The sequence below is a fragment of the Reyranella sp. GW821-FHT14A01 genome (assembly GCF_058803965.1).
Genome location: NZ_JBXAPM010000002.1, coordinates 218540 through 593673 on the forward strand (window position 1 = coordinate 218540; position 375134 = coordinate 593673).

The window sequence follows — 375134 nt, forward strand, 5'->3', positions numbered from 1 at the left end:
ATCGATCCCAACATCTCCATCGCGACGGTGTACCGGACGGTGCGGTTGTTCGAAGAGGCGGGTATTCTCGCCAAGCACGATTTCGGCGATGGCCGGGCGCGCTACGAGGAGACGCCGGACGAACACCACGATCATCTGATCGATATCCAGAGCGGCAAGGTTGTGGAATTCCACAACGACGAGATCGAGGAGCTGCAGCGGAAGATCGCCGAGAAGGCGGGCTACAGACTCGTCGGCCATCGCCTGGAGCTTTATGGCGTTCCCCTGGATGGGAAACCCGACCGCCAAAAATAAGTGGACGTGCCTCGCGCCAACCCGATAATGGGCCCATGATCGGGGCGGCCCCCTTGCGGATTAATCATGCGCATTGACCGCGTTGACAGCGAAGCTGAGCTTCTTGGACCGCCGGTCTCCAATCGGGAGATCGTGCAGGTCGTTGCAGGCGATTTCGAAGTTCGCCTCGCCCAGACAGCGGCGGAAATCGAAGCGGCACAGGCTCTACGTTTTCGCGTCTTCTATGAAGAAATGGCGGCGCAGGCCACGCCTGAAATGATGGCGCTTGGCCGCGACTTCGATCCGTTCGACCAGGTCTGCGATCACCTGCTGGTGCTCGACCGTCGCCGTGGCGAGGGACCGGAAGGCATCGTCGGTACCTATCGTCTGATCCGCCGGCCGGCGGCGGCGAAGATGGGCCGCTTCTATTCTTCGGCCGAGTACGACATCCAGAAGATGATCGACTATCCGGCCGAGGTCCTGGAACTCGGCCGGTCCTGCATTGCCAAGGACGCGCGCAACACCGCGACCATGCAGATGCTGTGGCGCGGCATCGCGCTCTACGCCTACCACTACAACATCCAGGTGATGTTCGGTTGCGCCAGCATGCCGGGCATCGATCCGACGCAGCACGCGCAGGCGCTGTCCTATCTGTACCATCACCATCTTGCGCCGCCGGAAATACGCGTACGCGCGCTGCCGCACCGCTACGTGAAGATGGATATGCTCGAGCCCGGCAGCTACGACCCGCGTAAGGCGATGGCGCGCGTCCCGCCGCTGATCAAGGGCTACCTGCGGCTCGGTGGTTTCGTCGGCGACGGCGCCGTGATCGATCACCAATTCAATACGACCGACGTCTTCATCATCGTGAAGACCGAGTTGGTGACGGAGAAATACATCCGTCACTACGAACGCGGAATGCGTGAGTAGCGAGATCGAGGCTCCTCGCGCTGCGACGTGGATCGGTTCTCCCCTGCGTGGCGTATTTCGGCTGCTGAGCTATCTGCTGCTCACGCTGCTGATGCTGCCGTTCCACCTGCTGGCGCTCGCGTTCCGCGTGAAGCCGGTCATACGCTGGCTGCCGGTCATGTATCACCGGACGGTCTGCCTGATCCTCGGCATCAAGGTGAAGGTGAACGGCGAGCGCTCGACCGTCACGCCGACGCTCTTCGTCTGCAATCACGTCTCCTATCTCGACATCGAGGTGCTGGGTGGTCTCATCCCCGGCTGCTTCGTTGCCAAGGCCGAGGTGGCGACGTGGCCGTTCTTCAGCACGCTGGCCAAGGCGCAGCGCACGATCTTCGTCGAGCGGCGCTCGAACAAGACCAGCAGCAGCCGCGACGCGATGATGCAAAGGCTGAACACCGGCGACAATCTCATGCTGTTCCCCGAGGGCACCAGCAGCGACGGCACGCGCGTGCTGCCGTTCCGCAGCGCCCTGTTCGGCGTGGCGCAGCTGCGGCGCGACGACAGGCCCATCGTCGTGCAGCCGGTGGCGATCTCCTACACGCGCCTCGATGGCATCCCGCTTGGCCGCTACTGGCGGCCGCTGTTCGCCTGGTTCGGCGATCTCGACCTGGTGCCGCATCTCTGGCAGATGGTCTGCCTCGGCGAGACGCAGGCGGTCGTGACCTTCTTCCCGCCGATCGATATCGAGCGCCTGGGCGATCGCAAGAAGCTCGCCGAATACTGCCATCGCCAGGTTTCGGCCGGCGTGCAGTCGGCAAATTCCGGCCGGCCGGAGCTGCTGCCTTCGCTGGCCGGGCCGGCGCCGACCGGCCCGAAGCCCTGAGACTCTCGACCCTGCCCTCTCGACCCATATGGTCGGCGGTGATAGAAACCGCCCGTTCCAGCACCGGAGACCGATGAAGGACGTCCGCACCGACGGGCAGCCCAAGCGCGTGTTCATCCGCACCTATGGCTGCCAGATGAATGTCTACGATTCCGACCGCATGGCCGACGTCCTGCGGCCGCTGGGCTATGCCCTGGCCGAAGGGCCGGAGCAGGCCGATCTGGTCGTGCTGAACACCTGCCACATTCGCGAGCATGCATCGGAAAAGGTCTATTCCGAGCTGGGCCGCCTTCGCGCCGTCAAGACCGAGCGCCGGGCCGAGGGCCGCGACCTGACCATCGCTGTCGCCGGCTGCGTCGCCCAGGCCGAGGGCGAGGAGATCATCCGCCGCCAGCCGGCCGTCGACATCGTCGTCGGATCGCAGGCCTATCACCGGCTGCCCGAGCTGCTGGCGCAGGTCGCGCGCAAGTCGGCTGCCGCGGGCACGGGCAAGCGCGCGCCGGGCGCCGGCGTGCTCGACACCGAGTTCCCGCCCGAGAGCAAGTTCGATCACCTGCCGTCGCCGCAGGGCATTCGTGCAGGTTCAGCGTTCCTCTCGATCCAGGAAGGCTGCGACAAGTTCTGCACCTTCTGCGTCGTGCCCTATACGCGCGGTATGGAATATTCGCGGCCGGTGTCGGCCGTGCTCGCCGAGGCGCGGCAGCTCATCGAAGCCGGCGCACTCGAACTCACGTTGCTCGGCCAGAACGTCAACGCCTATCACGGCGAGGGACCTGACGGTTCGACCTGGTCGCTCGCGCGCCTGATCCGCGCGATCGGCGAGATCGATGGCCTGGCACGCCTGCGCTACACGACCTCCCATCCGCGCGATATGGACGACGATCTGATCGCCGCGCATGGCGACGTGCCGCAGCTCATGCCCTATCTGCACTTGCCGGTGCAGTCGGGATCCGATCGCATCCTCGACGCGATGAACCGCCGTCACGACCGCGATCTCTATCTCCGCATCGTCGACCGCTTGCGCAACGCCCGCTTCGACCTCGCGTTGTCGTCCGACTTCATCGTTGGCTTTCCAGGTGAAAGCGATGCCGATTTCGACGACACGATGCGCCTGATCGAACAGGTGGGCTTCGCCTCGGCCTACGCCTTCCGGTACAGCCGCCGGCCGGGCACGCCCGGTGCGGCGCTGACCGACCAGGTGCCGGAGAACGTGAAGGTGGCGCGGCTTGCCGCGCTCCAGGCGCTGGTCGGCCAACAGGCGCGCCAGTTCAATGAGTCGAAGGCCGGCACCACCGTGCCGGTGCTGTTCGCCGAAGCGGGCCGCAAGCCCGGGCAGATCATGGGCAAGACACCGTGGCTGCAATCGGTCTATGCCCAGGGAGATCCGCGCCTGTTCGGCCATATCGTCGACGTTCGCCTGATCGAGGGCTACGCCAACAGCCTTCTGGGCGAGATCGTCGTCGGTTCCTACGAGGTGGCCGCGTGAGCGACCAGGCCGCCGGCACGCGCGCCGCCGATGTCCGGCGGATGACGTTCGACAACAATGCGCTGGTCGCTGTCCTTTATGGCAACCACGATCGTAACCTGGTGCGCATCGAGCAGCTCGCCAATGTGCAGTTGAGCGCGCGCGGCAACCAGCTTGCGATCTCGGGCACGCCCGACGATGCCGCCGTTGCGCAGAAGGCGATCTCTGGTCTTTACGAGCGGCTGAAGCGCGGCCTGTCGATCGAGGGCGCCGACATCGACGCGGCCGTGCGCTTTGCCAAGAGCGGTCCGGAAGGCGGCGACGCCGAGAGCATCCGCACGCGCAAGCGCACCATCCAGGCGCGCACGCCGGGCCAGCGCGGCTATCTCGCCGCACTCCGTGAGCGCGACATGGTGTTCGCGTTGGGGCCCGCGGGCAGCGGCAAGACCTATCTCGCCGTCGCCATGGGGGTCATGCTGCTGCTGGCTGGCAAGGTCGAGCGCATCGTGCTGTCGCGCCCCGCCGTCGAGGCGGGCGAGCGCCTGGGTTTCCTGCCCGGCGACATGAAGGAAAAGATCGATCCCTATCTGCGGCCGCTCTACGACGCGCTGCACGACATGATCCCGGCCGAGCAGATCGCGCATCGCATGGAGTCCGGCGAGATCGAGATCGCGCCGCTTGCCTTCATGCGCGGCCGCACGCTCGCGCATTGCTATGTCATCCTCGACGAGGCGCAGAACACGACGCCGATGCAGATGCGCATGTTCCTGACGCGTCTCGGCGAGGGCTCGCGCATGGTCATCACCGGCGATCCCAGCCAGACCGACCTGCCGAACAACCAGAAGTCGGGCCTGAACGACGCCGTCGAGACGCTGGCGAATGTCGAAGGCGTGCGCTTCGTGCGACTGACCTCCCAGGACGTCGTGCGCCACGATCTCGTGACGCGCATCGTCGATGCCTATGACGCCCGCGACAAGAAAGCCAAAAGCTAAGCCGTCGCTTCGCTGCACGGTCGTGGTGCTGGACGAGGGCTGGGCCAAGGCCTTGCCCGATGCCGAACGACTGGCGAAGTGCGCGGTGCGGGCAGCGTTTGCCGGCGCCCGTCGCAGCGGTCGTCGCTCGCTCAATGTCGCCTTGGACAATGACAGGGGCGTGCGCGTGCTCAATGCGCGCGACCGCAAGAAGGACAAGCCGACCAACGTCCTGTCCTATCCGTCGGGTGAACGCGATTTCCTGGGCGATATGGTGCTGGCGCGCCAGACCGTGTGGCGCGAGGCGCGCGAGCAGCGCAAGTCGCCGGCCGACCATTTCACGCACCTGGTCGTGCACGGCACGCTTCACCTTCTCGGCTACGACCATGAGACCGGTGAAGCGGACGCCGAACGCATGGAGGCGCTGGAGCGCCGCGTGCTGGCCAGGCTTGGGATCGCCGATCCCTATATCGAGCGTTAGCGGGCCGTTGAAGGAGCCGGCGTTCCGGCCAATAAACGAAACAAACGAATCAGACGAATCGGAGTCGGCGGGTCCTCAATTCAGAGCATTTCGAGCGGCTGCTTGGCCTTCGGCGGCGGGAAGGCGCGGTCGAGGTCGGTCAGGATCTTCGGCGAGAGTTCGACCTGGAGTGCTGCGAAATTCTCCTTCACCCGCTCGCGGCTCGATGATTTCGGAATCGTGACGACCCCCGGCTGGGCGAACAGCCAGGCCAGCGCCAGTTGTGCCGGCGTGCAGCCGACCTCGTCGGCGATCTTCTTGAGCGCCGCCTTGCGCAGCAGTGCGCCCTGGTCGAGCGGCGAATAGGCCATCAGCGGGATGGAGTGCTTGCGCATCCACGGCAGCAGGTCGAACTCGGGGCCGCGGCGCGACAGGCAATAGAGAACCTGGTTGGTGCCGTTCAGCCCTTTGTCGAGTTGGGCGGCGTCCTCCATGTCGTCGAGGTCGAAGTTGCTGACGCCGAAATCGCCGATCTTTCCGGATTGTTTCAGTTTGTGGAAAGCCTCGAACGTCTCTTCGATGCGCGAGCCGCCGCGCCAGTGCAGCAGGTAGAGATCGATGCGCTCCAGCCGCAGGCGCTTCAGGCTGCGCTCGCAGGCGGCGATGGTGCCGGCGCGCGAGGCGTTGTGCGGATAGACCTTGCTCACGATGAAGGGCCGCGTGCTGCGACCTGCGAGCGCATCCCCCACGATCTCCTCGGCCGCGCCCTCGCCATACATCTCGGCGGTATCGATCATCGGATAGCCGAGATCGAGCCCGTATTTCAGGGCGTCGAGTTCTTCCGGCCGCCGGCGCGCGCTTTCGCCCATGCGCCAGGTACCGAGGCCGAGAACGGGCATTTCAGCGCCGGACGGGAGCTTGCAGGAACGCATCGGGAACTTCCATTGCAACGCGGGGCCGATAGCCTATCTTATCGGCCATGCCTGATTCCACAGCGCACAGTACGAAGCCGGGCGCCGGCCCGGCCTCGTCGACTGAGCTACTCGCGACCCCGGCAACCCCGCCGGCCGCGCCCGATGTCCCTTCGAGCGGCGGGCTGTTGCGCGCCATCCTGCGGCGCCTGCGCCGCAAGGAGAAGAACGAAGCGGTCCGTGAAGCCATCGAGGAGCTGATCGAGGAGACGCCCGAGAGCGACACCCCGATCAGCGAGGACCAGCGCGTCCTTCTCGCGAACATCCTGAAGCTGCGCGACAAGACCGTCGCGGACGTGATGGTGCCGCGGGTCGACATCGTGGGCATCGCCGCCGACACGCCGCTCGACGAGGTCGTGCGGCTGATCCAGGCCGAGGCGCATTCGCGCTATCCGATCTACCGCGAGTCGCTCGACGACGTGATCGGCATGATCCACATCAAGGACGTGCTGGCCTATTGGGGCACGTCGAAGAAGTTCAATCTGCGCGACATACTGCGGCGCGTCGTGTTCGTGGCGCCGACCCTGCCGGTGCTCGACATGCTGCTCGACATGCGCCGCTCGCGCACGCACATGGCGCTGGTGGTCGACGAGTTCGGCGGCACCGACGGGCTGCTCACCATCGAGGATCTCGTCGAGGAGATCGTGGGCGAGATCGAGGACGAGCACGATGTCGCGCAGACGCCGACGGTCGCGCGCCGCGTCGACGGCACGATCGACGTCAACGGCCGCACGCCGATCGAGCTGCTCGAGGAGGAGATCGGCAAGGTCCTGTCGGAAGACGAGCGACGCGAAATCGACACGGTGGGCGGGCTAATCTTCTCCCTGCTCGGCCGCATTCCCGAACGCGGCGAAGTGGTGCGTCATCCGTCCGGTGTGGAATTCGAGATCCTCGATGTCGATCCAAGGCGTATCCGCCGCCTGCGCGTCCGTCCGCCGACGACGGCGCCGGCCCCTTAGTCATCGTATGACGCAATGACCCTCAAAGGCTGGCGCGCCGCAGGTGCCGCCTTCCTGGCTGGCGCGCTGGCGGCCCTTGCCATGCCGCCTCTCTATTGGCTGCCGCTCGGCGTGCTGGGCATCGTGGTCTTCGTCTGGCTGTGGGATACCGCGCCAAGCCCGAAGAGCGCGCTGGTGCGCGGATGGTTGTGGGGGCTCGGCCATTTCGCTGTCGGCTCTTATTGGATCGTCGAGGCGTTCTTCGTGCCGCCGGCGGACTATGCGGCGCTCGGCGTGCCGATCGTGTTCGGCCTGGCCGCCGTGCTGGGCTTCTTTCCCGGCCTTGCCGCTGCCGCCGCCAAGTGGGTCGCGCTGCGCTGGCCGCGGTTCGGCGGCCGCTACAGCCGGCTGCTGCTGCTGGCCATTGCCTGGACGATGGCGGAGTGGCTGCGCGGCCACGTCTTCACCGGCTATGCGTGGAATCCGCTGGCCCATGTCTGGGCCTTCGCCACGCCGCTGCTGCAGGGCGCGGCGCTGGTCGGCGTCTATGGCCTCGGCCTGCTGACCTTCATGATCCTGGCGGCGCCGGCCGCGGGCTGGCGTGTATCGATCCTGGCGCTCGTCGTCGCGGGCGCCGCGGGCTTTGCCGGGCAGGCGGCGATGGCGCCGGTCGATACGGCAGGCGATGGCCCGCTGGTGCGCATCGTCCAGCCGAACACGCCGCAGGCCGAGAAGTGGCGGCCCGAGAAGCGCGCGGCGCAGATGGCCAGGCTCGTGGAGCTGAGCCGCCGCGACGGCTTCGACAAATTGGCGGCGGTGATCTGGCCGGAAACGGCGCCCCCCTTCATCGTCGAGCCGGGATCGTCGGCGCTCGAGGTCCTGGCGACGGCGGCACCTCCTGGCGGCTATCTCCTCACGGGTGCAGCGCGCGGCACCCTCAATCGCGAAGATGGTGTCTGGAACTCACTGCTGGTCATCGACAGTGCCGGCGCGATCGTCGCCAGTTACGACAAGGTCCACCTCGTTCCCCTCGGCGAGTACATCCCGTTCCACAAGCAGCTCGCGCCGGTTTCGGGCTTCATCGGCCGCGGCTCGTTCGAGGTGGGTGAATCGCGAGTCACGCTCGATCTGCCGCGCTTGCCGTCCTTCTCGCCGATCATCTGCTACGAGGTGATCTTCCCGGCCGCCGTCACCGGTCCGGGTGCCCGGCCACGCTGGCTGCTGAATGTGACCAACGATGCCTGGTTCGGCCTGTCGAGCGGCCCCTACCAGCACCTCGCCAGCGCCCGCCTGCGCACCATCGAGGAAGGCCTGCCCATGCTCCGGGCTGCCAACACCGGCGTGTCGGCCGTGATCGATTCCTACGGCCGCGTGCTGGCCGCGCTGGACATGCAACAGGAAGGTGTCATCGATCATCGAATTCCCGCCGCGCGCGAACCCACGCCGTATGGCCGGTGGGGCGATGGCGCATTGCTTGTCCTTCTTCTGCTCGCGCTCGGGCTCCTGGTTGCGTCATCTCGACCCACATCGAGTGAAAGAACAGAGGATTCAAGGCTTTAGGGCCGGACGGCCAGCTTGCATTCTTTTCGTGGCCGGCATAACTAATATGCAGCTTACGCGTGTAGATATGCATTCCTGCATAGCTAAACCTGACAGCAGTCGCGGCACGCCATTCGGCCATTATTCGGCCGTATCGGCGTTTATCTGATTTTGTGATTTGGGAAGGAGAAGGGCAGTCCATGGCGAGATCGCATCCCGTTGATGTTCACGTCGGAGCGCGCATGCGTCAGCGGCGTACTCTCCTTGGCATGAGCCAGGAGAAGCTTGGGACGGCGGTCGGCCTTACCTTCCAGCAGATCCAGAAGTACGAGCGGGGCTCCAACCGGATCGGCTCCAGCCGCCTGTTCGAATTCGCCAAGGTGCTCGACGTTCCCGTTTCCTATTTCTTCGACGAGATGCCGTCGAACGCCCTGTCGGGCCGGCCGATGTCCGGCCGCGGTAAAAAGGGTGGTTTCGGCGAGGCCGGTACGCCGTTCGAGCAGGAGAAGGATCCGCTGATCAAGCGGGAAACGCTCGAACTCGTGCGAGCCTATTACAAGATCCGCGAGAGCAAGGTGCGCAAGCGTATCTTCGAAATGGTGAAGGCCGTGGGCGCGGCCAGCCACGCCGAAACGGTCGGAACCCGCAAGGGCGCCAAGGCCGCCCGCGACTAGAAGCGCGGGAATTCCCCGTGCGATCCCCTTGATTTTCGCCGGCTTTTGGCGTTTTTAGCGAACCGCGGTCCCGATGGTCGGGGCCGCCGCGGACGGATTTGGACGACTTGCCACCGCGCAAACAAAGGCTAAGCCGGCCGTTGGCGGCAATACCGCCCTGCCCGGAGTCCAGTGCACTTTGGGAGGGATCGTTGGCGCTCAAGGATTATATCTTCACCAGTGAGTCGGTTTCGGAAGGCCATCCGGACAAGGTCGCCGACCAGATTTCAGACGCGATCCTCGACGCGTTCATCGCCAACGACGTCGAGCTCGGCCACGCCGACGACAGCCACGCCAACACCCGCCTCGGCTGCGAGACGCTGGTCACCACCAACAAGATCGTCGTCGCCGGCGAAGGCCGCGCCTCCGAGCCGTACATGAAGAAGTATGGCAAGAACACGATCGTCAATCGCGAAGCTATCGGCGAGATCGCGCGCAACGTCGTGCGTGACATCGGCTACGACCAGGACGGCTTCTCCTTCCACGGCGCCGACGTCGAGGTGCTGCTGCACGGCCAGTCGCCCGACATCGCGATGGGCGTCGATGCCAAGAAGAAGGGCGGCAATCTCGGCGAGCAGGAAGGCGCGGGCGACCAGGGCCTGATGTTCGGCTTCGCCTGCCGCGACAGCGAGGAATACGAGAAAGGCTCGTTCATGCCCGCTCCGATCTTCTTCTCGCATAAGATCCTCGAAGTGCTGAGCAAGGCCCGCCGTTCGGGCGAGCTCGGCGACCTGCAGCCCGACGCCAAGAGCCAGGTCACGGTGCGCTATGTCGACGGCAAGGCCGTCGGCGCCACCAAGGTCGTGGTCTCCACGCAGCATCGCGAGGCGACGGCCAAGGGCAAGAAGTACAATTCCGCGATGGTCCGCGAGATGATCACCGGTCACGTCGAGAAGTCGCTGCCCAAGGGCTGGATGCCCAAGAAGGCCGCCGACTTCTTCGTCAACCCGACCGGTAACTTCGTCGTCGGCGGTCCCGACGGCGATTGCGGCCTCACCGGCCGCAAGATCATCGTCGACACCTACGGCGGCTTCGCGCCGCACGGTGGCGGCGCCTTCTCCGGCAAGGACCCGACCAAGGTCGACCGCTCGGCCGCCTATGCCGCGCGCTACCTCGCCAAGAACGTGGTGGCCGCCGGTCTCGCCGACCGCTGCCTGATCCAGGTCGCCTACGCGATCGGCGTTGCCGATCCGATGTCGCTCTATGTGAACACCGAAGGCACCGGCAAGGTCGACGAGCGCAAGCTCGAGAAGGTCCTGTCGGAACTGTTCCCGCTGCGCCCGACCAACATCCGCCGCTCGCTGCAGCTCAACAAGCCGATCTACCAGCGCACTGCGGCCTACGGCCATTTCGGCCGCAAGCCCGAGAAGGACGGCGGCTTCTCCTGGGAGCGCACCGACCTCGTGGCCGAGCTGAAGCGCGCTTTCGGCGCCCGCTAGGCTTCCGAACTTCACGAATGCGGGGCGCGCAACGCGAGTTGCGCGCCCTTTGTTTTGGGGTTTGCTTTAGGAAATAGCGCCAAATAATTGAATCCAAGGGTATTTCTGGTACCCTTTGGCCATGGCTCCCCTCGAGAACGGAGGCTTCCGGCAGTCCGTCTGGGACGATGCGGGCCGTCCCCGCGTCGATGCCCTGATGAGGGCCCTGCTGTACATCGCCCAGCAGGTCGGCCGGCCCGTCAGCGAAGCCGATATCCGCCGCCTGACCGCGGTGCCGGCGTCCGGCCTCGACGAAGCCGCCTTCCTGACGGCGGCGGTGCGGCTCGGGCTGGACAGTGAAGCCGCCGATCTCGCGTCCCGCTCGCTCGACGAACTACCGCTGCCGTTCGCGCTCCTCGCCACCGGCGGGCGGGTGCACGTGGTCGTCTCGGGCCGCGCCAACAACTGGACCATGCTCGATGTCGTCGAGGGTCGCGTCTGGCAGGCGACGGCGAAGGAAGTCGGCGCATTGGGTTCGCGCGCGCTGGTGCTGCGCCCGCCGTTGGGACCAACACCGTCCGAGCACTGGTACGCGCCGCTGTGGGCGCGCGTGCGGCCGGTCGTCTTCAAGCTCGCCGCCGCGTCGTTCGCCATCAACCTGCTCGGCCTGCTCACGCCGCTCTTCATGATGCTGGTCGTGAACACCATGATCGGGCGTCATCCGCCCGACGGCCTCTCGTCGGTGATGATGGCGCTCTGCGCCGGCATGCTCGTGGCCTACGCCGCCGATTTCGGCCTGCGTGTCGCGCGCGGCTGGCTATCGGCGAAGACCGGCGCACGCCTCGACGCGCTGATGAGCGCCGAGGTGCTGCATCACCTGATGGCCTTGCCCTACCGGCATTTCGAGCGCACGCCGTCGGGCGTCATCGCCGAGCGGCTGCGCCAGCTCGACGTGCTGCGCGGTTTCTTCACCGGCCAGATGCCGGTGCTGGCGATCGACCTGCTGTTCGCCGGGCTCTTCCTGGCCGCCACCTTCACGATCAGCACGGTCCTGGGCGTGATCACGGCGCTCGCCATTCCCGTCCTGGTCGGCGTCTCGCTGGCCAGCCACCGGGCGCAGCGTCGCCTGGTCGACGAGACTTTCCAGGCCCTGGCCGCCAAGAGTTCGACCCTCACGGAGACCGTGGCCAACGCCGCCACCATCAAGGCACTCGGGCTCGAGGCCGAGGTCGAGAGGCGCTGGCAGGGGCGGGTCGAACAGTCGGCGCGCACGAGCCTGCGCGCGAACAATCTCGCCAACATCGCCTCGAGCGCCTCGGGCACGCTGCAGCTCGTGACGTCGCTCGTCATCGTGATGATCGGCGTGGCCGAGATCGCCGATCATCGCCTGACGATCGGCGCCCTCATCGCCGCCAACATGCTGGCGGCGCGCGCGCTGCAGCCGATGCGCCAGCTCGCGGGCGCGTGGCACCAGCTCCAGGCGGTGAGCGCCGCCTTCAAGCGCATCGACGAGCTGATGCGCGAGGCGCCCGAAGCGCCGCCCGGTGAATTCGCGCCGATGCCGGTGCTGTCGGGCGAGATCGTGCTCGAACGCGTGACCTACCGGGCCCACGATCGCGGGCCGCCGGTCCTGCGCGAAGCCGATCTCACCGTGGCGGCGGGAGAGATCGTGGGCATCGTCGGACCGTCGGGCTCGGGCAAGACCACCATCGCCAATCTCGTGCAGGGACTCGTGGGCCCAAGCGACGGTCGCGTGCTGGTCGACGGCACCGACATCGCCCATATCTCGCCGGCCCAGCTCAGGTCGCAGATCGGCGCGGTGCCACAGGATGTCCAGCTGTTCACCGGCACGGTGCGCGAGAACATCGCGATGGGCGTCGTCGACAAGGATCCCGGCCGCGTGGTTGCCGTCGCGAAGTTCGTCGGCGCGCACGATTTCATCCAGCGCCTGCCGCAGGGCTACAATACCGTGCTGGGCGAGCGCGGGCAGGGCCTGTCGACGGGGCAGCGCCAGCTCCTCTGCATCGCCCGCGCGCTGATCCGCAATCCGCGCATCCTGATCCTCGACGAGGCGACCAGCGCATTGGATCCTGCCACCGAGGAGCAGCTGCTGCGCCAGCTCAAGGCCAACACGCGCGGCCGCACGGTCATCATGATCACTCACCGTCTCGCGCCGCTCGCCATCGCCGATCGCGTGGCGCTGGTGATGGACGGCAGGGTCGAGAGAGTCGGGCCGCCGACCGAGGTGATGGCCTATGCCCGCATCCGCATGGCGGAGGCCAGCCGCAGCCAGACGCCGGCCGCATCCGTCGCGCGCCCGATGCCCGGCTGACGTTTCAGACGAAGTCGACGAAGTCCGGATCTTCGAGGCGCGCCAGCCGCTCCGACGCGAGGCGCGCACAGTCGATCAGGAGCGCCTTGCGCCGCGCCGCCGCGACTGGACGGCGCGGCGGATGGCGCAGGATCTCGGCGCCATAGGCATCGGCGACGATCAGGCCGACTTCCTCGGCGATCAGCGACTGCGGGAAATCGACCGGCACGGCGAAGTAGAGGAGGTCGCACCAGGCGAGATAGTCGGGCCATTTCTGGTCGACCCGCCAATCCTCGATCGACGACTTAACCTCGACGATGGTGAGTTCGCCGCTGCCGGCGATCGCCATGATGTCGGCGCGCCGCCCGTCGGGCAGCGGCAGCTCGCGCAGGACGGAGCGGCCCGACTGGCGCATCAGGCGGCAGGCGCCGCGGCAGACCGCGAGGGTGATGTCAGGGCGCGTCTGGCGCGCGGCTTCCGGCAGCTCCATGACTGATCACGTTCAGCGACGGACCGGGATGAGGCGCGGCGGGCCCTCGTCGAGCGGCAGCTCGGAGGTCGGCTTGAAAGCCTGGGCCAGCGCCTCGCCGCGTTTGCGATCGCGGTCGGGCACCTTGTCGCCGACCTTCTCGCGCACGGCGCGGGCCTCGGGATGGCCGCCGCGCTCGGCGAGGTACAGCCATTTGAAGGCCTCGACCGGATCGGTAACGCCGGCGGTCCCGGTCAGCAGCATCACGCCCAGCGCCTGCTGCGCCTCGGGCAATCCCTGCTGGGCGGCGCGCGAATACCAGAGCTGGGCCTGCGCCGGATCGCGCGCTACGCCGGAGCCCGCGAGATAGGCGTTGGCCAGCTTGAACTGGCCCGATGGCACGCCGGCATTCGCCGCGACCTGATACCAGCTGAGTGCCGCTTGCAGGAGCTTCTCGTTGGCCGCCTTGTCGCGCGTCGCGGGCGTGCGGACCGCCAGGTCGCCCAGGGCAAGCGCGGCCTCGGGCACGCCGTTCTGCTGCGCCTGGACCAGCCAGCGCTGGGCGGCGGCCAGGTCCTGCTTGACGCCGGAACCGTCGGCCAGCGCCATGCCGTAGCGCAGCGCCGCGAACATGTGGCCCTTCTCCGCGGCCCGCCGGAAGAGGTCGGCGGCGCGCGTCGGATCGGCCGAAGCCGGCGGCGCGTTCTCCGCCATCGCCCGGCCCAGCGCATAGGTCGCATAGACGTCGCCGTCGGCGGCGGCCTTCTCCAGCCAGGCGCGGGCCTGGATCAGGTCGCGCGGGACGCCCTGACCGCGCAGATAGATCGTGCCGAGATTGAGCTGCGCGCGACGATGTCCCTGTGCGGCGGCCTGCTCGAACAGCTGGACGGCGCGCGCGGGATTGCGCGCGACGCCGGCATCGCCGTTGATGAGCACCAGCGCCAGCCGGTGCTGGCCTTCGGCGGAGCCGGCATCGGCGGCGCGCTGGATCAGCTTGAGGCCTTCGGCCTTGGCGCCGCGGTCGAGCAGGACCGCGCCCAGCCAGGCATCGGCATCGGGATTCGAGGGAAGCGAGCGAAGCGCCCGTTCGGCGGTCGCCACGTCGCCCTGGCGGTAGGCGAGAACGGCGGGGCGCAGCGGCGCGGCGACGTCCGAGGTGTCGGGCTGCTGCTGGGCCTGCGCGGCAGCGCTCGCGGCAAAGAGTGCCGCGACCAGCGCCAGCCGCGCGGCGATCATTTCGTCTTGAAGGTGTAGGCGAGCGCGGCGGCCTTGGCCTTTTCGGCCTCGTCGGCCGGCAGTTCGCGCGCGGCCTGCTCAAGCGCCAGGTTGGCGTTGGGCACGTTCCAGCGCTCGGCGATCATGCACCATTTGTAGGCCTCGAAGAGGCTCTTCGGCACGCCCTTGCCCTCGGCATAGGCACCGGCCAGCGGGATCATCGCCGGCAGATAGCCGCGCTCGGAGGCGTCGAGCAGGAGCGGCGTGGCCTTGTTGATGTCGAACAGTTTCGACTCGGCGTTGCCGTAGACGTAGAGGCCGAGCAGGAACTGGGCGCGCGGGTCGCGCTCCTTGCCGAGAAGCTGCAGCTCCTTCTCCGCCGTGACCGGATCGCCCGCCTGCAGGGCCTTGACCGCTTCCTCCATACCGGCGGCGGCCGGCTGGGCGGCGGCGGCGAGCAGCAGGGCGGCCCCGGCGAGGGGCAGGAGGGCGCGGGCGGAACGAACGAAGGGCACGGACAAGGCTCCCGGAAGGCACGGCCGGTATTGGCGGAACGGCGGATCGTCTAGCATGGAATTGAGGCCGAAACACGAAACCCGGATCGTCTCCGGGACGGGAACAAGACAGGCGGGAGGAACATGCTCGAACAACTTGCCGGCCTCGTGAACGGCGACGCCGCCCTGGTGCGGCGCGGCCGGCATCTCGACGGTGCCTTCCTGGTGGAGGCCCGGCCGCGGTCCTGGCTGGTCCATGTCCTGCGCGGGCGCATCGAGAAGGTCGAGGAAGGTCCCTTCGTCATGCCCTCCTGGCGCTTCGCCCTGCGCGCCGACGAGGCGAGCTGGCAGCGCTTCTGGCAGCCCCGGCCGGCGCCTGGAGACCACGACCTGCTCGCCCTCGTTCGTCGCGGCCTGATGAAGTTCGAGGGCGACCTGCAGCCGCTGATGGCGAACCTGCTCTACATCAAGGGCGTGCTCGAGGCGCCGCGTGCGCTGGTGGCCTCGCAGGGAGCCGACCGATGACCGCCGCTCTCGAGCCGATCATCGGCCGCTACCTGTCGCTCGATTTCGAAGGACGGCGCTATCGCGTCTACTTCGAGGAGGCGGGCGAGGGCATCCCATTGCTCTGCCTGCACACGGCCGGCGCCGACGGGCGGCAATATCGCGGCGTGCTGAATGATCCCGAGATCGCGAAGCGCTTTCGCGTCATCGCCTTCGACATGCCCTGGCACGGCAAGTCCTCGCCGCCCGCCGGCTTCGAGCGCGAGGAGTACCGGCTGACACGCGACTTCTACACCGACTTCGTCGTCGCCTTCGCCGGCGCGCTGGCGCTGCAGCGTCCAGTGGTGATGGGCTGTTCGATCGGCGGTCGGGTCGTGCTCAATCTCGCCGCGACGCATGCCGATCGCTTCCGCGCCTTGATCGGCCTGCAGGCTTCGGCCCATGTCGCGCCGTACTACGACACCGACTGGCTGCATCATGCCGACGTCCACGGCGGCGAGGTCTGCGCCGGCATCGTGTCGGGCCTCGTCGGGCCGGACGCGCCGAGCGCCCATCGCTGGGAAACCCTCTGGCACTACATGCAGGGCGGTCCCGGCGTCTTCAAAGGCGACCTCCATTTCTACAAGGTCGATGGCGATCTCCGCCAACGCATCGCCTCGATCGATGCCCAGCGTTGTCCGCTGTTCCTGTTGACCGGTGAGTACGATTACTCATGCTCGCCGGCGGAGACGCAGGAGGTCGCCGCGCTGGTGCCGGGCGCGACCTGCACGATCATGCCGGGCCTTGGGCATTTCCCGATGAGCGAGGATCCAGAAGGATTTCTGAAGCACTTGCGACCAGTTCTCGCCAAGATTGCAGCCTGACGCGAGCGCGAGTTAATTGCAGCATCTTCGGGAGAATCCGGCGCCTCGCAGGCGGCGCGATGCGCTCAATACCTTGAAAATCATAGCTATTCGGGAGCGTCGAGCCCTTTTTGCCCGTTCCCTGCATTCCCTTTTTCGATTATCTAAAAGGGGATGTATTCAGGAATCGTTGGGTTTTCGGCGAGGGCTTCGAAAGCAGATATGCAATATTGCAACTAACGGGATGTGAGGCCCGTCGTTATAGTCAGTTCATAGACATTGAGACAGCCCGCCGGCGGCCTCCCAAGCCGCTCGATCGAAGCCCCTTCCCACACACCCCAAGGCTTCGATCACCCCACACCCAGGCGGGCTCATAAGGAAGGCCGGTCGTTCCCCAAGCGATCGGCCTTTCGTATTTTTGGCATCAGGACTGCATAAAATGGATCGGGAAGGCCTTTGGCTCTGCTTCGGGAGCCAAGCAATAATTGCTGACCATCTGCAATATCAGATAAGCAAAAATGCTTATCTGGACTATAATAAATCCAATTATTCTGGGATTTCTTGATATCTAGATATGCATTTTTGCAAGTTACGCAAGTTTTGCCGGGTGCTAGAGTCGCGCCATTAGAAAAATCCTTTTGTCGGTTCCAATGAAAATCGTCGGCTTCCCGATTGATGTGTCGCACTCGCAGGACGAACGCATCGTACGGGGCCAGCGAACGAGACAATCCCTTGTCCAGGCGACCCTGGATCTCATCCAGGCAGGTGACGTCGAACCGAGTTCCGGGGCCATTGCGATGATCTCGGGCCATTCCAGCCGGACCCTCTTCCAGCACTTCACTGTTCTGTCCGACCTCTACACCGCCGCCTTCGAACTCGCCGTCAGCCGCTCGTTCAGCCCCGACCGGAAGGTGGACAGCGCCGCGCCGCTCGCCAGCCGCATTGCGCTGCTGGTCTCGGATCGTGCGCAGCTCTTCGAGCAATGGCTGCCGGTGTGGCACTTCGCAGAACGTGTGCGCCGGGTGGCGCCGGATGTCGGCGCCGGCGTGGCCCATTTGCGCGGCATCCTGCGCGAGCGGATCGCCATCTGGTTTGCCGCCGAGCTCGCCACGCTCGATCCGAAGGCACATGATCTCGTGCTGGATTCGCTGGATCGCGCCTTCGGCCTCGACAGCTGGATGAACATGCGCGAGCGGCAGCGCCTGTCGCCCATGCATGCGTCGCGGACTTGGCGCTTCAAGGCGCAGGAGATCGTTCAGCAGGCGCTTACCGGTCCGGGGCCATCGTCGGCAGCGGCCTGACCGGGCCACGGAACGGACAAACAAGAACAGACAAACAAAAAGGGCGACGGAATTCCGTCGCCCTTTTGCTTTGAAAGAAGCGGGAGGGGCCTAGTTGGCCTTCGCCTGGAACTTCTGATGGCAGGCGCCGCAGGTCTTGCCGGTATCGGCGAACGCCGCCGCCAAGGCTTCTGCATTGCCGGAGCCGGCCGCCGTCGCGAGCTTGTCGTAGGCTGCATCGGCCGCCTTGCTGGCCGCTTCGAAGCCGGCCCAGTCGGTCCAGATCGCCGGCAAGGCGCGGGTTTCGCCGCCCTTGTCGGAGCCGGCAGGGAACATCTTCACGAAGGCGGTTTCGAGCGTCTTGAGCTTGGCCGCCTGCTCGACGGCGCCGGCCGTCGGACCCTTGGCGTCGACGATCGCCTTGATGGCGCGCATCGCGGCGGCGGTCTGCTTGCGGTTGTCCTTGCGCTGGGCGATCACGTCGCCCTGGGCCATCGCGATCGTCGCGCCGCCCACCATCGCACCGGCCGCCAACGCGCCGATCAACGCCACCACCAAAGTCTTCCTCATAGGCCCATCCCCTTTGAATTCCACGGTTGGCGGGCAATTTATGCCTCGCCGACGATCTATTTGTTGCAGAGGTTGGCGTGGAAGCGAAATGGCACGTTGACCACGATCCATCACGACTGCGTGTGGTGGGTTTGACGTAGTTCTTGCCTACAGACCCGATGACTCGACTATGCTGGCTTTCGCAGCGGGAGATGGAGAGCGATGGCCGGCAAGAGTGAGAAGATCCTCGTCTGGGACGTTCCGGTCCGGCTGTTCCACTGGCTGCTCGTGATCCTGATGGCGACGTCCTATTTCAGCGGCCGCGCCGGCGGGGACTGGATGCAGCTCCATTTCTGGTCGGGCTACGCCATCCTGACCTTGCTCTTCTTCCGCATCGCCTGGGGCTTCGTCGGCAGCACCACGGCGCGCTTCTCGAATTTCATCAAGGGCCCCGCTGCGGCCATCACCCATGTCGCGCATCTCTTCCGCAAGGAAGGCCCGTGCGACGTCGGACACAATCCGATGGGCGGCGCGATGGTCCTCGTCCTGATCTTCGCCGTCCTCGCCCAGGTCGTGACCGGGCTTTTCACCGCCGATACCGACACCGGCATGGTGAACGGTCCGCTGGCCCTCAAGGTCGCCGACAAGTGGGTCGAGCGCGCCACGGCGTTCCACGGCTGGTGGATCAATGTCCTGCTCATCCTGGTGGCCGCCCATGTCGCGGCGGTCGCGCTCTACCTCGTCTGGAAGCGGCACAACCTGGTCGGCGCGATGATCACCGGTCGCAAGCGGCTCGACCAGGCGGTCGAACCGGGCGCGCCCGCACCGCGGCTCAGCTTCGCGTCGAGCCGCCTTGCGATCTCGCTCCTGCTCGCCAGTGCCGCTTTGGTCTATTTCATCGTCCGCTAGGGCGGCTGACCTGCTCGCCCGGCCTTGCTGGCCTGAAACCACCCCTCTAGGGTGATTGAAACCACAGTGAAATCTGGATTTTGCACCATGAAATTTACCGGTACCGATTCCTACGTTGCCAGCGACGACCTGCGCGTTGCCGTTAACGCGTCCATCTCGCTGCAACGGCCGCTGCTCATCAAGGGCGAGCCGGGCACCGGCAAGACCGTCTTGGCGCACGAGGTGGCCAAGGCGCTGAACGCCCCGATCATCGAGTGGCACATCAAGTCGACGACCAAGGCGCAGCAGGGCCTCTACGAGTACGACGCGGTCTCGCGCCTGCGCGACAGCCAGCTCGGCGACGAGCGCGTGAAGGACATCGGCAACTACATCAAGCGCGGCAAGATGTGGGAGGCGTTCACCGCCGATACGCGGCCGATCCTGCTGATCGACGAGATCGACAAGGCCGACATCGAGTTCCCGAACGACCTGCTGCTCGAGCTCGATCGCATGCAGTTCTACGTCTACGAGACGCAGCAGACGATCAAGGCCGAGCAGCGCCCGATCGTGATGATCACCTCGAACAACGAGAAGGAACTGCCGGACGCCTTCCTGCGCCGTTGCTTCTTCCACTACATCCGCTTCCCCGATCGCGAGACGATGACGCAGATCGTCGACGTCCACTTCCCCGACCTGCAGCGCAACCTGCTGCGCGAGGCGCTGAACGTCTTCTACGACATCCGCGAGGTGCCCGGCCTCAAGAAGAAGCCATCGACCTCCGAGCTGCTCGACTGGCTGAAGCTCTTGATGGTCGAGGACATGTCGCCGGAATCGCTGCGCTCCAAGGACAGCAAGCAGCTCATCCCGCCGCTGCACGGCGCGCTGCTGAAGAACGAGCAGGACGTGCACCTGTTCGAGCGTCTGGCCTTCATGGCGCGACGGGAGCAGCGCCAGTAATTACCGCTGAGAGGAGAACGCGATGTTCATCAACTTCTTCCTCGAGCTGCGCAACGCCAAGCTGCCGGTGTCCATCAAGGAGTATCTCTCCCTGATGGACGCGATGGACAAGGGAGTGGCCGACTACAGCGTCGACGACTTCTATTATCTGTCGCGCGCCGCGCTGGTGAAGGACGAGCGCAATCTCGACAAGTTCGACCGCGTGTTCGGCACGGTGTTCAAGGGCCTCGAGGCGCTGCCGGCCGAGGGCGTCACCGCCGAGATCCCCGAGGAATGGCTGCGCAAGCTGGCCGAGAAGCTTCTCACCGAAGAGGAGAAGAAGCAGATCGAGTCGATGGGCGGCTGGGAGAAGCTCATGGAGACGCTGAAGAAGCGTCTCGAGGAGCAGCAGAAGCGCCACCAGGGCGGCAGCAAGTGGATCGGCACCGCCGGTACCTCGCCGTTCGGCGCCTACGGCTTCAATCCCGAGGGCGTGCGCATCGGCCAGGACAAGGGCCGCGAGGGCCGCGCCGTCAAGGTGTGGGACAAGCGCGAGTACAAGAACCTCGACGACACGGTCGAGATCGGCACGCGCAACATCAAGATCGCGCTGCGGCGCTTGCGCAAGTTTGCGCGCGAGGGCGCCGAGGTCGAGCTCGACATGCCCGACACGATCCGCTCGACCGCGCGCAACGCGGGCTATCTCGACATCAAGATGGTGCCGGAGCGGCGCAACAAGGTGAAGCTGCTGCTGCTGTTCGACATCGGCGGCTCGATGGACGCCCATATCCGTGTCTGCGAGGAGCTGTTCTCGGCGGCCCGCTCGGAGTTCAAGCACCTCGAATTCTTCTACTTCCACAACTGCCTCTACGAGAAGCTGTGGAAGGATAATCGCCGCCGCCACGTCGACACCTTCTCGACGCAGCAGCTGCTCCACACCTATCCGCCCGACTACAAGGTCCTGTTCGTCGGCGACGCCTCGATGAGCCCCTACGAGATCGCCTATCCGGGCGGCTCGGTGGAGCACTGGAACGAGGAGTCGGGACAGACCTGGATCCAGCGCGTGTCCGACACTTACCGCAGCATGGTCTGGCTGAACCCAGTGCCGGAGCGGCACTGGAGCTACACGCCGTCGATCCAGCTGCTGCAGCAGCTCAGCGGCAATCGCATGTTCCCGCTGACGCTGGGCGGCCTCGACAGCGCGATGAAGGAATTGAACAAGTAAGAAACGCTGGGGGCGCGCCACTCCAGTGGCGCGTCATGAATCGCGCCACTGGAGTGGCGCGCCCCCCAGCAACAAGAGGGAGAAGACGAAGATGAAGACCGGTCCGGCCGTCGCCGAAATCCTGAAGCGGGAAGGCGTCGAGTATCTCTTCGCCTATCCCGTCAACCACCTGATCGAGCATTGCGCGGCGATCGACATCCGCCCGATCATCGTGCGCCAGGAGCGCATCGGCCTGCACATGGCCGACGCCATGTCGCGCCTGACCAAGGGCCGCAAGATGGGCGTGTTCTGCATGCAGAGCGGGCCGGGCTCGGAGAACGCCTATGGCGGCGTGGCCCAGGCCTACGGCGAGTCGGTGCCGCTGCTGGTCATTCCGGCCGGCTATCCGCGCCGCATCGCGCACGTGCCGCCGAACTTCAACTCCACGATCACCATGGCGCATGTCGCCAAGCACACCGAGCCGATCACCTCGGGTGCCGAGATCGAGAACATCATGCGCCGGGCCTTCAGCCTGCTGCGCAACGGCCGCGGCTCGCCGGTCATCATCGAGTTTCCGGCGGAAGCCAACGGCGAGGACGCGCCCGATCCGCTGACCTACGAGCCGATCAAGCCGACCCGCTACGGCCCCGATCCGGCAGCCGTGAAGGAAGCCGCCAAGGTGCTGGTCGAGGCCAAGCGGCCGGTGATCTATGCCGGCCACGGCGTGCACTGGGCCGAGGCCTATGACGAGCTGAAGGAACTGGCCGAGCTGTTGGCCATTCCCGTCTGCACCTCGCTCCAGGGCAAGAGCAGCTTCGACGAGACCCATCCGCTGTCGCTGGGCTCCGGCGGCCGCGCTTATCCGAGGCAGGTCCGGCACTTCCTCGACAAGTGCGACGTGCTGTTCGGCATCGGCTGTTCCTTCACCGAGACGAACTTCGGCATCTCGATGCCCAAGGGCAAGACGGTGATCCACACGACGCTCGATCCCAACCATCTCAACAAGGACGTGCGCTGCCAGTACGGCCTGATCGGCGATGCCAAGCTGGCGCTGCGCGCCATGATCGACGAGTGCAGCAAGCTGGTGGGCGGCAAGAAGCGCGACGCCGCGCCGGTCGTGGCCGAGATCAAGCCGATCGCCGACGAGTGGCTCAAGGAGTGGATGCCCAAGCTCACCAACAACGAGGCGCCGCTCAATCCCTACCGCGTGCTCTGGGATCTCCAGCACACGGTCGACAAGGCCAACACCATCATCACCCACGATGCCGGCAGCCCGCGCGACCAGCTCTCGCCGTTCTGGAAGACCACGGCGCCGCACACCTATATCGGCTGGGGCAAGACCACGCAGCTCGGCTACGGTCTCGGCCTGGCCATGGGCGCCAAGCTCGCCTGCCCGGACAAGCTCTGCATCAACGTCTGGGGCGACGCCGCCATCGGCTTCACCGGCATGGACTTCGAGACGGCGGTGCGCGAGCGGATCCCGATCATGTCGATCCTGCTCAACAACTTCTCGATGGCGATCGAGCTGCACATCATGAAGGTGTCGACCGAGAAGTACCGCTCGACCGACATCTCGGGCGACTATGCCGCGATGGCCAAGGCGTTCGGCGGCTACGGCGAGCGCGTCACCAAGCCGGAGGACATCATCCCGGCGATCAAGCGCGGCATCGAGCAGACGAAGAAGGGCGTGCCCGTCCTGCTCGAGTTCATCACCTCCAAGGAAGTGACGATCTCGACGCCGAAGTGATACCCGCTTCGCGGGTATCATCCCGAGCGTTGCGAGGGATCTTTAAGGCCGCAGTAAGAATCCCTCGCTATGCTTGAGCGAGGGATAGGGGCGCCGATGACGAAGATCCTCATGCCGACGGCCGAACACGACGTCGCCACGCACGACGGTCTCTGGATGAGTCCCGTCGATGCCGAGAGGGTCACGGGCTGGACCCTGAAGCCCGAAGGCATGTGCCGTGCCGATCTGTGCGTGCCGTTGCCGGCCTCGGCTCTGGCACCCAACGAAGTCGACCTGGCGGCTTTCTGGAAGAAGCTCGGCGGCCCGGCGGTCGCCAGTGAGGCCCACGACGTGTGGGCGCTGGGCGCGCCGCCGGAGGAACGCAATGCCGCGCTTGAGGGGCTGGACGCGCCGGACTTCACGCTGCCGGACATCGACGGCGTGCCGCGTTCGCTGTCGCAACTGCGTGGGCAGAAAGTCTTCCTCGCCACCTGGGCCAGTTGGTGAGGCTGCCGCTTTGACTTGCCCGTGTGGCAGGCCCTCTACGAAGAACTGAAGGACAAGGGGTTCATGGTCGTGGCCGTGGCGCAGGAAAGCCGTGGCGCCGAGCATGCTCGTCCGTGGATCGAGCAGGCCAAGACCTCCTACTGGCAGCTGATCGACGCCGAGCACCGGCTGGAGGATCTCTACAATCTCGTGAACGTGCCGCAGGCGATCTGGATCGACGAGCAGGGCCGCATCGCCCGGCCGCCGGAGAATGCCGGTTCGACCGATCATTTCCGCCGCATGGATCTCAAGACCCGCACGATGACGCCGGAGGACCAGGCCGAACGCCTGGCCGCGCGGCAGGCCTATCTCGACGCGGTGCGCGCCTGGGTTTCCACGGGTGCGCATGCGCTGCCGGCCGATGCGGCGCGCGCCAGCCTGCCGAAGGTGACGCCCGAGATTGCCGAGGCGCGGGCGCGTTTTCGTCTCGGTGTCTGGCTGCGCGCCAACGGCCGCGCGGCCGAAGGCGACCTGCAAATGGCGGAGGCGAGTCGCCTGCATCCCGAATCGTGGAGCCTGTGGCGCCAGGCGGCCGACCTCGACGAGGTCGGCAAGGCGTCCGGGCCCGATTTCTGGAAGCGCGTCCAGGCGCTGGGCGAGCGTCCCTACTATCCGCCTCCCAAACTATAGAGCTGCCGATGCGCCTCTCGTGGAACGACCTCGGGAAACCACGCGCTGACAAAGCGAATGGCAAGCGCATCGAGATCACGGGCTTTGCCCTCGGGGCAAACGCGTGGGACGGCAACGATCGTTTCCTGATGATGGCCGAGCCCGGCTGCTGCCAGGGTTGCGTGCCGAACAATCCGTTGGCGGTCGTCGAGGTGCTGGCGCGGCAGCCGATCAAGCTCGCCGGCGGCGCATTGCGGTTGAGCGGCACCTGGCATGTAGCGTCCGATGCCGAGGGCTGGCCCTACCAGTTGCATGATGCCGAGGCGGTGAAGGGGGTGACGCGCCGCGCGCTGATGGCCGCAGGTCCGCTGTTCTGCCTTCCGGTGCCGGCGATGGCGCAGGCGGCGGACGGGCTGGCGATCGATCTCCACAGCCATGCCGGCAACCTGACGCAGATGAGTTATGGCCGCGGCTCGTTTGCCGCCGTTGCCGATCCGATGCGCCAGGGCGGCGTTGCCGTGATCTCGCTGGCCGTCGTCGCCGATTCGCCGGTCATCAAGGTCATGGTCGGCCGCATGAGGCCCAGTCGCGATCCGCGCTCGGGCGAGCTCTATGCCTACAGCCAGCGCTCCTTCCCGACCTTGCATACGCTGGCGCGCGAGCAGGGGATGCCGATCATCCGGACCTCGGCCGACCTGCGCGCGGCGCGCTCGGGCCGGCCTTCGATCATCGTCGCGTCGGAAGGCGCCGACTTCCTCGAGGGCCGGATCGATCGCCTCGACGAGGCCTATCAGCGCTGGGCCCTGCGGCACCTGCAGCTCACGCATTACCGGCCGAATGAGCTGGGCGACATCCAGACCGAGCCCAGCGTGAATGACGGGCTGACGGCGTTCGGCGCCGAGGTGATCCGGCGCTGCAACACAATGGGCATCGTGGTCGACGTCGCTCACGGCACGTTCGAGCTGGTGAAGAAGGCCGCCTCGGCCACCACGAAGCCGCTGGTCCTGTCGCACACCTCGCTCATCAACCGGCCATCCGCCTGGACGCGCCGCATCATGCCCGACCATGCGAGGGCGATCGCCGCGACCGGCGGCGTCATCGGCATCTGGCCGATCTCCGAATACTTCCCCAACCTCGTCGCCTACGCGACCGACGGGTTCGCGAAGATGGTCGATGTCGTCGGCATCGATCATGTCGGCCTCGGAACCGACCAGCTCGGTCTCGTCGGGCCGAGCTCGATGCCGAGCTACACCGATTTGCCACAATTGGCGGCCGCTCTGCGCACTAGGTTCAATGCAGAAGAAACGGCAAAACTTTTGGGTGGCAATTTCCGGCGGGTTTTTGAAGCCAGCGTGAGCTGACAGCATCACACCTCCGTGAATGCGGCGCGTCTGCTAGGCGATGGCAGCCCGCTTGGGCTAGGCTATTTCAATATTTCCTGAATAACGGGAGACTGGGATGGCTGTTCTCAACGTCAACGGCAAGGCGGTCGACTACACTGCCGATCCGGATACTCCACTTCTCTGGGTGCTGCGCGAGCAACTGGGCCTGACCGGCACGAAGTATGGCTGCGGCATCGCGCAATGCGGCTCCTGCACGGTGCACATCGACGGTGCGCCGGTGCGGTCGTGCAGCGTGCCGGTGAACACCGTCGGCACCAAGAAGGTCCTCACCATCGAGGCGCTCGCCGAGAACGGCGTGCTGAACAAGATCCAGAAGGCCTGGGTCGCGCTCGACGTGCCCCAGTGCGGCTACTGCCAGAGCGGCATGGTGATGGCGGCGACGGCGCTGCTCGCCGCCAAGCCCAACCCGACCGATGCCGACATCGACGAGGCGATGACCAACATCTGTCGCTGCGGCACCTATCAGCAGGTTCGCGCCGCCATCCACGCCGCGGCCAAGGCCTAAGGGGAGGACGCATCATGACGATCCAGACTTCTCTCGGCCGTCGCGGCTTCCTGGTCAGCGGCGCTGCTGTCGCCGGCGGCTTCTCGCTCGGTTTCCACCTGCCCTTCGACGAGAACGTGGCGCAGGCCCAGACCGTCAAGGAACTGAACGCCTGGGTGGTCATCCATCCCGACGACAAGGTGGTGATCCGCATCGCCCGCTCGGAGATGGGCCAGGGCACGCTCACCGGCCTCTGCCAGCTCGTGGCCGAAGAGCTCGAGTGCGACTGGAACAAGGTCGCCTGGGAATATCCGACGCCCGGCGAGAACCTGAAGCGCAACCGCGTCTGGAGGAACTTCTCGACCGGCGGCAGCCGCGGCATCCGCGAAAGCCAGCAGTATGTTCGCGAGGGCGGTGCCATCGCGCGCGAGATGCTGATCGCGGCGGCGGCGAAGCAATGGAACGTGCCGGCCGCCGAATGCAGCGCGGCCAACAGCACCATCACGCACAAGGCGTCGGGCAAGACCGTGACCTACGGCGCGGTCGCCGCGGCGGCGGCCGATCTCGAGCCGCCCAAGGAAGTGAAGCTCAAGGACCCCAAGGACTGGAAGGTCGCGGGCAAGCCCTTGCCGCGGCTCGACACGGTCGACAAGGTCACCGGCAAGCAGATCTACGGCATGGATCACACGATGCCGGGCATGCTGGTCGCCACCGTGCGCGCCTGTCCGGTGATCACCGGCAAGCTGAAGAGCTTCGACGCCAGCAAGGCCGAGAAGATGCCGGGCGTTAAGAAGATCTTCGCGATCGACGGCGATGCCGTCGTGGTCGTGGCCGACACCTACTGGCAGGCCAAGACGGCTCTCGACGCCGTCACCACCGAGTGGAACATCGGCGATCTCGGCAAGGTCTCGACCGAGACCATCTCCGAGATGCTGAAGGAAGGTCTCACCGCCAAGGAAGCCTTCGTCGGCAACAAGGCGGGCGACGCCCAGAAGGCGATCGATGGCGCGGCCAAGAAGGTCGAAGCGACCTACAGCTTCCCCTATCAGCACCATGTCACCATGGAGCCGATGAACGCCACGGCGCGCTATACTCCGGAGAAGTGCGAAGTCTGGTGCGGCACGCAGAACGGCGAGGCGGCGCTCGCCGCGGCGTCGGAGGCGGCCGGCCTGCCGATCGCGCAGTGCGAGGTCTACAAGCTCATGCTGGGCGGCGGCTTCGGCCGGCGCGGCCGTTCGGACTATGTCCGCCAGGCCGTGCTCGCGGCCAAGGAGATGCCCGGCACGCCGATCAAGCTCATCTGGTCGCGCGAAGAGGACATGACGCACTGCCAGTACCATCCCACGACGATGGCCAAGATGACGGCCGGTCTCGACGCCCAGGGCAATCTGGTCGGCCTGCATGTCCGCATCTCGGGCCAGTCGATCCTGGCGTCGCTGCTGCCGCAGAACCTGGTGAACGGCATGGATCCCGCCACCTTCCAGGGCCTCATGCAGACCGGTGTCGAGGCGACCTACGGCTACGACATCCCGAACCTGATGATCGACCACGCCATGCGCAATCCGCACATCACGGCGGGCTTCTGGCGCGGCGTGAACGTGAACCAGAACGCCGTCTACATGGAATGCTTCATGGACGAGCTGGCGGCGGCGGCGGGCCAGGATCCGCTGGCCTATCGCCTGAAGTACCTGAAGCCCAAGTGGGCGGCGGTGCTCAAGGCCGCCTGCGACAAGGCGGGCTACGGCAAGCCATTGCCCGAGGGCCGCTTCCACGGCATCTCGCAGGTCATGGGCTATGGCAGCTACGTCGCCGGCGTCGCCGAGGTCTCGGTGAGCCCCGACGGCCAGCTCAAGGTCCACAAGATCACCGCGGCCACCAATCCCGGCCACGTGGTCAATCCGGCGCAGATCGAGCGTCAGGTCGCGGGCTCGTTCGTCTACGGCCTGTCGGCGGCGCTGTACGGCGAGATCACCGTCAAGGACGGTGCGGTCGAGCAGACCAACTTCGACAGCTACAACGTGATGCGCATCGACGAGATGCCCGACGTCGAGACGGTTCTCGTGCCGACCCACGATTTCTGGGGCGGCGTCGGCGAGCCCACCATCGCCGTGGCGGCGCCCGCCGTGCTCAACGCGATCGCCAAGGCGACGGGCAAGCGGGTGCGCAACCTGCCGCTGGCGAACAATGACCTGAAGAAGGGCGCCTGATGCATCGCGCGCTGCTGTCGGGCTTGGCCAGCATGATCCTGCTGGCCGGCCCGGCAACGGCGGCGGACGCGCCGCCGGGCGCCAGCTCCTGCACCGGCTGTCACGCCCCGAAGAAGGTCGCGGATTCGGTGATCCCGCACATCGCCGGCCGCAAGGCCGAGGACATCGTGACCTTCATGCGCGAGTATCGCGGCGGCGCCTGGCCGTCGAGCGTGATGGGCCGCATCGCCAAGGGTTTCGACGACCAGCAGACCGAGGCCATCGCGGCCTGGTTTGCCGCACAGCCGGAGTAGGGACATGGCGACGCGCCGCCGCTTCCTGAAATACACCGTCGCGGCGGGCCTCGCGCCTGCCATCGTCTCGGCGCAGGGCAAGGCCAAGGTCGTCGTGATCGGCGGCGGCTTCGGCGGTGCCACGGCGGCGCGCACGCTGAAGGTGCTGCAGCCCTCGCTCGACGTCACTTTGGTCGAGCCCAATCCGGTCTACACGTCCTGCCCGTTCAGCAATTCGGTCCTCGCCAACCTGCGCGAGATCGACCAGCAGCAGTTCCGCTACGACGGCATCAAGGGCGCTGGCGTCACCGTCGCCGAGACCAGCGCGACCGCGGTCGATGCCGACGCCAAGACCGTGACCCTGGCCGACGGCAACAAGCTGTCCTACGACCGGCTGGTCATGACGCCGGGCATCGATTTCAACTGGGGCGCCATCCCCGGCTACGACGAGGCTGCCGCCCAGAAGATGCCGCACGCCTGGAAGGCCGGCGCGCAGACCGTGCTGCTGCGCCAGCAGTTGCAGGCGATGGAGGATGGCGGGCTGGTCGTGATGTCGGCGCCGGCCAATCCCTTCCGCTGCCCGCCCGGCCCCTATGAGCGCGCCAGCCTGATCGCCTACTGGCTCGCGATCTGGAAGCCGAAGTCGAAGATCTTGCTGCTCGATTCCAAGGATGCCTTCTCCAAGCAGCGCCTGTTCCAGAACGGCTGGGCCGAGCTCTATCCCGGCATGATCGAATGGGTGCCGCTCAGCCAGGGCGGCAAGGTGACCTCGGTCGACCCCACGGCGATGACGCTCACGACCGAATTCGCCACCCACAAGGCGGCCGTCGCCAACGTGATCCCGCCGCAGAAGGCCGGCGCCATCGCCGCGCAAGCCGGCGTCGCCGACCGCACCGGCTGGTGCCCGGTCGAGCCGGTCGCCTTCGAATCGACCCTGCGGCCCAACATCCATGTGCTGGGCGATGCGGCCATCATGGGCGGCATGCCCAAGTCGGCCTTCGCCGCCAATGCCCAGGCCAAGGTCTGTGCCGCCGCCCTCGTGAGACTGCTGGCGGGAGACAAGCCGCAGGACCCGATCGTGATCAACACCTGCTACAGCCTGCTCGCGGCCGATTACGGCATCTCGATCGCCGGCGTCTATCGCCCCGACAAGGGCCAGCTCACCGACGTTCCGGGCGCCGGCGGCACCAGCCCGCTGGTGGCCGTGGGCGGCCTGCGCGGCCAGGAAGCACTCTATGCGTCGAGCTGGTTCCGCACCATCACCGCCGAGACCTTCGGCTGATGCGATGCGGGCCTTCTTCGTCCTCGCTTTCGCGCTCGTCGCGTTACCTGTGGCAGCCCAGCAAGTCACCCCGCAGATCGTCGACGATTCGATTCCCCGCTCGCTCACCGGCCAGCCGGGCGATGCCGCGCGGGGGCGGGCGATCGTCGCCAACCGCAGCGTCGGCCTGTGCCTGCTCTGCCATTCCGGTCCGATCGCCGAGGAGCGCTTCCAGGGCGATATCGCGCCCAGCCTCGCCGGTGCCGGCTCGCGCTGGTCGGAGGGGCAGTTGCGCCTGCGTATCGTCGACGGGGCGCGTCTCAATGCCGACACGATCATGCCGGCCTACTATCGGACCCAGGGCCTGCAGCGGGTCGCCCGCAACTTCGAAGGCAAGACGATCCTCTCGGCCGCGCAGGTCGAGGATGTCGTGGCCTATCTTTTGACGTTGAAGGATTGAATGGATCGCCGTCGCTTCCTTGCCGGCACTGCAGCCACCGCTGCCGTTGTCGTCGTGCTGCCGCTCGCACCCGCGGCGGCGACGCCCGATTCCATGGCCGAGGCCATCCGGAAGGTCGTCGGCACCGCCACGCCGACCGAAGGCCGGGTGAAGCTCGACGTGCCGCCGCTGGTCGAGAACGGCAGCACCGTGCCGCTCACGGTGTCGGTCGACAGTCCGATGACCGTCGCCGACCACGTGAAGGCCATCCACGTCTTCAACGAGAAGAACCCGCAGCCCAACGTTTTTTCCGCGCGGCTTAGCCCGCGCAACGGCAAGGCCGTCATCGGCACGCGCATCAAGCTGGGCGACAGCCAGCGGATCATCGCCATCGCCGAGACCAGCGACGGCAAGTTCTGGAGCGCCGGGGCCGACGTGATCGTGACGCTGGCCGCCTGCCTCGAGGAGTCGACCTGATGTCGAACATCCTCGTGAATGCCCCCAAGACCGCCAAGCGCGGCGCCGTCTTCGAGATCAAGGCGCTGATCCTGCATCCCATGGAGACCGGCTTCCGGCCCGGCCCGAACGGCCGCATCATCCCGCGCAACATCATCGAGCGCTTCACCGCGACCTGGAACGGCGACGAGATTTTCGCGATGGACATGTCGCCCGCGATCGCCGCCAACCCGTTCGTCTCCTTCTTCGCCCAGGCGAACGAGAGCGGCACGGTCGTCCTGCGCTGGACCGGCGACGAGGGCTTCGCCGTCGAGGAGCGGGTCGCCATCGCCGTCGAATGAAAGTGCGACGGCTCGCACTCGGCCTGGCGCTGGTCTTCGCCGCGTCCTATGCGGCCGCGCAAGTCGGCGCGGACAAGAGGCGGTCCGGCTACCAGGACATGGGCGAGGCCCTGCAGAAGATGCAGAACGACGACACCGCCAACCCCGGCATGCTGTTCGTCCAGCTCGGCGGCCAGCTCTGGAACAAGCCCGCCGGTGCCACCGACAGATCCTGCGCCGACTGCCATGGCGCCGCTGCCAACAGCATGAAGGGCGTGGCCACGCGCTATCCCGCGATCCCGCAGGGCGGCGACCGTCCGGTCGACCTCGAAGGCCGCATCAATCTCTGCCGCACCGAGCATCAGAAGGCTGACCCGCTGCCGCCCGAGAATCGCGACCTGCTGGCGCTCACGGTCTATGTCGCGCACCAGTCGCGCGACCTGCCGATCGCACCGCCTTACGATCCGCGCCTCGACACCTTCCGCCGGCAGGGCGAGGAGATCTATCGCCGCCGCCAGGGCCAGCTCAACCTCTCCTGCGCGATCTGCCACGACGACAATGCCGGCAAGAAGCTGGCGGGCGTCGTCATCCCGGAGGCGCATCCGACGGGCTATCCGATCTATCGCCTCGAATGGCAGGCGCTGGGCTCGCTGAAGCGGCGGCTGCGCAACTGCCTGGTCGGCATCCGGGCGGAAGCCTGGCCGCTCGACGCGCCCGAATACACGTCCCTCGAACTCTACCTGATGGAGCGGGCGAAGGGGCTCAAGCTGGAGACGCCGGCGGTCCGGCCCTGAGGACCCGCAGGGAGAAAATTCTCTCCCCGGTGCATCCCGGAGCTTTTCCTGCCATTGCAGCCACCCGATTCGACCGACCGTTTCATTGCTGCAGTAGCGAACTCGCCTCTACAGTCCTGGAATGCTCAGTCTTGCCAGTACCCTTGTCGCCCGGGCGGCGCGCCTGTTCCAGGCGGCCTATGAGGAGCCCGCTCTCTGGACGATCTCCGCGCAGGGGCGCGTGGTGGGCTCGCTGATGTGCGAGGCCGGGTCTTGGCGTCTCTCCTGGTTCGACGAGGCGCATCCGCGGCTCGTGAACTATGCCGGGCGCGTGGATGGCGACGTCGAGGCGCTTGCCGTCGTGCTCACCGAGCGCCTGGGCGCCCCGGTGCGTCTCGAGTCGCTTCCGGTCTAAACTCCGCCGATCACGCCGGCCGACCGTTTCCCACGGATAGTTGAATCATGGATGCCATCGACAAGAAGATCGTGGCGCTCCTCCAGGAGGATGCGAGCCTTTCGCTGGCGCAGATCGCCCATCGCGTCGGCCTCTCGCAAAGCCCCTGCTGGAAGCGCATCCAGCGGCTGGAGAAGTCCGGCGTCATCCTGAAGCGGGTGGCGTTGATCTCGCCCGAATTGATCGGCGTGGGCCTCACCGTCTTCGTGTCGATCGAGACGGGCGACCATTCCTCGGCCTGGCTCTCCAGGTTCGCCAGCACCGTCACCGCCATGCCCGAGGTGATGGAGTTCCACCGCATGGCCGGCGATATCGACTACATGCTGCGGGTCGCCGTGCCCGACATGCAGGCCTACGATCTGTTCTACAAGAAGCTGATCGACACCATGCCGCTCAAGAACGTGACCTCGCGCTTCTCGATGGAGAGGGTGAAGTCGACGACGGCCTATCCGATCGCGTCGGACCTCAAGCCGGTCCGCAAGCGCTAGGCATCCTTGCGCAGCGCCTCGAAGAGCTGTCGCGCCGGTCGCGGCAGGCGCTTCGAATCGCGGACGTAGAGGGCAAGCTCACGCAGCGCCCACGGTTCGGCGATGCGGACCGTGGCGAGCGGCAGGACGCGCCGATGCCGGCGGGCCGTCATCTCCGGCACGATTCCCACGCCCACGCCGGCCGCGACCATCGCGCAGACCGCGTCGAGGCTGTTGACCCGGACGCGCAGGCGCAGCGCGCGGCCGAGGCGGGCGGCCTGCATGGCCACATGCTCGTCGAGCGCGGTGCCACGCGGCAGGCCCACGAAATCGAGGTCGAGCAGGTCGGCGAAGCCGGTCTGGCGCTTGCCCGCGAGGCGATGCCCGGCCGGCACGATGAGCACCAGGCGATCGGCCCGGAAGGGATGGCTTTCCAGCCCGGAGACGAGGGCGGCTTGCGAGCCGATGCCGATATCGGCGTCGCCGGCGACGATGGCGGCGCCGATCGCCGGGCTCTCGCGATCCTCGAGATCGATATCGATCGTCGGGTTGGCGGCCAGGAAATCCGCCAGCAGGGCCGGCAGGTGCTCCGACAGGGCCGACGTGTTGGCAAGGATGCGGACGCTGCCTTTGAGCCCGCGCGAATAGGCGCCGAGATCGCCGCGCATCGTCTCCATCTGCTGCAGCACGATGCGGGCATGGTCGAGCAGGCTGCGGCCCGCGTCCGTCGGCTCGACGCCGCGCCGCCCGCGCTTCAGCAGGGGAACGCCCAGCATCTCCTCCATGCCGCGGATACGCGCACTCGCCGAGGCCAGGGCGAGGTGGGCGCGTTCGGCGCCGCGGGTGATGCTTCCCGTTTGCGTCACGTGATGGAACAGCCTGAGGTCGGTAAAGTCGAAGCGCATGGCGGATCTCCGAGCCTTCGTCTAATCCGAAGGTAGACTCCATATTCTCCAGATTGCGAGCCAAATGCCGACAGTTCAAGTCTGCCGCATGGAGCTTTCGACCCTGGCCTTCGTCCTGGTGGTGTTCGCGCTGGCCGGTTTCACCAAGGGCATCATCGGCCTCGGCCTGCCGACCATCTCGATGGGTCTGCTGGCCATCGTCCTCTCGCCAGTGGAAGCGGCGGCGCTGCTGATCCTGCCGTCGCTGGTGACCAACGTGTGGCAGATGGTCGACGGCCCGCACCTCAAGTCCCTGCTGCGCCGGCTGTGGCCGCTCAACCTCGGCGTCTGCCTCGGGACTTGGGCGGGCGCGGCCTTCCTGTCAGGCCTGGGCGGACCCTATGGTGCCCTGGCGCTGGGCGTCGCGCTGGTCGCCTACGCCGCGACCGGCCTTGCGGCTCTCAAGCTCACTGTCCCGAAGCGTTCGGAAGGCTGGCTGGGGCCGGTGACCGGCGCGGTGACGGGAGCCATCACCGCCGCCACGGGGGTCTTCGTCATCCCGGCGGTGCCCTACCTTCAGGCGATCGGCCTCACCAAGGACGAGCTGGTGCAGGCGCTGGGCCTCTCCTTCACCGTGTCGACCCTGGCCCTGGCGGTGACCCTGGTGGGCAGCAGCGGCCTCGTCCTGGGGCTGGCGTGGCCGTCATTGGCCGGCGTCGTGGTGGCGCTGGTGGGCATGCGGCTGGGGCAGGCGGTGCGGGCGCGACTGTCGCCCCAGACCTTCCGGTTGTGGTTCTTCGCCGGTCTTCTGACCCTCGGCGCCTATCTCGCAGCGCGCGGGCTCGCCTGAGGCGCCAATGGACGACCGGGGAGGGCAGGTCTAGCCTCAGGAACCGTTTTATTCCTGGAGCGTTTCCATGGCCGTGCACGCCCTCAAGACTTCAAAAGTTGCCAATCTCCGATCGAACGTCTCGCCCGAAGAGTGGCAGGCTCGTGTCGATCTAGCCGCCTGCTACAGGTTGATGGACCTGTACGGCATGTCGGACCTGATCGCGAACCACATCTCGGTACGGGTACCGGGCGAGGACAACGCCTTCCTGATCAACGCCTACGGTCTGCTCTATGAAGAGATCACCGCGTCGAGCCTCCTGAAGATCGATCACGAGGGCAACATCCTCGCCAAGCCGGAATTCAATGGCGGGCTCGACTACGGCGTCAACCGCGCCGGCTTCGTGATCCACAGCGCCATCCATATGGCCAAGCACGATGTCGGCTGCGTGATCCACACGCACACCTGGCCCGGCATGGCCGTCTCGACCATGGAATGCGGCCTGCTGGCCAATACGCAGACCTCGATGCGCTTCGCCAAGATCAGCTATCACGATTTCGACGGCGTAGTCCTCGATCTCGCCGCGCGCGAGGCGCTGGTGGAGAGCCTGGGCGACAACAACGCCATGATCCTGCGCAATCACGGTCTGCTGACGACCGGCGCGACGATCCCAGAGGCGTTCAACGCCATGCATCGGCTGGAGCTTTCTTGCAAGACGCAGATCGCGGCCATGTCGTGCAACACCAAGCTGATCGAGGTCCCGGCCGACGTGGTTGAGGCGACCTACACGAATTACCAGCCGAAGACCCGGCGGCCGTTCGGCCTGCTGGATTGGCCGGCGCTCCTGCGGAAGCTCGACCGGATCGATCCGGGCTTCCGCGACTGATTGGATACACCGCATAGCTCGATACGCGCCTTCGCCGCCGTTGCCAGTGGATACTGGACGGCGCCGGGATATCGTTTAGTCGCCTGGTCGCTCACCGGCGGCCTGGTCCTGCTCGGTATCGCCAATGTCGGCATCGCGCTGTGGCTGAACATCTGGAACCGGGACTTCTTCAACGCCCTCGACAAGCGTGACGTCGGGGAGCTCATGAGGCTGCTGTGGATCCTGGCCGCCATCGTCGTCTCGGCGGGCGTCGCGGTGGCGATCCAACTCCACATCAAGCGCCGGCTGCAGATCAACTGGCGGTCCTGGCTGTCGCACGTCACGGTGCTGCGCTGGCTGAACACCGGCCGCCAGTACCAGCTCGGCATGCTGGCCGACGAAGTCGACAATCCCGACGGGCGCATCGCCGAGGACATCCGTGTCTCGACAGAGCTCGCCGTCGAGTTCGCCCAGAGCATCCTGCAATGCGCGCTGCAGCTCGTCACCTTTCTCAGCGTGCTGTGGATCCTGTCGGGCACGATGCCGATCAAGCTGTTCGGCATCGAGTTCAACCTGCCAGGCTACATGGTGTGGGCCGCCGTGGCCTATGCCCTGATCGGCTCGCTGCTCACATACTTTCTGGGCCGCGGCCTGATCCATGCCGGCAACATCCGCCAGAGCCGCGAGGCCGATTTCCGCTCCGGCCTGACGCGGGCGCGCGAGCATGCCGAGGGCATCGCCCTGATGCGCGGCGAGGACGACGAGCGCGAACGGCTGCGCGGCTCGCTGTTCGACCTGCGCTCCGCCTGGAACGTCCAGACGCGCGGCCAGGGCAATCTCTCGCTGCTCACCAGCTCGCTGGCCTATCTGGCGCCCATCGTGCCGCTCATCGTCGCCCTGCCGCGCTATCTCAGCGGCGATATCGCGCTGGGCGGCCTGATGCAGACGGCGCAGGCCTTCTCCAGCGTGCAGTGGGCGCTCTCCTGGCTGATCGACAATTTCCCGAAATTCGCCGAGTGGCGCGCTTCGACCGATAGGGTCGTGCACCTCCACATGGCGCTGACCGACCTGGAGGAAAGCACGGAGGCCGCCGACGAGGCGCGCATCGTCGTCCACCCGGCGGGCGAGTCCGACAAGCTGATCATGCGCGAGCTGGGCGTGGCGCGCCCCAGCGGTGAAATGCTGGTGGCCGAAGCCGAGGTTGAGATCCAGCGGCCCGAGCGGGTCCTGATCCGCGGCCAGTCGGGCAGCGGCAAGAGCACGATCATGCGCGCGGTCGCCGGCGTCTGGCCGTGGGGGCGCGGCGCCATCCACCTGCCGACCGGCACCATCACCTTCATGCCGCAGAAGCCCTACTTCCCGCTGGGCACCTTGCGCGACGCGATGCTCTATCCGGCCGAGCCGGAGGAGGGGATCAGCGACGAGGTGCTGAAGGACATGCTGCACAAGGTCGGGCTCGACCATCTCCGCGACCGGCTCGACGAGACCGAACGCTGGGACCACATCCTGTCCGGCGGCGAACAGCAGCGCGTGGCCTTCGCCCGCGTGCTGGTCCACAAGCCGGAGTGGATCTTCATGGATGAGGCCACCTCGGCGCTCGACGAGGCCGGCCAGGAGAATGTCATGAAGCTCCTGATCGAGGAACTGCCGGAGACCTCGGTCGTCAGCATCGGTCACCGGCCGGGCCTCGAAGTCTTCCATACGCGCGAGCTGACCCTGGAACCCGGCGCCGACGGCACCAAGCTGCGGGCCGATGCCGGCAAGCGGTCGCTGGGCGATCTCTATCGCAAGATGGCGGCGGTCAGCCGTTCGGCACCGCGCGATCCGGGCTTCTGGGCGAACGTCCGGGCCAACCTGCTGGGCCGCTGAACGCCGGCATTTTGTGAGGCTTGCGGCGGCGTGATATTCCCCGCGGATCGATGATCCGCTGGTTGGCACATCATGTCGGGCTGGCGAGGCCCTATCGGTTCGAGCGGACCCTCGCCGTCGTCGTGTCGCTGGCGCTGGCGGGGGTGGCCGGCGCGATCGTGTGGCGCTACGGGTTCGCGACCGAACTGGCGCCGGGCTCGCCGCGCAGCTGGTACTTCGCCTATGTCGCGGCCTTGCTCGGGCTGGGCATCGTCTGCGCCCGCTGGCCGCGCATCACGATGGTGATGCTGTCGCTCGCGGCGATCGAGCTGGGCCTCGGCCTCGGCTCTGTCGCCATGACCCGCCACGACCTGGCGAACAGCGATCTCCTGCCGTCCGACAGGCCGCGCGAGGTGATCCGGCGCTGGCATCCCCTCCTGCAGGCGGCCAACGTGCCGACCTCGGGGAATGCCTCCAGGACGTACCATGTCGATTCGCAGGGCCTGCGCGGTCGCGAGCGGTCGCCCGGAGAGCTGCGCGACAAGACGATCGTCGCCGTCTTCGGCGGTTCGACGACCGAGGACCTTGCGGTTCGCGACGGCGAGACCTGGCCCGAACGACTCGAAGCCCTGTTGGGAGGCCAGCGGTTCGCCGTGCTGAACCACGGCGTCACGTCCAACAGCACGGTCCAGATCGTGATCCGGACGGCCTTCTATCAGTCGGCCTACGGCGCGCAGCCCGATTGTGCCGTCTATCTCGTCGGCGGAGGCGATGTCACCAGTGCCCATATCCGCGATCTCGATCCGGGATATGCGGACTACCAGACGCCATTGCTGATCGATGCCCTGAACGTGCGCCGCGTCGAACGCCTGCTTCCCGCCGTGTCGCCTCTGCTGCGTCTTCTCGGCAGGCTGGCTGCCTTCGCCTTCGATACCGCAAGAGCGCCGAAGCCCGACGGGCAGGTGAGTGCCGATCCCGATCCGGCGCTTGAGGCGATCTTCACGCGCAACGTCAGGACGATCTCGGCGATCAACCGCCAGCGCGGCATTGCGACCGTCTGGATCGGCGAGGTCTTCGATCACGCCTCGCTCGAAACGGCGAGCTGGCGCGGCAGCCTGTGGGCGCCCTATGTGAGGATCGGCGACCTGAGAGCGCTGCTCGCGCGGCTGACGGGCATCCTGCAGCGCGAAGCGGCGGCGCTCGGTGATACCTACATCGCCATCGACGAGAAGCAGTTCGAGGCCGCCGATTTCTGGGACGGCGAGCACTTCTCGCCGACAGGCTCGTCCAAGTTCGCGACGCTGATCGCGCCCCGGGTGGCGGAGGCTTGCCGCAATCGAGAGCGTCCCTCGCGGCCGTAAGTCCCGTCATCTCGACCGAAGCCGAGCGCAGCGAGGCGGAGTGGAGAGATCTTCTCTCCACGATTTGCCGGCTTTGGGTCGATAAAAGGTCTCTCCGCTTCGCGCCTTCGGCGCTTCGGTCGAGACGACGGGTCCTTTGCTAAAAAGCTCTAAGCCTTCTGCTTGCCGAGCAGATGATCGGAGATGATGCGCTGCTGGATCTCCGAGGTGCCTTCGAAGATCTTGGTGAGGCGCGCGTCGCGCCAGTAGCGCTCGACGGCATGCAAGGTCGTGTAACCGGCACCGCCGAACACCTGCAGCGCCTCGGAGGTGACCCTCTCGGCCATCTCGGAGGCGTGGAACTTCACCATCGCGGCTTCCTTGTCGCAACGCCGCTTCTGGTCGATCTCGTCGCAGACGAAATACATGAGCTGGCGCGACGCCTCGATCTCGGTCGCCATGCGGGCCAGGCGAAAGCGCGTGTTCTGGAAGTCGCCGATCGCCTGGCCGAACTGGCGGCGCTCCTGCGCATAGGCGGTGGCGTCCTCCAGCGCGCCGCGGGCCAGGCCGATGGCGCGAGCGGCGGTATGGGCGCGGGCGCGTTCGAGGCCGGCCGAGATGTAATAGAAGGCGCGGCCTTCCTCGCCGATCAGCGCCGAGCCGGGCAGGCGGCATTCGTCGAAGGCCAGCTCCCAGGTCTTCCAGCCGAAGTAGCCGATCTTGGGAATCGGCGCGCCCTTCACGCCGGGCGGCAGCGTGCCCCTGGGCTTCTCGATCAGGAAAGAGGAGAGGCCGACATGCTTGCGCTTGGGATCGGGCGCGTCGGAGGTGCGGGCGACCAGCATGATGTAGTCGGCGCCGTCGGCGAAGGTGCACCAGTATTTGTTGCCGGTGACCACCCAGTCCTCGCCGTCCCGGCGGGCGCGGCAGGCGATGCTGCCGAGGTCGGAGCCGACATTGGGCTCGGACATGGCCGCGGCGCCCAGGAATTCACCGCGGGCGGCGCGGGGCAGGAAGACGGCGCGCTGGGCCTCGGTCATGCCGCGCCCGGCGCTGAGGCCATTGCCACGGGCGATGATCGAGGCGACGCTCATCCAGCCGCGCGCCAGCTCCTCGGTGATCAGGCAGTATTCGAAGACGCCGAGGCCCATGCCGCCATATTCTTCGGGGATGACGATGCCGAAATAGCCCATGTCCGCGAGCTTCCGGATCAGTTCCGGCGGGATGTCGCCCTTCTCCGGGTCGAGCTTGTTGGCGACCGGCAGCACTTCCTTCATGACGAAGGCGCGCGCCGTCTCCTGGATCATGCGGCGCTCGTCGGTCATGTAACCCATGTCATTTCCCCGTTTCTTGCATAAGCCATAGTATCGAATTCGAAGGAGACCACAGTGCGCAGATTCCTGCTCGGCGCTACGGCGCTTTTCCTCTATGCGGCATCCGCCGTTCTTCCGGCGGCGGCGCAGGATTGGCCGACCCGGCCCATCACCATCGTCATGGGTTTCCCGCCGGGCTCCGGCACCGACGTGGTGGCGCGCGTGCTGCAGCCGCTGCTCGACAAGGCGCTCGGCCAGCGCATCGTGATCGACTACAAGGCGGGCGCCGGCGGCAACGTGGCGTCCGATTTCGTCGCGAACGCCAAGCCCGACGGCTACACCTTCCTGCTGGGCACGGCCGGCACGCACGGCATCAATGCCTCGCTCTACAGCAAGCTACCCTTCGACGTGGAGAAGGATTTCACGCCGATCTCGACCCTGGTCGACGTGTCGAACGTGCTGGCGATCAATCCCAAGGCGATCGACGCCAAGGACGTGAAGGACTTCATCGCCAAGGTGAAGGCCGCGCCCGGCAAGTACAACTACGCCTCGACCGGCAACGGCGCCGGCACGCATCTCGCCTTCGCCGAGTTCACGGCCAAGGCCGGGCTCGACATGGTGCATGTGCCCTACAAGGGCTCGCCCGATGCCATCCAGTCGGTCCTGAACGGCGACACCTGCTGCATCTTCGCCCAGGTGCAGATCGCCATGCCGCAGGCGGCGGCCGGCAAGATGAAGCTGCTGGGCGTCTCGACCAAGCAACGTGTGCCGGCCATTCCCGACGTGCCGACGATCGACGAGGCGGGCCTGCCGGGCTTCGACAGCTACACCTGGTTCGGCGTGTTCGGGCCGAAGGGCCTCGATCCCGCGATCGCACAGAAGATGAATCTCGCGATCAAGACGGCGCTGGCCGATGCCGATGTCCAGAAGAAGCTGATCGAGCTCGGCAACACGCCGCGCTATGAAACGATCGAGCAGTTCCAGGCGACGGTGAAGCGCGACCGCGCCAAGTGGGCCGATGTCGTGAAGACCGTGGGCGCCAAGGTCGAGTGACCGGGGCCTCAAGGAGGAGGCGTTCGATGAAGAAGATGTTCACCGCGATGGCGATCGGGGCGGCGATGCTCCTCCCGGCCGGCCAGGCGATGGCCGGCAAGGACCTCGACGCCGTCAAGGCACGCGGCCAGCTCATCTGCGGCGTGGCCGTGGGCGGCATCGCCGGCTTCATGATGGTCGACAGCCATGGCAAATGGACCGGCCTTAACGTCGACATCTGCCGGGGCGTCTCCGCCGCTTTGTTCGGCGATTCCGAGAAGGTGAAGTATGTGCCGCTGTCGGGCCAGCAGCGCTTCACGGCGCTGCAGGCGGGCGAGGTCGACCTGCTGTCGAACAACTCGACCTGGACCCTGACGCGCGACACCGCGCTCGGCCTCGATTTCACGGGTGTCACCTATTACGACGGCCAGGGCTTCATGGTGCCGAAGAAGCTCGGCGTGAAGAGCGCCAAGGAGCTGAACGGCGCCTCGATCTGCGTTCTGACCGGCAGCACGTCCGAGCTCAACATCGCCGACTATTTCCGCACCAACAAGATGACGTTCAAACCTGTGCTATACGAGGATCCGGACCAGAGCCGCAGCGCCTTCTTCAGCGGCCGCTGCGACGCCTATTCCGGCGACCAGGCCCGCCTCTATGCGACGCGCGTCGCCAACGCGCCGAATCCCGATGACTACATCGTCCTGCCGGAGATCATCTCGAAGGAGCCGCTGGGACCGGTCGTGCGCCACGGCGACAACCAGTTCGAGGACATCGTGCGTTGGACCCAGTACGCGATGCTCGAGGCCGAGGAATACGGCATCACCTCGAAGAACGTCGACGAGATGCTGAAGAGCGATAACCCCAGCATCAAGCGCATCCTCGGTGTCACGCCGGGCATGGGCAAGGCGCTCGGGGTCGACGAGAAATGGGTCTACAACATCATCAAGCAGGTCGGTAATTACGGCGAGAGCTTTGAGCGCAATGTCGGCATGGGCTCGCCGCTCAAGATTCCGCGCGGCCAGAACGCGCTGTGGACCCAGGGCGGGCTGCAATACGCACCGCCGATCCGCTGACCATCAGCGCGCATCCTCGCGGATCATCGCCGCGCCCTTCTCGCCGATCATGATGGTGGGGGCGTTGGTGTTGCCGGTCGTCAGCGTCGGCATCACCGAGGCGTCGATGACCCTCAGGCCCTGGATGCCGTGCACGCGCAGGCGTGAATCGACGACAGCACGCGGATCCTCGCCCATCTTGCAGGTGCCGACCGGGTGATAGAGCGTGTTGCCGGCGCGGCGGGCATAGGCCAGCAGGTCGGCATCGGTCTTCACGTCGGGGCCGGGCTGGATTTCGCCCTCGCTGTGCTGGGTGAGGGCGGGCGCCGCGAAGATGCTGCGCACATGGCGGAAGCCGCCCAGCAGGGCCAGCTCGTCGGTATGCGCGGTGAGGTAGTTGGGCTTGATGTGCGGCCGCGCGAAGGGATCGGCCGAGGCCGCCATGATGGTGCCGCGGCTGTCGGGCTTTACGACGCAGACGACGCAGCTCATGCCAGGCTGCTCGTCGAGCTGGCCGAACTTCAGCGGATGCGAGCTGCCGGGCGTGAACAGGAGCTGCAGGTCGGGCGAGGCCAGGCCCTCGCGGCTGTCGCAGAAGACCTGCGCCGTCGTTACGCCGAAGGTGAGCGCGCCGCGGCCGGTCAGGGCAAAACGCAAGATCTCCGGCAGGACGCGCGGGAAGCGGGAGACCTCGTTGACCGTTTCGGCGCCCTTCACGCGATGCACGACGCGCACGACATAGTGGTCGACCAGGTTCGATCCGACGCCGGCCAGGTCGTGCACGACCGGGATGCCGAGCGACTGGAGGTGCGCCGCCGGGCCGATGCCGGAGATCTGCAGGATGTGCGGCGAGTTGACGGCGCCGCCCGAGACGATGACTTCGCGATTGGCGCGCACCTCGGTGAGGTTGCCGCCGCGCTTGAAGGTGACGCCGACACAGCGTTTGCCCTCGAACACCAGCTTGCCGCCCTGGGCGTTCGTCTCGACGCGGAGATTTGGACGGCCGCGCGCCTCGCGGAGATAGGTCTGCGCCGTCGAGCCGCGCCAGCGGGCACGCCGAGTCATCTGCGAGTAGCCGACGCCATGGCGCGTCTTGCCGTTGAGATCGGGATTGAACGGGAAGCCTGCCTGCTGCGCGCCTTCGACGAAGCGATGGGTGAGGGGGAGGATGGTGCGATAGTCCTCGACTTTGAGCGGGCCATCCTGGCCGCGCACCTCCTTGTCGCCGCCCTGCACGTACTGCTCGGACTTCATGAAGAAGGGCAGCACGTCGTCGTAGCTCCAGCCACGGCAGCCCATCTGCGCCCAGTTGTCGAAGTCGGCCGGTGCGCCGCGCACATAGAGCATGCCGTTGATCGAGCTCGAACCGCCGAGCGTTCGCCCGCGCGGCCATTCGATGCGGCGGTCGCCCGAGCCCTTCTCCGGCTCGGTCGTATAGTTCCAGTTCACCAGCGGATTGCGGATCAGCGAGCGGATGCCGGCCGGGATATGGATCATCGGATGCCAGTCGCTGGGGCCGGCTTCGAGCAGGATCACCGAGGCGCCGGTCTCGCTGAGACGCGCGGCGACGGTACAGCCGGCCGATCCCGCGCCTACGACGACATAATCCGCCTGCATGTGTCTCTCCCTTTCAGAGCGTGCCGGATCGTTTTTCGCGCGGCACGAAATAGTCGGTCGGTGCGAGTTCCGGGTCTTCCTGCGCGAACATGTTCTGCACGTGCTTCTCGACGTCCTCGCGGAACAGCGCGTGCGAGATCGCCTGGACGAGGCGTGTCGCGCCGACGAACAGGCCGGGAATATCGCCCGCGAGCGCGCCGTGGCTCAGGATGCTGCCCCAGTTGAAGAGATGGATGTCGCCGATGTGCGGCGTGCGGCCCGGTACCTTTTCGACCAGCTCGAAGCCCGGTCCGAGATAGGGATAGCGCGCTGCTTCTTTGTTTTCATTCGCTTCTTGTTCTGTGCGCGTATCATCCCACAGTTTCACGTTAGGCGTGAAATTGATGAGCTCTGGGCGTCGCGCGATATCGACATCGAAGCCGGTGCCGATCAGCACCGCGTCGAAGCGCTCCGTGGCCTTGGACGTCTTCACGGTGACGCCGTCCTTGTCGACGATCATGTCGAGCCACGGCTCGGCGAAGCGGAAGGCGAAGCCCGGCAGCCTCTGTGCCCGCAGTACCGATTCGTGCGGCGGTGGCGAGCCGGCGGCCAGCATGTAGGTGTAGATCTTCCAGCGCCAATCGTCGTCCAGCATGCCCTGGCCGCGCTGGAAGCCGGGGAAGGACACGCCCTTCGACTTGTTGACCTGGGGCAGGTGTGGCCGCCGCGCGTAGCAGATCGCTTCCGCCGCGCCCGCTTCCAGTGCCGTGCAGGCGTTGTCGACGGCCGTTGCGAGCACGCCCAGCACGCCGAGGCGCTTGCCCTTGAGTTTTGCGAAGTCGATCTCTTCCAGCGTGTGATAGACGCGGCCGGCGCGGCTTGGGTCTTCGGGATCGAACGACGGCAGCGAGGGCCAGCGGAAGCCGCCCGATCCGTCGCGGCCATTCGCCAGCACGATCTTGCGCGCCAGCACTGTCTCGCCGGTCGAGAGGCTCGCCTGCAGGAAATCGCCCGCCGCCTCGACCTTGAGCAGCGACACGCCGTTCTCGACCTTCAGGTCGACGACCTTGCGCACCCACAGGAGATAGGAGAGCCAGTCGAGGCGCGGAATCTTGTAGAGCTTCTCCCAGCCCCCGGCGCCGTACTGCGCCTCGTACCAGGCGCGGAAGGTGAGGGAGGGCACGCCGAGATCGGGGCCGGTGAGATGCTTGGGTGAGCGCAGGGTCGGCATGCGCGCCGTGGTGTTCCACGGGCCTTCATGGCCATGGGTGTTGCGCTCGATCACGCGGATGTTGCGGATGCCCTCGCGCAGCAGGCCCCAGCCCGTGGTCTGGCCGCACATGCCGGCGCCGACGATCAGGACGTCGAGCACGCGCCTGCCGTCGGGTCCGGTCTTCTCCGGCACCCAGTTGGCCGGCGGATAGTTCAACCGCGTCAGGTCGTGGCGCGCGACCTTCTCGAGTTCGTCCAGGCCCGCCGAATGCCGCTCGACAACACCGTCCATGCCGTGCTTCTGACCCTCCACGCATTTCATTAGCAGGGCCGCCGCGATGATTGAACTGCCGTGCTTCTACAGCCTGTCCTCGCCCTGGGCCTATTTCATGGGCCCGCAGCTCGAAGACATCGTGCGGCGCCACAAGGTGCGGCTGGTCCTGAAGCCGTTCGACTTCCAGGAGATCGTTCCGCGGACCGGTGGCGTGCCGCTGCGGACCCGGCCGCCGGCCCGCCGCTCGTATCACGAGGAGGAATTGGACCGCTGGCGGCGCTACCTGCAGATGCCGCTGGCGCTCAAGCCTCGATACTATCCCGAGAAGGTCGCGGATCCGGACTGGAACAAGCGGCCGGGCTGGATGGTGATCGCCGCGCAGCTGCGCGGCCTCGACGCCTTCCGGCTGAGCCATGCGCTGCTGCGGGCCCTGTGGGCCGAGGAGCGCGACACGGCTGCAGCCGAGGTGCGGATCGCGATCGCCGAGGAGAACGGGCTAGACGGAAAGGCGCTGCATCAGGCGGAGACGAGCGAAGAGGTGCAGGCGGCCTACCGGACCTTTACGCAGGAGGCCGAGGCGCTGGAAGTCTTCGGGGCGCCGACCTTCATCGTCGACGGCGTGCGCTTCTGGGGCCAGGACCGTCTGGGATTCGTCGACCGGGCGCTGGAAGCGCTTCGGGCGAAACAGGGAAAGTAAAAGGGAGAGACAAATGCGTGGACGTCAGGTCCTTCTGGAGACGCTCATCAATCACGGCGTCGATCGCATCTTCGGCAATCCCGGCACGACCGAGAGCCCGCTGCTCGATTCGCTGCCCGACTATCCGCAGCTCGACTATATCGTGCATCTGCACGAGGGCGTCGCGACCGGTGCGGCCAACTTCTATGCCCAGGCCAGCGGCAAGACCGCCTTCGTGAACCTCCACGTGGCGCCGGGCCTCGGCAATGCGATCGGCGCAATCTACAGCGCGCTGAAGAACAGCTCGCCCATGGTGGTGACGGCGGGCCAGCAGGACACACGCATGCGCCTGCGCGATCCGGTGCTCGGCCACGACCTTGCGTCGATCGCCGCGCCCGTCACCAAGTGGAGCGTGCAGGTCGAGCGCGCCGACGAGCTGGGGCCGATCCTCCAGCGCGCCTTCAAGATCGCCAACGAGGCGCCGGCCGGCCCGGTCTTCGTGGCCCTGCCCATCGACGTGATGGAGCAGGAGACATCCATTCCCGCCGGCAAGCCCGGCCACTCCTACACCGCCACGCGCCCCGATCCGGCGGGTATTGCCGCCATGGCAAAGCTGCTGGCGGCCGCCAAGAGCCCGGCCATCGTCGCCGGTGACGACGTGGCCCGCGCCGGCGCCGACAAGACGCTGGTCAAGTTGGTCGACAAGCTGGGCGCGTCGGTGTGGTTCGAAGGCCTGCGCGGCCAGAACTCTTTCCCGACCGATCATCCCGCTTATTGCGGCACGCTGGCCTTCGATGCGGCGGGCATCGCCAAGCAGCTCGCGGGCAACGACCTCGTGCTGATGGTGGGCGGTCCCTTCTTCGAGGAAGTCTGGTACGCCGCCGGCTCGCCCTTCGCGGCCGGCACCAAGGTGCTGCAGATCGAGGCCGGTGCGTCGCGACTGGCCCACAATTTCACGCTCGATGCCGGCGTCGTGGCCGATGCCGGTGCGGCGCTCGAAGCGCTCGATGCGGCGCTGACCGGAGTCGATGCCGCGGTCGCTTCCAAGCGCAACGACGCGATGAAAGCCCGCAAGGCGGACGACGATGCCGCGCAGAAAGCGAGGGTCGAGAAGGCCTGGTCGCGCACGCCGACCTCGATGGCGCGCGCCATGGCCGAGATCCGCGCTGGCTCGCCGAAGGATGTCGTCGTGGTCGACGAGACGATCACGGCCAACCTCGATCTCTTCAAGACGTTCATCTTCAACGGGCCGGGCGATTACTACAGCGGCCGTGGCGGCGGCATCGGCCAGGGTCTGGCCGGCGCCATCGGCGTCGCGGTCGCTCAGACCAAGCGGCCGATCCTCTGCGTGTCGGGCGATGGCTCGTCGATGTACTCGATCCAGGCGCTGTGGACGGCGGCGCATCACGACCTGCCGATCGTGTTCATTATCCTGGCGAACCGTGAGTATCGCGTGCTCAAGCACAATATCGATGCTTATCGCCAGCGCTTCGACGTGAAGTCGAACAAGCCCTACATGCACATGGACCTGACCGGCCCGACCATGGGCTTCGTCGATCTCGCCAAGGGCATGGGCGTCGCCGGCACCTACGTCGCCAAGGCCGACGACATCAAGGCCGCGGTGGAGGCAGCCTTCAAGTCCGGCACGCCGCACCTCATCGAGATCGAGATCGAAGGGAAGCGCTAGGAAGCTGGGGGCGCGCCACTCCGTGGCGCGTCTTCCTCTTATTTATGATCGCGCCACTTAAGAGCGGAGGTTACTCCGCTCGCAGTGGCGCGCCCCCAGCGCTCTTATTTCTGGAACGCGCGGACCTTGGCCTGATGGCCTCGCGCGGCGGCGGTCAGCATGGGCAGATCGTTGCCGGCCAGCAGGAACTTCATCCCCTTGTCGGTGTAGATATTGAGCAGCTCCTCGGTGTAGGCGCCGCCCATGCCCGGCCACTTGCCGTGCTTCTTGCAAGCAGCAATGACCTTGTCGACGGCGGCCTGGACCTTGGGGTTTCCGACATCGCCCGGGATGCCCATCTCCATCGAGAGATCGCTGGAGCCAACCAGCAGGCAATCGATTCCCGGCACTGCCGCGATCGCATCGGCGTTTTCGACGGCCTTGGGCGTCTCGATCATCACCACGATCAGCGTGTTCTCGTCCGACTTGGTCGTCATCTCACCGAGCGGCATAGGCTCGTAGTCGAACTGGGCCTGGCCGCCGCCCACCGAGCGATGGCCACGCGGCGGATAGCGCAGCTTGTCGGCGATCTCCTTCGCCTCCTCCGGCGTATCGACATGCGGGATCACGATGCCCAGGGCGCCGCCGTCGAGGACGCGGGTCGCCATCGTGAGTTCGCCATACGGTACGCGCACGATCGGGGCGATGCCGGAATCCTGCGCCGCGATGGCGATCTCGCAGGCCGTCTCGATCGACATGGAGCCGTGCTCGAGGTCGATGAACAGCCAGTCGAAGCCCGCCGCCTTCATGACCTTCACGATGTCGACGTTGCGGACCAGCCGGATGCCGATGCCGATCGACAGCTCGTTTTTCTTCAGGCGTGCCTTTGCGGCATTGACTGCAAACGCCATGATCTCCTCCATTGATTCGTTTTCTTGGCTGGAGGAGGCTATTCGCCATGACCTTCAAAGTCGAACGCATCGACCATGTCGTCCTTCGGGTGCGCGACCTCGCCGGCATGGTGAAGTTCTACGAACAAGCGCTGGGCTTCCATGAGGAGCGGCGTATCGACACGCTCGGTCTTGTGCAGATGCGAGCAGGCGCCTCGCTGCTCGACCTGATTGCGAACGACGCGCAGGTGACGACACGAAACATGGATCATTTGTGCTTCCGCATTGGGCAATTCGACCGTGACGCCATCGTCATGCGGCTCGCGCCGCTCGGGGTATCGGTCGGCGAAACCGTCGAGCGTTACGGTGCGGAAGGCACCGGACCCTCGGTCTATTTCCATGATCCGGAAGGCAACCAGATAGAACTGAAGGGGCCGGCGCTTTAAGGCTTGGCCGGTACACATGATGTGCTAGCTTGCCCGGCAACGGGGAAACAACAAACACGCCCGATCTCGCGTGAGTCTGGGAGGACTGACACTATGCGTACACGCTTGGCATTCATTGCCGGCAGCCTCGCTGCTTTCGTTGCCGCCTCTGCGCCCGCCTTCGCCCAAAAGGCGGGCGGCACCTTGCGTATTTCCCATCGCGACAATCCGCCGAGCGCCTCGATCCACGAGGAAGCGACCATCTCGGTCAATCAGCCGTTCATGGCGGTGTTCAACAATCTCGTCCTGTTCGATCCCAACGAGAAGGTGAACAGCCCCGACAAGATCGTGCCCGATCTCGCCGAGAGCTGGACGTGGAGCCCCGACAACAAGCAGCTCACCTTCAAGCTCCGCTCGGGCGTGAAGTGGCACGATGGCAAGCCGTTCTCGGCCAAGGACGTGAAGTGCACGTGGGACGCGCTGACCGGCAAGGGCGACGAGAAGGCCGACCTGATCCGCAAGAACCCGCGCAAGGTCTGGTACTCCAACCTCGAGGAAGTGACGGTCGGTTCGGATACCGAGGTGACCTTCAAGCTCAAGAACCCGCAGCCGTCGTTCCTGTCGATGCTGGCGGCTGGCTATTCGCCGGTCTACGCCTGCCATGTGAATGGCCGCGACATGCGTTCCAAGCCGATCGGCACGGGCCCCTTCAAGGTCGCCGACTTCAAGCGCAACGAATCGATCAAGCTCGTGAAGAATCCCGATTACTGGAAGAAGGGCCGTCCCTACCTCGACGCCATCGACTGGAAGATCGTGCCCAACCGCAGCACCCGCATGCTGGGCTTCGTGGCCGGCGAGTTCGACATGACGTTCGACTCCGACGTCACCTTCCCGATGCTCGCGGACGTCAAGGCGCAGAAGGCCGACGCGATCTGCGAAGCCCGTCCGACCAACGTCAACGCCAATATCCTGATCAACCGCGACGCGCCGCCGTTCGACAATCCCGAACTGCGCCGCGCCCTCGTGCTGGCTCTCGACCAAAAGCCCTTTAACGACATCCTGTTCCAGGGCAACGCCCTGATCGGTGCGGCGATGCTGCCGCCGCCGGCCGGCTTCTGGGGCATGCCCGCCGACCAGCTGTCGTCGCTGCCGGGCTTCGGCACCGACATCGAGAAGAACCGCGCCGAGGCGCGCAAGATCATGGAGAAGCTCGGCTACTCCAAGGACAAGCCGCTCAAGATCAAGGTCTCGACCCGCAACATCGCGATCTATCGCGATCCGGCGGTCATCCTGATCGACCAGCTCAAGGCCATCTACATCGACGGCGAGCTCGATCCGATCGACACGACGGTCTGGTACACCAAGATCCAGCGCAAGGATTACTCGGTGGGCATGAACCTGACCGGCGTCGGCGTCGACGATCCCGACGTCAACTTCTTCGAGAACTTCCACTCGACGTCGGATCGCAATTACACGGCGTACAAGAATCCCGAAGTCGACAAGCTGATCGAACAGCAGTCGGCCGAGACGGATCGCGAGAAGCGTAAGAGGCTGGTGTGGGAGATCGAGAAGAAGCTCGCCGAGGACGGCGCGCGTCCCGTGATCAACCACAACGTTGCCAACACCTGCTGGTCGCCGAAGCTGAAAGGCCTCGTGTTGCAACAGAACAGTATCTACAACGGCTGGCGTTTCGAAGACGTCTGGCTCGATCGCTAACCCCCTCAACCCGCCGCCGCTAAGGGAACCTCAATGGGATCTTACCTGATCCGCCGCTTTCTGCTGATGGCTCTGACGCTGTTCGGTATGTCGGTGCTCATCTTCGTGATGCTGCGGCTCGTGCCGGGCAATGTCGCCGACATCCTCGTGGATTCGGCCGGCATTGCGGATCCCAAGGAGAAGGCGAAGATCGCGCGCGAGCTTGGTCTCGACCGGCCGATCCACGAACAGTACATGCAGTGGATCGGTGGCCTGACGCGCGGCGACCTGGGCTTTGCCTACATCTCGGAGCGGCCGGCGATCGAGGAGATCGCGCCGCGCATCCCGATCAGTGCCAAGCTCGCGGGCCTGGCCCTGTTCTTCTCGGTGATCCTCGGCGTGCCGCTCGGCGTCATCAGCGCGGTGCGGCAGAACACCGGCTTCGACTATTTCCTGCGAATATTAAGTCTCAGCGGGCTATCGCTACCATCCTTCTGGTTGGGACTGCTGATCCTCATGGCGTCGGTCCAGTGGTTCGGCATGATCCCGATCTACACCAACGAGCCACGAAGCATTCTCGATGAATTGCTGCTGCTCAGCATTCCCGCTGCCGCGGTCGGCTTCCGCAGCTCGGCGCTGATCATGCGGCTCACGCGCTCCTCCATGCTGGAGGTGCTGCGCCAGGACTATATCCGCACCGCCCGCTCCAAGGGCGCCTCGCAGACCTCGGTGAACTACGAGCATGCGCTGCGCAACGCGCTGCTGCCCGTGGTGACGATCATCGGCATCGAGGCGGCCTTCCTCGTGGGTGGCCTGATCGTCACGGAGACGGTGTTCAACATCCCGGGCGTGGCGCGCTTCCTCGTCGAGGCCATCCTGTGGCGCGACTACCCGATCGTGCAGAACCTCGTGATGCTGATCGCCTTCGTCGTCGTGATGGTCAATTTCCTGGTCGACATGGCCTATATGGCCCTCGACCCCCGCATCAAGTTCGCGGACTGAGGGCAGCATGGCCGTCATCAACCACGAGGCAGCTCTCGAGCGTGCCGGCGCCAACGTCACGACGTTCGGCGGGCAGGTCCGTTTCATGGCGCGCCGCTATCCGCTCGGAGCGGTCGGCGCCTTCATCGTCCTGGTCTTCATCTGCACGGCGCTGTTCGCGAACTACATCGCGCCGTTCGATCCCACCGCCACCAATGCCAAGGTGTCGCTGGCCAAGCCCGGTTCGACCTATTTCCTGGGCGCCGACTTCATGGGCCGGGACATGTTCAGCCGCATCGTCCACGGGGCGCGCATCTCGCTGGCCGTCGGCGCCGGTGCCACTCTGCTGGGCGGTGTCCTGGGCGTCGCGATCGGGCTGATGTCGGGCTATCTCGGCGGCACCTTCGACCTCGCGACGCAGCGCCTGATGGACATCATGCAGTCGCTGCCGCTCCTGGTCATGGCGCTGGTCATGGCGGCCTCGCTGGGGCCGTCGCTCGAGAACACGATCATCGCGATCGCCATTCCGCTGGTGCCCAGCGTGGCGCGCGTGGTCCGCTCCAGTACCCTGTCGCTGCGCGAACAACCGTTCGTGGAGGCTGCGCGCGCCGTCGGCATGGGCGAAGTGCGTATCGCCGTGCGCCATGTGCTGCCCAACACGCTGGCGCCTCTGATCGTTCTCGGCACGGCGCAGCTCGGCTCGGCCATCCTGACCGAAGCCTCGCTGTCGTTCCTTGGCCTCGGCATCCCGGAGCCCTATCCGTCCTGGGGCCGCATGCTGTCGGAATCGGCGGCGGAATATGTCCGCACCGCACCGTGGCTGGTGATCTTCCCCGGTGTCGCCATCAGCCTCACCGTGTTCGGCACCAACCTGCTGGGTGATGCGCTGCGCGACATCCTCGACCCCCGTCAACGCACGTGAGTATCGCGTAGATGAGCGCTCTTTTGGAGGTCGAAGACCTCGGTACCTGGTTCTATACGCGGCAAGGCATCGTCAAGGCGGTCGACGGCGTCGATTTCACTGTGGATTCCGGCGAGACGCTGGCGATCGTCGGCGAATCGGGCTGCGGCAAGTCGATGACGGCGCTTTCGTTGATGCGCCTGATCCCAGATCCGCCTGGTCGCATCGTCTCGGGCTCGATCAAGCTCGGCGGTCGCGACCTGCTGAAGATCACCGAGGAAGAGATGCGCCGCGTTCGCGGCAACGAAATCTCGATGATCTTCCAGGAGCCGATGACGTCGCTCAATCCGGTGATGACCATCGGCAAGCAGATCTCCGAGGCGCTGATCCTGCACCGCGACATGGACCGCAAGCAGGCGATGAAGCGCGCGGTCGAGATGCTCGAGCTGGTCCGCATTCCGGCGGCGGCCCAGCGCGCGAAGGAGTATCCGCATCAGCTTTCCGGCGGCATGCGCCAGCGCGCGATGATCGCCATGGCGCTGGCCTGCAATCCGAAGGTCCTGATCGCCGACGAGCCGACCACGGCGCTCGACGTCACCATTCAGGCGCAGATCCTCGAGCTGATCGTCGAGCTGCAGCGCGAGTTCAAGGCGGCGGTGCTCCTGATCACCCACGACCTCGGCGTCGTCGCGGAGACGGCGCATAGGGTCATCGTCATGTATGCCGGCCGCAAGGTCGAGGAGGCGACGGTGGGCGAGCTGTTCGCCCGGCCGCTGCATCCTTACACGACGGGCCTGATGGCCTCGATCCCGCGCCTCGACCTGATGCGCGGCCAGGAGGTGCGCACCCAGGGCCGCCTCCAGGAAATCCCCGGCATCGTGCCGGCCCTGTTCGACCTGCCGACCGGCTGCGCCTTCGCACCGCGCTGCAGCAAGGCCGACGATCTCTGCCGCCGCGAGCGGCCCTCCTACGAGGAGAAGCAGCCCGGCCACTGGGCCGCCTGCTGGCACACCAATGGTTAGCGCAAACACCCCCGTGATCGAGGTCAAGGACCTCAAGAAGCACTTCCCGGTGAAGAAGGGCCTGCTGCGCCGTACGGTGGGGCAGGTCTATGCCGTGGACGGGATCACCTTCTCGATCGGCGTCGGCGAGACGCTGGGCCTGGTCGGCGAGAGCGGTTGCGGCAAGACGACGGCCGGCCGCGCCGTGCTGCGCCTCGTCGAGCCGACCTCCGGCTCGATCAAGGTCGAAGGCAAGGAGATCATCGGTCTCTCGAAGAGCGAGCTGCGCCCGTACCGCCGGGAGATGCAGATCATCTTCCAGGATCCGTTCTCGTCGCTGAACCCGCGCATGACGGCGGGCGACATCGTGGGTGAGCCGCTGTTCGTCCACGGCGTCGCCAACGCCAAGGAGCGTCAGGAGCAGGTCTCGGCGCTGTTTGCCCGCGTCGGCCTGCGCCCGGCGCAGATGAAGAACTATCCGCACCAGTTCTCGGGCGGCCAGCGCCAGCGCATCGGCATCGCCCGCGCCTTGGCGCTGGGACCGAAGCTGATCGTCGGCGACGAGCCGGTGTCGGCGCTGGACGTCTCGATCCAGGCGCAGGTCATCAACCTGCTGATGGATCTGCAGCGCGAGCGCCAGCTCTCCTACCTGTTCATCTCGCACAACCTCGCGGTGGTGGAGCATATCAGCCACCAGATCGCGGTGATGTATCTCGGCCGCATCGTCGAGTACGCCGACACGCGCTCGATCTTCACGCGTGCCCAGCACCCGTACACCGAGGCGCTGCTGTCGGCCGTGCCGGTGCCCGACCCCGCCATCAAGCGCAAGAAGCTGGTGCTGCAGGGCGACGTGCCGAGCCCGGTGAACCCGCCGTCGGGCTGCCACTTCCACACGCGCTGCCCCTACGCGGTGGCTCGCTGCAAGGTCGAAGTGCCTGCGCTGCGCGAAATTGCGCCGGGCCATCACGTTTCCTGCCATCTGCGATAGGCGTTTCGCGATAGTCGCCTCTCCCCTGAGAGGGAGTCGCACTCGGTTACAGACGCGCTACACTGTCTCCAAAGGGAGAGAGGACGCGTCATGGCGAATTGGGATTACATCATCGTCGGCGCCGGCTCGGCCGGTTGCGTGCTGGCCAACCGGCTGACCGAGGACGCCAACGTCAAGGTCCTGCTGCTCGAGGCCGGCCCGCGCGACAAGTCGATGTGGATCGACATCCCGGCCGGCTTCACCAAGCTGCTGAACCACGACAAGTTCAACTGGAACTTCCAGATGGAGCCGGAGGAGGGGATGGCCGGGCGCAGCATTCCCTGTCCGCGCGGCCGCACCCTGGGCGGATCGAGTTCGATCAACGGCATGCTCTATGTGCGCGGGCAGCCGCTCGACTACGACACGTGGGGACAGCTCGGCAATCGCGGCTGGTCCTATTCGCAGGTGCTGCCCTACTTCAAGAAGTCGGAGAACTACGAGCCGGGCGGCGACGACAGCCGTGGCCGCGGCGGTCCGCTGAACGTCGCTGAGATGTGCGACACGCACGAGCTCTGCGATGCCTTCATCGACGCCGCCGAGGCGAGCGGCTATCCGAAGAATGCCGACTACAACAACGGCAACCAGGAAGGCTTCGGCTACTTCCAGGTGACGATGAAGAACGGCAAGCGCCAGTCGACGGCGCGCGCCTTCCTCGACCCGGTTCGCCATCGCCCGAACCTAGAGATCGTGACCGATGCGCTGGCCGATCACCTCATCCTCGAAGGCAAGCGCTGCGTCGGCGTCGTCTACACGGTGCATGGCCAGAAGCGCGAGGCGCGCTGCGGGCGCGAGGTCATCGTCTCGTGCGGTGCCGTGCAGTCGCCGGGCGTGCTGGAGCATTCCGGCATCGGCCAGCCCGACCTGCTGCGCAGCCACGGCATCGAGGTGAAGCACGAGCTGAAAGGGGTCGGCGAGAATTACGGCGACCACTTTGCGCCGCGCATGAACTGGCGGGTCAAGCTGCCGATCACGCTGAACGAGCGCACGCGCGGCCTCAACCTCGTGAAGGAGGTCATGCGCTACTACACGAGCGGCCGCGGCGCGCTGGCGCTGACGGCCGGCGTCGTCTACGGCTTCGTGCGCACGCGGCCGGGCCTCGAATCGCCCGACATGCAGTTCCACATGGCCCATGCCAGCTACGACACGGCGCAGAAGCGCGACCTCGAGCGCGAGCCCGGCATGACCGTGGTGATCGGCCAGTGCCGGCCCGATTCGCGCGGCTCGATCCACATCAAGTCGGCGACGCCGGGCAGCGCGCCGGCCATCAGGCCCAACTTCCTGTCGGCCCAGACCGACCGCGACGCGACGGTCGCGGGCATGCAGATCGCGCGCAAGATCGTCTCGCATCCGTCGATGTCGAAGTACATCGCCTTCGAGAACAATCCCGGCGACAAGGTGCAGAGCTACGACGAGTGGCTGAGCTTCGCCCGCGGCAACGGCCAGACGACCTATCACGTCATCGGCACCTGCAAGATGGGCTCGGACCCGATGGCCGTGGTCGACGACCGGCTGCGGGTGCACGGGATTGCCGGCCTGCGCGTGATCGACGCCTCGGTCATGCCGACCGTGCCGTCGGGCAACACCAACGCCCCCACGATCATGGTTGCCGAGAAGGGCGCGGACATGATCAAAGAGGATGCAAAGGCGGGCCTCAAGGCCGCCGCCTGACGGCAATATTGGGGGACGTGATGAAGCCTGTACGGTCCATTCTCGCCATTGCGGCGATCGGCGGCTTGGTGGCGGCTTGCCACGGCGTCGATCCCAAGACCGAATCGAAGCGGGACATGCTGGCCGATTCCGGCTTCAAGGTCGTGTCCCTGAAGACGCCGGGCCAGGCAGCCTCGTTCAAGAAGCTGCCGGCTCATCAGCTCACGCGGAAGACCTACAAGGGCAAGACCGTCTGGCTCTATGCCGATCCGACGATGTGCGGCTGCCTCTACATGGGCACGCAGGACAACTACAACGCCTACATCAAGGAAGCGTCGAAGCAGATGATGACGACGGCGATGCGCGCCAACTTCCAGGACGATCCCTACAGCCCGAGCGCGATGGACGCGACCGTCGACAACGACTGGGATTGGGGCGAGTGGGGCAACCCGGGTTACTACGGCCTGCCTTACTGAGGACGGCTTGAAACCAAAACGCCCGGTGGAGCGATCCGCCGGGCGTTTTCTTTTACTTCGGCTGCGTCGCCGGCACGCCCAGCGAGAGCATAAGGCGGTTGGCCCAGTTGAAGAACGAGGCGGCGCCGATCAGGTCGGCGATGGCGGCATCGTCGAGGCCGACGGCGCGCAGGCGCTCGACATGCTCCTTGCCGAAGGTCATCGGCAGGGCGGTCAGCGCCACCGAGGCGGCCACGATCGCCTCCCAGCGTTCGTCGAGCTTGGCCTCGACACCCTCGTCGAGCAGGCGCTGCACGTCGTCGACGCGCTTGGAATAGGTCGCGGCGAAGCGGGCATGGACGGAGGCGCAGTAGATGCAGCCGTTCAGGCGCGACGTCGCCGCCGCCGCCAGCTCGCGCTCGGCGCGCGGCAGCCCGGCCTCGGGATTGTAGAAGATGTCCTTGTCGGTCCGCGTGCGGGCTTCCAGCACGTCGGGATCGCGCGCCAGCAGCCGGAAGTACGGCGACTTCACGCGCGCCGCGTCGACCAGGCTCTTGATGTGATGCTCGGTCATGTCGGCTTCGGCCATCGGCTCCAGCCAGGGCAGCCAGTCGAGCATGTCGCGGGTGAAGACCACCGGCTCGGTGTGCGGCGGCGGCGTCAGGGTCTTGTCGGTGCTCATAGCGTGCTCGCGAGGACGCCCAGGCCGGCAACGACCCGGATCTGGTAGGACAGGAAGGAGACGAGCTGGGAGATCGTCACGATGTCGTTGGTCGACCAGCCGGCATCGAGCAGCGACTGCAGCGACGGCGCCGATGCATCGCGCGGATGGAACACCAGCATGTGCGTGTGCTCGAAGGCGGCCGTGAGACGCGGTCCCAGTGCGGCGCGACCGGCATCGCTCACCTTCCAGGACGGACCCGGCGCATCCTCGACTGAGAGCGGTCCCTTGGGGAAGTGACCGTAAGGGCCCTTGGTCTTGGCAGCCGCGACTTCAGTCGCGACGGCGCTGCTCAGCGTGGCCGGCAGCTTGGCGGCATAGAAGGCACTCGTCTTCGGCTCGCCGTGGAGGCCGGCGACGAAAGAAGCGATGGCATGGCGCTCGTCGGTGCTGACGCCGCCCAGTTCTTTCGGCTCGAAGAGCGAGGTGTAGCTTGCCTGTGCATGCTTGCGCGCCTCGCTGCGCTGGGCGCGGATTGCGTCCAGCCTGGAGCCCGGCGCGATACCCACCAGGCTGTCGATCACATCGGTCATGCGACTTGTCTCGTCCCCGCTTTGACTTCGGGCGCCCAGCCCAGCGCAGGCGCCACCTTTTCGGCCAACAGTTCGATCGACCGCAGGATATAGGGATGCGGCGGATCGATCGAGTGGACCTGCATCGTGAGATCGGTGGCACGCGCCAGTGTCGAGTCGCCCTGCAGCGACGCGATCACCTCGTCGGGTGTGCCGATATGCACGTCCATGGCCGCGATCAGGTCGCCGACCAGGCTGCCCGAGCTGAAATTGCCGGTGGCCGCCAGCCGGTGGCGCATGCGCGACAGGCCGATCTCCGCGAGGCGCATCGCCTCCTTGCGGTCGTCTGCCACGAAGATGGTGCGTGAGGCCAGGATGCGCGGCTCCACGCCCTTGGGCAGCGCCTCGAGATAGGCGTCGAGCATTGGGTTCTGGATGTCCGCCAGCGACGCCTTCGGCGCTTCCGGCGCGCGCGGCTGGGTGCGCGACAGCATCAGCCCGTCGCCGGCCAGTCCGGCGCGGCGGGCGCCCGACACGGTGAAGGTCGCCTGCCAAATGCGGTCGACGAGGGTCGGACTCGACGGATAGAGCTTGTCGCCGCCTTGCAGCGCGCCGCCGGACCAGGCGGTCTTCAAGGTGGCGAGATTGTTGTCGAACAGGACATGACGCTGGTCGCTTTCGAGGCCGAAGGCGGTGAAGGCCGTCAGGTTGCCTCCCGGCCCGACGCCCACTTCGAGGCGGCCGCCGCTCATCAGGTCGGTGACGACGGCATCCTCGGCGACGCGGATCGGCAGTTCGAGCGGCAGGGTAACGATGCCTGTGCCGAGGCGGATGCGCGATGTGTGGGCGGCGGCATGCGCCAGGAAAACGAAGGGAGCGGGCAGGCCGCCCTCGCCTTCGTGGAAATGATGCTGGGCAATCCACGCCGAATCGAAGCCGAACTTCTCGGCATGCCGGATCTGCTCGGTGGCGAGGCGGTAGCGCTCGGCTGCGTCCACCTGGTCGAGCAGGCGGGTGAAGAAGCCGAGGCGCTTGATCGGAAACGTCGTCATGGGCTCAACCTTGGCGGAAGTTCGGGCGACACGGCAAGGGCGGGCCCATCAAGGACGGGCAGGCCGCGCCCAGGAATGGCGTCGATCAGCTCGCGCGTATAGGCGCTGTCGGGGCGACCGAAAACGGTCTCGATCGGGCCGCCATCGACCTGCTTGCCTTTGTGCATGACCGACACCGTGTCGGAGATCTGCCGCACCACGGCGAGGTCGTGCGACACGAACAGGTAGGTGAGGCCCAGCGTCTTCTGCAGCTCGTCGAGCAGAGACAGTATTTGCGCCTGCACGGTGACGTCGAGCGCCGACACCGCCTCGTCCAGCACCAGCACCCTCGGATCGAGCACGAGGGCGCGGGCGATCGCGACTCTTTGGCGCTGGCCGCCCGACAAAGCGCGCGGATGACGCTCGAGGAAGTTTTCCGAGAGGCCGACGCGGGCCAGCATGTCGCGCACCTTGCGGGCGCGGTCGGCGGCGGGAATCGGCTCGAAGTTGAGCAGCGGTTCCTCGACGATGCGCGCGATGGTCTGGCGCGGATCGAGCGAACCGTAGGGGTTCTGGTAGACGAGCTGGATGTGCTTGCGGAACTGCCGCAGCTTCTCGCCTTTCAACGTGGTGAGATCGACTCCGTCGACCAGGATGCGCCCGGCGGTGGGCTTGATGAAGCCGACGATGCTGCGGATGGCCGTCGTCTTGCCCGATCCCGATTCGCCCACGATGGCGTGCGTGGTGCCGCGCCGGACCTTGAACGACACGTTGTCGACCGCACGGAACGACTTGGCTTCGCCGCCGGTCACCGGAAAATCGTGCGTGAGGCCCGTGACCTCGATGGCGAAGTCCTGAGTGTCGATCCCGGGTCGCACCGGCCGCGGCTTGCCGAGCGACGGGGCGTCGGCCAGCAGGCGGCGCGTATAGGCGCTGCGTGGATTGGCCAGCACCTCCTTCACGGGGCCCTGTTCCTGGATGCGGCCATGCTGCAGCACCACCAGCCGGTCGGCGCGGTCGGCGGCGACGCCGAGATCGTGCGTCACCAGCAGGACTGCCGTGCCGCTCTCGCGGCGCAGCTCGTCGATCAGGTCGAGGATGCGACGTTGCACCGTGACGTCGAGCGCGCTGGTCGGCTCGTCGGCCACGATCAACGCCGGCTTGAGCGCCACGGCAATGGCGATCAGCACGCGTTGCTTCATGCCGCCCGAGAGCTCGTGCGGATACTGCTTGGCGCGCATCTCCGCCGGCGTCAGGCCGACCCGCTCCAGCAACTCGATGACGCGGGTATGGATCGCCTTGCGGTCGCCGCGCTTGTGGATCTGCAGCACCTCGGCGAGCTGCGAGCCGATGGTGCGCACCGGGTTCAGCGAACTGCCGGGATCCTGCGGGATCAGGCTGACGACGGCGCCGCGAATCGAGTCCAATCGCTTCTGCGACCACTTCGTGATGTCGGTGCCGTTGAGGCGGATGATGCCGCTCTCGACCCGGCCGTTGCCGGCCAGCAGGCCTAGCGTCGCCTGCGCCGTCGTGGTCTTGCCCGAGCCTGACTCGCCCACCAGCGCCACCACCTCGCCGGGCGCGACGCTGAAGGAGACGCCGTGCACGACCCGCTGCTCGCGGTCGCCCGTCTTGTAGGCAATCGCCAGATCGTCGACCTGGAGGATAGGTGTCGCGGTCATGGTGCGGTCCTGCCGAGCGCCTTGCTGATGCGGTCGGCCGACAGTACGACCAGCACGACGACGAGGCCGGGCGCGGCGGTGAGCCACCAGGCGCGCGAGAGATAGTTACGGCCTTCGGCGATCAGCAGGCCCCATTCCGGCGTCGGCGGCGGCGCGCCGTAGCCCAGGAAGCCCAAGGTCGAGATCGCGAGGATGGCCGAGCCGAACTGAAGGGCTGCCAGCGCGATCACTGAGGTGAGCGAGTTGGGCAGGACGTGGCGATAGAGGACGGCCCAGAAGGTGCCGCCGCTGCCGAACGCCGCCTCGACATATTCGCTGCGCCGGACTCGCACGACCTCGGAGCGCGCGAGGCGGGCGAAGCGGGCGACCGAGACGGCGCCGACCGCGACCGCGACGTTGATGGTGCCGAAGCCCAGCAGCACGATGATGCTGAGCGAGAGCAGCAGAGAAGGCACTGCCAGCAGGGAGTCCATCAGGCGCATGATCACCGCGTCGATCCAGCCGCCGCGTGCGCCGGCGATCAGGCCGAGCAAGGTGCCCATCAGCAGGCCGACCGTGACGGCGACGAAGGCACCCGACAGCGAATGCTGCGCGCCATAGACGATACGGGCATAGACGTCGCGGCCGAGCCCGTCGGTGCCGAGTATGTGTTCGGCGCTGGGCGGGCGGAGCTGCTCGCCCGGCACGCCCTCGGTACCGCTGTAGCCCGTGAAGAGCGACGGCAGGGCGGCCCAGGCCAGGACGATGAACACGACGGTCCAGGCGAGCGCCAGGGTGACTGGCACGCGCTTCAGCCGGGTCGTCCAACCGGGCCGGATGTCGGTGCTGGCGCCGCTTGCGGTTTCCGCGGTCATGCCGGCGCTCCCGATTTGGAACCGAGCCGGGGATCGAGCACCGGATAGAGCAGGTCGACGATCAGGTTGATGGTGACGAAGGCCAGCGCCGAGATCACGACGATGGCCTGCAGCACGGCCGTGTCGTGGTTGCCCACGGCCTGGTAGGTGAGGCCCCCCAGGCCGCTGAGGCCAAACACCGCCTCGGTGACGACGGCGCCGGCCAGCAGCTCGCCGAACAGCACGCCCGCGATGGTGAGGGTCGGCATGATCGCGTTACGCGCCACGTGCTTCCAGAGGACCCAGTTGCGCGAGGCGCCCTTGGCGCGGGCGACGGCGACGAAGGGCTGTGCCAGCACCTGGTCGATGTTGCGCATCAGGATCTGCGCCAGCGGCGCCGAGATCGGGATGGCCAGCGTCAGGACGGGCAGGACCAGCTTCTCGACCGGGCCGGGGCTGATCACCGAGACGAGGCCGAGCTGGAAGGAGAAGACCTGGATCAACATGATTCCGAGCCAGAAGACCGGCACCGAGATGAACAGCGACGGCAGCGACTGCAGCGCGGCGCGCAGCCATTCCATGCCGACCATGTTCGAGACGGTGGCCAGGATGATCGTCAGGATCATCGCCGCCCCGAAGGCGAGCGAGGCGAGCAGCAGGGTGGGCGGCAGGTTGGTCGCGAGCTGCTGGCTCACTGGCACGCCGGCCTGGATCGACATGCCGAAATTGCCGGTGAGGAAGTTGCCGACGGTCGTGAAGTAGCGCTCCCACAGCGGACGGTCCGCGCCGTAGGAGGCGCGGACCTCGGCGATCTGATCGGCCGTGAGTCCCATGTCGGGACTCATGAACTTGATCATGATCGCGTCACCCGGCAGCACCTGCAGCAGCAGGAAGGCCGCTGTGAAGGTGAGGGCCAGAACCGCCAGCGCCTGCCCGACCCGGCCGAGGAGATAACGCGCCATGATCCGCCCTGCGCCTACTTCGCGATCCAGGTCGTGTAGAAGCTCGGACGACCCACCGCCTCGAAGGTGAAGTCCTTGACCTTCGGCGAAGCGGCGAAGGCCTGCGGTTCCTCGAAGATCGGGATCGTATAGCCCTGGTCGATCACATAGGCCTGCACCTCGCCCACCAGGGCGATGCGCTTCACCGGATCGGTGGCGGCCGCGATCTCCTCGAGCAGGCCGTTCAGCTTCTCGTCGACGAAGTTCTGGACCTTGTTGCTGACGCCGCCCTTCTGGAGCAGCACGTTGCGAGTCGTCGGATAGTACTGGCTGCGGATCACGTCGGGATCGGCGCGGCCGACCATGGCCGGTGCGACCGGCGTCTTGGCCGGGTCGAGACTGTCGGCGACGCGGCTGCCGGCATCGCCCGCCAGCACGTTCAGCTTCACGCCGACCTTGGCCCATTGCTGGGCCACGAGCTGCAGGGTTTCCTTGTTCTGCGGCTGCGGCGGCGATTCGTAGGCCGAGAGCACCAGCTCCTTGCCGTCCTTCTGGCGCAGGCCCTTCGGGCCGATCGTCCAGCCGGCCTCGTCGAGCAGCTTGGCAGCGAGGGCCGGGTCGTAGGCGAGCTTGGCCGACTGGTCGACATAGCCCTGGGCGGTCGAGGCGATGATCGACTTGGCCTGCGGGTAGTTGGCGGAGAAGAGCGTCGCCACGATCTCCTTGGCGTTGGTGGCGTGCAGCAGCGCCTTGCGCACGCGGATGTCGGAGACCAGGGGATTGTCGGGCCGGAACACGACCGTGTTGTTCACGCCGCGGGTCGGGGCGGCATAGATGATGTAGCCCTTGGACTGGACCTGCTTCTCGTCATAGGCCTGGACCTGGCGGATGACGTTGGCCTGGCCCGCCAGCAGCGCGCCGATGCGCACGCTGTCCTCGGGCGTCACGACGTACTTGATGCCGTCGAGGTTGGCGCGGCCCTGGTGGGCGAGCTTGGTGGGACCCCACTTGTAGTCTTTGCGCGCCTCCATCACGAGCTCGCGGCCCAGCACCTCGCTTTTGACGACAAACGGGCCCGAGCCGATGATCTTGGTGGCGTCGCCCAGTGCATCGAACGGCAGGGCCAGCGTCTTCAGCGAGACCAGGCCCGAGCCGATCACCGACGTGCCCTGCAGGAAGCCGACCGACGGCTTGGTGAAGAAGAATTTCACGGTCAGCGGGTCGACGACCTCGCTGCCCTTGTAGTTGGTGATGACCTCGGAGACCGGCTGCTTCAGCTCCTTGTTGCCGAGGCCGTAGGTGTCGAAGTTCCTGGCGACGGCGGCGGCATCGAGCGGCGAGCCGTCGGAGAAGGTGACGCCCGGCCGGATCTTGAACGTGTATTCCGTGGCGTCGGCGTTGACCGTCCAGCTCTCGGCGATCCACGGCTCGATCTCGAGCGTCTTCGGGTTCTGGTAGGTGAGCTTGTCGGTGATCTGGTTGAGCACGCCGCCGTTGGGATAGAAGCCGCCGGCCGGCGGGTAGAGGTTCGTGTGCGGCTGCTGCTCCAGATAGATCAGCGTCCCGCCCTTGGTGACTGCCGTCTGTGCGGTCGCGCTGCCCGTCAGGACCGCAATGGAGGCCAGGGACGCGAACGCGCCGGCCAGGAAACGCTGATATTTGACGTGAAACACGGAAACCCCCTTCGCCATGAGAGGCACAGGAGGAGCCATGCAGTATCTGGGCCGAGTCTCGCCGTGCGGGCCGGATATATGGCCGCGCGGTTCCCTCAATTACACAGAGGAAATTGCTGAATTTATCCGGGCGGCGGAGCAGATTTAGCTGTCTGCCCCGCCTTATGTAGAAAAATCACCCACCCAGCAGGGCGGCCGAGGGCTGCAGTTCCTTGCGCTCGACCTTCTTCACGATCTCGGTGAGCTTGGCGTGGGTCGGCGCTTTCACGCCGATGAAGTTGCCGCGCTCGGCGATGTAGCCGTTCATGAACTCGATCTCGGTACGGCGGCCCTTGAGGATGTCCTGCGCCATCGAGGGACGCTGGATGTCGGCGCGCGGGTTCGGGTTGGTGTTGGAGCCCGGGCGCAGGATCGCCTCGACTTCGTCGAGGGCCGCCTTGTCGTCCTCCGACGCGCGGGCCAGCAGTTCGGGCTCGAACTTGCCGATCTTCTCGATGTGGTAGCCCAGCGCCTGGCCGACGCGCACCGCCTCGCCGCCCAGCTTGATCGAGAAGCGACGGACCGCGTCGTTGCGGTCGCAGTCGATGCCGGTCATGCCCGTCGCAGCCGAGACGCCGTTCTTCATGCCGTTCTGGCAGAGCTTCGACCAGCGCTCGCCCCACAGGTTGGTCGTGGTCTTGGCGCTGTCGATCATGCCGACCATCTCGCGCAGCTCTTCCACGCGCTTGGTGATGCGCCCGTGGACCTCGCCGACGCGGAACACGGTGTGCTTGTCGCCGCCCTTGGAGACGGTGCGGCGGATCTTGCCGGCCTCGAACATGTCGACCGAGATCAGCGACGCGACCATGCCGACGGTCTTGCCCCAGCCGACGATGCCGGCGATGCGCTCCTCGTTCAGGCAGTTCTGCAGCGACACGATGTATCCGTCCGGCGCCAGGTACTGCTTGATCAGCGCCGTCGCCCATTCGGTGTCGTAGGACTTCATCGACACGAAGGCGATGTCGATCGGCTTCTGGCGCGACAGGTCCTGCATCTCGGTGAGATGCATGGTCTTGGCCTTGGTCACGGTGAACTTTTCTTCCGGCGTCACGCCGTCGAGCTCGAGGCCGCGCTTGCGGATAATCTCGATATTCTCCGGCCAGAAGTCGATCAGCGTGACGTCGTGGCCCGCATGCGCGAGGTACCCGCCGACATAACCGCCCAATGCACCCACGCCGACGACTGCGATTCTCTTGCCCATCCTGATCTCCCTTGAGGCTGTGTTTCGTTAAGGCGCGACGCGCGGTTCTTTGCGCGCACGGTCGAGATAGTGTTCGGCGTCCTCGGCCAGCAGCAGCCGGTCGGCCATCAGTTGCGTGACCACCGCCTGGACCTTGGCCACGTAGTCGGCGCCGTCCTTGTAGCGCTCGGCAATCGACACACGCGGATCGCCCGAGGCTTCGCGGGCGGCCTTGTCGATCGGCAGCGGCAGGCAGCTGCCATCGCGGTCGGCGATCTCACCCGCGGGATAGGGCGGCTTGTATTCGTTCCAGCCGGTGTAGGTGGCCAGCGGCACGGCGATGTCGGGGAGGCGGATGCCCGCCGCCTCGTTGCCGTCGGCGTCGACCTTGCTCACCAGGGTACGATAGGTCTTGTCGGAAGCGACAGGCTTCACCCAGTCGCCCGGCGGCGACACGACGTTCGTCGTCCGCACGATCGCGGCGCCGGGCACGGCCGGGAAGCCGGTCTTGTCCGGCGCGACCAGGGTGCCGGCGGCGAGTGTCGGGACGCGGCTGGGCGGCGGCGCCTTGCCCGACACCACCCATTCATCGAGCGCGACCAGCAGGGCGCGGATCGCCGGCATCGGATTGTGCGGGTTGCGCGGATTGAGGTTGGGACCGGGGTCCGTCGTCGCGCCGGCGCGGCCGCCATGCTGGGTGCCCGCGACCATGTAGACGCGCGAGTTCTCCGGCAGGGTCACGTCCTTGGTGCCGAGCGGATCGGTATGCAGGAGGGACGCTCCCTTCTGCCAGTATTCGGTCGAGGTGTTGGTTTCGATCAGCAGCGGATCGGCACCGTCGCCACGGAACAACGTGCCGCTCTTGCCCGTCAGCGGATCGGAGAGCGTCGCCGTCGAGAACGGGAACTCGTTCTCCGGGAAGCCGTGATCCTCGTGCTGCGTGTTGGTGCGCGCCGGCTGGGCGAAGGGCGTGTTGTAGAAGACGCGGCCGACGCCTGCGATGTGGCTATGGATGCCGTCGAATACGCGGCGTCCCTGTTCGTCGCGGTTGAAGCCTTCCGAGATGTGATTGCGCAAATAACGTCCGGCTTGCGAGAAGCCGATGGCCAGCGCATGCGTCATGGGGCGGCCCGTGGCCTTCACCGCCTCGGGCGAATGACGCAGCCAGCTCACCACGTCGCGCGTCGCGGCGAAGCCCAGCCCCTGGACCTTGGGGTTCGTCGCCTCGTAGTGGAATTCGTAGAGGAAGCCTGGCTGGGCCTTGGTGCTATCGCGCAGCTTGATCGAGCGGGCGTCGACGAAGGACCACTGGTTCAGCGGCAGTTCTCGCGGCTCGTCGTCAGCGCGCTCGCGCACGGTAAGACGGGCTCGCGGCTGTTCGAGTGTGGCCGCTTCATGCGAGAGCTTGAAGGTTTCCAGCACGCCGACACGCGTGCCCGATACCCACTCCTCGCGAACCGTCTGCACGATCGGCTGGCCGTTGTTTGTCGCGACCGGTGCCGTCAGGGCGAGGCCCATGTTGGCGCGCGGAGCATCGGGATCCCAGCCCGACCACACGATCGTATAGCCGAGGCGCAGGGGGAAGGCGTTGCCGAGATCGGCGAGCGTCTTGGGGTCGTTCACGCCCTGCGGGCCGTCGGCGATGTTGCCGAACAGCATCTTGCGGCCGCGATTGTTCACTTCGTAGAGGATGCGTCCGTTGCCGCGTGAAGAGTCCTTCGGCCGCAGGATGAAGACGTTGGTTGCGTACTCGACCTTGCCGGCGGCATTGCGCGGCGCCTTGTCGATCAGGGCGATGCCGCTGTTGGCGGGCAGCGTCGGATCGACTTCGCCTTTGGCGACCGCGATGACGCGCTCATAGGCGCCGGCCTCGCCGAACGGAGTACCGTCGGCGAGGGGCTCGACTTTCTCGATCTCGAAGGAGAGGAGCACTAGGCCCTGGCTTCCGCCTGGGTCTCCTCGGCCGGGAAGTTCAGCTCCACGCCGACGCCATCGGGATCGTAGAGGAATATCTGCGAGGCGCCGGTGCGCGGCACCACCTGCTCGCGGAACGTCACGTTCTTCGACTGCAGCCGCTTGCGCACGCCGCTGAGGTCGCTGGCAGCGAAGGCGATATGGTCGAAGCGGCCGGTATCGTCGAACTTCTTCTCCGTACCGCGCACCACGATGCCCTCGCGCGGCTTGCGCTCGCCCAGCAGGTGCACGGTGGCGACGCCGCCGGAATAGAGCCAGTAGCCCGGGAAGCCGAGCGGCGGACGGTCGCCGTTCTCGAGACCCAGGACATCGCAATAGAAGTCCTTGGTGGCTTCGAGGTTGGACGGCTCGATCGTGTAGTGCTGAAGGGGGCCAAGCGGCATATCGGTCTCCGGTGTTGAAGTCAGACGAACGTTAGGTCGGTGTCGGCGCCCATCATCCAGGCGCCGACGGTCTCGAAATGCGAAAGCCGGCCCTGCAGTTGCTGGGTCACGGTATGGATGTCGCGGAAGCGGCGTTCCAGCGGATGGTTCTCGAAGATCGCCGTGGCGCCCGCTGCATTGTAGGCGAAGTCGACGGCGTCCTTGGCCTTGTGGATGGCGTTGGTCGCGGCCATGCGGACGGTGATGCGCTGCTCGACGGTGATCGTGTTGCCGGCCGAGAGGTCCTTCCAGATCCCGGCCATCGACTGCAGCACGAAGGCGCGCGCCGACCGGAGATTGACCTCGGCCTGCGCGAGGTTGGATTGCACTACCGCATTGTCGCGCAGCGGGCTCTTCATCCCGCGCGGCACCTTGTTGCGGGCGACGTCGACGAAGCAATCGAGTGCGCCGCGGGCGATGCCGCAGGCCACGCCCGCAAAGCCCACCTGGTAGCAGGTGCCGGCGCCCATCCGGTAGAGCGGGCCCTGCTCGCGGCACTCAAGCTCGAATTCGCGCGTGATCGAATGGTCGGCGCGCACGAAGAAATCGGTGAGGGCAAACTGGTCGCTGGCGGTGCCGCGCAGGCCGACCGTGTTCCAGATGTCCGTCCACTGAACGTCGCCGGTACGCACCAGCATGGTGCGCTCCTGCTGCACGCCGTTGGCGTCGAGGCGCGGTGAACCGTCGGCCTTGAAGATCGGGCAATGGGCGCCGAGCCAGGTCGCATGGCGGCCGCCCGAGGCGAAGGCCCAGACGCCGGTCACCTTGTATCCACCTTCACACTCGACCGCCTTGACCCGAGGGCCGGGGCCCCAGGCCAGCACGGCGCGCGGATCGTCGCCGAAGATCGCGCGGGCGACCGGGAGGTCGAGATAGGCCGCCGACATGGCGCAGCCGCCGGCCTGGCTCAGGCACCAGGCGGTCGAGGCGTCGCCGCGAGCGATCGTCTCGATCACATGGAAGAAGGTCATGGGATCGGTCTCGATCCCGTTCGACGAGCGCGGCAGCAGCAGGCGGAACAGCCGCGCCTCGTGGAGCTTGTCGAGGAGCGCCGGTGGGAGCCGGCGCGTCTCCTCGATCTCGTTCGAAGCGGCCTCGACAGCCGGCCGGACCGCCTCGGCACGGGAGATCACGGCCGGGTCGCCCGCAAGATCGGCGGCAGACGGGATCAGCGTATCCAAGACCATCCTCTTCGAACGTTTGTTGGCATCAGGCCGTCGCCAGCTCCCTGTCGATCTGCTCGATCGACTTGCCCTTGGTTTCCAGCCCGAAGAAATAATAGACCACCCCGGCCATCAGGAACCAGCAGCCGAGATAGAGAAAGGCGATCGGAATCTGCGGCAGCGGAACGTCGGGCTTCAGGTAGTTGTTCGAGCCGACGATCAGCGCCAGGCCGAGCGGCCCGATGATCTTGCCGATGCCGCCGAAGCCGTAGGCGGAGCCCATGCCGGTGGTCCTGAGATGCGAGGGCCAGACTTCCGCCGCATAGGGCCCGACGATCGCGAAGCCGCCATCGGCGAAGAAGAAGGCCAGCGCCAGGATCAGCCACAGGGCCGACATGCCCATGATCGTGGCATTGTAGTTGTAGCCCGCCAGGATGATGAGCACGCCGGCACCCAGCCCGATCAGCCCGCCGCCGGCCCGCCGTCCGATCGTGTCGGACAGGTAAGCGAAGGAGAGGCGGCCGAGGAAGCCCATGACCGTGAGCAGGATCATCATCTTGGCGGCTTCCTGCGGCGTCACCTTCAGAAGCAGCACGAACAGCGAGGGCGCCCACAGGGTGACGCCGTAGACGCCGGTCTGGGCACCGGCATTGCCGAGCCAGGAGACGAGCAGGCTGCGCGGATACTTGAAGAGGTCGAACCAGCTGACCTTGGGCGGCTCGACCGGAGGCGCCTTCGGCAGCGGCAGTTCCTCGGGCTTCATCTGAAGCGCCCAGGCCAGCGACTTGCGGGCTTCCTCGTAGCGGCCCTGGCGGACCAGCCAGACCGGCGACTCAGGCACCCACAGGCGCACCAGCAGGACCAGGAGCGACGGCAGCACGCCGATGGCGAACAGCAGGCGCCACTGGTCGGCGCCCATGAAGGCGCCCAGCACGGCGCCGAGGCCGACGCCGAGGGGGATCACGCAGGTGACGAGGCCGCCGACCCAGCCGCGCTTGCGGGCGGGCACGAACTCCTGGACCAGCGGAAGGTCGACGCAGTAGAGGCCACCGACGCCGAAGCCCACGAAGAAGCGCATGATGGTGATGTAGATCCAGCCATTCTCCGGCGTGAAATAGAGCAGGCCGGTGGCGATCGAGAAGTTCAGCACGGTGCCGATGAACACCTTGCGGCGGCCGATGCGGTCGGCGAGCCAGCCCCAGATATAGGCACCGAGGATGGCGCCGACGCCCGACGACAGCAACACGATTGCAGACTGTCCGAAGGTGAGTTTCCAGGGCCCGATCAGGAAGGCGAGAACGAAGCCGATGAGAAAGTAATCGAAAAATTCGAGGGCATCGCCGATCACTGCTGCAGCGATGATCTTCTTCTGGTTGCCGGTCAGCTTGGTCTGCCGGTCGAGAACGTCGAACATGGCATTTCCCCTGTGCGCTTTTGTTTTGGGGCGCCTGTCGCGCACTTTTCAGCGCGTCCCTGCCCGTCACGCTACGCCCCGGGTTACCGCAACTGCAAGGCTGCGACCGCCGCCGTGTTTGCCCGTCGAAATGCATCGCTGCATGACTGCCCCCACCTTTGCTAAGGAGTAGAGGACCAGAGGGGGAGATTCGTCATGCACTGGACCGATCGCCGGAAACGTTTCCGCGCGCTGCTCGCGGGCGACCGCTGTATCCATCCGGGCTCGGTGTTCGATCCGATCTCCGCGCGCATCGCCGAGGATCTGGGCTTCGAGATCGGCATGTTCGCCGGCTCCGTCGCCTCCCTGACGGTGCTGGGCGCACCCGACCTGATCGTGCTGACCCTGAGCGAGTTCGCGGGCCAGGCCTATCGCATCAACCGGGCGGGCAACCTGCCGCTCATGGTCGATGCCGATCATGGCTATGGCAATGCACTGAACGCGCGCCGCACCGTCGAGGAGCTGGAGACCGCGGGCGTCTGCGGCCTCAGCCTCGAGGACACCGAGCTGCCGACCCCCTACGGCACCACCGCGCCGCGCCTGATCTCGATCGACGAGGGCGTCGGCAAGATGAAGGCCGCGCTGGGCGGCCGGCAGGATCCGGACCTTTGCATCGCCGGTCGCACCAGCGCCGTGATGATCACCGGCCTCGACGATGCGATTGCGCGCGGCAAGGCCTATGAAGCGGCCGGCGTCGATGCGCTGTTCTTCGTGGGCGTGCGCACCCGCGCCGAGCTCGATGCGATCTCCGAAGCGACGACACTGCCGATCATCCTGGGTGGCGTGTCAGGCGACCTCACCGACCTCGCCTATCTCAGCGCACGCCGCGTCCGCATAGCCCTGCAGGGACACCAGCCTTTCGCCGCGGCGGTCAAGGCGACCTACGAGACGCTGAAGGCACTGCGTGAGGGCACGCAGCCCTCGAAGCTGCAGGGCGTGGCCAGCGCGGAACTGATGAAGAAGGTCACGCGCGACGCCGACTACACGCGCTGGACGAAGGATTTTTTGGGCTGAGCGAAGCTCAGCCCGTCGGGATCAACGTCACGGCGACTCCGTAGGAATGGGAGTCGCCGCCCAGGATGACGCCGCGCAGCGGGCTCACGTCGGAGAAGTCGCGGCCCCAGGCCACGGCGACATGATCCTCGTGCGCGACCAGGTCGTTGGTCGGGTCGAGATGGACCCAGCCGGCGGCCTCGCCGCACCAGACCGCCACCCAGGCGTGGCTCGCATCGGCGCCGCGCAGCGCGATGTCGTCCTTGGAATTGATCGTGCGGATGTAGCCCGAGACATAGGCCGCCGCGAGGCCGTGGGCGCGCAGCGCCGCGATCTCGACATGGGCGAAGTCCTGGCAGACGCCGGCCTTGCCGGCGAAGACATCTGCAAGCGGTGTCGAGATATCGGTGGCGCCGGGATGATACTCGAAATCGGCCTTGATGCGCGAGGTGAGCTCGCGCGCCGCTTCGAGGATCGGCCGTCCCGCCGTGAAGGACTTCGCGCCGTAAGCCCGCAGCGCCTCGACGCTCGGCACCAGCGGCGACTCATGGATGAACTCACTGGCCTCGACCGGCTTGGGAAATCCGTCGCCGAGAAGCGAGGCGCGGATGTCCTCCCACGGGGGCGTCGAAGCGGCCGGTGGCGGCTCGGGGAAGCGCACGTCGACCTCGGCCCTTACCTCGATGTCGAAGCGCGTATGCGGCTTGTCGATCCGATAGATGTCGATGAGGTTGCCGAAATGGTCGACATGCTGCACGGAAAGCGCCGGCAGCGGGCTGGTGACGATGCTGATCGAGCTGACGTCCTGCCCCGGGAAACTGCGGGCACGCAGATGCGCGATGTGGTGCGCTGAATCCACCGTGCTGGCGTAGCTGTAGGTCGTGCGATGCGAGAGCAGGTAGTGCACGCTCAGTCTCCACCCGGGGAGCCGACGGCCTGGGCGGCCGGCACATGCGAGAAATAGGCGCGCGTGATCGCCTCCGAAAGCTTGTCCAGCTGCTGCTCGGTGTCGGAGGCGACGTCGCGCAACATCGCCAACGCCAGTCCTTCGTGGCGCCACGCCTGCTCGTCGCCGCCGAACTGGCGCACGACGGTCTCGAGATCCTGCTCCAGCGACTCCGGCAGCGGGGCAACCCGGTAACCCGACGAGTGGGCAAGGTAGTCAAGATGGGCCTTGATGGCGCGCAACTGGAACACCAGGCCGCGTGGATTGGCGTCGTCGAGCATGACGAGGTCCAGCACCGGCGCGGGCTGGAGCTGGCCGAGATAGCGGGTGCGGTAGGTGATCGTGCTGTCGCACAGTTCGAGCGCGAGCCGCATCGCGGCGTCCCAGTCGATCGGCGAGACCATGAAGGGACCGAGCGCGCCGTTCAGCACGTGCAGCGCGCGTTCGAGGCGGCGGCCGAGGTCGAGGAAACGCCATCCCGTGCCGCGCGTCATGTTCTCCTGTGCGAGGCCCGACAGCGTGGCGACGAAGCGCACGATCTCGTCGAGGGCGGCGAGCAGGCGGTCGAGGTTGCCGCGGGCCGCCAGCAGGCGCTTGCGCACCTCGATCATCTCCGGCCCGGCGGCGGTGGTCATGTCGATCGAGAAGCGGTCGCGCATGGTGGCGGTGAGCCGCTGGATGCCGTCGAGCACGGTGGCCAGGCCGCGATCGTCGGCAGCAACGGCTGCCAGGCCCTGCTGGAACAGCCCGCTCTCGGGCGGCGCCAGGGCCGAGCTGTGGTCCATGAGGTTGGCCTGGTCGAGCAGCCGGCCGAGCAGCCGGAGTTCGATCGCGTCGCGCGGGCCGACCGCGCCCTGCGCCACGCGTGACGCCGTCGTGCGCAGGAGCCGCGCATCGTTGTCGAGGCGCTCGATGTAGCGGCCGAGCCAGAAGAGATTGTCGGCGACGCGGCTCTGCAGGTCCGCGGTGCCGCGCTCGACGCTGAGCTGGTGGAAGCGCCGGGTCGTGGGCAGCTGGACGTCGGCCGCGTCCTCGGCCAGCACCCACACGTCCTTCAGCGTGCCGTGCAGGCGGGACAGCGAGCGCAGCGCGGTGTCGCCGTCGGGCTCGCGCGCGAGGCCGCCCGGCAGCACATGATAGGTGTCGTGATCGGCCACCACGAAGACGCGCAGCACCACGGCGGACGGCACGAGCGCCTTGCCATCCCATTTGGGCGTGAGCGACGGCGTCATCGGATACTGCGCGACGAACTGGCCGGGATTGGCGCGGATGCGCTCGACCAGCGCCTTGCGTTCCGCCGCTTCCAGCATGCCGACGACGATGGGCTCGCGGTCCTGGCCGAGGCAGGGGCGCACGATCATGAGGTCGAGATTGGCCAGGGCGAAGCTCAGCGCCGAGGGCTCGCCCAGCCACCAGACATCGAGCGACGGCAGCTGGAGCGTCTCGCTCAGCAGGTGCTGGCTCAGCTGTTCGAGGAACGGCATGATCGCCGGCGTCTCGACGACGCCGGATCCCAGCGCGTTGGCGAGCGAGATCGCGCCGCTGCGCGTGGCCTCGACCAGGCCCGTGACGCCGAGCGCCGAATCGGCGCGCATTTCGAGAGGGTCGGCAAACGAACTGTCGAGGCGCCGCAGCAGGACATCCACGGGCCGCAGGCCGGCCAATGTCTTGATCGACACCTGGCCGTCGCGCGCCACCAGGTCGCCGCCCTCGACGAGCGGGACACCCAGTACGCGCGAAAGATAGACATGCTCGAAATAGCTCGCCGACAGCAGGCCCGGCGTCAGCACCGCCATGTTGGGCTGCGCCACCGAGGCCGGCGCCATCGAGCGCAGTGATTCGTGCCAGCGGTCGACGAAGGGCCGGAGATGGCGGACCGGGATGGACCGGAACGCCTCGGGCAGGCTGCGCGCCAGCACGCGCCGCATCTCCAGCGCATAGCCGACGCCGGCGGGAAGCTCGGTATGGTCGGCCATCACATGCCAGCGCCCGTTGCTCAGCCGGACGAGATCGACGGCATAATGGCCGAGATAGGCTTGCGGTGCTGCGCCGTCCTTAACCCGGGCCGGGCGCAGGAAATGCCGGTTGGCGTGGACCAGCATCGGCGGCAGCAACTGCTTCTTCAGCAGGTCCTGCGGCCCGTAGACGTCGGCCAGCACGCGGTCGAGCAGGCGGGCACGCTGGATCACGCCGGCTTCGATATGAGACCACTCGTCGGGCGCGATGACCATCGGCAGCGGGTCGAAGGTCCAACGGGCCGCGGCCCGATCGTCCACCAGATTGACGGTGGCACCTGATTCGTCGAGCTGCCGGCGCGCGCGTTCGACCCGTTCACCCAATCCGCCCGGAAGCGAGCGGATGATGCTCAGGATGCCTTGCCAGTGATAGCGGATCGACTTCTGGCCGGTGACCAGTTCGTCGTACGCGCTTGCCGGCGACGAAGAGAGGCCGCGCAACGACTCCATGGGCCCGCAACAGAATGGTAATGTGGGAAGCTTCGAGACGGCCGAACTATAGGCCCTAGGCCCGTCGCAGGTCGAGCGTCAGAGGGTGCTCCGGATTGTCGAGCGGACGCGGTTCCGGCGACGTTCCACCGGTATGGCCGATGGCAAAGAAGCGTACGCGACGACGTGCCTCGGCCTCGTTGGCGTTGACCGGAACGCGGTCGTAGCTGCGGCCGCCTGGATGGGAGACGTGATAGGTGCAGCCGCCGATCGAGCGGCCGCTCCACGAATCGTGGATGTCGAAGGTGAGCGGGGCGTGCACGCCGATGGTCGGGTGCAGCGAATTGGCCGCCGACCACGCGCGATAGCGCACGCCGGCGACATATTCGCCGGCCGTGCCGGTGGCGCGCAGCGGCAGTTTCCAGCCGTTGCAGGCGATGACATGGCGCTGGTCGTTGAGGCCCGCGACCTTGACCTGCAGGCGCTCGACCGTGGAGTCGACATAGCGCACGGTGCCGCCGCCGCCGGGCTCTTCGCCCAGCACGTGCCAGGGCTCCAGCGCATGACGCAGCTCGAGTTCGAGACCGCGCTGCGCGATTTCGCCGAGCCTCGGGAAGCGGAACTCGAAATGCGGCGCGAACCAGTCCGGCGCAAAGTCGTACCCCGCGTCGCCGAGATCGGAGAGCACGTCGTTGAAATCCTGCCAGACGAAGTGCGGCAGCATGAAATCGTCGTGCAGGCGCGTGCCCCAGCGGCTGAGCGGCCGTTCGTAGGGGCGTTCCCAGAACTTGGCGACGAGGCCGCGCAGCAGGGCCTGCTGCGCCACGCTCATGCGCCAGTGCGGCGGCATCTCGAAAGCCCGCAGCTCCAGCAGCCCCCGCCGGCCGGCAGCGGAATCCGGCGTGAACAGCTTGTCGATGCAGAACTCGGTGCGATGCGCATTGCCGGTGGCATCGACCAGCAGGTTGCGGAACACGCGATCGACCAGCCAGGGCGGCGTCTGCCGGCCCGGGGCGATCTGCTTGAAGGCGATCTCCAGCTCATGCAGCGCATCGTTGCGCGCCTCGTCGACGCGGGGATGCTGGCTGGTCGGTCCGATGAACAGGCCCGAGAAGAGATAGGAAAGCGAGGGATGGTTGAGCCAGTAGCCCAGCAGGCTCTTCAGCAGGTCGGGCCGGCGCAGCATCGGCGAGTCGGCGGCCGATGGTCCGCCCAGCACGAAATGGTTGCCGCCGCCGGTGCCGGTGTGGCGGCCGTCGATCATGAACTTCTGCGCGCCCAGCCGCGTCGTGCGCGCTTCCTCGTAGACGATCTCCGTGCGCTCGACGAGATCGGTCCAGTTCGCCGAGGGATGGATGTTGACCTCGATCACGCCGGGATCGGGCGTGACGCTGAAGTTCAGGACCCGCGAATCGTTGGGCGGCGTGTAGCCTTCGATGAAGATCGGCTGGCCCTGCTCCTCGGCCGTGTCCTCGAGCGCCGTCACGAGGTCGAGATAGTCCTCCATGCGCTCGGTCGGCGGCATGAAGACGTGGAGATGGCCGTCGCGCGGTTCGAAGGCCATGGCGGTGCGCACCATGCCGGCGGCCGAGGTGCCGACGGCCGGACCCAGGCCCGTATTCGGGGCCAGGGCGCGCCGCCACGCTTCGCGCCGCGCCTCGGCGTCGCCGGCCGCATCGGCGGCAAAGTTGGGCTCCTGGCGACGCAGCACCGGCGCGCGCCGGAAGGCATCGAGCGGCGGCAGATCGGGATGCGGCGCCATCGGATCGGGCTGGACGATGATGTCGGTGTCGCCGGGTGCCGCCCAGGGCAGCGAATCGAGCGGCAGCCGGTAGCCGATCGCGGAGTCGCCGGGGATCAGGTAGCACTTTTCGGTGCGCAGGAACCACGGACCGCTCTTCCAGCGAGGGGCGTGTCCTTGTCCATTGCTGCGCCCGTTATGGTCGCGAATAACCGGCAGCACGTAGCCGACCGAGCTTTCGAGGCCCTTCTCGAAGACGCGCGCCAGGCGCTCGCGCTCCATCGGATCCTTCACCTTGGCCTCGTCGACCACGACGTTGCTCGGCAGCCGCCGTTCGCGCCACAGATAGTACCAGGTGTCCTCGTAGGCCGGGAAAAGGTAGTCGGGATCGAGCTGCAGGCGCTGCGCGAAGGCCAGCGCAAAGCGGTGCGCGGCCTCGACGGTGGCGCCGACCGGCTTGGACTCCAAGGCGTAGAGCTGCTGGTTGCGCCAGATCGGCTCACCATCCTTGCGCCAGTAGCAGCCGAGCGCCCAGCGCGGCAGTTGCTCGCCGGGATACCATTTGCCCTGGCCGAAATGCAGCAGCGGGCCGGTCGCAAACCGATGGGCGAGCTTGCGGAACAGCACGCCCGCCAGTCGCCGCTTTTCGGGGCCGAGCGCCAGCGTGTTCCATTCCGGCCCGTCCATGTCGTCGACCGACACGAAGGTCGGCTCGCCGCCCATGGTGAGGCGCACGTCCTGCTTGCCGATGTCGCGCTCGATCGCCTCGCCGACCTTGAGCAGGGTGGCCCACTGCTCCTCGGTATAGGGCTTGGTGGTGCGCGGCGTCTCGCGCACGCGCGACACCGTCATCTCGTGCTCGAACTCGACTTCGGCCTTTTCCAGCGCGCCCTCGATCGGCGCCGCGCTCGACGGCTCGGGCGTGCAGGCGAGCGGAATATGGCCTTCGCCGGTCAGCAGGCCGGAGGTCGGGTCGAGCCCGATCCAGCCGGCGCCCGGAAGATAGACTTCGCACCAGGCATGGAGGTCGGTGAAATCGTGGGTCGGCCCCTCCGGCCCTTCGAGCGGCTTCTCGTCGGCGACCAGCTGGATCAGGTAGCCCGAGGCGAAGCGCGCGGCGAAACCCAGGTGGCGCATGATCATCACCAGCAGCCAGCCGGTGTCGCGGCACGATCCCTTGCCGAGGGCGAGCGTCTCCTCGCAGCTCTGCACCCCGGGCTCCATGCGCACGATGTAGCCGATATCCTGCTGCAGGCGGGCGTTGAGGGCGACGATGAAGTCGATGGTCCGCGGCTTCTCCTTGCGGTCGACCTTGGCCAGCCAGGCCGTCAGCTTCGGTCCCAGCGGTTCCAGCTTGCGGAACGGCGCGATCTCCTCGGCCAGCGAGGGGTCGTAGGCGAAGGGCCAGGTTTCGGCCGAGGGCTCCAGGAAGAAGTCGAACGGGTTGATGACCGACATGTCGGCCACCAGGTCGACCGTGACGTCGAACAGGTCGGTCTTTTCGGGAAACACCAGGCGCGCGAGGTGATTTCCCTGCGGATCCTGCTGCCAGTTGATGAAATGCTCGGCCGGCGTGACCTTCAGCGAATAGGAGAGGACGGGCGTCCGGCTGTGCGGCGCCGGCCGCAGGCGCACGATCTGGGGCCCCAGCTCGATGAGTCGGTCGTACCGATAGGTCGTCCGATGATGCAGCGCGACTTGGATGCTCATGACGGCCTGCTGTTTCGCTCCGAGACAGACTAAGCAAGGCACATGCCACTAAGCAAGGAAGTGGCGCTATGCTTCTGCCATGATACTTTTTTGACCGGGCTGTTTCACCATGACCAACTATTTCGATCTGACGGGCAAGGTTGCCCTCGTCACCGGCGGCAGCCGCGGCCTGGGCTACCAGATGGTGAAGGCCTTTGCCGCCCATGGTGCCGACGTCTTCATCACCAGCCGCAAGCTCGAAGCCTGCGACAGGGCCGCCGCCGAAGTACGGGCGATGGGCCGCAAGGCCGCGACCCATGCCTGCAACGTCGCCAACTGGCAGGAACTCGACGGGCTGGTCGACGCGGCCTACGCGGCCTTCGGCAAGGTCGACATCCTGGTGAACAATGCCGGCTCCTCGCCGCTGGCGCCCTCGTCGCTGGAAACCTCCGAGCAGCTCTTCGACCGCATCGTGTCGCTGAACTTCAAGGCGCCGTTCCGCCTGATGTCGCTGGTCGGCAGCCGCATGGCGGCCGGCGAAGGCGGCTCGATCATCAACGTCTCCAGCGCCGGCGCGCTGCGCCCGCGGCCGCAGATCGCCCCCTATGCCGGCGCCAAGGCGGCGCTCAACGCGCTGACCGAGGCCTTCGCCGTCGAGTACGGGCCGAAGGTGCGGGTCAACACCATCTCGCCGGGCCGCTTCCTGACCGACGTCTCCAAGGCCTGGCCGGAGGAGCACAAGGCCAACCCGACGGCGGCGCTGAAGCGCAGCGGCCAGCCGGAGGAGATCGTGACGGCGGCGCTCTATCTTGCGTCGAGCAAATCGAGTTTCACTACCGGATCGCTGGTCCGGGTCGATGGAGGAATCGCATGAAAATGAAAGCTGGCGTTCTCACGGTCTGCGGTGCGCCCCGCCCCTTCGCGAAGTCGAAGCCCATCCATGTCGTCGAGGTCGATCTCGATCCGCCGGGCGAGGGCGAGGTCCTGGTCAAGGTGGGCGGCGGCGGCCTCTGCCATTCCGACCTGTCGCTGATCAACGGCGACCGGCCGCGCCCCGTGCCGATCGTGCTGGGCCATGAAGGTTCGGGCGAGATCGTCGAAGTGGGAGCGGGCGTCCACGACGTGAAGGTCGGCGACCATGTCTGCTTCACCTTCAACGTGAGCTGCGGCCGCTGCCGGCGCTGCCTCGAAGGCCGCCCCTATATCTGCGAGCGCTCGATCAGCCCGCGCGCGGCCGGTCAGCTCCTGTCGGGCCATCATCGCCTGCACATGGACGGCAAGCCGGTGAACCATCACTCGGGCGTCTCCTGCTACGCCGAATATGCCGTGGTCGATCGCGGCTCGATCGTGGTGATCGACCGCAGCCTGCCGCTCGATGTGGCAGCGCTGTTCGGTTGTGCCGTCGTCACCGGCGTGGGCGCTGTCGTGAATACCGGCAAGATCGAGCCGGGCAGTTCGGTCGCGATCGTCGGCCTGGGCGGCGTGGGTCTCAGCGGCCTGATGGGCGCGGTGCTCGCGGGCGCCGGCCGCATCGTGGCGATCGATCTTTCCGACGAGAAGCTCGGCCTCGCCCGCCAACTCGGCGCGACCGATACGGTGAATGCCAAGGACGTCGATCACGTGCAGCAGGTGCGCGATCTCACCAATGGCGGTGTCGATTATTCCTTCGACCTCGCCGGCACCATCAAGGCGATGGAGACCGCCTATCTCGTGACGCGCTGGGGCGGCACGACGGTGACGGCGGGCCTGTCGCCGATCGCCGCCGACTTCGCATTCAAGCAGAGCGGCCTCGTCAGCGAGGAGAAGACGATCAAGGGCTCCTACATGGGAAGCTGCGTGCCGGTGCGCGACATCCCGCGCTTCATCGCGCTCTACCAGCAGGGCAAGCTGCCGGTCGACCGCATGGTCAGCCAGCGCATCGGCTTCGATGAACTGAACGAGGGCTTCGACCGGCTGCAGGACGTCGCCACCGTGCGCCAGGTTTTGGTGCCGCACGGATAGGTCGGACACACAGCCGCCAGGGGCGGTCCGCCTCGATTATCGAATGAGCGAGAGGATCAGGCCTCTCCAATTTGCCAGAGGCGGCGTCGGTTGCCGCGGGATTTTTGCCTTGTCGTCGATCCGCCGGAGCTTGATCGCGTTCTCGGCCCAGGACGCGGCATCGAATTGCCTGGCTTCGTCGGCGCTCATCGGGCCGCCCTGTACCTCCAGGCTTCTCTTCGATGCCGCCGAGAGGCCGTTCCAGTAGTCCTGGTCGACGGCACAGAGGTAACGCTTCGCTTCGACGTGCCAACGCACTGGCTCGGCCACCGAGGGGGGGAACAGGGTCTGGAGCCAATCCGCTCCGATGCTCTCGTGGCGCAGATTGGTGCGAAGAAAGTCGCCTTGTCCCGCATGCTCGCGAACGAGCAGATGGCCGATGTCATGAAACAAGGCAGCAATGGTGAGGGCAGCGTCGCAATCCCGGGCGGCCAGTGCCGCACTTTGCAAAGCATGTTCGAGCTGGGTAACGCCGGGATCGTATCTCGTGGCGCCGTGCTCGGTCAGCCACGCGAACAGATCGTCGACAAATCTGCCTGGATCCCCCTGAGTTCGATGTGGCAGTTGAGAAGGCCGGGGCATCGCTTCACGCATTGCGGCCTCTGAAATGCCCGATGGTGCTGATCCGCACGCGGTCATCGCTCGCGTGAGCCTGCGCAAGGCGGTCGGCTCGTGCGCGATAATAGGACGCGCGCTGATCGCCCTCCGATGCGCGGTTGTAGGTCAGATAAAGGGCACGTCGCGGGAGGTTCGTCATGTTGGGCCCTGAGCGATGCGGCACCAGGGACGAGAACAGAACCATGCCTCCGGCCGGCACCGGGGCGGGAACCCACTCCAGTGCTTTCTCCAGGTCGGGAGGGAGGCAGCCATCACCATTGTCGGGCAGCAGCCCTTCGAAATCTCCCCGCGCGAACTCGAGACACCCGTTCTGCTGGGTCATCCCGTCAACGGCGATGAGGCAAGTCACATGATGCTGGATGTATGCATAAGCCATCGCATCCTGGTGGGGATTGAAGCCGGCACCGCCCGGTAACTTATAGTTCAGCTTCTCTTTGTAGATGATTGCCGGCTCAGTCAGCACTTCTCCAACGACCTGGGGAACTGCGCCTTCGCAGATCAGGCGCCGCAGCTCGGCGTGGTCTTCCAGAAAGCGTTCGGTTCGACAAAGCGTGCGCCCGGCGACTGTCTGCTCGAAATAGTGCAAACGCTGCTCGTCCGCATCTGGAGACTGTGCGAGCTGGTCGACCCAGTCATCGAGCGACTGGCGGGCTTCGCGTGGCAGGGAATTTTCCAGGACCAGCCAGCCAAAGGTATTCCAATGATCGATCTGCTGATTGTTGAGGATGGGTGACATGTCGGGATGATGACCGTTGAACGTCCGATCTCCCAATCAGTCTTTCTTATGGGACTCATAGCAGGCAGTCACACAGGCCTTCATCGGGGTGCAACATGAGGGCCTTAGCCTTCGTTGATGATCGCGCGATTCGCTTCGATGATCCGGCGGTGGCTCGGCAGGGAATTGGTGATCGACGGTCGGCAGATCTACATCGTCGATGATGGTGTTCTCGCCGATCGGGACGCGCCAATGACGCCGCTCGACCACGTCCTCGCAGCGTTCCTGCGGACGAGAAGCGGGCAACCTCTTGAAGTGGCACCCATACGGGCCTGGTCCCTGGCGCAAGAGAAGATCGCGCTGGCAGCCATCGTGATCCGCCAGTCACGGCTTTCGGGCATCGACGTCCTGGATGCCGGCCAGCTCGGTCGATTTCTCGAGGAAACCAAAGAAGCTGCGTCAAAGGATGCGCTGCAGGACCTGGCCCGGAGATTCAGGCAGAAATGGCAGGAGGCCAACTATCTCGCCTATGTCCATCTGAGGGCGTCGGCCTCTGCCACCGTGCTGTGAGTCGGCCGTCATAAGACCTTCTCGGCTCTATGCTCTGGTCAAACTTATGATTGTCGCGGGATCGGCCCGCAACTGCGCGGGCCCTGCAACAGCTCGAGCGAGATTCGATCGTGGCGACCAAACCGAGACCCGGCGCAAAAGCGGCTGTCACCCTGCGCCAGCTGCGCGCCTTCCTGCTCACTGCCGAAAATGCCAGCGCCTCGATGGCCGCGCGGAGTTTGGGGGTCACGCAACCCGCCGTCAGTCAGCAGCTGCAGGAGCTCGAAACGCTGCTGCGCGTGCGGCTGATCGAACGGGTCGGCATCCGCATGCTGCCGACGCGCGCCGGCCGCGCGCTCATCGAGCCCGTGCGGCGCGCCTTTGCCGCCTTCGATCAGATCGAACCGGCCATTGCGCCGTTCCGCGAGCCCGATACGGGGCTGGTTCGCCTGGGAACAGGGGCTACGGCCTGCATTCATTTCCTGCCGGAGCCGCTTGCACGCACGCAGGCACATATGCCGAACCTGCAGATCGTCGTACTGACAGGCAACACGCCCGATATCGTCTCTGCCGTCGAGGAAGGCGCAATCGATGTCGGATTGGTGACGGGAGACGAACTCAGGACGAATCCGTCAATTCACATGGAGCATGTGTTCGACGAGGAGCTGGTCGGCATCCTGCCGAAGAAGCTGGAGCTTCAGCTGCCTCTCATGCCGCAGCCGCAGGATCTGGCGCATTTGCCGCTGATCCTGTTCGATCCGGCGGGCCGTACTCGCGACATCATCAACGGCTGGTTCCGGGCCGGGGGAACGCGCCCCATCCCCGCCATGGAACTGGGCAGCATCGAGGCCATCAAGATGCTGGTCGGTGCGGGGCTGGGCGTGTCGCTGGTTCCCGATATGGCGACACGATCATTGCCAGCGTCGGTCGTCCGCCGGCGCCTGGCGAAGCCTGCACGCCGGCACCTTTCGCTGGTCATGCGGACCGACAAAGTCCTCGACGCCGGGCTGAGGGCCCTGCTGGGCGAGATTCGCGCGTCAGCGCAATTGCTGAAGAAGCCTCCCGCATGATCGTGCCCGGATAAGAAACAGCGGCACCTTCCGATAAGCCCGGCCATTGGCTTTGTTATCGAAGCGTATTCTCCGGCGCTTAGTCTTCGCGCATCGACTTTTTCGCGCGCAAGGAGACAAGGTCTTGAACCAACCGAACAGCACGCCCGGGCTCGACTCGGCGCCCGGTCCCATCGGCGGCCAGCTGGCTTGGAAGAGCGCCGATCTCGCGACCGACAAGTCCTGGATTCACCGCCTGACGGAGCAGGAGGTAGCCGAGCTGGAAGCGGCGGCCGATCACTCCAGGGCCGTGGCGGGTGACATTCTCGATCTGCGGCGCGAACACTTCCCGCTGCCGACCCTCGCCGCGAAAGTCGCGGTCCTGCGCGCCGATATCATGGATCGCTACGGATTCGGCTATCTGCGCGGCCTGCCGGTGCACAAATACGATCGCGACACGGTCATGCGGATGTACTGGGGGCTGGCCTCGCATCTCGGCGACGTTGTCCCGCAGAATCGCAACGGTCACATGATCGGACACGTCATCGACATCGGCACCCGCGTCGACGACTACAACAAGCGCCTGACCCAGACCTCGGCCGGCCTGTCGTTCCATTCCGACTCCTGTGACGTGGTCGGCCTGTGCTGCCTGCATACCGCAATGGAGGGCGGCGAGAGCGCGCTGGTGAGCGCCATTGCCGTGCACGACGAAATGATGCGCCGTGCACCCGATCTCTGCCGCACGCTCTACCAGCCGCTCACCGTCGATCGCCGGGGCGAGGTGCCGGAAGGCAAGTCCCCCTGGATGCGCATTCCGTTGTTCATGTGGCAGCACGGCACCTTCACCGGCTACGCACCGCTGCTCGAGTATCTCAACTCGGCGCGCCGCTTCACCGATGCGCCGCCGATGACCGACCAGCAGTGGCAGGCGGCCGAGCTGTTCTTCTCGATCTGCAACGACCCGGCCTTCTCGGTGAAAATTCCGTTCGAGGCGGGAGACTTCCAGTTCGTGCACAATCATGTCGTCTTCCATTCGCGCACGCCGTTCGAGGACTGGCCCGATTCAGCAAAGAAGCGCCACCTCATGCGCATCTGGATCTCGCTGCCCGACGGCCGCGAGCTGCATCCCGCGATCGCCGAGCGCTGGGTCCATATCGAGCGCGGCACGGTACGCGGCGGGGTCAACATTCCCAACCGCCGGGCGCTGACCATTCCAATGGAACCGATGACGCCAGCCTTTGCGTGATTATGCGTTTGTGTCGGGGGTAGCGTGCCAGCTCTGAGCCTGCGAGGCGTTTCCAAGTCGTTCGGTTCCGGGACCGTGCTGGCGGACATCGATCTCACCGTCGAGGAGGGCGAGATCGTCAGCCTGCTCGGCCCCTCGGGGTGCGGGAAGTCGACGTTGCTGCGGATCATCGCCGGCCTGGAGCGTGCCGACACCGGCGCCGTGCAGATCGGGCCGCGCGACGTCTCCAGCCTGCCGCCGGGCGCCCGCAATGTCGCAATGGTCTTCCAGTCGCTGGCGCTCTATCCGCATCTCACCGGCCGGCAGAACATCGCGTTGCCGCTGCGCGCGCGACGGCTGACCCGGCTGCAACGGATGCTGAGCCCGTTGCGGCTCCTTCCGTCGGTGCGGGCGATCGAGCGGGAGATCGACGCCTCGGTCGACAGCATCGCCGGCCGGCTAGACATCAGCGGCATGATCGATCGCGTGCCGGCGCGGCTGTCCGGCGGCCAGCGGCAACGGGTGGCGATCGGCCGCGCGCTGGTGCGCGACAGCCGGCTGCTGCTGCTCGACGAGCCGCTCTCCAGCCTCGATGCCAAGGTACGGGTGCAGGCGCGCGACGAGATCGTGCAGATTCAGCATGCTTTCGGCATCGCCTGCGTCTTCGTCACCCACGACCAGGGGGAGGCGCTGGCGATCTCCGACCGCGTCGCGGTGATGCTGGAGGGTCGCATCGCTCAGTTCGGCACGCCGGCCGAGATCTATCGCGATCCCGCCTCCCTCGCGGTCGCACGCTTCGTCGGCACGCCGACGATCAATGTGCTGGACGGCTCCGCCGATGCAGCGGGGCGCGTACACGCTGCCGGCTTCGCCTTCGATGTCCGGCTCGGCGCCTCGACCGGCCAGAAAGTGAGCGTGGCGGTGCGGCCCGAACATGTGCGGATCGTCACGGGCCATGACGAGAGCAGACCCGTGCTGCGGGTCGTGCGCGTCGAGGATCACGGACATGACGGCCTCGTCCATCTCGCCGATCGGGAGGGCAAGGACGCTCTTCTCGTTGCCCGCGCCGGTCGGGCCCTCGCATTCCGGCCCGGCGACGAAGTCCGCGTCGCGATCTCGGCCGATGATGCACTTTACTTCGCCGAGGACGGCACGCGGCTTGCCCGGCTTCCCGTCACGATCGCGGCCTATGCACGTGGCTGAGGCGCAGTCTCCGCGTTGGCGGGATTCCATTGCCGGTCCCTACCTGATGCTCATGCCGGCGGTTCTGCTGCTGGTCGTGATGATACTCGTGCCCCTCGCGCTCGTGGCCGCCACCGCCTTCACCGACTGGCATCTGGGCGGTGGTCTCCCGCAGTTCGTGGGTTTGGAGACCTTCCACGCGCTGCTCGAGGATCCGGACTTCCAGGTCGCGATCTGGAATACCGTTCGCTATGTCGGGTTTGTCGTGCCCCTGACGACCCTGGTGGGCCTAGCCGTGGCGCTGCTGATCGCCGAATGCGGGCGCGGGCAGGCTCTCTACCGCATGATCTTCTTCCTGCCGTCGGTGGCGACGCTCGCGGCGATGGCGGTCGCCTGGCAGATGCTGCTCAGCCCATCGGTGGGCGCCGTGCCGCAAGTGCTGCGCCTCCTGGGCTTCGCGCCCGGCAACTGGCTGCAGGATCCGCACGCCGCGCTGCCGACCCTGGCGATGATCGGTATCTGGAGCGAGGCAGGGTTCGCGATGCTCTTCTTCCTGGCCGGCCTGAAGACCTTGCCGCACGAACTCAAGGAGGCGGTGGCGCTGGACGGAAGCGGGTCGGTGCTCGACCGGCTATGGCATGTGACCTTGCCGCATCTCGCGCCGATCACGGTCTTCGTTCTGGTCTTCAGCACGATCCATGCGCTGCGTGTGTTCGACACGGTCGCGATCATCACGCGCGGCGGTCCCGAGAAGGCGACTTTGGTCGTGCTCTACTACATCTACCAGGAAGCCTTCTCTCTCTTCCGCACGAATCTGGCTGCGGCGGCCACGGTCCTTTTCATCGCGGTGGTCCTGGCGCTGAGCCTGATCCAGCTCTACGCCACGCGGGCGGGGCGCGCCCGATGACCGGCGCCCGCCTCGCCGCACTCGCGCGCCATGTCGTGCTTGCGAGCGGCGCCCTGCTGGTGCTGCTGCCGCTGCTCTGGGCGATCCGAATCTCCCTGCTCCCGGCGGAGGACGTGTTCTCGCCGGAGTTCCGGCTGCTGCCCAGCCGTTGGATCGGCCTCGAGAACTATGCGCGCGCGCTCAGCGCCTCGCCGCTGCTGCACTTCCTGGCGAACGGCGTCATCGTCTGCTTCGCAATCATCGTGTGCCAGGTTCTGGTCGCGATTCCCTCCGCCTACGTGCTGGCCAAGGCCCGTGTACCGGGCCTGCGCCTGATCTGGCTCGCCGTGCTGGTGGCGCTCGTGGTTCCGCCGGCGGCGCTGGCGCTGCCGCTCTTCATCATGGCCGCGCAGGCAGGGCTGATCGATACCTTTGCCGGCCTCGTGCTGCCGTGGACGATCTCTCCGCTCGGCATCTTCCTGCTGCGCCAGGCCTTCCTCCGGGTTCCCGACGAGATGATCGAGGCGGCACGCCTCGACGGGCTGGGCGAGGGCGAGATCCTGGTGAGGTTGCTGGTCCCCATGGTCTCGCCTGCCATCGGCGCGCTCGTCATTCTCTCTTTCGTGGCGCATTGGAACGACCTCCTGTGGCCCTCGGTGGCGGTCACGTCCGGGACCATGGCGACTCCGCCGTTCGGCGTGATGCTGTTCCAGGTCCAGGAGATCGGCTCCGACTACGGACCGTTGCTGGCGGGCGCTCTCATGATCGCAGCACCGTTGCTCGTTCTGTTCGTGCTGATCCAGCGGCGCTTCCTCGACGGCATGACCTGGCTGGGCTCCAAATGATGCCCGCTGTTTCCCCGAATTCCATCCTCCACAACGAGCGAGCTGTTCGATGAAACGTCTGTTCTTCCTCTTGTCCACCACGCTGCTGCTCGCATTTGCGGGCGTGCGCGGCGCCGGCGCGGTCGAGATCACCGTGCTCTATCCGCAACCCTATCTCTACCAGGCCCCGATCGAGGAGATCGTGAAGGCCTTTGCCGAGAAGCGGCCGGACATCAAGGTGAAGCTGCTGGCGCCGACCAAGTCCTATGAGGAGGCGGCGAGCGCCGTCCTGCGCGGCGCCGTGACGGGCAGCATGCCGGACGTCGCCTTCAATGGTACCAACCTCATGCACCTCTTCGTCGATCGCAAGCTTGCCGTTCCTCTCGACGCCTTCGTGGCGAAGGAGCCGGACTGGGCAAAGCAGGGCTACGTTCCGGGCATGATCTCGACCGGCCTCGTGAACGGCCAGCTCTACGGCATGCCGTTCGCGCTCTCGACGCCGATCCTCTATTTCAACGCCGACCTGGTGCGCAAGGCGGGTGGCGATCCCGCCCTGCCGCCGAAGACCTGGCCCGAGATGCTCGCCCTTGCGAGCAAGATCACCGATGCGGGCAGCAATACCCAGGGCGCCTACCTGCTGTGGACGACCACCGGTAACTATCTCTGGCAGGAGCTGCTCTTCACGCACGATGGCCAGATGCTGTCGCCCGACGGCAAGAAGGTGGGCTTCGACACGCCGGCCGGCCTCAAGACCTTCGAGATCCTGCGTGATCTCGTGAAGGAGGGCGGCATGCCGAACCTCACCGACGAGCAGGCCACGCAGGCGTTCATTGCGGGCAAGATCGGCTTCTATCTGGCTTCTTCGGCGCGCGTGAACAGCTTCATGAGCCGGATCGGTTCGCGCTTCGAGCTTGGCACGGCGCCGTTCCCCAGTCCTCGGCCCGACTCGAAGATCGTCTCGGGCGGTGCGACGATGATGGTCCTCGCCAAGGACACGGCCAAGCAGGCGGCGGCCTGGGAGTTCATCAAGTTCGCGGCCGGCCCGATGGGCCAGACGATCATGGTTCGCCATACCGGCTACATGCCGTCGAACCAGATCGCGATCGATACGCCTGAGTTGCTGGCCAACTACTACGCAAACAATCCCAACATGCGGACGGCCATCTCGCAACGGGCGCGCACGACGGCGTGGCTCGGCTTCCCGGGCGAGAACAGCCTCAAGGCGATCCAGGTGATCTACGACGCCATGGAGTCGGTCGTGGCGAGCAAGGCCACGCCGGAAGAGGCGCTGAAGCGGTCCGCCACGCAGGTGCAGGCGCTGCTGCCAAAGTAGCTGTCAGCGGGGAGAAGACGATCGAGGGCTCCTGTATGAGAAGCCTTGCCCATGTACCATGGAGTGGTACATGGGGACATGCGAAGGTCGCCTGAATGATCTCGAGTTTCCAGGACGATTGGCAGAGAACGGATTTTGTCGATGATGTCAGGTCCCGGCATATCCCATCCGATCTCGACAGCCGTTTGTTCCAGAAACTCCAGATGATCGACGACGCAACGAGCGATCAGGATTTGAGGGTGCCGCCGAGCAATCACTTCGAGACGCTGCGCGGCAACCTTGTGGGTTTCACTCGATCCGCGTCAATAAGCAGTGGTGCCTGGTACTCCGGTGGGAGTCGCAACGAGGTGAGCACGCCCTCTGAAGATCGCAGCGTGACGATCGGTCGATGTCCATCACGATAGCCGTCGAAACGCCGCTGCAGGACGAGGTGCGCGCGCGGACGGGTTGGCGATCGCATGCGGGGCGTTGAAGCGGCATGCCGGCGGCGTCGGCGAGGTGAAGCGCATGTACACGCGGCCCAGCCATCGGGGCCGCAGGATCGGCGATCAGATGATGGCGCGCATCGAGGCGATGGCGCGGGAAGAGGGGCTGAAGCGCCTCGTGCTGGAGACTGGCGACCAGCACTACGCTGCCTGGAAGGTCTATGAGAACGCGGGCTTCGTGCGCTGCGGCCCGGTGCTCGACTATGCCGACGTCAAATGGTCGGTGTTCTACGACAAGAACATCGCCGGCTGAGTTACTCGGCGGCGGCGTAGATGCGGTCGAGGTCGCTGTCGTCGTAGGCGTATTCGGTCGAGCAGAACTCGCACTTCACCGCGACGCGACCGGTCTTGTCGCGCAGGTCGTCGAGTTCGTCGCGCTTGATCGATTGCAGCACGCGGTCGATGCGGTCGCGGCTGCAGCGGCAGCGCGCCGTGAACGCGCGGCGCTCGAAGACGCGCGGCTGTTCCTGATGGAACAGGCGGTGAAGCAGGGCCGTGCCGGGCAGCGCCGGATCGAGCATCTCCTTCTCGGTGGCCGAGGCCATCAGGATGACCGCCTTGCGCCAGTCGTCCTCGCGCTGTTCGGCGTCGACGTCGAGGCGGCCGGCGTCGAACTCGGGCATCTGCTGCACCATCAGCGCCGAGGCGTGCCAGTGATGCTGGCCGTCTGAGTTGCTGCGGTGTGCGGTGATCTTGATTCCGGTCGGCAGCTGTTCGGACTGGCGGAAGTAGGTGTGGGCGCAGTCGGCCAGGGTCGCGCCCTCGAGCGGCACGACGCCCTGGTAGCGTTCGGTGTGCTGGCCCTGGTCGACAGTGAAGGTGAGGCGGCCCTGGCCGAACAGCTTCGGGATGTAGCCGGCCGGCACGTCCTCGTTACCGCTGCCCAGCGCAATGGCGAGCTTCCAGGAATCGAATTGCGCATAGCCGCGCAACGCGCCGTCGCTGGTGAGGTCGGTGACGAGCAGGCGGATCGGTCCATCGCCCGTGAGCTGCAGGGTGAAGATGCCATCGTATTTCAGCGAGGTGGCGAGCGTGGCGCACAGCACCATCGCCTCGGCGAGCGGCCGCGCCACGGCAAGCGGATAGCCGTGGCGCTCGATCACTTCGTCGAGCGCGGGTCCAAGTCTGACCAGCCGGCCGCGCACGCCGAGCGCGTCCAGTTGGAACGGAAGGACGCGGTCCCAGTCATCGGCACTCATGCTCCCTCCACCGTCATAGGGGGGAGGGCTGGGGAGGGGGAAAGCAACGCGATGAGAAGCGGTAAGGAGACGATCATACTGGGGCTTGCCCCCACCCTAACCCTCCCCCGTATGACGGGAGAGGGAATTGTTGGTTAAGACAGGCACCAGGCCAGGATGCTCTTCTGCGCGTGCAGGCGGTTCTCGGCCTCGTCGAACACGACCGACTGCGGACCGTCGATCACCTCGGCGGTCACTTCCTCGCCGCGATGCGCGGGCAGGCAGTGCATGAAGATCGCGTCCTTCTTGGCCTGCTTCATCAGGTGCTTGTCGACCTGATAGGCGCGCAGCAGGTTGTGGCGTCGCGCGGCGCTCGGGCTGTCCGGATCCTCGTCGCCCATCGACACCCAGGTGTCGGTGACGACGCAGTCGGCGTCCTTCACCAGCTTCTCGGGGTCGTGACCGATCGAGATGCGGCCCTTCGACTTCTCGGCCCACTGCACCACGTCGGCCGGCGGCGTCAGCTCGTTCGGGCAGGCGATGCGCAGTTCGAAGTCGAACTGCACGGCCGCGTGGATCCACGACGTCGCCATGTTGTTGCCGTCGCCCGACCAGACCACCGACTTGCCCTGGATGGGGCCGCGATGTTCCTCGTAAGTCATGACGTCGGCCATGAGCTGGCAGGGATGCGTCTTGTCGGTCAGCCCGTTGATCACCGGTACGGTCGCATACTTCGCCATCTCGAGGAGCTTATCCTCGACGGTCGTGCGCATCATGATGATGTCGACGTAACGGCTGAGCACGCGCGCGGTGTCGGCGATGGTCTCGCCGCGGCCGAGCTGCGTGTCGGTGCGGCCGAGCATGATCGTCTGGCCGCCAAGCTCGCGCATGCCTACTTCGAACGACACGCGGGTGCGTGTCGAGGGCTTCTCGAAGATCATGGCCAGCGTCTTGCCGGTGAGGGGCTTCTCGTGCCCGCCGTCGGAACGCGCCTTCTTCATCGCCTTGCCGTGATCGAGGATCTGGCGAAGCGTCTTGGGATCGACCTGGTCGAGGTCGAGGAAGTGCTTGGGTGCTGCCATGGCCTACTCGGCCGCTTTCGGCGCCGCCTCGAAGGATTCCGCCGCCTGCTCGAGAATCGCGATGCCCTCGTCGAGCGCCGCCTTGTCGGCGATCAGTGCCGGGAAGATGCGGACCACGTTCTCGCCGGCCGGCGGAACCAGGAGCCCCAGCGACTGCAGCTTGTTCACCATGTCGCCCACCGTCACCGACGGGGCGCACTGGATGCCCTGCAGGAAGCCCATGCCGCGCTGCTCGACGAACACCTTGGGGTGCTTCCTGCAGAGCTCCTGGAGCTTGCCCTTGAGGTACTCGCCCTTTTCACGCACGTCCTCGATGAAGCCCGGCGCCAGCAGGACGTCGAGCACCGCGTTGGCGACGCCGGTGGCCAGCGGGTTGCCGCCATAGGTCGAGCCGTGCGTGCCGGGGACCATGCCGACCGCCGCCTTCTCGGTCGCCATGAAGGCGCCGATCGGGAAGCCGCCGCCCATGCCCTTGGCGATCGCCGCGACATCGGGCTTCACGCCCGACCAATCGTAGCCCCACAGCTTGCCGGTCCGGCCGAAACCCGTGTGGATCTCGTCGTAGAACAGCAGCAGGCCGAACTCGTCGCAGATCGCGCGCAGGTCCTTCAGGAACTCAGGCGTGGTGGCGCGAATGCCGCCTTCGCCCTGGATCGGCTCGACCAGGATGCCGGCGGTCTCGTCGTCCACCATGTCGCGCACGACGTTGGTGTTGTTCAGCGGCGCGTGCAGATAGCCGGGCGCCGGCGGGCCGAAGCCTTCGAGGTACTTCTCGTTGCCGGTGGCGGCGAGCGCGTTCAGCAGGCGGCCGTGGAACGCCGCCTGGAAGCAGATGATCTTGTACCGCTTGGGCTGGCCGTTCATGTACTGATACTTGCGGATCAGCTTGATGCCGCCCTCGATGGCCTCTGCACCGGAGTTGCAAAAGAACATCGTGTCGGCGAACGAATTCTCGGCCAGCCGCTTGGCCAGCTTCTCGCCGTTGCCGACCCGGAACAGGTTCGACGTGTGCCAGAGCTTGGAGCCCTGCTCGGTCAGGGCCTTGACCAGGTAGGGATGGCAGTGGCCCAGCGCGTTCACGGCGATACCGGACGTGAAGTCCAGGTAACGTCGGCCGTCCACCGCGTAGAGATAATTGCCCTCTCCGCGTTCGAACACGACGTCCTTGCGACCGTACGTCGGCATCACAGCCGTAATCACAGCGAGCCTCCCTCAAAAACCAAAAAACCCCCGCCGTTCCGACGATTCCGGGATGGAAACTCCGGGCCTTGGCGAGGGGCCGGCACTATCTTATCCGGGTCCGGGTGTGTCAACTTGGGCCGGACAGCCCGGAGGCACACGCCTTGAGGGGTTTTGACCCCTCTGCTAGGAGACCCGCCTTCCGATGAAGTTGCTGCCGACCCGCAATTCCACGCTGCCCCTGCATCGCGCCGGCTTCACCTCCGTGCCCGCGATGCTCGACTATGCGGCGAAGGGCGAGACCGGGGTGACCTTTTTTAATGCCAAGGGCGAGCAACTTTCGGCCTTGTCATGGCGCGAGGTCCGCGACCGGGCGCAGGTCGTCGCGCGCAAGCTGATCGGTGCGGGATTTGCGCGCGGCGAGCGCATCCTGATCACGGCCGATACCTGGCCCGGCTTCTTCGACTCCTTCTTCGGTGCGCAGTATGCGGGGCTGCTACCCGTGCCGGTGTCGATTCCCGTCGGCATCGGCGGCAAGGACGCCTATCTCGACCAGCTGCGCCGCCAGTTCGCCGCCTCCGGCGCCGTCGCCGCGGTCGGCCTCGACGATCTCGCGGGCTACCTGGCCGATGCGGCGCAGGAGTTTCCCGCCGTTCGTCTTCATGGCGGCGTGGACGTCATCCATTCCCTGCCGGAGAAGCCCGTCGACCTGCGGCCGCTCGGCGCCGACGATCATTGTTACATCCAGTTTTCATCCGGCAGCACGCGCCATCCTCACGGTGTGCAGATCACCCAGCGCGCCCTGATGGCCAATCTGGCCGGCATGGTCGGGTCGGCAGGACTGGGCGTCGTCGAGGGTGATCGCGCGGTGAGCTGGCTGCCGCTCTATCACGACATGGGCCTGATCGGCTTCCTGATGGGGCCGATGTCGAGCCAGCTCTCGATCGACTATCTGACGCCGCGCGACTTCGCGCGCCGGCCGATGCAATGGCTGAACCTGATCTCGCGCAACCGCGGCACGATCTCCTACAGCCCGAGCTTCGGCTACGACCTTGCCGTCCGCCGGGGCGCGGCGCAGGTGCCGCCCGATCTCGACCTGCGCTGCTGGCGTCATGCCGGCATCGGCGGCGACATGGTGCGGGCCGACGTGCTGGAGCGCTTCGCCACGACCTTCGAGCCGTATGGCTTCGACAACACCGCCTTCATCCCGAGCTACGGCATGGCCGAGGTCTGCCTCGCCATCACCTTCTGTCCGCACGACACCGAAGTCCGTACCGATGCCGTGGACCGCACGGCGCTGGCCGAGAGACAGCGGGCGGTGCCGGCGGCCGACCCGTCCGACAGCCAGCGGGCGCGGCGCTTCGTGATCTGCGGCCGCGTGCTGCCGGGCCACCGGCTCGAAGTGCGCGGTCCCGACGGCACCGTGCTGGCCGACCGCGAGGTCGGACGCATCTTCGTGTCGGGGCCCAGCGTCATGCCGGGCTATTTCGGCGAGCCCGAGGCCAGCCGGGAAGTCCTCTTGGACGGTTGGCTCGATACCGGTGACCTCGGCTACATGCTGGACGGCGAGATCGTCGTCACCGGCCGCGCCAAGGACCTGATCATCGTCAACGGCCGCAATGTCTGGCCGCAGGACATCGAATGGGCGGTCGAGGCCAAGCGCGTCGTGAAGAACGGCGATGCGGCGGCCTTCTCCATCGATACAGGCGAGGGCGAGCGTGTGGTCGTGGCCGTGCTGGCGCGCGTCTCGGGCGACGAGGCGCGGGCCTCGCTGGCGCGCGACGTGGCGGGCGCGGTGCGCGAGGCGATTGCCGTCGACTGCGACGTGGCCCTCGTGCCGCCGACCATGGGCCTGCCGACCACCTCGTCCGGCAAGCTGTCTCGCGCCCGGACCAAGGCCAACTACCTGGCCGGCCTCTACGCGCCGAAGCCCGAAGCGGCCTGACGGCTCGCCATGGCCAAGCTGGTCGCCGTCACCGGGGCCACCGGCTTCGTCGGACCGCATCTCGTGGCAGCCCTCGCCCGCCGCGGCTGGCGGTTGCGTCTCCTGGTCCGGCGATGGACCCCGCTGCCCTCGCTGGCCGGCGTCGATGCCGACCTGATCCTGGGCGATCTCTCCTCCGAGGCCGCCCTTCGCCAGCTCGTCGACGGGGCGGACGCGGTGGTCCATGCCGCCGGGCTGATCAAGGCCCGCATGGACGCCGACTTCCTGCCGGTCAACCGGGACAGCGCCGCGCTCCTCTCGGCGCTGGCGCCCGACGCCCACATGGTCCTGCTCTCGTCCCTGGCCGCCCGCGAGCCGCAGCTTTCTGCCTACGGAGCGAGCAAGCGCGCGGGAGAGGCAGTCGTCGCCACCCGCAGTGGCCCGTGGACGGCCGTCCGCGCCCCGGCGGTCTACGGGCCGGGCGATCGGGAGACGTTGGCCTATTTCCGAGCGGTGAAGTCGGGTATTGCGCCGCAGCCGCGGCTTCCGTCCGCCCGCCTGTCCCTCATCCATGTCGCCGACCTCGCCGAGGCGTTGGCACTGACCGTCGAGCGTCCGCCGCCGAACGCGACTTACGAGATCGACGATGGCCGGGCCTATACCTATGCCGACATGGCGGCCGCCGCGGGCGAGGCGCTGGGCCGCCGGCCGTGGCGGATCGCCGTGCCGCGCCGCGTCATGGCTTGTCTCGCAGAGTGGAACGCGCTGCGGCAGGCCCTGGGTGGGGAGACGCAGATCCTGACCCGGGGGAAGGTGAACGAGATCTTCCATCCGGACTGGTCGGTCGCGGACCGAAGGCTGGCCGCAGCGATTGGCTTCCAACCTCGTTATGACCTGAGGTCCGGCTTCCACGACACCATCTTGTGGTACCGGGCGAAGCACTGGCTATAGAGCGTGTGAAATACGGCGTAACAATTTGTCATTTCACTAGGAATCCCTGTTTCTGGCACAAGGTGGCCGCCCACCCCCGGGCCTTGGAGAGCGTCTTGCGCACTGCCCATCAAATGATCGTCGAAACTGACGGCATGACCGACACCCTCGAACGCGCCCGCATCAGCGGACAGTCGCGTGGTGAAGTCATTCGCGAGATCTGTCGTCACCTGGTGCCCTTCCAGACCGGCGAGCGGCCGATCACGGGCGACACGGTGATCGCCAAGGACCTGACCATCGATTCGCTCGCCATCATGGACATGGTGATGGAGCTCGAGGATCACTTCGACATCTCGATCCCCATGAACGTGGTGGCCGAGATCCATACCGTCGACCAGCTCGCCGACACCATCCAGAAGCTCTGCGCCCGGCGTTAGCCATGGGCCTGTTCGATCGGTATGAGGGCCTGCTCGAGGCCTATCGGGACGTTCGGACCACCGGATACGACCCTTTCCAGATTCGCATGGAAAGGGTCTTGTCGCCGACCGAAGCGATCATCAACGGCCGCAAGACGCTGCTGGTCGGCACCAACAATTATTTCGGCCTGACCTTCGATCAGAGCTGCATGGATGCCGCCATCGACGCGATCCGCGCCGAGGGCACCGGCACGACCGGCTCGCGCATCGCCAACGGCAGCTACACCGAGCACACGGCGCTCGAGCAGGAAATCGCCGAGTTCTACGGCAAGAAGCACTGCATGGTCTTCACGACCGGCTACCAGGCCAATCTCGGCCTGATCTCGACCCTGGCGGGCGAGGGCGACCAGCTTCTGATCGACGCCGACAGCCATGCCTCGATCTACGACGCCTGCAAGATGACGCAGGCGGAGGTCGTGCGCTTCAAGCACAACGACCCGTCGAGCCTCGAGGCGCGCCTGCGCCGGCTGGGCGACCGTCCGGGCAATCGCGTGGTCGTCCTGGAAGGCATCTATTCGATGCTGGGCGACAGCGCGCCGCTGCGCGAGTTCATCGATGTCTGCAAGAAGTACGGCGCGTACGTGATCGTCGACGAGGCCCATTCGCTGGGCGCGCTGGGCGAGCACGGCCGCGGCCTCTGCGAATCGACAGGCGTGATCGACGACTGCCACTTCATCGTCGGTACCTTCTCCAAGACCTTGGGCGCCATCGGCGGCTACTGCGTCTCGGACGATCCCGACTTCGACATCCTGCGCGTCACGGTGCGCTCCTACATGTTCACCGCCTCGCTGCCGCCGTCGATCGTGGCGTCAGTGCGCCAGGCCTTGAAGGTGGTGAAGGCCAAGCCGGAGCTGCGCACGCAGCTCTGGGCCAACGTCGCCACGCTCTACGAAGGCCTCGCCGCCAAGGGCTTCAAGCTCGGTCCCGAGCACGGGCCGGTGGTCGGCGTGCATCTGCCCGACCGCATGATCGCCATCGGCTTCTGGCGCGCCATGCTCGATGCCGGCATCTACGTGAACGTTGCAGTGCCGCCCGCGACGCCCAACGGCGTGTCGCTGCTGCGCTGCTCGGTCTGCGCGGTCCACACGAAGGAACAGCTCGAGCACATGGTCGAGGTCATGACCGGCATCGCCCGTCAGTTCGGCGTTCTCGACGACCGCACGCTCCGCGTGGCAGGCGGCGCCCACTAGGGCGCACCCGCCATGTTCACCCTCGCGCACCTGTCCGATCCGCATCTGCCGATGCCGCAGGCGCGCGTCCTCGATCTGCTGGGCAAGCGCGCCACCGGCTATTTCAACTGGTGGCGCAATCGCGTGCAGCTCCACCGCCCCGAGGCGCTGGCCGGCATCGTGGCCGACATCAAGGCGCAGAAGCCCGACCATATCGCACTGACCGGCGACCTGGTGAACATCTCGCTGCCCGACGAATTCGCCCGCGCCTCCCAATGGCTGGCGACCCTCGGCGCGCCCGACGAGGTCACGGTCATTCCCGGCAACCATGACGTCTACGTCGCCACCCTGTGGCGCGAGGGGCTCGGCCTGTGGGGCGCCTACATGGCGGGCGACGGCCAGCCGCCGGCCAACGACTTCAAGGTCTTTCCGACGGTGCGCCGGCGCGGGCCGGTGGCGCTGGTCGGTCTCAACAGCGGGCTGCCCAAGCCGCCGCTGCTGGCGACCGGCACCTTGGGCGACGCGCAGATCGCCGCCGCCGAGAAGTTGCTGGCGGAGCTGGGACGAGAAGGGCTGTGCCGCGTCGTGATGATCCATCATCCGCCGCTCACCACCGAATCGCGCTTCAAGCGCCTGACCGATGCGGCCGCCTTCCAGGCGATGATCCGCCGCGTCGGCTGCGAGATCGTGCTGCACGGTCACAACCATCGCAGCGAGGTCGCGCGCATCATGGGACCTCGAGGAGCCATCCCGGTGGTCGGCGTGACCTCGGCCTCGGCGGCGCCCGGCAGCAAGTACGGCCGTGCGCGCTATCATCTGATCGGCATCGAGCGCGAGAGCGGGGGGTGGCGCATCGCCGTCGACATCCGCGCGCTCAAGGCCGACGGCACGGGGTGCGAGCCCGACGGCCGGATCGTGTTCAACAGCGGCGCACCGTCCGCGCTGGCAGCGTGAGGCGGCAATGGCTTCGTCCGACATCATCGTCAGTCCGGTCGAGTCCAAGGCCGAGCTGAACGCCTTCATCGCGCTCCCCAAGCGTCTCTATACCGGCCACAAGGGCTACATCGCGCCGCTCGACGTCGAGCGACGGGAAGCCTTCACGCCGGGCAAGAATCCGCTGTTCGAGCATGTCGAGGTCCGCTTCTTCCTGGCGCGCCGCGCCGGCAAGGTGGTCGGCCGCATCTCCGCGCAGATCGATCGCGCCCATCTCGAACGCTACAAGGACAGCACCGGGAATTTCGGCTGCCTGGCGGCGGAAGACGATCCGGCGATCTTCGCAGCACTCTTCGCGACGGCCGAAGCCTGGCTGCTGACGAAGGGCATGGTGCGGGCGACCGGCCCGTTCAGCCTCTCGGTCAACGAGGAGGTGGGCCTGCTGGTCCACGGCTTCGACAGCCGGCCCGTCCTGATGGTGCCCTACGATCCGCCCTATGCCGGGCCGAGGGTCGAGGCCTGCGGCTATGCCAAGGCCAAGGACGTGTTCTCGTACGATTACGACGTCCAGAACGCGCCCCAGACGATCGGCGCCAAGCTGCTGGCGCGCGGCGGCCTCGAGGGAAGGGTCAAGGTACGCACGGCCAACATGAAGATGTTCGATGCCGAGGTGCGCACCCTGGTCGGCATTTTCAACGATGCCTGGAGCGACAATTGGGGCTTCGTGCCCTTCACCCAGGCCGAGATCGACCATGCGTCCAAGGCCTTCGGGCCGGTGATTGTCCCTGAGCTCGCGGTGTTCGTGGATGTCGACGACGAGAGCGTCGCCTTCATCGTGGCGCTCACCAACCTCTACGAGGCGGTCGAGGAATTCGGCGGCAAGCTCGGCCCGATCAACCTCGCCAAGCTCCTGTGGCGGCTCAAGATCGCCGGCGTCGGCAGCACGCGGGTGCCGCTGATGGGCGTGAAGAAGAAATTCCGCAACCATCCGCTGCTGGGCGCCGGCCTCGCCATGATCGCCATCGATACCCTCAGGGCCAACGGCAAGCGGCTGGGCAAGACTTCGGCCGAGCTGGGCTGGATCCTCGAGGACAACAAGGCGACCAACAACATCATCCGCTCGGTCGGCGGGGTGCACTACAAGACCCACCGCATCTACGAGAAGGTGCTGGCGGGGTGACATCGACGACGCCTGGACCGGCTTCTCCAAGCCCAGCCCCAAAGCCACCCTCTGCCTTCGCGCCGCTCGCCAACCGGTCGTTCCTGGCGATGTGGATCGCCAACCTGATGTCCAATGTCGGCGGCTGGATGCAGACCACGGGCGCCGCGTGGGAGATGACCAGCCTGACGCAGGAGCCGATCTTCGTGGCCCTGCTGGCCGCCGCCGGCACCCTGCCGATGTTCCTGTTCTGCTTCTTCGCCGGCATCCTGGCCGACCGCTTCGACCGCCGCCGCTACATCATGTGCTGCCAGGTCTGGATGATGGGCGTGGCCGCGACCCTGGCCGCGCTGGCCTTCTTCGGCCTTCTCAATCACTGGAACCTGCTGGCGCTGTCCTTCTGCATGGGACTGGGCAACGCGATGAACGCGCCGGCCTGGCACGCCGTGGTGCCGGAGATCGTCACCGGCCCGCAGCTTCGCCCCGCCATCGCGCTGAACAGCGCCGGCTTCAACCTGGCGCGCACCGTCGGTCCCGTCATCGGCCAGTTGCTGCTCAGCCTGGTCGGCGTCTTCCTGCTCTTCGCCATCAATGCCTTCACCTATGTCGGCGTCATCCTGGCCATGCGGGCGTGGAAGCGGCCGGCCGAGGCGCGCGCGGCCCAGCGCCGCGAGACCCTGGGCGAGGCGGCCCGCGCCGGCATCGCCTTCGTTCGCGGCTCAGGGGAACTCCGGGCGATCTTCGCGCGCGGCCTCTGCTTCTTCGTGCCGGGCATCGCCATGGGCACCTTGCTGCCGGTGATCGGCCGCTTCGAGCTCGGCCTCGACGAATTCACCTTCGGCATCCTCTACGGCGTGTTCGGTGTGGGTGCGGTCACGGCGGCCTTCGCGCTGCCCACGGTCAACCGCCTGCTCGGGGCCGATCGCGCCAACATCTGGGCAATGGGCGTCTCGGCGGCTGCCACCCTGGTGGCGGCGCTTGCGATGACGCCGATCGTGGTCGGCGCCGTCGTCGCCATCAACGGCGCTTGCTGGATCACCGTCATCGCCAACAACGGCGCTTCGGTGCAGATGATCCTGCCCAACTACATGCGGGCGCGCGGCATGGCGGTCCACCAGATGGTGTTCTTCGGTGCCATGGTGCTGGGCGCGCTGCTGTGGGGGAAGATCGCCAACTTCTTCGACGTCCGCACCGCGCTCATCGGCTCGGTGGTGATGCTGGTGCCGCTCACCGTGCTCGCCGCCTCGATCAAGCTGCCGGGATCGTCATTGCCTCGTGTCTGAAGCGCCACACGCCTGACACGCATGTGCCGCTTCGACCACAAGCGGCGGACAAATTTCCAAGGCGGGGCAGATTCTTCTTGTAACCAGGTCGATTAGTTGTAGATAGCGTTCGTACAAGACGCCCAACGCACGTGCCGCTGGCCCTCTGTGGTTACGCAACGACGGAAAGTGTTCTTTTTGGCAGTGCCGGTTAATTCGCCTTCGAGCGATGAGTGCCGGGTCCGGGAAGGAGCTTCTGAGATGGTTGCACACCGCGCGGGGCGCGTTCCCCGCTATTATGTCCTTTGCCCGACACTCGCTCGGGCCTCCTTCCTCGCTCAGCCGCATAAACGGATTTTAGCTCAGTCGAGTATCGGCTGACGTATCGCGCCACGCTTGGCGCCGTACGTCGTTGTTCGATCCTTTTCCGACAGAGTGACTATCCATACGGGGAACCCCCCAGCGATGACCGAGCGTATTTTCCGCTATCTCCGCGAGCAGCAGCCCGAGACGCCGTGCCTCGTGATCGACCTCGACGTGGTCGAGAGCAATTTCCGGCGCATGCGTGAGCTGCTGCCGACGGCGCACATCTTCTACGCCGTGAAGGCGAACCCGGCCGCACAGGTGTTGGCTCGTCTAGCGACGGCCGGCTCCAAGTTCGACACGGCGAGCCGCGGCGAGATCGAGCTGGTGCAGGCCGCCGGCGTTGCGCCCGACCGCATCTCCTTCGGCAACACGATCAAGAAGGAAAAGGACATCGCCTGGGCCTACCAGCAGGGCGTGCGCCTGTTCGCCTTCGACAGCGAGGCGGAGCTGCAGAAGCTCGCGCGCGTGGCGCCGGGCGCCCGCGTGTTCTGCCGCGTGCTGGTCGATTGCGGCGGTGCCGAGTGGCCGCTCAGCAAGAAGTTCGGCTGCGCGCCGGAGATGGCCAAGGACCTGCTGCGCAAGGCCAAGGACTGGGGCCTCGACGCCTACGGCATCTCCTTCCATGTCGGCAGCCAGCAGACCGACCTCGAGCAGTGGGACAAGGCGCTGGCCCAGGTCTCGCAGATGTTCTTCGCGCTGGCCGAAGCCGGTGTGGACCTGCGCATGGTCAATCTGGGCGGCGGCTTCCCGGCGCGCTATCGCGCCGAGGTGAGCGGCATCGAGGCCTATTGCGATGCGGTGACCCGCGCGCTGGTGCGCCACTTCGGCAACCACATGCCCGAGGTCATCATCGAGCCGGGCCGATCGATGGTGGGCGATGCCGGCGTGATCCAGAGCGAGGTCGTGCTGGTCTCACGCAAGGCGCAGGGCGAGCGCAAGCGCTGGGTCTACCTCGATATCGGCAAGTTCTCCGGTCTCGCCGAGACGATGGACGAAAGCATCAAGTACCGCCTGCGCACTGGCCGGGACGGCACGCGCATGGGTCCCGTCGTGCTGGCCGGCCCGACCTGCGATTCGGCCGACATCCTCTATGAGAAGACGGAGTACAAAATGCCTCTGTCCCTGAAGCCGGGCGACAAGGTCGAGATCCTCTCGACCGGCGCCTATACGACGACCTACTCCTCGGTCGCGTTCAACGGCTTCGCGCCGCTCAAGGCGGTCTGCATCTGAACTGACACAATTCGGGCGTACGGACGACGGGGCCTTGAGAAAGGCCCCGTTGCTGTTTTTACTGAACGTTGCACGAAAGAACGGAGACGCTGAAATGGCGAAGAAGACCGCGCGCAAGCCCGCCGCTAAGAAGTATCTCGATTTCCATGGCCGCCTGGTCATGGTGGGCTTCGGCTCGATCGGGCAAGGCGTGCTGCCGCTGATCCTGCGCCATATCGGCATCAAGCCCGAGCAGATCACCATCATCACCGACGACATGCGCGGCGGCGAGGACGAGGCGGAGCGCTTTGGCGTCGAGTTCATCGAGAAGCGCCTCACCGAGTCCAACGTCCGCTCGACCCTGGACAACCGGCTGGGCCAGGGCGACTTCCTGCTCAACCTCTCGGTCGAGGTCGCCTCGACGGCGCTGATCGAGCTTTGCCAGAAGAAGGGCGTGCTCTACCTCGACACCTGCATCGAGCCGTGGCCGGGCGGCTATTCCGATCCCAACCTGTCGGTCTCGCGCCGCTCGAACTACGCGCTGCGCGACACGATGATGAAGCTCAAGTCGCGTCACAAGGGCGGCACGACGGCCGTGGTCGCCCATGGCGCCAACCCGGGCCTGGTCTCGCACTTCGCCAAGCAGGCGCTGGTCAACATCGCCCGCGACACCGGCGTGAAGACTCCCGTGCCGACCACGCGCGAGGGCTGGGGCAAGCTCGCCCAGCGCCTGGGCGTCAAGACGATCCATATCGCCGAGCGCGACACGCAGGTCTCGGCGATCCCCAAGGAAGTGGGCGAGTTCGTCAACACCTGGTCGATCGACGGCTTCATCTCCGAGGGCGGCCAGCCCGCCGAGATGGGCTGGGGCACGCACGAGAAGGCGCTGCCGCCCGACGGCAAGCGCCACACCTTCGGCTGCGACGCGGCGATCTACCTCAATCGCCCGGGCGCGACGACGCAGGTCCGCACCTGGACACCGATCGAGGGACCGTTCCACGGCTTCATCATAACGCACAACGAGTCGATCTCCATCGCCGACTACCTGACCGTCCATGACGGCAGGAAGGTCGTGTATCGCCCGACCGTGCACTACGCCTATCACCCGTGCGACCAGGCGATCATGTCGTTGCACGAACTCACCGGAAAGAACCTGAAGCAGCAGAAGCACCAGCGCCTGATCGTCGACGAGGTGGTCTCGGGCCGCGACGAGCTCGGCGTGCTGCTGATGGGCCACAAGAAGGGCGCCTACTGGTACGGCTCGCAGATCGACATCAACGAGGCGCGCAAGCTCGCGCCCTACAACAACGCGACCTCGATCCAGGTCGTGGCGCCGGTGCTCTCGGGCATGATCTGGGCGCTCGAGAACCCCAACGAGGGCATCGTCGAGGCCGACGAGATGGACTTCGCGCGCAACCTCGAGATCTGCATGCCCTATCTCGGCCCGGTCGTCGGCAAGTACAGCGACTGGACCCCGCTCGAGGGCCGCGGCGAACTCTTCCCCGAGGACCTCGACAAGTCCGACCCCTGGCAGTTCAAGAACTTCCGGGTGGTGTGATCGGCCGAGCACAGCTCGGCCGCTTGAGCGTCAGGACATCGCGTTGCGATGTCCGGGAGCGCCGGAAGTGACTCCATTTCATCCGGAAAGACGCTAGTGCGCAGCGACTCTACTGGAGCCTATCTCGGACCCGCCGGGGGTGATACCTGACCCGTCGCGATCAGCCCCTTCAGCAATGCGACTGCGCCGCATTGCTTGGACTCGGCATTGGCATCGTACTTTCCGTCGGCCACGAAGCGACCCTTCGCATAGAGGTCGGTGCACGCCCATACATACGGTGAATTGACGCCGTAATGCCGATAGCCAAGGCCGTTGTAGCGTTCCCAGACGACAAGCATTCCGGCAATGCTCCAATCGTTCCACTTGTCGTAGCGATTGATCGCGATGGCATCCATCGCACTTTCTTCCCAGCTGAACGGCGGTTTGCCTTGGGCCGGTCGTCCCGCCGGCACGCGGACCGTACGGGCCGTCAACGGATCGCCGTTATGCAAGTGCGCATCGAACCTGAAGTCGGCTTCCAGGCCATGAATGATGGCGAGGAAGTACCAGGGCATCGTCGTCGACTTCGTGAGTCGTTCATACCGGGCGCGATTGCTCAGGATCTTCTTGACGCTTTGCGCGACGATTTCCTGGCGTGCCGCAGGAACTCGCGCACTGTCGAAGCGCTGCTGGTACTCCTGGCGAAGTAATCTCGAGAGGACAGCGTTTTCATACTCGAGCTGCGCGACCTGGCTTTCGCGCGTCACCGCCAGTTCGCGGAATATCCATGTTGCCGTGCCGCCGAGCGCCAGGATGATTGCGGCTATCGCGCTTGCCGCGATCGTTTGACGACGGCGCCTTCGGGCGAGCTCCTGTGCGGCGCGGAGCTCACGCCCTCTTGCCTCTCTCTCCTCGACCTCGCTCAGGGCCGGTAACGCCGTGCTTACTTCAGGACTTGCCCGCTCCGTCTCGCCGAACCGGCTGCCAAAGCGAGCCTCTCCGGGCGAACCATCGCTTTTGACAGAAGGGGGAGTGCGATCAGCCACGTCGTTACCGAGCCGGCTTTGCGTGCCGACATCGCAAATGCCTATTCCTCATTCTCTCTCCTCGGCCGTACTGGCGAGCAGGGTCAGGATCGCGGTCAGGCCTCACCTGGTCGCCTATTGGAACGGACGACGCGACCGGAGACAAGGGCTCTGACCGTGTTGGGTGGTCGCAACAACCGCTGAATGTCTCGATCTACGGCAACTACATCCAAGGGCTTCAGCAGGGACCGACAGCGCTGGCAACGGCTCTGAATGCCGGATGTCCGGAGCGGTCTCTATCGCTTTGGCGCTTCACCGACGAAAAGCGTGCGCCCGACAATCTCGCTCGTGCCGTTGTTGCCCCCGATCGGCTTGCCTTCGCGAATGATGGACTGCGGGCCGGCGCCGTCGTTCCAATCGACCGTCGACACGGTGCCGTCGCCGTTGACGGCCAGCTTGGCCTGCATCGACGAAGCGCCGCGGGGAATGGCGCGCGCGAGGCCGAAATCCTGCCGGCCGCCGCCTGTCGTCGCCCCCGGAACCTTGAAGGCGAGGAGCGCGACGATGGCGGTCGACCCCTTTATTGCCTGGGCTTCGGGACTTTCGTTACCTATTAATTCGATGATCTTGATATAGGCGGCCTCGATGTCCTTGCCCGGCAGCGTGATCTCGTGGACGCCGGGGGTCGACGGAACCTTGAACAGGCCCTTCTGGTCGGTGGTTGTTTGCGCGACGCTGCTGCGGGCCTTGTCGGTCGAGATGATCGACAGGCTCGGCGCGGCCTGGTTGCCCTTCTGCTCGACGAACAGGTTGCCCCATCGATCGAAGATGGAGCTGCTGGTGTTGTTCGCCTGCAGGGCCAGAATTGCGACGATGGCGGTCGTGCCCTTGATTCCGGCGGGCTCGCCCGCCGGTGACGTCGTGCCGGGATTCGAGGTCGTGCCACCCGGCTGCGCAGTTGTTCGTTGCTCGTTGCCGCGAATCGTGGGGGTACCGGTCTGCTGAGAGGCGAAGGGGGGGATCGGATTCGGCGCCGCCGTTGGCATTTGCGGTGCCACGACGGGAGCCGGCGCGGCCGGGGCGATGCGCGGCTGAGGCGTCATCGGCGCTGCGCCGGGACCGGGGCCCATTGCCCCTTGCGACAGGGCCGGGGTCGCTGCCAGGACAATGCCGGCAGCAAACAGCGCGGACAGTCTCATGACAGCACCCCGCGCCTGAAGATCGAGAGATGTATCCATGCTCATGATTGGCCCCTGAGTTTATTCGTCGAACGCGACCTTACGCAGATGGGGCCAGTCCCGCACCCAGCAACAGCGATGATCGAAGTCCGGCACGACGACCAGCTTCGCCGACGGACCGAATTTTCCGACCGCCGACGCGATCGACGCGACGGGCACGACCTTGTCTGCCTGTCCGGCAAAGGCTATCTGGCGCACGTTGGAAAGGCGTTCAGCATAATCGAGCGGAAGTTCCGATCCGTCGAGCGGCGACAGGCCGAGGCGGCGCGTCCAGTCCGCCACGTCGAGCGGCGACGCGATGGTGACAAGAAGCGAGACGTCTTTGCGGCGTGCCGCCACGAGTGCCGCGATCACGCCGCCGCCTGAGTAGCCGACCAGCACCAGTGGCCGGTCGGGCGCCCTCGCGCGCTCGGAATCGATGGCGTCATCGATGGAGGCCACGACGTCGGCGCCGAACCTTCCCGTCGTCCAAAGCCGCACGCTGCAGCGCGGATCGCCCCGGCCGGGCGCGAACTGGCAGGGCCGTCCGAGGTAGAGCACGGCCGGTCCCGGATCGGCGGCGGCCAGTCGCAGCGCCAGCGGATCGACCGGCGTCGGATCCGACGACGGCGTGCGTGCGTCGAGATAGGCCAGCCCATCGCCCTCGACATAGACGAAGAGCGGGCCGGGTTTGCCGTCGTCGCGCCGATAGATCAGCAGGTCGAAGGTCGAGCCTTTCGACGCCACCGTTTCGAGGCCCGCCACCTGCGCGATGCCGGCGGCGGTCGCATCGCGTCCTGCGCCGCCTTGGCCGCACGCAACAAGCATCGCCGCCACGGCGGCGATGCTGGTGAGGCGAAGGCCGATAGCGCTCGCGGCGGCCATGACCCTGCTTTACCGCGTGCTTACATCCATCAGGATGTTGTTGACCTCGATCGTGCCGGGAGCACCCTTGCTGGCACGATCCTGGAGAGCCTTCAGCACACCCTGGTTGACGGTGGTCGCGCCGGAATAGTTGTTGCCCCCGCTGAGGGTAAGCGTGCCGGTGCCCACTTTGGTCAGGCTCTGTGGCAATTGCGGGCCGTTGCCCCAATCGACGTCCATCAGATTGCCGTCGCGGCCGACCCGCAGATTGGCCTTGAGGGTCTTCACGGCACTGGCCGGCAAGGACGCGGTGAAGACCACCGGCGTGCCATCGGTCTTGAGCGCGATGATCGCAATCACGACCAGCAACTCGATCAGCGTCTTCTGCGGGGCCGGCGTGTTCGGCCCCACCGTCGACTTCAGCGCCGAGGCGAGGTCTGCGCCGTTGAACTCGACGATCGTATTGCCGATCGGTAGCTTGCCCAACGGCGCCACGCCCTGGCTGTCGCTCCGCACCTGCATGACGCCCCCTGGACCGCTTGCCGTCACGCCGACGTTCGGAAGCTTTGCCTGTCCGTCGGTGAAGGGCGGCGGGCCGCCGGCGGGACCGGGGATCGTGGTTCTTGCGCCGGGACTCGGGGCCGATCCGAGCCCCATGAAGGCAAGACGGGTCTCGCCGGACGGATTGCGTTGGGCGAGATCTTCGAACACTTTCAGGTCCGTCTGCCCGTCGCCGTTGACGTCGCCGACGGCCACGTTGACCCCGATGCCGTTGCCCCAGTTGACGGCGGACACCTGCCCCCTGGCATCGACGTCGACCCTGATCTGCAAGGTCGGCGCATCGTTGACCGGCGTGACGACGACCGACACGAAGCGCCGGGCCCCTTCGCGCACGCTCTGCACGGCCGGCAGCAGCAAGCCGAGGGCGACCGGCTGATTGCCGGTTCCGGCCCCCAGGTCCTTCTGGTTGACGCTGAGATCGTAGCGGCCCTGGCGCAGTGGGCCGAGCGACACGACGCCGTTGGCGTCGGTGGTGACCTGCCGCGTACCGCCGGGGCCGCGCACGCCGACGCCGATCCCGGGCAGCGCCCTGGTCGGTGTGTCGGTGAAGGGTGGCGGGCCGCCGGCGGGACCGCGGGTCGTGGTTCTTGTGGCGGGAGCCGGCGCCGCGGGGATGGGTGCGATGGTGGGTGCCATCGTGGGGGCCATGGGCGGCGTCGGCGCGACGACGGGAGGCGGTGCCGCGGGCGGCGGTGCGACACGCGGCGCCACGTCCACGGGCCTGGGCGTCATGGCCCCTTGCGAGAAGGCTTGCGAGGGCCAGCCCCCGAGACCGGCCAGGAGCATCATCCCGGCCGCGCACGCAACCTGTCGGTTCATTTCTGTCTCCTCGAAGATCGAGAGGTGAAAACCAAAATCAGAATCGCAGGCTGAGCCGCACGCTGCCCGACCACGACGACAGGGCATAGCGCCCGATCGAGTTGTAGCCGGCATCGATCGAGGCCCAGATCGCGTCGTTGAGCGGGATCGTCGCGCCGGCACCGACGGTGCCGCCGGTATAGCCGTTGGCGCCGCTGCCGGTCGGCGCGTTGAAATCCTGCTCGATGGTGGCGCGGATGTAGGGCTGCCACTTGTCGAGCGGCAGGCTGATGAAGCCGCCGGCCGAGCCGCGGGTCAGCGACGTGGTCTGGCCGGGCACGACGACCAGGTTGCTGTCGGTGTAGCCGTAGCTGTTGATCGGCGAATAGAGGATCGACACCATCGGCGCCAGCACCACGGCGCCGACCTTGTAGTAGCCGTTGAGCCCGCCCTGGAAGTTCCACTGGCTGCTGCCGTAGCTCGCGTTGTAGGTGAAGCCCGAATTGGTCATCGAATTCGAGCCGCCGCTGTAGCCGGCCATCGCCGAGACGTTCCAGTGCTCGTCGAGCTGCCAGCCGGCATAGACGGTGACGCCGAACGTCGAGTTGGTCGACGCGAAGCCGCCGTTCAGCGTGCCGCTCGAGCCCTGCCACGAGCCGCTGACGCCCAGCAGGAGTTCCGGCGTGATCTGCTTCTGTACGCCGAGCTGCGCGCCATAGGTGCCGATCGTGTAGCCGCCGGTCGCCAGGCTGTTGGTGGCCTGGCCGCCGCCGGTCTGGGCCCAGACCTGCCAGCCCATCGGATCGTCGCCCGCGGCCATGCCGCTGTGCAGCGGACCGAGTTCCGTCGTCGAGCGCGGGCCGACCAGCTTCGGCCCCAGCAGCGTCTGCTGGATCACCGCGCTGATCCCCGGCAGCACGACATAGGCCGTGGTGTTGCTCTGGCTCTGGATGCCGCTGCTGACGGCCGTCGATTGCGCCGTCGGCGACGGCGATGGCGCCGCGCCGGCTGGTCCGCCGGCCGGCCCGCCGGCCCCCTGCGCGAGGACGGGAGCCGCCAGGACGATACTCGAGGCGACGGCGGATACTGCAAACAGACCTGACTTCATTGATCCAATCCTATGGTTGCTTCTTCTTGGCGCCGAGAAAGAGAATGCGGCCCACGGCTTCGCGATCGACGCTCGCGGCGGCGATGGGCTTTCCTTCGCGTTTGACGTCCGTCACCGGTGTGCCGTCGCCCCAGTCCACCAGGGCGCCGCGTCCATCCTTGGCCATGGAGATGCGGACGCGCAGCGTCTGGGCCGTCGTGTCGGGGGCATAGATGTGTTCGACCAGGTGGAGCCGGTCCTGCTCGCCGACCTGTGGTGGCCGTCCACCGGCATTGATCGCCTCGACGGCGGCGCGCGGTTCGAGCGGCAGCAGGAGCGCCACCTTGACCGGCGGCTTCGGCGGATCGCTGATCGGCAGCGTCAGCCTGACCTCGCGGACACCCGGCCGCAGCGACCCGATGTCGAAGGTTCCCTTCTCGTCGATCTTGGGAGGATCGTAGGGAGGGTCGACCTGGGGAGGATCCTCCCGCGGCGGATCATAGATGTCGACGATCTCGATGATCGGGTCCTCGGGCGGCAGCACGTCGATTTCCGGCACGATCTCGGTCCACGGATCGTCGATCGGCGGATCGGGATCGGGTGGTGGTGCGCACTGCCACCAGGGGTTGCAGGGATTCATTTGAATGAACTGCATCTTCTGGAACTTCGGGACGAACGAGACGGTGCCGATGGTCTCGACGGGCCCGCGCCCACCCCCGACATTGACCGGCCATCCGTCGCGAACCGCGTCGACCGGCGGCGTGCCGTCGCCCCAGTCCACGATCGCCCCGCCGCCGTCCCGCGGAACCGAGATCCTGGTGCGAATGTCCGTGCCGGGATCGAGGCGCGGATAGGTGTGGACGACCAGGTTGCCGCGTGGTCCCCCGCCCGGCGCGGCGGGCAGGACCAGGCTGACCGTCACGCTGGGCTGCCGCCGCTTCGCGCCGTCCGGTTGCGCACGCTGGAGGGTGGCGAACGGAAGGGTGAAATCGCGCACGCCCGCCGTGAGCGGGCCGAGGGAGAACTGTCCCTTGTCGTCGGTCCGCACCTCCGCCCGGCTGCGACCGCCGCCGTCGGTGGAGACGACGGCGACATCGCGCGCCGGCAGCAGGCCTCTCGCCGTCGCGGCCAGCGCCGTCGAACGATTCACGGCGGGGGCGACGGGTGGGACGACAGGGGGGGCGGACGGCACCGTACGGTCCCGAGGCAGCGGCGCATTCGGCTCCGGACTCTTGCCGGACCCTTCTGACGCGGTCGCCGGCGGGCGATCCGGGGGCCGGGGCGAGTCGTTGTCCGGAGTCTTGATCGCGCTGCCGCCGCTGCCGGATGTCGACGAGTTGCGTGGTGCGACGCTTGTGGGCGCTCCCGGCTGGGCGCCGGGCGATATCGGCATCATCACCGGAGGTGGTGGAGGTGGTGGAGGTGGCGGAGGCGCGACGCGAGGTTGCGGCACCATGGCGCCTCCACCGGGCGACATCGGGCCTTGCGACAGAACTGGTTGAGAGAAGAGCATGACGGCGGCAGCCAAGCAGGCAGACAGCTTCAGGCTCCGTCCGCGCGCGCGCAACGCACGGGCAGAAACACCGATTCGCATGTAAAGACGCTCTCCTGTGGCCGACCCGCGGGCGACGCGTATTAGATCATTGCACGCCAGGGATTTGCGCACAAGTAATGCAAAAAAATTACAACGACGCGCATGGCCCTCCGTTCGTCCGCGGGCCGGTCGCGGACCATCCAATAGCCGGTGGGTTAAGCCGCATGCGCAACACTCAAATACATGACATGGTTGTAACCACTTTATGAAGAATATATGATGTGAAATTCAACTAGATGGGTGCTCCATTCGTGTAATCGCGAGTGTCGTCGCGGTTTCTCATCCGGTGCTGTCGCAAGGAGTGATCGGCGCACTCGCCGCTATGCCTGAAGAGCACCAGCGCCCGGTTTTCCCGAACCTCCGGGACAGCGCATCACGTCATCGGGATGCGGCGTCGGTTCGGCACGGCATGAGCATTGCATGATCTGTGAGGGGAACTGACAGCCCGTCCGGCACAGTCCGCGGCAGGCAAACGGGGGTGACTCATGGCCCATTTGCACAAGTTTGCTTTGGTCGCGGCGATGGCATGGGGATTGGCAGCGGGCACAGCGGGGCCGGCGGCGGCCCAGACGACGCTGAGGATGGTGTCCCACGCCGACATCAAGATCCTCGATCCGATCTGGACGACGGCGAACATCAGCCGCAACCACGGCTACATGATCTACGACGTGCTGTTCGCCACGGACGCCGATCTCAAGATCCAGCCGCAGATGGCGGAGAAATACACCGTCTCCGACGACAAGCTCACCTACACGATCACCCTGCGCGACGGGCTGGAATGGCACGACGGCAAGCCTGTCACGTCCGAGGACTGCATCGCCTCGATCAAGCGCTGGGGCGCCCGTGACGGCTACGGGCAGGTGCTGATGAAGGCGACGGCCGATCTCAAGGTCGTCGACGACAAGACCTTCACCCTCACCCTGAAGGAGCCGTTCGGCCTCGTGCTGGAGGCGCTGGGCAAGGTGGGTTCCAGCACGCCCTTCATGATGCCCAAGCGGGTGGCCGACACCGACCCCAACAAGCAGATCGAGGATTACACCGGCTCCGGTCCCTTCATCTTCAAGAAGGACGAATGGAAGCCTGGAGAGCGGGTGGTCTACGTCAAGAACACGAAATACAAGCCGCGGCCCGAGCCGCCGTCGATGATGGCCGGCGGCAAGGTGGTCAAGGTCGACCGGGTCGAATGGCTCGCCATCCCCGATCCCAACACGGCGGCCAATGCGCTGATCGCGGGCGAGATCGACCTGATCGAAACGCCGCCGCCCGATCTCTTCCCGCTGCTGCGGGCCGCAAAGAATGTCGAACTCTACGGCTGGAACGCGCTGGGGTCGCAGGCGCTGATGCGCTTCAACCACCTGCAACCGCCGTTCAACAATCCGAAGGCGCGGCAGGCGGCGATGTATGCGCTGGCCCAGGAGGACCTGCTGCGGGCGCAGTATGGCGAGCCCGAGATCTACAAGCTGTGCAACGCGCCGTTCATCTGCGGCGCACCCTACGGCAAGGAGTATGGCGACTTCCTGATCAAGCCCAACCTCGAGAAGGCGCGGGCGCTCCTGAAGGAGTCGGGCTACGACGGCACGCCGATCACGATGCTGCACCAGACCGATCTCGCCTCGTCCAACCAGTTCCAGCCGGTCGCCAAGCAGCAGCTCGAGCGCGCCGGCTTCAAGGTCAACGTGCTGGCGATGGACTGGCAGACCGTGATCTCGCGGCGCGCCCGCAAGGAGCCGCCGGCCCAGGGCGGCTGGAACGTCTTCTTCACCACCAACATCACGATCGACGTCGACAATCCCGGCACCAGCAACTTCGCCGCCGCGACCTGCGACAAGGCGTGGTTCGGCTGGCCGTGCGATCCGGAGATCGAGACGCTGCGCACCGCCTTCTTGAAGGAAGGCGATCCGGCCAAGCGCAAGGAGATCGGCCTCGCGATCTCCGACCGCGTGATGGACCAGGGCGTCTACGTGCCGATCGGCCAGTACAAGGCCTTCGGCGCCTACCGCAAGGACCGGCTGGAAGGATGGCTGCCCGGTCCGGTGGCCATGACCTGGAATATCAGCAAGAAGAACTGAGCGGCGTCTTCCTCAGCGTCTGACCGACCAGAGCGGCAGGTCGAACGGCGCGCTGGGGCCCGGGATGTTCGCCGGCAGCGGCGTGTAGGGCGCACCGGCCCGCACGCCGGCCAGGACGCCGGCGTCGAATTCCGGCTCGCCGCTCGAACTGACGATGGTGGCGGCAAGTAGCCTGCCGTCGCGCGCAATGACGATCCGCACCACCGTCACACCTTGCCGCTTGTCGGTCTTCGGCTGGTATGTGTAGCCCACGATCCTGCGCAGGATCTGGGCGAGATAATTGTCCGCGACCTTGGCGCGCGCGTAGGCATCCGCCGGATTGACGAAGCGATGTTGCGATGGCGGTTCGGCGCCGGAGCTGGAAGGCGGCCGCGTCGAGGGTATCGTCGAGAGCGGTGAGGGCTTCAGCTCGGGCTTCGGCGCGGGCGGCGTCGGCCGCGGCGGCGCCGCGAGCGCCTGCTGCTGCGGCATGGGCTTTGGCGTCGGAGCAGGCTCGGGCGGCTTGGGGAGCGGCTGCGGTGCCGGTGCTGCCTGTTGCGTGGGCGGCGGCGGAGGCGGAGGCGTCGGCGCGTTCTTGAGGCCCAGCTCCGTCGGTGGCTCGGGCGCTGGCTTCTCGGCTGGTGTTGGCGTGGGCGCCGGAACGCGCGCAGGCGCAGGGGGCGGCTCGACGCGCGTCTCGACCGGTGGCGTCGGCGCCGCCGCCGCGACTTCCGGCTCGAAGGTCGGCTCTTCCTTGCTCTCGGGCGGCGGCGGGGGCGCCGGGGGCGCCTTCGACACCTGGTCGGTCGGCGGCACCTGGGTCGGCCTGTCTGCCGTGGTGGGGGCCGGCGGGCGCACGCCGAGATTCATCGGCGGCAGCGTCTGGGGAAGCGGGACCTGCTTCGGCTGGGCCGCGGGCGCCTGCGGCGGCGGTTCGGGTGGCGGCGGCTCCGGTGGTTTGGGCTGCTCGAACGAGACGTTGATCACGTCCTCTTCCGCGGGCACCGCCGGCTTCTGCTGCGACAGCCACCACAGCGCCGCCGCGACCAGCGCATGCAGCAGGATCGCCATCGCCAGTGCGAAGGGCGACATGCGGTCGGAACGGTAGGAGAAGGCGCTTACGGCGTGGGCCACGGGTCGTTCTACAGGATTTCGCCTCGATGCTCGGTGTCCTCGGTACGAGAGGGGCGGGCCTGGGTGTGCCTAGGATCGGGACGCTTGGCCAGTGTAGAGGAAAAGCGCGCGCGTCCTCTGCGGTTTCTTGTCCGCTACTTCGTTGGAAACATGGGCGAAATTACGGGATGAAGAACAGGAGGGTCAGCAGGACGAACAACGGCACGAGGATGCCGCACGACCAGGCCATGTAGCCGAAGAAGCTCGGCATGCGGATGCCCGCCTCCTCGACCACCGCCTTGACCATGAAGTTGGGCGCGTTGCCGATATAGGAATTGGCGCCCATGAACACGGCACCGCAGGAGATCGCCGCCAGGGTGCCGGCGAGCGTCCCCATCAACAGGTTGGCGTCGCCGCCGGCCAGGTTGAAGAAGACGAGATAGGTCGGCGCATTGTCGAGGAAGCTCGACAGGATGCCGGTCAGCCAGAAATACCAGATGTCGTCGGGCTGGCCGTCAGGGCCCGTCACCAGCGCGACCAGCGGCGCCAGGGCGCCTTCCTTGCCGGCCTTGAGGATGGCCAGCGCCGGCGCGATGGTGATGAAGATGCCGGCGAACAGCTTGGCGACCTCGGCCATCGGCCCCCAGCTGAAGCCGTTGGCGGCGCGCGACCCGCGGGAGGTGAGGCGCAGCGACAGGAAGCAGAGGACCACCAGCGCCAGGTCGCGCAGGACGTTCTGCAACTCGAGCGTCACGTGGAAGACGGTGAAATGGACGCCGGGATTCCACGTGCCGCTCGCCAGGACCGCGCCGACGATGGCCGCCAGCAGGATGATGTTGACGCCGCCCTCGATGCGAACAGGTGTTTCCGGCGTGGGATCGGGCGTCTTTCGTCCTTCCTTGCGGTACCAGTAGCTGTCGATGGCGTAGAAGAGCGCCAGCAGCACGATCGCGCAGACCAGCATCTCGGCGAACAGGTGCTGTGTCGTCCAGAAGAAGCTGACGCCCTTCAGGAAGCCCAGGAAGAGCGGCGGATCGCCAAGCGGCGTCAGGGCGCCGCCGATGTTCGACACCAGGAAGATGAAGAAGACAAAGACATGGATCTTGTGCCGCCGGTCGTCGTTGGCGCGGATGATCGGCCGGATCAGCAGCATCGAGGCGCCGGTCGTGCCCATCCAGCCCGCCAGCACCGTGCCGATCGCCAGGATCGCCGTGTTCATAGACGGCGACCCGTGCAGGTTGCCCTTGATGTGGATGCCGCCGGTCACCGTGAACAGCGCCAGCAGCAGTACGATGAAGGGGATGTAATCGAGCAGCAGGAGGTGGATGATTTCGTAGATCGCGGTCGGCACGCCGTAGATTGCGGCGAAAGGCACGACCACCAGCGCCGCCCAGACTGCCGACACCTTGCCGAAATGGTGATGCCAAAAGTGCGGCGCGGCGAGCGGCATGATCGCAATCGACAGCAGGATGCCGACGAACGGGATCATCCAGAGGAGGCTGAGGTGCCGTCCGTCGATCGCCGGTGCATCGGGGCTGGCCGCAAAGGCGGGCAGCGCGACGCCAAGCGCCAGGGCGCTCGCCAGAAGAGTTTTGATCTTCATCAGCCCATGTAGGTTGCGGTGACGCCGCCATCGACGGTGAGCGTATGTCCATTGACGTAGCTCGCTGCCGGGGAAGCCAGGAAGATCGCGGCGCCGGCGATCTCCGAGGGATCGGCCCAGCGCCTGGCCGGGCAGCGCAGCCGCAACCTCTCGCCGGCCGGCGAGGCAATCAGGGACTGGTTGGTCTCGGTCGCGAAGAATCCGGGCGAGATCGCGTTGGAGGTGACGCCGGTGGTGCCGAATTCTGCCGCCAGCGCGCGGGTGAGGGCGGCCAGGCCGGCCTTGGCCGCGATGTAAGAGGAGGCGCCGGGCGCGGCATGCGTGGCGGCGATCGAGGTGACGAGGATCAGCCGTCCCCAGCCGCGCTCGACCATGCCCGGCATCACCAGCCGGATCAGCGCCTGCCCGGCCGACAGGTCGGTATCGATCAGCCGCGCGAAATCGTGGGATTCGATCTCGGCGAAGGGGCGGCGGTCACGCTCGCCGACATTGTGGATCAGGATGTCGATCGGGCCGGCACGGTCGATGGCGAGGCCCATGGCCGTGCGGTCGGCCATCTCGAACACCACGCCGTCCGTCGCCCGTCCCGCCGCCCGCAGTTCGGCCAGACGCGGCGCCAGCCGCTCGTGGGAGCGGCTGTGCAGCAGGACGCGGGCGCCGGCTTCGGCCAGGCCCTTGGCCATCTCCCAGCCGAGGCCGCGGGCGGAGCCGGTGATCAGCGCGGTGCGCCCGTCGAGGCGGAATTTATCGGGAAAGGTCGACATGGATCGGGGCATTCGGCTATTGCGACGCACCGAGTTAGCTTCGGATTCGTTCATGCTGCAACTGCCTAACGTCATCGGTCATCGCGGCGCCATGGCCTACGCGCCGGAAAACACGCTGGAGTCCTTTCGCGAGGCTCATCGGCGCGGCGCCACCTGGGTCGAGATCGACGTCAAGCTGACGGCGGACGGCGTGCCCATCGTCATGCACGATTCGTCGCTGAAGCGGACGACCGGCGTCGACCGGCTGGCGTCCGAGCTGCGCGCGTCCGAGCTGCCGCCGTCGGTACCGACCTTCGAGCAGGCGATCGCCTGTTTCGGCGAGCTGGGCCTGGGCTGCAACGTCGAGATCAAGCCATGCGAGGGCCGCGAGGCCGAGACCGCGAGGATCACCGTCGACTTCTTGCGGCGGCTGTGGCCGGCCAAATTGCCGGCGCCGCTCCTGTCGAGCTTCAAGGATGCGTCGCTTGCCGCTGCTCGCGAGGCCGCGCCGGAATTCGCGCGGGCGCTGCTGATCGACGAGCTGAAGGACGACTGGCAGGTGCGGGCCGAGGCGGTGTCGGCCGCCGGCCTCAACACCAACGGCAAGCGCCTGACGGCCGTCCGCGCGGTCGAGATCCGCAGGGCCGGCTTGACGCTCAGCGTCTATACGATCAACGACGGCGACGTGGCCCGGGCGCTGGTCGGCATGGGGGTCCATTGCATCATCACTGATGCGCCGGACGTGATTCTGGCCGCCCTCACCTAATCTTGTCCTTTGGGGTTGCATTCGCTGCGAAGTGTTGGTGGACTGTCATCAGACCGCAATAAAAGAGACACATCACAGTCTTGCGGCCCGCCGATACATCGCCGGGGATTTTTCTGGGAGGTTTGTTCGATATGACACGGATTCTGCTCTCTTCCGTCGCGGCCGCGGCGGTTCTTGCGAGCGCGTCGACCGCGTTCGCTCAGACCGAAATTCAGTTCTGGCACGCGATGGGCGGCAACCTGGGTGACACGGTCAATGCGCTGGCCGAGGGCTTCAACAAGTCCCAGACCGAGTACAAGGTGAACCCGGTCTACAAGGGCTCCTATCCGGAGACCCTGACCGCCGCGATCGCGGCCTTCCGCGCCAAGCAGGCCCCGCACATCGTGCAGGTCTTCGAGGTCGGCACCGCGAACATGATGGCCGCCAAGGGCGCCGTCTATCCGGTCTACCAGCTCATGGCCGATGCCAAGGAGCCGTTCGATCCCAAGGCCTTTATCGGCCCGGTCTACGGCTACTACTCGACGACCGACGGCAAGCTGCTGTCGATGCCGTTCAACTCCTCGACGCCGGTGCTCTACTGGAACAAGGAGCTGCTGCAGAAGGCGGGCCTCGATCCGAACAAGCCGCCGAAGACCTGGCCGGAGCTGGGTGAGATGGCCAAGAAGGCCGTCGCAGCCGGCGCCAAGTGCGGCTTCACCCCGCAGTGGCAGACCTGGACGATGATCGAGAACTACGGCGCCTGGCACAACCTGCCGTATGCGACCAAGGAGAACGGCCTTGGCGGCACCGACATCGAGCTGAAATTCAACGACGCCCCGCGCGTGAAGTTCATCCAGATGCTGGCCGACTGGGGCAAGGACAAAACCTTCGTCTATGGCGGCCGCGAGGGTAAGTCGACGGCGCTGTTCACCGCCGGCGACTGCGCCTTCCACGTTGCCTCGTCCGGTTCGGCCGCGGGCATCGACAAGGCGCTCGGCGGTTCGGAGAAGTTCGGCATCGCCATGATGCCCTACTCGCCCGACGTCGCGCCCAAGCCGCAGAACTCGATCATCGGCGGCGCCACCCTGTGGGTGCTGCAGGGCCGTCCGGCGGCCGAGTACAAGGGCGTCGCCAAGTTCATGACCTACCTCGCCAGCACCCCGGTGCAGGCCAAGTGGCACCAGGAGACGGGCTACGTGCCGATCACGACGGCCGCTGCCGAAGCGACCGACAAGGAAGGCTTCTACAAGAAGTTTCCGGGCCGCGAGGTCGCCGTCGAGGAGCTGACGCTCAATCCGCCGACGGGCAACTCGAAGGGCCTTCGCATCGGCAACTTCGTGCAGATCCGCGACATCGTCGACAGCGAGCTCGAGGCGGTGTGGTCGGGCAAGAAGGACGCGAAGACCGCGCTCGACGACGCCGTGAAGGCGGGCAACGAGCAGATCAAGCGCTTCGAAGCGGCCAACAAGTAAGACCCTTGCCGTTGCTTTCCCCCTCCGGTCCTTCGGACCACCTCCCCCGTTTGACGGGGGAGGCAGAGAAGAGGAAGGCTAGCCTTTCAAATCCCCTCCCCCGTCACACGGGGGAGGCCGGGAGGGGGAGGGCTACAGGCTAGCTCGATGGAAAAACGCGTCACCTTCAACGAGCGTTGGCTGCCCTATCTTCTGGTGGCGCCGCAGATCGTCATCACGCTGGTGTTCTTCTTCTGGCCGTCGGGCCAGGCGATCTACCAGTCGGTGCTGGTCGAGGACGCGTTCGGCGGCAACACCAAGTTCGTCTACCTCGACAACTTCCTCCATCTCTTCCAGGACTCGGGCTACTACGCCTCGGCGCGGCTCACCCTCGTGTTCAGCGCGCTGGTCGCATCGCTCGGCCTCGGCCTGTCGCTGCTGCTGGCGGTGATGGCGGACCGCGTGATCCGCGGCGCCACCGCCTACAAGATGTTCCTCGTCTGGCCCTATGCGGTCGCGCCCGCCGTGGCCGGCGTGCTGTGGGGCTTCCTGTTCAACCCGTCGGTCGGCATCGTCGCCTGGATGCTCCAGGGCATCGGCATCGAGTTCAACTATGTGACCAACGGCAACCAGGCGCTGCTGCTGGTCGTGATCGCCGCCGTCTGGAACCAGATCAGCTACAATTTCCTGTTCTTCCTGGCCGGCCTGCAGTCGATCCCGAAGTCGCTGATCGAGGCCGCCGCCATCGACGGCGCGGGGCCCGGCCGGCGCTTCTGGGACATCATCTTCCCGCTGCTCTCGCCCACCGGTTTCTTCCTGCTGGTGGTCAATATCATCTACGCCTTCTTCGGCACCTTCGGCGTCGTCGATGCGCTGACCAAGGGCGGTCCCGCCAAGTCGACCGAGATCCTGGTGTTCAAGGTCTACAATGATGGCTTCCGCGGCCAGGACCTCGGCGGCTCCTCGGCCCAGTCGGTGATCCTGATGCTGGTGGTGATCCTGCTGACCTTCGTGCAGTTCCGCTTCATCGAGCGCCGGGTGCACTACTGATGGTCGAGAACCGCCCCTGGCTCACCTTCCTGAGCCACTTCGTCGTGCTCGTGGGCGTGATCATCATCGCCTTCCCGGTGTGGATGACCTTCGTCGCCTCGACGCACGACCAGCAGACCATGCTGCAGTCGCCGATCCCGGTGCTGCCCGGCCCGTACCTGTTCGAGAACTATGCGAAGGTGCTGACCGAGGGTTATGGCAGGGTCGGCAACACGCCCGTCGCGATGACGCTGACCAACAGCCTGATCATGGCGCTGGGCATCACCATCGGGAAGATCGCGATCTCGATCATCGCGGCCTTTGCCATCGTCTACTTCCGCTTCCCGTTCCGCATGACCTTCTTCTGGGCGATCTTCGTCACGCTGATGCTGCCCGTCGAAGTGCGCATCGTGCCGACCTACGGCGTCGTCGCGTCGCTGGGCATGCTCGATTCCTATGCCGGCCTCATCATCCCGCTGATCGCCTCGGCGACGGCGACCTTCCTGTTCCGGCAGTTCTTCCTGAGCGTGCCCGACGAGCTCACCGAGGCGGCGCGAGTCGATGGTGCCTCGCCGATGCGCTTCTTCTGGGACATCCTGTTGCCGATGAGCCGGACCTCGATCGCGGCGCTGTTCGTGATCCAGTTCATCTACGGCTGGAACCAGTATCTCTGGCCGCTGCTGATCACGACCAAGGAAAGCTTCTACACCGTCGTCATGACGGTCTCGCGCCAGGCCAACGTGGTCGATGGGGTGCCGAGCTGGAACCTGCTGATGGCGATGGCGATGCTCGCCATGCTGCCGCCGGTCCTGGTCGTGGTGTTCATGCAGCGCCAGTTCGTGCGCGGACTCGTCGAGACGGAGAAATAACGGTCATGGCGCAAGTCCACCTGCGCGGCGTCAAGAAGAGCTACGAGAAGCTCGAGGTCATCCACGGCGTCGACATCGAGATCGCCGACGGCGAGTTCATCGTCATCGTCGGACCCTCGGGCTGCGGCAAGTCGACCCTGCTGCGCATGGTGGCGGGGCTGGAGCGCATCACCGGCGGAACGATCGCGATCGGCGACCGTGTGGTCAACGAGCTGGAGCCCAAGGATCGCGACATCGCGATGGTGTTCCAGAACTACGCGCTCTATCCGCATTTCAGCGTCTACGAGAACATGGCCTACGGGCTCAAGATCCGCGGCCTGTCCAAGGCCGAGATCGACGTGCGCGTCCAGAAGGCCGCCAAGATCCTCGAACTGGGCACCTTCCTGCAGAGAAGGCCGCGACAGCTCTCGGGCGGCCAGCGCCAGAGGGTGGCCATGGGCCGCGCCATCGTGCGCGAGCCGGCGGTGTTCCTGTTCGACGAGCCGCTGTCCAACCTCGACGCCAAGCTGCGCGTGCAGATGCGGCTCGAGATCAAGCGCCTGCAGCGCGAGCTCGACGTCACCTCGATCTACGTGACCCACGACCAGGTCGAGGCGATGACCCTGGCCGACCGGCTGATCGTCATGAATGCCGGTGTCGCCGACCAGATCGGCACGCCCATGGACGTCTACGAGCGGCCGGCCTCGGTCTTCGTCGCGGGCTTCATCGGCTCGCCGGCGATGAACTTCCTGGCGGGCAAGGTCTGCGAGGGCAGCCGCGCTGTCGAGCTGGCCGGCACCGGCGCCGTGCGCGTCACCCTGCCGATCGGCCTCGCCACCACGGCGGCTCCCGGAACGCCGGTTGCCGTCGGCATCCGGCCCGAGCATCTGCATCCGGCCGCCGACGGCGCGCTGGAATTCGAGATCGAACTGGCCGAGCCGCTGGGCGCCGACACGCTGCTTCACGGCCGCTTCGGCGAGGCGCGCGAGCTGGTCACCGTCCGCCAGGGAGGCCATGTCCTGGCCAGGCCCGGCGAAAAGCTCCGCTTCAAGGCCGATCCCGGACATCTCCATCTGTTCGATTCGCAGACCGGCAAGCGCATCCCCGACGCCGCATGACACGCCTCGCCCGTATCGAACAGGCCGGGCGTCCGCGCGTCGGCATCCTGGACGGCGAACAGATCCGCCTCCACGAAGGCACGATCTTCGATCCCGGCCCGGCGACGGGCGAGGTCGTCGCGGCTGTCGACGCACGCTGGCTGACGCCGACCGAGCCCACCAAGATGGTGGCGCTGTGGAACAATTTCCGCGCCGCCGCCGAGAAGAACGGCTGGGCGATCCCGGCCGAGCCGCTCACCTTCCTGAAGGCGCCGAACAGCTTCGCCGCGCACGGCCAGCCGATTCCGGTGCCGAAATCCTATGACGGCCGCGTCGCCTACGAGGGCGAGCTGGGCATCGTGATAGGCAAGACCTGCTCCGGTGTCTCGGTCGAAGACGCCGCCGACCATATCCTGGGCTACACCTGCGTGAACGACGTCACGGCGATGGAACTGCTGCAGCGCGACCCGAGCTTCGCGCAATGGACACGGGCCAAGAACTTCGACGGCTTCGGCGTGTTCGGGCCGGTCGTCGCAACCGGCCTCGATCCGGCGTCGCTCACGGTGCGCACCCTGGTCAACGGCCGCGAGCGTCAGAACTACCGGGTCGACGACATGATCTTCCCGCCGGCCGAACTGGTCAGCCGCATCTCGCAGGACATGACCTTGGTGCCGGGTGACATCATCGCCTGCGGCACCTCGCTGGGCGTGCTGCCGATGAAGGCCGGCACCGTGGTCGAGATCGCCATCGACGGCATCGGCACGCTGCGCAACCAATACGGCTGAGGGGCTCGACCATGTCCGAGACAGAAGAGCAATCCTTCCTCGAGGGACTATTCGACAACAACCGCGCTTGGGCGAAGCGCATCGAGGAGCAGAATCCGGGCTTCTTCGACAGGCTGGCCAAGCAGCAGGCGCCGCGCGTCCTGTGGATCGGCTGCTCCGACAGCCGCGTCCCCGCCAACGAGATCATCGGCATGCTGCCGGGCGAGGTCTTCGTCCACCGCAACGTCGCCAACCAGGTCATGCTGGTCGACTTCAACTGCCTGGCCGTCCTGCAATATGCCGTCGAGGCGCTACGGGTGCGCCATGTCATCGTGTGCGGCCACTATGGCTGCGGCGGCGTGAAGGCCTCGCTCAAGAACCATGAGCTCGGCCTGCTCGACAACTGGCTGCACGATATCGCCGCGCTGGGCCGCCGCTACGAGGAGATGATCGTCGCCCAGCCGCACAAGGCCCAGCAGGTCGATGCCCTGTGCGAGATCAACGTCATCGAGCAGGTCCGCAACGTCTGCGAGACGTCGATCGTCCGGCAGGCCTGGCGGCGCGGCCAGGAACTGTCGATCCACGGCTGGATCTACGGCATCCAGGACGGGCTGCTGCACGACCTGCACGTCACGGTGAGCGAGGCCAAGGCGGCCGGGAAGACGCTGGCCGACGCACTGGCCGCGCCGCGGCTCCAGCACGGGAAACGCTGAGGCGCTCCGGCGCCGCTGCCCGGCCCGCCCTTTCCATTCACTTCATCGGGCCGTTCACTTCATCGGGAGCTTGGTGCCGCTGGCGGCAAGTTTGCTATGGTCGGTCGCCTTCCTTCGTCGGGCGAGACTCAGCGGAAGCCGATGCGATGAACTACATAATACTGGGTATTGTCGTGGTGTTCGCGCTCGCGGGCGCCTTCGTCGGCTGGCGGCGGGCAACGGCCAATATCTACAATCCACCCGGAAATCATGACGTCCCGTTCGGGACGACGCGTCGCGAACATTTCCGCACCCTCACGCGCAGGTATCGGCGCTGGCGGATCCCGCTGACCCTTGCCTATGCGGTGGGGGGAGGCGCATTGGGCTTCGGCATATTGATGGTATATGCCGTGTTCATCCGGCGATGAGGTGGTTTGTCTGGCCGGCATGCTGAAGCGCGACGCGGTGGTGGGGAAAATCGGCAGATGAGCATCGGGCTATCGATCAGGAACAACCTGATGGCGGTTGCGCTTGTCGTCTCTCTTGCCCTTCTCTGCTCACAGATCTCCGTCCGCGTCCGCTACGAATTCATAGAGTTCATGTACAACGCCGAATTCAAGACGTTGCAGGGACTGGCCCTTTACCCCGAGTTCCAGAACCGCATCCTGCCCGCGGCTCTCCTGTCGGCCCTGCGATGGCTCACGACGGACGTCTTCGCCGACCGGTCGATCTGGTTCCTGTCCCGGTTCGTCCAGGCGCTGGCTGGGTTTCTGGTGCTCTATGCGGTCGTTCTTGATTTCTCGGGCAGCCTGATGCGGGCGGTCCTCGGCGTGGTGCTTGCCAGCTATGCCTACCTATGGACGCCGATGACCCACCCCTGGGAATTCACCAGCGACTTCTTCGATATCATGTTCATCGCGGTGATCGTCCATCTTGCCCTCGCCGAGCGGGCGTTCAGATCGGCATCGTCCATTCCGTCACGAACTGGCGATGGCTGTTCCATCCGACCGGCGTCCTGCCGATGATATTCGCGATCCTGCTGGTGTTCTGCGGAGCCCTTGCGTGCCTTCCCGGGCCGTGGACCGCCGACCAGCGTGGGCTCCTGCTGGCGGCCGTCCTTTGCGCCTTGCCGACCGGCATTTTCGGGATCGCCGCCGAATTGCGGGTCTGGCTGCCAAGCCTGACGATCCTTGTGATCCTGATCGCCTGCGGGCGGGAAACGTCCGACCGCAGCTGGCTCCTTGCCATGACCCGTCTGGATCCCAGGAAAACGGGCGCCGGGCCTTGAGGCCGGCGTTACGGCTCATCGTCTTTGGCGTCGATCGGGCATGCGCGAAGGTAAACCCACGCAACAAGGCCCGAAGCCGTCTCGACCCTTGAACGCGCGTAGTTGGGCGGTTCGTATGCATCAGCCTTCGCGAGGTCGGCATTGGTTATCTGGAACACCGTGCCGCCCACACGGTCGGTCTCATTGCCGGACCGGTGCACGAAAGGCTCTCGACTGAAGCCAATGAGGGCGTCCGGCATTCCCGTCAATCGACGGCCGAAGATCTTCTCCTGGACCGCCGGTTGTTGGAAATCGCCACAGGCGAACAAGTATTGATCCACGCCGCTCATCTCATTGTCTCCTATGAGACGCCAAAGATGTGATGTACGTCCCACATGGACCACTGAGTGAAATCAATTCCGTTAAGGCGTTCCATGCTTTTCTGCACCTACAACATCCACTATGGCGTCGGCTCCGACGGCAAGTACGACGTGGCCCGCATCGCCGATGCGGTGGCCGAGGCCGATATCGTCTGCCTTCAGGAAGCCGTTTCCGGTTGGGCGCAGAACGGTTTTGCCGACCAGACCACCGAGATCGCCGGCCGGCTCAACCGTTATTCCTGGTATCACGGCGCCATGGAGTCCGACGCGAGCGAGGTCGGTGCGGATGGGCGGATCGTCAACCGCCGCCGCAGCTTCGGCAATGCCGTGATCTCGCGCTGGCCAATCGCCTGGGCGCGCGGCCATCTCCTGCCCAAGACGCAGCTCGTCAACCAATTCGACCTGCAGCGCGGCTTCGTCGAGGCCGCGATCGAGACGCCGGCGGGACCGCTGCGCGTCTACAGCGTCCATCTCAGCCATGTCGGACCGCAGCAGCGGCTGCCGCAGGTCCGTTCGCTGATGGAGACGGTCCTGAATGCCGAGCGGATCGGCGCGACTTGGGACAGCGAGGCCGGCGATAAATTCATATTCAAGGATCGTCGGCCCGACGTGCCGCGCGCCGCCATCCTCGCAGGCGATTTCAACTTCACGCCGGCGCAGCCGGAATATCCGCTGGTCTGCGGCGACACGAGCTATTACGGCCGGCTGGGTACGACGATGCACCTGGCCGATGCCTGGATCGCCGCCGGCAACAGCGAGGAGGAGGTCGATTCCTTCCCGCATGAGGGCCGCATCGACCATGTCTTCGTGACCCACGACCTGTCGCCGAAGGTCAAGAAGGCGTGGATCGGCTACGGCATCGCGGCCTCCGACCACTGGCCGGTCTTCGTCGAGTTCGACCTCCAGCAGGCCGTTGAAAACGTCGGAGTTCCTGGCGAACAAACGAAATAAACGAAATAAACGAAACGGACGAATCGGGGGCGGCGGCCCCTGAATCAGGTGTCGTGGCGACCGTCGACGGATCGCACGACGCACCGGAAGCCGACATGGCTGGTCGTCGTGTCGATCTGCTCGGCGTGGCGCGCGGCCGGACGGTAGCGTTTGCAGTAGCTGGGCGCGCAGAGATGCGAGCCGCCTTTCAGCACCTTGCGGGGAATCCGCAGCCGGTCGCGCGGGTCGTAGCTTTGCTCGATCGTCGCGCCGCGCGGATTCTCGGGTACGCAGCAGGCCTTGCCGGCGTCGGGCGCGTGCTTGGCCGAGTACCAGTCGACCGTCCATTCCCAGACATTGCCGATCATGTCGTGCACGCCGTAGCCGTTGGCCGGGAAGGCGCGCACCGGTGAGGTCCGGGCAAAGCCGTCCTCGCGCGTATTGTCGACCGGAAAGCGGCCTTGCCAGGTGTTGGCCATGTGCCGGCCGCCGGGCGTCAGCTCGTCGCCCCAGGCGAACTCCGCATCCTCGAGACCGCCGCGCGCGGCGAATTCCCATTCGGCTTCGGTCGGCAGTTCCTTGCCGGCCCACTTCGCATAGGCCTCGGCATCGCGGAAGGCGATCTGCACGACCGGATGGTCGTCGAGCCCGCCGATATGGCTGCCCTTGCCGTAGGGCCGCCGCCAGGTGGCGCCGAAGGTGAAGCGCCACCACTGGCTCCAGTCGGCGAGATCGACCGGCTTCGAGGGCGGCGTAAAGACCAGCCCGCCGGCCTTGAGCATCTCCGGCCGCGCGCCGGGATAGTTCTTGGGATCGGGATCGATCTCGGCCCAGGTGACGTGCCCCGTCGCCCGGACGAATTCCTTGAACTGCGCGTTGGTGACGGGCGTGGGATCGATCCAGAAGCCGCCGACCGTCACCGTATGGGCCGGCGCTTCCTCGGGATAGTGCTTGTCCGACCCCATGCGGAACGTGCCGCCGGGGATGCGGATCATGCCGGTCGTCGGGTTGGGGGCGCTCTGGTCTCCCATGACACCTCCCTTATCGGCACTTCCGGCCGGCGTGCCAAGCGGCCCACCGACCGGGGTCATGTCGTCAGTTTACACCCCTCAGTTCACGCCTTGCGGCGGGGTGGTGAGCTTGTCCATCACGCCCTGCAGGTTGAACGAAGCCGGGCGCTGCCTCGGCGGGAATTCCGCCAGGGTCTGGATGTAGCGGCCGACGAAGGCCTGGGCCGGTACCAGCAGGAAGATGCGGTCGAGGCGCCAGCGGCCGTAGCCCATGCCTTCGTGGTCGGCGCGCTCGAACGGATCGGCCTTGAGGTCGAACAGCTTCGGTACGCGGAGCGTCACCATCGGGTCCTGCCAGACGTCGAAGCCGTGGCTGCGTTGCTCCATGAAGGCAAGCTTCCACTTGTCGTAACGCAGGCCCGCCAGGCCGCCATCGTCGGTCCAGTAGAAGAACTCCTTGCGCTTGCTGCCCGTGCCGTCGCGCAGCAGGTCGCGCTGGTCGTAGCCGTCGAGATGCACCTTGAAGGTCTTGGCGCCGAAGGTGGCGCCGGCCATCAGCCTGGCCTGCAGGTCGGTCTCGCCGACCGCGCCCAGCAGGGTCTGCAGCCAGTCCTCGGCCGAGAAGATCTCGTTGATCTCGGTGCCCGGCTTCACCAGGCCCGGCCAGCGCACCATCGCGGGCACGCGATAGCCGCCCTCCCAGTTGGTGTTCTTCTCGCCGCGGAAGGGCGTGGTGCCGCCGTCGGGCCAGCTCATGACCTCGGCGCCGTTGTCGGTCGTGTAGATCACGATCGTATTCTGGGTGATCCCGAGATCGTCGAGCTTCTTCAGGAGCTGGCCGACATGGCCGTCATGCTCGACCATGCCGTCGGCATAGACACCGAGGCCGGTCTTGCCCTCGGACGCGGGCTTGAGATGCGTCCAGATATGCATGCGGCTGGCATTGGACCAGACGAAGAACGGCTTCCGGTCGCGGTTGGCGCGGTCGATGAAGTCGAGCGAGGCGGCGAGGAACTCCTCGTCGACCGTCTCCATGCGCTTCCTGGTGAGCGGGCCGGTATCCTCGCACTTCTGCTTGCCCCACTTGCCGAAGCGCGGATCCTCGCCCGGCGTGTCGTTGGGCTGCGCCGTGCACTTCAACACGCCGCGCGGGCCATACTTGGCCTTGAAGGTCGGGTCCTTCGGATAGTCGATGTTCTCGGGCTCTTCCTCGGCGTTGAGGTGGTAGAGGTTGCCGAAGAACTCGTCGAAGCCGTGAACGGTCGGCAGGAACTCGTTGCGGTCGCCGAGATGGTTCTTGCCGAACTGGCCGGTCGCGTAACCCTTGGCCTTCAGCAGGTCGGCGATGGTCGGATCCTTCTCCGACAGGCCTTCCGACGCGCCGGGCAGTCCGACCTTCAGGAGGCCGGTGCGGATCGGCGACTGGCCGGTGATGAAGGCCGCGCGTCCCGCGGTGCAGGATTGCTGGCCGTAATAGTCGGTGAAGATCGCACCCTCTTTGGCGATCCGGTCGATGTTGGGCGTGCGGTAGCCCATCATGCCGCGATTGTAGGCGCTGATGTTCCAGAGGCCGACATCGTCGCCCATGATGACGAGGATGTTGGGTTGGGCCGGTGCCTGTGTCGGTGCCGGTGTTTGCGCGCGGGCGGGCAGGGTGCCTCCCGCAAACCCGGCCAGCAGCGCCGCCGCTGACAGAAGCCGGCTCATCTTCGACTTGAACATTGGCTTTCTCCCCTTGCGTGGATCGGGAGGGGAAATTCGTCCTGACGGCGATACGGAACAACAGGGGGAACGATACGCTTCCCGTATCACCGACCCCTTCCGGCGAGGAATTCTACCTCAGCTCGAAGGGGTAGATCACCTTCCAGTCGTTCTTCATGTCGACGATCGTCCAGCCACGGCGCAGCGCCTCGTCCCAGGCCTTGTCGAGCTGGCCGACCGGCGAGGGGCGGTCGTAGGCATATTCGCGCACGGCGTCGGTGTGATGCACCAGCCCCATGAAACGCGCGCCGCTGCCGGCCGCCGTCCATTCCAGCATCTGCTGGTCGCCGTCGGAATTGCCGAAGGCCAGGACGGGACGCCGGCCGATGAAGCGGTTGATGCCGACCGGCTTGCCCGGCCCGTCGTCGATGAACTCGACCTTGGCCTCCTTCATCAGGACCGGCGTGCCGTCGGGCCTCAGCTCGAACTTGGTGACCCCCGATGAGCCCACGACCTGCTCCGGCGGAATGCCGTAGATGCGCTCCGTCCACGGCCGCATGAACTCCAAGCCGCCACCGGAGACGATAAAGGTCTTGAACTGATGCGCGCGCAGCAGGGCCAGCAGCTCGATCATCGGCTGGTAGACGAGGTCTGTGTAGGGCCGATTGAAGCGGGGATGGCGCGCCGTCGCGAGCCAGTCGACCACCGTCTTCGTGAACTCCTCCGTCGTCATCCCGGTATGCGAGGCCGCAATCACTTCCACCATCGCCTTCACACCCATCGCCGCCAATGCAGCCCGGTCGTCGGCCAGCACCGAGCGGAAGGGCTCCTGCGTGCGCCATTCGGGATGTTGGGCGGCCAGCGCCTTTATCCGATCGACCGCGAAGGCCACCTGGAAATAGACCGGCTGCTCGGTCCACAAGGTGCCGTCATTGTCGAAGCAGGCGATGCGCTCGGGCACCGGCACCCAGTCGCGGCTTCCCGCCGTCGTGGTACGCGCGATGAAATCGAGGATCGATCGCTTCACCGGCCCGTCGTTCCACGAGGGTAGCAGATCGGCCTGCGCGAAGGCCGGCCGGCCGGCGGCGGCAACAAGGGTCGCCGCCATCGCTTGCATCAATATCCGGCGCTTCATCGCGGCCTCCAGTATTGCCGGATGCTACTTCGTCAGCCGCTCCGAGGCGACCCGGATGCGGCCGCTGCGGCGGGCTCTGTCGAGCGCCTCATGGTCGCGCTCGGTCTGCTTGGCATAGGCCAGCGAGAAGGTCGCGATGGCTTCGTCGAGGGCTTCGCTGTTGCCGCAATAACCCGCGATAGAGGCGGCATCGCCCGACTTGGCGTGCGCCAGGGCGAGGCCCCAGCCGCACAGCGCGCAATATTCCTGGAAGGTGGATACCCTTTCGCTATCCCCCTCGACCATGTCGATCCCGCCCTTCATGTCGGCGAGCTGGCGGACATAGAAATGGAAGTCCTCGATATGGCCCCAGCCGAGGAAGATGTCGGGTGAGCCCTGGATCATGCGCTGGCCGTCGACGACCCGGCGTCCCTGATTGTCGAAGGGCAATACGTAGTCGGAGTAGGGCGCCAGCACGGAACGCTGCGCCTGCTTGACCTGCAGGAACAGCGGATCGTCGTTGTCATTGCCCATCAGCAGGACCACCCAGCAGCCGGTACCGACACTGCCCACGCCCACGACCTTGCGGGCGACATCGACGATGCGGTAGCGCGCCAGCAGACGTCGGCGATCGTAGGACAGCGACTCGAGGTAGGAGTTCAGCATCATGTCCAGCGCCTGTGCGATCGGCACGCCGGTCTCGGTATGGGTCTCGCGGACGATCAGCGGCGCGGCCTCGACGATGCGATGTTCGCCCGCGACGAACTCGGTCATCTTCTCGAGCACCCGCTGGTGGCCCTTGGCGCGGGCCTTGTCGATTGCTTTCGCGGCGTTCTTGCGCGCCTTGGGTGACAGGCCGGACAGCACGGCCCGCTCGTCGATCCGGTCGTACCAGGTCGCGAGATGGCTCATTTCGGCATAGCGGCCGATATGCTCGCGATAGGATCGCACGGTCCCGGCGGCAGCCTGTTCGGCCTCCTGCTTGTCGCCACCCATGAAGCGCACGGCGACGGCGGCACTGGCGGCGAGGCGCTTCAGGTCCCACTCCCAGGCGCCGGGAAACACCTCGTCGAAATCGTTGATCGCGAATACCAGGTCGCGCTCGGCCGATCCGAAGACGCCGAAGTTGGAGACGTGCATGTCGCCGCAGGCATTCACCTGCAGGCCCGTCACGGGCGTCGTCGCGAGATCTGCCGCCATCACGGCGGCCGAGCCGCGCAGGAAGGCGAAGGGCGAGGACAGCATACGGGCGAATCGCACCGGCACGAGCTTCTGGGCGCGCGTCGCGTTCTGCGCTTCGAGGATGGAGATCGGATCGGGCCGGTCGCCGGTCTGACGGAAGGTGGCGTGGTCCTCGCGCGGTACGGTCTTGCGCAGGGCCTTGCCGGTGGCCTTGCGTTCGGCCACCGACCGTCGCGGTGTCGTGAAGCGGCCGAGCGTTTCTCCGGTGGTGGTGGAAATCATGGGGGCGAACGGCTGGTCGAGGGCGGGTCGCGGGGCTTCCGTCGTCATCGTCAAACTCCAGGGCGGCCCGACGCCGCGCGGTTGGAGACTAGTCGATCGCTTGATCAGGGACGGGGGCGCTGTCGATGCAGATTGCGTATCGAGCGGTTCCACAGGCCTCCCGAACCGGCGTAAGGTGCCGCCTTCAGCCAAAAGGAGACAGGGATGAGCGGCAAGGTCCGGAATACCCAGGGGCGCGGTCGACTGTACGACAATGTGCTCGACACGATCGGCGATACACCCTGCATCCGGATTAACACCTTGGGGCCAAAGGGCGTGACGATCTACGCCAAGGCCGAGGCTTTCAATCCCGGTGGCTCGGTCAAGGATCGCCTGGCCGTCAACATCATCGAGGCGGCCGAACGCAACGGCACCCTGAAGCCCGGCCAGACCGTGGTCGAGGCGACCAGCGGCAACACCGGCATCGGCCTCGCCATGGTCTGCGCCCAGAAGGGCTATCCGCTGGTCGTCACCATGGCCGACAGTTTCTCGATCGAGCGGCGCAAGCTGATGCGCATGCTGGGCGCCAAGGTCATCCTGACGCCGCGCGCCCAGAAGGGCTTCGGCATGTACCAGAAGGCCGTCGAACTCGCGAAGGCGAACGGCTGGTTCCTGGCCCATCAGTTCGAGACCGAGGCCAATGCCGAGATCCACGAGACCACCACGGCGCGCGAGATCCTGGCCGACTTCAAGGGCAGCCGGCTCGACTATTTCGTGAGCGGCTACGGCACCGGCGGCACCGTGACCGGCGTGGCGCGCGTGCTGCGCAAGGAGCGGCCGGAGACGAAGATCATCCTGTCGGAGCCGGCCAATGCCCAGCTCATCGGCAGCGGCAAGCCGCAGGAGCGGGCGGCCGACGGCTCGCCCGCGGTCAGCCATCCCGCCTTCGAGCCCCACCCGATCCAGGGCTGGACGCCGGACTTCATCCCGCTCGTGCTGCAGGAAGCCATCGACAAGAAGTATTTCGACGAGCGCCTGCCGATCGCCGGCGCCGAGGGGATCAAGTGGGCCAAGGCGCTGGCGCAGAAGGAAGGCATCTTCACCGGCATCTCCGGCGGCTCGACCTTCGCCGTGGCGGTGCAGGTGGCCGAGAAGGCCGCGCCCGGCTCTGTCATCCTCTGTGTGCTGCCCGACACCGGCGAGCGCTATCTCACCACGCCGCTGTTCGAGGGCATCATCGACGACATGGACGAGCAGGAGATCGCCATCTCCAAGTCCACGCCCGGCTATCAGATGGGGTAGGGCTCATTGGAGCGCGCCACTCCAGTGGCGCTCATGCGTCGTAGATCAGCAAGACACGAGCGCCACTGGAGTGGCGCGCTCCAATGAGCGTCACTCGCGGTTGGTAAACCGGGCGTTGCCCAGCCCGGTGCCGATCGTCATGACGCCCCAATGCTCGACGTCCTTCATGTTGGGCACTTCGCTCAAGCCCTGAACGACGGCGTCGTTGTGGAGCTGGATGAAGATGTCGTGGCCGCCGACCTTGGGAAGGTGGGCGGACAGGGCGGCGGCGAGGTTGAAGCCCTTGCCCTCCCAGTTGCCGGGCAGATTCTGGCCGCCCTTCAGGATGAAGCCGTGATCGTCGATCAGGCCGGGGCAGCCGATGCCCATGAAGGGCGCCAGCTTCATCTTCTCCTCGGTGGCGCGGTCGATCAGCTTGACCAGCATGGCGGCGATCCTGGCGATCGCCTCGTCGCGGTCGGGCTCGTCGTCGGCGTGGCGCCAGACCTGGCGCTTCCAGACATCGGCTTCCTCGATCTCGCCACGCTTGTCGGCGTTGAGCTCGATCACGCCGACGCGCACGTTGGTGCCGCCGATGTCGACGGCGAGGATCGCGTCGTGTCCGGCCATCACCCAGCTTGGTGCGAGATGCACGGCGCCGATCAACCCCGCCTCGTCGGGATGGTTCTGGATCGCCACGAGTTCGATCTTCACGCCTTCGGTCGCCAGCATGATGGTGGCGCGCCCCATGGCCAGCTCGCCGATGCGGCTCGCGATCATGCCGCCGCCGATCACGATGCGTTGCGTGTCCTTCCAGCTTTCCAGCCGCAGGAAGCGGCGCACGACCGTTGCCAGCTCGCCGGCGAATTCCTCGACCACGGTATGGATGAGGCCGGCCGCGACCGGATCGCCGCTGTTCAGCATCTTGTCGAGCTTGGACTTGGAAATCTCCTCCATCGGCACGTCGCCGAACGGGTCCTCGCCACGTTCCTTCAGCCGCTCGCGCCAGTCGGCCAGGATGGCGCGGAAGGCGCGACGGCTGGCGCGGTCGCCCACGAAGCCTTCCTCATCGCGCAATTCCTCGTTGTAGGTGTCGACGGTGACGGCGGGCAGAACGCGGCCGCCATGGTTGAGAACGGAGGGCGCCTCGGCGGGCGTGGCGTCTTGAGCTTCCGGCTTCACGCCCATGCGCATTTCTCCTCGTCAGGTCCCTTGAACGGATCGGACAGGGAGAAAGTTCCCCTGCGACGGGATTGCACCGCAACATGACGGCCGGACGGGCGTTGTGGCGGCGATGAAACTCTTCAAGTGCCAGAGCTGCCAGCAGATCCTGTATTTCGAGAACGATGTCTGTGTGAAATGCGGACACAAGCTCGGATACGTCCCCGAAGCCGCGACCCTGTCGGCGCTGGAGCCGGAGGGCGATCTTTGGCGCGCGCTCGCCTCCAAGGACGTGCTCTACCGGTTCTGCGCCAATGCCCAGCAGGCAGCCTGCAACTGGCTGGTGGAGTCGACCTCGCCGGAGACCTTCTGCCTGTCCTGCCGACACAACCGGACGATCCCCGACCTCACCATCGGCGACAATCTGGCCAACTGGCAGAAAATCGAGATCGCCAAGCACCGGATGTTCTATTCGCTGCTGCGCTTCAAGCTGCCGACACCGACCAAGGCCGAATCGCCGGAGGCGGGACTGGCCTTCGATTTCCTGGCCGAACTGCCGCAGGCGCCGAGGGTCATGACCGGCCACGACAATGGGCTGATCACCCTGGCGCTGGCCGAGGCCGACGACGCGGCCCGCGAACAGAACCGTATCGCCATGCACGAGCCGTATCGCACCTTGATCGGCCATTTCCGGCACGAGATCGGCCACTATTACTGGGACCGGCTGGTACGCGACGGCGGCCAGCTCGACGCCTGTCGTGCGCTTTTCGGCGACGACAGCCAGGATTATGGCCAGGCGCTGCAGAACCATTATGCCAACGGTGCACCGCCCGACTGGCAGGATCACTTCGTCAGCCAGTACGCGACCGCGCATCCGTGGGAGGATTTCGCCGAGACCTGGGCGCACTACCTCCACATCGTCGACACGCTGGAGATCGCGCGGGCCTTCGGCCTCTCGACCCAGCCGCGCCTGGCCAAGGGCGAGGAGCTGGACGCCAGCGTCGACTTCGATCCCTATCGCGCCGCCGAGATCGGCCAGCTGATCGACAGCTGGCTGCCGCTTTCCCTGGCGCTCAACAGCCTCAACCGCGCGATGGGCCAGCCCGATCTTTATCCCTTCGTGCTGTCGCAGCCGGCGATCGAGAAACTGGGCTTCATCCATAAGCTCGTGCATAGCGCCAACGCACCGGTAGTACCCGCGACTTAACTTACTTCAGCGGTGCTTCTGCTGGCGGTAGTGATCGGCCAGCGCGTCGCGGCCGAAATCGGCGGCGAGGTCGCGCCACACGGCGTGGATGTGGTTGGCGCCGTTCTGCGTGTTGTCGTGCTCGATCAGGGTCGCGGGGCCGTGCACACGGAAGTAATGCGCCTCGCCCGGTGTCAGCGAGCCCGCCCAGGCGAATCGGAATGTCGCGAGCCCCTGTTCCATCACGCGCTGCTTCTGCTGGGCCAGCAGGTCGGCGGCGAGCGTGCCCAGGAAACGGTCCATCAGCGCCTCGATCAGCATGCGTTGCGCACCGGTCATCTCGCCCAGCAGCAGGCCCTTGGGGTTGCCGAGATCCTGCTCGCGCTGTGGTGTGGCCACGATCTCGCCGAACGAGCGGTTGGCGATGGTCGCCGCCTTGCGCTGCTGGTCGTTGAGGCCGGCCATGATCTGGCGTGCGAGATCTTCGGAAGCGCCGAGCAGGCGGAAGCCGCGATGGGGTCCGTCGCGCACCGTGGCGGGATGGGCGCCGGTGAAGAACGGCGTGACCGCGACCTGACCCGTCGTCGGTAGTGCCACGTTCAGCGACAGGTGGTGCCCCTCGAAGCGCCAGCCCCAGGGGAAGCGGCCGGGCGTGCCGAACACCGAGACGTAGTAGCGGTCGGGATCGCGGAAACTGCCCTGCTGTTCGCGCAGCGCGCCTTCGAGCAGGCGCACGCCGTCGAGCAGTTCGAGGCCGCGCTGGTTCAGCACCGAGGCGAACAGCGCGCGGGCGGCGTCGGCCTGGTTGGGTCGCATCTCACCCAGGGTGAGGCCCGAGCGGCTGCGCGGGATGTAATGCCAGTCGAGGCGATTGCCCGACTCGAAGGCGATCATCGCCTTCTGGCGCTGGCCGTCGTCGAGCGAGAGGAGGAAACGATTGGCGGCGTCGGCGATGCGCTGGGCGGCATCGACCGTTTGGGCGCTGGCCGCGCCGAACGGCAGCAGGGCCGCCGCCGCCAGCACGGTCCGCCGGGTCGGCGGGCCGTGGTGATGGTGATGCGGCTTGTGAGAGTCCTCGTCGTGCGGGTGCCAGCCGTCGTGCGGCATGGCAGCTCCGTCAGGTCGAGGTCTTCGGGTACTTCAGGGTGCAGCCATAGGCGCGGGTCGAGGAATCGGCGACCTGCTTGCCGGCCTGCACCTCGCCCAGCGCGACGCGGACATACTGCGTGGCCTTGGGGATGTCGGAGGCGTTCGACGACGGGATGGAATCGATGCCGCCCTTGTAAACCAGCGTGCCGTTGGCATCGATGATATACATGTGCGGCGTCACGGTGGCGCCATAGGCGCGCGCGACCTTGCTCTGCGGGTCGAGCAGCACAGCGGCCGGGGCGGCGTTGCGGCTCTTGGTGAGGTCGTTGGCCTGCTGGGCCGTCACGTGGCCCTGTTCGCCGACGGCGGACGAGGCGAGGGTCAGCCAGACGATGCCCTTGCCGGCGGCTTCACGCTGCTGGTCCTGCATGTTGTTGGACGTGTAGTGCTTGCGCACGTAGGGGCAGTCGTGATTCGTCGTCTCGAGGACGACGATCTTGCCCTTGAGATCGGCCAGCGACCAGGTCTTGCCGTTGCTGTCGACGCCGGTGAACTGCGGCGCGGGCTTGCCGATGTCCGGGCTCGACGTGGCGAAAGCGGCGGCAGGCGCCAGGGCGAGCGCGGCACCGCCCAGCATGAGGGAACGACGGGGAACATTCAGATTCGACATGCTTACCTCCTAACGCTTGGCTTGCTGGATTGACGACAACTCCGAGAGGATCAGAGACTCGGTGAGCACCTGCGGCAGGATCTTCGGTCGATCCGTCCCCGGTGCCCAGAACAGGTAGAGCGGCACCCCTGCCCGGCCGAGTTCCTTCAGGACGCCCGTGATCTCGGCATCACGGTTGGTCCAGTCACCTTTGAGTTTGACGACGCCCGCCTGCTCGAAAGCCTTCCGGGCGGCCGGCGTTTCGAGTGCGACTCGCTCATTCACCAAGCAAGTAATGCACCAGGCGGCGGTGAAGTCCACGAAGACCGGCTTGCCGGCGGCCACGGCCTCGGCCATGCGGGCGCGCGAGAAGCGCTCCCAGCCGTCGAAACTGACGCCGGCATTCGGACCGCCCGACGCCGAGGCGGCGGTCGCGGGACTGTCGTCGAGCTTGAGGGTCGCGGCGAAGGCCAGCAGGACGGCGGCGGCCGCGAGCCCGCGGCGCACCCAGGTGCCGGCCGAGGCGCCGCTGCCGATCCGCAGCAGCCAGATGGCGAAGGCGATCAGGATCATGCCGCCCAGTGCATAGAGCACACCGTCGGCGCCGGTCTGCTGGGTCAGCACCCAGATCATCCAGACGGCGGAGGCATACATCGGGAAGGCGAGGAACTGGCGCAGCCGATCCATCCAGGCACCGGGCCGCGGCATCAGCCGCTGCAGGGCCGGAGTCATCGACAGCGCCAGATAGGGCAAAGCGAGACCCAGGCCCATCGCCAGCAGCACCGCGACGGTGGCGGGCGCGGGCTGGCTAAGTGCAAAGCCCAGCGCTGCGGCCATGAACGGCGCGGTACAGGGCGTCGCCACGATCACCGCCAGCACGCCGGTGAAGAAGGCACCAGTCGTGCCGCCGCGGGAGACCAGACCCTGGCCGACGCCGGCGAGGCGGTTGCCGACCTCGAACACGCCGGAGAGGTTGAGGCCGACCACGAAGAACAGGTAGGCGATCAGCAGCGAGAAGACCGGCGACTGGAACTGGAAGCCCCAGTTCACTTCGCCGACGGTCGAACGGATCGCGATCACGAAGCCGGCCATGGCGGCGAAGGAGACGAGGACGCCCGCCGTATAGGCGATGCCGTCGCGGCGCATCGCACTCTGCTCGTGGCCGGCGAGGCGCGCGAAGGCCGCCGCCTTCATGGCCAGCACCGGGAAGACGCAGGGCATCAGGTTCAGGATCAGGCCGCCCAGCAGCGCGAACAGCAGGGCCTGCGCCAGCGAAATCTCCTCGGCGCCCACCGCATTCGCGAGCGACCCCGACGCAGCCGTCGTCACGAAGGCGGGATCGAGCCTGGCCGAGAGATCGAACGCCTGCTTCACGCTGCCGTCGGCGGTCTTCTCGGTGAGGACCAGAGTGCCCGCGAGTTCGGCCGGCATTGCCGCCTTGGCGTCGCCCTTCTTCAGGGGAATGCGGATGCCCTCGGCCGTAACCGTGGCCTCCTGCTTGGCCATGGTGGCGACGGGGCCCCATTCGGCCGGGAAGAAATAGATGTCGCTGACCGCGTCCGGCTTCAGGCCCTTGGCCTCGACCAGCAGGGTCGGATCGCCAGCCTTCGACACGCCGTAACGCGCGGGCCAGGGGCTCGCGGTCGGCACCGCGCGGCGCGCCTGTTCGAACAGAGCGAGCGTGGCGGGCGGCGCCGGTGTCGCGGCCGAGCCGCTCGGCAGCACCAGCTCGAACTTGCCCTCCTCGGGGATGCAGACATCCTCGCAGACCAGCCAGTTGGCTTCGGCGGCGACGGTCAGCGGGCCCGAGAGGTTGGCCGGCGGCGTGATGCGCACCAGCAGCACCGACTCGTCCTTGAAACCGTAATTGATGACGCCGCCGATATCGAAGCGTGTCGGCGCCGGCCAGACGATCGGATCGGCCTTGGCGCCTTCCGGCAGTTTCCACGCGATCTCGGTGGGCAATCCCGATTCGCCCGGGTTCTTCCAGTAGGTGTGCCACTTGGGCCGCAGGGTCTGGCGAAGGCCGACCCAGAAGGGCTCGCCGGGCTTCACCGTCGCGACTTCGGACACGAGCTCGGCGCGCACATTGTCGGTTTGCACGACAGTCTGCGCAAAAGCCGGGCTTGCCAGCAGAACGAGCAGAAGGGCGAGGAAACGCGTCATTGCCTTCCTAAGTGACCTCCGCTCGTGGCGCTGGCAAGGCAATCCAGATCAAGCCGCCGTGATATTTTGCCCGATATCCCGTGACCGACTAAGGTCTTGGTTGCACTGGAGAATTCATGTTGCGGCTGGATGAACGGCGTCTGATCGGCGCCTTGGACGAGCTGGCTTCCATCGGCGCCATCGAGGGGGGCGGCTGCGCCCGGCTGGCGCTCACCGACGAGGACAGGATCGGGCGCGACCTGGTCGTGGGCTGGATGAAGGCGCTGGGGCTCGCCGTGACGGTCGACGCGATCGGCAATGTGATCGGCGTGCGCGCCGGTGCGGAGAACCTCGCGCCCGTCATGACCGGCAGCCATATCGACACGGTGCGCACCGGCGGGCGTTACGACGGCAATTACGGTGTGCTGGCGGGGCTGGAGGTCGTGCGCGCACTGAACGAGGCCGGCGTGACGACGCGCCGGCCGATCGCGGTCGCCTTCTTCACCAACGAGGAGGGCGCGCGCTTCCAGCCCGACATGATGGGCAGCCTGGTCTATGTCGGCGGCATCGGGCTCAACGAAGCCTATGCGGCCGCCGACAAGGATGGGGCCTCGGTCGGCGACGAGCTGCGCCGCATCGGCTATCTCGGGGCCGTGAAGCCCGGCGCGCTGAAGCCGCATGCCTTCGTCGAGCTGCATATCGAGCAGGGTCCGATCCTCGACGAGGAGAAGGTGCAGATCGGCGTGGTCGAGAGCGTGCAGGGCATCTCGTGGACCGAGTACACCGTGACCGGCGTGTCGAACCATGCCGGCACGACGCCGATGCGCCTGCGCCGCGACGCGGGTTACCTCGCGGCCTCGGTCAATCTCTTCGCCCGCAAGCTCGCCTGGGAGATGGGCGGCGACCAGGTGGCGACGGTGGGCTCGCTGGCGCTGCGGCCCAACCTCATCAACGTCGTGCCCAACCGCGCGATCTTCTCGGTCGACCTGCGCAACACCGACGAGGCCAAGCTCAAGGAAGCCGAGGCGCGGGTTACGGCGCACATTGCCGAGGTCGCGCATGCCGAGCGTGTGGAGGTCGAGGCCAAGGTGCTGGCGCGTTTCGAGCCGGTGATCTTCGACTCTGGGTTAGTCGACCGGGTCGAGCATCATGCCAAGGCATTGTCGCTCAGCACGCGGCGCATGCCGTCGGGCGCCGGTCACGACGCGCAGATGATGCAGCGCCTCTGCCCGACGGCGATGATCTTCGTGCCCTCGGTCGCGGGCCTCAGCCACAATGTGAAGGAACACACCGAAGCGACCGACCTCGCGGCCGGCGCTCAGGTGCTGCTGAACGTGATGCTAGAACTTGCCGAGAAATAGGCTCGGCAGGGCGAGCGAGAAGGCCGGCACGTAGGTCACCAGCAGTAGCGCCATGATCAGCGCGCCGTAGAAGGGCCAGATCGTCCGCATCACCTGGCCGACCGAGATTCCGCCGATGGCGCAGCCCACGAACTGCGTCGTGCCGACCGGCGGCGTGTTCAGGCCCAGCGCGCAGTTGATCAGCATCAGCATGCCGAACTGCACCGGGCCCATACCGTACTGCATGCAGATCGGCAGGAAGATCGGCGTGCAGATCAGGATCGTGGCCGCCATGTCGAGGAACGTGCCCAGCACGAACAGGATCACGTTGACCAGCAGGAAGATCACCCACGGATCGGTCGACAGCGCCGACAGCGACTTTCCGGTGAGATCGGCCACCTCGTAGAGCGTGATCAGGTAGCCGAAGGTGTTGGAGACACCGATCAGAAGCAACACGATGCCAGTGGTCTTCACCGCCTTGGCCGCGGCCTTGAGGAAGTTGGTCCAGGACAGGCTGCGATAGACGAAGATCGTGAGCGCCAGCGCATAGATCACGGCGATCGCGGCCGACTCGGTGGCAGTGAACACGCCGCTCAGGATGCCGGCGAGGATGATCGCGATCACGAACAGGCCGGGCAGCGCGGCGGCCATCGACCACAGGACCGCGTTCCAGCCCGGGAAGGTGCCGGCGGGGTAGCCGCGCCGGATCGCCACCAGATAGGCCGCCACCAGCATGCAGGCCATCAGCAGCGCCGCCGGGATCATGCCGGCGAGGATGAGCGCGGTGATCGAGACCTTTCCGCCGGCGGCCAGCGAATAGATGATCATGTTGTGGCTGGTCGGCATCAGCGCGCCGACGAGAGCGGCATGCGTCGTCACGTTGACGGCGTAGTCGGCATCGTAGCCTTCCTTCTTCATCATCGGGATCATGACCGCACCGGTCGCCGAAACGTCGGCCACCGGCGAGCCTGAGACGCCGCCGAACAGGGTGCAGGCCACGACATTGGCCATGCCCAGCCCGCCGCGCACATGGCCGACCAGGCTCTTGGCGAAGGAGACGATGCGGTCGGCCACGCCGCCATAGAGCATCAGCTCACCCGCGAAGATGAAGAACGGGATGGCGAGGAAGGAGAAGATGTTCATGCCCGATGTCATGCGCTGGAACACGACGGCGAGCGGCAGCCCCTCGTAGAGGATGGTGGCGACGGCGGAGAGGCCGATGGCGAAGGCCACGGGCACGCCCAGCAGCAGGCAGAGCACAAAGACGATACAGAGGATGGTCAGGGCCATGTCAGTACCAGGACGGCTCGACATCCTCGCCCCGAAGGAGGGCGATGATGTGCTCGAGCGAGAAGAGGGCGATCAGGATGCCGGCAATGACCAGCGGCAGGTGGTTGATGCCTTCGGAGAATCCGAGCGTGGGGATCTTGTAGGCCATGACCGATTCAGCGAGCACGCCGCCATTCCACGCCATGATGAGGCCGAACGTGCCGACCAGAACGTGGATGACGACCTCGAGCTTCAAGCGCAGCGCGTCGGGCACGAGGATCAGCAGCGATTCGAGTCCGATATGGCCCGCGTCGCGGACGCCGACGGCGGCGCCCAGCATGGTGACGTAGAGGATCAGGACCAGCGCCGTGCTCTCGGCCCAGATCGGCGTGTCGTTCAGCACGTAGCGACCGAACACTTGTAGCCCGACCACGGTGACGATGCCGATCAGGCCCGCCACCGCGAGATACATGCACCAACGCGAGACCGTCGCGTTGAACGCCGTCAGCGCCCGGAACATGCGCTAGGGCGTCGCCTGGATGCGCTTCACGAGGTCTTGCAGCTTCGGGTCGGCCGCGAATTTGGCATAGACCGGCGCCATCGCGTCGGAGAACGACTTCTTGTCGACGTCGCTCACGACCTGTGAGCCCGCCGCCTCGACCGTCTTGCGAGCCGAGGCCTCGCGCTCGTCCCACAGCTTGCGCATATAGGGAACCGATTCCTTGGCGGCGGTGCGGATGACGGCCTGGTCTTCCTTCGAGAGGCCGTCCCAGACCCGCTTGGAGAAGACGAGGATTTCCGGCGCCATCGAGTGTTCGGTCAGGCTGTAGATCTTGGCCGCCTCGTAGTGGCGGGAGGATTCGTAGGACGGCCAGTTGTTCTCCGCGGCGTCGACCACGCCGGTCTTGAGCGCGGTGTAGACCTCGGCATAGGGGAGCGGCGTCGCATTGGCGCCGATCGCCTGCATCATCGCCACCCACATGTCCGACTGCTGCACGCGGATCTTCATGCCCTTGGTGTCGGCCACGCTACGGATGGCCTTTTTGCCGGAATAGAAGGAGCGCGAGCCGGAATCGTAGAAGCAGAGGCCGATGAAGCCCTGCGCCTCCATGGCCGCCAGGATTTCGTCGCCGATCGGCCCGTCGAGCACGCGCCGCATATGCTCGGTCGACTTGAAGAGGAACGGCAGCGAGGGGACGATGGTCGCCGGCACGATGTTGTTGAACGGCGCCACGTTGACCCTGACCATGTCGAGCGCGCCGATCTTGGTCTGCTCGATCGTATCCTTCTCCGAACCCAGGGTGCTCTGGCCGAACACCTTGATGCTATGCTTGCCGCCGGTGCGTTCGTTGATCAGCTTGCCCATGTAGGCCACGGCCTGCACGGTCGGGTAGTCGAGCGGATGGACGTCCGAGGACCGGAATTCCTTGGCCTGGGCGGCCGTTGCGGCAAAAGCCGCGAGAAGACCGATCGCAATGCGGGTCAGGATCATGGTTTCCTCGCCTAATCGTTATTGTTAAGTTGTCTGACAACTTGAGCGACGCTAGCATCCGCCCCGATGGCCGACAAGCAGCCCAAGAACAATCTTGCCGAGCAGGTGATGGTGCGGCTGAGCGCCGACATTCGCGGTGGCCGCCTTACGCCCGGCACGCGGCTGCCGACCGAGCAGGACCTGACGACGGAATTCGGCGTGAGTCGCACCGTGGTGCGGGAAGCCGTTGCGGCGTTGCGCGCCGACGGGCTGGTCGTGACGCGCCGTGGCTCCGGCGCCTATGTCGCCGATCCGGCGGCCGGACCCTTTCGCATTGTGCCGCCGCGCGCGACGTCCCTGTCCGATATCCTGAATGTCATGGAGCTGCGGCTGGCGGTCGAGGTGCAGGCCGCAGGGCTCGCCGCTGAGCGTGCCGGCCGAAAGCATCTTGCGTCGATCCGCGCGACGTGGCGGGACATCGACGCCGCCCTGCAGCGCGGCGAGGGCGCCGTGGCCGAGGATTTCGCCTTTCACAGTTCGATCGCCGAGGCCACTGGCAACGACCAGTTCCCGCGCTTCCTGGCCTATCTCGGCAGTCACGTGATCCCGCGCCAGAGCGTGCGGCTCAAGGTCGACACGCCGCAGGAGCGCCGTCAGTATCTCGAGCGCATCCAGACCGAGCACGCGCGCATTGTGACGGCGATATCCAACGAGGACCCGGCCGAGGCACGGCGTGCCATGCGCGACCATCTCACGCGCTCGCTCGAGCGATATCGGAAACTGGCAGGAGGAAACAAGAATGGCCGACGCTAACAACGCTTCACGCCGCATCGTCTTCACCGGCGCCGCCGGCGGCATCGGCACCATGACTCGGCCTTTGCTGGCCAAGCTCTATCCGGGACTGGTGCTGAGCGATCGGGTGAGACCTGCGGACCTGCTGCCGTCCGAAACCTTCGTCGCGGCCGATCTTACGAAGCCCGACGAGGTGGCCGCGGTGCTGAAGGGGGCGGACAGCGTCATCCATCTCGGCGGCCATTCGGTCGAAGGCACCTGGGACCAGATCCTGCAGGCCAACATCATCGGCTGCTACAACGTCTTCGAGGCGGCGCGTGAAGCCGGCGTGAAGCGGATCATCTTCGCCTCGTCCAACCATGCGATCGGCTTCTACCCGCGCAAGAAGCGCATCGGCACCAATCTCACGGTGAAGCCCGACAGCCGCTACGGCGTCAGCAAGGTGTTCGGCGAGGCGCTGGGCTCGCTCTATTCCGACAAGCACGGGATCGGCGTGACCTGCCTCAGGATCGGCAATGTCGGACCCATGCCGCTCGACGTGCGGCGGCTCTCGATCTGGATCTCGCCGCGCGATCTCGTGCAGCTCTTCCAGATCGGGCTCGACCATCCCGACCTGCGCTACGAGATTTTCTACGGCGCGTCCGACAATGCGGCGGGCTGGTGGGACAATTCGCGGGCCGAGAAGCTCGGCTATCGTCCGCAGGACAAGGCCGAGGACCATCGCGCCCACGCCGAGGCGGAGCAGGCAAAGATCGGACCAGATCCTGTCGGCGATCTCTTCCAGGGCGGCACTTTTTGCTCGGCTGAATTCACCAACGACGTGAAGCGCATCCTCTCCTAGAGGCTATACTCGTCGCCGAAGAGGTGACGATGACGCGTGTTCTGACTGTCGGTGCGGCGCAGATGGGTCCCATCCAGCGCAGCCATTCCCGCCGCGACGTGGTCGAGCGGCTGATCGCCCATCTGCGCGAGGCCAGGCGCATGGGCTGCGATCTCGTGGTGTTTCCCGAGCTGACGCTCACCACGTTCTTCCCGCGCTGGTGGATGCAGGACCAGGCCGAGATCGATTCCTTCTTCGAGCAGGAGATGCCCTCGAACGAGACGGCGGCCTTGTTCACCGAGGCCAAGCAGCTCGCAATGGGTTTCTGTCTCGGCTATGCCGAGCTCGCCAACGAGGAGGGCCGCATCCGGCACTTCAACACCTCGATCCTGGTCGAGCGTGACGGCAGCATCGTCGGCAAGTATCGCAAGGTCCATCTGCCGGGTCATGCCGAGCACGAGCCGGAGCGGCCGTTCCAGCATCTGGAGAAGCGCTACTTCGAGGTCGGCAATCTCGGCTTCCCCGTGGTCAAGGCGTTCGGCGCCAACATGGGCATGTGCATCTGCAACGACCGCCGCTGGCCCGAGACCTATCGCGTGATGGGCCTGCAGAATGTCGAGATGGTGCTGTTGGGCTACAACACGCCATTGCACAACGCGCCGTCGCCCGATCATGATGAGCATTCCTGGTTCCACAACCAGCTCTCCATGCAGGCCGGCGCCTATCAGAACGGCACCTGGGTCGTCGGTGTCGCCAAGGGCGGCACCGAGGAAGGCGTGCCGTCGCTGGCCGACAGCATGATCGTGGCACCCTCGGGCAAGGTCGTGTCGCGCGCCGCCGGCGATGGCGACGAGCTGATCGTGCATCGCTGCGACCTCGATGCCGGCCGGAGCTACAAGACGACGACCTTCAACTTCGCCGTCCACCGCCAGCCGGATCAGTATCGCATGATCGTCGATCGCAAGGGTGCGCAGGATCCGGTTTGAAGAGAAGCGAAAGGTCCCTCGCTGCGCTCGGGATGACAATTTTGTTGAGATTGGCGCCGTGCGCCGATGCAAAAAAACGCTGTCATCCCGAGCGTAGCGAGGGACCTTTCGCTTCCCTGTTACCCTCCGTAACGTCTTGCACTGCCTCCACTATCTCCCTAAGTGACCTTGCGCCCGGCGGGGACGACCCCGCCTTCGATGGGCAAGTGTCGGGACGGCCCGGCTTCTTGCGAAGGGTGCGTCCCATGGCTTGGTTCATTCTACTGATCGCCGGTCTTCTCGAAGTCGGCTGGGCGACGGGTCTCAAATACACCGAAGGCTTTACGCGCCTCGTCCCCACGGTGCTCACCGCCGGGTCGATGGTCGTGAGCGTGATCCTGCTCGGCATCGCGCTGAAGACGCTGCCGGTCGGTACCGGCTACGCGGTGTGGACGGGTATCGGCGCCGTCGGGACGGCGATCCTCGGCATCTACCTGTTCGGCGAATCGGCCGACCTGCCGCGCCTCGCCTCGATCGGGCTGATCGTGGCGGGCATCATCGGCCTCAAGCTCACCAGCGCCGGCTGACGCTCAGACGACTTCGCTCCTGGCGAAGTTCCCGTAGCTGCGGTCGGGCGTGCCGCGGAACAGCGACATGTGCGTGTGGGTGGCCACGAACGGGTCGCCCACAGCCTTGCGTCCCATCACCGTCGTGGTGCGGCCCGGCCGGTCGAAGCGGTCGCCGTTGGGATAGAAGCCGTAGGACTGCCACACGCCCATGCCGACGGCGGTCAGCCGGTCGGCCGAGACGATGGCCTCGATCTTCGAGAGGTCGTAGCGGAACTCGCGGATCGTGCCCCAGACGTTGCGCCACTGTTTCTGCTCGGCCAGCTCGCGGCCATGCATGAAGTCGGTGAAGGTGCCGAAGGCGATCATGTCGTCGGCGAAGATCGGCCGCGCGCCCTCGTAGTCGACGGCGCGGCAATGCTTCGACAGCGTGTCGAACCACTGGCGCACGGCGGCGAGATCGTCGGCGCTGACGGGGGTACGAAGGTTCATCGCAAGGCTCCTAGAGTCCGAAACGTTGCCAGAGCGCGCGCTCCTCGAGCGCGGCGAGGGTGGCGGGGCCGATACTCTCGATGCCACCGCCCAATCCGGTTTGCAGACCGAAGCGCGACAGCAGGCGGCGGCGCGGCCCGATGACAGGCAGGCGCACCTTGTCGCCATAGCGGGCCTGCAACGTGCTGCGCAGTTCGCCGAAGCCGTCGACCAGGCCATATTCGAGGCCGCGCCTGGCCGTCCAGAATTCGCCGGTGAACAGCATGCTCTCGTCGCCCTTCAGCAGCTTGCCGCGCCGCTCGCGGACCCAGTCCTTGAAGCCGTCATGGATTTCCGCCTGCAACCGCTTCAGGCGTTCGACATCGTCGGGCTGCTCGGGCCGAAAGGGATCGAGCATCGACTTGTTCTCGCCCGACGTATGGACGCGGCGTTCCACGCCGATGCGCGCGATCAGGTCCTGGAAGCCGAAGCCCGAACTGATGACGCCGATCGAGCCCACGATCGAGCTCGGGTCGGCGATGATCTCGTCGGCGGCGCAGGCCAGCCAGTAGCCGCCCGACGCGGCAACGTCCTCGACGAAGGCGATGACGGGGAGGCTCTTCTCCTTGGCATGCAGCCGGATGCGCTGGGCGATCAGCGCCGATTGGACGGGCGAGCCGCCGGGCGAGTTGAGCGCCAGCGCGACGGCCTTGGCGCCCTTCGTCTCGAAGGCGCGCTTGAGCAGCGGCGCGACCGATTCGATCGAGAGGCCGCGGCTGCCCAGCAGGCCGCCGGAGGCGATGACGCCCGAGAGACGAACGACGGGCACGATCGGCCCGCGGCGAAAACGATTCCTGATCCAATCCAGCATGCCGGGCACTGTCGCGGCGGCGCTTCTAGAAGGCAAGCGGCTGGCCGTGGCGCAGGATGGCCTCGGCCTCGTCGGTGTAGCCGCCCTCGGGCCGATGCAGCACCAGCGGCGGGGCGTCCCGGCGGTGCAAATCGGCGGCACGGCGCGCGCGAACGAGGACGCGAGCGGCAGGCGGCAGGCGCTTCACCGTGACGTCGCCCCAGCCAAGGCGGGCCAGCATGCCCACGATCTCTTCCAGGCGATCGCTGCGATGGATCGCGAGCAGAGTGCCTGCAGGTTTCAATCCCTCGGTCGCTACGGCCAGCCAGCGTGCGAGATCAGCACTCGATTCGACGGTCGCCAGCGCCTTGCTGCGATCGGGTGAAGGATCGGCGACGGCGGCGGGCAGGTAGGGCGGGTTCGTCGCGACATGGTCGAACAGGCCAAGGTCGGGAGGCAGGGGCCTCGCCAAATCGTGAACCAGCGTTCGGACGCGATCGCCCGCGTGATTGAGCGCAACATTGCGCTCGGCCAGCGCCGCCAGGTCCGGTTGCAGCTCTATGCCGGTCACATGACAGCCCGTCACGCGCGCGGCGATGCAAAGGCCCACGGCGCCGACACCGGCCCCCAGATCGAGCACGGTTTCGCCAGCCTGCGCCTCGACGGCGGCGGCCAGCAGGACGGCATCCACCGCGATTCGATATCCGCGTCGGGGCTGCAAGAGCTTCACGCGGCCGCCCATCACAGTGTTTTCGGTCGGCGCGGATTCCATGCTACTCATCTCTCACGACATCGTGTCGCAACAACAGGCTTCATCGGAGAGCTAGCCTCCCGTCATGGCAACCGTCGTCTCTCTCGAAGGCAAGCGCAAGTCGCCCGGCCTCGAACCGTTGTTGACGCTCTGCACCGACGACATGGCGCGGGTCGATCGCGAGATCGTGGCCCGCATGCGGTCGCCTGTGGCGCTGATCCCCGAGCTCGCCAACCATCTGGTCGGCGCCGGCGGCAAGCGCATGCGACCACTGCTCACCGTCGCGGCGGCACGGCTGTGCGACTACAGCGAGGGCAGCGACCGCCACATCAAGCTCGCGACCTGCGTCGAGTTCATCCATTCGGCCACGCTGCTGCACGACGACGTCGTCGATGTGAGCGCGCTGCGCCGCGGCAAGCCGACGGCCAACACGGTCTATGGCGACAAGGCCTCGGTGCTGGTCGGCGACTTCCTGTTCACGCGCGCCTTCGAGCTGATGGTCGAAGTCGGTTCGCTCGACATTCTCGGCGTGCTGTCCAATGCCTCCTCGACCATTGCCGAGGGTGAGGTGCTGCAGCTCGTCAGCCAGCGCGACATCAGCACGCCCGAGGCGACCTATCTCGAGATCATCAAGGCCAAGACCGCCAAGCTGTTCGCCGCAGCGGCCGAGGTCGGCGCCATGGTGGCCGGCCGCAACGGGCCCGAGAGGGTGGCGCTGCAGAGCTTCGGTATGAATCTCGGCATCGCCTTCCAGCTCGTGGACGACGCGCTCGACTATTCCGGCCGCGAGGCCAAGCTCGGCAAGTCGGTCGGCGACGACTTCCGCGAGGGCAAGATCACCCTGCCGGTGATCCTCGCCTTCCTGCGCGGCGGCGCCGTCGATCGCGAATTCTGGAAGCGCACCATCGAGAAGCTCGACCAGCGGCCCGAGGATCTCCAACAGGCATACAGTCTGATCGAGCGCCACGGCGCGCTTGCCGACACGCTGGAGCGGGCGCGCCACTACGGCGCCATGGCGCGCGATGCGCTGGGCCTGTTCCCCAGCACGCCGCTCAAGTCGGCATTGCTCGAGGCGGTCGACTTCGCCATCGATCGCGCCCATTAGTCTCTGACCGCTGCGATGGCTGCCCGGCACATTCTCGCCATCGACCAGGGCACCACCAGCACCCGCGCCATCGTCTTCGACGCCGAGGGGCGTCCGGTCGCATCGGCGCAGAAGGAACTGCCGCAGATCTTCCCCAAGCCGGGCTGGGTCGAACACGATCCGGAGGAGATCTGGTCGGCGACCGTCGAGGTCTGCCGCGGGGCGCTCGCCAAGGCCAAGCTCGATGCGAAGGCACTGGCCGGCATCGGCATCACCAACCAGCGCGAGACCACGGTCGTCTGGGATCGCGCCACCGGCAAGCCGATCCATAACGCCATCGTCTGGCAGGACCGGCGCACCGCCGACCGCTGCGCCGCGCTGAAGAAGGACGGCCACGAGACGCTCTTCACCGATCGCACGGGACTTCTTCTCGATCCCTATTTCTCAGGAACGAAGATCGCGTGGATCCTCGATCATGTCGCCGGCGCCCGCGTCGCGGCCGAGAAGGGCGCGCTCGCCGCAGGGACCATCGAATGCTTCCTGCTGTGGCGCCTGACCGGCGGCACGGTGCATGCGAGCGACGCCACCAATGCCAGCCGCTCGCTGCTGCTCGATATCCGCAACGGCACCTGGGACGCCGAACTGATGAAGATCCTGGGCGTGCCGGCGTCGCTGCTGCCCAAGGTCGTCGACTGTTCGGGCGAACTGGGTGTCGCGAACGCCGACATCCTGGGCGCGCCGGTTCCCATCCTCGGCATGGCCGGCGACCAGCAGGCCGCGACCGTGGGCCAGGCCTGCATCAAGCCCGGCATGGTGAAGGCGACCTACGGCACCGGCTGCTTCGCGCTGCTCAACACCGGCAGCATCGCGGTCCACTCGCGCCATCGGCTGCTCACCACGATCGCCTACCAGCTCGACGGACGGCGCACCTATGCGCTCGAAGGCAGCATCTTCATCGCCGGCGCCGCCGTGCAATGGCTGCGCGACGGGCTGAAGCTCATCGAGAAATCCTCCGACGTCGAGAAGGTCGCGGCCCAGGCCAGGGACGGACACGGCGTCTACATGGTGCCGGCCTTCGTGGGGCTGGGCGCCCCCCATTGGGACCCCGAGGCGCGGGCCGCGATCCTGGGCCTGACGCGCGATTCCGGCCCCGGCGAGATCGCCGCCGCGACGCTCGATTCGGTCTGCTACCAGACGCGCGACCTGCTCGAAGCGATGCGCGGCGACGGTGCCCAGATCGACGAACTCAGGGTCGATGGCGGCATGGTGGTCAACGACCCGCTGATGCAGCGGCTGGCCGACACGGTCGGCACGCCGGTCGAGCGGCCGGAAGTGACCGAAACGACCGCCCTCGGGGCGGCCTTCCTGGCCGGCCTGAAGGCAGGCCTCTGGCCCTCGCTGGAGGCCCTGTCCGAGACTTGGGTGCTCGACCGGGCCTTCAAGCCGGCCGAGGACAGCGCCTCGCGCGACCGCCGCTATGCCGGCTGGAAGGATGCCGTCCGCCGGGTGCGCAGTTCCTGATTGCTGGTGAGGGGCGCGGCCATTAGGTTGCGCCCGCCATGAAGACCCGCGCCAATCCCGTCTACTGCAGCATCGACACAACCGATCTTGCCCACGCCACCAAGCTGATCCAGAGCATCGCCGGGGGGCCGAAGCCGGCCGTCGGCGGCATCAAGCTCGGCCTCGAATTCTTCCTGGCGCACGGCGCGCCGGGCGTGCGCTACGCCTTCCCGATGCCGGTCCGCGCGACGGGCGTGGGCTTCTTCCTCGATCTCAAGCTGCACGATATTCCCAATACGGTGGCCGGCGGCATCCGCGCGGTCGTCGAGCTGGCGCCGACCTTCATCACGATCCATGCGAGCGGTGGCCGCGAGATGATGAAGGCCGCCGTGGAAGAGGCGGGTGCACAGGCAGCCAAGCAGAACGTCGCGCGGCCGAAGCTGCTGGGTGTCACCGTGCTCACCTCGCTCGACCGCTCCGATCTCGAATCGACCGGCGTCAACGCCGATCCGGCGGACCAGGTCTTGCGGCTGGCCTCGCTCGCGCACGAGAGCGGCCTCGACGGCGTGATCTGCTCGCCGCACGAGATCGCGGCGCTGCGCAAGCAATGCGGCCCCGACTTCATCCTGATGGTGCCGGGCATCCGTCCCGTCGGCAGCGCCGCCAACGACCAGAAGCGCGCGATGACGCCGCGCCAGGCCGTCGACCTCGGCGCGTCCAACCTTGTCGTCGGCCGGCCGATCTATCAGGCAGCCGACCCGCGCGCCGCGGCCGAGGCGATCGCGCGTGAAGCCGGCGTCAACGACCTATGAGTGTCGAGGCCAAGATCTGCGGACTGTCGACGCCGGAAACGGTCGACGCTGCGGTCGAGGCCGGCGCGGGCTTCGTGGGCTTCGTCACCTTTCCGCGCTCGCCGCGCCACATTGAATCGCTCGACCTGCTGAAGTCGCTGGGCGCGCGCGTGCCGTCGACGGTGGTGCGTGTCGGCCTGTTCGTCGATCCCGACGATGCGTTGATCGATGCGCGACTGGCGACGGGCGTGATCGACATGCTGCAGCTTCACGGATCGGAAACGCCCGAGCGTGTATCGGCACTGAAGTCTCGCACCGGCAAGCAGGTGATGAAGGCGATCAAGGTCGCAAGCCCCGCCGATGTCGATCGTGGCATCGCGGCCTATGCCAGCGTGGCTGATCGTCTGATGTTCGATGCGGCCGAGGGCACGTTGCCGGGTGGTAATGCGACGGCCTTCGACTGGACGATCCTGTCGGGCCGCAGCGTGCCGTTGCCGTGGTTCCTCGCCGGCGGTCTCACGCCGGCCAATGTCGCCGAGGCCGTGCGCGTAACGGGCGCGCGCGCCGTAGACGTTTCTTCTGGCGTGGAAGCGACGCGCGGTGTGAAATCCATCGAACTGATTCGCGCCTTTCTCGGCGCAGTGAAAACGCTTTAAGGAGCAGGCGGCATGAAGGTCGAAGAGCGGCTGAAGGAACTCGGCATCGAACTCCCCGAGCCGACCACGCCGATGGGCAGCTACGTCAATGCCGTGCGCACCGGCAACCTGCTCTACATGGCGGGCAAGGGGCCGGGCCTGCCGGGCAAGCCGCTGCCGGTGGGCAAGGTGGGACGCGACTTTTCGCTGGAGCAGGCCAATCGCCTCGCGCGCGACACCGGCCTCAGCATCCTGGCCGCCATCAAGGCCGAGCTGGGCGATCTCGACCGCGTGAAGCGCATCGTCAAGGTGCTGGGCATGGTCAATGCCACGTCGGAATACGGCAGCCAGCCGGAAGTGATCAACGGCTGTTCCGATCTCTTCGTCGAGGTGTTCGGCGACAAGGGCCGTCACGCCCGTTCGGCGGTCGGCATGGGCTCGCTGCCGCGCGGCATCCCGGTCGAGATCGAGGTGATCGTCGAGGTTGAAGAGGACGCGCCGCCGCCGCGTGCTGCTGCCGCCCCGAAGCCCAAGGCTGCGCCGAAGGCGAAGGTAGCCCCCAAGGCAAAGGCCGCCAAGAAGAAGAAAATCTAGGGCTTTTGACCGAACCCGGCCGGGACTGCTAAGCCGGCCGGTCCCGACAGGAAGAGCAATGCCCAGCACACCCAACAGTTTCCGTATCGGCCCCGACGAGCGTGGGCATTTCGGCATTTTTGGCGGCCGCTACGTCGCCGAGACGCTGATGCCGCTCATTCTCGAGCTGGAGAAGGCCTACAACGAGGCCAAGGCCGATCCGCAGTTCCAGGGCGAGCTGAAGTATCTCCTGACCCAATATGCCGGCCGGCCGAGCCCGCTCTACTTTGCGCAGCGTCTGACCGAAAAGCTGGGCGGCGCGAAAATCTACCTGAAGCGCGACGAGCTGAACCACACCGGCAGCCACAAGATCAACAACGTGCTGGGCCAGGTGCTGCTCGCCAAGCGCATGGGCAAGACGCGCGTGATCGCCGAGACCGGTGCGGGCCAGCATGGTGTCGCCACGGCCACGGTGTGCGCGCTGTTCGACATTCCCTGCGTCGTGTTCATGGGCTCGGTCGACGTCGAGCGCCAGGCGCCGAACGTGGCGCGCATGAAGATGCTGGGCGCCGAGGTGCGGCCGGTGACCGCCGGCGCCTCGACCTTGAAGGACGCGATGAACGAGGCGCTGCGCGACTGGGTCGCGACCTGCGAGAACACCTTCTACTGCATCGGCACGGTGGCCGGCCCGCATCCCTATCCGGCGATGGTCCGCGACTTCCAGTGCGTGATCGGCGACGAGGTGCGCAAGCAGATGATGGAAGCCGAGGGCCGGCTTCCCGACACGCTGGTCGCCTGCATCGGCGGCGGCTCGAACGCGATGGGCCTGTTCCATCCCTTCCTCGACGATTCGACCGTGCGCATCGTCGGCGTCGAGGCGGCGGGCCGCGGTCTCGACACCGAGGAGCACGCCGCGTCGCTGACCGGCGGCCGGCCGGGCGTGCTGCACGGCAACCGCACCTATCTCCTGCAGGACAAGGAAGGCCAGATCACCGAGGCGCATTCGATCTCGGCCGGTCTCGACTATCCCGGCATCGGGCCCGAGCATTCGTGGCTGAAGGAAATGGGCCGGGTCGAATACGTTTCGGCGACCGACGACGAGGCGGTCGAGGCGTTCCAGCTCCTGTGCAAGCTCGAGGGCATCATCCCCGCACTCGAATCGTCCCATGCGCTGGCCCATACGATGCGGCTCGCGCCGACCCTGCCGAAGGACAATCTGCTGGTGATGAATCTCTCGGGTCGCGGCGACAAGGACGTCCCGCAGATCGCCGAACGCCTCGGGATGAAGATCTGACCATGAGCCGCCCAGAAAGCCGTATCACAAAGCGCTTCGCCCAGCTCAAGGCCGACAAGCGGGCCGGGCTCGTCACCTACATTACCGCCGGCGATCCCGACACCGAGATCAGCTACCAGATTCTGAAGGGCCTGCCGGGCGCCGGCGCCGACCTGATCGAGCTCGGCATGCCGTTCACCGATCCGATGGCCGACGGTCCGTCGATCCAGCTCGCCGGCCAGCGTGCGCTCAAGGCCGGCATGACGGTCGAGAAGACCTTCGAGATGGTCCGCCGCTTCCGCAAGGAGACCGGCGACAACGACACGCCGATCCTGCTGATGGGCTACTACAATCTCGTCTACCAGCGCGGACCGGAGAAGTTCTGCAAGGATGCGGCTGCGGCCGGCGTCGACGGGTTCATCCTGGTCGACCTGCCGCCGGAAGAGGCCGACGAGCTGAAGCCGCACGCGACGGCCAACGGCCTCGACACTGTCCTGCTGACCGCGCCGACGACCGACGACGAGCGCCTGCCGGCCGTCCTGAAGTTCGCCTCGGGCTTCGTCTACTTCGTGTCCGTGCTGGGCATCACCGGCACCAAGTCGGCGACGGAAGAGGCGGTGCGCACCCATGTCGAGCGCATCAAGCGTCATACCAAACTGCCGGTGGGCGTGGGCTTCGGTATCCGCACGCCCGAGCAGGCGGCGGCCGTGGCGCGCCATGCCGATGCCGCCGTCGTGGGCACCGCCATCATCGACCACGTCAAGGCGGGTCTCGACGACAAGGGCAAGGCCAAGCCCGAACTGGTGCCGGGCGTCTTCGCCTACATCAAAGCCCTGGCCGATGGTGTGCGCGGCGTACGGAAGGCTTAGATCCGGCGCTTCGTTGCTGGAGCGCACTCTTTGATCTAGTCTTCGCGCATGGACATCGTTGTGCCGACGATCGACGAAATGGCTGTGGGCATCAAACGCGGTGTAGCTGCCGCAGTGAAGGATGCCCACGCGCGCGGCCTGCCTGTTTTCGTCTCCGATGAGGCGACCATTTACGCCATCTATCCGGATGGCCGACGGGTCGCAGTAGAACATCTTCCTGTTCAAAACGCCGAGTGACCAAGCCTTACTTCGTGGTCCTCGCGGGGCCCAATGGGGTTGGTAAAACGACATTTGCGCACGCGAATCTCGACGAATTCATCGAGGCAGGCGCATTCCTCAATGCGGACGACATTGCCCGCAGTATCAGGCCAGATGACGTAGCTGCTGTTGCAACGACCGCGGGTCGTAAAATGCTCGTCGAGCGGCGTTCCCGTTTGACGCAGGGTCATTCGTTCTGCGTCGAGACCACTTTGGCAACGCGGACACTGTTGCGCTTTGTCGAGGAAGCGAAGGCTGCTGGATTTCGGACGCGACTGATCTTCTTGTTTACCCCGTTTCCTCAGTTGAACGAGCTCCGGGTGAAGCAGCGGGTGATGGCCGGCGGGCACAACATCGCCACCGAAACGATCAACCGACGACATCGTGCTGGTTTGATGTTGCTGGCCGACTATTGGGACGCTTGCGACGAAGCTGTCCTGTTCGATGCGCGAACCGAGCGACCCCAGGAAGCGCTGGTCAAGGATGAGGGCGGTACGAAGATCGTCGATTGCTTCGGCTGGACGTGGCTGCACATGCGATTGAACGCACTTGGCGCGCGCGTTCCGGTCGTTACGCCTTAAGGCCTAATCGTCGAAATTGAGATCGGCGACGTAAGGGTTGGTCTTGCGTTCCCAGCCGAAGGTCGAGGTCTGGCCGTGGCCGGGGACGAAGGTGATGTCGTCGCCGAAGGGCCACAGGCGGTGGCGGATCGAATCCAGGAGCTGCTCGTGGTTGCCGCGCGGAAAATCCGTGCGGCCGATCGAGCCCCGGAACAGCACGTCGCCGACGAACGCGACCCTCGCGGGTTGGCTCACGAACACGACATGGCCCGGCGTGTGGCCGGGGCAGTGCACGACGTCGAGCGTGTGGTTGCCGAGGCTCACCGTCTCGCCGTGCGTCAGCCAGCGGTCGGGCACGAACGGCTTGTAGAGCGGGAAATTGTACTTCCGCCCTGAGTCGGGCAGGCCCTCGATCAGGAACAGGTCGTCCTCGTGCGGCCCCTCGATCTTCACACCGTAATGCTCGGCCATGGTGCCGGCGGCGGAGGCATGGTCGACATGGCCGTGGGTCAGCAGCACCTTGGTGACCTTGATGCCCTGCTGGTCGATCGCCTGCTTCAGCATGTCGAAGTCGCCGCCGGGATCGACGGCGGTGCCCTCCATGGTCTCGTCGCACCAGACGATGGAGCAGTTCTGCTGGAACGGGGTAACGGGGGCGATCATGACCTTGAGCATGCTTCCGATCTAATGCCTCCCGCGGGCCGTTGGAAGGGCGTATGCTGCCGGCCCCTCCGGCATCGATGGCAATGAACGTGCGTCTTCTGCTGTGCATTCTGGGCCTGTTCGCCCTGTCGCTGGCCCCCGCGCGGGCCCAGATCGCCACCGTGGCTTCCCCTTCCGGACCGGTTCCCGCCGGACCCTATGTCGTGGTCGACGTGGCGACCGGCGAGGCGCTGCTGGACCGCAGTGCCGGCGCGCTCTGGTATCCCGCCTCGCTCACCAAGATGATGACGCTCTACATCGTCTTCGAGGAGCTGAAGGCCGGCCGCCTCCAGCTGAACGGGACGCTTTCGTTCACGGAGAATGCGCGCACCAAGCCGTCGTCCCATCTGGGCTTGGCGCAGGGAAGGAGCATCACGGTCGAGCAGGGGATCCAGTCGCTGGTCGCGCGCTCGGCCAACGATGTCGCCACCGCCTTCGGCGAGCGCATCTCGGGCTCGGAGCCCGCCTTCGGCCAGAAGATGACGGAGACGGCGCAGCGGCTCGGCATGACCGCCACGACCTTCCGCAATGCCAACGGCCTGCCCGATCCGGCGCAGACCACGACGGCGCGCGACATGGCGATCCTCGCCCTCGCGATCATCAAGGACTTCCCGGAATATTACGGCTACTTCCGCACCAAGGAGTTTCAGCTGGGCAACCAGCGGATCGGGCCGGGCATCAAGTTCCTCGATCTCTATTCGCCCTATGCCGACGGGCTGAAGACCGGCTTCATCTGCGCCTCGGGCTTCAACATCGTGGGCAGCGCCGTGCGTGACGGCAGGCGGCTGGTCGCCGTCGCCTTCGGTTTCCGCCGCGGCGACCTGCGCGACGAGTTCCTGGTCCGCCTGTTCGACGAGGCCTATGCGCTGAAGACCGCCGGCAGCCGCCAGAAGATCTGGCAGTTGCGCAACGGCGAGGGCGGCCCGGTGACGGTGCTGCCCTACGGCGAATGCGGCGGCATCCGCTACGACATGCCGGGCGATGCGGTGTGGCTTGGCACCTTCGGCGACTGGAAGACGGCGAAGAATACGTTCGACGCCGGACAGGCCAAGCTCATGGAGATGGGCCTGGCGCACCATGGCAAGGAGTACATCCTGCCCGTCACCGCCAACAAAGTGACTAAGCAGGCCGCCATCATCGCCGATCTCGAGCCCGCGGCGGCGCAGAGACTGTGCGCCGAGTACCAGGCCCGGAAATCCTTCTGCATGGTGAAGAAACCCTCGGATTTCGTGGCGCCCTACGGCGGCTTCTGGCGCTGACCTTGGCCCACCCGCCCATTCGTGCGATACCGCGCCCATGAACTGGCTGACCAATTTCGTCCGCCCCAAGCTGCGTGCGCTGGTCGCCCGCAAGGAAGTGCCGGACAATCTCTGGGTGAAGTGCCCCAAGTGCGAACAGATGCTGTTCACGCGCGACTGGGAGGCCAATCAGGAGGTCTGCAGCCATTGCGGCCACCACATGCGGCTGCGGCCGATGAAGCGGCTGCCGTTCCTGTTCGACGAGGGCAAGTACGAGCTGCATCCGCTGCCGCGCGTCAATGCCGATCCGCTGAAGTTCCGCGACACCAAGCGCTATGATGCGCGCCTGAAGGAGGCTCAGGCCAAGGCCGAGGGCACGACTGACGCGCTGGTCGTGGCGAGCGGCCTGATGGGCAGCCGCCTCTCGATCGTGGCGCTGCTCGACTTCGGCTTCATGGGCGGCTCGATGGGCACGGCCGTGGGCGAGGGGCTGGTGATGGCGGCCGATCTTGCCGTCGCGCGCCGGGCGCCGCTGATCGTCTTCTCGGCCTCGGGCGGTGCGCGCATGCAGGAGGGCATCCTCTCGCTGATGCAGCTCACGCGCACGACCATCGCGGTGCGCAAGGTCAAGGAAGCGGGCCTGCCCTATATCGTGGTGCTGACCGATCCGACAACCGGCGGCGTCTCGGCCTCGTTCGCCATGCTGGGCGACGTCCATATCGCCGAACCCGATGCCATCATCGGCTTCGCCGGCCCGCGCGTGATCCAGGACACGATCCGGCAGGAACTGCCCGAGGGCTTCCAGCGCTCGGAGTATCTGCTGGAGCACGGCATGGTCGATGCCGTCGTGCATCGCCACAAGTTGCGCGAGACGCTGATCCGCATGGTCTCGCTGTTCATGGATCCGCTGGTCGTCGAAAATCGCGCACTCGCGGTATCGTCTTCACGCTGAAGGAATTGCCGACGTGACCGCGAACGACCCGATCGTTCAGCGTCTGATGAGCCACCATCCGAGGGTCATCACCCTCGGCCTGGAGCGCATCGAACGGCTGCTCGTGCGCCTGGGATCTCCGGAAAAGAAGTTGCCGCCGCTGATCCATGTCGCCGGCACCAACGGCAAGGGCTCGCTGGTCGCTTACTTGCGCGCCATGGCCGAAGCCGCGGGCTATCGCGTCCATGTCTACACCTCACCGCATCTCGTGCGCTTCAACGAGCGCATCCGCATCGCCGGCCGGCTGATCGACGATCACGAGCTCGACGAGATGCTGACCGAGTGCGAGGAGGCGCAGGGCGACACGCCGATCTCCTTTTTCGACATCACTACGGCGCTCGCGTACCTGGCGTTTTCGCGCGTGCCGGCCGATCTCGGCATCATCGAGGTCGGCATGGGAGGCCGCTTCGACAGTACCAACGTGATCGACCCCATCCTCTCGGCCATCACGCCGATCGGCTACGATCACACGGGCTTCATGGGCGACAAGCTCGAGGGCATCGCCTGGGAGAAGGCCGGCATCATCAAGCGCGCGACACCGGCCGTGATCGGCCGCCAGCGCGAGGTGAGCGCCCAGGTCATCGAGACCGAGGCGGCCAAGATGGCCGCGCCGCTGTTCCGCATGGGGCGCGAGTGGCAGGTGACGCCGCAGGAATCGGGCTTCCGCTACGAAAGCGATCTCTTAGCGCTCGATCTGCCCGCGCCTGCGCTGGCGGGCGCCCACCAGATCGACAATGCGGCGACCGCGGTCGCCTGCATCGAGCGCCTGCGGGCGGCGCGTTTCGACATCGGCGAGGCCGCGATCCGCAAGGGGCTCGCCTCCGTGGAATGGCCGGCGCGCCTGCAGCGTCTCACCAAGGGGCCATTGCCGGGCTCGATGCCGCCGGGCTGCGAACTCTGGCTCGACGGCGGCCACAACGAGGATTGCGGCATCGTGCTCGGCCGCATGGCGGCGGAGTGGGCGAAGGAGCCGGCGGCGCTGCCGCTCTACCTCGTTTTCGCCATGCAGACGACCAAGGACGCTTCGGGTTTCCTGCGGCCGTTGGCGCGCTATGCCACGGCCGCGCGCGCGGTGCCGTTCCCCGAAGGGCACGCCGCCTACACGCCGCAGGAGGCCTGCGCCAAGGCGGCCGATGTCGGCCTCGATTGCGCCCCCGCAAACGACATCGGCGCGGCGCTGGAAGACCTGTTGGCCACCCAGCCCGCGCCGATGCGCATTCTCATCTGTGGTTCGCTCTATCTTGCGGGCGAGGTCCTCGCCCGCAACGGCTGAGCCCGGATCGGATCAGACGACGGTGTTGATCCAGCTCACCAGCTTCTGCTTCGGCTCGGCACCGATCTTGGTGGCGGCGACCTGGCCGTTCTTGAACAGCAGCAGGGTCGGGATCGAGCGGACGCCGTAGCGCGTCGGCGCCATCGGGTTCTCGTCGATGTTGATCTTCACGACCTTGAGCTTGCCGTCCATCTCCTTGGAGATGTCTTCCAGCGAGGGGCCGATCATGCGGCAGGGGCCGCACCATTCGGCCCAGAAATCCACGAGGACGGGCGTGTCGGACTTCAGGACTTCCTGCTCGAAGGAAGCATCGGTTGCTTTGACGGTCATGTGTGGGTTCTCCAAAAAGTCTACTGGCCGGTCAGTGGGCCGGCGCCGCCCTTGGACTGGAAGCTAGGAACGCACGCACCCCGAGTCAAGATGCGTCGGTATAAGGCATTGATTTGTCTAGGGTTTTAGCGTCGAGCTCCATGAGGCGCGGAGCCGCCGTCCAAAGCAGGAAGGCCCTGACCGTACGACCGGGATAAATCCGCTGCAACAGCGCGCGGTAGAGCGCGAGCTGGCGGCGATAGACCAGCGCCACGCCCTCGGACGATTCCGGCGGCGGGCGATTGGTCTTGTAGTCGACGATCAACACTTCCGTGGCCGAGACGGCCAGCCGGTCGACCTGGCCGCTGACGGTGAAGGTGCCGCGCGGCGTCTGTACGGTGCCGATCAACGGCACCTCCGCGCGCGATCCCGGGGCGAACAGGGCGGCATGCGCCGGCGCCTCGGTGACGGACAGAGCCTCACCGGCCCATTGCTCGATGTCTTCCGGCGCGAGCCCGTGCGCTGGCTGCGCGAGGAAGCGGCGCGCGGCCGCGGCGCGTTCCGACGCGGGCAGGCCGGGCAGATGACGCAGCAGGTCGTGCAGCAGCAGGCCGCGCTGCCAGCGACGGGGATCGTCGGCGAGCAGCGGACTGTAGGCGCGCGGCTGGGCGGCGGCCTCGTCGGGCAGCGGCTGCGAGGGCGCCAGCGGCGTCGGCGGATCGGGCTCGCCCGGCGCCGGCTCGGTCCACCAGTCGGGCAGCGGCGCCTCGTCGGCGATCGGCAGCTCCGGCTGCTCGGCTTCGACGATATGGCCCTCGTTGATCAGCTCGTAGCCGTCGCCTTCCCAGCCATCGATGGCGAGCGAGGTGAAGTCGAACCGGCGAGCCACGGCGCGCGCCCGGACAGGCAGTCCGGCAGCATCGTCTCCCGCCTCGCTGCTGGCGCGCAGACCGGTCTCGATGCGTTCGTACCAGCAGCCGCGATCGGGCTTTCTCGATCCGACCCAGCCGCCGACATAGAGCCGGTCCTCGGCGCGCGTCATGGCGACGTAGAGCAGCCGGTTCTGTTCTTCCAGCGCACGGTCGCGCGCTTCGCCGCGCCAGGCACGCGCGGCTTCGTTGGCATCGTCGGTGCGCGGCAGCCAAAGGCGGGCCTCACCCTCGGAGCCCGCCAGCAGACGCTCGGAATCGCGCGGCACCCGCGTCGTGTCGGGTAGGTAGACGATCGGCGCCTGCAGGCCCTTGGAGGCGTGCACGGTCAGGATGCGCAGCTCGCGCCGCCGGTTCTGGTCGAGGTCGCGCTTGATCTCTCCGCCGCCGGTTTCGAACCAGCGCAGGAAACCCTGCAGCGAGCCGCCTTCGATGCCCTGGTACTGCAGCGCGCGCGCCAGCAGCTCGTCGATCGGATCGGAGGCCTCGCGACCGAGCCGCTCCAGCAGCCGCCGCCGCCCGCCCTGTGGCCCGAGCACGCGGGCGAAGAAGTCGAAGGGCGTGTCGTAGTCGGCGTGCTTCAGCCAGTCGGCCAGGGTCGCGTAGGCCGCCGCGAAGGGTGCCTCGTGCGCGCGTTCGCGCAGGGCGCGCCAGAGATGGCCGGGGCGCTTCCACGCCAGGATGAAGAGCTGGTCCTCGTCGAGCCCGATCAGCGGCGACTTGAGAAGCGCCGCGAGGTTGAGGTCGTCCTGCGGCAGCAGGACGAAGCGCGCCATCGCCAGCAGGTCCTGGATCGCCAGTTCCTGGCCGAGGTTGAGCCGGTCGACACCCGCGACCTCGACGCCCTCGCGCTTCAGCGCGCGCACCAGGGCGTTCACGAACTCGTTGCGCCGCCGCACCAGCACCATGAAGTGGCCGGCATGCAGTTTCTCGCCGTCGCGCGCGCGTCGCTCCGTGGCGATCAGGTGCTTGGCGTGCGCGGCAATCAGGCGGGCCAGGCGTTCGTGCGGCAGGCCATGCGCCGCGCTGCTCCCGGCCCCTTCGATGTCCGTCGTGTCGGCCTTGTCCTCGCCGGCCTCGACCAGCGGCCACAGCTCGACCCGGCCGGGCTCGTTCTTGCGGCTGGGCAGGTGGACGACATCGCCCGGCTCGCCGACGCCCTTCGCAGCCTCGATCTCGCCGAACACCCAGTCGACGGCATCCAGCACGGCCGGCGTCGAGCGGAAGGAGACGTTGAGTTCGACCGGCACGAAGATCCGGTCGGCAACGCGGCTGCGCTCGTCGAACCATTCGCGCATTTCCTTCAGCTTGCGCGGATCGGCGCGCTGGAAGCCGAAGATCGACTGCTTGGTGTCGCCGACCGCGAAGATCGTGCGGCTACGCCCGACCGCGCCTTCGCCCACGAAGAACTCCTCGGTGAGGCGACGGATCACTTCCCATTGGTCGGGATTGGTGTCCTGCGCCTCGTCGACCAGCACATGGTCGATGCCACCGTCGAGCTTGAACAGGACCCAGGCGGCGCTCTCCGCGCTTTCCAGAAGACGGCGCGTGGCGACGATCAGGTCGTCATAGTCGAGCACGGCGCGCCGCCGCTTGGCGCGCGTGTAGCGGTCGGCGACGTCGAGGCCGAGCCGCAGCAGGGCAAGGGTCAGCTCGACCAGCGCCTGTCCCTGCGCGCATTCGAGACGTTCGGCCTCGGCCGGGAGGATGTCGACGATGCCCGGCAGGCGCTTCTGTGCTGCCTTGGTCGCCAGCGTCTTGCGCACCTGTCCTTCGGTGGTGAAGAACACGCTGCGATAGGCGGGGCTCAGATCATTGCGGTCGTCGGCCAGCCAGCTTGCGATCTTCTGGCCGTTCGGCGCATCGGTCTTGCCGCCGGTTTCGATCATGGCCCGCGCCGCCTCGCGCAGGGCGGCTTCGTCGAGCGGCGCCGCACGCTCGCACTTCAGTTGACGGCGCAGCCGCTGCCCGAGTTTCGCGAGACCGGCTTCGTCAACGACATGGGTCAACAGCCAGGCGCGTTCGCTCAGCAGCCGCATCATCAGCTCGGAGTATTCGGCGATCGAGACCTTGGCGGCGACGGTGGCGAGGGCGGCGGCCAGCGCGGGTGGCGCGTCGCTCTGCGCCAGATCTTCCATCTGCTCGTCCTGCACGCGTCGCAGGATGGTCAGGGCCTCGGCCTCGTCGAGGATCTCGAAGCCGGGCGCGACGCCCGCTTCGAGCGGGAAGCGTTTCAGCAGCGCCTGGCAGAAGGCATGGATGGTGAGGATGTTGATGCCGCCCGGCGCATCGAGCACGCGCGCAAACAGGCGACGCGCCACGACCCTCCGGGCCGGGTCCGGTGCCTTGTCGATCAGCCTGGCGATGGCGCTGTCGAGCGTCGCCTCGTCGCCCAGCGCCCAGCGCCCGAGCTGGTGGGCGAGGCGGTTCCGCATCTCGGCAGCCGCCGCCTTGGTGAAGGTGAGGCAGAGGATGCGCTCGGGCTTCACCCCGTCCAGCAGCAGCCGCGTCACGCGGTCGGTGAGGACCTTCGTCTTGCCGGTGCCGGCATTGGCCACGACCCAAGCCGAATGATCGGGTGTCGTGGCGCGCCGCTGCGCTTCGGTCGCGAGGGCGATGGCGTCGAGCACGTCGCTCATTCCTCGCCGCCTCCCGCCGTCGACCATTCGGCGACCCGCTCGAGATGAGCGTAGTCGTTGAAGTAGGGGCCATAGGCGGGCCAGGGCAGCGCCGGATAGGGCGTATTCGGATTGGCGAAGTGGTCGGCCATCTTCTCGACCAGCGCCATCATCGCGGCCACCAGTTCGTCGCTGCCCTTGATCTCGCTCACCTTGCCGCCGTCGCCGAGGCCATTGGCCTGCCAGTAGGAGAGGTGCACGGTCTCGGCCTTGCCGGTGATCTTGTCGAAGCCGCCGCGCTCGGCCATCGCCGCCTCGAGCAGAAGCTGCGGCGCAAACAGTGCGTCGAGTTCGTCCTTGGTCGGCACGCGGCCGGTCTTGTAGTCGATGATCTCCCAGGCGCCGTCCCCCAGATCGTCGACCCGGTCGGCGCGCGCCTCGATACGCAACGGGCGCGAGGCGGGTCCGACAGTCATCGCGGCGTTGCTCTCGCTGGTCAGCAACCTGGTCCCATTGGCGCGGCGCGCATTTTCGTGGGCAACGAACCAACGCGCGAGGCGCTGGAAGCGCGGCCACCAGAAGGCGCGTTCCGCCGGCGCGGTCAGCAGGTCGGCGAGGTGCTTCTCGCCCAGCTCCTCGAATTCCCGCACAGCGTCCGGCGGAAGGATTCCAGACGGATGCCTCTGCAGGAATTCGTCGAGAGTCTTATGTAAGGCATTGCCGCGATCGGCCGCACCCAGTTCGGCCTCCAGCGGATCAAGTGCTTCCAATCCCAGGATGCGCCGCGCATAGAGCCCGTAGGGATCGCGTCGCCACTGCTCGACGCTGGACACGGACAGGCGCGTGGGTCGTGCTTCGAGGGGCGGTCGCGGCTCGGGCCGCAGCCAGGGCGCGTAAGTGTCCGGCCGGTCGATCGCCTCGGCCCAGGCGACGAAGCTGCGGCGGCCGCGCTGGATGTATTCCGGGACCGGCGCCGAGCCGGGCTCGTAGCCGAACAGGGCATCGAGGCGCGCCAGCCAGCGCGACGGCACGGTGGGCGCGCCGCCTTCGCGCTCGGCGCGCGTCAGCAGCACCCTCTCGGCGCCGAGGGCCGCCACGAAATCGTGCGCCGACAGACCGATACGTCGCTCGGGCTGCTGCAGGCCGAGATCGTTGCGCATCGGCCGGTTGATCCAGGGGCCTGTCTCGACGGAAGGCGGCCAGGTGCCTTCGTTCAGGCCGCCCAGCACCAGAAGGTCGGCGCGCTGCAAACGCGCTTCGAGCGGACCCCAGATCGAGAGGCGGGGATGGCGGCCGAAGGCCGGTCGGATGGTCTCGGGCTCCAGCATCGCCGCGAGCAGCCCCGGCCATTCGCCGGACGCGATGGCCGGCCGGTTCGACCAGGCGGTGCGCAGGCGGCCCAGCACGTCGGCCAGCGCAGCGCCGGCATCGCCCGACCACAGCGTCTCCACCGATGCGATCTTCTCCGCCGCGGCAACAGTCGCATCGAGCATCGCGTCCGGCGACGCATCGCCCTGCATCAGTTCGACCAGCGTTGCGGTCGCTTCATCGAGCCGGTCGATCACCGTCTGTACGGCGGCGCGGTCGGCGGGATCGCCGAACTTCGTCTCGTCGACGCGGGCGCGGATCGACGCCAGCCCCGGCGCCGGCTTCAGCCCGCGCAGGCATTTGCGATCGAGGCGCCGCGTTGCATCGAGAACGGCGGCGCGTTCGATGCCCAAGGTGCACAGCGGATGTTTCAGCAGAGCCAGCAGCTCGACCGGCGCGAAGCCTGCGTCGACCGTGGCGATCAGCGCATGAAGGAGGCCCGCTGGTGCCGTGTCGGCGAGCGCCGTACCGGCCGAATCGTCGATGTCGATCTGCCAGCGCTTCAGCTCGGCGGTGACCCTTCGCGCCAGTTCGCGGTCGGGCGTGACCAGTGCGGCCGTGCGCGACGGTGTGTCGAGGACGCTGCGCAGGGCCAGCGCCACGACCAGCGCTTCCTGGTGCGGCGTCGCGCAATCGGCGCGGGTCACATGCTCCAGCGACGCGGCCTCCGGTTTCACCCAGGCGTCGCTGGTCTCCGCCGGCCGCATCAATTCGGTGATGAGGAAATGGCGCGCCGAGCCGCTCGTGGCGCCGGGCCATTCCATCACATCGGCGCGTGTGTGGCCGAGCGCCGTCAGCAGTTCGCGCAGGCCGTATTGCGGATGCGATGGATCGAGCGCGTCCCAACTCGCTTCATCCATGTCGTGGTCGAGGCCCGGCAGGACGACCGCACCCTGCGGCAGGTCGGCGATGGCGGCGAGAAGGTCACGCGTTGCGGGCTGTGAGCCGGTCGAGCCCGCGGCGATCACCGGAGTCGAAGGCGGGTTTGTGCGCCAGCGTGTGGCCTGGTTACGGATCGCCATCGTGCGCCGCTCGATGGCGTCGATCTGTCCACGCGAGGCCAGCATCTGCGGCCAGTGCTCGCCGACGATGGCGAGGAATTTCAAGGTGCGCTGCCAGTGGCTGGCGAAGTTGCCTTCGACCAGTCCTTCGAGCTGGCTGAACGAGACGCCTTCGATCGCCAACTCGTCGAGCAGGCGGCCGAGCTCGCGTGCAAGCTTCAGGGCCTGCGCCGCCGACTGCGCGATGGGATGGCCCTGGTCGTCGGTGAAGGCCGCGACCAGTTGCGCCAGCAATGCCTCGCGCTCGGCGGGATCGATGGCGGGTGGCAGGGTGAGCGCATCGCCTTCGCCCGATGCGATTTCCCATTCGCCGTCGTCGACATCGCCGAGCGGCGCCATGCGCGGCAGGATCGTGGGTGTTCCATCGGCCGCGCGCAGGAAGGCTTCGCGGAGCGCACGCACCGAGCGCCGTGTCGGCAGCAGGATCAGCACATCGGCGAGGGAGAGCGGATCGCCGCCATGCTCGGCCAGCACCACCCGCGCCAGCTCGTCGGCGAAGCGACGCTCCGTGCCGATGGTGAAGAGGCCCTTCATCCCAGCACGCGTTCGGCTTCGGCGAGCGCGGCCGGCGTGCCGACATGGAACCAGTCGCCGTCATGCACGAGGCCATGGAGGCGGCCCGCCTGCTCCGAGCGCGTCCACAGTTTCAGCAGCGAGAAGGGGCCTTCGGGCGAGCCTTTGAACAGGCGCGAATCGCAGACCGAGACGCTGGCGAACATATAGGGCGCGGTCTCGGCCGTGCCGCGATGGCGGATCCTGCCGTCGGGCTCGAGGTAGTAGTCGCCGCGATCCTTCTCCTCGCGGCCGATGGCCTTTGCCAGCGGATGGAGCAGCAGCAGCGCGTCCATGCGATTGGGGTCCCATGCCTCGGCCAGGCGGCCCAGCATCGATTCCGGTCCGTCGCGCCACAGCCCGTCGCCGTTCAGGACGAAGAACGGCGCATTGCCGAGCAGGGGCAGCGCATTGCGCACGCTGCCGCCGGTTTCGAGCAGCCGGTCCTCGCGGATGATACGGGCGCGGCCGCCGAGCCGGTCGGCGATCTGGTTGCCGAGATGATGCACGTTGACGACCACGTTCTGCACGCCGCTGCGTTGCAGCCGGTCCATCGCACGCTCCAGCATCGAGCGGCCGGCGACGGGGATCAGCGGCTTGGGTGTCGAATCGGTGAGGGGCCGCATGCGCTCGCCGCGGCCCGCCGCCAGGATCATGGCGTTGCGGATCACGACGTTGCTCCGATGCGGCGCAGCGCCGGCGGCAAGGTGCGGTCGACCCAGCTGCGCAGCGGCGTCAGCGCTTCATGCTGCAGGGCGCGCTCGAACATGCGCCAGACCCGTGGCAGGTGCTGTAGGTAGTCGGGCTTGCCGTCGCGCCGCAGCAGGCGAACGAACAGACCGATGATGCGGGCATGGCGTTGCGCGGCCATCAGCGCGAAGCCGGTGCGGAAGCCGGCAGCATCGGCGATGCCCGCTTCGCCGATGTAGCGGTCGAGGCAGGCGGCATGGACGGCGGGCGCCACGTCGCGGCGCGCATCCTCGATCAGCGACACGAGGTCGTAGGAGGGATGGCCGCGCTGCGCGTCCTGGAAGTCGAGCAGGCCGCACGCCTTCACGCCCGGTCGCGACGGCAGCCACAGGAGATTGTCCTTGTGATAGTCTCGCAGCAGCAGCGTTTCGCCGGTCGCAGGAAGTGTGGCCAGGCATTCGCGCCAGGCGGCGACGTAGCGCGCGGTCTCCTCAGGATCCGTCGGCTTGCCGGTCGCTTCCGGCAGGTACCATTCGGGCAGCAGCATCGCCGCCTCGATCAGTGCGTCGCCGGTGTAAGCGCCGAGGCCCGGCAGCAGGCTGCGTTCGCCGGCCCGATAGATCTCGACCAGCACGTCGGTCGCGCGGCTGTAGAGTTCGCCTTCGTCGCCGCCCGCCGCCAGCACGCGCGCATAGGTGTCGTTGCCGAAATCCTCCAGCAGCAGGAAGCCATGCTCGGCGTCCTCGGCGAGGATCTCCGGTGCGCTGAGGCCGAGGCCGATCAGATGCCGGCCGATCCGCACGAACGGCCGCACGTCTTCCTGCGGCGGCGGCGCATCCATGACGACCGCCGAGCCGCGCGGCCGGCTCAATCGGAAATACTTGCGGAACGAGGCATCGCCCGCCAGCAGCCGCTCGCCGGCATCGCCCCAGCCGGCGCGGCTCACGAACTCGGCGCGCATCAGGTCGCGTTCAGACTTCGCCAAAACGGGATTCTCCTTCCAGGGTCGCGAGGCGGCCTTCGCCTTGGATCGACAGGCTGATGGTGAGCCGCTCGCGCGGCAGCAGGGGGCCGAGTCGCTCGGCCCATTCGACCAGCGCCACGCCGTCGACGCGCGCCTCTTCCCAGCCCAGCTCGAAGACCTGCTCCGGCTCCTCCAGCCGGTAGAGGTCGAAATGCCAGAAGCTGCCGCGCGGCGTTTCGTAGACCTCGACCAGCGTGAAGGTGGGGCTGGGCACGATCAGCGCCGGTTCTCCCGCGGCGGCGCGCAGGATGGCGCGCGCCAGCGTCGTCTTGCCGGCGCCGAGACCGCCTTCGAGCGCCACGACGTCGCGCGGCCTCAGGCGGTCGGCCAGCGCCGCGCCCAGCCGCTCGGTCGCGGCCTCGTCGGGAAGGGACAAAGAAAAAGTCGGCATCTTTCGATGCCGACTTCTTAGCACGGGCCGCTGTGGGCCGTTGCGAACCGCCTAGTAGCGGTAGAGGTCGCCCTTGAACGGGCCGGCCTCGGGCACGCCGATATACTTGGCCTGGTCGGGGCGGAGCTTGGTCAGCTTGGCGCCGACCTTCTCGAGGTGGAGCGCCGCGACCTTCTCGTCGAGGAACTTCGGCAGCGTGTAGACCTGCTTCTCGTACTTGCCCGGGTTGGTCCAGAGCTCGATCTGGGCCAGCGTCTGGTTGGAGAAGGAAGCCGACATCACGAAGCTCGGATGGCCCGTGGCGTTGCCCAGGTTCACCAGGCGGCCTTCCGACAGCACGATGATGCGCTTGCCGTCGGCGAACTCGACCTCGTCGACCTGCGGCTTCACGTTGTGCCACTTGAAGTTCCGGAGCGAGGCGATCTGGATCTCGCTGTCGAAGTGGCCGATGTTGCAGATGATGGCGCGGTGCTTCATCGCCTTCATGTGGTCGAGCGTCAGCACGTCGACGTTGCCGGTCGCGGTCACGAAGATGTCGGCCTTGGGCGCCGCCTCTTCCATCGTCACGACCTCGTAGCCTTCCATCGCCGCCTGCAGGGCGCAGATCGGATCGATCTCGGAGACCATCACGCGGCAGCCGGCCTGGCGCAGCGAGGCGGCCGAGCCCTTGCCCACGTCGCCGAAGCCCGCGACCATCGCCACCTTGCCCGACATCATCACATCGGTGCCGCGGCGGATGCCGTCGACCAGCGATTCACGGCAGCCGTAGAGATTGTCGAACTTCGACTTTGTCACCGAGTCGTTCACGTTGATGGCCGGCCACAGCAGCTTGCCTTCCTTGGCCATGTTGTAGAGGCGATGGACGCCCGTCGTCGTCTCCTCGGTGACGCCCTTGATCGAGGCGCCGAGCTTGGCGTACCAGCCGGGCTTTTCCTTGTTGGTCTTGAGGATCGCCTTGTAGAGGACTTCCTCTTCCTCGTTGGTCGGCTTCGAAACCAGCGACGGATCCCTCTCGGCACGCGCGCCGAGATGGACCAGCAGGGTGGCGTCGCCGCCGTCGTCGAGGATCATGTTCGGCTCGCCGCCGTCATGCCATTCGAAGATCTTGTGGGTGTAATCCCAGTATTCCTCGAGGCTCTCGCCCTTGATGGCGAAGACCGGCGTGCCTGCCTTGGCGATCGCCGACGCGGCATGGTCCTGCGTCGAGTAGATGTTGCACGAGGCCCAGCGCACGTCGGCGCCCAGCGCCTTCAGCGTCTCGATCAGCACGCCCGTCTGGATGGTCATGTGCAGCGAACCCGCGATTCGCGCGCCCTTGAGCGGCTGCTTGGGCCCGTATTCCTTGCGGATCGACATCAGGCCCGGCATCTCGGTCTCGGCCATGTCGAGTTCCTTGCGGCCCCAATCGGCGAGCCCGATATCCTTGACGATGTAGTCCTGAGCCATGTGGCGCTCCTTGCTGTGCCGGTTTCGGCAGGCGGCGAAATGTGAAAGCGGGCGTGTCTTAACAGCGGCGCGGGACCGCCTCAACGCGCCGGATCAACATATAAGCAAGAATTTATGTCGGTATGCGTGAGCCTTTATGCGCGGCTCACCGCTCGCTCAATCTTCGCCGAATTTGCCTTCGACGAGGGTCGAGATGGCGGCCATCGCGTCCGCGGCCTGCCTGCCCGAGCAGATGACCTCGATCGAGCTGCCGATGCCGGCGGCCAGCATCATCAGGCCCATGATCGAAAGGCCGGACACTTCCTGGCCCTTGTAGGCAACGCGGACGACCGCGTCGAACTGGCCCGCCGTGCGGACGAACTTGGCGGCGGCGCGGGCGTGCAATCCACGCTTGTTGGCGATCGCGAGGTTTCTCTTCAGGGCGCCGATGCCGGCCGCCGCGCTTGAGGCTGCATCGCTCACGAAGCTTCCTTGGCGAGGATGCGGGAGGCGACGGTGATGTACTTGCGGCCGGCTTCCTGCGCCATGCGCACCGCCTCGGCGATGGGCCGCGTGCGGACGCTGGCGAGCTTCACCAGCATCGGCAGGTTGACGCCGGCCAGCACCTCGACCCGCGCCTGTTCCATGATGGAGATCGCGAGATTGGAGGGCGTGCCGCCGAACATGTCGGTCAGCACGATCACGCCTTCGCCCGTTTCACAGGCCCGGACCCTCTCGAGTATTTCCCCGCGCCGTTTTTCCATGTCGTCGTCGGCCCCGATGCAGACGGTCGACATGCATTGCTGCGGACCGACGACATGTTCCAGCGCGGCTTTGAATTCCTGCGCCAGATTGCCGTGAGTCACGAGTACGATACCAATCATTCTGTGCTCTACCCTGCGCCAACGGCCTCCCCGGCCGCCCCGACGTCCCGGTGCGAGAGAGTGACCGACCGGCCCGCGCTTCGCAACCAGTCTGCAAGCTGCTCGGCCAATGCTACCGACCTGTGCTTACCGCCAGTGCACCCGATGGCGATGGTCAAATAGCTCTTGCCCTCGGCATCGAAACGCGGCAGCAGCGGCCCGATCAGGGCCTGCAGATTGTTTACAAACGGGCGGTAGTCGGGGTCGGTTGCGATGAACGCCGCCACCGCCGGATCGCGGCCGGTGAGGGGCTTCAGTACGGGATCGTAGTGCGGGTTCTTGAGGAACCGCGCGTCGAACACCAGGTCGGCCTCGCGCGGCAGGCCGCGACGAAACGAGAACGACATCACGGAAATGCGCGTCCCGGCGCTGAGGCCGAGGCCAAAATGGCCGGCGAGGATCTGCTTCAGCCGGTGCGGCGAGAGCGACGAGGTGTCGATGGAGACGTCGGCGGATTCGCGCATCCAGCCGATCTGCCGCCGCTCCTCGATGATGCTGTCGACCACCGGGCGGTCGGGCGCCATCGGATGGGGGCGGCGCGTTTCGGTGTAGCGCCGCTGCAGCGTCTCGGAGTCGGCCTCGAGGAACAGCAGCCGGGCGGCCAGGCCGGGATGGCTGCGCAGTTCGCCGATACGCGCCACGAGCTTGCGGGCGTCGAAGCCGAAGGTGCGGGTATCGATGCCGAGGGCGAGGGGCCGGGCCTTTTCGCCGGCCTCGCCGCCGGTCGAGCGCATCAGATCGTCGAGCAGCGGCAGCGGCACGTTGTCGACGGCGACATAGCCCAGGTCGTCGAGCACGTTCAGCGCCGTTGCCCGGCCCGCGCCGGACAGGCCGGTCACCACGACGAACGGACGGCGCGTGTCGTGCGTCGTGTCAGGAGAGGAAGAGGTGGAATTGTCCGGCATGAGCTACGCGTGCCGGATCATGCGGCTGCGGTTTGCGCGAGGGCAAGGCGCAACTTCGCAGGGGCGGATACCTCGAACGGAGCAAGGGCCAGGACCGGCAGGTCGACCCCCAGCAGATTTTCACGGGCCGGATCGGGCAGGCGTTCGATCCGGTCGGACGGCACGAGATCGACCAGGAGCGCGACCGGCACCCGCGCGAGGAGCTGGCCGCGGCCGAGCTTCACGATCCCGACTCCGCGGACTTCCAGCAGGCCGACAATTGTACCGGGCGGTGTGCCGACGAGGCCGCTTCCCTGTTGAACCAGCGCGGTCTGATCGTCGGCGACCAGCCGCGCGCCGACTTCGATGAGACGAAGCGCGAGATCGGACTTGCCGGCGCCCGAAGGCCCGCGCAACAGCACGCCGCGCCAGTTCCTGCCGATCCGCAAGGCGACGCAGGTGGCATGAACGAAGGTCGTGACCTTGACCGCCACGTCAGAGGATCACTTGCGACCGCTGGCCGCAGGCAGCCGGACGGTGAAGCGTGCGCCCAGCACCTTGCCGTCGGGACCGTGCCGGTTGGTGGCGGCGATCGTGCCGCCATAGGTCTCGACGATCTGCCGGCAGATCGACAGGCCGAGGCCGGAATGCTGGCCGAAATGCTCGGTCGGACGCTCCGAGTAGAAGCGCTGGAAGATCGATTCGAGATTGTCCGGGGGAATGCCCGTGCCCTCGTCGTCGATGGTGACCACGAAGGGGCCGTTGCGCGGCTCGCGGCTCAGTTCGACGAGGATGCGCGAGCCCTTCGGGGCGAAGGACAGGGCATTGTCGATGACGTTGCGGAAGACCTGGCCGTAGCGGCCGTCGTGGCCGTGCGCCACGAACGGCGGATTGGCGGCGACGCGGAACTCGACCTCGACGCCGGACTTCTGGCTGGCCGTCACCGCATAGTGGTGGACCATGTCACGCAGCAGCTTGTCGAGGTCGACCGGCCTCACCTCGCCGCGCATCAGCTCGGCGTCGAGCCGCGAGGCGTCGGAGATATCTGAGATCAGCCGGTTGAGCCGGTTGATGTCGTCCATGACGATGCTCATCAGCTTGGCGCGGCGTTCGGCGTCGAGATTGGGATGTCCCGCCATCTCGATCGCCGATCGCAGCGACGTCAGCGGATTCTTGAGCTCGTGCGCGACATCGGCGGCGAAGCTCTCGATGGTGTTGATGCGCAGCCACAGCGCCTCGGTCATCGAGCGCAGCGCGTCGTTCAGGTCGCCGATCTCGTCGCCGCGCTTGCCGAGGTCGGGAATCTCCGGTCGGCTCTCACGCGCGAGGCGAACCTCGTCGGCGGCGCGGGCGAGGCGCACGATCGGCTGCGTGATCGTGCCGGCGAGATAGAGCGACAGCAGCACCGTGATGCCGAGCGCCGCCGCGGCGATGGTCAGCATGTCGTAGCGGACCTCGCGCAGCGAGGCCGCGATGGCGCGATTGTCGCGCGTCAGGAGGAGGGCGCCCAGCACCTGCTTGTAGCGCTGGACCGGCACCGCGGCGCTCAGCATCAGCCTTCCGTCGCCGGCGCTGCGCACGGCCGAGGCGTTGAAGCCGCGCAACGCGCTCGCCGCCTCGGGGAAGTCGCGCAGGGTCGGCACCGGCTTGTCGATATATTCGGGATAGTGATCGACGCGGGAGAGCTGGCGGGCGATCCATTCGCTGATGCGCTCTCCGATGCTGGGTTCGGCATCGGGCTCGACCGGCACCTCGGGCGGCGGCAGCGGCACGACATGGATGCGGCCCACCTCGTTCAGCATCGCCGAATCGCCCAGCAGCTCGCCGGTCTCGCTGAACAGGCGCGCGCGCACGCCGGTCGGCCGCACCAGCCGCGTCAGCAGCTGGCGGGCCGCCTCGGTGTCCATGCGGTTCACCGTGGTCTCGCCGCCGACCACCGCGACCTCGCCGATGCCGGCGGCCACCATCTCGCCCTGCACCAGCAGCGAGGCGAGCTCGGTGTCGATCAGCTCTTCCTCGTAGTCGCTGAGGTAGACGGCGCCGAGGGTCAGCAGCGCGACCGGGATCAGGTTGAGCAGCAGGATGCGCCGCGTCAGGGGCGAATAGCCACGGCCGCTGCTGCGCCGCCGGCGCAGCAGTGATGGCGACTCGGCAGCTCCCATCGTCGCCGGTGCCCTGGGCACCGCGCGTGGGAAAAATCGACCGAGCGCCGTGACGAGCCGGGCGCTTAGAGTCTGCCGGCCGTGCCGATCCGCTGCGGGATCAGGAGTCGCGGTATCGATATCCGATGCCATACAGCGTTTCGATCTGCTCGAACTCGCCATCGACCTCGCGGAACTTGCGGCGGACGCGCTTGATGTGGCTGTCGATGGTTCGGTCGTCGACGTAGATCGTCTCGCCGTAGGCCGCATCCATCAGCTGGTCGCGGTTCTTCACGTGGCCGGGCCGCTCGGCGAGCGACTTCAGGAGCAGGAACTCGGTGACCGTGAGGTGCACCTCCTTGCCCTTCCAGGTGCACTGGTGGCGGCTCGGGTCGAGGACCAGCTCGCCGCGCACGATGCGCTCGGCGGCGGCTTCGCCCTTGGCGCCGCCGACATCGGCGCGACGCAGCACGGCGCGGATGCGCTCCAGCAGCAGGCGCTGCGAGAAGGGCTTGCGGATGAAGTCGTCGGCGCCCATGCGCAGGCCCAGCACTTCGTCGATCTCCTCGTCCTTCGACGTGAGGAAGATCACCGGGAACTGCTGGGTCTTGCGAATGCGGTTCAGGAGTTCCATCCCGTCCATCCGCGGCATCTTGATGTCGAAGATACCGAGGTCCGGGGGCGCCTGGTTGAGGCCTTCCAAAGCCGACGCACCGTCGTTGTAGGTCTTGATCTGGAACCCTTCGGCTTCGAGCAGCATCGACACCGAGGTGAGGATGTTGCGATCGTCGTCGACGAGGGCGATGTTCTTGCGCACGGCGTGGCTTCTCCTGCAGCGGACAACGGCAATTGGACCATGCTATCACAGACCGGGCCGTCGCCGCCGCCTCCCCGGTCCATAATACTCAACGAATAATTGCGGCTTTTTTGATCCGAAAATGACCCAGAACGACATGCCCCGCACCGTGCGCGGCCTTTTGCGAAGCCTCGACCGGGCTTCCCTCGCGACCGCCCTGCCAGGCGAACCGGCCGGCTGGCCCTATGCCTCGCTGGTGCTGGTGGCGGTCGACCACGACCTGTCGCCGATCCTGCTGCTGAGCGATCTCGCCGAGCATACCAAGGCGATCCAGGCCGATGGCCGGGTCTCGCTGCTGTTCGACGGCACCGCCGGTCTCGACCAGCCCCTGACCGGACCGCGCGTGACCGTTCTGGGACGCGCCGAGCGGACCACCGACGAGCGTTTGAAGGCCCGCTTCCTGGCCCGCCACCCCGACGCCGCGCTGTATGCCGGCTTCAAGGATTTCGCCTTCTATCGCATCGCGGTCGAGCGGGCCCACCTGGTCGGCGGCTTCGGCAAGATAAGCTGGATCGGTGCCATGGAACTCGCGCCGCCGCAGGCCGCCGGCCTTGCCGAGGCCGAGCCGGGAATCGTCGGGCACATGAAAGAGGACCACGGCGACGCCGTCCAGCTCTACGCCGAGAAATTGATCGGCCTGTCGGGCAGCGGCTGGAAGATGACCGGCATCGATCCCGAAGGGATCGATTTGCGGCTCGGCGGGCAGGTCGCACGCCTCTCCTTCGAAGTACCCCTGCAAGCCGCTGGCGAAGCGCGCAAGGTTTTGGTGAGCTTGGTCGGCAAGGCACGTGCCGTGGCCTGAGGTAAGTGCGTACGGAGGCAACGGTTTCGCGCCGCAGCATTCTTCTCGCGGTTGCGAAGACCGATTCACACTGTCGCCGACACTAACTTGTCGCAAGGGGCTTGCCTCCTTTCGGTCCTGCCAGTAGCGCATGGGGCAAGAACACCTTCGCCATTCGGATCGGCCGGAAAGCAGGAGAAACGCAGTGCATCAGGCGGGCTTCATCGTACCCAAATTCGGACTGGAAGCGCTCGGACTGAAGAATCTGAGCAACGTCTACTGGAACCTCCAGGTTCCCGCCCTCTATCAGGAAGCGGTTCGTCGCCATGAAGGCGTGGTGGCCGATGGCGGCGCGCTGGTGGTGCGCACCGGCATCCATACCGGCCGCTCGCCCAACGACAAGTTCATCGTCGAGGATTCCGAGAGCAAGGGCCGCATCGACTGGGGCAAGACCAACAAGGCGATCACGCCCGACCGCTATCGCGCCCTCTACAATCGCATGATCGCTTATGCGCAGCGCCGCGACCTGTTCGTGCGCGACTGCTGGGCCGGCGCGGATCCGGCGCATCGCATCGGCGTGCGCGTGGTGAACGAGACGGCGTGGCACAATCTCTTCGCCCGCAACATGTTCCTGCGGCCCAGGCCCGAGGAACTCGAAGGCTTCAAGCCGGAGTTCACGATCCTGAACCTGCCGGGCTTCCAGGCCGATCCCAAGCTCGACGGCACGGCGTCCGATTGCGCCATCCTGGTGAACTTCACCGAGCGGGTCGTGGCGATCTGCGGCACCTGGTACGCCGGCGAGATCAAGAAGTCGGTGTTCACCATCCTGAACTACCTGCTGCCGGACAAGAACGTGCTGCCCATGCACGCCTCGGCCAATGTCGGTCCCAAGGGCGACGTCGCGATCTTCTTCGGCCTGTCGGGCACCGGAAAGACCACGCTGTCGGCCGATCCGACGCGCACCCTGATCGGCGACGACGAGCATGGCTGGGCCGAGGACAGCCTCTTCAACTTCGAGGGCGGCTGCTACGCCAAGGTGATCAAGCTCAGCCGCGAGGCCGAGCCCGAGATCTATGCCACCACCGGCCGCTTCGGCACGGTGCTCGAGAATGTCGTGATCGATCCGGCGACCGGCCGCCTCGACCTCGACGACGGCACCTATACGGAGAATACCCGCGCCTGCTATCCGCTCGACTTCATCCCGAACACCTCTCCGACCGGCATCGCCGGCACGCCGGAGAACATCGTGATGCTGACGGCCGATGCGTTCGGCGTGCTGCCGCCGATCTCGAGGCTCTCGCCGGAGCAGGCGATGTACCACTTCCTTTCGGGCTACACGGCGCGCGTCGCCGGCACCGAGAAGGGCGTGACCGAGCCGCAGGCGACCTTCTCGACCTGCTTCGGCGCGCCGTTCATGCCGCGCCATCCCACAGTCTACGCCAAGATGCTGGGCGAGAAGATGGCCAAGCAGAATGTGAAGTGCTGGCTGGTGAACACCGGCTGGTCGGGCGGCGGTTTCGGCGTCGGCGAGCGTATGTCGATCCGTCACACCCGCGCGATGGTCCGTGCCGCGCTGGACGGCACGCTGGCCGCGGCCGCCTCCACGACCGATCCGCACTTCGGCATGCAGGTGCCGAGCGCCTGCCCGGACGTGCCGGGCGAGGTGCTGAATCCGAAGACCACCTGGAAGGACAAGAAGGCCTACGACAGCGCCGCGCGCGACGTCGCCCAGCGCTTCGAGAAGAACTTCCAGCAGTTCGAGAGCCACGTCGACGACAAGGTCAACAAGTCGGCCATCCGCGCCGCCGCCTGAGACGTCATCGCCTAAGCGCGGCGGACATCCTATGATGTCCGCCGCGTGAGCCCGCTTTCCGACACTCCCTCCACTATCGCAGCCCGCCGGCCCTGGCGGTTGCCGCTGGTCGCGGCGATGGCGCTTGCCTTCGTCTCGCTCGCGCTGATTTCGGGCATCGCCTACATCGTCGTGCTCGCCGGTGCGACCGGCACGGCCGAGCGGCTGCTGGTCGACCACGCGGCCCGTGTGGTCGATGCCCAGGTGGCACTGGTGCGAAGCCGGCTCGATCCGGTGGGCGAACAGCTTGAGCTGATCGCCAAACTCGCCGCCGCGGGCCGTATCGACATCGAATCGCCGGTCGACGTGCGCGAAGCCCTGGCCGTCATGATGCAGCAGGTGCCGGCCGTCTCGGCGGTCGGCTTCGCCACGCTCGACCTCAAGCTCCATCGCGCCATTCGCGAGCCCGACGGAAGGATCGAACGCGACACGATCTCGCTCGTCGACCAGCCGCAGGGGATGGAGCGCTTCCGCCAGCTTCAGACGGCACAGAATACGTTCTGGGGCGCGTTGTTCTGGAGCGAGGCTTTCAAGCAGCCGGTGGTCAACGTGCGCACGCCGGTGCGGCGCATCGACAATGCCTTCATCGGCGGGCTGATCGCCACGGTGGCGGTGGGCGATCTCTCCTATCTCATCGGCGATCCGAAGATCGGCGGCGACACCAGCTACTTCATCCTGGTCGGTCGCGACCAGGTCCTGGCGGCGCGGCGCCTGATCGATCCGCGAGGGCTCGGCCTTTCCGAGCAACGACCGCTGCCGACGATCAAGGAAGTCGACGATCCGGTGCTGGCCAAGATCTGGGACCCGCCGGTGCGTTCGCCGCGGATCGACCGGGCGCTGGGCTCGCTCGGCCATATCGTCGAGGAGGGCGGCCGGCGCTGGATGTTCGTCTATCGCGAGCTGAAGCGCTTCGGGCCCGATCCATGGATCGTCGGTCAGTATTTCCCGGTCGAGGACGCGACCGGCGATCTCGACCGGTTGACCAACGGCGCCATCGTGGGCGCGGCCACGCTGGCCGTGGCCACGCTGCTGGCGCTGTTCATGGGCCTCAGCATGGCGCGCTCGATCCGCACGCTGACCTCGGCCGCCGAATCGATCGAGCAGCTCAAGTTCGACCAGCCCTTCCATCGCCGGTCGCGCCTGCGCGAGATCGACGATGCCGGCCACAGTCTCGACAAGGCGCGCGGCGCGCTCAAGTGGTTCGGCGCCTACGTGCCGCACCGTCTCGTCTTCCGGCTGATGGAGATGGGCGAGGAGGCGGTGGCGTCGCGCCGCCGCGACGTCACGGTGATGTTCACCGACATCGTGGGCTTCACGCCGCAGGCCGAGGAACTGCCCGAGCAGGAAACGGCCGACATGCTCAACCACCATTTCGCCCTGCTGGGGGCCTGCATCGAGAACGACCACGGCGTGATCGACAAGTATATCGGTGACTGCGTCATGGCCGTGTGGGGCGGGCTCTCGAAAATGGAAGACCATGCCGACCATGCGGTTCATGCCGCGCTCGAAATGGGCCGCGTGGTGCAGGAGGACAATCGCCAGCGTGCCGCCGCCGGCCAGCCGCCGGTGCGCCTGCGCGTCGGTCTGCATTCCGGTCCGGTGGTCGTGGGCAATATCGGCGCGCCCGGCCGGGTCAACTACACCGTGGTCGGCGATACCGTGAACGTGGCGCAGCGCTTCGAGCAGCTCGGCAAGGAGTTCATGCGCGACGATGAGGACGTGATCGTGCTGGTGAGCGGCGACACGATCGAGGCGATGAAGCACCCGGAGGTTCTGGGGACATTGCCGACGCCGGAGCTGCGGCACATGAAGGGCCGGGAAGAACCCGAGCAGGTGTATCGCCTCATGTAACGGGCGCCTCATGTAGCGGGCATGTGCTGGACGGGAGATAGTCTTCGCCGTTAGTGTGCCGCCGTTCTTTTCGGTGGGTCTTTCAAGGGACGAGTAGCACATGGAACGACGCAGACTTCTTGCATTGTCGACAGCCGCGCTCGTCCTTGCTCCCTTCGCAGTCCGCGCCCAGGAGAGCAACAAGCCCTTCACCACCGAACAGCTCGACCAGATGCTGGCGCCCATCGCGCTCTATCCCGATGCGCTGCTGTCGCAGGTGCTGATGGCCGCGACCTATCCGCTGGAGGTCGTCGAGGCGGCACGCTGGTCGCAGGCCAATCCCAACCTCAAGGGCGATGCCGCGGTTGCGGCCGTCAAGGACAAGAGCTGGGACGTCAGCGTGAAGTCGCTGGTCGCCTTTCCGCAGACCCTGCAGATGATGAGCAACCAGCTCGACTGGACCCAGAAGCTCGGCGACGCGATGATCGGCCAGCAGAAGGACGTCGCGACTGCGGTCCAGCGCCTGCGCGCCAAGGCCGAGGCCGCCGGCAACCTGAAGTCGACGCCGCAGCAGAAGGTGACGACGCAATCGAGCGGCGGCGCCACTGCGATCGTCATCGAGCCGGCCAATCCGGAAGTGCTCTACGTTCCCTACTACAATCCGGCCTGGGCCTACGGCCCGTGGCCCTATCCGTCCTATCCGCCACCCTATTATCCGCCGCCGCCCAATTACGGCGCGGCGCTGATGACCGGCATGATGTTCGGCCTGGGCGTCGCCGCAGGTGCCGCGATGTTCGGCGGCTGGCACTGGGGCTATGCCGGCGGCGGCTGGGGCGCCAGCTACACGACGGTGAACGTCAACCGGGCGACCAACATCACCAATAACTTCAACGCCGACCGCTATCGCAACGGCCAGTGGAGCCACGATCCGGCGCATCGCGACGGCGTGCCGTACCGCACGCCGGCCGAGCGGCAGGAGTACCGTCAGAACCGTCCCGATGCGCAGCAGCGCGAGCAGTTCCGTGGCCAGCTCGACGGGCGCGGCAACTACACGCAACGGCCCGCCGAGAACCGCCCTGCCGAAAACCGGGCGGCGGAGAATCGCAACTGGGAGAATCGCGCCGCAGGCAATCGCGGTGCGTTCGACGACATCAACCGCGGCGGCAACGGTGCCAGCCGCGACTTCGACCGCGGCAGCCAGTCCTGGGGCAATCGCAGCTGGAGCGGCGGCGGTGATCGTTTCGGTGGTGGCGGCGGTGACAGGTTTGGCGGAGGACGGCGATGAGCGGCTCGATATTCCGGCGGGGCCTTCTCGCCCTTGTCGTGCTCGCGGGCTTTGCGGGGGCGCTGGCAGGGGGCGCGATTGCCCAGCAGGCCACCAAGGTCCAGGGCTTTCCGACGGCCGAGGCGGCCGCCGACGCCTTCACCGACGCCGTCCGCAAATCCGATGTGAAGACCCTGGGCACGTTGCTCGGGCCGCAGTGGCAGGAGTTCGTGCCGACGACGTCCGAACAGGTCAAGGCGCGGCGTGCGGCCTATCTCGCGGCCTGGGACCAAAGCCATGAGGTCAAGGTCTCCGGCGACAAGGCGACGATCGTGGCCGGCAAGGACGGCTGGACGCTGCCCATTCCCATCGTGAAGGACGGCGCCGAATGGCGTTTCGATGCGGAGGCGGGCTGGCGCGCGATGCGGCTCCGCCAGATCGGCCACGACGAAGCCGCCGTGGTGCAGACGATGCTGGCCATCGTCGACGCCCAGCGTGACTACGTCGCCCTCGATCCCATGAAGGTCGGCTCGCCGGTCTATGCGCGCCGCCTGCTCAGCTCGCCCGGCCGCATGGACGGGCTCTACTGGGAAACCAAGCCCGGCGAGCCGCAGAGCCCGCTGGGGCCGGCGGTCGCCCGCGCCCAGGCCGACGGCAAGTCGCCGGACGGCCATTACGGCTACTACTTCCGCCTGCTCTACGGACAGGGCGCGGCGGCGCCGGGCGGCGCGCGCGACTACATCGTGAACGGCCGCATGATGGGCGGCTTTGGCGCCATCGCCTGGCCGGTGAAGTATGGCGTGACCGGCGTGATGACCTTCATCGTCGACTACAAGGGCGAGGTCTACCAGCAGGATCTCGGGCCGGAGACGGCGCAGCGTGCCGGTGTGATTAACACCTTCAATCCTGATAAGGGTTGGGTGAAGGCGGATATGACGCCTCCGTAACGGAAGCAGCGTGGTGTGGGGAGAGATTTGATGAAGACGAAGATCCTGACGTTGATCGTGGCTGCGGGCTTCCTGGGTGGCTGCAACACCAGCAACCTGTCGGACGGCCAGACCGGTGCGCTGGTCGGCGCGGCGGCCGGTACCGGCATCGGCCTGGCGACCGGCGGCAGCTTCGGCGCGGTGGTCGGTGCCGGCCTGATCGGCGGCGCGGTCGGCTATATCGGCGGCACCGCCATCGGCAACAGCAAGTAAGGGAGACCCAGATGACCTCGAGGTTTCTCCTCTCGCTCGCAGCCCTTGTCGCCGTCTCGGCCTCCGCCCAGGCCCAAACGCCGGCTGCAATGCCGCCGCTCAATTTCGACCAGGCGGCCTACATCACCTGCCGCGAAGCGCATGCGATGAACCCGGAAGCCCGCAAGGCGCTGTCCGTGTTCCTCGCCGAGCATTCGGCGAGGGTGCGCGGCGTCATGATCCCCGACGGGGAGCAGGGCGCCCAGCTCGCCCATCTGGTGCGCGGCGGCTGCACCCTGTCGCCGGACGCCTATCTGTTCACGGTGGTCGACCGCGCCATCGTGGCCGAGAGCTCCAAGCTGCCGAAGCGCAAATAGTCAGGTCAGCTTGATCATGACGTGCTTGGCATAGGCCGGGCGCGTCATGAGCCGCTCGTACCACGCCCGGACGTTCTTCAGGTCCGGGCGTTCTATTTCCAGCGCATACCAGCGATGGATGAAGCAGCCGACCGGGATGTCGCCCATCGTGAAGTGGCTGCCGGCCACGTAGGCGCGATTGGCGAGATGGCCGTCGAGGCGGCTGTAGAGCTTCCCTGCTTCGTCCGCGGCCTTGTTGATGGCGCCCATGTCGCGCTTCTCCGGCGGCGTGCGGATCAGGCCCCAGAAGGCGATGCGCATGACGTCCGAGATCGTGCTGAGCTGCCAGTCCATCCAGCGGTCGGCTTCGCTGCGCAGGCCGGGATCGGTGGGCCACAGGCTGCCGGCGGCATATTTGGCGGTGAGATAGCGCACCGCCGAATTGCTCTCCCAGATGATGCGGCCGCCATGGTCGATGGTCGGCACGACGCCGTTGGGGTTCATGTCGAGGTACCATTTCTGGTCGTTGCCGCCGAACGCCCCGCCGACATCCTCGCGCTCGTACTTGAGCCCGCACTCGTCGGCGGCCCACAGCACCTTCATCACATTGATCGAATTGGCGCGGCCCCAGATCTTCATGGCGTTCCCTCTTGATGACTCACGGAACGAGCATACTCCAAGATTGTCATCCCGAGCGCAGCGAGGGACCTTTGTTGTGACCTAAAGGTCCCTCGCTGCGCTCGGGATGACAGTGGGTGTGTCGGCTGGCGAGTAGCGTCAGTGCGCCGCCGCCCAGTTGTCGCCGACGCCGGTATCGACGACCAGCGGGACGGTGAGCGAGGCGGCGCTTTCCATGATCTTGCGCGTCACGTCCCTGGTCTTGTCGAGTTCCTTCTCGGGCACCTCGAACAGCAGCTCGTCGTGGACCTGCAGCAGCATCCTCGCCTTGAGCTTCGCGGCGGCCAGCGCGGCCGGCAGGCGGATCATGGCGCGCTTGATGATGTCGGCGCCGCCACCCTGCAATGGCGCGTTGATCGCGGCGCGCTCGGCGAAGGCGCGCATGCCCTGGCTCTTGTCGTGGATGAACCTGAGGTGGATCTTGCGGCCGAACGGCGTCAGCACATAGCCGTGCTTACGCGCGAAGTCCTTGGTGCGGTCCATGTAATCGCGGATGCCCGGATAACGCTGGAAGTACTTGCCGATATAGTCCTTCGCCTCCTGCTGGCCGATGCCGAGCTGGTTGGCCAGGCCGAAGGCCGAGATGCCGTAGATGATGCCGAAGTTGATCGCCTTGGCGCGGCGCCGCATCAGCGGGTCCATGCCCTTCACCGGCACGCCGAACATTTCGCTCGCCGTGATGGCGTGGATGTCGTCGCCGCGCGCGAAGGCTTCTTTCAGTTCCGGGATATCGGCGACATGCGCCAGGAGGCGCAGCTCGATCTGCGAATAGTCGGCGCTGAGCAGCTTGTGGCCCGTTTCGGCAATAAAGGCCTGGCGGATCTTGCGGCCTTCCTCGCTGCGCACCGGGATGTTCTGCAGGTTGGGATCGGTCGAGGCGAGGCGGCCGGTCGCGGCGCCGGTCATGTGATACGAGGTGTGCACGCGGCCGGTCTTGGCATCGACCTGGCGCACCAGCGCGTCGGTGTAGGTGCCCTTCAGCTTGGCGAGCTGGCGATGCTCCAGGATCTTCACCGGCAGCGGATGGCCTTGCGCCGCGAGATCGTCGAGCACCGAGGCGTCGGTCGCCCACGAGCCGTTCTTGTTGCGCTTGCCGCCCGGCAGCTTCTGCTCGTCGAACAGGATTTCGCCCAGCTGCTTGGGCGAGCCGACATTGAATTCGCGGCCGGCGATCTTGTGGATCTCGCCCTCGAGTTCGGCCAGCCGCTTCTCGAAGTCGGCGCTCAGCCCCTTGAGCTTCAGCGCATCGACCTTGATGCCGGCGCTTTCCATCGTGAGCAGCACCGGGATCAGCGGCCGCTCGATCGTCTCGTACATCGATGTCACGCGCTCGGGCACCAGGCGAGGCTTCAGACGCGCCCAGAGCTGCATGGTGACGTCGGCATCCTCGGCGGCATAGTCGCGCGCCTTGTCGAGCGGCACCTTGTCGAAGGTCACCTGCTTGGCGCCGCTGCCGGCCACGTCGGAGAACTTGATGGTCTTCTGGCCAAGATGCAGCTCGGCCAACTCGTCCATGCCGTGATTGTTCTTGCCGGCGTCGAGGACAAACGAGATCAGCATCGTGTCGTCGACGGGGCCGATCTCGATTTCGTGCCGGCGGAACACCGCCATGTCGTACTTGATGTTCTGGCCGACCTTCAGCACCGCCGGGTCTTCCAGCAGCGGCTTCAGCTTGGCGAGCGCCGTCTTGAAGGGGATCTGACCGTCCAGCAGCTTGCCGGCATCCTTGTCGCCGCCGTCGCCTAAAAGATCGAGAGCGCCTTGCACGGCTCCGCCGGGGACGCGATGCATCAGCGGCAGATAGGCCGCGCGCCGGCGCGTCGAGTTGACGTCGCCCCACGGGCCTTCGAGCAGGGCCAGCGACACGCCGACCAGGCCGGCATTGTTGGAATCGAGCCCGTCGGTCTCGCAGTCGAACGCCACCGTGCCGGCCTTGGTCGCCTCGGCGATCCATTCATCGAGCAGCTTCTCGTCCTGGATCAGCTCGTAGTCGGCGGTCGTGAAGTCGCGGTTGGGCTTCTTCGAGGCGGAGGCGGCGGGCGCCGGAGTGGGCTCGGCCTTCTTCACGGGAGCGGGCGCGGAGGCCGGGACGACCGGTGCGGTGGCTTCGCCCAGCTCGCTGGTGAAGCGCTGCAGCAGCGTCCTGAAACCCTGCTGCTCCAGCCAGGGCAGCAGCACGTTGGGATCGGGTTTGCGCTTGTCGAACGAGTCGGGATCGGCCGGCGCGGGCACGTCGTCGCGCAGGGTCACGAGCTGCTTGGAGATGCGGATCAGCTCGGCATTGTTCTCCAGCGATTCGCGCCGCTTGGGCTGCTTGATCTCCTTGGTGCGTTCCAGCAGCGCTTCGAGGTTGCCGTACTCGTTGATGAGCTGGGCCGCGGTCTTGATGCCGATGCCCGGTGCGCCCGGCACGTTGTCCGTCGAATCGCCGGCCAGCGCCTGCACGTCGACCACCTTGTCGGGCGTGACGCCGAACTTCTCGAACACCGCTTCGGGCCCGAGCTTGATCTTCTTGATCGGGTCCATCAGCTCGACGCCCGGCCGCACCAGCTGCATCAGGTCCTTGTCGGACGAGACGATGGTGCAGGTGCCGCCGGCTTCGAGCGCCATGCGGGCGTAGGTCGCGATCAGGTCGTCGGCCTCGAAACCGTCGAGCTCGCAGACCGTGACGTTGAAGGCGCGGGCGGCCTCGCGGATCAGCGGGAATTGCGGGATCAGGTCTTCCGGCGGCTCGGGCCGGTTGGCCTTGTACTTGTCGTAGATCTTGTTGCGGAAGGTGATGCTGCCGGCATCGAGGATCATGGCGATGTGGTCGATCTCGGGATTGTCCAGGAGATCGGCCACCAGCATGCGGCAGAAGCCGAACACCGCATTGATCGGCGTTCCGTCCGGCCGGTTCATCGGCGGCAGGGCGTGATAGGCGCGGAACAGGTAGCCCGAGCCGTCGATCAGGTAGAGGTGACGGAGCGGCTTGTCGCCATCCGCCGGGGTCGTCGCGGGAACCTTGGATTTCGCCATGCCCAAGGCCTAGCACGCTCGGCCCTGCGGCGGGAGGTGGGGCTGTGTTACGATCGGTGCATGGCGATCGTTCTTTCCGAGAATTTCCGCGCGCTGTTCTACGCGCCCTTCTATGCCGCCCATGCCAGCGGTGCCTTCAAGCGGGCCGGCGTCGAGGTCGAGCTGCGGCCCTCGCCCGATCCGCTGGAAGCGGCCCGGGCGCTGCGCGCCGGCGAGGTCGACGTGATGTGGGGCGGGCCGCTCCGGGTCATGATCGCGCGCGACAAGGACCCGGGCTCGGACCTCGTCTGCTTCTGCGACGTGGTGGCGCGCGATCCGTTCTTTGTAATCGGCGCGAGGCCGCGCCCGGACTTCAAGCTCGCCGATCTCCTGTCTGTGAAGCTCGCGACGGTCTCCGAGGTGCCGACGCCCTGGGTCTGCCTGCAGGACGATCTGCGCCGCGCCGGTGTCGATCCCGCGAAGGTCGATCGGATCACCGACGAGAGCATGGGCGAGAACGAGACGGCCTTGCGCGAAGGCAAGGTCGATGCCGTGCAGGTCTTCCAGCCATACGCCGAGCGATTGGTTTCCACGGGCGCCGGCCATGTCTGGTATGCCGCGGCCAATCGCGGCCTCACCGCCTATACGACCCTGGTGACGCGGCGCGGTACCCTCGTCGACCGAGCCGACGACCTCGCGCGCATGATCCGGGGCATGGACGCGACCCTGAAATGGTTTGCTACAGCGCCGTCCCTCGAGATCGTCGATGTGGTGCAGTCGTTCTTCCCCGACGTCCCGCGTGACCTGTTCGCCGCCTGCATCGACCGCTATCGCGCGCTCGGCCTGTGGGGACCCGATCCGGTCATCCGGCGCGAAGGCTACGACCGGTTGCACACTGCCATGCGCTCGGACGGCATCCTGTCACGCGACATCGCCTTCGACGATGTGGTCGACACGAAGCTGGCCCGTCACGCGATCGGCGCGTGAAGACGCAGATTCAGCCGAGTTCCTTCAGGTAGCGCTCGACAGGCGCCAGCGCCTCGAGATGCGGCATGCCCCGCACGACCTCGTCAGGCCGGCACCAGGGATAGGGTAGGGCTGTGATCCAACCCATGATGCTGGCGAGTTCCGTAGCCGGAAGGACTTCCATCACATCGATGGTGATGACCAGCTTCTCGACCAGGCATCTTGCGTCGGACGAGAAGCGCCAGTCGTAGAGCCCGCTGCCGACCCGGACGGCACCATCGCTTCTCGCCGACATGGCGACGAGCCACGGGCAGGTGAAATGGTGTCGATCGGTCTCCGTCGGCCGCTTCAGGCCGAACGTATGGACATTCTCGAAAGCGGTCGCGAAGCGCCGAACGAGGATTTCCTCGAGTTCGGGCAATCCGCTGGCCGTGCTCGGGAAGGAAATGGCGTCGGTCTTCACCACCATTTCGAGTTGGGCATCTTCGGCGAAGGCGCGGCGCATCAGGAACGGGCGGCTGCCGTCCTTGGCGTGGAAGTACGTGGTGACGGCTTCGAGGGGGCTGGACATCGGGATCAGCCTAGATCGTGGCGCTGGCTCTTGTCATGCTGACGGCCTGAAACATCAGGGGAGATGGAAATGGCGTTGTACGAACTCAGGACCTACACGCTCTATGTCGGCAAGATGGGCGAAGCGGTGAAGCTCTATCAGGAGTTCGGCTTCCCGGCGCTCGACAAGGGCGGCCATGCGAAGAACCTCGTCGGCTATTTCCAGGGCGATACCGGCACCATCAACCAGATCGTCCATCTCTGGAAGTTCAACGACGATGCCCATCGGCGCAGCCATTGGGCCGCCGTCTTCGCCGATCCCGCCTTCATGGACGGGTTCGCGGTCAAGTTCCGTCCGCTGGTGATGAGCCAGGAAGTGAAGCTGCTGAACGCCGCGCCGTGGGGCCCGCATCCGTAAGGCGCTGCACTATTCAGGCTTGATGCCCTTGTCCTGGATGATCTTGCCCCAGCGTGCCGACTCCGCGCGCACGAAGGCGGTGAATTCGGCGGGCGTGTTGCCGCCGGGCTCGGCGCCCAGCGCCGCCATCTGCTCCTTCACGTCGGTGCTCTTCAGCGCCTTCGCCACTTCGTCGTAGAGCTTGCCGGCGATGGCGGGCGGCGTGTCCTTCACCACGAACAGGCCGTTCCAGCCAACCACCTCGTAGCCCGGCAGGCCGGACTCGGCGATGGTGGGGATTTCCGGCGCGAGCGCGGCGCGATGATCGGTCGTCACGCCCAGCGCCTTCAGCTTGCCCGACTTCACCAGCGGCAGGGTGCCCGGCATGTTCTCGATCATGAAGCTCAACTGCCCGCCGACGAGATCGGCCAGGGCCGGCGCGCCGCCGCGATAGGGAACGTGCGTCACGTCGATGTTCGCCATCGAGCGGAAGAGTTCGGTGGCAAGGAAGGGCGTGCTGCCGACGCCGCCCGAACCGTAGTTGAGCTGGCCGGGCTTCGATTTCGCGAGAGCGATCAGCTCGGCCACCGAGTTTGCCGGCAATGACGGATGCGCGACCAGCAGCAGCGGCGCGGTGTTGACCAAAGTGAGCGGAATGAAATCCGTCATCGGGTCGTAGGGCATCTTCGCCAGCAGGAACGGATTCACCACCAGCGACGGGTTGCCCATCAGCATCGTGTAGCCGTCGGCCGGTGCCTTCGCGACGACGTCGGCGCCGATCGTGCCGCCGGCGCCCGGCCGGTTGTCGATCACGATCGGTTGGCCGAAGGCGGGACCGAGATGCGCCGAAAGCAGACGCGCCATGATGTCGAGCACGCCGGCACCGGCGGGAAACGGCACGACGATGCGGATCGGGCGGTCGGGCCAGATCTGGGCGAGGGCGGTGCGCGCAAGTGGCGCCGTGGCCAGGGAAAGCGCCAACAGGCGGCGCTTGGACAAAGACAGCATCGGGCACCTCGAACGGACCGGTCAATTCTAGAGCACTGCACCCGGCGTGCCATCCCGCCCTGCGAGGCATTCGCAAAAACCCGCGACGTTCCGTGCCTTGCGAGGCGCGGAGCAGGGGATTATCTACCGCTCGTCATCGGGGAGTAGCCGGCCTCACCCCAGAGGCGGATGTGTCAACAGACTTGGTTCTTCGGAACCATGGCGCATTCGGCGACCGACGGTCCTTCACGGGCCGCGCTTGGCGAGACCTTTGGCTTCCAGCACTTTCACCCGCGGGATCGGGCAGTGCCGGGAGTCATTGGTTCGTGCTCGGTCCCGCTACGTGAATCGCCCGTGGAAGCCTTTCTTGTTTCAACAGGACTCGTTGCTGTCGCCGAGATCGGGGACAAGACGCAGCTCCTGGCCATGATCCTCGCCACCCGCTATCGCCGGCCGGTCCCCATCATCCTGGGTATCCTGGTCGCGACCCTGGCCAACCATGCGCTCGCCGCCTGGGCCGGCGCCGCCGTCGCGGCCTGGCTCGGCCCCGACGCGATGCGCTGGATCCTGGGCATCATGTTCCTCGCCATGGCCGTGTGGTGCCTGATCCCCGACAAGGCCGACGAAGGCCCGAAGGTCGCGGGCGCGGCCGGCGCGTTCATCGCCACGGCAGTTGCCTTCTTCCTGGTCGAGATCGGCGACAAGACGCAGATCGCGACGGTGGCGCTGTCCGCGCGCTTCAACGATCTGGTGGCCGTGACCGCCGGCACGACCTTCGGCATGATGATCGCCAACGTGCCCGCGGTGCTGTTCGGCGATGTACTGTCGCGCAAGGTGCCGCTGAAGCTCGTGCGCTCGCTCGCGGCGGCCTCCTTCGTCGTGCTGGGCCTGCTTGCCCTTTTCAAGCTCGACATGGGGTTGATCGGCGCATGATCGATGACAGGACGATGTCACACGGGGTGAACGTCGTCCTTGTTCTCGCCACACTCCTTAGCGAACTTCACACCCTGCGAAGCGACCAAACGGCAGCCCTCAAGAGCGAAATTTGCACGCCGAAGTCGCATAGGGGGATCCGAAACGCTTGAGAAATGCATCCGCGCCGGGAAACGGGCTGCGCGGAAACGAATTTGTGCGCCTTGGGCGCCGACAGGTGGAGAGCGTAGATGCGTAAGGGAAATCCTTGGACGGTAGCGGCCCTTCTCCTCGTTGCGCTGACCCCCGCTCTTGCGGGCTGCAAGGAAACGTCGGCAAAGGCCGAGCCTGAACCCACGCCGCCCGAGGTCGGTGTCGTCACCGTGACGCCGCAGCCGCGCACGATCGTGCGGGAACTGCCGGGCCGTATCGCGCCGACGCGCGTCGCCGACGTGCGACCGCGCGTCTCCGGCATCGTGGTCGCGCGCCTGTTCAACCAGGGCAGCGACGTGAACATGGGCGACGCGCTCTACCAGATCGATCCCAAGCCCTTCGAGGTCGAGCTGCAGGCCGCCGAGGCGGCGCTCGAAAAGGCGAAGGCGGCGCTCGATCTCGCGGTCCCGCAGGCCACGCGCTCCACGGCGCTCGCCAAGACGCAGGCCATTTCCACGGCGCAGCACGAAATCGCCGTCGCCACGGTGGCCCAGGCCAAGGCCGAGGTCGCTGCCCGCGAGGCCGACGTGGCGCGTGCGCGCCTCAATCTCGACTATGCGACGATCCGCGCGCCGCTCAGCGGACGCATCGGCGCCGCCCGGGTCAGCGAGGGCGCGCTGGTCGTGCAGAACGATGCGACCAACCTCGCGACCATCCAGCAGCTCGACCCGATCTATGCCGACTTCACGCAGTCGGTCGGCGAGCTCAACAAGCTGCGCCGCGCCCTCGAAGCCGGCGAGATGGAGCGCATCTCACAGGACGCGATCAAGGTGAAACTGCTGATGGACGACGGTTCCATCTATCCCCTGACCGGCAAGCTGCTGTTCTCCGAAGCACATGTCGATGCCTCGACGGGCCAGGTGACCCTGCGTGGTGAGTTCCTCAACCCCAACCGCGAGCTTCTTTCGGGCCAGTATGTGCGCGTCCTGATCGAGCAGGGTGTCGACAGCGACGCGATCAGCCTTCCCGAGCAGGCGATCCAGCGCAACGGCGGCGGCGGCAGCGAGGTGTTCCTCGTCAAGGACGACAACCGCGTCATCGTGCAGCCGGTGCGGCTCGGCCCGGCGCAGGGCGGCCAGTGGCTGGTGCTCGACGGCCTGAAGGCGGGCGACCGGGTGGTCGTCGACGGCTTCCAGAAGTTCGCGGCCGGCGACAGCGTGAACCCGCGCACGATCAGCGCGGAGGCGTCATCCGAAGGCTCCGCCAAGACCGTCAGCGCGACGCGGTGAGCAGCGACTCATGCCGAGTTTCTTCATCGATCGTCCGATCTTTGCCTGGGTCATTGCGCTCTTCATCTGTCTGATCGGCTCGATCTCCATTCCGCTGCTGGCGATCGCGCAGTATCCGATCATCGCGCCGCCTTCGATCTCGATCAGCACGAGCTATCCCGGCGCGTCGCCCGAGAATCTCTACAACAGCGTCACGCGCCTGATCGAAGAGGAGCTGAACGGCGCCTCTGGCATCCTGAACTTCGAATCGGCCAGCGATTCGCTGGGCCAGGTCGAGATCATCGCGAACTTCGTGCCCGGCACCGATCCGGCCATGGCGTCGGTCGAGGTGCAGAACCGCATCAAGCGGGTCGAGGCGCGCCTGCCGCGGGCGGTGATCCAGCAGGGCATCCTGATCGAGGAAGCCTCGAGCGCGGTGCTGCAGATCATCACGCTGAATTCCACCGACGGCAGCCTCGACGAGGTCGGCCTCGGCGACTTCATGGTCCGCAACATCCTGGGCGAGATCCGCCGCATCGATGGCGTCGGCCGTGCCACCCTCTATTCGACCGAACGGTCGCTGCGCATCTGGGTCGATCCGGCCAAGCTGGTCGGCTACAACCTGACTTCGGACGACGTCACGCGGGCCATCAACGCGCAGAACGCGCAGGTCGCCTCGGGCAGCGTCGGTGCCGAGCCCAGCCCGGCGCACCAGAAGATTTCGGCATTGGTTCTCGTGAAGGGCCAGCTCGCCTCGCCCGAGGAGTTCGGCGCGATCGTGCTGCGCGCCAATCCCGACGGCTCGACCGTGCGGCTGCGCGACGTGGCGCGCATCGAGGTCGGCGGCATGGGCTACCAGTTCAACACCCGCCTGAACGGCAAGCCGACCGCGGGCCTGTCGGTGCTGCTGGCGCCGACCGGCAATGCGCTGGCGACGGCGGGTGCCGTCGAGGCGAAGATGAAGGAGCTGTCGCGCTTCTTCCCCGCCAACATCACCTATTCGATCCCCTACAACATCACGCCGGTGGTCGAAGCCTCGATCCAGAAGGTCCTGATGACCCTGGCCGAGGCCGTCGTGCTGGTCTTCGTCGTTATGTTCCTGTTCCTGCAGAACATCCGCTACACGATCATCCCGACCATCGTGGTGCCGGTGGCGCTGCTCGGCACCTGCGCGACGCTGCTGGCCGTCGGCTACTCCATCAACATGCTCACCTTGTTCAGCATGGTGCTGGCGATCGGCATCCTGGTCGACGACGCGATCGTCGTCGTCGAGAACGTCGAGCGCATCATGGCGGAGGAGGGGCTGTCGCCCAAGGACGCCACGCGCAAGGCGATGAAGCAGATCACCAGCGCCATCATCGGCATCACGCTGGTGCTGGTCGCGGTGTTCCTGCCGATGGCCTTCTTCCCGGGCTCGGTCGGCATCATCTACCGCCAGTTCTCGGTGACCATGGTGGCGGCGATCGGCTTCTCGGCGCTGCTCGCCCTCTCGCTGACGCCGGCCCTTTGCGCGACCATGCTGAAGCCCATCCCGGCGGGCCATGGGCATGCAAAACGCGGCCTGTTCGGCTGGTTCAACCGCAAGCTCGACGGCATCCGCGACCGCTACGTCACCACGGTCGGCTGGTCGTTGAAGCGGACGGGGCGGATGATGGGCATCTACGCCGCGCTGCTGATCTGCCTGTCCTGGGCGTTCGTGCGGCTGCCCGGCGGCTTCTTGCCGATCGACGACCAGGGCTTCATCACGACCGACGTGCAGGCGCCGTCCGACGCCTCGTACAATCGCACCAAGGCGGCGGTCGAGGCCGTGGAGCGCTACCTGGCCGACCGCCCCGGTGTCGACAACGTGACCTTCCTGACCGGCTACAGCTTCCTCGGCCAGGGCATGAACACGGCGCAGGCCTTCATCACCCTGAAGGACTGGTCCGAGCGCGGCCCCAACGAATCCGCCGCCGCGATCGTGGACGATATCAACCGCAAGATGGCGTCGGTTCGTGACGCCGAGATCTCGGCCCTGCAGCCGCCGCCGGTCGACAATCTCGGCAACTCCGCGGGCTTCAGCTTCCGCCTGCAGGATCGCGGCCAGAAGGGCTATCCGGCGCTGATGGCGGCCACCCAGCAGCTCCTCACCGCGGCGAATGCCAGCCCCGTCCTGCGCAACGTCTATGTCGAGGGACTCCCCGAGGCGCCGCTGGTCAACCTGGTCATCGACCGCGAGAAGGCGAGCGCGTTCGGCGTGACCTTCGAGGACATCAACAACACGATCTCGACCAACCTGGGCTCGGCCTACGTCAACGACTTCCCCAACCGCGGCCGCATGCAGCGCGTGATCGTGCAGAGCGACGCGGCCGGCCGCATGACCGCCGACGACATCCTGGCCTACAACGTGAAGAACGCGCAGGGCCGGCTCGTGCCGTTCTCGGCCTTCGCCAACGTCGAATGGTCGAAGGGGCCGACGCAGATCGTGGGCTTCAACTACTACCCGTCGGTCCGCATCAGCGGCGAGGCCAAGCCCGGCTTCACCAGCGGCGACGCCATCGCCGAGATGGAGAAGCTGGCCGGCCGTCTGCCGCGCGGCTTCGGCTACGAATGGACCGGCCAGTCGCTGCAGGAGAAGCTCGCGGGCTCGCTGGCCCCGCTGCTGCTGGGCCTGTCGGCGCTGCTGGTCTTCCTTTGCCTGGCGGCGCTCTACGAGAGCTGGACGATCCCGCTCGCCGTGCTGCTCACGGTGCCGCTCGGCATCTGCGGCGCGGTCGTCGCGGCCAGCCTGCGCGGGCTGCCCAACGACGTTTACTTCACGGTGGGTCTGGTCACGATCATCGGTCTCGCGGCCAAGGACGCGATCCTGATCATCGAGTTCGCCAAGGAGCTGCGGTCGCAGGGCAAGCCGCTGGTCGAGGCGACCCTGGAAGCCTGCAAGCTGCGCTTCCGGCCGATCCTGATGACCGGCTTCGCCTTCGTCTGCGGCGTGCTGCCGATGGTGATCGCCGTCGGCGCGGGCGCCAAGAGCCAGCAGGCGCTGGGCACCGGCGTCATGGGCGGGATGATCGCCGTAGTCGTCCTCGCTTTGCTGATGGTGCCGGTGTTCTTCGTCGTGGTTCAGCGCGTGCTGGCCCGCGATCGCGAGAAGGTCGTAGCGGTGGTCAAGGAACCGACTCACGCATCGACGCAGCCGACCTAGCGGCTCATTGGAGCGCGCCACTCCAGTGGCGCAATCATGATCATGAGCGCCACTGGAGTGGCGCGCTCCAATGAGGACGGCTTTAAGCCACCTTGTTCGACAGTCGGCCGAGTCCGTCGATCTCGATCGTCACGCGATCGCCGCGCTTCAGGAACTTCGGCGGGGTGAAGCCGATGCCGACGCCCACCGGCGTGCCGATGGCGATGACGTCGCCCGGCCGCAGCGTGATGCCGGCGGAGATCGTTTCGATCAGGGTCGGGATGTCGAAGATGAGGTCGCGCGTATTGGCGTTCTGGCGCAGCTCGTCGTTCACCCAGCACTTCACGGTCAGGTTTTCCGGATCGACCTCGTCGGACGTCACCAGCCACGGGCCCATCGGGCAGAAGGTGTCGAGCGACTTGCCGAGGAACCACTGCTTGTGCTTGCCCTGCAGGTCGCGCGCCGTCACGTCGTTGATGATCGTGTAGCCGCAGATATGGGCGTAGGCGTCGGCCTTCTTGATGCCGCGGCCGCCCTTGCCGATGACCAGGCCGAGCTCCGCCTCGTAGTCCACCGAGTCGCTGACGCCTTCGGGGTAGCGGATGTCGGCGCCGTCGGCGATCACGCATTCCGGCGCCTTGGTGAAGATGATCGGCGCGGTCGGGATGGCGTCGGCCGCGGAGCTGGCGCTGCTGTCGAAGCCCGAGCGCGTAAACTCCTTCGCATGCTCGTGATAGTTCTTGCCGACGCACATGACGTTGCGTGCCGGGCGCGGGATCGGCGCCTCGATCTTCACGTCCGACAGCTTCAGGCCCGTGCCGGTCGGCTTGATCTTCGACTTGATCGTGTCGAGGTCGCCGGCGATGGCGCCGAGGTCGGAAACGGGGCGTCCCAGCATCTCCTCGAGCGGCCAGAAGGTCTTGCCGTCGACGTCGGCGAGGGCGGCCTTCGTGCGGCCCTCATGGGTGATCGTAGCGAGTTTCATTGTGCTTTCGGTGCCTCGGCGTTGTTGCCCCAGCCCTTCTTCTCGGCATCGAAGAACGAGGCGAAGACCTTGCGGATCGTGCTCTCGCCGATGTCGCGCGTGATGAACACGACGCGGCTCTTGCGGTCGTCGCCCTCCGGCCAGGCGTCGAGCGTGGCTGGCGGGTGGAAGACATGCTGCACGCCGTGGATCACGACGGGCTTGTCGGTATCCTTGACGTTCAGGATGCCCTTCATGCGCAGGAGGTCGGGACCGCGATAGGTCACCAGCGCGTCGAAGGCGGCGGCCACGGTCGACCAGCTCATCGGCTCGTCGAAGGTCATGCAGAAGGAGCGGATGCGGTCGTCGTGGCGGTTGACGTCGTGCGGATCCTGCTCGCTGTGGCCGTGGTCGTGTGAATGGCCGTGATCATGTCCATGGTCATGGCCGTGATGATGGTGGCCATGCCCGTGATCGTGGCTGCCCTCGTAGGCCTCGGCCTGCAGCCACTTCTTCACATCGGCGCTCTTGGTGTCGGGATTGTAGAGACCGGCATTGAGGATCTGGTTGGGATCGATCTCGCCCGTCGCGACCGTGTGGAACGGCGCACCCGGATTGAGATGATGCAGCCGGTGCTTCAGCTCGGCGAGCTTGGGCGCGTCGGCGATGTCGACCTTGGTGAGCAGGATGCGGTCGGCGACGGCGGCCTGCTTCACGGCCTCCTCGTGATTGTCGAGCGTGCTGGCGCCGTTCACGCCGTCGACCGTCGTCACCACGCCGTCGAGGCGGTAACGCGAGGCGAGCAGCGGATCGGTCATCAGTGTGTGCAGGATGGGGGCGGGATCGGCGAGGCCGGTGGTCTCGACCACCATGCGCTTGAACGGCGAGACCTCGCCGCGCGAGCGCTTGAGGAACAGCTCGCTCATGGTGCGCACGAGATCGCCGCGCACCGTGCAGCACAGGCAGCCCGAGTTCAGCGTCACCATGCCTTCGTCGTCGGACTTCTCGACCAGCAGGTGGTCGAGGCCGATCTCGCCGAACTCGTTGATGATCACGGCGGTGTCGGCCAGCTCGGGCCGACGCAGCAGCTTGTTCAGCAGGGTGGTCTTGCCGCTGCCGAGGAAGCCCGTCAGCACGGTGACGGGGATGCGCTGCTCGGCGGCGTTCTGCGTGTCGCTCATGGGGGAATCCTGTGGGATGTATCCTGTAACGGGGGATCACGCCCGCCAGAAGCACTCGACCTTCCTGAAATCCTTCCAGGCCCGCTCCAACCTGCGGCGGCGGCGCTTCTCGCCGCTCGTCGCCTGCCTGGCGAGAACCTTGAGCGCCGCGGCGATGTCCTCGTTGGGACGGGCGGCCATGGCGATGTCGGCCAGCATGGCGGCCGCCGTCGCGCGATCGTTCAAGGCGCCGAGCGCACCCTGCAGGCGCGTCGTCGCTTCGATATAGGGCTTGGCCGCGGGCGAGGCAAAGGCGGGGCTGAGATAGGTCGCCGCGTAGCGCAGCTTCTTGAAGCCGATGCGCAGCTCGTGGAGCTGCTTCTCGTCCATCTGGTCCATCAGGCGGCCGCGGCGCACGACCTTGTCATGGCGCTTGTCGAGAACCGTACGGCCGAATTCGTCGAGGCGCAGGCCGCCGTCGATCCCGGCCGAAGGCGGGGCGGCGGCGAAGGCGCCGAGCTGCTGGTCGAAGGAGTCGTAACGGGCGCTGCCGAGCGCGGCGCGGGCGCGTTCCATATGGACTTCGGCGACCCGGGCGGCCACGCGCTTCACGAGCGGCGGCACGTCCGTCACGCTTTCCGTCAGAAATACATGCAGGTCGCGTGCGGGGCCGCACTCGCCGGCCAGCCATCGGGCCTCGGCCGAAAGCCCCCGGACCTCCGGGCCGTCCATGGCGGGGCGGAACACGCTGAACGCCGCGCGCAGGCGGCGGAACGCCACCCGGGTCTGGTGGATGCCGATCGGCCGACGGCTCTTCAGAGCGATGACACGATATTTCGCAAGATCGGCCCGGCAGGAGGCGGCAATCAATCGAAGGGCGACATCAGGAGGGGTATCGGCGGCAGGCTTCGGTTGGCGGGCGGACATGCCGGCCGACCGTAGCGACGCCCGGAGAGCGGGCAACCCCAAAGAACGACAGTATGGTTAAGGTTTTATGTCACTCTGAAGTCCCGATTGGCTCCCCCCGGCGGATTTCGCTGGCCGGCCCGACACTTAGCGGTCGGCTCTATTGCCGTCTTTGCAGTGGCGGCGACCGGCCGCCGTGGCCTAGAATCGTTCCATGAGTATCGATGCGGCGGCCTTCAAGAAGGGCATGCGCCACCTTGCGGCGAGCGTAACCCTGATCACCACTCGGGTCCGGGATCAGCGGGGCGGGTTGACCGCCACCGCGGTCTGTTCGGTCTCGGCCGAACCACCCCAGATCCTGGTCTGCGTCAACAAGACGGCGAGCGCCCACGATCCGATCGGCGAGGCCGGCTTCTTCTGCGTCAACATCCTGTGTCCCGAGCATCGCAAGCTCGCCGAGCGTTTCGCCGGCATGGACGGGATCGAGGGCGACGAGCGGTTCAATGACATGGGCGAGTGGACGACGCTCACCACGGGCGCGCCGGTCCTGAAAGGGTGCCCGGTATCGTTCGATTGCAAACTGGTCACCGAACTCTCGGCCGGCACGCACACGATCTACATCGGCGAGATCGTCGACGTGGCCTTGCACGAGACCAACCTGCCGCTTCTATACGCCGACGGCACTTTCGTTCACGGCGAGGCCCTGAAGAAGGCTGCACAGGCGGCCTGACGAAGGCGGGGTTGCACCCCAGCGCCAACCCACTATGTTCGCGCCCGCCCGAACGGGCGCCTGCTGGGGCGTCGCCAAGCGGTAAGGCAGAGGATTTTGATTCCTCCATTCCCAGGTTCGAATCCTGGCGCCCCAGCCAAGCGCCCCGCCCGAGGGCTTCGACGTCCGTCTGCTGTCCTGGATGAACTGCTCGAGAGCGACAAGGTCTATGAACTTTCTCAAGAATACGCTTCTGGTCGTCGTTCTCACCGCCATTTGCGCCCTTTGCCTCGAAGGCATGACCCGGCTCTTTCTCGACACCGGCATGCTCTACGAACTCGAGATGTGGCGTTACGCACGCCACGTGAAGGTGCGCGACATGAATCCCGACCTCGGGCATCGCCATCGTCCCAATGCCGAGGCCCAACTGATGGGCGTCGGTGTGACGACCGATTCGCACGGGTTCCGGTCGTCGGAGATCCCCGACAAGGCGCCCGCGGGTGTGGCGCGCATCGCCTTCGCCGGCGATTCGACGACCTTGGGCTGGGGCGTGGCGCAGAACGAAACCGCCGCGGCCCGCGTGACAGCCGCGCTGCTCGCCGAGGGCCGCAAGGTCGACAGCTACAATCTCGGCGTCGGCAACCACAACACGCTGCAGGAGCTCACGCTGTTCCGCGAGAGCGCCGCCCAGCTGAAGCCCGACATCATCGTGCTCAGCTACTTCATCAACGATGCCGAGCCGGTGCCGACCTACAACCAGACCTCGTGGCTCGACGAACATTCGGCGGCCTGGGTCGTCTTCAAGTACCGCCTCGACTCGCTGATGCGCCAGTTCGGCGAGGCGCCCGACTGGAAGCGCTACTATCGCGAACTCTACAAGGATGACGCCGCCGGCTGGCAGCAGACGCGCAAGGCCATACAGGGCTTCGCGACGACGGCACGCGAGATGGGCGCCAAGCTCGTCGTGTTCAACATTCCGGAGCTGCGCGAGTTCAAGCCCTATCCTTTCCCCGAGGTCACGGCCAAGGTGAAGGCCGATGTCGAAGGGCTGGGCGTGCCGTTCTTCGATCTCTTGCCGACGGTCGAGAATCTCGATCCCCCGACCTTGTGGGTGACGGTTCCCGATCCCCATCCCAACGGCACTGCGATGGCGGCCTTCACGACGATGATGGTGCCGGAGCTCAACACCCTGCTGGACGGGCTGTGCAAGGATCAGGGCAAGGGCTGCAAGTAGCCGGGTTCAGTCCGCGTAACCGCCGAGATGCTCCAGCAGAAGCTCGTTGACCCGCGCCGGCACCTGGTCGGCGGCATAGTGGCCGACGCCGGGTAGAACCTCGAACCGGTAAGGCGCGTCGATGAACTCGCCTGTGCCCTCGGCGGCAGCGCGGCCCACCGTGTCGTCGGCATCGCCCCAGAGATAGAGCGTCGGCACCTTGATCGGACCGAGCGGCATGCGCTCGCCGCGGGCGCGATACCAGGCGAGCGCCGCCTCCATCGCCGCCGTGTTGCCGAGCACGGAAAGATGCAGGTCGATCGCCTCCTTCGGCACGCCTTCCTTCGCATGCCGCTTGCGCAGCCAGGCGCAGTCGTCCGCCAGGACCTTCGGCACGGCATCGGGTTGGAGGAACGCCTGGTGATGGCCGGAGCGCCGCTTCTGCTCGCCGTCGGGCATGGCCAGCGCGCGCGCGAAGGACATCGGATGCGGCCGCGACAGGATGGTGAGGGAGCGCAGCTTCTCGGGATGGCGGAACGCGATGGCCCAGGCGAGGCTCGCGCCCCAATCGTGGCCCACGAGATGGAAACGCTTGTCACCGTGCCCGACCGCCGAAGCGATGTCGAGCGCGTCGCCGGTCAGCTTGTCGAAGCGGTACGAATCGAGATTGGCGGGATCGGGCCGGGCGCCGGCCGAATAGCCGCGCTGGTTGGGCGCCACCGCGAAGTAGCCGGCCTCGCCCAGCACCGGGACCTGCGCCTTCCAGAAATGCCGCGACACGCCGAAGCCGTGCAGCATCAGCACCAGCGTGTCGCTGTCCTTGCCTGCCACCGATACGTCGAACACCAGGCCGGGCGCGGTCTCGATCTTTCGCACTTCCATCACGTTCACTCTCCTCCGCCGGCACGGCCCCACTTCGTCTCGAGTCGGCGCCAGGCGCGGGCGAGCCGCGCAGTGCGATCCTCGAACAGGTCGGGGGCGGCTTCCTTGCCGAGCAATGTTTCCTCGACCGCATGATGGGATCGTGTGCCGCCATCGGCCAACAGATGTTCGATCTTGACGCCGCGCTCTGCGAGACGGCGCGAGACCAATACGGTGCGATGACAGTCTAGCGGTTCCTTTTCGGCGCACATCAGGCAGAGCGTGGCGTCGTTCGCGCCCTCCACCACGCGATCGAGGCCCGCCTTGAACTCGGGCCGCGCGGCGAGCTGATCGTAGCTGCCGCCGGCCGCGGGCTTGCCGCCGAGCGCGGCGCCTTCATGCACGTAGGCGATGCCCGCCTCGGCCAGCGACCGGGCGAGGTTCTTCTGGCCGAACTGCGGATGCCGGCGCGACCAGGGCGTGGAGCGCACATCGACCAGGCGCTCGACGCCGCCCGCCTTCAGCAGCGCCACGAAACGCTCGATCGTGTGGTTGGAATGGCCGATGGTCTTGACCGGTTTCATGCGAGGCGACGCACCTGATCGATGAAGGCCAGCGTCGCGGCCGAGGCTTCGTCGCGGCGGCAGGCGAGGTTGAGCGGGACCTTGATCGCGGGCCGTCCCGTCAGTGGGCGGTAGGTTACACCCTCCAAAGGCAGGCGGCTAAGAGAGGCCGGCACGATGGTGATGCCGAGGCCGGCCGCCACGAGGTTGAGTGTCGAGACGATGCGCGGTGCCTCCTGGCTGACATGCGGGCTGAAGCCGGCCGCGCTGCAGGCCGCGATGATCACGTCGTAGAGGCCGCGGCCGTCGGCGCGGCGGTAGAGGATGAAATCCTCGGTCGCGAGATCCTTGAGCGTGAGCTTCGGCCGGCGCGCCAGACGATGGCGCGCGGGCAGAGCGGCGGCCATCTCCTCGTGCAGCAGCTCCTGCACCGCGAGGCCCTGCGGATCGGTGAGGCCGGAGCGGATGAAGGCGATGTCCAGCCGTTCGTCGCGTACCGCGGCCAGCAGGTCGCCCGAGCTGTTCTCCTCCAGCACGAAGGAGACATCGGGCCGCTCGCGGCGGAACTCGCGGATGGCGCGCGCCACCAGCGGATGGAACGGCGCGGAGGTGGTGAAGCCGACGGCAATGCGTCCGGTCTCGCCGCGCGCCGTGCGGCGCGCCTTCACGGTTGCGCGCTCGACGGCGGCCAGGATCGCTTCTGCGTCGGCCAGGAAGGAGCGGCCGGCATCGGTCAGGCTGACGCCGCGCGGATGGCGCAGCAGCAGCGGCGCGCCGATCTCGCGCTCGAGCGCGCGGATCTGCTGGCTGAGGGGCGGCTGCTGCATGTGCAGCTTCTCGGCGGCGCGAGTCACATGGCCCTCGCGGGCGACGGCGACGAAATAGCGGAGGTGTCGCAGTTCCATTGAGATATCCAAAAAGTATCCAATTGCCATTTATCATATATTTGAACACTGCATAAGACGACCCTAGCGTGCGGCCATGACGATATCGATGGCTCTGGGGCTCGGCCTCCTGATGGTGTTCACCGCTTTCCTGTCCGGCATCTTCGGGATGGCGGGCGGGATGGTCCTGATCGGCGTGCTGCTGTTCGTGCTGCCGCTGCCCGTGGCCATGGTGCTGCATGCGGTGACGCAGATGGCGTCGAACGGTTGGCGCGCGCTTCTATGGCGGCAGCACATCCAGTGGCGCATCACGGTCTTCTACGTGATGGGCTGCTTCATCGCCGTCGGCATCTGGTCGCTGACGCTCTACGTGCCGGAGAAGGCGATTGCGCTGCTGATGCTCGGTCTCTCACCCTTCCTGCTGCGGATCGTACCCGAGCGATTGCTCCCGGCCACCCTGGGCCCCGCGCAGGCGCTGGGCGCCGGCGTCGCCTGCATGGCGCTGATGCTGCTGACGGGCGTGACGGGTCCGCTGATGGACCAGATGTTCCTGCGCTCTCAGATGAATCGGCGCCAGATCGTGGCGACCAAGGCCTCGTGCCAGGTGTTCGGCCACGGCTCGAAGCTTCTCTACTTCGGCGCGCTGATCGAGGGGGCGGGATCGGTCGAGCCGTGGGTGCTGGTCATGGCCGTCGGCGCCTCGATGCTCGGCACCTCGCTCGGCAAGACGATCCTCGAACGCCTGTCCGACGGCCAGTTCCGTACCTGGGCGGGACGACTCATCACCGTGCTGGGTCTCTACTATGTCGGCTACGGCTTGGTGCTGCTGGCGGGGATTGCCTAAGATGGCACGTGGACATTCCAGCAGGCTTTCGCGAACTCACTGAGGCGACCGGTTTCACCGCGGCCAACGGCCCGTGGTTCGAGAAGGTCGAGGGCAACAGGGTCTGGCGCGGCTTCATGCCCGGCCCGCAGCATGCCAATGCGCTGGGCATCGTGCATGGCGGCATGATGGCCGCCTTCATCGACGCGGCGCTGGGATCCGTGATCTATCACGCCATCGACCGGCGCTGCGTCACCCTGAAGCTCACGCTCGACTATCTGACGCCGGCACGGGTCGGCGACTGGCTGGAGGCCACGGGCGAGTTGCTGGGCCACGACGAGCATGTGGCGCAGGTGAGGGGCCGTCTCTATGGTCCGCGCCACGATGTTCTGGCCGGGCTGGGCGATTTCGCGCTGCTGCGGCCGGGACGCCCTTTGAGAGTCCGGAGCTAGCGTGTCTTCTTCCGAAATTCCCGACAATCCGCCCGAAGGTTTCAAGCTCGTCGATTTCGCCCGCGGCCGGCCCGAACCCACCTTCAACACCCATATCGGCAACATGTACGCCAAGCGCGGCGAGAAGGGCACGCGCGACGAGTTCGTGCTGGCGATCCGAGTCCAGCAGAACATGTGCAACCCCGCCGGCGGCCTGCACGGCGGCATGATGATGACCCTCGCCGATCTCGTCGGCACGATGGGCGGCGGCTATATCGCGGGCCTGCGCAAGTTCCTGCCGACCGTCAGCATGACCTTCGATTTCGTGGCACCGGCGAGGGTCGGCGACTGGGTCGAGGGCCGGCCGGAGCTGATCCGCCAGACGCGGACGCTGCTGTTCACCAACATCTACCTGACGGTGGGCGACCAGAAGATCCTGCGCGCCTCGTCGATCGCCAAGATCTCGTCGGGCGACGGGACCGGCTACACGAAGACGGACGCTAGCGCCCCGGCGGCCGCGACCTGAGGGACGATTTCAGGAAGTCGACGAAGGACGTGACGCGGGCCGAGATGCCGCGTCGCGCCGGCACCAGCGCCAGGATATCGGCGTCCTCGAACGACCACGGCGCCAGCACGCGCCGGAGCTCGCCGCGTTTCACGAAGGGCGCCGCGTCCCACTGCGAGCGCAGCAGGAGGCCGAGGCCGGCCAGCGCCCAGTTGCGCACGACCTCGCCGTCGTTGCTGGTGAGCGTCGGCGTCACGCGCACGGCACCGGCGCGGCCGCCGCGCTTGTGACGCCACAGCGTCACGTCCTCGTTGTTCTCGCGCAGGCAGAGGCAATCGTGCTGCAGCAGGTCGCGCGGATCCGCCGGCGTGCCGCGCCGATCGAGATAGGCCGGCGCGGCGCAGACCCAGCGATCGTTGCGCGCCAGCACATGCGCCACCCAGGTCGAATCGCGCACCGCGCCGATATGGACGACGACATCGGCATCCTCGCTGTCGGTCCACGGCCGCTCCGAGAGATCGAGCGTGACGCGGATCGACTTGTGTCGTTCGGCGAAGCGGGCGACGAGCGGCGCGACGTGGAGGCGGCCAAACCCGAAGGGTGCGACGACCCGCAGCGGGCCCGCGAGCGCACCGCCCTCCTGGCCGAGCAGGTCGGTCAAGGCGCCGATCCGGGCCAGCACCGCCTGCGCCTCGCTCACCAGATGCTCGCCCTCGCCCGTGAAGCGGACGCGGCGCGAACTGCGCACGACGAGGCTGACGCCGAGTGTCTGTTCGAGCTTCTTGAGGCGCAGCGAAAGCGCGGGCGGCGTGACGTTGAGCGACCGCGCGGCGCCGCTCAACGAGCCGGTCCGCGCCAGCGCTTCGATGAACTGCAGGTCGGCGAGCGAGATCATTCAGTTTTCCTTAACTGAACTGTTGATCCGATTTAAGCACCAACGGCCTGCCGCTTGCTACGGTTACGGACATGACGACTACCTTTCCCAAAGCCGTGCTGTTCGACCTGCTGACGGCGCTCCTCGACTCCTGGACCCTGTGGAACGACGTGGCGGGCTCGGAGGCCCATGGCCGCGCGTGGCGGGCGGCCTATCTGCGGCTGACCTATGGCTGCGGCTGCTACGTGCCCTACGAACAGCTCGTGCGCGAGGCGGCGGTGGCGACCGACCTTCCGGCCGACGCGGCGGATGCGCTGGAGGCACGGTGGCTGGAACTGCCGCCGTGGAGCGGTGCGCAGGTCGCGCTCGACGCACTGGCAGGCCGCACGAAACTCGGCGTGGTCACCAACTGCTCCATCCGGCTCGGCCGACAGGCGGCGGAACGCCTGCAGGTCCAATGGGACTGCATCGTTACCGCCGAGGAAGCGGGCTTCTACAAGCCCGACCCGCGCCCCTACCGCCAGGCCTTGGCGTCCCTGGGCGTCGCGCCCGGCGAGGCGGCCTTCGTCGCGGGCTCCGGCTACGACCTGTTCGGCACGTCGGCGGTTGGCCTCAGGACCTACTGGCACAATCGCGTCGGTCTCGCCCGCCCCGACGGCGCGCCACCCGCGGCGCTCGAGCGGCCGACGCTCGACGATCTTCTCCTCTGGCTGGAAGGACGTTTGTCATGATCTTGCGCCGACTTCTGCTTACGCTTGCGCCGCTGCTGCTGGCGGCCACCACCGCCACCGCCCAGGGCTTCCAGACCAAGCCAATCACCCTGATCGTGCCGTTCCCGGCGGGTGGCCCCAGCGACGCGCTGGCCCGTGCGCTCGCCCAGGGCATGGCGGTCGATCTCAAGCAGACCGTCGTCGTCGAGAATATCGGCGGCGCCAGCGGCACGATCGGCCTGGCGAAGCTGATGAACGCCGCGCCCGACGGCTACACGATCGGCTTCGGCACGATCGGCACGCACGTCGCCAATGCCGCACTCTTCAAGAAGCTGCCCTACGATCCGTTGACGGGCTTCGAACCGATCGGCCTCGCCGGCACGGCGCCGCTGCTGCTGGTCGCCAAGGCAGGCCTGCCTGTCGCCAATCTCAAGGAGTTCATCGCCTATGCCGAGAAGAACAAGGCGGACATGACCTATGGCAGCGCGGGTGTGGGCTCGATCTCCCACTATGCCTGCGTCGTGTTGCTGTCGGCGCTCAAGCTCAACATCACCCATGTGCCCTATCGCGGCGTGGCGCCGGCGATGAACGACCTGATGGGCGGCCATATCGATTTCATGTGCGACCAGACGACGACCGCGCTGCCGCAGATCGCGGGCGGCAAGATCAAGGCACTCGCCGTGCTGAGCGATCAGGCGCTGCCGCAGCTCCCGGGCATCGCCACGGCGGCCAGCCAGGGCTTCGACGTCAACCTCCGCTCATGGAATGCGCTGTTTGCGCCCAAGGGCACGCCGCAGCCCGTCATGGCCCGCCTGAACGAGGCGCTGCGGGCGGCGGCGGCCAATCCCGAACTGGTGAAGCAGATGACGGCCGTGGGCGTGGATCTGCCGTCGCCGGAGGCGCTGCAGCCGGCTACCGTGACGGCGCTGATCGCGCGCGGACTGGAGAAGGACGTGCCGGCCCTGAAGGCGCGCGGCGAATATCTCGACTGAGGATTGAAATCTTGAAGCTGAAAGACATCGAGACCCCGGCGGCGCTGATCGACGAGCGCCGCATGGACGGCAACATTGCGCGCATGCAGGGTCACCTCTCGTCGCTTGGCGTGCGCCTGCGACCGCACGTGAAGACCTCGAAATGCGTCGAGGTCGCGCGCGCCCAGCAGAAGGCGGGCGCCGTGGGCATCACCGTCTCGACCTTGAAGGAGGCCGAGCAGTTCTTCGCCGCGGGCTTCACCGACGTGCTCTATGCGGTCTGCATCGCGCCGGACAAGCTCGACCGCGCGCTGGCGCTCATCGCCAAGGGCTGCGCGCTGACCTTGCTAGTCGATTCGGTGGTGGCGGCCGAGTCCGTCGTGGCGAAGGGCAAGGCGGCGAACCAGAAATTCGAGATCATGATCGAAATCGATTCCGACGGCCATCGCTCGGGCGTGCAGCCCGAGGCGCCGGAGCTGATCACCATCGGCAAGATGCTGCAGACGGGCGGCGCGACGGTGAAGGGCGTGCTGACCCATGCCGGCAGTTCCTACGATCTCGACACGCCGGCGGCCTTGCAGGCGCTGGCCGAGCAGGAGCGGGCGCTGTGCGTACGCGCCGCCGAGCGCCTGCGGGCGGCGGGCATCGCTTCTCCGGAAGTCAGCATCGGCTCGACGCCGACGGCGGTCGCCGCGCAGCATCTCGAAGGCGTCACCGAGGTGCGCGCCGGCGTCTATGTCTTCTTCGATCTCGTGATGTCGAACGTCGGCGTCTGCAAGCCCGAGAACGTGGCGCTCTCCGTGCTGACCGAGGTGATCGGTCATCAGGCCGAGAAAGGCTGGGTGATCGTCGATGCCGGCTGGATGGCGATGAGCCGCGACCGCGGCACGCAGCGCCAGAAGATCGACTATGGTTATGGCGCCGTGTGCGACCTCGACGGAAACATGATCGACGGGCTGATCGTGTCGGGCGCCAACCAGGAGCACGGCATCGTCGCGCGCCGCGACGGCACGGCTGATTCCAGTTTGGTCGATCGCTTCCCGATCGGGACGAAGCTCCGCATCCTGCCCAACCACGCCTGTGCTACCGGGGCGCAATACCCGTCCTATGTCGCGGTGACGCCAGCAGGCGATGCCACGTCCTGGTCTCGTTTCCAGGGTTGGTGAGGAACTAGACCGTCGCGCCGAAATGGCTGCCCAGGGCACGGCGGCCCGAATCCGTGAGGCGCACGGTGCGGCTGCGGCGCAGCCGCTCGGTCCAGCCGCGCTTGAAGAAGGTGTCGGCGATGGCGGCGCCCAGCGCGCCCGAGATGTGCGGCCGGCGCTCGCTCCAATCGAGGCACTGGCGCGCAAAATGGCGTGAGCTGGTCTTGCGCGCTGTGCCGAGGTCTACGCCGAGCTTGTCGCAGAACAATTCGCCGGAGGGCGTAAGCTGCCAGTCGCGCGGACCCTTGGGTTCGAGGTGGCCGCGCTGGGTCAGCGAATCGGTGACGGCGATTCCGACCTGGCCGGCGAGATGGTCGTAGCAGGTGCGGCAGAAGCGGAGATCGGGATCGCGCCGCCACGCCGCGCTCTTCGAGGCGGGCGGAGCGCGCGTGCCGGCCAGGGCCATCAGCGATTCGATGGCGTGCGCCACCTCGGACGAGGCCAGCCGATAGAAACGGTTGCGGCCCTCGGCGCGGGCCGCCAGCAGGTTGGCCTCGACCATGCGTGACAGGTGGCCGCTCGCGGTCTGGGCGGTGATGCCGGCATTGTGCGCGAGGTCCGACGCGGTGTGGGCGCGGCCATCCATCAGCAGCGACAGCATAGAGGCGCGCGCCGGGTCGCCCATCAGGGCGGCGATCTCGGAAAGGGCGTTCACGGTGGTCATGGCCGGACTCTATGCCCGGTTGTTCGCGCTCGCCACGGTCAATGGTTCGGCCGTCACCGAAGTAAGTTGTCATCCTGAGCGCAGCGAAGGATCCTTCGCTGCGCTCAGGATGACACGGAACTTAGCGCCACTTCGGATTGGCGATGGCGATCTTGTCGGCGATGGTCGCCTCGAGATGGGCCATCAGCGCGGCGTCGCTTTCGTCGCGCTCGCCGGTGCGCAGTTGGCGCGCCAGCTCGTGGTTGAGTTCTTCGAGCGTCGCGTCGCGGCCGAGCAGCTTGGTCAGGCGCTCATGCTCGCGCGCGTCGGCGTCTGGGCCCAAGCGCACCTCGCGTTCGAGGATGGCGAGCGAGTTCACCGCGACCCTCATCTGGAAGCCGAGCCGCGGCTCGGTGCGGTCGAGCGCGGGCGTCGCTTCCTCGCGTAAAAAGTCGGCGATGGCGGTCAAAAGCTCGGCGGCGGTGGGACGGTCCTGGGCCACGGTCAGGCTCCCTGCTTCAAGAGTTGCAACAGGTCGACTTCGGTCTCGACGGCGCGGCGGCCGATCGAGGCATGCTCCATCGATTTGATCGAGCCCGAGAGATGCTTGAAAGCCTGGTTGAGGCAGATGACGCCCCAATGGACGGTACCGAAGACCTCCCACCAGTGCGCGCGAACCGGATCGACCTTGCCGCCGCCGGCGCGCTCGTAGGCGGCCCACAATTCCTCGCGGCTGCCGAAGCCGCCGGCCGGCTTGTCGATCGAGCCGAAGCGCCAGCTCTTCACGCAGAGCCAGCCCAGATCCTCCACCGGATCGCCGAGATGGGCCAGTTCCCAGTCGAGGATGGTCGTGACGCCGGTCTCGTCGACGAGATAGTTGCCGGTGCGGTAGTCGCCATGCACCAGCACCGGCTTTTCCAGTGCCGCGGGCTTGCGGCGGTCGAGCCAGGACAAGGCCAGCTCGAACACCGGCTGCGGCCGGCCCAGCATGTCGAGCGAGCGGCGCAGCTCCGCAATATGGTCGGCGGCCTCGCGCCGTACGAGGGTCGGCAGCGTGGCGGGATCGGTCGCATGGATGCGCGCCAGGATCTCGCCGAGCTGGCCCGCGATCTTGCCGCGCGCGGCCTCATAGGGCGCATCGCGCAGCAGCTTGCGCGCGATGGCGATGCCGCCAAGGCGGCGCATCACGTAGGCATCGCCCAGCCCGTCCTGCGGGGTGAGCTCGAACAGGGGCTCCGGCGAGCGCACGCCGGCCGCATGGGCGGCTTGCAGCACCCGGAACTCGGTGGCGCGGTCGATCGCGACGGCGCGCTCGCGGTCCGTCTTGCCCTGGGTCGGCGGGTCGCGGCGCAGGATCAGCGGCTGGCGCTCGCCGTTGACCAGCGCATCGAAACTCCAGGTCTGGCGCGAGGCGCCGCCGGACTGGCGGCTCAGCCGTTCGATGGTGGCGGGGGCGCCGAAATGGCGGCTGGCCGCCTCGGCGAGGACGCGAGCGACGGTTTCTGTTTCGGTCGACGTGTGAACGCTCATTTACCGGGACTGTGGCACAGGCCCCGCCGCATGGTAAGAGGACGCGCCAATCGGAGAGAAGATCACCAGTGTCGAATGCTTTCGCGGCCATGAACGGCCTCTTTCTGGAAGACCTGAAGCCCGGCATGTCGGCGATGTTCGGCAAGACCGTGACCGAGGCGGACATCATGGCCTTCGCCGGCGTGTCGGGGGACACCAATCCCATCCACCTGCATGACGGCTTCGCGCGAACCACGCGCTTCGGCCAGCGCATCGCGCACGGCATGCTGAGCGGCAGCTTCATCTCGGCCGTGATCGGCACCAAGCTGCCGGGGCCGGGCGCGGTCTATATCTCGCAGACCATGAACTTCATGGCGCCCGTCATCATCGGCGAAACCATCACGGCGGTGGCCACCATCACCGCCATCGACGACAAGCGCCGCCGCGTGACCATCAAGACGCAATGCCTGAACGGCGACAAGGTCGTGATCGACGGCGAGGCGGTCGTGCTGGTGCCGCGGCGCGACGCGGCCTGAGCCCGTGAATTCCGAGCAAGTGGCATGATCCCGACGTTCGACGACTGGCGTTCCGTACCGTCCGAGTGGCGGGGCGGCGTGGTGGCGCTTGGCAATTTCGACGGCGTGCATCGCGGCCACCAGGCGCTGCTGGCGCATGCGCGAGAGCAGGCCGCGCCGCACGCCGCGCCGGTCGTCGCCTTCACCTTCGAGCCGCATCCGCGCGGCTTCTTCGTGCCCGACACGGGACCGTTCCGCCTCACCCTGGCGCCTGCGAAGACGCGACTGCTCGCCGAGTATGGCGTGCAGGCGGTGCTGGCGCAGAACTTCGACGCGGCCTTCGCGAATCTTCCGGCCTCGTCGTTCATCGACGATGTTCTGCTGAAGGGCCTCGGTGCGCGCCACGTCGTGTGCGGCTACGACTTCACCTTCGGCGCGCGGCGCAGCGGCAACGTCGAGATGCTGCGGTCGCAAGGCCAGGCGCGCGGCTTCGGCGTCTCGGTGCTCGACCCGGTGACGCATGAGGGCGAAATCTATTCCTCGACCCGCATCCGCGAGGCGCTGCGGCATGGCTGGGCGAAGGAAGCCGCCGAGCTGCTGGGCCACGGTTGGGAGATCGAGGGCACGGTCGAGCTGGGCGACCAGCGCGGCCGCACCATTGGATTTCCCACGGCCAACGTGAACCTGGGCGAGCACCTGCGCCCGCGCTTCGGCGTCTATGCCGTCCGCGCGCTGGTCGACGGCATCTGGCGCAACGGCGTCGCCAACCTCGGCAAGCGCCCGACCTTCGGCAAGCTGCAGGAGAATTTCGAGGTCCACCTGTTCGACTTCGCGGGCGACCTCTACGGCAAGGTCCTGCGGGTGGCGCTGGTCGACTTCATCCGCCCGGAGATGAAGTTCGCCGGCCTCGACCAACTCAAGGCCCAGATCGCGGCCGACGGACAGGCGGCGCGGAAAATCCTCTCGTAACGGCCGATCCCGGTCGCCGGCTAACGAGGCGGCGGCGCCAGGCCCGACAGGAGGCCGGCGCCGGTTTCGGCCACCAGCGCCTTGAAGGCGGGCGTCTCCGGTCCGCTCAGCAGCCATTCGGCATAGGCCAGCCAGATCTTGGCGCCGCGCTTGCGGGCGACCGCGGCGGCTTCCTCGGCCGTCACGCGGGCGCGATCGGCGAGGCCGGCGCGCAGCTGCACCCAGGCGAGGTCGGCCAGCATGCGGGCCTCGTTCTCCATGCCGGCGTGATGCGCGCGCGCGAAATGCAGGGCCTCGCCAATGGTCGTGGTCGCTTCCGAATGCTCCCCGCAGACCGCCTGGCCGAGGCCGCGGAAGGCGCGGCCATAGACGACGAGATAGGGGTTGCCGCTCTTCTCAGCGAGACGATGCGCCTCGGTCGCATGCCGGGCCGCGATGCTGCGGTCGTTCTGGCCCCAGGCGATGTCGGTCATGGTGCCATGGCCCAGCACGCGATGCATGGCGTCCACGGTGGCCTCGTCGCCGTCGATGAGTTCCATCGCGAGCGCGCGCGCCTCGTCGAACCGTCCCATCATCGCCAGGATCTTGCTGCGCATGCCCTTGGTCCAGGTCAGGACGCGAAAGCCGAGGGTCTCCTGGTCCTGCTCCTCGACCTTGTCGGCGCCGGCCAGGGCCGTGTCGTTGTCCTCCAGCGCGCGCCGCAGGTCGCCGGCGAGCCAGTAGGCGTGACAGCGGATCGTCGTCAGTACGATGTGGAGGCCTTCGTGCTGCTGCGGATCGACCAGCGCCAGCGCCTCGTTCACCTTGGCGAGATAGTCCATGGCGGATCCCGAGCTCGCCAGCGAACGTGCATAGGCGGCCGTCACCAGGGTGATCGCCCGCATGTTGCCCAGCGCGCGCGCGATGCCCAGCGCCTCGATGTAGTAGGGCTCGACGTCGGCGGCGGTCAGGCCCTCGCGCCAGGCGAAGTTCACGATCTGGCCGCTCGCCATCAGGAGCGGATAGCGCGCCGGTCCCTCCAGGTTGAGGCCGACGAGCAGGCGCCGCACCCGCTTCCAGGCATCGAGCGCCTGCTCGGGATCGCGGGTGCCATGCCACATCGCCGACCTCATGCTGTATGACGCGGCCATCGCGGCGTTGCCGGCTTCCTCGAGGTGATAGGCAATGAAGCCAGCCTGTGCGCCGTTCGGGTCGGGCAGGCTCGTCTCGAGATCCTTGGCGATCTCCCCGTGCAGGGTGCGGCGGCGATCCGACACCAGCGATCGATAGACGACCTCCTGGACCATCGGATGCCTGAAGGCGAAGCCGCCGGCGACGGAGTTGCCGGCTTCATAGACCAGCCCGGCCGTCGAGAGGCGATGGAGCGCGGCGTCGAGCAGGCCGGAGGCGATGCCGGTCACGTGCGTCAGCACCGGCACGGCGAATTCGCGGCCGATCACGGCAGCGGTCTGCAGCACGGTGCGCTCCAGTTCGGAGCGGCTGTCGACGCGCGCGGCGACGATGGCTTGCACGTCATCGGGAATGAGCTTCATCTCCGGCGTGCGCAGCAGGCGGTAATCGCCGGGAACTCCCGCAAGATTGCCGCTCTCGGCGAACTTGCGCACGAGTTCCTCGATGAAGAACGGATTGCCTCGCGCCCGATCGGCGATCAGTGGCAGGAGCGGTTTCACCGTCTCGTCGTTCCCCAGAAGATACAGGGTCAGCTCGTCCGCCGCGCCCTGGCGGAGCGGCGTCAGCGAAATCTGCTCGTAGTGTTCGAGCTTCATCCAGGGTGCGGTATAACCGGGCCGGAAGTTGACGAGCAGCAGGATGCGTGTGCCGGTCAGCGTCTCGGCCAGCACTTCGAGAAGCGACTCGCTGCCGCTGTCGAGGTAATGAAGATCCTCGACCAGGAGAACGGCGGGCGACTCCCGGGTCCCGAGGCGCACCAGCCGGCGGAAGATCATGTTGAGGCGCTCGCGCCTTGCCACCGGATCCAGTTTCTCCTGCGCCGCGGCGCTATCGGCGAGACCGAGGAAGTCGGTCAGCAACGGCAGCTCCGCCACCATCTCCGCACCGAACTGGTCGAGGGTCGCCGCCACCTTCTCGCGGGCACGCGCGGCGGAATCCTCGAACTTGATGTCGAAGTAGCTCTTCATCATGTCGATGACCGGCTCGAACGGCGTCGCCCGGCTATGGGCCAGTGCACGTCCTTCCAGGACGCGTATGTTTGCGGCACGGCATCGCTCGACGAATTCGAAGCACAGGCGGCTCTTCCCCACGCCGGCATCGGCGACGAGACCGATGGCGCAGCCGTCGCCTTCCCTCGCACGTTCGAGCCCGCTTTCCAGCAGGGCGAGTTCGCGATCGCGGCCCACGAATTCGGACCGGTTCTGTTCGGCGCTGAAGCGCAGGCTGGTCCGGCCGCGACGCAACCGGGTGAGGAGGAAGACCTCCATCGGGGCGGACAGTCCCCGGATGGGCCGCTCGCCCATCGACTCGACGGAAATGAACCGCCGCGCGCTGCGCACCGTGGCCGGCGAGAGGGCGATCCCGCCCGACGGCGCCAGACGCTCGAGGCGGCTGGCGACGTGGACGGTGATGCCGGTCGCGTCGAAGGTCTTCGACAGGTCGGTCGTGATCGTGCGGGCCAGCACCTCGCCGGAATGAATGCCGACCCGGATCGGCAGGGCTCCGCCCGGCAGCGCCTTGACGGCGTCCTGCATCGCAAGCGCCGCGCAGCAGGCCCGCACCGCATGATCTTCCTGGGGAGTGGGCGCGCCGAACAGCGCCATCACGCCGTCGCCCTGGAACTTCACGACCGAGCCCTCGAAGCGCTGGACGGCCTCGCGCATGGCCTGGATCGCCGGCGCCAGCCGGCGGGCCGCTTCCTCGGGATCGAGCGCTTCGATCAACGTCGTCGAGTCGGACACATCGGCAAACAGGACGGTGATCTGCTTGAGTTCGGCCTCAACGGGTGGCGGCATCCTCCCCGCGGCGGCCTCGGCCAACGGCTGGCCGCATTGGCTGCAAAAGCGTGCCGCGGGAGCATTGGCGGTGGTGCAGGAGGGACAGGTGTTTGCGAGCGCCGCGCCGCATTCGACGCAGAAACGGGCGTCTGTATCGTTATCCTTATGGCAGATTGAACAGCGCATGGAATTCGATAGCCTCGATCCAGTGCTCCTAGGCAAACCTACTCCGAATAGGCTGCTGAGTCGCCTCTCCGATGCCCGGATGCGCCGCGTCGAGGGCGTGGTGCAACAATTCAGGAACGCTTTTCCCGAGATCGAATACGACATCCTGTGGTCGTCGCGCGTGTGCAACGCGCAGGCCTTCGTTGAGGAGGGTGGTCGGCGGGTCCGCCTCTATGGCGGACTTGCCCGGCACAAGAGTGTGTCGGTGGCGGCGATCGCATGGGTCGTGGCCCACGAAACCGGTCACCATCTCGGTGGCCCACCGTTTCACCCGCAATTCCCGTGGATCAGCTCCGAGGAACGCGCGGATGCATGGGCCGCTTCAGTCGGTCTGCCAAGGGTCTTCGGCCGGCGTCTTGCGAAGCGCTATACCACTTTTGGGCGAGGCGAAGCCTTGAGGGCGGTTGCATAATGCAGAAACCTTGCAAGAGCGGTATGATTTCCCTGCGGCAATAGAACGGAGAACTGCAACGGGAGATCGCCATGGGAATGTGGGTCATGAGCGGGAACATCGCCCGCTTGATTGCGAAGCTTGACTGGAAGTTCGGCGACACGGGACTGCCCAAAGTCCGTTCGGTCGCCGCTCGCAAGAACCGCTTCAATGGGACTCTACGCCTGCAACGCATTGCGCGGCTGTTCCGCGTATGGCCTGGCGGCCCTGCGGCCAGCGGCAATCAAAGTGCCCGGTTCTGGTATGGATTCCTGAGGTGGCTGCACACCCAGCCGAATGCTGCGACGGGCACGGGATCCATGGTCGCAGACGACATCATCGCGATGATTCGCATCGCCATCAATGACCAGCACTGTCGCGCGCTGAACTTCGTCGCGATCGAGGGGGCCGATGTTCGCGTGACGGGGATCTCGATCCCTGCGCCGAAAGTCGGCGACCCGCAGGCCTACATCCGGACCATTCTTCTGCAGACGGTCGAACACGGTGCGGACAACGAGCCGGAGCCGTCAGCGACCGGCCAGGATCCGTCGGGCGAGGATATTCCGGACCCGACGGCCACCCCCGTCGCTATGATGGCGGGGACGGTTGCGACGAAGAGCGCCGCCAGGAGGAAGAAACGCTAGACCGGAGGGACCGGGCTTGAAGGGGGCAGCGTGTGCCGCTGCCCCGCCTTGACCCTCCCGACCCCCATCCCTAGATTGCCGGCCCTATGTTTATCGGGGCCTCCCAGGAGCGAATTATCCGCCCGGTCCGCTGATCGCGGCCGGGCCGTCCTGTCTGTTCGCGGCCGCCTCACGGACTGCCGCCATCGCTCCTCCTAGTGCCGAGTTCCTTGTGACAACTGATTATAAAACCAGCGTTTTCCTCCCGAAGACCGACTTTCCCATGCGCGGGGGCCTGCCGAAGAAGGAGCCCGAGCTCCTGAAGCGCTGGGCCGACATGAAGCTGTGGGACCGGCTGCGGGCCGAGAGCCGGGGCCGGCCGAAGTTCGTGCTGCACGACGGCCCTCCCTACGCCAACGGCAACCTCCATATCGGCCATGCGCTGAACAAGATCCTGAAGGACCTCGTTTCGCGCACCCAGCAGATGCTGGGCAAGGACAGCCATTACGTGCCGGGCTGGGACTGCCATGGCCTGCCGATCGAATGGAAGATCGAGGAGCAGTACCGCGCCAAGAAGCAGGACAAGGACCAGGTCCCGGTCGTCGAGTTCCGGCGCGAATGCCGCGCCTTCGCCGACCACTGGATCACGGTGCAGCGCGAGGAGTTCAAGCGCCTCGGCGTCGACGGCGACTGGGACAACTACTACTCGACGATGAAGTACGAGTCCGAGGCCGTCATCGTGAAGGAGCTGGGCAAGTTCCTGCTGAACGGCGGCCTCTACAAGGGCTCGAAGGCGGTGCTGTGGTCGGTGGTCGAGAAGACCGCGCTGGCCGAGGCCGAGATCGAGTATCACGACCACACGTCCGACACGATCCATGTGCGCTTCCCGGTCGTGAAGTCGAGGGGCGGCAAGCTCGACGGCACCTCGATCGTGATCTGGACGACGACGCCCTGGACCATGCCGGGCAACCGCGCGCTCGCTTACGGCAAGGACATCCCCTACGTGGTGGTCGAGGTCGTGGCCGCTGCCGACGACAGCAAGGCGAAGGTCGGCGAGAAGCTGCTGCTCGCACGCGAGCTGGTCGACGCCGTGGCCGAGGAAGCGAAGTTCACGCCGAAGATCGTGAGCGAGATCGCGCCGGAGGATCTCGAAGGTCTGATCGCTGCCCATCCGTTCCGCGGCATGGGCTTCGAGTTCGACGTGCGCCTGCTGGCCGGCGATTTCGTGACGGCCGATGCCGGCACCGGCTTCGTGCACATGGCGCCGGGCCATGGCGCCGACGACTACGAGCTGGGCGTCGCCAACGGCGTCGAAGTGCCCGACACGGTGGCCGAGGACGGCACCTACTATCCGCACGTGCCGCTGTTCGCCGGCAAGCGCGTCTATACGCCCGAAGGCAAGAAGGGCGATGCCAACCGCACTGCCATCGCGCTGCTCGATGAAGCCGGCAAGCTGCTCGCCTCGGGCCGCATCACGCACAGCTACCCGCATTCCTGGCGCTCCAAGGCGCCGGTGATCTTCCGCAATGCGCCGCAATGGTTCATCGCCATGGACAAGCCGATCCCCGAGATTGGCGGTACCTTGCGCGAAAAGGCCTTGGCCGCCATCGACGCGACGCGCTTCGTGCCACGCGCCGGCTACAACCGCCTGCGCTCGATGATCGAGACGCGTCCCGACTGGAACGTGTCGCGCCAGCGCGCCTGGGGCGTGCCGATCGCGGTGTTCGTCGACAAGAAGACCGGCGAGCCGTTGCGCGATGCCGAGGTGATGGGCCGCATCGTCGAGGCGTTCCGCGCCGAGGGTGCCGATGCCTGGTTCGAGAGCCCGCCCGAGCGCTTCCTGGGCAACAAGTACGATGCCGCCGACTTCGAGCAGGTGACGGACATCCTCGACGTCTGGTTCGACTCGGGCTGCACGCATGCCTTCACGCTCGAAGGCAACGACCAGCTCAAGTGGCCGGCCGACCTCTATCTCGAAGGTTCCGACCAGCATCGCGGCTGGTTCCATTCCTCGCTGCTCGAGAGCTGCGGCACGCGCGGCCGTGCGCCCTATGACGGCGTGCTGACGCACGGCTTCACGCTCGACGAGCAGGGCCGCAAGATGTCGAAATCGCTGGGCAACATCACGGCGCCCCAGTCGGTCTGCGACCAGTACGGCGCCGACATCCTGCGTCTCTGGGTGGTCGGCACCGACTACACCGAGGACCAGCGCATCGGTCCGGAGATCCTGAAGCACCAGGCCGAAGCCTATCGCCGCCTGCGCAACACGCTACGCTACCTGCTGGGCAGCCTCGACGGCTATTCGGCGGACGAGGCGGTGGCCCATGTCGACATGCCCGAGCTGGATCGCTGGGTGCTGCATCGCCTGGCCGAGCTGGACGGCGCGCTGCGCCGCGCGGTCGACGATTTCGACTTCCACACGATCGCGACGGAGCTGCACAACTTTTGCGCCGTCGATCTCTCGGCCTTCTACTTCGACATCCGCAAGGACTCGATCTACTGCGATGCGGCCGGCTCGCTGCGCCGCCGTTCCGCGCGCACCGTCATGGCCGAGGTCTTCTCGTTCCTGACGGCCTGGCTGGCGCCCATCACCTGCTTCACGGCCGAAGAGGCCTGGCTCGCACGGCCGGGCGACATCCCGGACGGCAAGGCCGAGAGCGTCCACCTGCGTCTCTTTCCGACCATCCCGGCGGCTTGGCTCGATGCCGCGCTCGGCGAGAAGTGGAAGACCGTGCGGGCGCTGCGCCGCGTCGTCACCGGCGCGCTGGAGCTGGAGCGCGCCGAGAAGCGCATCGGATCGAGCCTGCAGGCCGCGCCGCACGTCCATGTCTCGCCGGAATACATGAAGGCGATGGAAGGTCTCGACCTGGTCGAGATCTGCATCACCTCCGGCGGCGATCTGGTCGAGGGCGAGGCACCGGCCGGCGCCTTCACCCTGCCCGATGTGCCCGGCGTCGCTGTGGTCCCGAACCCCGCCGAGGGCACCAAGTGTGCACGCTGCTGGCAGGTTCTGGAGGAGGTCGGCAAGTCGGCCGCCCATCCGTTGATCTGCCGGCGCTGTGAAGAGGCGGTGTCGGCATGAGGCCGATCGATCGCCAGGCGATGGCGCTGCTCGCCATCACCCTGGTGGCGGACCAGGTCTCCAAGCAGCTCCTGCTGGGCTTCCTGATGAAGGCCGGCACCATCGTGACGGTGATCGACGGGTTCTTCCGGCTGGTGATCGTGTGGAACCGTGGCGTCAGCTTCGGCCTGTTCGGTGGCGACCAGGCACTGCCGCCCTGGCTCCTCTCGGGCGTGGCGATCGCCGTCTGCATCGGCCTTTTCCTGTGGCTGCGACGAACCGACCGACCCCTGACCGGATGGGGCATCGGCCTTGTCATGGGGGGAGCCATCGGCAATGTTATCGACCGCGCCCGGTGGGGAGCGGTGTTCGATTTCGCCGATTTCCACATTGGCCAGTGGCATTGGCCGGCCTTCAATGTCGCCGATGCGGCGATCGTCATCGGCGTAGGACTCATGCTCATCGATTCGCTGCAAGGCGAAAAGAAACCGGCGCCCTGAAGCGGCCATGATCGGCGGACAAAAGATTATCAAGGACGGATGATGAAACCGACTCTCCTCCCGATTCCATTGGCTCTCCTGGCCTGCGGCACGCTCGCGCTGGGCGGCTGCAGCGCCTTCGAAAATCTCGGCGGCGCCAAGAAGGTGTCGCCCGACGAGTTCAAGATCGTCTCCCATTCACCGCTGACCATGCCGCCCAACGCCGAGCTGCGCCCGCCGCGGCCGGGCGAGCCGCGCCCGCAGGAAGTGACGCCCGCCGACCAGGCCAAGGAAGCGCTGTCGCCGGCGCTGGCCGGTCGCACCCAGGCCCGCGTCAATGCTGGCCCCGATGCGCCGCGCTCCGGCACCAGCTCCGAGCAGGCGCTGGTCGCCCGCGCCGGCAAGGGCGGCATCGATCCCAACATCCGCGGCCAGGTCAACACCGACACCAAGACCATCGCCGAGAGCGACAAGTCGTTCATCGACGGCCTGATCTTCTGGCAGGACACGCCGCCGTCGGGCGTGGTGATCGACCCGACCAAGGAACAGCAGCGCATCCGCGACGCCCAGGCGTCCGGCCAGCCGGCCACCGGACCGACGGCGACGATCACCCGTCGCAAGCGCGGCCTGCTCGAAGGCATTTTCTGAGTTCGATGCCGCTCACCGGCCGCCGCGCCCTGCTCGGCGGCCTCCTCGCGGGCGCGGCCCTCTCGCCGCCCGGCCCGGCGCTCGCGAAGCTTTTTGCCGTCGAGAAGCGCAACGCCGAGACCTTCACGCTTCCCAACGGCCTGCAGGCCATTGTGCTGCCGTCACGGCGCGCGCCGATCGTCACCCAGGTGGTGGTCTACAAGGTGGGCAGCGCCGACGAGACGTTCGGCCATACCGGTGCCGCGCATTTCCTCGAACACATGATGTTCAAGGGCACTGACAAGGTGCCCAGCGGCGAGTTCTCGCGCATCGTCTCGCGCAACGGCGGCCGCGACAACGCCTACACGACCTTCGATTCGACCGGCTACCACCAGACCGTCGCGCCTGAGCAGCTCGAGCTCGTGATGCGCATGGAAGCCGACCGCATGACCAACGTGCACATCACCGAGCGCGAGATCGTGCCCGAGCGGCAGGTCATCCTCGAGGAACGCCGCATGCGCACCGACAACGTGCCGGCGTCGCTGCTCGACGAGGCGGTGCGCGAGCAGCTCTACGGCCGCCACAAGCCCTATGCCATGCCGGTCATCGGTTATGTCGACGACATCAAGCGGCTGGGCGTCAACGACCTCCTGGGCTTCTATCGCCGCCACTACACGCCCGGCAACGCGATCCTGATCGTGGCCGGCGACACCACGACCGAGCAGGTGCGCAGGCTGGCGGAACGGTATTACGGGCCGATCGCCAACCGCAAGATCGAGCCGCGTACCCGTCCCTCGCAGGGCGGCACCGACCTGCCGCAGAAGGTGATCCGCGCCGATGCGCGCGTTGCCGAGCCGCGCTGGTCGCGGCTGTGGCTGGCGCCGTCCTATCGCGTCGGCGAGACGAAATACGCCTATGCGCTGCAGGTGCTGGCCCGCCTGTTCGGCGGCACCGAGACCAGCCGCCTGTCGCGGGCCCTGGTCGAGGAGCGCAAGGTCGCCCTGTCGGCCTGGGCGTCGTATAGCCCGGCGAGCCTCGGCCTCACCTCGTTCGACATCGGCGTTCATCCCGCGAAGTCGAGCACCCTGGCCAACGTCGAGGAGGCGGTGACGGCCGAGATGAAGAAGCTGCTCGATGGCGGCGTCACGGCCGAGGAGGTCGAGCGCGCGCAGAACCAGCTCCTGGCCGCCGCCATCTACTCGCAGGATTCGCTGGCGAGCGGCCCGCGCATCTACGGCACGGCGCTCAGCACCGGCAGCACGATCGCCGACATCGACGCCTGGCCGCAGCGCATCTCCGCCGTCACGCCGGCCGAGGTGCTGGCGGCGGCGCAGCATGTCTGGCGCGACAACGGTGCGGTCACGGCGCTGCTGACGCCGGCCGAGGGCGCCCGGTGAAGCGGCTGCGTCTCCTCGTGGCGGCCCTCGCCGGCCTGTTCGTCCTGCTGCCCGCCGTGGCGGGCGCGATCGAGATCAAGGAAATCACGACACCGCTCGGCATCAAGGCCTGGCTGGTCGAGGACAAGAGCACGCCCGTCGTGGCGCTGTCCTTCTCCTTCTCCGGCGGCACCGCCACCGATCCGGCGGGCCAGGCCGGTATCACCGACCTGATGGCAGGCCTGCTGACCGACGGCGCGGGCTCGATGAATGCGCAGGCCTTTCGCCAGCGCCAGGAGGATGCCGCCGCGTCGCTGGGCTTCAACGCCTCGCTCGACCGGCTGACCGGTTCGCTGCGCGTCCTGTCGGCCAACCGCGACGAGGGCTTCGAGCTGTTGCGGCTTGCGATGACCCAGCCGCGCTTCGATCCCGACATGGTGGCCCAGCGCCGTGCCCAGACCATCGCGGGCATCAACCAGGCGGCCCAGCGTCCGGGCTCGGTGGCGAGCCGCACCTTGATGGAGACGCTGTTCGCCGGCCATCCCTATGCCGCCGATCCCGACGGCACGCCCGAGGGGCTGGCCGCCGCCACGCCCGACCTCCTGAAGAAGCGGGCCGGGGAACTGCTGCTGCGCAACAGCCTGATCGTCTCGGCGGTGGGTGACATCAGCGAGGCCGAGCTGGCGCGCCAGATCGACCGCTCGTTCGGCGTTCTCCCGGCGGGCACGCCGCCGGCGCTGCCGCCGCAATGGGTGCCGCCGACCAGGCCGCGCACCGTCGTCGTCGAGCGGCCGGTGCCGCAGAGTTCGGCGCTGATGGCGCTGCCCGGCATCCCGCGCGACGATCCCGACTGGTATGCGGCGACGGTGATGAACCACGTGCTGGGCGGCGGCGGCCAGCAGTCGCGGCTGTTCAACGAGGTGCGCGAGAAGCGCGGCCTGGCCTACAGCGTGTCGAGCGGCTTGCGAACCTACAAGCGCGCCTCGCTGCTGGTGATGTCGACGGGCAGCGCCAACGAGAGGGTTGCCGAGGCGATCAAGGTCATTCGCGCCGAGATGGGCCGGATGCGCAACGAGGGCATCACCGAGGCCGAGCTGACCGACGCCAAGACCTACCTGACCGGTGCGCTGGCCCTGTCGCTCGATTCGTCGGGCTCGATCGCGGGCCTTCTTCACTCCATGCAGATCGACGGCCTGTCGCCCGATCACCTGACGCGGCGCGCGGCCCTGATCTCGGCGGTGAAGCTTGAGGACGTTCGCAAGGTCGCGCGGCGCCTGCTGCGCGACGAACAGCTGACCACGGTCGTGGTCGGCAAGCCGGTCGGCGTCACGCCCGAACCGTAAGCAAGAACCGCAGGAATAGTCCGGGGATCAGCTCGCATGTTCTACAGCCACGTGATCGACGACGCGCTCGAAAGCAAGGTCGGCAAGAACGGGTTGCATCGCGCCGCGCTCGATCGCGAACTCGCCAAGGCTTCCAAGGCGCTCGACACGTTCCGGCAATGGAAGGCGGACGGCACCCTGCCGCTGCTCAGCCTGCCCGGCACGCGCGACGACCTGGCACTGCTGAAGCCGCACGCCGCGCGCTTCGCGACGTTCGAGCATGTGATCGTGCTGGGCACCGGCGGCTCGAGCCTCGGCGGCCAGACGCTGGTCGCGCTGAAGGACCAAGGCTTCGGGCCTCTGCAAGGTCACCCGAAACTCTGGTTCATGGACAATGTCGATCCCTCGACCTTCACGGAGCTGGCGGCTCGCCTGCCGCTCGCTCGCACCGGCCTGATCGTCATCTCCAAGTCCGGCACCACGGCCGAGACGCTCACCCAGTTCCTGACCCTGCTGCCTGAGTTCGAGGCCAAGGTCGGCAAGGACAAGCTCGCGGACCACGTCATCGCCATCACCGAGCCCAGCGACAATGCGCTGGGCCGGCTGGCGGCCCGCATCGGCTGCCCGATCCTCGATCACGATCCCAAGGTGGGCGGGCGCTTCTCCGTCCTGTCGCTGGTCGGCCTGCTGCCCGCCATGATCGCCGGGCTCGATGTCGGCGCGGTGCGCGAGGGCGCGGCCAGCGTGCTCGATCCGGTGCTGCAGGCGAGCGACGCCAACGATCTCGCGCCGGCCGTCGGGGCGGCGCTCTCGATCGGCCTCGCCAAGGAACGCGGCATCGGCACCACGGTGCTGATGCCCTATTGCGACCGGCTGGGCTATTTCGGTTTCTGGTATCGCCAGCTCTGGGCCGAGAGCCTGGGCAAGGGCGGCAACGGCACCACGCCGGTGCGCGCCATGGGCACCGTCGACCAGCACAGCCAGCTCCAGCTCTATCTCGGCGGCGCGCCGGACAAGATGTTCACGGTGCTGATCCTCGATACGGCGGGCAAGGGCCGGAAGATCGCGCCCGAGGCGCTGGGCGGCGACAAGGCGCTGGCCTATCTCGAGAACCAGTCGCTGGGCGACCTGCTGCTGGCCGAGGCCGATGCCACGGCCGCAACCCTGATCAAGAACGGCCGGCCGACGCGCATCATCCGGATCTCCACACTCGACGAAAGGGTGATGGGCGCACTGATGATGCATTACATGCTGGAGACGATGTTCGCCGCCCATCTGCTGGGCGTCGATGCCTTCGATCAGCCGGCGGTCGAGGAAGGCAAGATCCTGACCCGCCAGTATCTTTCCGCAAGGCGTAAGTCGTAAACTGATGGCGCCATGAGCGCCTCCCGCACCCTGCGTCGCCTGCCCTCGACGCTCGTCAATCGCATCGCCGCCGGCGAGGTCGTCGAGCGTCCGGCCAGCGCCGTGAAGGAGCTGGTCGAGAACGCAATCGACGCCGGCGCGCGCCGCATCGCGGTGACCCTGAAGGAAGGCGGCCGCACCTTCATCTCCGTGGTCGATGACGGCGCCGGCATGTCGCCCGACGAGCTGCGTCTCGCGGTCGAGCGCCACTGCACCTCAAAGCTGCCCGACGACGACCTGACCGACATCCGCACCTTGGGCTTCCGCGGCGAGGCCTTGCCGTCGATCGCCTCGGTCAGCCGCTTCACCATCACATCGCGCCCCGTGGGTGCCGACACCGCCTGGAGCCTGGAGATCGACGGCGGCGCCAAGGCCGAGCCGCGGCCGGCGGCGCATCCGCAGGGCACGCGGGTCGAGGTGCGCGAACTCTTCTTCGCCACGCCGGCGCGGCTCAAGTTCCTGAAGGAGCCGCGCACCGAATCGGGCCATGTCGCCGATGCCATGCGCCGCCTCGCCATGGCCCATCCGTCCGTCGCCTTTCGGCTGGAAAGCGAGGAGCGGGCGCTGATCGACCTCGCCGCCGCAAATCCATCGCTGCTGTCGGGCGACGCCGCGCGGCTGGAGCGGCTGGCCGCCATCATGGGCCGCGAGTTCGCCGACAATGCCGTGGCGATCGACGCCAACCGCGAGGGCTTCCGGCTCACCGGCTTCGCCGGCCTGCCGACGCTCAACCGGCCGACGGGCCAGCACCAGTATCTCTTCGTCAACGGCCGCCCGGTGCGCGACAAGCTGCTGGCCGGCGCGGTGCGCGGCGCCTACCAGGATTTCCTGGCGCGCGACCGCCATCCGATGGTCGCGCTGTTCCTCGAGGCGCCGACCGAGATGGTTGACGTCAACGTCCATCCGGCCAAGACCGAGGTCCGCTTCCGCGACGCCGGCATCGTGCGCGGCATGATCGTCGGTGCCTTGCGCACCGCGCTCTCGGCGGCCGGCCATCGCGCCAGCACGACCGTGTCCGATGCGGCGCTCGGCGCGTTTCGCCCGCATACGGGTTTTGCAACGCCGCTACCGATGGGCGGCGGTGGATACAGCAATGGTGGCTATTCGTCGGTGCCGCGCGGTCTCGCGGAAGCGGCGATGCAGTTCATGGCGCCGCTCGATGGTTTGTCGGCACGGGTCGAAGAGCAGCCTGCGAACATCGCGCCCGGCAACTATCCGCTGGGTGTGGCGCGGGCGCAGCTCCATGAGACCTACATCGTGGCGCAGACCGACCAGGGCGTCGTGATCGTCGACCAGCATGCGGCACACGAGCGTCTGGTGCACGAGCGATTGAAGAACCAGCTCGAAGCCGAGGGCGTGAAGCGGCAGGCGTTGCTGCTGCCGGAAGTCATCGAGATCGGCGAGGACGGCGCGCGCCGCCTGACGCAACGCGCCGCCGAGCTGGCCGACATGGGCCTGGTGCTGGAGCCGTTCGGGCTGGGCGCCGTCGTGGTGCGCGAAACGCCGGCGGTGCTGGGCGAGGTCGACATACAGGGCCTGGTTCGCGACCTGGCCGACGAGCTTAGCGAGATGGGCGATCATCTCTCGCTCAAGGAGAAGGTCGAGGAAGTCTGCGGCACGCTGGCCTGCCACACCTCGGTGCGGGCCGGGCGGCGGCTGACCGTCGAGGAGATGAATGCGCTGCTGCGCCAGATGGAGGCGACGCCGCATTCCGGCCAGTGCAACCATGGCCGCCCGACCTATGTCGAACTCAAGCTGGCCGACATCGAGCGGCTGTTCGGAAGACGATGAAGAAGTTTCTCGCGCTGCTCCTGATCGCCGGCGTCGCGGCATCTACGGCGTCGGCACAGAACCGCGCGCCGGCACCGCCCAGTGCCGTGCCGCCGTCTGGAACACCGACGCCCGCGCCGGCGTCGCCGCTCGACGGCACGTGGCGCGGCACCAGCGACGGCGGCTCGTGCAACGCGCCGCTCGATTATCTGCTCACCATCGAATCGGGTTTCGTCGACGGCTCGGCCTACGACACGACCGCGCGCGGCCCGGTGCCCAACCCGAACAAGTCGGCGCCGCCGCCGCCCGGTCCCGGCCTGTGGCAGATCCACGGAGTCGTCAAGGCCGGCGCGGCGTTCAATCTGCTGAGCGTCGCTTCGGTGAAGGGCACGGATCACCGGCGCATGCAGCTCACCGCGCGCGGCGATGCCTCGGGTCTCGTCGTCACCGAGAACAGCGGCTGCAAGCGGACGGCGCGGCTCACCCGAAGCTGACGAGCCCCAGCCGCTCGCGCCGCAGCCAGCGGACGAGCAGCAGCAGCGCCACGACGGTGAGGCCGGTGGCGAGACCGATCCACAGGCCGAAGCCCGCCAGCCCGCCCTGGAAGGCGAGCCCCACGCCCAGCAGCAGGCCGATGCACCAGTAGCCGATGCCGGCATAGACCATGGGCACCTTCGTATCGTGCAGGCCGCGCAGCATGCCGGCCGCCACCGCCTGGCCGCCGTCGGCCACCTGGAACAGGGCGGCGACCAGCAGGAAGCTCACGGCCAGCTCGATGACCGCGGCGTTGGCCGGTGCATGGAGATCGAGGAACACGCCGACCAGTTGGCGCGGGATCAGGATCATCGCCAGCGCGGTCAGCGCCATGAAGCCGACGCCCATTGCATAGGCCGTCCAGCCGGCGCGACGGATGCCTTCCTTGTCCTGCGCCCCGAAAGCGCGGCCGACCCGCACGGTCGCCGCCTGCGCGAGGCCGAGCGGCACCATGAAGGAGAGCGAAGCGAGCTGCATGGCGATCGAGTGCGCCGCCAGTGCTGCCGCACCGATCAGGCCCATCAGGAAGGTCGCACCGTTGAAGACAGCGACCTCGAACACCAGGGTCGCGCCGATCGGCAGGCCGAGATGCCACAGCTCGCGAAAGCGCGGCCCGTCGGCGCGCCAGAAGCGGCCGAACAGGTGGTAGCGCCGGAACTTGCGGTCGGTGAGCACGACTGCCGCCATCACCCCGAACATCACGAAGTCGGCGAAGGTCGTGGCGTAGCCCGCGCCGACCAGGCCGAGCTTGGGCAGGCCGAGATGGCCGAAGATCAAGGCCCACGCCCCCACGGCATTCACGATCACGCCGACGATACCGGCGGCCAGCGCCCACAGAGGCCGCTCCAGCGCCGAGATGAACGAACGCAGCACGAGAAAGAAGAAGAACGGCAGCAGCGACCATTGCAGGGCGCGGACATATTCGCCGGCCGCCTTGGCAAGCGCCGGCTCCTGGCCCATCGCCAGCAGGATCGCCTCGCTCTGCCACAGCACGATCCAGATCGGCACCGTGACCCCGACCGCCATCCACATGCCCTGGCGCACCGTGCGGCGCACGTCGCGCACCGAATGGCCCTTGCGGCCAAGCTCGCGCGCGATCATCGGCGCGGTCGCCGTCGTGAGGCCGAGGCCGAAGATCATGGTCGCGAAGTAGAGGTTCGAGCCCAGCGCGCCGGCGGCCAGCGCATCGGGGCCGAGCCAGCCCATCAGCACCACGTCGGTCGCCGTCATCAGCGTCTGCGCGAGGTTCGTCAGGATGAGCGGCCAGGCGAGCAGGAGCGTCGTGCGCGCCTCGGCGCGCCATGTCCCACGGTCCGTGCTCTCCGTCTGCGCCGTCGTTTCCATGCCGCGCTTATAGACGGCAGGCTGTTACGTTCACAGGTCGCAGGTAATGCGTTCCTCGCTGCCCGCGAGGAGGCGGAAGAAGGCGTCCTGCGGCTTCTCCATCACGAACATGGCGCGTGCATCGAGGCCGAGATTGAGGCCGCGCACGACGGCACCGCTGACGCCGTGGCTCACCACGACGGTGCGCACGCCGGAGGTCGCGATCTCGGTCAGCACCGCTTCGCAGCGGCGGCGCAGGTCGATATGCGTCTCGCCGCCGGGCGGGCAGTAGCCGTGCGGATCGGCGCGCCAGTCCGCCAGCGCCGTCGGGTGATCGATCTCGATCTCGGCCCAGGAGAATCCCTCCCAGCTGCCGTAGGAAAGCTCGGCAAGTCGCATGTCCTCGCGCCATTCGGAGGAGGGGAGCCCGAGTTCCTGACCGATGATCTCCGACGTCTCGCGCGTGCGCCCGAGCGGGCTGCGCAGGAAGAGGGTGGGGCCGGGCTCGCGGTCGAGTTCGGCTTTCAGCGTGCGGCCCATCGCCAAGGCCTGGACCCGCCCGCGCGGCGTGAGGTCGGAATTCTTGTGGCCCTGCATGCGGCGCTCGGTGTTCCACGCCGTCTCGCCGTGCCGCAGCATGTAGAGCGGCGCTACAAGTTTCATGAGGGGAGCTTCATGAGGTCCGCTTGAGGATCACGATCTTGGCCGCGCCGTAGCGGCGTTCGTCGATCGCCTCGAAACCGTCGGGCGCGATCATGTCCTCGTTGTGCGCCAGCTCGACGGTGACGACGCAGCCCGGGGTCATCCAGCCGTTGCTGGCGAGGGCGGTGATGGCGGCGGGCGCCTGACCCGAGCGATAGGGCGGGTCGAGGAAGACGAGGTCGCACGGCTCGCGCGACGGCGGCGGCCGTGTCGCATCGGCGCGCACGACCTTGGCAGCACCCGTCTCGCCCAGCTTGCGCAGGTTCTCGCCGATCGACTTGATCGCGTTGGCCTCGTTGTCGAGGAAGGTGACATGGGCGGCGCCGCGCGATAGCGCTTCCAGCCCCAGCGCGCCGGAGCCGGCATAGGCATCGAGTACGCGTGCATCGATCAGCGGCGAGGTGCCGCCGTCATCGTCGTCGCGCCAGCGCGCATGCATCAGCACGTTGAACAGCGATTCCCGGGCACGGTTGGCGGTGGGCCGCGTTGCATCGCCCGGCGGTGTTTCGAGCATGCGGCCGCGATGCTTGCCGCCGATGATCCTGATCATCCGCGCCGCCGGTTCTTGGCGTGGGGCGGGGCCGGCTTGGGTTTGGGCTTGGCCCAGCCTTCCTTGCGCGCCGGCCGCTTGACGCCCAGCAGGTTCTCCAGCGCCTGCGGCGGGATCTCGTCGACCAGGCCGCGTTCCAGCTCGCCGAGATGGAAGGGCCCGAAGGCCACACGGATCAGGCGCACCACCGGCAGCTCGAGATGGGCCAGCACGCGACGCACCTCGCGGTTCTTGCCCTCGGTCAGCGCGATGTCGATCCAGGCGTTCGAACGCTGCTGTCGGTCCAGGCTCGCTTCGATGGGACCGTAGCGCACGCCCTCGATGGTGATGCCGTTGGCGAGGTCCGCGAGCTTCGCCTCGTCGACAGTGCCGTGAACGCGGGCCCGGTAGCGGCGCTTCCAGCCGTTGGCTGGCAGTTCAAGCTGGCGGGCGAGGCCGCCATCGTTGGTCAGCAGCAGCAGGCCTTCCGAGAAGTAATCGAGGCGGCCGACGGTGACGACCCTCGGCAGGCTCTTGGGCAGCGAATCGAAGATGGTGCGCCGCCCCTCGGGATCGCGCGCCGTCACCATCTCGCTCGGCGGCTTGTGGTACCGCCACATGCGCGCCCGGTCGGCGGCCTGCAACGGCTTGCCGTCGACCTCGATGACGCTCTTGTCGGTGACGACGCAGGCCGGGGTCTCCAGCACCTTGCCGTCGACCTTCACCCGGCCAGCCTCGATCCAGCGTTCGGCATCGCGGCGCGAGCATAGGCCCGCGCGCGCGAGGCGCTTGGCGATGCGCTCCCCTTCCTTGACGGTCTCGCTCATCTCGCCGCCGCCGCTCCCAGGAAGGCGCGGAACAGTTTCGCGTCGCCCTCGGAGATCAGGAATTCGGGATGCCACTGCACGCCGATGCAGAAGCGGTAGGCCGGCGCCTCGATACCCTCGATGACGCCGTCCGGCGCGGTCGCGTTCACGACGATGCCGGCCGGCGAATCCGCCGCTGCCTGGTGATGCGCACTGTTCACCTGCAGCTCCTCGGCGCCGACGATGCCGTGGAGCTGCGTGCCCTTGGCGACCTTCACGACATGGCCGGGCTCGTTGCGCGGATTGGGCTGCTCGTGGGCCAGCGGGTCGGCGATCGTATCGGGGATGTGCTGGATCAGCTTGCCGCCCAGCACGACATGCAGAAGCTGCTGGCCGCCGCAGATGCCGAGGACCGGCTTGTCCTGAGCGAGCGCGCCCTTGGTCACGCCGAACTCGAAGGCGGTGCGGCGGTCCTTGGTGATCACGGTCGAATGGCGGGCGCCGCCGCCATAGTAGGAGGGATCGACATCGAAGGCGCCGCCGGTCACCACCAGCGCGTCGATGCGCTCCAGATAGTCGGCGACCCGGTCGGGCTCATGCGGCAACGCCACCGGCAGACCACCCGCCGCGTCGATCGCGTCGAGGTAGTTCTGGCGCAGCGCATACCAGGGAAACTTGGAGTATCCGCCTGGCTTTTCAGCATCCAGGGTGACTCCGATCAGGGGGCGGGGCATGCGGGCCAAGATACGCGCGCGCGCCGCCCTGCGCTACAGTGCGAGCGCTATGCCGGATGCCTCGAAGCCCACCCCCATGGACAAAGCCCTCGCCGCCGCCCGCGCCGCCGGCGCGCGCGGCGAGGTGCCGATCGGCTGCGTGATCGTGGGGCCGGATGGCGTGGTGCTGGCCGAGGCGGGCAACCGCACCGAGGAGCTGAAGGACCCGACCGCCCATGCCGAACTTCTGGCGATCCGCGCGGCCGCCGCGGCGCTCGGCTCGCCACGCCTGGTCGGATGCGATCTCTATGTGACCCTGGAACCGTGCCCGATGTGCGCCCAGGCGATCTCCTTCGCCCGCCTGCGCCGCGTCTACTGGGGCGCGTCCGATCCCAAGGGCGGCGGCATCGAGCAGGGCCCGCGCATCTTCGACCAGCCGACCTGCCACCACCGCCCCGACCTCTATCCCGGCCTCGGCGAGAGCGAGGCAGGCGAGCTGCTGCGCAGCTTCTTCAGGGAGCGGCGTTAGCTCAGGTCGACGCACAAAAAGCGTAATGGAGCGCGCCACTCCAGTGGCGCTCATATACCTCTGTATCGACGAAGCTTGAGCGCCACTGGAGTGGCGCGCTCCAATGACTACGGTTTCACGAATTTCAGGACGAACTCGTCCTTGGGCTGCGGCGGGTCGGGCGTGTTCTTGTCGCGCGGGTCGTTGGGGTTGCGCAGGAAGTTGCCCTCGGCGACCAGCCTGAAGCCGGCGGCCTCGACCTCCTTGCGCAGGAAGGCCTCCTCGATGCGGTGCAGCGTGCCCGATTCCGAGATGCCGGTGCCCGGACGGCCGGAATGGTCGGCGATGACGTAGAAGCCGCCCTTCTTCAGCGCCTTGAAGGCGGCTGCGTTCATCTTCTCACGGTCGACACCCAGGAAGCCGAGGTCGTGATAGTTGAACATCAAGGTCACGAGATCGAAGCGGCCGTCGGCCAGTTCGGCCGGCACCGGATCCTCGAAGGGCCGCGACAGCGCGGTGATCGGCGCGGCCGCGACGCCGGCGGTCTTCATCTTTTCGCTGCGGTCGGCCAGCGCGACCGGTGAGGGACGCGGCGGCGCAGGCGGTGTCGCCGGCGCTGCTGCGGGAGCAGCCGGCGCGGCGGTCGGATTGGCATTGCCTTCCGGCGCGGCCGGACGCGGCGCCGGCTGGCCGGGATCGCGCGGTGGCCGGCTCTGGCCATAGACGGCGCCGGTCGGGCCGATCGAGCGGGCCAGCAGTTCGGTCGTGTAGCCGCCGCCGGCGCTGAGATCGAGTGCGGTGGTGCCGGGCACGATGGCGATGAAGGCCAGCATGTCGGCGGGCTTGCGGCGCTGGTCGTTGGTGCGGTCGGCAGCGCTGCGGTCCGGGCTCGCCAGGATTTCGGCGATGCGGGCCGGCGAGTTCGCCTGCTGTGCCGTCGCTGTGCCCATTGCCAGAACAAGGGCCGCGCTCGCGATGATCGCCAGTCTCTTGAATGTCATTGTTTCACTCCCCGGCGCCGCAGCGTCAGCCGCGACCGCGATAGGAGGCTACACCCGTATCGGGAAGCCACAAGCCTTTAGGCGGCGTCCCGGTCTGCCAGAACACGTCGATCGGCATGCCGCCGCGCGGGTACCAGTAGCCCGCGATGCGCAGCCAGCGCGGCGCCAGCGCCTTCACCAGCCGCTTGCCGATGCCCACGGTGCAGTCCTCGTGGAACGCCGCCTCGTTGCGGAAGCTGTTGAGATAGAGCTTCAGCGACTTGCTCTCGACCAGCTTGGCCCGCGGCACATAGTCGATCACGAGGTGCGCGAAGTCGGGTTGTCCCGTCACCGGGCAGAGCGAGGTGAACTCGGGCTGCGTGAAGCGGGCGAGATAGAGCGTGCCCGGATGCGGATTGGGCACCGTCTCGAGCACGGCCTGGTCGGGCGAGGCGGGCAGGACGGTGGCCTGCCCGAGCTGACGGAGTTTTGCGTATTTAGCCATGCCGCCATCATATGCTAAGCGGGCCGTCATGACTCACAGGGTTGCCATCGTCGGCGCCGGTCCGTCCGGCTTCTATGCCGCAGACGGGCTGCTGCGCGGCCGGCCCGACCTGCGCATCGACATCATCGACCGCCTGCCCACGCCCTTCGGGCTGGTGCGGGCGGGGGTCGCACCGGATCATCAGGGCACCAAGGCGGTGGTGCGCCAGTTCGACAAGCTGCTGGCCCAGCCCGACCTGCGCTTCGCGGGCAATATCGAGATCGGCCGCGACCTGTCCTGGGACGAACTCGTCGCGGCCTACGACGTCGTGATCGTCGCCACCGGCATGGTGATCGACCGCAAGCTCGGCATCCCGGGCGAGGAACTGCCGCATGTCTGGGGCTCGTGGCGCTTCGTCGCCTGGCTGAACGGCCATCCCGATTTCCGTGGCGGTCCCGATCTGTCGGCCGTGAAGTCGGTCGCGGTGATCGGCAACGGCAATGTCGCGCTCGACGTGGCACGCCTGCTGGCCAAGAGCCCGGAAGAAATGGCCAAGTCCGACATCGTGGCCGAAGCGGGCGCGGCGATTGCGATGGCACCTCTCACCGACATCCATGTGATCGGCCGCCGCGGCGCCGAGCATGCGTCGTTCACCAACAACGAGCTGGCCGAGATGGGCCGACTATCGCGCGCCGTCTCGGTCGCCGACCCGAGCGTGCGGGAGGCGGTGGTCCCCGCCACCGACCCGACGCCGGAGAGGCTGCGCAAGACCAAGAACATCGAGACGCTGAAGGGCTTCGCCGCGCATCAACCCGGTGAGAAGCCGGTGACGGTTCACTTCCGCTTTCATACAACGCCGACCGCGATCCGCCCCGGCGAGATCGAACTCTCGACGGGCACCATCGCGGCCGACCTGGTCGTCACCTGCATCGGCTACACCGGCGAGGCCTTTCCGAAAGCAGACGGCGTCTTCGCCGTCGGCTGGGCGCGCCGCGGTCCGAGCGGCACCATCCCGACCAACCGTGCCGACAGTCATGCCGTCGCGAAGGACGTGCTCGCCTGGCTGGAGGATCGCGATCCCAAGAGCGGCCCGGACATCCTGCCGCTCGCCGTCGATGCCGACGGATGGCATCGCATCGACAAGGCGGAAATTGCCGCCGGCGCCGCACAAGGCCGGCCGCGCGTGAAGTTCGCGGATTGGCAGGCCCTTCTCGACATCGCGCAGGGCGACTGAACTCGAGACTGTTCAGTCGCACACCACGGTCTGAACGGCAGAAAGCCCAGCGTGGAGCTTGCACCTTTTGGCTGGCATCTGATTCTAGTAAGGCACAAACATTCGATATGACTTATGGCCGCGAATTGCTTCACAGGCGGCTTCTAGTATCTCGATAACGTTGGGCTCAAATTGCGCAATCGTGGGAATGGCCTCGCCCGTGTGTATCGGATACCTCTGCAAGAGTTCCTTGTGAACGGGCGAAAGAAGCGCAATCGCCCGAACGGTAATAGTGCTTAGTGTCAATCCTTGAGCTTGGGCGCTTATCATTGCCGCCTGTAGGTCGTGGCCATAGCTACGTAGGGTGCGCTCATCCTCACCTCTAAATGATAGCCATGATTTAAGGCCGAGTTCGACTGCGTGGCAGGCGCACTGGTATCTCGGCCATGAAAGCATGCCCTGATTTCCAATCCGCCGCGAAGCCTCGAAATATTCTTCGGCGCGCTCAAGCAAGTCGAGCGGTTGCAGATGCGCAGGTGCTTCGTGACCTGGTGGGGGTCTGTAGATAGGCAAGAGTCGCCAACAATGCGAGATAAGCCAGATTGCAAACTCGACTTTAGGGTGTCAATCGGCTTAAACATAAGTGCAAAAATAGCGTTGTGCTCAATATTTAGTTGCGTAATCTGTCGTGATTGCCTCGTTATCTATCTGTAGCAATGCGGTGGCGTAATTGATTGTCCTTTTAAGGACGGGACGGCGACAAGTGGCGAAAACCAAGAACAAGAAGACCTCGAAGAAGACAGTTGTCGCTTCTGCCGTGACTGCCGTTGATAGCACGCTTAGTTTCTATCTTGAGGATTACCCCAAAACGCTTTTCCCGCTCGATACTAACCGAGAGCTGATCCAGCGCGGTGAGGCAGAGATTAAAGAATTTATTAAGAAGTGCTTGGACGACGATGAAGAGGCGTTTGCATTTGCTCCACAGAAGCGAGTTTATGCGTCCAAATCTGGTGGATACCTACGTCGGACCGTAAAGCTGGACATTGTGGCAGAGTACTACCTCTACGATGTCATCTTTCGTAACCGCAAGCGCTTTAGAAAGCCTCACAAGGAGGCCCGGGCGCACTATGGTTATCGATTCGACAGCGGTTCACCAATCGCGGCTACGAATGCTTACGGGGGATTTAAGGGCGGCATTGCTGCCTATGGTAAAATGTATCGTCATTCGCGTACGCTCGATGTAGCGACTTACTTTAACAGCATGTACCACCATGACGTCGTTAACTGGTTTCGGGAGCTTGGCGCCTCCGATAATGATGTTGAAGGGTTAGGACAGTTACTTCGGGAAATAGCAGGCGGGAGGTCGATCGATTGCGTCCCTCAAGGACTCTATCCTGCAAAGATGATCGGGAACGATTTTCTCCGCTTCATCGATAATCATCACGAGCTTAAGTCGAAGCAGTTGATTCGCTTCATGGACGACTTCTACCTGTTCTCGGATGACGAACAGACAATCGTTGATGATTTCCAAACCATTCAGCGCCTCCTCGGAGACAAGGGCCTTTCCGTGAATCCTGGAAAAACGCGAGTGAATGAAACAGATCGAGCGTCAATCGACAGGCAAATTGACAAAGTAAAACGGCAGCTTTTGCGCCGCCGGCGCATCGTGATTACGCACTACGATGAAGACGGATCGGAGACTGTAAAGGAACGACTCATCAGGAAACCGCTAAACCGAGAAGAGATGAAATATATTGATGGCCTTCTCGAAAAGGGGGATCTTGAAGAAGAGGACGCCGAACTAGTTCTCACCATTATGCGCGGGCATGGTCAACGCGTCGAACGGCGTCTGCCTTACATCATTGAGACGTACCCCCACCTTGCAAAGAACGTCCACGCGTTCTGTTCGGACATCGAGGATAAGGAGGTAGTTGCCAGTATGATGCTGGACTATGCAAAAGAGCATGATCGGCTCTCAGAAAACCAGCTCTTCTGGTTTTGTGCGACGCTCACTGAGCAGCTTATGTCGACATGCCAAGCGTCTGCTTTGATCTCGACTCTGTTTCATCACCGTTCAGCTACCCAAATTACTAAGGCAAAAATTCTTGAGGCCCCAGATGTGCGCTTCGGGCTCCAGGAGCTTCGCGATGGATTTCTAGCGGACGGCAATTCCGATTGGCTTGGTTGGGCATCGGCGGTGGGATCGCGAAAGCTAAAGCCAGCTACCCGAAATCACAGACTAAAGTATTGGGCCAAGGCCTCGAATATGAACCACCTCATTACCACCATTATGGTGAAGTTTTAGAGCCCGCTCCGATATGTAATAGGGTCCTGGTGCCGAGGTTGCGACTGGCCCGGCGCAAGGGTGGTCGCGCGTGGTCGCCGATTAGCAGGCTCTTCTGGACGTCGCGCAGGTCGGCTGAACGTTCTATCCTCCCGGAAACAAGAAGTTTCCGGGAGGATAGAAGTTGCTGACCGCCGGTCGTCGTTTCGCCTGCGTACTTGCCGCCGCTGCCGCGGTTCTGCCGTTTACCGCGCCTGCTTCGGCGCAGTCGACGCTCAAGGTCTCGCTGCATTCCGATCTCAAGATCATCGATCCGATCTGGACGGTGGCGTTGATCTCTGCCCATCACGGCTATCTCGTCTACGACACGCTGTTCGCGCTCGACGACAAGCTGCAGGTCAAGCCGCAGATGGTCGACACCTGGACCGTCTCGCCCGACAAGCTCACCTGGACCTTCACCTTGCGCGACGGGCTCGAATGGCATGACGGCAAGCCCGTCACCGCCGAGGATTGCGTGGCGTCTCTCAAGCGCTGGGCGGCGCGCGATGCGGTGGGGCAGAAGCTGATCGCCAATGTCAGCGACCTGTCGCCGGTCGACGCGAAGACCTTCAAGCTCGTGCTCAAGGAGCCGCGTGGCCTGGTGCTGGAGACGATCGGCAAGTCGGGCGCCAACGTGCCCTTCATGATGCCCAAGCGCATCGCCGACACCGATCCCAACACGCAGATCTCCGACGCGACCGGCTCCGGTCCCTTCATCTTCAAGAAGGACGAATGGAAAGCGGGCGAGAAGGCGGTCTATCTCAAGAACCCGAAATATAAGCCGAGGTCCGAGCCGGCTTCAGGTCTGGCTGGTGGAAAGCTCGCCAAGGTCGATCGCATCGAATGGATCTGGATCGCCGACAGTCAGACGCAGGTGAATGCGCTGCTGAGCGGCGAGATCGACATGATCGAGAACCTGTCGCCCGACCTGCTGCCGCTGATCGCCAAGGACAAGGACATTCGGACCACCGTGATGAATAAATGGGGCCGGCAGTACGTCATGCGCTTCAACGTGCTGCACAAGCCGTTCGACAACCCGCTGATCCGGCAGGCGGCGATGTACGCGATCAACCAGAAGGACGTGCTGGAGGCCAATGTCGGCAATCCGTCCTATTACAGCGAGTGCAGGTCGCTCTTCCCCTGCGGCTCGCAGCTGGAATCGACCAAGGGCTGGGCGGACAAGCTGGGCGGCGACTCGGCCAAGGCGAAGCAGCTCCTGCAGCAGGCAGGCTATGACGGCACGCCCGTCGTGCTGCTGCACCAGACCGACGTGAGCGGGCACAACAACCTCGCCACCGTGGCCAAGGTCCAGCTCGAACGGGCGGGCTTCAAGGTCGACCTGCAGCCGATGGACTGGCAGACGCTGGTGTCGCGCCGCACGCGCAAGGAACCGCTTTCGGCCGGTGGATGGAGCGCCTTCTTCACCTCGTCGAGCGCGCTGAATGTGCTCGATCCGGTCGAGAACTTCTTCCTGAACGCCTCGTGCGAAAAGGCGCCGTTCGGCTGGCCGTGCGATGCCGAGATCGAGCGGTTGCGCACCGAGTACACCAGGGAAACCGATCCGGCGAAGCAGAAGCAGATCGCTGAACAGGTGCAGTTGCGTGTGATCGAATATCCCACCCACGCGCCGCTCGGCCAGTTCACCACGCCGACGGCCGTGCGCAGCAACGTGACGGGACTGTTGCAGGGGCCGTCGCTGGCGCTTTGGAATATCGAGAAGAAATAGCTTCCAGGCGTCGCGCGAAACGATTACCGGCCTTATTCTTGCGTCCCGCCGGGGAAGGGCAAGAGTTCAGGAGTTTTCATGCTGACTATCGGTCGTCGTTTCATGTGGGCGCTCGCCGCCGCGGCCGCGGTGGTGCCGTTCGCCGCGCCCGCTTCCGCGCAATCCACGCTCAAGGTCGCGCTCCATTCGGATCTCAAGATCATCGATCCGATCTGGACCACGGCGCTGATCACCCAGCACCACAGCTACCTCATCTACGACACGCTGTTCGCGCTCGACGACAAGCTGCAGGTCAAGCCGCAGATGGTCGACAAATGGGAAGTCTCGCCCGACAAGCTCACCTGGACCTTCACCCTGCGCGACGGGCTCGCCTGGCATGACGGCAAGCCGGTGACGGCGGCCGATTGCGTCGCCTCGCTGAAGCGCTGGGGCGCCAAGGACGCGATGGGCCAGAAGCTGATGTCCTATGTGACCGACCTGTCGGCGCCCGACGACAAGACGATCAAGATGGTCCTGAAGGAGCCCTACGGACTCGTGCTCAACACGCTGGGCAAGCCGGGCTCCAACGTGCCGTTCATGATGCCGGCCCGCGTTGCCAGCACCGATCCCAATACGCAGATCACCGATTCCACCGGTTCCGGCCCGTTCATCTTCAAGAAGGACGAGTGGAAGCCCGGCGAGAAGGCGGTCTACGTCAAGAACCCCAACTACAAGCCGCGCGCCGAGCCGTCGGCCGGTCTCGCGGGCGGCAAGGTCGCCAAGGTCGATCGCGTCGAGTGGGTCTGGATCCCCGACACCCAGACCCAGGTCAACGCTCTGCTGGCCGACGAGATCGACATGATCGAGACGGTGCCGCCCGACCTGCTGCCGCTGGTCGAGAAGGAAAAGGGCATCAAGATCCAGGTCGTGAACCAGGCCGGCCGCCAATACTCGATGCGCTTCAACACGCTGCACAAGCCGTTCGACAATCCCAAGATCCGTGAGGCGGTGCTCTATGCGCTGAACCAGAAGGACTTCCTCGACGCCAATGTCGGCGACCCCAAATACTACAAGGAGTGCAAGTCGCTGTTCCCCTGCGGCTCGCCGATGGAGACGACCAAGGGCTGGGAAGACAAGCTCTCGGGCAATGCCGCCAAGGCCAGGCAGCTCCTGACCGAGGCGGGCTACGACGGCACGCCGGTCGTGCTGATGCATCAGACCGACACGCCCGGCCACAACGCGCTGGCCACGGTGGCCAAGCCGCAGCTCGAGAAGGCCGGCTTCAAGGTCGATTTGCAGTCGATGGACTGGCAGACCCTGGTCGGTCGCCGCGCCAAGAAGGACCCGCTGAACGCCGGCGGCTGGAGCGCGTTCTTCACGTCGTGGGCCGCGGCCGACGTGCTCGACCCGGTGGCCGTCGCCTTCCTGAACGCCTCCTGCGACAAGGCGACGTTCGGCTGGCCGTGCGATCCGGAGCTGGAGAAGCTGCGCGATGCTTTCGCCAAGGAGACCGATCCGGCGAAGCAGAAGGAAATCGCAGCTGACGTCCAGGCGCGCGCGGCGGTCTATCCGACGCATGCGCCGCTCGGCCAGTTCACCGCGCCGACCGCCGTCGGCCGCAAGGCCTCGGGCCTGCTGCCGTCACCGGCACTCGCACTGTGGAACGTCGAGAAGAAGTAACGCGACGCGGAGCTGCGTTCGGAAGGATTGTCAGCACCTGGTCGGGCCCTTATGGTTTCGGCGTTCTCAGGGCAGGGTGAAACTCCCTACCGGCGGTATGCAGTGCAAGCTGCGAGCCCGCGAGCGCCTTCCGAAAGGAAGGGTCAGCAGATCAGGTGCGAGGCCTGAGCCGACGGTCATAGTCCGGATGAAAGAGAACGTGTGTCCCGCTGCTCCGGCAGAGCAGCGGGTCCGCGCGTGATCGCCTTGGGTGACGTGTCTGTTCGCCAAAGGAGATTGCCATGACACAAGCCCGCTATGCCTTCGTCAAAGCCAGGTGGCACGCCGACATCGTCGACCGTGCGCTCGACGGATTCCTCGAACTGATTCCGGCCGAGCAGGTCGACGTGTTCGACGTGCCGGGTGCATTCGAGATGCCGCTGCTTTCACGCGATCTGGCCGCAACCGGGAAGTATGCCGCGGTCGCCGCCGCCGCCTTCGTGGTCGATGGGGGAATCTACCGGCACGAGTTCGTCGCCCAGGCCGTCGTGGACGGGCTGATGCGCGCCGGCATGGAGACGGGCGTGCCCGTCCTGTCGGTTTCGCTGACACCGCATCAGTACCAGGAGACCGAACACCACAATCAGATCTTCCGGGCGCACTTCGTCGAGAAGGGGCGCGAAGCCGCCCGCGCGGCCCTGATGATCGGCAAAACCCGCGCCGCCATCGCGGCCTAAGCGACCCTTGTCATCCCGAACGAAGTGAGGGACCTTTCGCGGCGCCGCTAAAGGTCCCTCGCTTACGCTCGGGATGACAAGGTGCGGGTTACCGATCGCTGCGATACACCGCCAGCTCGGCGCGGGTGTCCGCAATGGAAAACCAGCGGTGCTGGATGGCGCGGAACTGGCGCCAGTTCGCCAGGATCTTCTTGAACTGCTCGTTCTGCGCGGCTTCCTCGTCGAGCACGGACTCGAGCGCAACGCGCAGCGCCTTCACGACCTCGTCGGGCAGGACCGAGAGCTGTGTGCCGGCGGCGACCAGCCGGGCGATGGCCACGGCGTTCTTGGCGTCGTAGGAGGCGAGCATCTCCATCATCGAGTAGCTGCAGGCGTATTTCAGGATCATCTGGTAGCGCGGCGGCAGGCTCGCCCAGGCGGCCTTGCCGATCATGAACTGGTTGACCGCCTCCAGCTCCATGACGCCCGGCGTGTAATAGTACTTGGCGACCTTGTTGAAGCCGAGCTTCTCGTCGTCGTAGGGGCCGACCCATTCGCAGGCATCGAGCGTGCCGCGTTCCATGGCGGGATAGATGTCGCCGCCCGCGATCTGCTGCGGCACGGCGCCGAGCTTGGCGAAGACCTTGCCGCCGAAACCGGCGGTGCGGATTTTGAGGCCGGAGAAGTCGGCCGGGGTCTTCAGCTCCTTGCGGAACCAGCCCAGCATCTGGCCGCCGGTCTGGCCGGCCGGCAGGGCCACGATGTTGAAGCTGTCATAGACCTCGTCCATCAGCTTCTTGCCGTCGCCGAACATCATCCAGGCATTGTGCATGCGCGGTGTGAGGCCGAAGGGCAGGGAACCGTCGAAGATGAAGCTCGGGTTCTTGCCGATGTAGTAGCCGGTGTAGGTGTGGCCGCACTCGACCGTGCCGTTCGACACCGCATCCAGCACCTGCAGGCCGGGCACGATCTCACCGGCGGCGAACGGTGTCAGCGTGAACTTGCCGTCGGTCATCTCGCCCACGACCCGCGCGATGGTCACCGAGGCGCCGAACAGCGTGTCGAGGCTCTTGGGAAAGCTCGAGGTGAGCCGCCATCTCACCACTTCGTTGGTCTGCTGGCCGAAGGCCGGTGAGGTGGCAGCAATCGCAGCCAGGGAGGCTGCAGCGGGGCCGAACTGTCGACGCGTGACGCTCATGGTTTCCTCCTGTTTTTGCCTTGTTGTGCAAATACTAGGATGGAGTTTGTGGTACCGCTACCAAAAACAACCTGGAAGAAATCGCCTCGCGCCCTTCGGTCTGCCGTCTCCTCAGCTGCTCTCGCGTTGGACGATTTCGAAGCCGAGATCGACCTTGATGCGTTCGGCCGGCGCGCCCTGCAGGCGGCCGACGAGAAGCTCGGCACTGCGCTTTCCGATCTCCTGTCGTGGAATGCGCAAGGTGGTGACGCTGGGCACGGCGTGCCTCAGGAGATCGACGTCGTCGAAGCTCGCGATGGCGATGCGTCCGGGAACCGCCCAGCCGCGGCGCTGGCATTCGAACAGCGCGCCCACCGCCAGCACTTCGCCCGCGAAGAAACCCGCGTCGAGATCGGGATGGGCCCTCACCAGCCGCACCAGCGCATCGGCACCCTCGCTGAAGCCGCCGGCCGCTTCGAGGACGAGGCTTTCGTCGGCCGGCCGGCCGAGCTCGGCCAGCGCCGCGAAGTAGCCGCGGCGACGCTCCTCGGACCGGTCGTTGTCGCGCACGGGCAGGGTGACGAAGCCGATCTTGCGGTAGCCGAGACGCGCCAGATGCAAGGTCATGGTGCGGGCGGCCTCGAAGTTCGAGTAGCTCACCGCCATGTCGAGCGGATCGTCGGGCAGGTTGCCGGTCTCGATCACCGGGACGCCGCTGGCCCCGACGAGCTTGCGCAGCCGCTTGCTGTGGATCGTGTTGTGCAGGATGAGGCCGCAGACCCGCTGCGCCAGGAACGCCGAGACCATGGCCTCTTCGTCCTCCAGCCGGTGGCCGCCATTGGCGATCATAAGGTGCAGCCCGTTGGCGCGCAGGACGTCGGACGCGGCCTGGATCATGCTGGCGTAGAGCGAGTTGCGGATGCTGGGCACGACCAGCCCGACGACGTTGGAGCGGCTGGAGGAGAGACTTCCGGCGATGCGGTTGGGCAGGTACCCGAACTCGCGCACCGCGGCATCGACCTTGCGCCGCATCTCCTCCGACACTGCAGAGGGTTCGCGCAGCGCACGGGACACCGTCATCGGCGACACGCCGGCGTGGCGGGCGATGTCGCGCATCCTCAGGGTCCCCCCGCCACCACCATCGTCGCTACGCCGTGCCATCCTGTCCGCCCGTGTTGACGCTCTCGACTCGCGGGGATCATATTCTGGTAGCGATACCAGAAAAACCAGAGAGTGGCTGGATAGGCGGAGGAAACGAGCATGACGGGTCAGTTGCTGGGCTTCGTTGGCGTGGGCCGGATGGGCGGACCGATGGCGTCGCGCCTGCTCGATGCGGGCTACCGGCTCTGCGTCTACGACGTGTCGGAGGAAGCGACCAAGCCGCTGGTGGCGCGCGGCGCCCAGCTCGCCCAGTCGCCGGCCGACGTGGCCTCGACCGCCGAGGTGGTGCTGATCAGCCTGCCGACGCCCGCCATCGTGCGCGAGGTCGTGCTGGGCGGGAACGCGGGCATCATCAACGGCTCCGCGATCCGCACCCTGATCGATCTCTCGACGACCGGCCCGGGCGTCGCCGGCGAAGTGGCGGCCAAGCTCGCCGAGCGCGACATCGGCTGGGTCGATGCGCCGGTCAGCGGCGGCGTCACCGGTGCCAAGGCGGGAACGCTCGCCGTCATGGTGTCGTGCCCGACGCCCACCTACGAGGCGCTGGCGCCGACGCTGAAGACTTTCGGCAAGCTCTTCCACACCGGCGAGAAGCCGGGCCTCGCGCAGACCGCGAAGCTCGCCAACAACATGCTGGCCGCGACCGCGCTCGTCGCCACGTCGGAGGCGCTGGCCATGGGCGTGAAGGCCGGTCTCGACGCGAAGGTCCTGATCGACATCATCAATGTGTCGAGCGGGCGCAACAGCGCCAGCCAGGACAAGTTCCCGCGCGCCGTGCTGCCGCGCACCTTCGACTTCGGCTTCGCGACGGCGCTGTCGCACAAGGACGTCCGCCTCTGCCTCGACGAGGCGCAGAACATGGGCGTGCCCATGCTGGTGGGCGCGGCGGTGCTGGAAATGCTCGCCGTCACCAAGGCGAAGTTCGGTCCCGACTCCGACTTCACCATGGTGGCGAAGGTCCTCGAGGAGTGGGCCGGCGTCGAGATCAAGGGCTGACGAGCGGCGTCAGGCCGGAACATACCTCAACCGGATCACATCCTCGTCCATCCGGTCATGGCTCACGAGGCGGAGCGGCGGCCGCGGGCCGGCGAAATAGGACGTGCCGTGCCCCAGCACGACGGGGTGCAGGTAGATCCGGTATTCGTCGATCAGGCCCAGCTCGGTGAGGCTTCGCGCCAGCGTCGGGCCGGCCACTTCGATCTCGCCGTCGCGCTCGGCCTTTAGCCTGCGGATCGCACGCTCAACATCTTCCTTGATGAGCGTGGCGTTGGGGCCGACCGAGTCCAGCGAGCGCGAGACGACCCATTTCGGCTGCTTCCGCCACGCCGCCGCGAAGGCGTGGCGGTCTGCGTCCCATTCGGGATGATCGTCGTCGAAGTACCGCATGAGCTCGTACACGTGGCGGCCGTACAGACTGCCGGCCTGCCCCTCCGCCTCCTTGATGAAGTGGCGGAAGAGTACGGGGCCTGGAGCGAAGGACATATGGTCGACATAGCCGTCCAGCGACTGGTTCATGCCGAAAACGAGCCTGGCCACCATCAGTCGAGACGGACGCTGATGCCTTCGAGGCCGGGCTTGGAGGCCGGATAGCGGGTCGTGACCTCGGCATCGTGGCCGGGGATCACCATCTCGATGCGGCCCTCGGCCAGCTTCTTGAGCCTGTCGTAGCCCGCCAGCATGTCGGCGACCGAGTAGACGATCGAGAACAGCTTGTCGTTCTTGACGCCCCAGAAGTAATGGCTGGCATCGGAGGCCAGTACGAGCCAGCCGTTGCGCGTCATGACGCGCACCGACTGGATGCCGGCGGTGTGGCCGCCGATCAGGTGCAGCGAGATGCCGGGCTGCAGCTCCTCGTCGCCGTCGTGGAACACCAGCCGGCCATTGTAGAGCGCGCGCACCATGCCGACGATGTCGTCGCATTCGTAGGCGTGGCGGAACGGTGCCTTGCACATGTGCCGGCCGGTCGCGAAGTTCATCTCCTTGTCCTGGAGATGGAAGCGCGCCTTGGGGAAGCGGTCCCAGTTGCCGATATGGTCGTAGTGGAGATGGGTGACGATGACGTCCTCGACCTCCTTGGCATCGACGCCGATCTCGGCCAGCAGGTCGGCCGGGTTCTTCTTCACCTCGCGGCCGCGCTGCTTGCCGACCGTGGCGTTGAAGCCGGTGTCGATCACGATGGGCTTGCCGCCGATGGTGCGATGTCCGCTCTCGTCGAGCGGGATGGCGACCCAGACGAAATAATCCATCGGGAAGTCGGCGTCGTGCGGGTCGGGATTGATCTGCACTTCCCATGCCTTGCGCGGCAGGTGGGCATATTTGACCGCATGCACCTCGTAAATCGGCGTCGAACGCATCTTTATTTCCTTCCCGGCGGGTTCGTTGCCGGACCCTAGCGCGCCGGCCGGCTCCCGCGCTACACTGACGACATGGCCCGCATGGACCTCCTCCTTGTCGTGAAGGCACGGCGAATTAGCACCACGGTTTGCACTGCAAACCGTTGCGTTGCCGCGTTCGCCTGTCATTCGTCCAAGGAATCGTCCGATGTCTGCCGTACTCTCCCTCAAGCGTAGCAATTCCGCCGTCCGTTACTGTTTCGAGGCCGACGCCGAGCCGGGCGTGCTGCCGCGCGCGCTCGAACTGATCGCCAAGCGCGGCCTTGTGCCGGCCCGCGTCTTCGCGCAAGCCGACGGCGATGCGTTGAGCGTCGAGATCGAAGTGGAAGGCCTTGAGCCGGCGGTGGCCGAGCATGTCGGCCGGTCGCTCGGCCAGATCGTGGGCGTGCGCCACGTTTTCTGATCGAGTTAAGGGTCCCTCGCTGCGCTCGGGATGACACCGTTTTTGTGATCGGCGCACCTGCGCCAATTCCAACAATCGTGTCATCCCGAGCGTAGCGAGGGACCTTTCGCTTTAGGCCGCCAGCCGCTCCATGATCGCGTCGATATGCAGGCGGGCCACGTCGATCGCCGGGAAGCCGGCCGTCGTCTCGTCGAACATCACGGTGAGGTCGGTGCCGGCGAGCAGGATCGTCTCGACGCCGTCGCGCCGCTGCAGTTCGGCGGCGAGCTCGCGGAACTTCGCTGCGTCGGCGTCATTCGAGCGCTGTGTGTCGAGGATGCGCTGGTAGGCGGCGCCGGCAAAGGCGATCTCGTCGGGCTGAGGCTTCACGATCTGGACCTCGGGCGCGTACCGCTGGAGCTGGCCCCACAGGCTGCCTTCGATGGTGAAGACCGTGCCCAGCAGGGCCACGCGGCGGAGTTTGCGCGCGCGCAGTTCGGCGCCGAGCGTTTCGACGATGTCGATGATCGGCAGCGAGGTGAGCTTCTTCACCCGGTCGATGGCGATGTGCGGCGTGACCGCGGGGATCGCCATGACCTCGGCGCCGACCCGCGCCATGCGGTCGAGGAACGACACGAGATAGGCCGCCAGCTCGTCGAGCTTGCCGGCGCGCACGAGGCTTTGTCCAAAATCGACATCGGCATGGGTGAAGATGAGATCGGGCGTGACGCCGCGTCTTTTGCACGCCGCGGCGATCCGCTCGTAGTAGTGGACCGTCGCGGCGACGCTGAGCCCGCCGACGATGCCGACGCAGGCCACGGTCGGCGGCCTACTCGGTGAAGGTGATGTTGTTGTCGCGGATCACCTTGCCCCAGGTCTCGACCTCGCCCTTGGCGAAGGCATCCATCTGGGCCGCCGGCCAATCCTTCAGCACGGTGCCGAGCTGGTTGGCGCGGGCGATGACGGCTTCCATCTTGCCGATCTTGCGCATCGCCGCGTTCAGCTTTTCGATGATCGGCTGCGGCGTGCCGGCCGGCGCGAACAGCGCGAACCAGCCGTCGAGGACGAGGCCGGGCAGGCCCGCTTCCGCCGTTGTGGGAATGTCGGGAAAGGCCGGGTGCCGCTCGGCGCTCGCGAGCGCCAGCGCCTTCACGTTGCCGCTGCGGATATGCGCCGACATCGAGGGCGGCGTCACGATCAGCAGCTCGACCTGGCCCGCCACGACGTCGGCGGTCGCGGGGCCGGCGCCCTTGTAGGGGACGTGCACGAGGTCGAGGCCGGCCGCCTTGTTCAGCAGCACGCCGCCGAGATGCGGCACCGAGCCGGCGCCGACCGAGGCGTAGTTCAGCTTGCCGGGATTGGCCTTGGCGTAGGCGATGAAGCTCTTGAGGTCGTCGGCCGGCACCTTCTTGGCGATGACGATGACGTGCGGCGCCACCGCGCCCATCGCGACGCCGACGAAGTCGTCGGGCTTCCAGTTCAGGTCCTTGATCAGCGCCGGATTGGCCGAGTGATAGGCCGAGTACTGCATCAGCAAGGTGTAGCCGTCGGGCTTGGCGCGGGCGACGATGGCCGTGCCGATATTGCCGTTGCCGCCGCCCTTGTTGTCGACGATCACCTGCTGGCCGAGTTCCTGGCTGAGCAGGTCCGAGTAGAGACGCGCCACGAGATCGGTGCCGCCGCCCGGCGGCGCCGGCACGACCATGGTGATCGGCTTGTCCGGGTAATTGGCTTGCGCGCGGGCGGTGCCGGCGAGGGCGGTCGTTGCAAGGCCGGTGGTCGCAAGGGCCACGAAGTTGCGGCGTTTCATGGGAAGTTCCTCCTCAACACTTCTTTGAGTTCGGGCCGTGCATCGGCCTTGCGCGCGATGGCGAAGAGCTTGGGTGTCTCGCCCTCGAACCAGCCGCGCTTGGGGCGCCAGCGGGTCATGACGTCGATATAGATGTCGAGCGCGGAGAAGCGCTCGCCCAGGAACCACGGCGCGCCGGCCTCGCTCTCGACCTGGCGCCACAGCCGCTGGGCATAGGCGTCGGTGGCGGCGCGGAACGGATCGCGCGCATGGTTGATCGAGACGAAGCGCGACGGATCGTCGGCGTAGGTGAAGGTCGGATAGATGTTGGCGACGATGAACACCAGCCAGCGCAGGAGCTTTGCGCGTTCCGGCGCGGCGGGGCCCGGCACCAGCGAGTCCTGGCCGGTGATGTCGGCCAGCAGCAGCGTGATGGCGGCGCTCTCGCTCATGATGCTGCCGTCGGGCATCACCAGGGTCGGCACCTGCGCCAGCGGGTTCACCTTCTCGAGCCTGGCCTTGGCGCCGGGCGTGCGGAACAGGTCCTCGACCTGCTCGTACTTGAAGGGCAGCCCATACCAGTCGAGCTGCGCTTCCACGATGGTCGACCCCCAGCCGGGACGACCCCAGAGCGTGTAGCCGCCGCCGTTGCTGCCCACGGGGCGCGCCTACGGCTTCTGCAGCGGCTGGATCAGGCTGGACGTGTCCCAGCGCCCGCCGCCGCGCGCCTGCACCCGCTCGTAGAACTGGTCGACCAGCGCGACCAGCGGCATGCCGGCCTTCTGGCGCTTGCCCTCGGCCAGCGCGATGCCGAGGTCCTTGCGCATCCAGTCGACGGCGAAGCCGTAGTCGAACTTGCCGTTCACCATGTTCTGCCAGCGATTCTCCATCTGCCAGCTCTGCGCCGCGCCCTTGGAGATGGCGCCCAGCGCCTTCTCCATGTCGAGGCCGGCGCGCTGGCCGAGGTTCAGCGCTTCGGCGAGGCCCTGCACGATGCCGGCGATGCACATCTGGTTCATCATCTTGGTGATCTGGCCGGCGCCCGGCGGGCCGATCAGCGTGACCGCCTTGGAAAAGGCATCGGCCACCGGCTTGGCACGATCGAACGGCGCCTGCTCGCCGCCGCACATCACCGTGAGCTGGCCGTTCTCGGCGCCCGCCTGGCCGCCCGAGACCGGCGCGTCGATGAAGTCGATGCCGAGCTTCTTGCCCTCGGCATGGAGCTCGCGGGCGATGTCGGCCGAGGCCGTGGTGTTGTCGAAGAAGATGGTGCCCTTGCCCATGCCGGCAAACGCGCCGTCCGGACCCAGCACGACCGAGCGCAGGTCGTCGTCGTTGCCGACGCAGCAGAACACGATTTCCTGGCCGGCGGCGGCCTCCTTGGGCGTCTTCGCAGCCTTGCCTTTGTGCTTCTGCGTCCAGGCCTCGGCCTTGGCGAAGGTGCGATTGTAGACCGTGACCTCGTGGCCCTTGGCGGCGAGATGCCCCGCCATCGGAAAGCCCATCACGCCCAGTCCCAGAAATGCCACTTTGGCCATCGTTCCCTCCCGCGAAATCCGCCCCGTCTGTCGGGGCGGCGGCGATCATAGAGGCAAAATGGGAAGGTGCCAGAGGGTGTGAGGTGGGGGCTCAAGGGCGGCGCAGGGCCGGGAAGCCGCCCTTTCGTTGAGTTTCGGGAATCGATGCAACTTGCGCTCGATGAGCGGCGGTTCGTATTGTCAGTGAAAGTGCAAGGGAGTGAGGCGGCCGCGCCGGCCGCGGCAATCCGCGCTTGGATTCCGGCGCCGGCGAAGAGAGCATCCGTATCGATGACACAGCAAGTCACTTCCTTCTTCGAGCAGCCGATCCTGAATTCTCCCTATGAGGAACCGTCCCGCTATCACCCTCTCGATGCGGACGGGCAGCCGCTCAACCAGCCGCCGCGCCAGGGGCGGCGAAAGTCGGAGCTGATCACGCCCGTTCCGAAGCCGCGCAAGAAGAAGGCGAAGTCCAGCAAGGACCAGGGACAACTCGGTCTGCAGAACACCGACGGGCTTTCGACCGAAGAGCAGGAATACAATCCGACACCCATCATCAACGAGATTCGCACCCATGTCGGCGAGTGGCGACGCTCGAATCCTTCAGCGTGGGGTGTGACGCCGGCCACGGCCCGCCTGCTCACCTATTGGCGAAGTCACCAGTTTCAGGGCGTGCGGCCCTTCTTCTGCCAGGTGGAGGCCGTCGAGACGGTGATCTGGCTCACCGAGGTCGCGAAGAGCCGAAGGCAGTACGCCCACATCTGGGAGCACATTCTCGGGGCCAACGAACAGGCCAACCCCGAACTTCTCCGGCTGGCGATGAAGATGGCGACCGGCGCGGGCAAGACCACCGTAATGGCAATGCTGATCGCATGGCAGGCCGTGAATGCCGTGCGCGCGCCCACCAGCAACAATTTCTCGCGCGGCTTTCTGATCATCGCGCCCGGCATCACCATCAAGGACCGCCTGCGCGTCCTGCTGCCCAGCGACGTCGAGAGCTACTATCGCACTCGCGAGCTCGTTCCCGGCGACATGCTGGACGATATCAACAAGGCGAAGATCGTCATCACCAACTATCACGCTCTCCAGCTCCGGGAGATTCTGGAGGTCAACAAAGTCGGGCGCTCGCTTCTGCAGGGCCGCCACGCTCCGATTGCGACGAGGGAAACCGAAGGCCAGATGGTCCGGCGTGTCGCCGAAGAACTGATGGGCCTGAAGAACATCGTCGTCATCAACGATGAGGCGCATCATTGCTACCGGGAGAAGCCGGACAACGAGGATATCGGCGAACTGAAGGGCGACGACAGGAAGGAAGCCGTTTCCGAGAACGAAGCGGCACGACTGTGGATCAGCGGCATCGAGATGTTCAAGCGGAAGCTGGGCGTCCGTGCCATCTACGACCTTTCCGCCACGCCGTTCTTCCTGCGCGGCTCCGGCTATGCCGAAGGCACGCTCTTCCCCTGGACGATCAGCGACTTTTCGCTGATGGACGCGATCGAATGCGGCATCGTCAAGCTGCCGCGCGTCCCCACCGCCGACAATATCCCCGACGCGGAAGTGCCGGTGTTTCGCGATTTGTGGGAGCATATTCGAGAAGAGATGCCGAAGAAGGGCCGCGGCAAGGGCCAGGGCGAACTCGATCCGCACGAGATGCCCGCGAAGCTGCAAACCGCCCTCGTCGCCCTCTACAACCACTATCGTGAGACGTTCGAGAAGTGGCAGACGTCCGGCATCAACACGCCGCCGGTCTTCATTGTCGTCTGCAACAACACCTCCGCGTCGAAGCTCGTCTATGAATGGCTTTCGGGGTGGCAACGCCCCGTGGCCGAGGACAGCGAGGAACTGCGCACCGTCCACCACGGCCATCTTCCGCTGTTCAGCAACTTCGACGAACACGGAAACCGCCTTGCCCGTCCCAATACGCTGCTGATCGACAGCAAGCAGCTCGAATCAGGCGGGGCGCTCGACGATGATTTCCGTCGCGCCGCCGCGCTGGAAATCGAACAATACAAGCGGGAGATCGCCCAGCGTTCCGGCGCGGGCGAAGTCGGCGAGCTGTCCGATTCCGACCTGCTGCGCGAGGTCATGAACACGGTCGGCAAGAAAGGGCGGTTGGGCGAGCAGGTGCGCTGCGTCGTGTCGGTCGCCATGCTGACCGAAGGCTGGGACACCAACACCGTCACCCACATTCTCGGTGTGCGCGCCTTCGGCACGCAGCTCCTGTGCGAGCAGGTCGTGGGGCGCGGCCTGCGCCGCTATTCCTATGACCTGAATGCGAAAGGCCTGTTCGATGTCGAGTACGCCGACATCATGGGCATTCCCTTCGACTTCACGGCGAAGCCGCAGGTCGCGCCGGTAAAGCCACCGAAGAAGATGACGCGCGTGGCGGCGATGCGGGAGCGCGCGGCGCTCGAGATGATCTTTCCGCGCGTGGTCGGCTACCGCATCGAGCTGCCCGAAGAGAAGCTGCAGGCGAATTTCAGCGCGGACTCGAAACTGATCCTGACCCCCGACATGGTCGGGCCAGGGCAGACCCTGCTCGAAGGCATCGTCGGCGAAGGCGTGACGCTGACTGTCGCCGAAATGAAGGACAAGCGGCCCAGCACCGTGTCCTACGAGCTGGCGAAGCATCTTCTCTACACCTACTTCAAGGATGCCGACGGCGAGCCGAAGCTGCACCTGTTCTATCAGATCCAGCGCATCGTCCGGCGCTGGATCGACGAAGGTTATCTGGAGTGCAAGGGCGGCACCGGACCATGGATGCTCCAGATCCTGGGCATCGCCGCACAGGCCGCCGAGCGCATCTACAACGGCATCGCGGCCGCCATCGGCGACGATCAACGCATCCGTGCCGTCCTCGATCCTTACAATCCCAAAGGCTCGACCCGCCATATCGGTTTCATGACCAGCAAGGACCTCTACACGACCGATCCGGCCAAGAGCCACGTCAACTACGTCGTTCGTGACAGCGACTGGGAAGCCGAATTCGCCCGCGCCGCCGAGGAACATCCGCGGGTCCTGTCCTACGTCAAGAACCAGGGGCTCGGCTTTGAAGTGCCGTACAAGGACGGTTCGACGGCGCGCGCCTATCTGCCGGACTTCATCGTCAACATCGACGATGGACATGGTCCCGACGATCCGCTGCATCTGGTCGTCGAGGTCAAGGGCTATCGCCGGGAGAACGTGAAGCTCAAGTCCGAGACGATGCGCCAGCAATGGATCAGGGGCGTGAACAACCTCGGCGTCTATGGACGCTGGGCTTTCGAGGAATTCAACGACGTGTTCGAGATGCAGAAGGAGTTCGGCGCCTTGATAGACCGGGCCGTCGAGGCGAAGGGCGAGCCGCAATTGAAGGAAGCGAGCGGGGCATGAGCAAGGGGCGAAAGAAGTCGACGGGCATGCCGAAGCAGGTCGAGACACTGACGCACACGGAGGCGAAGCGAAAGAACATCCCGACCGCCGAGCTTCAATCCGCTGCGCAACGCGCGGAGGAAATCGCCCCCTTTGCGCCCGTCGTCTATCCGCGCCGCCATCCCCTTGCGCAAGGGCAAACCCGGCCACGCGACGCCGATCTCGATCCTCAGCTCGTCTGGAAAGGTACGCGTGTCCACCTGACGCCGGAGCAGATCAAGAAGGCGGCGGAGACCGGCTATCTCGATATATCGGACGCGCAACTGACCTGGCGCGGCAAGGACCAGCAGGACTGGTCCGACCTCGTCGTCACCGCGCCGCCGCTCTACATCCAGGAGAAGGTCCATCCCAAGGCGATCATCGACGACCTGACGCGCCGCACAAAGGCCAAGCGCGAGGCCGAAAGCGACATCGCCGATCTGTTCCATGCCTTCAACGGCATCGACCCGGAAGCGAGGGCAGAATTTTACGAGCACGATCAGAACTGGTCGAACCGCTTCATCCTCGGCGACAGTCTGCAGGTCATGGCGAGCCTTGCTGAGCGCGAGGCCCTGCGTGGAAAGGTGCAGTGCATCTACTTCGACCCGCCTTACGGGATAAAGTTCAATTCCAATTGGCAGGTGTCGACGCGCTCACGTGACGTAAAAGACGGAAAGATTGAAGAAATATCTCGCGAACCGGAACAGGTCCGCGCGTTCCGCGATACTTGGAAGGACGGGATTCACTCCTATCTCACTTATCTGCGCGACCGCCTCACTGCGATGCGAGATCTGCTGACAGAAAGTGGAAGCATCTTCGTTCAAATTGGCGACGAGAACGTTCATCGAGTCCGAACTCTTATGGATGAGGTATTTGGAGAAGATAATCACGTGGTGGAACTGGTTGTGCAAAAATCCGGAAGCACAACAGGCGCTTTCATTCAGTCTAGTTCTGACCGTATTTTGTGGTACGGACGCGACAAGCGTCAGACAAAGTTTAGAGCGCTCGTTAGAGATCGAAATCTTAAAGGCGAAGGAGGAAGCGGATACACGAAAGTAATGACTTCACCGGTAGACAGTCGCCCCCTCACGGCAGTTGAGCGAAGTGATTTCAGTAGTATCGCCGATATTGGAGCGATATGGCGCTCTTATCCTCTTACCTCAGATGGTTTTCGTCCGTCGACGACGGTGACATTTGAGTACCAAGGTCGCCCGTTCCATCCGGGTGCGACCAATCATTGGAAAGTCTCTGTTCCAGGCCTACAGCGCGTAGCGCGAGCTGGGCGCATCGTCGTAGATGGACGGCAGATCAGCTTGCGAAGGATGTTTAGGGACGACCCAACAGTCTTGATCGGCTCTGTCTGGCAAGACCTGGGCGGTGCATCCAACAAAATCTATGTCGTTCAAACATCTTCCAAGTTAGTCGAACGATGCATGCTTATGACAACTGATCCGGGCGACCTTGTATTTGATCCGACCTGCGGCTCCGGCACGACTGCCACGGTCGCAGAGCAGTGGGGGCGGCGCTGGATTACCGCCGACACATCGCGCGTCGCACTCGCGCTCGCCCGTGCGAGGGTAATGGGCGCCAAATATCCCTACTATCTTCTAGCTGATAGCAAGGAGGGTAGATCGAAGGAGGGCGACCTTGCGGGGAAACCGCCCGTAGATGCCACTACCCATGGAGATGTAAGGCAAGGCTTTGTTTATGAGCGAGTGCCGCACGTTACATTGGGGGCAATCTCCCGAAATACTATGATCGACGAAATCTGGGACGAGTACCAGACAAAGCTTGAACCGTTGCGCCACGAACTCAACGCTGCGCTCGGCGAGAAGTGGGAAGAATGGGAAATCCCGCGTGAGGCGGCAGAGGAGTGGTCGGCCAACGCCAAAGGTTCTCACAAGGCGTGGTGGGAGCTACGGATTGAACGGCAGAGGAAGATCGACGAGTCAATCGCCAGGAAGGCGGATGTCGAACTTCTCTATGACCGTCCCTACGAGGACAAATCGCGGGTCCGTGTCGCGGGGCCGTTCACGGTCGAAAGTCTTTCGCCGCACCGCGTCGTCCCGTCGGACGAGGACGAGCTGATCGAGGAGCTGGACGCGGCCAGCGGCAGGCGCAAACGCAAGCTCCCCAAGGGCACCGACGAACTTAATGACTTCACGGCGATGATCCTGGAGCACCTGAAAACCTCGGGCGTCCAGCAGGCGAAGAAGGCCGATCGCATCACCTTCTCATCCATCTCCGGGTGGCCCGGCACGTGGATCGCCGCCGAAGGCCGGTTCATGGAAGGTGAGACCGAGAAGCGTGCCGCCGTCTTCATCGGCCCGGAATTCGGCACGGTGAGCCGCGCGGACCTGACCGCCGCCGCGCGCGAGGCGCTGGATGCGCGCTTCGATGCGCTGATCGCCTGCGGTTTCAATTTCGAGGCGCATACCTCGGAACTGCACAAGCTTGGCCCGCTGCCGATCCTCAAGGCCAAGATGAATCCCGAACTGCATATGTCCGACGAACTCAAGAACACCGGCGCGGGCAACCTGTTCGTCGTGTTCGGCGAGCCGGACATCAAATGGGCCTTCAATGCCGAGGGCGGGATCGTCGTCGAGGTGCTGGGGGTCGATGTGTTCGATCCCAAGACCGGTGAAGTCCGCGCCAGCGGCAAGGACGACATCGCCGCCTGGTTCATCGACACGAATTACGACGAGGAAAGCTTCTTCGTCCGCCACGCCTATTTCATGGGTGCCAACGACCCCTACAAGTCGCTCAAGACCGCCTTGAAGGCGGAAATCGACGAGGAAGCCTGGGCAACCCTCTACCGCGACAAGTCACGTCCATTCTCGCGCCCCGACACGGGCCGCTTCGCCGTCAAGGTCATCAATCACTTCGGCGACGAAGTGATGAAAGTGTTCGCGGTATAATCATGCTCATTCAGAACTACGGGCTATTTTGGCGGCGAGCTTGGATACATTTTGGTGCTGGCAGCAACGCTGGTCACCTAAAGGGCATCAGAACGGGCGCTAAGACGAGTAAACCTGTAAATTTTAGAGAACAGCAGGGCGTATATTGCTTGTATGACGACAACTTTCGCTTGGTCTATGTCGGGCAGGCAGGTGGAAAGAATGATCAGCGCCTGTTTGATCGACTAAAGCAGCATCGCGAGGATTTCGTATCTGAGCGCTGGACCAAATTTTCATGGTTTGGAGTTCGGGCGGTGCTTGGCAGTGGTCAGCTAAAAGCGGAGAAAACTGTCGCTCATCCCGAGATTGGTGATGTCTTGAATCACATCGAGGGAATTCTGATTGCGGCGGCTGAGCCCGTGCACAACCGACAGGGTGGCCGCTTTGGCGACTCCGTGGAGCAGTATCTCCAATGGAAGGATAATGACAACCTCTGGCCCGACATGCCCGAGATGGTTCGCGATCTATGGGAAAAGTTGGGTGACGAGGATTGAATGATCTTCTGCATCGCCGACAGTTTCCAGACCGCATTGCGGCGCCTCTCTGCCCAGGAGCAGAAGGCGGTGAAGGAGACTGTTTTCGATCTGCAGATGAATCCGGCGGCGCCGGGGCTTCAATTCCATCGCATTGAAAAGTCCAAGGACGCGAACTTCTGGTCGATGCGGGTCAACCGCGACATTCGCCTGATCGTCCACAAGACCGAAGGCAGCTTCCTGGTCTGCTATGTCGATCATCATGACGCTGCCTATATTTGGGCCGAGCGCCGCCGTATCGAGACTCATCCGAAGACGGGCGCGGCGCAGATCGTCGAGGTGCGCGAGCGTGTGCAGGAGATCGTCGTTCACAGGCCGGTCGTGCGGGAGCAGGCGGTCGCGCCGGTGCGTCTCGTCCAGCCGCCGCTCTTTGCCGGCAGTACGGACGAAGAGCTTCTCGGCTATGGCGTCCCGGTCGATTGGCTTTCCGACGTAAAGGCCGCCACCGAAGACACGCTCTTCGACATTGCCGAGCATCTGCCGCGCGAGGCGGCGGAGGCGCTGCTGGACCTCGCGACCGGCACGAAGCCACAGGTCGCTCCCGCCACGGCGCCCGAGCTGGTCAGCCCCTTCGAGCATCCCGACGCCCAGCGCCGCTTCCGCGTCATGGACGATGTCGAGGAACTGAAGCGCGCGCTCGAATTTCCCTGGGACCAGTGGACAGTGTTCCTGCATCCCTCCCAGCGGCAGGTCGTGGATCAGGCGTTCAGCGGCCCGGCGCGGGTGTCCGGGTCCGCCGGAACGGGAAAGACGGTCGTTGCCCTGCATCGTGCGGCCAACATCCTGCGCCAGCACAGGCAGGCGCGGCTGCTGCTCACGACGTTTTCCTTGCCGCTTGCCAACGCGCTAGACGGCAAGCTGCGCATCCTTGCCGGTGAGGAGAGCGGCGTTGTTCACCGCGTGACTGTGCTGCCGTTCAAGGGCGTGGCGCACGACCTGTTCACCCTGGCGTTCGGGCACCATCCGAGGGCCGCGACCGAGGATCAGATTCGGAGCGCGCTCAAGACGGCGGCGGCCGACGCTTCCCTCACCAGCTTCACGCCGCGCTTTCTCGCCTCGGAATGGCTCAATGTCGTCGATGCCTGGCAGTTGGCGAGCCTCGACGCCTATCAGACCGTTCCGCGCCTCGGCCGCAAGAACCGGCTGGGCGCGAAGCAGCGCGAGAAGCTCTGGCCGGCCTTCGTGCGGGCGCGGCAGCTCATCGAGGCCCAAGGGCTGCTGACCTGGCCTTCCATCTTCGGGAGGGTCACCGCGCATTTTGCGCCGCGCGCCGACAAGCCTTTCACCCATGCCGTGATCGACGAGGCCCAGGACCTCGGCGTGCCGGAACTGCGGATGCTGGCCGCCATCACGCCGGGCGGACCCGATGCGTTGTTCTTCGCCGGTGACCTCGGCCAGCGCATCTTTCAGGAGCCGTTTTCGTGGAAGGCGCTGGGCGTCGACATCCGCGGGCGCTCGCGCACCCTCAAGGTCAACTACAGGACCTCGCACCAGATCCGGCAGGCGGCCGACCGCCTTCTGCCGCGGACCGTGCAGGATGTCGACGGCAACGAGCAGGACCGGCGCGGCACCGTGTCCGTGTTCAACGGCCCCGATCCCGAGGTCCGGACCTTCGCCGACGCCGCTCGGGAGATTCAGGGCGTGGCCGACTGGATCAGGCAGAGCGTGGCCGACGGGATCGCCCCGGCCGAAATCGGCATCTTCGTGCGCTCCAACGACCAACTCGCCCGGGCGCGCGCTGCCGTGAAAGCGGCCGGGCACACTCAGCTCGAACTCTCCGAACGGCTCGAGCCGCCGGAGGGGCGTGTCGCCATCGGCACCATGCACCTCGCCAAGGGCCTCGAATACAAGGCTGTTGCCGTCATGGCCTGCGACGACGACGTCTTGCCGCTGCAGGAGCGCATCGAGACCGTCGCCGACGAATCGGAGTTGGACGAGGTCCACGATACCGAGCGCAACCTGTTCTACGTCGCCTGCACCCGCGCCCGCGACCGCCTGCTCGTTTGCGGCGTCAAGCCCGCTTCCGAATTCTTCGCCGACTTCTCAGCTCCTCAGGGCTGACATCGCGCCCATCCCTGGCCGCTGTCGGTCGGCTGTGCTATGATAAATCAGTTCCTAAAAGAGCTGGCCAGCGCCTCGTGGGCGCGCAAGCCCTCGCTCCCGCGGCCTGTGAAATGGGGCGCATAAACGAAACAAACGAAATAAACGAAGCAAATGAAACGGGAGACCCCGGCTGCGAATCTGGAGCTATTGAGAGGCATTCGCAACTGAGGGCCGGCGATCCGGCGGCGGGTTTGCCTCAGGCCCCGAAGGCCAGCAGGACGAGGATCGTCGCGAAGCCGGTCAACAGCGGCGGCAAAGCGAGCGGCCAGGCGCGGCGGTAGAGGATCGCGTCGGAGGTCGAGAGGGCGAGGATCGCCGCGCCCATCGAGACGCGGATCGGCGACAGCATGGTGAGGTTGGCGGTCACGCTGTTCTGGACGGCGGCGATCCAGGCCGGGTCGAGGGCGAGGGCGCGCGCCAGTGCCGTCTCCATCGGCATCAGCATGGCGTTGGCCGCCGCGCCGCTGCCGGTCAGGAAGCCGCCGACCGCGGCGAACAATGGCACGCCCAGCGCCGCGCCGCGTCCGGCGACCGACCGCAGCGCCTCGGCGATCGAGGTCGCCATGCCGGAGCCGACATAGAATTCGGCCATCAACACGAAGGCGAGCGTCACGGCGCAGGCGCGCCAGGCGCCGTTCAACGCTTCCTTCGCGACCTTGCCGAGCGGCGCGCGCGCCATCAGCACGACCACGATGCCGATCGACAGCAGCCAGAAGCCCGGCGCGTAGAAGGGCGCGAAGGCCGGCTGGTTGTCGAACGGGCGCATCGCCCAGAGCGGCTTCAGCAGGTCACGCAGCGGCGTGACGAGGCGCGTGGCGCAGAGCGCCAGGGTCAGCGCCACGTAGGGCGCGGCCGCGCGTAGCGTCGTGCGCACGCGGGCGAGGTTGGGCCGCTCGTCGCGCCAGAAGCGAACGGCCAGCAGGAAGGCGGTCGGCGCCGCGGCCGCGATTTCCACGTCGCTGTGACGGTTCGCCAGCCAGATCAGCGTGAGCAGGAGTGCCGTCCACAGCGCATCGTCGATCTTCTGCACCGTCGGCACGGCGACGCCCGCCTCGCGTGCGAAGCGCCAGTAGAGGCAGAGATAGAGGGCGTGGATCGGCACCTGCAGCACGGCGGCGCTGAGACCGAGTTCATTGGGCGTCAGCCCGGCCAGGGTTGCGCCCACGGTGGTGCCGATGGCGAGCGCACCCCACGGCACCAGCGACTGGCTGTAGAGGCCGAGCAGCAGCGCCGGCATGCCGCCGATCCCCAGCCGCCGCAGCGCTGCCAGCGCGATGATGTAGCCGACGCCGAAGCCCGTCACCGATTCGGCGAAGGGCGCCAGCAGGAAGCAGACGGCGAACAGGCGGCGTGGCGTCGCCTCGAGCGCCCTGTCATCACTGGGCCCGCCGCGCGCCAGGTTGGCGCGATGGAAGAAGACGCCGGTGACGATGATGGCGATGACGTGCCAGGAGAGCCACAGGCCGGCCGGCACCTCGCGCCGGAACAGCAGCGCCACGGCGGCCGGTCCATCGGCCTGCATTACGAGCGCGGCGGAGGCGGCCAGGGTCGCGGCGAGGCCCGCAAGGCCCGCGACCAGCGCACTGGCACGGCCCGAGGCCAGCAGGCCCAGCACGAGAAGGAGGGGCAGGAGCGAGAGGAGCGTCGTCATGGGGGCTGTTCTACAGCCTTGCGGCCGCCCGGATGCTTCGGTTACGGCCGAACCGAGCCCTCGGGAGGGGCGAAACACCGCCTTGCGCCCGCGCCCCCTTTCCCTTAAACCCGCCGCCGATGCCCCGATAGCTCAGCTGGTAGAGCACGTCATTCGTAATGATGGGGTCGGCGGTTCGATTCCGTCTCGGGGCACCACTACCCTTAAAAAAGGCAAGTGAATCAGGGCTTTTCCGCTCGGTGGGACACCGTGCCGGAATCCCGGTGGGACACCTGCGATCGCCGACCTCCGCGTCCGGCTGCTGACGACGGCTGGCCAAAGGGCGGGCTGCGTAGACACCGTGCCAGAGCCTCTAATCCTGAACCCGTCTCAGTAGCCCCTCGATATCGTGTTGCTCTGCCCGGAGACTGAGGAATATCCCTCTCTCGGAGAGCACTCCTGTACCGGTCGCGATTGCGTCCTTGCAGTTGGGCATCAGGAATGCGGTGTTTCCGATGATGTCACCGTTCCACCCGGCGGCCAGTCGAATGCGGAATGATCCGCAGCGAGGGGCTTGCACTTCGCCCGTGAAGTTCGATCCCTCGATCCGGGCGGACACGGAAAGGGTCGCGAGGGGGGTGCCTCGCAGGCTGACCGTCAGATTGCCCCGGAACCGGCCGTCGTTCGGCCCTTTCACTGCAGGCTGCGGGGGCCTGGCGGCCGATCTGGCCGCGCCCTGCGTGGCCGTGCCTGCCGTGGCCGGGCCTGTTGCGCCGGTCGTGCCCATCCGCGCCATGTTCTCGGGCTGGCCCAGGATGCCGCGCTGGCCCGAGGGCAGGGCCCAGTAGGCGAAGGCGGCCAGGACGAGCCCCGCCGCGGCAGCGGCGAGCCCTCCGCGAAGCAGATTCTTGCGGGTCCAGAGAGAACGGGATTTCGACGCCCCCGCCGGAGTCGCGGGCGTTGAGGAGATCGCCGTGCGGCCGTTTCGGCTTGGCATGGGGGCCGTCCGGGCGTCGGAACTGCCGTCGAAGAGCATCCGCCGCCAGTCCGCGATAGACCTCGGGCGGTCGCCGGGATGAACGGCCATCCCTGCGTCGATGCCGCGCAACAACGTGCGGGGTATGCCGGGCGGCGACAATTGCGCCAGCGGGACGCAGCCGTCGTGGGAAAGGCGGTGGGTCGCGTTCGGCGCCATCTTTCCCGTCACGGCGTGGTAGAGCGTGGCGGCCAGCCCGTAGATATCGGTCCAGGGACCCTGCGTCGACGCGGTGAACTGCTCGATCGCGGCATAGTCCGGCGTGAGCACGGCGGTAATCTTTCCTGTGGCGGCACCGATCGCGGCGCGCGCCGCGCCGAAATCCACGAGCACCGGTGCGCCCTCGTCGTCGATCAGAATGTTCGCGGGTTTGATGTCGCGATGCAGGAAGCCCGTCTTGTGCACGACTTCCAGCCCCTGAAGCAGCGGCGGAAGTATGCTGTTCAGTAGCGCTGCATTGATGGGGCCTCGCCGGAGCTTGCCCTCGAGGGTCATCCCCTGGACGAACTCCATCACGATGTAGGCGGTGCCGTTCGCTTCCAGGAAGTCGAAGACGCGGACGATGCCGGGGGCGGGCGGCATCCTGGCGAGGGTGCGGCCCTCGCTGAGAAAATCGGCCCGTCCCCGAAGGAATTCGTCGGCATGCTTCGTCGAGCGAGGCAGGACGGCAACGGCCCCATGCCGAACCGCCAGCGCCGCCGGCAGGAATTCCTTGATCGCAACAGCGCGGCCGAGCGTGGTGTCCGTTGCGCGGTAGGTGATGCCAAAAGTCCCGCGGCCTAGCGTCGAATCCAGCTGGAATCTTCCGATTCTACTCTTCGGAGGTAATGATTCGAGGTTGTCCGCCATCGGGCCACTTCAACGAAAGGTTCGATTCAATATCAAGGTGACTGCGTGTCAAGGCGACGGCGATGGCGCCAAGGGTCGTTTCATGTCTGTAGGCGGCCTGTCACACCGGGACTCGGAAGGGTTGGTGTCTGTTTCCCGAATACCCTTTGTACTTGTGAGACGCCAACGAATCCGTTCTACTTCAAGACGAGCAACGGGGAGTTGCGAGGGTGAGAGCATTGCCATGCCTGATGCATGACGCAATGCACAATTGGGGGATGCGATGACGATGGCGAGAGGGCCAGGGCATCAGACGTTCATGCCTCGGAAGGGGAGTCTTTTAGCGCTTTTGCAGGCGTGTCCCGCTCGGATGAATGCAACGCAGGGGGGTATCGGCGACCGAATCATGGGAAGCGGATCTTCCTGAATTCGCCGGCCGGAGGGTTGCGAATTGCAGATCCGGGCCGGCCGTCGTGGCGATTGTCACGCGGGTTACGGGACGAACCATACCCTCAGGTTGTCCAGGTCGCGAATGGAAAGCCGACAGAACGCCCCGGGATGTGGCTTTCCGACAAAGGTCGTTGAAGTTGCGTTGTGGAAGGGACTGGGATGCTAGTCGAGGTATCTGAAGCACCGCAGTACGGCAGCCAGGCCAGCATCATTCCTGGTGGTACGCTGCAGTTCTTCGACTTCGACCTGAACGTCGACAGGCTGGCAAAGGTCAGCCGGGCGTTCCTCGAACGGGACATGGGCAGCGGCGATGTCGGCGGGCAGCGTCAGTTCAAGTTGGTCACGCTCGATCAGGACGCCGAAACGCAGCGTTACTTCGATCGGCGGGCCTACTTCCTGGCCGCGGGCGAGCGCGGCGAACGGGAATCGTACATTCTGAAGGCCGAAGCGGCGATCAATGCCTTTTCGGGCGAATGGCTGCCGATTCCCGTCTTCAAGGTTTCCGGGCCGGGCCCTCACGGTACGCTCCAGTTCTCGCGCGGCCCGTCCAACTGGGCGCGCATGTTCATCCATCGCTTCGACGAGCGCGACAAGAAGGGCAACTCCCACCGGGTCGTTCTGGCGTTCGATACCCAGGTGGAAGAGCGGCCCGAGGTGGAAGCCTCGGAGGGCGGCGAAGCCATCGCCTTCGCACTATCGGAGATCGACGTCCAGGAAGGGGGCGAGTTCCAGTTCGTCGCGGATGAGCGTCAGTTCGACTGGTTCATCTCGTCGAAGTGGGTCTCGGCCTGGCTGGAGGGCGCCTACAGGCGCCATATCCAGAGAGTGAAGAAGCGGCCGGTCCGCGACGACGACTTCGAGTACAGGTTCGAGGCGATCGCGCGTTACATCACGGTCCTGCATGCGCTGAGCCAGGCCGACATCTTTCCGCGCTTTCGGCTGGTCGATCCCACCCAGTTCGTACCCGTCGAGGTCGACCTCGTCCTCGATCTCGGAAATACGCGCACCTGCGGCATGATGATCGAGACGCAGGCGGACGAGCAGACGCGTCTCAACGACAGTTACGTGCTGGAGCTCCGGGACCTTTCGATGCCGTACCACCGGTATGGCGGCCCTTTCTCGTCGCGCATCGAATTCGCGCTGGCCCGCTTCGGCAACGAGGCGCTGTCGCGGGACAGCGGCCGCCTGCTGTCGGCCTTCTCCTGGCCGAGCGTGGTCCGGGTCGGTCCGGAGGCGGCGCGCCTGTCGGCCGGCGCGAAGCAGGGCGAAGGCCTCACCGGCATGTCCAGTCCCAAGCGATACCTCTGGGACGAGTTTCCGCGGCAGCAACAGTGGCGGTTCAACAGCGTCAGCGCCGACGATCACAATGCCGAGGCGCCGGTCGTTCGCGGCTCGTTCGTCCAGTTCGTCAACAACGAGGGGACGCCGATCGACCTGTACGACGACTGGGTGCGGGAGACCCGCAATCGCAAGGACAGTGCGCCCTACGAGGACCAGCTGCCCGATCCGGTGATGGATCCCCGCTTCAGCCGGGCGTCGCTGATGATGTTCATGCTGGGCGAACTGGTGGCCCAGGCGCTGGTGACGATGAATGCACCGGCCACCCGCTACAACCGGCCCAGTTCCGACATCCCGCGGCGCCTGCGGTCGGTCATCCTGACGATGCCGACGGCGATGCCGATCATCGAGCGCAACATCCTGAGGAGAATGGCGGAAGCGGCGGTGCAGACCATCTGGCGGTCGCTGGGCTGGTCGGACCTGCTCGATATCAAGCCGGAGGACCCGCGCTGGGCCCGCGAGGCCCGGCGGCCGCCCCGGGTGCGCTGCGAATGGGACGAGGCGAGCGCCACGCAGCTCGTCTACCTCTACAACGAGATCTTCGAGGAGTTCAAAGGCGACATCGACCTGCATTTCGATACGTTCGGGCGTCGGCGCAAGCTGCCCGACGCCAGCGGGAAGACGGAGATCGAATCGCGCTCGCTGCGCGTGGCCAGTGTCGATATCGGCGGCGGAACCACGGATCTGATCGTCACGACCTATGTGAGCGAGGGAACCGGCGCGACGGCGGTCCTGAGGCCGATCCAGAATTTCCGCGAGGGCTTCAACATTGCCGGCGACGATGTCGTGCGCGCCGTCGTCGAGGCCCACGTCCTCACCGCCATCCGCAATCATATCGCCGCGATGGGCCACGCGGACGCCGCCGGGGTCCTCAACACCTTCTTCGGCGACAAGATCCAGAAGTCGACGCGGGTGAAGGTCCTGAGGGCCCAGCTCACGCAGCGGATACTCGTTCCCATCGCGCTTGCCCTGCTGGGAGAGTACGAGCTTTGCGATCCCAAGCGTGGGACGGTGAGCTGGGACAAGTCCTTCAGTTCGTTCTTCGTGCATGAACTGCTGCCGCCGGGCCTGGTCAACTTCTTCAATCAGGAGATCGAGCGCCTGGGCGTTCGAAACTTCGATGTACAGGCGGTGTCGTTCGCCTTCTCGTCGACGGATATTGGGCTCACGATCCAGAACGAGATCGGCCGCGTCATCGAGGATCTGAGCGAAGTCCTGAAGCACTACGATTGCGACGTGCTCCTGCTGACCGGACGCACCTCGTGCTATCCCGCCGTTCAGGCCGCCTTCGTTGCCCGGCTGCCGGTTCCGCCGCAGGGCATCATTCCCCTCAACCGGTACCGGGTGGACCGCTGGTATCCGTTTCGCGGTGCCGACGGGCGCATTCCCGATCCGAAGACGACCGTCGTGGTGGGGGCGATGCTGTGTGCCCTGGCCGAAGGCTACACCGAAGCCTTCCGGTTCCAGAGCCACCTCCTCAAGGTCAGTTCGACGGCGAGGTATATCGGCGACATCGACACGGGCGGGCGGATCCGCACGCCGTTGTTCAATCGCATCGACCTCGACGATCCGAAGGAATCGGAACTCGAGGCGGGGTTCGAGTTCCACGGCCTCGTCTATCTCGGATACCGGCAATTGCAGGTCACGCGCTGGCCGGCGACGCCGCTGTTCCGCCTGGAATACGAGAACGCGCAGGCGGCCGAAGAGGGCCGCGGCAGGACGCCCTACAAGGTGAAGCTCACCTTCAAGCGGGCCGAGCAGTCGGAAGATGCGCCCCGCAAGGGCGCGCGCGGGACATATCGCGAGGAAGGCGTCTTCAAGATCGAGGAAATCGAGGCGCGCGACGGGACGCCCGTCCGGCGTACCGATCTCGCCCTTCGCCTGCAGACGCTGAAGGATCGAGAGGGCTACTGGCTCGATACCGGCAACCTGAACGTTTCGTGATTGAGCAACCGTGTCGGCACAAATGAACGATACATCCGCAAATCCGCTTGGCTCCTACTGCAGCACCCTTCGCAGCGTGGCGCACGAGGGCCTGGGCTGGCTCGTCAATAATACGTCGTGGATTCCCCAGAACCTCGAAGGGCAGATCCGCGAGATGCGGAAGCGGTGCGTCGAGGCGCGCCGCCTCGAACGGGCCGCCAACCGCAAGATGTGCGTCGGCGTGTTCGGCCCCAGCCAGGCCGGAAAGTCCTTCCTGATCTCCGCGCTGGCGCGCCAGGGCACCAAGCCCCTGATGGCGAACTTCGGCGGCAGGCTGATCAACTTCCTGGACGAGATCAATCCGTCAGGCGGGAAGGAGTCGACGGGCCTCGTGACCCGCTTCACCCTGGACAGGCCCGCCGCCGTGCCGCCGGGCGAACTGGCGGAACTCCGGCTCCTGACCGAGCAGGACGTGGTCAAGGTCCTGGCCAACTCGTACGTGCACGACATCAAGCATTCGGACGAGGAAGAGGGCGATCATGATCAGCAGGCGATCGAGGACGCCCTGATCCGTCTGGAGAGCCGGGTTCAGGGCAAGCAGACGTCGCCGCTGGATTCGGTCGATGTCGTGGACCTCGAAACCTATTGCGAAGGCCGGCTGAGGAATGCGCCGCGCATCAAGGTGCTCCAGCGCACCACCTACTGGAAGGTCGCGACCCGGATCGCGCCGTTCCTGAGCCTGCAGGATCGGGCCGAGCTGTTTGCGCTGATCTGGGACAACATCGATGCCTTCACCAATGTCTACCGGCGGATGTCGCAAGCCCTTGCGCAGGTGGATTTCGCGACCTCGCTGTACGTCAAGTTCGAGGATGCGCTGAAGGATCGCTCCCAGAGCATCATCACCGTCGATACGCTCTCGGGCATCGGCGAGGGCAAGGGCGACCTGCTCCCGGTCATGACGGCGCAGGGAAAGTCGGCCAGTCTCCTCAGGTCGGAACTCGCTGCCATCACGGCGGAACTCCGCATCGTGATGGAAGACAAGCCGTTCGACTTCTTCGACCACACGGACCTGCTGGACTTCCCCGGCTATCGATCGCGCGACGGAGTCGCCAAGAAGGACCTGCCGGGGTATCTCGCCGAGCAGGGCATGCGCGAGTTCATGATCCGCGGGAAGGTGGCGTATCTGTTCGAACGCTACTCCGACGAGCAGGAGCTGACGTCGATCCTGCTTTGTCACGGCCCGGAGAATTTCGAGGTCTGGGACCTGCTGCCCACCATCTACGACTGGATCAGGTCGACCAACGGAGAGAAGCCGGAGCACAGATCCGCGGACCGGACTTCCTTGTTCTTCGTCATGACGAAGTTCGACACGATCTTCCAGCAATCCAGCGGCAAGGCGGAGGACGCGACCCGCTTCCATGCCCGGCTGGAAAACAACCTTCTACGCTCCTACGGCAAGCAGGCCTACGAGAACGGCGGCAAGAGCTGGGTGCAGGAATGGCTGACCGGGGCTGCGTTCAACAATACCTACCTGCTGCGGAATCCGGCGATCCGGCAGGACAATCTTTTCGAGTACCGGGACGAGAGCGAGACCGGGTTGCGGCCGGACAAGGTCCAGTACGTCGACAACCTTCGGCGCGTCTTCGTGAACGACGGAACGATCCAGCAATATTACGACCGTCCCGACGAAGCGTGGGATGCGATGATGCAGTTGAACGACGGCGGCGTCAGTCGCGTCGCAAACCGTCTGCGTCCGGTTTGCAATCCGGCCACGAAGCACCAGCAGGTGGTGCGCAAGGCAACGGAGCTGCGCTCGCAGCTTCTGGCCCATCTTCAGCCGTTCTTCTACTCGGGGGATGTGGCGGAGCAGCGCCTGAAGAAGCGGAAGTTCCTGCAGCGCGTGGCCCCGCAGCTGAAGAAGTGCCTGGACAGCGACCGGTTCGCGGAACTGCTGCGGGTGCTGCAGGTCGAGCCGAGCGACCTCTATAACGTCTATGAGATCATCGAACGCCGGCCGGCGGTCGAGATGTCGGTTGCCGAGGACAGTACCGCGGCCAGCGAGGCCGGCGAGGACGTCCTCGGGGACCTGCTGGGGCTTGAGGAAGAGACCGCAAAGAAGCCGGCGAAGCCCAGGACGGTGGCGGACATGCCGTCGCGCTTCGCCGACGGAGTCGAGGGGTTCTGGAGCGAGCGGCTGGCCGCCCTGGCCAACGATCCGCACCTGCTCCAGTACTTCTTCATGTCTCGCGAAGACATGGTCGGCCTGTCCCAGGAACTTGTGTATGGCGCGAAGCGCACGGGTCTCTCGGATCGGCTTGTCGAGGCGACGCGCTCGGGAGCCGCCTTCCGGAACATTCCGAAGTCGTCGCTGATCTGGAAGCAGGCGAAGCCGGCGGCCGAGGCCATCAGCGAGTTCGTCGCCACCCTGGGCGCCGGCGGGCGAGCCAAGCCCGACGGCAGCGACATCGAGATCGATGGCAGGAAGTTTCACATCTTTGCCGCGAGGCCGCCGGTGACGGGAGAGCCGCTGCTCAGCGAGGAACGGACCCGCTTCGATTCGCTGTACTTCACGGACTGGCTGCGGGCGCTCCTCAAGCTTGCCGAGGACAATGTCAGCTTCGAGGCCGGCATCAAGATCAACGTGCAGGCGAACGAGGAGCTGGGTGGTTACCTGACCACACTCAAGTCCCCTGTTCCGGCGACGGCCTGAGGAACAGATGGCAGCGACAGTCAGACAGATCGCGCCGGGCCCCTTGCCCAACGGGCCGCAAGGGTTCGTTCGCCTGAGGATCAGGGGCGAGAACCTCGAGGCGACCGGCGCGCAGCTGCTGATCACGCGAACCGGCGCGCAGGGCGGCCCCGAATATCTGCGTGCCTACAATGGCGACGGCAGCGCGCTGATCGATGATGCGGAAGTCCTACAGTACCGGTGGGGAGCGGACGAGGGGCGGATCCTGCCGTTCGGCCTAACCTCGCAGGACGGCGAGCTGCTTTTCGACCTTGGGCGGAACGTGAATGCGTTGCTGGATCAGCAGAGCAATTACCGCCTGCAGCTCTACCTGGGCGGCCAGCCCGTGCATCGCGAGTGCACCGTGGCGTGGTCGCGCGTGGCGCCGGTTCGACCGGGCGATCTGGCCACCTTCGTGGCCAAACCGGCCAAGGCGCCTCCGATTCCCAAGGTCGCTCCGGTCACGCCACCGGAGCCGCCTCCCCTCGTAACGCCGGGGTCAGCCACGCAGGGCGGCGCATTCGACTGGGGCGTCGCGGATTCTCACGGGGGTAGGCGCGCCGACGCTGGACGCGCCGGGCCGGAAGAGACCGCTGAGCCTGACGAGGAGAAGAAAAAGCCACGACTTCTGCTGTGGTCGCTGGCCGGCCTCCTCGCGGTGGCCGTTGCAGGTGCGCTGGCCTATTGGCTGCTCGTCCTCAAGCCCGAGAAGGACAAGGATGTGGCGGCCGGTGCATCGCCGCCTGCCGCAAGCAGTTCCAGCGAGGCGAAGCCTTCGGAAACGCGCGAGCAGCGACTGACGCGCATCATCGCTGAGGGACCCGCCCCGGCGCTCGAGGCGGGCAAGCAATCGCAGGCCGCGCACGAGATCGACGACGCCGAGTTCCTCTATCGCAACGCGTGCGAGCGCGGCCAGGCCGAGGGCTGCCGTGCCGCGGCTCAACTCTACGATCCCGCCGACCTCACTCCCAATCGGGCCACACAGCGGTCCTCTGCCGATATCCGCCAGGCTGTCTCGCTGTATCGCCGCGCCGTCGACGCAGGCAGTGCGGAAGCAGGCCGGGAACTCGAACGTCTTCGCGAATTCGTCGAGCGCGCCGCACAGGCGGGCGACAGCTCCGCCAGGGTGTTGCTCGATACATGGCCGAAGAAGCCATAACCCATCGATGAGGTAGGCAATGGCGCCGTTTACCACTTGGCTCTGCGGGAGCGCGTCGAAGGGTGCAGGGCTCGGTACCGCGATCGCGAGCGGGCTGCTGGCGATGCTTCTGCTGGCGACGGCTGCCCAAGCACAAGCCCAACAGGCGACCGGTCGAAAGCCGCTCGTGATGACCGGGCATACCGAGTTCTATCAGCGCATCCTGACTCTGCCGGGTGCACAATTGCGGCTCGAGCCGGGCGACGATGGCAAGCTTGCGCCGTCGCAGGTGCCGACGTTCGCCATCCTCTACGTCTATTCGCGTCGATCGGTCGGCAACCAGGATTGGCTGGAAGTATCGGCGGAACTGGACGGCAGGAACACCAACTGGCTGCGCGCCCGGGATACGCAGGACTGGGCCGTCATGCTGGTGATGCAGTACGCGCCGCCGGGGCAGAGGCAGCGCGTCCTGTTCTTCAACGACGCGGCAAAACTGTCGTCGATCGTCCAGGACCCCCAGGTCGTGGCGAAGTCCCGCGAGATCGTCCGGACCGTCGACGCCGGCAGTCATGACCGCAACAGCGTCATCGCGATCGAGCCCGCAGACAGGCAGGGCACGCCGACGTTCCGGTCCAAACCGTACCTGATGCCCATTCTCGGCTCGAAGAGCGACGAATTCGATGCCGGCGGCCGGACCATGCTCCTCGAAGTCGCCAGCGTGAACTCCGTGCCGCCCGTCGCGACCGCCCCGAGGTCCACGAGCGTGAAGGACATGAAGGTCGGGATCGTGTTCCTGATCGACACGACCTCCTCCATGGGGCCCTACATCAACCGCGTCCGACGGGTCGTCCGTGACTTCTATGGGCGCCTCGAGCGCGAGGGCAAGCTCGGGCAGACCTCGTTCGGTGTCGTCGGATACCGCAACAACAACGAGGGCCGCCCCCAGCTCGAATACGTCGCCAGGGTCTTCCAGCCGCTGAGGCCCGGCACGCCGCCGGCCCAGGTCCTGGCCAACTTCGATTTGCTGAGGCCGGCCACGGTCTCGACGCACAGCTGGGACGAGGATGGATTGTTCGGCCTCTACACGGCGCTGAACAGCCCGGAGATGGAATGGTCGAAGTTCGACGCGCGCATCCTGGTCCAGATCTCCGATGCCGGCATGCTCGATGCCGGCGATCCCAAGGCGCAGCTGCGCAACATCTCGCTGACCAACATCAAGGAGACGGCGGATCGCGAGGGCGTGGCGATCGTCCCGATTCACCTGCTGACGCCCGAAGCCGAACGGGAAAGCGACACGTCGAAAGCGCGCCGGCAGTACCAGGAGCTGGGTCGCACCGGCGATCCGGCGACCAACAAGTACATTCCGATCGCCGCCGGAGACCCCGACAGGTTCGAGGAAGTCCTGCGTGCCGCCGGCGACAGGCTGGCGACGGCGATCAGCGGCTTCGTCGAGAACCGCGCGCTGAGCCGCCAGCCGGTCCCGCAGCAGGCACCCTTGGCGGACCTGCTGGTCAACGAGCTGTTTCGCGTGCAGCAGACCTATGTCGGCTCGAAACTCGGCACCGATGCGCCGCAATTCGTCCGCGGCTGGGCGGCCGACAAGGATCTCGGCAATCCGCGGAACGAGGCCCTCCAGGTCGCTGTCTTCCTGACGCGCAACCAGCTCAACAATCTCGCGCAATCCCTACGCGACGTGCTGGACCGGGCGAAGCGCGCGCAGCTCGCGCCGCAGTCCCTGTTCGACCAGCTCCGGTCTCTTTCCGCATCGACGGCCGTCGCGCCCGCGCAGCGCAAGGCCGATTCGATCGCCGAGATGGACCTGCTGCCGAGCTATCTGAAGCTGCTTCCCTACCAGAGCCAGCTTCTCCGGTTGACGGCCCAGTCGTGGCTCGACCAGGGCTTCAGCGGACAACAGGCAACGATTGCCGCTCTGGATTTCAAGCTGCAGGCCTACACCGACATCAACGCCGCGGACGTCTGGATCGATCTCGGCGCCAAGGACCGCGGGCAGATGGTCTATCCGCTGCCGATGGATCTGCTTCCGTGAGCACTCTCCTGTTCCTCTCGGGACTGGAGTATCGGCATGCCGGCAGCCAGTCGCGGTTCGAGCTGTTCGTGCCGAGCTTCACCGTCCGCAGGCAGGATCGCGTGGCCCTCTCCGGACCGAGCGGAAGCGGGAAGAGCACCTTGCTGGACACGCTTGCCTTCATTCTGAAGCCGGCAAGCGTGGAGAGCTGGTGGGTGCAGGACCGGGGCGCGCGCGAGGATATCGGTTCGATCTACCGGTCGCGGAACGAGAAACGCCTGCTGTCGATCAGAAGCCGCTTTCTCGGCTACGTCCTGCAGGCCGGCGGGCTTCTGCCGTTCCTGTCGGTGCGCGCCAACATAGAGCTTCCGCGCAAGCTGCTGGGTCTGCCGAAGGATGAAACGGTGCAACGCATCGCGGCGCGGCTCGGCATCGAACGCCACCTCGACAGGAGACCGTCCCAGATCTCGATCGGCGAACGGCAGCGCGTCGCTATCGCGCGCGCCGTGGCGCACAATCCCGCCCTCGTCCTGGCGGACGAACCGACGGCTGCTCTGGATCACGAGAACGCGGACAATGTGATGCGAATCCTCGTCCAGTTGAGCGAAGAGCTGGACACCGCACTGGTCGTCGCCAGCCACGACCGCCATCTGGTCGAGCGGTTCGGTTTCGTGCAGGCGAAGTTCACGGTGGAGGCATCCAGCGCGACCAGGCCGGCAAGATCGGTGTTTGCAAATTGATGTTCGCCCAGAAATACATTCTGGGCATCGATCTGGCCGTCCGCGACTACCGGCACGAATGGCGGCTGTCCCTGTGCGCGGTGCTCGGACTGGCGTCCGTCCTCGCCCCGATGCTGGTGCTCTATGCCCTCAAGTTCGGGATCGTCGACGGCGTACGCGAGCAGCTCTCCCAGGAGCCGCGGGCGCGGGAGCTGCGGCTCGTGGGGCATGGCAGTTTCGACGAGGCGTTCTTCGCCAGGCTGCGGAGCTGGCCGGAAGTCGGATTCCTGCTTCCCGCCACACGCTTCCTGGCCGCGACCTTGCAGCTTCGCCGGGAAGAAGCCGGTACCGGCCTCGTCACGGCCGAGATGTGGCCGAGCGGCAAGGGCGATCCGCTTCTCGGGACGTTGGAGCCTGTCGATGGCCTGAACGCTATCGTGTCGAGGTCGCTGGCCGAGAAGCTGGGCGTCCGGAAGGGCGATGCCGTGCGGGGACAGATCGGGCGCTCCGTCGGGGAGCAGCGCGAGGTCGCCCGGATCGGCCTGACCGTCGGCGGCGTGCTCGATGCGACGGTGACGGACCGCGACGTGATCCTGGTCAGTCTGCCGTTCCTCGTTGCAGCCGAGGATTGGCGCGAAGGATCGGCGGTACCGGCTTACGACTGGCCCGGTCAGCCGCTCTCCCCGGGGCCTCGCAGCTTTGCGTCGTTCAGGTTGTTTGCGAAGGATATCGACTCCGTCGAACGCCTGCGCGACAGGCTGGTCGAGCAGGGGCTCGATATCCAGAGCCGGGCCGCCGACATCCAGCTCGTCCGGAAGCTCGACGACAATCTGATGCTCCTGTTTTCCATCGTGGCGATGCTGGGAATGACCGGCTGCATCGTCGGACTGGGAATGACGCTGTGGGCGGCGGTCGAACGAAAGCGCAAGGAGATCGCCGTGATGCAGCTGCTCGGGCTGCATCCTTCCTCGCTGGCGATATTCCCGATTGCGCAAGCCGTCCTGACGTCGTCGCTGGGCGTTGCCGTCGCCTTCCTTGCCTATGCGGTCATCGCACCGGTGCTGAACGGCCGCTTCGCAACGGGCCCCGAGAAGTCCGCAGTGGTCGCCAAGCTGGACGTCTCGCATCTGGCGATCGCGCTGGCTGTCACGGTAGCCGCGGCAATCGTCGCGTCGCTCGCCGCCAGTTTTCGCGTCTTACGCCAGCAAGCCAGTGAAGGATTGCGCCATGATGGGGCATGAGTTGCATCTTGCGCGGATGGCGGTCCTTGCCGCCGGCCTGGCGCTGTGGGCGGGCGCGGCGACCGCCCAGTCGCCGGCGAGCGCGCCCAGCTGGTGCCGCATCGACGACCCCGGTGTGGTCGAGGCGGAGAGGTCGCGCCGGGGCCTCGGCGTGCGCGATGTCGAGCAGATCCCGTGTGCGTCGGCGGCCGCTGCCCAGGCATTGCCCGAGGAACTGATCCTGCCGCTGCCGTGCGGACGGCGCATGCTGTTCCGCCGGATCACGCTCAACGTCGCGCACCTCCTGGATCATCGCGAGATTTTCCTGGGCACCGTCTTCGAGCAGCGGGCCGGCGCCGAACAGCTCGCGCGTGACGTCGCCATGTCGGGCCCCAGATCGGACTTCCTGGCGGGTGCATTCACCAAGCAGGCGTCCGGCGGCCAGATGGAGCGGTCCTACTACGTCGGGAAGTACGAGGTGTCGGGGCCGAACTACGCGCTCCTGCAGCACGGCCTGTTGCGTGAGGACGGCCGGATGACCGAGGCGGGCGACCCGGCCTGCGCTCCCATCGTGAAAATGGCGGACGAGGTCAGGGGAACCCGCGTCCTGCCGGCGGTCGGCGTTTCCTGGTTCGACGCCACGCGCTACGGCGAGGCGATCAGTGCCTGGCTGATCGCCTACGACCGGGCGCGCATCGCGCGGAGCGAGCCACCCGTCCTGCCGTGGGAGGAGGGCGCGCCGGGCTTCCTGAGATTGCCCACCGACGCAGAGTGGGAGTTCGCGGCGAGGGGCGGCGAAGCGCAGAGTGCCACCCAGTCCCAGAAGACCTATCGGGTCAAAGGCGACGACGGCCGCCCGCGCCCCGCCGAGATCGGAGAGATCGCGTCCTTCGCGACCGTGCAGGACCCACCGCCGGACGGCATGGAGGTCATGTACCAGGGACGGCGGCTGCCGAACCTGCTCGGCATTTATGACATGGTCGGAAATGCGGAGGAGCTCGCATTCGACCTGTTTCGGGCGCTCCGGCCCGACGCGCCTGCGGGTCAGGCCGGCGGTGTGACTGTCCTGGGCGGGAATGCCCAGCAATCGGCGGAGGTCCTGGGCGTCGGATCGCGGCGCGAGCTGCCGTTCTTCAGCCCGCGCGGACCGGTTCGCGCGCCGGTTGTCGGTTTCCGGCTCGTGCTCACGGCGCCGGTCTTCATGAACGCGCGAAACGACAAGTACGAAGAGCTTTCGGGAAATCCCAAGCGGTCCCAACAGCTTGCCGCGGCGCGCTCGGAGCTCCTGAAATCTCCCGACGGCGTCGACCGCGCGCGTCTGCGCCAGGATCTGGAGGCACTGAAGAAGGATAATGCCAGCCAGCGGCTGAGCTCCGACCAGCTGACGCAGAGGCTCGGATCGATCCAGGCCGAACTGGATCGATCCAATGCCCAGCTGAACGATCGTAACCGTCGCATCCTGCGCCAACAGATCACGACCGCGGTGCTGCTCGTGAACGGATACGACAATCTCAATCGCCGGCTCTTCGTCGCGGATCTCATGGTCAAGGAAGAAGAAGGGCGGCTGGCGTCGCTTCCGCCTGACCAGAGGCGGGAAACGGAAGCGCGGCTGCAACCGTTTCGCGGCGAGATGCGCAATCTCCGCGAAACCAACGAGCAGAATTTCCAGCTGTATGTGGAGTTGCTCAAGGAGCTGGCGAAAAGCCCGCCGGATCTCGTGGCCGCCGCCAATCGTGACATCGACCGCGAGTTCGAATCGCGTAAGTTGATTTGGTATCAGAGAGCTAAACCAGTTGTTGATAAGCATATGGATGAAGCTAGACTGAATGCTGCAACCTTGGGTGCAGCGCGGCTCGCGGCGTGGCGCGATCAAATTCGAGCCGCGATGCAACTGCGGTAGCCGAACAGCCGGGGGGCTGGTTGCTTGGGGGAGGGTAAGTCTATGAATGCGAGTCTCAGCTTGGCCCGCCGTTCGGGGCGAGTCCTGGTCGTTGCCGTAACGTCCGTGGCCATGGTTTCGGGTTGCCAGACCACGGATACATCCCGTTACCAGGTGGCATCCGACAGTTGCTCCCAGTACCGCATGCCGATGGTGCAGGTGCTGCAGACGATGGAGCAGCCCATATCGCCGGGCGTGGTGCTCGGCGCCGCCCTGCTCGGGGCCGCGGTCGGAGCGGTAGCGGGCGGAGGGAGAGGCAGCGCCATTGCCGCTGGCGCGCTTGCCGGCGCCCTGACCGGGGCGGCCGCCTCCTACTACAGCAGCCGGGCCAAGGTCGCCAAAAGCCAGGCGGAACTCATCGCGGCGATCGACAATGACGCCTCCACCGACTCGCAGCGCTATTCCGCCGTGGGCAATTCCCTCGTCTCCCTGAGCGCGTGCCGGAACAAGCAGATCTCGGACCTGGCGATGAGTGTTCGCTCGGGCCAGATTTCGAAGGCCAACGCCGTGCAGATGCGCAATGAGATCCAGACGGCCGTCAAGCTGGACGGCGAGCTGATCGACAAGGTCGTCGGCGAAGTCAAAGGGCGCTCCGACATCTATGTCCAGGCACGCCTCGAGGCGCTGCGCAAATCCGGTGAGCGTAACCCGACGATTGCACCGAACAGCGGCACGCAGCTCAGCATGAGCGCCGCGACCTCGGTCGAGCAACAGGCGGAGTCGGCCAAGAAGTCGACCGAGACGAATCTCAAAGGGCTGGATGCCCTGCTGAGCTGATCGCCACCGAGAGCGGCGCCACCGACGGAAGCATCGCATGGCAAGATCGCGTCTGATTGGAACGACTGACCTGTCGGCGCTCTCGCCGGTTCTGGTCGATGGCGTCGCCATCCAGACGCGATACGAGAAACTCCGGGACTTCATCGAGCAGCGCGCACCCGGCCTGGCGTCGCTCTTTGCCGAACCCGTGTTGGGCGCCGCGACGCCGACCGGCTACAAGAGCGCCGCCTGGTATGGCGTGAGCGTCGAGGAACCGGTCTCCATCCAGGAATTGACGGGCATCGATCGCGATGTGGCCGTTTCGAAGCTGCGCGCAGACCTTGCGTCGCTGGCCGCTCTCCTGGACGAGGCGCCTTACGATGGTTGGCTGCGCGCGGCGATCGTCGTACCCAGCCTCGATTCCATCCGGGTGGCCGACGGGAACGTCAGCCTGATCAACTGGGGACTCGTTCCCGCCAACCTCCCTCAGACCGCCGAGGCGCTCGAACGGCAGTTCGTGTCCACTATCGGCGCCCTGGTGGGACTGGAGAGTTATCCGCAGGGTCGACCGGCGAGCGACGACACGGCGACCCAGGTGATGAGGGCGCATTCCGGCGATGAACCCGTCGCCCAGGTCGCCGCGGCCGATGCCCCCATCACCGGCGCCGGCGACGCCGTGCAGACGACCGAAGAGCCGTACCGTACGCAGGGCACGCTTCCGCCGCCTCTGTTTCCGCCGCAAGACGAGAGGAAGACGGAGAGTGCGCCGCCGTGGACGAGTCAGCGGACGGCCATAGCGGCCGGCGTCCTGCTGTTTCTCGCCGGCCTCGCCATCGGTCTGATGTGGGTTGGGTTCGGTCCTGCCAGTGCCCCGTCCTCAATCCTGCCTGCCGATCAGGCCAAGGTTGGCGAAGCGCTGCGGCAGGGCCTCGTCGACGAGCGCGATCGCCTGCAGACCATGCTGCGGGGCGATGTCTGCGTTCTACCGGCGGACCAGTTGCCCAGCCGGGTGCTGAACAGGCCCCCCAAGCCGGATCGCTCCGAAGTGCCGGTACCGGCGGATCCACCGCCGCCGCCGCGGGACATGGCGCAGTCGCCACCCGAACCGAAGTGCCAGGTGGATGAGAAGCCGGCCCAGGTGATGGTCGTGATGGATACGTCCAACAGCATGAACCTGCCCGCAGGCAATCGCCCCGACCTGGTGGAGATGGAGCGCCTGGCGAACATGGGGAATGTCGATGCCAGCCGGAAGTTCCAGACGTTGACGCGGCAGCCCGGCCGCAAGCGCATGGACGATGCGCGCGGCGCCGCACTGGAACTCATCGACGTCCTGTCCCCCAAGGCGGCGGTCGGCGTCGCCTCCTTCTTCCAGTCCTGCGGTGCGCGTGTCGACCTGTCGCCCACGACGGACAGGGCCGAGGCGCGGCGGATACTGGAGGGCCTGCGCGGCGCCGGGGCGACGCCGCTTGCCGCCTCGTTGCGCATGATGCGGGATGCCTTCGGCCCGAACGGAGATGACGGGGCCACGCGATCGGTCATCGTCATCACCGATGGCCGGGAAACCTGCAAGGGCGATCCCTGCGCGGAAGCGCGCGAGCTGGCGCAGATCTACAAGAACCTGAAGATCCACGTCATCGACGTCACCGGCACGTCGCAGATGCAATGCGTTGCCGATATCACCAAGGGGACCATCGCGCAGGCGGGGGATCTGGAAGAGCTCAAGGCTGCCGTCGCGCGGGCAGCCTCGGATGTCCGCCGCCAGATGAGTTGCGAGCCGACCGATACGGGACGTTCCGGCGACCCCGGCAAGGCCAACCCGACCGACACCGCGCAGCCGGCCTCTCCCGCCGGCACGCCGAAGCCCGGCGATCCTCTGCAGGCGACACCGTCACCTGCCGCCAAGGATCCGGATCGTTCCAACCTTACCCTCAACGACCAGCTGGAGCGTGCCAGCGCCCTGATCATCGCGCCGCAGCTTGGCTCGACGGGCTCGGGCTTCTTCATCGCTCCCGACATGCTGGTCACCAGCAGGCATGTCGTACAGGCGAAGGGCCGCACCGCCCGGGATGTCGTCGTGACGAGCAAGGCGCTGAGGCGGCCCTACAAGGGCGAGGTTGTCGCGACGTCGGACGAGTCCGCGATCGGCGGGCGGGACTATGCCGTGATTCGCCTGAACGAAGTGCCGAACCCGGCCCCCGTCGTCCTGCCGATCACGGGCTCCGTCGAGAAGAGAGGAACCGTGATCGCGGCGGGCTATCCCGGCTATCTGACGCAGAACGATCCGGCGATGCAGCGTCTGTCGGCGGGAGACCTGTCGGCCGCCCCGGATCTGGTGCTGAGCGAGGGCAAGGTGCAGGTGATGCACGAAAGTGCGTCCGGCGTGCCCATCGTCGTCCATTCCGCGGACATATCGCAGGGGAACAGCGGCGGGCCGCTCGTGGATGCCTGCGGCAGGATCGTCGCCATCAACACGTTCATCGGCGTGGATCCGCAGTCCGGTCGCCGGGGTCTCTTCTCGCTGGGGGGCAGCGACCTGCTTGCCTTCCTCCGGATGAAGGGTATCACCGCGCGATCGGCTTCAGCACCGTGCGATCCAGGTTGATCGTCAGGCCAGGAGTCAGGATCTGATGCGCCGCCTCAAGAGCTTTTCCCGAACTTCGCTCCGTTTCTCGAGTGTCAGCGGCCAGAGGGTGCTGAGCAGTCATCAGCAACTGCGAAGTCTTGTCCTGAAAAGACTGAAGCGCCGCGACATCGCCGATCTGTTCTCGATTCCGGAGGAGGATTCCGAGAAGCAGGAGTTCGTCTGGTACACCGACCTGCCGGGAAAGATCGTGTCGTTCGACGCGCTGGATCCCGAGTCGAGGTCCCGGCACGAAGCGGAGCTGAACGATCGGCTCTCGGCGCTGAAGGAACTCGCCAAGGCCATTCGCGCGGAGGCGGTTGCAGACCGGCGGTCGCTGGAAGCGGAGATCATCGACGCGGCGGCGAGCGTTCCCGACGACAGCTGCAAGTTCGTCGTGGGGGATCAGGTGGTTCTGGCGGCCTGGGGATCGAGCCTGGTCAGTACCGAGCGCCCGCCCGTCGACGTCGTCTGGACCGGGCAGGTTGCCGAGGCGGCGCCCGCGGAGAGCCCGGTCGAAAGCGCCGAGCCGCCGACACCGGCGCCGGTGTCAGCTGCCCCTGCAGCTCCGACTTCGCCGCCGCAGGCTCGCGAACGACGGCGCTTCTTCCTGGGCCTGCCCGGTATCCTGCTCTGGCTGGCCGGAATTCTGCTCGTCCTGCTGCTGGCGATCCTGCTGGCCCTGCTCCTCAGTCGTTTCGGTGGTTGGGACTTCAAGTGGGGATGGGACGTTCCGTGGTTTTCAAATGGGGAGCGGGCGATCGAGACGGCGAACGCCGCGAAGGAGAAAGAACTTCGTACTGAGATCGACGCCTTGAAGAAGCAACTCGAGGCGAAGCTGCAATCCTGCCCGGTGCCGGATCAGACCAGGCAGGGAGCGGCGCCGCAGGCGCCGGCCCCCGCGCCGACCCCAACCCCGACCCCAACCCCGCCGCAGACGCCGACATTGGCGATCCCAAGCGATGCCATCGAGCGCAAGGACGCATCGTTCCTGGCGGGATGCTGGAATGCTCCCGACGTTCCCGTGACCTTCGCGATCGGGACGCGTCAGGAGACGTCCGCCAATGCAGAAGCGATCCTGTGCTTCAAGCCGGACGGAAAGACCGGCCAGAGAACGATCCGCACGCCGACCGTCACGTGCGAAGGTCCTCTTGCGACCGAATTCCAGAACGGCAACGTGAGGATCCAGGCGCCGAGGATGACGTGTTCGAACAGGTCGACATTCTCCGAAGCCACCATCGTCTGCCGGCCCAGGGATTCACAGACGATCTGTGAAGCCACGCAGCCGGGCGGCGCGGGGCCGATCGAGATGACGTTCACCAAGCGCGACAGGCCATGACGGGCAGAAAGCGACGGATGGGAAAATCGGCATCGGTCCTTGCGCGATCTTGCGCGGTCGCACTGGTCGCTGCGTGTGCCGTGCTTGCCGTGGCGAATGCCAACGCCCAATCATCCTGGCGGGAAGACGTGGAAGGTTGGGCCATTCGCAAGGTCGAGGGGCAGAGAAGCTGCTCCGGGGAAGCCGTCTATCAGGATGGAATGCGGTTTCGCATCGGCCTGGTCGGCGCCGACCGTCGCATCGTGCTGATATTCGGCAAGCCGGCCTGGACGGACGTTCGGCAGGGCGCGACCTACAAGGTGAGGTTCGTGTTCGACGGCCACAGGACATGGACGGGCAATGCGACCGGGGCACAGATGGCCGGGGTACCGGCTTTGGTCATCGATCTCGTGAAGGATGACTTCTTCGCCGACTTCATGAACTTCAACAATCTGGCGATGTTCCACGAGAGCCGGTCGCTCGGTTCCTTCTCGCTCAAGGGCACGTCGGCGGCGCTGACGGAACTGCGCCGATGCCACGAGGCCGCAGCGGATATGGCAAATGCGGCACCTGCTCCCGTACCGAAGCTTTCGCTGGACGGGACGACGCCCGTTTCATGCATCGGGGCTCTCGGGCGAGATTCCGATCTCCAGACGGTCGAAAGGACATTCGGTGCGCCGAACGTTCAACGGCGCGTCGAGCGGGACATGGCCGCCGGTAGCGACGCTACCACGATCGTCTTCCCGGACGATCCGGCAAAGCGGATCGAGATCGTGTGGCGCAACGCAACGGCCATGCGGCGCCCTGCCTCCATCCATCTCGCGGACGGAAGCAGGGTGAAGATCGCAGGCATGTCCGGCTCGGCCGTCGGAATCGGCAGCACCCTGGCGGACGTGGAGAGCGCGAATGGCGTGCCGTTCAAAATATCGGCGTTCAATCCGATGGACGGCGGTCTGGTCACGCCGGTGGGCTGGCAAGGAGGAGTGCTGTCGCAGGTTACTGGCGGCTGCACCGTTTATATAAGGTTCAGGCCGGGAAGGGCGGACGCGGCGGAGATTGCCGAAGTCACCGGTACAACCGAACTGCAGTCGAATACCCCGGCTCTGCGGCGGGTTCAGCCGGTGGTTGCCAGCATGGAATTGTATTGGCCGCCCGACATAGGTGAGGAGCGTCTTAGAAGGCTACGCATGCTGCTTGAATAGGGATGCACTCAGCAAAAAATGGGCCTCGATCTGCGGACGCCCGTCCGGAGCGATGGGCGCGAAGGTCCGGCATGCCACCCCATGCCGGTTCCGTCTTCCGCAGGGTCCGCCCGTTCGGCAAACCGTCCTCGCGACTTATCGTTGTCAGCGCGAGCGCACGCCGATCATTTCGGCTCGGCGGTGCGAAGTTCCTCGGCACGCACGCAGGCGGCCGCCGCTTCCTTGTACTGCTTGAGGTCGAGATGGGCGCGCGCCAGGAATTCATAGTGCGAAGGCTTCCTGTATTCGGCCGTCGCGACCCTCGCGAGCAGCTTGCGCGCTTCATCTCGTTCCTTGCCGACGACCAACATGCGGGCTGCAAGGCATGTTGCCTCCAATTTGGCGGCACGGTCGGCCTTGATTCCCGCCATCCGTTCGTAGGTTCCCATCGTTTCGTCCCGATCGCCCCGGCTGAAAGATGCACGCATCTCACTGATCAGCTTCTTGCCGAGTTCGATCTGTTCCTCTTTCGTCACTGCATTATCCCCCTATTTTTCATCGGCGTTGCAAATATGCTTGGCTAGGCCAACCGGGCAGGTCCGACGCGCACCTGCCACATAGTTCAAAGCCGATTTGGTCGGCGCTGAACAAAAAAGAGGGTCTCTGTCGGACGATACCGAAAGAACGTGTAGCTCAAATCATGCCATCCTGCGCGTCCGCATCTCATGAAACTTTGGCGAAGCTCGACCGCCATTCAGTGCCATCTCGAGTCGATCGAATACTCACATCGACTGTGTGGCCGCCGCCGGGAAAGCGGCATCGATTCGGTCTGCAACTATCGGTATCGAGAATACACGACGGGTCATGCTCGAACCATATCCATCCCCTTCGCGAATCGACACCGCGAGTAGCACGCGAACTGAAGACCGTGGTGCGTGGTGTCTTCAAACTCGAACTAGCGCCTCAGCACGGCGAGGGCGAGCAAGGCAAAGAATGTGGCGGCGGCGGTGGCCAGGCCGGAGCCGATGGCCAGGGGCAGGCGTCGCTTGCGGTGCTTCTTGCGCAGCAGCGAGAGATGCTGTTGGAGCGTCATCCCGCCGGGAGGATAATTGAATCTGTCGGGTGGGTTGGCGATGTTGCGCGTGCCACACCACCATCCGGCCAGCGTTCCGCCGATACTCGCGAGCACGATAGTCGCAACGATCAATTCCATCCGCAGGCTCAAGCTCGGCGAGGAGGTTCATGAGGACACTCCAAGGACCTTATGTCCTCGGCTCCGGCGCGCCGGACAGTGACGCCCAATGGTGAACCTATTTTGAAAGCCGCCGCCCACAAAAAAGCGGCCCCCGAAGGGGCCGCTTTGTCTTTGTCGCGATGCAGGCCGAAGCGCAGGCGCGCCGCGCATCAGTTCGTGCAGGGAATGACCTGGCGCTGATCCGCGGTCGAGTAGGAGGCCGGACCGCAGGCGGGCTTGCCCGCGGCATCGACCTTCGGCGTCGGCGGCGTGCAGGGCAGCACGGTCTGGCGCTGCTCGGCGACCGAGTAGGTCGACACGCCGCAGCCCGGCTGGCCGTTTTCGGCCTTGGTCGTCGGCGGGGCGCAGGGGATCACCTGACGCTGGTCGGCAGATGAGTAGGAGGCGGGGCCGCAGGGCGTCTGCGCCGCCTGCTGGGCCGTGGCCGACGTCATCGACATCGCGGAAGCCGCAATCACGGCCAGCGCCGCGAGACTTCCCATGGCAAGGATACGCATCATCCAGTCTCCCATTGTTGTTCAGCCGAAATTGCTTTGACGGCTGAACGCTATCGGGGAGTCCGGGGGCGCTCTGTGAACCAGGTTACAGAGCGCGGAGAATCTTTGGCGGCGATCCAGGGGGTGGTCTAAGGCGCCTTGGCGGTCGAGGTCGAACGGTCCATCTGCACGTCGAACTCGCCACGGCTCGTGTTCACCGAGAACAGGATGGTGCGGCCGACGGCGTGACCCGAGATGGTGAAGGGACCGACCACGTTGCCGGTGCCGCGGATCGGCACCGGGCAGTTGAGGTCGCCGGAGCCGCCGACATCGCCCGCGAGCGAGACGGTCATCGAGAAGGGGCTGGGGCTGCAGCCCGGCACGTCGATCGTGCCGGCGCCCCGGCCGCCCGAGATCTGGACGTGGGCGGCGACCTTCTGCTGCGGGCCCTGCCGCCCGCCGGCATAGGCGCCGTCATAGGCATTGGTCGGTGCGGGCGGCGCGGCGATGGGAGAGGGCGGCACGGGAACGACGGTGCGCGCCTCCTCGGCCTGGCGGCGTTCGTCGTCCCAGCGCGCGAGAGCAGGGGCGGCGCTGGCGAGCAGCTGCGCGCGTTGCGCGGCGGTGAGGAAGCCGGTTGCCGGCACGCCGATCTTCTTCTGCCAGCCCGCGATCATGTCGCGCGAGCGCGGACCGAACATGCCGTCGGTGCCGCGCGTGTCGAACCCAAGCGACGTCAGCGCGACCTGCAGGCGCTGGCGATCGGACGTCGCGAGATGCAGCGCGCCCTCCACGGCTTCGGCATCGATCTTCAGCTTTGCCGCGGTTTCCATCCGCTCCTCGGCGCGCCGCCGGGCGTCGGCCTCCTCGTCGGCCTTCTGCCGCGCCGCCTGCGCCTCCACCAGCGCCTCGTCGGCCTGGCGCTTGTTTTCCGCCTCGACGGCGGCCTTCTGCAGCGCCTCGCGTTCGGCCTGGCGCAGCGAAGCCATCTCGACCTCGGCCAGGCGATGGGCCTCGTCCTCGATGGCGCGGCGCGCGGCCGTGTCGGTGAGCTGCTGCTGGCTGGCCGTCGCGGACTCGCGCCGGCTGCCGTCGATCTTCAGCCTGAGTTCGGCGAGCTCGGCTTCCGCCTTCTGCCGGTCGAGCCGCGCCTTCTCGAAGTCGGCCACGGCCTGGCGCAAGGCCTCGGCATCGGCTTCGGCCCGTCGCTGCGCTTCCTCCTCGAGGCGCTTCTTCTCGGCGGCGGCGGCATCGGCCGCGCGCCGCTCGGCCAGCAGCCGTTCCAGGTCCTCGGCCTTGAGCGTCTGAAGGTCGGCGAGGGTCGGCGGCGGACGCGGCGCGAAGACGAGCCAGGCCGCGGCGACGAAGGCGATACAACCCATCATGGCAGCGGCCCACAGGCCGATCCGCATCCGCCGGGCCGAGACCGGGGACGGTGCCATCGTGGGCCAGAGGACCGGCGCGATGCCGGGCACCGCGGGCCAGTCGGCAGCGTCCCACTGCACGGTGAAGGCGCGGATCGGCCGCTCGATATTCTTCAGCGCGAGCTCGCCCAGATCCGCGAAGCTTGCCTTGTGCCGGCCGGCCACGGCCTCCCATACATTTCGCGACACGACGATGCCGCCGGGCGCGGCCTGCTCCTGCAGGCGCGCGGCGACGTTCACGTCGTCGCCGTAGAGGTCGTCGTGCTCGACGATGACGTCGCCGATATGGATGCCGATGCGGAAGGCGATGGCCTCCTCGGCCGGCTGGCTGCGATTGGCGTCCGCCATGGCCTGCTGGAATTCGATGGCGGCGGCCAGCGCATCGACGGCACTGGCGAATTCGACCAGGCCGCCATCGCCGGTCAATCGCACCACGCGCCCGTCATGGCGCCGGGCAAAGGGCGCGAGGCGCCGCGTGAGATGCTCCAGCAGCCGGGCCACGGTACCGCTCTCGTCACGGGCGATCAGCCGGGACGATCCCACCACGTCTGCAAAGAGGATGGCCGCCAGCCGGCGACGTTGTCGGTTCACGGGAACATCCGCCCGTTTGCTCTTGGAAACTCTGGGGCTCCGGGTGACTCTAGGAGGCGCGACACTCCCTGGCTAGCCGCCGTCGATGATCCCGTGCAGCGCTCCGGGATCGAGGACGGTCAGGCGGTTGCGCCCCAATTCGACGATGCCGGCCTCGCGCCAGATCGCGAGCTGCCGGCTCACGATCTCGCGCGTGACGCCCAGCGTGCGGGCCAGCTCCTCCTGGGAGATGTGCAGGGTCGCGGCGGCCGCGTCCGCCTCGCCGGGGCGGCCGTAGCGATCCATCAGGACCACGAGCTGCTTGGCCAGGCGCGTGGCGACGCCGAGGAAGGCCGAGTCCTCGACCAGGTCCGTGGTGCGCCGCAGGCGGCTGCACAGCAGCGCGATGATGCGCATCGTGGCCTCGGGCCGCTGGACGAGGAACGGCTGGAACACCGCGCGATTGAGGAACAGCAGCTCCGAGGGCTCGCGCGCGATCGCCGTCGCCGTGCGCCCCTTGCCGTCGAGCAGGGCGATTTCGCCGAAGAACTCGCCGGGCCCGAACATGTTGAGGATCAGCTCCTTGCCTGCCGCCGATTCCACGGTGACGACGATGCGCCCGGCCAGCACGCCATAGAGCCCGTCGCCGGGATCGTCCTTGCGGAACACGACATGGCCGGCGGCCACGCGCCGCCGCGCCGCATGCGCCAGCAGCTCGCGGCTTTCACTCTCCGTGAGGGCGCCGAGGAACGGATGCAGGCGGAACAGGTCTTGCGGCGTCATCAGGGCAAAGGAATCACGGACGCGGGCCGCACGACGCGGCGCGCCCTGATTGCGATGTCCGCACGAATCGCCGGTTTCGTCCAGCGTCTGGCGCTCACCACCGGGACGCCGCTGCAGATCGACTGTCATGGTGACCCCACACCCGATCGCCGCTCCGGCGATCGATTTTCCATGCGACGGCGGGCGCGGACTGTCTGTGATCTACCGCACAGAGAGGCGGCCGTTGAGCGACCTTCTTCTCAGAGGTCCGTCGAGGTGTTTGCGGCAACCCTCCGGGGCTCCGGGCATTGCATACTGATTGAAGTTCGGAGGATGCCCATGAACTACGTTCTGCCCATCGCCGCCGCCCTCGTCGCCGTCTCGGTCGGTACGGCCTTCGCCAAGGATCGCCCCATCACCGATCAGGAGCGCCCGAAGCTCGAGGCGGCTCTGAAGGAAGCCGGTTGCAGCGGCGGCAAGATTGAGTTCGACGACGACAAGGCCACCGCCCATCCCAACGGCAAGTTCGAAGTCGACGATGCGACCTGCCAGGACGGCAAGAAGTACGATCTGACGTTCGATCCCAACTTCAAGGTCCTGACCAAGAAGCTCGACTAGGCCGATCCTGCGCCGGCGGGTGTCCGGCGCAATGCCGGACGCCGTCGCTAGGCCGCCTTCGCCCGCTGGCCGTGCACCGCGGAGCGGAGGGCGTTGCCCAGGATCTCCATGCCGCGGTCGATCTCGGCGTCGGTCGAGACCATCGGCGGCACCAGTCGCACGACGTTCATGCGGCCGTGGCTGCCGCGCGACTGCACCAGCAGTCCGTCCTGCTGGCATTGCGCGACGACGGCGCGGCAGAGGTCGCTCGCCGGGGCCTTGGTGCCGCGGTCCTCGACCAGCTCGATGCCGTACAGCACGCCGCGGCCGCGGATGTCGCCGATGGCCTCGATGTCCTTCGCCATGGCCTCGATCGCGCCCTGCATGCGCCGGCCGATCGTGGCGGCGCGCTCGACCAGGTTCTCCTCCTGGATGATGTCGATGCTCGCCACGCCGGCGGCGCAGGCGATCGGATCGCAGGCATGCGAGCGGGTCGCGAAATAGCCGTTGTCGACCGCCTGCTGGGCGATCGCGGAGGTCGTGCACACCGCGCTGACCGGCATGCCCGCGCCGAAATGCTTCGATACCGTCATGATGTCCGGGACGACGCCCTCCTCGTGGAGATGGCCCCACATCTTGCCGGTCTTGCCGAGGCCGGTCTGCGATTCGTCCATGATCACCAGCATGCCGCGGTCGTGCGCCATTTTGGTGAGTGCCTTCACATAGCCCGGAGGCGGCACGATGATGCCGCCGGCGCTCAGCACGGGTTCGAGGATCACCGCCGCCGGCTTGGCGGTGAAGTTCGCGTCCGCCATCTCGAAGCTGAGCTGCAGGCACTTCTCGACGAAGTCGTCGCCGCCGGCCAGCGGCGACCGGTAGGCGTAGGGTGTCAGGATCGACGAAGTGCCGGGGGCGGCAAGCCGGTGCTTGGCGCGACCCCAGCCGAAGGTCAGCGACCGCGTCACGAACGAGGTCGAGCCGTGCAGCGCCATGTCGAGCGCCAGCACGTCCACGCCGCCGGTCGCCTTGCGCGCGAGATCGATCGCCGCCTCGATCGCGTCGCTGCCGCTCACCAGGAACAGCGTCTTCTGCAGCGGCGGGGTCAGGATCTCGCCGAGCCTGCGATGGAGTTCGAGGCGGTCGACATTCAGGAACGTCTTGGTCGAATGGCTGATCGTCTCGAGGCTTCTTCTGACCGAGGCGACGTAGCGCGGGTGATTGTGGCCCAGGGCGGCGGCCATCTGGCCCGAGCCGAAGTCGAGGTAGCGCTTGCCGGTCGTGTCGATCACCTCGATGCCCTCGGCCCGCTCGATGATCGGGCGGTTCTCGAGACCCGCCATGTAGGCGCCCGCAGGCGTGGGGATCATCCACTGGTCCGAAATCGCCTTGGCCTGCTTCGCGTCCATGCTTTTCCTCCGACGATTGACTGGACAGGGACGGAAACTATGCGCGAGACTGTCAAAAGTAAATTGTAAACAATTGAGATTCGGCAAAATGGTTTCTGCGCGTAGTCTGGCGGCGGTGGGAGGGGAGACCGGCAACGTCGTGTCGTTGCCCGAAACGATCCCGTACTTCCTGGCCGATCGCATCAAGGCGGGGATCATCCGGTGGCGCTATCCGCCGGGCAGCTCGCTGCGCGAGATCGACCTCGCCGCGGAATACGGCGCAAGCCGTGGGCCGGTGCGCGAGGCATTGCGCATCCTTGAATTGCAGGGGCTTGTTCTTCACGCGCCGCGCCGCGGCTTCAAGGTCAAGCACTACACCGCCGACGACCTGCGTCATCTCTATCGCCTGCGTGCCCAGCTCGAAGCCGAAGTGATCGACGCGCTCTCGACCAAGCAGGTCGACGCTTTGTGCGACGGGCTCGACCGCATCAATGCCGTGATGCGCGATTCGGCGGCACGGAAAGACCTCGAAGGCTACTTTTCGAACAACATCGAGTTCCATCAGCTGATGATCGACAGCACCGAGAGTTCGGTGCTGCGCACGATCCTGCATCAGGTCAACGCCATGTCGCTGCCGGTGCGGTTCATCCTCCTGCGCGACGAGTTCTCGGGCCGCTCCGACTATAAGTACCATCGCGACATCACGCAGGCCGTGCGCGACCGCAACTTCAAGCTCGCCAAGAAGATGACGGTCGAGCACATCACCGTGAACATGGAGCGCGTCGTCGACGTCTATGCCGACGCGCTCGACCGGCACGGGGAGCGCTGACCATGCCGCTTCTTGCGAGCCTGCCGCCGTCGGGCACCCTGGCCGTTGGCGGCCAGGTACGGGCGCTTCGGGCGGCCGGGAAGACGATCTTCAACCTCTCGGGTGGCGCCCCCGATCCCGCACCGCCGGTCGGATTGATCCCACCGGCCATCACGCCGGGCGAGAACGCGCTGGGCGATCCGTGGGGCGAGCCGTTCCTGCGACAGGCCTTCGCCCGCCGCCTTGCGCATCGCCACGGCGTCGTCCGCGGCGAGCGCGAGATGGTGGCGACGATCGGCGCCAAGCAGGGCGTGTACTTCGCCGCGCTGGCCCTGCTCGAGCCGGGCGACGAGGTGATCGTGCTCGATCCCTGCTGGGTCACCTACGCGCCCTCGATCACGCTGGCGGGCGGCAAGGCCGTGCCGGTGGCGCTTGCCGGCCCGGACCATCGTCTCGACATCGAGGCCGTCGGCGCCGCCGTGACGCCCCGCACCCGGGCGATCCTGATCAATACGCCGCACAATCCGACCGGCCGCGTATTCACCGAGGCCGAGTTGTCGGCGCTGGCCGACCTGGTGCATCGGCGCGACCTGTGGCTGATCTGCGACGAGAGCTTCGATCTCTTCGTGTTCGATGCCGGCAGGCATCTCAGCCCCGGAGTATTCGATGCGATCCGCGACCGGACCATCCTGCTCTACAGCTTCTCCAAGGCGTTTGCCCTGCCGAGCTACCGCATCGGCATGCTGGTCGGCCCGGAGCCGATCTGCCGCCTGATCGCGACCTGCACGCAGCAGCTCATCTCGTCGGTCAGCCTCGTGTCGCAGAAGGTCGCCTGCGAGGCCATGGCCAAAGAGGACGAGTGGGCGCCGTTCCTGCGCAAGGCCTATCAGGAAAAGCGCGACGCCTGCCTCGCCGTCCTGCACCAGGACAGCCGCTTCGAGGCGTCGCCGCCGCAAGGCACCTTCTATCTCTTTCCCGGCATCGCGCGGTTCGGCATGTCCAGCGATGCCCTCACCGCGCATCTGCTCGAGAGCGCCGGAGTCGCGGTGACCTCGGGTTCGGTCTTCGGCGCGACGGGCGAGGGGCATGTCCGCATAAATCTCGTGGGTCCCTTGCCGGCCATCCTCGACGGGGCACGGGCTTTGCTCAGGGCATTGCCGTAATGGCCACGCTCCTCGAGATCGATCGCGTCGACAAATCCTTCGGCACGCTGCAGGTGCTGAAGGATGTGAGTCTGAGCGTTACGGCCGGCGAGGTCGTCAGCGTTTGCGGCGCGAGCGGTTCGGGCAAGAGCACGCTGCTGCGATGCATCAACGGCCTCGAGCCGATCGATGGGGGCAGCATCCGTTTCGAGGGCGCGGACGTGCCGAGGAGCCGCTCCGGGTTGCGCGAACTTCGGCGCCACATCGGCATGGTCTTCCAGTCGTTCAATCTCTTCCCCCATCTCACGGCATTGCAGAACGTCTCGCTCGGCCCGCGAAAGATCCTGGGAAAGAGCCGGGCGGAGGCCCACGACATCGCGTCCCGGCTGCTCGACCGCGTCGGCCTCGCCGACAAGGCCCAGGCCTTTCCCGATTTCCTCTCCGGCGGCCAGCAGCAGCGCGTGGCGATCGCCCGTGCCCTCGCCATGCAGCCGTCGCTGATGCTGTTCGACGAGCCGACCTCGGCGCTCGATCCCGAGATGGTGACGGAAGTGCTCGACGTGATGCGCGGCCTCGCCGACCAGGGGATGACCATGGTGATCGTGAGCCACGAGATGAATTTTGCGCGCGAGGCCGCGGACCGCGTGGCGTTCATGCATGCCGGCGCAATCGTCGAGGTCGCAACACCGGAAGAGTTCTTCCGGGCGCCGCGCAGCGAGGAAGCGCGCCGCTTCGTGCGGACGGTGCTGGGACAGCGAATAACGGTCGAAGGAGTGTGAGATGAATCGACGGCAGTTGATGGCGGGAATGGGACTCGTTCTGCTCGCCGGCCCGGCGCTCGCGCAGGCACCGGCCAATACGCTCGACGAGGTCAAGAAGCGCGGCGTCCTGCGGGTCGGCGTTCGGCAGGACGTGCCGGGCTTCGGCACCGTCGACGACAAGGGCGAAATCATCGGCTTCGACATCGACGTCGCCAAGGAGATCGGCAATCGCCTCGGGGTGAAGGTCGAGCTGGTGCCGGTGACGGCGGCCACGCGCATCCCGCTGCTGCAGCAGGGCCGCATCGACATGATCGCCGCGACCCTCACGCACTATCGCGAGCGCGACAAGGTCGTCGATTTCACGATCGGCTACTTCTGGACCGGGCAGAAGCTCATGGTGAAGAAGGGCAGCGGGATCCAGTCCGCGGCCGACCTCGCCGGCAAGCGCGTCGGCACCACGGCGGGGGCGCTGGCGCTGAAGAACCTGGCGGCGGCCCAGCCCAAGGCCGTGGGCCAGACCTTCGAAGGCTATCCCGAAGCCTTCCTCGCCATGCAGCGCGGCCTGATCGACGCCGTCGTCGCCGACATCATCATCCTGGCCGGCCTGCGCGCCAACGCGCCCAAGCCCGACGACTACGTGATCGTGGGCGACTCGCTCGGCGGTGGCGACTATGCGATCGGCGTGCGCGAGAACGATTCCAAGTGGCGCGACGCGCTGAACTTCGCCCTTCAGGACATGTGGAAGGACGGCACCTGGGACAAGATCTACGACAAGTGGATCGGACCCGGCACCAAGCTCAATCTCAAGAAGGACGAGATCGGCTTCAAGATGGAAGTCTGGGACTGACCGGGGATGTACCAGTTCGACTGGAGCGTCCTGTGGGGTGAAGGAGGACGCCTGCTCGCTCAAGGCGCTCTCGTGACGCTCGAGCTCGCGGCACTGTCGCTCGTTCTGGCGCTGCTGCTGGGCTTTCTGTTCGGTGTGCTGCGCTGGTCGCAGGTCGGGCTGCTGAAGCCCTTCTGCTGGTTCTATGTCGAGGTCATCCGCAACACGCCGCCGCTGGTACAGATCCTGTTCTGGTATTTTTCCGCGACCGTGATCCTGCCGCAGAGCGCCCTGATGGTGCTGCGGGACTACGGCTTCCAGTTCGTCGCGGTGGTCTTCGCACTGGGCGTCTATCACAGCGGCTTCATCGCCGAGATCGTGCGGGGCGGGCTCAACGCCATTCCGCGCGGCCAGTACGAGGCCGCCGAGGCCATCGGCTTCGGCTTCGCGCAGTCGGTTCGCTACATCCTGCTGCCGCAGCTCGTGCGCATCATCGCGCCGTCGATCGTCAACGAATCGGTGAGCCTCATCAAGAACACCTCGCTCGCGCTGGCGATCGGGGTTGCCGACATCACCTACCAGGCGCGCCACATCGACTATACGAGCTTTCGCGGCGTCGAAGCCCTCACGGCGATCACCGTCTTCTACCTCGTCGTCTGCTCGACGATCTCGGCATTGGGACATGTGCTCCAGCGCCGGCTGTCGCGGAACAGGCGGAGCGCGGCATGAACTGGGAACTCGTCTTCACCGAGAACAATGTCCGGCGCCTGCTGATCGGCGACTGGCCGAAGTCGCTGGGCGGCGTTGCCCTCACCGTCGAATTGTCGCTGATCGGCATCGCACTGGCCACGGTGCTGGGCCTGCTGGTCGGCTATCTGCGCTTCGCCGGGCCGCGGCCGGTGCGATGGATCGCCGGCGGCTACGTGGAACTCCTGCGCAACATTCCGCTCCTGGTCCTGATCTTCTGGGCCTATTTCGCGCCGCCCTATTTCGGCTTCGAGACGACGAAATTCGCGAGCGTGCTGGCGGCGATCGTGCTCTTCAACGCAGCCTATCTCGCGGAAATCGTCCGCGGCGGCCTTCTGTCGGTTCCCGTCGGCCAGATCGAGGCGGCGCGCGCGATGGGCATGTCGCCTTTCCAGCTGGCAGCCTACGTCCTCCTGCCGATCGCCGTGTACAACTCGATCCCGGCAATGACGGGGCGCTACATCACCCTGCTCAAGGGAACGTCGCTCGCCTTCCTGATCGGCCTCGCGGAAGTGACGGAGATCGGCCGGCAGATCAACAATCGGCTCCTCACGGCGCCGGTCGAGGTCTATGCCACCCTCCTGGGGATCTACTTCTGCCTGAACCGGGCGCTCAGTGCGGCCACCGGGCTGCTCGAGGATCGTCGTCGCTTCAACCGGATCGTCTGCTTCTTCGCCCGGTGATCGCGGGAAGCCGACGCGCGCCGGTCAGAGGTTCTGGAGCTTGTTCTCGACGCCGAGGATGTGGCGGCCGACCATCTCGACATGGCCCAGCATGCCCTGGAGATGCTGGCTGGCGCTCATGGCGTCGCGGAAGCGGCGCTCGAACGGCGCCGAATTGAGCATGGCCGTCGTGCCCGCCGCCCGGTAGGCGGCGATCGACACGTCGCTCGCCTCGTTCATGCCGTAGGTCGTCGCCAGGCGCAGCCGCATGCGGCCATCGACATCGAGCGTGCCGTTGGCCGCCTTGTCGTAGGCCGCGACGGCCTCGGCGTGCAGGTAGGCGCGGGCGGCCGAGAGCTTGGCTTCGAGCAGGGCGACCTCGCGCTGGATCGCATTGTTGGCCGACATGGGGTTGATCGAGGCCCGGCTGTGCTTGCCGCCGCGCGCCATGTCGATGAAGGTCTCGAGCAGGCGGCGCCCGAGGCCCAGGGTCACGCTGCAGAAGCCGCTGGCATAGAGCAAGGTCGATCCCATCGTGTAGAGCGGCCCGGGTTCGCGCCGCTCCTGCAGCGCATCGCGCGCCGGCGCATGCGCGTCGGGGATGAACAGGTCCTCGAGCGTGTAGGTGTCGCTGCCGGTGCCGCGCAGGCCGAGCACGAACCAGTCGTCGACGATCTTCGCGTCGCTGCGCTTGAACACGAAGCTGCGGTCGTCGGCCTTGCCGTAGCGCTGGTGCGGCGTGCCGTCGGGATTCTGCACGGCGCTGTGCGCGCCCATCCAGGTCGTGTGGCGACCGCCGCTGGCGAAGCTCCAGGTGCCGCTCAGCCGGTAGCCGCCCTCGACGCGGATCGCCTTGCTGGTGCCGTTGCGCGCGCCCCAGGCGAGGCCGACGCCGGGCGTGCCCCAGAAGGAGGCCGCCGCTTCGGGCGGCATCGCGGCGGCCGAGGTCGCGGAGGAGACGTTGGACTGGTTGACGAACCAGGCGACGCTGGCATCGGCACAGGCGATCGCCTCGACGGCCTTGCAGTAGTCGAGGAGGTGGATCTCCTGGCCGCCCAGGCTTCCGGGCAGCAGCAGGCGCAGCATGTCGTTCGCCACCAGCGCGTCCACCACCTCCGGCACGACCTCGCGGCGGCGGTCCATCTCCGCGCCGTGCGCGTCGAGCAGCGGCTGCAGGGCGCGCGCCCGTTCTGCTGCGCTGAGGGTCTTTGCCGTCTGAACGCTGTCCATGGGTTCCTCGGGAATTGCTTCTTTCGTCGCATACTGGGCGGCTTTGCCGGACGGTCAATCGTTTGACTGCGAAAGCGACCATCCAGCGAAAGATGGCCAACGATCGACCGCGCGCGCCGGCGGTTTCCCGGTACAATACGGCCAGCGTGAGAGTACCGAACCAGCATCGCATGACCAGGGACGACGACGAGCCAGGGACACTGTCCCGGCGGACGCTCCTCGCCCTCGCGCTGCCGGCGGCGGGCCTGGTGCCGGGCCGTGCCGCGCACGCTGTCCCCGGCGAGCCGCCCTATCCCAATCGCCCTCTGCGCATCGTCGTTCCCGCGGCGCCGGGCGGTCCGACCGATGCGATCGTGCGGCTGATCTCGCCCGGTCTCACGGCACGGCTCGGCCAACCCGTCATCGTCGTCAATCGGGCCGGTGCCGGCGGCAACATCGGCGTGCTGCAGGTCGCCCGGTCGGCGCCCGACGGCTACACGGTCCTGACCGCGTCGAGCAGCTTCGTCGTCAATGCGAACCTCTACCGCGAGCCGGGTTACGACCCGCTGCGGGATTTCCTGCCGATCACGGAGCTCGGAGCCTCGCCGAACGTGATCCTCGTCCATCCGACGTCGGGCATCACGTCGATCGCGCAGCTCATCGAGAGGGCGAAGCGCGGGCCGGACAGGCTCAACGTCATCAATCCGGGGCCGGGCTCGACGCCGCATCTCACGTCCGAGCTGCTGCAACTGAGCACCGGCATCGTCGTCGAGAACATTCCCTACGGCGGCGCCGCGCCGGCCATCCAGGCGCTGCTGGCGAACACGGCTCCCGTGGGCATCACCGCCCTGCCGCCGGCCCATGCGCACATCAAGTCGGGCGCGCTGCGGGCGTTGGCGATCACGGGAGAGACGCGCTGGTTCGACCTGCCCGAGGTGCCCACGATGCGCGAGTTGGGTTATTCTGGGATGGTGTCGGAGACCTTCCAGGCGATGTTCGTCCCGGCCGGGACGCCGCCCGCGGTCGTACGGCGGATCGTGCACGATACGCTCGAGGTGATGAAGGACCCGCAGGTCCTGGAGAGGCTGCGGGCCGCCGGCTTCGACGTCCGCGTGCTGGGACCGGAGGCGCTGGCCGAGCGAGTGGCGCGCGATGTCGCGATCTGGCGTGACGTCATACGCGAGGCGCGCATCGACCAGATGTAGCGCGGGCGCCTATCGAGAGAGACCGGCCGCGATGCGGCGGTCGCGCACGACGGCCTCGACGATGGCGGCCGGTCCGTCGAACTGCAGCGGGATATTGGCGAGGCGGGCCTGGGTCTGCACGGACTTGTCGGTGCGCAGTCCCAGCAGCGCCGATGTCAGCCGGTCGGTCACCGGCCGCGGCGTCGCCAGCGGCGCGAACAGGCCGAAGCTGATCGTGTAGGCGAGCTTGGGATCGCCCGCGAGCTCGGCCAGGGTCGGCACGTTCGGCAATTGCTGCGAGCGGCGCGCGCCCGAGGTTGCAAGGATGCGCAGCTTGGTGCGGTCGCGGGCATTGTGCAGCAGCGCGGTGCGCGTATCGAGGACCGCGATGTCGGTGCGGCGCGTCAGCAGCATTTCGACGGCGGCGTTGGTGCCTGCCACCTCGATCGCGTCGAACGTCAGCTTCAGGCGGCGTTCGACCAGCGCCAGCAGCAGGCCGATGGTGGAGTCATGGCCCGTCGTCGCGGCCTTCAGCCGGCCGGCATGCGCCGCCGTCAGCAGGTCGGACCAATTCTGGATGTCGGAGAATTCGTTCACCGCCAGCGCCGTCGAGAATCCGCGCGTGATCTTGGCGACCGGCTGCAGGCGCGCCAGCAGCGGCTCGGCCGGCGTCTCCTGCAACACGAGATTGAGGATTTCGGCGATCAGCAGCATGCGCCCGTCGGGCTCCGCGCCAATCACCTCCAGCGCGGCCCGCCGGCCCGCCTGGCCCAGCGTGTAGTCGAACTCCACCGGCTCGTTGAGCGCGGCCGAGAAACCGTCCTGGATGAGCTGGGCGCAAAGGTCGGTCGGATTGCCGACGCCGAAGCCGCAGATCAGGCGGACTGCCGTCGTGGCCGCAATCGCGCGACGCCCGACGAGCCCCGCCGCCGTTGCGGCCGTTCCCAGAAGCGCGTCGCGTCGAAGCAATTTCATGCAACCGATGATACAGGGCTCTGGGGAGCGCGCCACTCCAGTGGCGCTCAAGCTCGCTCCTGGCTAAGACATGAGCGCAACTGGAGTTGCGCGCTCCACTGAACGCTACGCGGCCAGCGCCGTCTCGCTGGCCGGGTCGCCGGCGATGCGGCTGTGCCACATGATGCGCTTCTGGGTCATGTCCCAGGGCGTCGCCTGGTGCAGCAGGCAGCGATTGTCCCACAGGACCGCGTCGCCCGCGGCCCAGTCGTGATGGTAGGTGCGCGGGCGCTGGCAGGCGAAGTCGATCAGCTCCTGCAGGAAGCGCTCGGACTCGGCCGGCTCCAGTCCCGGAATGGCGTGGGCGTGGCGGCCGATCAGCAGCGACTTGCGGCCGGTCTCGGGATGCGTCTTCACCAGCGGACGCAGCGGCACCGGCCCGTCGTGCAGCCCGTAGCCGCTGTATTCGCCATCGGCCATCTTCGTCTCGTGGCCGAGCCTCGACTGGCTGTAGTGCAGCGAGTGATGGGCCTGCAGCGTCTCGACGCGTGCCTTGCGTTCGTCGTCGAGCGCGTCGTAGGCGGCGCGCATGTCGGCAAAGCCGGTCTGGCCGCCGACGGTCGGAACGACCTCGGCGCTGAACACCGCGCCCTTGGCCTGGACCGGCATGTAGGTGCTGTCGGCATGCCAGCCCATGTTGCCCTTCAGGATCTTCATGACGTCGTCATTGTCCTTCTCGACGCGAAGCGTGCCGTCGGAGCGGACGTTGCTGATCGCGGCCATCTCGAATTCGAGCGGACCGAAGCGCTTGGCGAAGGCGATCTGCTCGGCGCGCTTGAGATGCTGGTCGGGAAAGACGAGCAGCGCGTAGTCGAGCCAGGCGGCGTGCAGGTCGCGCCACCCGGCGTCGTCGAGATCGACAAGCTTCACGCCGGTGACGACGGCGCCGAACGTGGCGTCGAGCGGGGTGATGTCGAAGGCACGTGCCATGCGAATCCTCCTGATCGTTTTCGCCAGTGTAGCGCGCCCACGCCAAAAGAGAACGGCCGGGCAATGCCCGGCCGTTCCTTCGTTTTTGTAGACGTGAAGCCTGATCTTACTGCACCACGATCTCGACGCGGCGGTTCTGAGGCTCGCGGACATTGTCGCCGGTCTGCACCAGCAGGCCCTGCTCGCCGCGGCCGATGACGGCGATGTTGGTCGCCGGCACGCCCTCGCGGACCAGCGCGTCCTTGACGGCGTTGGCGCGACGCAGCGACAGCGCCATGTTGTAGCTCTCCGAGCCCGACGTATCGGTATGGCCGGTCGCGGTGATGCGGGCATTGCCCTTCTGCTTATAGGCGCTGGCGGCCTGGCGGATCGTGGTCAGCGCCTGGTCGCTCAGGTTCGAGCGATCCCAGTCGAAGAACACCATGAACGACGGCGGGGTGACCGGCGCGGCGGCCGGCGGCGGCGGCGGAGCCGCGGCGGGGCCGCCGAACTTGTAGGCGACGCTCAACATCGTGGTGATGTTGTTGTTCTGGTACGCGCCCGGATTCGTCGTGCCATAGTAACGGCCGTCGAGGTTCACGCGGAAGTTCTGGTCGATGTTCCAACCGAGGCCGATGATGCCCTGGTAGGCGAACTGCGTGCTGCAGAGCGAGCAGCCGTTGATCGAGGAGTCGGCGAAGGCAATGCCGGCGCCGGCGCCGACATACGGCGTGATGGTCGCACCCGGGAAGAAGTCGTAGAGCAGGTTGGCCATGATGGCGAGCTGCTCGATGCGGCCGTTGGTATTGCTGAAGACGTTGCCGAAGTTGGCGGTGCCGCGACCGTTGTTGGAACGGAACACGCCTTCCAGCTCGACCCTGGGACCGACGAAGTCGTAGCCGACGAAGCCGCCGACCGCGTAGCCGAGGTCCATATTGTAGTTGTTGTTGTTCAGCAGCCAGTTCAGGCCGCCTTCGCCGCCGATGTAGAGGCCGGGGTTCGACGGGCCGGGAGACCACATGGACTGCGCATTGGCAGCCATCGGTGCGACCATGAGCGCCGCGGCGGCGAGAAGTGCCTTCTTCATTTTCAGGTTCCCTCATTGGGTGACACATCCAGACTCGGGATGCGTCGAACCAACGGAGGGTTGCCTGGGTTAGTTGCCTTTTTCAGGGAACCTGAAGGGTATTGGCCCCGCGACCGTGGCCGCGGGGCAACAGTTTCTCGGCAGGTCTACTGCATGAACCAGCCGTGGCTGACCACGGCGGACTGGCCGCTATGCACCGTGGTCTTGGCCGCGGCGTAGAAGAGGACCGCGTCGGCCACGTCGTCAGTCGTCGTGAATTGACCGTCGATCGTGTCCTTCAGCATGACGTTCTTGATCACCTCTTCCTCGGTGATCTTCAGCTCGGCGGCCTGTTCGGGGATCTGCTTCTCGACCAGCGGCGTGCGCACGAAGCCCGGGCACACGACGTTCGACGCGACGTTGAATTCCGCGCCTTCCTTGGCCAGCACCTTGCTGAGGCCGATCAGCCCGTGCTTGGCGGTGACGTAGGGCGCCTTGAGCTTGGAGGCTTCCTTGGAATGCACCGAGCCCATGAAGATCACGCGGCCGTACTTGGCGGCGTACATGTGCTTCAGGCAGGCCTTGGTCGTGAGGAAGGCGCCGTCGAGATGGATCGACAGCAGCTTCTTCCAGTCGGCGAAGGGGAAGTCGACCAGCGGCTTCACGATCTGGATGCCGGCGTTGCTCACCAGGATGTCGATCTTGCCGTACTTGGCGATGGTGTCGGCGATGCCCTTCTCGACCTGCGCCTCGTCGGTCACGTTCATGGCGACGGCGAAGGCATCGCCACCCTTGGCCTTGATCTCGTTCGCGGTCGCCGTGGCGGCGTCGAGATTGAGGTCGGCGATGACCGGCGTGCCGCCCTCGGCGGCCAGACGCAGCGCGATTTCCTTGCCGATGCCCGAAGCAGCACCGGTGACGATGGCAATTCTTCCTGTGAAACGCGACATGGTTTTTCCTTCTCTCTGCCTGGTTACTTCGCGAGATAGTCGAATACGACTTCACCGAGACCCAGGGTCAGGTCGGTGACGTAGTGGCTGGCCGAGACGACTTCGCGCACCGGCAGGCGCGAGACGTCGCACATGGCGTGATCGAAAAGCTGCAGCGCCGCCGGGCCGGTCCAGGCGCCCTTCACGGTGACGTCCTCGCAGTAGTAGCGCACCAGCTCGCAGATGCGCGGCGTGCAGTCGACGTGCGGCACGATCTTGATCATGAAGGCGGGCTTCGCGAGCGCCTTGACCAGCGGCGCATGGTCGATCTCGCGATGCTTGTAGCCCATGGTGGCGTTGACGCAGAGCACCGAGCCGTAGTGCAGCGTGCAGACCAGCGTCTCGCTCTCGTGCTTGATCTTCGGCGTGGCGAGCTTCTTGGGGAAACCCCAGATCTCGCGGCCGCCGGCGATCGGCGAGTTGTCGTCGAGGTACATGGCGTGCACGTAGCCGCCTTCCTGCACCTGCCCGTCCTTGTCCTTGAAGCGCACCGGGATGACCTGTCCGGTCTCGGTGTAGTCGCCGAAGCCCGTGGAATCGGGCATGCGGATGAATTCGTAGTTCACCGTGTCGCCCACCACCTCGAGCGGCTCCGGCACCACCGCGCGCAGCAGCTCGGGATCGGTGCGGTAGGTGATGACGACGAATTCGCGGTTGTAGAACTTGTACGGCGGCTTCGGATAGCTCGGGTTGTTGAGCGGCATCGCGAAGGCGTTCTTGCGGACGTCGTCGATCTTCATCTGTCGGTCTCCTTGCGGCCCTGCAGGGCGAGGTCGAACGTGAACACACCGTCCGGATTGGTCGGACGCTGCAAGACTTCGGGATGCTCCAGCGTGCGCTTCATGTCGGAGTATCCGGACTCCCAATGCTCCTCCATCGTGCGGCGCGAGAACTCGTAGTCCTTCGACGAGCCCTCGTATTTCTGCGCGCGATAGATCGTGTGGATGATGTTGTAGACCTTGCTGTCGGCCGCTTGCGCCAGCAGCTCGGCCTCCGGCGTCTGGCGCAGCTCCGGCGGCAGGCCGGCCAGGATCTTGGCCGTGGCGCGGCGCAGCGACTGCATCTGACGGAACTGGTCGGTGCCGGCGCGGGTGCGGCTGGAGTAGCGGATGTCCTTCATGCGCGTGTCGACCTCGACCATGTCGCGCGGCAGCTCGCCGCGCGCGCTCCACAGGTCGATCTGGAAGGCGAGCGTGTCGGCGCGCGGAAAGGCGTCGAGCACCCACTGCAGCGGCGTGTTCGAGACGATGCCGCCGTCCCAGTAGAACTCGCCGTCGACTTCGGCCGCCGGGAAGCCCGGCGGCAGCGAACCACTGGCCATCACATGCTGCGGCCCGATCGTGTGGGTGGCGTTGTCGAAATAGATGAAGTTGCCGGTCCTGACGTTGGTGGCGCCGACGCTGAAGCGGATTTCCTTCGCGTTGATGCGATCGAAGTCGACCAGCCGTTCGAGCAGCGTCTTGAGGGGGCCGACATCGTAGTAGGCGAGGTTTCCCGGATGGCCGGCGGGCATGAAGATCGGCGGCGGAAAGCGCGGCTGGAAGAATTCCGGCGCACCCCACATCATCGTCGCGACAGAGCGCATCTGGTTCACGAACTGGTGCTCGAGGTCGCTGTGGAAGTCGTAGCCCGTGAAGAGGGGACCACCCAGCGGTGGCCGGGTCACGGTCTCCCAGAAGGTGCGCAACTTCTCGACCCGCTGCTCCGGCGGATTGCCGGCGATCAGCGAGGAGTTGATGGCGCCGATCGAAATGCCGGCCACCCAGTCGGGATGGAGATCGCACTCGGACAGCGCCTGGTAGACGCCGGCCTGGTAGGAGCCGAGGGCGCCGCCGCCCTGCAGCAGGAGCGCGATGCGTTCGAAGGGAGGGCGGGGCCGGGGCACGGACTGTGTAGTGATCGCGCGGTCTCCTCTTTGGGCCACCTCGGTGCGGCGATACGTTCTGGCGCGCCCTTCGGACGGCGGCAACCGCGTTTCCGCAATTTCCGGACCGAACCCTTAGCGGCCGCCCATTATGCCTGCATGACAGGCAAGGCCTGCCGAGGTCAGGTGCGGCCGGTCGCCGCCCTGAAGGCAAGCCGGCACGGCCGGCATGCATAGTAGAGGCTCCAGAGGGCGGGGGGGAGCTTCATCGCCTCGTAGTCGCCGGCCGTCGGGGTGAAGGCGAGTTTCAGGGCTCCCGCGATCCGATCGATCCGCCGGTCGCACAGGAGAAGGTCTGCAAAGTGCTCGACCTGTGACGGCGGCGGCAGGCCCCGGCGCATGGTGCCGACCAGCGCGGCCGCGAGTCCGCGGACGCGGTCGCTGCTGGCAAGGCGGGGCGCGAGCGCCGGGGGAACGGCGACATTCATCAGTTCGTGCGCCATCGCACAGGCCAGCAGGACGGCATCGCCGCAGCCCCGTGTCCCTGCGCGCCCCTGCAGGGAAGCCCAGTCGAGGTCGCGATGCCGGTCGACCATGCGCGCAAAATCGCTCACCCATTTCAGCATGGCCCAGTTTTCCTTGGTGCCGTGCCCGGCCAGCAGCAAGGCAAGTTTCGGGGCCGAGAGCACGGGCACGTCGTGCCCGCCGACCGACAGAAGCGGCGGATCGTCCCAGATCTCTCCCGGCGCCAGAGGGAATGGCACATGCGTGCCGCTGAAATCCCAATGCAGGTCGATGGCGGCGCCGTCCTCGGCCCGGGTGAAGGCATATTGCTGCTGGGGCGCCAGGAAGGTCCGCCGGAACTGCCGGTCGCCCTGGGGGCTGGCGTAGCCCATCGACCCGATCGCGCGCTCGGCATCGTCGACCTGTGGACCCGGCACGATCACATCGACGTCGTTGTATTCCCGCCCGGCGAGGCCGCCGTAGAGGGCGAGGGCCAGGGTCGGGCCCTTGAAGGCTATGAAGGGGATCGATCGGTCGGACAGGGAAGCCGCCAGCCGGTGAAGCTCACCCGCCAGGGTCAGGGCTTTCAGGAGATGATGCTGGCGAAAGCGCTCGAACTCGGCCTTTGCGCTCTCCGGTATCGATTCCCAGGAGAGATCGCCGAGGCACTCGAGGAGGGCGGGGCGAACGCCGTGATCGGCGGCGAGGCGCATGAGCGCCTGGAGATCGATGCCCTTGCGGAGCATTTCCCGCAGGCGCGTCAGATCGGGCTGCGGACCCGCGGCGAGACAGAGGAACTGGAATTCAGGTGTCACCTCGGCACTCGCCTCGACGCCGGCGCTCACGCCGTCGAGGAAGGCAACTCAGGAAACGGAATCCCGGGACAGGCCATTCATGCCGCCACGGCCGGTGTTACGGCTCTTCCAGCCGTCGCGCCTGCCCTTGGAACTCCACTGGGTCAGTGTCACGTCGCGCAGAGCGCCCAGTTTGGTGAGGACGGGCCGCTCATAGGGCTTCTTGCCTGCGGGAAGCGAAAGCTCCGAGGCCTCTTCGCCCGTCTGCATCTTGTCCGCCATGGATCAGCCTTTCACACCCTAACGAGGCTACCGGATCGCTTCGACGAGGCCCTCGGCCTCGAGGCTTCCCAGTATTTGCATGACATCCTCCTGGCAAGCGGCTTCCGATACCTCGAATTCGGCCATCACCGAAGCGCAAAGATCGTCCACCGAGCGGGGCTGTTCGAGCGAATCCCAGATATGAACGCCGACGCCCTGGATGCCGAAATAGATCGCCCGCTCCAGGTCCAGGATCGCGACCTCGTCGTTAATCTTGCAGGAAACCTGCCGTGCCGACTTCTTGTAGAGGGGGGAAGACCCGTTCATGCGCAAACCTAGCAACAGATTAATTGCCTAGCAAATGCAATAACATTCAATCTTGCCGCATCAGGCACGTTTCCGCGCGAGCCAGTGGTCGAGCGCATGGACGTTGAGCGAGGTCGCGAGATCGGGGTCCGACGCGGCCCGGTCCGGCAGCAATTGCGGATTCACGTAGCGGGCGACGGCGGGGGAGGCCGGCAGCACCGGCAGGCCGAGTTCGCGCAGGGCCGCCACCTCCGGATAGCAGTCGAGCGGAGTCTTCTTGCGCGCCAGGACCTCCGCGGGCAGCCGGCCGCGCATCGCCTCGCGCACCAGCCGCTTCTTCCAGCCCCAGGGGACGGGCGGGACCGACAGCATGAATTCCAGGAGCCGAAGGTCGAGATACGGGTAACGCCATTCGAAACCGCCGAGCGATCCTTGAAAGGCACGCAGGTCGAAGTAGCCTTGCCAGATCGGGCTGGTGAACGAAGCGAACGCGGCCGGATGCCAAGGGTGCGAGGGGTCCCCTCCCAGGCCGAGAGTCTCCTGTCGCTCGGAGAGTTTCAGCCGGTCGGCAAAGTCGCGGCGCAGCCAGGCCGGCAGAAGGTCGACCGGCTCGAGCTCGGCCTCGCCCTGCAGCCCGGTATGGCGGCCGATCGTCTGTACCCAGCCGGTGAGCCCCTTGGCCGTGATGTATCCGATCAGGGCCTGCGCCAGCCGGCGCCACGAGCGGCGGCGGCGGAGCCATCCGAGATAGGCGTCGCGTTCGAGGGTGAGCGCATTGTCCGGCCCTTCCCCGTCCAGCCAGACGGGAGCGACGGCCGCCATCTCGCGCGCGACCTGCTGCATGGGGTGCGCGTTGACCAGCGCGACCATGGGTTCGCCGGTCCGCATCTCGCGCGTCCGCCACTGCGGGTCGTAGGCGATGTCGTCGGCAGGCCGGATGCGCAGCTCGATCCCGAGATGCCGCGCCGCGAGCGTGGCGTAGCGATCCTCGCCGATATGCATCAGCCTCTCATAGTGCTCGCATTCCGCGAAGACCCGCGACGGATCGCCGGTGACGTCGACGGCGGTCGCGGCCAGCGTCGTCGAATCGAGGCCTCCGCTCATCGCGATGCCGACCCGGCCGGCAGGCAGACGATCCGCGACGGCACGCGACAACATCTCGCGAAAGCGCTCGTGATAGGCGCCGGCACTGCGAAGATGGATCGGCTCGGCAATGTCGAGCCGCCAGTAGCGGCGCAGCGAGAGACCATTCTCGCCGAGTTTCAGCAGGTGCGCCGGCGCGAGTCTCTTGATGTCGCGATACACCGTGCGCTCGAACTCGCGCGACACGCCGAGCACGAGGAAGTCGGCGATCCAGTATTCGTCGAGCGCAGCGCTGGTCGGCACCTGTTTGGCCAGCCAGTCGAGGGAGTCGCCAATGAGCCACGCATCCGCGGTTCTCGAATGGAAGAGCGTGTGCACACCCAATTGATCACGCAAGCCGAGCAGGCACTGCGCTTCGTCGTCCCACAGGACGAAGGCGAAGTCGCCGGCGAGAAACTCGGTGAAGCCTTCGCCCCACTTCGCATAGGCAAGAAGGCAAAGCATCGCGTCCGTCGCGGTCTCGGCGGAGGCGCCGAGCCGCGCACGAAGCTCGTCGCGTGCATCGAGGCGGAAGCGGCCGGCGATCCAGTAGCGTCCGGCCAGCGAAGCAGATGTGCTGTCCGGTCCGGCATTGAAGGCCGTTCGTCGAGTCCGGCCGATGACCTCGAAGCCGGATGGCAAGGGTCGCGCATCGATCGGTTCTTTTCCGATACTGAGGAGTGCGGCGAACACTAGCCTTGCGTGCCCAACGTCTCGCGCGCGTCCCAGGCGGTGAGCCGGGTGTAGCGCTCATGCTCTTCCTCGCCAATGACCACGACGCCATCGTGAACGAGCCAGGCATGCGCCATGAAGTCCGTGGTGCCGCCCGCGACGCCAATGTGAACCTGCGAGGAATGGCCGGCCGAGGACAGGAGGCGCTGGAGCGCCAGCGCCGAACTGAGGCAGGTGGTGCCGGGCACGCGCCGGGCGGCGGCGCGAACCGACCAGATGATGCGGTCGGCCGAGCCGCTGCCTTTGCGGACCTCACCGGTCCAGGCGCGAAGCCGCTCGATCGACACGAGGTGCAAGGCGCCGCGTACGATCACCAGCGTTGCGGCCGCCTTCACCAGCAACAGGCGGTCGCTTCCTGGCAAGGTGAAGAAGGCTCCCAGGCGTTTCATGGTCCGATGGTCCGGCGGATTTCGTGGGCGACGCCGTCCAGCGCCTCGACGGTGCGCGGATAGCGCAGCGCATGGACCGGCAGCAGCTCGGCCACGCGTGCGACGAAGCGGATCTGGCGCTGCAGGCGGTTACTTGCGGCGTACCGCGTGTCCATGGCCGAGGACATCAGGGTCTTCGCGAGGTCCAGCCCGTTCAGTCGGATGCTCGAAATCTCCACGATCTCGTCATCCTGTTCGCCGAGATGGAACAGGGCGGCGAGCGGCGACGGCGCGCGAGGGCGGCGCACCTCCTGGCGCGGCCGGACCATGATCTTGCCGCTCAACGCGTTGAAATGTCCGTCGGCCACGGCATCGGGCAGGAAGCTCGTGGCCGGCTGGTCGAGCAGCTTCAGGCGATAGGGGCCGGGATAGGCCAGGATCGCATCGTCCGCGAACCGCACGCGCAGCATGTCGTCGGTGACCAGGTCGGCGCCGCGGCTGATCAGGTAAGCGGCGAGCGTCGACTTGCCCGCGCCGCTGGGGCCCAGCAGTCCGACGGCGCGGCCGTCCATCTCGAGCACCGTCGCATGAAGCGTCTCCTCGCCCTGCAAGGTGAGCGAGGCGCTGACGATGAAGTTCAGGAGGTTGGCCTCGAAGGCCCGCTGCTCCACGTCGCCCAGCATCCGGCAGATCGCCGTTCGGCCGTCCGCGGAAATCGTGGCTTCGAAGACCTCGCTCGACTTCATGTAGACGCTGCCGTCATCCAGCACGACATGCTCGATCCAGTCGTCGGGATCGCGGGCGCCGCCGGGAGCGATCGACTGGAAATAATCCGCCGATCCGGCGAGCAGCCTGATGTCGGCGGCGCCGTCGCTGCCCGCCGCTTCGTGCACCGACGTCAGCGGCAGCTCGCTCTCGATCACGAGACCGTAGACGAGATAACGATGGCGGTTCACGGGCACTCCTGCCGGCGGCCCGGGACGGACAGCTTGCATGCTCATAGCAGAATGCCTTGACTTCCTCGATTGATGCGACAGCTTAGCCCGACACGATACCGCAGCGGTCGTGCTGGAGTTAGACGACGCGCATGATCCGAATCGATTTTTCCGGGGTTCCGACCGAGGGGCTCGCCCAGTCGAAGGAGATCGAGGCCGCCTTCGACGGATTCACGCGCGAAGGCTATGTCATCCTCGACAATATCGTTCCCGCCGACACGATCCGCGCGCTGCATGCGGAGTTCGTCGACCGCTATGAAGACCAGATCAGGGACAAGGAAACCGCCGGTTCGCTGGAGGTCGGCGGCCGGCGGTTCATGATCCCGCTGCATTTCTCCGGCAGCCTGGGCGCGGCGCAGGTCTTTGCCAATCCCTACGTGATCGCCCTGATGCGCACCATCCTCGACGACGAGGCGATAATAGAGGCCTTCGGCGCGATCCTCTCGCTGAGCGGCGCCGAGGAACAGCACATCCATCACGACGGCCCGATCCTGTTCAACTCGGAGATCTCACGCCTGCTGCCGGCCTATGCCATGACCTTCGCTCTCCCCTTGGTCGAGATGAACGAGATGTCGGGCACCACGGCGCTGTGGCCGGGCAGCCACCGGCGGGGCGACCATGAAGGGGCCGAGCCGGAGCGGCCGACCATTCCGCTCGGCTCCGGCGTGATGTGGGACTTCCGCACCTATCACAGCGGGATGGCCAACCGGTCCGGTCATGTGCGGCCGATGGTCTATGCCACCTACGCGCGGCGCTGGTACCAGGATCCGGTCAACTTCCGGAAGGAGACGCTGCAGCGCCTCGTCTTCGAGCCAGGCTTCCTCGGCAGCGTGCCGGAGGACCTGCGCAAACTATTTGCCCACGTGCGTCCCGCCGCCTGATGCGCGCCTCTCCGCAGCAGCTCGCCTCTGCTTTCGAAATGCTGCTGAAGCAGTCCGAGTTGTCGCCCGAGGATACCGAGCGGCGCATCCGGGAAGCCTACGACATCGACCGCTGGCGCAGCCTCGCGCCCTTCGCCTCCATCGGAGAGGAGGGCGATGCGGGCCCGGCGCGTATTTCCGACGCCGATGCCGCACGCGAGAAGCGCCGCCTCGACAAGGACGGTTACTTCAGGCTGCAGCACGTGTTTGACCCGGCGCGCATCGCCACGATGCGGCGCATCGTCGAGGCGGTTCGTGCCGATGGCTGGCCGGTCGCCTTTGCCTTCGTCTTCGACGAGTTCTGGACCATCGCGCGGTCGCCCGAGGTCGCATCCTTCATCGAGGCCGCGGTCGGCGAGGGATATTTCCAGAACACGGTCGTCTGGGCGCACTGGGTTTCGGGCGAGCGGGGCGTGGCCGGCTGGAGCCCGCACGACGATTACCGCACCGGCGGCGATACGTTCCTCTCGGCGTGGATTCCCCTGTCGGACGCCACCGTCGAGAATGGCTGCATGTTCCTGCTGCCCGCCGGCTTCTCGCGCGACATCTCCGAGGCCGTCGACACCGACAGGCCGCTGCCGCCGCGTGTCGTTCGCGCCGCGCTGCAGGACGTGATTGCCCTGCCGGTCGATGCCGGCGCGATGATCGGCTGGCGCGGCGACATCCTCCACTGGGGCGGCGCCAATGCCGGCGGCGCCGAGCCCCGCCTCAGCCTGGCGCTCGAGTTTCGCAGGCGGGGTGCCAGCGCGTCGAAATTCGGAAGCCCGCTGATCGACCCGCGCGTGCCGCTGCCGCCGTTCAGATTGCGCCTGTTCGCCATCGTGAAGGCGCTGCGCGAATACACCAAGTTCGAGCCATTGCTGATGCGCTACCTGCCGCTGGCCGAGCGCATCTTTGCCGAGACGTCGGACGCCAGCGCTTCTGTGTCGAACGCGCCGCCGGCATCGTAGGTCAGCCAGCCCCGCTGCGACGGGAACATCCCGTCGGCCAGCACGATGCCGTCGCACAGCAGGCCGGTGACATGGCCGAACGTCCCCCGTGTCGTGACCAGGAGATCGGCCTCGATCATCTCGCGCATGCTCCACAGCGGATCGGCGTCGAGGAACAACTGGCTGTCGGGGACGTCGAGCCTAGAGAAGTCGGCCGGAACGCCCTGGGAGAAGAGGCGCAGCGTGTGATCGATGCCAAGCTCGCGGAGGATCGCACGGAGTTGCACGACCACCCGCGCCAGGCAGGCCATGTCGGTCGCATCCTGCGAATGGAAGTCGTTCGGATTGCGCCGCCGCACATGGATGCAGACGCTGGGCGGTGCGTTCGTGCGCGGCGCCTTGTCCAGATAGTATTTGCGCCTGAGATCGCGAACGAATGCTTCGTCGAAGGGAGCGTCTTCGTCCGCGACCCCGAACAGGCCGCGCAGCATTGGGAAGGTGAAGGCGAAGTTGATGGCCTCGCGCGTGTCGGTCGCCTCGCCCGCACCGAGATTGAACTGTGCTTCACAGGCTGCCGCCCAGTCACGCATCGGGCGGTCGGCGTGATGGACCTCGGTGAAGGGCGTGTGAACATAGGTGAGGCCCTGGGCGCGCGCGAACGCGATGGCCCCCATCGTCATCAGCGCCTGCGAGCCGACGCCTTCGCGCGTCGAGGGGATGCAGGTGATCCTGTCGATCTTCCCGCGCCCGACGAGCTGCCGCACATACTGCCGGAACAGCCTGTCGTCGGCGGTGAAAGAGGGCGTGCGGCCGAGCGCTCTTTTCACGGCGTTCTTGGCGAGGCTGCGCGCGTAGCCCAGCGATCCGCCGGCCAGCAACCGGAGCGCGGCCTTGTTCACACCAGCCTGCCTTCGACCAGCACGACGTGACGGTCGGCCGCGGCGATGGCGGCGGGGCGATGGGTGACGAGCAGGATCGTCGCGCGTCCCTTCAATCCGGCGATGGTCTCGAGGATGCGCTCCTCGTTGCCGGCATCGAGCGCACTGGCCGGCTCGTCGAGCAGGATCAGCCGCGGTGCGCGCAACAGCAGGCGCGCCAGCGCCAGCCTCTGCCGCTCGCCGCCTGACAGGCTGGCGCCGCGGTCGCCGACGATCGTATCAAGACCCTGCGGCAGCGCGGCGACGAAGTCGGCGAGGCCTGCGAGTCGCAACGCGTCCCGCATCGTGGCGTCGGTGGCGTCGGATCGAGCCCAGGCGAGATTGGCGCGGATCGAGGCGTGGAAGAGGAAAGCCTCCTGCGCCATCGTACCGACCGAGCGCCGCCACGCCGCCGCGATCTGCGGCGTGAGCACGCGCCCGTCGATCAGGATGCGTCCCGATTGCGGCGTGAGCAGACCGCCCAGCAGGTCGAGGATCGTGCTCTTGCCGGCGCCGGACACGCCCGACAGCACGGTGAGCGAGCCGGCCGGCAGCGACAAGTCAACGCCGCGCAGGATCTCCGGCTGGCCCCCATAGCCGAAGCGAACATCCTCCAGCCGGATCTCGCGCTCGAAGACGACAGGCTCCCGCGTGGCTGTGCCCGGCGCATCGGCCGCCCCCTCGCAGGCTTCGACCGCGCCGGCGACGACTTTGTAGGCCGGCGATGCATGGACGAATTGCTGGCCGAGTTCCTGCACGCTCTGCAGCATCGGCAGCAGCCGTTGGAAGACCAGGATCAGCACCAGCAGGTCAGCGAGCGGCAGCCCGGCCCAGCTCGCCGCCGCCCACAGGAAGCCCGCCAGCGCGACGGCGACCAGGCAGTCGAGCAGGAAGCGCGTGTCGGCCTGCAGGCGGTTCGCCGCGAGATCTGCGCCCTCGGCGCTGCGGGCGGCATCGGCGAAGGCCTGCACGTGCTGGGTCTCCGCGCCATAGGCCTTGGTGAGCTTCAGTGCCTGCAGGAACTCGGTGATCTCGCGGCTGAGGCGCAGGTTGGCGTGCGACGCGGCTTCGCCGAGGCGTCGGCTCGCGGCGAGCTTGTGCCGCATCAGCCAGATCAGCGCCGCGCCGAAGGCGATGGCGAGCGCGGTGAAGCCCGGCGCGATGGCGAAGGCGACGACGAAATGCGCCAACAGGATCGACAGGCGCGCCGGCACTTCGAGCAGCAGATGGGTCGCGTGCTCGACCCGCTCGATCTCGGTCGAGAACAGTGCCTGGAAGTCGGCGGCCCGCTGGCGCTGAAGGTACGGCCATGACGCGTGGGCAATGGCGGCGTAGGTCCTGACCCGCAACGCCACGGCGAAATCGAAGGAGAGGCGGGCCGTCGCCAGTTGCCGCGTGCGCGAGACCAGGGCGCGGACCAGCACGATGCCGAGGAACACCAGCAGCAGGCCGGGCAAGCTCTTCGGCAGGAAAGCGAACAGGCCGCCCTGGGGACCGGCATCGGTGGCGCCCAGCGAATTCAGCAGCGGCACGAGCAGCGCGAGGCCCAGCCCGTCCGTGGCCCCCGCGAGCACGATCAGCAAGGTCAGGAAGGCCAGCCGTCCGGCGCCGGCCTGTCCGCTGCGCAGGCGCCAGGCCGCCCGAAGATCATCCAGCATTTGAGTCGGCTTCCTCCCCATTCAAATGGGGAGGTGTCGGCGTAGTCGCCGACGGAGGGGTCATAAGCTTCGCGACGCCCATGACCCCATCGCCCCGTATGACGGGGCACTTCCCCATTTGAATGGGGAAGAGATTGACCCCGATCACATCCATGGCCACAGCGTAGCAGGAGGCCTTCTACTCCGCAGCGGCGGCGAAGCGCAGGTCGGGCAAAGGCTGCGAGCGGTCGACCGGTGCGCCGGCGTCGAACGTCTTCAGTTCGGGCATCACTGTCTTCGCGAACATGCGCATGTTCCGCGCCGCTTCCTCGTGCGGCATGCCGGCATAGGAGAAGACGCCGACATAGCCGCAGTTATTCGTCTTCTTGTGGATCGCCATGATCTTCTCGTGGACCTGCTCGGGCGTGCCGTAGACCTGCAGGTCGGCGAAGAACTCGATCGCCTTCTGGTCGCCGTAGACCGCGAGCTTCTCGTTCATCTTGGCGTAGTACTCGTAGCCGCGCTGGTTCTTCATGTGGGCGCCGGCGAACTGGTAGTGGTCGAGCACCGTGCGGTAGTAGCCGCCGATATACTTCACCGCCATCTCGCGCGCCCGCTCCGCGCTCTGGTCGACGAAGGTCCAGCCGGCCGAGATCGGCTGCGGCGCATCGGTGCCGTTGATCTCGCGGTAAAGCGTATTGTACTCGGTCAGCTCCTTCTCGACCTCGCGCCACGGCTTCTGCGGGATGATCAGCAGGCCGACGCCGAGCCGCGCCATGATGCGCGCGCTCTCCGGCGAGACGGCGGCGGCATAGGTGCGGCCGCGGAAGCTCTTGAACGGGGCGGGACGGATCTCGACCGGCGGTTGCCGGTAATGCTTGCCCTGGTATTCCATCACGCCTGTCTCGAGGCCCTTCAGCAGCGCCTCGCCGTATTCGACGAACAGTTCGCGGCTGTCGCCCATGTCGAGGCGGAAGCCATCGAACTCGACCTTTCCGGCGCCGCGGCCGAGACCCAGGATCATGCGGCCGCCCGAGAGATGGTCGAGCATGGAGATCTGCTCGGCGACCCGCATCGGGTCGTGCCACGGCAGCACCACGACCATCGAGCCCAGCCTTACATGCCGGGTGCGACCGGCCATGTAGGACAGGAACTGCACCACGTCGGGACACATCGTGTAGTCGGTGAAATGGTGCTCGACCGACCAGATCGAATCGAAGCCCAGCGGCTCGGCCATGTCGGCCAGTGCCAGCTCGTTCAAGTAGATCTGGCGATCGCTCAGTGCGCGGCCGGTGTTCTGGAAGACTGCAGCCATTCCGACATGCATGGCGTTACCTCCTGCTGGTTGCCGCATGGTAAACAGCCGTTCACATGATTGGGAAGTGCCTGCCGATGCTTGATTCCGCCGTATTCGACCGTCATATCCGCCGCATGCGCACCCTGCTCGCCGCTCTCTCCTCAGTTGCTCTGCTTTCGCTCGGCACTGCCCACGCTCAAGCCCAGACCTCCGCACAACAGGCGCAAGCCCAGGCACAGGCTTCGAATCCGCAAGTTGCGGAGGTCGAGCGCTACTTCAACGGCATCCGCACGATGCAGGCCCGCTTCGTCCAGTCGAACCCGGGCGGTACGGTGGTGCAGGGCACGCTCTCGGTGAGCCGGCCCGGCCGCATGCGCTTCGAATACGATCCGCCCTCGCAGCTCAAGATCGTGGCCGACGGCAGCCAGGTGACGATGTGGGACATCCCCAACCGCGACTTCGGCCAATGGCCGATCGGCTGGACCGCCGCCTCGTTCCTGGTGCGCGAGCCGATGGTGCTGCAGGGCGGCGACCTCACCGTGGAGAAGGTCGAGCGCGCCGACGGCATGCTGCAGCTCACCATGAGCCAGACCAAGAAGCCGGGCGAAGGCAAAGTGATCGTGCGCCTCTCCGAGAACCCGATGGTGCTGCGCGGCTGGTCGATCATCGACAATCGCGGCCAGCGGGTCGACGTTGCGCTGAACGGCCTGCAGACCGGCCTGCAGCTCGCGCCTGCGCTGTTCAAGTATGACGGCCCGGATGCCAGCATTGTTCGGCGCGGCACCAGATAAGTTTATAGTCTCCACCTGAAACCGGCGTGGGGACTTGAAGACGTGAGTGGACTGACGGTGAGGGCCTCGACCGAGGCCGACGTGGCGCGCTGCGCGGAAATCTACGGACATCACGTGCTGCACGGCACGGCCTCCTTCGAGGTCGATCCGCCGGATGTGGCGGAGATGCGAAAGCGCCGCGCCGCCGTGCTCGATCTCGGCCTGCCCTATATCGTGGCCGAGAAGAACGGCCGCCTGCTGGGCTACGCCTATGCCGGCCTTTATCGCACGCGTCCGGCCTACCGCTTCACCGTCGAGAACTCGATCTACATCGACAAGGATGCGGTCGGCCAGGGCGTCGGCAAGGCGCTGCTGGTGCCGCTGATCGACCTCTGCGCCCGCGACGGCCGCCGCCAGATGATCGCCGTCATCGGCGATTCCGCGCACGTCGCCTCGATCAACCTCCACGCTTCCTGCGGCTTCGTGATGGTCGGCACCCTGAAGAGCGTCGGCTTCAAGTTCGGCCGCTGGCTCGACAGCGTCCTGATGGAGCGTCCGCTGGGCGAGGGCGACACGACGCTGCCCGTTGCCTGAAACAGCGAGGCTGACTATTGGGACTGTCAGGAGGCGCCATGAAGACGTGGCCTGTGCAGGACGCCAAGGCGCGATTCAGCGAAATGCTCGAAGATTACCTGAAGCACGGTCCCCAATTCGTCACCAAGCACGGCAGCGAGGCGGCGGTCCTTGTGCCCATCGAGGAATGGCGGCGCCTGCACGGTGCGCCCGTGCGGACGCTCAAGGATCTCCTTCTGTCCGACGAGGCGCGAGGCGACCTAAAGATTCTGCCGAACGGGCGGCGTCGACGACGCGCGATCCCGCGCTTCGATTGACCCCGCAAAAACACGAGGCGGCATGACATGCGTCTGATCGACTATTTCGACCGCGGGGCCGATCTCTATCCCGAGCGGCATTGCCTGCATGACGGGACGCGGGGCTGGACCTACCGCGAGGTGCGGGGGCAGACGCATCGCGTCGCCAACGGGCTTCTGGCGATGGGGCTCGGGCGCGGCTCGAAGGCGGCTGTCTACAGTCCCAACCATGCCGCGGCCTATGCCTGCCTGCTGGGCATCGTGCGTGCCGGCATCACCTGGGCGCCGGTCAATGCGCGCAATGCGCTGGAGGAGAATCTCTACATCCTGAACAACACCGACGTTGAGGTGCTGTTTTACCATTCGAGCTTCGAGAACTATCTCGCGCGCATCCGCGAGGCCTGCCCGCGCATCACCGGCTTCATCTGCATCGACACGCCGTCCTTCGCTGAGTGGCTTGCGGCGCAGAAGGAACTGGCGCCAGACCTGCCGGACGCACCGGACGACGTGGCCTTCCTCGCCAGTTCGGGCGGCACCACGGGGCGGCCCAAGGGCGTGCAGATCACCAACGGCAACATCGAGACGATGAACTCGATCTTCTGGGCCTGCATGCCGGTGACGTCGCCGCCGGTCCATCTGATGGTGGCGCCGATGACGCATGCCGCCGGCGTCTGCTCCTTCCCGCTGCTGGCCTTCGGCGGCACCAACATCTTCATGGGCACGGCCGATCCCGGCGGCATCCTGGCCGCGATCGAGAAGCACAAGGTGACGCATGTCTACATGCCGCCGACGCTCATCTACATGCTTCTCGCCCATCCCGACGTGGGCAAGTACGACTACAGCTCGCTGCAGCATCTGGTCTATGCGTCGGCACCGATGTCGGTCGACAAGCTGGTCGAGGCGGTAAAAGTGTTCGGCCCGGTTCTGACCCAGACCTACGGCCAGGCCGAGGCCTGCATGATCTGCACCTTCTTCTCGCCGGAAGATCATGTCGCTGCGCTCGAGACCAACAACCGCCACCGGCTGGCAAGCTGCGGCAAGGTCTCGCCGCTGGTGCGGCTCGAGGTGATGGATGATTCCGGCAAGTTGCTGCCGCGCGGCGAGCGCGGCGAAATCGTCGTGCGCGGTAATCTCGTGATGAAGGGCTACTACAACAATGTCGCGGCGACGGCCGAGGCCTCGGCCTTCGGCTGGCACCATACCGGCGACATTGGCGTCATCGACGAGGACGGCTTCGTCTACATCGTCGATCGCAAGAAGGACATGATCATCTCCGGCGGCTTCAACGTCTTTCCCGGCGAGGTCGAGCAGGTCCTGTGGAGCCATCCCGCGGTGCAGGATTGCGCGGTGATCGGCATCCCCGACGAGAAGTGGGGCGAGGCGGTGAAGGCCGTGGTCGAGCTGAAGCCCGGCATGTCGGTCGAGGCCGACGAGCTGATCCGGCTCGCCAAGGAGAAGCTCGGTGGCGTCAAGGCGCCGAAGTCGGTCGACTTCGTCGACACGCTGCCGCGCAGCCCCGTCGGCAAGGTGCTGAAGAAGACCCTGCGCGAACCCTACTGGGCCGGTCACGAGCGGAAGATCTGATGCGGGATTGGCTGCGGCGCCTGCCGCCCAACGTGCAAGGCGCCCTGTGGCTGGTGAGCGGCGGTTTCATCTTCACCTCGACCAGCGTGATGATCCGCCTGCTCTCCGAGCAGGTCGAGAGCGTGCAGACCGCCTTCTTCCGCGCCGTTCTGTCCGTCGTGATGCTGCTGCCGTTCATACTGTCGGGGCGCGTGAAGCCGTGGCTCAGCCAGCGCATCAAGGGGCACTTCTGGCGCACCTTCATGGGCACCACCTCGATGGTGCTGGGCTTCTACGCCGTCTCGATGCTGCCGCTGGCCGATGCCACCGCCATCGCCTTCTCGCAGCCGCTCTTCTCCGTCCTGGTCGCCGCGCTCATCGCCAAGGAGAAGGTCGGCTGGCGGCGCTGGACCGCGACCGCCGTGGGTTTCGCCGGCGTGCTGGTCATGGTTCGCCCAGGCGCGGGCAGCCTGCAGCTCGGCGCGCTGGTGGCGCTGGCCAACGCCGCTTGCGTCGCCATCTCGATCCTGCTGGTGAAGCGCCTCTCCGATTCCGAAGCGCCGCTGATGATCCTGACCCAGTTCGCCATCTTCTCGACCCTGCTGCTGGCGCCGCCGGCGCTCTGGGTCTGGCGCTGGCCCGACCTGTTCGGCTGGATGCTGGCGATCGGCATCGCCTCCACCGCCACGATCGGCCAGTATTTCTGGGTGCAGGCCTTCAAGGCGGGCGAAATGTCGGCCATCGCGCCGTTCGAGTACATGCGCCTGCCCTTCGCGGTGTTCATGGGCTGGCTCGTGTGGAGCGAAATGCCGGTCGTCTGGACCTATGTCGGCGCCGCCATCGTCATCGCCTCGGCCCTCTACATCGCCCATCGCGAGCACAAGCTCGCCCGCGAGCGCCGGAAGAATACCGGCTAGTCGGGCAGGAGCCAGCCGGAGAGCGAGTAGATGATCAGGCCGACCAGGCCGCCGACCAGGGTGCCGTTGATGCGGATGTACTGGAGGTCGCGGCCGACCTGGTGCTCCATGCGATCGACCAGCGTGGTCGCGTCCCAGGCTTCGACGACCTGCGTGACATAGGCACCGATCTCGGCCCGCCGGGGAATGATCGCGCGCCGCACCAGATAGCGCATCCAGCGATCGAGGCGACGCTGGACGTCCGGATTGTCGCGCAGCCAGCCCGCCGCCGCGGCCACGGCGGTCTCGGTGACGGAAGCGATCTTCTCCGAGTAGAGGGCGGCATCGCCGGGCAGGCGATTTTCGATCTCCGACCACAGGGCGCTCAACTGGTCCTCGAACATCGGCGTGGCGAGCGCGTTCTGTTTCACGGCCTCGACCTCGGCGATCAGCGCGGGGTCGTTGTGCAGTCGTTCGATGAGCGATTCGACGGCGGCCTTCAGCTCCAGCCGCCAGGGATGCGCCGGATCGCGCATTTCGGTCAGCGTCTGCGTCAGCGCCACGAAGACCTTGTCGGCCAGCATGCCGTCGACCCATTTCGGGATCCATCGCGAGGATCCGGCCTCCAGCTTGCGGCGGATCATGTCCTTCTGACCGGTCAGCGAGGCTTCGAGCAGGTCGAGGCCGCGATCGATCAGGGCCTGCGTCTGGCCGTGTGCCCAGCCGATGGCAAGCAGATGGGAGGCGACCGGCGCCGCGGGCATGGCGAGCAGGCCGCGCTTCACGGACTCGCGCAGGAAGGCGCTGATGTCCTCGCGGGGCAGTGCCCGGACGATCTCGGGGACGGCGAGCGCCACGCCTCGGGCGACGCGTCGGGCGTTGTCCGGCTGGCTGAGCCAGTCGGTTGCCCAGCGTCCCGCCTCCAGCTTCGCCAGCCGCTGCGACAGGACCTGCGGCGTCAGGAAGTTGTTGGTGACGAAGCGGCCCATGGCGCCGGCGATGCGCTTCTGGTTGCGCGGCACGATCGCCGTGTGCGGGATCGGGATGCCGAGCGGATGGCGGAACAGCGCGACCACGGCGAACCAGTCGGCGCAGGCGCCGACCACGCCCGCCTCGGCGAAGGCTCGCACGTAGCCCAGCCACGGCCAATGGACCTTGCCGAAGGAGGTGGCCACGAACAGGCAGGCCATCGCGACCAGCAGCAAGGTGGCGATGACGCGCATGCGGCGCAGCGCGGCGAGCTTGGCCTCCAACTCCGTCAGGTCGGCGGCACGCCCGTGCGGCAGCAGCGGCGCCGTGCCGTCGATGCTCATCGTTGGCCCGCGACGGCCATTGTCGTGTAGTGACGGCGCACCACATCCTCGCCGTAGTGCCGCTCCAGCCGCCGCACGGTGAAATGCGCCTTGGCGATGCGCTGGAAGTGACTCATGAAGATGACGTTGATCGTGGCGCCGCCGACCGCGCCGACCACGGGAATCGTGCTGGCGGCGATACGATCGGAGACCACGAGGCTGAAGCGCGACGCCAGCTCGGTCAGCAAGGTGCCGGCGGCGGGGGTGGAGAGCTGCAGGGCGCCGCGTTGCACGGCTTCGGCGACCGCGCTGCCCGACATGCGCGACAGCATGGTGCGGGCGGCGAAATATCCGACATCGCCGCGCGTACTACCGTGGCGTCGTCCGCCCAGCCCGAAAACCTGCAGGCAGGCCATGCGGGCCTCGATCTGCGACAGGTCCTCGCCATTGTGCCGGGCGATCGACGCCACGGCGCGCAACATCAGCGTCGCGGTGACGGGCAGTTCGACCGGCAGGGCGGCGATGCCCACGAAGCCGCTGACCCCGCCGGTCACGCCGGCCGCCATCGAGGACAACCACGGAACGGGCCGCCGCTGGCCGCTCTCGTCGAGCGTGCGGATCGCGGTCTTCAGGCAGCGCAGCATGGCGACCTCGGCCGCCTTCGCCAGGCCCTTGTCGGCCGCCCGCGGCAGCAGCGCGAGCACCCGGTTCACCGGCGCGCCGGCATAGTCGGCGATGCGCGCCGCCAGATTGGGATTCTCGAGCGCATCCGCGGCCTCGGCGAGGGCAGCGCGATGCGGCGCCTCCATCTCCTGCAGCCCGTGGCCCGCCGACATCATTGATAGCGGAGCATCGGTCTCATGCCGTTGAGCGCGGCGGCGATGGCCGATCCATTGCTGATGAGAGCCGTGACGGTGGGCGAGACCAGACCGCCCGGCAGGGCGAGCGCGAGTGCCAGCGTATTGAGGCCCGCGACGATCGCGTAGTTCTGGCGGATCAGGCTCACGGCATCGCGCGAGATGTCGATCGCCTCGACGACCTTCCACAGCGAATCTTCCATCAGCACGACATGGGCCGATTCATGGGCAATGTCGGCGCCGTGCTTCATGGCGATGCCGATGTCGGCGAAGCTCAGCGCCGGCGAATCGTTGATGCCGTCGCCGATCATGGCGACGATGTTGCCCTCACGCTGCAGCTCCTTGACCGCTTCCGCCTTGTCGGCCGGCATCAGCTCGGCGAACTCGCCGGTCAGGCCGAGGCGCCGGCTGACGGCGCGCGCGACCACGCCATTGTCGCCGGTCAGCATGATGGTGTTGCGGATGCCCATTTGATGGAGTCGTTCGATGACCTTGCGGCTCTCCGGCCGGATCTTGTCGGCATAAGAAACAAGCCCGGCGAGCTCGCCGTCGACTGCGACGAACAGGCTCGAGAGGCCGGCCTGGTCGCGATCGGAGCGGTCGTTTGCGGCACGGGCCACCGAAATGCCGCTTTGCCGCATGAACCGTTCGCTACCGACATGGAGATAGTAACCGTTGACCTGACCTTCAACACCCAGCCCGACCCGATATTGCGTCTCCTCGCACTCCGGCAGGTTGACGGCGAGTTCGCGGGCGCGCGTGCGCAGCGCCTCGGCGACCGGATGGTTGAGGCGCGTCTCGGCCGCCGCGGCGAGGCCCAGCAGGTGGTTGGGCGTGATGTGGTCGGTGTAGGGCTGCACGTCCATCACGGCAGGCACGCCTTGCGTCAGCGTTCCGGTCTTGTCGAACACGATCGTGTCGACCTTGGCCAGGCGCTCCATATGGCCGCCGCTCTTGATGATGATGCCGGTGCGCGCGGCATGGGTCATCGACGACAGGATCGATGTCGGCGCCGCGACGCGGATGCCCGTGCCGTAGTCGACGATGACCAGCGACAGGAAGCGATTGAAATCGGCGGTGAGGGCTGCCGTGCCGGTGGCGAGGGCCAGGGTCGGCAGCACCAGGCGGTCCGCCAGCAGTTCGGCGTGGTTCTGCATGCGCGTGTCGCCCATCGGGGCGCCTTCGACGAGGCGGGCGATCTGCCCGGCCGTCGTCGATGTGCCGACCCGGTTCGCGCGCACCGTGATCTGGCCTTCGCGCAGCACGGTCGCCGCGAAGACGGTGTCGCCATGGCCGCGGCTCACCGGCAGGCTTTCGCCTGTGATCGTCTTCTGGTCGATCGCGGCGGTTCCCTCGACGATCTCGCCGTCGATCGGGATCATCTCTCCCGGGTAGACGACCACCAGGTCGTCGACGACGAGCTCGGTCGCGGGAACGGAGATGATCTGTCCGTCGCGCTTCACCCACGCGCCCTTGTTCTGGAATTCCAGGAGCTCGCTGATGGCGCGCCGCGAACCCGCGGCGGTAAGGTCGCGGATCCAGTCGCCGAGCTTGATCAGCCAGGTGACGATCGATCCGGCCAGCGGGTTGCCTTGGGCGACCGAGGCGATGATGGCCAGCGTGTCGAGGAAATCGACATTGAGCCGGCGTTCGTTTCGGATGACCCGCCAGGCGCGGCGGGCGATCGGCAGGCCGTTCCACAGCATGAGCGGCATGTTGATCGCCACCATGATGGGATTCGACGAGAAGGCGAGGCCCAGCGACACGGTCGGCAGCAACAACGCCGACTGGGCCGAGAGCAGCTCCGGGACTTCCGAGCGGGTCGGCGGTGCGTTGGAGTTCTTGATGTCGGACTGGGTGGCGTGCGCCTCGCCGTTCGGCAGCGCTGCGTCCGAAGCCAGCCACGCATCCAGCGCGCCGAGGCGCAGATGATCCAGCATCATCTGCAGCTCCTGCTCGCTGGCCGGATCGTATTCCAGCACCAGGCAGGCACAGTCGTAGTTGAAACGCGCCGTCTTGACCTTGTTGCGCGCCAGCAGCCAGGCCATTGCGGCCTCGGCCACCGCGGGCTTGCGGGCCAATGCGGGAATATGGAGCCTCACCCGTCCAGGCAGGTGATGGCGAATCGCGACTTGCATCCGGATATTGCCTTCGCTCAGAGGGCGGCCCCGATGGGGGCCGCGGGTCGGTCAGGACCTGACCGGTACGGCGGCCGCTGCTTCCTCGGCCGCTTCCTGCTGCATCTCGATGAAGTGGTTCAGGCCGAACAGCGCCAGCGTCACCCAGACCGGCGTGGCGGACGCCGCACCGACCTCGAAGATCGTCACGCCGACCACCGCCACGGCGAGCAGCATCTTGAGGTCGAGCACGTTGCCGGTGGCGAGCTTGATCTGACGATTGGTCTCGCTGCAGAAGTCGACGACCATGCGAGCCGCCTGCGAATGCTCCGCCAGGTACTCGGCTTCCTGCTGGATCTTCGTGGCGACGGCGTCGATTTCGTTGGTCGGCGGCCTCGGGCGAGGCGGTTCGGGCTGGTGCCGGTTCATGTGGCTCGTGAAACCGGACCCGAAATCGTAATGCTTGTCGGGGTCGTAGACGAGAACGATGCTTCCCGTCACCGGATTGACCTCGATGCTTTCCACGCCGGGGATCGCGCTCAAGACCTGCTTGTAGGTCTCGAGCTGCTCGGAATTGCCCTTGGCCGACGGGATTTTCATCCGGATGCGGCCAGGGACTTGATGAACGATCTTGAGCTTGGCCGCCACGGTGGGGCTCTCTTCTGATATTCCGACGCTGGGCTACGGCTTACGCGGCCACCGGTGTCGTCGGCGCTGCCGCAGCGGCGGGAGCGGGCTGCGGCGCAGGCTTCGCCTTGGTATCGGCCTTCACGTCGTCCTGGGCCTTCACCTCGGCCACGATGTCCTGAACCTGCTCCTTGGCCTCGGCCACCATCTCGTTGGTCTTCTGGCCGAACTTGTAGATGCCGCGGACCGACGAACGGAGCACGGGCGTGACCGCCGGGACGATCTTGGAGGCGTACTTGGGCGCCAGCATTGCCACGACGCCGAGCGCGATGCCCGGAATGAGCGCCACCTCGAACAGCGCCGCACCAACCACCACAGCGCCGACCGTGGCGGCCGTCGTCACGACGGTCTCTTCCGCGTTCGGGGCGGCCGTATCGTCGGCGGCCGCGGCGGAGACGGTCTCGGTGGCGGCGCCGTCGGCGGCCGCGCCCATCGAGGGGGCCGTGTCGGTCGTGGCGGCCGCCTGGGCCGTTCCGTTGGCGTTCGAATTCAACATCCTACTCTCCTTAATATTGCCCCCCGCGGGAAGGCGCGTGCGGCATCCCCCAAGTTCCGCCGGCCGTCAGGCCTGCGTCCTTCACCGTTCGGTATCACGCTAAAGTGACGGAACTGCTACCTTGGTCCCCATTCCGGGCACTCCGAATTCATCGGCATCGACATAGTCGGTGCCGGTGTGAACCAGGACGCGCCCCGTCTCGATGTCGAACCAGGCGCCATGGAGGGCGAGATCGCCCCGGCCGACCGCCTCCGCGATGTAAGGGAAGGTCATGAGGTTCGCGAGGCTTCCGGTGATCGAGGTGTGCTCGAGCCGCGTCAAATAGCCCTCCTGGTCCGGCGGCCCGGCCTGGGCGGCCGCGTCCAGGATCATCGACATCCAGCGATGGATGGCATCGCCCGGCGCCAGCGCCGGTCCCTGCTCGGCATAGGCCCGGATGCCGCCGCAATGGGCGTGGCCGAGCACGACGATGTGCGCGACGCGCAGGACCAGGACGGCGAATTCGAGGGCGGCAAAGACCCCGTGGCAGAGGGTGTCGGGCGCATGGGGCGGCACCAGGTTGGCGATGTTGCGCACCACGAAGAGCTCGCCGGGATGGGCGTCGAAGATCACCTCGGGCGAAACGCGCGAGTCGCAGCAGCCGATGACGAGGGTGGTGGGCGACTGCCCCTGGCGGGCAAGTTCCCGGAACCGGTCCCGCTCCAGCGGCATGCGGCCTTCGAGAAAGGAGCGATACCCTTCGACGAGCCGGGGCGGAAAGGCGGGCTGGTGCGGCATGTGGCCTCCTCGAGTCACGGAAGCCCACTCTGCCCCTCTTGTGTGACGGGCCGGTGCGAGGTCCTGCGACTCCGGGCGCCAGCTTGGCAAGGGGGATGGAAATGCTAAAAGCGCCCAACCACGGAGGACTGCAATGAACGTCAAGGGTCAGGCCGCGATCGTCACGGGCGGCGCGTCGGGATTGGGCGGCGCCACGGCATCGGCACTGGCGGCAGCGGGCGCCAAGGTCGCGATCTTCGACCTGCAGGACGAGCTGGGCGAGCAGAAGGCCAAGGAAATCGGCGGCCTCTTCGTGAAGACCAACGTGGGCGATGCGGCCAGCGTCGAGGCCTCGGTGAAGACGGTCGTCGAGAAGCTGGGCGCGCCGCGCGTCGTCGTGAACTGCGCCGGCATCGGCCGCTCGGGTCGCACCATCTCCAAGTCCGGCCCGCACGATCTCGCGATGTTCAGCCAGGTCATCCAGGTGAACCTGATCGGCACCTTCAACGTGATCCGCGTCGCGGCCTACGCGATGAGCCAGGCCGAGCCGATGGACGGCGGCGAGCGCGGCGTCATCATCAACACCGCCTCGGTCGCGGCGTTCGACGGCCAGATCGGCCAGGCGGCCTATTCGGCGTCGAAGGGCGGCGTGGTCGGCATGACCCTGCCGATCGCGCGCGACCTCGCGAGCCTCGGCGTCCGCGTCTGCACCATCGCGCCGGGCCTGTTCCTCACGCCGATGATGATGAGCCTGCCGGCGGAAGCGCAGAAGAGCCTGGGCGCCCAGGTGCCGTTCCCCTCGCGCCTCGGCGACCCGAAGGAATATGCCCAGCTCGCCATGAGCATCGTCGAGAATCCCATGCTGAACGGCGAGACGATCCGTCTCGACGGCGCGATCCGGATGGCGCCCAAGTAAGCGGATCGGGAAGGCGTTGCGATGCGGCCTGCAACCTTACTGATGGCGGCAGTCGGCCTGGCTGCCGTCGCGCAGCCGGCAAGCGCCGAGCCACGCTGGCTTGCCTGCAAGGTCACGGACCAGGGCGGGCAGGTGCGCAATTTCGCGATCGTGTTCGACGACCGGCGCAACACGGCCGGCATCTGGGACGGGATCGCGATGCTGGAGGGAACAGACGTGGCCACCACGTTCCAGTCGCTGCGGGCGCGCTTCCCCACCTTCTCGATAACCTACAACCGCAACGACGGCGCGTTCTCGATGACGCCGCTCGGCGCCAACTATGGTGGCCTGTTGCACGGCGACTGTCGCCGCAGCAACCCGCCGCCCGGCGCTCCCGCCGGGCAGCGTTGACGCTTCTTCTTTAGTAACCGAGATCGGCCGGCTGCTCGCAGCGCAGGTCGGCGATGCTGTTCTCCGTCGCCTGGCGGCCCGGCGTCGTCTGGCCGTTGCAGGTGTAGCGGATGCGCAGCGTCTTGGTGAGCCGGTCGGGCATGCCGAAGATGTAGGCCATCGCCGGCACCTGGCAGCGCGTCGGACCGTCGCCGCAGATGTCGCGCACCTGCTGCGTGACGTCGACCGAGCCGGAGGGACCGCCCCACGAGGCTTCGAGGATGTCGATGCGGCGCGGCACGAGCGGCGTCTGGCCGACGCACGCCATGCGGACCTTGAAGGTCGGCGGCGCGATCTCGGCCAGCACGAAATTCTGCGGTTGGCAGGTCCAGATCACGGTGAGTTTCTTGGCGAGATCGTAGCGGCTGTCGTTATAGGCCGGTCCGTTGGCGAACACGTCGCAGGGATAGCCGCCCGGACAGGTCACCATGCTGGTCACGTCGGCGCCGGGACCAGCCTGCGGCAGGCCCCAATAGGCCCGCTTGATCTGCGCCGTCGACTGCACGACCACCCGCGAGCCCTGGCTGCAGGCGACGACCGTACCCACCACGGCCATTGCCAAAAGAACAAGACGACCCCAAGCCATGAAACCCCCGGTCAATAACTGCACTGCCAATCCCAATTTCCCGCGGGGAAACTAACGCCCGGCCGCGTCCGCGGCAATCGGGCAGGCGGGCCGCTGTTTACAGCCTTTGTTGCACGCCGGATGTATTCGCTGTTGGCTCCGAATCATCCCCGGGCTGCCGCTCGGGGTTGATGCTATAGGGGTGCCCATGACCGATACGCTTCCCGACAGACTGTCCACCAATCCCAAGAGCCCCCATTACGACGAGGCGCTTCTCCAGCGCGGCATCGGCATCAAGTTCGATGGCCAGGAGAAGACCAACGTCGAGGAATATTGCGTGAGCGAGGGCTGGATCCGCGTCGCCGTCGGCAAGACCGTCGACCGCAAGGGCAATCCGCTGACGATCAAGCTCAAGGGCACGGTCGAGCCTTACTTCGAGACCAAGAAGTCCTAGGCACAGCATGGGCCGGTCGCATGGACAGCAACGCACGACAGGCAAGCTGCCCAGCCGGCGCGGCATGTTGCGAACGGCAGCGGCCACGGCCGGTCTTTTGTTCGCAGGCACGCCCGCGGGAGCACAGGCCATGAAGATCCGTCTCGGCACCGCCACGCCGGGCGGCGGCTTCCCGGTCTATGGCGCGGCCTTCGTCGAGGGCGTGCGCCGCTTCGATCCGACCCTGGAGATCGAGGCGATCAACACCAAGGGCAGCACCGAGAACGTGCCGATGCTCGAAGCCGGTACGCTCGACATCGCGCTGGTCCAGGGCGAGGTCGTGCACGAAGTGCTGCAGGGTGTCGGCCGTGCACCGGCCGACCTGCGCGTGCTGACGGCCATGTATCCCACCGCGGGCATGTTCGTCGTACGCGCCGACTCGCCCTATCGCACCATCGCCGACCTCAAGGGCAAGCCGATCGCCTGGGGCGCCGGCGGTTCGGGCCTGGTGATCCTCGGCCGCTATGCCATGGACGGGCTCGGGCTGGACGCCGCGAAGGACTTCCAGCCGATCTATCTCGAACGCGCGGGCGACGGCCCGGCGATGGTGCTGGACGGTCGCGCAGCCGCCCTGTGGGGTGGCGGCAACGGTTGGCCGGGCTTCGTGACCATGGCCAACAGCGGCGCGCGCTTCATCGCGCCCGATGCCGCCGAGATCCAGCGCATCCTGGCGAAGCATCCGTTCCTGAAGCCGGTGACGCAGGCGGCCGGCAGCTTTCCCGGGCAGGCGGCGGCGATCCCCTCGGTCGGCTCCTGGAGCTTCGTGCTGGCACGGCCCGGGCTCGACGAGACGGCGGCCTATCGGATCGTGAAGGCGTTGTATGCCGTGCAGCAGGCCGGCAATCCGGCCCAACTGGTCGACACGACGGCCGCCAATACGGTCGCCGCGGTGCCCGGACGCGAAAGGTTGCATCCCGGAGTCGTTCGTTTCTATCGCGAGATCGGCCTGCTCACGTAACCAACGGCTAGGTGCCGCGTTGGCCAATGGACAACGAAGGAGCCAGCCATGGACAAGTCCAAAGCCAGCAGCAAGGTCGAAGGTGAAGGCAGCTACAGCGCCACCGCCGACTACAACAAGCGCACGGCCGATTACCTGAAGAAGGGCAGCGTCGACAGTGACGCCCGGGAAGCCATGCAGGCGCTGGATTCGGAAGAAGCCGGCCTGCTCAAGGACGCCGAAGCCAAGGGCAAGGCAGGCGATCCGAAGGGGCAAGGCAAGGCGAAGACCAAGTAGGTCTTCGCCCTCGCGCGCCTACTCGGGCTTCAGCAAACCTTTCGCGGCAAGTTCGCCGATCCCGGCTTCCTCCGTCTTCATGAAGGCGACGAATTCCGCCGGGGTCGACGGCCGCACGGTCGCGCCCAGCTCGGTGAACTTCTGCTTGATCGCAGGGTCATCGAGCGCGGCGACGGCGGCGGCATTCAGCGTGTTGATGATCGGCGCCGGCGTGTCCTGACGCACGAAAACACCGAGCGTCGTGCCGCCGTCGAACGGCTTGCAGCCGGTCTCGGCGAGCGTGGGCACGTTCGGCAGTTCGGGCGTGCGCTTCTCGCCGACTACCACGAGGGCGCGCAGCTTGCCCGACTGGAGATGCGGCAGCGAGCTGCTGAGCTGATCGACGTAGGTGTCGATCTGGCCGGCCAGGACGTCGTTCAATCCCACGCCCGAACCGCGATAGGGCACGATCGAGAAGCTGACCTTCTCGTTCTCCTGGATGCGCAGGATATCGGTGTGGTTCGGCGTGCCGTTGCCGGCGTGACCCATGCTGATCGTGCCGGGCTTGGCCTTGGCGGCCACCAGCACGGACTGCCAGTCCTTGAAGGGACTGTTGGCCGGCACGACGACGATCATCGGCACCGTGCTCAGCATGCTGACCGGTGCGAAGGACGGCACCATCGACGGCTTGCCGGCCATCAGCGGCGACACGTAGAGCGTGCCGAAGGCCGCGATCACCATCGTGTAGCCGTCGGCCGGCGCCTGCAGCACCATCTCCTGGCCGACCACGCCGCCGGCGCCGGGCCGGTTGTCGACGATCACGGACTGGCCGAGCTTGCGCGACATGCCTTCGCCCGCGAGGCGCGCCGTCACGTCGGCATTGCCACCGGCCGCGAAGGGCACGATGAACCGGATGGGCTTGGTCGGGAAAGCCTGCGCCCGGGCGCCGAAGCCCGTGGCCAAAGCGGTCGACGCCGCCAGCCCGCCCAGAATGAATGTCCGCCTCTGTGCCACGATGTCTTCCTCCAAGTTTTTGGCGAATTGATTGAGCGGAGCATCGGACGCGGGATCGCGCGAGGCCACTCAAATCGCGGGGGCCTTTCGCGGCCCGAAAGGCTTCATTCGGCGGCAGGCCTTATTCGGCGGCGGGGGCCGACACGCGCTCGAAGTCGACCACCTGGGCGCGCTGCTTGGGCAGGGCGCCGGGATACTCGTTCTGCAGGAAGGCGATCAGCTTTTCACGAACCTCGCAGCGCAGGTCCCAGGCCTCGGGCGAGGTCCGCGCGCTGACCAGGCAGCGTAGCTGCACGGCGCGCTCGCCGCTGTCGACGACCTGCAGGTTGACGACCTGCCCGTCCCATAGTTTCGAAGACTTCACGATCTCCTCGAGCTTGGTTCGCGCGCGCGCCACCGGGACGGTGTAGTCGACCCACAGCAGCACCGACCCGATCAGGTCGGTGGTTTGGCGCGTCCAGTTCTGGAAGGGCTTTTCGAGGAAGTAGGAGAGCGGCACGACCAGCCGGCGCCAATCCCAGATCTTGATGACGACATAGGTGCCGGTGATCTCCTCGACCCAGCCCCATTCGCCTTCGACGATGACGGCGTCGCCGATGCGGATGGGCTGGGTGATCGCGATCTGGATGCCGGCGAACAGGTTGGTGAGCAGCGGGCGCGCGGCAAGGCCGACGACGAGACCGGCCGCACCCGCCGATGCGATCAGGCTCACGCCGTACTGCTTCACCGAATCGAACGTCATCAGGGCCGCGGCGACCGTGACGAGGATCACCACCGTCCCCGCCACGCGTCGCAGCACGCGCACCTGTGTCAGGTGCTTGCGGCCGACCGCATCGCCACTGAAGTCGATGTCGGAGCGGCGGAGGTAGAAGTCCGAGGCCAGGGTGATGGCGGCCGTGCAACTCCAACCCAGCAGGAGAATGAAGGCCACGATCAGGCCATGCCCGACGATCGCCCGGCCTTCGCTTTCGAGCGGCACCAGCGGCAGGGTGAGGGCTACGGCGAAGATTACGAGGGCGACCCGCAGCAGGGCCTGGGTCGCCGATACCAGCGACTGGAGAAAATCGGCCGACGCGGGGATCAGCCGGCGCAACAGCCGCAGCGCCAGGCCGTGCAGGGTGATGGCCAGGGCCGCGGCCGCCACGAAGCACGCAACCGAGATCGCCCAGTTCGGCGCCCAGGTCGCGATGCGATCGAGCCAGAAGAGCGGATTTTCCATGGTGCAGCGCAAACGTCGCCTTCGCGCCGGCAGTTCCGCCGACTTCAGGTTACGGTTTTATGCTGTATTTCCCGCACATTGTGCGTTGAAAAGCGGCGCAACCACACGCTCTGCAACGGCGTTTTTTCGCTGAACCCGAACGAGAGGGAGCGATGCCATGCGAGTGAGCGAGGCAATGACGCGCGACGTTTGTGTCGCGCGACCCGACCATACGATCGAGGACGCGGCGCGGATGATGCTGGCCATCGATGCCGGCCTGCTGCCGGTTGGAGAGGAAGACAGGCTGATCGGCATGATCACCGACCGCGACATCGCGGTGCGCGCCATAGGTGAGGGCAAGGGGCCCAAGACCGAAGTGCGCGAGATCATGACCGAGGACGTGAAGTACTGCTTCGTCGACGAGGATACCGCGCACGTCGCCAGGAACATGGGCGAGCAGCAGATCCGCCGCCTGCCGGTGGTCGACCGCGACAAGCGGCTGGTCGGCATCCTGTCGCTGGCCGATGTTGCGGCCCACGAGAATGACGGCCGCAAGGTCGGTAATGCATTGCGCGAGATCGCCCAGCCGGGCGGCGAGCACAATCAGGGTGCCGAGGAACGCGGGAGGGGCATGTGAGTTCGCCGCACGCTGCCGTCTGGCTGAACGCCGACGAGGCCCACATCTACCGCTTCGGCTCCGGCGAGGTGGAGAAGCTCGAGGTCAAGGCCGAGGGCGAAGGCCGGGTCCGCGACGATCGCGAATATTTCGAGGCGATCCTCGCGGAGCTCACCGAGGTCGAAGGCTGGATGATCGCGGGCCCCACGGGACCGCGTCAGGACTTTGAGAAATATGTGAAGGTTGGTCACGCCGAACAGCTTGCGAAGAAGCTGGTCGGCGTCGAGGAGATGGATCAGCCGCACGACGGCGAACTGTTGCGTCACGCGCGCAAGCGGCTGGCCTCCTAGCTAATTGCTGTTCTCCAGGTGCGTCACGACGAAGCGACGGCCTTCGCGTTCGACTTCGAAGCGGACGCGATCGCCGGGGCGGAGGCCTTTCAGGGACGCGGGATCCTCGACGGTGAAGATCCTCACGCCGCCCTCGGGCAGAAGCGGGAGCGGGCGGTAGTCCAGCGTGATCCGGCCTGCAGCCGCATCGATGGCAACGACGCGACCGCTCGCCAGCAACGCGTCGTTGGGCGGCACTTCGACCGCACAGTTGTCGAGATCGTGATCGTATTCGCCGTATGCACCGTAGATGCTGGGGAGGCCGGTTGCCGAAACCGTAAGAGGCGAAAGAGCAAGCGCGGCACAAGACGCAGCAAGCGCGAACATACTCTTGGACATTGGGCTGACTTTCCGATGGTGAACGCTATTCAGTGATCACCCATCTGGGAAGGCGCGGGCCGAATTCCAGAGGTTGCAAGGGGTGTAACGGTCGCTTGTCACAGCCCCTTTCAATCACTCTGGCTTGATGTTTCCATCACGGATCACCTTGCCCCAGCGGTCGCGGTCGCCGCTCACCAGGGTGACGACGTCCTGCGGCGGGCCGATCAGCGGCTCGGCACCCATCGTGGCGAGGCGTTCGGCCGTCGCCGGTGAAGCCAGGACCTTGTTTACGGCGGCATTCAGGCGCTGCACCACGGCATCGGGAACGCCGACCGGTCCGAGGACGACAAACCATCCTTCGATCTCGGCAGCAGCGAGGTTCAACTCGCGTAAGGTGGGCAATTCCGGAACCAGCGAACTGCGCTTGGGTCCCGTTACCGCAAGTGCGCGCATCTCACCACGCTGCACGTAGGGCAGCATCACCGCGACATTGTCGAACATGGTCTGGATGCGGCCCGCCAGGATGTCGGCGCGCACCGCGCCGCTGCCGCGATAGGGCACGTGGAGGATCTGCACGCCGGCGGTGCGCTGCAGGACTTCGCCGGCGAGATGCTGCGCCGTACCCATGCCGGTCGAGGCGTAGGCGATCCCGTTGGGCTTGGCCTTCGCCATGGCGATGAGCTCCGCCACGGTCTTCACGCCCAGGTCGGGATGCACGACGAGCAGGTAGGGCGTGCGCGCCACCGTCGCGATTGCCGTGAAGTCCTTGATCGGATCGAAGGACAGATTGGGATAGAGCGCGCCCAGCGTCGCGTGCGAGCTCGGCACGAAGAGCAGCGTATAGCCATCGGCCGGCGCCTTCACGACCATCTCCGAGGCGATGATGCCGCTCGCGCCGCCCTTGTTCTCGACCAGCACGGTCTGGCCGAGTTCGGTCGTAAGACCCTGCGCCAGCAGGCGCGCGATCACGTCGGTCGCGCCGCCGGGCGGGAAACCCACGACAAGCCGGATGGACTTGTCGGGAAAGGACGGCGTCTGCGCAACGGCGGGCATGGCAAGTGCGAGGAGGCTGCCGGCAAGCAGCCCCATGAACTTCGAACGCAACATTTCCATCCTCCCGATTCGTACTTCTTGTCTTGTCTTGTCTTGTCGTTGAGCCTTTGCGGCCACTTCAGGAAACGGCGGCGACCGCCTGCAGCGTCGATTCGCGATCGTTGCCCGCCGTGTTGGCCGTCGTGTTGCTCGCGATGCGGCCGCTCTCGACCTCGCCTTCGAGAGAGCAGCGGAACATCACGCGCGGCTTGGTCTGGTCGAAGTCGCCCAGCGCCACGTGGGCGCTGCAGCGATTGTCCCACATCACCACGTCGCCGAGGCTCCAGCGGTGGCGGTAGACGAATTCCGGTGAGGTCGCGTGCGCGTTGAGCATCGCCAGCAGGCTTTGGCTCTCCTCGTCGGACATGCCGAGGAAGCGGCGGATGCGCTGGTTGACCAGCAGCGACTTGCGGCCGGTCTCGGGATGGGTGCGCACCACCGGATGGACGACCGGCGGATTGCGCCGCTTCATCTCGGCCACATCGGCGGGATCGCGTGCCTCGATGCCGCGGATCATCGACACGTCATGCAGCGCCTCGAGAGTCTCGATAAAGCCGCGCATCGGCGGCGTCAGGGTCTCGAGCGCGAGATAGAGGTTGGCGAACATCGTGTCGCCGCCGACCGGCGGCTTCTCCTTGCAGTGGAGCACCGCGCCCTTGGCGGGGCGGGACGTGTAGCTCAAGTCGGTGTGCCAGTTGCGGCCCGAATTGTGGGTGCCCGACTTCTTGCCGCCGACCATCTTGTTGGTCAGGACCAGGATCTCGCGATGATCCGGATGCAGGGTCGAGGGCGCCTGCGACTCGTGATTGTCGAGCACGCCGAAGCGGCGCGAGAAGGCGATCTGCTCCTCGGGCGTCAGGTCCTGCTCGGGGAAGACGAGCACGATGTGCTCCAGCCAGGCCTTGTAGATTTCCTCGTGCTGCGAGTTGGTCAGCGGCTTGCGCAGATCGATGCCCCGGATCTGGGCGCCCGCCGCAAAACCGAGAGGGGTGATTTCGAGTGAGTTCATGTGAGTTCTCCCAAGCCTCCAATCTATCCAGCCGACCGATTATCGGTCAATATACTGTTTATTGTCAGACAAAACAGGGATCGTCGCCGCATGGACGCCAGCCCCATTCCGGAAACGCCGCTTGGAAAGCTCGTGAAGTCGCTGCCCGAGCGACTGGCCGAGCGCGTGCTGGAAGATGTGATGACGGGGCGGCTCAAGCCGGGCGACCGGCTGAAAGAGGAGTTGCTGGCCCAGACCCATGCGGTCAGCCGCGCCACGGTGCGTGAGGCGCTGATCGCGCTGGCGCGGCAGGGCTATGTCGTACGCATCCCGCGTTCGGGCGCGCGGATCGCGGAATTCTCCCGCAGCGACCTCGACGACCTGTTCGAACTGCGCACCGCGCTGCTCGCCGTCGCCGCCGGCCGCTACACGCGCCAGGCCGGTCCGGGAGAACGCGCCGAGCTGGAGGCGCTGGTGGCCGAGCTGGAGAGCATGGCGGCCATCGCCGACATGTCGCCGCAGGATTTCGCGACCCAGTCGGTGCGCATCCAGACGTTCCTCACGGAGCGCTGCGGCAACAACCACCTGCCCGACATGTACAAGCGGCTGGCCGGCATGGGCATGTGGCAGCTGATCCGCGGCCAGGCCAGCAGCTTCCTCACCCGGGCGGGTCGCGAGGAATCGGCGGCCGACTGGCGGCGTCTTGCCGACTGTGTCTCGGCGGGCGATGCCGAAGGCGCGGAGCGTGCGGGCCGGCTGCTGCTCGAACACTCGGCCGTCCGCGTCCGCTTGCACTTCAACGAGGTCGTCAAGGCAGGCGGCTGACTCTCGCGCCGCCGACCGGTATCACGTCAGCGCAGCCACACCGTCATGCCCGGTTGCAGCCCGTCGACGGCGCCGAGCGGGTCGAGCCGCAGGCGGAAGCTGTTGAGGTCGTGGTCGCCCACGGCGCGGGCGGCGCGCCAGGTCGCGAACTGGCCGAGCGGCCGCAACTCCGTGACCCGCGCGACGATGCGCTGGCCGGAGTCGGTGACCAGGTTGACCTCGCTGCCGACGGTGAGCTTGCCGAGCGCGTCCTCGCGCAGGGTGAAGGCGAACCAGCGTTCGTTGCCGACGTTCAGGGTGAGCACCGGCTTGCCGGCCGGGACGATCTCGCCCGGCTCGGCGACGAGGATGCCGACAGTGCCATCGGCCGGGGCGACCAGCCGCGTCTTGTCGAGCCGTGCCTGGAGGTCCGCCACCGTCGCGTTCGCCAGCGCCACGCGCGCATCGGCGACGGCGCGCTCCTCCTCCGTCGGACCGGCGCGCGCGGCATCGAGCTGGGCACGCTTGTACTCCAGGTCGGCTTCGGCCTTGGCCAGCGAGGCGTCGCTCTCGTCGAGCTTTTGCCGGCTGGTGAAGTCGCGGGCCGCCAGCGCCTTGGTCCGGACATTCTCCTGCCGGGCGAGCTGCAGGGTGGTCTCGGCCGTCTGCATCGTCTGGTCGAGGATGGCGACGCCTTCGGCGCGCAGGCCGGCATAGACCCGGTCGTGTTCCGCCTTGACGCTCTTTGCCGCCGCCATGGCTTCGCCAAGCGCGGCGGCCAGATCGGGATTGTCGAGCACGGCGAGAAGCTCGCCCTTGCGCACGGCCTGCCCCGGCTGCACGGCAATCGATGCCAGCCGGCCGCTGATCTCCGGTGCGATGCGGATCTCGGTCTGGCGGACCATGCCCGCGATCGGCGCCAGCGGCTGGTCGTGCCGCGACCACAGCACGGCGAGCGCTATCGCGGCCAGCGCGACGACCGCCAGCCCGCCCAGGGCGAGGCGCTTCCTACGCGGTGCGTTCACGGAGCGCTCCTTCGCGGGCCGAGATCCAGGTCGCCGTCACGGCAAGGGTGCCGTAGAGCGTGGCCAGGACCCACAAGGTGATCCAGTCCCCGAAGACGTCGTGCAGGCGCGCGTCCATCTGGTTGATGCGGATGAGGCCATCGATCGCCGAGGTGCTGGGAAAGACGAGGCTCGCGGTTCGCAGCCAGGTCGGGATGGCCTCGACCGGCCACGAGACCCCGGCGAGGAACAGGAGCGGCAGGCTCGATGCCATCAGGAGGACGACCGCCGTCTCGCGCCGCCCGAACCAGGTGCCGACGAACTGGCCGAGGAAGCTCGCGGCGAGGATGAACGGTATCGTCATCGCGAGCAGGTCGAGCAGGTTGGTCGTGGCGGCAATGCCATAGACGCGCGGCAACACCACGAGGAAGAGCGCGGCGCCCGGCAGCACCAGCAGGAGATGGGCAAGCCCCTGGCCGGCGACGGACGAGATCGAACCGCGCCGGCGGCGCGCCTGCCATCCGCCCTGCTCGTAGGCGACGCCGCCCAGGGTCGCCGCGCCCATCAGCATGATCTGCTGCAGGATCAGGATGAAGGCGGTCGGCACGATGGTGCTGCCGTAGCCGCCGGTCGGATTGAACAGCGGCTGGTTCAGCACCTCGACGGGCGAGGCCCTGGCCATCGCGGCGCGGGCGAGGCTTCCGTCCGGGCGGGCATCGTGCGACAGCAACTCGGCCGTCGCTGCGCCGACCGACTCGCTGATGCCCTGCAGGGTGCGGTTGTAGAGGAGGAAGTAGGCCGAATCGACATAGGCCGGCAGCCGCGCCTTGCGTCCCGCCAGCACGTCGCGCTCCGTTCCGCTCGGAACGTCGACGATGCCGAAGACCTCGCCCCGCTGCAGGGCGGCCTGCGCATCGGCAAGAGTGCTCGACCGAACCGCGACCCGGATCGCCTCGGAGGCGTTCAGCGCCTGCACGATCATCCGGCTGAGTTCGGTCGAGTCGTTGTCGACGACGGCGATCGGCACGGCGCGGATGACCTCGCCGAGATAGGGCTGCGGATAGAGGACGCCGTAGATCAGCGGCGCCATCACCAGCAGGCCGAAAGCGCCGCGGTCGCCCAGGACGCGCCGGTATTCGGCTGCGAAGGCCGCGGCGAGGCGGAGATGCGCCGGCATGGCCTGCGGCTCCGGTGCACTTCCGTCTGCGGCCGGAGGAGGCTGCGGCCTGGCCGGCGCGCGCGCGATCGAGCGCAGCCGCAGCACGGCGAGGATGAAGAAGACTCCGGCGAGCATCGCCAGCGCGGCGAAGGCGGGCAGCGAATCCTGCACGGGGATGCCGCGCGCCGCCTGGTCGAACAGGATCTCGATGAACCAGCGCAGCGGCAGGAACGCCCCCCAGGTGCGCGCGAAGTCGCCCATCGCCATCACCGGGAAGCCGACGCCGGCGAAGCCGAAGGCCGGCGAGCAGATGATGGCGGTCAGCGTCAGTCCGAGGGCGAGATTGCGCACGAGAAGCTGCAGGAGGGCGCCGAGGCTGAGATAGGCCGCCAGGAACAGGCAGGCGGCCGCGCCCGTCATCAGGCTGCTGCCGCGGAACGGCACCTGGTAGAGGTCATGGATGGTCAGGGCGTCGGCGATCATGAGCATCGCGAAGATTCCGAAATACGGTGCGAGCTTGCCGACCAGCGCCGTGAGCGGATCGCCGCCGGCGGTCGCGAGCCATTCCTGGCGGTTGCGCGAGCCGAATTCCGATCCGACGGCATAGCCTGCCGCGGCGGCGGCCACGATGTGCAGGAAGGTCGGCAGGATCGCGCGCAGCAGGAACTGCGCATAATTCAGCGCCGGGTTCGTGAGCACGTATTGTTCGACCACGAGAGGACCGGGCGCATATCCCGCCGCGCCCCGTGGTCCGGCCGGCAGGCTGGCGGTGCCGGCGGACACCGCAGCGCCCAACGCGCTCGAGGCGATGTTGCCCGGCGTGAAGAACTGCTTGTTGTGGAAGATCACGATCTGCGGCTGCTTGCCGGCGGCGATGTCGCGTTCGAGATGGCGCGGCAGATAGACCGTGGCGATGGCGTCGCCGGAACGCACCGCCTGCATGGCGCCGTTCAGGTCGGTCGAGCGTCGCGTGACGTTCACGCCCGGCGCGGCATTGAGCGCCTGCACGTAGATCGTCGAGGTCTCGGTGCGATCGGCGTCGACCACGTCGACCCGCAGGTCGCGGATGACGGCGTTGCTGAAGGTGATCGACAGGACCGTGAAGGCGATCAGCGGCACGCCGGCCACGAGAAACAACGCGACCCGGTCATGCCACAGCCAGGCGAGCTCGCGCAGTGCAACGGCGAGAAGGCCCGTCGAAGGCGGTGCCGATGCCATCAGGGGCGCTTCTTCCAGTCGGCATAGACGCTCATGCCGGGCCTGAGCTCGGGCGCCGGCTCGACCGGATAGGCGCGGATCTCGAAGGTCCTGAGATCGAAGTCGCCGGTCGCGCGGGTCGCGCGCCAGCCGGCATACTCGCCGCGGGTCGCGATGCGGCGGACCACGACGGTGATCGGCCGGTCGCCCAGCGCCGGCGCGCGGACCTCGAAACGGTCGCCGACCTTCAGCCCCTTCACGAGGTCCTCGCGCATGTCGAAGCGCACCCAGATGTCGGCGACGTCCACCAGCGACAGCAGGGGAACGCCGGGCGACACGTATTCGCCGGGATCGGCGCTCGTCTGGTAGACCTGCGCGGCGATCGGCGCCTTCACCGTGAGTTCCGCCACCTGGGCCTGCAGGGTGGCGATGGCGGCATCCGCCTTGGCGACGCTCGCCTGAGCGACGCCGCGTTCCTCGGCCGTGTAGCCCGCGACCGCCTCGTCGAGCGACAGCTTGGCCTGCTGCTGGCTGCGGCGCGCCACGTCGAGGGTCGCGGTCGCCTCGTCGAGCTTCTGCACCGAGGCGAAGTCGCGCGTGGTGAGCTGCTTGGTGCGGTCGTAGCTCTGCTCCGCCAGCCGTGCATTGGCCTCGGCGGCAGCCAGCGCGGCCTTGCGCGTGGCGATCACCTCGGCCCGCGTGCCGACCTCGATGCGCTTGAGATCGGCCACGGCCACGGCACGGGCGGCTTCCGCTTCCTTGAGCTTGGTCAGGAGCTGCGGATTGTCGATCGTCACCAGCACCTGGCCGGCGGCGATGTTCTCGCCGCGATGGACCAGGCGCTGCGCCAGCCTGCCGTCGACCCGCGCGGCGATGTCGACGCGCGTGGCGTCGGCTTCGCCCTGGATGAGCAGCGGCTGCGGCTGGACGAGGTACCACAGCGACAGCGCGATGATCGCCGCGATCGAGATGGAGACGATGACCAGCGCCGCCCTTGGGGGAGCCAGCTTTGGAGGAGCCGGCGTCGTCATGCGAATGCCTCACGTGAACGCATTGGCACCTCGTCGGAACTCGGGCTTCGCTGGTCGTCGGTCATCGCCTGACGATAGCCCGGTCGCCCCGGACGGCGGTAGTTAGACGTTCGCCGAAGTGCAGGCTGCTGCAGTGCGCATGCAGGTGTCGAATCGTGGGTCCCGTCAGGCGACGGCGTCGATGATTTTGGCCAGCGCCACGTCCTTCAGCGACAGGCCGCCGGCATCGTGCGTCGACAGCACGATCTCGACCTTGTTGTAGACGTTGGACCATTCGGGATGGTGGTCGGCCTTTTCGGCCGCCATCGCGACGCGGGTCATGAAGCCCCAGGCCTCGTTGAAGTCGGCGAACTTGAAGCTCTTCTGGAGGGCGTCGCGTCCGCGCACCTTCTTCCAGCCCTTGATGGTGGCGAGTGCCTGGGTGCGGGCCTTGCCGGCAAGTTTGGCGGTCATCTGTTCTCTCCTCAGTTGGCGTGAAGCTTGCCTCATCGCGGCACAGCAGCCTAGGCTCGCCCCAACAAACCGGAGGCTTTCTTGAAGATCACCCGACGTACTGCCCTGTTGTCCACCACGGCTGCCGCCCTCGGTGCCGTTGCTGCCGCGCCCGCCTCGGCGCAGAAGTCCGCCGACACGCTGCGCATCCTGTTCAACGACGCCGTGCCCAACGTCGACATGTATTTCAACAGCCAGCGCACCGGCCTGATCCTGGCGCACCAGGCCTGGGACATGCTGGTCCATCGCGATCCCGCGACCTTCGATCTCAAGCCGTCGCTCGCGACCGACTGGAAGTTCACCGACGACAGCACGCTCGACCTTACGATCCGCCAGGGCGTGAAGTTCCATGACGGCAGCACGCTTTCGCCCGACGATGTCGTCTACACGATCAATATGGCGATCGATCCCGCGTCCAAGGTCGCGGTGCCGTCGAACTACGCCTGGATCGACAAGGTCGAGAAGACCGGCGACTGGACCGTGCGCATCAAGATGAAGCGGCCGACGCCGGCGGCGCTGGAATATCTTGCCATGGTGACGCCGATCCATCCCAAGGCCTATCGCGAGAAGGTCGGGCCGGAGGGCTTCTCGGCCAAGCCGATCGGCGCCGGTCCCTACAAGATCGTCAAGAACGACCAGGGCAAGGAAATCCTCTTCGAGCGTTTCGAGGATTATTGGAAGGGCTCGCCCAAGGGCGTGCCGGCGATCAAGAAGCTGCATGTCCGCTTCGTGCCCGAACTGGCGACCGCGGTGACCGAGCTGCTGGCCCAGAAGGCCGATTGGATCTGGAACATCAATCCCGACCAGGCGAACGACATCAACAAGATGCCGTTCCTGCAGGCGGTGCGTCAGGAATCGATGAGGGTCGGCTATCTGTCGATCGATGCCGCCGGCCGCTCGGGTGCGGGCAACCCGCTCACCAACGTCAAGGTGCGCCAGGCGATCTGGCATGCCGTCGACCGCAAGCAGTTCTCCGAGAAGCTGGTGGGCGGTGGCAGCCGCGTGCCGCCGGCGCCCTGCTTCCCCAGCCAGTTCGGCTGCGATGCCGATGCCGCGGTGAAGTACGACTACGATCCGGCCAAGGCCAAGGCGCTGCTGGCCGAGGCGGGTTTCCCCAACGGCTTCGAGACCGAGCTCGTGACCTACGTGCAGCCGACCTCATGGCCGGCATCGGTGCAGAACTACCTGGGTGCCGTCGGCATCAAGGCCAAGATCACCCAGCTCCAGGTCTCTCCCGGCATCCAGAAGGCGCAGAAGGGCGAAGCGCCGCTCTACATGGCGACCTGGGGCAGCTACTCGATCAACGACGTGTCGGCGATCATGCCGGTGATGTTCGGCGAGGGCGCGCTCGACAACTACTCGAAGGATCCCGAGCTCGAGAAGCTGATCGCCGAGGGCGGCGCCACCTCCGACGTCGAGAAGCGCAAGAAGGCCTATTCGGCGGCCGTGAAGATCGCCACCGAGAAGGCCTACTGGATGCCGATCTACACCACGGTGAACGTCTACGCCTTCGCCAAGGGCCTCGAGTTCAAGACCTACCCGGACGAGCTGCCGCGCTTCTACTTTGCCAAATGGAAATGAGTCATTGCTGGGGGCGCGCCACTCCGTGGCGCGTCTTCGCTTGAACCAAGATCGGCGATCAAGGAACCAGCAGACACTCCACGCCGCCGCCGGGCCGAGGCCTGAGCGGCGGCGTTTCCGTTGAGCAGCGCGGTTCGGCGATCGGGCAGCGCGGATGGAAGCGGCAGCCGGGCGGGATGTTGGCCGGGTCGGGCATGATGTCGCCCAGGCCCACATCGGGCACGCCGAGGCCCGGTTCGGGCGTCAGCACGGAGGCGAGCAGAGCCTTGGTGTAGGGATGCTCGGGTTCGTGGAACAGCGCCTGCGTCGGCTTCTTCTCGACGATGCGGCCGAGATACATGACCGCCACCTCGCTCGCGACATGCTCGACCACCGCGAGATTGTGGCTGATGAACAGATAAGTGAGGTTGAGGTCGCGGCGTAGCTCGGCGAGCAGGTTCAGGATCTGCGCCTGCACCGAAACGTCGAGCGCCGAGGTCGGCTCGTCGCACACCACGATGCGCGGCCGCAGCACCAGCGCGCGCGCGATGGCGACCCGCTGGCGCTGGCCGCCGGACAGTTCGGCCGGCAGGCGATTGCCCATCTCGCCGGGCAGGCCGACGCGCTCCAGCATCTCGTCGACGCGCTTGGCGATCTCGGCGCGCGAGAAGGTGCCCTGTGCCTGCAATGGCATCGCCACGATGTCGCGGATACGGGTCAGCGGATTGAGCGACGAGAACGGATCCTGGAACACCGGCTGGATCAGCCGCGCGCGGGCCTTGCGATCCATGTCGACGATGCGCTGGCCCTCGACCGCAATGTCGCCGGCGTCGGGTGTGAGCAGGCCCAGGATCAGGCGGGCGAGGGTGGACTTGCCGCAGCCCGATTCGCCCACGACGCCCATCACGCCGCCCGTCGGTACGGCGAAGGAGACGCCGTCGACGGCGACCACGCGACGATCCTTGCCTAAAATGCCGCCGGAGACGCGGAAGGTCTTGCCGACCGATTTCAATTCGATCGCCGGCAGGGCGGTTGCAGCACTCATGGTGCCAACCGGCAGAGATAGTCGTGACCCGGTGCCGCGACCTGATGCGGCACGGTGTGGGCGCAGGTCGCATCGGCGAAGGTGCAGCGATCGCGGAAGCCGCAGCCCTCGAAGCCCGGGCCGATGCGCGGCACCGTGCCGGGGATTGAGCCCAGCGGCTCGTCCTGGCGCTGCTTGCCGGGCACCGGCACGCAGCGCAGCAGGCCCTGCGTGTAGGGATGCTTCGGGTCGGCGAAGAGCTGGGCGGTCGCCGCGCTCTCCACGACCTCGCCGGCATACATGACCGAGACGCGATGGGCGACGCGGGCCACGATGCCGAGATCGTGGGTGATCAGCAGCAGGCCGAGGCCGAGGTCGCGCTGGAGCTGGGCGAGCAGGCGCAGGATCTGGGCCTGCACCGTGACGTCGAGCGCCGTGGTCGGCTCGTCGGCGATCAGGAGCTGCGGCTCGCACATCAGCGCCATGGCGATCATCACCCTCTGGCGCAGGCCGCCCGAGAGCTGGTGCGGGAACTGGCCGAGGCGCAGCCCCGGCGCGGTGATGCCGACCCTGCCGAGCAGGTCGGCGGCGCGGTCGGTCGCGACCCGCTGGCTCACCTTCTTGTGCCGGCGCATCACCTCGGTCATCTGCGAGCCGATCGTGTAGGCCGGGTTGAGGCTGGTCATCGGCTCCTGGAAGATCATCGCCATGGAATTGCCGCGCAGCCGCGACATGCCGCGATCGTCGAGCTTCAGTAGATCGTCGCCCTGGAAGTTGAGACGCTCGGCCGTGCGATGACCGCCGCGCGCCAGCAGGTTCATGATCGCGAGCGCGGTCACCGACTTGCCACAGCCCGATTCGCCCACCAGGCAATGGGTCTCGCCGCGTTCGACCGTGAGAGAGGCGCCGCGCACCGCCGAGGTGCGGCCGCCGAAGCCCACTTCGAGCCGCTCGACGTCGAGAAGCGTGCTCATGTGCGCGACCGCGTGCCGAAGGCGTCGCGCAGGCCGTCGCCCAGCAGGTTGATGCCAAGCACCAGCACGAACAGCGCCACGCCGGGGATCACGATCACCCACGGGCTGAAGAACATGTAGTCCTTGGCCTCGGCGATCATCAGGCCCCACGAGGGCAGCGGCGGCGGCACGCCGAGGCCGAGAAACGACAGTGTGGCTTCGAGCAGGATCGCCAGCGCAATCTCGAGCGTCGCCACCACGACGAGATGGCTCGCGATGTTGGGCAGTACCTCTCGCGACAGCACGCGGAAGCGCGAGCAGCCGGCGCACCAGGCGGCTGCCACGAAATCGAGGTTGCGCACCTGCATGGAGGTCGAGCGCGCCACGACCGCGAAGCGATCCCAGAGCAGCAGGCCGAGCGTGAGCACCAGCAGCGTCATCGAGGTGCCGAGCAGGCCGACGACGGCCAGGGCCACGAGGACGACCGGGATGGAGAGGCGCGTGGTGATGGCGAACAGGACTGCATCGTCGATACGTCCGCCGAAGAAGCCGCCCAGCACGCCCATCGCGATGCCGATCACGCCGGACACGATCGTGACGGTGATGCCGATCAGCATCGAGATGCGGCAGCCCCAGATCAGGCGCGAGAGATAGTCGCGACCGAGCTGGTCGGTGCCGAGGATGTAGGCAGGATCGTGCCCTTCCATCCAGAACGGCACGAGCAGGCGCTTGCTGAGGTCCTGCGCGAACGGATCGTGCGGCACCAGCAGCGGCGCGAAGATCGCGCAGATCAGCGCAACGCCCACGATGACCGCACCGATCCAGGTGCCCGCGCTCCTCCAGCCCCGTCGCGGGCCGGCATTGACCGACACGGCAGCACTCATGCCCCCAGCCTCATGCTCTCAGCCGCGGATCGAGTACGGCGTTCAACAGATCGGAAACCATGGTCAGAGCCACATAGATGACGGCGAGCACCAGCACGACGGCCTGCACGACCGGGAAGTCGTTCTTGGCGATGCTTTCCCACGCGAGGAAGCCGACGCCGTGCAGCGCGAAGACCTGCTCGATGACGATCGAGCCGCCCAGCATGAAGCCGAGCTGCACCGCTGCGATGGCCACGACGGGAATGGCGGCGTTGCGCAGGGCATGCTTCAGCAGGATCGACGCGCGCGACAAGCCCTTGGCGCGCGCGGTGCGGATGTAGTCGCTGGCCATCGCCTGGATCATGCCGGCGCGCGTGAGGCGCGTGAGGGCAGGGACCGCGGAGAAGGCCAGCACGATGCCCGGCATGACGAAATGCTCCCACGAGCCGGTGCCCGAGATCGGCAGCCAGCCCAGGGTGAGGCCGAAGGTGATCATCAGCAGGAGGCCCAGCCAGAAGGACGGCATGGCCTGGCCGAGCAAGGCGACCATCTGCACCGCGCGGTCGAAGTTGGTATTCTCGCGCACCGCCGCAAGGATACCCATGGGGATCGAGATGAGAAGTGCGATGGTGAGGCCTGTCAGGCCCAGGGTCAGCGTCACCGGCATGCGCTCGGCGATCAACGACGAGACGTTCGTCTGGAAGAAGTAGCTCTTGCCCAGGTCGCCGGTCAGGGCGCGGCCCACCCAGTCGAAGAACTGGCTGAGCACCGGCCTGTCGAGTCCATAGGCCTTGCGGATCGCCTCGATGTCGGCGGCCGTGGCGTTGGGGCCGGCGATCGACGTGGCGAGGTCGCCCGACAGTCGCGTCAGGATGAACGCGAGCGTCATGACCGTGGCCGCGACGAGCAGGGCCACGATCAGGCGGCGGACGAGAAACTTGAGCATATGCGGCGGCGAGCTTAATGCGGATCAATCAGGAAGGCGACCATGCGAATAACACGCCAAACTTCAAGATAGGAAGGTGCACAAACGATCACGACAAGCGCTTGGCGTGGGCGCGCGGGTCCTATAAGGGGGAGTCATGCCGGTCTTCAACAATCCTCGGCGCACGCCCTGCTTCGGCCTGGCGCCCACACTGGAGGATTTCGAAGCGATCGCCGCCGAGGCGCTCGCGACGATTCCCGAGGAGTTCCGCAAGCACATCGGCAACGTGCGCATCCAGATCGACGACTTCCCGTCGGACGAGATCGAGAAGCAGATGGAGCTCGAGACTCCGTTCGACCTGCTCGGTCTCTACCAGGGCGTGTCGATGATGGAACGCGGCGCGGGCCATGTCGCCAACGACATCGACCGCATCTTCCTCTATCGCCGCCCGATCCTTGATTACTGGTGCGAGTCAGGCGAGGACCTGCCGCACATTGTGCGCCACGTGCTGATCCACGAGATCGGCCACCATTTCGGCCTGAGCGACGACGACATGGAAGCGATCGAAGCCAAGGCCGAGGAAGAATCGCAGCGCAGCCAGCCGAGCGCTTAAGCGGCGCTGCTTTGAGATAAAGCGAAGGATCCCTCACTTCGTTCGGGATGACAAAACGTGTCATCCTGAGCGCAGCGAAGGATCCTTAATTCAAACCCGCATCGCCTCGCGATAGAGGCGCTCCGCGTTCGTCCATTTGATCGCCTGCGCGAACGCTTCGATGTATTTCGCCGTGTCGGTACCGTAGTCGGCCGAGTAGGCATGCTCGTACATGTCCATCGCGAGCAACGGCACGCCGCTAGCCGGCGCCATCGAATCGTTTTCGGCGCGGTAGTTGAGCAAGCGCTTGTCGCGCGGCGCATAGGCCAGGATCACCCAGCCGGTTCCCGAGGCCAGCGACTTTCCGATCCCGACGAACTCCGCCTTCCAGCGGTCGAGGCTGCCGAAGTCACGCGACAGGGCCTGGGCCAGCAGGCCCGAGGGCTGGGTAGGCGCTTCGGCCAGCCCGTCGAAATAGAGTTCGTGCAGGACCACCGAGTTCTGCAGGGCCTGCTCGTCGCGCTTCAACTCGCCGAGCTTCTCGGGCGGCATCTCCGCGAAATCGACCTTGGCCAGCTCCTCGCCGATCGCGTTCAGCTTCTTCACGGCGCCGGCATATTCGGTGTCGTGATGGGTGCGCAGGAGATTGGCCGACAGGCCCTTCACCTTGTCGGGATTGACGATCAGCGGCTTGGGGGTCGCCTTCGGCACGGGAACGGCGCTTGCGAGCTGCGGCGGCGCCTGCTGGGCGCGTGCGCCAATAGCCATGGCACCAACCAGCAGGCCGGCGCCCGCGGCCAGCGAGCGGCGGGAGATGTCGGTCATGGGGGCTCCTGCTTTGTTCGCAGGAGCAACGCCGGTCAGGGGGAGGAGTTGCGACGCACCGGCGGGACCCGATAGCGGCCTTCGATCAGCGCCTCGTCAGGCTGATAGGCCCGCAGCATCAGCCGAATCGGCCCGGCTGGCGCGGGCAGCCAGTTGGCGGCGCGTTCGCCCGTCGGCTGTTCGCGCTGGATATGGATCGTGAGCGATCCATCGGCGCCGCGCGACAGGCCGGGGGTGCGATCGCCGATCGAGTAGCGGTCGATCCTGTTGTCGACGAAGAAGGCACGACCGTCCGGCATCACCTCATAGGCCGACAGCGACCAGAAGGCGCGCGCCGGCGGCAGGCGATCGGCCGCAAAGGCGAGCGTGTAGCGTTGGTTGCCCGAGAGCGGCCGCCGGTCCGCATCGACGGCGCAGCTCACATAGACCGCCTCGCCTGGCATCAGCGCGCCGAGTGCCGTCAGCGCGGTGGCGGCGCGATAGAGATAGTCGTCGCCGAAATTGCCGAGATGCCGCTCGCCGTAGGTCCAGCCGTCGATCGTGCGGCCGCGCCCGGCGGCAACGCGGATGTCGGCATGACCCTGTTCGATGCCGGCACGAATGGCACGCTGCTCGGCACTGCTGAAGGCGCGCTGGTCGAACTTGCGACCGGGCTTCAGCTTCAGCGGCGCCAGCGCCTCGAACAGCGGCCGGTCGCGTTCGGGCAGTGGGCTTTCGCCGAGCGCCCGCAGGCCGATATCGAACAGGTCGAAGGGCTCGGCGGGATGGGCGGCCGGCCAGTCGGCAACGGGCTCGGGCGGCGCCTGGGTGCGGAAGCGCATCAGCTCGCCGGTCTCGAGGATGCGCCGCTCGTTGCGCATGTCGGGCGTCTCGAGCAGCACGCGGTTCTGCAGAATGCGCACGCGGTCGAGTTCCTCCGGCCCATCGACCAGGATGCGGCCCAGCAGCCACACCGAATTGGTGGGCGCGCGGACCAAGGTCACGTCGCCGGGCGCATCGCCATTCCACGCGGGTCCGACGATCATGTGCGTCGCCAGGCCTGCGCCCTTCAGGCGGTGGCTGACGACGAGGAAATTGTCGGTGAACAGGTCGATGAAGGCGTAGCTGTAATAGAGATCGCCGACCGGCGGCACGGTGAGGAACAGCGGCTCCAGCGACAGGTCGAGCCAGGCCGAGGAATAGAGCGTGTCGGCATTCGGCGTGGTGACGTCGCGCGTGCGCGGGTCGGCGAGCGTTGCCAAGTGGCGGAAGCGGTTGAGGCGCTGGCGTTGCAGGTTCGTCTCGTCGACCGTCGCGCGCCAGCGAGCGCGATACATCTCGTAGACCGGGAAGAGATAGATCGTGGCGCGGCGGGCGAGGTCGCGCAGCGTTGGTGGAGAGTCCTGTGCCCGCACCGCGACCGGCCATCCGGCCAGGCCGGCAAGCGCGGCGCGGCGGCCGATCATGCCGCGCGCTCGCGCAACCGTCGCCGCTCGGCGACGAAGGCGGCGGCCTCTTTCCACGGCGCCAGTGTCCAGAACGACCGCGCGCGGCCCGAGGGCGAGGCCAGCACGAAGGCCACCGCGCCTTCGAGCAGCTCGACCTGTCGTCCATAGGCCGGCGCCTTGATGCCGAGGGCGAGCGAGGCGGCGTTCTTGGAGGTGAAGGCGATGGCGGACGGCTGGAATCGTCGCAGCTTGGCATGCAGCGACTGCGCGTCCATCGCCGCGGGCGTCAGCTCATGATCCGATCCGACCTCGGTCTTGTTGAGGTCGGTGAGACCGAGGCCGAGCGTCAGCAATTCGGGAAAGCGCTGCGGTGTCAGCCGCTCGGGCGTCAGGCCGACCGCAAACAGGGTCGGCCAGAAGGCGTTGCCGGGATTGGCGTAGTAGGCGCGGGCCTTGAACGAGGCCGGGCTCGGCGCCGTGCCGCAGAACACCAGGTCGAGACCTGGTGCCAGCAAGTCCGGGATGAGGTGGTTATTCCGGCTTGATGCCCGCGGCACGGATGACCTCGCCCCAGCGCTTGATCTCGGTCTGGATGTAGGCGTCGATCTCGGGGACCGTCATGATGCCGGGCTCGAAGCCGCCGGCCTTCATGCTCTCCAGCACGTCGGGCGACTTCAGCGCCTTCTCCGTCGCGTTGCGCAGTCTGTCCTTGATCTTGGCCGGCGTGCCGGTCGGCACCGCCCAGATCGACCACGAGGTCACGACGAGATCGGGCGACACCACTTCGGCGAAGGTCGGCGTATCGGGCACGACGGGCGAGCGCTTGGCGCCGCTCGACGCCATCGGCTTCAGCTTGCCGGCGCTGACCTGGCTCATCAGCGAATCGATGTTCGAGATGACCATCGGCACGTGCCCGGCCAGCACGTCGGCCGCGGCTGCGGCGGCGCCGCGATAGCTGATGAAGGTGATGTCGCAGCCGGTCTTCTGCTTGAACAGCTCCATGGTCAGCGTCGGCGAGGTGCCGAGGCCCGACGAGCCGAACGAATACTTGCCGGGTTCCTTCTTCGCCGCCTCGATCAGCTTGGGCAGCGTGTCGTGCGGGAAGCTCGGGTTGCAGCACAGAAGGTTGGGCTGCGTGCCGATCCAGGCCACGGTCTCGAGGTCGGTCACCGCGTTGTAGGCCGGCTTGCGATAGAGATGCGGCACCAGCGCGTGGCTGCCGATATTGCCCAGCAGCACCGAGTAACCGTCGGGCGGCGACTTGGCGACATTGTCGGCGGCGATCGAGCCGCCGGCGCCGGTGCGGTTCTCGACCACGAAGGTCTGGCCGAGCTCCTCGCTGAGCTTCACGGCGAGGCGGCGGGCGATATTGTCCTGCGAGCCGCCGGGCGTGAACGGGCAGACGATACGCACGTTGCGGTTGGGCCAGTCGTCGCCCTGCGCCAGGGCGAAGGTCGGCACGAACGGCAGCGTCGCCAGCCCGGCCGTGAAATGACGTCTCCTCATGTCTTCGTCTTCCTTTGAAGCGGAATCTGTTGGGCGCGGATGATGCACGACCTGTGTCGCCGCGCCTAGGGCCTCCGAACGGCTCCGGATTTCGTCCTGAGGTTCCCCGGCCTTGTCCGCTTCCTGCCGTCGGGCATGATGGATGCCGGGAGGACGTAATGAATACGATCGACAAGGCCGACGAAGCCCAGCTGCTTGCCACCATCGACCGGTGGATCGAGCGCGAGGTGGCGCCGCGCGTGAAGGAATTCGACCACGCCGACAAATGGCCGGCCGAGATCGTCGAGCAGATGAAGGAGCTCGGCCTGTTCGGCGCCACGATCAGCCCGGAATATGGCGGGCTTGGCCTGCCGGCCACAACCTACGCCGAGATCGTGATGCGCATCTCCTCGGTGTGGATGGCGATCACCGGCATCTTCAACTCCCACCTGATGCTGGCGCTGGCCGTCGAGAAGTTCGGCACGCCGCGCCAGAAGGAGCGCTGGCTGCCCAAGTTCGCTTCCGGCGAAATCCGCGGCGGCCTCGCGCTCACCGAACCCGATGCCGGCACCGATCTTCAGTCCATTCGCATGGTCGCGAAGCGCGACGGCAATGACGGCTACGTCATCAACGGCACCAAGACCTGGATCTCCAACGGCATCGAGGGCCATTGCTTCGCCATGCTTGTGAAGACCAATCCCGAGGCCAATCCGCGCCATACCGGCATGAGCCTGTTCATCACGCCCAAGGGGCCGGGCTTCACGGTCGGCCGCAAGCTGGAGAAGCTCGGCTACAAGTCGATCGATTCCGGCGAGCTGGTGTTCGAGGACTACAAGATCCCGGCCGATCACCTGATCGGCGAGGTCGAGGGCCAGGGCTTCGCCCAGGTCGCGGGCGGACTCGAACTGGGCCGCATCAACGTGGCGTCGCGCGGCGTCGGCATCGCCGAGGGCGCGCTGCGGCTGGCGACCAGCTACTCGCAGATGCGCAAGACCTTTGGCAAGCCGATCTGCGAGCACCAGGCGATCCAGCTCAAGCTGGGCGAGATGGCGACGCGCGCCCGCGCCGCCCGCCTGCTGACACTCGATGCCGCCGCCATCTTCGATCGCGGCGAGCGCTGCGACATGGAAGCCGGCATGGCGAAGTACTTCTCGTCGGAAGCCGCGCTGGAGAACAGTATCGAATCGATGCGCATCCACGGCGCCTACGGCTATTCCAAGGAATACGACATCGAGCGGCTCTATCGCGACGCGCCGCTCACCTGCATCGGCGAAGGCACCAACGAGATGCAGCGCATCATCATCGCGCGGCAGCTCGTGAAGCGGAACCCGATCTCGTGAGCAAGCCGCTCGAAGGAATCCGTGTCCTCACGCTGGAACAGTTCGGCGCCGGTCCCTACGGCACGATGTTCCTCGCGGAACTCGGCGCCGAGGTGATCAAGATCGAGGCGCCCCAGGGCGGCGACCCCTCGCGCCAGGTCGGGCCCTACAAGCTCGGGGAGAACGACAGCGAGTATTTCCAGGCGTGGAACCTCGGCAAGAAGAGCGTGGCCCTGGACATGAAGTCGGAGGCGGGGCGACGGCAGTTCGAGGCGCTGGTGAAGGGTGCCGACTGCGTCGTGAACAACATGCGCGGTACGCAGCCCGCGAAGCTTGGGATCGACTATGCGAGCCTGAAGCATCTGAAGCCGTCGATCGTCTGCCTCCACATCTCGGCCTATGGGCGGGACAGTGAACGCAAGGACTGGCCCGGCTACGACTTCCTGATGCAGGCCGAGGCCGGGCTGATGGAGCTGACGGGCGAGCCAGACGGACCGCCGACGCGCGTCGGTGTCTCGATGATCGACAGTATGAGTGGGCTCACCGGCATCGTCGGTCTCTTGAGCTGCCTGCTGCGCGCCCGCACCACGGGGAAAGGCTGCGACGTCGATACCTGTCTCTACGACGTCGCCATGCACCAGCTCACCTATCCCGGGCTGTGGTACCTGAACGAGGGCGATGTCTCGCCAAGGGTGCCGCGGAGCGCGCATCTCTCGCTGGCGCCGGTCCAGACCTTTCCGACGAAGGATGGCTGGATCTTCATCATGTGCATGACGCAGAAATTCTGGCTGAACCTGTGCGAGGTGATGGGCCGCGCGGATCTCGTCACCGATCCGCGCTTTCCCGATCCCAACACGCGCGCGAAGAATCGCGCTGCCATGTCGGCCGAACTGGACGTGACCTTCCGCACGCGCACGACAGCGGAATGGCTGGCCGCCATGAACGGGCTGCTGCCCGCCGCGCCGGTCTATCGCCTCGACCAGGCGCTCGATAGTTCCTTCGCGCGGGCCGCTGGCATGGTCTCGTCCGTGCCGCATCCGGTGAAGGGCGACCTGCGCGTCCTCGCCAATCCCCTGCGCATCGACGGCGAGCGGCTGGCGCAATCCGCTTGCTCGCCGCTCGGCGCCGACAACGACGCATTGCTGGGCAAGTCATCATGAAACTTCAGGGCATCAAGGTCGTCGACCTCTCCTGGTTCCTGCCGGGACCCTACCTCACCACGTCGCTCGCCGATCACGGCGCCGAGGTGATCAAGGTCGAGCCGCCGGGCGAGGGCGATCCCGGCCGCCACATCCTGCCGCCCGACGCGCGCACCTCGGTGTTCTTCCGCAACATGGGCCGCGGCAAGAAGAGCGTCGTGCTCGACCTCAAGAGCGAGCAGGGCCGCGCCGATCTCTTCCGTCTCGCCTGCGAGGCCGACGTGCTGGTCGAATCGTTCCGGCCCGGCGTCGCCGCCCGCTTCGGCATCAGTTACGACGCGGTCGCCGCGAAGAATCCCGGCATCGTCTATTGCTCGATCAGCGCCTTCGGCCAGGACGGCGCCTATCCCGGCCGCGCCGCGCACGATCTCGCGCTCGAAGCCATGACCGGTGTGCTGAGCCTGACTTTGGGTGACGACGGACGGCCGGCGATCCCCGGCATTCCGGTCGCCGACCTCGTCAGCGGTCTTCATGGTCTGGCGGGCGTGCTGATGGCGTTGCTGCGCCGCAAGGATACCGGCCGCGGCGATTACATCGACGTCTCGATGCACGAATCGCTGATGGCCTCCTGCGCCAACGTGGTCGGCACGACCTTCGCCGAGAACAAGGCGCCCGACGTGAAGCAGCAGCGCACGACCGGCGGCTCGGCCTTCTACCGCGTCTACGACACGTCCGACGGCCGCCAGCTCGTGATCGCCGGGCAGGAGATGAAGTTCATCAAGAACCTGCTGGGCGCGCTCGGCAAGCCCGAGATGGCGTCCCTGTGCGAATGGCCCGGCGCCCATCAGAAGCCGGTCATGGATTTCCTCGCCGAAACCTTCCGCGCCAAGCCGCTCGCCCACTGGATGGACTATCTCTCCAGGCTCGACATCTGCTACGGCCCGGTCAACACGCTCCCCGAAGCCATCGCCGACGCCAACCTGCAGAAGCGCGGCTTCATGGTGACGGACGAGCAAGGCCGCCTCCACTTCGGCCCCGTCGTCCGCTTCAAGGACGAACCCTCGAGCCCGCTCTATCGCGAACCGCTGCTCGGTGAGCACACGGACGAGGTGCTGAAGCGTTAGGCGAAAGGTCCCTCGCTACGCTCGGGATGACAGTTATCGCGTTGCCGGCGCACAACCTTCATTAAGAAAAAGTTGTCATCCCGAGCGTAGCGAGGGACCTTTGGTGGTGCCCGCATCAAGCAGATCGGCCCAAGTCGGATTAGCCGCTTCCACCAGTGCATCCTTCTTCGACCGCCGCCATCGGCGTAAACCAACGTGTTCACACGATACTGCCGCGTGAAGGCGCCACCCGCGCCGGCGCGATGCTCGGTGACTCGCCTTCCCAAGTCGTTCGTGACGCCGACATACATCACGTTCCGTTTAACGTTCGTCAGGATGTAGACGTAGTAGGTGAACATCTGCCGCCAAAGGTCCCTCGCTGCGCTCGGGATGACAACTTTATCGTAATGGATTGTGTTATCCAGCAACCCATGATTGTCATCCCGAGCGCAGCGAGGGACCCTTAGCAGCTATGCCGCCACGAGCGCCGCTGCCTTAGCGAGCGGCACGGGCGCGTCGTCGAGGAGGAGGTTCATCGCTTCCTCTTCCCAGCCCGACTCGCCGAGCGAGAGCGGGTCCTGCGGGGCCAGGCGGTGTTCGATGACCAACCGCGACAGGAGCAGGCGGCGGGCGTCGCCGCCTTCGGCGCCGAGGGTTGCGCCTTCCCAGGCCAGCAGCGCGGCCGTCGTGGCGTGATAGAGGGCGCCGGCGGCGAGGCGGGAGCGTTTTTCCTGCTTCGGGTCGGCGGCGACGGCTTCGACGAAGCGTTCGACCCGGTCGAGCGTGGCGCCGAGCAGGCCCTTGTACTGGCCGGGCAGGGCGCCGCTCGGTTCGTACCTGGCCTTGAGCGCGGCGGAGAGGGTCTTGTGGCCGCCCGACTTGCCGACGGCGCGCTGCACCACGTCGAGCGCGTTGATGTTGGAGGTGCCCTCCCACAAGGTGCCGATCTGCGCGTCGCGCACCAGCCGCGCGGTCACCCATTCCTCGATGTAGCCCAGCCCGCCCTTGACCTCGAGCGCGGCGCTGGCGACCGGGATGTTGTCGCGGCAGGCGCGGAACTTGTAGACCGGCGTCAGGATGCGCAGCAGGTTCGCGGCGTCCTTGTCTCCCTTATCGGCGCGGCCCATCGCATCGGCCGAGAAGGCGAACATCGACAGCGCCTGTTCGGTCGGCAGCATGATCTTCATGAGCTGGCGACGCAGCAGCGGATACTCGGCGATGGCGCGGCCGAAGGCGCGGCGGCCGCGCGCGGCGGCCAGCGCCTCGTTGAGGCAGCGGCGCATCATCGAGGCGGCGCGCACGCCGTGGCTGAGCCGCGACAGGTTCACCTGCTCCATCATCTGCTTGAAGCCGCGATCGGCGTCGCCCACCAGATAGGCGGTGGCGCCGTCGAGGATGATCTCGCCCGAGGCCATCGAGCGCGTGCCGAGCTTGTCCTTGAGACGCACGATCCGGTAGCTGTTGCGGCTACCGTCTTCGAGTCGGCGCGGCAACGCGAACAGGCCGAGGCCTGACGTTCCGGGCGCGGCGCCGCGCGGCCGCGCCAGCATCACAGCCACATCGGCATCGGCATGGCTGCAGAACCACTTCTGGCCGTAGAGCTTCCAGCGCTCGACCCCGTCGGGACCGATGCCCACGCGCTCGGCCTCGGTCTCCAGCGCGCCGACATCGGAGCCGCCGGCCTTCTCGGTCATGAACTGCGTGCCTTTCAGCATCGTCGCCGGGTCCTGGCTGAGCAGCCGGTCGAGCAGCAGCTTCTTCAGCGCGGGCGAGCCGTAGCGCTTGATGATGAAGTTGGACGTGTCCGACACCGAGACCGGGCACATCAGGCCGAACTCGCCCTGTACGAAGAGATAGGTGATGCCGTACTTCACCAGCGGATGAGCCGGCGTCTCCATGCCGAGCACGCCGGCGCGATGGCTCATCGCGTGCATGCCGAATTCCTCGAAGGCGATCTTCTCCATCTCGCGATAGGCGGGATGGTAGTCGATCCAGTCCTCGTCGCGGCCGAAGCGGTCGCGTGGCTGCAGCACCGGCGGGTGCTTGTCGGCGACCATCGCCAGCTCGTCGAGCCGGCCGCCGGCCAGCGCGCCCAGCCGCTCGAAATGCGGCGTCATCTGCCGGCGCAGGCCGGGCTCCATGTAGAGCCGCATCAGATCCTGGAACTGGCGGTCGATCGAATAGAAGTTCTGGCCGTGCGCGTCGGCGGCGATGTGATGCGCGCCGTGCGGTACATGAGTCATGTCGGGCATAGTTTCCTCCGTCTCTCTTCTTCTATTTCCAGCCGTGCTTCAGCACGCGCGCCACATAGGGCGGCACGGTCTCGGTCGCGGGGCCGTAGATGTGTTCGTGGAACAGGCTCTTATTGTCGGTCGGTTCGAGGTTGAGCTCGACCGCATGGGCGCGCGGCATGTGGCGACGGACGTGGAGGACGAAGCCGGCGGCGGGATAGACTTCGCCCGACGTGCCGATGGCGAGGAAAAGGCCGCAGCGTTCCAGCACCTCGTAGATCTCCTCGAGATGCATCGGCATCTCGCCGAACCAGACGATGTTGGGCCTGAGCTCACCCACAGACTTGCAGTTGGGACAGACCGAGGCGGGCGTCAGATCCTGCCCGGACTCGAACACCATCTTGCAGGCCATGCAGCGGATCTCGCCGTCGCGCCCGTGCATGTGGATCACCCGCTTCGACCCGGCCTGCTCGTGCAGCGGGTCGATGTTCTGGGTGATGACCGTCACCTCGCCTTCATATTCGCGCTCGAGCCGGGCCAGCGCCCTGTGCGCGTCGTTCGGGTGGATGCCGGCGGCGCGGAACATGCCGCGCGTCTCGTTATAGAAGTCGAGCACCTTCTTCTTGTCGCGGTGCCAGGCCTCGATGGTCGCGACTTCCTCGAGGTTGACGCGGTTCCACAGACCGTCCGCGTCGCGGAATGTGTCGATTCCGCTTTCCTTGGAGATGCCGGCGCCGGTCAGGATGGCGATGCCCGGCGGGAAGAAATCCTGATGCATGCCGCCAATCTAGCGCCGTGCTAGGGTCCGCGACCATGACCATCGGCATCCTGTTCGTCTGCACCGCCAATCTCTGCCGTTCGCCCACGGCCGAGGGCGTGTTCCGTTCGCTGGCGACGAAGGCGGGCCTCGCCGACGCCTTCGAGATCGATTCGGCCGGGACGGGCGCCAGCCATGTCGGCCAGCCGCCGACCCAGCCCGCCATCGATGCGGCGGCCGCACGCGGCTACGACATCACCGGCATCCGGGCGCGCCAGGTGACGACTGAGGATATCAAGCATTTCGACCATGTGCTGGCGATGACCCGCGGCCATCTCGTCGAGATGCGCTGGCTGGCGCCGCGAGACCTCGCCGACAAGCCGCAGCTCCTGATGAGCTACGCCCCGCCGCTCGGCATCCACGACATCCCCGATCCGTTCGGCGGCACGGTCGACGATTACGAGCGCGCCATCGGCATGATCGAGTCCGCCACGCGCGGCCTGCTCGCGCGGCTGACGCCCGAGATCAAAAAGGCCATTTGAGGCCGAGTTCGCCGAAGCGGTTCAGCACGTTGAAGGTGAGCCGCGACACGTCGTTGTCGAACTTGTTGTGGGGCAGGCTGCCGCAATAGGTGATCGAGCCCACCGAGAAGACGGCACCGCCCTTGGGCTTCTCGATGTAGGTCATGTCGGCGCGGATGAGCTGCTCCAGAGTCTGGCCGGGGATCGTGGTGGTGAAGCCCAGCCGTTCCTCGTGGACGACGACGAAGTTCCGGCGGTCGTGGCCCTCCGACGAAGCCAGCACCACGGCGTTGAGCGGACTGCCCAGCCGATGGTCGAGCCGGTCGAGCTCGAAGCCCGCCGCGCCGCCGCCCGAGAAACCGTAGCCGCCGAACAATTCGTCTTTCACGCCCTCGAACACCCAGGCATGGGTATTGTCCCGTGCCGCCGGCGATTGCCGGTAGGAATCGCCCACGAAGGTGCCCTGGCTCGAGAAGCCGATGCCGCAGAGGAGATTGGGCGGCCGGTCGGAGCGGCGCCACAGGCCGCCATAGGCGCCGTCGAAGGCGTGATAATACTCGCCCGGCTCGGCGGCCCAGGTGCGGATGCCGCCTTCGGTGCGCCTTACCTCGATGGCGCCCGGCACCTTGGGTGACAGCGCCACCCGCCAATAAAAGCCGTTGCCGCCGAGATACATCAGCCGGCCGCCGCTCTCTGTATAGGCCTGCAGCGCGTCGAGCGTGCCTTCCGTGTGATACTCCGGGTGCGAGCCGGTCAGCACGACCTTGTAGGCGTTGAGGATCTCGACACCCTTTTCGTCGAGGTCGTGGTCGGTGACCACGTCGAAGGGCACATTCATCCGATCGAGCCAGCCGGTGAGATGCGTGTCGGCCGGCAGGTGGCGCAGGCCCGAGCCCAAGGGGTCGTTGAAGCTGAGATAATTCGGCCGCCAGGTCAGCAGCGGCCGCAGCCGCGAGGAGTAGGCTACGCCAGACCCGTCGCGGTGATGGTTGTAGGTCGAGAGGCCGTAGTCGCGATGTTCGTCGGGATTGTGCGGATAGGCCTTCCAGTCGGCGACCTTCTGGCGGAAGGCATCGTCGTACATGCCGCGCGAGAAGTTGGAATAGACTTGATAGGTGAAGGTCGAGGCGAGGTAGCAGACCTTGGCCTGCGGCTTGCCGACCTGCGGCCGCACGAAGAACGGGATGACGTCGCGATGCGTCCCGCAGGTGAGCTGCATGCCGTAGACGCCGCTCTTCATCTCCTTCGGGATGGTGAAGCTGAAATCGTCGAGCCAGCCGCAATCGTGCAAGTCGTCGTCATGGAAGTGGATGGCGGCGTAATGATGCGGCGCGCGCCGCCAGTCGCGCTCGGCGCCGGTCCAGGCCGAACCCTTCATGGCGCGCGTCGGCAGGTTGACCAGCTTTCCGTGAAGTTTGTCGGGGCCGGTATCCTCGATCTCCATCGAGTCCATCCGGCGTGTGAAATCCCAGGCCGCGAAGCCCACGATCTGCGGCGCCTCGATCTTGCCGTTGAAGCAACGCTGCGCCGGACGGTCGGTGGCGGCTTCCGCGCCGATCATCACCGGCGTCGCGGCTTCGAGAGTGAGAGAAGAGGCCTTGTCGCTCGCCTCGCCCTCGTCGTCGGTGCCGAAGGCGCGCGCCAGCGGCTGCTGGCCGACGCGGAGGATGCCGGTCTCGGGATCGGCGCTGGCCCAGACGCGATACCAGATGCGGGCGCGTAGCTTCTTGCCGACCACGACGCGATCCTTGCCGGTCTCCAGCACCATGCCGTCGGGGGTCAGGACCAGCGCAAAGCCCGCGCCTGACGCGGCATCGCGGCGCGAGATCACGGTCTGCGGCCCGTCCTCGGGCAGGGTCGGCCAGATCAGCGCCTCGACCTGGAGCGACGCCGGCAGCTTGGCGTCCTTCGCCATCTCGACCAGCCCGTAGGAGCCGGGCCAGGCGTTCTGCACGCGGGAGGCGAAGCGGCCGTCGAACAGGTCGGACAGGTCTTCGAGCTTGGGCGGCGGCCCGCCGGGATTGGTATCGCCGCGCACAATGCGGACCAGCATGGCGTGGTACGGGTTCGGCCCCGCGCTGGAAACCTTGAAGGCGATCGTCTCGCCGCTGCGTACCGAGATGCGATCCGAGTACCCAATCAATCCTGCGGTCACATTTATCTCCCAATTGCCCGGCGATATAGTCGCCTGAAATCAGGGAGCTTTGCTATGTCCAAGACAAACAAGACAATCGCCAAGACGATTGGTCGCCGTTCTCTCATCGCGGGTGCCGCCCTCGCGCCGCTCGCGGCCCCCATGCTCGCCCGCCACGGTTGGGCGCAGTCGACCTATCCCAACAAGCAGATCCGCATGGTCGTGCCGTTCGCGCCGGCCGGCACCACCGACCTGCTGGGCCGTATCGCCGCGGCGCATCTCCAGGAAGTCTGGGGCCAGACCGTCGTGGTCGACAACAAGAGCGGCGCCGGCGGCAATGTGGGCGCCGAGATCGTCGCCAAGTCGCCGGCCGACGGCTACACGCTGCTGCTGGGCACGGTCGGCACCGCCGTCACCAACCAGTTCCTCTACAAGAGCATGCCCTACGACAGCGTGAAGAGCTTCGCGCCGGTCGCGCTGTTCGGCGAGGTCGCCAACGTGCTGGCGGTGCATCCCGACGTGCCGGTGAAGACCGCCAAGGAATATGTCGAGTATTGCAAGAAGCAGGGTGACAACAAGGTGAGCTTCGGCTCGCCGGCGGTCGGCGGCACCGGCCATCTCGCCATGGAATATTTCGAATCGCTGGCCGGCTTCAGGGTCGAGCATGTCGTCTATCGCGGCAGCTCGCTGGTGCTGAAGGATCTTTTGGCCAACCACATTCCCAGCACCATGGACAACCTGCCGCCCTACCTGCCGCACATCCAGTCCGGCGCGCTTCGGGCGCTGGGCGTCAGCTCGGGCAAGCGCTGGTTCGCGCTGCCGGACGTGCCGACGATCGCCGAGCAGGGCTTCGCCGGCTTCGATGCCGCGCCGTGGTGGTACGTCTCGGCGCCGGCCGGCACGCCCCCGGAGATCGTCAAGAAGCTCTCCGACGAGCTGGTGAAGGCCTCCAAGTCGCCCGACGTCATCAAGAAGATCCGCGAAGCGGGTGCCGCCGAGTTCGGCGGCTCCTCGGAAGACCTCGCGAAGCAGATGCAGACCGAATACGTTAAGTGGAAGAAGGTCGTCGAGGCCGCGAAGCTGGAGCCGCAATGAGCCGTCCTGAGCTGAAGGGAAAGATCCAGACCGTTCTCGGGCCGATCGAGCCCGAGAAGCTCGGGCGCACGCTGATGCACGAACACGTGCTCTGCGACATACGCCCACCCGGCACGCGCTCCGACAACGATCTCGGTCCCGAGATCACGCTGGAGAACACCTGGCAGATCAATTACGGCCGTGGCCTCAAGCGCGCCGGCCGCAAGTACATGCTCGACCTCGAGGACATCGCCACCCGCGAGGTGGCGATGATGAAGCACGAGGGCGGCGACGCCATCGTCGAGCTGTCCTGCGGCGGCCTCTCGCCCGATCCCAACGGGCTGCGCCGCATCGCGGCGGGCACGGGCGTGCATCTCGTGATGGGTTGCGGCTACTATGTGAACGACTACCAGGACCCGAAGAACCACAACCGCACGGTCGAGGATTTCGCCGCCGAGATGATTGGCCAGATCCATGACGGCGCCTGGGGCACCGACGTCTGTGCCGGCATGATCGGCGAGATCGGCTGCCAGTCGCCGTGGACCGACACCGAGAAGCGCGTGATGCAGGGCGCGTTCATCGCCGCGAGCGAGACCGGCGCCGCGATCAACGTCCATCCCGGCCGCGACCCCGACCAGCCGCAGGAGATCGCCGACTTCGCCAGGGATGCAGGCTTCCCGACCGAGCGCATCGTCATCAGTCACATCGACCGCACCATCTTCGACGAGCCGCGCCTGCTGAAGCTCGCGGATTCGGGCATCACGGTGGAGTTCGACCTGTTCGGCCAGGAGTCGAGCTATTACGGCCTGTCAGACATCGACATGCCCAACGACGCGACGCGGCTCAAGCTGATCCGCGCCCTGATCTCAGCCGGTCATCTGGAGCGCGTCGTGATCAGCCACGACATCTGCTACCGCACCCGCCTCGCCAGCTTCGGCGGCCACGGCTACGGCCACATCTTCCGCAACGTCGTGCCGATGATGAAGAAGCGCGGCTACAGCGAGGCCGAGATCGACGCCATCCTGGTGGGCAATCCGCGGCGGCTCCTCACATTTGTCTGACAAACGTTTGGCGCGAAGACGGTCAATGGAGCGCGCCACTCCAGTGGCGCTCATTCCTTGTCACCGCGCGAAGCTTGAGCGCCACTGGAGTGGCGCGCTCCGGTAGGGCCATCTCGACCTAGAACGTCAGCGGATACTCGGCTTCTTCCGTGTAGATCGGCCCGCCGCGGCCGGTGCGGCTGGAATAAAGAGAGAAGGAGTCCGCGACCCATGGCTCCAGACGCAACGTGCCGTTGCTCGCCATGAACTGTGCGATGTGGTGGCCGGTTTCGGCGCCGGCCGGGAAGCGCGCCAACGTCACGTGCGGTCGGTACTTGCGGCGCTCGACGTCGATGCCGCAGTTGCGGGCGACCGTCGACACCTTCTGCTGCAGCCAGTCGAGCCGCTCGCTGCGTTCCACGAGGGCAACGAGCGCGCGCGGCTGCTTGCCGCTGCTGAACTGGTCGACGCCGGCGATCGTTACGGAAAACGGTGGTCCGGCGATGTCGGCCAGTTCCTCCTCGAAGTCGCGCATCGTGCCGCCCTGGACCTCGCCCGCGAAGCACAGGGTGACGTGGAGATTCTCGGCCGGCACCCAACGCGCGTCGGGCACGCCCGACTGCAGCGCCGACAATTCTTCGGCGATCTCCTCAGGGACGGGCAGGGCGACGAACAGACGCGGCATCGTCCAAATTCTTTGTCACGAAGGGCATCATGCGGTCGACGAGAATGTCGACGCCCTTGGCGTTGGGATGGATGCCGTCGGGCTGGTTGAGCGCGGGGTCCTGCGCCACGCCGTCAAGGAAGAAGGGATAGAGCGGCACGCCATGCTTGTCGGCGAGCTTCTTGAAGATGCCGTCGAACTGCTGGACGTATTCCGGCCCGAAGTTGCGCGGCGCCATCATGCCGACCAGCCAGACGGTCGTGCCGGCCTCCTTCAGCTTGCTGATGATGGAATCGAGATTCTTCTCGGTGCTGGCCGGATCGAGGGCGCGCAGCATGTCGTTGCCGCCGAGCTCCACCATCACGATGTCGGGCTTGTCGGCCAGCATCCAGTCGATGCGCTCCAGCCCGCCCATGGTCGTATCGCCGGAGACGCCGTGATTGATGACGGTGACGTTGCGGCCCTTGTCCTTCAGGGCCGCCTGCAGCCGGGTCGGGAAGGCCTGGGCCGGGGCGAGGCCGTAACCCGCGGCCAGACTATCGCCCAGGATCGCGAGCTTCACCGGCTCGGATTGTGCTTGGACCTTTGAGGGCACTGTTGCGGCCACAAGGCACAGGACAAGCGCCAGAAACACCGCGATCCGTGAATTGACCGCCGCCGCAAAACCACCATATCGAACCTGCAGTTTCATTCCTCGCCTGTCCCAGGAGCCCGCGTGGCCGAGCCAAATCCAATTGTTCGTCTCGAAGACGTGCATCTCGACATGGCGAGTGACGCCGGTACGGTCAATATCCTCCGCGGGATCACTCTCGATATCGCCGCTGGCGAGATTGCGGCGGTGGTGGGGCCTTCGGGTGCCGGCAAGTCGAGCCTGATGATGGTCGCGGGCGGGCTGGAGCGCGCGTCCTCGGGCCGCGTCGAGGTCGCGGGCAACGATCTCGGGCCGATGGGCGACGACGACCGGGCGCGCCTGCGGCGCGACCATATCGGCATCGTGTTCCAGGGTTTTCATCTCATTCCGACCATGACGGCGCACGAGAACGTGGCGCTGCCGCTGGAGTTCGCCGGCCGCTCCGACGCGTTCGCGCTGGCCGAATCGGCGCTGAAGAGGGTCGGGCTGGGCCATCGCATCGGCCATTATCCGGCGCAGCTTTCGGGCGGCGAGCAACAGCGCGTCGCCGTCGCCCGCGCCTTTGTCGGCCGGCCCAAGCTGATGCTGGCCGACGAACCGACGGGCAATCTCGACGGCACGACCGGCAAGCAGGTGATGGACCTGCTGTTCGAGGTGGCGCGCGCCGATAATACGACGCTCATCTTGATCACGCACGACATGGGCCTCGCCGAGCGTTGCGACCGCGTGCTGCGCATCGCCGACGGGCTGCTGGTCGCCGACGACCGCAAGCGCGCCGTGCTCGCCGCACAATGAACCTCGCCTTCCGCCTCGCCCGCCGCGAGATGCGCAGCGGCCTCGGCGGCTTCCGGCTGTTCATCGCCTGCCTGGCGCTGGGCGTCGGCGCCATTGCCGCGATCCTGTCCTTCAGCCGCGCCGTCGAGGAGGGTCTGCGTGCCGACGCGCGCGAGATCCTGGGCGGCGACGTGGCGATCTCGCTGCTCTATCGCGAGGCGACGCCGGAGCAGATCGCGTTCATGCGCGAGCAAGGCCAGTTCGTGCGCTGGCTCGACAGCCGCGCCATGGCACGGCCCACCAAGGCCGACGGGCGCCCGACCCTGGTTCAGCTCAAGGCGGTCGAGCCGAGCTATCCGCTCTACGGCACGGTCGAGCTGGCCGATGGCGGCACGCTGGCCAATGCGCTGGGCAAGCGCGACGGCGTGTGGGGCGCGGTGGTCGAGGAATCGGCGCTGCGGCGGATGAACATGGCGCCGGGCGACATGCTGCGGGTCGGGGACGTGGCGGTCGAGGTGCGCGGCATCATCGCGCGCGAGCCCGACCGTGGACTGAACGCCTTCGCGAGCCTCGGCCCGCGGCTGATGATCCCCTTCGATGCCGCCATCGAATCGGGGTTGGTGCAGCCCGGCAGCCTGCTCACCTGGGAATATCGCCTGCGCCTGCCGGCCGGCCGCTCGGACAAGGCGGTTATCGCAGCGCTCAAGGCGCGCTTTCCCGATGCCGGCTGGCGGGTGAGGGGGCTCGACGATGCCGGCGGCGGCATCCGCTTCTGGCTCGACCGGTTGACCCAGTTCATCGGCCTGATCGGCCTCGCCTCGCTGCTGGTCGGCGGCGTTGGTGTCGGCAATGCCGTCTCGAGCTTTTTGGCCGCGCGGCTGCGCACGATTGCGACGCTCAAGTGCCTGGGCGCGCCGGAACGGCTGGTCTTCGCGACCTATTTCATTCAGCTCGCCGCGCTGGCAGCCCTTGGCGTCGGCATCGGCCTGGTGATCGGCGCCGGCCTGCCTTTCCTCGCCCAGTCGGCGATTGCCGACGTGCTGCCGGTGCGGGCGCGGGTGGCGCTCTATGCCGGACCGCTCGCCACGGCCGCCGGCTTCGGCCTGCTGGTCTCGCTCCTGTTCGCGCTGGTGCCGCTGATGCGCGCCCGCAGCGTGTCGGCCGCGACCCTGATGCGCGGCGCCGTGGTCCAGCAGGGCGGCCGGCTGGCCTGGCGCGATGCGCTGCTGATCGCCGCCGCCGCGATGGCGCTGGCGGCCTTCACCATCTTCACCGCCGACAGCCGCCGCATCGCGGCCTATTTCGTGCTGGGCTCGGTCGGCGCCTTCATCGCCTTTCCGCTGCTGGCCCGCCTGCTGATGCTGGGCGCGGCCAAGGTCGGCAAGCCGAAGTTCGCAGCCCTTCGGCTGGCGCTTGCCAACCTGCACCGACCGGGCGCGCCGACGCCGATCGTCATGCTGTCGCTGGGCCTCGGCCTCACGGTGCTGGTGGCTACGGCGCTGATCGAGGGCAATCTGCGGGAGCAACTCACGCGGCGCATTCCGAGCGACGCGCCGGCCTTCTTCTTCGTCGACATCCAGTCGAGCCAGATGCCGGCCTTCGAGAAGGCCATCGCCGCCATTCCCGGCGCCGGGCATCTCGACAAGGTGCCGTCGCTGCGCGGGCGCATCGTCAAGATCGGCGGCAAGCCGGTCGGAGAGATGGCTGTGCCGTCGGACGCGCGCTGGGCGGTCGAGGGCGATCGCGGCGTGACCTATTCGGCGACGCCGCCCGAGGGCTCGCGCATCGTCGCCGGCGAATGGTGGCCGCCCGACTATCGCGGCCCGCAGCTCATCTCGTTCGACGAGAATCTGGCGAATCAGTTCGGACTCGGGTTGGGCGACAGCATCACCGTGAACATCCTGGGCCGCGACATCGAAGCGAAGATCGCCTCGCTGCGGCGCATCGAATGGACGACGCTCGCCATCAATTTCGTGTTCGTCTATTCGCCCGGCACGCTCGACAAGGCGCCGCACACTTTCCTCGCCACGGTGAAGTCGACGCCCGAGGCCGAGGACGCGATCTTCAAGGCGGTCACCGACCAGTTCCCCAACGTCACCGTGGTGCGCATCCGCGACGCCATCGAGACGGCGGCCAGCGTGCTGGGCAATATCGGGCTGGCCAGCCGGGTGATCGGCCTGCTCAGCATCCTGGCCGGCGTGCTCGTGCTGGCCGGCGCCATGCTCGCCACCCAGCGGCGGCGGGTCCACGAGGCCGTGGTCATGAAGGTGCTGGGTGCCACCCGCGCCCGCATCGCCGGAACCTTCGCCTGGGAGTTCGTCTTCCTCGGCCTCGCGACCGCCGTGGCGGCGCTCGGCGTGGGGACGCTGGCGGCCTACCTCGTCGTCCGCCAGCTCATGAACCTCGAATGGACCTTCCTGCCGACCGTGGCCGTGGCGGTCGCCGTGGGCGCCATGGCGCTCACCCTGGCCTTAGGTCTGGCCGGCACCCTGGCGGCCTTGCGGCAAAGGCCGCTTGCCTTGTTGCGCAACGAATGAGCTAATTATTCCCAGGAACGGGTCCAAATTGGAATCCCGCACCGGCGACTTGGCTATTGATTCAGTCGAGCTGTAACCCCAGATTACCCGTCGAAGGGGCTCGGCAAAACGAGGCCCCCTTGGAGGCTTGATAACCAAATGGCAAATCCGAACTTCGGCGCCTTCAATCGCGCCGGCACTGTAGCCGACCAGGCGACGTTCGATGTCGGTCTGCGCGCCCACATGGTGCGTGTGTACAACTACATGGCTTCGGGGCTCGCGCTGTCGGGCATCGTGGCTTTCGGCCTGTTCAGCTCGCCGGAACTCGCTGGCATGTTCTTCCAGCTTCAGGCGGGCCGCGTCGTCGGCCTGAATGTGCTGGGCTGGGTCGCGATCTTCGCGCCGCTCGGCCTGCTGCTGCTCGTCTCGTTCCGCGCCGCTCAGATGAGCACCGGTGCGGTACAGGCGGTCTACTGGACGGTCACGGCATTGATGGGCGTCAGCCTGTCGCTGCTGCTGTTCCGCTACACCGGCGCCAGCGTCGCGCGCACCTTCTTCGTGACGGCCGCCGCCTTCGGCGCGCTCAGCCTCTACGGCTACACGACGAAGCGTGACCTGACGGCGATGGGCAAGTTCCTGTTCATGGGCGTGATCGGCCTCGTCCTGGCCGGTATCGTCAACATGATCTGGCCGTCGGGCACGATGAGCTTCATCATCTCCGCCGCGGGCGTGCTGATCTTCTCGGGCCTGATCGCCTACGACACCCAGAAGATCAAGGAGCAGTATTCCGAGGCCTGGGGCACGGACATGGTCGAGAAGGTCGCCATCTTCGGCGCGCTGAGCCTCTACCTGGACTTCGTGAACCTGTTCCAGTTCCTCATGAGCTTCCTGGGCCAGTCGCGCGATTAGCCTGACCCACCGAGACAGTCTAAAGGACGCCCGGGTCGAAAGACCCGGGCGTTCTGCTTTTGGAGAAACCGGACGTGTCAGCCCACCGGCCAGCCAACCGCTTCAAGGCCTTCATCGACAGCGAGGCGGCCTCCGCCCTGCCACTGCTGGCCGCGGCGATCCTGGCGCTGGTGCTGGCGAACTCGCCGCTTCAAGGGGCCGTCCAGGGTTTCCTCGGCATCAAGCTCGGCTTCGAATATCAAGGCATCGGGGTCGCCAAGCCGCTGCTGCTCTGGATCAACGACGGCCTGATGGCCGTGTTCTTCCTGCTGGTCGGCCTGGAGATCAAGCGCGAGGTCGTCGAGGGCGAGTTGTCGAGGCCCTCGCAGGTGGCGCTGCCGATCGCCGGCGCCATCGGCGGCATGGCCCTGCCGGCGGCGATCTATGCCGCCATCAACTGGTCCGATCCGGTGGCGCTGCGCGGCTGGGCGATCCCGGCGGCGACCGACATCGCCTTCTCGCTGGGCGTGCTCGCCGCCTTGGGAAGCCGCGTGCCGTTGCCGCTCAAGGTCTTCCTGACGACCCTGGCGATCGTCGACGACCTGGGCGCCATCGTCGTGATCGCCGTGTTCTACACCAGCCAGCTTTCGATGGCCGCGATCATGGTGGCCGCCGCCTGCCTCGTGGCGCTGGCGGCGCTCAATCGCCTCGGCGTGCGCCGTCTCGCTCCCTATCTTCTGGTCGGCACGGTGTTGTGGGTCGCCGTCCTGAAGTCGGGCGTGCACGCGACTCTTGCCGGCGTCGCGCTCGCCCTGTTCATCCCGCTGAAGCCCGCGGGTGAGGCCGACGAGGCGCGGCCGGCAATCTGGCTGGAGCATGTGCTGAAGCCCTGGTCGGCCTGGGTCATCATGCCGGTCTTCGCCTTCGCCAATGCCGGCCTCTCGCTCGCCGGCCTGTCCCTGACGGCGCTCGCCGCACCCATCCCGCTCGGCATCCTGGCCGGCCTCTTCGTCGGCAAGCAGGTCGGCATCGTGCTGGGCGCGGGCTTGCTGATCGTGACGGGCCTCGCGGCGATGCCCGCCGGCGGATCGTGGCGCTCGCTCTACGGCGTTTCGATCCTAGGCGGCATCGGCTTCACCATGAGCCTGTTCATCGGCACGCTGGCCTTTCCCGATCCGCAATTCGAAGCGCAGGTGCGCCTCGGTGTTATTGCAGGATCGCTGCTGTCTGCGATCATAGGCTATGTGGTGCTGAGGTTTTCGCCGCGTCGCTAGAGTGCGGCCGTCGCGTCGGTGCGCCGAGGAAACCCGCCAAGATTGCGCCGCGCGCGTGCAGCCTTATACTTTCGGCATGCGGCGGACCTCCTACGAACAGATGAATTGCTCGATCGCCTCGGCGCTCGACGTCGTCGGCGAGCCGTGGACGCTGCTCATCGTGCGCGATGCCTTCTACGGCGTCCGCCGTTTCGACGACTTCCAGGAGAATCTCGGCATCGCGCGCAACGTGCTGACCGCGCGGCTGAAGAAGCTCGTGGAGGCCGGCATCTTCCGCAAGATCGCCTATCGCCAGCGTCCGCTGCGCCACGAATACCGCCTCACCGAGAAGGGCGCGGCGCTGTTCACCGTGATCGTCGGGCTGAAGCAATGGGGTGACCGCTTCGGCGCGGCCGCGCGCGGCGGCAAGCCGATGGACCTGGTGGATCGCGCTGGCAACACGCCACTCGACCCCGTGCTGATCGATGCCGAAACCGGCCGGCGCCTCGAACTCACCAACGTGCGCGCGGTGGCGGGGCCGGGTGCGGACCAGAACACGCGCACCTTCTTCGAGCGCCTGGCGATCAACCGGCCGGCAAGGTAACGGCCTCTCTGTCGTCCTGAGCGAAGCGAAGGACCTGACGGAACGACCAACGCATTCTGTGACTTGCGCAAGGTCCTTCGCTTCGCTCAGGACGACAAGAAAGGATTACTCCTTCTTCTCCGGCTCCAGCCGCTTGCCCTCGAGCGTGCGCACGGTGCGTTCCGCTGCGTCCTTGTCGGCTTCCTTCTCGCCGCGCGTGCGGCCGAAGCGGCGGCGGTTGGCGTCGGCTTCCGCTTCGCGTTCGCGTTTCGCCTTGTCCTTGCGGGCGCGTCGCAGGTTCACGATCTCGGCCATGGATTTCTCTATGCCGCGGTTGCAGTCGATGCGCTAGTCTTGGCATGAGCCGGACCGGGGAGCCCAGCCATGACACCAACCACCCGCAAGCGTCTCCTGATCGGCGGCGGTGGCATCGTCGCCCTGCTGCTCGCCGCCCTCGTGGCGCTGCCTTTCCTGATCGACGTCAATTCCTACAAGCCGCTGATCGTCTCGCAGGTGAAGGCGGCGACCGGTCGCGACCTGGTGATCGACGGGCCGATCTCGCTGTCGCTGTTGCCGACGCCGACCGTCTCGGTGACGGGCGTGAAGTTCTTCAACGTGGCGGGCTCCAGGAACGCCAACATGGTCGAGGTGAAGTCGGTCACCGTGAAGCCCTCGCTGCTGGCCCTGCTGGCCGGCAACATCGAGATCGGCGAGGTGACGCTGGTCGAGCCCAAGATCGTCCTGGAGATCAATGCCGAGGGCAAGCCGAACTGGGAGTTCGCGCCGTCGGTCGCCGAGGCCAAGCCCGCCGCTCCCAAGCCCAGCTCGCCACGGCCGCTGTCGCTCGGCCGCCTCACCATCGACAACGGCACGCTGATCTTCAGCGATTCCAAGGCGGGCCTGTCCGTGGTCGCCGAGAAGGCGAACTTCACGGCCTCGGTCGGCTCGATCGATGGTCCCTATTCACTGGCGGGCGACGCCTCGGTCAACGGCGCGCCGCTCAAGCTCGACCTCGCCGTGGGCGCGCGCGGCGCCAACGGGCACACCGCCGACGTCTCGCTGCAGGCGGGTGGCGGCAAGCTGGGCTTCAAGGGCACCTTGAGCGAACTGGGCGCGGCCGCGAAGATTTCCGGAATGGCCTCGGCCTCGGCCGAATCGCTCACCACGTTCGTGGGCACCTTGGTCAAGCTCGCCGGCCAGCCCGAGCCGGCCCTGCCGCCGTTGCTCGCCGGCAAGTTCACCTTCGACGGCGCCATCGACGTTTCCCAGACGGCGTTCGCCGCGCGCGATTTCAAGATGGCGCTGGGCCAGGACAGCGGTTCCGGATCGCTCGCCGTCACGCTGAAGCCCAAGCCCGCGATCGAGGGCAAGCTGGCGGTGCCGAAGCTCGATCTCGACCGGTGGATGGCCGCGCTCCAGCAGCCGGCGCCTGCCGCGACATCGTCCGCGCCCGCGGCTCCGCCGGCGACCGCTCCCACCGCGACGTCGCAGAGCTTCCTGGGGGATCTCACCGCCAAGCTCGCCTTCGAGATCGGCGAGGTGATCTACAACAAGCAACCGATCCGTAACGTCGTGCTGGAGATCGATGCCAAGGGCGGCGCCGTCGCGGTGCCGAAGCTCTCGGCGACTCTGCCGGGCGACATGGTGCTGCAGGCGCAGTCGACCCTGACGGGCGACGCGGCGCGGCCGGGCGTCACCGGCCAGTTCAGCCTGGTCGGGCCGAAGCTGCGCGAGACCCTGACCTGGCTCGCGGTCGATCTGTCCTCGGTCCCGCCGTCCAAGCTGCAGAAGCTCAGCCTGCGCGGCCGCATGTCCTCGACCGGCGGCAACGTGCAGGTGAGCGACGCGGTCTTCGAGCTCGACGACCTCAAGGGCAATGGCGGCGTCACGGTGACCTTCGCCGTGCCGCTGTCGATCGTGACCAGCGTCAATATCGATACGCTCGACCTCGATTCCTTCCTGGTGCCGGTCGCGGCGCAGCAGAAGCCGGCTGCGGCTTCGGGCGCCTCGGCGCCGCCGTCGGGACCGGCCGTGGCCGGCCCGTCGATCGGTCTCAAGGCCAAGGTGGCGAAGCTCATCTACAACAAGGAGACGATCCAGGGCGTCGATGTCGACGTGGCGCTGCAGGGCAACACGCTGCGGCTGAACGACGTGAAGGTGTCGAACCTGGGCGGCGGACGGCTCGCGGTGCGCGGCACCGTCGCCAACTATTCGGCGCCGCAGCCGCGGCCCGACATCGCCTTCAATTTCGAGGCACCGGACATGAGCCGCGTGCTGAAGGTCGTCGGCACCACGGCGCCGGGCGATCTCGGCGCGGTCGCCGCGAGCGGCGGTGTCGCCGGCACGATCGAACAGCTCACCTTGCGCGACCTCAGCGTGAACGCCATGGGCCAGAGCGTGAAGGCGACCGGAACGCTGTCGCTGCCGGGCGCGTCCAAGGGCGCGCCGCAATCGGCGTCCTACAAGGGCAACCTGGTGCTGAACGGCCAGGCGCTCGACGGCTCGATCGATGCCCGCCTGACCGGCCGCACGACGATCAACGCCGACCTGCGCGCCGGCGTGCTCGACCTCGACCGGATCGGCGGCAGCGGCGGTGGCGCACCCGCACGACCGGCAGGCCGTGGACAGGCTGCGGCGGCCAAGCCGATCGACACGGCGCCGCTGCGCAGCATGGACGGATCGCTGAGGCTTGTGGCCGGCACGCTGGTCAGCTCGCCGATGCGCATCGGCAATGCCGACCTTGCCGCCACGCTGAAGGACGGCGTGCTCACGGTGCAGCATTTCAAGGGCTCGCTCTATGGTGGCTCGCTGGCGTTTTCAGGCACCGTCAACGCCACCCAGCCGGCGCTCTCCTTCGACTTCAAGGGCGACGCCAACAGCATCATCCTGGGCGAGATGCTGCGCAGCACCTCCGGCACCAACCAGTTCGGCAGTGCCGTGAAGGTGACGGTCGACGGCAAGCTGAACGCCAACGGGATTTCCCTGCGGGGCAGCGGCGCGACGTCCGACCAGATCAAGGCCTCGATGGCGGGCGGCGCGCAGCTCGGCGGGCACATCTTCATCGGCGCCGACCGGGCTCTGCAGATGCTGGGTTCGATGGCGGCCGGCGCGGCCAGCACGGCGATCGATCAGACCCTGGGCAATGTGCTGGGCGCCGTCGGCCAGCGCGGGATGTCGCCTACCAACCTGCTGAACGCGATCTCGCTGGTGCTGAACCGCTTCGTCAATCATGACAGCCCGATCGGCGGGCACATCGACATCGCGGGCGGCGTGCTCACCGACAAGGGCCTCACCGTCCAGGGCAACCGCGCGACGGCGCGGATCTCGACCCGCACCAATCTCGGCGCCTCGACGACCGACACCACGGTCAATTTCTACATCGCCGAGGACGGCTCGGCGCCCTACCTGACCACAACCGCGCGCGGCTCCATGTCCTCGCCGTCGCTCAACGTCACGCGCGGTACCGCCAAGGATCCGCCGGGCATGGCCAGCACCCTGCCGGGCGCGCAGCAGCTCCAGCAGATACTGCCGGGCCAGTCGCAACAGGGGGGACAGCAGCAACAGCGCTCGCTGATCCCCAACATCCCGATCCCCAATATTTTTGGCCGTTAGGAGTTCTCGTGCTTGATCGTCTGAAGTCCGTGCTGAAGGCGCGGTTCGGTTCCGCGCCCGCTTTGTCGGAAGCCCCCAAGGGAGTCGAGGTCCTGGCCGAGATGGCCAACCGCCGCGTCGTGCGGCGTTATTCCGACAAGCCGCTCGATCCGGCGCTGCTGGACACGCTCTGCGCCGTGGCCCTGTCGGCGCCCTCCAAGAGCGACCTGCAGCAGGCCGACATCGTGATCGTCACCGACAAGGCACAGCGCGAGAAGCTGCAAGCCCTGATCCCGGAGAATCCGTGGGCCGCCGCCGGCCCGGCGCTGCTGGTCTTCTGCGGCAACAACCGCCGCCACCGGCTGCTGTTCGAATGGCGTGGCCGGCCCTTCGTGAACGACTATCTCGACCCGTTCTTCAATGCCGCCGTCGATGTCGGCATCGCGCTCGCCACCTTCATCGCCGCCGCCGACCGGGTGGGGCTCGGAACCTGCCCGATCAGCCAGATCCGCAACCAGGCCGCCCAGGTCTCGGAGGTGCTCGGATTGCCGCAGCATGTCTTCCCGGTGGCCGGGCTGGGCGTCGGCTGGCCGTCCTTCGAGGGCGTGATGAGCCCGCGGCTGGGGCTCGACGTGTCGATTCACCGCGACCGCTACGACGAAACGGGCCTGCGGGAGAAGGTCGAGGCCTACGACAAGCGGCGTAACGAGACCCAGCCCTACAAATCCCAGCGTTTCGTGGACAAATTCGGCGAGGACGCGGCTTACGGATGGTCCGAGGACAAGGCCCGGCAATATTCGGTGCCGGAGCGGGCCGATTTCGGCGCATTCGTGCGCGCCAAGGGCTTCAATCTCGACTGATCGTGCGCTGCTTCACTTCGTGCAGGACATAAAGCCGGAGGGCGCTCGACAGGTTGAGCCCCTCCTGGGGCCGGGCATGATCGACCTCGGCCACCAGGGCATTGAGCGACAGGCCGCGGGCCTGCGACAAAGCCGACAGCTCGGCCCAGAACGCGTCCTCCAGCGAGATGCTGGTGCGGTGGCCATCGATGGTGACCGAGCGTTTGCGCATGTCGGGACTGTGACAGCGGCGCCCGGTAGCGGCAACACGTCTCCTCAAGCTGCCTTGCCGCCGTCACAGAGCGTGCGTATAAGCGCGCCCAATCACCCCCCCTCCGGACACATCATTATTATGGATATCCGTAACGTCGCGATCATCGCGCACGTCGACCATGGCAAGACCACACTGGTCGATTGCCTGCTGAAGCAGAGCGGCACCTTCCGCGAGAACCAGCAGGTGGCCGAGCGCGCCATGGATTCGAACGACCTCGAACGCGAACGGGGAATCACCATCCTGGCCAAGGCGACCTCGGTCGAGTGGCAGGGCACGCGTATCAACATCGTCGACACGCCCGGCCACGCCGACTTCGGCGGCGAGGTCGAGCGCATCCTCTCGATGGTCGACGGCGTGGTCCTGCTGGTCGACGCGGCCGAAGGCCCGCTGCCGCAGACCAAGTTCGTGCTGGGCAAGGCGCTGCGCCTCGGCCTGAAGCCGATCGTGCTGATCAACAAGGTCGACCGTTCCGACGCCCGCGCCCACGAGGTGCATGACGAGGTGTTCGACCTGTTCTCGGCGCTCGAGGCGTCGGACGAACAGCTCGACTTCCCGACGCTCTTCGCCTCGGCCCGCCAGGGCTGGGCCGCGACCTCGCTCGAGGCCGAGCACACGGACATGACGCCGCTGTTCCAACTGCTGGTGAACCATGTGCCGGCGCCGAAGATCGATCCGGATCCGGCCTTCCGCATGCTGGTGACGACGCTGGAAGCCGACAACTTCCTCGGCCGCATCCTCACCGGCCGCATCCTGTCGGGCTCGATCAAGCCCAACACGATGGTCAAGGCGCTGGGCCGCGACGGCAAGGAACTCGAACAGACGCGCATCACGCGCATCCTGGCGTTCCGCGGCCTCGAGCGCGTGGCGCTGGAGTCGGCCGAGGCGGGCGACATCGTGGCCATTGCCGGCATGAAGAACGCCACGGTAGCCGACACGCTGGGCGACCTCTCGATCGCCGAGCCGATCCATTCGCAGCCGATCGATCCGCCGACGCTGGCCATGACCTTCATGGTCAACGACTCGCCGCTCGCCGGCCGGGAAGGCGACAAGGTCACGACCCGCATGATCCGCGCGCGCCTGATGCGCGAGGCCGAGGGTAACGTCGCGATCCGCGTCACCGACACCGAGAATGCCGATTCCTACGAGGTCGCCGGCCGCGGCGAACTGCAGCTCGGCGTGCTGATCGAGACGATGCGCCGCGAGGGCTTCGAGCTCGCCGTCGGCCGTCCGAAGGTGCTGTTCAAGACCGACCCGGTCACCGGCCAGCGCCAGGAGCCGATCGAAGAGGTCGTGATCGACGTCGACGACGCCTATACCGGCGCCGTCGTCGAGCAGATCTCGCTGCGCAAGGGCGAACTGCAGGACATGCGTCCGTCGGGCGCCGGCAAGACCCGCCTGGTGTTCTACGCCCCGTCGCGCGGCCTGATCGGCTATCACGGCGAGTTCCTGACCGACACGCGCGGCACCGGCGTGATGAACCGCCTGTTCCACGAGTACGGCGCCTATCGCGGCCCGATCGCCGGCCGCCGCAACGGCGCGCTGATCGCCAACGAAGAGGGCGTCTCGGTCGCCTACGCGATGTGGAAGCTCGAGGATCGCGGCCCGATGTTCATCGAGCCCGGCGTGCCCGTCTACATGGGCATGATCATCGGCGAGCACAGCCGCGGCACCGACCTCGAGATCAACGTGCTGAAGGGCAAGCAGCTCACCAACATCCGCGCCGCCGGCAAGGACGAGGCCGTCCGCCTCACGCCGCCGCGCAAGATGTCGCTCGAGCAGGCGATCGCCTATATCGAAGAAGACGAGCTCGTCGAGATCACCCCGAAATCCATCCGGCTGCGCAAGCGCTTCCTCAATCTCGAGGATCGCAAGCGGGCCAAGAAGCAGGCCGCTGCGGCGGCGGAGTAAAGACAAGGACCATGAGCGGCAGGAACGTGGATTTCGGCGATCGCCTGGCGACCGCCGCGGCGGCCAAGCAGGCTTTGCTCGAGAAGGCCAAGGCCAAGGCCAACGATCCGGAACTCCTCAAGAAGCAGGCCGAGCGCGCTGCCATTGCGGCCGCCCGCGAGGCCCGCGAGGAAGAGCGCCGGGAAGCCAAGCGGGCGGAAGAGGCGCGTATTGCCGCCGAACTCGCAGCGGCGAAGGCAGCGGCGGACGCGATCGTTGCAGCGGCGGAAGCGGCAGCTGCAGCAGCGGCTGCAGAAGCCAGGGCAGCAGCCGAAGCCGCGGAGGCCGAACGTGCCGCCCGGCGCGCCGCCAAGCCGGTGCTGACCGAGGCCGAGCAGAAAGCCGCCCGCGACGCCCGCTACGCCGCCCGCAAGGCGCGCAAGGGCAAGCGTTAGGCCGAGCAAAGCTCGGCCCGCTGAGCGACAGGCTGCGGCTTGGTTACAAGCCGCTAAGCTTGCAATGTCCGAGAGCGTCGAAGGACGAGCGACCCCCAAGGGACGCCTCAGAGCGCTCCGCCCGTCAGGGACGCGCGCTGGCTGATCTCGATGTGGTTGCCGTCGGGATCGCAGACGAATGCGTAGCGCACCGTCTCGCCCAGCACGCGCGGCTCGCCGCCGGAAGCGCCGCCGCGCTCCAGGATGCCGGCATAGTCGGCCAGGCAATCCCACACCTGTACCGTCATGTAGCGATAGCCGGGCCCGCGCCACTGGCCGACCGCGCTCTCGACCTTGCCCTGCTCGGCGACCACGACCAGCGAGTCGCCGCAGCGGTAGCGGCCCTTGCCCGCGCGCTCGAACTGCATCGCGTGTGTCCAGAACCGGTCGTGCGCGGCGGGATCGTTGACCCGGAGCAGGATCGCGATGCCCTCGACGCCGTTCAGGCCCTTCGGCACCAGCGTGACCTTGTTGCCGTCGGGATCGGCGAGCGGCTGTGGTGATGCCAGGCCTTCGCGGGCGATCTCGAGGCCGACGATGCCTGACGGCGGCGCCTCGGGCAGGGGCCCGCGCGCGTGGTTCATCTTCAGGATCGAGCCGTTCATGTGGTGGCGGTGCTGCTGCATGCCGCCGCCCAGCTTGCCCATATGGTCGTAGGGCAGGCCGACCGTCTGCTGCCAGAAGGCGAGTTGTTCGTCGCGCGTGTTGGAGAAGAGGCCGACATCGAGGTGCTGCTTGGCGAGGTTCATGGCGGCCAGTGTAGCGCGGGACGGGAAACAATTCTTACAAAGCCTGCCACGACGAGGCTGCACAGCGATCCTAGAACGGCGGCGGGGTAAGGGGCCGGGCGCTGGGGAGCCGCCGGCACATTGTGGGAAGGGCTACGATGATTCGCGCCATGATCGGCACGGTCGCCGTGCTTGCCGGTTTCGCCGTCGTCGAGCGTTCGGTCGACGCCAGCACTGGCCAGGCCGGATCGTGCACGCCGACCGATGCTTACACGCTGCTGCCGCGCGGCGAGACGATGCCGGTGCGCGCGGAGCCGACGCCGGAGTCGCCCGTCATCGGGACACTTCAGGGCCGCACGGCGGTCAGCGTATTCGGCAGCCGGGGCGGCTGGGCGCGCATCTTGATTCTGGACGGCATCCAACCTTATGGTTGGATGCCAATCGATCGGCTCGGGATCGACGCGAGTTCTGACCGTGCGCTCGGTGACACGGTCAGCTTTCGTCTTCTCGGGTGCCGCGGAAACCGACTTCAGGTCATCAACGCCCGCACCGGTGCCGTCTGGATCGACAAAGGCTAGCAGGCCGTTGGAACAGCCAGGGTCTTGGCGAACAAACGAAATAAACGAAACAGACGAAACAAACGAATCGAGAGTCGCGGCTCCAGATTGGGGTGGTCTGGTACCGTTGACGGATGAAGGTTGCTCGCGGGTAGGTCTCAAAACCTCATTTCAGCAGCCTGCTAGAGGTTAATCCCTCAGATCTTCAGGTCGCTGAAGAAGTCGTTGCCCTTGTCGTCGGTGATGATGAAAGCCGGGAAGTTCTCGACCTGGATGCGCCAGATCGCTTCCATGCCGAGCTCGGGATATTCCAGCACCTCGACCTTCTTGATGACGTTCTGCGCCAGGATCGCGGCCGGGCCGCCGATCGAGCCGAGATAGAAGCCCTTGTGCTTCTTGCAGGCGTCGACGACCTGCTTGCTGCGGTTGCCCTTGGCCAGCATGACCATCGAGCCGCCATTGGCCTGGAAGAGGTCGACATAGGAATCCATGCGGCCGGCCGTGGTCGGGCCGAACGAGCCCGAGGCCATGCCGGTCGGCGTCTTGGCGGGGCCCGCGTAGTAGACCGGGAACTGCTTGAAATAGTCCGGCAGGCCCTCACCGCGGTCGAGCCGCTCCTTGAGCTTGGCGTGCGCCGAATCGCGGGCCACGATCAGCGTGCCGGTCAGGTTCACGCGGGTCTTCACCGGATGCTTCGTCAGCACCGACAGCGTGTGGGCCATGCCCTTGTTGAGATCGACCGAGACGACGTCACCGGAAAGCTGCGTCGGCTCGATCTCGGGCATGAAGTGCGCCGGATTGGTCTCGAGCTGTTCGAGGAAGACGCCGTCCTTCGTGATCTTGCCGACGGCCTGGCGGTCGGCCGAACAGGAGACGCCGATGCCGATCGGCACCGAGGCGCCGTGGCGGGCGATGCGGATCACGCGCACGTCGTGGCAGAAATACTTGCCGCCGAACTGCGCGCCGATGCCCATCTGGCGCGTGAGTTCGAGCACCTTCTGCTCCATTTCGCGGTCGCGGATGGCGACGCCCTTGTTGTTGCCCTCGCTCGGCAGGTCGTCGAGGTAGCGGGTCGAGGCGAGCTTCACCGTCTTGAGGTTCATCTCCGCCGAAGTGCCGCCGACCACGATGGCCAGGTGATAGGGCGGGCAGGCCGCCGTGCCGAGGGTGCGGATCTGCGTGTCGAGGAACTTGAGCAGCGAGGCCTCGTTCAGCACGGCCGGCGTCTGCTGGTGCAGGTAGGTCTTGTTGGCCGAGCCGCCGCCCTTGGCGATGAACAGGAATTTGTAGGCGTCGCCGTCGGTCGCATAGATGTCGATCTGCGCCGGCAGGTTGGTGCCGGTCTGCACTTCCTTGAACATCGACAATGGCGAGACCTGCGAATAGCGCAGGTTGGTCTCGGTGTAGGTCTTGTAGACGCCCTTGGCGATCGCTTGCTCGTCGCCGCCGCCGGTCCACACCGCCTGGCCCTTCTTGCCCATGACGATGGCGGTGCCGGTGTCCTGGCACATCGGCAGGACGCCGCCGGCCGAGATGTTGGCGTTCTTCAGCAGCTCGAGGGCGACATACTTGTCGTTCGAGGAGGCCTCGCCGTCGTCGAGGATGTTGCGAAGCTGCTGGAGATGGCCCGGGCGCAGCAGGTGGGAAATGTCGTGGAAGGCCGCCGCCGTCAGGGTGGTCAGCGCCTCGGGCTCGACCGTCAGGACGTCCTTGCCGTTGAACTTGGCGGTGCCGACGAAATCCGACGTGAGCTTGCGGTAGGACGTGGTGTCCTCGTGGCTCGGGAACATTTCCTGGAACTGGAATTCGGGCATGCGTCTTCTCCTGGCGACCCTCTCGGGGCGCCGGTTTCCTGCCGCAGCCGGGGCGCGGCGTCTACCTACTTCTTTCGGAAGCTGTCGAGCTTGACGACCTTGGAGGCCGGGTCCTCGGGCTTGGCCGTTTCGGCGGCCGTCGTCTCGCCCTCGACCTGGGCGTCCTGACCCTCGGGCGCGGGCGCCGGCGGCCGCTTTTCCGGCACCGGCAGCGGGGTCGGCGCCGACGTGCCTTCCGGCTTGTCGGCGGAAATCTTGTCGCCCGTGGCCTTGTCGCGACGGTCGAACTGCAGGCCGAAGCGCACCGACGGATCGACGAAGGCCGAGAGCGCGGCGAACGGGACCTTTATGCGCTCCTGCTGCTTGTTGAAGCTGACCGTCACCTCGAAATCGTCCTCGCGGAGGATCAGGTCCCAGTACTGGTGCTGGAGGACGATCGTCATCTCTTCCGGGTACTTGGCGCGCAGGTACTCGGGCAGCTCCACGCCCGGATCGCCGCTGCGAAAGCTGATGTAGAAATGGTGCGAGCCGGGCAGGCCCGTTTCCGCGACCTGAGTCAGCACGCGCCGCACGACGCTGCGCAGCGCGTCGTCAACGAGGGCGTCGTAGTGAAAGCGATCGTTCATGGCCTGTCGGAAATTTCATAAAAAGCATCGGCCCGCGCTGCGGGAGAGTCAACGATGGCAATAGCGGTCAATTGCCGGGAAAGAAAGCGGAGATGGCCCGAGGATAAGTGGGGGGCTTCTGTTGCCCGGTGCCCCCCGGACCGCGCTTACGTCCGCTGTTTAGGCGGCAGCAGCGAGTGTAACGGTGTTATCGTTAGCACTTGTGAATGGCCCGTCACGGCGGAACCATACCGGGCAAAAACCGCGCCTTTACCACGCTCGTCGATCCTGGTTCGCCCCCATCGGTTCCGCCCGAGGGGCGGAGAGAAATGGTGGAGGCGCCGGGTACTGCCCCCGGGTCCGAAACGCTTATTTCACGCGGCGTTTATCGCCATAGTCGGTTTCCCGACACCTTCCATATAGGCGCTTTCACCGGCTTTTTGAAGGCGTTGCGGGCCGCGGATATTTCCCCATGGCCGGGGGTGCGCCGCGCCCATAAAGTCCGGCGCAAACAAGGACAACGAACCGATGCCCCTTTCGAGCGACCAGCAGGCTGAAATCGACCAGGCCCGGGCCGGTGCCCAGCCGACCTTGCGCCCCGTCGCTCCGGCGCTGGAGGAGATCCTCTACCAGGCGCTGCCGGTGCTCGATCACGGCTTCGTCCGCGTCGTCGACTATATGGGCGACGATGCCGCCGTCGTGCAGGCCGCGCGGGTGAGCTACGGCCGCGGCACCAAGAAGGTCAGCGAGGATCGCGGCCTCATCAACTATCTGATGCGGCACCGCCACACGACGCCCTTCGAGATGTGCGAGATCAAGTACCACGTGAAGCTGCCGATCTTCGTGGCGCGCCAGTGGATCCGCCATCGCACGGCCAACGTGAACGAATATTCCGCGCGCTATTCGATCCTCGACAACGAATTCTACGTGCCGAAGCCCGAGCATCTCGCGGCCCAGAGCGCGATGAACCGGCAGGGCCGCGACGCGGTGCTGGCGGGCAAGGAAGCCGAGCGCGTCTTCAGCCTGCTGAAGAAGGACGCCGAGCTCGTCTATGAGCACTATCTCGAGATGCTGAACGAGGGCGAAGCCGGCGCGCCGCTCGATCCCGAGCGTTCCGGCCTCGCGCGCGAACTCGCCCGCATGAACCTGTCGCTCGGCTTCTATACCCAGTGGTACTGGAAGACGAACCTCCACAACCTGATGCATTTCCTGTCGCTGCGCGCCGACGCGCATGCGCAGTACGAGATCCGTGTCTATGCCGAGGTGATGCTCGACACGCTGAAGCGCTGGTGCCCGATCAGCCACGACGCCTTCGTGGAATACCGCATGGGCGGCACGCATCTCTCCAAGACCGGCCTCGCCATCGTGAAGCGCCTGCTGGCCGGCGAGACGGTCGACCAGAAGTCGAGCGGTATGAGTGCGCGCGAATGGCGCGAGCTGATGGCGGCCCTCGGTCAGGCGACGTGATCCGCGACCCCGGCCGGCTGCGGCTGCTGCGCGAGCGACCGCGCGACGGCGCGGCGGTCGAGGCGATGAACGAGGCAGCCTTCGGTCCCGACCGCCAGCAGAAGACGGTCTATCGCCTGCGCGAGGGCGTGAAGCCGATCCCCGAACTGTGCTTCGTGGCGATCGACCAAAAAGACGTCATGGTGGCCTCGATCCGCAACTGGCCGATCCTGATCAACGACAGATGGCCCGCGGTCATGCTGGGGCCGCTCGCCATCGCGCCCGAGCTGCGCGGCCTGGGCTACGGCAAGGCGCTGATGTGGCACTCGATGGCTCAGTCGCGCATGCTGGGTCACAGCCGCATCATCCTGGTCGGCGACCCCGAGTACTACAACCAGTTCGGCTTCCGCCGCGATCTCGCCCTCAATATCCAGCTCCCCGGCTGGGTCGAGGACCGCCGCTTCCTCGCGCTGGAACTCGTCGCCGGCTCGATGATCGGCGTCCACGGCATGATCGGGAAGTGGCGCGTGGGTTGGCGGCCGAAGAAGACCCGCCAGCGCAGTTAATTTTCATGTCGTCCTCGTCTTAGCAAAATCCGGTAGGTTTTGAGCGCTTCGCAAGAAGCGTGTGGGCCCGGATGGCCATCCGGGCCCA

Annotated in this window: 353 protein-coding genes, 2 tRNA genes, 1 other RNA gene, 2 pseudogenes and 2 riboswitches (1 of these 360 cut by a window edge); of the genes and pseudogenes, 199 read left to right on the forward strand and 159 right to left on the reverse strand. The window is 66.5% G+C overall.

Annotated features, from left to right (window positions below):
* From AC1ROX_RS04870 to ybeY, 6 genes are all read left to right on the forward strand, one after another.
* A protein-coding gene (locus tag AC1ROX_RS04870) for a Fur family transcriptional regulator (protein ID WP_493122975.1) crosses the window boundary here: on the forward strand, positions 1–294 show its 3' portion. It extends 144 nt beyond the left edge of the window; only the last 294 of its 438 coding nucleotides appear in the window; its start codon lies off the left edge, out of view; the stop codon is at positions 292–294.
* 66 nt (positions 295–360) lie between these two features.
* Complete coding sequence (locus AC1ROX_RS04875; RefSeq protein WP_493122977.1) at positions 361–1203, forward strand: GNAT family N-acetyltransferase; 843 nt, start codon at positions 361–363, stop codon at positions 1201–1203.
* Positions 1196–2065 carry a lysophospholipid acyltransferase family protein gene (locus AC1ROX_RS04880; RefSeq protein ID WP_493122979.1) on the forward strand — a complete coding sequence of 290 codons (870 nt, stop codon included), beginning with the start codon at positions 1196–1198 and terminating at the stop codon, positions 2063–2065. Before AC1ROX_RS04875 ends, AC1ROX_RS04880 begins: the two co-directional genes overlap by 8 nt.
* 73 nt (positions 2066–2138) lie before the next feature.
* Positions 2139–3551, forward strand: coding sequence for a tRNA (N6-isopentenyl adenosine(37)-C2)-methylthiotransferase MiaB (miaB, locus tag AC1ROX_RS04885; RefSeq protein ID WP_493122981.1), 1413 nt, complete (start codon positions 2139–2141; stop codon positions 3549–3551).
* Between the two features lie 41 nt (positions 3552–3592).
* Positions 3593–4522 carry a PhoH family protein gene (locus AC1ROX_RS04890; RefSeq protein ID WP_493123654.1) on the forward strand — a complete coding sequence of 310 codons (930 nt, stop codon included), beginning with the start codon at positions 3593–3595 and terminating at the stop codon, positions 4520–4522.
* Between the two features lie 22 nt (positions 4523–4544).
* Positions 4545–4982, forward strand: a complete 438-nt coding sequence (gene ybeY, locus AC1ROX_RS04895) for an rRNA maturation RNase YbeY (protein ID WP_493122983.1) — start codon at positions 4545–4547, stop codon at positions 4980–4982.
* An 80-nt stretch (positions 4983–5062) separates the two neighbouring features.
* Here the strand turns inward: ybeY and AC1ROX_RS04900 are convergent, their stop codons facing one another.
* Positions 5063–5860, reverse strand: coding sequence for an aldo/keto reductase (locus AC1ROX_RS04900; RefSeq protein WP_493122985.1), 798 nt, complete (start codon positions 5858–5860; stop codon positions 5063–5065).
* Positions 5861–5940: 80 nt separating this feature from the next.
* Here AC1ROX_RS04900 and AC1ROX_RS04905 point away from each other — a divergent pair, with 80 nt between their 5' ends.
* From AC1ROX_RS04905 to AC1ROX_RS04925, 5 genes are all read left to right on the forward strand, one after another.
* Positions 5941–6891 carry a hemolysin family protein gene (locus AC1ROX_RS04905; RefSeq protein ID WP_493122987.1) on the forward strand — a complete coding sequence of 317 codons (951 nt, stop codon included), beginning with the start codon at positions 5941–5943 and terminating at the stop codon, positions 6889–6891.
* Positions 6892–6906: 15 nt separating this feature from the next.
* Positions 6907–8430, forward strand: a complete 1524-nt coding sequence (lnt, locus tag AC1ROX_RS04910; RefSeq protein WP_493122989.1) for an apolipoprotein N-acyltransferase — start codon at positions 6907–6909, stop codon at positions 8428–8430.
* A gap of 221 nt (positions 8431–8651) precedes the next feature.
* Positions 8652–9083, forward strand: a complete 432-nt coding sequence (locus AC1ROX_RS04915; RefSeq protein ID WP_493122991.1) for a helix-turn-helix domain-containing protein — start codon at positions 8652–8654, stop codon at positions 9081–9083.
* Positions 9084–9274: 191 nt separating this feature from the next.
* A complete protein-coding gene (gene metK / locus AC1ROX_RS04920; protein ID WP_493122993.1) occupies positions 9275–10561 on the forward strand; it encodes a methionine adenosyltransferase in 1287 nt (428 codons plus the stop codon).
* A 196-nt stretch (positions 10562–10757) separates the two neighbouring features.
* Positions 10758–12872, forward strand: coding sequence for a peptidase domain-containing ABC transporter (locus AC1ROX_RS04925; RefSeq protein WP_493122995.1), 2115 nt, complete (start codon positions 10758–10760; stop codon positions 12870–12872).
* A 4-nt stretch (positions 12873–12876) separates the two neighbouring features.
* Here the strand turns inward: AC1ROX_RS04925 and AC1ROX_RS04930 are convergent, their stop codons facing one another.
* Genes AC1ROX_RS04930 through AC1ROX_RS04940 form a run of 3 tightly spaced genes read right to left on the reverse strand, consistent with a single transcriptional unit; the run spans position 12877 to position 15050 of the window.
* Positions 12877–13341 carry an MmcB family DNA repair protein gene (locus AC1ROX_RS04930; protein WP_493122997.1) on the reverse strand — a complete coding sequence of 155 codons (465 nt, stop codon included), beginning with the start codon at positions 13339–13341 and terminating at the stop codon, positions 12877–12879.
* 12 nt (positions 13342–13353) lie between these two features.
* Positions 13354–14556, reverse strand: coding sequence for a tetratricopeptide repeat protein (locus AC1ROX_RS04935; RefSeq protein ID WP_493122999.1), 1203 nt, complete (start codon positions 14554–14556; stop codon positions 13354–13356).
* Positions 14553–15050, reverse strand: coding sequence for an SEL1-like repeat protein (locus AC1ROX_RS04940; RefSeq protein WP_493123001.1), 498 nt, complete (start codon positions 15048–15050; stop codon positions 14553–14555). Before AC1ROX_RS04940 ends, AC1ROX_RS04935 begins: the two co-directional genes overlap by 4 nt.
* Before the next feature lie 123 nt (positions 15051–15173).
* Between AC1ROX_RS04940 and AC1ROX_RS04945 the strand changes: the two genes are divergently transcribed.
* From AC1ROX_RS04945 to AC1ROX_RS04955, 3 genes are all read left to right on the forward strand, one after another.
* Positions 15174–15554, forward strand: a complete 381-nt coding sequence (locus AC1ROX_RS04945; protein WP_493123003.1) for a hypothetical protein — start codon at positions 15174–15176, stop codon at positions 15552–15554.
* The gene (locus AC1ROX_RS04950) at positions 15551–16396 is read left to right on the forward strand and encodes an alpha/beta fold hydrolase (protein WP_493123005.1); all 846 of its coding nucleotides are present in this window, start codon (positions 15551–15553) and stop codon (positions 16394–16396) included. Before AC1ROX_RS04945 ends, AC1ROX_RS04950 begins: the two co-directional genes overlap by 4 nt.
* A gap of 629 nt (positions 16397–17025) precedes the next feature.
* Positions 17026–17676: a TetR/AcrR family transcriptional regulator gene (locus AC1ROX_RS04955; RefSeq protein ID WP_493123007.1), complete on the forward strand. Its 651-nt coding sequence runs from the start codon at positions 17026–17028 to the stop codon at positions 17674–17676.
* A gap of 90 nt (positions 17677–17766) precedes the next feature.
* Here AC1ROX_RS04955 and AC1ROX_RS04960 read toward each other — a convergent pair whose 3' ends face one another.
* Positions 17767–18225, reverse strand: a complete 459-nt coding sequence (locus AC1ROX_RS04960; RefSeq protein WP_493123009.1) for a c-type cytochrome — start codon at positions 18223–18225, stop codon at positions 17767–17769.
* A gap of 201 nt (positions 18226–18426) precedes the next feature.
* Here AC1ROX_RS04960 and AC1ROX_RS04965 point away from each other — a divergent pair, with 201 nt between their 5' ends.
* From AC1ROX_RS04965 to AC1ROX_RS05045, 17 genes are all read left to right on the forward strand, one after another.
* Positions 18427–19113 carry a cytochrome b/b6 domain-containing protein gene (locus tag AC1ROX_RS04965; protein ID WP_493123011.1) on the forward strand — a complete coding sequence of 229 codons (687 nt, stop codon included), beginning with the start codon at positions 18427–18429 and terminating at the stop codon, positions 19111–19113.
* Between the two features lie 87 nt (positions 19114–19200).
* Positions 19201–20049: an AAA family ATPase gene (locus AC1ROX_RS04970; RefSeq protein WP_493123013.1), complete on the forward strand. Its 849-nt coding sequence runs from the start codon at positions 19201–19203 to the stop codon at positions 20047–20049.
* 22 nt (positions 20050–20071) lie between these two features.
* Complete coding sequence (locus AC1ROX_RS04975; RefSeq protein WP_493123016.1) at positions 20072–21253, forward strand: vWA domain-containing protein; 1182 nt, start codon at positions 20072–20074, stop codon at positions 21251–21253.
* 25 nt (positions 21254–21278) lie between these two features.
* Positions 21279–22979 carry a thiamine pyrophosphate-requiring protein gene (locus AC1ROX_RS04980; RefSeq protein ID WP_493123018.1) on the forward strand — a complete coding sequence of 567 codons (1701 nt, stop codon included), beginning with the start codon at positions 21279–21281 and terminating at the stop codon, positions 22977–22979.
* A 96-nt stretch (positions 22980–23075) separates the two neighbouring features.
* Positions 23076–23465: a hypothetical protein gene (locus AC1ROX_RS04985; RefSeq protein WP_493123021.1), complete on the forward strand. Its 390-nt coding sequence runs from the start codon at positions 23076–23078 to the stop codon at positions 23463–23465.
* 15 nt (positions 23466–23480) lie between these two features.
* Positions 23481–24134 (forward strand): hypothetical protein, encoded by a 654-nt coding sequence (locus tag AC1ROX_RS04990; RefSeq protein ID WP_493123023.1) that lies wholly within the window; start codon positions 23481–23483, stop codon positions 24132–24134.
* A gap of 8 nt (positions 24135–24142) precedes the next feature.
* Positions 24143–25474, forward strand: a complete 1332-nt coding sequence (locus AC1ROX_RS04995) for a dipeptidase (protein ID WP_493123025.1) — start codon at positions 24143–24145, stop codon at positions 25472–25474.
* A 97-nt stretch (positions 25475–25571) separates the two neighbouring features.
* Positions 25572–26021, forward strand: a complete 450-nt coding sequence (locus tag AC1ROX_RS05000; RefSeq protein WP_493123027.1) for a (2Fe-2S)-binding protein — start codon at positions 25572–25574, stop codon at positions 26019–26021.
* A 14-nt stretch (positions 26022–26035) separates the two neighbouring features.
* Positions 26036–28207, forward strand: coding sequence for a xanthine dehydrogenase family protein molybdopterin-binding subunit (locus AC1ROX_RS05005; protein WP_493123029.1), 2172 nt, complete (start codon positions 26036–26038; stop codon positions 28205–28207).
* The gene (locus tag AC1ROX_RS05010; RefSeq protein WP_493123031.1) at positions 28207–28500 is read left to right on the forward strand and encodes a c-type cytochrome; all 294 of its coding nucleotides are present in this window, start codon (positions 28207–28209) and stop codon (positions 28498–28500) included. The genes AC1ROX_RS05005 and AC1ROX_RS05010 overlap by 1 nt, the downstream gene beginning before the upstream one ends.
* Positions 28501–28504: 4 nt before the next feature.
* Positions 28505–29761, forward strand: a complete 1257-nt coding sequence (locus AC1ROX_RS05015) for an FCSD flavin-binding domain-containing protein (protein ID WP_493123033.1) — start codon at positions 28505–28507, stop codon at positions 29759–29761.
* A 4-nt stretch (positions 29762–29765) separates the two neighbouring features.
* The gene (soxX, locus tag AC1ROX_RS05020; protein ID WP_493123035.1) at positions 29766–30200 is read left to right on the forward strand and encodes a sulfur oxidation c-type cytochrome SoxX; all 435 of its coding nucleotides are present in this window, start codon (positions 29766–29768) and stop codon (positions 30198–30200) included.
* Positions 30201–30656 carry a SoxY-related AACIE arm protein gene (locus AC1ROX_RS05025; protein ID WP_493123037.1) on the forward strand — a complete coding sequence of 152 codons (456 nt, stop codon included), beginning with the start codon at positions 30201–30203 and terminating at the stop codon, positions 30654–30656.
* Entirely contained in the window at positions 30656–30976 is a 321-nt protein-coding gene (gene soxZ / locus AC1ROX_RS05030; RefSeq protein ID WP_493123039.1) for a thiosulfate oxidation carrier complex protein SoxZ, read from the forward strand. Before AC1ROX_RS05025 ends, soxZ begins: the two co-directional genes overlap by 1 nt.
* Complete coding sequence (gene soxA, locus AC1ROX_RS05035; protein WP_493123041.1) at positions 30973–31749, forward strand: sulfur oxidation c-type cytochrome SoxA; 777 nt, start codon at positions 30973–30975, stop codon at positions 31747–31749. Before soxZ ends, soxA begins: the two co-directional genes overlap by 4 nt.
* A 121-nt stretch (positions 31750–31870) precedes the next feature.
* Positions 31871–32143 carry a hypothetical protein gene (locus AC1ROX_RS05040; protein WP_493123043.1) on the forward strand — a complete coding sequence of 91 codons (273 nt, stop codon included), beginning with the start codon at positions 31871–31873 and terminating at the stop codon, positions 32141–32143.
* 47 nt (positions 32144–32190) lie between these two features.
* The gene (locus AC1ROX_RS05045) at positions 32191–32670 is read left to right on the forward strand and encodes an Lrp/AsnC family transcriptional regulator (RefSeq protein WP_493123045.1); all 480 of its coding nucleotides are present in this window, start codon (positions 32191–32193) and stop codon (positions 32668–32670) included.
* Here the strand turns inward: AC1ROX_RS05045 and AC1ROX_RS05050 are convergent.
* Positions 32667–33554, reverse strand: a complete 888-nt coding sequence (locus AC1ROX_RS05050; RefSeq protein ID WP_493123047.1) for a LysR substrate-binding domain-containing protein — start codon at positions 33552–33554, stop codon at positions 32667–32669. The two genes, AC1ROX_RS05045 and AC1ROX_RS05050, sit on opposite strands and share 4 nt — an antisense overlap.
* A gap of 64 nt (positions 33555–33618) precedes the next feature.
* On the opposite strand from AC1ROX_RS05050, the gene AC1ROX_RS05055 reads away from it, so the two are divergent.
* The 4 genes from AC1ROX_RS05055 (at position 33619) to AC1ROX_RS05070 (ending at position 38436) form a co-directional block, all read left to right on the forward strand.
* Positions 33619–34383 (forward strand): sulfite exporter TauE/SafE family protein, encoded by a 765-nt coding sequence (locus AC1ROX_RS05055; protein WP_493123049.1) that lies wholly within the window; start codon positions 33619–33621, stop codon positions 34381–34383.
* A 67-nt stretch (positions 34384–34450) separates the two neighbouring features.
* A complete protein-coding gene (locus AC1ROX_RS05060) occupies positions 34451–35248 on the forward strand; it encodes a class II aldolase/adducin family protein (RefSeq protein WP_493123051.1) in 798 nt (265 codons plus the stop codon).
* Entirely contained in the window at positions 35249–37096 is a 1848-nt protein-coding gene (locus AC1ROX_RS05065) for an ABC transporter ATP-binding protein/permease (RefSeq protein WP_493123053.1), read from the forward strand.
* 50 nt (positions 37097–37146) lie between these two features.
* Positions 37147–38436, forward strand: a complete 1290-nt coding sequence (locus AC1ROX_RS05070) for an SGNH/GDSL hydrolase family protein (RefSeq protein ID WP_493123055.1) — start codon at positions 37147–37149, stop codon at positions 38434–38436.
* Between the two features lie 149 nt (positions 38437–38585).
* Here AC1ROX_RS05070 and AC1ROX_RS05075 read toward each other — a convergent pair whose 3' ends face one another.
* Positions 38586–39749: an acyl-CoA dehydrogenase family protein gene (locus AC1ROX_RS05075; RefSeq protein ID WP_493123056.1), complete on the reverse strand. Its 1164-nt coding sequence runs from the start codon at positions 39747–39749 to the stop codon at positions 38586–38588.
* Positions 39750–39803: 54 nt separating this feature from the next.
* On the opposite strand from AC1ROX_RS05075, the gene AC1ROX_RS05080 reads away from it, so the two are divergent.
* Together AC1ROX_RS05080 and AC1ROX_RS05085 are read left to right on the forward strand one after the other, a co-directional pair.
* Complete coding sequence (locus AC1ROX_RS05080) at positions 39804–40781, forward strand: Bug family tripartite tricarboxylate transporter substrate binding protein (RefSeq protein ID WP_493123057.1); 978 nt, start codon at positions 39804–39806, stop codon at positions 40779–40781.
* Between the two features lie 26 nt (positions 40782–40807).
* Positions 40808–41833: an amino acid ABC transporter substrate-binding protein gene (locus tag AC1ROX_RS05085; protein WP_493123058.1), complete on the forward strand. Its 1026-nt coding sequence runs from the start codon at positions 40808–40810 to the stop codon at positions 41831–41833.
* Between the two features lie 3 nt (positions 41834–41836).
* Here the strand turns inward: AC1ROX_RS05085 and AC1ROX_RS05090 are convergent, their stop codons facing one another.
* Positions 41837–43429, reverse strand: coding sequence for a GMC family oxidoreductase (locus AC1ROX_RS05090; RefSeq protein ID WP_493123059.1), 1593 nt, complete (start codon positions 43427–43429; stop codon positions 41837–41839).
* A gap of 13 nt (positions 43430–43442) precedes the next feature.
* Positions 43443–44912: an NAD(P)-binding domain-containing protein gene (locus tag AC1ROX_RS05095; RefSeq protein WP_493123060.1), complete on the reverse strand. Its 1470-nt coding sequence runs from the start codon at positions 44910–44912 to the stop codon at positions 43443–43445.
* A gap of 46 nt (positions 44913–44958) precedes the next feature.
* Here AC1ROX_RS05095 and AC1ROX_RS05100 point away from each other — a divergent pair, with 46 nt between their 5' ends.
* Positions 44959–45591 carry a 2-hydroxychromene-2-carboxylate isomerase gene (locus tag AC1ROX_RS05100; RefSeq protein WP_493123061.1) on the forward strand — a complete coding sequence of 211 codons (633 nt, stop codon included), beginning with the start codon at positions 44959–44961 and terminating at the stop codon, positions 45589–45591.
* Positions 45592–45604: 13 nt separating this feature from the next.
* A complete protein-coding gene (locus AC1ROX_RS05105; RefSeq protein ID WP_493123063.1) occupies positions 45605–47257 on the forward strand; it encodes a thiamine pyrophosphate-binding protein in 1653 nt (550 codons plus the stop codon).
* Positions 47258–47361: 104 nt separating this feature from the next.
* Here AC1ROX_RS05105 and AC1ROX_RS05110 read toward each other — a convergent pair whose 3' ends face one another.
* A complete protein-coding gene (locus AC1ROX_RS05110) occupies positions 47362–48147 on the reverse strand; it encodes an HpcH/HpaI aldolase family protein (RefSeq protein WP_493123065.1) in 786 nt (261 codons plus the stop codon).
* A 47-nt stretch (positions 48148–48194) separates the two neighbouring features.
* Between AC1ROX_RS05110 and AC1ROX_RS05115 the strand changes: the two genes are divergently transcribed.
* The 8 genes from AC1ROX_RS05115 to AC1ROX_RS05150 all read left to right on the forward strand — a co-directional run bounded on the left by AC1ROX_RS05115 (position 48195) and on the right by AC1ROX_RS05150 (position 56279).
* A complete protein-coding gene (locus AC1ROX_RS05115; protein WP_493123067.1) occupies positions 48195–48572 on the forward strand; it encodes a VOC family protein in 378 nt (125 codons plus the stop codon).
* Positions 48573–48665: 93 nt separating this feature from the next.
* Entirely contained in the window at positions 48666–50267 is a 1602-nt protein-coding gene (locus tag AC1ROX_RS05120) for an ABC transporter substrate-binding protein (RefSeq protein WP_493123070.1), read from the forward strand.
* A gap of 33 nt (positions 50268–50300) precedes the next feature.
* Complete coding sequence (locus AC1ROX_RS05125; protein WP_493123072.1) at positions 50301–51248, forward strand: ABC transporter permease; 948 nt, start codon at positions 50301–50303, stop codon at positions 51246–51248.
* Between the two features lie 7 nt (positions 51249–51255).
* Positions 51256–52149: an ABC transporter permease gene (locus AC1ROX_RS05130; RefSeq protein ID WP_493123073.1), complete on the forward strand. Its 894-nt coding sequence runs from the start codon at positions 51256–51258 to the stop codon at positions 52147–52149.
* Positions 52150–52160: 11 nt separating this feature from the next.
* Positions 52161–53150 carry an ABC transporter ATP-binding protein gene (locus tag AC1ROX_RS05135; protein ID WP_493123075.1) on the forward strand — a complete coding sequence of 330 codons (990 nt, stop codon included), beginning with the start codon at positions 52161–52163 and terminating at the stop codon, positions 53148–53150.
* The gene (locus AC1ROX_RS05140) at positions 53143–54117 is read left to right on the forward strand and encodes an ABC transporter ATP-binding protein (protein WP_493123077.1); all 975 of its coding nucleotides are present in this window, start codon (positions 53143–53145) and stop codon (positions 54115–54117) included. The genes AC1ROX_RS05135 and AC1ROX_RS05140 overlap by 8 nt, the downstream gene beginning before the upstream one ends.
* Positions 54118–54207: 90 nt before the next feature.
* A complete protein-coding gene (locus tag AC1ROX_RS05145) occupies positions 54208–55824 on the forward strand; it encodes a GMC family oxidoreductase (RefSeq protein ID WP_493123079.1) in 1617 nt (538 codons plus the stop codon).
* A 20-nt stretch (positions 55825–55844) separates the two neighbouring features.
* Positions 55845–56279, forward strand: coding sequence for a hypothetical protein (locus AC1ROX_RS05150; protein ID WP_493123081.1), 435 nt, complete (start codon positions 55845–55847; stop codon positions 56277–56279).
* 52 nt (positions 56280–56331) lie between these two features.
* Here AC1ROX_RS05150 and AC1ROX_RS05155 read toward each other — a convergent pair whose 3' ends face one another.
* From AC1ROX_RS05155 to AC1ROX_RS05210, 12 genes are all read right to left on the reverse strand, one after another.
* Positions 56332–56940: an alkylhydroperoxidase domain protein gene (locus tag AC1ROX_RS05155; RefSeq protein WP_493123083.1), complete on the reverse strand. Its 609-nt coding sequence runs from the start codon at positions 56938–56940 to the stop codon at positions 56332–56334.
* The gene (locus AC1ROX_RS05160) at positions 56937–57512 is read right to left on the reverse strand and encodes a CMD domain protein (protein WP_493123085.1); all 576 of its coding nucleotides are present in this window, start codon (positions 57510–57512) and stop codon (positions 56937–56939) included. Before AC1ROX_RS05160 ends, AC1ROX_RS05155 begins: the two co-directional genes overlap by 4 nt.
* On the reverse strand, positions 57509–58543 hold the full coding sequence (locus AC1ROX_RS05165; protein WP_493123087.1) for a putative FMN-dependent luciferase-like monooxygenase: 1035 nt from the start codon (positions 58541–58543) through the stop codon (positions 57509–57511). The genes AC1ROX_RS05160 and AC1ROX_RS05165 overlap by 4 nt, the downstream gene beginning before the upstream one ends.
* Positions 58540–60204, reverse strand: a complete 1665-nt coding sequence (locus AC1ROX_RS05170; protein WP_493123089.1) for a dipeptide ABC transporter ATP-binding protein — start codon at positions 60202–60204, stop codon at positions 58540–58542. Before AC1ROX_RS05170 ends, AC1ROX_RS05165 begins: the two co-directional genes overlap by 4 nt.
* Positions 60201–61058, reverse strand: coding sequence for an ABC transporter permease (locus AC1ROX_RS05175; protein ID WP_493123091.1), 858 nt, complete (start codon positions 61056–61058; stop codon positions 60201–60203). The genes AC1ROX_RS05170 and AC1ROX_RS05175 overlap by 4 nt, the downstream gene beginning before the upstream one ends.
* A complete protein-coding gene (locus AC1ROX_RS05180) occupies positions 61055–61999 on the reverse strand; it encodes an ABC transporter permease (RefSeq protein ID WP_493123093.1) in 945 nt (314 codons plus the stop codon). The genes AC1ROX_RS05175 and AC1ROX_RS05180 overlap by 4 nt, the downstream gene beginning before the upstream one ends.
* 14 nt (positions 62000–62013) lie before the next feature.
* Positions 62014–63669 (reverse strand): TIGR04028 family ABC transporter substrate-binding protein, encoded by a 1656-nt coding sequence (locus tag AC1ROX_RS05185; RefSeq protein WP_493123095.1) that lies wholly within the window; start codon positions 63667–63669, stop codon positions 62014–62016.
* A 157-nt stretch (positions 63670–63826) separates the two neighbouring features.
* Complete coding sequence (locus AC1ROX_RS05190; RefSeq protein ID WP_493123097.1) at positions 63827–64891, reverse strand: ketopantoate reductase family protein; 1065 nt, start codon at positions 64889–64891, stop codon at positions 63827–63829.
* Positions 64892–64918: 27 nt separating this feature from the next.
* Positions 64919–66802, reverse strand: coding sequence for an alpha/beta hydrolase domain-containing protein (locus AC1ROX_RS05195; protein WP_493123098.1), 1884 nt, complete (start codon positions 66800–66802; stop codon positions 64919–64921).
* Positions 66802–67227, reverse strand: coding sequence for a VOC family protein (locus AC1ROX_RS05200; RefSeq protein WP_493123100.1), 426 nt, complete (start codon positions 67225–67227; stop codon positions 66802–66804). The genes AC1ROX_RS05195 and AC1ROX_RS05200 overlap by 1 nt, the downstream gene beginning before the upstream one ends.
* A gap of 20 nt (positions 67228–67247) precedes the next feature.
* Positions 67248–68447, reverse strand: coding sequence for an acyl-CoA dehydrogenase family protein (locus AC1ROX_RS05205; RefSeq protein WP_493123101.1), 1200 nt, complete (start codon positions 68445–68447; stop codon positions 67248–67250).
* Positions 68448–68475: 28 nt separating this feature from the next.
* On the reverse strand, positions 68476–69843 hold the full coding sequence (locus AC1ROX_RS05210; protein WP_493123102.1) for an MFS transporter: 1368 nt from the start codon (positions 69841–69843) through the stop codon (positions 68476–68478).
* Positions 69844–70038: 195 nt separating this feature from the next.
* Between AC1ROX_RS05210 and AC1ROX_RS05215 the strand changes: the two genes are divergently transcribed.
* Entirely contained in the window at positions 70039–70896 is an 858-nt protein-coding gene (locus tag AC1ROX_RS05215; RefSeq protein WP_493123103.1) for an isocitrate lyase/PEP mutase family protein, read from the forward strand.
* A gap of 7 nt (positions 70897–70903) precedes the next feature.
* Here AC1ROX_RS05215 and AC1ROX_RS05220 read toward each other — a convergent pair whose 3' ends face one another.
* The 3 genes from AC1ROX_RS05220 to AC1ROX_RS05230 are packed head-to-tail and all read right to left on the reverse strand — an operon-like array spanning position 70904 to position 77716.
* A complete protein-coding gene (locus AC1ROX_RS05220) occupies positions 70904–71782 on the reverse strand; it encodes a transglutaminase family protein (protein ID WP_493123104.1) in 879 nt (292 codons plus the stop codon).
* Positions 71783–71784: 2 nt separating this feature from the next.
* Complete coding sequence (locus tag AC1ROX_RS05225; RefSeq protein ID WP_493123105.1) at positions 71785–74286, reverse strand: circularly permuted type 2 ATP-grasp protein; 2502 nt, start codon at positions 74284–74286, stop codon at positions 71785–71787.
* A 55-nt stretch (positions 74287–74341) separates the two neighbouring features.
* Positions 74342–77716, reverse strand: coding sequence for a transglutaminase family protein (locus AC1ROX_RS05230; RefSeq protein WP_493123106.1), 3375 nt, complete (start codon positions 77714–77716; stop codon positions 74342–74344).
* 109 nt (positions 77717–77825) lie between these two features.
* Here AC1ROX_RS05230 and AC1ROX_RS05235 point away from each other — a divergent pair, with 109 nt between their 5' ends.
* Positions 77826–78569, forward strand: a complete 744-nt coding sequence (locus AC1ROX_RS05235) for an SDR family NAD(P)-dependent oxidoreductase (RefSeq protein WP_493123108.1) — start codon at positions 77826–77828, stop codon at positions 78567–78569.
* Positions 78566–79696, forward strand: coding sequence for a zinc-binding dehydrogenase (locus AC1ROX_RS05240; RefSeq protein WP_493123110.1), 1131 nt, complete (start codon positions 78566–78568; stop codon positions 79694–79696). Before AC1ROX_RS05235 ends, AC1ROX_RS05240 begins: the two co-directional genes overlap by 4 nt.
* Positions 79697–79732: 36 nt before the next feature.
* On the opposite strand, the gene AC1ROX_RS05245 is transcribed toward AC1ROX_RS05240, so the two are convergent.
* Positions 79733–80329 carry an HD domain-containing protein gene (locus AC1ROX_RS05245; protein WP_493123112.1) on the reverse strand — a complete coding sequence of 199 codons (597 nt, stop codon included), beginning with the start codon at positions 80327–80329 and terminating at the stop codon, positions 79733–79735.
* Positions 80322–81089, reverse strand: a complete 768-nt coding sequence (locus AC1ROX_RS05250; RefSeq protein ID WP_493123114.1) for a phytanoyl-CoA dioxygenase family protein — start codon at positions 81087–81089, stop codon at positions 80322–80324. The genes AC1ROX_RS05245 and AC1ROX_RS05250 overlap by 8 nt, the downstream gene beginning before the upstream one ends.
* A 117-nt stretch (positions 81090–81206) precedes the next feature.
* Here AC1ROX_RS05250 and AC1ROX_RS05255 point away from each other — a divergent pair, with 117 nt between their 5' ends.
* From AC1ROX_RS05255 to AC1ROX_RS05295, 9 genes and pseudogenes are all read left to right on the forward strand, one after another.
* Positions 81207–81638, forward strand: a complete 432-nt coding sequence (locus tag AC1ROX_RS05255) for a hypothetical protein (protein WP_493123116.1) — start codon at positions 81207–81209, stop codon at positions 81636–81638.
* 110 nt (positions 81639–81748) lie between these two features.
* Positions 81749–82687 (forward strand): LysR family transcriptional regulator, encoded by a 939-nt coding sequence (locus tag AC1ROX_RS05260; protein ID WP_493123118.1) that lies wholly within the window; start codon positions 81749–81751, stop codon positions 82685–82687.
* Positions 82688–82811: 124 nt separating this feature from the next.
* Entirely contained in the window at positions 82812–83912 is a 1101-nt protein-coding gene (locus tag AC1ROX_RS05265) for a TauD/TfdA family dioxygenase (RefSeq protein WP_493123120.1), read from the forward strand.
* Between the two features lie 24 nt (positions 83913–83936).
* A complete protein-coding gene (locus AC1ROX_RS05270) occupies positions 83937–85094 on the forward strand; it encodes an ABC transporter ATP-binding protein (protein ID WP_493123122.1) in 1158 nt (385 codons plus the stop codon).
* A 52-nt stretch (positions 85095–85146) separates the two neighbouring features.
* Positions 85147–85980 carry a carbohydrate ABC transporter permease gene (locus tag AC1ROX_RS05275; RefSeq protein WP_493123124.1) on the forward strand — a complete coding sequence of 278 codons (834 nt, stop codon included), beginning with the start codon at positions 85147–85149 and terminating at the stop codon, positions 85978–85980.
* Entirely contained in the window at positions 85977–86804 is an 828-nt protein-coding gene (locus AC1ROX_RS05280) for a carbohydrate ABC transporter permease (RefSeq protein ID WP_493123126.1), read from the forward strand. The genes AC1ROX_RS05275 and AC1ROX_RS05280 overlap by 4 nt, the downstream gene beginning before the upstream one ends.
* Before the next feature lie 49 nt (positions 86805–86853).
* Entirely contained in the window at positions 86854–88116 is a 1263-nt protein-coding gene (locus AC1ROX_RS05285) for an ABC transporter substrate-binding protein (protein WP_493123128.1), read from the forward strand.
* 95 nt (positions 88117–88211) lie between these two features.
* Positions 88212–88480: pseudogene (locus tag AC1ROX_RS05290) on the forward strand (type II toxin-antitoxin system RelE/ParE family toxin).
* 104 nt (positions 88481–88584) lie between these two features.
* On the forward strand, positions 88585–88854 hold the full coding sequence (locus AC1ROX_RS05295; protein WP_493123130.1) for a GNAT family N-acetyltransferase: 270 nt from the start codon (positions 88585–88587) through the stop codon (positions 88852–88854).
* A gap of 1 nt (position 88855) precedes the next feature.
* On the opposite strand, the gene hslO is transcribed toward AC1ROX_RS05295, so the two are convergent.
* From hslO to AC1ROX_RS05310, 3 genes are all read right to left on the reverse strand, one after another.
* Positions 88856–89800 (reverse strand): Hsp33 family molecular chaperone HslO, encoded by a 945-nt coding sequence (gene hslO, locus AC1ROX_RS05300; RefSeq protein ID WP_493123132.1) that lies wholly within the window; start codon positions 89798–89800, stop codon positions 88856–88858.
* A gap of 134 nt (positions 89801–89934) precedes the next feature.
* Positions 89935–90861: an ornithine carbamoyltransferase gene (gene argF, locus AC1ROX_RS05305; RefSeq protein WP_493123134.1), complete on the reverse strand. Its 927-nt coding sequence runs from the start codon at positions 90859–90861 to the stop codon at positions 89935–89937.
* Between the two features lie 3 nt (positions 90862–90864).
* Positions 90865–92046 carry an aspartate aminotransferase family protein gene (locus AC1ROX_RS05310; protein ID WP_493123136.1) on the reverse strand — a complete coding sequence of 394 codons (1182 nt, stop codon included), beginning with the start codon at positions 92044–92046 and terminating at the stop codon, positions 90865–90867.
* 199 nt (positions 92047–92245) lie between these two features.
* Between AC1ROX_RS05310 and AC1ROX_RS05315 the strand changes: the two genes are divergently transcribed.
* The 9 genes from AC1ROX_RS05315 (at position 92246) to AC1ROX_RS05355 (ending at position 103026) form a co-directional block, all read left to right on the forward strand.
* Entirely contained in the window at positions 92246–93985 is a 1740-nt protein-coding gene (locus tag AC1ROX_RS05315) for a fatty acyl-AMP ligase (protein ID WP_493123138.1), read from the forward strand.
* A gap of 9 nt (positions 93986–93994) precedes the next feature.
* Positions 93995–94915: an NAD-dependent epimerase/dehydratase family protein gene (locus AC1ROX_RS05320; RefSeq protein ID WP_493123140.1), complete on the forward strand. Its 921-nt coding sequence runs from the start codon at positions 93995–93997 to the stop codon at positions 94913–94915.
* Between the two features lie 134 nt (positions 94916–95049).
* Positions 95050–95331 carry an acyl carrier protein gene (locus AC1ROX_RS05325; protein ID WP_493123141.1) on the forward strand — a complete coding sequence of 94 codons (282 nt, stop codon included), beginning with the start codon at positions 95050–95052 and terminating at the stop codon, positions 95329–95331.
* A 2-nt stretch (positions 95332–95333) separates the two neighbouring features.
* Positions 95334–96560, forward strand: coding sequence for a serine palmitoyltransferase (gene spt, locus AC1ROX_RS05330; protein ID WP_493123143.1), 1227 nt, complete (start codon positions 95334–95336; stop codon positions 96558–96560).
* A gap of 12 nt (positions 96561–96572) precedes the next feature.
* Entirely contained in the window at positions 96573–97493 is a 921-nt protein-coding gene (locus AC1ROX_RS05335; protein ID WP_493123145.1) for a metallophosphoesterase family protein, read from the forward strand.
* A 7-nt stretch (positions 97494–97500) separates the two neighbouring features.
* Positions 97501–98652 carry a dATP pyrophosphohydrolase gene (locus AC1ROX_RS05340; RefSeq protein WP_493123147.1) on the forward strand — a complete coding sequence of 384 codons (1152 nt, stop codon included), beginning with the start codon at positions 97501–97503 and terminating at the stop codon, positions 98650–98652.
* A complete protein-coding gene (locus AC1ROX_RS05345; protein WP_493123149.1) occupies positions 98649–99914 on the forward strand; it encodes an MFS transporter in 1266 nt (421 codons plus the stop codon). The genes AC1ROX_RS05340 and AC1ROX_RS05345 overlap by 4 nt, the downstream gene beginning before the upstream one ends.
* Positions 99915–100358: 444 nt before the next feature.
* A complete protein-coding gene (locus AC1ROX_RS05350) occupies positions 100359–101489 on the forward strand; it encodes a type III PLP-dependent enzyme (RefSeq protein ID WP_493123151.1) in 1131 nt (376 codons plus the stop codon).
* Positions 101490–101583: 94 nt separating this feature from the next.
* Positions 101584–103026: a homospermidine synthase gene (locus tag AC1ROX_RS05355; protein WP_493123153.1), complete on the forward strand. Its 1443-nt coding sequence runs from the start codon at positions 101584–101586 to the stop codon at positions 103024–103026.
* A 119-nt stretch (positions 103027–103145) separates the two neighbouring features.
* Here AC1ROX_RS05355 and AC1ROX_RS05360 read toward each other — a convergent pair whose 3' ends face one another.
* The 6 genes from AC1ROX_RS05360 to AC1ROX_RS05385 all read right to left on the reverse strand — a co-directional run bounded on the left by AC1ROX_RS05360 (position 103146) and on the right by AC1ROX_RS05385 (position 109707).
* The gene (locus tag AC1ROX_RS05360; protein ID WP_493123155.1) at positions 103146–104051 is read right to left on the reverse strand and encodes a hypothetical protein; all 906 of its coding nucleotides are present in this window, start codon (positions 104049–104051) and stop codon (positions 103146–103148) included.
* 275 nt (positions 104052–104326) lie between these two features.
* Positions 104327–105274 carry a hypothetical protein gene (locus AC1ROX_RS05365; protein WP_493123157.1) on the reverse strand — a complete coding sequence of 316 codons (948 nt, stop codon included), beginning with the start codon at positions 105272–105274 and terminating at the stop codon, positions 104327–104329.
* A 15-nt stretch (positions 105275–105289) separates the two neighbouring features.
* Positions 105290–106132, reverse strand: coding sequence for an alpha/beta hydrolase (locus AC1ROX_RS05370; RefSeq protein WP_493123159.1), 843 nt, complete (start codon positions 106130–106132; stop codon positions 105290–105292).
* A gap of 9 nt (positions 106133–106141) precedes the next feature.
* Positions 106142–107491, reverse strand: a complete 1350-nt coding sequence (locus AC1ROX_RS05375; protein WP_493123161.1) for an autotransporter-associated beta strand repeat-containing protein — start codon at positions 107489–107491, stop codon at positions 106142–106144.
* Positions 107492–107528: 37 nt separating this feature from the next.
* Entirely contained in the window at positions 107529–108578 is a 1050-nt protein-coding gene (locus AC1ROX_RS05380; protein WP_493123163.1) for an autotransporter outer membrane beta-barrel domain-containing protein, read from the reverse strand.
* Positions 108579–108588: 10 nt separating this feature from the next.
* A complete protein-coding gene (locus AC1ROX_RS05385; RefSeq protein WP_493123165.1) occupies positions 108589–109707 on the reverse strand; it encodes a hypothetical protein in 1119 nt (372 codons plus the stop codon).
* A gap of 139 nt (positions 109708–109846) precedes the next feature.
* Here AC1ROX_RS05385 and AC1ROX_RS05390 point away from each other — a divergent pair, with 139 nt between their 5' ends.
* The gene (locus tag AC1ROX_RS05390) at positions 109847–110059 is read left to right on the forward strand and encodes a hypothetical protein (protein WP_493123167.1); all 213 of its coding nucleotides are present in this window, start codon (positions 109847–109849) and stop codon (positions 110057–110059) included.
* A 577-nt stretch (positions 110060–110636) separates the two neighbouring features.
* The gene (locus tag AC1ROX_RS05395) at positions 110637–112220 is read left to right on the forward strand and encodes an ABC transporter substrate-binding protein (protein ID WP_493123169.1); all 1584 of its coding nucleotides are present in this window, start codon (positions 110637–110639) and stop codon (positions 112218–112220) included.
* 12 nt (positions 112221–112232) lie between these two features.
* Here the strand turns inward: AC1ROX_RS05395 and AC1ROX_RS05400 are convergent, their stop codons facing one another.
* From AC1ROX_RS05400 to AC1ROX_RS05410, 3 genes are all read right to left on the reverse strand, one after another.
* Entirely contained in the window at positions 112233–113333 is a 1101-nt protein-coding gene (locus tag AC1ROX_RS05400) for a TonB family protein (protein WP_493123171.1), read from the reverse strand.
* Between the two features lie 160 nt (positions 113334–113493).
* The gene (locus AC1ROX_RS05405; protein WP_493123173.1) at positions 113494–114915 is read right to left on the reverse strand and encodes a sodium:proton antiporter; all 1422 of its coding nucleotides are present in this window, start codon (positions 114913–114915) and stop codon (positions 113494–113496) included.
* The gene (locus AC1ROX_RS05410; RefSeq protein WP_493123175.1) at positions 114915–115679 is read right to left on the reverse strand and encodes an SDR family oxidoreductase; all 765 of its coding nucleotides are present in this window, start codon (positions 115677–115679) and stop codon (positions 114915–114917) included. Before AC1ROX_RS05410 ends, AC1ROX_RS05405 begins: the two co-directional genes overlap by 1 nt.
* 52 nt (positions 115680–115731) lie before the next feature.
* Here AC1ROX_RS05410 and AC1ROX_RS05415 point away from each other — a divergent pair, with 52 nt between their 5' ends.
* The 10 genes from AC1ROX_RS05415 to AC1ROX_RS05460 all read left to right on the forward strand — a co-directional run bounded on the left by AC1ROX_RS05415 (position 115732) and on the right by AC1ROX_RS05460 (position 123572).
* Entirely contained in the window at positions 115732–116424 is a 693-nt protein-coding gene (locus tag AC1ROX_RS05415) for a glycerophosphodiester phosphodiesterase family protein (protein WP_493123177.1), read from the forward strand.
* A gap of 131 nt (positions 116425–116555) precedes the next feature.
* Positions 116556–117875, forward strand: a complete 1320-nt coding sequence (gene ugpB / locus AC1ROX_RS05420; RefSeq protein ID WP_493123179.1) for a sn-glycerol-3-phosphate ABC transporter substrate-binding protein UgpB — start codon at positions 116556–116558, stop codon at positions 117873–117875.
* 147 nt (positions 117876–118022) lie between these two features.
* On the forward strand, positions 118023–118904 hold the full coding sequence (gene ugpA / locus AC1ROX_RS05425; RefSeq protein WP_493123181.1) for a sn-glycerol-3-phosphate ABC transporter permease UgpA: 882 nt from the start codon (positions 118023–118025) through the stop codon (positions 118902–118904).
* On the forward strand, positions 118904–119752 hold the full coding sequence (ugpE, locus tag AC1ROX_RS05430) for a sn-glycerol-3-phosphate ABC transporter permease UgpE (RefSeq protein ID WP_493123183.1): 849 nt from the start codon (positions 118904–118906) through the stop codon (positions 119750–119752). Before ugpA ends, ugpE begins: the two co-directional genes overlap by 1 nt.
* Before the next feature lie 5 nt (positions 119753–119757).
* Complete coding sequence (locus AC1ROX_RS05435) at positions 119758–120849, forward strand: sn-glycerol-3-phosphate import ATP-binding protein UgpC (protein WP_493123185.1); 1092 nt, start codon at positions 119758–119760, stop codon at positions 120847–120849.
* Entirely contained in the window at positions 120846–121613 is a 768-nt protein-coding gene (locus AC1ROX_RS05440) for a fumarylacetoacetate hydrolase family protein (RefSeq protein ID WP_493123187.1), read from the forward strand. The genes AC1ROX_RS05435 and AC1ROX_RS05440 overlap by 4 nt, the downstream gene beginning before the upstream one ends.
* Positions 121614–121624: 11 nt before the next feature.
* Positions 121625–122305, forward strand: a complete 681-nt coding sequence (can, locus tag AC1ROX_RS05445; RefSeq protein ID WP_493123189.1) for a carbonate dehydratase — start codon at positions 121625–121627, stop codon at positions 122303–122305.
* 146 nt (positions 122306–122451) lie between these two features.
* Positions 122452–122712, forward strand: a complete 261-nt coding sequence (locus AC1ROX_RS05450; RefSeq protein ID WP_493123191.1) for a hypothetical protein — start codon at positions 122452–122454, stop codon at positions 122710–122712.
* Positions 122713–122802: 90 nt separating this feature from the next.
* The gene (locus AC1ROX_RS05455) at positions 122803–123309 is read left to right on the forward strand and encodes a hypothetical protein (RefSeq protein WP_493123193.1); all 507 of its coding nucleotides are present in this window, start codon (positions 122803–122805) and stop codon (positions 123307–123309) included.
* Positions 123306–123572, forward strand: a complete 267-nt coding sequence (locus tag AC1ROX_RS05460) for a hypothetical protein (protein WP_493123195.1) — start codon at positions 123306–123308, stop codon at positions 123570–123572. Before AC1ROX_RS05455 ends, AC1ROX_RS05460 begins: the two co-directional genes overlap by 4 nt.
* Before the next feature lie 8 nt (positions 123573–123580).
* Here the strand turns inward: AC1ROX_RS05460 and AC1ROX_RS05465 are convergent, their stop codons facing one another.
* Entirely contained in the window at positions 123581–123901 is a 321-nt protein-coding gene (locus AC1ROX_RS05465; RefSeq protein WP_493123197.1) for a gamma-glutamylcyclotransferase, read from the reverse strand.
* Between the two features lie 84 nt (positions 123902–123985).
* On the opposite strand from AC1ROX_RS05465, the gene AC1ROX_RS05470 reads away from it, so the two are divergent.
* The gene (locus tag AC1ROX_RS05470; RefSeq protein WP_493123199.1) at positions 123986–124882 is read left to right on the forward strand and encodes an endonuclease/exonuclease/phosphatase family protein; all 897 of its coding nucleotides are present in this window, start codon (positions 123986–123988) and stop codon (positions 124880–124882) included.
* 44 nt (positions 124883–124926) lie between these two features.
* Here the strand turns inward: AC1ROX_RS05470 and AC1ROX_RS05475 are convergent, their stop codons facing one another.
* The 4 genes from AC1ROX_RS05475 to AC1ROX_RS05490 all read right to left on the reverse strand — a co-directional run bounded on the left by AC1ROX_RS05475 (position 124927) and on the right by AC1ROX_RS05490 (position 130198).
* Positions 124927–125892 carry a formylglycine-generating enzyme family protein gene (locus tag AC1ROX_RS05475; RefSeq protein ID WP_493123201.1) on the reverse strand — a complete coding sequence of 322 codons (966 nt, stop codon included), beginning with the start codon at positions 125890–125892 and terminating at the stop codon, positions 124927–124929.
* Positions 125893–125970: 78 nt separating this feature from the next.
* Positions 125971–127593, reverse strand: coding sequence for an arylsulfatase (locus tag AC1ROX_RS05480; protein ID WP_493123203.1), 1623 nt, complete (start codon positions 127591–127593; stop codon positions 125971–125973).
* 112 nt (positions 127594–127705) lie between these two features.
* Entirely contained in the window at positions 127706–128707 is a 1002-nt protein-coding gene (locus AC1ROX_RS05485; protein WP_493123205.1) for an HAD family hydrolase, read from the reverse strand.
* A gap of 24 nt (positions 128708–128731) precedes the next feature.
* Positions 128732–130198 carry a DUF2252 domain-containing protein gene (locus AC1ROX_RS05490; protein ID WP_493123207.1) on the reverse strand — a complete coding sequence of 489 codons (1467 nt, stop codon included), beginning with the start codon at positions 130196–130198 and terminating at the stop codon, positions 128732–128734.
* A gap of 156 nt (positions 130199–130354) precedes the next feature.
* On the opposite strand from AC1ROX_RS05490, the gene AC1ROX_RS05495 reads away from it, so the two are divergent.
* Positions 130355–131431, forward strand: coding sequence for a PLP-dependent cysteine synthase family protein (locus AC1ROX_RS05495; RefSeq protein ID WP_493123209.1), 1077 nt, complete (start codon positions 130355–130357; stop codon positions 131429–131431).
* A gap of 90 nt (positions 131432–131521) precedes the next feature.
* On the opposite strand, the gene AC1ROX_RS05500 is transcribed toward AC1ROX_RS05495, so the two are convergent.
* Entirely contained in the window at positions 131522–132598 is a 1077-nt protein-coding gene (locus tag AC1ROX_RS05500; protein ID WP_493123211.1) for an ROK family protein, read from the reverse strand.
* Between the two features lie 106 nt (positions 132599–132704).
* Between AC1ROX_RS05500 and AC1ROX_RS05505 the strand changes: the two genes are divergently transcribed.
* The gene (locus tag AC1ROX_RS05505) at positions 132705–133778 is read left to right on the forward strand and encodes a zinc-binding metallopeptidase family protein (RefSeq protein ID WP_493123213.1); all 1074 of its coding nucleotides are present in this window, start codon (positions 132705–132707) and stop codon (positions 133776–133778) included.
* Between the two features lie 6 nt (positions 133779–133784).
* Here AC1ROX_RS05505 and AC1ROX_RS05510 read toward each other — a convergent pair whose 3' ends face one another.
* From AC1ROX_RS05510 to AC1ROX_RS05520, 3 genes are read right to left on the reverse strand one after another with little or no spacing between them, the layout of a single operon-like run.
* The gene (locus AC1ROX_RS05510; RefSeq protein ID WP_493123215.1) at positions 133785–134864 is read right to left on the reverse strand and encodes a DUF3500 domain-containing protein; all 1080 of its coding nucleotides are present in this window, start codon (positions 134862–134864) and stop codon (positions 133785–133787) included.
* A 10-nt stretch (positions 134865–134874) separates the two neighbouring features.
* A complete protein-coding gene (locus tag AC1ROX_RS05515) occupies positions 134875–135516 on the reverse strand; it encodes a redoxin domain-containing protein (RefSeq protein ID WP_493123217.1) in 642 nt (213 codons plus the stop codon).
* A 9-nt stretch (positions 135517–135525) separates the two neighbouring features.
* The gene (locus AC1ROX_RS05520) at positions 135526–137661 is read right to left on the reverse strand and encodes a protein-disulfide reductase DsbD family protein (protein WP_493123219.1); all 2136 of its coding nucleotides are present in this window, start codon (positions 137659–137661) and stop codon (positions 135526–135528) included.
* 116 nt (positions 137662–137777) lie between these two features.
* Here AC1ROX_RS05520 and AC1ROX_RS05525 point away from each other — a divergent pair, with 116 nt between their 5' ends.
* Complete coding sequence (locus AC1ROX_RS05525) at positions 137778–139001, forward strand: Zn-dependent hydrolase (RefSeq protein ID WP_493123221.1); 1224 nt, start codon at positions 137778–137780, stop codon at positions 138999–139001.
* Here AC1ROX_RS05525 and AC1ROX_RS05530 read toward each other — a convergent pair.
* Genes AC1ROX_RS05530 through AC1ROX_RS05540 form a run of 3 tightly spaced genes read right to left on the reverse strand, consistent with a single transcriptional unit; the run spans position 138981 to position 141741 of the window.
* Positions 138981–140270, reverse strand: coding sequence for a TRAP transporter large permease (locus tag AC1ROX_RS05530; RefSeq protein ID WP_493123223.1), 1290 nt, complete (start codon positions 140268–140270; stop codon positions 138981–138983). The genes AC1ROX_RS05525 and AC1ROX_RS05530 overlap by 21 nt on opposite strands.
* 1 nt (position 140271) lies before the next feature.
* Positions 140272–140769 carry a TRAP transporter small permease gene (locus tag AC1ROX_RS05535; RefSeq protein ID WP_493123225.1) on the reverse strand — a complete coding sequence of 166 codons (498 nt, stop codon included), beginning with the start codon at positions 140767–140769 and terminating at the stop codon, positions 140272–140274.
* Between the two features lie 3 nt (positions 140770–140772).
* Positions 140773–141741 (reverse strand): TRAP transporter substrate-binding protein, encoded by a 969-nt coding sequence (locus AC1ROX_RS05540; protein ID WP_493123227.1) that lies wholly within the window; start codon positions 141739–141741, stop codon positions 140773–140775.
* A 66-nt stretch (positions 141742–141807) separates the two neighbouring features.
* On the opposite strand from AC1ROX_RS05540, the gene AC1ROX_RS05545 reads away from it, so the two are divergent.
* The 4 genes from AC1ROX_RS05545 to sugE all read left to right on the forward strand — a co-directional run bounded on the left by AC1ROX_RS05545 (position 141808) and on the right by sugE (position 144884).
* The gene (locus AC1ROX_RS05545; protein ID WP_493123228.1) at positions 141808–142533 is read left to right on the forward strand and encodes a FadR/GntR family transcriptional regulator; all 726 of its coding nucleotides are present in this window, start codon (positions 141808–141810) and stop codon (positions 142531–142533) included.
* Positions 142520–143353, forward strand: a complete 834-nt coding sequence (locus AC1ROX_RS05550) for an NAD-dependent epimerase/dehydratase family protein (RefSeq protein WP_493123230.1) — start codon at positions 142520–142522, stop codon at positions 143351–143353. The genes AC1ROX_RS05545 and AC1ROX_RS05550 overlap by 14 nt, the downstream gene beginning before the upstream one ends.
* Before the next feature lie 29 nt (positions 143354–143382).
* On the forward strand, positions 143383–144318 hold the full coding sequence (locus AC1ROX_RS05555; RefSeq protein ID WP_493123232.1) for an N-carbamoyl-D-amino-acid hydrolase: 936 nt from the start codon (positions 143383–143385) through the stop codon (positions 144316–144318).
* Between the two features lie 245 nt (positions 144319–144563).
* A complete protein-coding gene (sugE, locus tag AC1ROX_RS05560) occupies positions 144564–144884 on the forward strand; it encodes a quaternary ammonium compound efflux SMR transporter SugE (protein WP_493123234.1) in 321 nt (106 codons plus the stop codon).
* Positions 144885–144887: 3 nt separating this feature from the next.
* Here sugE and AC1ROX_RS05565 read toward each other — a convergent pair whose 3' ends face one another.
* From AC1ROX_RS05565 to AC1ROX_RS05575, 3 genes are read right to left on the reverse strand one after another with little or no spacing between them, the layout of a single operon-like run.
* Positions 144888–145355 carry a YybH family protein gene (locus AC1ROX_RS05565; RefSeq protein WP_493123236.1) on the reverse strand — a complete coding sequence of 156 codons (468 nt, stop codon included), beginning with the start codon at positions 145353–145355 and terminating at the stop codon, positions 144888–144890.
* Between the two features lie 10 nt (positions 145356–145365).
* Positions 145366–146205: a S49 family peptidase gene (locus AC1ROX_RS05570; protein WP_493123238.1), complete on the reverse strand. Its 840-nt coding sequence runs from the start codon at positions 146203–146205 to the stop codon at positions 145366–145368.
* Positions 146206–146230: 25 nt separating this feature from the next.
* Positions 146231–146956 carry a tRNA1(Val) (adenine(37)-N6)-methyltransferase gene (locus AC1ROX_RS05575; protein ID WP_493123240.1) on the reverse strand — a complete coding sequence of 242 codons (726 nt, stop codon included), beginning with the start codon at positions 146954–146956 and terminating at the stop codon, positions 146231–146233.
* Positions 146957–147020: 64 nt separating this feature from the next.
* Here AC1ROX_RS05575 and AC1ROX_RS05580 point away from each other — a divergent pair, with 64 nt between their 5' ends.
* Genes AC1ROX_RS05580 through AC1ROX_RS05620 form a run of 9 tightly spaced genes read left to right on the forward strand, consistent with a single transcriptional unit; the run spans position 147021 to position 154499 of the window.
* Entirely contained in the window at positions 147021–148040 is a 1020-nt protein-coding gene (locus AC1ROX_RS05580) for a polyprenyl synthetase family protein (RefSeq protein WP_493123242.1), read from the forward strand.
* A 15-nt stretch (positions 148041–148055) separates the two neighbouring features.
* Positions 148056–149540, forward strand: a complete 1485-nt coding sequence (gene glpK / locus AC1ROX_RS05585) for a glycerol kinase GlpK (protein WP_493123244.1) — start codon at positions 148056–148058, stop codon at positions 149538–149540.
* Positions 149541–149578: 38 nt separating this feature from the next.
* Positions 149579–150331, forward strand: coding sequence for an orotidine-5'-phosphate decarboxylase (gene pyrF / locus AC1ROX_RS05590; protein WP_493123246.1), 753 nt, complete (start codon positions 149579–149581; stop codon positions 150329–150331).
* Entirely contained in the window at positions 150328–150966 is a 639-nt protein-coding gene (locus AC1ROX_RS05595; protein ID WP_493123248.1) for a phosphoribosylanthranilate isomerase, read from the forward strand. The genes pyrF and AC1ROX_RS05595 overlap by 4 nt, the downstream gene beginning before the upstream one ends.
* 12 nt (positions 150967–150978) lie before the next feature.
* On the forward strand, positions 150979–151539 hold the full coding sequence (locus tag AC1ROX_RS05600) for a RidA family protein (protein WP_493123250.1): 561 nt from the start codon (positions 150979–150981) through the stop codon (positions 151537–151539).
* A 58-nt stretch (positions 151540–151597) separates the two neighbouring features.
* Positions 151598–152812, forward strand: coding sequence for a tryptophan synthase subunit beta (trpB, locus tag AC1ROX_RS05605; RefSeq protein ID WP_493123252.1), 1215 nt, complete (start codon positions 151598–151600; stop codon positions 152810–152812).
* Positions 152813–152814: 2 nt separating this feature from the next.
* Positions 152815–153660: a tryptophan synthase subunit alpha gene (trpA, locus tag AC1ROX_RS05610; protein WP_493123254.1), complete on the forward strand. Its 846-nt coding sequence runs from the start codon at positions 152815–152817 to the stop codon at positions 153658–153660.
* Positions 153661–153708: 48 nt separating this feature from the next.
* Positions 153709–153897, forward strand: coding sequence for a hypothetical protein (locus AC1ROX_RS05615; RefSeq protein WP_493123256.1), 189 nt, complete (start codon positions 153709–153711; stop codon positions 153895–153897).
* A complete protein-coding gene (locus tag AC1ROX_RS05620) occupies positions 153894–154499 on the forward strand; it encodes an ATPase (RefSeq protein WP_493123258.1) in 606 nt (201 codons plus the stop codon). The genes AC1ROX_RS05615 and AC1ROX_RS05620 overlap by 4 nt, the downstream gene beginning before the upstream one ends.
* Positions 154500–154502: 3 nt before the next feature.
* On the opposite strand, the gene AC1ROX_RS05625 is transcribed toward AC1ROX_RS05620, so the two are convergent.
* Complete coding sequence (locus AC1ROX_RS05625; protein WP_493123260.1) at positions 154503–155153, reverse strand: MBL fold metallo-hydrolase; 651 nt, start codon at positions 155151–155153, stop codon at positions 154503–154505.
* A 71-nt stretch (positions 155154–155224) separates the two neighbouring features.
* On the opposite strand from AC1ROX_RS05625, the gene AC1ROX_RS05630 reads away from it, so the two are divergent.
* From AC1ROX_RS05630 to AC1ROX_RS05640, 3 genes are read left to right on the forward strand one after another with little or no spacing between them, the layout of a single operon-like run.
* Positions 155225–156439: a D-alanyl-D-alanine carboxypeptidase family protein gene (locus tag AC1ROX_RS05630; protein WP_493123262.1), complete on the forward strand. Its 1215-nt coding sequence runs from the start codon at positions 155225–155227 to the stop codon at positions 156437–156439.
* 37 nt (positions 156440–156476) lie between these two features.
* On the forward strand, positions 156477–157370 hold the full coding sequence (accD, locus tag AC1ROX_RS05635; RefSeq protein WP_493123264.1) for an acetyl-CoA carboxylase, carboxyltransferase subunit beta: 894 nt from the start codon (positions 156477–156479) through the stop codon (positions 157368–157370).
* Positions 157371–157383: 13 nt separating this feature from the next.
* On the forward strand, positions 157384–158682 hold the full coding sequence (locus AC1ROX_RS05640; RefSeq protein ID WP_493123266.1) for a bifunctional folylpolyglutamate synthase/dihydrofolate synthase: 1299 nt from the start codon (positions 157384–157386) through the stop codon (positions 158680–158682).
* Positions 158683–158694: 12 nt separating this feature from the next.
* Here AC1ROX_RS05640 and trxA read toward each other — a convergent pair whose 3' ends face one another.
* The 13 genes from trxA to AC1ROX_RS05705 form a co-directional block, all read right to left on the reverse strand.
* The gene (gene trxA / locus AC1ROX_RS05645) at positions 158695–159012 is read right to left on the reverse strand and encodes a thioredoxin (RefSeq protein WP_230550834.1); all 318 of its coding nucleotides are present in this window, start codon (positions 159010–159012) and stop codon (positions 158695–158697) included.
* An 85-nt stretch (positions 159013–159097) separates the two neighbouring features.
* On the reverse strand, positions 159098–162559 hold the full coding sequence (gene addA / locus AC1ROX_RS05650) for a double-strand break repair helicase AddA (RefSeq protein ID WP_493123268.1): 3462 nt from the start codon (positions 162557–162559) through the stop codon (positions 159098–159100).
* On the reverse strand, positions 162556–165501 hold the full coding sequence (gene addB / locus AC1ROX_RS05655) for a double-strand break repair protein AddB (RefSeq protein ID WP_493123270.1): 2946 nt from the start codon (positions 165499–165501) through the stop codon (positions 162556–162558). The genes addA and addB overlap by 4 nt, the downstream gene beginning before the upstream one ends.
* Positions 165498–166190 (reverse strand): nucleotidyltransferase family protein, encoded by a 693-nt coding sequence (locus AC1ROX_RS05660; protein WP_493123272.1) that lies wholly within the window; start codon positions 166188–166190, stop codon positions 165498–165500. Before AC1ROX_RS05660 ends, addB begins: the two co-directional genes overlap by 4 nt.
* On the reverse strand, positions 166187–167194 hold the full coding sequence (locus tag AC1ROX_RS05665; protein ID WP_493123274.1) for an aminoglycoside phosphotransferase family protein: 1008 nt from the start codon (positions 167192–167194) through the stop codon (positions 166187–166189). Before AC1ROX_RS05665 ends, AC1ROX_RS05660 begins: the two co-directional genes overlap by 4 nt.
* The gene (gene tsaE / locus AC1ROX_RS05670) at positions 167181–167624 is read right to left on the reverse strand and encodes a tRNA (adenosine(37)-N6)-threonylcarbamoyltransferase complex ATPase subunit type 1 TsaE (RefSeq protein WP_493123276.1); all 444 of its coding nucleotides are present in this window, start codon (positions 167622–167624) and stop codon (positions 167181–167183) included. The genes AC1ROX_RS05665 and tsaE overlap by 14 nt, the downstream gene beginning before the upstream one ends.
* A 51-nt stretch (positions 167625–167675) precedes the next feature.
* Positions 167676–169070 (reverse strand): adenosylhomocysteinase, encoded by a 1395-nt coding sequence (ahcY, locus tag AC1ROX_RS05675; RefSeq protein ID WP_493123278.1) that lies wholly within the window; start codon positions 169068–169070, stop codon positions 167676–167678.
* Positions 169071–169226: 156 nt separating this feature from the next.
* Complete coding sequence (locus tag AC1ROX_RS05680; protein ID WP_493123280.1) at positions 169227–169532, reverse strand: HPr family phosphocarrier protein; 306 nt, start codon at positions 169530–169532, stop codon at positions 169227–169229.
* The gene (locus tag AC1ROX_RS05685; protein ID WP_295132495.1) at positions 169529–169933 is read right to left on the reverse strand and encodes a PTS sugar transporter subunit IIA; all 405 of its coding nucleotides are present in this window, start codon (positions 169931–169933) and stop codon (positions 169529–169531) included. Before AC1ROX_RS05685 ends, AC1ROX_RS05680 begins: the two co-directional genes overlap by 4 nt.
* A gap of 8 nt (positions 169934–169941) precedes the next feature.
* Positions 169942–170877, reverse strand: a complete 936-nt coding sequence (gene rapZ, locus AC1ROX_RS05690) for an RNase adapter RapZ (protein WP_493123282.1) — start codon at positions 170875–170877, stop codon at positions 169942–169944.
* Between the two features lie 17 nt (positions 170878–170894).
* Positions 170895–171350 carry an HPr kinase/phosphorylase gene (locus AC1ROX_RS05695; protein ID WP_493123284.1) on the reverse strand — a complete coding sequence of 152 codons (456 nt, stop codon included), beginning with the start codon at positions 171348–171350 and terminating at the stop codon, positions 170895–170897.
* Positions 171351–171359: 9 nt separating this feature from the next.
* Positions 171360–173018 (reverse strand): sensor histidine kinase, encoded by a 1659-nt coding sequence (locus tag AC1ROX_RS05700; RefSeq protein WP_493123286.1) that lies wholly within the window; start codon positions 173016–173018, stop codon positions 171360–171362.
* Between the two features lie 100 nt (positions 173019–173118).
* Complete coding sequence (locus AC1ROX_RS05705; protein ID WP_493123288.1) at positions 173119–173814, reverse strand: response regulator transcription factor; 696 nt, start codon at positions 173812–173814, stop codon at positions 173119–173121.
* A gap of 121 nt (positions 173815–173935) precedes the next feature.
* Here AC1ROX_RS05705 and AC1ROX_RS05710 point away from each other — a divergent pair, with 121 nt between their 5' ends.
* The 7 genes from AC1ROX_RS05710 to AC1ROX_RS05740 all read left to right on the forward strand — a co-directional run bounded on the left by AC1ROX_RS05710 (position 173936) and on the right by AC1ROX_RS05740 (position 181135).
* Positions 173936–174655 carry a HugZ family pyridoxamine 5'-phosphate oxidase gene (locus AC1ROX_RS05710; protein WP_493123290.1) on the forward strand — a complete coding sequence of 240 codons (720 nt, stop codon included), beginning with the start codon at positions 173936–173938 and terminating at the stop codon, positions 174653–174655.
* 184 nt (positions 174656–174839) lie between these two features.
* Positions 174840–176447, forward strand: a complete 1608-nt coding sequence (locus AC1ROX_RS05715) for a phosphoenolpyruvate carboxykinase (RefSeq protein WP_493123292.1) — start codon at positions 174840–174842, stop codon at positions 176445–176447.
* Between the two features lie 45 nt (positions 176448–176492).
* On the forward strand, positions 176493–178337 hold the full coding sequence (locus AC1ROX_RS05720) for an adenylate/guanylate cyclase domain-containing protein (RefSeq protein ID WP_493123294.1): 1845 nt from the start codon (positions 176493–176495) through the stop codon (positions 178335–178337).
* 100 nt (positions 178338–178437) lie between these two features.
* Positions 178438–179601 (forward strand): DUF3300 domain-containing protein, encoded by a 1164-nt coding sequence (locus tag AC1ROX_RS05725; RefSeq protein WP_493123296.1) that lies wholly within the window; start codon positions 178438–178440, stop codon positions 179599–179601.
* Positions 179598–180527: a DUF2950 domain-containing protein gene (locus AC1ROX_RS05730; protein WP_493123298.1), complete on the forward strand. Its 930-nt coding sequence runs from the start codon at positions 179598–179600 to the stop codon at positions 180525–180527. The genes AC1ROX_RS05725 and AC1ROX_RS05730 overlap by 4 nt, the downstream gene beginning before the upstream one ends.
* A 30-nt stretch (positions 180528–180557) precedes the next feature.
* Positions 180558–180779, forward strand: coding sequence for a YMGG-like glycine zipper-containing protein (locus AC1ROX_RS05735; protein WP_493123300.1), 222 nt, complete (start codon positions 180558–180560; stop codon positions 180777–180779).
* 11 nt (positions 180780–180790) lie between these two features.
* Complete coding sequence (locus AC1ROX_RS05740; protein ID WP_493123302.1) at positions 180791–181135, forward strand: HdeA/HdeB family chaperone; 345 nt, start codon at positions 180791–180793, stop codon at positions 181133–181135.
* Here AC1ROX_RS05740 and AC1ROX_RS05745 read toward each other — a convergent pair whose 3' ends face one another.
* Together AC1ROX_RS05745 and polA are read right to left on the reverse strand one after the other, a co-directional pair.
* Complete coding sequence (locus AC1ROX_RS05745; protein ID WP_493123304.1) at positions 181136–181753, reverse strand: glutathione S-transferase family protein; 618 nt, start codon at positions 181751–181753, stop codon at positions 181136–181138.
* 138 nt (positions 181754–181891) lie between these two features.
* The gene (gene polA / locus AC1ROX_RS05750) at positions 181892–184810 is read right to left on the reverse strand and encodes a DNA polymerase I (RefSeq protein WP_493123306.1); all 2919 of its coding nucleotides are present in this window, start codon (positions 184808–184810) and stop codon (positions 181892–181894) included.
* A 60-nt stretch (positions 184811–184870) separates the two neighbouring features.
* Here polA and AC1ROX_RS05755 point away from each other — a divergent pair, with 60 nt between their 5' ends.
* Positions 184871–185776: an ABC transporter substrate-binding protein gene (locus tag AC1ROX_RS05755; protein WP_493123308.1), complete on the forward strand. Its 906-nt coding sequence runs from the start codon at positions 184871–184873 to the stop codon at positions 185774–185776.
* Positions 185777–185786: 10 nt separating this feature from the next.
* On the opposite strand, the gene AC1ROX_RS05760 is transcribed toward AC1ROX_RS05755, so the two are convergent.
* Positions 185787–186326, reverse strand: a complete 540-nt coding sequence (locus tag AC1ROX_RS05760; RefSeq protein ID WP_493123310.1) for a hypothetical protein — start codon at positions 186324–186326, stop codon at positions 185787–185789.
* Between the two features lie 69 nt (positions 186327–186395).
* Between AC1ROX_RS05760 and AC1ROX_RS05765 the strand changes: the two genes are divergently transcribed.
* Complete coding sequence (locus AC1ROX_RS05765; RefSeq protein ID WP_493123312.1) at positions 186396–186722, forward strand: NIPSNAP family protein; 327 nt, start codon at positions 186396–186398, stop codon at positions 186720–186722.
* A 9-nt stretch (positions 186723–186731) separates the two neighbouring features.
* Here AC1ROX_RS05765 and AC1ROX_RS05770 read toward each other — a convergent pair whose 3' ends face one another.
* Positions 186732–187709 carry a Bug family tripartite tricarboxylate transporter substrate binding protein gene (locus tag AC1ROX_RS05770; RefSeq protein ID WP_493123314.1) on the reverse strand — a complete coding sequence of 326 codons (978 nt, stop codon included), beginning with the start codon at positions 187707–187709 and terminating at the stop codon, positions 186732–186734.
* 126 nt (positions 187710–187835) lie between these two features.
* Positions 187836–187936, forward strand: a riboswitch (yybP-ykoY riboswitch).
* Positions 187937–188042: 106 nt separating this feature from the next.
* Between AC1ROX_RS05770 and AC1ROX_RS05775 the strand changes: the two genes are divergently transcribed.
* From AC1ROX_RS05775 to AC1ROX_RS05785, 3 genes are all read left to right on the forward strand, one after another.
* Positions 188043–188621 carry a TMEM165/GDT1 family protein gene (locus tag AC1ROX_RS05775; protein ID WP_493123316.1) on the forward strand — a complete coding sequence of 193 codons (579 nt, stop codon included), beginning with the start codon at positions 188043–188045 and terminating at the stop codon, positions 188619–188621.
* Positions 188622–188851: 230 nt separating this feature from the next.
* Positions 188852–190042 carry an efflux RND transporter periplasmic adaptor subunit gene (locus AC1ROX_RS05780; RefSeq protein ID WP_493123318.1) on the forward strand — a complete coding sequence of 397 codons (1191 nt, stop codon included), beginning with the start codon at positions 188852–188854 and terminating at the stop codon, positions 190040–190042.
* Positions 190043–190052: 10 nt separating this feature from the next.
* Positions 190053–193202 carry a multidrug efflux RND transporter permease subunit gene (locus AC1ROX_RS05785; RefSeq protein ID WP_493123320.1) on the forward strand — a complete coding sequence of 1050 codons (3150 nt, stop codon included), beginning with the start codon at positions 190053–190055 and terminating at the stop codon, positions 193200–193202.
* A gap of 82 nt (positions 193203–193284) precedes the next feature.
* Here the strand turns inward: AC1ROX_RS05785 and AC1ROX_RS05790 are convergent, their stop codons facing one another.
* The 3 genes from AC1ROX_RS05790 to AC1ROX_RS05800 are packed head-to-tail and all read right to left on the reverse strand — an operon-like array spanning position 193285 to position 196232.
* Complete coding sequence (locus AC1ROX_RS05790; RefSeq protein WP_493123322.1) at positions 193285–194166, reverse strand: fumarylacetoacetate hydrolase family protein; 882 nt, start codon at positions 194164–194166, stop codon at positions 193285–193287.
* On the reverse strand, positions 194163–195326 hold the full coding sequence (locus AC1ROX_RS05795; protein ID WP_493123324.1) for a CobW family GTP-binding protein: 1164 nt from the start codon (positions 195324–195326) through the stop codon (positions 194163–194165). Before AC1ROX_RS05795 ends, AC1ROX_RS05790 begins: the two co-directional genes overlap by 4 nt.
* Positions 195327–195362: 36 nt before the next feature.
* Entirely contained in the window at positions 195363–196232 is an 870-nt protein-coding gene (locus tag AC1ROX_RS05800) for a CHAD domain-containing protein (RefSeq protein WP_493123326.1), read from the reverse strand.
* Between the two features lie 193 nt (positions 196233–196425).
* Between AC1ROX_RS05800 and AC1ROX_RS05805 the strand changes: the two genes are divergently transcribed.
* The 3 genes from AC1ROX_RS05805 to AC1ROX_RS05815 all read left to right on the forward strand — a co-directional run bounded on the left by AC1ROX_RS05805 (position 196426) and on the right by AC1ROX_RS05815 (position 198154).
* The gene (locus AC1ROX_RS05805) at positions 196426–196941 is read left to right on the forward strand and encodes a flavin reductase family protein (RefSeq protein WP_493123328.1); all 516 of its coding nucleotides are present in this window, start codon (positions 196426–196428) and stop codon (positions 196939–196941) included.
* 64 nt (positions 196942–197005) lie between these two features.
* Positions 197006–197080, forward strand: a tRNA-Gln gene (locus AC1ROX_RS05810).
* 69 nt (positions 197081–197149) lie between these two features.
* Positions 197150–198154 (forward strand): SGNH/GDSL hydrolase family protein, encoded by a 1005-nt coding sequence (locus AC1ROX_RS05815; RefSeq protein WP_493123330.1) that lies wholly within the window; start codon positions 197150–197152, stop codon positions 198152–198154.
* A gap of 6 nt (positions 198155–198160) precedes the next feature.
* On the opposite strand, the gene AC1ROX_RS05820 is transcribed toward AC1ROX_RS05815, so the two are convergent.
* From AC1ROX_RS05820 to AC1ROX_RS05830, 3 genes are read right to left on the reverse strand one after another with little or no spacing between them, the layout of a single operon-like run.
* Complete coding sequence (locus AC1ROX_RS05820; protein ID WP_493123656.1) at positions 198161–199015, reverse strand: alpha/beta fold hydrolase; 855 nt, start codon at positions 199013–199015, stop codon at positions 198161–198163.
* Positions 199016–199020: 5 nt separating this feature from the next.
* Positions 199021–199578 (reverse strand): DUF488 domain-containing protein, encoded by a 558-nt coding sequence (locus AC1ROX_RS05825; protein WP_493123332.1) that lies wholly within the window; start codon positions 199576–199578, stop codon positions 199021–199023.
* A complete protein-coding gene (locus AC1ROX_RS05830; RefSeq protein WP_493123334.1) occupies positions 199575–200462 on the reverse strand; it encodes a LysR family transcriptional regulator in 888 nt (295 codons plus the stop codon). The genes AC1ROX_RS05825 and AC1ROX_RS05830 overlap by 4 nt, the downstream gene beginning before the upstream one ends.
* 76 nt (positions 200463–200538) lie before the next feature.
* Between AC1ROX_RS05830 and AC1ROX_RS05835 the strand changes: the two genes are divergently transcribed.
* Genes AC1ROX_RS05835 through AC1ROX_RS05845 form a run of 3 tightly spaced genes read left to right on the forward strand, consistent with a single transcriptional unit; the run spans position 200539 to position 202221 of the window.
* A complete protein-coding gene (locus tag AC1ROX_RS05835) occupies positions 200539–201285 on the forward strand; it encodes a TSUP family transporter (RefSeq protein ID WP_493123336.1) in 747 nt (248 codons plus the stop codon).
* Positions 201286–201293: 8 nt separating this feature from the next.
* Positions 201294–201716 carry a PaaI family thioesterase gene (locus AC1ROX_RS05840; RefSeq protein ID WP_493123338.1) on the forward strand — a complete coding sequence of 141 codons (423 nt, stop codon included), beginning with the start codon at positions 201294–201296 and terminating at the stop codon, positions 201714–201716.
* Between the two features lies 1 nt (position 201717).
* The gene (locus AC1ROX_RS05845) at positions 201718–202221 is read left to right on the forward strand and encodes a PaaI family thioesterase (protein WP_493123340.1); all 504 of its coding nucleotides are present in this window, start codon (positions 201718–201720) and stop codon (positions 202219–202221) included.
* Here AC1ROX_RS05845 and AC1ROX_RS05850 read toward each other — a convergent pair.
* Positions 202196–203095, reverse strand: coding sequence for a LysR family transcriptional regulator (locus AC1ROX_RS05850; protein ID WP_493123342.1), 900 nt, complete (start codon positions 203093–203095; stop codon positions 202196–202198). The two genes, AC1ROX_RS05845 and AC1ROX_RS05850, sit on opposite strands and share 26 nt — an antisense overlap.
* 71 nt (positions 203096–203166) lie before the next feature.
* On the opposite strand from AC1ROX_RS05850, the gene AC1ROX_RS05855 reads away from it, so the two are divergent.
* From AC1ROX_RS05855 to AC1ROX_RS05865, 3 genes are read left to right on the forward strand one after another with little or no spacing between them, the layout of a single operon-like run.
* Complete coding sequence (locus AC1ROX_RS05855; protein WP_493123344.1) at positions 203167–203805, forward strand: HAD-IA family hydrolase; 639 nt, start codon at positions 203167–203169, stop codon at positions 203803–203805.
* Positions 203802–204776, forward strand: coding sequence for a tripartite tricarboxylate transporter substrate-binding protein (locus tag AC1ROX_RS05860; protein ID WP_493123346.1), 975 nt, complete (start codon positions 203802–203804; stop codon positions 204774–204776). The genes AC1ROX_RS05855 and AC1ROX_RS05860 overlap by 4 nt, the downstream gene beginning before the upstream one ends.
* Positions 204777–204787: 11 nt before the next feature.
* A complete protein-coding gene (locus AC1ROX_RS05865; protein ID WP_493123348.1) occupies positions 204788–205921 on the forward strand; it encodes a DSD1 family PLP-dependent enzyme in 1134 nt (377 codons plus the stop codon).
* A 4-nt stretch (positions 205922–205925) separates the two neighbouring features.
* On the opposite strand, the gene AC1ROX_RS05870 is transcribed toward AC1ROX_RS05865, so the two are convergent.
* The 3 genes from AC1ROX_RS05870 to AC1ROX_RS05880 form a co-directional block, all read right to left on the reverse strand.
* The gene (locus tag AC1ROX_RS05870) at positions 205926–206624 is read right to left on the reverse strand and encodes an ArsR/SmtB family transcription factor (RefSeq protein ID WP_493123351.1); all 699 of its coding nucleotides are present in this window, start codon (positions 206622–206624) and stop codon (positions 205926–205928) included.
* Between the two features lie 121 nt (positions 206625–206745).
* A complete protein-coding gene (locus AC1ROX_RS05875) occupies positions 206746–207105 on the reverse strand; it encodes a DUF6285 domain-containing protein (protein ID WP_493123353.1) in 360 nt (119 codons plus the stop codon).
* A gap of 2 nt (positions 207106–207107) precedes the next feature.
* On the reverse strand, positions 207108–208133 hold the full coding sequence (locus AC1ROX_RS05880) for a phosphotransferase family protein (RefSeq protein ID WP_493123355.1): 1026 nt from the start codon (positions 208131–208133) through the stop codon (positions 207108–207110).
* 68 nt (positions 208134–208201) lie between these two features.
* On the opposite strand from AC1ROX_RS05880, the gene AC1ROX_RS05885 reads away from it, so the two are divergent.
* Complete coding sequence (locus tag AC1ROX_RS05885) at positions 208202–208648, forward strand: MaoC family dehydratase (RefSeq protein ID WP_493123357.1); 447 nt, start codon at positions 208202–208204, stop codon at positions 208646–208648.
* 24 nt (positions 208649–208672) lie between these two features.
* Positions 208673–209596 (forward strand): bifunctional riboflavin kinase/FAD synthetase, encoded by a 924-nt coding sequence (locus AC1ROX_RS05890; RefSeq protein WP_493123359.1) that lies wholly within the window; start codon positions 208673–208675, stop codon positions 209594–209596.
* A gap of 20 nt (positions 209597–209616) precedes the next feature.
* Here AC1ROX_RS05890 and AC1ROX_RS05895 read toward each other — a convergent pair whose 3' ends face one another.
* The gene (locus AC1ROX_RS05895) at positions 209617–212562 is read right to left on the reverse strand and encodes an ATP-binding protein (RefSeq protein WP_493123658.1); all 2946 of its coding nucleotides are present in this window, start codon (positions 212560–212562) and stop codon (positions 209617–209619) included.
* 90 nt (positions 212563–212652) lie between these two features.
* Positions 212653–212874 (reverse strand): annotated as a pseudogene (locus AC1ROX_RS05900) (zinc-ribbon domain-containing protein); the annotation flags it as partial.
* A gap of 393 nt (positions 212875–213267) precedes the next feature.
* Here AC1ROX_RS05900 and AC1ROX_RS05905 point away from each other — a divergent pair.
* From AC1ROX_RS05905 to AC1ROX_RS05945, 9 genes are all read left to right on the forward strand, one after another.
* Entirely contained in the window at positions 213268–213843 is a 576-nt protein-coding gene (locus AC1ROX_RS05905; RefSeq protein ID WP_493123361.1) for a hypothetical protein, read from the forward strand.
* A 262-nt stretch (positions 213844–214105) separates the two neighbouring features.
* Positions 214106–216904: an isoleucine--tRNA ligase gene (ileS, locus tag AC1ROX_RS05910; RefSeq protein WP_493123362.1), complete on the forward strand. Its 2799-nt coding sequence runs from the start codon at positions 214106–214108 to the stop codon at positions 216902–216904.
* Positions 216901–217383 carry a signal peptidase II gene (gene lspA, locus AC1ROX_RS05915; protein ID WP_493123364.1) on the forward strand — a complete coding sequence of 161 codons (483 nt, stop codon included), beginning with the start codon at positions 216901–216903 and terminating at the stop codon, positions 217381–217383. Before ileS ends, lspA begins: the two co-directional genes overlap by 4 nt.
* A 39-nt stretch (positions 217384–217422) precedes the next feature.
* Positions 217423–218010, forward strand: a complete 588-nt coding sequence (locus tag AC1ROX_RS05920) for a DUF3035 domain-containing protein (RefSeq protein WP_493123366.1) — start codon at positions 217423–217425, stop codon at positions 218008–218010.
* 5 nt (positions 218011–218015) lie between these two features.
* Positions 218016–219386 carry a M16 family metallopeptidase gene (locus AC1ROX_RS05925; RefSeq protein WP_493123368.1) on the forward strand — a complete coding sequence of 457 codons (1371 nt, stop codon included), beginning with the start codon at positions 218016–218018 and terminating at the stop codon, positions 219384–219386.
* The gene (locus AC1ROX_RS05930; protein WP_493123370.1) at positions 219383–220708 is read left to right on the forward strand and encodes a M16 family metallopeptidase; all 1326 of its coding nucleotides are present in this window, start codon (positions 219383–219385) and stop codon (positions 220706–220708) included. Before AC1ROX_RS05925 ends, AC1ROX_RS05930 begins: the two co-directional genes overlap by 4 nt.
* Positions 220709–220744: 36 nt before the next feature.
* Entirely contained in the window at positions 220745–222052 is a 1308-nt protein-coding gene (locus AC1ROX_RS05935; protein ID WP_493123371.1) for a phosphoglucose isomerase-related protein, read from the forward strand.
* 12 nt (positions 222053–222064) lie between these two features.
* Positions 222065–223882, forward strand: a complete 1818-nt coding sequence (gene mutL, locus AC1ROX_RS05940) for a DNA mismatch repair endonuclease MutL (protein WP_493123373.1) — start codon at positions 222065–222067, stop codon at positions 223880–223882.
* The gene (locus tag AC1ROX_RS05945; protein WP_493123375.1) at positions 223879–224355 is read left to right on the forward strand and encodes a hypothetical protein; all 477 of its coding nucleotides are present in this window, start codon (positions 223879–223881) and stop codon (positions 224353–224355) included. Before mutL ends, AC1ROX_RS05945 begins: the two co-directional genes overlap by 4 nt.
* Here the strand turns inward: AC1ROX_RS05945 and AC1ROX_RS05950 are convergent.
* The 5 genes from AC1ROX_RS05950 to AC1ROX_RS05970 are packed head-to-tail and all read right to left on the reverse strand — an operon-like array spanning position 224342 to position 228489.
* Complete coding sequence (locus AC1ROX_RS05950) at positions 224342–225739, reverse strand: MATE family efflux transporter (protein ID WP_493123377.1); 1398 nt, start codon at positions 225737–225739, stop codon at positions 224342–224344. The genes AC1ROX_RS05945 and AC1ROX_RS05950 overlap by 14 nt on opposite strands.
* Positions 225740–225769: 30 nt before the next feature.
* On the reverse strand, positions 225770–226381 hold the full coding sequence (locus tag AC1ROX_RS05955) for a histidine phosphatase family protein (RefSeq protein ID WP_493123379.1): 612 nt from the start codon (positions 226379–226381) through the stop codon (positions 225770–225772).
* A 10-nt stretch (positions 226382–226391) separates the two neighbouring features.
* The gene (rsmD, locus tag AC1ROX_RS05960; protein WP_493123381.1) at positions 226392–226970 is read right to left on the reverse strand and encodes a 16S rRNA (guanine(966)-N(2))-methyltransferase RsmD; all 579 of its coding nucleotides are present in this window, start codon (positions 226968–226970) and stop codon (positions 226392–226394) included.
* Positions 226967–227776, reverse strand: a complete 810-nt coding sequence (locus AC1ROX_RS05965) for a pseudouridine synthase (RefSeq protein ID WP_493123383.1) — start codon at positions 227774–227776, stop codon at positions 226967–226969. The genes rsmD and AC1ROX_RS05965 overlap by 4 nt, the downstream gene beginning before the upstream one ends.
* Entirely contained in the window at positions 227773–228489 is a 717-nt protein-coding gene (locus AC1ROX_RS05970; protein ID WP_493123385.1) for a gamma-glutamyl-gamma-aminobutyrate hydrolase family protein, read from the reverse strand. The genes AC1ROX_RS05965 and AC1ROX_RS05970 overlap by 4 nt, the downstream gene beginning before the upstream one ends.
* A gap of 76 nt (positions 228490–228565) precedes the next feature.
* Here AC1ROX_RS05970 and AC1ROX_RS05975 point away from each other — a divergent pair, with 76 nt between their 5' ends.
* A complete protein-coding gene (locus AC1ROX_RS05975) occupies positions 228566–228997 on the forward strand; it encodes a nucleoside deaminase (RefSeq protein ID WP_493123387.1) in 432 nt (143 codons plus the stop codon).
* Positions 228998–229104: 107 nt separating this feature from the next.
* Here the strand turns inward: AC1ROX_RS05975 and AC1ROX_RS05980 are convergent, their stop codons facing one another.
* Positions 229105–229977, reverse strand: a complete 873-nt coding sequence (locus tag AC1ROX_RS05980) for a class I SAM-dependent methyltransferase (RefSeq protein ID WP_493123389.1) — start codon at positions 229975–229977, stop codon at positions 229105–229107.
* Positions 229978–230002: 25 nt separating this feature from the next.
* The gene (gene queF / locus AC1ROX_RS05985; RefSeq protein ID WP_493123391.1) at positions 230003–230461 is read right to left on the reverse strand and encodes a preQ(1) synthase; all 459 of its coding nucleotides are present in this window, start codon (positions 230459–230461) and stop codon (positions 230003–230005) included.
* 28 nt (positions 230462–230489) lie between these two features.
* On the opposite strand from queF, the gene AC1ROX_RS05990 reads away from it, so the two are divergent.
* The 5 genes from AC1ROX_RS05990 (at position 230490) to AC1ROX_RS06010 (ending at position 238077) form a co-directional block, all read left to right on the forward strand.
* The gene (locus AC1ROX_RS05990) at positions 230490–231674 is read left to right on the forward strand and encodes an FAD-dependent oxidoreductase (RefSeq protein WP_493123393.1); all 1185 of its coding nucleotides are present in this window, start codon (positions 230490–230492) and stop codon (positions 231672–231674) included.
* A gap of 742 nt (positions 231675–232416) precedes the next feature.
* Positions 232417–233958, forward strand: coding sequence for an antiviral reverse transcriptase Drt5 (drt5, locus tag AC1ROX_RS05995; protein ID WP_493123395.1), 1542 nt, complete (start codon positions 232417–232419; stop codon positions 233956–233958).
* Between the two features lie 163 nt (positions 233959–234121).
* Positions 234122–235702, forward strand: a complete 1581-nt coding sequence (locus tag AC1ROX_RS06000) for an ABC transporter substrate-binding protein (protein WP_493123397.1) — start codon at positions 234122–234124, stop codon at positions 235700–235702.
* A 78-nt stretch (positions 235703–235780) separates the two neighbouring features.
* Positions 235781–237361, forward strand: a complete 1581-nt coding sequence (locus tag AC1ROX_RS06005) for an ABC transporter substrate-binding protein (protein WP_493123399.1) — start codon at positions 235781–235783, stop codon at positions 237359–237361.
* A 58-nt stretch (positions 237362–237419) separates the two neighbouring features.
* A riboswitch (FMN riboswitch) is annotated at positions 237420–237564 on the forward strand.
* Positions 237565–237642: 78 nt separating this feature from the next.
* The gene (locus tag AC1ROX_RS06010) at positions 237643–238077 is read left to right on the forward strand and encodes a 6,7-dimethyl-8-ribityllumazine synthase (RefSeq protein ID WP_493123401.1); all 435 of its coding nucleotides are present in this window, start codon (positions 237643–237645) and stop codon (positions 238075–238077) included.
* 88 nt (positions 238078–238165) lie between these two features.
* Here AC1ROX_RS06010 and AC1ROX_RS06015 read toward each other — a convergent pair whose 3' ends face one another.
* The gene (locus tag AC1ROX_RS06015; protein ID WP_493123403.1) at positions 238166–239254 is read right to left on the reverse strand and encodes a TRAP transporter substrate-binding protein; all 1089 of its coding nucleotides are present in this window, start codon (positions 239252–239254) and stop codon (positions 238166–238168) included.
* A 111-nt stretch (positions 239255–239365) separates the two neighbouring features.
* The gene (locus tag AC1ROX_RS06020; RefSeq protein ID WP_493123405.1) at positions 239366–240394 is read right to left on the reverse strand and encodes a LacI family DNA-binding transcriptional regulator; all 1029 of its coding nucleotides are present in this window, start codon (positions 240392–240394) and stop codon (positions 239366–239368) included.
* Between the two features lie 99 nt (positions 240395–240493).
* Here AC1ROX_RS06020 and AC1ROX_RS06025 point away from each other — a divergent pair, with 99 nt between their 5' ends.
* Complete coding sequence (locus AC1ROX_RS06025) at positions 240494–241390, forward strand: NAD(P)-dependent oxidoreductase (protein ID WP_493123407.1); 897 nt, start codon at positions 240494–240496, stop codon at positions 241388–241390.
* 9 nt (positions 241391–241399) lie between these two features.
* Here the strand turns inward: AC1ROX_RS06025 and AC1ROX_RS06030 are convergent, their stop codons facing one another.
* Positions 241400–241930, reverse strand: coding sequence for a dihydrofolate reductase family protein (locus AC1ROX_RS06030; protein ID WP_493123660.1), 531 nt, complete (start codon positions 241928–241930; stop codon positions 241400–241402).
* Between the two features lie 2 nt (positions 241931–241932).
* Positions 241933–242748, reverse strand: coding sequence for an N-acyl homoserine lactonase family protein (locus tag AC1ROX_RS06035; RefSeq protein WP_493123409.1), 816 nt, complete (start codon positions 242746–242748; stop codon positions 241933–241935).
* 187 nt (positions 242749–242935) lie between these two features.
* On the opposite strand from AC1ROX_RS06035, the gene AC1ROX_RS06040 reads away from it, so the two are divergent.
* A complete protein-coding gene (locus AC1ROX_RS06040) occupies positions 242936–243190 on the forward strand; it encodes an ACT-like domain-containing protein (RefSeq protein WP_422017590.1) in 255 nt (84 codons plus the stop codon).
* A 111-nt stretch (positions 243191–243301) separates the two neighbouring features.
* Here the strand turns inward: AC1ROX_RS06040 and AC1ROX_RS06045 are convergent, their stop codons facing one another.
* From AC1ROX_RS06045 to AC1ROX_RS06060, 4 genes are read right to left on the reverse strand one after another with little or no spacing between them, the layout of a single operon-like run.
* A complete protein-coding gene (locus AC1ROX_RS06045) occupies positions 243302–243988 on the reverse strand; it encodes an aspartate/glutamate racemase family protein (protein WP_493123411.1) in 687 nt (228 codons plus the stop codon).
* Positions 243989–243998: 10 nt separating this feature from the next.
* The gene (locus tag AC1ROX_RS06050) at positions 243999–244979 is read right to left on the reverse strand and encodes a Bug family tripartite tricarboxylate transporter substrate binding protein (protein WP_493123413.1); all 981 of its coding nucleotides are present in this window, start codon (positions 244977–244979) and stop codon (positions 243999–244001) included.
* Positions 244976–245617: a glutathione S-transferase family protein gene (locus AC1ROX_RS06055; protein ID WP_493123415.1), complete on the reverse strand. Its 642-nt coding sequence runs from the start codon at positions 245615–245617 to the stop codon at positions 244976–244978. The genes AC1ROX_RS06050 and AC1ROX_RS06055 overlap by 4 nt, the downstream gene beginning before the upstream one ends.
* Before the next feature lie 9 nt (positions 245618–245626).
* Positions 245627–246496 carry an NAD(P)-dependent oxidoreductase gene (locus tag AC1ROX_RS06060; RefSeq protein WP_493123417.1) on the reverse strand — a complete coding sequence of 290 codons (870 nt, stop codon included), beginning with the start codon at positions 246494–246496 and terminating at the stop codon, positions 245627–245629.
* A gap of 270 nt (positions 246497–246766) precedes the next feature.
* Between AC1ROX_RS06060 and AC1ROX_RS06065 the strand changes: the two genes are divergently transcribed.
* From AC1ROX_RS06065 to AC1ROX_RS06080, 4 genes are read left to right on the forward strand one after another with little or no spacing between them, the layout of a single operon-like run.
* The gene (locus tag AC1ROX_RS06065; RefSeq protein WP_493123419.1) at positions 246767–249847 is read left to right on the forward strand and encodes a BPTD_3080 family restriction endonuclease; all 3081 of its coding nucleotides are present in this window, start codon (positions 246767–246769) and stop codon (positions 249845–249847) included.
* Between the two features lie 26 nt (positions 249848–249873).
* Positions 249874–252783, forward strand: a complete 2910-nt coding sequence (locus AC1ROX_RS06070) for a site-specific DNA-methyltransferase (RefSeq protein ID WP_493123421.1) — start codon at positions 249874–249876, stop codon at positions 252781–252783.
* A 2-nt stretch (positions 252784–252785) separates the two neighbouring features.
* On the forward strand, positions 252786–253316 hold the full coding sequence (locus AC1ROX_RS06075; RefSeq protein WP_493123423.1) for a GIY-YIG nuclease family protein: 531 nt from the start codon (positions 252786–252788) through the stop codon (positions 253314–253316).
* A complete protein-coding gene (locus tag AC1ROX_RS06080) occupies positions 253317–255416 on the forward strand; it encodes a 3'-5' exonuclease (protein ID WP_493123425.1) in 2100 nt (699 codons plus the stop codon). It begins immediately after the preceding gene.
* Between the two features lie 238 nt (positions 255417–255654).
* Here the strand turns inward: AC1ROX_RS06080 and AC1ROX_RS06085 are convergent, their stop codons facing one another.
* Positions 255655–257109, reverse strand: coding sequence for an L-lactate permease (locus AC1ROX_RS06085; protein WP_493123427.1), 1455 nt, complete (start codon positions 257107–257109; stop codon positions 255655–255657).
* A 121-nt stretch (positions 257110–257230) separates the two neighbouring features.
* Between AC1ROX_RS06085 and AC1ROX_RS06090 the strand changes: the two genes are divergently transcribed.
* Positions 257231–257306, forward strand: a tRNA-Thr gene (locus AC1ROX_RS06090).
* A gap of 155 nt (positions 257307–257461) precedes the next feature.
* Here AC1ROX_RS06090 and AC1ROX_RS06095 read toward each other — a convergent pair.
* Complete coding sequence (locus tag AC1ROX_RS06095; RefSeq protein WP_493123429.1) at positions 257462–258973, reverse strand: serine/threonine-protein kinase; 1512 nt, start codon at positions 258971–258973, stop codon at positions 257462–257464.
* Between the two features lie 588 nt (positions 258974–259561).
* Between AC1ROX_RS06095 and AC1ROX_RS06100 the strand changes: the two genes are divergently transcribed.
* The 11 genes from AC1ROX_RS06100 (at position 259562) to AC1ROX_RS06150 (ending at position 278329) form a co-directional block, all read left to right on the forward strand.
* Complete coding sequence (locus AC1ROX_RS06100; protein WP_493123431.1) at positions 259562–262684, forward strand: virulence factor SrfB; 3123 nt, start codon at positions 259562–259564, stop codon at positions 262682–262684.
* Positions 262685–262706: 22 nt separating this feature from the next.
* Positions 262707–265373 (forward strand): virulence factor SrfC family protein, encoded by a 2667-nt coding sequence (locus AC1ROX_RS06105; RefSeq protein WP_493123433.1) that lies wholly within the window; start codon positions 262707–262709, stop codon positions 265371–265373.
* A 7-nt stretch (positions 265374–265380) separates the two neighbouring features.
* Complete coding sequence (locus AC1ROX_RS06110; RefSeq protein WP_493123435.1) at positions 265381–266550, forward strand: hypothetical protein; 1170 nt, start codon at positions 265381–265383, stop codon at positions 266548–266550.
* Positions 266551–266569: 19 nt separating this feature from the next.
* Complete coding sequence (locus AC1ROX_RS06115) at positions 266570–268576, forward strand: vWA domain-containing protein (RefSeq protein ID WP_493123437.1); 2007 nt, start codon at positions 266570–266572, stop codon at positions 268574–268576.
* Positions 268573–269295, forward strand: coding sequence for an ABC transporter ATP-binding protein (locus AC1ROX_RS06120; protein ID WP_493123439.1), 723 nt, complete (start codon positions 268573–268575; stop codon positions 269293–269295). Before AC1ROX_RS06115 ends, AC1ROX_RS06120 begins: the two co-directional genes overlap by 4 nt.
* Positions 269295–270515, forward strand: a complete 1221-nt coding sequence (locus AC1ROX_RS06125) for an ABC transporter permease (protein ID WP_493123662.1) — start codon at positions 269295–269297, stop codon at positions 270513–270515. Before AC1ROX_RS06120 ends, AC1ROX_RS06125 begins: the two co-directional genes overlap by 1 nt.
* Positions 270502–272394 (forward strand): SUMF1/EgtB/PvdO family nonheme iron enzyme, encoded by a 1893-nt coding sequence (locus AC1ROX_RS06130; RefSeq protein ID WP_493123441.1) that lies wholly within the window; start codon positions 270502–270504, stop codon positions 272392–272394. The genes AC1ROX_RS06125 and AC1ROX_RS06130 overlap by 14 nt, the downstream gene beginning before the upstream one ends.
* A 183-nt stretch (positions 272395–272577) precedes the next feature.
* Entirely contained in the window at positions 272578–273210 is a 633-nt protein-coding gene (locus AC1ROX_RS06135) for a hypothetical protein (protein WP_493123443.1), read from the forward strand.
* 37 nt (positions 273211–273247) lie between these two features.
* The gene (locus AC1ROX_RS06140) at positions 273248–275791 is read left to right on the forward strand and encodes a trypsin-like peptidase domain-containing protein (protein WP_493123445.1); all 2544 of its coding nucleotides are present in this window, start codon (positions 273248–273250) and stop codon (positions 275789–275791) included.
* A 25-nt stretch (positions 275792–275816) separates the two neighbouring features.
* On the forward strand, positions 275817–277148 hold the full coding sequence (locus tag AC1ROX_RS06145; protein ID WP_493123447.1) for a hypothetical protein: 1332 nt from the start codon (positions 275817–275819) through the stop codon (positions 277146–277148).
* On the forward strand, positions 277145–278329 hold the full coding sequence (locus AC1ROX_RS06150; RefSeq protein WP_493123449.1) for a hypothetical protein: 1185 nt from the start codon (positions 277145–277147) through the stop codon (positions 278327–278329). The genes AC1ROX_RS06145 and AC1ROX_RS06150 overlap by 4 nt, the downstream gene beginning before the upstream one ends.
* 164 nt (positions 278330–278493) lie before the next feature.
* Here the strand turns inward: AC1ROX_RS06150 and AC1ROX_RS06155 are convergent, their stop codons facing one another.
* From AC1ROX_RS06155 to AC1ROX_RS06175, 5 genes are all read right to left on the reverse strand, one after another.
* Positions 278494–278844 (reverse strand): hypothetical protein, encoded by a 351-nt coding sequence (locus tag AC1ROX_RS06155; RefSeq protein ID WP_493123451.1) that lies wholly within the window; start codon positions 278842–278844, stop codon positions 278494–278496.
* Positions 278845–279263: 419 nt separating this feature from the next.
* Complete coding sequence (locus AC1ROX_RS06160; protein WP_493123453.1) at positions 279264–279521, reverse strand: hypothetical protein; 258 nt, start codon at positions 279519–279521, stop codon at positions 279264–279266.
* Positions 279522–279712: 191 nt separating this feature from the next.
* Complete coding sequence (locus AC1ROX_RS06165; RefSeq protein WP_493123455.1) at positions 279713–280063, reverse strand: hypothetical protein; 351 nt, start codon at positions 280061–280063, stop codon at positions 279713–279715.
* Between the two features lie 125 nt (positions 280064–280188).
* Positions 280189–282054 (reverse strand): adenylate/guanylate cyclase domain-containing protein, encoded by a 1866-nt coding sequence (locus tag AC1ROX_RS06170; RefSeq protein WP_493123457.1) that lies wholly within the window; start codon positions 282052–282054, stop codon positions 280189–280191.
* A gap of 72 nt (positions 282055–282126) precedes the next feature.
* The gene (locus AC1ROX_RS06175) at positions 282127–282945 is read right to left on the reverse strand and encodes a Crp/Fnr family transcriptional regulator (RefSeq protein WP_493123459.1); all 819 of its coding nucleotides are present in this window, start codon (positions 282943–282945) and stop codon (positions 282127–282129) included.
* Between the two features lie 189 nt (positions 282946–283134).
* Here AC1ROX_RS06175 and AC1ROX_RS06180 point away from each other — a divergent pair, with 189 nt between their 5' ends.
* Positions 283135–283413 (forward strand): PepSY domain-containing protein, encoded by a 279-nt coding sequence (locus AC1ROX_RS06180; protein WP_493123461.1) that lies wholly within the window; start codon positions 283135–283137, stop codon positions 283411–283413.
* Between the two features lie 47 nt (positions 283414–283460).
* Here the strand turns inward: AC1ROX_RS06180 and AC1ROX_RS06185 are convergent, their stop codons facing one another.
* The gene (locus AC1ROX_RS06185; RefSeq protein ID WP_493123463.1) at positions 283461–284798 is read right to left on the reverse strand and encodes an aspartate aminotransferase family protein; all 1338 of its coding nucleotides are present in this window, start codon (positions 284796–284798) and stop codon (positions 283461–283463) included.
* Between the two features lie 139 nt (positions 284799–284937).
* On the opposite strand from AC1ROX_RS06185, the gene AC1ROX_RS06190 reads away from it, so the two are divergent.
* Genes AC1ROX_RS06190 through AC1ROX_RS06215 form a run of 6 tightly spaced genes read left to right on the forward strand, consistent with a single transcriptional unit; the run spans position 284938 to position 289744 of the window.
* On the forward strand, positions 284938–285606 hold the full coding sequence (locus AC1ROX_RS06190; protein ID WP_493123465.1) for a GntR family transcriptional regulator: 669 nt from the start codon (positions 284938–284940) through the stop codon (positions 285604–285606).
* Between the two features lie 2 nt (positions 285607–285608).
* On the forward strand, positions 285609–286748 hold the full coding sequence (locus tag AC1ROX_RS06195; protein WP_493123467.1) for a pyridoxal phosphate-dependent aminotransferase: 1140 nt from the start codon (positions 285609–285611) through the stop codon (positions 286746–286748).
* Positions 286748–287506 (forward strand): amino acid ABC transporter ATP-binding protein, encoded by a 759-nt coding sequence (locus AC1ROX_RS06200; RefSeq protein WP_493123469.1) that lies wholly within the window; start codon positions 286748–286750, stop codon positions 287504–287506. The genes AC1ROX_RS06195 and AC1ROX_RS06200 overlap by 1 nt, the downstream gene beginning before the upstream one ends.
* 1 nt (position 287507) lies before the next feature.
* Complete coding sequence (locus tag AC1ROX_RS06205) at positions 287508–288335, forward strand: ABC transporter substrate-binding protein (RefSeq protein ID WP_493123471.1); 828 nt, start codon at positions 287508–287510, stop codon at positions 288333–288335.
* 6 nt (positions 288336–288341) lie between these two features.
* Complete coding sequence (locus AC1ROX_RS06210) at positions 288342–289043, forward strand: amino acid ABC transporter permease (RefSeq protein ID WP_493123473.1); 702 nt, start codon at positions 288342–288344, stop codon at positions 289041–289043.
* Positions 289040–289744 carry an amino acid ABC transporter permease gene (locus AC1ROX_RS06215; RefSeq protein WP_493123475.1) on the forward strand — a complete coding sequence of 235 codons (705 nt, stop codon included), beginning with the start codon at positions 289040–289042 and terminating at the stop codon, positions 289742–289744. The genes AC1ROX_RS06210 and AC1ROX_RS06215 overlap by 4 nt, the downstream gene beginning before the upstream one ends.
* 24 nt (positions 289745–289768) lie before the next feature.
* Here the strand turns inward: AC1ROX_RS06215 and AC1ROX_RS06220 are convergent, their stop codons facing one another.
* Complete coding sequence (locus tag AC1ROX_RS06220) at positions 289769–290953, reverse strand: acyl-CoA dehydrogenase family protein (protein ID WP_493123477.1); 1185 nt, start codon at positions 290951–290953, stop codon at positions 289769–289771.
* Between the two features lie 170 nt (positions 290954–291123).
* On the opposite strand from AC1ROX_RS06220, the gene AC1ROX_RS06225 reads away from it, so the two are divergent.
* On the forward strand, positions 291124–292137 hold the full coding sequence (locus AC1ROX_RS06225) for a Bug family tripartite tricarboxylate transporter substrate binding protein (RefSeq protein ID WP_493123479.1): 1014 nt from the start codon (positions 291124–291126) through the stop codon (positions 292135–292137).
* A 9-nt stretch (positions 292138–292146) separates the two neighbouring features.
* Here the strand turns inward: AC1ROX_RS06225 and AC1ROX_RS06230 are convergent, their stop codons facing one another.
* From AC1ROX_RS06230 to AC1ROX_RS06285, 12 genes are all read right to left on the reverse strand, one after another.
* Positions 292147–293091 carry a tripartite tricarboxylate transporter substrate-binding protein gene (locus AC1ROX_RS06230; RefSeq protein ID WP_493123481.1) on the reverse strand — a complete coding sequence of 315 codons (945 nt, stop codon included), beginning with the start codon at positions 293089–293091 and terminating at the stop codon, positions 292147–292149.
* 105 nt (positions 293092–293196) lie between these two features.
* Positions 293197–294060, reverse strand: a complete 864-nt coding sequence (locus AC1ROX_RS06235; protein WP_493123483.1) for a TauD/TfdA dioxygenase family protein — start codon at positions 294058–294060, stop codon at positions 293197–293199.
* 106 nt (positions 294061–294166) lie between these two features.
* Positions 294167–295126, reverse strand: a complete 960-nt coding sequence (locus tag AC1ROX_RS06240) for an OmpA family protein (RefSeq protein WP_493123485.1) — start codon at positions 295124–295126, stop codon at positions 294167–294169.
* Between the two features lie 146 nt (positions 295127–295272).
* Entirely contained in the window at positions 295273–296055 is a 783-nt protein-coding gene (locus tag AC1ROX_RS06245) for a 3-hydroxybutyrate dehydrogenase (protein WP_493123487.1), read from the reverse strand.
* Positions 296056–296078: 23 nt separating this feature from the next.
* Positions 296079–296834, reverse strand: a complete 756-nt coding sequence (locus tag AC1ROX_RS06250) for an acetoacetate decarboxylase (protein WP_493123489.1) — start codon at positions 296832–296834, stop codon at positions 296079–296081.
* Entirely contained in the window at positions 296831–297979 is a 1149-nt protein-coding gene (locus AC1ROX_RS06255; RefSeq protein WP_493123491.1) for a patatin-like phospholipase family protein, read from the reverse strand. The genes AC1ROX_RS06250 and AC1ROX_RS06255 overlap by 4 nt, the downstream gene beginning before the upstream one ends.
* A 161-nt stretch (positions 297980–298140) precedes the next feature.
* Positions 298141–299277: a nucleotidyltransferase domain-containing protein gene (locus AC1ROX_RS06260; RefSeq protein WP_493123493.1), complete on the reverse strand. Its 1137-nt coding sequence runs from the start codon at positions 299275–299277 to the stop codon at positions 298141–298143.
* A gap of 48 nt (positions 299278–299325) precedes the next feature.
* Positions 299326–299538: a lasso RiPP family leader peptide-containing protein gene (locus AC1ROX_RS06265; RefSeq protein ID WP_493123495.1), complete on the reverse strand. Its 213-nt coding sequence runs from the start codon at positions 299536–299538 to the stop codon at positions 299326–299328.
* Positions 299539–299565: 27 nt separating this feature from the next.
* The gene (locus AC1ROX_RS06270) at positions 299566–299844 is read right to left on the reverse strand and encodes a PqqD family protein (protein ID WP_493123497.1); all 279 of its coding nucleotides are present in this window, start codon (positions 299842–299844) and stop codon (positions 299566–299568) included.
* Between the two features lie 60 nt (positions 299845–299904).
* Entirely contained in the window at positions 299905–301587 is a 1683-nt protein-coding gene (locus tag AC1ROX_RS06275; protein WP_493123499.1) for an asparagine synthase-related protein, read from the reverse strand.
* 50 nt (positions 301588–301637) lie between these two features.
* A complete protein-coding gene (locus tag AC1ROX_RS06280) occupies positions 301638–302066 on the reverse strand; it encodes a lasso peptide biosynthesis B2 protein (protein WP_493123501.1) in 429 nt (142 codons plus the stop codon).
* The gene (locus AC1ROX_RS06285) at positions 302063–303001 is read right to left on the reverse strand and encodes an HPr kinase/phosphorylase (protein WP_493123503.1); all 939 of its coding nucleotides are present in this window, start codon (positions 302999–303001) and stop codon (positions 302063–302065) included. The genes AC1ROX_RS06280 and AC1ROX_RS06285 overlap by 4 nt, the downstream gene beginning before the upstream one ends.
* A 131-nt stretch (positions 303002–303132) precedes the next feature.
* Here AC1ROX_RS06285 and AC1ROX_RS06290 point away from each other — a divergent pair, with 131 nt between their 5' ends.
* Complete coding sequence (locus AC1ROX_RS06290) at positions 303133–303921, forward strand: phytanoyl-CoA dioxygenase family protein (RefSeq protein WP_493123505.1); 789 nt, start codon at positions 303133–303135, stop codon at positions 303919–303921.
* Positions 303921–304910: a phytanoyl-CoA dioxygenase family protein gene (locus AC1ROX_RS06295; RefSeq protein ID WP_493123508.1), complete on the forward strand. Its 990-nt coding sequence runs from the start codon at positions 303921–303923 to the stop codon at positions 304908–304910. Before AC1ROX_RS06290 ends, AC1ROX_RS06295 begins: the two co-directional genes overlap by 1 nt.
* Here the strand turns inward: AC1ROX_RS06295 and AC1ROX_RS06300 are convergent.
* The 3 genes from AC1ROX_RS06300 to AC1ROX_RS06310 all read right to left on the reverse strand — a co-directional run bounded on the left by AC1ROX_RS06300 (position 304829) and on the right by AC1ROX_RS06310 (position 308770).
* On the reverse strand, positions 304829–305788 hold the full coding sequence (locus AC1ROX_RS06300; RefSeq protein WP_493123510.1) for a hypothetical protein: 960 nt from the start codon (positions 305786–305788) through the stop codon (positions 304829–304831). The genes AC1ROX_RS06295 and AC1ROX_RS06300 overlap by 82 nt on opposite strands.
* Positions 305785–307464 (reverse strand): ABC transporter ATP-binding protein, encoded by a 1680-nt coding sequence (locus AC1ROX_RS06305; protein ID WP_493123512.1) that lies wholly within the window; start codon positions 307462–307464, stop codon positions 305785–305787. The genes AC1ROX_RS06300 and AC1ROX_RS06305 overlap by 4 nt, the downstream gene beginning before the upstream one ends.
* A gap of 178 nt (positions 307465–307642) precedes the next feature.
* Complete coding sequence (locus tag AC1ROX_RS06310; protein WP_493123514.1) at positions 307643–308770, reverse strand: LLM class flavin-dependent oxidoreductase; 1128 nt, start codon at positions 308768–308770, stop codon at positions 307643–307645.
* A 65-nt stretch (positions 308771–308835) separates the two neighbouring features.
* On the opposite strand from AC1ROX_RS06310, the gene AC1ROX_RS06315 reads away from it, so the two are divergent.
* Genes AC1ROX_RS06315 through AC1ROX_RS06335 form a run of 5 tightly spaced genes read left to right on the forward strand, consistent with a single transcriptional unit; the run spans position 308836 to position 312859 of the window.
* Positions 308836–309531 carry a LolA family protein gene (locus AC1ROX_RS06315; protein ID WP_493123516.1) on the forward strand — a complete coding sequence of 232 codons (696 nt, stop codon included), beginning with the start codon at positions 308836–308838 and terminating at the stop codon, positions 309529–309531.
* Between the two features lie 42 nt (positions 309532–309573).
* Positions 309574–310104, forward strand: coding sequence for a GNAT family N-acetyltransferase (locus AC1ROX_RS06320; protein WP_493123518.1), 531 nt, complete (start codon positions 309574–309576; stop codon positions 310102–310104).
* Between the two features lie 38 nt (positions 310105–310142).
* Positions 310143–310400, forward strand: coding sequence for a type II toxin-antitoxin system Phd/YefM family antitoxin (locus AC1ROX_RS06325; RefSeq protein ID WP_493123520.1), 258 nt, complete (start codon positions 310143–310145; stop codon positions 310398–310400).
* A gap of 27 nt (positions 310401–310427) precedes the next feature.
* Positions 310428–311963: a class I adenylate-forming enzyme family protein gene (locus tag AC1ROX_RS06330; protein ID WP_493123522.1), complete on the forward strand. Its 1536-nt coding sequence runs from the start codon at positions 310428–310430 to the stop codon at positions 311961–311963.
* Positions 311963–312859 carry a DMT family transporter gene (locus AC1ROX_RS06335; protein WP_493123524.1) on the forward strand — a complete coding sequence of 299 codons (897 nt, stop codon included), beginning with the start codon at positions 311963–311965 and terminating at the stop codon, positions 312857–312859. Before AC1ROX_RS06330 ends, AC1ROX_RS06335 begins: the two co-directional genes overlap by 1 nt.
* On the opposite strand, the gene AC1ROX_RS06340 is transcribed toward AC1ROX_RS06335, so the two are convergent.
* From AC1ROX_RS06340 to AC1ROX_RS06365, 6 genes are all read right to left on the reverse strand, one after another.
* Positions 312856–314151: a DUF445 domain-containing protein gene (locus tag AC1ROX_RS06340; protein ID WP_493123526.1), complete on the reverse strand. Its 1296-nt coding sequence runs from the start codon at positions 314149–314151 to the stop codon at positions 312856–312858. The genes AC1ROX_RS06335 and AC1ROX_RS06340 overlap by 4 nt on opposite strands.
* Positions 314148–314969, reverse strand: a complete 822-nt coding sequence (locus tag AC1ROX_RS06345) for an EcsC family protein (RefSeq protein ID WP_493123528.1) — start codon at positions 314967–314969, stop codon at positions 314148–314150. The genes AC1ROX_RS06340 and AC1ROX_RS06345 overlap by 4 nt, the downstream gene beginning before the upstream one ends.
* The gene (locus AC1ROX_RS06350) at positions 314966–317125 is read right to left on the reverse strand and encodes a heavy metal translocating P-type ATPase (protein WP_493123530.1); all 2160 of its coding nucleotides are present in this window, start codon (positions 317123–317125) and stop codon (positions 314966–314968) included. Before AC1ROX_RS06350 ends, AC1ROX_RS06345 begins: the two co-directional genes overlap by 4 nt.
* A gap of 51 nt (positions 317126–317176) precedes the next feature.
* Positions 317177–317752, reverse strand: coding sequence for an HMA2 domain-containing protein (locus AC1ROX_RS06355; protein ID WP_493123532.1), 576 nt, complete (start codon positions 317750–317752; stop codon positions 317177–317179).
* A gap of 40 nt (positions 317753–317792) precedes the next feature.
* Complete coding sequence (locus AC1ROX_RS06360; RefSeq protein ID WP_493123534.1) at positions 317793–318287, reverse strand: DUF5132 domain-containing protein; 495 nt, start codon at positions 318285–318287, stop codon at positions 317793–317795.
* Positions 318288–318386: 99 nt separating this feature from the next.
* Entirely contained in the window at positions 318387–319064 is a 678-nt protein-coding gene (locus tag AC1ROX_RS06365; protein ID WP_493123536.1) for a carbonic anhydrase, read from the reverse strand.
* A gap of 133 nt (positions 319065–319197) precedes the next feature.
* On the opposite strand from AC1ROX_RS06365, the gene AC1ROX_RS06370 reads away from it, so the two are divergent.
* Positions 319198–319959 carry an SDR family NAD(P)-dependent oxidoreductase gene (locus AC1ROX_RS06370; protein ID WP_493123539.1) on the forward strand — a complete coding sequence of 254 codons (762 nt, stop codon included), beginning with the start codon at positions 319198–319200 and terminating at the stop codon, positions 319957–319959.
* A gap of 21 nt (positions 319960–319980) precedes the next feature.
* Positions 319981–320349, forward strand: a complete 369-nt coding sequence (locus tag AC1ROX_RS06375) for a hypothetical protein (protein ID WP_493123541.1) — start codon at positions 319981–319983, stop codon at positions 320347–320349.
* 10 nt (positions 320350–320359) lie between these two features.
* On the opposite strand, the gene AC1ROX_RS06380 is transcribed toward AC1ROX_RS06375, so the two are convergent.
* Positions 320360–320974: a hypothetical protein gene (locus AC1ROX_RS06380; RefSeq protein ID WP_493123543.1), complete on the reverse strand. Its 615-nt coding sequence runs from the start codon at positions 320972–320974 to the stop codon at positions 320360–320362.
* 187 nt (positions 320975–321161) lie between these two features.
* On the opposite strand from AC1ROX_RS06380, the gene AC1ROX_RS06385 reads away from it, so the two are divergent.
* From AC1ROX_RS06385 to AC1ROX_RS06395, 3 genes are all read left to right on the forward strand, one after another.
* Positions 321162–321407, forward strand: coding sequence for a DUF3297 family protein (locus AC1ROX_RS06385; RefSeq protein WP_295145643.1), 246 nt, complete (start codon positions 321162–321164; stop codon positions 321405–321407).
* Between the two features lie 64 nt (positions 321408–321471).
* On the forward strand, positions 321472–322404 hold the full coding sequence (locus AC1ROX_RS06390; protein ID WP_493123664.1) for a TAXI family TRAP transporter solute-binding subunit: 933 nt from the start codon (positions 321472–321474) through the stop codon (positions 322402–322404).
* Between the two features lie 48 nt (positions 322405–322452).
* Positions 322453–322680: a hypothetical protein gene (locus tag AC1ROX_RS06395; protein ID WP_493123545.1), complete on the forward strand. Its 228-nt coding sequence runs from the start codon at positions 322453–322455 to the stop codon at positions 322678–322680.
* A gap of 18 nt (positions 322681–322698) precedes the next feature.
* Here the strand turns inward: AC1ROX_RS06395 and AC1ROX_RS06400 are convergent, their stop codons facing one another.
* Together AC1ROX_RS06400 and AC1ROX_RS06405 are read right to left on the reverse strand one after the other, a co-directional pair.
* On the reverse strand, positions 322699–323673 hold the full coding sequence (locus AC1ROX_RS06400; protein WP_493123547.1) for a Bug family tripartite tricarboxylate transporter substrate binding protein: 975 nt from the start codon (positions 323671–323673) through the stop codon (positions 322699–322701).
* Positions 323674–323794: 121 nt separating this feature from the next.
* Complete coding sequence (locus tag AC1ROX_RS06405; protein ID WP_493123549.1) at positions 323795–324892, reverse strand: mechanosensitive ion channel family protein; 1098 nt, start codon at positions 324890–324892, stop codon at positions 323795–323797.
* A 157-nt stretch (positions 324893–325049) separates the two neighbouring features.
* Between AC1ROX_RS06405 and AC1ROX_RS06410 the strand changes: the two genes are divergently transcribed.
* Both AC1ROX_RS06410 and AC1ROX_RS06415 read left to right on the forward strand, forming a co-directional pair.
* A complete protein-coding gene (locus AC1ROX_RS06410; protein WP_493123551.1) occupies positions 325050–325508 on the forward strand; it encodes a CBS domain-containing protein in 459 nt (152 codons plus the stop codon).
* Entirely contained in the window at positions 325505–325837 is a 333-nt protein-coding gene (locus AC1ROX_RS06415) for a hypothetical protein (RefSeq protein ID WP_493123553.1), read from the forward strand. Before AC1ROX_RS06410 ends, AC1ROX_RS06415 begins: the two co-directional genes overlap by 4 nt.
* On the opposite strand, the gene AC1ROX_RS06420 is transcribed toward AC1ROX_RS06415, so the two are convergent.
* From AC1ROX_RS06420 to AC1ROX_RS06430, 3 genes are all read right to left on the reverse strand, one after another.
* The gene (locus tag AC1ROX_RS06420; protein ID WP_493123555.1) at positions 325838–326215 is read right to left on the reverse strand and encodes a copper-binding protein; all 378 of its coding nucleotides are present in this window, start codon (positions 326213–326215) and stop codon (positions 325838–325840) included.
* Positions 326216–326329: 114 nt separating this feature from the next.
* Positions 326330–327304 (reverse strand): tripartite tricarboxylate transporter substrate binding protein, encoded by a 975-nt coding sequence (locus AC1ROX_RS06425; RefSeq protein ID WP_493123557.1) that lies wholly within the window; start codon positions 327302–327304, stop codon positions 326330–326332.
* Positions 327305–327368: 64 nt separating this feature from the next.
* Positions 327369–328298 (reverse strand): TauD/TfdA dioxygenase family protein, encoded by a 930-nt coding sequence (locus tag AC1ROX_RS06430; RefSeq protein WP_493123559.1) that lies wholly within the window; start codon positions 328296–328298, stop codon positions 327369–327371.
* A gap of 90 nt (positions 328299–328388) precedes the next feature.
* Here AC1ROX_RS06430 and AC1ROX_RS06435 point away from each other — a divergent pair, with 90 nt between their 5' ends.
* Positions 328389–329102 carry a GntR family transcriptional regulator gene (locus AC1ROX_RS06435; RefSeq protein WP_493123563.1) on the forward strand — a complete coding sequence of 238 codons (714 nt, stop codon included), beginning with the start codon at positions 328389–328391 and terminating at the stop codon, positions 329100–329102.
* 26 nt (positions 329103–329128) lie between these two features.
* On the opposite strand, the gene AC1ROX_RS06440 is transcribed toward AC1ROX_RS06435, so the two are convergent.
* From AC1ROX_RS06440 to AC1ROX_RS06455, 4 genes are all read right to left on the reverse strand, one after another.
* The gene (locus AC1ROX_RS06440) at positions 329129–330106 is read right to left on the reverse strand and encodes an HlyD family secretion protein (protein ID WP_493123565.1); all 978 of its coding nucleotides are present in this window, start codon (positions 330104–330106) and stop codon (positions 329129–329131) included.
* Positions 330090–332462, reverse strand: coding sequence for an ABC transporter permease (locus tag AC1ROX_RS06445; RefSeq protein ID WP_493123567.1), 2373 nt, complete (start codon positions 332460–332462; stop codon positions 330090–330092). Before AC1ROX_RS06445 ends, AC1ROX_RS06440 begins: the two co-directional genes overlap by 17 nt.
* Positions 332462–333472: an HlyD family secretion protein gene (locus AC1ROX_RS06450; RefSeq protein WP_493123569.1), complete on the reverse strand. Its 1011-nt coding sequence runs from the start codon at positions 333470–333472 to the stop codon at positions 332462–332464. The genes AC1ROX_RS06445 and AC1ROX_RS06450 overlap by 1 nt, the downstream gene beginning before the upstream one ends.
* Positions 333473–333637: 165 nt before the next feature.
* Entirely contained in the window at positions 333638–333925 is a 288-nt protein-coding gene (locus AC1ROX_RS06455; RefSeq protein WP_493123571.1) for a 4a-hydroxytetrahydrobiopterin dehydratase, read from the reverse strand.
* Between the two features lie 81 nt (positions 333926–334006).
* On the opposite strand from AC1ROX_RS06455, the gene AC1ROX_RS06460 reads away from it, so the two are divergent.
* Complete coding sequence (locus AC1ROX_RS06460) at positions 334007–335545, forward strand: ABC transporter substrate-binding protein (RefSeq protein WP_493123573.1); 1539 nt, start codon at positions 334007–334009, stop codon at positions 335543–335545.
* 58 nt (positions 335546–335603) lie between these two features.
* Here the strand turns inward: AC1ROX_RS06460 and AC1ROX_RS06465 are convergent, their stop codons facing one another.
* From AC1ROX_RS06465 to AC1ROX_RS06480, 4 genes are read right to left on the reverse strand one after another with little or no spacing between them, the layout of a single operon-like run.
* Positions 335604–336569: an ABC transporter ATP-binding protein gene (locus AC1ROX_RS06465; protein WP_493123575.1), complete on the reverse strand. Its 966-nt coding sequence runs from the start codon at positions 336567–336569 to the stop codon at positions 335604–335606.
* The gene (locus AC1ROX_RS06470; protein ID WP_493123577.1) at positions 336566–337522 is read right to left on the reverse strand and encodes an ABC transporter ATP-binding protein; all 957 of its coding nucleotides are present in this window, start codon (positions 337520–337522) and stop codon (positions 336566–336568) included. The genes AC1ROX_RS06465 and AC1ROX_RS06470 overlap by 4 nt, the downstream gene beginning before the upstream one ends.
* Entirely contained in the window at positions 337519–338385 is an 867-nt protein-coding gene (locus AC1ROX_RS06475; RefSeq protein WP_493123579.1) for an ABC transporter permease, read from the reverse strand. The genes AC1ROX_RS06470 and AC1ROX_RS06475 overlap by 4 nt, the downstream gene beginning before the upstream one ends.
* Positions 338386–338395: 10 nt before the next feature.
* Entirely contained in the window at positions 338396–339310 is a 915-nt protein-coding gene (locus AC1ROX_RS06480; RefSeq protein WP_493123581.1) for an ABC transporter permease, read from the reverse strand.
* Between the two features lie 136 nt (positions 339311–339446).
* Here AC1ROX_RS06480 and AC1ROX_RS06485 point away from each other — a divergent pair, with 136 nt between their 5' ends.
* Complete coding sequence (locus AC1ROX_RS06485) at positions 339447–339902, forward strand: metallopeptidase family protein (protein ID WP_493123583.1); 456 nt, start codon at positions 339447–339449, stop codon at positions 339900–339902.
* Between the two features lie 90 nt (positions 339903–339992).
* On the opposite strand, the gene AC1ROX_RS06490 is transcribed toward AC1ROX_RS06485, so the two are convergent.
* From AC1ROX_RS06490 to AC1ROX_RS06505, 4 genes are read right to left on the reverse strand one after another with little or no spacing between them, the layout of a single operon-like run.
* On the reverse strand, positions 339993–340706 hold the full coding sequence (locus tag AC1ROX_RS06490; protein ID WP_493123585.1) for a superoxide dismutase: 714 nt from the start codon (positions 340704–340706) through the stop codon (positions 339993–339995).
* Between the two features lie 35 nt (positions 340707–340741).
* Positions 340742–342151: a DUF1254 domain-containing protein gene (locus AC1ROX_RS06495; RefSeq protein ID WP_493123587.1), complete on the reverse strand. Its 1410-nt coding sequence runs from the start codon at positions 342149–342151 to the stop codon at positions 340742–340744.
* Complete coding sequence (locus AC1ROX_RS06500) at positions 342148–342648, reverse strand: mismatch-specific DNA-glycosylase (RefSeq protein WP_493123589.1); 501 nt, start codon at positions 342646–342648, stop codon at positions 342148–342150. Before AC1ROX_RS06500 ends, AC1ROX_RS06495 begins: the two co-directional genes overlap by 4 nt.
* A gap of 16 nt (positions 342649–342664) precedes the next feature.
* Positions 342665–343639 (reverse strand): Bug family tripartite tricarboxylate transporter substrate binding protein, encoded by a 975-nt coding sequence (locus AC1ROX_RS06505; RefSeq protein WP_493123591.1) that lies wholly within the window; start codon positions 343637–343639, stop codon positions 342665–342667.
* 158 nt (positions 343640–343797) lie between these two features.
* Between AC1ROX_RS06505 and AC1ROX_RS06510 the strand changes: the two genes are divergently transcribed.
* The 3 genes from AC1ROX_RS06510 to AC1ROX_RS06520 are packed head-to-tail and all read left to right on the forward strand — an operon-like array spanning position 343798 to position 347200.
* The gene (locus AC1ROX_RS06510) at positions 343798–344958 is read left to right on the forward strand and encodes an acyl-CoA dehydrogenase family protein (protein ID WP_493123593.1); all 1161 of its coding nucleotides are present in this window, start codon (positions 343798–343800) and stop codon (positions 344956–344958) included.
* Positions 344955–346097, forward strand: a complete 1143-nt coding sequence (locus tag AC1ROX_RS06515) for a CaiB/BaiF CoA transferase family protein (protein ID WP_493123595.1) — start codon at positions 344955–344957, stop codon at positions 346095–346097. Before AC1ROX_RS06510 ends, AC1ROX_RS06515 begins: the two co-directional genes overlap by 4 nt.
* Positions 346094–347200, forward strand: coding sequence for a CaiB/BaiF CoA transferase family protein (locus AC1ROX_RS06520; RefSeq protein WP_493123597.1), 1107 nt, complete (start codon positions 346094–346096; stop codon positions 347198–347200). Before AC1ROX_RS06515 ends, AC1ROX_RS06520 begins: the two co-directional genes overlap by 4 nt.
* Here the strand turns inward: AC1ROX_RS06520 and AC1ROX_RS06525 are convergent.
* The 3 genes from AC1ROX_RS06525 to AC1ROX_RS06535 all read right to left on the reverse strand — a co-directional run bounded on the left by AC1ROX_RS06525 (position 347197) and on the right by AC1ROX_RS06535 (position 350188).
* Positions 347197–347538 carry a GIY-YIG nuclease family protein gene (locus tag AC1ROX_RS06525; protein ID WP_493123599.1) on the reverse strand — a complete coding sequence of 114 codons (342 nt, stop codon included), beginning with the start codon at positions 347536–347538 and terminating at the stop codon, positions 347197–347199. The two genes, AC1ROX_RS06520 and AC1ROX_RS06525, sit on opposite strands and share 4 nt — an antisense overlap.
* Positions 347539–347649: 111 nt before the next feature.
* On the reverse strand, positions 347650–349431 hold the full coding sequence (locus tag AC1ROX_RS06530) for an acyl-CoA dehydrogenase family protein (protein ID WP_493123602.1): 1782 nt from the start codon (positions 349429–349431) through the stop codon (positions 347650–347652).
* A gap of 22 nt (positions 349432–349453) precedes the next feature.
* Positions 349454–350188, reverse strand: a complete 735-nt coding sequence (locus tag AC1ROX_RS06535; RefSeq protein ID WP_493123604.1) for an NAD-dependent deacylase — start codon at positions 350186–350188, stop codon at positions 349454–349456.
* A 35-nt stretch (positions 350189–350223) separates the two neighbouring features.
* On the opposite strand from AC1ROX_RS06535, the gene AC1ROX_RS06540 reads away from it, so the two are divergent.
* Positions 350224–350709 carry a low molecular weight protein-tyrosine-phosphatase gene (locus tag AC1ROX_RS06540; RefSeq protein WP_493123606.1) on the forward strand — a complete coding sequence of 162 codons (486 nt, stop codon included), beginning with the start codon at positions 350224–350226 and terminating at the stop codon, positions 350707–350709.
* Here the strand turns inward: AC1ROX_RS06540 and AC1ROX_RS06545 are convergent.
* Positions 350693–352843, reverse strand: a complete 2151-nt coding sequence (locus AC1ROX_RS06545) for a N,N-dimethylformamidase beta subunit family domain-containing protein (RefSeq protein ID WP_493123608.1) — start codon at positions 352841–352843, stop codon at positions 350693–350695. The genes AC1ROX_RS06540 and AC1ROX_RS06545 overlap by 17 nt on opposite strands.
* Positions 352844–352897: 54 nt before the next feature.
* On the opposite strand from AC1ROX_RS06545, the gene AC1ROX_RS06550 reads away from it, so the two are divergent.
* Both AC1ROX_RS06550 and AC1ROX_RS06555 read left to right on the forward strand, forming a co-directional pair.
* The gene (locus tag AC1ROX_RS06550; RefSeq protein ID WP_493123610.1) at positions 352898–353917 is read left to right on the forward strand and encodes a Bug family tripartite tricarboxylate transporter substrate binding protein; all 1020 of its coding nucleotides are present in this window, start codon (positions 352898–352900) and stop codon (positions 353915–353917) included.
* Entirely contained in the window at positions 353914–354957 is a 1044-nt protein-coding gene (locus tag AC1ROX_RS06555; protein ID WP_493123612.1) for a phosphotriesterase family protein, read from the forward strand. Before AC1ROX_RS06550 ends, AC1ROX_RS06555 begins: the two co-directional genes overlap by 4 nt.
* Before the next feature lie 118 nt (positions 354958–355075).
* Here AC1ROX_RS06555 and thpR read toward each other — a convergent pair whose 3' ends face one another.
* Positions 355076–355621, reverse strand: coding sequence for an RNA 2',3'-cyclic phosphodiesterase (thpR, locus tag AC1ROX_RS06560; RefSeq protein ID WP_493123614.1), 546 nt, complete (start codon positions 355619–355621; stop codon positions 355076–355078).
* Positions 355587–356162, reverse strand: coding sequence for an arylesterase (locus AC1ROX_RS06565; RefSeq protein ID WP_493123616.1), 576 nt, complete (start codon positions 356160–356162; stop codon positions 355587–355589). The genes thpR and AC1ROX_RS06565 overlap by 35 nt, the downstream gene beginning before the upstream one ends.
* A gap of 201 nt (positions 356163–356363) precedes the next feature.
* On the opposite strand from AC1ROX_RS06565, the gene AC1ROX_RS06570 reads away from it, so the two are divergent.
* The 5 genes from AC1ROX_RS06570 (at position 356364) to AC1ROX_RS06590 (ending at position 362266) form a co-directional block, all read left to right on the forward strand.
* Positions 356364–357026: an ABC transporter ATP-binding protein gene (locus AC1ROX_RS06570; RefSeq protein WP_493123666.1), complete on the forward strand. Its 663-nt coding sequence runs from the start codon at positions 356364–356366 to the stop codon at positions 357024–357026.
* The gene (locus AC1ROX_RS06575) at positions 357023–359542 is read left to right on the forward strand and encodes an ABC transporter permease (protein WP_493123618.1); all 2520 of its coding nucleotides are present in this window, start codon (positions 357023–357025) and stop codon (positions 359540–359542) included. The genes AC1ROX_RS06570 and AC1ROX_RS06575 overlap by 4 nt, the downstream gene beginning before the upstream one ends.
* Before the next feature lie 138 nt (positions 359543–359680).
* Positions 359681–360430 (forward strand): Bax inhibitor-1/YccA family protein, encoded by a 750-nt coding sequence (locus AC1ROX_RS06580; RefSeq protein ID WP_493123620.1) that lies wholly within the window; start codon positions 359681–359683, stop codon positions 360428–360430.
* Positions 360431–360504: 74 nt separating this feature from the next.
* On the forward strand, positions 360505–361683 hold the full coding sequence (gene nhaA / locus AC1ROX_RS06585) for a Na+/H+ antiporter NhaA (RefSeq protein ID WP_493123622.1): 1179 nt from the start codon (positions 360505–360507) through the stop codon (positions 361681–361683).
* Between the two features lie 55 nt (positions 361684–361738).
* Positions 361739–362266, forward strand: coding sequence for a winged helix-turn-helix transcriptional regulator (locus AC1ROX_RS06590; protein ID WP_493123625.1), 528 nt, complete (start codon positions 361739–361741; stop codon positions 362264–362266).
* A 105-nt stretch (positions 362267–362371) separates the two neighbouring features.
* Here the strand turns inward: AC1ROX_RS06590 and AC1ROX_RS06595 are convergent, their stop codons facing one another.
* Complete coding sequence (locus AC1ROX_RS06595) at positions 362372–362560, reverse strand: DUF4169 family protein (protein WP_493123627.1); 189 nt, start codon at positions 362558–362560, stop codon at positions 362372–362374.
* A gap of 69 nt (positions 362561–362629) precedes the next feature.
* On the opposite strand from AC1ROX_RS06595, the gene AC1ROX_RS06600 reads away from it, so the two are divergent.
* A complete protein-coding gene (locus tag AC1ROX_RS06600) occupies positions 362630–365857 on the forward strand; it encodes an AsmA family protein (protein ID WP_493123629.1) in 3228 nt (1075 codons plus the stop codon).
* An 8-nt stretch (positions 365858–365865) separates the two neighbouring features.
* Positions 365866–366696 carry a nitroreductase family protein gene (locus tag AC1ROX_RS06605; RefSeq protein WP_493123631.1) on the forward strand — a complete coding sequence of 277 codons (831 nt, stop codon included), beginning with the start codon at positions 365866–365868 and terminating at the stop codon, positions 366694–366696.
* Here the strand turns inward: AC1ROX_RS06605 and AC1ROX_RS06610 are convergent.
* Complete coding sequence (locus AC1ROX_RS06610) at positions 366683–366907, reverse strand: ribbon-helix-helix domain-containing protein (RefSeq protein WP_493123633.1); 225 nt, start codon at positions 366905–366907, stop codon at positions 366683–366685. The genes AC1ROX_RS06605 and AC1ROX_RS06610 overlap by 14 nt on opposite strands.
* A gap of 120 nt (positions 366908–367027) precedes the next feature.
* Here AC1ROX_RS06610 and typA point away from each other — a divergent pair, with 120 nt between their 5' ends.
* Complete coding sequence (typA, locus tag AC1ROX_RS06615; RefSeq protein WP_493123635.1) at positions 367028–368857, forward strand: translational GTPase TypA; 1830 nt, start codon at positions 367028–367030, stop codon at positions 368855–368857.
* Between the two features lie 11 nt (positions 368858–368868).
* Complete coding sequence (locus tag AC1ROX_RS06620; RefSeq protein ID WP_493123637.1) at positions 368869–369291, forward strand: DUF6481 family protein; 423 nt, start codon at positions 368869–368871, stop codon at positions 369289–369291.
* Positions 369292–369398: 107 nt separating this feature from the next.
* Here the strand turns inward: AC1ROX_RS06620 and AC1ROX_RS06625 are convergent, their stop codons facing one another.
* Complete coding sequence (locus AC1ROX_RS06625) at positions 369399–370079, reverse strand: VOC family protein (RefSeq protein WP_493123638.1); 681 nt, start codon at positions 370077–370079, stop codon at positions 369399–369401.
* Positions 370080–370216: 137 nt separating this feature from the next.
* On the opposite strand from AC1ROX_RS06625, the gene AC1ROX_RS06630 reads away from it, so the two are divergent.
* Entirely contained in the window at positions 370217–370636 is a 420-nt protein-coding gene (locus tag AC1ROX_RS06630) for an SH3 domain-containing protein (RefSeq protein ID WP_493123640.1), read from the forward strand.
* Between the two features lie 176 nt (positions 370637–370812).
* On the opposite strand, the gene AC1ROX_RS06635 is transcribed toward AC1ROX_RS06630, so the two are convergent.
* The 3 genes from AC1ROX_RS06635 to ssrA all read right to left on the reverse strand — a co-directional run bounded on the left by AC1ROX_RS06635 (position 370813) and on the right by ssrA (position 373483).
* Positions 370813–372429, reverse strand: a complete 1617-nt coding sequence (locus tag AC1ROX_RS06635) for a fumarate hydratase (RefSeq protein ID WP_493123642.1) — start codon at positions 372427–372429, stop codon at positions 370813–370815.
* 65 nt (positions 372430–372494) lie between these two features.
* Positions 372495–373055, reverse strand: coding sequence for an SspB family protein (locus AC1ROX_RS06640; RefSeq protein WP_493123644.1), 561 nt, complete (start codon positions 373053–373055; stop codon positions 372495–372497).
* Between the two features lie 106 nt (positions 373056–373161).
* Positions 373162–373483: a transfer-messenger RNA gene (gene ssrA, locus AC1ROX_RS06645) on the reverse strand.
* 79 nt (positions 373484–373562) lie between these two features.
* On the opposite strand from ssrA, the gene thyX reads away from it, so the two are divergent.
* Both thyX and AC1ROX_RS06655 read left to right on the forward strand, forming a co-directional pair.
* Positions 373563–374501, forward strand: a complete 939-nt coding sequence (gene thyX, locus AC1ROX_RS06650) for an FAD-dependent thymidylate synthase (RefSeq protein ID WP_493123646.1) — start codon at positions 373563–373565, stop codon at positions 374499–374501.
* Positions 374498–375046, forward strand: coding sequence for a GNAT family N-acetyltransferase (locus AC1ROX_RS06655; protein WP_493123648.1), 549 nt, complete (start codon positions 374498–374500; stop codon positions 375044–375046). Before thyX ends, AC1ROX_RS06655 begins: the two co-directional genes overlap by 4 nt.
* Positions 375047–375134: the final 88 nt, after the last annotated feature.

Bases quoted from the DNA above. Each gene is read 5' to 3' on its own strand.
- AC1ROX_RS04875 (WP_493122977.1), top strand. From the start codon at position 361: ATGCGCATTGACCGCGTTGACAGCGAAGCTGAGCTTCTTGGACCGCCG.
- miaB (WP_493122981.1), top strand. From the start codon at position 2,139: ATGAAGGACGTCCGCACCGACGGGCAGCCCAAGCGCGTGTTCATCCGC.
- AC1ROX_RS04890 (WP_493123654.1), top strand. From the start codon at position 3,593: ATGACGTTCGACAACAATGCGCTGGTCGCTGTCCTTTATGGCAACCAC.
- AC1ROX_RS04900 (WP_493122985.1), bottom strand. From the start codon at position 5,860: ATGCCCGTTCTCGGCCTCGGTACCTGGCGCATGGGCGAAAGCGCGCGC.
- AC1ROX_RS04905 (WP_493122987.1), top strand. From the start codon at position 5,941: ATGCCTGATTCCACAGCGCACAGTACGAAGCCGGGCGCCGGCCCGGCC.
- lnt (WP_493122989.1), top strand. From the start codon at position 6,907: ATGACCCTCAAAGGCTGGCGCGCCGCAGGTGCCGCCTTCCTGGCTGGC.
- AC1ROX_RS04915 (WP_493122991.1), top strand. From the start codon at position 8,652: ATGCGTCAGCGGCGTACTCTCCTTGGCATGAGCCAGGAGAAGCTTGGG.
- AC1ROX_RS04925 (WP_493122995.1), top strand. From the start codon at position 10,758: ATGAGGGCCCTGCTGTACATCGCCCAGCAGGTCGGCCGGCCCGTCAGC.
- AC1ROX_RS04930 (WP_493122997.1), bottom strand. From the start codon at position 13,341: ATGGAGCTGCCGGAAGCCGCGCGCCAGACGCGCCCTGACATCACCCTC.
- AC1ROX_RS04935 (WP_493122999.1), bottom strand. From the start codon at position 14,556: ATGATCGCCGCGCGGCTGGCGCTGGTCGCGGCACTCTTTGCCGCGAGC.
- AC1ROX_RS04945 (WP_493123003.1), top strand. From the start codon at position 15,174: ATGCTCGAACAACTTGCCGGCCTCGTGAACGGCGACGCCGCCCTGGTG.
- AC1ROX_RS04950 (WP_493123005.1), top strand. From the start codon at position 15,551: ATGACCGCCGCTCTCGAGCCGATCATCGGCCGCTACCTGTCGCTCGAT.
- AC1ROX_RS04955 (WP_493123007.1), top strand. From the start codon at position 17,026: ATGAAAATCGTCGGCTTCCCGATTGATGTGTCGCACTCGCAGGACGAA.
- AC1ROX_RS04960 (WP_493123009.1), bottom strand. From the start codon at position 18,225: ATGAGGAAGACTTTGGTGGTGGCGTTGATCGGCGCGTTGGCGGCCGGT.
- AC1ROX_RS04965 (WP_493123011.1), top strand. From the start codon at position 18,427: ATGGCCGGCAAGAGTGAGAAGATCCTCGTCTGGGACGTTCCGGTCCGG.
- AC1ROX_RS04970 (WP_493123013.1), top strand. From the start codon at position 19,201: ATGAAATTTACCGGTACCGATTCCTACGTTGCCAGCGACGACCTGCGC.
- AC1ROX_RS04975 (WP_493123016.1), top strand. From the start codon at position 20,072: ATGTTCATCAACTTCTTCCTCGAGCTGCGCAACGCCAAGCTGCCGGTG.
- AC1ROX_RS04985 (WP_493123021.1), top strand. From the start codon at position 23,076: ATGACGAAGATCCTCATGCCGACGGCCGAACACGACGTCGCCACGCAC.
- AC1ROX_RS04995 (WP_493123025.1), top strand. From the start codon at position 24,143: ATGCGCCTCTCGTGGAACGACCTCGGGAAACCACGCGCTGACAAAGCG.
- AC1ROX_RS05000 (WP_493123027.1), top strand. From the start codon at position 25,572: ATGGCTGTTCTCAACGTCAACGGCAAGGCGGTCGACTACACTGCCGAT.
- AC1ROX_RS05005 (WP_493123029.1), top strand. From the start codon at position 26,036: ATGACGATCCAGACTTCTCTCGGCCGTCGCGGCTTCCTGGTCAGCGGC.
- AC1ROX_RS05010 (WP_493123031.1), top strand. From the start codon at position 28,207: ATGCATCGCGCGCTGCTGTCGGGCTTGGCCAGCATGATCCTGCTGGCC.
- AC1ROX_RS05015 (WP_493123033.1), top strand. From the start codon at position 28,505: ATGGCGACGCGCCGCCGCTTCCTGAAATACACCGTCGCGGCGGGCCTC.
- soxX (WP_493123035.1), top strand. From the start codon at position 29,766: ATGCGGGCCTTCTTCGTCCTCGCTTTCGCGCTCGTCGCGTTACCTGTG.
- AC1ROX_RS05025 (WP_493123037.1), top strand. From the start codon at position 30,201: ATGGATCGCCGTCGCTTCCTTGCCGGCACTGCAGCCACCGCTGCCGTT.
- soxZ (WP_493123039.1), top strand. From the start codon at position 30,656: ATGTCGAACATCCTCGTGAATGCCCCCAAGACCGCCAAGCGCGGCGCC.
- soxA (WP_493123041.1), top strand. From the start codon at position 30,973: ATGAAAGTGCGACGGCTCGCACTCGGCCTGGCGCTGGTCTTCGCCGCG.
- AC1ROX_RS05040 (WP_493123043.1), top strand. From the start codon at position 31,871: ATGCTCAGTCTTGCCAGTACCCTTGTCGCCCGGGCGGCGCGCCTGTTC.
- AC1ROX_RS05045 (WP_493123045.1), top strand. From the start codon at position 32,191: ATGGATGCCATCGACAAGAAGATCGTGGCGCTCCTCCAGGAGGATGCG.
- AC1ROX_RS05050 (WP_493123047.1), bottom strand. From the start codon at position 33,554: ATGCGCTTCGACTTTACCGACCTCAGGCTGTTCCATCACGTGACGCAA.
- AC1ROX_RS05055 (WP_493123049.1), top strand. From the start codon at position 33,619: ATGCCGACAGTTCAAGTCTGCCGCATGGAGCTTTCGACCCTGGCCTTC.
- AC1ROX_RS05060 (WP_493123051.1), top strand. From the start codon at position 34,451: ATGGCCGTGCACGCCCTCAAGACTTCAAAAGTTGCCAATCTCCGATCG.
- AC1ROX_RS05070 (WP_493123055.1), top strand. From the start codon at position 37,147: ATGATCCGCTGGTTGGCACATCATGTCGGGCTGGCGAGGCCCTATCGG.
- AC1ROX_RS05075 (WP_493123056.1), bottom strand. From the start codon at position 39,749: ATGGGTTACATGACCGACGAGCGCCGCATGATCCAGGAGACGGCGCGC.
- AC1ROX_RS05085 (WP_493123058.1), top strand. From the start codon at position 40,808: ATGAAGAAGATGTTCACCGCGATGGCGATCGGGGCGGCGATGCTCCTC.
- AC1ROX_RS05090 (WP_493123059.1), bottom strand. From the start codon at position 43,429: ATGCAGGCGGATTATGTCGTCGTAGGCGCGGGATCGGCCGGCTGTACC.
- AC1ROX_RS05095 (WP_493123060.1), bottom strand. From the start codon at position 44,912: ATGGACGGTGTTGTCGAGCGGCATTCGGCGGGCCTGGACGAACTCGAG.
- AC1ROX_RS05100 (WP_493123061.1), top strand. From the start codon at position 44,959: ATGATTGAACTGCCGTGCTTCTACAGCCTGTCCTCGCCCTGGGCCTAT.
- AC1ROX_RS05105 (WP_493123063.1), top strand. From the start codon at position 45,605: ATGCGTGGACGTCAGGTCCTTCTGGAGACGCTCATCAATCACGGCGTC.
- AC1ROX_RS05110 (WP_493123065.1), bottom strand. From the start codon at position 48,147: ATGGCGTTTGCAGTCAATGCCGCAAAGGCACGCCTGAAGAAAAACGAG.
- AC1ROX_RS05115 (WP_493123067.1), top strand. From the start codon at position 48,195: ATGACCTTCAAAGTCGAACGCATCGACCATGTCGTCCTTCGGGTGCGC.
- AC1ROX_RS05120 (WP_493123070.1), top strand. From the start codon at position 48,666: ATGCGTACACGCTTGGCATTCATTGCCGGCAGCCTCGCTGCTTTCGTT.
- AC1ROX_RS05125 (WP_493123072.1), top strand. From the start codon at position 50,301: ATGGGATCTTACCTGATCCGCCGCTTTCTGCTGATGGCTCTGACGCTG.
- AC1ROX_RS05130 (WP_493123073.1), top strand. From the start codon at position 51,256: ATGGCCGTCATCAACCACGAGGCAGCTCTCGAGCGTGCCGGCGCCAAC.
- AC1ROX_RS05135 (WP_493123075.1), top strand. From the start codon at position 52,161: ATGAGCGCTCTTTTGGAGGTCGAAGACCTCGGTACCTGGTTCTATACG.
- AC1ROX_RS05140 (WP_493123077.1), top strand. From the start codon at position 53,143: ATGGTTAGCGCAAACACCCCCGTGATCGAGGTCAAGGACCTCAAGAAG.
- AC1ROX_RS05145 (WP_493123079.1), top strand. From the start codon at position 54,208: ATGGCGAATTGGGATTACATCATCGTCGGCGCCGGCTCGGCCGGTTGC.
- AC1ROX_RS05150 (WP_493123081.1), top strand. From the start codon at position 55,845: ATGAAGCCTGTACGGTCCATTCTCGCCATTGCGGCGATCGGCGGCTTG.
- AC1ROX_RS05155 (WP_493123083.1), bottom strand. From the start codon at position 56,940: ATGAGCACCGACAAGACCCTGACGCCGCCGCCGCACACCGAGCCGGTG.
- AC1ROX_RS05160 (WP_493123085.1), bottom strand. From the start codon at position 57,512: ATGACCGATGTGATCGACAGCCTGGTGGGTATCGCGCCGGGCTCCAGG.
- AC1ROX_RS05165 (WP_493123087.1), bottom strand. From the start codon at position 58,543: ATGACGACGTTTCCGATCAAGCGCCTCGGCTTCTTCACCCGCCTGCTC.
- AC1ROX_RS05170 (WP_493123089.1), bottom strand. From the start codon at position 60,204: ATGACCGCGACACCTATCCTCCAGGTCGACGATCTGGCGATTGCCTAC.
- AC1ROX_RS05175 (WP_493123091.1), bottom strand. From the start codon at position 61,058: ATGACCGCGGAAACCGCAAGCGGCGCCAGCACCGACATCCGGCCCGGT.
- AC1ROX_RS05180 (WP_493123093.1), bottom strand. From the start codon at position 61,999: ATGGCGCGTTATCTCCTCGGCCGGGTCGGGCAGGCGCTGGCGGTTCTG.
- AC1ROX_RS05185 (WP_493123095.1), bottom strand. From the start codon at position 63,669: ATGGCGAAGGGGGTTTCCGTGTTTCACGTCAAATATCAGCGTTTCCTG.
- AC1ROX_RS05190 (WP_493123097.1), bottom strand. From the start codon at position 64,891: ATGGGCAAGAGAATCGCAGTCGTCGGCGTGGGTGCATTGGGCGGTTAT.
- AC1ROX_RS05200 (WP_493123100.1), bottom strand. From the start codon at position 67,227: ATGCCGCTTGGCCCCCTTCAGCACTACACGATCGAGCCGTCCAACCTC.
- AC1ROX_RS05210 (WP_493123102.1), bottom strand. From the start codon at position 69,843: ATGTTCGACGTTCTCGACCGGCAGACCAAGCTGACCGGCAACCAGAAG.
- AC1ROX_RS05215 (WP_493123103.1), top strand. From the start codon at position 70,039: ATGCACTGGACCGATCGCCGGAAACGTTTCCGCGCGCTGCTCGCGGGC.
- AC1ROX_RS05225 (WP_493123105.1), bottom strand. From the start codon at position 74,286: ATGGAGTCGTTGCGCGGCCTCTCTTCGTCGCCGGCAAGCGCGTACGAC.
- AC1ROX_RS05230 (WP_493123106.1), bottom strand. From the start codon at position 77,716: ATGAGCATCCAAGTCGCGCTGCATCATCGGACGACCTATCGGTACGAC.
- AC1ROX_RS05235 (WP_493123108.1), top strand. From the start codon at position 77,826: ATGACCAACTATTTCGATCTGACGGGCAAGGTTGCCCTCGTCACCGGC.
- AC1ROX_RS05240 (WP_493123110.1), top strand. From the start codon at position 78,566: ATGAAAATGAAAGCTGGCGTTCTCACGGTCTGCGGTGCGCCCCGCCCC.
- AC1ROX_RS05245 (WP_493123112.1), bottom strand. From the start codon at position 80,329: ATGCGTGAAGCGATGCCCCGGCCTTCTCAACTGCCACATCGAACTCAG.
- AC1ROX_RS05250 (WP_493123114.1), bottom strand. From the start codon at position 81,089: ATGTCACCCATCCTCAACAATCAGCAGATCGATCATTGGAATACCTTT.
- AC1ROX_RS05255 (WP_493123116.1), top strand. From the start codon at position 81,207: ATGATCGCGCGATTCGCTTCGATGATCCGGCGGTGGCTCGGCAGGGAA.
- AC1ROX_RS05275 (WP_493123124.1), top strand. From the start codon at position 85,147: ATGCCGGCGGTTCTGCTGCTGGTCGTGATGATACTCGTGCCCCTCGCG.
- AC1ROX_RS05280 (WP_493123126.1), top strand. From the start codon at position 85,977: ATGACCGGCGCCCGCCTCGCCGCACTCGCGCGCCATGTCGTGCTTGCG.
- AC1ROX_RS05285 (WP_493123128.1), top strand. From the start codon at position 86,854: ATGAAACGTCTGTTCTTCCTCTTGTCCACCACGCTGCTGCTCGCATTT.
- hslO (WP_493123132.1), bottom strand. From the start codon at position 89,800: ATGAGTGCCGATGACTGGGACCGCGTCCTTCCGTTCCAACTGGACGCG.
- argF (WP_493123134.1), bottom strand. From the start codon at position 90,861: ATGGCAGCACCCAAGCACTTCCTCGACCTCGACCAGGTCGATCCCAAG.
- AC1ROX_RS05310 (WP_493123136.1), bottom strand. From the start codon at position 92,046: ATGCCGACGTACGGTCGCAAGGACGTCGTGTTCGAACGCGGAGAGGGC.
- AC1ROX_RS05315 (WP_493123138.1), top strand. From the start codon at position 92,246: ATGAAGTTGCTGCCGACCCGCAATTCCACGCTGCCCCTGCATCGCGCC.
- AC1ROX_RS05320 (WP_493123140.1), top strand. From the start codon at position 93,995: ATGGCCAAGCTGGTCGCCGTCACCGGGGCCACCGGCTTCGTCGGACCG.
- AC1ROX_RS05325 (WP_493123141.1), top strand. From the start codon at position 95,050: ATGACCGACACCCTCGAACGCGCCCGCATCAGCGGACAGTCGCGTGGT.
- spt (WP_493123143.1), top strand. From the start codon at position 95,334: ATGGGCCTGTTCGATCGGTATGAGGGCCTGCTCGAGGCCTATCGGGAC.
- AC1ROX_RS05335 (WP_493123145.1), top strand. From the start codon at position 96,573: ATGTTCACCCTCGCGCACCTGTCCGATCCGCATCTGCCGATGCCGCAG.
- AC1ROX_RS05340 (WP_493123147.1), top strand. From the start codon at position 97,501: ATGGCTTCGTCCGACATCATCGTCAGTCCGGTCGAGTCCAAGGCCGAG.
- AC1ROX_RS05350 (WP_493123151.1), top strand. From the start codon at position 100,359: ATGACCGAGCGTATTTTCCGCTATCTCCGCGAGCAGCAGCCCGAGACG.
- AC1ROX_RS05355 (WP_493123153.1), top strand. From the start codon at position 101,584: ATGGCGAAGAAGACCGCGCGCAAGCCCGCCGCTAAGAAGTATCTCGAT.
- AC1ROX_RS05365 (WP_493123157.1), bottom strand. From the start codon at position 105,274: ATGAGCATGGATACATCTCTCGATCTTCAGGCGCGGGGTGCTGTCATG.
- AC1ROX_RS05370 (WP_493123159.1), bottom strand. From the start codon at position 106,132: ATGGCCGCCGCGAGCGCTATCGGCCTTCGCCTCACCAGCATCGCCGCC.
- AC1ROX_RS05375 (WP_493123161.1), bottom strand. From the start codon at position 107,491: ATGAACCGACAGGTTGCGTGCGCGGCCGGGATGATGCTCCTGGCCGGT.
- AC1ROX_RS05380 (WP_493123163.1), bottom strand. From the start codon at position 108,578: ATGAAGTCAGGTCTGTTTGCAGTATCCGCCGTCGCCTCGAGTATCGTC.
- AC1ROX_RS05395 (WP_493123169.1), top strand. From the start codon at position 110,637: ATGGCCCATTTGCACAAGTTTGCTTTGGTCGCGGCGATGGCATGGGGA.
- AC1ROX_RS05405 (WP_493123173.1), bottom strand. From the start codon at position 114,915: ATGAAGATCAAAACTCTTCTGGCGAGCGCCCTGGCGCTTGGCGTCGCG.
- AC1ROX_RS05410 (WP_493123175.1), bottom strand. From the start codon at position 115,679: ATGTCGACCTTTCCCGATAAATTCCGCCTCGACGGGCGCACCGCGCTG.
- AC1ROX_RS05415 (WP_493123177.1), top strand. From the start codon at position 115,732: ATGCTGCAACTGCCTAACGTCATCGGTCATCGCGGCGCCATGGCCTAC.
- ugpB (WP_493123179.1), top strand. From the start codon at position 116,556: ATGACACGGATTCTGCTCTCTTCCGTCGCGGCCGCGGCGGTTCTTGCG.
- ugpA (WP_493123181.1), top strand. From the start codon at position 118,023: ATGGAAAAACGCGTCACCTTCAACGAGCGTTGGCTGCCCTATCTTCTG.
- ugpE (WP_493123183.1), top strand. From the start codon at position 118,904: ATGGTCGAGAACCGCCCCTGGCTCACCTTCCTGAGCCACTTCGTCGTG.
- AC1ROX_RS05435 (WP_493123185.1), top strand. From the start codon at position 119,758: ATGGCGCAAGTCCACCTGCGCGGCGTCAAGAAGAGCTACGAGAAGCTC.
- AC1ROX_RS05440 (WP_493123187.1), top strand. From the start codon at position 120,846: ATGACACGCCTCGCCCGTATCGAACAGGCCGGGCGTCCGCGCGTCGGC.
- can (WP_493123189.1), top strand. From the start codon at position 121,625: ATGTCCGAGACAGAAGAGCAATCCTTCCTCGAGGGACTATTCGACAAC.
- AC1ROX_RS05450 (WP_493123191.1), top strand. From the start codon at position 122,452: ATGAACTACATAATACTGGGTATTGTCGTGGTGTTCGCGCTCGCGGGC.
- AC1ROX_RS05455 (WP_493123193.1), top strand. From the start codon at position 122,803: ATGGCGGTTGCGCTTGTCGTCTCTCTTGCCCTTCTCTGCTCACAGATC.
- AC1ROX_RS05460 (WP_493123195.1), top strand. From the start codon at position 123,306: ATGATATTCGCGATCCTGCTGGTGTTCTGCGGAGCCCTTGCGTGCCTT.
- AC1ROX_RS05465 (WP_493123197.1), bottom strand. From the start codon at position 123,901: ATGAGCGGCGTGGATCAATACTTGTTCGCCTGTGGCGATTTCCAACAA.
- AC1ROX_RS05470 (WP_493123199.1), top strand. From the start codon at position 123,986: ATGCTTTTCTGCACCTACAACATCCACTATGGCGTCGGCTCCGACGGC.
- AC1ROX_RS05475 (WP_493123201.1), bottom strand. From the start codon at position 125,892: ATGGGAGACCAGAGCGCCCCCAACCCGACGACCGGCATGATCCGCATC.
- AC1ROX_RS05480 (WP_493123203.1), bottom strand. From the start codon at position 127,593: ATGTTCAAGTCGAAGATGAGCCGGCTTCTGTCAGCGGCGGCGCTGCTG.
- AC1ROX_RS05485 (WP_493123205.1), bottom strand. From the start codon at position 128,707: ATGAAGCGCCGGATATTGATGCAAGCGATGGCGGCGACCCTTGTTGCC.
- AC1ROX_RS05490 (WP_493123207.1), bottom strand. From the start codon at position 130,198: ATGACGACGGAAGCCCCGCGACCCGCCCTCGACCAGCCGTTCGCCCCC.
- AC1ROX_RS05495 (WP_493123209.1), top strand. From the start codon at position 130,355: ATGAGCGGCAAGGTCCGGAATACCCAGGGGCGCGGTCGACTGTACGAC.
- AC1ROX_RS05500 (WP_493123211.1), bottom strand. From the start codon at position 132,598: ATGGGCGTGAAGCCGGAAGCTCAAGACGCCACGCCCGCCGAGGCGCCC.
- AC1ROX_RS05505 (WP_493123213.1), top strand. From the start codon at position 132,705: ATGAAACTCTTCAAGTGCCAGAGCTGCCAGCAGATCCTGTATTTCGAG.
- AC1ROX_RS05510 (WP_493123215.1), bottom strand. From the start codon at position 134,864: ATGCCGCACGACGGCTGGCACCCGCACGACGAGGACTCTCACAAGCCG.
- AC1ROX_RS05515 (WP_493123217.1), bottom strand. From the start codon at position 135,516: ATGTCGAATCTGAATGTTCCCCGTCGTTCCCTCATGCTGGGCGGTGCC.
- AC1ROX_RS05520 (WP_493123219.1), bottom strand. From the start codon at position 137,661: ATGACGCGTTTCCTCGCCCTTCTGCTCGTTCTGCTGGCAAGCCCGGCT.
- AC1ROX_RS05525 (WP_493123221.1), top strand. From the start codon at position 137,778: ATGTTGCGGCTGGATGAACGGCGTCTGATCGGCGCCTTGGACGAGCTG.
- AC1ROX_RS05530 (WP_493123223.1), bottom strand. From the start codon at position 140,270: ATGGCCCTGACCATCCTCTGTATCGTCTTTGTGCTCTGCCTGCTGCTG.
- AC1ROX_RS05535 (WP_493123225.1), bottom strand. From the start codon at position 140,769: ATGTTCCGGGCGCTGACGGCGTTCAACGCGACGGTCTCGCGTTGGTGC.
- AC1ROX_RS05540 (WP_493123227.1), bottom strand. From the start codon at position 141,741: ATGATCCTGACCCGCATTGCGATCGGTCTTCTCGCGGCTTTTGCCGCA.
- AC1ROX_RS05545 (WP_493123228.1), top strand. From the start codon at position 141,808: ATGGCCGACAAGCAGCCCAAGAACAATCTTGCCGAGCAGGTGATGGTG.
- AC1ROX_RS05550 (WP_493123230.1), top strand. From the start codon at position 142,520: ATGGCCGACGCTAACAACGCTTCACGCCGCATCGTCTTCACCGGCGCC.
- AC1ROX_RS05555 (WP_493123232.1), top strand. From the start codon at position 143,383: ATGACGCGTGTTCTGACTGTCGGTGCGGCGCAGATGGGTCCCATCCAG.
- sugE (WP_493123234.1), top strand. From the start codon at position 144,564: ATGGCTTGGTTCATTCTACTGATCGCCGGTCTTCTCGAAGTCGGCTGG.
- AC1ROX_RS05565 (WP_493123236.1), bottom strand. From the start codon at position 145,355: ATGAACCTTCGTACCCCCGTCAGCGCCGACGATCTCGCCGCCGTGCGC.
- AC1ROX_RS05570 (WP_493123238.1), bottom strand. From the start codon at position 146,205: ATGCTGGATTGGATCAGGAATCGTTTTCGCCGCGGGCCGATCGTGCCC.
- AC1ROX_RS05575 (WP_493123240.1), bottom strand. From the start codon at position 146,956: ATGGAATCCGCGCCGACCGAAAACACTGTGATGGGCGGCCGCGTGAAG.
- AC1ROX_RS05580 (WP_493123242.1), top strand. From the start codon at position 147,021: ATGGCAACCGTCGTCTCTCTCGAAGGCAAGCGCAAGTCGCCCGGCCTC.
- glpK (WP_493123244.1), top strand. From the start codon at position 148,056: ATGGCTGCCCGGCACATTCTCGCCATCGACCAGGGCACCACCAGCACC.
- pyrF (WP_493123246.1), top strand. From the start codon at position 149,579: ATGAAGACCCGCGCCAATCCCGTCTACTGCAGCATCGACACAACCGAT.
- AC1ROX_RS05595 (WP_493123248.1), top strand. From the start codon at position 150,328: ATGAGTGTCGAGGCCAAGATCTGCGGACTGTCGACGCCGGAAACGGTC.
- AC1ROX_RS05600 (WP_493123250.1), top strand. From the start codon at position 150,979: ATGAAGGTCGAAGAGCGGCTGAAGGAACTCGGCATCGAACTCCCCGAG.
- trpB (WP_493123252.1), top strand. From the start codon at position 151,598: ATGCCCAGCACACCCAACAGTTTCCGTATCGGCCCCGACGAGCGTGGG.
- trpA (WP_493123254.1), top strand. From the start codon at position 152,815: ATGAGCCGCCCAGAAAGCCGTATCACAAAGCGCTTCGCCCAGCTCAAG.
- AC1ROX_RS05615 (WP_493123256.1), top strand. From the start codon at position 153,709: ATGGACATCGTTGTGCCGACGATCGACGAAATGGCTGTGGGCATCAAA.
- AC1ROX_RS05625 (WP_493123260.1), bottom strand. From the start codon at position 155,153: ATGCTCAAGGTCATGATCGCCCCCGTTACCCCGTTCCAGCAGAACTGC.
- AC1ROX_RS05630 (WP_493123262.1), top strand. From the start codon at position 155,225: ATGAACGTGCGTCTTCTGCTGTGCATTCTGGGCCTGTTCGCCCTGTCG.
- accD (WP_493123264.1), top strand. From the start codon at position 156,477: ATGAACTGGCTGACCAATTTCGTCCGCCCCAAGCTGCGTGCGCTGGTC.
- trxA (WP_230550834.1), bottom strand. From the start codon at position 159,012: ATGACCGTCAAAGCAACCGATGCTTCCTTCGAGCAGGAAGTCCTGAAG.
- addA (WP_493123268.1), bottom strand. From the start codon at position 162,559: ATGAGCGACGTGCTCGACGCCATCGCCCTCGCGACCGAAGCGCAGCGG.
- addB (WP_493123270.1), bottom strand. From the start codon at position 165,501: ATGAAGGGCCTCTTCACCATCGGCACGGAGCGTCGCTTCGCCGACGAG.
- tsaE (WP_493123276.1), bottom strand. From the start codon at position 167,624: ATGCCGACTTTTTCTTTGTCCCTTCCCGACGAGGCCGCGACCGAGCGG.
- ahcY (WP_493123278.1), bottom strand. From the start codon at position 169,070: ATGGCTCAGGACTACATCGTCAAGGATATCGGGCTCGCCGATTGGGGC.
- AC1ROX_RS05685 (WP_295132495.1), bottom strand. From the start codon at position 169,933: ATGATTGGTATCGTACTCGTGACTCACGGCAATCTGGCGCAGGAATTC.
- rapZ (WP_493123282.1), bottom strand. From the start codon at position 170,877: ATGCCGGACAATTCCACCTCTTCCTCTCCTGACACGACGCACGACACG.
- AC1ROX_RS05700 (WP_493123286.1), bottom strand. From the start codon at position 173,018: ATGGGAGCTGCCGAGTCGCCATCACTGCTGCGCCGGCGGCGCAGCAGC.
- AC1ROX_RS05710 (WP_493123290.1), top strand. From the start codon at position 173,936: ATGACCCAGAACGACATGCCCCGCACCGTGCGCGGCCTTTTGCGAAGC.
- AC1ROX_RS05725 (WP_493123296.1), top strand. From the start codon at position 178,438: ATGGAACGACGCAGACTTCTTGCATTGTCGACAGCCGCGCTCGTCCTT.
- AC1ROX_RS05730 (WP_493123298.1), top strand. From the start codon at position 179,598: ATGAGCGGCTCGATATTCCGGCGGGGCCTTCTCGCCCTTGTCGTGCTC.
- AC1ROX_RS05735 (WP_493123300.1), top strand. From the start codon at position 180,558: ATGAAGACGAAGATCCTGACGTTGATCGTGGCTGCGGGCTTCCTGGGT.
- AC1ROX_RS05740 (WP_493123302.1), top strand. From the start codon at position 180,791: ATGACCTCGAGGTTTCTCCTCTCGCTCGCAGCCCTTGTCGCCGTCTCG.
- AC1ROX_RS05745 (WP_493123304.1), bottom strand. From the start codon at position 181,753: ATGAAGATCTGGGGCCGCGCCAATTCGATCAATGTGATGAAGGTGCTG.
- polA (WP_493123306.1), bottom strand. From the start codon at position 184,810: ATGGCGAAATCCAAGGTTCCCGCGACGACCCCGGCGGATGGCGACAAG.
- AC1ROX_RS05755 (WP_493123308.1), top strand. From the start codon at position 184,871: ATGGCGATCGTTCTTTCCGAGAATTTCCGCGCGCTGTTCTACGCGCCC.
- AC1ROX_RS05760 (WP_493123310.1), bottom strand. From the start codon at position 186,326: ATGTCCAGCCCCCTCGAAGCCGTCACCACGTACTTCCACGCCAAGGAC.
- AC1ROX_RS05765 (WP_493123312.1), top strand. From the start codon at position 186,396: ATGGCGTTGTACGAACTCAGGACCTACACGCTCTATGTCGGCAAGATG.
- AC1ROX_RS05770 (WP_493123314.1), bottom strand. From the start codon at position 187,709: ATGCTGTCTTTGTCCAAGCGCCGCCTGTTGGCGCTTTCCCTGGCCACG.
- AC1ROX_RS05780 (WP_493123318.1), top strand. From the start codon at position 188,852: ATGCGTAAGGGAAATCCTTGGACGGTAGCGGCCCTTCTCCTCGTTGCG.
- AC1ROX_RS05785 (WP_493123320.1), top strand. From the start codon at position 190,053: ATGCCGAGTTTCTTCATCGATCGTCCGATCTTTGCCTGGGTCATTGCG.
- AC1ROX_RS05790 (WP_493123322.1), bottom strand. From the start codon at position 194,166: ATGAAACTCGCTACGATCACCCATGAGGGCCGCACGAAGGCCGCCCTC.
- AC1ROX_RS05795 (WP_493123324.1), bottom strand. From the start codon at position 195,326: ATGAGCGACACGCAGAACGCCGCCGAGCAGCGCATCCCCGTCACCGTG.
- AC1ROX_RS05800 (WP_493123326.1), bottom strand. From the start codon at position 196,232: ATGTCCGCCCGCCAACCGAAGCCTGCCGCCGATACCCCTCCTGATGTC.
- AC1ROX_RS05805 (WP_493123328.1), top strand. From the start codon at position 196,426: ATGAGTATCGATGCGGCGGCCTTCAAGAAGGGCATGCGCCACCTTGCG.
- AC1ROX_RS05815 (WP_493123330.1), top strand. From the start codon at position 197,150: ATGAACTTTCTCAAGAATACGCTTCTGGTCGTCGTTCTCACCGCCATT.
- AC1ROX_RS05820 (WP_493123656.1), bottom strand. From the start codon at position 199,015: ATGGAAGTGCGAAAGATCGAGACCGCGCCCGGCCTGGTGTTCGACGTA.
- AC1ROX_RS05825 (WP_493123332.1), bottom strand. From the start codon at position 199,578: ATGAAACCGGTCAAGACCATCGGCCATTCCAACCACACGATCGAGCGT.
- AC1ROX_RS05830 (WP_493123334.1), bottom strand. From the start codon at position 200,462: ATGGAACTGCGACACCTCCGCTATTTCGTCGCCGTCGCCCGCGAGGGC.
- AC1ROX_RS05835 (WP_493123336.1), top strand. From the start codon at position 200,539: ATGACGATATCGATGGCTCTGGGGCTCGGCCTCCTGATGGTGTTCACC.
- AC1ROX_RS05850 (WP_493123342.1), bottom strand. From the start codon at position 203,095: ATGATCTCGCTCGCCGACCTGCAGTTCATCGAAGCGCTGGCGCGGACC.
- AC1ROX_RS05855 (WP_493123344.1), top strand. From the start codon at position 203,167: ATGACGACTACCTTTCCCAAAGCCGTGCTGTTCGACCTGCTGACGGCG.
- AC1ROX_RS05860 (WP_493123346.1), top strand. From the start codon at position 203,802: ATGATCTTGCGCCGACTTCTGCTTACGCTTGCGCCGCTGCTGCTGGCG.
- AC1ROX_RS05870 (WP_493123351.1), bottom strand. From the start codon at position 206,624: ATGACCACCGTGAACGCCCTTTCCGAGATCGCCGCCCTGATGGGCGAC.
- AC1ROX_RS05880 (WP_493123355.1), bottom strand. From the start codon at position 208,133: ATGAGCGTTCACACGTCGACCGAAACAGAAACCGTCGCTCGCGTCCTC.
- AC1ROX_RS05890 (WP_493123359.1), top strand. From the start codon at position 208,673: ATGATCCCGACGTTCGACGACTGGCGTTCCGTACCGTCCGAGTGGCGG.
- AC1ROX_RS05895 (WP_493123658.1), bottom strand. From the start codon at position 212,562: ATGCCGCCACCCGTTGAGGCCGAACTCAAGCAGATCACCGTCCTGTTT.
- AC1ROX_RS05905 (WP_493123361.1), top strand. From the start codon at position 213,268: ATGAGCGGGAACATCGCCCGCTTGATTGCGAAGCTTGACTGGAAGTTC.
- ileS (WP_493123362.1), top strand. From the start codon at position 214,106: ATGCGCGGGGGCCTGCCGAAGAAGGAGCCCGAGCTCCTGAAGCGCTGG.
- lspA (WP_493123364.1), top strand. From the start codon at position 216,901: ATGAGGCCGATCGATCGCCAGGCGATGGCGCTGCTCGCCATCACCCTG.
- AC1ROX_RS05920 (WP_493123366.1), top strand. From the start codon at position 217,423: ATGATGAAACCGACTCTCCTCCCGATTCCATTGGCTCTCCTGGCCTGC.
- AC1ROX_RS05925 (WP_493123368.1), top strand. From the start codon at position 218,016: ATGCCGCTCACCGGCCGCCGCGCCCTGCTCGGCGGCCTCCTCGCGGGC.
- AC1ROX_RS05935 (WP_493123371.1), top strand. From the start codon at position 220,745: ATGTTCTACAGCCACGTGATCGACGACGCGCTCGAAAGCAAGGTCGGC.
- mutL (WP_493123373.1), top strand. From the start codon at position 222,065: ATGAGCGCCTCCCGCACCCTGCGTCGCCTGCCCTCGACGCTCGTCAAT.
- AC1ROX_RS05945 (WP_493123375.1), top strand. From the start codon at position 223,879: ATGAAGAAGTTTCTCGCGCTGCTCCTGATCGCCGGCGTCGCGGCATCT.
- AC1ROX_RS05950 (WP_493123377.1), bottom strand. From the start codon at position 225,739: ATGGAAACGACGGCGCAGACGGAGAGCACGGACCGTGGGACATGGCGC.
- AC1ROX_RS05955 (WP_493123379.1), bottom strand. From the start codon at position 226,381: ATGAAACTTGTAGCGCCGCTCTACATGCTGCGGCACGGCGAGACGGCG.
- rsmD (WP_493123381.1), bottom strand. From the start codon at position 226,970: ATGATCAGGATCATCGGCGGCAAGCATCGCGGCCGCATGCTCGAAACA.
- AC1ROX_RS05965 (WP_493123383.1), bottom strand. From the start codon at position 227,776: ATGAGCGAGACCGTCAAGGAAGGGGAGCGCATCGCCAAGCGCCTCGCG.
- AC1ROX_RS05970 (WP_493123385.1), bottom strand. From the start codon at position 228,489: ATGCCCCGCCCCCTGATCGGAGTCACCCTGGATGCTGAAAAGCCAGGC.
- AC1ROX_RS05975 (WP_493123387.1), top strand. From the start codon at position 228,566: ATGGACAAAGCCCTCGCCGCCGCCCGCGCCGCCGGCGCGCGCGGCGAG.
- AC1ROX_RS05980 (WP_493123389.1), bottom strand. From the start codon at position 229,977: ATGACATTCAAGAGACTGGCGATCATCGCGAGCGCGGCCCTTGTTCTG.
- queF (WP_493123391.1), bottom strand. From the start codon at position 230,461: ATGGCTAAATACGCAAAACTCCGTCAGCTCGGGCAGGCCACCGTCCTG.
- AC1ROX_RS05990 (WP_493123393.1), top strand. From the start codon at position 230,490: ATGACTCACAGGGTTGCCATCGTCGGCGCCGGTCCGTCCGGCTTCTAT.
- AC1ROX_RS06005 (WP_493123399.1), top strand. From the start codon at position 235,781: ATGCTGACTATCGGTCGTCGTTTCATGTGGGCGCTCGCCGCCGCGGCC.
- AC1ROX_RS06010 (WP_493123401.1), top strand. From the start codon at position 237,643: ATGACACAAGCCCGCTATGCCTTCGTCAAAGCCAGGTGGCACGCCGAC.
- AC1ROX_RS06015 (WP_493123403.1), bottom strand. From the start codon at position 239,254: ATGAGCGTCACGCGTCGACAGTTCGGCCCCGCTGCAGCCTCCCTGGCT.
- AC1ROX_RS06020 (WP_493123405.1), bottom strand. From the start codon at position 240,394: ATGGCACGGCGTAGCGACGATGGTGGTGGCGGGGGGACCCTGAGGATG.
- AC1ROX_RS06025 (WP_493123407.1), top strand. From the start codon at position 240,494: ATGACGGGTCAGTTGCTGGGCTTCGTTGGCGTGGGCCGGATGGGCGGA.
- AC1ROX_RS06035 (WP_493123409.1), bottom strand. From the start codon at position 242,748: ATGCGTTCGACGCCGATTTACGAGGTGCATGCGGTCAAATATGCCCAC.
- AC1ROX_RS06040 (WP_422017590.1), top strand. From the start codon at position 242,936: ATGTCTGCCGTACTCTCCCTCAAGCGTAGCAATTCCGCCGTCCGTTAC.
- AC1ROX_RS06050 (WP_493123413.1), bottom strand. From the start codon at position 244,979: ATGAAACGCCGCAACTTCGTGGCCCTTGCGACCACCGGCCTTGCAACG.
- AC1ROX_RS06060 (WP_493123417.1), bottom strand. From the start codon at position 246,496: ATGGCCAAAGTGGCATTTCTGGGACTGGGCGTGATGGGCTTTCCGATG.
- AC1ROX_RS06065 (WP_493123419.1), top strand. From the start codon at position 246,767: ATGACACAGCAAGTCACTTCCTTCTTCGAGCAGCCGATCCTGAATTCT.
- AC1ROX_RS06070 (WP_493123421.1), top strand. From the start codon at position 249,874: ATGCCGAAGCAGGTCGAGACACTGACGCACACGGAGGCGAAGCGAAAG.
- AC1ROX_RS06075 (WP_493123423.1), top strand. From the start codon at position 252,786: ATGCTCATTCAGAACTACGGGCTATTTTGGCGGCGAGCTTGGATACAT.
- AC1ROX_RS06080 (WP_493123425.1), top strand. From the start codon at position 253,317: ATGATCTTCTGCATCGCCGACAGTTTCCAGACCGCATTGCGGCGCCTC.
- AC1ROX_RS06085 (WP_493123427.1), bottom strand. From the start codon at position 257,109: ATGACGACGCTCCTCTCGCTCCTGCCCCTCCTTCTCGTGCTGGGCCTG.
- AC1ROX_RS06095 (WP_493123429.1), bottom strand. From the start codon at position 258,973: ATGGCGGACAACCTCGAATCATTACCTCCGAAGAGTAGAATCGGAAGA.
- AC1ROX_RS06100 (WP_493123431.1), top strand. From the start codon at position 259,562: ATGCTAGTCGAGGTATCTGAAGCACCGCAGTACGGCAGCCAGGCCAGC.
- AC1ROX_RS06105 (WP_493123433.1), top strand. From the start codon at position 262,707: ATGAACGATACATCCGCAAATCCGCTTGGCTCCTACTGCAGCACCCTT.
- AC1ROX_RS06110 (WP_493123435.1), top strand. From the start codon at position 265,381: ATGGCAGCGACAGTCAGACAGATCGCGCCGGGCCCCTTGCCCAACGGG.
- AC1ROX_RS06115 (WP_493123437.1), top strand. From the start codon at position 266,570: ATGGCGCCGTTTACCACTTGGCTCTGCGGGAGCGCGTCGAAGGGTGCA.
- AC1ROX_RS06125 (WP_493123662.1), top strand. From the start codon at position 269,295: ATGTTCGCCCAGAAATACATTCTGGGCATCGATCTGGCCGTCCGCGAC.
- AC1ROX_RS06130 (WP_493123441.1), top strand. From the start codon at position 270,502: ATGATGGGGCATGAGTTGCATCTTGCGCGGATGGCGGTCCTTGCCGCC.
- AC1ROX_RS06135 (WP_493123443.1), top strand. From the start codon at position 272,578: ATGCCGATGGTGCAGGTGCTGCAGACGATGGAGCAGCCCATATCGCCG.
- AC1ROX_RS06140 (WP_493123445.1), top strand. From the start codon at position 273,248: ATGGCAAGATCGCGTCTGATTGGAACGACTGACCTGTCGGCGCTCTCG.
- AC1ROX_RS06145 (WP_493123447.1), top strand. From the start codon at position 275,817: ATGCGCCGCCTCAAGAGCTTTTCCCGAACTTCGCTCCGTTTCTCGAGT.
- AC1ROX_RS06150 (WP_493123449.1), top strand. From the start codon at position 277,145: ATGACGGGCAGAAAGCGACGGATGGGAAAATCGGCATCGGTCCTTGCG.
- AC1ROX_RS06160 (WP_493123453.1), bottom strand. From the start codon at position 279,521: ATGGAATTGATCGTTGCGACTATCGTGCTCGCGAGTATCGGCGGAACG.
- AC1ROX_RS06165 (WP_493123455.1), bottom strand. From the start codon at position 280,063: ATGATGCGTATCCTTGCCATGGGAAGTCTCGCGGCGCTGGCCGTGATT.
- AC1ROX_RS06175 (WP_493123459.1), bottom strand. From the start codon at position 282,945: ATGACAGTCGATCTGCAGCGGCGTCCCGGTGGTGAGCGCCAGACGCTG.
- AC1ROX_RS06180 (WP_493123461.1), top strand. From the start codon at position 283,135: ATGAACTACGTTCTGCCCATCGCCGCCGCCCTCGTCGCCGTCTCGGTC.
- AC1ROX_RS06185 (WP_493123463.1), bottom strand. From the start codon at position 284,798: ATGGACGCGAAGCAGGCCAAGGCGATTTCGGACCAGTGGATGATCCCC.
- AC1ROX_RS06195 (WP_493123467.1), top strand. From the start codon at position 285,609: ATGCCGCTTCTTGCGAGCCTGCCGCCGTCGGGCACCCTGGCCGTTGGC.
- AC1ROX_RS06200 (WP_493123469.1), top strand. From the start codon at position 286,748: ATGGCCACGCTCCTCGAGATCGATCGCGTCGACAAATCCTTCGGCACG.
- AC1ROX_RS06205 (WP_493123471.1), top strand. From the start codon at position 287,508: ATGAATCGACGGCAGTTGATGGCGGGAATGGGACTCGTTCTGCTCGCC.
- AC1ROX_RS06210 (WP_493123473.1), top strand. From the start codon at position 288,342: ATGTACCAGTTCGACTGGAGCGTCCTGTGGGGTGAAGGAGGACGCCTG.
- AC1ROX_RS06215 (WP_493123475.1), top strand. From the start codon at position 289,040: ATGAACTGGGAACTCGTCTTCACCGAGAACAATGTCCGGCGCCTGCTG.
- AC1ROX_RS06220 (WP_493123477.1), bottom strand. From the start codon at position 290,953: ATGGACAGCGTTCAGACGGCAAAGACCCTCAGCGCAGCAGAACGGGCG.
- AC1ROX_RS06225 (WP_493123479.1), top strand. From the start codon at position 291,124: ATGACCAGGGACGACGACGAGCCAGGGACACTGTCCCGGCGGACGCTC.
- AC1ROX_RS06230 (WP_493123481.1), bottom strand. From the start codon at position 293,091: ATGAAATTGCTTCGACGCGACGCGCTTCTGGGAACGGCCGCAACGGCG.
- AC1ROX_RS06235 (WP_493123483.1), bottom strand. From the start codon at position 294,060: ATGGCACGTGCCTTCGACATCACCCCGCTCGACGCCACGTTCGGCGCC.
- AC1ROX_RS06240 (WP_493123485.1), bottom strand. From the start codon at position 295,126: ATGAAGAAGGCACTTCTCGCCGCCGCGGCGCTCATGGTCGCACCGATG.
- AC1ROX_RS06245 (WP_493123487.1), bottom strand. From the start codon at position 296,055: ATGTCGCGTTTCACAGGAAGAATTGCCATCGTCACCGGTGCTGCTTCG.
- AC1ROX_RS06250 (WP_493123489.1), bottom strand. From the start codon at position 296,834: ATGAAGATCGACGACGTCCGCAAGAACGCCTTCGCGATGCCGCTCAAC.
- AC1ROX_RS06265 (WP_493123495.1), bottom strand. From the start codon at position 299,538: ATGGCGGACAAGATGCAGACGGGCGAAGAGGCCTCGGAGCTTTCGCTT.
- AC1ROX_RS06270 (WP_493123497.1), bottom strand. From the start codon at position 299,844: ATGAACGGGTCTTCCCCCCTCTACAAGAAGTCGGCACGGCAGGTTTCC.
- AC1ROX_RS06280 (WP_493123501.1), bottom strand. From the start codon at position 302,066: ATGAAACGCCTGGGAGCCTTCTTCACCTTGCCAGGAAGCGACCGCCTG.
- AC1ROX_RS06290 (WP_493123505.1), top strand. From the start codon at position 303,133: ATGATCCGAATCGATTTTTCCGGGGTTCCGACCGAGGGGCTCGCCCAG.
- AC1ROX_RS06295 (WP_493123508.1), top strand. From the start codon at position 303,921: ATGCGCGCCTCTCCGCAGCAGCTCGCCTCTGCTTTCGAAATGCTGCTG.
- AC1ROX_RS06305 (WP_493123512.1), bottom strand. From the start codon at position 307,464: ATGCTGGATGATCTTCGGGCGGCCTGGCGCCTGCGCAGCGGACAGGCC.
- AC1ROX_RS06310 (WP_493123514.1), bottom strand. From the start codon at position 308,770: ATGCATGTCGGAATGGCTGCAGTCTTCCAGAACACCGGCCGCGCACTG.
- AC1ROX_RS06315 (WP_493123516.1), top strand. From the start codon at position 308,836: ATGCTTGATTCCGCCGTATTCGACCGTCATATCCGCCGCATGCGCACC.
- AC1ROX_RS06325 (WP_493123520.1), top strand. From the start codon at position 310,143: ATGAAGACGTGGCCTGTGCAGGACGCCAAGGCGCGATTCAGCGAAATG.
- AC1ROX_RS06330 (WP_493123522.1), top strand. From the start codon at position 310,428: ATGCGTCTGATCGACTATTTCGACCGCGGGGCCGATCTCTATCCCGAG.
- AC1ROX_RS06335 (WP_493123524.1), top strand. From the start codon at position 311,963: ATGCGGGATTGGCTGCGGCGCCTGCCGCCCAACGTGCAAGGCGCCCTG.
- AC1ROX_RS06340 (WP_493123526.1), bottom strand. From the start codon at position 314,151: ATGAGCATCGACGGCACGGCGCCGCTGCTGCCGCACGGGCGTGCCGCC.
- AC1ROX_RS06345 (WP_493123528.1), bottom strand. From the start codon at position 314,969: ATGATGTCGGCGGGCCACGGGCTGCAGGAGATGGAGGCGCCGCATCGC.
- AC1ROX_RS06350 (WP_493123530.1), bottom strand. From the start codon at position 317,125: ATGCAAGTCGCGATTCGCCATCACCTGCCTGGACGGGTGAGGCTCCAT.
- AC1ROX_RS06360 (WP_493123534.1), bottom strand. From the start codon at position 318,287: ATGTTGAATTCGAACGCCAACGGAACGGCCCAGGCGGCCGCCACGACC.
- AC1ROX_RS06365 (WP_493123536.1), bottom strand. From the start codon at position 319,064: ATGCCGCACCAGCCCGCCTTTCCGCCCCGGCTCGTCGAAGGGTATCGC.
- AC1ROX_RS06370 (WP_493123539.1), top strand. From the start codon at position 319,198: ATGAACGTCAAGGGTCAGGCCGCGATCGTCACGGGCGGCGCGTCGGGA.
- AC1ROX_RS06375 (WP_493123541.1), top strand. From the start codon at position 319,981: ATGCGGCCTGCAACCTTACTGATGGCGGCAGTCGGCCTGGCTGCCGTC.
- AC1ROX_RS06380 (WP_493123543.1), bottom strand. From the start codon at position 320,974: ATGGCTTGGGGTCGTCTTGTTCTTTTGGCAATGGCCGTGGTGGGTACG.
- AC1ROX_RS06385 (WP_295145643.1), top strand. From the start codon at position 321,162: ATGACCGATACGCTTCCCGACAGACTGTCCACCAATCCCAAGAGCCCC.
- AC1ROX_RS06390 (WP_493123664.1), top strand. From the start codon at position 321,472: ATGTTGCGAACGGCAGCGGCCACGGCCGGTCTTTTGTTCGCAGGCACG.
- AC1ROX_RS06395 (WP_493123545.1), top strand. From the start codon at position 322,453: ATGGACAAGTCCAAAGCCAGCAGCAAGGTCGAAGGTGAAGGCAGCTAC.
- AC1ROX_RS06405 (WP_493123549.1), bottom strand. From the start codon at position 324,892: ATGGAAAATCCGCTCTTCTGGCTCGATCGCATCGCGACCTGGGCGCCG.
- AC1ROX_RS06410 (WP_493123551.1), top strand. From the start codon at position 325,050: ATGCGAGTGAGCGAGGCAATGACGCGCGACGTTTGTGTCGCGCGACCC.
- AC1ROX_RS06420 (WP_493123555.1), bottom strand. From the start codon at position 326,215: ATGTCCAAGAGTATGTTCGCGCTTGCTGCGTCTTGTGCCGCGCTTGCT.
- AC1ROX_RS06425 (WP_493123557.1), bottom strand. From the start codon at position 327,304: ATGTTGCGTTCGAAGTTCATGGGGCTGCTTGCCGGCAGCCTCCTCGCA.
- AC1ROX_RS06430 (WP_493123559.1), bottom strand. From the start codon at position 328,298: ATGAACTCACTCGAAATCACCCCTCTCGGTTTTGCGGCGGGCGCCCAG.
- AC1ROX_RS06435 (WP_493123563.1), top strand. From the start codon at position 328,389: ATGGACGCCAGCCCCATTCCGGAAACGCCGCTTGGAAAGCTCGTGAAG.
- AC1ROX_RS06445 (WP_493123567.1), bottom strand. From the start codon at position 332,462: ATGGCATCGGCACCGCCTTCGACGGGCCTTCTCGCCGTTGCACTGCGC.
- AC1ROX_RS06450 (WP_493123569.1), bottom strand. From the start codon at position 333,472: ATGACGACGCCGGCTCCTCCAAAGCTGGCTCCCCCAAGGGCGGCGCTG.
- AC1ROX_RS06455 (WP_493123571.1), bottom strand. From the start codon at position 333,925: ATGACCGCCAAACTTGCCGGCAAGGCCCGCACCCAGGCACTCGCCACC.
- AC1ROX_RS06465 (WP_493123575.1), bottom strand. From the start codon at position 336,569: ATGAGTGCTGCAACCGCCCTGCCGGCGATCGAATTGAAATCGGTCGGC.
- AC1ROX_RS06470 (WP_493123577.1), bottom strand. From the start codon at position 337,522: ATGAGCACGCTTCTCGACGTCGAGCGGCTCGAAGTGGGCTTCGGCGGC.
- AC1ROX_RS06475 (WP_493123579.1), bottom strand. From the start codon at position 338,385: ATGAGTGCTGCCGTGTCGGTCAATGCCGGCCCGCGACGGGGCTGGAGG.
- AC1ROX_RS06480 (WP_493123581.1), bottom strand. From the start codon at position 339,310: ATGCTCAAGTTTCTCGTCCGCCGCCTGATCGTGGCCCTGCTCGTCGCG.
- AC1ROX_RS06485 (WP_493123583.1), top strand. From the start codon at position 339,447: ATGCCGGTCTTCAACAATCCTCGGCGCACGCCCTGCTTCGGCCTGGCG.
- AC1ROX_RS06490 (WP_493123585.1), bottom strand. From the start codon at position 340,706: ATGACCGACATCTCCCGCCGCTCGCTGGCCGCGGGCGCCGGCCTGCTG.
- AC1ROX_RS06495 (WP_493123587.1), bottom strand. From the start codon at position 342,151: ATGATCGGCCGCCGCGCCGCGCTTGCCGGCCTGGCCGGATGGCCGGTC.
- AC1ROX_RS06505 (WP_493123591.1), bottom strand. From the start codon at position 343,639: ATGAGGAGACGTCATTTCACGGCCGGGCTGGCGACGCTGCCGTTCGTG.
- AC1ROX_RS06510 (WP_493123593.1), top strand. From the start codon at position 343,798: ATGAATACGATCGACAAGGCCGACGAAGCCCAGCTGCTTGCCACCATC.
- AC1ROX_RS06520 (WP_493123597.1), top strand. From the start codon at position 346,094: ATGAAACTTCAGGGCATCAAGGTCGTCGACCTCTCCTGGTTCCTGCCG.
- AC1ROX_RS06525 (WP_493123599.1), bottom strand. From the start codon at position 347,538: ATGTTCACCTACTACGTCTACATCCTGACGAACGTTAAACGGAACGTG.
- AC1ROX_RS06530 (WP_493123602.1), bottom strand. From the start codon at position 349,431: ATGCCCGACATGACTCATGTACCGCACGGCGCGCATCACATCGCCGCC.
- AC1ROX_RS06535 (WP_493123604.1), bottom strand. From the start codon at position 350,188: ATGCATCAGGATTTCTTCCCGCCGGGCATCGCCATCCTGACCGGCGCC.
- AC1ROX_RS06540 (WP_493123606.1), top strand. From the start codon at position 350,224: ATGACCATCGGCATCCTGTTCGTCTGCACCGCCAATCTCTGCCGTTCG.
- AC1ROX_RS06550 (WP_493123610.1), top strand. From the start codon at position 352,898: ATGTCCAAGACAAACAAGACAATCGCCAAGACGATTGGTCGCCGTTCT.
- AC1ROX_RS06555 (WP_493123612.1), top strand. From the start codon at position 353,914: ATGAGCCGTCCTGAGCTGAAGGGAAAGATCCAGACCGTTCTCGGGCCG.
- thpR (WP_493123614.1), bottom strand. From the start codon at position 355,621: ATGCCGCGTCTGTTCGTCGCCCTGCCCGTCCCTGAGGAGATCGCCGAA.
- AC1ROX_RS06570 (WP_493123666.1), top strand. From the start codon at position 356,364: ATGGCGAGTGACGCCGGTACGGTCAATATCCTCCGCGGGATCACTCTC.
- AC1ROX_RS06575 (WP_493123618.1), top strand. From the start codon at position 357,023: ATGAACCTCGCCTTCCGCCTCGCCCGCCGCGAGATGCGCAGCGGCCTC.
- AC1ROX_RS06580 (WP_493123620.1), top strand. From the start codon at position 359,681: ATGGCAAATCCGAACTTCGGCGCCTTCAATCGCGCCGGCACTGTAGCC.
- AC1ROX_RS06595 (WP_493123627.1), bottom strand. From the start codon at position 362,560: ATGGCCGAGATCGTGAACCTGCGACGCGCCCGCAAGGACAAGGCGAAA.
- AC1ROX_RS06600 (WP_493123629.1), top strand. From the start codon at position 362,630: ATGACACCAACCACCCGCAAGCGTCTCCTGATCGGCGGCGGTGGCATC.
- AC1ROX_RS06610 (WP_493123633.1), bottom strand. From the start codon at position 366,907: ATGCGCAAACGCTCGGTCACCATCGATGGCCACCGCACCAGCATCTCG.
- typA (WP_493123635.1), top strand. From the start codon at position 367,028: ATGGATATCCGTAACGTCGCGATCATCGCGCACGTCGACCATGGCAAG.
- AC1ROX_RS06620 (WP_493123637.1), top strand. From the start codon at position 368,869: ATGAGCGGCAGGAACGTGGATTTCGGCGATCGCCTGGCGACCGCCGCG.
- AC1ROX_RS06625 (WP_493123638.1), bottom strand. From the start codon at position 370,079: ATGAACCTCGCCAAGCAGCACCTCGATGTCGGCCTCTTCTCCAACACG.
- AC1ROX_RS06630 (WP_493123640.1), top strand. From the start codon at position 370,217: ATGATTCGCGCCATGATCGGCACGGTCGCCGTGCTTGCCGGTTTCGCC.
- AC1ROX_RS06635 (WP_493123642.1), bottom strand. From the start codon at position 372,429: ATGCCCGAATTCCAGTTCCAGGAAATGTTCCCGAGCCACGAGGACACC.
- AC1ROX_RS06640 (WP_493123644.1), bottom strand. From the start codon at position 373,055: ATGAACGATCGCTTTCACTACGACGCCCTCGTTGACGACGCGCTGCGC.
- thyX (WP_493123646.1), top strand. From the start codon at position 373,563: ATGCCCCTTTCGAGCGACCAGCAGGCTGAAATCGACCAGGCCCGGGCC.